This window comes from Kitasatospora sp. NPDC033851, assembly GCF_055576085.1.
Map to the genome: position 1 here is coordinate 112,956 of NZ_JBVIRL010000001.1, position 461,373 is coordinate 574,328.

At 72.9% G+C, this 461,373-nt stretch carries 323 protein-coding genes, 12 pseudogenes and 1 riboswitch (2 of these 336 running past the window's edge); of the genes and pseudogenes, 173 read left to right on the plus strand and 162 right to left on the minus strand.

Going from position 1 to position 461,373, the window contains the following annotated elements:
- The 4 genes from ACZ51D_RS00510 to ACZ51D_RS00525 all read left to right on the plus strand — a co-directional run.
- Positions 1-447: the 3' portion of an SsgA family sporulation/cell division regulator gene (locus tag ACZ51D_RS00510; protein WP_465614895.1), read on the plus strand. 51 nt of this gene lie to the left of the window's left edge; 447 of the gene's 498 nt are visible here — the last part of the coding sequence; its start codon lies beyond the left edge, outside the window; the stop codon is at positions 445-447.
- Positions 448-575: 128 nt separating this feature from the next.
- The gene (locus ACZ51D_RS00515) at positions 576-1,004 is read left to right on the plus strand and encodes an SRPBCC family protein (RefSeq protein WP_465614894.1); all 429 of its coding nucleotides are present in this window, start codon (positions 576-578) and stop codon (positions 1,002-1,004) included.
- Between the two features lie 303 nt (positions 1,005-1,307).
- On the plus strand, positions 1,308-1,775 hold the full coding sequence (locus ACZ51D_RS00520) for an SsgA family sporulation/cell division regulator (RefSeq protein WP_465614893.1): 468 nt from the start codon (positions 1,308-1,310) through the stop codon (positions 1,773-1,775).
- 176 nt (positions 1,776-1,951) lie between these two features.
- Complete coding sequence (locus ACZ51D_RS00525; protein WP_465614892.1) at positions 1,952-2,818, plus strand: Bax inhibitor-1/YccA family protein; 867 nt, start codon at positions 1,952-1,954, stop codon at positions 2,816-2,818.
- Between the two features lie 385 nt (positions 2,819-3,203).
- On the opposite strand, the gene ACZ51D_RS00530 is transcribed toward ACZ51D_RS00525, so the two are convergent.
- The 3 genes from ACZ51D_RS00530 to ACZ51D_RS00540 form a co-directional block, all read right to left on the minus strand.
- On the minus strand, positions 3,204-4,817 hold the full coding sequence (locus ACZ51D_RS00530; protein ID WP_465614891.1) for a tannase/feruloyl esterase family alpha/beta hydrolase: 1,614 nt from the start codon (positions 4,815-4,817) through the stop codon (positions 3,204-3,206).
- Between the two features lie 163 nt (positions 4,818-4,980).
- Positions 4,981-5,685 carry a cytochrome b/b6 domain-containing protein gene (locus ACZ51D_RS00535; protein ID WP_465614890.1) on the minus strand — a complete coding sequence of 235 codons (705 nt, stop codon included), beginning with the start codon at positions 5,683-5,685 and terminating at the stop codon, positions 4,981-4,983.
- Positions 5,633-6,355, minus strand: coding sequence for a molybdopterin-dependent oxidoreductase (locus ACZ51D_RS00540; protein ID WP_465614889.1), 723 nt, complete (start codon positions 6,353-6,355; stop codon positions 5,633-5,635). The genes ACZ51D_RS00535 and ACZ51D_RS00540 overlap by 53 nt, the downstream gene beginning before the upstream one ends.
- 433 nt (positions 6,356-6,788) lie before the next feature.
- Here ACZ51D_RS00540 and abc-f point away from each other — a divergent pair, with 433 nt between their 5' ends.
- From abc-f to ACZ51D_RS00555, 3 genes are all read left to right on the plus strand, one after another.
- The gene (gene abc-f / locus ACZ51D_RS00545; protein WP_465614888.1) at positions 6,789-8,423 is read left to right on the plus strand and encodes a ribosomal protection-like ABC-F family protein; all 1,635 of its coding nucleotides are present in this window, start codon (positions 6,789-6,791) and stop codon (positions 8,421-8,423) included.
- A gap of 134 nt (positions 8,424-8,557) precedes the next feature.
- Positions 8,558-9,121, plus strand: coding sequence for a CGNR zinc finger domain-containing protein (locus tag ACZ51D_RS00550; protein WP_465614887.1), 564 nt, complete (start codon positions 8,558-8,560; stop codon positions 9,119-9,121).
- Between the two features lie 130 nt (positions 9,122-9,251).
- Positions 9,252-9,719 carry a hypothetical protein gene (locus ACZ51D_RS00555; protein WP_396288244.1) on the plus strand — a complete coding sequence of 156 codons (468 nt, stop codon included), beginning with the start codon at positions 9,252-9,254 and terminating at the stop codon, positions 9,717-9,719.
- Between the two features lie 388 nt (positions 9,720-10,107).
- Here the strand turns inward: ACZ51D_RS00555 and ACZ51D_RS00560 are convergent, their stop codons facing one another.
- The gene (locus ACZ51D_RS00560; RefSeq protein WP_465614886.1) at positions 10,108-10,533 is read right to left on the minus strand and encodes an Ohr family peroxiredoxin; all 426 of its coding nucleotides are present in this window, start codon (positions 10,531-10,533) and stop codon (positions 10,108-10,110) included.
- 283 nt (positions 10,534-10,816) lie between these two features.
- Here ACZ51D_RS00560 and ACZ51D_RS00565 point away from each other — a divergent pair, with 283 nt between their 5' ends.
- From ACZ51D_RS00565 to ACZ51D_RS00580, 4 genes are all read left to right on the plus strand, one after another.
- Positions 10,817-12,337: a DUF2079 domain-containing protein gene (locus ACZ51D_RS00565; RefSeq protein WP_465614885.1), complete on the plus strand. Its 1,521-nt coding sequence runs from the start codon at positions 10,817-10,819 to the stop codon at positions 12,335-12,337.
- Positions 12,338-12,436: 99 nt separating this feature from the next.
- A complete protein-coding gene (locus tag ACZ51D_RS00570; protein ID WP_360501900.1) occupies positions 12,437-12,844 on the plus strand; it encodes a GntR family transcriptional regulator in 408 nt (135 codons plus the stop codon).
- A gap of 36 nt (positions 12,845-12,880) precedes the next feature.
- The gene (locus ACZ51D_RS00575) at positions 12,881-13,783 is read left to right on the plus strand and encodes an ABC transporter ATP-binding protein (RefSeq protein WP_465615277.1); all 903 of its coding nucleotides are present in this window, start codon (positions 12,881-12,883) and stop codon (positions 13,781-13,783) included.
- Positions 13,780-14,784 carry a hypothetical protein gene (locus ACZ51D_RS00580; RefSeq protein WP_465614884.1) on the plus strand — a complete coding sequence of 335 codons (1,005 nt, stop codon included), beginning with the start codon at positions 13,780-13,782 and terminating at the stop codon, positions 14,782-14,784. Before ACZ51D_RS00575 ends, ACZ51D_RS00580 begins: the two co-directional genes overlap by 4 nt.
- Positions 14,785-14,865: 81 nt before the next feature.
- On the opposite strand, the gene ACZ51D_RS00585 is transcribed toward ACZ51D_RS00580, so the two are convergent.
- A complete protein-coding gene (locus ACZ51D_RS00585; protein ID WP_465614883.1) occupies positions 14,866-15,240 on the minus strand; it encodes a zinc ribbon domain-containing protein YjdM in 375 nt (124 codons plus the stop codon).
- A gap of 169 nt (positions 15,241-15,409) precedes the next feature.
- Between ACZ51D_RS00585 and ACZ51D_RS00590 the strand changes: the two genes are divergently transcribed.
- The gene (locus ACZ51D_RS00590; protein ID WP_465660618.1) at positions 15,410-16,258 is read left to right on the plus strand and encodes a universal stress protein; all 849 of its coding nucleotides are present in this window, start codon (positions 15,410-15,412) and stop codon (positions 16,256-16,258) included.
- Positions 16,259-16,283: 25 nt separating this feature from the next.
- On the opposite strand, the gene ACZ51D_RS00595 is transcribed toward ACZ51D_RS00590, so the two are convergent.
- Positions 16,284-17,375: a hypothetical protein gene (locus ACZ51D_RS00595; RefSeq protein ID WP_465614881.1), complete on the minus strand. Its 1,092-nt coding sequence runs from the start codon at positions 17,373-17,375 to the stop codon at positions 16,284-16,286.
- A gap of 103 nt (positions 17,376-17,478) precedes the next feature.
- Here ACZ51D_RS00595 and ACZ51D_RS00600 point away from each other — a divergent pair, with 103 nt between their 5' ends.
- The 3 genes from ACZ51D_RS00600 (at position 17,479) to ACZ51D_RS00610 (ending at position 19,101) form a co-directional block, all read left to right on the plus strand.
- Entirely contained in the window at positions 17,479-17,946 is a 468-nt protein-coding gene (locus ACZ51D_RS00600) for a nucleoside deaminase (protein ID WP_360501884.1), read from the plus strand.
- A gap of 36 nt (positions 17,947-17,982) precedes the next feature.
- Positions 17,983-18,546 carry a YbaK/EbsC family protein gene (locus ACZ51D_RS00605; RefSeq protein WP_465614880.1) on the plus strand — a complete coding sequence of 188 codons (564 nt, stop codon included), beginning with the start codon at positions 17,983-17,985 and terminating at the stop codon, positions 18,544-18,546.
- A 117-nt stretch (positions 18,547-18,663) separates the two neighbouring features.
- The gene (locus tag ACZ51D_RS00610; protein WP_465614879.1) at positions 18,664-19,101 is read left to right on the plus strand and encodes a universal stress protein; all 438 of its coding nucleotides are present in this window, start codon (positions 18,664-18,666) and stop codon (positions 19,099-19,101) included.
- A 78-nt stretch (positions 19,102-19,179) separates the two neighbouring features.
- Here ACZ51D_RS00610 and ACZ51D_RS00615 read toward each other — a convergent pair whose 3' ends face one another.
- Positions 19,180-19,479, minus strand: coding sequence for a hypothetical protein (locus ACZ51D_RS00615; protein ID WP_360501876.1), 300 nt, complete (start codon positions 19,477-19,479; stop codon positions 19,180-19,182).
- A gap of 123 nt (positions 19,480-19,602) precedes the next feature.
- Here ACZ51D_RS00615 and ACZ51D_RS00620 point away from each other — a divergent pair, with 123 nt between their 5' ends.
- The 3 genes from ACZ51D_RS00620 to ACZ51D_RS00630 all read left to right on the plus strand — a co-directional run bounded on the left by ACZ51D_RS00620 (position 19,603) and on the right by ACZ51D_RS00630 (position 22,629).
- The gene (locus ACZ51D_RS00620) at positions 19,603-20,862 is read left to right on the plus strand and encodes an MFS transporter (protein ID WP_465660620.1); all 1,260 of its coding nucleotides are present in this window, start codon (positions 19,603-19,605) and stop codon (positions 20,860-20,862) included.
- A gap of 35 nt (positions 20,863-20,897) precedes the next feature.
- Positions 20,898-22,082 carry a CopD family protein gene (locus ACZ51D_RS00625; protein ID WP_465660622.1) on the plus strand — a complete coding sequence of 395 codons (1,185 nt, stop codon included), beginning with the start codon at positions 20,898-20,900 and terminating at the stop codon, positions 22,080-22,082.
- Between the two features lie 163 nt (positions 22,083-22,245).
- Positions 22,246-22,629: a cupin domain-containing protein gene (locus tag ACZ51D_RS00630; protein ID WP_465614876.1), complete on the plus strand. Its 384-nt coding sequence runs from the start codon at positions 22,246-22,248 to the stop codon at positions 22,627-22,629.
- Positions 22,630-22,649: 20 nt separating this feature from the next.
- On the opposite strand, the gene ACZ51D_RS00635 is transcribed toward ACZ51D_RS00630, so the two are convergent.
- The 4 genes from ACZ51D_RS00635 to ACZ51D_RS00650 all read right to left on the minus strand — a co-directional run bounded on the left by ACZ51D_RS00635 (position 22,650) and on the right by ACZ51D_RS00650 (position 26,956).
- Positions 22,650-23,864, minus strand: a complete 1,215-nt coding sequence (locus ACZ51D_RS00635; protein WP_465614875.1) for an ABC transporter ATP-binding protein — start codon at positions 23,862-23,864, stop codon at positions 22,650-22,652.
- A gap of 40 nt (positions 23,865-23,904) precedes the next feature.
- A complete protein-coding gene (locus ACZ51D_RS00640; protein ID WP_465660624.1) occupies positions 23,905-24,738 on the minus strand; it encodes a carbohydrate ABC transporter permease in 834 nt (277 codons plus the stop codon).
- Positions 24,735-25,580 carry a carbohydrate ABC transporter permease gene (locus ACZ51D_RS00645; RefSeq protein ID WP_360502014.1) on the minus strand — a complete coding sequence of 282 codons (846 nt, stop codon included), beginning with the start codon at positions 25,578-25,580 and terminating at the stop codon, positions 24,735-24,737. The genes ACZ51D_RS00640 and ACZ51D_RS00645 overlap by 4 nt, the downstream gene beginning before the upstream one ends.
- A 98-nt stretch (positions 25,581-25,678) precedes the next feature.
- Positions 25,679-26,956 (minus strand): ABC transporter substrate-binding protein, encoded by a 1,278-nt coding sequence (locus tag ACZ51D_RS00650; RefSeq protein ID WP_465614873.1) that lies wholly within the window; start codon positions 26,954-26,956, stop codon positions 25,679-25,681.
- 271 nt (positions 26,957-27,227) lie between these two features.
- Between ACZ51D_RS00650 and ACZ51D_RS00655 the strand changes: the two genes are divergently transcribed.
- Positions 27,228-27,629, plus strand: a complete 402-nt coding sequence (locus ACZ51D_RS00655; protein WP_465614872.1) for a hypothetical protein — start codon at positions 27,228-27,230, stop codon at positions 27,627-27,629.
- 182 nt (positions 27,630-27,811) lie between these two features.
- Here ACZ51D_RS00655 and ACZ51D_RS00660 read toward each other — a convergent pair whose 3' ends face one another.
- Positions 27,812-28,426, minus strand: coding sequence for a cytochrome b/b6 domain-containing protein (locus ACZ51D_RS00660; RefSeq protein ID WP_465614871.1), 615 nt, complete (start codon positions 28,424-28,426; stop codon positions 27,812-27,814).
- On the minus strand, positions 28,410-29,123 hold the full coding sequence (locus ACZ51D_RS00665) for a molybdopterin-dependent oxidoreductase (RefSeq protein ID WP_465660625.1): 714 nt from the start codon (positions 29,121-29,123) through the stop codon (positions 28,410-28,412). Before ACZ51D_RS00665 ends, ACZ51D_RS00660 begins: the two co-directional genes overlap by 17 nt.
- A gap of 665 nt (positions 29,124-29,788) precedes the next feature.
- On the opposite strand from ACZ51D_RS00665, the gene ACZ51D_RS00670 reads away from it, so the two are divergent.
- The 7 genes from ACZ51D_RS00670 (at position 29,789) to ACZ51D_RS00700 (ending at position 40,103) form a co-directional block, all read left to right on the plus strand.
- Positions 29,789-30,592 (plus strand): hypothetical protein, encoded by an 804-nt coding sequence (locus ACZ51D_RS00670; RefSeq protein ID WP_465660627.1) that lies wholly within the window; start codon positions 29,789-29,791, stop codon positions 30,590-30,592.
- Positions 30,580-31,971, plus strand: coding sequence for a lanthionine synthetase C family protein (locus ACZ51D_RS00675; protein WP_465660629.1), 1,392 nt, complete (start codon positions 30,580-30,582; stop codon positions 31,969-31,971). Before ACZ51D_RS00670 ends, ACZ51D_RS00675 begins: the two co-directional genes overlap by 13 nt.
- A complete protein-coding gene (locus tag ACZ51D_RS00680) occupies positions 31,968-35,348 on the plus strand; it encodes a lantibiotic dehydratase (protein WP_465660631.1) in 3,381 nt (1,126 codons plus the stop codon). Before ACZ51D_RS00675 ends, ACZ51D_RS00680 begins: the two co-directional genes overlap by 4 nt.
- Before the next feature lie 237 nt (positions 35,349-35,585).
- Positions 35,586-37,127, plus strand: coding sequence for an MFS transporter (locus ACZ51D_RS00685; protein ID WP_360501844.1), 1,542 nt, complete (start codon positions 35,586-35,588; stop codon positions 37,125-37,127).
- A gap of 129 nt (positions 37,128-37,256) precedes the next feature.
- Positions 37,257-37,646 carry an SCO5389 family protein gene (locus ACZ51D_RS00690; RefSeq protein ID WP_360501842.1) on the plus strand — a complete coding sequence of 130 codons (390 nt, stop codon included), beginning with the start codon at positions 37,257-37,259 and terminating at the stop codon, positions 37,644-37,646.
- Between the two features lie 231 nt (positions 37,647-37,877).
- Positions 37,878-38,918: an LLM class flavin-dependent oxidoreductase gene (locus ACZ51D_RS00695; RefSeq protein ID WP_465614867.1), complete on the plus strand. Its 1,041-nt coding sequence runs from the start codon at positions 37,878-37,880 to the stop codon at positions 38,916-38,918.
- Between the two features lie 159 nt (positions 38,919-39,077).
- The gene (locus tag ACZ51D_RS00700; RefSeq protein ID WP_465660633.1) at positions 39,078-40,103 is read left to right on the plus strand and encodes an NADP-dependent oxidoreductase; all 1,026 of its coding nucleotides are present in this window, start codon (positions 39,078-39,080) and stop codon (positions 40,101-40,103) included.
- A gap of 74 nt (positions 40,104-40,177) precedes the next feature.
- On the opposite strand, the gene ACZ51D_RS00705 is transcribed toward ACZ51D_RS00700, so the two are convergent.
- Complete coding sequence (locus ACZ51D_RS00705; RefSeq protein ID WP_465614865.1) at positions 40,178-40,639, minus strand: SsgA family sporulation/cell division regulator; 462 nt, start codon at positions 40,637-40,639, stop codon at positions 40,178-40,180.
- Positions 40,640-41,055: 416 nt separating this feature from the next.
- On the opposite strand from ACZ51D_RS00705, the gene ACZ51D_RS00710 reads away from it, so the two are divergent.
- Positions 41,056-43,887 (plus strand): helix-turn-helix transcriptional regulator, encoded by a 2,832-nt coding sequence (locus ACZ51D_RS00710; protein WP_465661039.1) that lies wholly within the window; start codon positions 41,056-41,058, stop codon positions 43,885-43,887.
- Between the two features lie 89 nt (positions 43,888-43,976).
- Positions 43,977-44,438, plus strand: a complete 462-nt coding sequence (locus tag ACZ51D_RS00715; RefSeq protein WP_465614864.1) for a hypothetical protein — start codon at positions 43,977-43,979, stop codon at positions 44,436-44,438.
- Positions 44,439-44,530: 92 nt separating this feature from the next.
- On the opposite strand, the gene ACZ51D_RS00720 is transcribed toward ACZ51D_RS00715, so the two are convergent.
- The 6 genes from ACZ51D_RS00720 to ACZ51D_RS00745 all read right to left on the minus strand — a co-directional run bounded on the left by ACZ51D_RS00720 (position 44,531) and on the right by ACZ51D_RS00745 (position 49,473).
- Positions 44,531-45,364, minus strand: coding sequence for an alpha/beta hydrolase (locus ACZ51D_RS00720; protein ID WP_465614863.1), 834 nt, complete (start codon positions 45,362-45,364; stop codon positions 44,531-44,533).
- Between the two features lie 233 nt (positions 45,365-45,597).
- On the minus strand, positions 45,598-46,206 hold the full coding sequence (locus ACZ51D_RS00725) for a response regulator transcription factor (RefSeq protein ID WP_465614862.1): 609 nt from the start codon (positions 46,204-46,206) through the stop codon (positions 45,598-45,600).
- Positions 46,203-47,438, minus strand: a complete 1,236-nt coding sequence (locus tag ACZ51D_RS00730; RefSeq protein ID WP_465614861.1) for a sensor histidine kinase — start codon at positions 47,436-47,438, stop codon at positions 46,203-46,205. Before ACZ51D_RS00730 ends, ACZ51D_RS00725 begins: the two co-directional genes overlap by 4 nt.
- 15 nt (positions 47,439-47,453) lie before the next feature.
- Positions 47,454-47,909 (minus strand): hypothetical protein, encoded by a 456-nt coding sequence (locus tag ACZ51D_RS00735; protein ID WP_465614860.1) that lies wholly within the window; start codon positions 47,907-47,909, stop codon positions 47,454-47,456.
- 69 nt (positions 47,910-47,978) lie between these two features.
- On the minus strand, positions 47,979-48,554 hold the full coding sequence (locus ACZ51D_RS00740; protein ID WP_465614859.1) for a GNAT family N-acetyltransferase: 576 nt from the start codon (positions 48,552-48,554) through the stop codon (positions 47,979-47,981).
- Positions 48,538-49,473 carry a class I SAM-dependent methyltransferase gene (locus ACZ51D_RS00745; protein WP_465614858.1) on the minus strand — a complete coding sequence of 312 codons (936 nt, stop codon included), beginning with the start codon at positions 49,471-49,473 and terminating at the stop codon, positions 48,538-48,540. Before ACZ51D_RS00745 ends, ACZ51D_RS00740 begins: the two co-directional genes overlap by 17 nt.
- A 428-nt stretch (positions 49,474-49,901) precedes the next feature.
- Here ACZ51D_RS00745 and ACZ51D_RS00750 point away from each other — a divergent pair, with 428 nt between their 5' ends.
- The 5 genes from ACZ51D_RS00750 (at position 49,902) to ACZ51D_RS00770 (ending at position 54,579) form a co-directional block, all read left to right on the plus strand.
- Complete coding sequence (locus ACZ51D_RS00750) at positions 49,902-51,578, plus strand: ATP-binding protein (RefSeq protein ID WP_360501815.1); 1,677 nt, start codon at positions 49,902-49,904, stop codon at positions 51,576-51,578.
- A gap of 17 nt (positions 51,579-51,595) precedes the next feature.
- Positions 51,596-51,982: a roadblock/LC7 domain-containing protein gene (locus tag ACZ51D_RS00755; protein WP_199807809.1), complete on the plus strand. Its 387-nt coding sequence runs from the start codon at positions 51,596-51,598 to the stop codon at positions 51,980-51,982.
- 95 nt (positions 51,983-52,077) lie between these two features.
- A complete protein-coding gene (locus ACZ51D_RS00760) occupies positions 52,078-52,437 on the plus strand; it encodes a DUF742 domain-containing protein (RefSeq protein ID WP_360501812.1) in 360 nt (119 codons plus the stop codon).
- Positions 52,418-53,041 (plus strand): GTP-binding protein, encoded by a 624-nt coding sequence (locus tag ACZ51D_RS00765; protein ID WP_465660635.1) that lies wholly within the window; start codon positions 52,418-52,420, stop codon positions 53,039-53,041. The genes ACZ51D_RS00760 and ACZ51D_RS00765 overlap by 20 nt, the downstream gene beginning before the upstream one ends.
- 11 nt (positions 53,042-53,052) lie before the next feature.
- Positions 53,053-54,579, plus strand: coding sequence for a cytochrome P450 (locus tag ACZ51D_RS00770; protein WP_465660637.1), 1,527 nt, complete (start codon positions 53,053-53,055; stop codon positions 54,577-54,579).
- Between the two features lie 82 nt (positions 54,580-54,661).
- Here the strand turns inward: ACZ51D_RS00770 and ACZ51D_RS00775 are convergent, their stop codons facing one another.
- The 3 genes from ACZ51D_RS00775 to ACZ51D_RS00785 all read right to left on the minus strand — a co-directional run bounded on the left by ACZ51D_RS00775 (position 54,662) and on the right by ACZ51D_RS00785 (position 58,757).
- Positions 54,662-56,296, minus strand: coding sequence for a purple acid phosphatase family protein (locus ACZ51D_RS00775; protein ID WP_465614851.1), 1,635 nt, complete (start codon positions 56,294-56,296; stop codon positions 54,662-54,664).
- A 179-nt stretch (positions 56,297-56,475) separates the two neighbouring features.
- Entirely contained in the window at positions 56,476-57,303 is an 828-nt protein-coding gene (locus ACZ51D_RS00780) for an SAM-dependent methyltransferase (RefSeq protein ID WP_465615271.1), read from the minus strand.
- A 191-nt stretch (positions 57,304-57,494) separates the two neighbouring features.
- Positions 57,495-58,757 (minus strand): MFS transporter, encoded by a 1,263-nt coding sequence (locus ACZ51D_RS00785; protein ID WP_465660639.1) that lies wholly within the window; start codon positions 58,755-58,757, stop codon positions 57,495-57,497.
- Positions 58,758-58,992: 235 nt separating this feature from the next.
- On the opposite strand from ACZ51D_RS00785, the gene ACZ51D_RS00790 reads away from it, so the two are divergent.
- Positions 58,993-60,597 carry an alpha/beta hydrolase gene (locus ACZ51D_RS00790; RefSeq protein ID WP_465660641.1) on the plus strand — a complete coding sequence of 535 codons (1,605 nt, stop codon included), beginning with the start codon at positions 58,993-58,995 and terminating at the stop codon, positions 60,595-60,597.
- Between the two features lie 78 nt (positions 60,598-60,675).
- Here ACZ51D_RS00790 and ACZ51D_RS00795 read toward each other — a convergent pair whose 3' ends face one another.
- Positions 60,676-61,026, minus strand: a complete 351-nt coding sequence (locus ACZ51D_RS00795; protein ID WP_465614848.1) for a 5-carboxymethyl-2-hydroxymuconate Delta-isomerase — start codon at positions 61,024-61,026, stop codon at positions 60,676-60,678.
- A 417-nt stretch (positions 61,027-61,443) separates the two neighbouring features.
- The gene (locus tag ACZ51D_RS00800; RefSeq protein ID WP_465660643.1) at positions 61,444-62,514 is read right to left on the minus strand and encodes a phosphatidylinositol-specific phospholipase C domain-containing protein; all 1,071 of its coding nucleotides are present in this window, start codon (positions 62,512-62,514) and stop codon (positions 61,444-61,446) included.
- Positions 62,515-62,842: 328 nt separating this feature from the next.
- Between ACZ51D_RS00800 and ACZ51D_RS00805 the strand changes: the two genes are divergently transcribed.
- Positions 62,843-63,487 (plus strand): dihydrofolate reductase family protein, encoded by a 645-nt coding sequence (locus ACZ51D_RS00805; RefSeq protein WP_360501787.1) that lies wholly within the window; start codon positions 62,843-62,845, stop codon positions 63,485-63,487.
- A gap of 79 nt (positions 63,488-63,566) precedes the next feature.
- On the opposite strand, the gene ACZ51D_RS00810 is transcribed toward ACZ51D_RS00805, so the two are convergent.
- Complete coding sequence (locus ACZ51D_RS00810; RefSeq protein WP_465614846.1) at positions 63,567-64,445, minus strand: geranyl diphosphate 2-C-methyltransferase; 879 nt, start codon at positions 64,443-64,445, stop codon at positions 63,567-63,569.
- 82 nt (positions 64,446-64,527) lie between these two features.
- The gene (locus ACZ51D_RS00815) at positions 64,528-65,946 is read right to left on the minus strand and encodes a family 2 encapsulin nanocompartment cargo protein terpene cyclase (RefSeq protein WP_465660645.1); all 1,419 of its coding nucleotides are present in this window, start codon (positions 65,944-65,946) and stop codon (positions 64,528-64,530) included.
- 652 nt (positions 65,947-66,598) lie between these two features.
- Here ACZ51D_RS00815 and ACZ51D_RS00820 point away from each other — a divergent pair.
- A complete protein-coding gene (locus tag ACZ51D_RS00820) occupies positions 66,599-67,924 on the plus strand; it encodes a radical SAM protein (RefSeq protein ID WP_465660647.1) in 1,326 nt (441 codons plus the stop codon).
- Positions 67,925-68,040: 116 nt separating this feature from the next.
- On the opposite strand, the gene ACZ51D_RS00825 is transcribed toward ACZ51D_RS00820, so the two are convergent.
- Together ACZ51D_RS00825 and sph are read right to left on the minus strand one after the other, a co-directional pair.
- Positions 68,041-68,844: a thioesterase family protein gene (locus ACZ51D_RS00825; RefSeq protein ID WP_465614843.1), complete on the minus strand. Its 804-nt coding sequence runs from the start codon at positions 68,842-68,844 to the stop codon at positions 68,041-68,043.
- A gap of 161 nt (positions 68,845-69,005) precedes the next feature.
- Positions 69,006-70,001, minus strand: coding sequence for a sphingomyelin phosphodiesterase (sph, locus tag ACZ51D_RS00830; RefSeq protein ID WP_465660648.1), 996 nt, complete (start codon positions 69,999-70,001; stop codon positions 69,006-69,008).
- A gap of 300 nt (positions 70,002-70,301) precedes the next feature.
- On the opposite strand from sph, the gene ACZ51D_RS00835 reads away from it, so the two are divergent.
- Complete coding sequence (locus ACZ51D_RS00835) at positions 70,302-71,003, plus strand: hypothetical protein (RefSeq protein ID WP_465660650.1); 702 nt, start codon at positions 70,302-70,304, stop codon at positions 71,001-71,003.
- A 75-nt stretch (positions 71,004-71,078) separates the two neighbouring features.
- The gene (locus tag ACZ51D_RS00840) at positions 71,079-71,651 is read left to right on the plus strand and encodes a PH domain-containing protein (RefSeq protein WP_465660652.1); all 573 of its coding nucleotides are present in this window, start codon (positions 71,079-71,081) and stop codon (positions 71,649-71,651) included.
- Between the two features lie 75 nt (positions 71,652-71,726).
- Here ACZ51D_RS00840 and ACZ51D_RS00845 read toward each other — a convergent pair whose 3' ends face one another.
- Positions 71,727-72,467 carry a hypothetical protein gene (locus ACZ51D_RS00845; protein WP_360501766.1) on the minus strand — a complete coding sequence of 247 codons (741 nt, stop codon included), beginning with the start codon at positions 72,465-72,467 and terminating at the stop codon, positions 71,727-71,729.
- A 460-nt stretch (positions 72,468-72,927) separates the two neighbouring features.
- Between ACZ51D_RS00845 and ACZ51D_RS00850 the strand changes: the two genes are divergently transcribed.
- Complete coding sequence (locus ACZ51D_RS00850) at positions 72,928-74,118, plus strand: hypothetical protein (protein ID WP_465614839.1); 1,191 nt, start codon at positions 72,928-72,930, stop codon at positions 74,116-74,118.
- Positions 74,119-74,183: 65 nt separating this feature from the next.
- Here the strand turns inward: ACZ51D_RS00850 and ACZ51D_RS00855 are convergent, their stop codons facing one another.
- Both ACZ51D_RS00855 and ACZ51D_RS00860 read right to left on the minus strand, forming a co-directional pair.
- Positions 74,184-74,390, minus strand: a complete 207-nt coding sequence (locus ACZ51D_RS00855) for a hypothetical protein (protein ID WP_465614838.1) — start codon at positions 74,388-74,390, stop codon at positions 74,184-74,186.
- A gap of 95 nt (positions 74,391-74,485) precedes the next feature.
- On the minus strand, positions 74,486-75,175 hold the full coding sequence (locus ACZ51D_RS00860; RefSeq protein ID WP_465614837.1) for a ribonuclease H family protein: 690 nt from the start codon (positions 75,173-75,175) through the stop codon (positions 74,486-74,488).
- 181 nt (positions 75,176-75,356) lie between these two features.
- On the opposite strand from ACZ51D_RS00860, the gene ACZ51D_RS00865 reads away from it, so the two are divergent.
- Positions 75,357-75,593 carry a hypothetical protein gene (locus ACZ51D_RS00865; RefSeq protein WP_465614836.1) on the plus strand — a complete coding sequence of 79 codons (237 nt, stop codon included), beginning with the start codon at positions 75,357-75,359 and terminating at the stop codon, positions 75,591-75,593.
- On the opposite strand, the gene ACZ51D_RS00870 is transcribed toward ACZ51D_RS00865, so the two are convergent.
- The gene (locus ACZ51D_RS00870) at positions 75,569-77,287 is read right to left on the minus strand and encodes a PLP-dependent aminotransferase family protein (RefSeq protein ID WP_465614835.1); all 1,719 of its coding nucleotides are present in this window, start codon (positions 77,285-77,287) and stop codon (positions 75,569-75,571) included. The two genes, ACZ51D_RS00865 and ACZ51D_RS00870, sit on opposite strands and share 25 nt — an antisense overlap.
- 160 nt (positions 77,288-77,447) lie before the next feature.
- Between ACZ51D_RS00870 and ACZ51D_RS00875 the strand changes: the two genes are divergently transcribed.
- Entirely contained in the window at positions 77,448-77,939 is a 492-nt protein-coding gene (locus ACZ51D_RS00875; protein WP_360501750.1) for an Lrp/AsnC family transcriptional regulator, read from the plus strand.
- A 61-nt stretch (positions 77,940-78,000) separates the two neighbouring features.
- Here the strand turns inward: ACZ51D_RS00875 and ACZ51D_RS00880 are convergent, their stop codons facing one another.
- On the minus strand, positions 78,001-78,642 hold the full coding sequence (locus tag ACZ51D_RS00880) for a TetR/AcrR family transcriptional regulator (protein ID WP_465614834.1): 642 nt from the start codon (positions 78,640-78,642) through the stop codon (positions 78,001-78,003).
- 89 nt (positions 78,643-78,731) lie between these two features.
- Between ACZ51D_RS00880 and ACZ51D_RS00885 the strand changes: the two genes are divergently transcribed.
- Both ACZ51D_RS00885 and tsaA read left to right on the plus strand, forming a co-directional pair.
- Positions 78,732-79,367 carry an NAD(P)-dependent oxidoreductase gene (locus tag ACZ51D_RS00885; RefSeq protein ID WP_465614833.1) on the plus strand — a complete coding sequence of 212 codons (636 nt, stop codon included), beginning with the start codon at positions 78,732-78,734 and terminating at the stop codon, positions 79,365-79,367.
- An 85-nt stretch (positions 79,368-79,452) separates the two neighbouring features.
- Entirely contained in the window at positions 79,453-79,899 is a 447-nt protein-coding gene (gene tsaA / locus ACZ51D_RS00890) for a tRNA (N6-threonylcarbamoyladenosine(37)-N6)-methyltransferase TrmO (RefSeq protein ID WP_360501742.1), read from the plus strand.
- 54 nt (positions 79,900-79,953) lie between these two features.
- Here the strand turns inward: tsaA and ACZ51D_RS00895 are convergent, their stop codons facing one another.
- The 8 genes from ACZ51D_RS00895 to ACZ51D_RS00930 form a co-directional block, all read right to left on the minus strand.
- Entirely contained in the window at positions 79,954-81,111 is a 1,158-nt protein-coding gene (locus ACZ51D_RS00895; RefSeq protein ID WP_465660654.1) for a baeRF2 domain-containing protein, read from the minus strand.
- Positions 81,112-81,215: 104 nt separating this feature from the next.
- A complete protein-coding gene (locus ACZ51D_RS00900) occupies positions 81,216-81,656 on the minus strand; it encodes an ATP-binding protein (protein ID WP_465660656.1) in 441 nt (146 codons plus the stop codon).
- 57 nt (positions 81,657-81,713) lie between these two features.
- The gene (locus tag ACZ51D_RS00905; protein WP_465660658.1) at positions 81,714-82,340 is read right to left on the minus strand and encodes a hypothetical protein; all 627 of its coding nucleotides are present in this window, start codon (positions 82,338-82,340) and stop codon (positions 81,714-81,716) included.
- A gap of 106 nt (positions 82,341-82,446) precedes the next feature.
- The gene (locus ACZ51D_RS00910) at positions 82,447-84,912 is read right to left on the minus strand and encodes a PP2C family protein-serine/threonine phosphatase (protein ID WP_465660660.1); all 2,466 of its coding nucleotides are present in this window, start codon (positions 84,910-84,912) and stop codon (positions 82,447-82,449) included.
- Positions 84,913-84,934: 22 nt separating this feature from the next.
- The gene (locus tag ACZ51D_RS00915; RefSeq protein WP_465660662.1) at positions 84,935-88,798 is read right to left on the minus strand and encodes a HAMP domain-containing protein; all 3,864 of its coding nucleotides are present in this window, start codon (positions 88,796-88,798) and stop codon (positions 84,935-84,937) included.
- Positions 88,799-89,008: 210 nt separating this feature from the next.
- Positions 89,009-89,380: an STAS domain-containing protein gene (locus ACZ51D_RS00920; RefSeq protein ID WP_465660664.1), complete on the minus strand. Its 372-nt coding sequence runs from the start codon at positions 89,378-89,380 to the stop codon at positions 89,009-89,011.
- A gap of 160 nt (positions 89,381-89,540) precedes the next feature.
- The gene (locus ACZ51D_RS00925) at positions 89,541-89,999 is read right to left on the minus strand and encodes an ATP-binding protein (RefSeq protein ID WP_396288247.1); all 459 of its coding nucleotides are present in this window, start codon (positions 89,997-89,999) and stop codon (positions 89,541-89,543) included.
- Between the two features lie 11 nt (positions 90,000-90,010).
- Positions 90,011-90,451: an STAS domain-containing protein gene (locus tag ACZ51D_RS00930; RefSeq protein ID WP_465614826.1), complete on the minus strand. Its 441-nt coding sequence runs from the start codon at positions 90,449-90,451 to the stop codon at positions 90,011-90,013.
- Positions 90,452-90,838: 387 nt separating this feature from the next.
- Here ACZ51D_RS00930 and ACZ51D_RS00935 point away from each other — a divergent pair, with 387 nt between their 5' ends.
- From ACZ51D_RS00935 to ACZ51D_RS00945, 3 genes are all read left to right on the plus strand, one after another.
- On the plus strand, positions 90,839-91,516 hold the full coding sequence (locus ACZ51D_RS00935) for a phosphoribosyltransferase (protein WP_465660666.1): 678 nt from the start codon (positions 90,839-90,841) through the stop codon (positions 91,514-91,516).
- A 76-nt stretch (positions 91,517-91,592) separates the two neighbouring features.
- A complete protein-coding gene (locus ACZ51D_RS00940; protein ID WP_465614824.1) occupies positions 91,593-92,195 on the plus strand; it encodes a GNAT family N-acetyltransferase in 603 nt (200 codons plus the stop codon).
- Positions 92,196-92,678: 483 nt separating this feature from the next.
- Positions 92,679-93,566: a S1 family peptidase gene (locus tag ACZ51D_RS00945; RefSeq protein ID WP_465614823.1), complete on the plus strand. Its 888-nt coding sequence runs from the start codon at positions 92,679-92,681 to the stop codon at positions 93,564-93,566.
- Positions 93,567-93,713: 147 nt separating this feature from the next.
- Here the strand turns inward: ACZ51D_RS00945 and ACZ51D_RS00950 are convergent, their stop codons facing one another.
- Positions 93,714-96,959: a bifunctional cytochrome P450/NADPH--P450 reductase gene (locus tag ACZ51D_RS00950; RefSeq protein WP_465614822.1), complete on the minus strand. Its 3,246-nt coding sequence runs from the start codon at positions 96,957-96,959 to the stop codon at positions 93,714-93,716.
- A 169-nt stretch (positions 96,960-97,128) separates the two neighbouring features.
- On the opposite strand from ACZ51D_RS00950, the gene ACZ51D_RS00955 reads away from it, so the two are divergent.
- Positions 97,129-97,797 (plus strand): LuxR C-terminal-related transcriptional regulator, encoded by a 669-nt coding sequence (locus tag ACZ51D_RS00955; protein ID WP_465614821.1) that lies wholly within the window; start codon positions 97,129-97,131, stop codon positions 97,795-97,797.
- 181 nt (positions 97,798-97,978) lie between these two features.
- Here the strand turns inward: ACZ51D_RS00955 and ACZ51D_RS00960 are convergent, their stop codons facing one another.
- From ACZ51D_RS00960 to ACZ51D_RS00975, 4 genes are all read right to left on the minus strand, one after another.
- Entirely contained in the window at positions 97,979-99,520 is a 1,542-nt protein-coding gene (locus ACZ51D_RS00960; RefSeq protein WP_465614820.1) for a PucR family transcriptional regulator, read from the minus strand.
- Between the two features lie 235 nt (positions 99,521-99,755).
- A complete protein-coding gene (locus tag ACZ51D_RS00965; protein ID WP_465614819.1) occupies positions 99,756-102,509 on the minus strand; it encodes a molybdopterin-dependent oxidoreductase in 2,754 nt (917 codons plus the stop codon).
- Complete coding sequence (locus tag ACZ51D_RS00970) at positions 102,506-103,348, minus strand: FAD binding domain-containing protein (RefSeq protein ID WP_465614818.1); 843 nt, start codon at positions 103,346-103,348, stop codon at positions 102,506-102,508. Before ACZ51D_RS00970 ends, ACZ51D_RS00965 begins: the two co-directional genes overlap by 4 nt.
- 206 nt (positions 103,349-103,554) lie before the next feature.
- Complete coding sequence (locus tag ACZ51D_RS00975) at positions 103,555-104,364, minus strand: SAM-dependent methyltransferase (protein WP_465660668.1); 810 nt, start codon at positions 104,362-104,364, stop codon at positions 103,555-103,557.
- Between ACZ51D_RS00975 and ACZ51D_RS00980 the strand changes: the two genes are divergently transcribed.
- The 4 genes from ACZ51D_RS00980 (at position 104,363) to ACZ51D_RS00995 (ending at position 108,367) form a co-directional block, all read left to right on the plus strand.
- Entirely contained in the window at positions 104,363-104,830 is a 468-nt protein-coding gene (locus ACZ51D_RS00980; protein ID WP_465660670.1) for a MarR family winged helix-turn-helix transcriptional regulator, read from the plus strand. The genes ACZ51D_RS00975 and ACZ51D_RS00980 overlap by 2 nt on opposite strands.
- Positions 104,831-104,961: 131 nt before the next feature.
- Complete coding sequence (locus ACZ51D_RS00985; protein WP_465660672.1) at positions 104,962-105,657, plus strand: hypothetical protein; 696 nt, start codon at positions 104,962-104,964, stop codon at positions 105,655-105,657.
- A 292-nt stretch (positions 105,658-105,949) separates the two neighbouring features.
- Complete coding sequence (locus ACZ51D_RS00990; RefSeq protein WP_465660674.1) at positions 105,950-107,413, plus strand: phytoene desaturase family protein; 1,464 nt, start codon at positions 105,950-105,952, stop codon at positions 107,411-107,413.
- 204 nt (positions 107,414-107,617) lie between these two features.
- Positions 107,618-108,367, plus strand: coding sequence for a phosphatase PAP2 family protein (locus tag ACZ51D_RS00995; RefSeq protein ID WP_465660676.1), 750 nt, complete (start codon positions 107,618-107,620; stop codon positions 108,365-108,367).
- A 28-nt stretch (positions 108,368-108,395) separates the two neighbouring features.
- Here ACZ51D_RS00995 and ACZ51D_RS01000 read toward each other — a convergent pair whose 3' ends face one another.
- The 5 genes from ACZ51D_RS01000 to ACZ51D_RS01020 all read right to left on the minus strand — a co-directional run bounded on the left by ACZ51D_RS01000 (position 108,396) and on the right by ACZ51D_RS01020 (position 113,461).
- Positions 108,396-109,073, minus strand: a complete 678-nt coding sequence (locus tag ACZ51D_RS01000; RefSeq protein ID WP_360501410.1) for a response regulator transcription factor — start codon at positions 109,071-109,073, stop codon at positions 108,396-108,398.
- Positions 109,070-110,377: a sensor histidine kinase gene (locus ACZ51D_RS01005; RefSeq protein WP_465660678.1), complete on the minus strand. Its 1,308-nt coding sequence runs from the start codon at positions 110,375-110,377 to the stop codon at positions 109,070-109,072. Before ACZ51D_RS01005 ends, ACZ51D_RS01000 begins: the two co-directional genes overlap by 4 nt.
- Positions 110,378-110,490: 113 nt before the next feature.
- Positions 110,491-111,339 carry an ABC transporter permease gene (locus ACZ51D_RS01010; RefSeq protein ID WP_360501404.1) on the minus strand — a complete coding sequence of 283 codons (849 nt, stop codon included), beginning with the start codon at positions 111,337-111,339 and terminating at the stop codon, positions 110,491-110,493.
- Positions 111,336-112,295 carry an ABC transporter ATP-binding protein gene (locus ACZ51D_RS01015; RefSeq protein WP_465660680.1) on the minus strand — a complete coding sequence of 320 codons (960 nt, stop codon included), beginning with the start codon at positions 112,293-112,295 and terminating at the stop codon, positions 111,336-111,338. The genes ACZ51D_RS01010 and ACZ51D_RS01015 overlap by 4 nt, the downstream gene beginning before the upstream one ends.
- Positions 112,296-112,780: 485 nt before the next feature.
- On the minus strand, positions 112,781-113,461 hold the full coding sequence (locus tag ACZ51D_RS01020) for a TetR/AcrR family transcriptional regulator (RefSeq protein WP_360501396.1): 681 nt from the start codon (positions 113,459-113,461) through the stop codon (positions 112,781-112,783).
- Positions 113,462-113,541: 80 nt separating this feature from the next.
- Between ACZ51D_RS01020 and ACZ51D_RS01025 the strand changes: the two genes are divergently transcribed.
- The 4 genes from ACZ51D_RS01025 (at position 113,542) to ACZ51D_RS01040 (ending at position 117,697) form a co-directional block, all read left to right on the plus strand.
- Entirely contained in the window at positions 113,542-114,417 is an 876-nt protein-coding gene (locus ACZ51D_RS01025; protein ID WP_360501393.1) for an SDR family NAD(P)-dependent oxidoreductase, read from the plus strand.
- Positions 114,418-114,609: 192 nt separating this feature from the next.
- Positions 114,610-115,443, plus strand: a complete 834-nt coding sequence (locus tag ACZ51D_RS01030; RefSeq protein ID WP_465614808.1) for a PIG-L family deacetylase — start codon at positions 114,610-114,612, stop codon at positions 115,441-115,443.
- Positions 115,444-115,648: 205 nt separating this feature from the next.
- Positions 115,649-117,244, plus strand: coding sequence for a restriction endonuclease fold toxin-2 domain-containing protein (locus ACZ51D_RS01035; RefSeq protein WP_465660682.1), 1,596 nt, complete (start codon positions 115,649-115,651; stop codon positions 117,242-117,244).
- Positions 117,245-117,322: 78 nt separating this feature from the next.
- Entirely contained in the window at positions 117,323-117,697 is a 375-nt protein-coding gene (locus tag ACZ51D_RS01040) for a hypothetical protein (RefSeq protein ID WP_465614806.1), read from the plus strand.
- Between the two features lie 50 nt (positions 117,698-117,747).
- On the opposite strand, the gene ACZ51D_RS01045 is transcribed toward ACZ51D_RS01040, so the two are convergent.
- Positions 117,748-119,295 (minus strand): long-chain-fatty-acid--CoA ligase, encoded by a 1,548-nt coding sequence (locus tag ACZ51D_RS01045; protein ID WP_465660684.1) that lies wholly within the window; start codon positions 119,293-119,295, stop codon positions 117,748-117,750.
- A 409-nt stretch (positions 119,296-119,704) separates the two neighbouring features.
- Between ACZ51D_RS01045 and ACZ51D_RS01050 the strand changes: the two genes are divergently transcribed.
- The gene (locus ACZ51D_RS01050) at positions 119,705-120,355 is read left to right on the plus strand and encodes a lytic polysaccharide monooxygenase auxiliary activity family 9 protein (RefSeq protein WP_465614804.1); all 651 of its coding nucleotides are present in this window, start codon (positions 119,705-119,707) and stop codon (positions 120,353-120,355) included.
- 146 nt (positions 120,356-120,501) lie between these two features.
- Here the strand turns inward: ACZ51D_RS01050 and ACZ51D_RS01055 are convergent, their stop codons facing one another.
- The 4 genes from ACZ51D_RS01055 to ACZ51D_RS01070 form a co-directional block, all read right to left on the minus strand.
- Complete coding sequence (locus ACZ51D_RS01055) at positions 120,502-122,199, minus strand: phospholipase D-like domain-containing protein (protein ID WP_465660686.1); 1,698 nt, start codon at positions 122,197-122,199, stop codon at positions 120,502-120,504.
- A gap of 251 nt (positions 122,200-122,450) precedes the next feature.
- Positions 122,451-125,201, minus strand: coding sequence for a bifunctional YncE family protein/alkaline phosphatase family protein (locus ACZ51D_RS01060; protein WP_465660688.1), 2,751 nt, complete (start codon positions 125,199-125,201; stop codon positions 122,451-122,453).
- A 52-nt stretch (positions 125,202-125,253) separates the two neighbouring features.
- Positions 125,254-126,603, minus strand: coding sequence for an ABC transporter permease (locus ACZ51D_RS01065; RefSeq protein ID WP_465660690.1), 1,350 nt, complete (start codon positions 126,601-126,603; stop codon positions 125,254-125,256).
- Positions 126,600-127,559: an ABC transporter ATP-binding protein gene (locus ACZ51D_RS01070; protein WP_465614800.1), complete on the minus strand. Its 960-nt coding sequence runs from the start codon at positions 127,557-127,559 to the stop codon at positions 126,600-126,602. The genes ACZ51D_RS01065 and ACZ51D_RS01070 overlap by 4 nt, the downstream gene beginning before the upstream one ends.
- Before the next feature lie 214 nt (positions 127,560-127,773).
- On the opposite strand from ACZ51D_RS01070, the gene ACZ51D_RS01075 reads away from it, so the two are divergent.
- Complete coding sequence (locus ACZ51D_RS01075; RefSeq protein ID WP_465660692.1) at positions 127,774-128,934, plus strand: polyprenyl synthetase family protein; 1,161 nt, start codon at positions 127,774-127,776, stop codon at positions 128,932-128,934.
- A 48-nt stretch (positions 128,935-128,982) separates the two neighbouring features.
- On the opposite strand, the gene ACZ51D_RS01080 is transcribed toward ACZ51D_RS01075, so the two are convergent.
- On the minus strand, positions 128,983-129,600 hold the full coding sequence (locus ACZ51D_RS01080; protein ID WP_360501363.1) for a TetR/AcrR family transcriptional regulator: 618 nt from the start codon (positions 129,598-129,600) through the stop codon (positions 128,983-128,985).
- A gap of 133 nt (positions 129,601-129,733) precedes the next feature.
- Between ACZ51D_RS01080 and ACZ51D_RS01085 the strand changes: the two genes are divergently transcribed.
- The 3 genes from ACZ51D_RS01085 (at position 129,734) to ACZ51D_RS01095 (ending at position 132,544) form a co-directional block, all read left to right on the plus strand.
- Positions 129,734-130,567: a class II aldolase/adducin family protein gene (locus ACZ51D_RS01085; protein WP_465614798.1), complete on the plus strand. Its 834-nt coding sequence runs from the start codon at positions 129,734-129,736 to the stop codon at positions 130,565-130,567.
- Between the two features lie 79 nt (positions 130,568-130,646).
- Positions 130,647-131,669, plus strand: a complete 1,023-nt coding sequence (locus ACZ51D_RS01090) for a 2-dehydropantoate 2-reductase (RefSeq protein ID WP_465660694.1) — start codon at positions 130,647-130,649, stop codon at positions 131,667-131,669.
- A 113-nt stretch (positions 131,670-131,782) separates the two neighbouring features.
- A complete protein-coding gene (locus tag ACZ51D_RS01095; protein ID WP_465660696.1) occupies positions 131,783-132,544 on the plus strand; it encodes a maleylpyruvate isomerase family mycothiol-dependent enzyme in 762 nt (253 codons plus the stop codon).
- A 152-nt stretch (positions 132,545-132,696) separates the two neighbouring features.
- Here the strand turns inward: ACZ51D_RS01095 and ACZ51D_RS01100 are convergent, their stop codons facing one another.
- The gene (locus tag ACZ51D_RS01100; RefSeq protein WP_465660698.1) at positions 132,697-133,893 is read right to left on the minus strand and encodes a TIGR03364 family FAD-dependent oxidoreductase; all 1,197 of its coding nucleotides are present in this window, start codon (positions 133,891-133,893) and stop codon (positions 132,697-132,699) included.
- A gap of 162 nt (positions 133,894-134,055) precedes the next feature.
- On the opposite strand from ACZ51D_RS01100, the gene ACZ51D_RS01105 reads away from it, so the two are divergent.
- Both ACZ51D_RS01105 and ACZ51D_RS01110 read left to right on the plus strand, forming a co-directional pair.
- Complete coding sequence (locus tag ACZ51D_RS01105) at positions 134,056-134,817, plus strand: GntR family transcriptional regulator (protein WP_465660700.1); 762 nt, start codon at positions 134,056-134,058, stop codon at positions 134,815-134,817.
- A 4-nt stretch (positions 134,818-134,821) separates the two neighbouring features.
- Positions 134,822-135,511 carry a phosphonatase-like hydrolase gene (locus ACZ51D_RS01110; protein ID WP_465660702.1) on the plus strand — a complete coding sequence of 230 codons (690 nt, stop codon included), beginning with the start codon at positions 134,822-134,824 and terminating at the stop codon, positions 135,509-135,511.
- A gap of 92 nt (positions 135,512-135,603) precedes the next feature.
- On the opposite strand, the gene ACZ51D_RS01115 is transcribed toward ACZ51D_RS01110, so the two are convergent.
- Positions 135,604-137,136 (minus strand): FAD-dependent monooxygenase, encoded by a 1,533-nt coding sequence (locus tag ACZ51D_RS01115; protein ID WP_465660704.1) that lies wholly within the window; start codon positions 137,134-137,136, stop codon positions 135,604-135,606.
- A gap of 245 nt (positions 137,137-137,381) precedes the next feature.
- On the opposite strand from ACZ51D_RS01115, the gene ACZ51D_RS01120 reads away from it, so the two are divergent.
- Positions 137,382-138,437: an NAD-dependent epimerase/dehydratase family protein gene (locus ACZ51D_RS01120; protein ID WP_465614791.1), complete on the plus strand. Its 1,056-nt coding sequence runs from the start codon at positions 137,382-137,384 to the stop codon at positions 138,435-138,437.
- Here ACZ51D_RS01120 and ACZ51D_RS01125 read toward each other — a convergent pair whose 3' ends face one another.
- Entirely contained in the window at positions 138,438-139,574 is a 1,137-nt protein-coding gene (locus ACZ51D_RS01125) for a sensor histidine kinase (protein WP_360501338.1), read from the minus strand.
- Complete coding sequence (locus ACZ51D_RS01130; RefSeq protein WP_465660706.1) at positions 139,571-140,353, minus strand: response regulator transcription factor; 783 nt, start codon at positions 140,351-140,353, stop codon at positions 139,571-139,573. The genes ACZ51D_RS01125 and ACZ51D_RS01130 overlap by 4 nt, the downstream gene beginning before the upstream one ends.
- 197 nt (positions 140,354-140,550) lie before the next feature.
- Here ACZ51D_RS01130 and ACZ51D_RS01135 point away from each other — a divergent pair.
- The 3 genes and pseudogenes from ACZ51D_RS01135 to ACZ51D_RS01145 all read left to right on the plus strand — a co-directional run.
- Positions 140,551-141,282 (plus strand): annotated as a pseudogene (locus tag ACZ51D_RS01135) (glycosyltransferase family 2 protein); the annotation flags it as partial.
- Positions 141,283-141,378: 96 nt separating this feature from the next.
- Entirely contained in the window at positions 141,379-141,906 is a 528-nt protein-coding gene (locus ACZ51D_RS01140) for a DUF2064 domain-containing protein (protein WP_465615269.1), read from the plus strand.
- On the plus strand, positions 141,903-142,571 hold the full coding sequence (locus tag ACZ51D_RS01145; protein ID WP_465614789.1) for a class I SAM-dependent methyltransferase: 669 nt from the start codon (positions 141,903-141,905) through the stop codon (positions 142,569-142,571). Before ACZ51D_RS01140 ends, ACZ51D_RS01145 begins: the two co-directional genes overlap by 4 nt.
- Before the next feature lie 15 nt (positions 142,572-142,586).
- On the opposite strand, the gene ACZ51D_RS01150 is transcribed toward ACZ51D_RS01145, so the two are convergent.
- Positions 142,587-143,939, minus strand: a complete 1,353-nt coding sequence (locus tag ACZ51D_RS01150; RefSeq protein ID WP_465660708.1) for a glycosyltransferase 87 family protein — start codon at positions 143,937-143,939, stop codon at positions 142,587-142,589.
- A 114-nt stretch (positions 143,940-144,053) separates the two neighbouring features.
- Here ACZ51D_RS01150 and ACZ51D_RS01155 point away from each other — a divergent pair, with 114 nt between their 5' ends.
- On the plus strand, positions 144,054-145,250 hold the full coding sequence (locus ACZ51D_RS01155) for a molybdopterin-dependent oxidoreductase (protein WP_465660710.1): 1,197 nt from the start codon (positions 144,054-144,056) through the stop codon (positions 145,248-145,250).
- Positions 145,247-145,723: a hypothetical protein gene (locus tag ACZ51D_RS01160; RefSeq protein WP_465614786.1), complete on the plus strand. Its 477-nt coding sequence runs from the start codon at positions 145,247-145,249 to the stop codon at positions 145,721-145,723. Before ACZ51D_RS01155 ends, ACZ51D_RS01160 begins: the two co-directional genes overlap by 4 nt.
- On the opposite strand, the gene ACZ51D_RS01165 is transcribed toward ACZ51D_RS01160, so the two are convergent.
- The 7 genes from ACZ51D_RS01165 to ACZ51D_RS01195 form a co-directional block, all read right to left on the minus strand.
- Complete coding sequence (locus tag ACZ51D_RS01165; protein WP_465614785.1) at positions 145,689-146,546, minus strand: S-methyl-5'-thioadenosine phosphorylase; 858 nt, start codon at positions 146,544-146,546, stop codon at positions 145,689-145,691. The genes ACZ51D_RS01160 and ACZ51D_RS01165 overlap by 35 nt on opposite strands.
- A 356-nt stretch (positions 146,547-146,902) precedes the next feature.
- Complete coding sequence (locus ACZ51D_RS01170) at positions 146,903-149,527, minus strand: glycoside hydrolase family 31 protein (RefSeq protein WP_465614784.1); 2,625 nt, start codon at positions 149,525-149,527, stop codon at positions 146,903-146,905.
- Positions 149,528-149,702: 175 nt separating this feature from the next.
- Positions 149,703-150,644: an SIS domain-containing protein gene (locus ACZ51D_RS01175; RefSeq protein WP_465614783.1), complete on the minus strand. Its 942-nt coding sequence runs from the start codon at positions 150,642-150,644 to the stop codon at positions 149,703-149,705.
- Positions 150,645-150,700: 56 nt separating this feature from the next.
- On the minus strand, positions 150,701-151,573 hold the full coding sequence (locus ACZ51D_RS01180; protein WP_465614782.1) for a carbohydrate ABC transporter permease: 873 nt from the start codon (positions 151,571-151,573) through the stop codon (positions 150,701-150,703).
- On the minus strand, positions 151,549-152,484 hold the full coding sequence (locus ACZ51D_RS01185) for a carbohydrate ABC transporter permease (RefSeq protein ID WP_465614781.1): 936 nt from the start codon (positions 152,482-152,484) through the stop codon (positions 151,549-151,551). The genes ACZ51D_RS01180 and ACZ51D_RS01185 overlap by 25 nt, the downstream gene beginning before the upstream one ends.
- Positions 152,485-152,573: 89 nt before the next feature.
- Positions 152,574-153,860 (minus strand): extracellular solute-binding protein, encoded by a 1,287-nt coding sequence (locus ACZ51D_RS01190; RefSeq protein WP_465660712.1) that lies wholly within the window; start codon positions 153,858-153,860, stop codon positions 152,574-152,576.
- Positions 153,861-154,039: 179 nt separating this feature from the next.
- Positions 154,040-154,798: a DeoR/GlpR family DNA-binding transcription regulator gene (locus ACZ51D_RS01195; protein WP_465614779.1), complete on the minus strand. Its 759-nt coding sequence runs from the start codon at positions 154,796-154,798 to the stop codon at positions 154,040-154,042.
- 292 nt (positions 154,799-155,090) lie between these two features.
- Between ACZ51D_RS01195 and ACZ51D_RS01200 the strand changes: the two genes are divergently transcribed.
- The gene (locus ACZ51D_RS01200; protein WP_465660714.1) at positions 155,091-157,352 is read left to right on the plus strand and encodes an HAD-IIB family hydrolase; all 2,262 of its coding nucleotides are present in this window, start codon (positions 155,091-155,093) and stop codon (positions 157,350-157,352) included.
- Here the strand turns inward: ACZ51D_RS01200 and ACZ51D_RS01205 are convergent.
- Entirely contained in the window at positions 157,340-158,419 is a 1,080-nt protein-coding gene (locus tag ACZ51D_RS01205; RefSeq protein WP_360501301.1) for an inosamine-phosphate amidinotransferase 1, read from the minus strand. The two genes, ACZ51D_RS01200 and ACZ51D_RS01205, sit on opposite strands and share 13 nt — an antisense overlap.
- Positions 158,420-158,908: 489 nt before the next feature.
- Entirely contained in the window at positions 158,909-160,633 is a 1,725-nt protein-coding gene (locus ACZ51D_RS01210) for an nSTAND1 domain-containing NTPase (RefSeq protein ID WP_465614777.1), read from the minus strand.
- A 391-nt stretch (positions 160,634-161,024) separates the two neighbouring features.
- Here ACZ51D_RS01210 and ACZ51D_RS01215 point away from each other — a divergent pair, with 391 nt between their 5' ends.
- From ACZ51D_RS01215 to ACZ51D_RS01225, 3 genes are read left to right on the plus strand one after another with little or no spacing between them, the layout of a single operon-like run.
- Positions 161,025-161,972, plus strand: a complete 948-nt coding sequence (locus ACZ51D_RS01215) for an HpcH/HpaI aldolase/citrate lyase family protein (RefSeq protein ID WP_465614776.1) — start codon at positions 161,025-161,027, stop codon at positions 161,970-161,972.
- Positions 161,973-161,974: 2 nt separating this feature from the next.
- Positions 161,975-163,210 (plus strand): aminotransferase class I/II-fold pyridoxal phosphate-dependent enzyme, encoded by a 1,236-nt coding sequence (locus ACZ51D_RS01220; RefSeq protein WP_360501293.1) that lies wholly within the window; start codon positions 161,975-161,977, stop codon positions 163,208-163,210.
- A gap of 18 nt (positions 163,211-163,228) precedes the next feature.
- Positions 163,229-163,759: a MaoC family dehydratase gene (locus ACZ51D_RS01225; protein ID WP_360501290.1), complete on the plus strand. Its 531-nt coding sequence runs from the start codon at positions 163,229-163,231 to the stop codon at positions 163,757-163,759.
- A gap of 78 nt (positions 163,760-163,837) precedes the next feature.
- Here ACZ51D_RS01225 and ACZ51D_RS01230 read toward each other — a convergent pair whose 3' ends face one another.
- The 4 genes from ACZ51D_RS01230 to ACZ51D_RS01245 form a co-directional block, all read right to left on the minus strand.
- The gene (locus ACZ51D_RS01230) at positions 163,838-164,815 is read right to left on the minus strand and encodes a quinone oxidoreductase family protein (RefSeq protein ID WP_465614775.1); all 978 of its coding nucleotides are present in this window, start codon (positions 164,813-164,815) and stop codon (positions 163,838-163,840) included.
- A complete protein-coding gene (locus tag ACZ51D_RS01235) occupies positions 164,812-166,137 on the minus strand; it encodes a preATP grasp domain-containing protein (RefSeq protein WP_465660715.1) in 1,326 nt (441 codons plus the stop codon). Before ACZ51D_RS01235 ends, ACZ51D_RS01230 begins: the two co-directional genes overlap by 4 nt.
- Positions 166,138-166,289: 152 nt before the next feature.
- Positions 166,290-167,834, minus strand: coding sequence for an FMN-binding glutamate synthase family protein (locus tag ACZ51D_RS01240; RefSeq protein ID WP_360501282.1), 1,545 nt, complete (start codon positions 167,832-167,834; stop codon positions 166,290-166,292).
- Positions 167,835-168,092: 258 nt separating this feature from the next.
- Positions 168,093-168,773 (minus strand): GOLPH3/VPS74 family protein, encoded by a 681-nt coding sequence (locus ACZ51D_RS01245; RefSeq protein WP_360501279.1) that lies wholly within the window; start codon positions 168,771-168,773, stop codon positions 168,093-168,095.
- Positions 168,774-169,304: 531 nt separating this feature from the next.
- On the opposite strand from ACZ51D_RS01245, the gene ACZ51D_RS01250 reads away from it, so the two are divergent.
- On the plus strand, positions 169,305-169,730 hold the full coding sequence (locus ACZ51D_RS01250; RefSeq protein ID WP_465660718.1) for a hypothetical protein: 426 nt from the start codon (positions 169,305-169,307) through the stop codon (positions 169,728-169,730).
- 179 nt (positions 169,731-169,909) lie between these two features.
- Positions 169,910-171,124, plus strand: a complete 1,215-nt coding sequence (locus tag ACZ51D_RS01255; protein WP_465660720.1) for a saccharopine dehydrogenase family protein — start codon at positions 169,910-169,912, stop codon at positions 171,122-171,124.
- A gap of 84 nt (positions 171,125-171,208) precedes the next feature.
- On the opposite strand, the gene ACZ51D_RS01260 is transcribed toward ACZ51D_RS01255, so the two are convergent.
- Genes ACZ51D_RS01260 through ACZ51D_RS01280 form a run of 5 tightly spaced genes read right to left on the minus strand, consistent with a single transcriptional unit; the run spans position 171,209 to position 177,075 of the window.
- Positions 171,209-171,985: a 3-oxoacyl-ACP reductase gene (locus tag ACZ51D_RS01260; RefSeq protein WP_465660721.1), complete on the minus strand. Its 777-nt coding sequence runs from the start codon at positions 171,983-171,985 to the stop codon at positions 171,209-171,211.
- The gene (locus ACZ51D_RS01265) at positions 171,982-173,355 is read right to left on the minus strand and encodes an aldehyde dehydrogenase family protein (RefSeq protein ID WP_465614768.1); all 1,374 of its coding nucleotides are present in this window, start codon (positions 173,353-173,355) and stop codon (positions 171,982-171,984) included. Before ACZ51D_RS01265 ends, ACZ51D_RS01260 begins: the two co-directional genes overlap by 4 nt.
- The gene (locus tag ACZ51D_RS01270) at positions 173,352-174,122 is read right to left on the minus strand and encodes a gamma-glutamyl-gamma-aminobutyrate hydrolase family protein (RefSeq protein ID WP_465660723.1); all 771 of its coding nucleotides are present in this window, start codon (positions 174,120-174,122) and stop codon (positions 173,352-173,354) included. Before ACZ51D_RS01270 ends, ACZ51D_RS01265 begins: the two co-directional genes overlap by 4 nt.
- Positions 174,119-175,477: a glutamine synthetase family protein gene (locus ACZ51D_RS01275; RefSeq protein WP_465660725.1), complete on the minus strand. Its 1,359-nt coding sequence runs from the start codon at positions 175,475-175,477 to the stop codon at positions 174,119-174,121. Before ACZ51D_RS01275 ends, ACZ51D_RS01270 begins: the two co-directional genes overlap by 4 nt.
- On the minus strand, positions 175,474-177,075 hold the full coding sequence (locus tag ACZ51D_RS01280) for an amino acid permease (protein ID WP_465614766.1): 1,602 nt from the start codon (positions 177,073-177,075) through the stop codon (positions 175,474-175,476). Before ACZ51D_RS01280 ends, ACZ51D_RS01275 begins: the two co-directional genes overlap by 4 nt.
- Positions 177,076-177,289: 214 nt before the next feature.
- Here ACZ51D_RS01280 and ACZ51D_RS01285 point away from each other — a divergent pair, with 214 nt between their 5' ends.
- The 4 genes and pseudogenes from ACZ51D_RS01285 (at position 177,290) to ACZ51D_RS01300 (ending at position 181,265) form a co-directional block, all read left to right on the plus strand.
- The gene (locus ACZ51D_RS01285; RefSeq protein WP_465660727.1) at positions 177,290-178,039 is read left to right on the plus strand and encodes a FadR/GntR family transcriptional regulator; all 750 of its coding nucleotides are present in this window, start codon (positions 177,290-177,292) and stop codon (positions 178,037-178,039) included.
- A gap of 676 nt (positions 178,040-178,715) precedes the next feature.
- A pseudogene (locus tag ACZ51D_RS01290) lies at positions 178,716-179,129 on the plus strand (glycoside hydrolase family 65 protein); the annotation flags it as partial.
- Between the two features lie 46 nt (positions 179,130-179,175).
- Positions 179,176-179,928, plus strand: coding sequence for an HAD-IC family P-type ATPase (locus ACZ51D_RS01295; protein WP_465660728.1), 753 nt, complete (start codon positions 179,176-179,178; stop codon positions 179,926-179,928).
- 350 nt (positions 179,929-180,278) lie between these two features.
- Positions 180,279-181,265, plus strand: a complete 987-nt coding sequence (locus ACZ51D_RS01300; RefSeq protein ID WP_465614764.1) for a magnesium and cobalt transport protein CorA — start codon at positions 180,279-180,281, stop codon at positions 181,263-181,265.
- 165 nt (positions 181,266-181,430) lie between these two features.
- Here ACZ51D_RS01300 and ACZ51D_RS01305 read toward each other — a convergent pair whose 3' ends face one another.
- Both ACZ51D_RS01305 and ACZ51D_RS01310 read right to left on the minus strand, forming a co-directional pair.
- The gene (locus ACZ51D_RS01305; protein ID WP_360501198.1) at positions 181,431-182,735 is read right to left on the minus strand and encodes an NRAMP family divalent metal transporter; all 1,305 of its coding nucleotides are present in this window, start codon (positions 182,733-182,735) and stop codon (positions 181,431-181,433) included.
- Positions 182,732-184,099 (minus strand): magnesium transporter MgtE N-terminal domain-containing protein, encoded by a 1,368-nt coding sequence (locus ACZ51D_RS01310; RefSeq protein ID WP_465660730.1) that lies wholly within the window; start codon positions 184,097-184,099, stop codon positions 182,732-182,734. The genes ACZ51D_RS01305 and ACZ51D_RS01310 overlap by 4 nt, the downstream gene beginning before the upstream one ends.
- Positions 184,100-184,423: 324 nt before the next feature.
- Positions 184,424-184,598: riboswitch (M-box (ykoK) riboswitch) on the minus strand.
- 504 nt (positions 184,599-185,102) lie between these two features.
- On the opposite strand from ACZ51D_RS01310, the gene ACZ51D_RS01315 reads away from it, so the two are divergent.
- The 3 genes and pseudogenes from ACZ51D_RS01315 to ACZ51D_RS01325 all read left to right on the plus strand — a co-directional run bounded on the left by ACZ51D_RS01315 (position 185,103) and on the right by ACZ51D_RS01325 (position 186,881).
- Complete coding sequence (locus ACZ51D_RS01315) at positions 185,103-185,978, plus strand: universal stress protein (RefSeq protein ID WP_465660732.1); 876 nt, start codon at positions 185,103-185,105, stop codon at positions 185,976-185,978.
- An 11-nt stretch (positions 185,979-185,989) separates the two neighbouring features.
- Positions 185,990-186,187: pseudogene (locus tag ACZ51D_RS01320) on the plus strand (hypothetical protein); the annotation flags it as partial.
- A 160-nt stretch (positions 186,188-186,347) separates the two neighbouring features.
- Positions 186,348-186,881, plus strand: coding sequence for a flavodoxin family protein (locus ACZ51D_RS01325; protein WP_360501190.1), 534 nt, complete (start codon positions 186,348-186,350; stop codon positions 186,879-186,881).
- 482 nt (positions 186,882-187,363) lie between these two features.
- On the opposite strand, the pseudogene ACZ51D_RS01330 reads toward ACZ51D_RS01325, so the two are convergent.
- Positions 187,364-187,618: pseudogene (locus ACZ51D_RS01330) on the minus strand (transposase); the annotation flags it as partial.
- A 16-nt stretch (positions 187,619-187,634) separates the two neighbouring features.
- Here ACZ51D_RS01330 and ACZ51D_RS01335 point away from each other — a divergent pair.
- The 3 genes from ACZ51D_RS01335 (at position 187,635) to ACZ51D_RS01345 (ending at position 189,124) form a co-directional block, all read left to right on the plus strand.
- A complete protein-coding gene (locus tag ACZ51D_RS01335; RefSeq protein WP_465660734.1) occupies positions 187,635-188,087 on the plus strand; it encodes a transposase in 453 nt (150 codons plus the stop codon).
- A gap of 69 nt (positions 188,088-188,156) precedes the next feature.
- Positions 188,157-188,390 carry a hypothetical protein gene (locus ACZ51D_RS01340; RefSeq protein ID WP_465614760.1) on the plus strand — a complete coding sequence of 78 codons (234 nt, stop codon included), beginning with the start codon at positions 188,157-188,159 and terminating at the stop codon, positions 188,388-188,390.
- Between the two features lie 449 nt (positions 188,391-188,839).
- On the plus strand, positions 188,840-189,124 hold the full coding sequence (locus ACZ51D_RS01345) for a LuxR C-terminal-related transcriptional regulator (RefSeq protein WP_360501464.1): 285 nt from the start codon (positions 188,840-188,842) through the stop codon (positions 189,122-189,124).
- 73 nt (positions 189,125-189,197) lie between these two features.
- On the opposite strand, the gene ACZ51D_RS01350 is transcribed toward ACZ51D_RS01345, so the two are convergent.
- The 3 genes from ACZ51D_RS01350 to ispH form a co-directional block, all read right to left on the minus strand.
- Positions 189,198-189,332, minus strand: a complete 135-nt coding sequence (locus tag ACZ51D_RS01350) for a hypothetical protein (protein WP_396238565.1) — start codon at positions 189,330-189,332, stop codon at positions 189,198-189,200.
- A gap of 135 nt (positions 189,333-189,467) precedes the next feature.
- Complete coding sequence (locus tag ACZ51D_RS01355; RefSeq protein ID WP_465660735.1) at positions 189,468-191,291, minus strand: 1-deoxy-D-xylulose-5-phosphate synthase; 1,824 nt, start codon at positions 191,289-191,291, stop codon at positions 189,468-189,470.
- 112 nt (positions 191,292-191,403) lie between these two features.
- Positions 191,404-192,354: a 4-hydroxy-3-methylbut-2-enyl diphosphate reductase gene (gene ispH / locus ACZ51D_RS01360; protein ID WP_360263009.1), complete on the minus strand. Its 951-nt coding sequence runs from the start codon at positions 192,352-192,354 to the stop codon at positions 191,404-191,406.
- A 513-nt stretch (positions 192,355-192,867) separates the two neighbouring features.
- Between ispH and ACZ51D_RS01365 the strand changes: the two genes are divergently transcribed.
- Positions 192,868-193,779 (plus strand): SAM-dependent methyltransferase, encoded by a 912-nt coding sequence (locus ACZ51D_RS01365; protein WP_465614758.1) that lies wholly within the window; start codon positions 192,868-192,870, stop codon positions 193,777-193,779.
- A gap of 306 nt (positions 193,780-194,085) precedes the next feature.
- Positions 194,086-194,916, plus strand: a complete 831-nt coding sequence (locus ACZ51D_RS01370; RefSeq protein WP_465614757.1) for a methyltransferase domain-containing protein — start codon at positions 194,086-194,088, stop codon at positions 194,914-194,916.
- Between the two features lie 342 nt (positions 194,917-195,258).
- Here ACZ51D_RS01370 and ACZ51D_RS01375 read toward each other — a convergent pair whose 3' ends face one another.
- The gene (locus ACZ51D_RS01375; RefSeq protein ID WP_465614756.1) at positions 195,259-196,479 is read right to left on the minus strand and encodes a cytochrome P450; all 1,221 of its coding nucleotides are present in this window, start codon (positions 196,477-196,479) and stop codon (positions 195,259-195,261) included.
- Positions 196,480-197,254: 775 nt separating this feature from the next.
- On the opposite strand from ACZ51D_RS01375, the gene ACZ51D_RS01380 reads away from it, so the two are divergent.
- From ACZ51D_RS01380 to ACZ51D_RS01445, 14 genes and pseudogenes are all read left to right on the plus strand, one after another.
- Positions 197,255-198,211, plus strand: coding sequence for a polyprenyl synthetase family protein (locus ACZ51D_RS01380; RefSeq protein ID WP_465614755.1), 957 nt, complete (start codon positions 197,255-197,257; stop codon positions 198,209-198,211).
- Positions 198,212-198,289: 78 nt separating this feature from the next.
- Positions 198,290-199,444 carry a cytochrome P450 gene (locus ACZ51D_RS01385; RefSeq protein ID WP_465614754.1) on the plus strand — a complete coding sequence of 385 codons (1,155 nt, stop codon included), beginning with the start codon at positions 198,290-198,292 and terminating at the stop codon, positions 199,442-199,444.
- Positions 199,445-199,454: 10 nt separating this feature from the next.
- Entirely contained in the window at positions 199,455-200,351 is an 897-nt protein-coding gene (locus ACZ51D_RS01390; protein ID WP_465614753.1) for a UbiA family prenyltransferase, read from the plus strand.
- Between the two features lie 14 nt (positions 200,352-200,365).
- On the plus strand, positions 200,366-201,196 hold the full coding sequence (locus tag ACZ51D_RS01395; protein WP_360263029.1) for an arylamine N-acetyltransferase family protein: 831 nt from the start codon (positions 200,366-200,368) through the stop codon (positions 201,194-201,196).
- Positions 201,196-203,322 carry an aminodeoxychorismate synthase component I gene (pabB, locus tag ACZ51D_RS01400; RefSeq protein ID WP_465614752.1) on the plus strand — a complete coding sequence of 709 codons (2,127 nt, stop codon included), beginning with the start codon at positions 201,196-201,198 and terminating at the stop codon, positions 203,320-203,322. The genes ACZ51D_RS01395 and pabB overlap by 1 nt, the downstream gene beginning before the upstream one ends.
- The gene (locus ACZ51D_RS01405) at positions 203,319-204,146 is read left to right on the plus strand and encodes an aminotransferase class IV (RefSeq protein WP_360263034.1); all 828 of its coding nucleotides are present in this window, start codon (positions 203,319-203,321) and stop codon (positions 204,144-204,146) included. The genes pabB and ACZ51D_RS01405 overlap by 4 nt, the downstream gene beginning before the upstream one ends.
- A gap of 13 nt (positions 204,147-204,159) precedes the next feature.
- Complete coding sequence (locus ACZ51D_RS01410) at positions 204,160-205,089, plus strand: AurF N-oxygenase family protein (protein WP_465614751.1); 930 nt, start codon at positions 204,160-204,162, stop codon at positions 205,087-205,089.
- Positions 205,090-205,129: 40 nt separating this feature from the next.
- Positions 205,130-206,539 (plus strand): class II 3-deoxy-7-phosphoheptulonate synthase, encoded by a 1,410-nt coding sequence (locus ACZ51D_RS01415; protein WP_465614750.1) that lies wholly within the window; start codon positions 205,130-205,132, stop codon positions 206,537-206,539.
- Between the two features lie 98 nt (positions 206,540-206,637).
- Entirely contained in the window at positions 206,638-208,239 is a 1,602-nt protein-coding gene (locus tag ACZ51D_RS01420) for an ANL family adenylate-forming protein (RefSeq protein ID WP_465614749.1), read from the plus strand.
- 336 nt (positions 208,240-208,575) lie between these two features.
- A complete protein-coding gene (gene hemA, locus ACZ51D_RS01425; RefSeq protein WP_465614748.1) occupies positions 208,576-209,790 on the plus strand; it encodes a 5-aminolevulinate synthase in 1,215 nt (404 codons plus the stop codon).
- 82 nt (positions 209,791-209,872) lie between these two features.
- Entirely contained in the window at positions 209,873-211,414 is a 1,542-nt protein-coding gene (locus ACZ51D_RS01430; protein WP_465614747.1) for a long-chain-fatty-acid--CoA ligase, read from the plus strand.
- Between the two features lie 126 nt (positions 211,415-211,540).
- Positions 211,541-212,344, plus strand: a pseudogene (locus ACZ51D_RS01435) (IS630 family transposase); the annotation flags it as partial.
- Positions 212,345-212,426: 82 nt separating this feature from the next.
- Positions 212,427-212,966, plus strand: a pseudogene (locus ACZ51D_RS01440) (transposase); the annotation flags it as partial.
- A 17-nt stretch (positions 212,967-212,983) separates the two neighbouring features.
- A pseudogene (locus ACZ51D_RS01445) lies at positions 212,984-213,253 on the plus strand (transposase); the annotation flags it as partial.
- Between the two features lie 100 nt (positions 213,254-213,353).
- On the opposite strand, the gene ACZ51D_RS01450 reads toward ACZ51D_RS01445, so the two are convergent.
- On the minus strand, positions 213,354-214,370 hold the full coding sequence (locus ACZ51D_RS01450; RefSeq protein WP_465660737.1) for an Lrp/AsnC family transcriptional regulator: 1,017 nt from the start codon (positions 214,368-214,370) through the stop codon (positions 213,354-213,356).
- A 110-nt stretch (positions 214,371-214,480) separates the two neighbouring features.
- Here ACZ51D_RS01450 and ACZ51D_RS01455 point away from each other — a divergent pair, with 110 nt between their 5' ends.
- Positions 214,481-215,452 carry an alpha/beta hydrolase gene (locus tag ACZ51D_RS01455; protein ID WP_465622788.1) on the plus strand — a complete coding sequence of 324 codons (972 nt, stop codon included), beginning with the start codon at positions 214,481-214,483 and terminating at the stop codon, positions 215,450-215,452.
- Positions 215,449-216,291: an NAD(P)H-binding protein gene (locus tag ACZ51D_RS01460; RefSeq protein WP_465622790.1), complete on the plus strand. Its 843-nt coding sequence runs from the start codon at positions 215,449-215,451 to the stop codon at positions 216,289-216,291. The genes ACZ51D_RS01455 and ACZ51D_RS01460 overlap by 4 nt, the downstream gene beginning before the upstream one ends.
- A 31-nt stretch (positions 216,292-216,322) precedes the next feature.
- On the opposite strand, the gene ACZ51D_RS01465 is transcribed toward ACZ51D_RS01460, so the two are convergent.
- On the minus strand, positions 216,323-217,384 hold the full coding sequence (locus ACZ51D_RS01465; protein WP_465622792.1) for a terpene synthase family protein: 1,062 nt from the start codon (positions 217,382-217,384) through the stop codon (positions 216,323-216,325).
- 43 nt (positions 217,385-217,427) lie between these two features.
- On the minus strand, positions 217,428-218,873 hold the full coding sequence (locus tag ACZ51D_RS01470; protein ID WP_465660739.1) for a cytochrome P450: 1,446 nt from the start codon (positions 218,871-218,873) through the stop codon (positions 217,428-217,430).
- Positions 218,874-219,477: 604 nt separating this feature from the next.
- Between ACZ51D_RS01470 and ACZ51D_RS01475 the strand changes: the two genes are divergently transcribed.
- Positions 219,478-219,954 (plus strand): hypothetical protein, encoded by a 477-nt coding sequence (locus ACZ51D_RS01475; protein ID WP_465622795.1) that lies wholly within the window; start codon positions 219,478-219,480, stop codon positions 219,952-219,954.
- 191 nt (positions 219,955-220,145) lie between these two features.
- Here ACZ51D_RS01475 and ACZ51D_RS01480 read toward each other — a convergent pair whose 3' ends face one another.
- Positions 220,146-222,872 (minus strand): beta-L-arabinofuranosidase domain-containing protein, encoded by a 2,727-nt coding sequence (locus ACZ51D_RS01480; protein ID WP_465660741.1) that lies wholly within the window; start codon positions 222,870-222,872, stop codon positions 220,146-220,148.
- 599 nt (positions 222,873-223,471) lie between these two features.
- On the opposite strand from ACZ51D_RS01480, the gene ACZ51D_RS01485 reads away from it, so the two are divergent.
- The 4 genes from ACZ51D_RS01485 (at position 223,472) to mmsB (ending at position 229,554) form a co-directional block, all read left to right on the plus strand.
- The gene (locus ACZ51D_RS01485) at positions 223,472-224,914 is read left to right on the plus strand and encodes a non-reducing end alpha-L-arabinofuranosidase family hydrolase (RefSeq protein ID WP_465660743.1); all 1,443 of its coding nucleotides are present in this window, start codon (positions 223,472-223,474) and stop codon (positions 224,912-224,914) included.
- Between the two features lie 623 nt (positions 224,915-225,537).
- Entirely contained in the window at positions 225,538-226,638 is a 1,101-nt protein-coding gene (chvE, locus tag ACZ51D_RS01490) for a multiple monosaccharide ABC transporter substrate-binding protein (protein WP_360501618.1), read from the plus strand.
- A gap of 106 nt (positions 226,639-226,744) precedes the next feature.
- Positions 226,745-228,313 (plus strand): multiple monosaccharide ABC transporter ATP-binding protein, encoded by a 1,569-nt coding sequence (gene mmsA, locus ACZ51D_RS01495; RefSeq protein WP_465622799.1) that lies wholly within the window; start codon positions 226,745-226,747, stop codon positions 228,311-228,313.
- Positions 228,310-229,554 carry a multiple monosaccharide ABC transporter permease gene (gene mmsB, locus ACZ51D_RS01500; RefSeq protein ID WP_465660745.1) on the plus strand — a complete coding sequence of 415 codons (1,245 nt, stop codon included), beginning with the start codon at positions 228,310-228,312 and terminating at the stop codon, positions 229,552-229,554. The genes mmsA and mmsB overlap by 4 nt, the downstream gene beginning before the upstream one ends.
- Positions 229,555-229,650: 96 nt before the next feature.
- Here mmsB and ACZ51D_RS01505 read toward each other — a convergent pair whose 3' ends face one another.
- From ACZ51D_RS01505 to ACZ51D_RS01565, 13 genes and pseudogenes are all read right to left on the minus strand, one after another.
- A complete protein-coding gene (locus tag ACZ51D_RS01505) occupies positions 229,651-230,730 on the minus strand; it encodes a LacI family DNA-binding transcriptional regulator (protein WP_360501626.1) in 1,080 nt (359 codons plus the stop codon).
- Positions 230,731-231,026: 296 nt separating this feature from the next.
- On the minus strand, positions 231,027-231,209 hold the full coding sequence (locus tag ACZ51D_RS01510; protein ID WP_465622802.1) for a hypothetical protein: 183 nt from the start codon (positions 231,207-231,209) through the stop codon (positions 231,027-231,029).
- 163 nt (positions 231,210-231,372) lie between these two features.
- Positions 231,373-232,359: a galactofuranose ABC transporter, permease protein YjfF gene (yjfF, locus tag ACZ51D_RS01515; protein WP_465660747.1), complete on the minus strand. Its 987-nt coding sequence runs from the start codon at positions 232,357-232,359 to the stop codon at positions 231,373-231,375.
- A complete protein-coding gene (locus ACZ51D_RS01520; protein WP_465622804.1) occupies positions 232,356-233,408 on the minus strand; it encodes an ABC transporter permease in 1,053 nt (350 codons plus the stop codon). The genes yjfF and ACZ51D_RS01520 overlap by 4 nt, the downstream gene beginning before the upstream one ends.
- Positions 233,408-234,958 carry a sugar ABC transporter ATP-binding protein gene (locus ACZ51D_RS01525; RefSeq protein ID WP_465622806.1) on the minus strand — a complete coding sequence of 517 codons (1,551 nt, stop codon included), beginning with the start codon at positions 234,956-234,958 and terminating at the stop codon, positions 233,408-233,410. The genes ACZ51D_RS01520 and ACZ51D_RS01525 overlap by 1 nt, the downstream gene beginning before the upstream one ends.
- A 56-nt stretch (positions 234,959-235,014) precedes the next feature.
- Positions 235,015-236,013, minus strand: a complete 999-nt coding sequence (locus ACZ51D_RS01530) for an ABC transporter substrate-binding protein (RefSeq protein WP_465660749.1) — start codon at positions 236,011-236,013, stop codon at positions 235,015-235,017.
- Positions 236,014-236,369: 356 nt separating this feature from the next.
- Positions 236,370-236,531, minus strand: coding sequence for a hypothetical protein (locus tag ACZ51D_RS01535; protein WP_465660751.1), 162 nt, complete (start codon positions 236,529-236,531; stop codon positions 236,370-236,372).
- Positions 236,532-236,884: 353 nt separating this feature from the next.
- Positions 236,885-237,128 (minus strand): annotated as a pseudogene (locus ACZ51D_RS01540) (aldose epimerase family protein); the annotation flags it as partial.
- 6 nt (positions 237,129-237,134) lie between these two features.
- On the minus strand, positions 237,135-237,467 hold the full coding sequence (locus ACZ51D_RS01545; RefSeq protein ID WP_465660753.1) for an aldose epimerase family protein: 333 nt from the start codon (positions 237,465-237,467) through the stop codon (positions 237,135-237,137).
- A 76-nt stretch (positions 237,468-237,543) separates the two neighbouring features.
- A complete protein-coding gene (araA, locus tag ACZ51D_RS01550; RefSeq protein WP_465660755.1) occupies positions 237,544-239,049 on the minus strand; it encodes an L-arabinose isomerase in 1,506 nt (501 codons plus the stop codon).
- Positions 239,050-239,060: 11 nt separating this feature from the next.
- Entirely contained in the window at positions 239,061-239,741 is a 681-nt protein-coding gene (locus tag ACZ51D_RS01555; RefSeq protein WP_465660757.1) for an L-ribulose-5-phosphate 4-epimerase, read from the minus strand.
- Positions 239,742-239,745: 4 nt separating this feature from the next.
- Positions 239,746-241,461: a ribulokinase gene (locus ACZ51D_RS01560; RefSeq protein WP_465661041.1), complete on the minus strand. Its 1,716-nt coding sequence runs from the start codon at positions 241,459-241,461 to the stop codon at positions 239,746-239,748.
- 640 nt (positions 241,462-242,101) lie between these two features.
- Positions 242,102-242,304, minus strand: a pseudogene (locus ACZ51D_RS01565) (sugar kinase); the annotation flags it as partial.
- A 302-nt stretch (positions 242,305-242,606) separates the two neighbouring features.
- On the opposite strand from ACZ51D_RS01565, the gene ACZ51D_RS01570 reads away from it, so the two are divergent.
- From ACZ51D_RS01570 to ACZ51D_RS01625, 12 genes are all read left to right on the plus strand, one after another.
- Positions 242,607-244,163, plus strand: a complete 1,557-nt coding sequence (locus tag ACZ51D_RS01570; protein ID WP_465660759.1) for an alpha-L-arabinofuranosidase B — start codon at positions 242,607-242,609, stop codon at positions 244,161-244,163.
- A gap of 148 nt (positions 244,164-244,311) precedes the next feature.
- Positions 244,312-245,868 (plus strand): alpha-L-arabinofuranosidase B, encoded by a 1,557-nt coding sequence (locus ACZ51D_RS01575; RefSeq protein WP_465622817.1) that lies wholly within the window; start codon positions 244,312-244,314, stop codon positions 245,866-245,868.
- 124 nt (positions 245,869-245,992) lie between these two features.
- Entirely contained in the window at positions 245,993-246,547 is a 555-nt protein-coding gene (locus tag ACZ51D_RS01580; protein ID WP_465622819.1) for a polysaccharide deacetylase family protein, read from the plus strand.
- Positions 246,548-246,597: 50 nt separating this feature from the next.
- Positions 246,598-248,580, plus strand: a complete 1,983-nt coding sequence (locus ACZ51D_RS01585) for a glycoside hydrolase family 31 protein (protein ID WP_465660761.1) — start codon at positions 246,598-246,600, stop codon at positions 248,578-248,580.
- Positions 248,581-248,958: 378 nt separating this feature from the next.
- Entirely contained in the window at positions 248,959-250,638 is a 1,680-nt protein-coding gene (locus ACZ51D_RS01590) for an ABC transporter substrate-binding protein (RefSeq protein WP_465660763.1), read from the plus strand.
- Positions 250,635-251,582 carry an ABC transporter permease gene (locus tag ACZ51D_RS01595; protein ID WP_465622825.1) on the plus strand — a complete coding sequence of 316 codons (948 nt, stop codon included), beginning with the start codon at positions 250,635-250,637 and terminating at the stop codon, positions 251,580-251,582. Before ACZ51D_RS01590 ends, ACZ51D_RS01595 begins: the two co-directional genes overlap by 4 nt.
- Entirely contained in the window at positions 251,579-252,550 is a 972-nt protein-coding gene (locus ACZ51D_RS01600) for a carbohydrate ABC transporter permease (RefSeq protein WP_360501666.1), read from the plus strand. Before ACZ51D_RS01595 ends, ACZ51D_RS01600 begins: the two co-directional genes overlap by 4 nt.
- A gap of 121 nt (positions 252,551-252,671) precedes the next feature.
- On the plus strand, positions 252,672-253,709 hold the full coding sequence (locus ACZ51D_RS01605) for a LacI family DNA-binding transcriptional regulator (protein WP_465660765.1): 1,038 nt from the start codon (positions 252,672-252,674) through the stop codon (positions 253,707-253,709).
- A gap of 56 nt (positions 253,710-253,765) precedes the next feature.
- Positions 253,766-254,041: a hypothetical protein gene (locus ACZ51D_RS01610; protein WP_465660767.1), complete on the plus strand. Its 276-nt coding sequence runs from the start codon at positions 253,766-253,768 to the stop codon at positions 254,039-254,041.
- Positions 254,042-254,179: 138 nt separating this feature from the next.
- Positions 254,180-255,691: a glycoside hydrolase family 43 protein gene (locus ACZ51D_RS01615; RefSeq protein WP_465660769.1), complete on the plus strand. Its 1,512-nt coding sequence runs from the start codon at positions 254,180-254,182 to the stop codon at positions 255,689-255,691.
- A gap of 48 nt (positions 255,692-255,739) precedes the next feature.
- A complete protein-coding gene (locus ACZ51D_RS01620) occupies positions 255,740-257,485 on the plus strand; it encodes a cellulase family glycosylhydrolase (RefSeq protein WP_465622832.1) in 1,746 nt (581 codons plus the stop codon).
- 68 nt (positions 257,486-257,553) lie between these two features.
- Positions 257,554-259,206: a glycoside hydrolase family 27 protein gene (locus ACZ51D_RS01625; RefSeq protein WP_465660771.1), complete on the plus strand. Its 1,653-nt coding sequence runs from the start codon at positions 257,554-257,556 to the stop codon at positions 259,204-259,206.
- 79 nt (positions 259,207-259,285) lie between these two features.
- Here ACZ51D_RS01625 and ACZ51D_RS01630 read toward each other — a convergent pair whose 3' ends face one another.
- Positions 259,286-260,116 (minus strand): helix-turn-helix domain-containing protein, encoded by an 831-nt coding sequence (locus ACZ51D_RS01630; protein ID WP_360501677.1) that lies wholly within the window; start codon positions 260,114-260,116, stop codon positions 259,286-259,288.
- Between the two features lie 135 nt (positions 260,117-260,251).
- Between ACZ51D_RS01630 and ACZ51D_RS01635 the strand changes: the two genes are divergently transcribed.
- Together ACZ51D_RS01635 and ACZ51D_RS01640 are read left to right on the plus strand one after the other, a co-directional pair.
- Entirely contained in the window at positions 260,252-261,445 is a 1,194-nt protein-coding gene (locus ACZ51D_RS01635) for a Gfo/Idh/MocA family protein (protein ID WP_465622836.1), read from the plus strand.
- A gap of 189 nt (positions 261,446-261,634) precedes the next feature.
- A complete protein-coding gene (locus ACZ51D_RS01640) occupies positions 261,635-262,522 on the plus strand; it encodes an oxygenase MpaB family protein (protein WP_465622838.1) in 888 nt (295 codons plus the stop codon).
- A gap of 154 nt (positions 262,523-262,676) precedes the next feature.
- Here ACZ51D_RS01640 and ACZ51D_RS01645 read toward each other — a convergent pair whose 3' ends face one another.
- From ACZ51D_RS01645 to rpmB, 8 genes are all read right to left on the minus strand, one after another.
- Entirely contained in the window at positions 262,677-264,041 is a 1,365-nt protein-coding gene (locus ACZ51D_RS01645; protein ID WP_465622840.1) for a carotenoid oxygenase family protein, read from the minus strand.
- Between the two features lie 94 nt (positions 264,042-264,135).
- Positions 264,136-265,617 carry an MFS transporter gene (locus ACZ51D_RS01650; protein WP_465622842.1) on the minus strand — a complete coding sequence of 494 codons (1,482 nt, stop codon included), beginning with the start codon at positions 265,615-265,617 and terminating at the stop codon, positions 264,136-264,138.
- A 122-nt stretch (positions 265,618-265,739) separates the two neighbouring features.
- Entirely contained in the window at positions 265,740-267,743 is a 2,004-nt protein-coding gene (locus ACZ51D_RS01655; RefSeq protein WP_465660773.1) for an AAA family ATPase, read from the minus strand.
- 412 nt (positions 267,744-268,155) lie between these two features.
- A complete protein-coding gene (gene rpmF / locus ACZ51D_RS01660) occupies positions 268,156-268,320 on the minus strand; it encodes a 50S ribosomal protein L32 (protein ID WP_396530468.1) in 165 nt (54 codons plus the stop codon).
- Positions 268,321-268,331: 11 nt separating this feature from the next.
- Positions 268,332-268,574 (minus strand): 30S ribosomal protein S18, encoded by a 243-nt coding sequence (gene rpsR / locus ACZ51D_RS01665; protein ID WP_465622846.1) that lies wholly within the window; start codon positions 268,572-268,574, stop codon positions 268,332-268,334.
- 18 nt (positions 268,575-268,592) lie between these two features.
- Positions 268,593-269,756 carry a CobW family GTP-binding protein gene (locus ACZ51D_RS01670; RefSeq protein WP_465660775.1) on the minus strand — a complete coding sequence of 388 codons (1,164 nt, stop codon included), beginning with the start codon at positions 269,754-269,756 and terminating at the stop codon, positions 268,593-268,595.
- A gap of 5 nt (positions 269,757-269,761) precedes the next feature.
- Positions 269,762-270,067, minus strand: a complete 306-nt coding sequence (rpsN, locus tag ACZ51D_RS01675) for a 30S ribosomal protein S14 (RefSeq protein WP_465660777.1) — start codon at positions 270,065-270,067, stop codon at positions 269,762-269,764.
- Entirely contained in the window at positions 270,067-270,303 is a 237-nt protein-coding gene (gene rpmB / locus ACZ51D_RS01680) for a 50S ribosomal protein L28 (RefSeq protein WP_360501693.1), read from the minus strand. Before rpmB ends, rpsN begins: the two co-directional genes overlap by 1 nt.
- A 155-nt stretch (positions 270,304-270,458) precedes the next feature.
- On the opposite strand from rpmB, the gene rpmG reads away from it, so the two are divergent.
- The 6 genes from rpmG (at position 270,459) to atzF (ending at position 279,128) form a co-directional block, all read left to right on the plus strand.
- Positions 270,459-270,623, plus strand: coding sequence for a 50S ribosomal protein L33 (gene rpmG, locus ACZ51D_RS01685; RefSeq protein WP_465660779.1), 165 nt, complete (start codon positions 270,459-270,461; stop codon positions 270,621-270,623).
- A 32-nt stretch (positions 270,624-270,655) separates the two neighbouring features.
- Positions 270,656-270,907: a type B 50S ribosomal protein L31 gene (locus ACZ51D_RS01690; RefSeq protein ID WP_465660781.1), complete on the plus strand. Its 252-nt coding sequence runs from the start codon at positions 270,656-270,658 to the stop codon at positions 270,905-270,907.
- A gap of 283 nt (positions 270,908-271,190) precedes the next feature.
- The gene (locus ACZ51D_RS01695) at positions 271,191-271,925 is read left to right on the plus strand and encodes a GntR family transcriptional regulator (protein WP_465660783.1); all 735 of its coding nucleotides are present in this window, start codon (positions 271,191-271,193) and stop codon (positions 271,923-271,925) included.
- Between the two features lie 145 nt (positions 271,926-272,070).
- Positions 272,071-273,717 (plus strand): purine-cytosine permease family protein, encoded by a 1,647-nt coding sequence (locus tag ACZ51D_RS01700; RefSeq protein WP_465660785.1) that lies wholly within the window; start codon positions 272,071-272,073, stop codon positions 273,715-273,717.
- 75 nt (positions 273,718-273,792) lie between these two features.
- Positions 273,793-277,383, plus strand: a complete 3,591-nt coding sequence (gene uca / locus ACZ51D_RS01705) for an urea carboxylase (protein ID WP_465660786.1) — start codon at positions 273,793-273,795, stop codon at positions 277,381-277,383.
- On the plus strand, positions 277,380-279,128 hold the full coding sequence (gene atzF / locus ACZ51D_RS01710) for an allophanate hydrolase (protein ID WP_465660787.1): 1,749 nt from the start codon (positions 277,380-277,382) through the stop codon (positions 279,126-279,128). The genes uca and atzF overlap by 4 nt, the downstream gene beginning before the upstream one ends.
- Positions 279,129-279,744: 616 nt before the next feature.
- On the opposite strand, the gene ACZ51D_RS01715 is transcribed toward atzF, so the two are convergent.
- From ACZ51D_RS01715 to ACZ51D_RS01750, 8 genes are all read right to left on the minus strand, one after another.
- The gene (locus tag ACZ51D_RS01715; RefSeq protein WP_360641295.1) at positions 279,745-279,939 is read right to left on the minus strand and encodes a hypothetical protein; all 195 of its coding nucleotides are present in this window, start codon (positions 279,937-279,939) and stop codon (positions 279,745-279,747) included.
- A gap of 8 nt (positions 279,940-279,947) precedes the next feature.
- Positions 279,948-280,691 carry an SRPBCC family protein gene (locus ACZ51D_RS01720; RefSeq protein WP_465622864.1) on the minus strand — a complete coding sequence of 248 codons (744 nt, stop codon included), beginning with the start codon at positions 280,689-280,691 and terminating at the stop codon, positions 279,948-279,950.
- A 33-nt stretch (positions 280,692-280,724) separates the two neighbouring features.
- The gene (locus tag ACZ51D_RS01725) at positions 280,725-281,972 is read right to left on the minus strand and encodes a cytochrome P450 (protein ID WP_465622866.1); all 1,248 of its coding nucleotides are present in this window, start codon (positions 281,970-281,972) and stop codon (positions 280,725-280,727) included.
- A 5-nt stretch (positions 281,973-281,977) separates the two neighbouring features.
- Positions 281,978-282,193 carry an MbtH family protein gene (locus ACZ51D_RS01730; RefSeq protein ID WP_465660789.1) on the minus strand — a complete coding sequence of 72 codons (216 nt, stop codon included), beginning with the start codon at positions 282,191-282,193 and terminating at the stop codon, positions 281,978-281,980.
- A 3-nt stretch (positions 282,194-282,196) separates the two neighbouring features.
- A complete protein-coding gene (locus ACZ51D_RS01735) occupies positions 282,197-306,169 on the minus strand; it encodes a non-ribosomal peptide synthase/polyketide synthase (RefSeq protein WP_465660791.1) in 23,973 nt (7,990 codons plus the stop codon).
- Positions 306,170-306,272: 103 nt separating this feature from the next.
- Positions 306,273-308,564, minus strand: coding sequence for an ABC transporter ATP-binding protein (locus ACZ51D_RS01740; protein WP_465660793.1), 2,292 nt, complete (start codon positions 308,562-308,564; stop codon positions 306,273-306,275).
- A gap of 191 nt (positions 308,565-308,755) precedes the next feature.
- Entirely contained in the window at positions 308,756-309,124 is a 369-nt protein-coding gene (locus ACZ51D_RS01745) for a DUF5132 domain-containing protein (protein WP_465622872.1), read from the minus strand.
- 298 nt (positions 309,125-309,422) lie between these two features.
- The gene (locus tag ACZ51D_RS01750; protein WP_465660795.1) at positions 309,423-311,132 is read right to left on the minus strand and encodes a DUF885 domain-containing protein; all 1,710 of its coding nucleotides are present in this window, start codon (positions 311,130-311,132) and stop codon (positions 309,423-309,425) included.
- A 350-nt stretch (positions 311,133-311,482) separates the two neighbouring features.
- Between ACZ51D_RS01750 and ACZ51D_RS01755 the strand changes: the two genes are divergently transcribed.
- The 7 genes and pseudogenes from ACZ51D_RS01755 to ACZ51D_RS01785 all read left to right on the plus strand — a co-directional run bounded on the left by ACZ51D_RS01755 (position 311,483) and on the right by ACZ51D_RS01785 (position 319,089).
- Positions 311,483-312,517, plus strand: coding sequence for a 3-oxoacyl-ACP synthase III family protein (locus tag ACZ51D_RS01755; protein WP_465660797.1), 1,035 nt, complete (start codon positions 311,483-311,485; stop codon positions 312,515-312,517).
- Between the two features lie 120 nt (positions 312,518-312,637).
- A complete protein-coding gene (locus tag ACZ51D_RS01760) occupies positions 312,638-314,221 on the plus strand; it encodes an ABC transporter substrate-binding protein (RefSeq protein WP_465622878.1) in 1,584 nt (527 codons plus the stop codon).
- A gap of 14 nt (positions 314,222-314,235) precedes the next feature.
- Entirely contained in the window at positions 314,236-315,204 is a 969-nt protein-coding gene (locus ACZ51D_RS01765) for an ABC transporter permease (RefSeq protein ID WP_465660799.1), read from the plus strand.
- 1 nt (position 315,205) lies between these two features.
- Positions 315,206-317,011, plus strand: coding sequence for a dipeptide/oligopeptide/nickel ABC transporter permease/ATP-binding protein (locus ACZ51D_RS01770; RefSeq protein WP_465660801.1), 1,806 nt, complete (start codon positions 315,206-315,208; stop codon positions 317,009-317,011).
- A pseudogene (locus tag ACZ51D_RS01775) lies at positions 317,008-317,151 on the plus strand (ATP-binding cassette domain-containing protein); the annotation flags it as partial. The gene ACZ51D_RS01770 and the pseudogene ACZ51D_RS01775, both read left to right, overlap by 4 nt.
- Before the next feature lie 37 nt (positions 317,152-317,188).
- Positions 317,189-317,785 (plus strand): ABC transporter ATP-binding protein, encoded by a 597-nt coding sequence (locus ACZ51D_RS01780; RefSeq protein WP_465660803.1) that lies wholly within the window; start codon positions 317,189-317,191, stop codon positions 317,783-317,785.
- Positions 317,785-319,089: an NAD(P)/FAD-dependent oxidoreductase gene (locus ACZ51D_RS01785; RefSeq protein WP_465622885.1), complete on the plus strand. Its 1,305-nt coding sequence runs from the start codon at positions 317,785-317,787 to the stop codon at positions 319,087-319,089. The genes ACZ51D_RS01780 and ACZ51D_RS01785 overlap by 1 nt, the downstream gene beginning before the upstream one ends.
- Here ACZ51D_RS01785 and ACZ51D_RS01790 read toward each other — a convergent pair.
- Positions 319,079-320,140, minus strand: a complete 1,062-nt coding sequence (locus ACZ51D_RS01790) for an alpha/beta fold hydrolase (RefSeq protein WP_465622887.1) — start codon at positions 320,138-320,140, stop codon at positions 319,079-319,081. The genes ACZ51D_RS01785 and ACZ51D_RS01790 overlap by 11 nt on opposite strands.
- 558 nt (positions 320,141-320,698) lie before the next feature.
- On the opposite strand from ACZ51D_RS01790, the gene ACZ51D_RS01795 reads away from it, so the two are divergent.
- From ACZ51D_RS01795 to ACZ51D_RS01840, 10 genes are all read left to right on the plus strand, one after another.
- A complete protein-coding gene (locus ACZ51D_RS01795; RefSeq protein ID WP_465622888.1) occupies positions 320,699-321,982 on the plus strand; it encodes a metal-dependent hydrolase family protein in 1,284 nt (427 codons plus the stop codon).
- 571 nt (positions 321,983-322,553) lie between these two features.
- The gene (locus ACZ51D_RS01800; protein WP_465660805.1) at positions 322,554-324,392 is read left to right on the plus strand and encodes a non-ribosomal peptide synthetase; all 1,839 of its coding nucleotides are present in this window, start codon (positions 322,554-322,556) and stop codon (positions 324,390-324,392) included.
- Positions 324,389-327,325, plus strand: a complete 2,937-nt coding sequence (locus ACZ51D_RS01805; protein WP_465622892.1) for a type I polyketide synthase — start codon at positions 324,389-324,391, stop codon at positions 327,323-327,325. Before ACZ51D_RS01800 ends, ACZ51D_RS01805 begins: the two co-directional genes overlap by 4 nt.
- Positions 327,326-327,359: 34 nt before the next feature.
- Positions 327,360-327,566 carry an MbtH family protein gene (locus ACZ51D_RS01810; protein WP_360508561.1) on the plus strand — a complete coding sequence of 69 codons (207 nt, stop codon included), beginning with the start codon at positions 327,360-327,362 and terminating at the stop codon, positions 327,564-327,566.
- Positions 327,563-328,852 (plus strand): MFS transporter, encoded by a 1,290-nt coding sequence (locus ACZ51D_RS01815; protein ID WP_465622895.1) that lies wholly within the window; start codon positions 327,563-327,565, stop codon positions 328,850-328,852. Before ACZ51D_RS01810 ends, ACZ51D_RS01815 begins: the two co-directional genes overlap by 4 nt.
- Positions 328,845-329,639: a thioesterase II family protein gene (locus tag ACZ51D_RS01820; RefSeq protein ID WP_465622897.1), complete on the plus strand. Its 795-nt coding sequence runs from the start codon at positions 328,845-328,847 to the stop codon at positions 329,637-329,639. The genes ACZ51D_RS01815 and ACZ51D_RS01820 overlap by 8 nt, the downstream gene beginning before the upstream one ends.
- 8 nt (positions 329,640-329,647) lie before the next feature.
- A complete protein-coding gene (locus ACZ51D_RS01825) occupies positions 329,648-331,393 on the plus strand; it encodes an acyl-CoA dehydrogenase family protein (protein ID WP_465622899.1) in 1,746 nt (581 codons plus the stop codon).
- A 76-nt stretch (positions 331,394-331,469) separates the two neighbouring features.
- Positions 331,470-332,819 (plus strand): condensation domain-containing protein, encoded by a 1,350-nt coding sequence (locus ACZ51D_RS01830; protein ID WP_465622900.1) that lies wholly within the window; start codon positions 331,470-331,472, stop codon positions 332,817-332,819.
- Between the two features lie 34 nt (positions 332,820-332,853).
- A complete protein-coding gene (locus tag ACZ51D_RS01835) occupies positions 332,854-334,707 on the plus strand; it encodes a non-ribosomal peptide synthetase (protein WP_465622902.1) in 1,854 nt (617 codons plus the stop codon).
- Positions 334,708-334,753: 46 nt separating this feature from the next.
- Positions 334,754-336,127 (plus strand): ATP-grasp domain-containing protein, encoded by a 1,374-nt coding sequence (locus ACZ51D_RS01840; protein ID WP_465622904.1) that lies wholly within the window; start codon positions 334,754-334,756, stop codon positions 336,125-336,127.
- Positions 336,128-336,347: 220 nt separating this feature from the next.
- On the opposite strand, the gene ACZ51D_RS01845 is transcribed toward ACZ51D_RS01840, so the two are convergent.
- Positions 336,348-337,991: an alpha/beta fold hydrolase gene (locus ACZ51D_RS01845; RefSeq protein WP_465622905.1), complete on the minus strand. Its 1,644-nt coding sequence runs from the start codon at positions 337,989-337,991 to the stop codon at positions 336,348-336,350.
- Between the two features lie 789 nt (positions 337,992-338,780).
- Between ACZ51D_RS01845 and ACZ51D_RS01850 the strand changes: the two genes are divergently transcribed.
- Entirely contained in the window at positions 338,781-340,628 is a 1,848-nt protein-coding gene (locus ACZ51D_RS01850; protein WP_465622906.1) for a glycoside hydrolase family 15 protein, read from the plus strand.
- A 63-nt stretch (positions 340,629-340,691) separates the two neighbouring features.
- Here ACZ51D_RS01850 and ACZ51D_RS01855 read toward each other — a convergent pair whose 3' ends face one another.
- The 3 genes from ACZ51D_RS01855 to ACZ51D_RS01865 all read right to left on the minus strand — a co-directional run bounded on the left by ACZ51D_RS01855 (position 340,692) and on the right by ACZ51D_RS01865 (position 344,561).
- Complete coding sequence (locus ACZ51D_RS01855; RefSeq protein WP_465622908.1) at positions 340,692-342,092, minus strand: MFS transporter; 1,401 nt, start codon at positions 342,090-342,092, stop codon at positions 340,692-340,694.
- A 209-nt stretch (positions 342,093-342,301) separates the two neighbouring features.
- Positions 342,302-342,826, minus strand: coding sequence for a hypothetical protein (locus tag ACZ51D_RS01860; RefSeq protein WP_465622910.1), 525 nt, complete (start codon positions 342,824-342,826; stop codon positions 342,302-342,304).
- Positions 342,827-343,244: 418 nt separating this feature from the next.
- Positions 343,245-344,561 (minus strand): hypothetical protein, encoded by a 1,317-nt coding sequence (locus ACZ51D_RS01865; protein WP_465622912.1) that lies wholly within the window; start codon positions 344,559-344,561, stop codon positions 343,245-343,247.
- Positions 344,562-344,780: 219 nt separating this feature from the next.
- Between ACZ51D_RS01865 and ACZ51D_RS01870 the strand changes: the two genes are divergently transcribed.
- The gene (locus tag ACZ51D_RS01870) at positions 344,781-346,136 is read left to right on the plus strand and encodes a diacylglycerol/lipid kinase family protein (protein WP_465660807.1); all 1,356 of its coding nucleotides are present in this window, start codon (positions 344,781-344,783) and stop codon (positions 346,134-346,136) included.
- 107 nt (positions 346,137-346,243) lie between these two features.
- Here ACZ51D_RS01870 and ACZ51D_RS01875 read toward each other — a convergent pair whose 3' ends face one another.
- The gene (locus ACZ51D_RS01875) at positions 346,244-346,480 is read right to left on the minus strand and encodes an amphi-Trp domain-containing protein (protein ID WP_360509325.1); all 237 of its coding nucleotides are present in this window, start codon (positions 346,478-346,480) and stop codon (positions 346,244-346,246) included.
- 417 nt (positions 346,481-346,897) lie between these two features.
- Between ACZ51D_RS01875 and ACZ51D_RS01880 the strand changes: the two are divergent.
- The 5 genes and pseudogenes from ACZ51D_RS01880 to ACZ51D_RS01900 form a co-directional block, all read left to right on the plus strand.
- Positions 346,898-347,306, plus strand: a pseudogene (locus ACZ51D_RS01880) (MFS transporter); the annotation flags it as partial.
- Between the two features lie 19 nt (positions 347,307-347,325).
- Positions 347,326-347,577 carry an SMI1/KNR4 family protein gene (locus tag ACZ51D_RS01885; RefSeq protein WP_465622916.1) on the plus strand — a complete coding sequence of 84 codons (252 nt, stop codon included), beginning with the start codon at positions 347,326-347,328 and terminating at the stop codon, positions 347,575-347,577.
- A 691-nt stretch (positions 347,578-348,268) separates the two neighbouring features.
- The gene (locus tag ACZ51D_RS01890) at positions 348,269-349,561 is read left to right on the plus strand and encodes a hypothetical protein (protein ID WP_465660808.1); all 1,293 of its coding nucleotides are present in this window, start codon (positions 348,269-348,271) and stop codon (positions 349,559-349,561) included.
- A 94-nt stretch (positions 349,562-349,655) separates the two neighbouring features.
- On the plus strand, positions 349,656-350,840 hold the full coding sequence (locus ACZ51D_RS01895; RefSeq protein ID WP_465660810.1) for a macrolide family glycosyltransferase: 1,185 nt from the start codon (positions 349,656-349,658) through the stop codon (positions 350,838-350,840).
- 95 nt (positions 350,841-350,935) lie between these two features.
- Positions 350,936-351,364, plus strand: coding sequence for a VOC family protein (locus tag ACZ51D_RS01900; RefSeq protein ID WP_465660812.1), 429 nt, complete (start codon positions 350,936-350,938; stop codon positions 351,362-351,364).
- A 49-nt stretch (positions 351,365-351,413) separates the two neighbouring features.
- Here the strand turns inward: ACZ51D_RS01900 and ACZ51D_RS01905 are convergent.
- The 3 genes and pseudogenes from ACZ51D_RS01905 to ACZ51D_RS01915 form a co-directional block, all read right to left on the minus strand.
- Positions 351,414-351,771: pseudogene (locus tag ACZ51D_RS01905) on the minus strand (ACP S-malonyltransferase); the annotation flags it as partial.
- 283 nt (positions 351,772-352,054) lie between these two features.
- Positions 352,055-352,279: a hypothetical protein gene (locus ACZ51D_RS01910; protein WP_360509318.1), complete on the minus strand. Its 225-nt coding sequence runs from the start codon at positions 352,277-352,279 to the stop codon at positions 352,055-352,057.
- Positions 352,280-352,440: 161 nt separating this feature from the next.
- Positions 352,441-353,202 (minus strand): thioesterase II family protein, encoded by a 762-nt coding sequence (locus tag ACZ51D_RS01915; protein ID WP_465660814.1) that lies wholly within the window; start codon positions 353,200-353,202, stop codon positions 352,441-352,443.
- Positions 353,203-353,567: 365 nt separating this feature from the next.
- Here ACZ51D_RS01915 and ACZ51D_RS01920 point away from each other — a divergent pair, with 365 nt between their 5' ends.
- The 3 genes from ACZ51D_RS01920 (at position 353,568) to ACZ51D_RS01930 (ending at position 356,732) form a co-directional block, all read left to right on the plus strand.
- A complete protein-coding gene (locus tag ACZ51D_RS01920) occupies positions 353,568-353,870 on the plus strand; it encodes a metallophosphoesterase family protein (protein ID WP_465660816.1) in 303 nt (100 codons plus the stop codon).
- A gap of 265 nt (positions 353,871-354,135) precedes the next feature.
- Positions 354,136-355,962 (plus strand): AfsR/SARP family transcriptional regulator, encoded by a 1,827-nt coding sequence (locus ACZ51D_RS01925; RefSeq protein ID WP_465661043.1) that lies wholly within the window; start codon positions 354,136-354,138, stop codon positions 355,960-355,962.
- 107 nt (positions 355,963-356,069) lie between these two features.
- The gene (locus ACZ51D_RS01930) at positions 356,070-356,732 is read left to right on the plus strand and encodes a class I SAM-dependent methyltransferase (protein WP_465660818.1); all 663 of its coding nucleotides are present in this window, start codon (positions 356,070-356,072) and stop codon (positions 356,730-356,732) included.
- Positions 356,733-356,774: 42 nt separating this feature from the next.
- Here the strand turns inward: ACZ51D_RS01930 and ACZ51D_RS01935 are convergent, their stop codons facing one another.
- The 12 genes from ACZ51D_RS01935 to ACZ51D_RS01990 all read right to left on the minus strand — a co-directional run bounded on the left by ACZ51D_RS01935 (position 356,775) and on the right by ACZ51D_RS01990 (position 420,391).
- Complete coding sequence (locus tag ACZ51D_RS01935; RefSeq protein WP_360509313.1) at positions 356,775-357,875, minus strand: HAD-IIIC family phosphatase; 1,101 nt, start codon at positions 357,873-357,875, stop codon at positions 356,775-356,777.
- Between the two features lie 35 nt (positions 357,876-357,910).
- Positions 357,911-359,026, minus strand: coding sequence for an acyl-CoA dehydrogenase family protein (locus ACZ51D_RS01940; protein WP_465660820.1), 1,116 nt, complete (start codon positions 359,024-359,026; stop codon positions 357,911-357,913).
- The gene (locus ACZ51D_RS01945; RefSeq protein ID WP_360509310.1) at positions 359,019-359,300 is read right to left on the minus strand and encodes an acyl carrier protein; all 282 of its coding nucleotides are present in this window, start codon (positions 359,298-359,300) and stop codon (positions 359,019-359,021) included. The genes ACZ51D_RS01940 and ACZ51D_RS01945 overlap by 8 nt, the downstream gene beginning before the upstream one ends.
- A 22-nt stretch (positions 359,301-359,322) precedes the next feature.
- The gene (locus tag ACZ51D_RS01950) at positions 359,323-360,192 is read right to left on the minus strand and encodes a 3-hydroxyacyl-CoA dehydrogenase family protein (RefSeq protein WP_465622932.1); all 870 of its coding nucleotides are present in this window, start codon (positions 360,190-360,192) and stop codon (positions 359,323-359,325) included.
- Between the two features lie 17 nt (positions 360,193-360,209).
- The gene (locus ACZ51D_RS01955) at positions 360,210-366,506 is read right to left on the minus strand and encodes a type I polyketide synthase (protein ID WP_465660822.1); all 6,297 of its coding nucleotides are present in this window, start codon (positions 366,504-366,506) and stop codon (positions 360,210-360,212) included.
- Positions 366,507-366,537: 31 nt separating this feature from the next.
- On the minus strand, positions 366,538-376,692 hold the full coding sequence (locus tag ACZ51D_RS01960; RefSeq protein WP_465661045.1) for a type I polyketide synthase: 10,155 nt from the start codon (positions 376,690-376,692) through the stop codon (positions 366,538-366,540).
- A gap of 79 nt (positions 376,693-376,771) precedes the next feature.
- Entirely contained in the window at positions 376,772-388,567 is an 11,796-nt protein-coding gene (locus tag ACZ51D_RS01965; RefSeq protein WP_465660824.1) for an SDR family NAD(P)-dependent oxidoreductase, read from the minus strand.
- A gap of 37 nt (positions 388,568-388,604) precedes the next feature.
- Positions 388,605-403,595 (minus strand): type I polyketide synthase, encoded by a 14,991-nt coding sequence (locus tag ACZ51D_RS01970; protein ID WP_465660826.1) that lies wholly within the window; start codon positions 403,593-403,595, stop codon positions 388,605-388,607.
- Between the two features lie 16 nt (positions 403,596-403,611).
- The gene (locus ACZ51D_RS01975; protein ID WP_465660828.1) at positions 403,612-417,975 is read right to left on the minus strand and encodes a type I polyketide synthase; all 14,364 of its coding nucleotides are present in this window, start codon (positions 417,973-417,975) and stop codon (positions 403,612-403,614) included.
- Positions 417,976-418,368: 393 nt separating this feature from the next.
- Complete coding sequence (locus ACZ51D_RS01980; RefSeq protein WP_465619252.1) at positions 418,369-418,635, minus strand: hypothetical protein; 267 nt, start codon at positions 418,633-418,635, stop codon at positions 418,369-418,371.
- Positions 418,636-418,748: 113 nt separating this feature from the next.
- A complete protein-coding gene (locus tag ACZ51D_RS01985; protein ID WP_465619254.1) occupies positions 418,749-419,465 on the minus strand; it encodes a flavodoxin family protein in 717 nt (238 codons plus the stop codon).
- 140 nt (positions 419,466-419,605) lie between these two features.
- Positions 419,606-420,391 (minus strand): class I SAM-dependent methyltransferase, encoded by a 786-nt coding sequence (locus ACZ51D_RS01990; protein WP_465619256.1) that lies wholly within the window; start codon positions 420,389-420,391, stop codon positions 419,606-419,608.
- Positions 420,392-420,594: 203 nt separating this feature from the next.
- On the opposite strand from ACZ51D_RS01990, the gene ACZ51D_RS01995 reads away from it, so the two are divergent.
- Both ACZ51D_RS01995 and ACZ51D_RS02000 read left to right on the plus strand, forming a co-directional pair.
- Positions 420,595-422,331 (plus strand): RNA ligase family protein, encoded by a 1,737-nt coding sequence (locus ACZ51D_RS01995; protein ID WP_465619258.1) that lies wholly within the window; start codon positions 420,595-420,597, stop codon positions 422,329-422,331.
- The gene (locus ACZ51D_RS02000; RefSeq protein WP_465619260.1) at positions 422,331-425,279 is read left to right on the plus strand and encodes an RNA repair domain-containing protein; all 2,949 of its coding nucleotides are present in this window, start codon (positions 422,331-422,333) and stop codon (positions 425,277-425,279) included. Before ACZ51D_RS01995 ends, ACZ51D_RS02000 begins: the two co-directional genes overlap by 1 nt.
- A 407-nt stretch (positions 425,280-425,686) precedes the next feature.
- On the opposite strand, the gene ACZ51D_RS02005 is transcribed toward ACZ51D_RS02000, so the two are convergent.
- From ACZ51D_RS02005 to ACZ51D_RS02015, 3 genes are all read right to left on the minus strand, one after another.
- Complete coding sequence (locus ACZ51D_RS02005) at positions 425,687-426,571, minus strand: S1 family peptidase (RefSeq protein WP_465619262.1); 885 nt, start codon at positions 426,569-426,571, stop codon at positions 425,687-425,689.
- Between the two features lie 306 nt (positions 426,572-426,877).
- The gene (locus ACZ51D_RS02010; protein WP_465619264.1) at positions 426,878-429,040 is read right to left on the minus strand and encodes a bifunctional polysaccharide deacetylase/glycosyltransferase family 2 protein; all 2,163 of its coding nucleotides are present in this window, start codon (positions 429,038-429,040) and stop codon (positions 426,878-426,880) included.
- Positions 429,041-429,086: 46 nt separating this feature from the next.
- On the minus strand, positions 429,087-429,827 hold the full coding sequence (locus ACZ51D_RS02015) for a hypothetical protein (RefSeq protein WP_465619266.1): 741 nt from the start codon (positions 429,825-429,827) through the stop codon (positions 429,087-429,089).
- A 206-nt stretch (positions 429,828-430,033) separates the two neighbouring features.
- On the opposite strand from ACZ51D_RS02015, the gene ACZ51D_RS02020 reads away from it, so the two are divergent.
- The gene (locus ACZ51D_RS02020) at positions 430,034-430,627 is read left to right on the plus strand and encodes an ArsR/SmtB family transcription factor (RefSeq protein ID WP_465619268.1); all 594 of its coding nucleotides are present in this window, start codon (positions 430,034-430,036) and stop codon (positions 430,625-430,627) included.
- 50 nt (positions 430,628-430,677) lie between these two features.
- A complete protein-coding gene (locus ACZ51D_RS02025) occupies positions 430,678-431,949 on the plus strand; it encodes an MFS transporter (RefSeq protein WP_465619270.1) in 1,272 nt (423 codons plus the stop codon).
- Between the two features lie 155 nt (positions 431,950-432,104).
- Here ACZ51D_RS02025 and ACZ51D_RS02030 read toward each other — a convergent pair whose 3' ends face one another.
- A complete protein-coding gene (locus tag ACZ51D_RS02030; protein ID WP_465619272.1) occupies positions 432,105-433,148 on the minus strand; it encodes a HEAT repeat domain-containing protein in 1,044 nt (347 codons plus the stop codon).
- A gap of 140 nt (positions 433,149-433,288) precedes the next feature.
- Here ACZ51D_RS02030 and ACZ51D_RS02035 point away from each other — a divergent pair, with 140 nt between their 5' ends.
- Together ACZ51D_RS02035 and ACZ51D_RS02040 are read left to right on the plus strand one after the other, a co-directional pair.
- Positions 433,289-434,710 carry a pyridoxal phosphate-dependent decarboxylase family protein gene (locus tag ACZ51D_RS02035; RefSeq protein ID WP_465619274.1) on the plus strand — a complete coding sequence of 474 codons (1,422 nt, stop codon included), beginning with the start codon at positions 433,289-433,291 and terminating at the stop codon, positions 434,708-434,710.
- A gap of 319 nt (positions 434,711-435,029) precedes the next feature.
- The gene (locus tag ACZ51D_RS02040) at positions 435,030-435,458 is read left to right on the plus strand and encodes a PPOX class F420-dependent oxidoreductase (RefSeq protein ID WP_360505111.1); all 429 of its coding nucleotides are present in this window, start codon (positions 435,030-435,032) and stop codon (positions 435,456-435,458) included.
- Between the two features lie 111 nt (positions 435,459-435,569).
- Here ACZ51D_RS02040 and ACZ51D_RS02045 read toward each other — a convergent pair whose 3' ends face one another.
- The 4 genes from ACZ51D_RS02045 to ACZ51D_RS02060 form a co-directional block, all read right to left on the minus strand.
- Positions 435,570-436,373, minus strand: a complete 804-nt coding sequence (locus tag ACZ51D_RS02045) for a putative protein N(5)-glutamine methyltransferase (RefSeq protein ID WP_465619277.1) — start codon at positions 436,371-436,373, stop codon at positions 435,570-435,572.
- A 400-nt stretch (positions 436,374-436,773) separates the two neighbouring features.
- Complete coding sequence (locus ACZ51D_RS02050; RefSeq protein ID WP_465619279.1) at positions 436,774-437,574, minus strand: TetR family transcriptional regulator; 801 nt, start codon at positions 437,572-437,574, stop codon at positions 436,774-436,776.
- Positions 437,575-437,661: 87 nt separating this feature from the next.
- Positions 437,662-438,561, minus strand: coding sequence for an AfsR/SARP family transcriptional regulator (locus ACZ51D_RS02055; protein ID WP_465619281.1), 900 nt, complete (start codon positions 438,559-438,561; stop codon positions 437,662-437,664).
- A gap of 298 nt (positions 438,562-438,859) precedes the next feature.
- Positions 438,860-439,570 carry a ScbR family autoregulator-binding transcription factor gene (locus tag ACZ51D_RS02060; RefSeq protein WP_465619283.1) on the minus strand — a complete coding sequence of 237 codons (711 nt, stop codon included), beginning with the start codon at positions 439,568-439,570 and terminating at the stop codon, positions 438,860-438,862.
- 389 nt (positions 439,571-439,959) lie between these two features.
- Between ACZ51D_RS02060 and ACZ51D_RS02065 the strand changes: the two genes are divergently transcribed.
- The gene (locus ACZ51D_RS02065; RefSeq protein ID WP_465619285.1) at positions 439,960-440,634 is read left to right on the plus strand and encodes a hypothetical protein; all 675 of its coding nucleotides are present in this window, start codon (positions 439,960-439,962) and stop codon (positions 440,632-440,634) included.
- 239 nt (positions 440,635-440,873) lie between these two features.
- Here the strand turns inward: ACZ51D_RS02065 and ACZ51D_RS02070 are convergent, their stop codons facing one another.
- A complete protein-coding gene (locus ACZ51D_RS02070) occupies positions 440,874-441,716 on the minus strand; it encodes a hypothetical protein (protein ID WP_465660830.1) in 843 nt (280 codons plus the stop codon).
- A gap of 382 nt (positions 441,717-442,098) precedes the next feature.
- Between ACZ51D_RS02070 and ACZ51D_RS02075 the strand changes: the two genes are divergently transcribed.
- The 4 genes from ACZ51D_RS02075 (at position 442,099) to ACZ51D_RS02090 (ending at position 445,331) form a co-directional block, all read left to right on the plus strand.
- Positions 442,099-443,025: a trypsin-like serine peptidase gene (locus ACZ51D_RS02075; protein WP_465619289.1), complete on the plus strand. Its 927-nt coding sequence runs from the start codon at positions 442,099-442,101 to the stop codon at positions 443,023-443,025.
- Positions 443,026-443,148: 123 nt separating this feature from the next.
- Positions 443,149-444,198, plus strand: a complete 1,050-nt coding sequence (locus ACZ51D_RS02080) for a trypsin-like serine peptidase (RefSeq protein ID WP_465619292.1) — start codon at positions 443,149-443,151, stop codon at positions 444,196-444,198.
- A 228-nt stretch (positions 444,199-444,426) separates the two neighbouring features.
- Entirely contained in the window at positions 444,427-444,846 is a 420-nt protein-coding gene (locus ACZ51D_RS02085; RefSeq protein WP_465619294.1) for an ArsR/SmtB family transcription factor, read from the plus strand.
- Positions 444,843-445,331 (plus strand): SRPBCC family protein, encoded by a 489-nt coding sequence (locus ACZ51D_RS02090; protein WP_465619296.1) that lies wholly within the window; start codon positions 444,843-444,845, stop codon positions 445,329-445,331. Before ACZ51D_RS02085 ends, ACZ51D_RS02090 begins: the two co-directional genes overlap by 4 nt.
- A gap of 51 nt (positions 445,332-445,382) precedes the next feature.
- Here the strand turns inward: ACZ51D_RS02090 and ACZ51D_RS02095 are convergent, their stop codons facing one another.
- Positions 445,383-445,787: a RidA family protein gene (locus ACZ51D_RS02095; protein WP_465619298.1), complete on the minus strand. Its 405-nt coding sequence runs from the start codon at positions 445,785-445,787 to the stop codon at positions 445,383-445,385.
- A gap of 212 nt (positions 445,788-445,999) precedes the next feature.
- Here ACZ51D_RS02095 and ACZ51D_RS02100 point away from each other — a divergent pair, with 212 nt between their 5' ends.
- Complete coding sequence (locus ACZ51D_RS02100) at positions 446,000-446,623, plus strand: C40 family peptidase (RefSeq protein WP_465619300.1); 624 nt, start codon at positions 446,000-446,002, stop codon at positions 446,621-446,623.
- Between the two features lie 15 nt (positions 446,624-446,638).
- On the opposite strand, the gene ACZ51D_RS02105 is transcribed toward ACZ51D_RS02100, so the two are convergent.
- Positions 446,639-447,193, minus strand: a complete 555-nt coding sequence (locus ACZ51D_RS02105) for a MarR family winged helix-turn-helix transcriptional regulator (RefSeq protein WP_465660832.1) — start codon at positions 447,191-447,193, stop codon at positions 446,639-446,641.
- Between the two features lie 82 nt (positions 447,194-447,275).
- On the opposite strand from ACZ51D_RS02105, the gene ACZ51D_RS02110 reads away from it, so the two are divergent.
- A complete protein-coding gene (locus tag ACZ51D_RS02110) occupies positions 447,276-447,686 on the plus strand; it encodes a VOC family protein (RefSeq protein ID WP_465619304.1) in 411 nt (136 codons plus the stop codon).
- 57 nt (positions 447,687-447,743) lie between these two features.
- On the opposite strand, the gene uppS is transcribed toward ACZ51D_RS02110, so the two are convergent.
- The 3 genes from uppS to ACZ51D_RS02125 all read right to left on the minus strand — a co-directional run bounded on the left by uppS (position 447,744) and on the right by ACZ51D_RS02125 (position 449,834).
- Positions 447,744-448,520, minus strand: coding sequence for a polyprenyl diphosphate synthase (uppS, locus tag ACZ51D_RS02115; protein WP_465619306.1), 777 nt, complete (start codon positions 448,518-448,520; stop codon positions 447,744-447,746).
- A gap of 229 nt (positions 448,521-448,749) precedes the next feature.
- Positions 448,750-449,538, minus strand: coding sequence for a hypothetical protein (locus ACZ51D_RS02120; protein WP_465660834.1), 789 nt, complete (start codon positions 449,536-449,538; stop codon positions 448,750-448,752).
- The gene (locus ACZ51D_RS02125; protein ID WP_031071696.1) at positions 449,535-449,834 is read right to left on the minus strand and encodes a PadR family transcriptional regulator; all 300 of its coding nucleotides are present in this window, start codon (positions 449,832-449,834) and stop codon (positions 449,535-449,537) included. Before ACZ51D_RS02125 ends, ACZ51D_RS02120 begins: the two co-directional genes overlap by 4 nt.
- Positions 449,835-449,947: 113 nt before the next feature.
- Between ACZ51D_RS02125 and ACZ51D_RS02130 the strand changes: the two genes are divergently transcribed.
- Positions 449,948-450,967: a hypothetical protein gene (locus ACZ51D_RS02130; protein ID WP_465660836.1), complete on the plus strand. Its 1,020-nt coding sequence runs from the start codon at positions 449,948-449,950 to the stop codon at positions 450,965-450,967.
- Positions 450,968-451,117: 150 nt separating this feature from the next.
- Here ACZ51D_RS02130 and ACZ51D_RS02135 read toward each other — a convergent pair whose 3' ends face one another.
- From ACZ51D_RS02135 to ACZ51D_RS02150, 4 genes are all read right to left on the minus strand, one after another.
- Positions 451,118-451,720: a hypothetical protein gene (locus ACZ51D_RS02135; protein ID WP_465660838.1), complete on the minus strand. Its 603-nt coding sequence runs from the start codon at positions 451,718-451,720 to the stop codon at positions 451,118-451,120.
- 73 nt (positions 451,721-451,793) lie between these two features.
- Entirely contained in the window at positions 451,794-453,083 is a 1,290-nt protein-coding gene (gene thrS, locus ACZ51D_RS02140; protein WP_465660840.1) for a threonine--tRNA ligase, read from the minus strand.
- A gap of 230 nt (positions 453,084-453,313) precedes the next feature.
- Positions 453,314-454,054 carry a leucine-rich repeat domain-containing protein gene (locus ACZ51D_RS02145; protein WP_465619317.1) on the minus strand — a complete coding sequence of 247 codons (741 nt, stop codon included), beginning with the start codon at positions 454,052-454,054 and terminating at the stop codon, positions 453,314-453,316.
- Between the two features lie 102 nt (positions 454,055-454,156).
- The gene (locus ACZ51D_RS02150) at positions 454,157-454,645 is read right to left on the minus strand and encodes a carboxymuconolactone decarboxylase family protein (protein ID WP_465619319.1); all 489 of its coding nucleotides are present in this window, start codon (positions 454,643-454,645) and stop codon (positions 454,157-454,159) included.
- Positions 454,646-454,731: 86 nt separating this feature from the next.
- Here ACZ51D_RS02150 and ACZ51D_RS02155 point away from each other — a divergent pair, with 86 nt between their 5' ends.
- The gene (locus tag ACZ51D_RS02155; protein ID WP_465660842.1) at positions 454,732-455,706 is read left to right on the plus strand and encodes a pirin family protein; all 975 of its coding nucleotides are present in this window, start codon (positions 454,732-454,734) and stop codon (positions 455,704-455,706) included.
- Positions 455,707-456,012: 306 nt separating this feature from the next.
- Here the strand turns inward: ACZ51D_RS02155 and ACZ51D_RS02160 are convergent, their stop codons facing one another.
- Entirely contained in the window at positions 456,013-456,990 is a 978-nt protein-coding gene (locus ACZ51D_RS02160; protein WP_465660844.1) for an NAD(P)/FAD-dependent oxidoreductase, read from the minus strand.
- 135 nt (positions 456,991-457,125) lie between these two features.
- Here ACZ51D_RS02160 and ACZ51D_RS02165 point away from each other — a divergent pair, with 135 nt between their 5' ends.
- The 4 genes from ACZ51D_RS02165 to dacB all read left to right on the plus strand — a co-directional run.
- Positions 457,126-457,626: a VOC family protein gene (locus ACZ51D_RS02165; protein ID WP_360509626.1), complete on the plus strand. Its 501-nt coding sequence runs from the start codon at positions 457,126-457,128 to the stop codon at positions 457,624-457,626.
- A gap of 150 nt (positions 457,627-457,776) precedes the next feature.
- Positions 457,777-459,366 (plus strand): eCIS core domain-containing protein, encoded by a 1,590-nt coding sequence (locus ACZ51D_RS02170; RefSeq protein ID WP_465660845.1) that lies wholly within the window; start codon positions 457,777-457,779, stop codon positions 459,364-459,366.
- A gap of 7 nt (positions 459,367-459,373) precedes the next feature.
- Positions 459,374-460,216 (plus strand): TIR domain-containing protein, encoded by an 843-nt coding sequence (locus tag ACZ51D_RS02175; RefSeq protein WP_465660847.1) that lies wholly within the window; start codon positions 459,374-459,376, stop codon positions 460,214-460,216.
- Positions 460,217-460,399: 183 nt separating this feature from the next.
- Positions 460,400-461,373: the 5' portion of a D-alanyl-D-alanine carboxypeptidase/D-alanyl-D-alanine endopeptidase gene (dacB, locus tag ACZ51D_RS02180; RefSeq protein WP_465660848.1), read on the plus strand. The gene runs 640 nt beyond the window's last position; the window shows 974 of its 1,614 coding nt (coding positions 1-974); its start codon is at positions 460,400-460,402; its stop codon lies beyond the right edge, outside the window.

The following is a 461,373-nucleotide window of genomic DNA, read 5'->3' on the forward strand; positions in this document are numbered from 1 at the left end:
CCCGACCTCACCCTGGACATCGAGCGCGTCCTGGGCCTCTCCGCCCGGCAGGCGGTCCGGGCCGGGTTCCGGTACGACCCGGAGCACCCCTTGGTGGTGTCCGTGGAGTTGCGCGTCGACGGCGGCCCCTGTGTGCGGTGGCGCATCGGTCGGGACCTGCTCCGGCGCGGGCTGTCCGCGCGCAGCGGGCTCGGCGACGTCCAGGTCCGGCCGTCGGAGCGCATGGACGGTACGGAAGGGGCGGACGGTACGGAAGGGGCGGAGGGTACGGACCGGGCGACCGCGTGGCTCCGGCTGGTCTCCGCCGACACCGCGGCCCTGTTCGAACTGCCCGTCGCACCGCTGGCGGAGTGGCTGGCGCACACCTACGAGGCGGTCCCCGCGGGACGCGAACTCGCCGCCGTCGACTGGGACACCATCACCACCGGCCTGCTCGACGCCCGGTGACCCCGGCCCCCTCTCCCCGAGCGGCATCATGACACCTCAGCATCGTCACCTCCTTGACTGGTGACGCCTTGCCATGGAACTCTTTCGCCACCGGCCAGAACGGTCACTCTTCGGTGAGGAAACCCCACATGACAGTCGTACGGTTCCATCTCGTCTCCACGCTCGGCCCGGAGGAGGTCCTGGCGGTACTGACCGACTTCGGCCCCTCCCGCGCCGAGACCTGGCCCACGATCGACGCGAAGCACTTCGAGGTCCACGACCTCGGCGACACCTGGGCCGAGGTCACCGAGGGCACCGCCGCCGCCTGGGAACGCGCACGGTACGAGTGGAAGCCGGGCGGCGACACCGTCACCATCACCACCCTCGACTCCAAGCTCTTCGGAGCCGGCGGCGGCTGGGTCTTCCGGATGACCTCCGAGGACAACGGCACCCGGGTCGACGTCGAGCTCACCCGGCAACCCACCACCGTCAAGGGCAAGGTGCTCGCCGCCCTCCTCCCGGTGGCCGCTCCCCCGTCCCTGCGCAAGTCCTTCGCGGGGCCCCTGCGGGCCAAGTGACCTGTCCCGCAGCCCTGTTCGGCGGGGCCACGGCGGAAAACGGAAGACCGAGAGGGGCCGACAGCGCGAGCTGTCGGCCCCTTCGCCATGCCCATTCCGAGCCCCGAGGTCGACGCGGCGGGCGGTGGAACCGTCAAATGACGGTGCGTCCGACAGGCCGCGCGCGGCACGCCGAGCCGTCCCGGCCGCGTGAACTCCCCCGCATCGCACCGGGCCTTCACCGTCAAGTGACCGATGTGCGGGGGCCGCCCCGGGCGAAGAGTGGGGGCCGCACAGTTCGCACCTCGGAGGGGAACGCCTGCCATGTACCGCGACCAACCGCCCCTGTGGGCACGTTCGACGCCCGCGCACCTGCCCTCGCTGCTCCTGGACATCGACCGGATGCTCGACGAGTTCACCCGGCTTCCCGTGCAGGCGGAGTTCCGGTTCGATCCGGCGACGCCCGCGGTGATCACCGTCGAATTCCTCGCGGAACGCGGCCCGATCCTCATCTGGCGGTTCGGCCGCGAGCTCCTGCACCGCGGCCTGACGACGATGAGCGGCTGCGGCGACGTCCGGATGTGGCCGGCGCAGCCCGACGAGCGGGCCTCCTCCTGGCTGCTCCTCGAAACCCCGGAGCTGGAAGCCCTGTTCGAGCTGCCGACCGGGCGGCTGGCGGCCTGGCTGGACGCCACCTACCGGATCACCCCGGCCGAGGCGGAGCTGGACGGGATCGACTGGGACGGATTCCTCCGCGGGCTGCTCGACCGCCCGGGAGCGCCGTCCGAATGAGCCCGGCCGGCCACTTGCCCTGAGGATGACTTGCCGCCCCGTTCGTCACCTGTCAGAGTGGTGACGAATACGGTGTCGTCGATCCACGGGCGAGCAAGTTCACACGTGTGCCGCCCCGGTGGCCCATGACGACGCCGCACCGCAGGCCGCACACGCGGCGGACCAGGAGGAATGACATGAAGAGCACCAACCCGGTCTTCTCCCGTTGGGGCGCCGCCCGCGCCGCCACCCTCACCGACGCCTCGGTGCGTCAACCGGTCGGCGCCATGGCCGGAGGCCCGTCGGCGGGCGGCTTCCGGACCGCCGACACCCTCACACCTGACGCTCCGACCGCTTCCACCGCTTCCACCGCTTCCACCGCGATGACCCTGGACGACGTCGTCATACGCACCGCGACGACGCTCGGCGCCGTGACGCTGGCGGCGGTGCTTTCCTGGCTCCTCCTGCCGGTCGACGAGGCGCACCTCGGCCTCTCGTACGGGATAGCCGTGGGTGCCGCCGTCGTCGCCTTCGCGCTGTCGATGCTCCAGGCCGTCAGGCGGCTGCCGTCCCCGGCCCTGATCCTCGGATACGCGGCGTTCGAGGGCGTCTTCCTCGGCGTGGTCTCCAGCGCGACCTCGACCTACCTCGCCCCGGGCATGGTCGTTCAGGCGGTCCTCGGCACCTTCACCGTGTCGGCAGCCGTGCTCGTCGCCTACCGGATGCGCTGGATCCGGGTCACCCGCCGGTTCGCCGGGTTCCTCACCGCCGCCGCGGCCGGCTTCCTCCTGCTGCTCCTCGCCGACCTCCTCTTCTCCGCCTTCGGCGCGGGCCACGGCCTCGGCTTCCACAGCGGCGGCCTCGGCCTCCTTTTCGGCGCGATCGGGGTCCTGCTCGGGGCGGGCTTCCTCGCCCTGGACTTCCGGCAGGTGGAGGACGCCCTCGCCGAGGGCGCGCCCCGCGAGGACGCGTGGCTGGCCGCCTTCGGTCTCACCACGACGCTGGTGTGGATCTACCTCGAGGTGCTGCAGGTCCTGACCATCTTCAACAACAACGACAACTGAGCTTCCCCGCTGGGGTTTTCCCCGACCGGGTTCCCCCGACGCCGGAGGGGCATGCGCGCCGCGCATGCCCCTCCGGCGTGTCCGCCCACGGGCCGATCGACGCGCTGCCGCCGTCTGGCGAGCTCGACCCCGCCGAGGCCTCCGAGGCCTTCGACGCCCCTCTGCCCCTCTGCCCCGCTGCCCCGTTGCCCCTGCCCGCCTGCCTGCCTGCCTGCCTGCCTGCCTGCCTGCCCGCCACGGTCATCGCCGATGCCACGCACCCGGGCCACGGAACGATGCCACGCACGCGGGCCACGGAGCAACGCGACCGACCCGGGCCGCGGGAACGCAAAAGGTCCCGGCCCGCGCCACGGGGGGCGCGGGCCGGGACGGTACCGGAGGGGATTCAGTGCCGGGAGGGAAGGACGCAGCGGAAGCTGGTGGCGGCGGCCGGGTCGCCGTGGCCGGTGTAGTGGGACACCTTGGGGTAGGCGCACACGTCGCGGCTGACGTTCTGCCCGGCGGCGTCGACCAGGGTGGCGGGCAGCGTCCTGGGGGCCTTGCCCTGCTCGACCCAGGCGGTCAGCGCGGCGAGGTCGTCGATGGTGCCGGCGCCCTTGTTGAGGCCGCAGTGGCTCGCGCCCGGGACGAGGAAGAGCCGGTAGAAGTCGTCGACCCGCTTGGTGCCGCCCATCGTCCGCTCGACCTGCCGGCGGTAGTCGACGGTTCCCTGGGTGGGGATGTACTGGTCGGCTTGGCCGTGCCAGGTCAGGAGCTTGCCGCCGGAGTCGCGGAAGGCGGAGAGGTCGGGGTCGTCGGTGCCGATGATCCGGTCGTACTCGGCCCGGGACTGCTCGAACAGCTGGGTGAACTGGTCGTAGGTGATGGTCGAGACGTCGAACGACGGCTGCTTCTTCAGCCAGGTCGTGACCCAGAGCTTGGGCACCGGGAACGGTGCGCCCTTGGCCACGCCGTTCGGGTCGGGGGCGGTGCCGGCCAGTGCCGACAGGTCGGCCCCGACCGGGACACCAGACCATAGCTTCCGGCCCGAGGCGGTGCGCGGGCCGTCCCATATCTTGCGCACCACGGCCGCGTCGGCCGCCGTGATGGTCAGCTCCTTGCCGTTGCACACCACCTTGGTGCCGATCAGCCGGCGGGGGTCGAAGTCGCACCGCGCCGCGTCGTTGACGAGGTGGTCCTTGACGCCGTCGAGCGGGTCGCAGGCCTCGACGGCGGCGTCGGTGAAGGCCTTGAACTCGCAGGCGGACGGGTAGGTCTTCTCGTTGTTCATGACGACCTGCGGCCACAGGGTGGCGACTTCGAACTCGTCCCAGTTGACGGCGGGCGCGTTGGCGAGGATGCCGTCGAAGTCGTCGGGGTAGCGCTGGGCTTCCATGTAGCCCTGGCGTCCGCCGGTGGAGCACCCGTTGAAGTAGGAGTAGGCGGCGCCCCGGCCGTACGCGGCGGCGACGACCTCCTTGCCGACGATCGCCGCCTCGTGCTGGGACCGGGAGGCGAGGTTCTCGAGCAGCGCGGTGTTGACCTGCCCCTTGCCGTTCAGCGCCCAGCTGACGTCGACGGCGTCGCCGAGCCCGGCATCGGTGGTGGTCCCGGCGTACCCGTTCTTGACCGCGGTGCCCAGTCCGACGTTGTTGTCCCCGGCCGCGTAGGCGCTGCCGCCGACGGCCTGGAAGCGGCCGTTCCAGCCGCTCAGGGGGAGCCAGGTCCGCACCTTGGCATGGTCGTTGTCGCCGGGGTGGGTGATCGTGACGGTCACCTCGCAGTAGGCGGGGACGCCGGTCACCACGCCGCCCACGACCCCGGTCCCGTCGATGGTGCCGCCCTCCTGGCGGAGCGCCGTCACGGACTCCACCGTGGTGCCGGCGGGGGCCCGCACCGACACCGGCGAGCAGGAGAACGTGGCGGGTACGGAGCCGCTCCGGGCCTCCGCCGCCGCCATCGGCAGGTTCGCCGCGGCCAGGGCGGCGCCGGTCGCGAGCACGATCAGGAATCTCTTCATGGGTATCCCGTCCAGGTAGGTAGGTAGGTGTGTGCCCGGCCGCGAAGAAAGCGTGTGCGCGGCACATGAGCAGGGGGCTGGTCGAAAACATATCACCGGTCAAACAGGTGACGGTAGAGGTGTGGTGACGACAGGTCCGGTGGCGACGAGGGTCCGGTGACGCTCAGGCGTCCGACCGGTCCCGGGGCAGCCACCGGGAGTGGTGCCGCTCGGCCCAGGACCGGCGGACGTACCCGGTACGCATGCCGCGCCTCGACTCCGGGTCCTGGAACGCCTTGCGCAGATGCCCGATCAGCACGATGGCGATCGCCCAGGCCAGGACGTCGTGGACGAAGATCGCGCTGGTGCGGGAGATGGACGGCAGCAGCCCCGTGAACCACATCAGCAGTCCGGTGAACGCCATCACCAGCACGGCGCCGGCGATCCAGCCCGCGTAGAGCTTCTGCCCCGCGTTGAACTTGCCCGCCGGGCGCGCCCCGGGTTCCGTCCGGCGCCTGCGGGCGGCCCGCAGCCACTCCCGGTCGTACGGCGCGAAGCGGTTGAGCCTGCACAGGTCCGCGCGGAACTCGGCGGAGAGCAGCCCGAGCAGGAAGGGCAGCGGCAGCAGGATGCCCGACCACTCGTGGACCGTGACCATCAGGTAGCGCCGGCCGACGAGTTGGGCCAGCGGCCCGAAGTACAGGCAGGCGGCGGAGGCCAGGCAGGCGAGCATCAGCCAGCCGGTGGCCCGGTGGACCATCCGCTCGGCGGTGCTGAAGCGGCGGACCCGGTCGACGCGGTGAGGCCGCCTCGCCGGGCCGGTCCGCCGCGTCGCGTCAGGCCGCCTCGCCGTGCCGGTCCGCATCGTCGAGCCAGCCGTCGACCGCATAGCCGCGCTCCTCCCAGTAGCCGGGGACGACCTTGTCGGTGACCGAGATGCCGGACAGCCACTTGGCCGACTTGTAGAAGTACATGGGCGCCACGTAGAGGCGGACCGGTCCGCCGTGGGCGTGGGTGATGGGCGCGTCCTGCATGGTCAGCGCCACCAGGACGTCCGCGCGGCGGGCCTGCTCCAGGGTGAGGCTCTCGGTGTAGGCGCCGTCGAAGCAGGTGAACCGGACCGCCGCGCCCGGGGAGCGCACTCCGGCGGCGTCGAGGAGGTCGGCCAGCTTCACCCCCTCGAAGGGCGTCCGGTCCACGCGCCAGCCGTCCGTGCAGAGCACGTCGTGGACGACCCGGGTCTGCGGCAGGGCGCGCAGGTCGCCGAGCGTGTAGGTCATCGGCCGGTCCACCAGTCCGTCGATCCGCAGTTCGTAGGTGGTCCCGTCCTTCTGCGGCACCGAACCGACGACGCTGTAGTAGCGGAAGCCGCCCGGGTTGGGCAGCAGTCCGGTCAGGCCCGTCGCGTCGTGCTCCGAGGCGGCGGCCAGGAACCGCTCCCAGCCGCGTTGAAGGTACGGCGCCGCGGCGAGCCCCGCGGCGCCCGCGCCGAGCATGCCGAGCACGGCACGCCGCCCGACCGGCGCGCCCTCGGCTCTCCGCTTCGGTTTTCCCGTCATGGTCAGTGCGCTCCTTCGAGGTGGCAGCCGCGCCGACGAGGCCGGAAACCCAGGCCGTCCGTGGTCGCGGGAACATACACACGTGTGAACATCGTCGAACCGTCCCAGCACCATCACCGGCTCAACTGGTGACGATGCTGACATGGCCCTCCATGGCTGTCAACGAGCCGACACCGCCGGGCCGGTGAGAAATGACGGCTGCCTACGAGCGACACCTGCTACGCTGCATGTGACCTGACGTTCGTGTGATCGAGGAGTGGCAGACATGGCGGGTGACGACGACATCTCCGGGTGAGACCCGGATCTGACGGCCACCGGCCGGCGCTTCAGGAACGCCGCAGCCGAAGTGGTCCGTTTCGTCGTCCCCCCTTCCCCGTGTCTGCCCAGGGCAGAGCTCTCACTCCTGCCCTCAGTCTCCTTCGAGGTCACCTCCATGTCCGACGCCGCCATCGTCTGCTCCAACCTCTCCTTCGCCTGGCCGGACGACACCCCGGTCTTCCACGACCTGTCCTTCACCGTGCCCGCCGGCCGGACCGGCCTGGTCGCCCCCAACGGCTCCGGCAAGAGCACCCTGCTCAAGCTGATCGCCGGCGAACTCACGCCCACCACCGGCTCGGTGACGGTCGGCGGCACCCTGGGCTACCTCCGGCAGAGCCTCCCCCTGACCGGAGAACTCACGGTCGCCGAGGTACTCGACATCGCCGAGGTCGTCCGGGCCATCGACGCCGTGGAGTCCGGCGACGTCGACGAACGGCACTTCACCACCATCGGCGACGACTGGGACATCGAGGAGCGCACCCGCGCCCAGCTCGACCGGCTCGGCCTGGGCCACCTCGCCCTCGACCGCAGCCTGAGCACGCTCAGCGGCGGCCAGATCATCTCCCTCGGCCTCGCCGCCCAACTGCTCAAGCGCCCCGACGTCCTGCTGCTCGACGAGCCGACCAACAACCTCGACGCCGACGCCCGGCACAAGCTCTACGACGTGCTGACGGACTTCAGCGGCTGCCTGCTGCTGGTCAGCCACGACCGCGCGCTGCTCGACCGCATGCAGGGCATCGCCGAACTCGACGGCGGCGAACTACGGTTCTACGGAGGCGACTTCACCGAGTACGAGGAGGCCGTGCGGGCCGAGCAGGAGGTCGCCGAGAAGAACGTCCGCAACGCCGAGCAGGAGCTGAAGCGGGAGAAGCGCGAGATGCAGCAGGCCCGCGAACGCGCCGAGCGCCGCGCGAGCAACGCCGCCCGCAACCTCAAGAACGCCGGTCTGCCCCGCATCTTCGCGGGCACCATGAAGCGCGGCGCCCAGGAGGCGGCGGGCCGGTCCGGCCAACTGCACGCGGCCCGGGTCAGCGACGCCAAGTCCCGGCTCGACGAAGCCGGGCGCGCGCTGCGCGAGGAGCAGCGACTCTCCCTGGAGCTGCCCGACACCCAGGTGCCCGCCGGGCGCAACCTCTTCCTCGGCGAGGGCCTGCAAGTCCGGCATGCCGGCCGGGCCGTGTTCGCCGACGGCGGCGTCGACCTGAACATCCGCGGCCCCGAGCGCATCGCGCTCACCGGGCCCAACGGCGCGGGGAAGTCCACCCTGCTGCGGCTGATCACCGGCGACCTCACGCCGGACGACGGGCGGATCACCCGCAGCGACGGCCGGATCGCCTACCTCTCGCAACGGCTGGACCTGCTGGACCCGGACCTCACCGTGGCGGAGAACCTCGCCGCGTTCGCGCCCGAGCGGCCCGAGACGGAGCGGATGAACCTGCTCGCCCGCTTCCTGTTCCGCGGCGCCCGGGCGCACCTGCCCGTCCGGGTGCTCTCCGGCGGCGAGCGGCTGCGCGCCACCCTGGCCTGTGTGCTGTGCGCCGAACCGGCCCCCCACCTGCTGCTGCTCGACGAACCGACCAACAACCTCGACCTGGTCAGCGCCGGCCAGTTGGAGAGCGCGCTCCAGGCCTATCAGGGCGCCTTCCTGGTGGTCAGCCACGACGAGCGGTTCCTCACCGAGATCGGGGTGAACCGCCGGCTGCGGCTGGCCGACGGGGCGCTGCGGGAGACCGGGGGCCCCGGGGTGTGACCCGCCGGTGTGTGGCGTGGCCCGCGTCCGAGGCTTCGTGCTCGGCGGGCCCGCCACCGCTCACAGTCCGTAGACGGCCCCCACCCGCCTGCCCGGTTCTTGCGCCCCTCACAGTCACCTGTCAGGATGGTGATGTGAACCTTGACCATGTCTTCGTGTGCGGGCACCCGGCCCTCGACTTCGCGGCGACCCTCCGCGCGCGGCGCTCGACCCGGTTCGAGATGTTCGTGACGCCCGAGCGGCTGAACGCCTGGTACCTGGACTGCGGACTCGTGGACACCATCACGCCCGGCGGCGAGCAGGACGTCCGGGACGCGAAGACCGTGCGCGAGGCCGTCTACCGCCTCGTCACCAACCGCCTCTCCGAGGAGGAGTTCGACCGCGAGGCCCTCGCCGTGCTCAACGGCGCCGCGCGCAAGGCCCCCGTGACGCCGCAACTCACCATGACCGGGCGGCACAACGAGGCGACGCCCGAGCAGGCCCTGGCCACCGTCGCGCGACACGCCGTCGAACTCCTCAGCGGCCCGGACGTCCCCTTGATGAAGGAGTGCGGCAACCCGGAGTGCACGCGGATCTACATCGACCGCTCCCGGGGCATGCGCCGCCAGTGGTGCGGCATGGATTCCTGCGGCAACAAGATCAAGGCCGCCGCCTACCGCGCCCGGAAGAAGACCGCGCCGGCCCTGGGTGTGCGCTGACCCCACCCACCGACATGTTCCGCCCCGACCGCGCCGGCACCCTCGGCATGGGTACCATGCAACACCACCCATCTCGAGGAAGTGAACGGTTGTGACCCGCCAACCAGCCTCCACACTCCGGTCCCGGTACGTGGAACAGGTCGCATCGGACCTGGAGAAGAACCACCGGCGACAGCAGGAGCTGGAGGAAGCGATCAGGGTGTTGAAGCAGGAGGAAGCCCTCCTGGTCGACATCCTGTCCCTCGCCGAGCGGTACGAGGGCTTCTCTGACCCGTCACGTCTGCCCGAACAGACCCAGGACGAGCCCGTCGCCGCGCAGGCGCGACCGGCGGCGCACGCGACGAAGGCCGACGCGAAGGAGAACTCGCGCCGGCCTCTGCTCGGTGACCTCCTGGCGGACCTGCTGGGTCACCACGACGAGCCCTGCCCCGCGAAGGAGTTGCGCGAGGAGCTCATGGCGACGTACCCGAAGCGCAACCCGACGCCTCAGGTGGTACGGAACACCCTGGAATCCCTCGTGGCCAAGGGGCGCGTCCGGCGCCACAAGCAGGAGCGCACCGTCCTGTACACCCTCGTGACGCCGGGCGTTACCGACTGACCCACCGGCCCGCCGGCGCCACCACCCTCACCTGCGGCAGGTCACACGCGCCGCGTCACACGAAGTACCACGCTCCGGGACCGTACCCCGACGACACCACGGTTTCCGCCCAGTTCCACACCTGCGCGCCGTCCGGCCAAGGCCGCTCCCCTGAACGCTCCGGGCCCCGGCTCCGGCTGCGCCGCTCCGCAGGGCCCGTGGAACACCGGCCAGGGGCGTGACGACGGTGCGCGGCCGCCCGTTGATACGTGTGTGTCGTGGCGGCCATCTCCGGCCCTCGCTCTCCGGTCGGCGGTTCGGTGTGACGGCGGTGCTGCGTGACGGTGTGACGGTGGGAGCGGGTCCCGTGCGGCGGGGGTTCCGCACGGGACCCGCCGTCTTGGGGGGATCAGGCGGCGGCGGCGTTGATGGTGACGGGGATGTTGTCGCGCGTGGCCTTGGAGTACGGGCAGATCTGGTGGGCGGCGCGGGCGAGTTCCTCGGCGGTGGCCTGGTCCACGCCGCCGAGTACCGGGGTGAGGACCGCAGAGAGCGAGAACTCGTCGTCGTCGCCGTGGGTGAGCGTGATCTCGGCGGTGATGGTGGTGCTGGTCAGCCGGATCCTGCGGAGGGAGGCGGCGCGGCGCAGGGCGCCGAGGAAGCACGCGGCCCAGCCGGCGGCCAGGAGCTGCTCCGGGTTGGTCGCGGTGCCGGCGCCGCCCAGCTCCTTCGGGAGGGCGAGGCCGGTCTCCAGCAGGCCGTCGGAGGACCGGACGCGACCGCCGTTGCGGCCCTCTCCGTCGACGTTGACGACGGCGGTGTAGCTGACTGCCATGGTGCGCTCCCCATCTGGGTCGAAAGGTATCCGTCCGCCGTCTGACCGGGGCCAGGCCGGGGCCGGGGCCGGGGTCGAGACACGTTTCTCGTCACCGGTTGAGGCGGTGATGAAATGATGGCAGCCACCCACATCACCAGTCAAGACAGTGACGCACACCTGCCTCACACTCCGACCCGAACACCAACCCGAACACCGACCCGCACCGGCGACCCGATCTTGACGCCCGCTCAGACCTTCCATCACCCTTTCACTAATCGAATAGTGAAAGGGTTCTTTGTCGATGCCCCTGGCCCTCTCCCCGCACAGCCCGCCCCGCCCCCTCCCGCCCGCGGCCCCGCTCCGACGGGCCGCCCTGCTCGCCCGCCGCCCTGCCGCACTGGCCTGGGGCCTGGCGGCGGGCTTCGCCGCGCTCTACGCCTGCGTCGCCGTCAACCGGCACCGGCGCGGCCTCACCAAGGCCTACGACCTGGGCATCTTCGAACAGGCCGTCCGGGCGTACGCGCACCTCCGGCCGCCGATCGTGCCGCTCAAGGGGCCCGGCTTCCACCTGCTCGGGGACCACTTCCACCCGCTGATCGCCGTCCTCGCCCCCGCGTACCGGGCCTTCCCGACCCCGCTCACCCTCGTGGTCGCCCAGGCGCTACTCATGGCGCTGGCCGTCGTCCCGCTCACCCGCTGGGCCCACGAGGTGGCCGGGCCGCGGGTGGCACTGCTCGTCGGCTGCGCCACCGGGGCCTCCTGGGGGATCGTCAGGGCGGCGGCCGACGACTTCCACGAGATCGCGTTCGCCGTCCCGCTGCTCGCCTTCGCCGCCACCGCGCTCGGCCGGCGCCGCCCGCTCGCCGCCGCGCTCTGGTCGCTGCCGCTGCTGCTGGTCAAGGAGGACCTGGGGCTGACGGTGGCCGCCGTCGGCCTGCTGATCGCCTGGCAGGCCCGGCAGGCCCGGCGCTCTCCGCTGCCGGGGCTCGCCCTGGCCGCCGTCGGCGTCGCCACGACCGCGCTGACCGTGCTCGTGGTGCTGCCCGCGTTCAACCCGAGCGGGGGCTTCGACTACTGGCAGCAGTTGGGCGGCGGCGGACAGCCCTCGGTCTGGGCCCTGCCGTTGCGGCTCGGGTGGCCGCCGGTCAAATGGCTGCTGTTGTTCCTGCTCGCCGCCACGGCCGGCTTCCTCGGCCTGCGCTCGCCGCTCTTCCTGCTCTGCGTGCCCACCCTGGCCTGGCGGCTCTTCTCGGCCAACCCGCACTACTGGGGCGTCAGTTACCACTACAGCGCGGTGCTGATGCCGATCGCGCTCGCCGCCCTGGTCGACGCCGTGCGCCGCTGCGGCGGCCCGCGCCCGGCCGACCCACCGACCCTGACCACCCTGACCGACCCACCGCCCCGGACCGCCCGACCCGCCCCGCTCCCCCGCCGTGCCCGGCGCGCACTCACCGTCAGCGCCCTGGTGACGGCCGTGACGCTGCCGCTCTACCCGCTGCACGAGGTGGTGATGCCGGAGGCCTGGCGCACTTCGCCCCGGCTCACCGAGACCCGGGCGATGCTCCGGCTGATACCGGACGACGCCACGGTGGCCGCCTCCAACCGGCTGGCGGCCCAGCTCACCAGCCGGGCGGAGGTCACCCTGGTGTGCCGGGAGCCGGTGTGGCCGGGGCCGGAGTGGGTGGCCGTCGACCTGCGCGACCCGAGTGTCCAGGCCCCGTGCGCCATCGCCGACACCACCCGCATGCTGACGGTGTACCAGGGTTTCGGCTACCGGCGGCTGGTCGAGCAGGACGGGCTGCTCCTGCTCAAACGCCCCTGACCGGGCCGCTCCTCCCGCCCCCGCCCTCGGTCCGTCTTGACCATCGCGCCGCAGTGGGCCACCATTCCACTATTGAACTAGTGAAAGGCCGGAACGCCGGTGATCGAGTACCGCATCGAGCGGCGCAGCGGCGTCTCCACGTACCAGCAGATCGTGCAGCAGACCAAGCAGGCTCTGCGGCTCGGACTGCTGCAGCCCGGAGACAAGCTGCCGACCGCCCGTGAGGTGGTGGAGCTGACCGCGATCAACCCCAACACCGTGCTGAAGGCCTACCGCGAACTCGAGCGCGAGGGGCTGGTCGAGCCCCGCCCGGGGCTCGGCACCTTCGTCCGGCGCTCGCTCGCCCGGCCGGAGGCGGCGGCCGACGGTCCGCTGCGCGCGGACCTGGTCGGCTGGGTGGACCGGGCCCGGGAGGCCGGGCTGGAGCGCGAGGACATCTCCGCGCTGATGGCCTCCGTCCTGGAGCAGCGTTTCGACACCGGGGTCTCCCCGGAAACACCGAACTGAGAACAGTGGGGGGACCGGGTGGAAGACCCGACAATCATGACGCCCGCGCTGGAGGCCGCCGGCCTCGGCAGGCGATTCCGGGGCGACTGGGCCCTGCGCGACTGCGACTTCACCGTCCCGGCCGGGCGGATCTGCGGCGTGGTGGGCCCCAACGGCGCGGGCAAGAGCACCCTGCTCTCCCTCGCCGCCCGCCAACTCTCCGCCACTGAAGGTGAGTTGCGCGTGTTCGGCAAACCGTCCGGCACCCCGGACGAGCGCGCCCGGGTCGCGTACGTGGCGCAGGACAAGCCGCTCTACCCGGGCCTGACCGTCGCCGAGACGCTACGGATGGGCCGCGAGCTCAACCCGGCATGGGACCACGAGACTGCCCAACGCATCGTCGACCAGGGCGAGTTGCGACCCAAGGCGCGGATCGGCTCGCTCTCCGGCGGCCAGCGCACCCGGGTCTCCCTGGCGCTCGCCCTCGGCAGGGTCCCCGACCTGCTGCTGCTCGACGAGCCGATGGCCGACCTCGACCCGCTCGCCCGGCACCAGCTCATGGGCACCCTGATGTCGGCCGCCGCCGAACGCGGCACCACCATCGTGGTCTCCTCGCACATCCTCCCCGAGCTGGACGGCGTCATCGACCACCTGCTGCTCGTCCAGCGCGGAGGGATCCGGCTGGCCGGCGACCTGGACGATGTCCTGGACGGCCACCAGCTGCTCACCGGGCCCGCCGAGGCCGCCGACCTCCCGGCCGATCTGGTGGTCGAGCAACGCGTCGGCGGCCGCCGGGCCACCGCGCTGGTACGCACCGGGGAACCGCTCGACGGCCCGTGGGAGAGCGAGCGGCCGAGCCTGGAGGACCTGCTGCTCGGCTATCTGCGCGCACCGGCCGATCCGCGACCGGACACCACCCCGGCGAACGACCAGCACCGGAACGAGAAGGCCGCCGCATGAGTACGAACGTCCTGCCCGACCGCGCCACCGCGCCCGTGGGCCGCCGCCCCGCCACCCCTCGACTGCGCGGACTTCTCTGGCTGTCGATCCGTCAGAACCGCGCCCTGCTGTGGGCATTGGCCGCCCTGCTGGTCCTGGTGGGGGCCGACCTCCTCTGGATCCACCTCGTCAGCAGCCACATCGTGGGCGTACTGCGGCGGACCGGCTGCTACAGCCCCGAGAGCTGGTCCGGCGCCCGGTGCTGGAACTTGCTCTCGCCGATCGACCGGCCGACCTTCTGGTACACCCAGGTCCTCCAGCCCGCGGTGACCGCCGTCCCGCTGCTCATCGGCGTCTTCGTCGGCGCGCCACTGCTGGCCCAGGAGTACGAGCGCGGCACGATCCGGCTGGTCCGCGCGCAGTCCGTCAGCCCGATGCGCTGGCTGGCCGCCCGCCTCGCGGTGCCCGGTCTCGCCGTGCTGGCCTTCAGCGGCACGCTCGCCGTCCTGATGACCTGGGTGTGGTGGACGGACATCGTGCACGGGCCGGCCGCCTTCGATCCGCCGTTCCAGTTCTTCACCTATCCGGCGCTCGGGGTCGCGCCGGTCGCCTGGTCACTGTTCGCGCTGGCACTGGGCGTCCTCGTCGGCCGGCTGGTGCGCCGGACACTGCCCGCGATGTTCCTCACCGGCGCACTGGTCGCGGCCGCCCACGGCCTGATCCGCTGGGCCCGCCCGTACTTCCATCCGATCGTGGACGAAGTGGTCCCGCTGAGCCCCGCGCACCCGTACATCGCGCAGCCCACCAACGCGTGGCTGATCGACCGCGGCGCCGTCCTGGCCGACGGCAGCCGCGTCGGCGACGACGCGTGCCGGTACACCACGTGCGACGGAGCCACCGGCTCCTGGCTGCGGTACCACCCGGTCGGCCACCTCGTACCGATCCAGCTCGTCGAGGCCGGCATCCTGCTGGCGCTCACCGCCGTCATCCTGGTGGTCGCCTTCCGCCGGATCCGCACCTGACGAGCCCGGCACGGCCGAGCGGGACAGGGCGGGTCGGGACAGGGCAGGTCGAACAGGCGGGGCAGGTCAAGGCGGGGCGGGTCAGGCCTTCTTGACCACGCTGGACTTGAGCTGCATCGCCCCGAAACCCTCGACCCGGCAGTCGATGTCGTGGCCGTCGACGCCGTCGACCAGGCGGATGTTGCGAACCTTGGTGCCGGCCTTGATGCCGGAGGCGCTGCCCTTGACCTTCAGGGCCTTGATGACGGTCACGGTGTCGCCGTCGCTCAGCACATTGCCGACCGCGTCCTTGACCACCCGCTCGCCGGCCCCGACGGAGCCGGCCCCGGCGGAGGCGGCCTCGCCGGCGTCGGCGGGCGCCCACTCGTGGCCGCACTCCGGGCAGACCATGAGGGCGTTCATCTCATACGTGTACTCGCCGGCGCACTGCGGGCAAGGGGGAAGGTTGTCGCTCATGTGATCAGGATATCCAGTCACCCGAGGGGCGTTTCCCGTGGTCAGCGGGCACGAGGCGCTCGGCGCCGCCTCCCCGGGAGGCGCCGGGCGCGCCCACTGCCGATACTGGGGCCGCACCCGAGGCGGCCGGGCACCGCCCCGATCGAGCATGGGAACCGAGGAGGACGCCATGACCGGATCCGTGGTCGCCGGCTTCGACGACTCGCCCGAGAGCCTGGCCGCCACCGAATGGGCCGCCCGGGAGGCGCGGCGCCGCGGCCTCCGGCTCGAACTCCTCCACGCCTGGCCCTGGCCGAAGCGGGACGTGGTCGGCAGCGACCAGAGCTACCGGCACACCCTGTTGCGACTCGCCGCCCGCGAGGCCGCCCTGCGCGCCCTCGCCCCCGGGCTGACGGTCTCCTCCTCGTCCGTGTCCGCCGAGCCCGCCGAGGCACTGGAGGCCGCCGCGCAGAGCGCCGCCGTGCTCGTCCTGGGCTCACGCGGGCTGGGCACCGTCCGCGGTTTCCTGGTCGGCTCGGTCAGCCAGGAGGTGCTGCGCCGGGCCGCCTGCCCGGTGGTGCTCGTCCGGGCGGGCGAGGAGGAGGCGGACGGCGCGGTGACGGTCGGCCTCGACCTGGCGCATCCGGCGGACCCGGTGCTGGCGTTCGCCTTCGAGGCCGCCGCGCTCCGCTCGGCGCCGCTGCGCGTGGTCCACGTCTGGGCCCCGCCGGCCGGCAGCGAGCACATGTCCTACGGCGCCATCGGCGGGCTGGAGGGCGAGGTGTCCGCCGACGAGCGGGCCGATCTCGCGGAGGCCCTGGAGTCCTGGCGGGCCCGGCACCCCGAGGTGGCCGTGAGGGCCGACCTGGTCCGGGGCAAGCCCACCGTCGAACTCGTGGACGCCGCGGCGACGGCCCGGCTGCTCGTCGTCGGCCGCAGAAGCCACAGGATGCCGCGCCTCCACCACCACCTCGGCCCGGTCGCGCACGCCGCGATCCACCATGTCCACTGCCCGGTCGCCGTCGTCCCGTACGGCTGACCCGGCCGCCGCCGGAAGCGCCCCGTCAGGAGTCGCGGGCGCCACCCTCATGCGCGAAACACGGGTAGCCCGGCAGCGGCTCCACCTGCCAGCCGTCGGCGACCTCCCGCAGCAGTCGCCGCATCGTCTCCGTGAACGCGGGGAACCCTTCGAGCCGCGCCGCCGTCTCCCAGCGGTGCCTGAGCACCTGGCGCCTGGTCGCCACCGGCCGCCGGGTGCGGTGCATCGGGCCGTCCTCGGCGGTGCGCGGCAGCAGGCGCAGGGTCGCGTTCGCCGTCCACACGGCCACCGCTCGCGCCATCCCTGCCTCCCACACCGCGTCCTCCGCCAGCGCCGGATACACCGGGACGACCTCGGCCCGGTACGCCGCCTCGATCCGCCGGGCGATCCCGGCCGGCAGGGCGAAGACGCACCAGCAGGTGGCGAACGGCATCCGGCAGTACGCCGCGGTCAGGAACACCGACTGGTAGCAGGCGACCTCGAAGTCGAGCAGCCGCAGACCGTCCGGGGTGAGCAGGTTGTTGTCCGGGCAGGTGTCGCCCGGGGAGAACGCCGGGTACTCCTGGCCGACCGCCGTCCCGATCCGCGCGAGCTCCTCGACCAGGCCGCCCGGCACGGCGACACCGGCCGCTTCGAGCACGCCGGGGAGGTCGGCGGCGTTGCGGGCGATCCACGGCTCGTCCGCCCAGGTCGGCAGGCCGATGTCGTACCGCGCCCACAGCCGGGTGAGGTCGGCGCGCCGGTCCACCGACCGTGCCGCCAGTCGGCCGAGCCCGACCGCCCAGGCCAGCAGCCCGTCCTCGGCGGCCTTCGGGTCGTCCCCGAGCAGCACGTCCGCGAGCGTCGGCGCGTCGCCGAGGTCGGCCAGGACCAGCAGCGGCACCTCCGGGTCCACCCCGAGCACCGGCGGGCCGGCCAGGCCGAGCGAGAGCCCGGCGGCCTCCGCCGTGAAACCGCGCAGGGCGTCCGGTCCGCCGGTGTAGGCCTTGACGACGACGCTCCGTCCGTCGGCCGTCCGACAGCGCAGCACACTGGTGCGGCTGCTCCCGCCCAGGTCGGCGGGATCGGACAGCCGGGTGGCGAGCAGGCGCTCGGCGGCACGCATGATCTCGTTCACCCGGGCATCCTGTCACCCACACGCCCGGCGTCGGAGCCCTTTCGTCCGGAGACTGACGTCGTACGTTCGACCCCACCACCCGGCCCACCCTGAGGAGTACGCCATGGCCGACCGCGACCACCTGCTCGCCGCCCTCGAACTCGCCCACAGCGCGCGAGCGCACGGCAATCACCCCTTCGGCGCGCTGCTGACCGACTCCGACGGGAACGTCCTGCTCAGCGCCGAGAACTCGGTGCTGTCGGACCGCGACGTCACCGCCCACGCGGAGACCAACCTGGTGCGGCAGGCGTCCCGCACCCTGGCCCCGACACAGCTGACCCGGGCCACCCTGTACAGCAGCACCGAGCCGTGCGCGATGTGTGCCGGCGCGATCTACTGGAGCGGCATCCGGCGGGTCGTCTACGCGCTCTCCGCCACCGAGCTGAACGCCATCGCGGGGGTCGACCCGGAGGAGCCGGTGCTCGACCTGCCGTGCCGACAGGTCTTCGCGGCCGGCGGCAACACCGTGGAGGTCTCGGGGCCGCACCTGCCCGAGGAGGCCGCCGCGGTGCACACGGGGTACTGGGGGTAGCCGGGCGGGGTGAGGGACCGCGCTACAGTCCGTCCCATGAGCGAGTCCGCATCCCCGCCCTTCGGAAACTTCCCAACGGCCTTCGCCGCCCTGGAGGTTCGCGACGACCTGGCCGCCCCCGTGGCCGACGCCCTGAAGAACTGGGACGCCAGGGACGCGGCCGCGGCCGTGCTCTACGTGGACACCGACCCCGAGAAGGCGGACACCGCGGTGTTCTGCGCGGCCTACGACACGCCGCCGGAGCTCTCCGCGAACTGCGTGGTGGTCGCCGCCAAGCGCGCCGGCGAGGTCACGCACGCCGCGTGCCTCGCCCTGGCCACGACCCGGGTGGACGTGAACCGGGCGGTCCGTACCCACCTGGGGGCGCGGAAGGCGTCCTTCGCCCCGGTGGACACCGCGGTCGAGCTGACCGGCATGGAGTACGGCGGCATCACCCCCGTCGGCCTGCCCGGCGCCTGGCCACTGCTCATCGACGAGGCCGTGGCCGCCGCGCCGTACGTCCTGGTCGGCAGCGGTCGGCGCCGGGGCAAGCTGATCCTCCCCGGGTGGGCGCTGGCCCGGCTGCCGGGCGCCGAGGTGCTGCCGGGCCTGGCCGGCTGAGCGGTCGGCCGACGACCGGGGTGCCGCCGCCGTCACCCGGGTGCCGGACCGTACTGGCGGCGGCATCGGGTGGCCCGCACCGTGGTGGAAGGGGCGACGACCGACAGGACGGTAGACATGGACGCGAACGACTCCGCTCCCCGCGTCGTGGTCGGCGTCGACGGCTCGCCGTCGTCGCACGCCGCGCTGCGCTGGGCGGTCCGGCACGCCACGCTGATCGGCGGGGTCGTGGAGGCGGTGGGCGCGTGGGAGCCGCCGAGCCACGTCGGCTGGTCGGCGCCGGTGGTCGACATGTCCTTCGACCGGGACCTCGCCGGGCGGCGGTTCGCCGAGGAACTCCGCACGGTGCTCGGCACGGACCGCCCGGTGGAGGTTCGGCCGACGATGGTGCTGGGCGACCCCTCGGACGTCCTGCTGGACGCGTCGAAGGGCGCCGAGGTCCTGGTGGTCGGAAGCCACGGCCGCGGCGGCTTCACCCGGGCCCTGCTCGGCTCGGTCAGCACGCGCTGCGCGCAGCACGCCGCCTGCCCGGTGGTCATCGTCCGCGCGCAGTGACGACCCGCGGCCCTCGCCCGGGCGTCCAGGCCCGGCGGGGGCGCGCGGGTGCTCGCGGGGAGCACCCGCGGTTTCCGGCTACGCGGCGCCGCTGACGCCCGGGGCGACGAAGCGCCGATGCAGCGGGCTGAACACCGTCTCGGGCTCACCGGGGATGCCGGCCTTCTCGATCGCGGGTGCCAACCGTTCGGCGAAGAACGTCTCGAACGCCTGCTGGGACTCCCACACATCGGTCACGTGCAGGCCCTGCGCGTCGAACCAGGCGACGTGCAGCTGCCCACCGGCCGGCTCGACCTCCTCCCAGCGGACTTCGTCACGCACCGTGTCGTACTGCTCGGGCGTGGCCTCGGCCCACCGCATCGACATCACCACAGCCATGTCACCGCTCCCTTGCTCTCGTCCCTGCTCTCGTCGCGGTTCCCAACCCCCGGTGCTTCCAGCCAACTCCCGCTCCCGCCCGCGCGCACCTCGACCGGCCCGCGCAGCCGATAGGGTGTGGGGATGAACCGGCCCACCCCGGCGGAGCGGTCGACGGGTATGCGACCGTGGCGGTTCGTCGTGTGGTTCGGGATCGTGAGCCTGCTCGCCGACTTCGTCTACGAGGGCGCCCGGTCCGTCACCGGGCCGCTGCTCGCCTCCCTCGGCGCTTCCGCGCTGGTGGTCGGCGTGGTCACCGGAGCCGGGGAGGCCGCGGCGTTCGGCCTGCGGCTGGTGTCCGGGCCGCTGGCGGACCGCACCGGCCGGTTCTGGGCGCTGACCATCGCCGGGTACGCGCTGACCGTCGCCGCGGTGCCGCTGCTGGGCGTGGCCGGGACGCTCACGGCCGCGTGCGTGCTGGTGGTGGCGGAGCGGGTCGGCAAGGCCGTCCGGTCCCCGGCCAAGGACACCCTGCTCTCGCACGCCACCGCCGCCACCGGCCGGGGCCGGGGGTTCGCGGTGCACGAGGCGCTCGACCAGTTCGGCGCGGTGATCGGCCCGCTCACCGTGGCCGGGGTCCTGGCCGTGACCGGTAGCTACGCGCCCGCGCTGGGCGTCCTCGCCGTGCCGGGCGTCGCGGCGCTCGCCCTGCTGGTGTGGCTGCGCGCCCGCGTGCCCGAACCCGCCCGCTACGAGCCCGCCTCCACGCCCGCCCACCCCTCCGGCGGCAACAGCGACGGCGGCGAAGAGGCCGAACCGCCGCGGCTGCCACGTGCGTTCTGGGTGTACGCGGCCTTCACCGCGGCGACGACCGCCGGCTTCGCCACCTTCGGCGTGGTCTCCTTCCACCTGGTCCAGCGCCACCTGGTGTCCGTGTCGTTGGTGCCGGTGCTGTACGCGGCGGCGATGCTCGCCGACGCCGTCGTCGCGCTGGCCACCGGCTGGCTGTACGACCGGGTCGGGCCGCGCGTCCTCGCGGTGCTGCCGGTGCTGGTCGCCGCGATGACCGCGCTCGCCTTCAGCGGCACGCGGGCCGCCGTGGTCGCGGGCGTCCTGCTGTGGGGAGCGGTGATGGGAGTTCAGGAGTCGACGCTGCGCGCCACTGTCGCCGACCTCGTGCCCGCCGCCCGCCGGGCCACCGCCTACGGCGTCTTCGCCGCCGTCGTCGGCGCCGCGACCCTGGCGGCGGGCGCCCTGACCGGCGCGTTGTACGAGGTGTCCGTGCCGGCCCTGATCGCGGCGGTGACGGTCGTCCAGGCGGGCGCCCTCGTCCTGCTCGTGGCCGTCCGACCCGACCGCGAGTCACAGGTTGATGACGGTAGAACAACCAAGGGCCCGGAATGAGGGAAGGCTATCCTTAGAAAGGTTAGCCTTCCCTCATGAACAGTCTGCTGTCGGCCGCGAACACGGCCGGATACGCCACGCCCCAGCTCTGGCGGGTCCTCACCAAGACCGGCTACTTCATCGGCCTCAGCGGAGCCATCGGCACCACCGTCACGTACGCCACCACCGTCCGCCCCGCCCTCAGGACGGCTGAGCGCAGCGGGAACAGCGACGACGCCGCGGTCCTGAGGTCCGGATCGGCGGCCTGCCTCGCCGGGGCGGGCGTGGTGCTGCTGCTCGCCGGCTACTTCCAGCTCGCCGCCCGCGTCGCCCGCTCCGGCAAGGGCACGCCCTTCGGCGACGCCCTGGCCCCCGGCCGGATCCGGGACTTCCTCCAGGCCCCCGCCGCCAAGGACGCCTGGGTCGCCCAGGGCACCGTCTACCTGGTCCAGAACCTCGTCCTCCTGGCCACGGCCGCCGCGCTGATCGCCCTGTTCGTCCCGGCCGCCCGCCGGCACACCGACCGCATCGCCTTCGCCGTCCTGCCGGCCGCGCTCGCCGTCACCCTGGTCGCCGCCGTCCCGACCACCTCGCCCGCCGACCTCGACCGCTGGCTCGACCTGGCCCTCGACCAGGTCCACATCGTCTCCGGCACCGTCTGGCTCGGCGGCCTCGCCCTGCTCGTCGCCCTCGCCGGCACCCGCGGCCGCCTCGGCGACGGCGCCGGCCTGCTGTGGGCCGACCTGTGGCGCCGCTTCGGCCTCGTCGCCATGGTCTGCGTCGGCGCCGTCCTCGTCTCCGGCCTGTGGCTCAGCTGGAAGCACGTCGGCTCGGTCTCCCAGCTGTGGACCACCGGCTACGGCCTCGCCCTGCTCGTCAAGGTTGTCCTCGTCCTCGGCCTGGTCGCCGCCGGTGCCGTCAACCAGTTCTGGCTGATGCCGCGCATCGCCCGGGCCCGCCGCGCCGACGACACCGCCTCCCTGCGCCACCTCACGCTGCGCCACTTCCCCCTGGTCGTCTGGGGCGAGGCCGCCCTCGGGGTCGCGGTCCTGGTGGTCGTGCCGTTCCTCGCCGGGTCCGCCCGCACCGAGGCCGGCAGCGCCAAGGCCGTCTCCTCCGGCAGTGTCTTCGCCGCCGGCGCCGCCCTGGTCGTCGCCCTGGCCATCTCCTTGTACGCCACGGCCAAGGCCTCCGAGGCGATGGCCCGTCGCCCGTCTGCCACCCCGGCGGCGACCCTCTGACACCACCGGCCCTCACCACCCCCGCGCGCGTCGCCGACCCGGGTGTCCTCCGGACCGGCAGCGCGCGCTGGGGCGTCCGCCTCCGGATGCGCCCGGCCGTCCGGGGTGGTCGACTCGACACGACGGGAAGTCTCGGGGGGCGTCACCGAGAGGAGCCGTAGCAATGCCGAAGGTTTCCAAGCAATCCGCGCCACAGGTCCAGGAGTTCGGACCGGTGACCGACCGCCGGGCGGAGATGGACGGCTACACCGTCGAATTCGTCTCCTTCGCCGCCGACGCCGACCTCGACGGGCCGCTGCAGGCGCTGCCCGACGGGTCGTGCCAGTGCCCGCACTGGGGCTACGTCATCGCCGGCCGCATGCGCTACGTCTTCGGCGACCAGGAGGAGGTGTACGAGGCCGGCGACGCCTTCTACCAGCCGCCGGGCCACCGGCCGTACGTCGACGCCGGCACCGAACTGCTGCAGTTCAGCCCGACCGACAAGCTCGCCCGGACCGAAGAGGCCATCGAGGACTGGATGAGCCGCCAACAGGGCGGCACGCCGTAGCCCCTGCCCCCGCCCCCGCGCTAGTCCGGCAGGCGTTCCGGGTGGGTCAGGTTGGCCCCGCTTCGGGGGTCGAAGACGTGGATCCGCGCGGTGTCGACCCACAGTTCCAGCGGGCTGCCCTCGGTGGCGCGGGTGGCGGTGTTCAGCCGTGCGACGACGCGGTGCTCCTGCATGCCGGTGTCGGCCCGGCCCGAGTCCGCGGCGAGTTCGGCGAGTTCGTCCGTCGGCGCCGGCCCGCCCTCCTCGGCGAAGTGGACGTAGACGTCCGAGCCCACGGACTCCCTGACCTCGACGGCGACGGTGCAGGTGACCCCGCCGGTGTGCCCGACCCCGGCGTACCCGACCCCGGTGTGCTCGGTCAGGGAGGCGTCCTCGAAGTCCTCGGGGCGGATGCCGACGATCAGTTCGCGCGGGGCGTCCGCGTGCTCGAGGGCGCGCCGGGTGCGGTCGTCCAGCGGCAGCGCGCCGAGTGAGGTGCGCAGCGCGTTCTCCTCCAGCGCGGCGCCGAGGAAGTTCATGCCGGGCGAGCCGATGAACCCGGCGACGAAGAGGTTGACCGGCTCGTCGTACAGGTGTTGCGGCGAGCCGACCTGCTGGACGACGCCGGCGCGCATGACGACGACCCGGTCGCCGAGCGTCATGGCCTCCACCTGGTCGTGGGTGACGTAGACGGTGGTGGTGCCCAGGCGGCGCTGGAGCGCGGCGATCTGGGTGCGCATCTGGACCCGGAGTTTGGCGTCGAGGTTGGACAGCGGCTCGTCCATCAGGAAGACCTTGGGGTCGCGGACGATCGCCCGTCCCATGGCGACCCGCTGGCGCTGTCCGCCGGAGAGGTTGGCGGGCTTGCGGTCGAGGTGCTGGGTGAGGTCGAGGATGCGGGCGGCCTCTTCGACCTTGGCGCCGATGGTCGCCTTGTCGACCTTGGCGAGGCGCAGCGCGAAGCCCATGTTGTCGCGCACGCTCATGTGCGGGTAGAGCGCGTAGCTCTGGAAGACCATCGCGATGTCGCGGTCCTTGGGCGCGCGGTCGTTGACGACCTGTCCGGCGATGCGCAGGGTGCCTTCGGTGATGTCCTCCAGGCCGGCGATCATGTTGAGCGTGGTGGATTTGCCGCAGCCGGACGGGCCCACCAGGATGACGAATTCGCCGTCGGCGATGGTGAGGTTGACGTCGTGGACGGCGAGGGCGCCGTCGGGGTAGCGCTTGGTGATGCCGTCGAGGACGATCTCGGCCACGGTTCGCCTTCCTGTTCCTGGTCCGCCGGGTGGGGCGGTCTCAACCTTTGACTGCGCCGGCGGTGAGCCCGGCGACGATGCGGCGTTGGAACAGCAGCACGAAGACCACGATCGGGATCGTGATGATCACGGCGGCGGCCGCGATCGAGCCGGTCGGCTGCTCGAACTGGGAGCTCCCGGTGAAGAAGGCGATGGCGGCCGGTACGGTCCGGGCCGAGGTGGTGGAGGTCAGCGAGATGGCGAACAGGAAGTCGTTCCAGCAGAAGATGAAGACGAGGATGCCGGTGGTGAACACGCCGGGTGCCGCCAGCGGGGCGATGACCAGCCGGAACGCCTGCCAGGGTGTGGCGCCGTCGACCTTGGCGGCTTTCTCCAGGTCCCAGGGGATCTCCCGGAAGAACGCCGACAGTGTGTAGATCGCCAGCGGCAGCGAGAAGGTCATGTAGGGGATGATCAGTCCGGCCCAGGTGTCGAAGAGGCCGAGCGCCCGTTCGATGTTGAACAGCGGTGAGACCAGCGAGATCGGCGGGAACATCGCGATCAGCAGGGACACCCCGATCAGCAGCCGCTTGCCGGGGAAGCGCAGCCGGGCCACCGCGTAGGCCGCCATGGTGCCGAGGACGACGGCGATGGTGGTGGCGATCACCGCGATCCCGATCGAGTTCACCAGGGCCCGGGTGAACTCCGAGGTCTGGAAGATGCCGCGGTAGTTGGTCCAGGTCCAGGTGCGCGGCACGAAGTCGCCGTCGGAGAGGGTGCTGGGGTCCTTGAAGGAGAGGGCGACGATCCACCAGACCGGGAAGAGCGCGTAGAGGACGACGACCAGGTTGGCGATGCCCCAGCCGGTCAGCGCGCGGGTGTGGCGGGTGCTCATCGGTGCTCCGGTTCGGCGCCCGGCGTGGCCGCGCCGAACAGTTTGACGAAGACCAGGGCGATGAGCGCGACGCAGCCGAAGATGAGGACGGAGATCGCCGAGCCGATGCCGAGGTTGAGCGCGGTGAAGAGGTTGTCGTAGCCGAGGATCGAGACCGATCCGGTGCCGTTGGAGCCGCCGGTGAGGACGTAGATGTTGTCGAAGATCCGGAAGGCGTCCAGGGTGCGGAAGAGCAGGGCGACCAGGATGGCCGGTTTCATCAGCGGCAGGATGACCAGGCGCAGCCGTTGTCCGAAGGTCGCGCCGTCCACCATGGCCGCCCGGACGGTCTCGTCGGGCACCAGGGCGAGCCCCGCGAGCAGGAGCAGGGCCATGAACGGGGTGGTCTTCCACACCTCGGCGAGGATGATCAGGCCGATGGCGGGCCACTGTTCGGTCAGCGGGGCGCTGCCCTCGGGCAGCAGGGCGGCCAGGTAGCCGGTGCCGGGTGTCCAGGCGTACTGCCAGGAGTAGGCGGCGACGACGGTGACGATCCCGTACGGCACCAGGACCGCGGTGCGGACGGTGCCGCGTCCGAAGACGGCGCGGTGCATCACCAGGGCGAGTGCCAGTCCGAGGACCAGTTCGACGGCGACCGACACCGCGGTGATCAGCACGGTGACGCCGAGCGCCTGCCACCAGAAGTTCGAGGTCAGCACGGCGCCGTAGTTGGCGAGCCCGACCCAGTGCGCCTGTTCGGGGAAGCGCAGGTCGTAGCGCTGGAGCGAGAGGTAGAGGGCGTAGCCGATGGGGTAGGCGGTGACAGCGAGCATCACGATGACCGCGGGCGCGCAGAGCAGCAGGCCGAGCCTGCGTTCCTGGCGGGCGCCGCGGGAGCGCCCGGCCGGGGTGTGGACGGCCGGGGCGGGGGCGGCCGCGTCGCGGGCTCCGGTGGGTGGTGTCACGGAATCAGCCCCTTCGAGCCGAGGGCGTCCTGGATCTGCCCGCGGAGGTCGGCCACGTCCTTGTCCGGGTGGATGTCGGCGGGCGGGGAGAGGGTGTGCGAGATGGCGATGGAGACGTTCTGGTAGGCCGGGGTCTGCGGCCGGACGCTCGCGGAGTCGAGGGCGGTGAGCACGTCGGCGGCGAAGGGGTAGCTCTGGGTGAGTTCCGCCGCCTGGTAGAGGCTGCGCAGGGACGGCGGGAGGCCGCCCTTCAGGGCGTTGGTGAGCTGGTTGTCCCGGTCGCGCAGGCACAGGGTGGCCTCGAAGGCGAGGTCGGCGTGCCGGCTGTAGGCGCCCACCGCGAGGTCGATCCCGCCGATGGTGACGCTGGCGGGGCGGTCGGGGGTGACGGCGGGGTACGGGGCCCAGCGGAAGTGCGGGAAAAGCTTGGGCTGGTTGGCCTTCATGGAGGGGTAGACGAAGGGGTAGTTGATTTCGAAGGCGGCCGTGCCGGACTCCATGGCGAGCCGGTTCTGGTCCTCCATCTGGTTGGGCAGCGAGGGGTCGGCGGCCGCGGAGGTCGCCAGGTCGTGCATCACCGTGGCGGCGGTGACGGCGGGGGCCCCGAGCGCGGGTGCCTGCGCGTCGGGGGTGAGGATCGAGCCGCCCGCGCTGGTGACGAGGGTGTTGAACCAGACCGTCAGTCCCTCGTACTGGGCGCCCTGGATCTCCACGTAGTGCGGTTTGCCCGCGCGGGCCAGCTCTTCGGCCTTGGCGAGCATCTCCGCCCATGTCCTGGGCGGGGTGTCCACCAAGTCGTCGCGATACCAGAGCAGTTGGGTGTTGGAGTTGTACGGCACGGCGTACAGCCGGCCTCGCCAGGTCGCGGTGCGCACCGCCGCGTCGAGCGTGTCGGCGGTGGCCCGCTCGCGCATCGCCCCGGTCCACTCGCGGATCCAGCCGGCTTCGGCGAACTCGGCGGGCCAGGTGACGTCGAGGCCCAGGATGTCCACGTCGGCGTCGTGCGCCGCCATCCGGCGCACCAGCTGCTGGCGTTGGCCGTCCGCGCCGCGGGGCAGTTTGTTGTAGTGGATCGTGTAGCGCCCGCCGGACTGCTGCCCGCAGCGGTCGGCGGCCTGCTGGAGGGCACCCGAGTCGTCCGGGAAGTTGTACCAGTTCAGCGCGACCGGGCCGCCCTGCCCGCCGCTCCCGCAGCCCGTCAGGGCGGACGCGACGACGGCCAGTCCGGCGGCGGCACGCGCCCACCGTGAGCGGAGACTGGGGACCCTCGGCATCGTTCTCCCGTGGTGGGGCGGACCGGCCCCGCCGACCCTAGCCCGCCGCTGCCCCCGGTCCCCGGCGTGCCGCGCCGCCGACCACCCGGGCGGGTCAACCCGTCAGGGCCCGGCGCCGAAGTGTCGGCTCGGACGGTGGCCTCGACCGGCCCCGGCGACCCCGTCCGACACGCCACGGGCGGCGGATCATCGCCGCCGCCCCGAGGGGCGGCGCCTACTGTCACCTTCGCCCGCACATGGACATCTACAGACAGAAGCGGAGAAATCCCCCATGAATCGTTGCATCACCCGGACGCTGATCCTCCTCGCCGCCGCCGGTCTCGCCGCCGTGCCGACCGCCGCGAGCGCCGAGGTCGTCTCCGGCGGCAACCACGGGACGGTCATCGTCGGCGACGACAACCAGGTCGCCGGCTACGACATCATCAATGCCGGCCACGACGCCACCGTCGGCTCCCACAACGGCGCGAGCGGCGCGGCCGGGGTGGCCGGAGCCGCCATGGACGCCGCCCAGGCCGCCGGGGGCAACTACGGGACCGTGATCGTCGGCGACCGCAACCAGGTCGCCGGGGACGACATCGTCAACGCCCTCGACGACGCCACCGTCGGCTCCTACAACGGCACCTCCGTGATGGCGGCGACGATGACCGCCGCACTGAAGCCGATCACGGGCTGACGCCCCCGTGCCGTCGCCCCGGAAGCCGCCTTCCGGGGCGACGGCACGCCGTCCACCCCCTGATGGCGTTCCACGCCGGCCGCCCACGGACCCGCTGCCTGGCGTTGACGACACGTCATCCCGCCGCCGGTTCCGGGCGGTCGATCGGCGGGCGCTCGGCGCGCAACGACGGCTCCCCCGGCCTACTCCGGCTCCGCGTCCGCGGCCTGCCAGTGCGGGTGCTCGCGCTCGGCCCAGCCCCGCTCCACCAGCCCGGTCCGCATCCCGCGCCGGGCCTCAGGATCCCGCCAGGCCATCCGGACGTGCCCGGCGACCACGATCGCGATGGCAGCGGCCAGCCAGTCGTGGACGAAGGTCGCGCCGGTCCGCCAGGACGGCGGGGCGAGGTGGGTGAGCCACATCAGCAACCCGGTGCCGACGATCACCAGCATCGACCCGAGCGTCCACTGCGCGTACAGCTTCTGCCCGGCGTTGAACTTGCCCGCCGGCCGGTCCCAGGAGCGCCGCCGGACGGCCCGCAGCCACGCCCAGTCCGCCGGCACGAACCGGCTGAGCCGGGCGACGTCCGCCCGCAGCGCACGGGACGCCAGCCCGAGCAGCAGCGGCACCGGCAGGGCCAGGCCGCACCACACGTGCACGGTGACGACCAGCGGCCGGTTGCCGACCAGCGTGGCGAGCGGCGCCAGGTAGAGGAAGGCGGCCGTGGCCAGGCAGACGCCCATCAGCGCGGCGGTCGTACGGTGCACCCAGCGCTCGGTCGGGGTGAAGCGGAGGATCGGCTCAACTCGTCGGCGCATCGTCCCGCCCGTTCGACCGGCCGACCCAGGCGTCGACGTCATAACCGTTCTGCTCCCAGTAACCCGGCTCCACCGAGCCGGTGACGGTGATCCCCGACAGCCACTTCGCGGACTTGTAGAAGTACATCGGCGCGACGTACAGCCGCACGGGCCCGCCGTGGTCGTGCGAGATCGGATTGTCCTGCATGCGCAGCGCCACCAGCACGTCGTCCCGGCGCGCCTGCTCCAGGGTCAGGCTCTCGGTGTACTCGCCGTCGAAGCAGTTGAAGCGCACGGCCTTCGCCCCGTCCTTCACCCCCGCGGCGTCCAGGAGGTGGGCCAGCGGCACGCCCTCGAACGGGGTGTTCGGCACCCGCCAGCCGGTGACGCACTGGACGTCCTTGACCAGCCGCCGCTGCGGCATCGCCTGCAGATCGGCCAGCCGGTGGGTGGTGGGGCGCTCCACCAGTCCGTCCACCGTGAGCGCGTAGTTCGCGGCGTCCCGCCCGGGGACGAAGGTCACCACCGAGTAGTAGCGGAAGCCGTTGTTGCCCGGCAACAGCCCGCTGAGCCCACTCGGATCCCGCTCGGCCAACGCCGACTCGGCACGCTGCAGGTACGGGCCGACCGCCACGCCGGCCGCGCCGAGCCCGAGCAGGCCCAGCACGACCCGCCGGCCCACCGGACTGCCCTTGGGATGTTCCACTTCTCTCGTCACGCCCCGATTCGACCAGCTCAGGGCGGGCCACGGCCAGCGACCGGGGCGTTCCGTCAGAATTTCGTCATCTCCGGCACCGCACCGCGCGCCGGCCGCGACCAGCGCCGGCACCACCGCGCCGTGGCCGAGGGCGGCGCTCGGCGCGGGCTCGGCTGTCTGCGCTTCCGAGCCGACCGGCCGGATCGTGAGATCGCTCGCCACCGCGCTTTCCGGTTTCGCCTCCCGCAGGTCCGCACCGCCGCAGCGACGCAGCGCCGGTACGAGGCAGACGGCGGGGGCCAGTATCAGATTCCCCGGTATCCATCGGATCACAGGGCAAGGCCGCCTCGGCGCACCTCCTCGGCGACGGCTCCGGAGTCCGTCGTCACCCCGCCCACGGGCCGTGCGGGTACGGGCAAGCGGGCCCACAATGGAAGGAGGAGACAGGACCGAGCGTGACGCAGAGTCAACACGGACAGTGCGGTTTCTCGTCCCGGGCCCGTCTCCTCGCAAGCTCCGGCATGCGGCAGGACCACTGACAGGCCGACGGTCTGACGCGGCCGCGGCCTCCCGCCGGTGACGCCGCCGTCCGGCTGGCCCGGACCGTACACCACGGGAACCCGCACCCTGTGCAACCGGCGCCGCCGTGGAAGCGCGGAACCTCATCAGTAGCACCCGAGGTTGACATGGCCGACAAGAACTCCGAACCCGGTGGGCCCAGCGGCATCGGCGACCGCCCACAGGACGACTTCGTGGCAAGGAACCTCTCCGACCCATCCGAGCGGCCGGCCAAGACGCTGACCCTCAGCGGCCTGCTGGGCGACAGCGACCGCACCGGATTCCGGCGCCTGTACTTCAACAAACAGCTCGACTACTACGCCGAGTTCGCCTCCGCGGACGTGCTCTCGGTGGAGACCGTCGCGAGCGACCAGCCGCCGTTCGTCGGACTCGACGCGACGAAGGTCACCCTGCGTCGCGACGCGACCGTGCACTTCACCCGCGTGGAATCGGCCGCTCCCGTGGACGAGTTCGACCTCGACCTCCGCCTGGGGCAGCCACGCCCGACGGGCATGCAGCCCCTCGGGCCGGAGACCGGGGCCCCCTGTCACACCGACTTCGCCTGCGGCACCGACTTCGACTGCCCGACGGAATTCAACACCGGCTGCAAGCCGCACACGTGCCAGTGCACCGACGACACGGTATGCGCCACCCTCCGCAGGACCTGCCAGACCTGCCAGACCTGCGCCACCTGTGGTGAGAACACCTGCGCCACGTGCGGTGAGGACAACACCTGCGTCACCTGCGGCGGAGCCACCTGCGTCACCTGCGGCGAAGCCACCTGCGTGACCTGCGGCGGGTTCACTTGCATCACCTGCGGCAGAGGGACCTGCGCCACCTGTGGCCAGGCCACGTGCCACCTGTGCGAAACCCGCGACACCTGCAACCCGCACGTGTTCACCTGCGGACCGAACCCGCAATGCCGGATGTGACGGCATTCGGCACGGCCTCGCCCACACCGCCCGCGCCGGCGGCGCAGGGCCGCGACGGCTGGACACCCCGGCTGGGGCCGGCGGCCGGGGCACGTGCGCTCGAAGCCGCCCGGCTGATCGCCGACCGGGCCACCGACCCCCCGCGCGTGCGGGCGGCGATCGAACTCGCCGCCCGGCAGACGTCGTTCCCCGGATCGGTGCACTGGGACCCCGTGTCGCTGGCGCAGGGCGACACCGGCCAGGCCCTGCTCTGCGCCCAGCTGCACCGCTGCTTCCCCGCCGAGGGCTGGGACCGCACCGGGCACGCGCACCTCGCGCGCTCGGTGGCCGCGCTGGAGCGGCGCGGCAGCGCCCCGCCGAGCGTGTTCGGGGGGCTGAGCGGTGTCGCGTTCTGCGCGGCGGTACTGGGCGGCGGTCGCGGCTACCGGCGCCTGCGCCAGGTCCTCGACGGCCGGATCGCGGCGGTGAGCCTGTCCGCGGCGGCGGCCATGCGCGGGAGCAGCGGCGTGCCGGTGTCGGCCTTCGACCTCATCTCGGGCCTCAGCGGCATCGCCACCCACCTGCTGCCCGCCGGTGCGGACCGGCCCGCGCATCCGGCGCTCCCGCAGGTGCTGCGCGCTCTCGTGGGCCTCGCCCGCTCCGATGGGCACCCGCCCGCCTGGTACACCCCGGTGGCGCTGCTCCATGACGAGGAGCAGGCCCGCTCCTATCCGTTCGGCAACCTCAACTGCGGTCTGGCGCACGGCATCCCGGGCCCGCTGGCGGTGCTGGCCCTGGCCGTCCGCAGCGGGGCCGTGGTCGAGGGCCTCGAACCGGCCGTCCGCGAGCCGGCCCGGTGGCTGTCGGCCCACCGGGTGGACGACGCGGCCGGGCCGAACTGGCCCGCCGTCGTCCCGCTGGTCGACGGCGGGCCCGGCCTGCGCGAGGGCCGCGCGCACCACGCCACCCGCAGTGCGTGGTGCTACGGCAGCCCGGGGATCGCCAGGGCGCTGTGGCTGGCGGGCAGCGCGCTCGGCGACGACGGCCTGTGCGGCGCGGCGGTGCAGGCGATGGAGGCCGTCTACCGTCGGCCCGTCCCCGAGCGCGGCATCGACTCCCCGACCTTCTGCCACGGCGTCGCCGGGCTCCTCCAGGTGACGCTCCGCTTCGCCGACGACACCGGGCTGCCCGTGTTCACCGAGGCCGCCGTCGCTCTGACCGAACAGATCCTGGCGCACGTCGACCCGGCACGGCCGATGGGGATCGCGACGGTGGAGCCGGCGGGCAATCTCGTCGACCAGCCCGGCTTCCTCGACGGGGCGGCCGGGGTCGCCCTCGTCCTGCTCGCGGCCGCGACGGACCAGGAGCCGGTGTGGGACCGCGCCGTGGCGCTGTCATGACGCCGGCCCCGAGCCCCGACCCGGCCCCGGCACCGCCCGTGAACACCGGCGCCGCCGCCGACGCGGCCCCGCCGCACCCCCGCAGCCGCGCCCCCCTCTACGAACCGGCCCCCTGGCTGATCGTCCGCACCCCCCTGCTGCCTGCCCGCGGACCGGGCGCCGCCACCACCGCGAACCCCCGCGACGCCCTCGCCGACCCGCGCATCCGCCGGGCCCTGGCCATCGCCAGCCCCGACCTGCTCGAAGCACTGCAGCGCCCCGGGGCGAGCCCGCGCGACGCCGCCCGAGCCGAGCTGAAGCTGGCCCGCTACCTGATCCGGATGAGCACCCGGCCCACCCCGTACGGCGCGTTCGCCGCCGTGTCCCTCGCGGGCTGGGGCGAGCGCACCACACTGTCCGTGCGCAACGACGCCGACCGCATCCGCACCCGCCCGGACATGGGCTGGCTGACCGACCTGTGCCTCACCCTGGACGACGACCCCGCCGCCCGCGCCGACAGCCGGTGGGCGGTCGGCGCCCACGCCGTCGAGCGCCACGGCCGGCTCGCCCTGGCCGACGGCGGACCCGCGCAGAGCACCGGCTCGGTCCGCCTCACCACCGCCGTACGCGAGGCACTGCGCGCCGCCCGCCGCCCCGTCCCGTACGCGGCGCTGCGCCGCCACCTGTTGGACCACACGGGCGGCAGTCCCGAGCAGGTCGACCGGCTGCTCACCGACCTGTGGCGCCAGCGCCTCCTGGTCACCGACCTGCGCGCCGCCCTCACCACCGCCGAACCGGCCGACGAGCTGCGCGGCCGCCTTGCCGACCGCCCCGCCTGCGCCCGCACAGCCGGCCGACTCGCCGACCTGCTCGCCGAGATGGCCGATCTCGACAGGGCCCCGGCGGACGAGGCACCGAAGCGGGCCCGCGGCATCGCCCAGCGTGCGAAGGCCGTCCACCCGGCCGGCGGACCGGCGTTCCAGACCGACATGGCCCGGCCCGTGGCCGGCGACCGGCTCACCGCCCACGTCGGCGAGGCCTGCGCCCAGGCGGCCGAGCTGCTCCTGCGCCTGTCGCCGCAGCCGCTGGGCTGCGCCGAACTGTCGGCCCACCGGGGCGCGTTCACCCAGCGCTACGGCCACGACCGGGAGGTGCCCCTGCTGGAGCTGCTGGACGAGCACACCGGGATCGGCCCGCTCGCACACGCGCACGGCGCCCGGCAGGCGCTGCCGCCCGAGGTGGCCGCCCGGCGCGCGAACGCACTCACCGACCTCGCCCTCGGCGCCCTGCGGGACGGGCAGCGCGTCGTCGAACTGACCGACGCCCTGCTGGCCGACCTCCAGACCCGGGACCCGTCGACCGAACCCGTACCCGCGCCGCTCTCCCTGGAGCTGTCCGCCTTCGTCGCCGCCGCCTCCCCCGAGGCCGTGGACCGCGGGGACTTCCTCCTGGTCGTCGGACCCAACCTGGGCGCCAGCAGCGCCGGCCGCTCGCTCGGACGGTTCGCCGACCTCCTCGCGCCGCAGGGCCCGGCGGCACTGCGCGCCCTGGGCGAAGCCGAGAGCCGGGCCCGCGCCGACGCCGCCCTGCCCGCCGAGGTCGTCTACCTCCCCGCGAACCACCGGATGGCGAACGTCGTCGTGCGCCCCGCCGTCCACGAGCACGAGATCGTCCTCGACGTCCCCGCCGGGGTGCCCGCCGAGCGGGTCGTGCCGCTCGACGACATCCTGGTCGGCATCCGCCACGACCGCTACCGGCTCCGGTCTCGGCGGCTCGACGCCGTGCTGCGCCCGACCGCGCGCCACATGCTCAACACCCATCAGGCGCCCGCTGTCTGCCGCTTCCTCGACGAGGTCGCCCGGGACGGCTCACCCGAGTTCGCGGCCTTCGACTGGGGCCCGGCGGCCGGCTTCCCGTTCCTGCCCAGAGTGCAGTACGGCCGGATCGTGCTGGCCCCCGCCCGCTGGCTGCTGCGCCCGGCCCCCGACGGCGGCGAGGGCCGGCCGGCCGGCGCCGAGGCCTTCGCCGCCCACGTGGCCGCCTGGCGCACGCAGTGGTCGGTCCCGGCGCGCCTCTACCTGACCGTGGCCGACAACCGGCTGCTGCTCGACCTCGACGACCCCGCCCAGGTCGAACAGCTGCGCGCCGAGGCCCGCAGCAGCCGGGCCGGGCTGCTCGTGCTCCAGGAGGCACTGCCCGACACCGCCGACGCGTGGGTGCCCGGTGCGGACGGCGTCTTCATGAGCGAGCTCGTGGCACCACTCGTCCTTCGCCCACAGGCGGCAGCACGGGCGGACGGGCAGGCGGACAGGCGGGTGGCCCCGGGGACGGCGACGCGGACGACACCCGGACCACAGGCGGTACCTCAGGCCGTACCGCAGACCGCGCCCGCGCCCGCGCCCGCGCCCGCGCCGACGGTCGCGCGCGGCGACGACCGCCCCGTCCCGATCCGGGACCGGCTCCGCCTGCCGGGAAGCGACTGGCTGTTCGCCAAGCTCTACTGCGACCACGACCAGGAGAACGGCCTCCTGGCCGGCCCCCTCAGGCACCTGTGCGAGATGGCCGAGGTCTCCGGGCTCGCGCAGCAGTGGTTCTTCATCCGGTACGCGGACCCGGACCCGCACCTGCGCCTGCGCTGGAAGGGCGACCAGGAGGCCCTGACCCGGCACCTGCTCCCGGAGATCGCCCGGCTCGCCGCCCGGCTCACCGATGAGGGCCTGGTCTCCCGGCTGGTCATCGACACCTACGACCGTGAACTCGAGCGGTACGGCGGTTCGGAGGGGACCGACGTCAGCGAGGAGATCTTCTGCGCCGACAGCCGGGCCGTGATGAGGCTGCTCGCCGAGACCGGGCCGGCACACACCCCGCCCCTCGCGGACGGCCCGTCCGCCGTGGACAGCCCGGACGGCTCGGACTCCCCGGACGCCCCGGACGGCGGCGACCTCACCGAGCTCGCCGCCGTCAGCACCGACGACCTGCTAGCCGGGCTCGGCCTCGACGCCGAGGAGCGCCTGCACTGGTACACCGACCAGGCCCGGCAGTTCTACGACTCCGCCCGCCGCCAGGCCGGCGAGGACTACCGCGTGCGCCAGCGGCGCCTGCGCACCCTGCTCGGCACACCGCAGGGCCCGGCCCTGCTGGGCGGTGCGGTGCAGACGATCCTGGCACAGCGCCGCAGCGCGCTCGCCGAGGCCGTCGACCGGCTGTCCGGACTGGAGGCTGCCGGGCGGCTCGCCACGGACCGCGACCGGCTGCTCGGCAGCTACGTCCACCTCCACTGCAACCGGCTGCTGGCCGAGCGACGCCCGTCGGAGGGGCTGCTGGTCCAGATGCTCCAGCGCACGCGCAAGGGCCTGAGCGTGGAGAGCGAAGCTGCCCACCGCGACCAGCCGGCCTGACCGACTCGCCGAGGGCGAACAGTCTCGTGTTGCGAGCTCCGGGCCGGCAAGAGGTCTTGCCCGATGACCCGCCATGGCCGGGACGGGGTTCACACCCCCGATCGACGGTTGTCCGGAAATCACCGCTTGTCCGTAATGAACGGTTGTGTTCCCTATCTCCTGGGGATACTGTCGAGGTTGGTGAACGAATCCGTCCCCCTCCCACTCGTTCGCTCCCGAGCCATTGGGGAACCTGCCATGGCCACCTCGCGTGCCCTGGCCACGGCTCCGCCCGCGACCGCACGTCGGGGCCAGCATCCAGGGATAGCCCTCACCGTCATCGCGGCCACCCAGCTGATGGTCGTCCTGGACATCACGATCGTGAACATCGCGCTGCCGCACATCCAGCAGGCGCTGAAGTTCAACACCACCGACCTGTCCTGGGTCATCAACGCCTACACCCTGACCTTCGGCGGGCTGCTGCTGCTCGGCGGCCGGGCGGGCGACATCCTCGGCCGACGGCGGGTGTTCGTCGTCGGCGTGCTGGTGTTCAGCCTGGCCTCGCTGCTCGGCGGGGTCGCGCAGTCCTCCGCCTGGCTGCTGGCCGCGCGGGCCCTGCAGGGGCTGGGCGGCGCGATCGCCTCGCCGACCGCGCTGGCACTGATCGCCACCAACTTCAAGGAGGGCCCGGACCGCAACCGGGCCTTCGGCGTGTTCTCCGCCGTCGCGGGCGCGGGCGGCGCGATCGGGCTGCTGCTCGGCGGCATGCTGACGTCCTGGCTGTCCTGGCGGTGGGTGTTCTTCGTCAACGTGCCGATCGGCATCGCGATCGCGCTCCTGGCGCCGCTCTACATCAACGAGTCCGAACGCCACCCCGGACGGTTCGACCTCACCGGCGCTTTCACCTCCACCGCGGGCATGGTCTCGCTGGTGTACGGCTTCATCCGCGCCGCCGAGCACGGCTGGACGGACACCGTGACGCTGACCGCGTTCAGCCTCGCCGTCGCCCTGCTGGCGGCCTTCGTGCTCAACGAGCGGCGCGTGACACAGCCGATCACCCCGCTGCACCTGTTCCGTGACCGCAACCGCTCCGGCGCGTACGGGCTGATGCTCTGCGTGGCCGCGGCGATGTTCAGCATCTTCTTCTTCATCACCCTGTTCGTGCAGGAGATCCTCGGTTTCAGCCCGCTGCGGGCCGGCTTCGCGTTCCTGCCGATCAGCGTGGCCATCATCGCCGCCGCCCAGTTCGCCGCCCGCAACCAACTGCGGTGGGGCCCGAAGCCGTTCCTGGTCACCGGCTCGGTCCTGGTGCTGGCCGGAGTCACCTGGGCCACCCGGATCGACATCAACACCAGCTACGTCGGCGGCATCCTCGGGCCGACCCTGCTGTTCGGCTTCGGCATGGGCTCGATCTTCGTCCCGGTGATGCTCACCGCCGTCTCCCGGGTCGCCCCGCACGAGACCGGTGCCGCCACCGGCATGCTCAACACCACCCAGCAGGTGGGCGGTTCGCTGGGCCTGTCGATCCTGGTCACGGTGTACGGCACCGCCAGCCGCAACGAGGCCCGTCAGCAGGTCGGGAAGTTCCTCCAGCAGGCCACCCCGCAGGAGGCCCTCCGCTTCAAGGCGACCGGACAGCTGCCCGAGCCGTACTCCTCACAGGTGCTGGTGCACGGCATCGCGAGCGCCTTCCAGCTGGGCCTCGTCTTCGCGGCGCTCGCCGTAGTGATCGCCTCGCTCGTCATCAAGGTCCGCCGGCTGCCGGAGGCGGATGTCAGCCCTTCGGGGGGCGGCACTTGACAGGGCGTCGGGGATACCGAAATCTTAACCGCAATGGTTTTCATCTTCGATAACCATCGCGGGCAGGTGTTTGCCCACCGATGCCCACGTACCCCCGGCACCCCCGGCACCCCCCGAAAGAGGACACCCATGTCGCTCGACGTCTCCCCCGCCCTCCTCGACCAGGCCCGGGAGGGCCGCGTCGACGAGGCCGACTTCCTGGCCACCGTCCGGGCCTCGCTCCCCTACGCCTACCAGGTCGTCGCCGGGCTCAGCACCGAACTCGCGGACGGTGACGAGGAGTTCACCACCGACAACACCACGCCCAGCGACGAGCAGCGGGCCCAGCTGCTGCGCGCGCTCGCCAGCAACGCCATCCGGGGCAGCCTGGAGGACCACTTCGGAGTGAAGCTCGCCTTCGTCAACTGCCACCGCGTCGGCGCCTTCCGGCCCGGCTCCGAGGACAGCGAGGCGTACCGCGAGTTCACCTCGCTGCACAACCAGATCCGCAACCAGAGCCCGGAGCTGCGCAGCTGCTGACGACCGCCGTACGGAGGGCCCCCGCCCGGGCGGGGGCCCTCCGCGCGTGACGTCGCGTGACGCCGCATGGCGCCCGGCTGCGTCCCGCTGCGCCCGGTTGCGCCTCGTTTCAGCCGGGTGTCCGGATCGCATTGCCGATCTTGTCGGGCCGAGGGGCGGGCGCTACGTTCGGAGGACACGGACCGTCCGGCCCTCCCCCGGGCCGCCTCACACCCAGCGGAGCCGCCCACCATGCCGGACCCCCGCCCGCTGCGCAGACTCGGCTTCCTGACCATCGGGCTCTTCGACGAGGCGGACCCGCGCCGGGGCCACGAGTCCACCCTGGACCTCATCACCCTCGCCGAGCAGCTCGGCTTCGACAGCGCCTGGCTGCGCCACCGCCACCTCCAGTACGGGATCTCCTCCCCCGTCGCCGTCCTCGCCGCCGCCACCCAGCGCACCAGCCGCATCCAGCTCGGCACCGCCGTCACCCCGCTCGGCTGGGAGAACCCGCTCCGGCTCGCCGAGGACCTCGCCACCGTGGACATCCTGTCCGGTGGCCGGCTCAACCCCGGCTTCAGCGTCGGCCCGCCCACCCACTACAAGCACGTACGCGACGCGCTCTACCCCGACACCGGCGAGCACGAGGACTTCAGCCCCCGCCGTGCCGAACGCCTCCTCGCCCTGATCCGCGGCGAGGACGCCTCCGATTTCGCCGGCACCGAAGGCGTCGAGGTGTACTCCCGCCGGGTCCAGCCGCACTCCCCCGGCCTCGTTTCCCGCCTCTGGTACGGCGCCGGCAGCCTGCGCTCCGCCCGCTGGGCCGGCGGACAAGGGCTCAACCTGCTCACCAGCAGCGTGATGAAGACCGAGCCGGACGACCGGCCGCTCGACTTCGCCGCGATCCAGGCCGAGCAGATCCACGCCTTCCGCGAACGCCACCCCGACGGCGAGCGGGCCCGGGTCTCCCAGAGTCTGGTGGTCATCCCCACCGACAGCGCCACGCCCGAACAGCGCGCCAAGTACGAGGCGTACGCCCTCGCCCGCACCCCGCGCACGCACGCCCCACAGGGGCCGGCCCGGCTCCTGTTCGCCCCCGACCTGGTCGGCACGACCGCGGAGCTCGTCGAGCGGCTGCACGCCCACGCCGGGTACCGGGAGGTCGACGAGGTCGCCTTCGCGCTGCCGTTCACCTTCGAGCACCGGGACTACGTGCAGATCCTCACCGACCTCGCGACCCGGCTCGGACCGGCCCTCGGCTGGCGCCCCGCCCCGGCGCCCGGGGAAGGCTGACCGGCCGAAGATCTCCGACAGCCGGTAGGTCGGGCGGACTCGACCTCCGGGCGTTCCTACGGGTCTCCGTGGGTCATCGGCTCTGGTCAGATGAATAAGCGCTTGCTTAGAATCGGGCGCGTCGGGTTCCAGAGCCGCGTGCACACCCCAGGAGACGTCATGACCGGAGACACCGGAGACACCGCAGTCAACCGCCAGATCCGCCTTGCCCGGCGGCCGGTCGGGGAGGTGCGGGCGGAGGACTGGACGCACGGGAGTGAGGCGGTCGGGGTGCCCGGGGACGGGGAGTTCCTGGGGCGGACGCGGTACGTGTCACTGGATCCGGCGATGCGCGGGTGGTTGGACGACCGGCCGTCGTACCTGCCGCCGGTCGGGTTGGGCGAGGTGATGCGGGCGGGCTCGGTGGTCGAGGTCGTCGCGTCGAACCACCCGAAGTTCCGGGTCGGGGACCACGTGGTCGGCGCCTTCGGGGTCCAGGAGTACGCGGTGTCCGACGGCAAGGGCGCGATGACGGTGGATCCCGCACTCGCACCGCTGTCCACCTACCTCGGCGCCCTCGGGATGCCCGGTATGACGGCGTACTTCGGGCTGCTGGACGTCGGGGCGCTCAAGGAGGGCGAGACCGTGCTGGTCTCCGGCGCCGCCGGGGCGGTCGGCAGCATCGTCGGGCAGATCGCCAAGGTGAAGGGCTGCCGGGTGATCGGAATCGCGGGCGGTCCCGAGAAGTGCGCGCTGCTCACCGAGGAGCTGGGCTTCGACGCGGCGATCGACTACCGCGCCGAGGACGTCCGCAAGGCGCTGCGCACCCACGCCCCGGACGGCATCGACGTCTACTTCGACAACGTCGGCGGGCCGATCCTGGACGCCGCGCTGACCCGCCTCGCCATGCACGCCCGGGTGGTGATCTGCGGGGCGATCAGCCAGTACAACAACGAGAGCGCCGTCGAGGGCCCGTCCAACTACCTGTCGCTGCTGGTGCGGCGGGCGCGGATGGAGGGCTTCGTGGTGTTCGACTACGCCCGCCGGTACGCGGAGGCGACCGCCGAGATCGCGGGCTGGATCGGCGACGGCCGGATCACGGTGAAGGAGCAGGTGGTGGAGGGCACCGTGGACGACTTCCCGGAGACCTTCCGGATGCTGTTCCGCGGTGAGAACACCGGCAAGCTGGTGCTCCGCCTGGCCTGATCCGCCCCACCCGGGAAGACCCCTCGTCGGACTCTCCCTCGGCCGTGGCCGCCGGCGTCGGTCACGGCCCTCGGTCACGGCTCGGTGCGCAGCTGCGTGACGAAGGCCTCCCAGTCCAGTTCGGCGGCCTCCCGCGTCTGCTCCGCCGACACCAGCCGGTAGGTCGCCTCGAACCACTGCGCCAGCGCGGCGACGGGCAGTTCCAGGACGGCGCTCGTCTCCCTCGACGCCAGCCGTAGCCAGGCCAGTTCTCCCCGTTCGCCGGGCACCGGCCAGATCCGGACGTCGCCCTCGCCGCTCGGTTCGGAGAGACCCCGGTACAGCAGCTCACGGCTGATCCGCCAGGTGACGCTCCGTCCCCGGGGCGGGGTGAGCGTGACGGACACGAGGACCGGTGTGTCCCGATCGAAGCGGAAGTCCGCCCGTAGGGGCTGCCGCTCGGCCCGTCCCAGCACCCGCAGGACGTCCAGTGAGAGCGCGAGGACGTGCTTCGACGCCTCCCGGCAGCCGCCGTGTCCGAACCCTTCGCCGCTCATGGGCGGTCTTCCCCTCTCGTGGATCCCCGTCGTCCCCTCGACTGTTCTGCAACCGGCCGGTCCGGAGCATCCGTCACTTGACCGAAGGTTCCCGTACGTCACGGGCCGCTCGACGGCCCGCTCGACGGTCCGGCGCGGGGCGGTACGGAACGACGCGGGGCGGGGCGAGGCGCTGCTGGGCTGTACGGTTCGGGGCGGCGGAGGGGAACAAACCGTCAGATGACTGGTGTGCGCCGCTCCCTCCCGAGGTCACACCTATGTGTGGGGGGAAGCCGATGGTGACGTCGGCCGAAAACCTGATCGGAACACCTTTCCGCCCGTGGGAAAATGGCGGAAGGACACGGCAGCGCTGGGCTTCCTGTGGACCGTAGTCGTAGGGGGAGCCCGTGAACGAGCCGGCCAGGACCGTCCGGACGATGGTCGGCCGCCGGCACGAGGGGGACGTACTGTCCTCCTTCGTGACGTCCGCGCAGGGACAGGCACTCGTCCTCAAGGGCGAGACGGGGGTCGGGAAGAGCGCGCTCCTCGAGCACGCCACCGAACTCGCGGCCGCGAAGGGCCACCGGGTGATCCGGGCGACCGGCGTCGAGGCCGAGTCGGACCTGCCGTTCGCCGGCCTGCACCAGTTGCTGCACCCGCTGCTCCCCCAGCTCAGCCGCCTCGACAGCGGCTACCGCGGGGTGTTCGACGTCGTGTTCGGGCGGAGTCAGGAGAAGCCGCCGTCGGTCATGACCCTCGCCATCGCGGTCCTCGACCTGCTGTCCCTGGCGTCCTCGCAGAAGCCGCTGCTGCTGGTCCTCGACGACGGGCAGTGGTTCGACACCGCCAGCGCCGAGGTGGCCGGTTTCGCGGGCCGCCGGCTCAGCGGCGGCTCGGTGAAGCTCCTCGTCGCGCTGCGCTCGGACATCCCGTCCCGGCTGGACACCGCGGCCCTGCCCGAACTGTTCGTGCCGACCCTGTCGGAGGAGGCGGCCGGGCAGCTCCTGGACCGGCAGCACCCGGGCCTCGACCCGCAGTTGCGCCGGGTCGTCCTGCGGGAGGCACAGGGCAACCCGCTGGCCCTGCAGGAGCTGCCGCCCTACCTGAGCCGCAGGCCCGCGCGCGGGGCCGAGGAGGCGTGGGGCTACCGGGGCGTCCCGCTGCCGCGCCGCCTCCAGCACGTCTACGGCACCCGCATCGAGGCCCTGGGCGGGGAGGTGCGCGCGGAACTGCTGCGCGGCGCGCTGGACGGGGTGGAGGCCGGGCCCTCGGTGGGCCACACCCGCGGCGCCCGGTACCGGATGGCCGACGCGGACGAGGCGGCGTTCGGCGGGCTACTGGACATCGACCCGGTCAGCGGCGACTTCGTCTTCCGCCACCCGCTGGTGCGCTCGACCGTGGTCCAGCTGGCGACCCCCAACGAACGCCGCGCGGCGCACGCCACGCTCGCCCGCTTCCACCGGGACGACATCGAGCGGCGGGCCACCCACCTGGCGGCCGCCACGGTGGACCCCGACGAGCGGATCGCCGCCGAACTGGAGGCGGCCGCCGAGTCCGCGACCCGGCGCGGCGGCGCGGTCGCCGCGATGGCCTGGCTGGTCCGGGCCGCGGAGCTCAGCGAGAACCACGCCGACCGCTCCCGGCGGCTGGGCGACGCGGCCTACCTCGCCGGGCAGGCCGGCCTGCTCGACCGGGCGCAGCGGCTGGCCCACGCGGACATCGTCCCGGGCCGCGGCGAATCGCCCGCCGCAGTGCTCGCCGCCGCCTATCTGGCGCTGTACCAGGACGGGGAGGTGCGCTCCTCGCGACGCCGGATCATCGCCACGATCGAGGCCCTGCGGGCCGACGGCCTGCGGGAGGACAGCCCGCGGGTCGACGGCGTGCGGGTCGACGGCGTGCGGGCCGACGGACTGCGGCGAGACAGCGCGCGGCGAGACAGCGCACGGGAAGACAGCGAGACGGTCAGCCGGCTGATCAACCTGCTGCTGGCGAACTGCCAGTACGCGAGCGACGGCGCCGCGTGGCAGGAGGTCCGCGCGTTCCTGGACCGGCTGGGCGACCTGGTGCCGACGCGCTCGCTGATCTACCGCGACGCCTGGAGCGACGTGGTGCGGCACGGCGCCGGGGCACGGGAGCGCCTGGAGGCCGCGTTCGCCGGCCGGCAGGACCTCGAACCCTGGGACGTCACCCGCCTCGGCGTCGCCGCCTACCACCTGGACACGCTCGGCCCGTACCGGCCGCACCTGCAGCGCGTCGTCGACCGCGAGGTGACGACCGGCGCGATGTCGGCCGGCATGACGATGCTGCACCTGATCATGCTCGACCAGATGGCCGTCGGCGAGTGGGACGAGGCGGAGCAGAGCGGGCTGCGCAGCCTGGAGCTGGCGACGGACCACGACCACGACCTCTTCGCCCACCACAGCCGCGCCTACCTCGCGCTCCTGGCCGCCATGCGCGGCCGCCTGGACCGGGCCCGCGAGCTGCAGGCCGCCGTCGACGCCTGGGCGCGACCGCGCGGGGTGGGGTTCCTCACCCAGATCGCGGACTCCGTCGGCACGACCGCCGCGCTGAGCGAGGGCGACTACGAGGCCGCCTACCTGTACGCGATCGGCATCACCACCCCGGGCTCGTTCACGCCGTACGCGCACCAGGCGTCCCGCACCCTGCTCGACCTCGTCGAGGCGGCGCTGCACACCGGGCGCGCGGACCAGGCGCGCCGACACGCGCTGGCCGCGCGCGACGCCGGACTGCCCGACATCTCGCCCCGGCTGGCGCTGGTGACGTACGGCGCGCTGGCGATGACGACCGACGACGAGAAAGCGGCGGCCGAGCTCTTCGGGCTGGTGGAGACGCTGCCGGACGCCGTCCGCTTCCCGTTCGAGCTGGCCCGCATCCGGCTCGCCCACGGCGTGCGGACCCGGCACTCCCGGGGGCCGGCGGCGGCCCGGCAGCCGCTGGCCCGGGCCGCGGAGGCCTTCGAGCGGCTCGGCGCCCCCGCCTGGGCCGAGCGCGCCCGGGCCGAACTGCGCGCCTCCGGCCTGCCCGCGCGGGCCTCCTCCGCCCACCTGGCCACCCTCACCTGGCAGGAGCACCGGATCGCCGACCTCGCCGCCGCCGGCCTGACCAACAAGGAGATCGGCGAGCGGATGCACCTGTCACCCCGTACCGTCAGCTCACACCTGTACCGGGTGTTCCCCAAGCTCGGCATCACCTCCCGGGCCGCCCTGCGCGACGCGCTGGGCGACGCCCCGGCCCCCGGCGCGGGCTGAGCCGCACACGTGCGCCCCGGACAGGCCGCTGCCGTCCGCCTCCCGGGGGTACCATGCGCAGCACCAGCTACGACGAGGGAGTGAACGTTGTGACCAGCCAATCGGCCGCCACCCGCCGATCGCGGTACGTCCTGCAGGCCGCGTCGGACCTGGAGGACAACCGGCGCCGGCAACGGGAGTTGGCCGAGGAGATCAAGCGGCTGGAGCAGGAGGAGGCCCTCCTGGAGGAGCTCCTGACCCTTGCCGAGCGGTACGAGGGACTGTCGGAGCCGTCGCCCCTCCCCGAGCAGGCGCAGAGCGAACCCGTACTCGCCGGGGCGCGGCCGCGCGGCAAGGCGCGGCAGCCACTCCTCACCGAACTCCTGCTGGACCTCCTGCGCGGTCACACCGAGCCCTGCGCGGCGAAGGAGCTGCGGGCGGAGCTGATGCGCGCGCACCCGGACCGGGAGCCCACCCCGCAGGTGGTGCGCAACACGCTTGAGACGCTCGTCGCCAAGGGGCGGATCGGGCGGCAGAAGCTGGAACGCTCGGTGGTGTACACCCTCCTCTGAGGGGCACACGTGCGGGAGGTACGTGTGTGTGAAGCGCATCTGCGTGGCTCACGTGTGCGTGGCATCCGTGTGCGTGGCATCCGGAGGGGGTCTCAACTCCCCGGCCGGTCCGCCCGGATGTCCTGCCGGGCCAGCCAGTCGAGGACGTGGTCCGCGACCGGGCGCCAGCCGCTGTCCACGAACAGGGTGTGGCTGCGGTCCGCGAACTGCTTCAGCTCCGTCACCGCCGCGGAGTCGCCGTACTGCTTGTAGACGGCGCGGGTCAGCGCGTCGGGTACGAGCAGGTCCTCCTGGCCCGAGATCAGGAGCAGCGGCCCGCGGGCCCTGCGGCCGACGTCCACGGCAGTCAGCTCGGACCGGCCGCCGGCGCCCACCTCGGTGATCAGTCGGCGCGGGGCCGGGACGGCGTACCGCTCGTAGAGTTCTGCGGCTTCCCGTTCGTCGGAGGTGTTCGCGAAGAGCTGCCGGAACTGCCCTCCCGAGAGAGCCAGTTGTGCCTCCGGGCGGCCGGCCGGCGACTCGGTCGAGGGCTCGGCCGACCCGGCGCAGGGCGGCATTCCGAGCGCGGCGAGGGGGCCGGGCAGCGGCACGCCGTTGATGGGCGCCGAGGCGATGGCCACGGCCGCACGCCCGAGACCCGCGGCAAGGAGCCGCTGCACGATCAGCCCGCCCACCGAGTGCCCGATGAGCACGGGCGGGCTGTCGAACGACCCGACGACACCCGTGAAGTGCTCGGTCAGTGCCGCCAGCCCGAGGTCCGGGAGCCGGTCCGGACGGCGCCGCGCCTCGTCGGCCGTGGGAAGCTCGCCCGGCCAGCCCGGGGCCACGACGGTGAAGCCCCGGGCCGTGAAGCGCTGGGCCCACGCCTCCCAGCACAGCGCATGGAACCACGCTCCATGGACGAAGACGACGGGCGTACCGGGCACTGCGGGGCCTCCTGGCGTGATGACCGCCCAGCACCGACGTGTGGGCACCCGGCCAGGATCGAACGGGAACGGCAGCACCGAAACAGTCGAATGACTTAATTGCTGTCGGAGCTGCGGTGTTGCGGAGCTGCGGTGTTGCGGTGTTGCGGTGTTGCGGTGTTGCGGTGTTGCGGTGTTGCGGGCCAGGAGGGCTTCACGTCGGCGGGGCGGGTGCGGTCGAGGGTGGCGCGGGCTCAGAGCCAGCCGCGCTCGTCCGCGACCCGCAGGGCCTCCGTACGGTTGCGGGTGCCGGTCTTGGCGATGGCCGAGGAGAAGTAGTTGCGGACCGTCCCCTCGGAGAGGTAGAGCTTCGCGGCGATCTCCGCGACCCCGGCGCCCGGGCGGGAGGAGTTCAGCACGTCGCGCTCGCGGGCGGTGAGCGGGGAGGTGCCCGCCGCGAGGGTGGCGGCGGCCAGGTCCGGGTCCACCACCCGCTCCCCCGCCGCGACCCGGCGGATGGCGTCGGCCAGCACCTCTGCGGGCGCGTCCTTGACCACGAAGCCGACCGCGCCCGCCTCCATGGCCCGGCGCAGGTAGCCGGCGCGGCCGAACGTGGTGAGGATGACGACCCGGCACTCCGGCGCCCGCTGGGCCAGGACGGCGGCCGCCGCCAGGCCGTCCAGTCCGGGCATCTCGATGTCGAGCAGGGCGACGTCCGGCCCGTGCTCGCGGGCCGCCTCCGCGACCTGGTCGCCGCGGCCGACGGCGGCGACCACCTCGAAGTCGTCCTCCAGGTCGAGCAGGGCGCGCAGCGCGGTGCGCACCAGCTCCTGGTCCTCGGCGAGCAGCAGGCGGATCGTCATGTCGTCCCTTCGGGAGGGGAGTCGGAGCCGCCCGGCGGGACGGTGACCAGCAGCCGCCAGCCGCGCGGGGCGAGCGGGCCTGCCTCGACCGTACCGCCCGCCGCCGCGACCCGTTCCCGCAGGCCGGTGAGGCCTTTGCCGTCGCCTTGGCCTCCGGGGCCGCCGGGGCCGCCCTGATCGCCCTGATCGCCCCGACCGTCGTCGCGGATCTCCACCGAGGTCGCGGTGAGCACCACCGAGCAGCGGGCGGCACGGGCGTGCCGGACCGTGTTCGTGATGCCCTCGCGCAGTACCCAGCCGAACAGTTCGCGGTGCTCCGGCCCGACCGCGTCCGCCGCCGTCGGCAGGTCGGCCACCACCCCGGCGGCGCGCAGCAGTTCGCGGGCGCGGGCCAGCTCGCCCGCGAGGGTCACCTCGCGGTAGCCGGTGACGGCGGCGCGGACGTCGGACAGCGCCTGCCGGGAGAGCGTCTCCACGGCCGCCATCTCGGCGACCGCGTGGTCCGGGTCCTTGTCGGCCAGCCGTTGCGCCAGGCGGGACTTGACGGTGATCGCGGTCAGCGAGTGGCCGAGCAGGTCGTGCAGGTCGCGGGCGATCCGGTTGCGTTCGGCCTCGGAGGCCAGCCGGGCCACCTCGGCCCGGGCGGCGACCAGCTCCCCGTTGGTGGCGGCCAGTTCGGCGAAGGCGCCGCAGGTGAGCGCGGTGAACAGCAGGGCCAGCGCCTGGAATCCGCCGGGCCCGGTGTGCCAGGGGCGCACCGCCCACGGCACCAGGAACGCGGCCAGCGTGGCGACGGTCACCACCCGGGCGGCCTGCCGACGCCACAGGGCCGCGACCGCCGAGACGACCACGGTGGCGAGGTAGAAGGCGTCCGCGTGGGCGAACGGGAGCGCGGCGAGGAACAGGGCGGTCATCACCGCCAGCAGCAGTGTGACCCGGTGCCGTCGGCCGCGTTCGAGGGCGAGGGCGGTCAGCACGTAGCAGAGGCAGAACGCGGCGACCACGGCGTATCCGGCGAACGCGGCCGACCCGGCGACGTCCTGACTCACGGCCACGGCGGTGAGCGCCGGGAAGACCAGCATCCCGGCGCCCAGCAGGAGGCGTCGCCGACCCGGCCCCCAGCGGTGGGCGGAGCCCGGCGCGCTCGGCGTCGTCGGCACAGTCGTTGCCGCAGTCGTCGGCGTAGCCGTCGGCGGCGCGCTCGGTGCGGTCTCGCGGTCGAGGTCGGTCACCCTCGCGCCCCCTCCTCAGAGCCTGGCGAACAGGGTACGCAGGTGCCGCCCGTTGACCAGGACGGCCACGCCCAGCAGGGCGAGCCCGCACAGGCCCTGCTCGACCTTCATCCAGACCGGGAAGAGCCCCGGCAGGACGATGATCGTAGCGATCGCGGCGAGCATGGCGGCCGAGATGATCCGCAGCCGCCGGAAGGCCCCCCGGGAGCCGCGGGCCGCGCGGGCGGTGAGCAGCAGGGTCACGGCGGCGCCGGCCACGACGATGGTGCCGCGGACCCAGACCGCCGAGGTGACGAGGGAAGGGTGGTCGCGGAGGGCGAAGGCGACCGCCAGCGTCAGCACGCTGAGGCCGAGGTAGGCGAGGACGAACCGCCGCACGGTGCGGAAGGCCCGCCGGGTGTCGGGGTGGTGCAGATCGGGGTCGGTGCCGGTGCCGGTTTCGCTGTCAGTGGAGGTCTCGGTGGAGGTCATGGACCCATCGTGGGCGCAGGCCCGGTGCGCGGGGCAGTGTGCTCGCGCACCGGTGCGCCATGACAATTGTCAGCGCCCGGCCGCTGTCGGCTCGGCGTCCAGCAGCCGCACCATGTGCAGCTTCGCGACGGCCAGCCCGTCCACCAGCACGGCCCTCGGTTCTCGGCCCCACACCTCGAAGCCGCAGGCGGTGTAGAGCCGCAGGGCGGCCTCGTTGCCCTCGGAGACGGTCAGCAGCACCTGCCGCAGCCGCCCGTCCTCGGCGGCCGTGCGCAGCACCTCCCGCACCAGAGCCCGGCCGATCCCCCGCCCGGCGGCGCTGCGGGCCACCGCCATGCCGTACAGCGTGCCCTTGTGCCGCTCCTGGCTCCGCGACGCCACCTTGAGCCCGGCGGTGCCGACCAGCGTGCCCGTGTCGTCGAAGGCCCCGAGCAGGGCGCCCGGCCCGTCCTCGGCCTCGGTCAGGCGGCGCAGCGTCGCGGCCATCGGCTTGGCGCGCTCCTCGGCGTGGCGGGAGGTGAAGGCGCTGGGCGTCTCGCGCAGGGCTTCCAGGCGGAACGCCCGGTACGGCTCGGCATCCGCGCGGCCCAGGCGGCGCACAGTGACGGGCCGGCGCACCGTGCCCGGCTCAGCCGAGGCGGACACGGGTGCACCGGGTGAGGTACGGCAGGGCGATCGTGTCCTGCCCCGCCAGGTCCGGGTGGGTGGCGAGCAGGTGCCCGACGTCGGCCAGCAGCCGGATGCGTTCGCTCTCCGGCAGCGCGATGACGTAGCTGCGCGAGGCGACCATGTCCACGATCCCGGCCCGCGTGGTCTCGTGCTCCCAGCGGATCTCCAGCCGCTCGGGCGGGCCGAAGGGCGCCGGCAGGACGGGCCTGGTGTCGATCCGCTGCCGCGTCGACCGGTGCATCAGCGCGCCGAGTTCGGCGGCCCAGGGCTCCGATTCGTCCCGGACGTTCCACACCAGGGCGAGCGTCCCGCCGGGGGCGAGCACCCGGGCGATCTCGGGCACCGCGACGGCCGGGTCGAACCAGTGCCAGGCCTGCGCGACCACGACGGCGTCCATGCTCCCGTCCGGCAGCGGGACGCGCTCCGCCGAGCCCGCCCGGACGGCCGCCTTCGGCACCGCCGCGGCCAAGTGCGCCCGCATTCCCTCGTCGGGCTCGACCGCGACCACGTCCAGGCCCGCCTCGACCAGCAGCCGGGTCAACTTGCCCGTCCCGGCGCCCAGATCGAGCACCCGCCGGGCCTCCCGGGGCACCGCGGACCCGATCAGCGCCTGCGGGTATCCCGGCCGCCCGGCCTGGTACGACGCCGCCGCGACCCCGAACGACCGTGCCCGCAGCCGCCCGGCCCACCGCCGCGTCGCGCCCTGCCGGGTCATCCCGCAGGCCCGTCCGATCTCCTCCCAGGTGGCCTCGCGCCCGCGCCGCAACTCCTCCACCAGCTCCGTCCGCCGCTCCTCCAACGCCTCGATCACGCCCGACAGCCGCCGCAGCCCCTCCACTCCGCCCCCACCGGCCACATCCTCCGCCACCCGCCGACCAAGATCGTCCGTCTCCATGGGCCCGCACTGTAGGGACCGCTGCGGCAACGTGTCAATGGTCGTTGCTTCACTGCGCAACAGATGTTGCCCACGACCGCGCCGTCCCCGCACGGGTGATCACCGCTCGACGCCGACCGCCACTTAGCACGAACTCTGCTTTTCGCGCGGGGACTTGGCGTGGAAACCCTTCTGATGGGCGAATCCGGGGCGGGTTGGCGGTGCGGGGGCGGCGGGGCGAGAAGCCTGGTGCGGGGCGGCGTTCCGCCGGGCGCGGGACTGGTGTGCGAGATGTCGGGCATGTCCGGCAAGTTGCCACAAGTCGGTTGAGGGACAGTATTTTTGAGTTTCGGTCAGGATTGTCCTGAACTTGGCTATGCTGCAGCACCACGCCTCCGGAGCCGGTCGCCGTCCGTCCCCGTACTGTTCCGATCGTTTGAGGATGCTGAATGCTTCGAGCTGGATCGTCACCCGCCAGACGGCGCCGCGCGCCCCTGCTCGGCTGGCTGCTGCCGACGGCTGTGATGGCCGCGGCCGTGGCGGTTGCCGCGGCGCTGGTGGGCGCCGGGGCCCGGGCCGGGGTGCTGTGGTGCGGGGCGACGGGCACCGTGCTGGTGGCCGTGGTGGCCGCCGAGTCGGCCCGCCGGGGGCGGGCGTTGAGCGAACTGCGGGACCGTAGCGTCCGGCAGGCGGAGGACTTCCAGCGCCGACTGGCCGGGCAGGAGGACGAACTCGCGCGGCTGGCCGAGGTCGAGCTGCGCCGGGTGGTCGCCGGGGCCCGGTACGGGTACTCGATGGACGTCCTGCTGAACCCGATCGGGCAGGACCTGGTGGCCGTGTCGCCGAGGTTCCGCAAGTCCCTGGTGTCCGTCGCGCACGGCATCGCCGTCGCCGTCGACGACGAGGTCAGCCGGCGCGACTCCGCCGAGCGCGCCTTCGTCAACATCGCCCGCCGGGTCCAGGCGATCATCCACCGGCAGGCCAAGGACCTGCGGGAGATGGAGGACCGGCACGGCAACGACCCGGCGGTCTTCGACGACCTGCTGCGCCTGGACCACGGCAACGCGCTGACCGGCCGCCTCGCCGACAGTATCGCCGTCCTCTCCGGCGCTCGCCCCGGCCGCCAGTGGACCCGGCCGATCGCCCTCTACAGCGTGCTGCGCGGCGGCATGTCCCGGATCCTGGAGTACCAGCGGGTGGACCTGCACCCGGTGGCCCAGATCTCGGTCACCGGCCCGGCCGTCGAACCGCTGATCCACGCCGTCGCCGAGCTGCTCGACAACGCGACCCGCTACTCCCCGCCGCACACCCACGTGCACCTGAGCGCCTCCGAGGTGCAGAGCGGGATGGCGATCGAGATCGAGGACGGCGGTCTCGGCCTCACCGACGAGGCCACGGCCCGCGCCGAACGCGCGATGCGCGAGGCCATGGTCTCCAAGGACTTCGACGACCTCACCGAGTCCCCGCGGCTGGGCTTCGCCATCGTCGGCCGGCTCTGCCAGGCGTACGGCTTCCAGGTGTCGCTGCGCCGCTCCGCGTACGGCGGTGTGCGCGCGGTGCTGGTCGTACCGCAGGAACTGCTCACCACCGCTCCCCCGACCGGGCGGGCGCACGGCATCGGCGCCTTCTCCGGCCCCCGTCCGCTCCCGCCGAACCCGCCCCGGCACGCGGCCCCGGCGCGGCCCTGGGGCGCCCGGACCACCTCGGCCGGCGTCGGCCCGTCCTACGGCTCGACCAGCCCGTGGGGCTCGCCCTCCGTCTCGGCGGCGGCCGGGGACGACGAGGTGATCGTGACCGAGCGGACGGCCACCGGCCTGCCGCAGCGCCGGCGCCACCGGCCGACCGGCCGCGCCGCCTTCGCCACCCCCGCGCGCGGCACCGCCCAGCCGTCCGCGCCGCTCGCCGGTCCGACGGCCGGGCCTGCGGCGGGCCCGGCGGCGCAGGCTCCCCGCCCCGCCACGGAGCCGAAGCAGCCCGGCCTGTGGCTGGAGGCGTTCATGGACGGCATCAAGGGCACCGGGCCCGGACCGTCCGCCGGTCCGGTCGGCCGGGTCGGCCGGCCCGGTGCCGCGCAGACCGGCCCCGGACACACCACTGAAGAGACGGCAGGGAAAGGCGAGCAGTGATTCCGCACCGCAGCAACATGGACTGGATCCTCAACGACCTCGCACACAGCGTCCCGTGCGTGCGCCACGTCATCGTGCTGTCCGCGGACGGTCTGCGGATCGCCCAGTACGGCACCGATCCGGACACCGCCGACCGCCTCGCCGCCGCCTGCGCCGGGCTGCAGAGCCTGGCCGGCGCGGTCGGGCACGAGTTCCCGCACGGCGACGGCTCGATGCGGCTGGTGGTGATCGAGGTGGACGGCGGCTACTTCTACCTGATGGCGGCCGGTGACCGCGCCTACCTCGCGGTGCTCGCCGACGAGGGCGTGGACGCCGGGCTGGTGAGCCACCAGATGCGTGACCTGGTGGCCCGGATCGGCGAGCACCTGTCCACGCCGCCGCGCAACCCCGAGGTGGTCGCGTGAACCGGCCCCCGGACCCGCGCGGCGGCGGGACGGCCACATGAACGGGCACGCGCATGAACGGCCACGCGCATGAACGAGCACAGTGAGGCGGTTGCATGACGGCAGACCAGGGCGGCTGGGACGGCCCCGAGCCCGACCGCCTGTACGTGATCACCCGCGGCCGCAGCGGTCCGTCCGGGCCGGGCGTCTTCGACCTGGTCACCCTGATCGTCTCCCGCGCGGAGCCGACCCCCGCCCTGCAGCCCGAGCACGCGGCCATCCTGCGGCTGTGCCGCTCCCCGCTCTCGGTTGCGGAGGTCTCCGCCTACCTGGGGCTACCCACGAGCGTGGTCACCGTCCTGCTGGCGGACCTGCTCGACGACGAACTGATCGAGGCCCGCGCCGCCGTGCCGGCGGCGGAACTTCCCGACCGGGCTCTGTTGGAGGCGGTGATCCATGGACTTCAGCGGCTCTGACACGGCGGTGGGGCCGGCCGGCGCGGACCTGCTGCCGGACACCGTCACCACGGCGGTCAAGGTGGTGATCGTGGGCGGCTTCGGCGTCGGCAAGACGACGCTGGTCGGCTCCGTCAGCGAGATCCGCCCGCTGACCACCGAGGAGACCATGACCCAGGCCGGGGTCGGCGTGGACGACCCGACCGGGGTCGAGCTCAAGACCTCCACCACCGTGGCCATGGACTTCGGCCGGATCAGCCTCAGCGACCGGCTCGTGCTGTACGTCTTCGGCACCCCCGGGCAGGAGCGGTTCTGGTTCCTCTGGAACGGCCTGTTCGAGGGCGCCCTCGGCGCGGTGGTGCTGGTCGACACCCGCCGGCTGGAGGTCAGCTTCGAGGTGATCGGGCGGCTGGAGGAGCGCGGTGTGCCCTTCGTGGTCGCCGTCAACGGCTTCGCCGAGGCGCCGAGCGTCCCGCTCGCGGACCTGCGCGGTGCGCTCGACCTGCCGTCCGACGTGCCGATCGTCAGCTGTGACGCGCGCAGCCGCGAATCCAGCCGGGACACCCTGATGACGCTGATGCACTACCTGTACGAGCTGGCCGCGCCGACCACCCGAACCCTGTGACCGGAGACCCTGTGAGCACCCCGTTCCCCGACGCCGCACCCACCCCGCCGCCCGGCTGCCCGGCGCACGGCAGCACCACCGGCACCACCGGCCCGATCGGCCCCGGCGGCCTGCGGCGCCTGTACGGGCCGGAGGCCGAGGCCGACCCGGCCGGCCTCTACGAGAAGCTGCGCGCCGAGTACGGCGAGGTGGCCCCGGTGCTGCTGCACGGCGACCACCGGGCCTGGCTGATCCTCGGCCACGGCGCCAACATCACCGCGATGCGCACCCCCTCGCTGTTCTCGCGCGACTCGCGCCTGTGGACGGCGTTCCGCACCGGCGAGCTCCCGATGGACTCCCCGCTGCTGCCGGTGGTCGCCTGGCAGCCGATCTGCGTGTTCGCGGACGGCGACGAGCACCGCCGGCTGCGCGGCGCCGTGCTGGACGGCCTGAACCGCTTCGACCGGCGCGGCATCCGCCGCCACGTGCGGCGGTTCACCACCGACCTGGTCCAGGTGGTCGGGCCGACCGGCCGGGCCGAGCTGATCACCCAGTTCGCCGAGCACCTGCCGATGCTGGTGATGACCAAGCTGCTCGGCATGCCCGACGAGTACGGTCCACAACTGGTCGACGCCGCACGGGACTTGATGAAGGGCACCGAGACGGCCATCGCCAGCAACGAGTACGTGGTGGCCGGACTGCGCCGGACCATCGCCCTCAAGCGTGAGGAGCCCGGCGACGACCTGACCAGCCGTCTGCTGGCACACCCGGCCGGTCTGACCGAGGACGAGGTGATGGAGCACCTGCGGGTGGTGCTGCTCGCCGCCAACGAGACCACCGTCAACCTGATCGCCGACTCGCTGAAGATGGTGCTCACCGACCCGCGCTTCCGCGCCCACCTGTCCGGCGGCCAGATGACCCTGGGCGAGGCGCTGGACCAGGTGCTGTGGGACTCCCCGCCGATGTCCCTGGTGGCCGGCCGCTGGGCGACCGCCGACACCGAACTCGGCGGGCAGCAGATCAAGGCCGGGGACCTGCTGCTGCTCGGACTCGCGGCCGGGAACGTCGACCCGGTGGTCCGCCCCGACCTGGCCGCCCCGCTGTACGGCAACCGCTCGCACCTGTCCTTCGGCGCGGGGCCGCACGAGTGCCCGGGCCAGGACATCGGGCGGCACGTCGCCGAGGCCGGCATCGACATCCTGCTCACCCTGCTGCCGGACGTCCGACTCGCCGTACCGGAGGAGGAGTTGACCTGGAGCTCGGCCTGGATCTCCCGGCACCTGACGGCGCTGCCCGTGGAGTTCACCCCGCGCGACATCGACCCGGACCCGGTGTCGGTCGCGGAGGCGGAGCGGGCGGCGGCGGTCGCGGCGCAGGCGACGCAGGCAGCGCAGGCGGCCGAAGCGGAGCAGGCGGCCCGGGCCGTCCCGGTGGCGGGAACCGCCGGGACGGGCGCGCAGGCCGGAACCGGCGGGACAGGCCGGGGCGTGGCCCCGACCGTCCCGGCGCAGCGGCGGCGCAGCTGGTGGCAGGTGCTGACCGGCGCCTTCCGCCGCTGAACCGGCACTGACACCTGGGCGGCCCGGCGCCGGAACCACGACGGTTCGGCGCCGGGCCGCCCAGGTGTCAGCCACGCGGGTGTCAGCCCTCGCGCCCGTCGGTCCGGCGGCGGTAGAGGGTGAAGGTGTCCACCGGGGTGAGGTCGCCGTGCGGTCCGTCGAAGGTGTAGTAGGTGACCTTCATGGTGGTGGTACCGCCGCGCCGGTCGCCGGGGTCGACCTCGAAGGCCGCGAAGCCGTGGGCGTGTTCGCGGTCCTGGACGGCGGCCCACGGCGCGTCCTCGGTGAGCCAGACCGACTCCCGGTACGGCGCACCGGGCTTCGGGTCCTCCAGCCCGATGACCACCCGGCCCTTGGGCGTCGGGAAGAGGTCGTCCTGTGTGGTGGCGGCGTTGCCGCCGGCGCCGATGATCATGTGGACGGTTCCGCGCCCGGTGTCGATCATGTCGGTGCGGGTCTCGGTCGGCACCGGAGTGCGGGTGTCGTTGGGCAGGGTGCCGCGGACGGGGTGGGAGCGCTCGTAGTAGTGCTCGTGGCCGCACAGCACCAGATCGACCCCGTAGGCGTCGAACAGCTTGCCCCAGGTCTCGCGGATGCCGAGGTCGCTGCCGGCGCCGTGCATGGAGCTGGAGATCATCGGGTGGTGCATGCACACCACGATCCAGTCGATCGCCCGGCTGCTCCGGGCGGTGCGCAACTCGCGTTCCAGCCAGCGCTGTTGGGCGCCGCCGGAGTAGCCGCGCAGGTAGATGTCGCCGGAGTTCTGGATGGCCACGTCGTCGTTGGCGAGGCTGATGAAGCGCACCGAGCCGACGGTGAAGGCGTACCACATGCCCCGGGTCTCCTCGTCGGAGGAGGCCGTGGAGTCGGGGAGGGAGAAGTAGGCCTGGTAGCCGAGGGCGCCGATCGGGCCGTTGCCGCCCTCGTTCTCGTGGTTGCCGACGCAGGGCATCCAGGGGCGCAGCCGGGTGGAGCGGCTGTTGCTGATGAACCAGTCGGCCCAGGTCGCGGTGCGGCTCTGGCCGTGGCGCCCGGCGTAGGAGGAGTAGCAGAGGTCTCCGTTGACGAGGTTGAAGAGCGGGCCGACGCGTTCGACGGCCGAGACGATGTCGGCGGAGGCCGAGGTGCCGACCTGGCTGCTCATGAAGACCGGGTACTTGCCGAGCGGCGAGGGCATACCGGCGGGGAACGTGACCAGGCGGCGAAGGTTGGGCGCGGCCTGGTCGCCGAAGCTGGTGAAGGTGAAGGGGGCGCGGCCGCGCGGGGCGGTGGTGAAGGTGCCCGTCTCGGGGTTGGCGCCGTCGTGGCCGGCGCTGTAGAGGTAGGTGGTGCCCGGGCGCAGGCCGGTGAGGCGTGCGTGGTGGACGTACACCTCGATCTTGTCGATCGAGTCCCGGTAGGTGCGGGTCTCGGCCTGGACGACCCGGCCGAGGCCGCCGTCCGTCGTGCCGTACCGCACTTGCGGGCGACGGACGGACTGCGGGGTGAGCCAGGAGACGGTCATCTCCGTGCCGGCATCGGTGCCGAACTGTAGGTGCAAACCGGTCACGCCGGCCGTTCCGGCACGGTGCGGGGTGGTCTGCAGGAGTGGGCTGGTGGGGGCGTCGTCGGCCGGTTGGGCGGCCGCGGGTTGCGCGGCCGCCGTCGAGCCTGCTGCCACCAGGGCGGCTCCGGCCGCCGAGGTGCTTTTGAGGATGGACCTGCGTGCAATGGTCATGGGTTCTCCGCCTGTCGAGTGGGGGTTCGACGGGCAGTCACTTTAATGACACGTACACGTAAAGACGATGGTTTTGGCGCACTCCGGGTTCGACGGACGTCGAATTGACGAAATATCGGCGGTGGCGGACCCTACGGAGGCGACTACGCCTCGCGGGTCGGTTACGCCTCGCGGGCCGGTTACGCCTTGCGGCCCACTCCGCCGTACACCGGGACCTCCTCGTCGGCCAGTGCCGGAGACGGCGCTTCGCCCAGCTCCGGGTGCCAACGGTTGATCAGCACCACGCCCGGGTCGTCCAGTTCGAGGCCGGCGAAGAAGCGCTCGACGCCCTCGCGCGAGCGCATGTGGACCTCGATCCCGGCCTCCGCGTAGCGGCGGGCGCCGATCTCCGCCCGATCGGGCGAGGTGTCGCCGGTGCCGGCGGTCAGCGCGAGGAAGCTACCCGCCGGCAGGGCGTCCAGCAGCTTGCGGACGGGCGGGTGCGCGGCCTCGTCGGAGAGGAAGTGCACGATGTTGATCAGCGTCAGCGCGACCGGCTCGTTCAGGTCCAGGGTGGCAGCCACCGCCGGGTCGGCGAGGAACTGCTCCGGCTCGCGCAGGTCGCCCTGGACGTAGGCGGTACGGCCCTCGGGGGTGCTGGTGAGCAGCGCGCGCGAATGAGCCAGCACGATCGGGTCGTTGTCCACGTAGACCACGCGCGACGACGGGTCGACCGACTGGACGATCTCGTGCAGGTTGGGCGCGGTGGGGATGCCGGTGCCGACGTCGAGGAACTGGCGGACGCCGTGCAGTTCGGCGAGCCGGCGGACCATCCGGTGCATGACCGCGCGGGCGGCGGTCGCCCCCTCGCGCGCGCCGGGCAGGTCGGCCATGACGCGGTCGCCGACCTCGCGGTCCGCCGGGAAGTTCGTCTTGCCGCCGAGCAGGTAGTCGTAGACCCGGGCGGAGTGCGCCCGGTCGGTGCGCAGGTCGGCCTGCGGCGGCTCCTCGAACCCGGCCTCGGTCAGCCAGCTTTCGGATGCGTCGGCGCCGAACGCGTCGGTGTCGAACGCGTCGGTGCCGAATGTGCTGCTCTCCGCGGCACTGCTGTCCGATGCGCTGCTGTCCGATGCGCTGTTGTCCGGTGTGTTGACGTCCACGCTCGCTCTCCCCGTTCGGCGTAAGTCCGGACCACTCAACCACAGTCGATGATCGTCCGTCAGGCGGTTCCCGGTGAACGCCCGGCCACGGTCTCGGCATCCCGGACGGCGGCCGCGAAGCTTGGCACCTTCATCGCCGTCAGCAGCGCGAGGGCCGGGCCCATCGTGCAGAGGGTGACGTACCCGGGGATCACGCCGAGCCAGTGCCGGTCGCTGAGCCACTCGGCGAGCAGCGGGAAGGTGCCGCCGAACGCGGCGATGGTGGCCGCGTTGACCACGCCGAGGCCGACCGCCCGCACCTCGGTCGGGAACAGCAGCCCGGTGAAGACGTTGAGCGTGCCGAGCACCGTCGCCACCAGCATCCCCAGCAGCACGGCGACGACCTGGAACGGCAGCCAGCCCTGGCGCAGCCCGGCCAGCAGCACCCCGACCAGTGGCACGGGCAGGGCGAACCCGATCCGGGCGACCGGCAGCAGGCCGAAGCGGTCGGCGGCGGCGCCGGTGAGCAGCATGGTGACCAGCACGACGCCGAGCACCACGGTCATGAACGAGGCGGCCGACTCCTTGTCGATCACGTGGTAGGCGGCGGCGTACTGCGGCAGGTAGACCAGGGCGAAGTAGTAACCGACCGTCCCGCCGAGGGTGTTGAGGAAGACGGTGAACGCCGCCCACCGGTGCTCGCGGAGCATCCGCAGGAACGGCGGGCGGGCACCGTCCGCCACGCTCTCCCGGGCCCGGTGGAACTCCGCGCTCTCCGGTGCCGAGCGTCGTACCCAGACGGCGGCCAGCCCGAGCAGTGCGGCGACCACGAAGCCCCAGCGCCAACCGCCGTTCTCCAGGCCGGACTTGCCGATGGTGTGGATCAGCAGCGTGAGCACCCCGAAGGAGAGCAGCGAGCCGAGGATGATCCCGCCGTACGACACCGAGCTGAACGCGAACCGGTGCCGCGGCGGGGCCGTCTCGGTCACGTACGCGGCCACACTCGGCGCCTCCCCACCGAAGGCGAGTCCCTGCACCAGCCGCGCGAGGACCGCCAGCACCGCCGCCCAGACCCCGATCGAGCGCTGGCCCGGCACGGCCGCGATGCCCAGACTGGCGACGGCGATCACCGCCATGCCGAGGCTCAGCGCGAAGCGCCGCCCCCGGGTGTCGCTGAGCCGGCCGATCAGGTACGACCCGACCGGGCGGGCCACGAAGCCCACCGCGAAGGTCACGTACGCCCCCAGTACCCCGCCGACCCCGTGTTTGCCGTGCCCGAAGAGGTCTGCCGCGAAGTAGGGCGCGAGGACGGCGTAGATGTTCCAGTCGAAGGACTCGACCACCGAGCCAACCGTAGCCGCGGCCAACTCCCGCCGCCGTCCGCCGACTTCCGACCTCTTACGGAGTGGGGTGAGCGCACCGCTGTCTGTCATGGCCCCAGCATGGCACCGTTCGGGACCCTGTGGAATCGGGCACCCCCGGGTCCGGCGCGAGGCCGCCGGGCCACGTCCGGTACGCCTACGGAATATCGAGGTGACTGATGTGATGACCGGGTGATATTTGTGTGCGGTGCATTCCATGATCCCCCGAACCTCGCGGCGCATCCTGCCCGCCACCGTCGCGGCCGTCGCCACCGCCGCCCTGCTGGCCGGCTGCACCAGTGGCAGCAGCGGCAAGACCGCGCCCACCACGGCCGCCGCCGACGCCGCAACGCCGAGCGTCACCCCGACCCCCACGCCGACGGCCAAGCCGACCGGCGCCGCAGACCCGGCGCTCCAGGCGTTCTACGGTCAGCAACTCGCCTGGGCGCCCTGCCCGAAGGACCCGCAGAGCGAAGGGGACAGCTCCGCCCTCCAGTGCGCCTCCCTCAAGGTCCCGCTCGACTACAGCACCCCGGCCACCGGTACCCTGGACGTCGCGGTGGTCCGCAACCCCGCCACCAAGCCCGACCAGCGGATCGGCTCGCTGCTGCTCAACCCGGGCGGCCCGGGCGGCTCCGGCGTCCAGATGGTCACGTACAACTCCAAGGGCTTCGACGGCCCGCTGCACGAGCGCTACGACATCGTCGGTTTCGACCCGCGCGGCGTGGCCGGCACCAGCCCGCTCAAGTGCCTCGACGACCAGGCCCGGGACGGCTGGCTCAACACCGACGAGCCCGGCGCCGACCACGGCAAGCAGCTCGCCGACGCCTGCCAGGCCAAGTACGCCCAGCTGCTCCCCTTCGTCGGCACCCGCAACACCGCCCGGGACATGGACGTGCTGCGCGGCGCCCTCGGCGACCAGAAGCTCAGCTACCTCGGGATGTCCTACGGCACCTACCTCGGCTCGCTCTACGCCGAGGAGTTCCCGGACCGGGTCGGCCGGCTCGTCCTGGACGGCGCCACCTCGCCCTCCTTCTCCCTGGTCCAGCACAACATCGAGCAGGAGGCCGGCTTCGAGCGCGCCCTGAAGGCCTTCGCCGCCGACTGCGTCACCAAGGACCCGTGCCCGCTCGGCACCGACGCCGGCCGGGCCTCGCAGAAGCTCGCCGACTTCCTCGACGGGCTCAAGGACAAGCCGCTGAAGACCGCGAAGGGCCGCACCCTGACCTCCAGCGCGGCGTGGACCGGCGTGATCAGCCGCCTCTACGGCGGCGAGAAGGCCTGGAGCGGGCTGCGCAACACCCTCGGCTGGGCGATGGTACGCGGCAAGGGCGACGACCTGCTCGCCCTGGCCGACGGCTACAACGGCCGTGACAAGGACGGCCGTTACACCCCCTCCGTGGACGCCTACACTGCCATCCACTGCGCCGACGGCGCCACCGACGCCCCGGCCGGCGACCAGCTGCAGGCCTCGCTCACCGACCTCGCCGCCAAGGCCCCGCTGGTCAGCAAGCACGACCCACTCGCGGCGCTCTTCGACCCGGACTGCCGGATCTGGCCGTTCCGCGCCACCGAGAAGCCGCACGTCATCACATCGACGGCCACCACGCCCATCGTGGTCGTCGGCACCACCGGCGACCCGGCCACCCCGTACGCGTGGTCCGAGAAGCTCACCGCCGAGCTCGGCAACGCCGTCCTGCTCACCCGCGACGGCGAGGGCCACACCGCGTACGGCGCGAGCAAGTGCATCCGCGCCTCGGTCGACGCCTTCCTGGTGGACGGCACCGTGCCGACGGCGGGCACCCACTGCCCCACGGACTGACCCCCGCCCGAACGACAGCGGTCCCGTGTGCCCGGCCGACCGGCCGCGCGCCCGGGACCGTTGTGCGTCCGCCGCCGGTCAGTGCCCGGGGTGGTGGACGAACCGGTAGGTGTCGCGGTCGAGTTCGGTGACCTGGACGCCGAGGGCGGCGGGCTCGGCTATCCGGGAGCGGAGGGCGCCGAGGACCCGGTTGGTCAGCTCGGCGCGCTGTTCGGCGGTGCGGCCGGCCAGGATCTTGACCTCGACCAGGACCACGGCCTCGCCGGTCGTGCCGTCGCCGACCCGATGGTGCGCGGCGGGACGGAAGACGGTCTTGCACTGCGACACGGTCGTATCGATGACCTCGGTGATCGCCTGGTGGACCTCGTCGGCCAAGGCCGCGCGGTCGAAGTCGAGTTCGGCCGAGTGATCGACCAGGATCTGCGGCACGGGAACCTCCCGGAGTCGGACAGTACGGCGCCGACGCTACCGCGCGGCGGTGGGTGGTCGGCGGGCGGGGCCCCGGACGGCGAGACGGGCGGTACAGCGGGCGGCGCAGGCGAGACGAACGGCGCAGTGGACGGCGCAGTGGACGGTGAAGCGGGCGGTGAAGCAGACGGGCCCCGGCGCGGGGTGCGGCGCCGGGGCCCTGCGGTGGAGCGGTGGCCGGGTCAGCAGCCGAAGTCGACCTTGCGGAAGGTCGCGTAGTGGTCGGCGGTGTAGTAGTCCTCTTGGTACTGCTTGCCGGTGATGATCCAACTCTTCACCTCGGGTCAACTCGACGTACCCGAAGGTGACGTGACCTGGCCGGTTACCGCAGCGGCCGGACGCCTGCGGGCCCATCCGGGGCCCGCAGGCGTCACGCCGTCAGCCGCGCGGCAGGACCAGGGACTGCGCCGCCGGCAGCTTGCGCCAGTCGCTCGACACGATGCTCGCGTGCGCCTTGGCCAACTGCTCGACGCGGGCCCGCGCCTGGTCGGCCGTCGGGTCGGTGCCGCTGATCTCCGGCGCGACCTTGTGGGCGTCGGTCATCACCAGCAGGTAGTGCGCGTTGTCGTACCACGCGGTGTCGATGCCGTTGACGTAGGTGGCCGCATCGCCGTCGAAGACCACGAACCACGGCCGGATCGAGGCGTCCGCGCCGGTGTACTGACCACGCGGGTCGCCGGCCGCGGCGCCCAGCACGGCCGGGAACACCTGGGCCTGGCCGAGCCGGCCCGCCGCCGCCAGGTCGCGCAGGTGCCGCCCGTACTCGACGTCGGTGTGCAGGGTGTCGAAGGGGTTGCCCAGCTCGACCGTGCCCGGGATCGCGTACAGCAGCACCTTCCCGGCCAGCGCCGAGCGGCTCGGCCAGTTGCCCGCCCGCACCGCCTCGTCGAGGCTCGCGTACGAGCCGCCGCCCGGCTTGGCCAGCAGGTCGGCGGGGCGCAGCACGGCGGAGCCGAGGTGCTGGGCGATCAGGGCGTCCAGCTGGTCGGGGCCCATCCCGAGGTTGGCGGAGAAGCCCGGCTTGAGTTCCAGCTTGATGACCAGCGGCCCGGCCGCCGGGTGCGCGGCGAGCCAGACCCGGACGTCGTCCAGGCAGTTCTCCAGGTTCTTGTTGGTGCCGCCGCTGTAGAGCTGGGCGGGGGTGGTCGCGGCGGTGCAGTTGTTGCCGTTGCCCAGCGGGTTGGAGTGGCTGACCTTCCACTCCTTGGTGACGATGTTCGGCCAGAGGTCCAGCTCGATCATCCCGGTGCCGGTGTCCAGGCCCTGAGCCAGGTACGGGAAGGCGGCCGGGTCGTAGGTGTTGTGCAGGCCGACGGTGGTGGCCGAGCCGAACGGCAGGTCGCCCGTCCCGCTCGGGGCGGCGCCCGCCGGGACGGTCGTGATCAGCGCGGCCGCGCCGGCGAGCAGGCCGGCCGCCAGGAATCCGGACAGAGTACGGCGTACGGTCATGGGAACCCCCCGAGGTTCGGAACGTGCCGGCTGCCCTCCTCCGGGCAGCCTGACGAAGCATCGCCCACCTGGGCGTGCTCCGCGTGAAGAAGGCCCGACAATAGCGTGACGGGCGCACTGCTTCTCCGCCGGTCCCCTCCCCCTCCTCCACATCCGCCACTCGCGGCCCATCGCCCACACCTCCGCCCCGCCCCCGCCACGCCACGCCACGCCACGCCACGCCAGAGACGGTGACGGAGCCTCAGGGTGTCGGACCCGCGGGTTAGCGTGGGCTCGCGAACAGGGTGCGGCCCGCCCGCACCGAGGCGCCGAGCGGCGGAGGAAGCCGATGTCCCTGGTCCGGGTCCACAATTTCTCGATCTCCCTCGACGGCTACGGCACGGGCGAGGGGCAGAGCCTCGACGCGCCGTTCGGCCACGCCGCCCACCGGCTGCACGGCTGGTTCTTCAACACCCGGACGTTCCGGCGGATGCACGGCGAGGAGGGCGGCGACACCGGCGTGGACGAGGCGATGGCCCGCGCCTGGGGCGACGACATCGGCGCGGAGATCATGGGCCGCAACAAGTTCGGCCCGCAGCGCGGCCCCTGGCAGGACGAGGAGTGGAAGGGCTGGTGGGGCTCCAACCCGCCGTTCCACACCCCCGTCTTCGTGCTCACCCACCACCCGCGCCCGACGCTCGAGATGGAGGGCGGGACGACCTTCCACTTCATCGACGCGACGCCCGAGGAGGCGCTGCGCCAGGCCCGCGAAGCGGCCGGCGGCAAGGACGTGCGAATCGGCGGCGGCCCGAGCACGGTCCGCGCCTTCCTGGAGGCCGACCTCATCGACCACCTGCACGTGGTCGTGGTGCCGATCGTCCTCGGCCGGGGCGAGTCGCTCTGGGCGGGGCTGGAGGGCCTGGAGCAGCGGTTCCGCACCGAGGCGGTGACGGGCCCGAGCGGCGTCACGCACCTCACCTTCACCCGGCCGTAGCGAGCCCGCACACGTGACGGCGGCCTCCCCGCGGGTGCGAGGGAGGCCGCCGTCGGTGTTTCGGTCGATCAGACCGCGATCAGACCCGGTCCGCCGCGATCAGCACGTACTGGAACGAGCCGTCCTTGTAGGACTCGATGAACGCCTCCTCGATGCCGGTGACCAGCGAGGTGGTGTTCCGCAGCTCCCAGTAGGGCAGGGTGTCCGGGGTCAGATCGATGACGGCCTGGGGCACCAGACGGTTGTCGGCCATCGCCCGCAGGTACTCGCGGCGGGAGTGGATGTTGCACTCGAAGTGGGCGTTGATCTGCGAGACCCACTTCGACGGCTGGCCGTACCGCGGGTTCCAGCAGCCGGTGATGGTCACGTACCGGCCGCCGACGCTGAGCACCCGGGAGTGCTCGGCGAACAGGTCGTGCAGGTCGACGTACATGCTGGACTCGTTGTTCCAGGAGCCCGCGGCCGAACCGGTCTCGATGGGCATGTCCAGCATGTTGGCGACCCGGGAGCGGACGAACGATCCGATGCCGAGCTCAGCGGCGCGCTTGTTGCCGAAGTCGGCCTGCTGGGTGGAGAGGGTCAGGCCCTCGACCCGGCAGCCGAAGCGCTGGTGGGCCATCACCATCGAGCCGCCGCGGCCGCAGCCGGCGTCGACCAGGGTGCCGTCGGCCGGGATGGCGCCGAGGTTGTCGAGCAGCACGTCGGCCTGGGCGGACTCCAGGCGGTGCAGCTCGGCGATCACCTTCTTCTCGCGCTCGCTGTCGGCCGGGTCGCCGATCGCGGCCTGGTCGATCTCGCCGATGCCGTAGTGGTGGTGGTAGAGGCCGTCGACGTCGCCCAGACGAAGGTTGACCGGGCGAGCCTCGTGGTCCCAGTAGCGTGCGATGTCGCCCTGGTACGGAGTCGCCGGGCCGGGGATGGCCTTGCCGGAGGTGGTGCGGTCGTCGGTCAGGGACATGGGTCAACTCCAAGGTTCTTAAGACTGGTTACCGAGCACGGGTGTCGTCGCCGAGCTCGGGTGTACCGCCGGGGGCGAGTGGTCACCAGAAGTCGGGCAGGGTGTAGCGGTGGGTGTTGGTCTGGTGCCAGTAGTGGTTGCCGTCGAGCCACGCGGCCACACCGCGCAGGAAGCGCACCAGAGTCGGCACCGGACAGGCGACGGCCAGGGCGGCCGACTCGGCCTCGAAGGCGCGCATCAGGTCGTTGTGGACCTCGACGGCCTTCAGGTAGCCCTCCTTGCGCGAGACGCCCTCGCGTTCCGAGATCACCACAGGCAGGTTCAGGTGCAGGCCGGGGCCGGCCAGCTCCTTGGTGTACGAGTACAGGTCGTTGACAATCGTGGTGGCGTTGCCCGCGAGCGCGATCACCCGCTGCATGGCGGGCAACGCGTGTAGCTCGACGGGCAGCTCGTAACCGCCGACGGTGTCGGTGATCGTCGGACAGGGGCGGAAGTTGTTGAACTGGCGCATGGCCAGGTACTCCCACACCTCCGGCACGTGGTCCGTCTCCGCCCAGGCCGCCTCGGCCAGGTACCCCAGGTGCAGCCGTGCCATGTCGTGCCGGAAGCGGTCCGACTGGGAGGGCGTGGAGGCACGGACGAAGTAGTCCATCGCCGAGCGGTACGAGCGCCGGGGGGCATCCTCGGACAGGGAGGCCTCCCAGGCCGGGTGGTACTCCGGCGTGGTGTGCAGCGGGTCGATCGCGGTGTGCGCGAGCAGCAGGCGGCTGCCCAGGCCGACCGGCGATCCGCCGAGATCCTCGCAGTAGTAGTCGTCCACCGCGTTCTCGGCCACCATCAGGCGGGCCGCGAGCATCAGGTGGTCGATGCTGGGTGCGTCGGGGTGACAGGCCACCATGTAGCGCCCGGTGGAGAACCCGTCGAAGTCCTTCTCCCACTCCGGCGGGTAGAGCTCGATCTCGTCGATCGCCCAGGCCTTGATCTTCAGGCTGAGCGCCTCCACCCGGACCGGGTCGGGCTCGGCGATCGGGTGGTGGTAGAGACCGGGGATGGGGTCGCCGGTCCTGGGCTTGCCACCGCTCGGAGCCTTGGCGGCCGGAGCCACCCCGAGTGCGGCCGATCCGAGCGCCGCCACGCCGGGCAGGGCGGGGACGGACAAGGCGGGGAGGGACAGGGCAGGAAGGGACAAGGCAGGGACGGGCGGCACCTGGACGTCGGGCACCACGACTTCGGACACCACGGCCTCGGACACCGGGGTCTCCGCAGCCGAGACCTCGGGGGCCGACACCTCGGGGATCGCGACCTGCGGGGCTGCGACCTCGGGGGCCGACACCTCGGGGATCGCGACCTGCGGGGCTGCGACCTCGGGGGCCGGGACCTCAGGCGTCACGGCCTCAGGCGTCGCGGCCTCAGGCGCCGGGACCTGCGGCCTCAACTGCAGCCCGGCGGTGCCCAGTCCGGTGGGCCCGCGCAGGATCCGCTCGATCGCCGGGGAGCTCATGAGCCCACCGCCGGGGCGGCGGCGGGCCCGGGTGGTGAGTCCGCTCGGACACACAGGGGCATGAAGCCTCCTCTGAGAAGGATCGCGCGATATGACGGGTCGTCATCTCGCCCGCCGCGAAGGGAACTCCTGGCGACGGACCCCGTCTTCGCTCGATTCCCAACCGTAGGCGCGAAGGCCCGTTCCGGAACGCAACGGACGATCTTCTACACCCGATAGGGTGAACGTTCATGCTGGCGGCGTTTGGTTGCGCCCCTGTCATGCATCTGCCCGCTCAGCACACAGGGCGCCCCGCCCCGCATCGACCCCCTCGACGCCCCCGCCCCCCGCATCAACCCGGCGCACCCCACCCGTGTCCCGTTCCGGCCGTCGGCGTTGTGCCCTTCGCGGCGGGGTTTGTTCGAATGCAGATGGCCGACCTCGCTCCGGAGAACCCGCTGGAACGCGGGCCGGCCGACCTCTGGGCCGGCGGGATCCTCTGGTCGGCCCAACTCCTCGAACACGCCCTGGGCCCGGAGCTTCCCCCGTGCCGCCGACATCGTCGACGACCTGTCGGTCTTCCTTCGCGTGGCCGGGCACGGCCGGGCGCGTAAGGGGGAGAAGAATGGCCACGGCTCCGTGGAGGATCGGAGCCAGGAAGGAAGACCAGCGCATGGAGAGCCAGGCCCGCAGCCGCACCGCACTCATCGAGGGGCTCATGGAGCGCTATCCCGACGTGCCCCGGGAGGCGGTGATCAAGGAGGACCTGCTGCGGGGCGGCATGGCCTTCGACGAGTCCGCGCTCAGCGGCAGTGCCGGCACCGACGGGGGCGGCGAGGTCAAGCCGAAGTCGTACTTCATCTTCTCCTTCGACCACCGCACCCTGCCCGAGCTGGGCGCCGCCGCGCTCAACCGGCCGCCGGAGGAGATCGTGCTGACCGGCGGGCCGTACGGGCTGCGCCGCACGGTGGTGTCGGTGCGGGTCAACCCGGACTCGCCGTACCGGGTCGGCGCCGGGGAGGACGGCACGCTCGGCCTCTACCTGGACGGTGCGCGGATCGCCGACGTCGGTCTGCCCCCGATGCCCGACTACTACCGGCACACGCTGGCCAACGGGAAGTCGGTGATGGAGGTCGCCCCGACCATCCAGTGGGGTTACCTGATCTACCTCACGGTGTTCCGGGTCTGCCAGTACTTCGGCGCCAAGGAGGAGTGCCAGTACTGCGACATCAACCACAACTGGCGCCAGCACAAGGCCGCCGGCCGCCCGTACACCGGGGTCAAGCCGGTCGAGGAGGTGCTGGAGGCGCTGGCACTGATCGACGAGCACGACACCGCCCGCGCCTCCCAGGCGTACACCCTCACCGGCGGCGCGATCACCTCGCACGTCGGCGGCCGGGACGAGGCCGACTTCTACGGGCAGTACGCCAAGGCCATCGAGGAACGCTTCCCCGGCCGCTGGATCGGCAAGGTGGTGGCCCAGGCGCTGCCGCGCGAGGACGTCCAGCGCTTCCACGACTACGGCGTGCGGATCTACCACCCCAACTTCGAGGTGTGGGACCGGCGGCTCTTCGAGCTGTACTGCCCGGGCAAGGAGCGCTACGTCGGGCGCGACGAGTGGCACCGCCGGATCCTCGACTCCACCGAGGTGTTCGGGCCGGAGAACGTGATCCCCAACTTCGTCGCGGGCGTGGAGATGGCCGAGCCCTTCGGCTTCACCACGGTGGACGAGGCGATCACCTCCACCGAGGAGGGCCTGCGCTTCTTCATGTCCCACGGCGTGGTCCCGCGCTTCACCACCTGGTGCCCCGAGCCCACCACCCCGCTCGGCAAGGCCAACCCGCAGGGCGCACCGCTGGAGTACCACATCCGGCTGCTGCAGACCTACCGCGCGACCCTGGAGGAGTTCGGGCTCTCCTCGCCGCCCGGCTACGGCCCGGCCGGCCCGGGCCGGGCGGTCTTCTCCGTCAGCTCCTTCATGGACTCGCTGCCCGCGTAAGCCCGCCCTCCTGAGCGCACACCGCTACGGCGCCGCCCCCTCGGAGGGCGGCGCCGTCGGAGGCGCTTCGGGGCATCACGGCCGCATCGGGTTGACCGGCGCGATCGTCGGGCCGGTCAACTCCCGTTCTGCGGGCGGACGGTGAGGATCTGCTCGGCGCGGCCCACCGGACCGTGCTCGTCGTGCAGGACAGTGCTGGTGACACCGTGACCGGCCGGGCCGAAGCTGACGCTGGTGTCCAGGCCGGTCCAGGGGCCCTCGGGGCGGCGGTGGAGGTGGATCGTCAGGTCGGTGTTGGGGAACATCCACTCGGTGGGGTCCTGCCGGGCGGCGATGCCGTTGGCGGTGTCCACCAGCGCGATGAAGGAGGCGTGCGGGCTGCTGGGCTCCCCGGCGACCAGTCCGGCCCGGCTGGAGATCCAGGCGGCGGCGCGGCCGGGGGCCGTCTCGCGGCGGCGGACGTCGATCGAGGAGATGTAGCCGCCGCCCCACAGCCCGCTCATCGTCCAGGGCTCGAACTCCTCGGGCGCGGGCAGCCGCTGGTCGTGGGTCCCGGCGATGGCGGCGGTGTCGAGTTCGGCGAGGAACCACGCGCGGGCCCGGACGACGGCGCGCTCCCCGATCACCACGGTGGCCTCGACCAGTTCGATGGTGCGCCCGGGCCGGACGGTCTCCACGGTGACCTCGAACTCCTCGAGGGCGATCAGGCCGAGTATGTCGAAGCTGATCCGGGTCAGCGCCAGGCCGTTGCCGGGGCGGCCGGCACGGTACTGGTCGATCGCGTGGACGATCAGGCCGCCGAGCGGGCTGAAGTGCTGCTCGTCGGGGTGCCAGGCGCCCTGGGCCTGGAGGGTGGGCTTGTAGCGGTTCTCGCCGGTGCGCTGGTAGTAGCTGTCGGGCGCGGTGGTGGGGGTGGTCACGTGCGCTTCTCCTCGGGCCGATCACTGGTCACCGGGCGGGCGCCGCCGGGGTACGACGGCGCCCGACCTCGGCGTTCAGGATCGTAAGGGGCCGAACCGCCTCCGGGGCGTGACGGTGACGCATCCCACACCCCGCTGCCCCTTCGGCAGCCCGAGCGTCGTCAGTGCGCGGCGAGCGGGTAGTGGTCGGAGAGGTCGGTGTAGGTGTAGCTCTTGCCCCAACTGCTCACCGTCCAGGGCGCGCTGTGCTCCCGGACGACCTGGTTGGTGTACTGCTGCGGGCGGGCGTGGTCGGCGCGGTAGAGCACGTAGTCGAGGTCCTCCTTGGGCTCGCCCGGGTAGCGGTAGGCGGCGATGGAGTTGTCGGCGGTGTCGAAGGAGTACGGCCAGCCGGTGCGGGCGGACGCCGGGGCGAGGTTGCCGTTGTCCAGCAGCGCCTGGTACTCGGAGCCGTGGGAGTCGATGTTGAGGTCGCCCGCGAGGACGATCGGCTCGCCGGCCGGGATCCGCTTGGCGTCGAGGAAGCCGCGCATCGCAGTGAGTTGCTTGGCCCGGATGTCCGCCGCCTGGCCGCTGGTGCAGCCCGAGTCGGTGGACTGCAGGTGGGTGCCGACCACGTGGGTGCGGCGGCCGTCGACGTCCAGCACCGCGTAGACGAAGCCCTTGTTGGAGAACCAGTCCGAGCCGCACGCGTCCTTGTAGACGTACTGTTCCTTGTGCAGGATCGGCCACTTGCTGAGCAGGGTGACCCCGCCGTCCTCGGGGGTGGTGGAGCTGTAGCTGCCGGAGGTGGCGTCCCAGCCACTCGTGGAGCGGCCGACCACGGGCGTGTGGTGCGGGTACGCGGCCGAGGCCTTCGCGGTCAGCGCGTCGGAGGCCGCATTGTCGAAGGCCTCCTCCAGCACGACCACGTCGTGGCCCTGGAAGAAGTCCGCCGAGGCGATCGCCTGCGCCCGGTACTGCTGGCCCCAGTTGGGGTAGAGCGTGGTGCTCATCAGGAACACGTTGTAGGTGAGCACGTCGAGCGGGGGCGCACTCTTCTCTGTCGACGTGTGGGCCGGCGCGCTCTCGGCCGAGGCGGGGGCGGCGCCGAGCGTGACGAGCACGGTGGCGGCGGCACCGGCGGCGAGGGCACGGCGGACGGACGACAGCGGCATCTGGGCTCCGTGGGGCGTGTCGTGGACCCGTCGGGTCGCGGGATGTTGTGTATCCAACGTGCCGGTCGGCACGGACCGCAAGACGTCGGGCGAGCATTCGGTGAACCCGCCGGTAACACCCGCACGAACCAGCGGACAGGCGGTCACCGGACCGCCCTGCCTGCCCCCGCTCTTCCGGCCGTCGGGGGCTGCGGTCACACTGTCGCAGGCACGGCAAACGGGCAACGCAAACGGGCGCCGCAATGGGCACGGCAGAGGGCACGGAAAGAACGCACCACCGCACCACCGGACGGGGGCCACATGGCAGGCAGGAAGAAGCAGAAGAGACCGCTCGCCGAAGGGGTGGTCCGGCCGCCGAAGCGGGTTCGCAGGCGCCCGGCACCGGAGCTGTCGCCGCGGGCGGTCCGCCGGACGGCGTGGCTGGTCGGGCTGCTCACCCCGGTGCTGATGGTCGGCCTGCTGGCGATCGCCACCGACCCGGACTACCAGCTCCTCTGCACGGTCCCCGCGTTCCTGGTGTTGTCGACGGGCATCATCGGCATGGGGTTCGTCCGGGCCCGCGGCTGGGTGATCTGGCCGGCCGTCCTGCTCGGTGTGCTGCTGATGGTGCTTCCGACGACGAGCATCCGCGCGCAGATCCTGTCCCATCGCGCGGTGAAGACCGAGGTCGTGGTCACCGGCGCCCACAGCGCGAAGGACCGGAGCGGGAAGGTGAGCTGGACCTGCGACATCCGCCGCGCCGACGGGCAGCCGCTGCCGCACGGCCAGGTCGGCGGCTTCGGCTGCTCGGGCAGGTCCGACGTCGGCACCGCCATGAACGTGCTGGTCGACCCGGAGGGCTGGGCCCCGCCGGCCTCGCTGGACGAGGACCTGTCCTTCCGCGGCGGCGGCCTCTACGTCACCGCCGCAGCCGCCGTCCTGTGGGGCCTGCTCACCCTGGGTGCGGCGCGCCGCACCCTCCGCGAGACGGCCGCGACCGCCGGTCGGAAGGGCCGCGGGTAGCGGGCGAGGAGGTCCCCGGGAAGTGATCCGCACCCCCCTGTTCCGGCCCGGGGGCGCAGGCGTAATCTGCGCCGTGTGAACGAACTGATCTTCCGGGGGAAGGACTTGTTCCGGCCCTCGTGGTCGAACCTCGGGCCGCTCCTCGTCGTGATCGTGCTCCAACTCGTCTTCGGCGGGATGAAGCTCGGCACCTGGGGCGCACTCTGGCTGGTCCTCGGGACCCTGGTGCTCGCCGTCCCGGCCTTCGTCCTGAGCTGGCGCTGCTGGAGCCGGGTCGGCGGCGACGGCGTCACCGTCTGCTGGGGTGTCGGCCGCGGCCGCACCTACCCGTGGCACGAGGTCCGTTGGATCGATGTGCGGGAGACCAAGAGCAACGGCTCGACGTCGTACGTGGCGCGGATCCACCTCACCGACGGGCGGCGCCGCTCGCTGCCGGGCCTGCAGACCAGCGCGATCTACCCGGCCGCGGACTTCGAGGTGAACTTCCGGCGACTGGTGAACTGGTGGGAGTACAGCACGGACGCGACGCAGCGGGTGAAGCCGGCGAAGCAGTTCCGGGACCGGCTGACGCCGACGGTGATCGGCGTGCTCGTCGGGATCGTCGTCGTCGTGGTGGTCTTCGTCGTCGTCGCCCTGCAGGGGCAGTAGTCGCGGAAAGCCGATCGGCCCCGGCTCCCATCGGGGAGCCGGGGCCGACGCGTGTTCAGGCGGCCTACGGCGAGGTCACTGCTGCCCGGGGTAGCCAGGCTGGCCGCCGTAGGGCGACGCCTGCGGCGGGTAGGGCTGGGCCGGGGCCGCCGGGTAGGCCTGCTGCGGCGGGTAGGGCTGCGCCGCCGGGTACGGCTGCTGCTGCGGCGGGTACGGCTGGGCCGGCGGGGCCGGGTAGGCCTGCTGCGGCGGGTACGGCTGCGCGGGCGGCGCCGGGTAGGCCTGCTGCTGCGGGAAGGGCTGGCCCTGCTGCGGGTAGGCCTGGCCGGGCTGCCCCGGGTACGGCATGCCCGTGGGCGCGAGCTCGAACGGCTGCGAGGACGGGTCGATCGACCCGGGCGGGAAGGCCGTGCTCAGCTGGTCCATCTCGGCCCGCCAGTAGCGGTGGATGTTCAGCCGGGTCGGCTTGGTGCTGGTGGGCAGCTGCAGGTACATCGAGCTCCAGATCGAGGCCCGCTTGACCCGGCTCACCGGGAAGGCGTTCCGCGGGAAGACCGCGACCACCTCGCCGGGGCGGTTGGTCCAGCGGCTGGCCGTGTTGACCACGATCGAGCTGTTGGTGAGCGTCAGGAAGTAGAACTGACGGGTCAGTGCGACGATCAGGCCGAGCAGCGGCACCTCGTCGAAGACCGCGTTGAGCCACGGGCTGGGGCCGGTCTCCACGTGCACGCACGCGATGAACGTCTCCCCCGGCGGCGCCACCTGCGAGAGCTTCTCGATGACCTGGGCCTTCTGCTTCGCCCGGCGTATTGCCATGCTTTCGGTACCTCTTACCCCGTCGTGTCCGCCGACCTTGCCCGGCGGGAAATCGGCTGAGGCTAGCAGGTGGTGGGCGGGCTCTGAACATCCCTTCTCGGCAAAGGTTTTGCCATGTTTCCGCTGGTCAGCGCGGCGGCCACCGCCATCGCCCGGCGGGCGGACGACGGATCAGGCCACATCGGGCGTTCTCGGGCCGGATTGGTTAAAGCCTGGGCCAAATAATCGTGTGACTACTTGCTGATAATGTGTTCACCTGTGTAGGCGCTGTGGCGCTGCATGCCGCAGGGGAGGAAAGGCCCGTCAGTCCGATCGGGCCCAGTCACACAGGAGTTGCACCATCAACACCGCCATCCGCAAGGCCGCTCGCGGTGCGATACCCGTCGCCGTCACCGCTTCCGTCCTCGCCACCGGTCTCGCCGCCTGCGGCACCGTCGAGCAGCTCTCCGCCGCCCAGAAGGTGTCCAAGGCCTTCGACAAGGTCGGTGACGGCAAGTCGGCCGGCTTCGCGCTCTCCATCGACGCCACCCCCGAGCAGATCGTCGCCTTCGCCAAGGCCACCGGGGAGAAGGGCGTCGGAGGCAAGGGCGCCGGAGGCAAGCGCGCCGACGGACAGATCGACGAGAAGAGCGCCAAGGCGCTGTCCGGGCTCACACTCGCCGTCGCGGTCTCCGCCGACAAGCCGCTCAAGGACATCGACGCCTTCAAGAGCGCCAAGGGCTCGGCCGCCGGCAACGACCTGACGCTCGACAAGTCGGTGCGCATCTCCTACGTGCTCTCCGACCGCAACGGCGCCGCGCTGCTGGAGTACCGCCAGGTCGACGCCAAGGGCTACCTGCACGTCGACGCCAAGGGCCTGGTCAAGCTCGTCGGCGAGGACCCGTCCCAGGTGGACGCCGTCAGCAAGGACCTGCCGCCGGACATGGGCCCGGTCAAGGAGGTGCTGGCCGGCACGTGGGTCTCGCTCGACCTCCAGGAGCTCGCCGACGAGGCGAAGAAGAACGACGGCAAGAAGGCCACCCCGAGCGCCGCGCCCACCGCCGACCCGGAGGCCGCCAAACAGCTCGTCAACTCGCTGAAGGACGTGCTCAGCCGCACCGTCACGTACGAGGACAAGGGCAAGAAGGACGGCGCCGAGCACATCTGGCTGAGCGCCCCGGCCCGCCAGCTGGTGGACGAGATGTTCAAGGCCGTCAAGCCGGTCGCGGACAAGTTCCCGCAGCAGTTCGGGAAGTTCCCGAGCCAGGCCCCGAGCGACGTGCCGGACCGCAAGGTCGGCGTCGACCTCTACCTGAAGAACGGCGCCTTCTCCTCCGCCACGTTCGACCTCGCCCAGCTGCAGGACAAGATCGAGCCGGGCGTCAACTTCCCGGTGAAGCTCGCCTTCAACCAGTCGGCCCCGAACGTCCAGGTTCCGGCCGGCGCGGTGAAGATGACCAGCGCGGACCTGACGAAGGCGGTGCTCGGCCTCGCCGCCGGCCCCGGCGGCGGCCTCGCCCCGGAGGGCGGCCCGGCCACCGCCGCGGCACCGCTGACCGACGCCCAGCTCAAGGAGCTCGCCAAGCTCGGCGTCCCGGAGTCCCAGGCCCGCGCGTTCAACTCGCTCGGCATGAGCTTCGAGGACATCAAGGAGATCACGCAGGAGAGCTGATCCAGCTCGACCCCGCCACCACGATCGGCCGGCCGCACCTGCGGCCGGCCGATCGCGTTCCGCCCCTACACCGCCTGCACGGCACGCCTGGCCGACAACTCGACCCGGCCTGACCGCAGATGGCTGCGGTGACCGTCGGTGAACTCCAGCCGCAGGCTGCGGTCCACCGGGGCGGCCACGACGACGGCGCTCTCGACCGCGGCGTAGGACGACTCGCGGTAGACCCACACCCGGTCCCCGACATGGAACTCCGCCGTCTCCGAGACGATCACCGCACCCACCTCCGGCTCCGCCGGGACCTTCCCACCGGGATGTACGGACGGGAGCCCCGGCGGACTCAGCGCGACGGCGGTCCAGGTACCCGCTGTCAGGCGTGGGCGGCGACGCACTCCGGGTGGCCCCAGCTGCTGCCGACCTTGGTGATCTTGTCGCCCTTGGCGTACGGGCGGCTGCACGGGCAGGTGCCGGGGTAGCGGGCGGCGAGGGTACGGGCGGTGCCCGAGGAGGCGCGCTTCGCCGGGCTGCCGGCCGAGGCGGTGCGGGTGGTGCGGGGCTTCGGGGCGGCGGCCGGGTCGGGCTCGGGGAGGTCGGCGGCGGTGCCGGAGGCGTCCCGCTGGGTGCGGGCGGCGTCGCTGGCGGCCTTGTCGGCGATGGCGTTCAGCGGGTCGCCGTCCACCTGGTGGGCCGGGACGTAGACGAAGGTGACGTCCCGGTCCTCCAGCAGCGCGTCGATCGCCTGGATCAGCTCCTGGTTGGCGACCGGCTTGCCGGCCGCCGTCTTCCAGCCGTTGCGCTTCCAGCCCTTCAGCCACTTGGTCACCGAGTCGCGGGTGTAGGTGCTGTCCAGCCGCACCTCCAGCGGCACGGCCGGGTCGGTCGCCGCCAGCAGCCGCTGCAGCGCCGTCAGCTCGCCCACGTTGTTGGTGCTGTGCCCGAGCGCCCCGGACTCCCAGCGCTGGGGCGCCCCCTGGGCGTCCGCCACCACGTACGCCCAGCCCGCCGGGCCCGGGTTGCCCTTGGCTGCTCCGTCACACGCTGCAATGACTCGTTCGACCATGCCCCGATCATGCCTGGTCGGGCAGCCGGGAACCAAAGCCGCTCGGCCGCACAGCCCGCTCAGGCCCGCAGGCCCGCAGGCCCGCAGTCCGGCAGTCCCGCGGAGAGCGACCCGACCTGGTGGGCGGCGAACGGCCGCTCCGGACTCGCCGTCGTCCCGACTCCGTGCTGTCGTAGGGCGCATGATCACTTCATCGCCGGCCCGCCTGGCCGTCCCGCTCGCGGCCGCCCTCCTCGTCTGCGCCGCCGGCGCCCCCGCCTGGGCGCTCCCGTACGACGTCACCGCCGAGCAGTGCCAGGAGGCCGGCGGCACCGTGCAGGGCGTCGGCTACTGCGTGGGCGCCGTCGGTGCGGACGAGTGGGGGGCGGACATCGACGGGCAGGGCGTCAACGCCTACCCGAACGCCGGGGACCGGTGAGCGTCCTCGACCGGTAGGCCCAGGATCGCCGGGTCCTCGGCGAGTTCGGCCAGCAGGGCGTCCAGCTTCGCGCGGTCGACCGAGGGCATCACGAAGACGTGCACGTAGCTGCGTCGGGTGGTCTCGTCGCCCGGGACCAGCAGCACGTCCTGGGAGGACAGCGACCACTTGGCCACCAGCTCCGGGCTCGGCTGGCGGAACCGCACGGTGACGGCGCCCGGGGTACGGGCCGGCCAGAGCTCGACGCCGAGCTCCTGCTCCATGGCGACCAGCCGCCGCTCCAGGTAGGCGGCGAGCTCCTGGGCCGCGCGGATCCGGTCCACCTGGTCCTGGTAGGAGTACCGGGACAGGTGGTCCCAGAGGATCAGCGGGGAGAAGCCGTTGCGGGAGCCGGCGAAGGTGGTGTCCGGCGCGCCGATGTAGTCCGGCTGGGACGGCGGCGAGATCTGGTACTTCACCTTCGTCATGTAGATCCCGCACGGCCACGGCGCACCGGCCCACTTGTGGCCGCTCATCGCGATCGAGGAGACCATGTCGACCTCGCCGCACTCGGCGCTGGGCAGCCGCAGGCCGAAGTCGAACTCGGGCAGCTCCACCTCGGGGGTCCAGCCGTACGCCCCCGGGTCCTGGGCGGCCAGGCGCAGGAACGGCGCGTAGCCGGCGCCGAGCGCGCCGTCCACGTGGATCCAGAAGCCGCGGCGCACGTCGACCAGCGGCTCCCCGGTCACCGGGTCGGTGCCGCAGACCACCTCGCGGCGGACCAGGCCGTACCGCTCGAAGATCGGGAGCAGCCGCTCGCAGACCGCGCGGACGTCGTCGTGGGCGCCCTTGAAGGTGCTGCCCAGGTTGAGGTTGACGAAGACCGGGTGGCCCTTGGCGGCGAAGAACTCGACGAGTGTGGCGAGGGCGTCGACGTCTATCGCGCCGGGGCCGTCCCAGGACAGGCCGGACGGCCCCGGGCTGGACGGCACCTCGGTGGGCCAGGTGCGGAGGCCGGTCACGGGGTCGACCAGCGGGCACTCGTCGGCGTACTTCTCCAGGCCCACGGCGTGGAAGGTCTCGACGCCCAGGACGCGGACGGCCTTGGCGAAGGAGTAGTGGGTGTCCTCGGAGTAGAACGCCACCGGGTGGTGCGCGTTCGGGTTCGACCGGTCGGGCGTGGCCTTCACGTAGCGCAGCGCGTCGAAGGGGGTGGTCGGCGGCTGGATCAGCGCCTTGCCGCTCAGGTAGTCCCGGGCGTTCCAGAGGGCGTACATGTTGCCCTCGGTCGAGCCCATGGACAGCATGTAGCCCCAGTAGGACTCGGGGTCGGCCGGGTCGTGCGGGCGCTCGGCGTGCCACAGCTTCGCGTAGTAGTCGAGGACGGCCCGCTCGACGACCTTGGTGTTGGGCTTGTAGCCGCCGCTCTGGAACGGGTCGCCGAGGTTGTTGATGTTGTTGGGCATGAACCGGGCCAGGTCCAGCGCGGTGCCCTGCATGTCCTGGGTGGCCTGGTACCCGACCAGGTGCTTGCGCTTGCGGGTCAGGTACTCGTCGACCGCGTCGAGTGCGCGGAGCCGCTGTGCGTCGTCCAGTCCGCCGGCCGGGAGCGCGAAGTCGCCGCCGGCCAGCTCCGGGCCGGGGTCGACGGCCGTCGGGGCGGCGGCGTCCGGGTCGGCGGCCGGGGCGAAGGTGGCGGACGCGGTCGGGCTCATGGGCAGGGCACTCCGGGCTCACGGTGGGTGGCGACGGGCGTTCGCCGGTCGCGGCAAGGATGGAACCTTTCGCCGCCCACGGGAAGCCCCTCCGAAGAACATTCGACCCGGGGCCGATCAGGTTTGCGAATCTGCGGAAACGGCTGCCATCCTGGCGGGCATGCCGAACAATCCGCAGGCCCGGCGGGCACCGGTCGACGACGTGGACCGGGCGATCATCCGCGCCCTGGCCGACAACGCCCGCCTCCCGAACAACGCCCTCGCGGCGGCCGTCGGCATCGCCCCCTCCACCTGCCTGGCCCGGGTCCGGGCGCTCCAGGAACGCGGCATCATCCGCGGCTTCCGCGCCGAGCTCGACCCCGCCGCGATCGGGCTGCCGCTCCAGGCGATGATCTCGGTCCGGCTCCGCGCCCACACCCGCGAGCAGAACGAGAGCTTCCGCAGCACCGCCCCCGACCTGCCCGGCGTCCTGGCCGTCTTCCACATGGCCGGCTCCGACGACTACCTGCTGCACGTCGGCGTCGCGGGCCCCGAGGCGCTGCGCGACTTCGTGGTCGACCACCTCACCACCCACCCGGCGGTCGCCCAGACCCGGACCAACCTGATCTTCGAGCAGATACCGGGCCGCCGCTACCTCGCGCCCGGACGCTGAGCGTCCGTCGCCCTCGGGCCACTGATCACCGGAGGCCGTCGAGTCAGCGAATGGTGCCGAGTCACCGGATTCCGTCGAGCAGGGCCCGCACCGTCGCGGTCGCGAACTCGTCCAGGGTGGCCGGACGGATGGCCTCGGCCGGGCCCTCACCGGCGTAGAAGAGCTCCAGGAAGGCGCGGTGGAAGCAGGCGCCGATCAGGAGCATCGCGGCAGCGTCCGGGTCGACCGCCGTGGAGACGCGGCCGAGCCGCTGCTCGGCGCGCAGGTAGTCGGCCAGGTGCACACCGACGTGGTGCGGGCCGGAGTCGCCGAGCTTGGCGCGGTGGGCGGCGAGCAGCTCGGGGCTGGCGAAGAGCGATCCGGCCATGGGGAACGACTGCCGGTAGAACGGGACGGCGACCCGGACCACCGCCTCCAGGTGCTCGCCGACCGTGTCCTCCCCCGCCCGGCCGGGCAGCTCGGCGACGGCGGCCGCGAGACGCGGGGCGCGTTCGCGCAGGACACGGACGAAGATCTCCTCCTTGTCCCGGAAGTGCTTGTACAGCGCCGCCTCCGAGCAGCCCGCCTCCCGGGCGATCTCCTTCGTGGTGGCCCGGACGAGCCCCACCGTGCCGAGCAGGCGGGCGGCGGCGTCGAGTACCCGCGCCCGGGTCAGCGCCGCCCCGGTGAGCGGCTCGGTTCCGTCATGTCCGTCATGCGTCATGGACGTGATCCTACCTTGACAGGTGGGTGAGTACTCACTCACCATCGAAGAAGAAGGAAGTGAGCACTCACCCACCCCCGGGAGGGGTCATGAAACTCGCTGTTCTGGGCGCCACCGGCGGCGTCGGCCGCCATCTGGTCGCCCATGCGCTCGCCGACGGACACCACGTCACGGCCGCCGTCCGCGACCCGGCCCGGCTGACCGTCCACCACGACCGGCTGACCGTGGTCAGGGCGGACTCCCTCGACCCCGCCTCCCTGAAGCCGGTGATCGAGGGCGCCGACGCCGTCCTCTCCGGCATGGGCCAGGCCGGCCGTTCCGATCCCCTGAAGCCCGCCTCGACCTCCGCCCGCGCGGCGGCCACCGCCATGGCAGCCGTCGGGGTCCGGCGCCTCCTCGTCGTCAGCGCCGCGCCCCTCAACCGCGCCGGGACCGGCCAGGCCTTCGCCACCGCGAAGCTGTTCGGACCCCTGCTGTGGGCGGTCCTCAAGGACGTGTACACCGACCTCGAAGCCATGGAGCGCGTCCTGCGCGACAGCGGCCTGGACTGGACGGCCGTACGGCCCCCGCGCCTCACCGACAAGCCCGGCCTGGGCCGATACCGCCACGCCGTCGAGGCCGGCCCGGCCGGCAACAGCATGCCCCGCGCCGACGTGGCCCGGGCCATGCTGGACTTCCTCCCCGACCCGGCCACCTACCGCCACGCCGTCGGCATCAGCTCCTGACACCCGCCGCCGAGCCCCCGGCCGCCGACGGTCGGGCCCGCTACGGTGCTGGCGGACGGAGTCCCGGACTGCAACGGAGGGCGCAATGACGGACACGGGTTTCCCCGGGCGGGGCGAACCGGAGCAGAGCTTCGAGGTGCGGGTGATCGGGCGGGTGGAGTCGCCGTTGTTGGAGCGGGCGGGGGCGCCCCGGCAGGGGGACGAGGGCGGGCCGGCCGCGTGGGTGGCGTTCGACGCGTCGGTGGGACGGGGGCTGCGGGACCTGGCGGTCGGCCAGGAGGTGCTGCTGCTGACCTGGTTGGACCGGGCCGACCGGGAGGTGCTCGCGGTGCATCCGCGCGGGGAGCGCTCCCGGCCGGAGACCGGGGTGTTCGCCACCCGCTCGCCGGACCGGCCCAACCCGATCGGGCTGCACCGGGTCACCGTCCTGGCCGTGGACGGCCTGCGGCTGCGGGTCAGCGACCTGGAGGCCATCGACGGCACCCCGGTGCTGGACGTGAAGCCGGTGCTGCCCGGGGTCGGCGAGCGGTAGCGGGCGAACGGCCGTCAGGCGGGCCGCGCCGCCGTCAGGTGGAGCGAACGGCCGTCAGGCGGGCCAGCGCAGGACCGCGCCGAGGCCTCCGGGCGGGCCGGGGACGGTGTCCGGGACGAGCAGCGCCTCGGCGCCGGAGGCCGCGCCGGCGCGCAGCAGGGCGTCGGCGGCGGGGGCCTGCGCCGGGTGGGCGACGCCCATGCTGCGCAGGTCGGCCCGGTGGACGCCGAGGTGTTCGGGTTCGGGACCGGTCCACACCGGGCGTTCCGGGTCGTGGCCGCTCGCCTGCAGGAGCAGCGCGGCGAGCTGGTGCTGCCGGGCGGCGCTCACCACGGCGGGGATGCCCCGGGCGGCCGGCCCGGGCGCGGTCTCGGTGCCGGCGCTGTCGGTGCCGTGCTCGCCGGGGCGGCCGACGGCGGTGTGGAAGGTTTCCAGCACCTCGGCCAGGTGCCGGGCGCGGTGGTCGTCCCAGGCTTCGGCGAGGCGCCGGCCGAAGGCCTCGCCGATGTTCCCGTCGGACCGGCCGCTGCCTTCCAACTCGACGGTCAGGGGCTGCAGTTGCCTCGGCAGCCGGTCGTGGACGGCCCGGCGCTCACGGGCGTCCCCGGTGAGGACGAGCAGGCGGGCGCCGCTGTCCGGCCAGACCCGGGCGAGGTGGTCGGCGATGATCCCGGCGGTGCGGTCCCAGGTGTCCTCGACGCGGTGCCGGTAGTGCCACTCGTAGCGGTCGGCGGGCGGGGCGCGGTGTCCCCGGCCCTGCCACTGCGGGCTCTCGACCGTGCCGAGCGGGTCGCTGCGGCCGAGCTCGTACCGCTCGAGCGTGGCGCCGGTGCGGTCGACGGCGGCGAGCAGGCAGGCGGGCGCGGCGTCGTCCAGCAGGCCGACCAGCGGGCTGGTGTGCGGGAGCGGGGCCCAGGTGGCGGCCACGTCGGGCGGGAAAACGGCGAGCGGGACGTCCAGGGCCACCTCACCGTCGGCTGCGAACAGCGCCCGCCCGGGCGGGGAGCCGGCGGCGGGTTCGGCGGCCAGGTGGTCGCGGACGGCCGCGCAGGTGTCCTCGTCGGTGCCGGCGTCGGCCAGCCGCCGCACGGCGGCGCGGTCGATCAGCGCCCGGCGCCGGACGGCGTCCTCGGTGGCACGGTCGGTGTCGAGGTAGACGGTGGCCCAGGGGCCGGGCCGGTCGAGCAGCGGGGTGAGGAACGCGAGGTCCATGGTGGCCTCCCGTGGTGGATGGGCAGGCTCTACGGGCTTGTCCCGGTGCGCTCGCCCCGGTGGGGCGGCTGCCGGGTCCGCCGTGGACGGCTTACTCGGGGCACCTACCCGCCTGGGCCCGGCGGACACCGCTGCGCGGGCATCCGCAGCTCGCACCAGACCGCCTTCCCTGGGCCCAGCGGGCGCCAGCCCCAGCGCCGGCTGAGCCGGTTCACCAGGAACAGTCCGAGGCCCCCCGATCCGTCGTCGCCGTACGGTGCCCGGGGCATCGGCGGGCGGCGGCTGGGGTCGCTGACCTCGATGCGCAGCGCGCTGTCGCTCCGGACGAGCAGCAGTGCGCCGGGGCCGGCGGTGTGGCGCTGCGCGTTGCCGACGAGTTCGGAGACCAGCAGCACGGCGTCGGCGACCACGGCCCGGTCCGGCACGTCGGCCAGGAACCGGGCGGTGACGGCGCGCGCCTCGGCCGCCGCCCCTCGCCGGCCCGCGAGTGGCAACCGCACCGCTTGCGCGGCCGGGCCGACGGAGGGCGCCCGGGCCCTCGACATGCGATCGCCTCTCCTCCGTGCCGACTCGACGGGCTTCGGTCCGTGTGCGGGCTTCGGTCAGCGGCCGAACAGATGACGGATCCGGCCTCCCGGTTGTGGTGACGCCTCCCGGCCACCCTGCTCGGCGGCCTGTTCCTCTGACGGCGGTTCATCCGGCCGCGCGAACCCCTCGTCGGAGCCCGGCGCCTGGGCGGCGCGGTCGCCGTAGGCGCGTTCGTCGTTGGCGCGGCGGTCGTCGTAGGAGCGCTCACCGTAGGCCCGTTCGTCGTAGGCCCGTTCATCGTAGGCCCGTTCGTCGTTGGCGCGCCGGTCGTCGTAGGCCCGCTCGCCGTCGACCGGCGCCGCGCGGTCCGCCGGGGCGGACCGCTGTACCGGCTCCACCCGCTCGACGGGCTCCACCGGCTCCACCGGTTCGGCCTCCCGGTACGCCACCCGGCGCCGTGCCGGTCGCGCCGCACCCACCGCACGCCCGGCCCGCCGGGTCGACCGCATCAGGGCGAGGCCGAGGCAGAAGAGCAGCGCGAGGGCCACGCCGGAGAGGAAGACGCCCAGAGTGTTCAGCGTCACGAGGTCGTTTCCCAGGATCGTGACCTGGTAGTCGGGCCCGCCGGAGAGGTTGTCCGCGATCAGCAGCCCGACGAACGCGCCGGACGCCGACATCAGCAGAAGTCCTAGCAGCAACATGGGGGTCCCTTCCGTCCCGTTCTGCGCCCCCGACAGGTCGCGCCTACCCGGACCGTGCGGTCCGTAACGGGCCGTGTCCTGCGGCCCCCGGTGCTGCCCCGTGGCCCTACTCGGTCTGGACGGCGATCAGGCAGGTGTCGTCGTCGGTGTCGGCGGGGCTGAGTTCGAGCAGCCGGTCCAGGTACTGCTCCAGGTCCGGGCCGGGGGCTCCGGCCGCGCGGATCAGCTGCTCGACGGATTCCTCGACCGGGCGGTCCCGGCGCTCGACCAGCCCGTCGGTGTAGAGCAGCAGGACGTCCCCGGGGTCGAGCCGGGCGGTGCTCTCCCCGTACTGGGCGTCGTCCAGGGCGCCGAGCAGCACGCCGTGCGGCAGGGGCAGCACGTGGGCGCCGTCGGCGCCGAGCCGGATCGGCGGCAGGTGGCCGGCCCGGGCCCAGCGCAGCTCGCCGTCGGCCGGGTCGAGCAGCACGCAGACGGCGGTCGCGGTGACCTGCCCGGGTTCGCGCAGGGCGACGGCGTTGGCCCACTCCAGCAGCCGGCCCGGGCCGGCGCCGGTGACCGCGAGGCCGCGCAGGGCGTGCCGCAGCGCGACCATCCCGGTGGCCGCGCCGACGCCGTGTCCGGCCACGTCGCCGACCGCGAGGAGCACCCGTTTGTCGGGCAGCGGCATGACGTCGTACCAGTCGCCGCCGACCCGGTCGCGCTGGGCGGCGGGGCGGTAGCGGACGGCGGCGTGCACACCGGTGACGCCGAGCGGAGGCGGTGCGGCCGGGAGGATGGCCTGCTGGAGCCGCAGCGCCAGCTGCTCCCGTTCGGCGGACTCCTGCTCGCTGTCGGCGAGCCGCTCCCGGGTGGCGCCGAGCGCGACCTCCGTCCAGTGCTGGGCGGACACGTCGTGGTAGGCGCCGCGGATCGCGGTGAGCTGTCCGGCGTCGTCGAGTACGGGCTCGGCGATCACCCGGGTGAAGCGGTGGGTGCCGTCGGGCCGGTCGAGGCGGATGACGGCCGAGGCGGTGCGGTGGCGGTGCCGGACGGTGTCCAGCAGGCGGCGGATCGCGGGCCGGTCGTCCGGGTGGGTGTGCCGCGCGAGCCGGGCCAGCGGCACCGGCGCCGCGTCCGGCGGCAGCCCGTAGAGCTCGCGCAGCCCGTCGCTCCACCGGATCCGGCCCTCGACCGGCCTCTCCTCGAAGCCGGCCACCCGGACGAGCCGGTGGGCCTGGCGCAGCAGTGCGGTCCGCTCGTCCTCCTCGGCCCGCTCGTCGTCCAGCTGCCAGCACACCAGCAGTCGGCCGCCGAGCGGGACGACCGCGAGCAGGGCGGCGGCGGGGCCGGCGGCCCCGGTGTCCTGGAAGGCCAGCCGGACGCGTTCGGCCGGGCACGGCGCGCCCGTCTCGTACGCGTGGACCAGGCGGTCGAGCAGGCCCGCCGCGCAGGCGACCGGGTAGGACTCCAGCAGCGAGGCGCCCTCCAGCGTGTCCCGGGGGCGGCCGAGCGGGTCGCGGAACCGGGCGTTGAATCGCCGGATGGTGAAGTCGACGGCCCGGTCGTCCCGGACGACGGGTTCCAGCAGCAGGGCGGGGGTGAGCAGCCCCTCCAGGAGGGCGGCGGTCTCCTCGGGCGTCACGGGCTCGCGGGGCGGGCCGAGCAGGGTCGTGCAGAGGTCGGCGAGCGCGTACAGCCGGCGGTGCTGGGGCGGGCCGAGCGCCGGGGCGGAGCCGGACCAGACCAGCTCCAGGGCGCCCCGGCGGCGGCCCTGGTCGACCAGCGGGAGGACGGCCCGGGCGGAGCCGGCGCCCACCGAGGGCGCGTCGGTCCCCGGCTCACCGGGCCACAGCGCCACCCCGCCGCCGATCACCCACTGCGCGGGGGTGAGGACGCCGGGCGGCACCCGGTCCCAGGCGGCGGTCTCGTCGGCGGACAGCCCGGCGTGCGCGGCGAGGGCGAGCACGCCGCCGGGCAGCCGCAGCCAGACGGCCACGGCACGGGCGCCGAGGGCCGCGCCGGTCTGGTCCAGCACGGCCTCGGCGGCGCGCTGCAGGTCGGACGCGGCGGCGAGCGCGGGCGCGACGGGCGGGCCGGTGTCGGGCAGGTCCGGGTCGAGCGCGTCGAGGTCGGACGCACTGCCGTCTGACGTACCGAGGTCGGACGTACCGACGTCGGGTGCACCGAGGTCGCGCGGGTCGGCGCCGGGGGCCCCGAAGGTTCCCGCCTCGGGGGCCGGCTCCGGGGCCGACTCCGGGGCCGGCTCCGGCAGCCCGGCGATGTCCGCCGCCAGCCCGGCGACCGGCACGCCCGCCTCCCGGGCCAGCCGGGCGAGGTACGCGGCGGCCTCGGCGACCCGCAGGCCGAGCCGCTCGGCCAGGATGCCGGTGGCGAGGTCGACGGCGGCCCTGGTCCGCGCCTCGGCGTGTGCCCGGGTGGCGGCCCCTTGCAGCCGCCGGACGGTCTCGGCCAACGCCCGGGCCGCGCGGTCCGCGGCCTCCCGCGCCGCGTCGCCCGCAGGTTCCTGCCCCGCGGCGGCGCCCACGGGCTGCGGCTCCGGGCGGTCCGCGGGTTCTCGCGCGGCGGTCATGGCGGGTCCGGTCGGCTCGTGGTCACGAGGCGTCCAGCCGGGTCCGCATGCGGTCGAGCAGGTGGACGGTGTCGACCGGCTTGGTGACATGGTCGTCGGCGCCGGCGGCCAGGCTGCGGTCCCGGTCGCCGGGCATGGCCTTGGCGGTGACGGCGACGACGGGCAGCCGGTCGAAGCGGGTGTCGGCGCGGATCGCCTCGATGGCCGCGTAGCCGTCGAGTCCGGGCATCATGACGTCCATCAGGACGAGGTCGGTCTCCGGGTGGGCACGCAGCAGGTCGAGTCCGGCGCGGCCGTCGTCGGCGTGCAGGACGGTCAGCCCGTGCTGTTCCAGGGCCGCGGTGAGGGCGAAGACGTTGCGGATGTCGTCGTCGACGATCAGCACGGTCCGTCCGGCGAGCGGGTCGGCCCTCGGCGGGGCCGCCGGGTCCTGGACGGGATCCGCTCCTTGCGCCCCCGCCTCCCCCTTCGCCGCCGCCTCCCCCGCCGCCGACGGCCCGTCGTCGAGCAGCCGGATCAGCCGCTCCCGCAGGTCGTCCAGTCCCCTGGCGCGCTCCACGCTCCCGGGTGTGTCGCCCTCGCCGCCGTACCCGAGCACGGGTGTGCCCACCGCCGCGGCCTCCGCCAGGGCGGGTGCGAGGCCGGCGGAGCGGGCGAGGTCGAGCAGCACGCACCGGTACGGGCCGCCGGCGAGCGCGTCCCGCAGCGCGGCCTCGTCGCCGACCCCGTCGACCCGCACCGGCGGTGCCGATCCGCCCAGTTCGGCGGCGGCGGAGCGGGCGAGCTGGGAGAGCAGGGCCGGCGGGTCCGGCTCGACCACCAGGACCTGCGGCGCGGCGTGCGGGTCGTGGTCCGACGGCTGTTCGGGGGCGCCGAGCGGCAGGTAGAGGGTGAAGCTGCTGCCCCGTCCGGCGGTGGAGCGGACGGTGATGGTGCCGCCGAGCAGCCGGGCGAGTTCCCGGCTGATCGACAGGCCGAGGCCGGTGCCGCCGTAGCGTCGCGCGGTGGAGCCGTCGGCCTGCTGGAAGGCACCGAAGATGGTGTCCAGGTGGTCCGGGTCGATGCCGATCCCGGTGTCCTCGACGTGGAAGGCCACCGCCGCTTGCGGGCGGCCGAGTTCGGGCGGCAGGTCCGGCCCTTCGGCGCGTTCGATCCGCAGTTCGACCCGGCCGGCGTCGGTGAACTTGACGGCGTTGGAGAGCAGGTTGCGCAGTACCTGGCGCAGCCGGGCCTGGTCGGTGACGATCCGTTCCGGGACCGCCGGGCCGACGGTCACCTCGAAGGTGAGGCCCTTCTGGTCGGCCAGCGGCTCGAAGCCGGACTCCACGTACTCCAGCAGCTCGCGCACGGCGAAGGGTTCGGGGGTCAGCTCCATCTTCCCGGCCTCCACCTTGGAGAGGTCGAGGATGTCGTTGATGAGCTGGAGCAGGTCGGTGCCGGCCGAGTGGATCACGCCCGCGTACTCGACCTGTTTGGGGGTGAGGTTGCCGCCGGTGTTCTCGGCGAGCAGCTGGGCGAGGATGAGCAGGCTGTTGAGCGGGGTGCGCAGCTCGTGGCTCATGTTGGCCAGGAACTCGGACTTGTACATCGAGGCCAGGGTCAACTCCCGTGCGCGTTCCTCGAGTTCCTGGCGGGCCTGCTCGATCTCCAGGTTCTTCGCCTCGATGTCGCGGTTGCGCTGGGCGAGCAGGGCGGCCTTGTCCTCCAACTCGGCGTTGGAGCGCCGTAGTTCCTGCTGTCCTTCCTGCAACTCCTCGGAGCGGGCCTGGAGTTCGGCGGTGAGCCGCTGGGACTCGCCGAGCAGCTCGTCGGTGCGGGCGTTGGCGAGCAGGGTGCCGATGTTGACGCCGCAGGCCTCGGTGAACTGCTCCAGGAAGTCGCGGTGGACCTCGGTGAAGGAGTGGACGGAGGCGAACTCCATGACGCCGATCAGCCACTCCTCCAGCGCGATCGGCAGGACGACGACCGAGCGGACGTCGGCGGCACCCGCGCCCGAGGCGACGGTGGCGTAGCCGGGCGGCAGGTCGTCCACGAGGACGGTCCGCCGGGTGCGGGCGGCCTGTCCGACCAGGCCCTCCCCCAGCCGCACCCGCCGTTCCTCCCCGGCCGGGCGGCCGTAGGCACTGATCAGGGCCAGCTCGGTGCCGGCTTCGCCCTCCACGGCGAGGAAGAACGCGCCGTACTGGGCGCCGATCAGCGGGGTCAGCTCGTCGGTGATCATCTCGGCGACGGAGCGGATGTCCCGGCGGCCCTGGATGGCGGCGGAGAAGCGGGCCAGGTTGGACTTCAGCCAGTCCTGCTCCTGGTTGGCCAGGGTGGTCTCGCGCAGTGACCCGACCATGGCGTTGATGTTGTCCTTGAGCTCGGCGACCTCGCCGGAGGCGTCCACGCTGACCGAGCGGGTGAGGTCGCCGGCCGCGACGGCGCTGGTGACCTCGGCGATCGCCCGGACCTGCCGGGTCAGGTTGCCGGCCAGCTCGTTGACGTTCTCGGTGAGCCGCTTCCAGGTGCCGGCGACCCCCTCCACCCGGGCCTGGCCGCCCAGCCGGCCCTCGCTGCCGACCTCGCGGGCCACCCGGGTCACCTCGGCGGCGAACGAGGACAGCGTGTCCACCATGGTGTTGACGGTGTTCTTGAGCTCCAGGATCTCGCCGCGCGCGTCCACGTCGATCTTGCGGGTCAGGTCGCCCTCGGCGACGGCCGTGGTGACCTGGGCGATGTTGCGTACCTGGCTGGTCAGGTTGTGCGCCATGAAGTTGACGTTGTCGGTGAGGTCCTTCCACGTCCCGGCGACGTTGGGTACCCGGGCCTGGCCGCCCAGGATGCCCTCGGTGCCGACCTCGCGGGCCACCCGGGTCACCTCGTCCGCGAACACGGACAGGGTGTCGACCATGGTGTTGATCGCGTCGGCCAGGGCGGCGACCTCGCCCTTGGACTCGACGGTGATCTTCCGGGACAGGTCGCCCTTGGCCACGGCGGTCGCCACCTCGGACATCGAGCGGACCTGGCCGGTCAGGTTGGAGGCCATCACGTTGACGTTGTCCGTGAGGTCCTTCCACGTCCCGGAGACGCCCCGGACGGTGGCCTGGCCGCCGAGGTTCCCCTCGGTGCCGACCTCGCGGGCCACCCGGGTGACCTCGCCGGCGAAGGCGGACAGCTGGTCGACCATCGTGTTGATGGTCTCCTTCAGCTCGAGGATCTCGCCGCGCGCGTCCACCCGGATCTTCTGCGACAGGTCGCCCTCGGCCACGGCGGTGGTCACCGAGGCGATCGCCCGGACCTGGGCGGTGAGGTTGTCGGCCATGACGTTCACCGAGTCGGTCAGGTCGCGCCACGTCCCGGCGACGCCCGGCACCTGCGCCTGCCCGCCGAGCCGGCCCTCGCTGCCGACCTCGCGGGCCACCCGGGTCACCTCGGCGGCGAACGAGGACAGCGTGTCCACCATGGTGTTGACGGTGTTCTTGAGCTCCAGGATCTCGCCCCGAGCGTCCACCTCGATCTTCTGGGTGAGGTCGCCGCGCGCCACCGCCGTGGTCACCTGGGCGATGTTGCGCACCTGCCAGGACAGGTTGCCCGCCATCGCGTTGACCGCGTCGGTCAGGTCCAGCCAGGTCCCGGCCGCGTCCGGCACCTGCGCCTGGCCGCCGAGCCGCCCGTCGGTGCCGACCTCGCGCGCCACCCGGGTCACCTCGGAGGTCACCCGGGCCAGCTGGTCGGCCATCCCGTTGAAGACCTCGGCGATCTCCCCGAGCACGCCCGGCCGGTCCGGGGCGAGCCGGGTACGGAAGTCCCCGTCGCGTACGGCGGTCAGTCCCGCGAGCAACTGCCGCAGCGCCTGCTCGGCCGGGTCGGCCGCCGCGGCGCCGGGTACCGGGTGCTCGTCCATCCGTCCACCGTCCGGATCGCTCACACGGCCGGGGTGCGCCGTCCGGGCACCTCGGGTCCGGGGACGGCGGGGTCCACCGCCCTGCTCCCACTGTGCCACTGCGGGCACCGGGGCCGCAGGTGGGGCAGGCGGTGCGGGCCGGGGCAGGCGGGCAGGCCGGGGGAAGGGAAACGATGCAGGCGGCCCGGACGGGAGCCGCGCCGGGCGGGCTCAGTCCGGCACGGCCTCGCGGATCACGAAGGCGTCGGTGACCCCGGTGAGTTCGAGCATGCGCAGGATCAGCGGCCTGGGCCGGGCCAGCTCGAACCGGCTCCCCTCGAGGGCGGCCCGGGCCTTGGACCGGAGCAGGGCGTTGAGCCCGGTGGAGTCGCAGAACTCCAGCCCGGCGCAGTCGATCACGATGACGGCGGCCGGCCCGGCGAGGGCGCCCTCGACGGCGGACCGCAGGTCGGCCACCGAGTCCAGGTCCAGCTCGCCGTAAAGGACCAGCACGGTGCCCCGGGCCCACGGCCTGGCCTCGACGACGAGCCCTTCGACCCGATCGGCGGCCGGGTTCCCGGCCCACTGCGGGCGCTTCGTCATGAGCCTCGGGCTCCTCTCGCCGCGTCCGGGCCCCGGAGCCCGGTGCTCCCTGCCCGCTGACGCCTGCGACAGCGCGGTTATCCCGTTCGGGCCGAAGGAAACACCCGAGGCCGCGGACGGGGCGGACGGGAGGGACAGCTGCGGCGCCGAGGGGCAGCCGTCAGCCCCGGACGGAGCCGACGGGCGGGCCCGCCACCTCCAGCCAGACCAGCTTCCCGCCGCCCTCCGGCTCCGAGCCCCAGGACCGGGAGAGCCGGTCCACCACCCGCAGCCCGTGCCCGCCCGGCCGACCCGGGTCGGCGTACGGGCGCAGCCTCGGCGGCACCGGGCTCGCGTCCGCGACCTCGACCCGCAGCCGCTCGCCGTCCCAGCGCAACCGCAGCTCACGCGGGCCGCCGGGGGCGTGCAGACAGGCGTTGGTGACCAGCTCGGAGACCATCAGCAGGACGTCCTCGACCACCAACTGCCGCTCCTCGTCGGCGGTCGGCAGCCAGTGCCAGGACCGCAGCACCTGCCGGCTGAACGCACGGCTGCGCTGCACCGCACCGGCGCTGCCCGCGAGCATCAGACGCCGGATCTGCTCCGGTCCGGGCAGCTCGCCGTCGCCGAGCCGGTCCACGGCCGCCCTCCTCACGTCCGCTCGGGCGGAGCGGCGGGCCCGGCGGTGCCCCGCGGCGCCTTGAGCGCCGAACCGAGGTCGGGGTGGATCCGCAGCACGGTGTCGGCCCCGGTGACCGCGAGGAGCCGCGCCACGACGGGGCTCGGGCCGGCCAGCTCCAGCCGCAGCCCGGCCGCCTGCGCGTCCAGGTGCGCGCGGAGCAGGACGTTCAGGCCGGTCGAGTCGCAGAACCGCAGGTCGGTGAAGTCGATCACGATCCGTTCGACGCCGTCCGGCGGTGGCCCGGCGAGCGCGGCGCGCAGCGCATCGGCTGTGTCGTGGTCCAGTTCCCCGGCCACGGTGACGACCCGTACCGGGCCCTCGTCGGCCACCGCGACGCGCAGGTCGCCGAACGCGTGGTCTCCGGCGGGCTCGCAGGGTTTCTCGGATGGCCCCTCGGATGGCCGTGGCATGGCTCGCTCCCGGTCGGGTCGGGACGGCGGTGCGCCGTCGGGACCATCATCGCGCGCGCCCTGGCGGGCCGCGCGGACGGCCGTCCCCGGACCCGGCCGCCGCCTAGCGACGGCCGGAAGCGCTGTCCGTCGGACGTCCACGACCCGCGTCTGCCCCGGCTCGCCGTGGCCACACCGGCAGAACCGCCGAGGCCGGACGTCAGGGAACCGCGGGGCCGGACGTCAGGGAATCCCTGCCGGACGTGACGGAACCGCGGGGCCGGACGTCAGAGCGTGCCGTGACGGGGAAGCCGCCCCGGTGGCGGGGCCGGTGCCGCACGCACACGGCCGCCACCGCGAGAACCCCGAGAGGGCACGCGGGAGAACCCCGAGGAGGACGAGCCGCCCGTGAGATTCCTCGACCGCAGCACCGCCGGGCACCAGCTCGCCCAGCGGCTCGCCCCGCTCCTCGACGGCCGGTCCCGTCACCGGGTGGTGGTCCTGGGCCTCGCCCCCGGCGGGCTGCCGGTGGCCGCGGAGGTCGCCGGGGCCCTGGACGCCCCGCTCGACGCCGCAGTGGTCCGGCCGCTGGTCGTCCCCGGCTGCGACCACCCGATCGGCGCGATCGCCGACCGCGACCCGCCGCTGTTCGACCGGTACACCCTGACGATCCTCGGTGTCACCGCGGCGCAGCTCGGCGCGAGCGTCCAGCGCGAGCGCGTCGAGGTGCACCGTCGCGAGTCGCTGTACCGCCAGGGCCGGTCCCGGCACCCCCTGCACGGGCGGACCGCGGTCCTGGTCTTCGACGGCCTGACGGACGCGCTCACCGCCCGCGCCGCCGTCCACGCCGTCGCCGCCGAACACCCGGACCGGCTGATCCTCGCGGCGCCGGTCGGCGACGCCCGGATCGCGGCCGACCTGCGGCGGGACGTGGACGAGCTGGTCTGCCTCCACCTGCCCCGCTACGCGCACGCCGCCGGCCCCTGGTACGACGAGTTCCACGACGTCACCGACCGCGAGGCCGCCGTCCTGCTGCGGCGGCACGCCGTGTCCGTCCTCCCCGGGTCCGTCGGCGAACGGACCTGAGGAGGCCTCACCGCCGCCCGGCCGCCGTGCCCCAGTCCATTTGCCCGATGAGACGGATGCGGACCATCCTCTGTCCATGGAACGCACGGAACGCACGGAGTCCCCGGCACCCCCGGAATGCCCCCGGCACGTCATCGACCTGGGTGAGGTGACGCTGCGCCGCTTCGCCGGCGAGGCCGACTTCCCCGAGTTCTTCGCGGTCATCGAGGAGTCGGTGGAGCACCTGCGGCCGTGGATGCCGTGGGTGGCCGAGCACAGCCGCGCCAAGACCACCGAGTACCTGGCCACCCGGGCTGAGCGCTGGGCGAGCGGGCAGGACTTCGCCTACGCGATCGTGCTGGACGGCGCCATCGTCGGCGCCTGCGGGTTGTACCGGCGCGACGACGCCCCGGACGACGGCCTCGAGATCGGCTACTGGCTCCACCCCGCCGCCATCGGGCGCGGTCTGGCCACCCGGGCCGCGGCGGCCCTGGTCGACCAGGCCTTCGACCTCCCTGGGGTCGAGTGCGTCGACATCGTCCACGACCCGGGCAACCGGGCCAGCGGCGCGATCCCGGCCCGCCTCGGCTTCACCGTGCACCTGCGTCGCCCCTCCGAGGCGATCGCTCCGGCCGAGACCGGCGAGGAGCAGGTGTGGCGGCTCACCCGCGAGCAGGCCGCCGCGAACGCCCGGCGGTGACCCGTTCGGTGATCCGAGCGGTGGCCCCGGCGGTCCGCCGTCGTGGGGGAAACGTGCGGACCGCCGGGCGCGTCCGGCCGGACGGGACGATCCGGCGGCGCGGCGGGAACGGACGCGGTGGAGGCCGCGCCTCCGCGCGGAGCGCCCCATCTCGAACTCCGCAGCCCCGCCGCGGACCTCACCCGCGGCATCGTGCGTCCGTTCCCGTGCCTGGGAGACCCCACCGGGCCGCAGCGATAACACTTTCATCGGATCGCCCCGCACAGCGCTGAATTGACGGACAGTCATACCGGCTGCGGAATCCGCCGACACCCGGTCAGGAAGCTTGTACCGAACCGTCCGTTTCCTGATACTTCCGGTCAGCGCCTGTCAGGGGCAGATCATCCGTCGTGCTACCGGACAGCACAGCCGGAGCCCGCCCACCGTCTGACCGCGCCTCCCGGCCCCCAACCCCCCAGGGGCCGTACTCCCAGGAGGAGATCGGTGAGGACCAAGCGCGGGACCCCCCGCACCGGCACCACTCGACGCCGTACCCGCCTGCTCGCCGTGGCCCTCGGCCTGCTGACCGCCACCGCGGTCGCCGTGCCGGGCGCCGCGGCGGCCCCCACCCACACCGCCGAACCCGGACAGCTCGCGGCCGTCAGCGACGCCGTCCTGCACGCCGAGGTCGACGGCACCGCGTGGTACGTCGACGAGGCCGCCGGACGCGTCGTGGTGACCGCCGACAGCACCGTGTCCACGGAAGCGCTCGACCGGATCACCCAGGCGTCCGGCGGCGACGCGTCCGTCCTGACCGTCCGCCGCGTCCCCGGCACCCTCGCCCCGCTGCTCGCCGCCGGCGACGCCATCTACGGCGGCCAGTACCGCTGCTCGCTCGGCTTCAACGTGGCGGACGCCGGCGCCCACTACTTCCTCACCGCCGGGCACTGCGGGAACGTCGCCCCCCAGTGGTACACGGACGCCGCCCGCACGACGTCGGTCGGAGCCACCGTCGCCTCGACCTTCCCGAGCCACGACTACGCGCTGGTCCGCTACGACAACTCCGCCCTGAGCCACCCCGGCGGCTTCACCTCCGCGCCGAACGCGTTCGTCGGCGAGGCGGTCAAGCGCACCGGCTCGACGACCGGCACGCACGGCGGCAAGGTCACCGGGCTCAACGCCACCGTGCGCTACAGCGGCGGCGGCACCGTGCGCGGCCTGATCCAGACCGACGTGTGCGCCGAGCCCGGCGACTCCGGCGGCCCGCTCTACGACGGCGCCAAGGCACTCGGCATCACCTCGGGCGGCAGCGGCGACTGCACGGTGGGCGGCACGACCTTCTTCCAGCCGGTCAACGCGGCGCTCGCCGCGTACGGGGTCAACGTGTACTGATCCCCCGCGACCCTGAGACGTCGAGACCCTGAGCCGCCCGGACCCTGCCGTCCAGACCCTGAGCCGTCGAACCGACGAACCGACGAACCGACCAGCCGCCGGCCCCGTTGCGCGCAGCAGCGGGGCCGGCGGCCGTGTGCGGCCCGGTCAGCCCGCGTACACGTCCTCGACGTACCGCCCGGCCTCGATCAGTCCCTGCAGCCAGGCCTGCGCCCGCTGCTCGTCGGCCCCCGGCGTCCGCTCCCGGTGCAGTTCCCGGAAGGCCGCCCGGACGCCCGGCGCCATCCGCCCGCCGTCGCCGCACACGTACACCTCGGCGCCCGCCGCGAGCAGCTCCCAGACCTCGGCGGCCTCCGCCGCGAGGCGGTCCTGCACGAAGCGCCGCCCGTCCTGCGGCCGCTCGCTGAAGGCGGGCCGCATCGAGACCGCGCCGGCCCGGTCGGCCGCCTCCAGCTCGGCCCGGTGCAGGTAGTCCGCTTCGGCGGCGTCGCAGCCGAAGTACAGCAGGGCGGGGGCGAGTTCGGCCCCGTCGGCGAGCAGCGCGCGGCGGTCGGCGACGGCGCCCCGGAAGGGCGCCAGGCCGGTGCCGGCCGCGATCATGATCACCGGGGTGCGGTGGCCGATCCGGAACGCCTCCCGGCAGGGCTGGACCCGGGCGAGCACGGTGTCGCCGACCGCGAGCCGGGCGAGGTGGCCGGAGCCGGTGCCGCGGAAGGTGCCCCGCCCGGAGCGGGCCGGGGCGCTGAGCACGGAGACCATCAGGTCCACCTCGCCCGCGCCGCCGGTCGGCGAGGAGGAGATCGAGTAGTGCCGGGGCCTGATCGGCGGCAGCAGCTCCAGCAGCACCGGCCAGGTCAGGCTCCCCTGCAGGGCCGGGTGGTCCTCGATCAGGTCCAGCAGGGTGCGCGGGTCGTCCTCGGGCAGCGCGCGCAGCGCGGCCTGCTCGGGCGGACAGGGGTTGCGGGCGGCCAGCGCGGCGCGCTGCTCGGCGGTCGGGCGGTCCTGCAACTCGACGTGGTGGGTGAGCAGGTCGCGCACCGTCAGCGGGCGGTCGAGGGCCAGGCCGGTGCGCCGGTGGGCCACGATGTTGAGCACGGTCTGCGGGTCGGCGCCGAACAGCTTGGCCGCGCGCTCGACCAGAGCCGGGTCGTTGGCCGGGAGCACCGTGAGGTGGTCGGCGGTCCGGTAGCCGGCGCCCTCGGGCAGGGCCAGCCGGACCAGGCGCTTGACCCGGGGGTAGCCGGGGTCGGTCAGGCTGTCGACGGCGGTGACGGTCAGCTCGGTCATGTCGTGCCGGGCGGCCAGCGCGGCCAGCGGACCGCCGGCCACCTCGGTCACCGTGTACGCGGCCTCCTGCCACGGCGCGGCCGGGGCGTCGGCGTCCCCGTACCGCTCCAGCAGGGCGACGCGCAGCGCCTCGGTGAACTGCCGCACGGTGCCGGCCAGGTCACCGGAGGCGTCGGCCTCGGCGCGGGCGAGCAGCCGGGTGCCGCCGAGGGCGGCGAGCCGGTCGTCGATCAGGACGGGGACGCGCTGGTAGGTGGCGGCGTAGGTGCGGTCGCCGATGCCGAGCACCGCGTACTCCACGCCGTCCGCCACGCCGCCGGCAGCGCCGTCCTCCGGGCCGTCCTCCTGGAGGCGGCGGACGAAGAGGGCCGCGTCGTCCGTCGGCTGCCCGTTGTACGAGGCGGCCGTGATCACCACCGGACGGTCGGTGGGCAGCCCGTCCGCGTACGCGTCCAGCGGGGCGATCGCGGTGTCGCAGCCGAGGTCGGCGGCGGCCTCCGCGAGCTGCCGGCTGAACTCGCGGCAGGCGCCGTAGTTGGAGCCGTGCAGGAGCAGCAGCCCGGTGCCCTGGCGGACCCGGCCGGGGCGCTCGGCGGCCGCGCCGGTCCGCGGGTCCGCGCCGGTGGCCGGCTCGGCGGCCGGGGGGACGGGCGTGCGCCGGGCGAGGCCGAGGGTGAACTCGTCGGGCTTGATGGTGAGCGTCTGCTTGATGGTCAGCCGGTAGTCGGCGTGGTCGATCAGCCGGTAGCGGTGGACCAGCATGCCGAGCAGCATGGTGGCCTCGTGCAGCGCGAACTGCCTTCCGATGCAGGCGCGTTCGCCGGTGCCGAAGGGCTTGAAGGCGTGCGGGGAGCGGGCCGCCTCGGGCTCGGTGTCGAACCGGGACGGGTCGAACAGCTCCGGGTTGTCGCCCCACGCGGAGTCGCGGTGCAGCATCGGGGTCGACACGAAGACCGTCTCCCCGGCGCGCAGCGGGATCCGTCCGCCGAGCAGGGTGTCCTCGCGCGCCTCGCGGCTGAAGGCGGGCGCGGTGGGCCACAGCCGCAGCGCCTCGTTGAGCACCTGCCGGGTGTACCGCAGGCGTCCGACGTCCTCGTACGAGGGCTCCGGGTCGGCCTGGCCGCCCCAGAGGGCGTCCACCTCCCGCTGCACCTCGCGCAGCACGGCCGGGTGCTTGACCAGGTAGTACATCGCGAAGGACAGCGCGCCCGAGGTGGTCTCGTGGCCGGCGATCAGGAAGGTGATCACCTGGTTGCGGATGTTCTCGGCGTCCAGCCGGGTGCCGTCGGAGGGACGCACCGCGCCGAGCATCAGGCCGAGCAGGTCCTCGGCCGGGCCCTGCTCGTCCTCCCCGGCGCGGGCGGCGATCACCTCGTCGACGACGTTGGCCAGGTAGTCGGCGTCGGCCCGGAAGGCCGCGTCGCGCTCGCTGTGGTCCAGCTCCGGGTCGCGGGTGAGCTGGGTCATCGCCCACTCCAGGCAGCGCACCATCGCGTCGACGAACGGGTGCGGTTCGTCCCGCTCGAAGGAGCCGAAGTCGAAGCCGAAGCCGGCCAGCCCGATGGTGTCCAGCGTCATCCGGGTCATGTCGCCGGGCACGTCCACGGGCAGCGCGGCGGCCTCCCGGCGGTCCCAGGAGTCGATCACCCGGCGGGCCACCCGCAGCATCACCGGGTGGTAGGTGCGCATCGAGCCGAGCGCGAAGGCGGGCATCAGGATGTCGTGCGCCCGGGCCCAGTTGGGCTCGTCGTTGTACGCGGTGAACAGGCCGTCGCCGGTGAACTGGCGGACGTTGACCAGGCCCGGGCCGATCGACTTGGTGAACCGGGTCTCGTCGGCCAGCTCCTCGACCAGCTCCAGGCCGCTGACCACCAGGGTGTCCCGGCCGTGCAGCCGCTGGACGAAGGCCGGGCCGTGCGCTCTGGCCAGCTCCATGGTCCGCAGCATCGGGGCGGCGATCGGCGGCGCCGACGAGATGTCCACCAGGGGGACGGCCGGGGTCTCGCTCGCGGCTCCGCTCCCGGCTCCGTCCCGGGTCTCGGCCCCGGCTTCGGCCGTCGCCCCGTCGCTTGCCCCGTTCCTCGTCTCGGTCATCATCTCGGTCATGGTGGGTCCCTCCCGCAGCGGAAAAGTTCGGCTCTCCCACTCTGTGCCCACCGGGAGGGAGGACCGGCCGTGATCACTACATGATTGTGTAGTACCCGGAGCGTCCGCGGGCTTGCCTACGAACCGTCAGCTCCGGCTGCGCGGATGCCACGGGGAGGAGAGGCCGGAGATGCAACCGACCGAGGACTGCGGTCCGGTACCGGGGAGCCCGCAGGACGCGGCGGTGATCTGGCGCAACCGGGCGTTGCGCCTGCTCGACCACGTGCCGATGCCGATCGCGGTGGTCGAGTTCGGCGGCCGGGTCCTGATCGTCAACCGCGCGATGGCGGCCGAGTTCGGCCTGCTGCCGGGGCAGTTGCGCGAGCGGAAGATCCTGGAGTTCTTCACCCTCCAGGACAGCGACACGCTGCAGGCACTCGCCGAGGCGGTCCGGCTGCACCGCCGCTCGCGGTACCCGGCCCGGGTCTCCTGGACGCCCGCGGACGGCGGCGAACGGCACGGCGAGATGACCGTCGACCTGGTCGGCGACACCCCGGAACAGACCCCGAACCTGCTGCTCTCCCTGCGGACCGTCGAGGCACCCCGGGAGGTGCCGCCGCCGGGCCCGCAGGTCGAGGTCAGCCCGGTCGAGGCCCGGATCCTCGCCGCGGCCGCCCGGGGCGCCACCACCGCGCAGATCGCCCGGGAGATCGGCCTCACCGCGGACGGCGTCAACTACCACCTCGCCCGGCTCTCCCGGCGCTGGCGGGTGCCCAACCGCACCGCCCTGGTCGCCCGCGCCTACGCCACCGGCGTGCTGGCCGCCGACACCTGGCCCCCCGAGCCCGCGGCCTGGTGAGAGCCCGGCGACGGGCGCCGAAACGCCCCGAACGGGTGACGGCGAGCTTCGGCCCGGCTACGCCTGGGCAGCCGCCCCGGGCGGACGGAGCGCTTCGAGGAGGAGGACGGCTTGCGCCAGGACGAGGACCGGACCAGCGGCGACCGGGCGGAGGCGGGCCGGGCGGGCCGGGCCTGCGGCGTCAGGCGGGTGTGCAGCGCAGCGCCGCCCACAGGTCGAGCCGGTCCTCCAGCTTCAGCAGGCTGCGGCCGGTGAGCTCCTCGATCCGCTTCATCCGGTAGTGCACGGTGTTGACGTGGAGGTGGAGTGCCTCGGCCGTCCTGGACCAGGAGGCGCTGTGCCGGAGGAAGGCGTCCAGGGTGTCCAGCAGGGAGACGGTGTTGGTCCGGTCGTGCTCGATCAGCGGCGCGAGGAGCCGGCGGCGGAAGTCCGCGGTGATCTCGGCGGGGACGCCCCGGAGCAGCGTTTCGAGGGAGGTGATCCGCGCGCAGCGGCCGACCGTCCCGGGCGGCTCGACGTGGAGCGCGTAGCGGGCCTGGACGAGCGCGGTCCTGAGGGCCCCGGCGGCCGGTTCGACGGTGGAGCCGATGCCCAGGCGCAGGCGCCGTCGGCCGGTCAGTCCGGCTTCCAGGCGGGGGAGGACGCGCTGCAGGGTCTCCGCGATCCGGGCTTCCGGGGCCGGGGACAGGGCCGCCGCGCCGCCCCGGCCGTCGGGGGCGGCGACGAAGGGGGCGGACAGTTCGTGGAGGGCCTCGGCGAGGGCGGCGGCCGTCCAGGTCGCGGGGGCGCCGTCGATCCGCGCGGCGACCGGGGTCAGGCTCTGGTGCGGGGGCAGGCCGGAGAGGGCGAGCGCGCGTTCGGCCTCGGCCTCGGTGTCGGCGCCGGAGTCGAGCAGTTCGATCAGCCGGGTGCCGGTCTGCCGCTGGGCGGTGGCGGTGGCCCGGTCGCGGGTGGCGAGCGGGGTGAGCAGTTCGGCCAGGCCGTGCAGCATGGCGGTGGCGGTGGGGCCGGGTTCGGTGTGGGGCTGCAGCAGCCAGCCGTCGAAGGGTGACTCGCCGGGCGGGCCGACCGGGACGGGCGTGGCCGCGGCTCGGGCTGCGGTTCGCGATGCGGAGGGCGCCGAGGAGTGCGCAGAGGTGTGCGCCGAGGAGTGCGCAGAGGAGTGCTCCGAGGAGGCCAGCACCCGGCCGGAGCCCGTGGTCAGGAAGCAGCCGGGCAGTCCGAGGTCGGTCACGGCCCGCTCCAGGAGGTCGTCCAGGGAGGCCTCGGTGCGGAGGAGCTGGGTCAGGGCGCGCCGGGCGGCGGCCGGGAGGGCCGCCTGCCCCTCGGCGTGCGCCTGAAGGTCGCCCCACAGGCGCAGGTAGACGCGGTCGGTGACGGAGCGGAAGCTGGTTCCGGCCGGGACCGACAGCAGGGGTACGCCGTGCCGGCGGCAGGCCTCGACCAGTTCCGGCGGGACGGTGCCGTGGGTGCCCTCGCCGGCGAGGAGCGCGGCGACCTCGGCGGTGCGCAGCGAGTTGGCGAAGCGCATCGCCGCCTGGCTCTCGTCCGGCCGCCACCAGACCAGTCCGGAGAGGACCAGTTCGCCGCGCTGCAGGTAGCGCGCCGGGTCCTGCAGGTCGGTGGAGGTCACGCCGGTCACCTCGCGGTCGAGTTGGTGGGGGCTCGCCCAGGCGACCTCGATGTGGAGGTCGTCCAGCTCCAGGAGGTCTCCGACGATCATGTTGTTGCTCCTTGTGCGCCATGTGCGGCATGGGGGTCTCGCACATGCGATGGCTGACGCGTATCAGGCATCGTAAACACAAGGACTAGGGTGCGGTTTTCCTCTTGTGTGATCACCTGACGGCGAGGGCTGCGGAGGGGGCCGTGGTCCGGCGGTCCCGACAGTGGACCGCCGCCCGGACTGCCCCGGGCCGCCTCCCGGGCCACGTCCCGGACCGTCCCGGGCCGCCTCCCGCTCACGGCGCCGCGGGCCGCCGGCGGTGCTTGTCGAGGGCCCGCCAGACCTTGTCCCGCAGGAACGGCGCCTCGGTGAAGCGGATCCCGGTGGCGTCCCGCAGGGCGTTGGCGAAGGCCGGCGGCACCGGGTTGAACGGGCTCTCCGACATCGACTTGGCACCCAAGGGCCCGATGGCGTCCGAGGTCTGCGAGAAGTGCACCTCGGTGCGCGGCACGTCCGCGAAGGCGGGCAGCCGGTAGCGGCGGAACGCCGCCGTGCTGACCTCGCCGCGGTCGTCGACCAGGACCTGCTCGAACAGCGTCGCGCCGAGGGCCTGGGCGACGCCGCCCTCGACCTGGCCGCGACACTGCAGCGGGTTCATCACCTTGCCGGCGTCGGCGCCGTGGACGCTGCGCAGGATCCGGATCTCACCGGTGTCCGGGTCCACCGCGATCCGGAACCACTGGGAGTTGAACGCCACCGAGCGCGGTGAGCCGCCGAAGTGGCCGTCGGCACTGAGCTCCACGCCCTGCCCGCGAGCCGCCTCGAAGACCTCCTTGAGCGCGACCGCCCGCCCGTCGCACTCGACCGCGTCGGCGGTGAGCCGCAGCAGGCCGCGCGGAGTGCGGGCGTACTCCGCGGTGAAGGAGAGGATCCGCTCGGCGAGCGCGTCGGCGGCCTTCATCACGGCCTTGCCCGCGACGACGGTCCCGGCGGAGCCGAAGGCGCCGGTGTCGTGCTTCACCACGTCGGTGTCGGACTGCCGGATCGAGATCCGGTCGAGCGTGGTGCCGAGGGCTCCGGCGGTGATCTGTTGGTGCACGGTGGTGGTGCCGTTGCCGAACTCCGCGGTGCCCACCGCGATGTCGTACGTGCCGTCCTCCAGCAGTTTCACCGTCGCGTCGGCGATGTGGCCGCCGGGCGGGCCGCAGGCGATGGCCGCCATGGCGAAGCCCTGGCCGACCAGCCAGCCCTCGGGGGCGAGTTCGGCGCTGGTGTCGTGCGCGAGGGCGTTGCGGACCACCTGGAGGCACTGGTCGAGTCCGTAGGAGGCGATGTGGAGGTCCTCCTCCTCGCCGAGCGGGCCCTCCATGTGCTCGCCGGGGCCGATGACGTTCCTCTCCCGGAGCACCAGCGGGTCGAGGCCCAGCCGCCGGGCGAGTTCGTCCATCGCCGACTCCACGGCGAAGGTGACCTGGCCGAGACCGTAGCCGCGGAACGCGCCGGCGGGCACCGCGTTGGTGTAGACGGAGTAGGCGTCGACCTTCTTGTGCGGCGCCCGGTAGACGCCCATCGACTCGCCGATGCTGTGGAACATCACGGCCGGCCCGTGGTTGCCGTACGCGCCGGTGTCGGCAACCACCCGGAAGCGCAGGGCCGTCAGGGTGCCGTCGCTCCTGGCGCCCAGCTTGACGGTGATCGTGAACGGGTGCCGGGTGGTGGCGCCGTGGAACTGCTCGGCGCGGGTGAACTCCAGCTTGACCGGCCGGTGCAGCCGCAGCGCCGCCAGCACCGCGATGTCCTCGGTGAGCATCTCCTGCTTGCCGCCGAACCCGCCGCCGACCCGGCCCGCCACCACCCGGACCCTGTCCATCGGCAGGTCGTAGAGGTCGCACAGGGCGCGCCGGGTGAGGAAGGGCACCTGGGTGGAGGAGCGCACCACGATCCGTTCCTCCCCCGTCTCCTCGCTCTCCTCGAAGTACGCGACGCAGCCGTGCGTCTCCAGGCTGGCGTGCTGCACCCGCTGGGTGCGGAAGGTCTCCTCGTAGACCACGTCGGCCTCGGCGAAGCCCCGTTCGACGTCGCCCAGTTCGCCGTGCGCCTCGCCGCAGACGTTGTCCCCGGGCCGGGCGATCCGGGACTCCGGGCCCTTGGGGTGGATCACCGGGGCGCCCGGCCGCATCGCCTCCTCCGGGTCCAGGACGTACGGGAGTCGCTCGTAGGTGACGGCGATCCTCCGGCAGCCCTCCTCGGCGGCACCCTCGCTCTCGGCGACCACGGCGGCCACCCGCTGGCCGACGAAGCGGACCACGTCGTCCAGCACCCGGGTGTCGTCCGGGTCCTCGGTCGGGTGCTCGTGGCGGGCCGTGGAGTACAGCCTGTCCGGCGCGTCCTCGTGGGTGAACACCGCGACCACGCCGGGGACGCGCAGCGCGTCCGAGGTGTCGATGGCGGTGATCCGGGCGTGCGGGTGGGGCGAGCGCAGCAGCTTCATGTGCAGCAGCCCGTCCACCGCCAGGTCGAAGGTGTAGCGGGCGGTGCCGGTCACCACCTGCGGCCCTGCGGGGGCGCCCGGGCTGCGGCCGACGGCCTGGCCGGCGCAGGGCCGTTCGGTGTGCCGAACGCCGCGGACGGCGTCCTCGATCGCCCGGTAGCCGGTGCAGCGGCACAGGTTGCCCTTCAGCGCCCTCGGCAGGTCGGCGAGGTGCTCCTCGTCGAAGGCGGAGGCCGTCATCAGCATGCCGGCCGTGCAGAAGCCGCACTGGAAGCCCTGGGCGTCCAGGAACTTCTGCTGCAGCGGGTGGAGTTCGCCGCCCTTCTCGGCCAGGCCCTCCACGGTGGTGACGGCCCGGCCCTCGGCGCGCAGCGCCGGGTAGAGGCAGCTGTGCACCGGCTCGCCGTCCACCTGCACGGTGCAGGCGCCGCAGTCGCCCGCGTCGCAGCCCTTCTTGACCCCGAACCAGCCGCGGTCGCGCAGGTAGGTGCGCAGGCACTGGCCGGCGCGCGGCTCGGCGTCGAAGTCCTCGCCGTTGACCCGGATGGAGAAGCTCACCGTCCGTCCTCCTCGTCGGCGTGGTGCCCGTCGACCAGTTCGCGGCGGACCTCCTCGGAGAGGCGGAAGGTCATGTGCCGCCGCCAGGCGGGGTGTCCGTGGATGTCGTCGACGTACTCCTCGGGCGCGATGCCGTAGCCGATCGCCTCGCGCACCGCCGCCGCGTTGGGCGGCAGCGGGAAGCGCAGCCGGACGGGGCGCACGGTCGAGGCCGTGACCGTCAGCGCCAGCTCGCCGTCGAGCGGGTCGCGGGTGCCGATGAGCAGCGCGCCCGAGCGGCCGAGCCCGTAGAGGGAGGCCTGCCGGAAGGCCGTGCGCCGCTCCAGGGCCCGGGCGGGCAGGAGGATCGAGCGGAGCAGTTCACCGGGGCGCAGGTCCTTCACCCCCGCGCCGACGACAAAGTCCGCCACGGGGACCTCGCGCACTCCCCCGTCCTGGGACAGCAGGGTGCAGACGCCGTCCAGGGCGGCGGTCAGCGAGATCATCGGCCCGGCCGGCAGCCCGTTGCACAGGTTGCCGCCGACGGTGGCCATGTGCCAGATCTTCCAGGACGCGAGGAACGCCCGGCAGCACTGCTCGACGAGCGGGGCCGTCGGCCGGTCCAGGGTCCGGGCGAAGCGCGACAGTTGGGCGATCGTGCAGGTCGCCGCGATCTCCAGGTCGCCGGCGGGCGTCAGCCGCACCGGCTCCCAGCCCATCCGGCTCAGGTCGATCAGCCGCCGGATGTGCGGCTGCGGCTCGGAGAACAGGTACGTCCCGCCGCCGAGCCAGGCGTCCCCCGGGCGCCAGCTCCCGCGCCGCCGCGCGTCGCGCAGCTCCACCACCGTGTTCAGGTCCACGTTCCGTCACCGTCCTCGATTGCTCGATTGATCGACACGGCGATTGAAGCAACGCGCCACCGGGCGGAACGAGTGGTCGCACGCACCAGCCTCGGGCGGCCAGACTGGACGATCGACCAGCGCATGGACATGTCGCGGTGGTGGCCGCCGCCGCTGGTCCGGGCCCTGCGGCGGGTCGGGGGCAGCGGGCGGGGCCGGGCGCGGGCTCAGCCGTCCGTGCGTCGGACGGCCTCGATGAAGCCCCTGGTGGAGGGCCCGGAGAGCGGGCGGCCGTAGCGTTCCCCGACCTGGTCCAGGGGGGTGAGTGCGGTGGTCCAGCCGTGCCGGTCGAGCCAGCCGTGGGTGTCGGGGCCGAGGCCGCCGCGCCACAGGTCGGTGATGTGGGCGAGGGACGGCTCGTGCGGTGCGGCGCTGACGTCCCCGCCCTTCTCCGTCAGCAGGCGGCTGCCGGGGGCGGCCAGGCCGGCGACCGCCGTGAGCAGTCCGGCGGCCTCCTCGGGCGTGAGGTAGACCAGCAGGCCCTCCGCCAGCCAGGCCGAGCGGCGCGACGGGTCGAACCCGGCCTCGACCAGCCGGGCGGGCCAGTGCGGGTCCAGCAGGTCGGCGGACAGGGTGGTGCGCTCGCTCCTCGGCGCGGCACCGAGCCCGTCGAGGACCTGTTCCTTGAAGGCCAGCACCGGGGCCAGGTCGAGTTCGAACACCCGGGTGCCGGCGGGCCAGTCCAGCCGGTAGGCGCGGGTGTCGAGGCCCGCCGCGAGCAGCACGACCTGGTCGGCTTCGGCGGCGAGGAGGCGGTCGTCGTAGTGGCGGGTGCGCAGGATGCCGTGCGCGACCAGGGCCCTGGCGAGGCCGCTGCCCAGGCCGGCTGCGGGCAGCGGCAGCGCGGCGGCCGTGACGAAGGCGGCGGCGTACGGGTCGACGAAGAGCGGGTCGGGGCGGGCGCTCTCGTAGGCCCGCACCCGGGCGACGGACAGGGAGGTGCGGGACACCGGGCTCAGCGGTTCGGAGGTCGTCATGCCCGCAATGTACATCGCCACCGATACATCGGTGAAGATGTATTATGGCGGCATGGACGGCGTGCAACTCCTCAGACTCGGCAAGCGGTTGACCGAGCTCGGCCGCGCGATGATCACCGACCCGGCCTCCGCGCACCTCACCGCCGGCGGGATCGCCGTGATCTCCGACGTGTACCGCCACCCCGCCACCTCCGTCCAGGAGATCCGGGTCCGCACCGGCTTCGCCCAGAGCCACGTCTCCGCCTCCGTCGCCCGACTGCGCGAGGCCGGCCTGCTCGACGCCGCCGCCGACCCGGCCGACGGGCGGCGCACCCTGCTGACCGTCTCCGAGCGCGCCCGGACCGCCATCCGCGCCCGCGTCGCGCAGCCCGCCGAGCCGGTCATCTCGAAGGCCGTCCCGGACCCGGACCAGGCCCGCCGGGTCACCGAACTGCTCGACGAACTCGCGGGCCTCCTGCTGCGCTGACCAGCGGACCCGGCCGGATTTCCACAACTGCGCTACAAGGAGCCCGGTCTGCTTTCCCGTCAGCCGTCTCCCTGGAATCATCCCCACTGGGCATCGGGGAGGTGCCCGGGACGCGATCGATGGGGGTTGCGATGAACGCTCGGATCAAGGACGCGCGGCCGCCCGGCCGGCCCCGAGTCCTGGCGGCGGTCGGCCGCACGCTGGCCCGGGGCCTGCTCCTGCTGGCGGGCCTGGCCACCGTCTTCGTCGCCTTCAGCTGGTTCGTGGGCGGCTACCGCTCGGTGGACGCCTACCTCGCCGCCCCGGACTGCGGAACGGCGGCGGCCGCGCCCGGCGCGGCCTGCGTACGCCACGAGACGGGCAAGGTCACGGCGGGGAAGGTCGACAACAGCGGCGACTCCACCAGCTACGAGCTGACCGTGGCCCGGGAAACGGCGCGCAGCCACACCTTCGACGTCGGCGAGGCCTTCTACGACGAGGTCGCCATCGGCACGGACGTGGACCTGAAGATCTGGAACGGCCGGGCGGTCGAGGTCTCCTGGCACGGGCACCGCGCCTCGGTACCCGACATCCCCTGGCTGACCTGCCTCAAGGTGGCCCTCCTGGTCGGAGCGGGGACGGCCCTGACCCTGTACGGCCTGGCCTGGCCAAGCGCGAGCGCCCAGGCGGTACCGCCGGCCACCGCCCTCGGGATCGCCTTCGTCTCCCTCCTCGGCAGCTTCACCCTCTGCCTCGCCCAGTGGCCCCTCGTCGTCACCCTGGCCCTCCCCATCCTCGCCTGGCTGCTCTTCACCGCCGTCACCACGGTGGTCGCCCTCGAGGACTGACCCTCCGATCCCGACCGGACCTTGACCCCGCTCCGGTCACGTCCGGGTCCGCGAGCGACTCACCACGTCATCGCCGGCGAGCCGGCTGCCCGGGGGCGTGCCCTCGGGAACGGCGGGCGGCGAGGGCGGCCTCGATTTCGGCCTGGAACGGCGGCGGGAGCGGGGCCGGCCGCCCCGGTCCCCTACCGTGGGAGGAGACGGCCCCTACCGTGGGAGACCATGGCCGACGTCCGGAACGCCGCGGCCCGCGGACGGCCCCGGGCAAGCTCGGGCCGGGAAGGGACGGTGACCGGTGGGTCCCGTGGAGGCGCGGCAGCCCAGGCACCCCGTCACCGAGGCCGTCGTCGTCGGCTCCGGTCCCAACGGCCTGGCCGCCGCCGTCACGCTCGCCGTGCACGGGCTCGCGGTCACCGTGCTGGAAGCCGCCGAGGAGATCGGCGGCGGCGCCCGCAGCGGCGAGACCACCCTGCCCGGCCTGCTGCACGACCACTGCTCGGCGGTGCACCCCTTCGGCGTGGCCTCCGCACTGCTGCGCTCCCCCGACCTCGCCCGGCACGGCCTGCACTGGGCCTGGCCCGACGTGGACCTCGCACACCCCCTGGACGACGGGAACGCGGCCGTGGCCCTGCGCTCGGTCCGGGACAGCGCCCGCGCGCTCGGCGCCGACGCCGAGGCCTGGCTGCGGGTGTTCACCCGGCCGAGCGAGCACTTCGACGCCCTCGCCGACGACGCCCTGCGCCCGCTCCTGCGGGTACCCCGACACCCGCTGCTGCTCGCCGACTTCGGCCGCCGAGCCGCGCAACCCGCCACCGTGCTCGCCCGGCGCTGGCGCACCGACCGGGCCCGGGCTCTGTTCGCCGGGGCGGCCGCGCACGCCTTCCAGCCCCTCGAACGCCCGCTGACCTCCGCCGTCGGCCTGCTCCTCCTCGCCGCCGCCCACCACCGCGGCTGGCCCGTCGCCCGAGGCGGCTCCGGCCGGATCACCGCCGCCCTCGCGGCCCGGCTCACCGAACTCGGCGGACACCTCGAAACCGGGCACCCGGTGCGCTCCCTCGCCGAACTGCCGCCGACCGGGCTCGTCCTGCTGGACGTCGCCCCCGGCGCGGCAGCGGACATCTGCGGCGACCGACTGCCCCCACGCGTACGACGCGCCTACCGGCGCTGGCGGCACGGGCCGGCCGCCTTCCGGATGGACTTCGCCGTGGCCGACGGCGTCCCGTGGCGCCACGAGGACTGCCGCCGGGCCGGCACCGTCCACCTCGGCGGCACCATGGAGGAAATCGCCCACGCCGAACGGGAGACCGCCCACGGCCGGATGCCCGAACGCCCCTTCGTCCTCGTCGCCCAGCAGTACCTCGCCGACCCCGGCCGCTCACGCGGCGACACCCACCCCGTGTACGCCTACGCCCACGTGCCGCACGGCTACGACGGAGACGCCTCCGGGCAGATCCTGGCCCAACTCGAACGCTTCGCCCCCGGCTTCCGGGACCGCGTGCTCGCCACCACCGTCACCCCGGCGTGCCGACTGCCGCGCCACAACGCCAACCTCGTCGGCGGCGACATCAGCACCGGCGCCAACACCCCGCTCCAGACCGTCCTGCGCCCACGCCCCGCCCTCGACCCGTACGCCACCGGCATCCCCGGCGTCTACCTCTGCTCCGCCGCCACCCCACCCGGCGCCGGCGTCCACGGCCTGTGCGGCATCCACGCGGCCCGGTCCGCCCTACGGCACGCGGGGATCACGGCGGCCGGCTGATCAGCCGGCCGCCCGGAGAGCGGGCGACGGGTCGTCGGGGCCGCCGTGGCGTGGCTGCGCCCCGCCGGACGGTGCGCGCCGCGAGCATAGGGCCTGGCGTCGCCGTCCCCCGGTCGGCGGCCGCGACCGGACGCGACCGGAGGCGGCTGCGACCGAACCCCGACGGTGACCGAGCCCCGTTCCCGAGGAAAGGCGTCGTGCTCGATGAACCCCCCGCCGGGACCTGCCCGCCCGCCCGAACCCGATGCGCGGGCGGCCGACGGCGGGCGCCGGTGGCTCCTCGTCGCGGGGATCGCGGGCGTGCTGTTCACGGTCGTGGCCGTGCTGACGGCCGCCCACGGCTGGGCACCGTACCCGTTCGAGCGGGCTGCCAATGACTGGAGTGTCACCCACCGGCCGGCCGCCGCCCGGAGCACGGCCGTCGCCCTCACCTGGCTCGGCAGCGGCGTGGTGCCCTACCTCCTCGCCCTCGCCGCCGGGGCCGTCACCCTCCGCGCCGCGCCCGCGCCGCGCTCCCCGCGCCGCGCCGTCCTGCAGCTGACGGGCCCCGTGCTGTGGCTGATCGCGGGCCAGCTCCTGCGGCTGGGCGTGATGCACGCCTGCGGACGGCCCCGGCCGCCGCGGATGAACTGGGCGACGGACGCGTCCGGGTTCTCCTTCCCCTCCGGCCACTCCTTCACCGCCACGGTCAGCGCCGGTCTGCTCGCCCTGGCCGTCGCCCGGGCCCGCCCGGCCCGGGCCGGGGCCGCGATCGCGGGCGCCGCCGTGTTCGCCGTCGCGATCGGCCTCACCCGCGTCTACCTCGGGGTGCACTGGCCCCTGGACGTCCTCGGCGGCTGGCTCCTCGCCGCCGGCTGGCTCGCCGCCGGCGCCGTCGTCCTGCGCCCGGGCCCACCGCACCGCCGCCGGACACCCGGGAGCCCGACGGATCACCACGCGAGCGACCGAGAGTGACCACCCCGGGAACCCGGCGGGTGCCCGCTCAGACCGGCGGCTGTGCCCGGGCCAGGCCGCGGTCGTACGCGAAGATCACCGCCTGTACCCGGTCCCGGGCGCCGATCTTCGCCAGGACGCGGCTGACGTGCGTCTTGACGGTCGACTCCGCGAGCACCAGGCGTTGGGCGATCTCGCCGTTGGTCCAGCCGTTGGCGACGGCGATCAGGATCTCCCGTTCGCGGTCGGTCAGGGCTTCCAGCCTGGGGTCGGCGGCGGGTGCCGTGCCGGGCGGGCGGATCGGCAGGCGGTGGGCGTAGGCGTCGAGGAGGCGCCGGGTGATGGCGGGGGCGACGACGGCGTCGCCCCCGGCGACGGAGCGGATCCCGGAGAGCAGCTCCTCGGGGCGGGCGTCCTTGAGGAGGAAGCCGCTGGCTCCGGCGCGCAGCGCGGCGTGGGCGTACTCGTCGAGGTCGAAGGTGGTCAGCACGAGGATGCGGGAGCGGCCGCCGCTGGCGACGATCTGCCGGGTGGCCTCGATGCCGTCCATGCCGGGCATGCGGATGTCCATCAGGACGACGTCGGGTCGCAGGTCGGCGGTCAGCCGGACGGCTTCGCCGCCGTGGGCGGCCTCGCCGACGACCTCGGTGTCGGATTGGCTCTCCAGCAGCATGCGGAAGCCGTACCGCTGGAGTGGCTGGTCGTCCACGATGAGGACGGTGGTCACGTCGGTCCGCCTGTCGGGTCGGGGGTGAGGTCGAGTACGGCCTCCACGCTCCATCCTGCACCGGGGCCGGGGCCAGCCGTGACGGTGCCGCCGTAGAGCGCCGCGCGTTCACGGATGCCGGCGAGGCCGTGGCCTTCGCCGCCGGGGTGCGCGGGTGTGCGGGCGTCGGGGGGCGGCCCGCTGTCCTGGACGCGGACCCGCAGCCGGTCGGTGTCGGCGGTCAGGGTGACGTGGGCTCGGGTGTCGGGGCCGGCGTGCTTGAGGGTGTTGGTGAGCGATTCCTGGACGATGCGGTAGGCCATGAGCTGCATGCCGCGGTCCAGGCGGTCGAGGTCGCCGGCCGCCGTGTACACGACCTGCGGTCCGGCGGCGCGGATGCGGGCGCACAGCCCGTCGAGGTCGGCGATGCCCGGCTGCGGGGTGAATTCGGCGGTCTCGTCGCCCTGGTCGCGCAGGACGCCGAGCATGCGGCGCAGTTCGCCGAGTGCCTGGCGGCTGGTGTCGCCGATCAGCAGCAGGGCCTCCCGGCCGCGCTCGGGGGCGGCCTGGGCCGCGTAGGCGCCGCCGTCGGCGAGGGTGACGATGACGGACAGGTTGTGGCCGATGATGTCGTGCATCTCGCGGGCCACCCGGGTGCGCTCGGTGGCGGTGGCGAGCCGGCTGCGCTGGTCGCGTTCGATCTCCAGGCGGGCGGCGCGTTCGCGCAGTCCGGCGAGCTGGGCGCGCCGGATGCGTACCGCGATGCCGAGGGCGACGGCCGCCGTGGCGGCGCTGAACAGGAAGAACAGGGCGTCGCCGACCGGCAGCCCCCCACCGGAGACGGCCACGGCGACCAGGGCGACGGCGCCGACCATGGCCCCGCAGGACCAGGCCAGGTGCCGTAGCCGGCCGTGCAGGGCCAGGCTGTAGAGGGCGATCAGCAGGGCGGCGTCGGCGCGCAGGCCGACGCCCAGCGACCACTGCAGGACGAAGACCGCCATGATCGCGACGAAGGCCGCCGTGGGCCGGCGGCGGCGCCACAGCAGCGGGACGACCAGGCCCGCCTGCAGGGCCAGCGTCGCGGGCAGCGACAGCCGGGCGAGGACGATCCGGTGCTCGCGCGGGCCCTCGCCGTGCCCGGGGAGGAGGTCCGGCAGGCAGAACAGCAGGACGGCGGCGACGACCACGGCGGCGTCGAGCACCCAGGGGTGGTCGCGGTCCGCCTGGCGCACCCGTTGGCCGATCCGGGCCAGGCGCGCGAACAGCGGGCCGGACAGGACCTCGGCTCCGGTGAACGGGCCCGTGGAGGTGGCGTGCTCGCTCACCGGTGGCACCTCCCTGGTCGGACGTCTGTACTGCGCGATCGCGGAAAGCGGCGCCGGTCTGTCCCGGCGCCGCACTCCGATTGTCTCAGGCCTCGTGCCGCAGGCGCCGTGCCTCAGGCGTCGGTGCGCACCAGGCGCACGGCGGCTCCCGTCAGGGCGAGCACCGTCCAGCCGAGGAAGACGACCAGTCCGGCCGTCGGCGACAGCGTGGTGCTGTCGTGCTGGAGGGCGAACATCGCCTCGCCCGCGTGGCTGGGCAGGTAGGGGCTGATGTCGCCCTGCCAGGAGCTGGGCAGCAGCGAGGTCAGCCCGGGGATCAGCATCAGCGAGGCCACCAGGACGGCGATGCCGCCGGCCACCGAGCGCAGCAGCGCGCCCAGCGCGACGCCGATCACGCCGACCAGCGCGAGGTAGAGCCCGGCTCCGAGCAGGCCGCGCACGACCCCGGTGTCGGAGAGGGTCATCGCGGCGCGGGTGTCGGCGAGGATCCGGCTGTCGACGAGGAAGGTGGCGAACACCCCGACGGTACCCAGGACCAGCGCGATCACCCCGAACACGGCGGCCTTGGACCACAGCACCGGCAGGCGGCGCGGCACGGCGGCGAGCGTGGAGCGGATCATGCCGGTCGAGTACTCGCCGGCGGCGACCAGGACGCCGAGGACGCCGAGTGCCAGCTGGGCGAAGTTGGTGCCGAACAGGGACAGGCTCAGCGCGCTCGCGGTGGCGAAGTCCCGGTCCATCGGGCGGCCCTCGCTGATCCGCGACTTGAACTGGGACGCGGCGATCAGGCCGAACGCGACCAGGAAGAGCAGGGCGAGGCCGAGGGTGATCCAGGTGGAGCGCAGGGACCACAGCTTGGCCCACTCGGAGCGCAGCACGCGCAGTGCGGTCACCTTGTACGCGGGGCGGGCGGGCCGGAGGTCGGCGGGCGCGGACGTCGGGCTCGGTGCGACAACGCTCATGCCGCGCTCCTCGGGGTTTCGGTGCCGACGGTGTCGGCGGCCTTGGCGGTGGTGGTGCCGTGGTACTCGACGGCGTCGCGGGTCAGCTCCATGAACGCCTCCTCCAGGGAGACCGTGCGGGGAGTGAGCTCGAAGAGCGCGATGCCCTGCTCGGCGGCAGCGAGGCCGATCTCGCGGGCCGTGCGGCCGGTGACCAGGAGTTCCTCCGAGCCGGCCCGGCCGGTGATCTCCACTCCCGGTCCGGCGAGCGCGGAGCGCAGCCCGGCCGGGTCGGCGCTGGCGACCTTGACCGCGTCGCCGCCGGCCTGGCGGACCAGTTCCTGCACGGTGGTGTCGGCCAGCAGCCGACCCCGTCCGACGATGATCAGGTGGTCGGCGACCAGGGCCATCTCGCTCATCAGGTGCGAGGAGATGAAGACGGTGCGCCCCTCGGCGGCGAGCCCGGTGAGGAGGTTGCGGATCCACAGGACGCCCTCGGGGTCGAGGCCGTTGACCGGCTCGTCGAGCATCACGGTGGCCGGGTCGCCGAGCAGGGCCGAGGCGATGCCGAGCCGCTGGCCCATGCCGAGCGAGAACGCCCCGGCGCGCTTGCGGGCCACCGACTGCAGGCCGGTCATCTCGATGACCTCGTCGACCCGGCCGCGCGGGATGCCGTGGGTGTGGGCCTGGGCCATCAGGTGGTTGAAGGCGGAGCGACCCGGGTGGATCGACTTGGCCTCCAGCAGCGCGCCGACCTCCTGCAGCGGCGCCGCGTGCTCGGCGTAGCGGCGGCCGTTGACGCGGACCGTTCCGCTGGTGGGGGCGTCGAGACCGACGATCATCCGCATGGTGGTGGACTTGCCCGCCCCGTTGGGCCCGAGGAAGCCCGTCACCGTGCCCGGCCGGACCGTGAAGTCCAGCCGGTCGACGGCGGTCTTCTCGCCGTACCGCTTCGTCAGCTGGTGTGCCTCGATCATCGGTCATCCCTGTGCTCCGGGGCCGGGCCGTCCCGGCCGCCCTCGCCTTCCACGCTAGGGGCAGGGGCGGCCGGATCCGTGGTACCGGGGGCCGATCATCGACGCGCCCGTAGTACCGCGGTACCACGGGCCACGCGTCGGCCGGGCAGCTCGACGGGTGATGTTCCCGCAGGTCGGCCGCCGCCGTCCGGGGGTCGGAGCAGGCCCGGCCGATACTCCGGCCATGACACCCTCCCGCCGGAATTCCCTGCTGCGTGTCACCGCTGCCTGCGCGCTCCTCGCCGTCTGTTCCCCGGTCACGACCGCGGGCGCCGCGGCCGGTACGGAAGCCCACCGCCGTCCCTGCGTGGTGTCCGCAAGGACGTCAGGCCTCGCCCTGCTCCCGGAGGATCCGTTCCACGCGGCGAACGCGGCGCGCACGCGCGGATCGTCGGTGCGCCCTGACCAGGGAGGACTCCGCACTCACGCGGCGGCGTGACCGCCGGTCAGTCCTGCGCGGAACCCGCGCCCGCGGACAGTCCGAGGATCGTCGCGGTCAGGATGCGGGCCAGCCGGGGTTCGACCTCGATGACGGCGTGGGCGAGGCGCGGGTCACTGCGGTAGAGGGCGGCGACCTCTGCGCCCGGGTTCGCGATCTGCCACATCGCCCCGGCCAGGGCGACGGCGGTGGCGATCAGGTCGACGACGTCCTGGTCGTTCAGGGTGGGCACCTGCGCGCGGACGGCCGCGGTGATCGGCTCACGGGCGGCGCGGGTGGCGAGCTTGAAGTCGCGCACCGCGTCGAGCGAGACGTTGCGTTCGAGGTTGAGCGGTGCGTGCGCGAGCAGGTCGCAGAACATGCCACGGGCCGCGAGCGTGGCGGCGAACGCCCGCGCCACGGCGGCCGGACCCGGGTCCGCGGCGTCCCGGAGCCGCTCGGACAGCGCGTCCGACCAGTCCTGCCAGCCCTCCGCCGTCAGCCGCAGGAAGATCTCCTCGCGCGTCTCGAAGTACCGCAGCAGCGCCGACTTGTGCATGCCCACCGCGGCGGCGATGTCCGTCAGGGAGACGTCCCGGATGCCGCGCTCCCGGCCGAGTGCCCGGGCCGCCTCCAGGATCGAGGCCTCGCGCAGGCGCTTGGCCTCGGGCGAGCGCGCCCGCTGGAACTCCGATGCTGCTGCTTCCACCCGCCCATCGTAGAACAACGCCGTTGCCGTATTACCGCAACAGTGTTGCGCTATTACCGCAACGGTGTTTTACTAACGGCATGGAACAGACTTGGTTCATCACCGGCAGCTCCCGCGGCTTCGGCCGCACCCTCGTCCGCGCCGCCCTCGAAGCCGGCGACCGGGTGGCCGCGACCGCCCGCCGCCCCGATCAACTCGCCGACCTCGTAGAGGAGTTCGGCGACCGGGTCCGACCGATCGCACTCGACGTCACCGACCCGGAGGCCGCCCGGGCGGCCCTCGCCGAGGCACACGCACACTTCGGCCGGATCGACGTGCTGGTGAACAACGCCGGCTACGCCAACGTCTCGCCGATCGAGACCACCGAGGACGCCGACTTCCGCGCCCAGTTCGAGACGAACTTCTGGGGCGTCTACCACGTCACCAAGGCCGCGATCCCGCTGCTGCGCGAGCAGAAGGGCGGGCTGGTCATCCAGTTCTCCTCCATGGGCGGAAGGGTCGGCGGCTCGCCGGGCATCGCGTCCTACCAGGCGGCGAAGTTCGCCATCGACGGCTTCAGCCGCGTCCTGCGGGCCGAGACCGCGCCGTTCGGCGTGCGGGTGCTGGTCGTCGAACCCAGCGGCTTCCGCACCGACTGGGCCGGCTCCTCGATGGTCGTCCACGACGTCCCGGAGGCCTACGCCGAGACGGTCGGCGCCGTCAACCAGCGGCTGCGGCAGAACAGCGACGGAGCCGGCGTCGCCGGCGACCCCGTCCGGGCCGCCGAGATCCTCGTGCGGATGGCCAAGCGGCGCGACATCCCCCACCACCTGCCCCTCGGGGTCAACGCGGCCGAGGGCTCCATCGCCATGGACCGCCGGCTCCTCGCGGACGACACCAAGTGGCGCGAGGTCTCCCGCTCCGCCGACTTCGCCGAGGCCTACCCGGCCCCCTTCCCGCCGGACTCCACGCACTGACCGGCCTCCACGCCCGCCTCCACCTCCGGGTCCGTCTCCGTCGTCGCGTCCGTCTCCGTGTCCGTGTCCGTTCCGTGTCCGCGTTCGGGAAGTCGGCGCCCGTCCGGTCGGTTACCCGATAATGCGCGGTGGCCGTGTGCCGTCGTAGCGCAGACTCGGAGCGAGCACTTTCCAGACCGGAGGATGGTTTTCATGATTGACCGGCCGTTGACGCTGATGGCAGTACACGCCCACCCCGACGACGAGGCCAGCGGAACCGGCGGTGTCCTCGCGCGGTACGCGGCGGAAGGCATCCGTACGGTCCTCGTCACGTGTACCGACGGCGGTTGCGGTGACGGACCTGGCGGTGTCAAGCCGGGCGACCCCGGGCACGACCCGGCGGCCGTCGCCGCGATGCGCCGACAGGAACTCGAGGCGAGCTGCGAGGTCCTGAAGGTCAGCCACCTGGAGCTGCTGGAGTTCGCCGACTCCGGGATGATGGGCTGGCCGACCAATGACGCACCCGGCTCGTTCTGGCGGACGCCGGTCGAGGACGGCGCCGCCCGCCTCGCCGAACTGATGCGCCACTACCAGCCCGATGTGGTCGTCACCTACGACGAGAACGGGTTCTACGGCCACCCCGACCACATCCAGGCACACCGCATCACGATGGCGGCACTGGAACTGACCGGGATGACGCCCAAGGTCTACTGGACGACGGCGCCGCACTCGATGATGCGGCGGTTCGGCGAGATCATGCGGGAGTTCGGCACGGACCGGGAGGAGCCCGAGCCCACCGAGGCCGCCGAACTGCCCGAGATCGGCCTCCCCGACGAGGAGATCACCACCTGGGTGGACACCACCGAGTTCGGCGACCAGAAGTTCGACGCCCTCGCCGCGCACGCCAGCCAGGGCGAGAACATCTTCTTCCTGCGCATGGGCAAGGAGCGTTTCAACGAGCTGTGGGGCGTGGAGACCTTCGTCCGGGTCAAGGACGCCACCGGCGCGGCCGTGCCGGAGACCGACCTCTTCGCCGGGCTGCGCTGACCCCCGGCGCGACTCGAACCGCTCGGCCCGCTCGGCCCGCTCCGACGGACCCGGCGCGGCTCGGCCCGTTCCGTGACACCCGCCGCCCGGTTCGCTCGACCTTCGGGTCGGGCGGGCCGGGCGGCGGTTTTGATCTCCGGCCCGAGGGCAGCCGCGGTCGGTGTTGCTTGCTACCGTGAATGTCCGGACATATCGGGGGGACACCATGACGGACTTTCACGTCAAACCGGCGGACATGCTGCTGTCGTCCGCCGGGTTCACCGACCTGCAGAACGCCGCCGCCCAGATCTACCGGAGCGTGGTGTTCGCCCTGGACGGCACCGCGGGCATGGCGGGCGACGACGAGGCCGGCACCGCCTTCGCCGCCACGTACGATCCGGCCGCGCAGAAGCTCGTCGACGCGATGGCCCAGGTCGTCGGCCAGCTCGGCCAGACCTCCAACGGCCTGTACACGATGGCGATCAACTACCTCCAGACCGACGCCGACATCGCGGCCTCGATGATGGCCCCGCAGAAGCTCCCGGAATCGGCCGACCCGCAGTGCGACGAGGAGGTCGCCAAGGCCAAGCTCCACTCCGCGGCCGGACACAACGACAGCGGCGCCGTCCACGACCTCCTCAAGAAGTTCTGGCCGCAGGGCGATCCGGGCAAGCTCCGCCAGGCCGCGAGCGACTGGAGGCACTTCGCGGAACTCGTCGGCAAACTCGGCACCGAAGGCGACAAGCGGGTTCTGCGCGTCACCGCCTCCAGCACCTCCGGCGCCGTCACCTCCTTCGCCCAGAACTGGGCCAAGGTGCACGACGGCAACGCCACCGAGGGCCCGCTGCTGAACAGCCTCGCCACCGCCGCGAACAAGCTCGGCCAGGCCTGCGAGTCGTACGCCAAACACGTCGAGGACCTGCGCGACAAGCTGGAGGACCTCGCGATCGCCGCCGGCGTCGTCGCCGGGGCCGGCCTCCTGCTGACCGTCTTCACGCTCGGCGGATCCGACGTGGCGGCGGCCGGCGGCGAGGCCGCGATCGTCGCCGAGGCCGGCACCGCGGCGGCCGCCATGACCGCGGCCGTCGAGGGCAGCGCGGAACTCGCCGTGCTGGCCGAGGCGGCGGCCGTGGTCGACTCCGCGGCGGCGAGCCTGATCCCCGTCGGCGCGGGCGTGGTCGCCGTGACGACCACCGCCGTCGTCCTGGCCGGGGCGACCGACGCCGCGGCCGCCCCCACGCCCAAGCCCCCGCCGTTCACCGTCACCCCCGGCATGCCGCCGCTGCCCCGCGACCCGAACAGCCCCTTCCCGGCGCTGTCGCCGCAGGACCAGGCCTCCGTCCGGGCGTGGATGACGCAGATGCAGCAGGACGGCCGTACCTTCCCGGCCCTGGGCCCCTCCGTCAAGGGCGATCCCAAGATCGACGCGCGCCGGGGCTACCAGGTACGGGTGGCCGGGTCGACCGAGTACCGGCTGTACACCACGGTGACCGACCCGGAGACCGGACGCGAGCTCGGCATGGACGCCGACGGTGTGCGCCCCGAGGACGGTGCGGCGATCGACGCCAAGTACATCGGCCAGCAGAAGAGTTGCAAGTCCCCGTTCCGGCTGGACAACGCCGACGGCGTCTTCGACTTCGTGTACGAGAACACGATGGACGGCGAGGCGAAGAAGCTGGACAAGTACGCGTCGGCGCTGACGGACCCCCGCAACAAGGTCAACCACCTGGAGCTGATCACCAACGACAGCAAGGCCAGCTCCTACTTCCAGGCCCTGATGACCGCCAAGGGCGTCACCGGCAACGTCCGCGTCGTACCGTGACCGTGACCGCGACCGAAGTACCCGGCCCGCACCCGACCGCACCCGACCCGCAGCACCGAGAGATAGCGAGAACACCCCGTGGGAGCCACCTTCTACGTCAGCGCCGACCGCGAGCAGGCCGGACCGTGGGCCTTCACCGGCGAACAGCTGAAGGACTGCGTCCGCCGCCACTGGCCGGACGCCACGGTGAGCGGCGCCTTCGAGCACTTCCTGGAGATCCACGCCGAGGTCGAGCCCGGCCGGTGGGCGGAGGTGTCGTACAACCTGCGGCACGGCGCCTTCTCCTTCGAGGACCGGGAACCGCACTCCGCGCCGCTCACCGTCATCTACGCGGCGCTGCACGAACTGGCGCCCGCCGTACCAGTGGTCTGGTGGGTCGACTACGACGCCGAGCTCGAGCCCCTCGACCTGGCCGGCGGCCGGGAGGCGTTCATCGACAGCTTCCCCGCCTAGGGTCCGCCTGCAGTCCGCCCGCCCGGGGTCCGTTCTCGACCGCCGGCCGGTCACCTGAGTTCGCGCTTGAGGATCTTGCCGGTGGCGGTCATCGGCAGGGTCTCGACGATCTCCACGACGCGCGGGTACTTGTGGCCGGCCATCTGCTCCCTGCCCCAGGCGATCAGTTCGTCGGGGGTGGCCCGGGCATCGGGGTTCAGGATGACGTACGCCTTGACCTCCTCGCCGTGGCTCTCGTGGGGCACGCCGACGACCGCGGCCAGGCCGATCGCGGGGTGCGTCATCAACACCTCCTCGATCTCGCGCGGGTACACGTTGAAGCCGCCCCGGATGATCATGTCCTTGGCGCGGTCGACGATGTAGTAGAAGCCGTCCGCGTCCCGGCGGGCCAGGTCGCCGGTGCGGAACCAGCCGTCCCTGATCGCGGCCGCGGTGGCCTCGGGCCGGTTGTGGTAGCCCTTCATGACGGCGTGGCCCTTGACCGCGATCTCGCCGACGGCGCCGGGCTCGGTGACCTCCGACCAGTCGGCGTCGATCAACATGAGCTCGACGCCCCAGATCGGCACGCCGATGGAACCGGGGCGCGGCTCGCGCTCGGGGTCGGAGAAGGTCACCACCGGCGAGGTCTCGGAGAGGCCGTAGCCCTCGAGGATCCGGATGCGGAACCGCCCCTCGACCCGGCTGAGGAGCTCCACCGGCATCGGGGCGCCACCGGAGACGCCGATGCGCAGGTTGCGGGCGATCCGGTCCACGTCGACGGCATCGGTGAGGGCGCCCAGCAGACCCCACCACATGGTCGGGACACCGGCGAAGAAGGTGATCTCCTCGGTGTTCATCAGCCGCACGACCTCCTCCGCGTCGAAGCGCGGCACCAGGTGGAGGGTCGCGGCCGTCGAGAAGCCGGTGTGCATCTGGACGGTGGAACCGAAGGTGTGGAACAGCGGCAGGCACAGGACGTGGCTGTCCGTGGCCGGCGTGCTCCGGAACATCCGGTTGCAGGCCAGCACGTTCATCACCGTGTTCACGTGGGAGAGTTCGGCGCCCTTGGGCTGACCGGTGGTGCCCGAGGTGTAGAGGATGACGGCGGTGTCGGTCGCCTCGGTGGCCACCGCGTCGAACACCGGGGACTTCCCGGCCAGCGCCGCGCCCATGGTCTCCGTCCCCTCGATCGGCGAGGGCGCGGCCGGATCGGCGGTGATCAGGAAGAAGTCCTCGCAGGTCCCGACCTCGTCGAACGCCTTCCGGCCCTCCTCGCCGATGGCCAGGCCCGGCGTCCCCTCGAAGCAGAAGTACGCCTTCACCTCGGCGTCGCGCAGATGATAGGCCACCTCCCGCGACTTGAGCAGGATGTTCAGCGGGACGACGACCCCGCCGGCCTTGAGGATGCCGTAGTAGACGACCGGGAACTGCGGCAGGTTCGGACAACTCAGCGCCACCCGGTCACCGGGCCGGATCCCCCGTTCCACGAGCAGGTTGGCGACCTGGTTCGCGGCGGCGTCGACCTGGGCGTAGGTGAGCCGCGTCGGGCCGAGGACCAACGCGTCACGGTCCGGGTGCGTACGGGCGGAATCCTCGAGCAGGACCGACAGGTTCAGCATGACACCTCCGAAGGTGCGGGTCCGGGCCGAGCGGCGGAGGGCTGCTCGGCCCGGCCCGGGACGGGTGGGACTCCTACGGTTCACGCGCGGTTCGGGCGCCGAAGCGGTGGGTGCGGTCGTCGGCGCGGCGCACCGCGACATCATCGTCCTCGGAGCGGATCACCGCTACAGGGCCCGCCTTCAACTCTCCTGCCGCGCGCCCACGCGTTCACGCGTCGCCCTTCGAACGGAGGAACCGCGCCGTATGCGGCCACCGTCATTCCGACGGGCCAGGCACGGATGCAGTCGGCGGGATGCCCGGTGTTCAGTGGGGAACGTGCCCCGGCGCCCGACTGATCGTCCGGTACCCGCACGCGGCCCGGTGTGATCCGGGCCTTCCATGGGGGGAATCGCACTCTGGAGACTTCCGATGAGCAAGGAACAGGCCAAGCCCGGCACCGAAGCGTCGACGATGAGCGGCGAGGCGATGAAAGTCCGGCACGGCCGGGTGACCGATCCGGCGTCCCGGGCGGCGCTCTACATGCCCGAGTGGATCGCCAACGAGATGGAGTCGGGCAAGTTCTTCCCGGCCACTCAGGGCGGTCTCGCCGACCCCGTCGCCCCCGACGACGTCCGGAACGACATCCCGCCGATGGACGGGCGGATCGCGAGCGCCAACCGCAAGGACGCCACGCAGCTGGACGAGCCGATGGACCCCGACGGCCGGGAGTGGCGGAGCCACGAGGTCGTCCCGGGCCAGTCCCTGGCCGTCGTGTGGAACTACGCCATGGCCCACAAGACCCGCCGGTGGAACTACTTCATCACGGAGGCGGACTGGGACCCGGCCAAGCCCCTGAGCAGGGCGCAGTTCGAGCCGAAGCCGTTCCACAGCGTGGAACTCACCTGCCAGCCGTACTGGTCCTGCGGCGAGGAGCTCAACCCGCCGATCCCGACCACGCACACCATGGTGCTGCCCACCCGCACGGGGCACCAGGTGCTCCTCGCGGTGTGGGAGGTCGCCGACACCGCCCGGGCCTTCTACCAGGTCATCGACCTGAAGTTCACGGGGACGCCGAGGTAGGCGGGAACAGGCCGATCTGCCCGCCACCTCGAAGCCGGGCACCTCTCCACCGCGCCCCCTGCCCGTCGACGGGCAGGGGGCGCGGCACTGCCCGTCGGGCCGGGGTCCGGCGAGCGTGGCCCGACGGCCGTCAGGGCGGCGCGGTGTCAGCCCTGGCAGAGGCCGCGGGCGTAGTCGACGGTCGCGGCGGCCTGCGAGTACTGCCACTGCGGGGCGAGCAGCTGCTGGTCGAGCTGCGCGGCGGCGGCGCGGTTCTCGACGACGTAGCCGAAGTCCTGCAGCCAGGCCGGGTAGAGGTTCTTGGAGCCGATGAAGAAGGCGGATCCGTCGACCGAGACCAGCTTGTGGTGCAGCGCGTAGGGGTGGCCGTCGGCCCAGGTCGGGGTGGCGGCGGCGCGGAAGGGGGCGAGCTGGAGGTTGTGGCACATGGTCGCCTTCGCCTGCGCCGGGTCGCCGAGGCGGGCGGTGAGGCGGGCGGCGAGGGTGTCGCTGATCTCGTTCAGGGACTTGATCTGCGAGTAGCCGCCGCTGCCGACCGTGCCCCGGTTGCCGGGGTCGCTGACCACGATGCGGACCTTGACGCCGTCGGCCATCTTGGCCGCGAGCAGGTCGAAGAGCCGCACGTCGTAGCGGGGCAGCGGCGGGCAGGTGCCGGTCACGTCCTGCTGGGAGATGTCGATGCGGCTGCCGGCGCTCGCGATCAGCGTGCGCAGGGCGGCCTCCTCCGGGTTGACGCTCGCGTAGTCGCGGTCGGCGTTGGTGTTGTCGTGCAGGCCGATCGGGCCGCACTTGACGTCGTCGGCGGCGGGCACCGGGTCCGGGCGGTAGGCGGAGGCGGAGTCCTTGTCGCGGATCCCGACGCCCAGGCCGCCGACGGCGATCACCGGCACTCCGCCGGTGGCGGGCACCTGAGCGGCCGACGGGTTGCGGCGCCGCTCCAGGTCGGGGGTGCAGGTGGCGCCGTGGGAGGAGGCGAACCAGGCGGCCGAGAACACCCCGGTGTTGCGGCAGGTCCAGTCCCACAGGGTGTCCAGGTAGGCGCCGGCGGAGGCGGCGGCCGGGCCGTTCAGCGCGAGGTCGACGTCGGTGACCGGGTGGGCGGTGTCGAGGTAGTCGTTCTTCCAGTTGTTGATCCCGCCGGTGATGACGCTCTGCCCGTCCACGACCAGCAGCTTGGAGTGGTTCCAGGAGAACGCGGTCTTGGCGGTGGTCATCGCGGCGACCTCGAGGGTGACCCGGCCGGCCGCGTCACCGAGCTTGGCCACCAGCTCGTCCCGGTACTTCGACGGCAGCGCGGTGATGTTGTACAGCGGCGCGGCCCCGGCGAGGATCCGCACGTGCGGCGCGTTGCCGGCGGCCACCGAGGCCTTGAGGCCGGCCACGATGGCGTCCTGGAACGCGCCGTCCGGGAACGGTGCGAGCGTCGATATGTCGACGGTCCGGGTGGCGCGCGCGATGTTCTCGCGCATGGTGTCGAGCAGCCGGCGGGTGCCGGTGCGCTCGGTGCAGGAGGGGTCGCCCCAGCAGCCGGGGGTCTGCAGCAGCCAGCCGCCCGGGTCGTCGGCCGGCGCGTCGAGCCGGTTGCCCGCCGTGCGCTGCCACACCGTCCCCTCCAGGCCGGGGGACACCTGACGCAACGCCTGTTCCACCGCGTCCAGGTGCGGGGTCGCGTCGGCTTGCGCGGCCGGCACGGGGGCCGACACCGTCGTCGCCGGGGCCGGGACCGGGGCGGGGGCCGGGTCGGCGAACGCGGGGGCGACGGGCAGCGCGCAGACGGTGGCGACGAGGGCCAGCGCCGATCCGGCAAGACGGCGTCCGGAACGGCGGGACTGGTGATCGAGCACGTACAGGTCCTTCATGAGGGGCCGGGGATGTTCACCCGAGCGACATCGTTGGATTACCCAAGAGTAACCTGATGTGATGTCAGGATCCTGCCAACGTACCGGCGCCACAGCTCGGAGCGGCCGGCCGCCCGCGCGGGAACGACCGCGCCCCGGACCGGAGTTGGCCGGCCCGGGGCGCGATCGGATTTTTCCCGCGGAGATCGGAATTCCCCGGTCGGGACCGGAATCCCCCGGTGGAGGTCGGAGTCCGGTCAGCCGTCGGTCTCCGCGGACGGCAGGTAGGCGCCGGGCACGTCGTTCGGCGCGTGGATCCCGGTCTCGCCCGGGTACGGCATGGTCCAGTTGTGCGTCTGGTACCAGACCAGGTGCTCCATCTGCGCCGGGTTCGCGTGGTCCGGCACCGCGTTCGGTCCGGTCAGCCGCTGCTGCGACTTCCAGGCCTCCCACTGGGCCGCGACGGCCTGCTCCGCCGCCGGCGGCGCGGTCGTGGCGGGCACCGCCGCCGCGCGGAGGTCCTGCGCCCCGGGCACGTCGACGCCGCACGGGGGCGGTGTCTTCAGGCCGTCGGTCAGCGAGGTCCGGTTGGGCACCGCCGTGTACGGCGTGTAGTCCGGTGTGCGGGTGAAGGCCGTGGCCATCGGGCTGGCCGCGCTGTCCTTCTGGTTCATCGGGCGGATCCCGAGGATCTGCTCGATGGTGCGGACCATGGTGATCTGCGTGTAGTAGCGGCTGTCGACGGCCCCGTGCTGCGCCCACGGGCTGATGATCTGGATCGGCGCGCGGTGCCCGTCCACGTGGTCGAGGCCCGCCTGGGAGTCGTCCTCGACGACGAAGACCGCCGAGTCCTTCCAGTACTCGCTGTGCGAGATCTCGTCGACGATCTTCCCGGTCGCCAGGTCGTTGTCGGCGACCTGCGCGGCCGGGCCGGCCGGACCGCCGGTGTGGTCGCTGGACAGCCACAGCATGTTGAGGTCGGCCGGGCCGTTCTGCTCGAAGTCCTGCTTCCAGATCTGGTACCGGTACAGGTCCGGCACGCTGGTGTCGAACTTGGGGAAGCCGGGCACCGACACGCTGTTGAGCGACGGGATCGGCGACGACGAGTTCAGCGTGTACGCGCTGCCCTGGCCGCTCCCGTCCATGGACTTGGCGTCGCAGTACAGGTTCTGCCAGCTCGCGTCGGCCGGCTTGGTCAGGAACTGGTGGAACTCCCCGAAGTCGCGCACCGTCCGGCCCGCCGCCTGCGCGCCCGTCCACAGGAAGCCCGTCCGCTGGTGGCCCAGCGCGTCGTCCTCGGTGTCGTAACTGCGCTCGTACTCGCCCGCCGAGGACTCGGTGTACTCCGGATTGTCGGCCTGCATCAGCCAGTTGTGGCCCTCGGCGGAGTTCGTGCCGATGTCGTAGGTGTTGTCGTAGAGCCCGAACTGCTCGGCCAGCGCGTGCTGGTTCGGCGTCACGTTCACGCCGAACTGGGCCAGCTTCGGATCGCCGTTGGCCTTCGCCACGTCGCCGAAGAGCTGGTCGTAGGTCCGGTTCTCCTTGACGATCAGGAAGACGTGCTTGATCGGCGAGGGATCGCCGATCCGGTTCGGGACCGGCACCGCCTTCGCCTTGTGGCCGTTCGCCGTCCTGACCGCGCCGTTGGTCCAGCCGTTCTGCCGGAAGACGTCGGCGGTCCGGGAGCGGATCTCCCGGTCGCCGGGCAGGGTGAACTGGGTCAGGCTGGAGGTGGTGTCGTGGGTCTTGTGCGCGCCGGTGCTGTCTGGCCGCCGCGCGTCGATGCCACGGGTGTTGGAGACGACCACCTTCGAGCCGACCGTGGCGATCTCCGCCGGGAAGTAGTCCGTCGGCAGCAGGCCGACGTAGCCGACCGGCTCCTGCGCGCCGGTGAGGCGGTAGACGGCCACCGCGTTGGCGCGGCCCAGGGTGACCAGCAGCCGCCCGTCGTCGGTGAGCGTCACCGCGGTCGGCTCGTAGCCCACCGAGGCCTCCGGCCACGGCTTGGTCGAGACGGTCTGGACGACCCTGCCGTGCGCGGTGTCGATCACCGACACCTCGTCGCTTCCGGTGTCGGTGACGAACAGGACGCCGTTCTTGGCGTACACCGCCGTCGGGTGCAGGCCGACGGCGATGGACCGGACGGCGGCGGCCGGGTCCGCGAGGTCGATCACGCTGACGGTGCCGGTGGTCGTGGCACCGGTCGCCGGATCGGCCGGCACCTGCGTGCCGTAGGAGTTGAGCGTGTCGTCGTCGGCCGTGGCCGCGCGCCCGCCCTCGTTGGCCACGTACAGCTGGTGGCCGACCCGCGCGATGCCGCGCGGGGCGTTGCCCACCGTCCAGCTGTGCCGGATCGCGCCGCTCGCCGCGTCGATGGCGACCACCCGGTTCTGCCCGTTGACCGCCGCGTACACCGTCGAGCCGTCGGCGGAGAAGACCGCCCCCGACGCCAGCGCGTGCTGGTCGCCCTCGGCCGGGATCGGCACCGCCACCGGGGCGGCCAGGGTTCCGTCGGCGTTCACGGAGAACCTGGTGTAGCCGTCGAGCCGGCCCAGCCACAGCTGCTTGCCGTCCGGCGAGTACACCGGGGACTCCTGGCCGACCGCACCGCTGGGGATGCGCAGTTCGTCCACCGCGGCGGTGCCGACGCGCTGCCGCACCTTCCCGGTCTTCAGGTCCACCACGACCAGCGCCGCGTCTCCGTCGGCGACCGAGGCCGCCAGGTGACCGCCGTCCGGGCTGACCGCGGACCCCATCAGTTTGCCGTCGTCGACCACCGACCGGCTGCCGTACGGGGCGAGGTACTGGTCGCTGGAAATGACCTGGCCGTCGGCGGTGACCTGGCCGACCTGGTCCGTGCCGAACTGATGGGTGGTCGCGAAAGCCGTGCCCGTGGCCACGGCCACCGCCGTGACGCAGGCCGTGACGAGTGTGGCGCGGCGGCCCGCACGGCGGCCGCGAAGGACGAAGTGCTCCTTCTGGGAACGTCGACGACGCGTTACCTGCATGGCGTCAGCCCTTCCTTGGGTTAGGTGGGTTCGGTGCGATCGGCGGGTTCGTTCAGGTGGAGAGCAGGTCGACCTGGCCGTCGAACTGCCACAGCGGATTCGGCGCGTCCCCGGACGGGGTCCGCACCAGGAAGTAGCCGTTCACGTCCTTCGGCCCGTCCCCGTCGGCCATCAGCCGCCCGTCCGAGGCCACGTCGAGCTGGTAGATCGCCGTCCCCGGCGCGTCCGTACCGGGCAGGTGCCAGGTGACGACACAGCGCCAGTCGTTGCCCGGCCCCTCCGGGTCGACCTGGCCGCCGCTGCGGTCGCACGCCGCCGTGACCCGCAGCTGCTCCTCCGTGACGGCCGGGCGGTGCAGTTGCTCGGTCTGCAGCCGGTACAGGTGCGCGAACACGGTGGCCACCGACCGCTGCACCTTCGCCTGCGAGATCCCCGAGCCCGTCGAGGGCGTGGCCGCGGCGACCGCCCCGAAGGTCAGCGCGAGCAGCCCGGCCAGCGGCAGCACTCCGAAGGCGAGCGCGCGGCGCCCCACGCCGTCCTCGCTGCCGGTGGTGAAGTCCCGCCGTACGAACAGCAGGTAGGCCGCCCCGGCCGCCACCGCGGCCCAGACCAGGCTGACCGCGACGGCGACCAGCAGCTCGTCGAGCCGTACGGGGCCGGCGAACAGCCCGTTCCAGGACACGAAGGCGTAGCCGGGCAGTGCCAGGCGCAGCGCCACCGGCAGCGGCAGCATCTGCGCGAGCTGCATCGCGACCGCCGCCACCGCGGGGACGAGCAGCCCCATCGGCGAGCGCCCCAGCAGTACGGAGCCGAGCAGCCCGAGCGCGGCCAGCGCCAGCGTGGGCGCCAGCGCGCACCCCCACGCCAGCAGCACGCTCCCGGCCGCGTCCGCCGGCGACAGCGGGTGCCCGTCGACGCCGACCAGCGGACCGTTCCCGACCGCCGCCAGGCCACCGACCGTGCCCGAGGCCACCAACCCGGCCACCAGCAGCACGATGACGGTGGTGCTCGCCAGCGCCTTCGCCGCGAAGATCCGCCGCGGCGAGCGGACCGTCACCAGCAGGTGCCGCCAGGTCCCGAGCCGGTCCTCGGCCGCGAACACGTCACCCGCCACCACCGAGGTCAGCAGCGGCAGCGCCCACGAACCCGAGAACCCCAGCACGACCAGCGGGCCGGCCCAGCCCGTGGCGTGCATCCAGCGGCCGAACAGCGTGTCGGACGGCAGCGTCCCCTGCTGCGCCACCGCAGCCACGAACAGCCCCGGCCCGATCCAACAGGCCAGCATCAGCAACCGGATCCGCCACTGCGAGACCAGCTTCACCAGCTCGAAGCGGTACACGCGGCGCACCGGCACCCGGCTCGCGTCGGGTACGGCACCGACGCCCACGACGGCCGTGCTCACGGCTTCCCCTCCTCCTGCCGCCCGGTCAGGGCGAGGTACGCGGCCTCCAACGGCGGCACCACGGGCGCGACCTCGCGCACCCGCACCCCGGCGCGCACCAGCGCGGCCACCAACTCCTCGACGGCCGGGCCCGACGCGCGCACCACCAGCGCCCCGGCCCCGCCCGACGTCCCGCCCCGCGACCCGGCCTCCGTCACCGCCCGCACCCCCGCGACCCCGGCGGCCACCCGGCGCGCGGCCCCGGGATCGGAGGTGAGCAGGCGGTGGTCCGACGCGCGGCTCTCCGCCACCAGCCCGCCCAGCGGGCCGGAGTAGCGGACCCGCCCGGTCCCGAGGATCGTGACCTCGTCGCACAGCGCCTCGAGGTCGTCCATGCGGTGACCGGACAGCACGACGGTCACCCCGTCGTCCGCGAGCCGCCGCAGCGCCCCGTGCACATGCTGCTTGCCCGCCGGGTCCAGGCCGTTGGACGGCTCGTCGAGCACCAGCAGCCGCGGATCCGTGAGCAGCGCCGCCGCCAGCCCGAGCCGCTGCCGCATCCCCAGCGAGAACCCGCGGACCCGGTCGTCGGCGACCTCCGTCAGCCCGACCTCGGCCAGCACCTCGTCGATCCGCCCCGCCTCCGTGCCCGGCCCGCGCAGCGCCGCCAGCGCGGCCAGGTTCCTGCGCGCGGTCAGCGACGGGTACAGCCCGGGCCCGTCCACGAACCCGGCCACCCCGGGCGGCGCCGCCGACACCCGCCCGACCGGCCGGCCCAGCACCTCCAACTCGCCGCCGTCGGCGACGGCCAGCCCGAGCAGCAGCCCGAGCAGCGTCGTCTTCCCCGCGCCGTTCGGCCCGGCCAGCCCGTGGATCCGGCCGGACGCCAGCTCCAGGCCGACCCCGTCGAGCGCCACGACGTCACCGAAGCACTTCGTCAAAGCTCGTGCGCGTACGGCCGGTTGAGTCTCGTTCATAGCCCCTTCTCGCAGTTCCCCAGGGAACGTAGGGCCATGACGGGGCACAGTCAGGAGCGGGCGCTTGAACACCGGTGGAACATCCGGCAGGTACGCCGTGGAGGCCACCGCGGAGAACGGCCGGGAGCGGCCCGGCCCTCGACGCGGCTCAGTCCTCCCCGGGCCGCCCGCGTTGCGTCTACCCCTCCTCCGCGCCCAACCCTATGGTGAGTGCATGGTTATGGCACCAGCCGAGGACGTCGGGCCGTTCGGCGACGGCGCGTGCGCCGGGAACCGGATTGCTGAGGCCGACCGCGGGATCGAGCGCTACCTGGACCGGCTCTGCCCGCCCGCCCCCGGCGGACTGGCCGTGTGGCTCCCGGACGGGCACGGCGGCGGTCTGTCGGCCGACACCGCGCACGCCCTCGACCGCCGCCTGCACCAGGCCCTCGCCGAGCCCGTGCGGCACATGGTGGACGCGGGCGGGCAACGGTGGCGTCCCACCCTGCTGATGCGGATCGTCGACCTGCTCGGCGGCGACGGCGACCGCTTCGGCGTCCTCGCGGCCGCCCTGGAACTCGCCCACACCGGCTCCCTGGTCGTCGACGACATCCAGGACGGATCGACGATGCGCCGCGCCAAACCGGCCGCACACGCGGTGTACGGCCTGCCCGCCGCCCTGAACGCGGGCACCTGCGCCTACTTCGCCTTCGACCGGGCCATCGGCCTGTGCGCCGCCGACGACCCGGCGCTGCAGGGCCGGATGCGCGAAGCCCTGCTCGCGGCCCTGCGGGCGGCCCACGCCGGACAGGCCCTCGACATCCAGGGCCACCACCCCGAGCTGGACCGGGCCCTGGCCGCCGGCGACAACGGCCCGCTGCTGGAGCTGGTGCTCGCCACCCACCGGCTGAAGTCCGGTGCCCTGGTGGGGGCGTGCTGCCAGATCGCCGCGATCGCCGCCGACGTCGGCCCGGCCCTGAACCGGGCACTGCTGGACTGGGGGTCCGCGATCGGCACCGCCTACCAGATCGCCGACGACGTCGCCGACCTGCGCGGCGTCACGGGCGAGGACGGCACCCTCACGAAGCACGTCGCCGAGGACCTGCGCAACGCCAAGGTGACCCTGCCACTGGCCCACGCCGTCACCCTGCTCCCCCGCCCCACCGCCGAGGCCCTGTGGACCACGATCCGCGACGGCGACGCGGCCGAAGCCGACATCCACGAAGCCCGCCACACCCTGCTGGCGTGCGGCGCCGTCGATGCGAGCGAACGCGACGCCGACCGGCTGTGCGCCGACGCCTGGCGGGCACTCGAACCCCTGCTGCCACCCGGCCCGGACACCGCCCGCCTCCACGCCATCGGCCGCGGCGCCGTACGCGCCCGCCGGATCGCCTGACCCGGCTCCTGCTGTCGCCCGTACGGACGTGGGGCGCCTGTGAGAACGTCAGGACGTTCCGGAATCCGCGGTCAGCGCCGTCAACAGGGGTGCCAGGAAGCGCTGTTCGAGCCTGCCCGGTGGCAGCCGCTCGGGTTCGACGTAGCTCTGCGCCAGGCCGCCCTCGCGGATCGCGATCAGCAGGCGGGCGACTTCGTCGGGGTCCGCGGTGAGGGTGCGTCCGGCCCGGGCCAGGTGGTCGGTGAGGGCACGGGCGAGTTGGGCGCGCAGCCGGGCGTCGTGCTGGGCGAGCACCCAGGCGGCCTGGGGGTCGCGGATGGCGTGCAGGGTGAACTCGGTGGTGACCAGGTACCAGTCGCGTTCGGCCGGTTCGACCTCGCAGAGGACGTCGACCAGGGCCTGCACGGTGAGGTCCTCGGTGGTGATGGAGTCGACCAGTTCGGTCATCCGCCGGACGATCCGGTCGCTGTGCGCGTCGAACAGCGCGAGGAACAGTTCCTCCTTGCTGCTGAAGTTGGAGTAGAACGCGCCTCGGGTGTAGCCGGCCCGCTCACAGATCTGCTCGATGGTGGCGGCGCGGAACCCGTGCGCGGCGAAGGTCTCCAGTGCGGCCTGGAGCAGTGCCGCACGGGTGCGCGGACGTCGCTTGGTCTCACCCTTGGGCATCGGTGGCGTCCCGGTTCGGTCGGATGGCGGCCGGTCGGATCCAGCGGTTCCGGCAGATCTGTCAGTTCCATCAGACCGGTCGGCTTCATCGGATCCATTGGCGTATCGGATACATCATTGTATCTTCTGGGCCATGAGCACCCCACCGCCTTCCGGCGCGGGCAACCCGCTGCCCGCCGCGCTCGCCGCCGCCGTCGGACCGCTGCCCGCCGGAGTCACCCTGCCGCTGCCGCCGAGCTTCGATTCGGTGGCGGACGAGCGCCGCTACCGCAAGGAACAACTCGCCGCCGGCTTCCGGCTGTTCGGCCGGTTCGGCTTCTCCGAGGGGGTGGCCGGGCACATCACCGTGCGCGACCCGGAGCACCCCGACCGCTTCTGGGTGAACCCGTTCGGGATGCCCTTCGGCATGATCAAGGCCTCGGACCTGATCCTCGTCGACCACGAGGGCACCCTGCTGCACGGCAACCGGCCGGTGAACCGCGCCGCGTTCGTGATCCACTCCCAGGTGCACGCGGCCCGCCCGGACGCGATCGCGGCCGCCCACGCGCACTCGCTGCACGGGAAGGCCTTCTCCAGCCTCGGCATCACGCTCGACCCGCTCACCCAGGACGCCTGCGCGTTCTTCGAGGACCACGGGCTGTACAGCGACTACCGCGGCGTGGTGAACGAGGTCGACGAGGGCAAGCGGATCGCGGCCGCGCTCGGCGCGCACAAGGCGGTGATCCTGCAGAACCACGGACTGCTGACGGTCGGCCGGTCGGTCGCCGAGGCGGTCTGGTGGTTCGTCACGATGGAACGCTCCTGCCAGGCCCAGCTGCTCGCCATGGCGGCCGGGACGCCCAAGCACATCGACCGGGAGACGGCGCTGATCACCCGCGGGCAGATCGGCAGCCACCTGGCCGGCTGGTTCCAGGCGCAGCCGCTCTTCGAGCAGATCGGCGCGACCGACCCGGACCTGGTCGACTGACCCCGCCTCGCCCCCGTCTCCCATCCCCCGAACCCGTCTCCCATCCCCCGAACCGCCGGCTGCCAGAAGGACGCTACGAGTGAGCAAGGAACCACGGATCGCGGTCTTCGGCGCCGGCAGCATCGGCTGCCACCTCGGGGGCATGCTGGCCGGCGCGGCAAACGTCACGCTGATCGGCCGGCCGGCCGCGATGGCCGCCGTCGAACGGGACGGGCTGACGCTGACCGGCCCCGGCCACGCACGGCGGGAGGTGCGCGAGCTGACCGTCGCCACCGACGCGGCCGCCGCCGCGACGGCGGACTACGTGCTGGTGACCGTCAAGTCCGCCGACACCCGCGCGGCGGCGCGCGAGCTGGCCGGGCGGCTGGCGGCCCACGCGGTCGTGATCAGCTTCCAGAACGGCCTGCACAACCCCGAGGAGCTGCGGGCGGAGCTGCCGGGCCACCGGGTGCTCGCCGGGATGCTCCCGTACAACGTGCTGCGCAGCGGTCCGGCCGCCGTCCACCAGGGCAGCGGGGGTGCGCTCATGGTCGAGGACGCCCCGGCGGCCCACCGGTTCGCGGCGGCGGCCCGGGCCGGCGGGCTGAGTCTGGCGCTGCGCGCGGACATGCCCGCCGTGCAGGCCACGAAGCTGCTGATGAACCTGAACAACGCGGTGAACGCCCTGTCCGGACTGCCGCTACGCGAGGAGCTCGGCGCCCGGGCGTACCGCGCCTGCCTGGCCCGGTGCCAGCGGGAGGCGCTCGCCGCGTTCCGGGCGGCCGGGATCACGCCCGCCCGGCTCGGCCCGGTGCCACCGCGCTGGATGCCCCGGGTGCTCGGGCTGCCCGACGCGCTCTTCCGGCGGGTGGCCGCCGCCAGTCTGCGGATCGACGCCCGGGCCCGCTCGTCCATGTGGGAGGACCTGCAGCGCGGCCGACCGACCGAGATCGATTCACTGCAGGGCGAGGTGATCGCGCTCGCCGCGCGGAACGGCCTGGCGGCACCGGCCAACGCCCGGCTGGCCGCGCTGGTCCGCGAGGCCGAGCGGGCCGGTCCGGGCGGCGCGCGGCGGTGGTCGGGCCCGGAACTGCTGGCGGCACTCGACCCGCGGGATGCTTGACAAGCTCAACCTTTCAGGCCTAGCGTCGCCATCGTTATTTCATGCGATGAACCATTGGGGCGCGCAAGCCCTCCCAAGGCGCCGCGAGGCCCGCACTCCCCGGAGACACGTTCATGACCCCGCACGACCACAGCACGGCCGTCAGCGCCGAGACCACCCGCTTCGTCGCCGCCGTCCGGCACGCCGACCCGTCGCTCCCGGTGCCCAGCTGCCCCGGCTGGACCCTCGCCGACCTCGTCCGCCACGCCGGCAGCGTGCAGCGCTGGTTCACCGTCCTGCTCCGGCAGCGGATCCAGGAGCCGCCGCGCAGCCGCGACGTCGACCTGCAGCTGCCCGAACGGGCGGAGGACTACCCGGCCTGGCTGGCCGAGGCCGCCGAGCAGGCCGCCCAGGCGTTCGCCGAGACCGACCTCGACGCGCCGATGTGGGCCTGGGGCGCCGACCAGCACGCCCGGTTCTGGGTCCGCCGGATGCTGTTCGAGACCCTCGTCCACCGCGTCGACGCCGAACTCGCGCTCGGCCTCACCCCGGACATCGACCCGGCCCTCGCCGCCGACGGCGTGGCCGAGTTCCTCACCAACCTGCCCTTCGCCGCGATCTTCGCGCCCAAGACCGCCGAGCTGCGCGCCGACGACCGGACCGTCCGCTTCGCCAGCACCGACGGCGAGGGCGACTGGCTGGTCCGGCTGCGCCCCGACGGCTTCGCCCTCGCACAGGAGGCCGCGGACCCGGCCACCGCGGACGCGACCGTCCAGGCCACCGCCGCCGACCTGCTGCTCATGCTCTACGGCCGGCTCGACCGCAGCGCCGACCGCGTCGACGTGTCCGGCGACGACGCGCTGCTGGCCCACTGGTTCGCCAACTCCGCCTTCTGACATCCACGAAAGCACCCCGGCCGGCCAACGAGGCGTCCGCCGAACAGGCGACGCGTGACTCGCGACGGCCGGCAGTGGACGCTGACGTGCTACGCGGCGAGGCGTGACCGGACCCGGTTTTTCCGGGTCCGGTCCCACGGACGTCGGGTGGATCAGGCCGTCGCGGCGAGGGTGCCGTCGAAGGTGGCGGCCGCGAGGCCGAAGGACAGGGTCATCCCGATGCCCGAGGTGACCGAGATGGCGCGGACTCCCGGTGCCAGGTCGCGCACCAGCAGGGGGCCGCGGGGGCTGCTGGCGTAGACGCCCTGCCAGCGTTCGAGGATCCGCAGGCGTTCCACGCCCAGGACCCGGGCGACCGCGCCGGTCAGCAGTTCGTGGGTGTGCTCGTCGATGAACGGCGGGGTGGTGGCGTCGTAGTGGTGCGAGTCGCCGAGCAGCACCGTGCCGTCCGGGAGGCGGGCGAACATCACGTTGGCACCGATCTCGAGCAGTTCGGCGCTGTGCCCCTGGACCTCCTCCCGCAGCCGGGCGGCGGACGCGCGGGTGGTGAAGGCGTCGTAGCGGAGCATCGACGTGGCCGTCAGCACCGCGGAGTCGGTGCGGAAGCCGGCCGGGGCGGCGGCCCGCGCCATGGTGAGGCGGCAGCGCTGGATCTCGTGGTCCTCGGCGATGTCGGGGAACAGGTAGTCCAGGTCGTGGCCGACGCAGATCAGGATCCGGTCGCCGTGGACCGGGCCGCGTGTGGTGTGGACCGTCCCGGGTTCGACGCCGGTGACGGCGGTGCCCCACAGGACCCGGCCGCGCGGCTGTTCGGCCACCCAGCGGGCCAGGCCGGGCGCCGCCTCGCGCGGGTTCACCCGCAGGTCGGCGGGCAGGAGCGCGCCGCCGGCCAGGTCGCCCGCGTCGCCGTCCGCGCGCCCGAGCAGCGACGCCGTCTGTGCCGCGGTGCGCAGTTCGACGGCGTCGCCGCCGCGCTCGGCGCGCAGTTCCTCCAGCACGGCCGCCTCGGTCGCCGACCGGGCCACCACCAGGGTGCCGGCCTCCGCGGCCCAGATCCCGGCGGCCTCGGCGGCGCGCAGCCAGCCGGGCCGGGAGCGCTGGGCGAGGGCGAGCAGGTCGCCGTCCTGGGCGCTGATGCAGCAGTGGCCGAAGTTGCGGACCGAGGCGCCGACGGGCTGCCGGTCGCGGTCGACGACGGTGACGGACAGCCCGCTGCTCAGTGCCTCGAAGGCGTGGGCGAGGCCGATGATGCCGGCGCCGACGATGACCACGTCGCTGCGGCCGGGTGTGCCGGGCGTGCACGGACGGGAGGCGGCGGAGGCGGGTGTGGGTGCTGTGCTGCTGCTCATGGCTCCAGATTCCGGGCTCGGCGACCTCAACGTCAAGAGGTGTCTATACAAGTTACCGTCCGTTCATCCGGTCGACGAACACCGGAGGGGAACGGTTGACCTGGGAAACGCCCAGATGGGCCCACCTTGAGAAGTCCCGCCGCCGAGTGTCATAGTCGACTTGTGAAGACAAGTGAGGACCCCCCTCTCCACCAACGACTCGGCGCCGAGTTCCAGCGCCGCATCGAGTCCGGCGAGTGGCCCGAGGGCCGGCCGGTGCCCAGCGAGTCGCAGCTCTGCGCCGAGTTCGGCACCTCCCGCGGCCCGGTCCGCCAAGCCCTCGCCATGCTGCGCCACGAGGGCAGCCTGACCGGCGGACGCGGGAAGCCGCCCGTCGCCCGCCGCACGGCGCCCTCCCAGCCGTTCGGCACCTTCCTGTCCTTCACCCAGTGGGCCCGCAGCATCGGCCGCGAGCCCGGGCAGACGACCGTCGAGGTGGCCCGCCGCCGTGCGTCCCCGGAGGCAGCGGCCCGGCTCGGCCTCGCCGAGGGCGCGCCGGTCGTCGAACTCGTCCGGCTGCGGCTGCTGGACGACGTCCCGGCCATGCTGGAGCGCTCCACCTTCGTCCACGAGGTCGGCCGCATCCTCTTCGACTTCGACCCGGACACCGGGTCCGTCTACGAGGAACTGCTGCGCCGCGACGTCGACCTGCACCACGCCCGGCACACCATCGACGCCGTCGCCGCCGAGCCGCACGACGCCGAACTCCTCCGGGTCGCCGTCGGCGACCCACTGCTGCGCGTGCGGCGGCTCACGACGTCGAGCCGGGGCGTGCCGCTGGAGGACGCCGACGACCGCTACCTGCCCGCCATGGCCACCTTCACCATCGAGAACACCATCGAAGGCCGTACCGTCATCGGCCGCTACCGCACCGAAGAGGACTGACACCGTGATCGAGCTCGCCGCCCTGGACATGGCCGGTACCACCGTCAACGAGGCCGGTGCCGTCTACCGGGCGCTGCGCACCGCCGTCGAACGGACCGGCGTGGCCGTCTCCGAGGCCGACCTGCAGACCTGGATGGGCACCGACAAGCGCGAGGCCATCGCCGCCCTGGTCCGTCTCGGCGGTGGCACCCCGACCCCCGAGCTCGTCGAGGACGGCTACGCGGCCTTCGCGGCGTTCCTGCGCGAGGCCTACCGGGCCACTCCCCCGCAGGCCATCCCCGGCGTCGAGGCCACCCTGGCCGAGCTGCGCCGACGCGGCATCAAGGTGGCCCTGACCACCGGCTTCAGCGACGACGTCGCGTACCCGCTGCTGGAGTCGCTCGGCTGGTCGGTCGGCGAGGGCGGCAACCTCGACGCGGTCGTCACCTCGGACGAGGTCCCGCGCGGGCGCCCGGCGCCGCACATGATCCACCGGGCGATGGAGAAGACCGGGGTCATCGACACCCGCCGGGTGCTGGCCGCCGGCGACACCGTCGTGGACGTCGAGGCCGGCGCCAACGCCGGGGCCGGCGTGGTCATCGGCGTGCTGACCGGGGAGCTCACCCGCGGCGACTTCGAGGGACACCCGCACACCTACGTGCTGGACAGCGTCGCCGACATCCCCTCGCTCCCCGAGGCCCGGCCCACGGCCTGACCCCACCGTCACGACCACCGTACGAGCCGCCGGGGGCACCTCCGCCCCGGCGGCTCGTACGCGCGTCCGCCGTCCCGGGCCCGGCCGTGGCGCTACGCCTGCAGCAGCGCCTGGTAGGCGTGCAGCGGCGCGTCGTCGTCCAGCGGGGCGATCGCGGCGACGTAGCCGTCCGGGCGGACCATGATCCGGCCGCCGTTCGGCAGGCCGTAGCGGGCGGCCGTGTGGCCGTCGGGGTCCTGGAACACGGCGTCGTAGCCCGTCGCGGCGGTGGCGGCGGCACCGACCAGCAGTTGACGCACCGTCACGCCGCTCACCGGTGCGGGTGCCGAGCCGTTGACCGCCACGGTGAGCAGTACGTGCGCGTGCGCTTCGGCGAGCGCCGCGCGCAGCTCCGGGCCGGCCGCGGGGAGGTGGTCGCCGGCGTGCAGTTCGCCGCTGCCCCGGCCCCGGACGACGATCGGGCTCTTCCGGTACGCGACCGCGGTCTCCTCGGTGCGGTCGGCCATCGCCTGGCGGACCGGGGCGAGGCCGGTGAGCAGGTGCATCCCCTTGTTGCGCAGCTTCTGCGCGATCGGGTTGGCGAGGGTGGCGACCCGGGTGAGCGTGCCGGCGAACTGGATCACCTGGGCTCCGACCGGGTGGCGCTCCGCGTGGTAGCTGTCCAGCAGGGTCGGGCCGGCCTGGCCGGTGCTGACGAGGGCGAGCTTCCAGGCGAGGTTGTGGGCGTCCTGGATGCCGGTGTTCATGCCCTGGCCGCCGGCCGGGCTGTGTACGTGCGCCGCGTCGCCGGCCAGCAGGACCCGGCCGACCCGGTACTCGGGCACCTGGGCGTGGTGCACTTCGAAGACGGTGAGCCAGCGGGAGTCGCGGATGCGGATCGGGCGCTCGGCGCGCTCGTCCACCACTTGCCGCAGCCACTCCTGGGTGGCGGTGCGCTCCTCGTCCGTGGGGATGTTCGCGATCAGTCGCAGCCGGTCGCCCTCCATGGGGAAGACCAGCAGCGGGCCGTCGTGCGGCGAGAAGAAGGTGTACATGCTGTGCGGGTCGAGGTCGTGGTCGGCGTTCACGTCGCCCATCAGGAACTTCTCGCCCTTGAACTTCCCGGCCAGGGCACTGCCGACCAGTTTGCGTGCCTGGCTGTGCCCGCCGTCGGCGCCCACCAGCCAGCCGGTGCCGGCCGTCTCCTGGCGCCCGTCGGCGTGCTCCAGCACCACCTGGACACCGTGCTCGTCCTGCGTGAGACCGGTCAGGGTCACCTCGCGCTCGACGGTGACGCCGTGCTCGGCGAGCGCCTTGGTGAGGATGCGCTCGGTCTCGGTCTGCGCGATGGTCACCGAGTACGGGAACGGGCTGTCCACCAGGTCGAGTGCGATCCGGGCGACCACCTCGCCGTCCGCGTGCATCTCCATCCCGGTGGTCCGGACGCCGGCCCGGATCAGCACGTCCACCAGGCCCAGCCGCTCGAACATCTCCAGGCTGCGGGCGTGCACGATGATGGCGCGCGATTCCGTGGTGGGCTCCGCCAGCCGGTCCACGATCCGCACCGGCACCCTCCGCCTGGCCAGCTCCAACGCAGCGGTCAGCCCCACCGGGCCCGCACCTACGACGATGATCGGGTCGCTCATCAGTAGTCCTCAGGTTCGTGCCGACGGCGGATGGACCGGACGGATCGTCAGCCGCGTTGCCTGTCAGCTTGATCGGCGGGAAGCTTATCGATCACCCGTGCGATTTCCATCCCATTTCCACGTACTCGTCGGGGAACGCCACGCGGCGATCCGTTCCGCGGTCTCGGACGCCAGGCCTTACGGATCGCTGACACCGTCCCGTCGCGACGGCCCGGCGGGCAGATCGCCCGGTAGCGTCCCAGGTCATGAGGATTCTGGTCACCGGCGGCGCCGGGTTCATCGGTTCGACGGTCGTGCGCGCTCTGGTCGCCACGGGCCACGAGGTCCGGGTGCTGGACGCACTGCTGCCCGCCGTCCACCCTTCGGGGTCGGCTCCCGGCCTGCCGGCCGGCGTCGACTTCCGGCACGGCGACGTACGGGACGCGGCAGCGGTGGAGCGCGCCCTGGCCGGGGTGGACGCGGTCTGCCACCAGGCGGCGATGGTCGGTCTCGGGCTCGACCTCGACGACGCACCCGCGTACGCCGGCTGCAACGACCTCGGCACGGCGGTGCTCCTGTCCGCGATGGCGCGCGCGGGAGTGCGGAACCTGGTCCTGGCCGGATCGATGGTGGTCTACGGCGAGGGCCGGTACGCGTGTCCGGAGCACGGGACCGTGGCGCCCGGTCCACGGCGCCCGGAGGATCTCGACGCGGGCCGGTTCGAGCCGCCGTGCCCGGCGTGCGGGGCCCCGCTCCGGCCGGGCCTGGTGGCGGAGGACGCACCGGGTGATCCCCGTAACGTGTACGCCGCGACCAAGCTCGCCCAGGAGCACCTGGCCGCCGCCTGGGCCCGCGCCTGCGGCGGATCCGTCCGGACGCTGCGCTACCACAACGTCTACGGCCCGGGCATGCCGCGCGACACCCCGTACGCCGGGGTGGCCTCGCTGTTCCGCTCCGCGCTCGCCCGTGGTGAGGCTCCCCGGGTGTTCGAGGACGGCGGCCAGCGCCGGGACTTCGTCCACGTCGACGACGTCGCGGCGGCGAACCTCGCCGCCCTGGAGGACGTCCGCGGCGGGCTGCCGGGCCGCGCCCGGGCGTACAACGTGGGCAGTGGGGAGGTGCGCACCATCGGCGAGATGGCCGAGGCGCTGGCCGACGCCCACGGCGGACCGGCGCCGGTGGTGACCGGCGAGTACCGGCTCGGGGACGTCCGGCACATCACCGCCGACTCCTCCCGGCTGCGGGCGGAGCTGGGCTGGCGAGCCCGGGTGCCGTTCCGTGCGGGGATGGCCGAGTTCGCCGCCGCGGCCCTGCGGACCTGACTACCCGGGCGCCGCCGGGAGCGCGATCTCGAAGCAGCAGCCTCCGGCGACGTTGTGCACCCTGGCCCGGCCGGAGTGGGCCTCGACGATGCCGCGGACGATGGCCAGGCCGAGCCCGGCCCCGCTGTCCCCGCCCTCTCCGGGATCGCGCCGTGGCGTCCGGGCGGCGCTGCCGCGCCAGCCGGTCTCGAACACGCGGGAGAGGTCCTGTTCCGGGATTCCTCCGCAGCCGTCGGTGACCGAGAGGACGACCTCGTCCACCTCCCGGCGGGCCGAGACCGCCACGACGCCGTCCTCGGGCGTCGAGCGGATCGCGTTGACGAGGAGGTTGCCCAGCACCCGGGTGATCTCGCGGCTGTCCACCTCGACCGGCTCGGCGGCGACCTGGCGGCCCTCCAGCCGGACGCCGCGCCGGCGGGCCAGGGGGTGGGCGCCGGCCAGTGCGTCGTCGACCAGGTCGTAGACGGACACCCGGGACACCGACAGGGACAGCGCGCCGGCCTGGATGCGGGAGAGTTCGAAGAGGTCGTCGACCATCCCGGTGAGCCGCTCCACCTCGGTGCGGATCCGCGTGAGGTACTGCTCCGGCTCGTCGGCCACTCCGTCCTCCAGGGCTTCGGCCATGGCGCGCAGCCCGGCGAGCGGGGTACGCAGGTCGTGGGAGATCCAGGCGATCAGCTCGCGCCGCGAGGCGTCCAGCGCCCGTGCCCGGGCCCGGGACTCGGCGAGCCGGGCGCTGGTCGCGGCGAGTTCCTCACTGAGCTGGGCCAGTTCGAGCCCGAGCGGGTGGTCCGGCGCGGTGAAGCCGGCGTCGCTCCCGACCGTGCGGGCGGCCGCGGTCAGGGCGCGGCTGCCCGCCACCACCTGGCGTCCGAGCAGCGCGGCCGTGAGCAGCGAGACCACGGACGCCATGCCGAGGACGGTTATCACCACCCCAAGGTCGTGCCCGGACAGGAACATCGCCTGGGCGACGGCGAACGTCCCGGAGGTGACGGCGAGGACGGTGACGACGGCCACGCAGAAGAGCGAGAGCGCCACCGAGCGCCGGCGCAGCAGCCGCACGGCCAGCCAGCCGAGCAGGCCGGCGCCGGTGGCGCCGAGCCCCGCGAACAGGGCGATCAGCAGCAGGTCCTTCACGCCGGGCCGTCCGTCTCGTCCGTCTGGTCAGCCTTGTCCGTCTTGTCGGCCATGGGGTCGTAGCGGTATCCGACGCCCCAGACCGTGGTGATCAGTGTCGGTGCGGCGGGATCGTCCTCGACCTTCTCGCGCAGCCGGCGGACGTGGACGGTGACGGTGGACAGGTCGCCGAAGTCCCAGCCCCAGACCCGCTGCATCAGCTCCTGCCGGGTGAAGACCGTCCGGGGGTTCCGGAGGAGGAAGGCAAGCAGGTCGAACTCCCGCAGGGTGAGCAGGAGTTCACGCCCCCTGCGGTCGGCTCGGCGGGCCCGCGGGTCGAGCGTGATGTCCCCGGACACCATCCGCACGGGAGACGGCGCCGGGGAAGCCCCGGCGCGGGAGCGGCGCAGCACGGACTGGACGCGCAGGACGAGTTCCCGCGGGCTGAAGGGCTTGGTGACGTAGTCGTCGGCGCCCAGTTCCAGGCCGAGGATGCGGTCGGCCTCGTCGCCCTTGGCAGTGAGCATGATCACCGGGAGGTCGGCGCCGTCCTCGGTCGCGCGCAGCCTGCGCAGGATCTCCAGCCCGTCGATCCCGGGGAGCATGAGGTCCAGGACCAGGAGGTCGGGCCGGTGGGCGCGGGCCAGGTCCAGGCCTCGGTCGCCGTCGCAGGCCCGGTCGACGTGGTGGCCGGCCCGGGTGAGGTAGCCGGCGACGACCTCGCCCACGGTGAGGTCGTCGTCGATCACCAGGATGCGGGCGGGGTCCGGTGGGCCGGCGGAGGCGGGGCTGTCGTTCACGTCGCCGAGGATACGAGGCGTGGCCGCCGTGGGGTGCCCCACCCTGGTCGACGTTCGTGTTCCGTAAGATCGCGGCTCCGGCCGCACGCCGGTCCCTCCGCCGGCGAGCTGACGTAGGACTTCCGTAAGGGCGCGGTTCGGCCGCCACCGACCCACCCGCCCCTAGCGTGGCCGACGTGACCTCTCCGACTCCCCCGTTGCCGGGTGCCGATGCGACCTCTCCGACTCCCCCGTCGCCGGGTGCCGATCTGATCCTGCCGTGCCTGGACGAGGCCGAGGCCCTGCCTTGGGTGCTGCGGCGCGTCCCCCCGGGCTGGCGGGCGATCGTCGTCGACAACGGCTCCCGCGACGGCTCGGCCGAGCTGGCGCGCTCGCTGGGCGCGACCGTCGTCGAGGAACCGCGACGCGGCTTCGGCGCCGCGTGCCACGCCGGGCTGCTCGCCGCCACCGCCGAGCTCGTCTGCTTCATGGACTGCGACGGCTCGCTGGATCCCGCCCAGCTGCCGCGGGTCGCCGCTCCCGTCCTCGCCGGCTCCGCGGACCTGGTGCTGGGCCGACGCCGCCCCGCGACCGCCGGGGCGTGGCCGCCGCACGCCCGCCTGGCCAACGCGTTCCTGGCGCGCCGGCTGCGGGCGAGGACGGGAGCGCCGCTGCACGACCTCGGGCCGATGCGGGCCGCCCGCCGTGACCGGCTGCTGGCCCTGGGCCTGGGCGACCGCCGCTCCGGCTACCCCCTGGAGATGGTGCTCGCCGCGTCGGCGGCCGGGATGCGGATCGCCGAGACGCCCGTCGACTACCTGCCCCGCGCGGGTCGCTCCAAGGTCACCGGAACCGTGCGCGGCACCCGGCAGGCCGTCCGCGACATGCGGGCCGTCCTGGCCGCACCGGCCCCGACCCTGCTGGTGATCGCCAAATCGCCGGTCCCGGGCCGGGTCAAGACCCGCCTCACCCCGCCCTGCACACCCGAGCAGGCGGCGGCGCTGGCCGAGGCCGCCCTCACCGACACCCTCACCGCCCTCTCCCGGATGCCGGCCGGACAGCGGCTGCTCGTCCTGGACGGCGCCGTCGGCGCCTGGCTCCCACCCGGCTGGCAGGTCGTGCCGCAGGCGGACGGCGGACTGGACGCCCGGCTCGCGGCGGCCTTCGCGGCGGCCGCCGGCCTCGCCCCGGACGCGCCCGCCCTGCTGGTCGGCATGGACACCCCGCAGCTGGACGCCGCCCTCCTCGCCGAGTCCCTGTCACCCGCCCGGCGCACCGGCGTCGACGCCTGGTACGGCCCGGCCGGCGACGGCGGGTTCTGGGCGCTCGGGCTGGCCAGGCCCACCGAGCGGCTGGCCCGGCGGCTGCTCCTGGGCGTGCCGATGTCCACGCCGGACACCGGACGGGCCCTGCTCGACCGGCTGGCGGCGGAGGACCTGACGATCAGCCACCTCCCGGTGGTCACCGACGTGGACACCATCCGGGATGCGCGTCACGTCGCCGCAGAGGCTCCGGACGGCAGGTTCGCGGCCTGCCTCCGATCGATCGGGACCGCCCGGGAGGTGGCGGAGTGACCGTCGCGTCGGAGGCGTGGGTGGACGACCCGTTCGCCGAGGCCGTCCGCGCCGGCCGGGGCCCGTTGTGGCTGCGGGGCGAGGACGGCCGCCGGATCCCGCTCGACGTCGAACGCTGGTGCGCACCGGCCGCCGGAGCGGATCACGGGCTGCTGCTGCGCTGCACCCGGCTGGCCGCGCCGGTGGTGGACCTCGGCTGCGGCCCCGGCCGCCTGGTCGCGGCCCTGCTGGGCCTGGGCGTGCCGGCGCTGGGTGTCGACGTCACCGGAGCCGCGGTGGCCCGGACCAGGAGCCTCGGCGGGCCGGCCCTGCGCCGGTCGGTGTTCGACCGGCTTCCCGCGGAGGGCCGCTGGGGTGGCGCGCTGCTCGCCGACGGCAACCTCGGCATCGGCGGCGACCCGGGGCTGCTGCTGGGCCGCAGCGCCGAGATCCTCGCTCCGGGTGCCGTACTGCTGGTCGAGGTGGAGCCGGCGGAGGTCGACGAACGGATCACCGTTCGGGTCGAGGGCGCCGACGGGCGGGTCGGGCCGCCGTTCGCCTGGGCCCGCTGTGGTGCGACGGCCACCGCCCGGCGCGCCGACCGAGCCGGGCTCGTCGAGACCGAGCGCTGGTCCTCGCACGGCCGGCACTTCCTCGCCTTCCGGAAGGCGGCCCGTCCCCGCTGACGAGGCGTATTTCCGTCACTCCTCGGCGCCCACCGCCACGGCCGCCCGTCCCGTGCGGCGCCGGCGCAGCAGCGGGACCAGGAGGACGACGCACAGTGCCGTTCCGTACGAGAGCTGCTGTGCCTCCTGGCCTCCCGTCAGGTAGAGCGCCTGCCCCGCGGCCGGGACGGCCAGCCACTCCCAGCGGCCGTCGAGTGCGACCATGGCGACCACGAGCAGCCCGTACCACGGGTAGGAGGGCGCGACGAGCAGCAGCGCCGTGCCCGTCACCAGCAGCGCCCCGGCCCACGGCCGGCTCGGGTCGCCCCGGCGCAGGACCCCGACCACCACCACCGCGAGGACCACGGCCGCCGCCCAGGGCAGGAGGCGGTCGGGCAGCACCAGCCGCAGCAGTCCGAACCGGTCGATGTGCCCCTGCTCGTAGCCCTCCTCCCGCAGGTAGCCCGGCAGGTAGCCCAGGACGGAGGTGCCCGAGGCCACCACGTACGGCAGGTAGGACAGCGCGAAGGCACCGAGCGCGGATCCGAGGAGCAGGACGTCGTTGCGGGTCGGACGCCGGGCGAGCAGACCCGACAACGCACCCGGGAGGGCGAGGGCCGGCAGCAGCTTGGCCGCGACCGCGCCGCCCAGGAGGAGCCCGCCGCGGACGGCTCGGCCCCGCACCTCTCGGGCCCGCACCGCGCAGCCCAGCCCGGCGACCGTGAGCAGCACACCGAGCGTGTCCACGTGCGCGTCGTTGACGGCCCACACCGTCACGCCCGGGAACCACCCCCACAGCGCGGCCCGCCACTTCTCCCGGCCCACCGTCAGCAGGAGTCCGGTGGTCGCCACCGCCAGTACCGCCCCGCCGGCCTGTACCCCGCGGATCCCGCCGCCGAACGGGTGCACCGCGACGAACCACGCCTGCGCCACCGGCGGGTAGACGGTGTGCACGGCCGGCCGGTTGATCCGGGTGCAGTCCCCTGCCGTGGTGAGTCGCTCGTCCCAGCCCGCGCACCCGTCTCCCACCGGGAAGAGTCCCGGATCGCGCAACCGCGCCAGCGCCGGATCGTCCGGGGTGTGGGCGTACGGCGAGATCCCGGCCGCCTGCACCCGACCGTCCCAGACGTAACGGTAGGCGTCGTCGCTGGTGCGCGGCGGGGCGAGCAGCCCGACGGCGGCCACGGCGGCGGAGCCGGCCAGGACCAGCGGCACGACCTGCCCGCCGGGCACCTCGCGCAGCAGCAGCACCGCGACGACGAAGAGGGCGACGTCGAGGACGTACCAGCCGGGGAGCGGGAGGGCACCGGCGCGGGCGACGGTCAACGCGAGGGCGGTCACCAGGGCGGCGAGAGCGAGGAGGCAGGGCAGGACGGTACGGGAGGTCACGCCGCCCACCCTCCCACCGGCCCGCCTCCCCGGCCCCGCCGGCGAGGCCGCCGTTCGGAATCCGTAAGCACGTCGGAGCTCCGGCGGGACGTGCCGAGGCGCTTCGATGGGCGGATGGAAACCGAACCCGCCGACTCCGGCGCTCCCGCCCCCCGCCGCCGCCACGACCCGCCGCTGCCCGCTCCCCCGGCGTTCCTGCGTCGCGGGCCGTTCCGGCAGGGGGCTTTCACCTCAGCCCTGCACGAGCCGCGGACCGTGGTCGTCATCGGCCGCTGGCTGGGCGCGGCCCTCCTGGTCTGCTTTCTGACCGGCCTGACCAGCCATCTGCTCCAGGACCCGCCCGGCTGGCTCGCACCGCACCTGCCCGCACGGCCGGTGAACGGCTACCGGGTCACCCAGGGCCTGCACGTGATCAGCGGCCTGGCCGCGATCCCGCTGGCCGGCGCGAAGCTCTGGGCGGTCTACCCCCGGCTGTTCGAGTGGCCGCCGGCGCGCAGCGTGCTGCACGCCCTGGAGCGGCTCGGCATCGCACTCCTCGTGGCGGCCGTCCTGCTGGAGCTGTTCACCGGCCTGCTGAACACCCTTCAGTGGTACCCGTGGCCGTTCCCGTTCCGGCAGACCCACTTCTGGCTGGGCTGGCTGGCCACCGGCGGACTGCTGGTCCACCTGGCCGTCAAGGCGCCGCTCATCGGCGCGCACTGGTGGCGCCGGGCCGCTCCGGTCCTGGCGCAGCGCCGCGCGTTCCTCACGACGACCACCGCCGCCGTCGGTGCCGTCACCCTCGTCACCGCGGGACAGAGCGTGCCCTGGCTGCGCGCCGTGGACCTGCTGGCCCCGCGCCGCCCCGACCTCGGTCCCCAGGGCCTGCCGGTGAACCGCACCGCCGCCCAGGCCGGAACGGTCACGGTGCCCGCCGACTGGCGGCTCCGGGTGGACGGGCCCCGGCCGTACCAGCTCACCCTCCCCGAACTCGCCGAACTCCCGCAGCACTCGGTCGAGTTGCCCATCTCCTGCGTGGAGGGCTGGAGCGCCGTGGCCCGGTGGACGGGGGTCCGGCTCTCCGAACTGGTGCGGCGGGCCGGAGCCCCGCCCGGCTCGGCGGTACGGGTCACCTCGCTGGAGGCCGAGGGGCCGTACCGGGTGATGGAGATGCCCGCACCGTACGTCGACGATCCGCTCAGCCTGCTCGCCCTGCGGGTCAACGGCGACGTCCTGGCAGCGGACCACGGATTCCCCGCCCGCGTCATCGCGCCGAACCGGCCCGGCGTCCTGCAGACCAAGTGGGTCACGCGCATCGAGGTGATCGCATGACCGCCGGGCTCCGGGCTCTGCTCCTGGCCGCCGGCCTCGCCGTGATCGGCTACGGCCTGTACGGGCTGCTCGGCGACCCGTACATCACCGACCCGGTGGAGGTCCTGGTCTGGGCGTTCGGCGGGCTGGTGATCCACGACGGGCTGTGGGTGCCGCTGGTGTGCCTGCTCGGCTCGTCCCTGGTGCGCGGGCCCGTGCTGCGCGGCTGGCTGGTCGTCGCGGCGGCCGTCACCGCCGTCGGCCTGCCGGCCGTCCTGCGCGCCGACGACGACCACGGCAACCCGTCGGTGCTGCCACTGCCCTACCTGCGCAACTGGCTGCTGGTGCTGGCCGCCACCGCCGGTGTCGCGCTGCTGGTCGCGCTCGCCGGACGGTGGCGGCACCGGGACCGGGCCGCCGGGCGCCGGAACCGGGCCGCCAGACACCGGGACCGGGCCGTCAGGCGCCGGTCACCCCGGGAAGACCCGTCGTGAGACCGTCCAGGGCGTGACCGCAGGGGCACTCGCGCACCGCCGGCAGCCGCTCCAGTGCCTTGAACAGCACGGTGCGCAGCCGGTCGACGTTGCGGGCGAAGACCTTCAGCACCTCGGCGTGGGTGACGCCCTCCCCGCTCTCCACCCCCGCGTCGAGGTCCGTGACCAGGGCCACCGAGGTGTAGCAGAGCCCGAGTTCACGGGCCAGCACCGCCTCGGGGTGGCCGGTCATGCCGACCACCGACCAGCCGTTGGCGGTGAACCAGCGCGATTCGGCGCGGGTGGAGAACCGCGGCCCCTCGATCACCACCAGGGTGCCGCCGTCCACCGGCTCCCAGGCCGCGTCGCGGGCCGCGTCCATCGCCGCGTGCCGCCCGGCCGGGCAGTACGGGTCGGCCATCGACACGTGCACCACCCCGGGGACGGTGCCGTCCGGCAGCGGCAGCCCGTCGTAGAAGGTCTGCACCCGCCCCGACGTCCGGTCGACGAACTGGTCCGGCACCAGCAGCGTGCCCGGCCCGTACTCCGGCCGCAGCCCGCCCACCGCACACGGCGCCAGCACCTGCCGCACGCCCAGACTGTGCAGCGCCCACAGGTTGGCCCGGTAGTTGATGCGGTGCGGCGGCAGCCCGTGGCCGCGCCCGTGCCGGGGCAGGAACGCGACCCGGCGCCCGGCCACCTCCCCCACGAACAGCGCGTCGCTCGGCGCCCCGTACGGGGTGTCCACCCGCAGCTCGGTCACGTCGTCCAGCAGCGCGTACAGCCCGGAGCCACCGATCACGCCCACCTCGGCGCTCGGCAGGACGTCCTGGTCGACCGTCATCGCACTCCACCTCTCTTCTCGGGAACAAGCTCCCGGCAACTGTAGGAACGGACGGCGACGGAACCGGCGCGCCGGGCCTTACGAATCGTGAACGTCCCCACGCCGTGCGCGCGACACGGAGGCCCGGCCGGGCCGTCACCCCGGGAGAGCCCTGCCCACCGCACGCACGAAGCGGGGAGTTCGAACGGCGGCGGCACGTCGGTTCACGCTCTCTGGCGGGGAGTCGGGCGCGCTGATCAACGACGCCCGCCGCACCCGGTCACCCCGCCCGAGGGGCCACGGCCCCGGGCGGGCCGCCCACGCGGGACCCCCGGGAGGGAGCCCCGCGTGCGGCTTCGGTACCGGTCGGGTCGCGGTCAGTTGCCGCCGTGGATCAGACGCAGCGAGAAGCTGTCGTCAGTGGGCAGGGACGGCGTGCGGATCTGCGTCACCCCGGTCGCGGCGTCGTAGTACCAGCCCGAGCCGGCCGCGTCGAGTGCGGCCGCCGAGTCGAGCCGGGGCAGCGGGCCGTCGTCGGTGACCACCAGGCGCGGGGCGGGGCGGCCGTGCACGGTGAAGCGGTAGCCCCGCTCGGCCGGCTTGCCGGCGTAACTGCCCTCGCTGGCACCGACGTCGACGGTGGTGACGGCCCGGTTGGTGTGCACGTCGACCTGCTGGGTGGCCGAGGACCCGGCGGTGAACTGCCGGGTGACGCCGTCGTCCTCGTACAGGGTGTAGGAGGAGTCGCCGTTCGCCTGCGGGTAGAGGTCGTAGTCGAGTTCGGAGCGGTCCCGGTTCTCCCAGGAGAGTGTGCCCTTGGGCCACATCGGCACGATCGCACCGCCGCGGACGAACAGCGGCAGGGTGTCGAGCGGGGCGGAGTAGCCGTTGACGGTGGTCGGGCCCTGGTAGGTGCGACCGGTCCAGTAGTCGGTCCAGGTGCCCTCGGGCAGGTAGATGCCGTCGCGCACGCTGGTGTCCGAGTAGACCGGTGCGACCAGGAAGTCGGGCCCGGCCAGGAACTCGTACTTCGCGTTCGGCCCGAGGGCGTCGGTGTCGTGCGGGTACTCCAGGGCGAGCGGGCGGACCGCGCCGATGCCGGTGCGGGTGGCCTCCGCGGACAGGCCATACATGTACGGCAGCAGCCGCTCCTTGAGCTGCAGGTACTTGCGGTTGATGGAGGTGTACGGCTCGCCGTCCAGCCAGGGCTGCTGGTCGCGCTGCTGCTTGCCCGTCATGTCCTTCGCCCAGCCGTCCATGGTCATGATCGCCGGGAGGAAGGCCTTCCACTGCAGGTCGCGGGTGTACATCTTCGGGTCGCGGCGGAAGATCGAGCCGACGTCGCCGGTGTCGTAGGCGATGCCGGACATGGTGGCGCCGGCGTAGGTCGGGATCTGCCAGCGGATGTAGTCCCAGGACAGGCTCTGGTCGCCGCTCCACAGGACGCCGCAGCGCTGCGCGCCGGCCCAGGAGACCGGCAGCCAGACGAAGCCGCGGGCGTCGCTGCTGTCCTCGATGCCGGCCTTGGCCTGGTCGCAGGCGTTCAGCGCGAAGTCGTAGCCGTTGCCGACCCAGGCCACGTCGAGCTTGCGCACCCGCACGCCGGCCTTCACCTCGGCGGCCTGGTCGGGCAGGCCGTTCTGGGTCCAGAGGCCGAGCTGGGCGTGGTCCTTGCGCAGGCCCTGGCCGGTTTGCGCGAGGTTCTCGTAGCCGCAGCCGTAGCCGTCGTTGACCAGCATCCAGCCCAGCGGCATCTGCTGCTGGACGTAGCCGTCGGCGACCTTCAGCGCGTCCAGGGTGTGGCGCTCGCCGCGGTTGGCGTTGTGCAGGTAGCAGTCGGAGTCGCCGGGCTCCAGGCCGTAGACGGGAGGCATGAAGGGCTTGCCGACCAGGGCGGTGTACCGGCCGATCACCGACTTGACGTCACCGGTGAAGTAGTAGGCGTCCAGGCGGCGTTCCTGCTGTCCCGTACGGACGGGCGAGCCGAAGTCGTAGATCCCGGGCGCGAAGGTGTTCCGGAGGACGCCGTAGCCGGCGGTGGAGACGTAGAACGGCTGGGAGTTGTTGTAGCCGCCCTCGTTCCAGTCGAAGCTGTTGGCGACGTGGATGGTCTGGTCGCGGTGCGAGAAGGAACCGTTCTGCTCGCCGCCGCCGAAGAACTGCTCGTCGGCGCCGCGCACCAGGCTCTGCCGCAGTCCGCTGGTGCTCCAGCGCAGCGGGGCGTCCTCCTGCCAGAGGGCGGTGCGGTCGTCGGCCTTGTACAGGCCGAACCGCAGGGGGTGCTTGTAGACCCGCAGCACCAGGCCCTTGGAGCGGATGCCGTAGTACGCGCCGGCGTCGAAGGTGCTGGTGTCGCGCTGGGGCTCGGGCTGCGTGCGGATGATCGTGCTGCCCGCCGGGTCGGTGAGGACGCCGTCCGGGGCGGCGCGCAGGCGCAGCTGGTCGTCGGCGAGGAAGTCGACCTTGGCCTTCAGCGTGCCGGCGGAGACGTCGTAGCTGCCCTGGGAGCCGCCGAAGGAGGTCAGGTCGCCCGCGTCGGCGGTCTGCGGCAGGTAGGCCGTGCCGGTGTACGAGCCGCCGTGGACGTCGTAGGGGACGACCAGGACGCGGTAGCTGCCCGAGGCCTTCGGGATCACCGTGGCCTCCGGGTCGGCGGTGCCCGCGCTGCCGGCCACCTGTTTGCCGGCGGCGTCGTAGATGTAGAGGTCGAAGTCGTCGGTGGGGTTCTGCCAGCGGACGGAGACCGGGACGCCGCCCTCCGGGTTGTCGTCCCAGTAGCCGGCCGGCACGTTCACGGTCAGGTCGAAGTGGTCGCAGACCGCGCCGCCCGGGTCCTGCGCGGCCGGCGGGCAGGAGGCGGGGTCGCCGAGGGTGCCCTTGGCGTACTGCGGGCTCTGCCAGGTGACGCTCTGGTGGCCCTGGTCGAGGACGGCGGAGCCGGGGGTCGCGGCCCGGGCGGGCAGGGCGGGCCCGGCCAGGGCGGTGATGCTGCTCAGGGCCACGGCGAGGGCGGCCCGGCGGAATCGGGGTCGGCGGAGTCGGAGCCGGGTCCGGGTCCGGGTCCGGTGGGGTTCGGGTCGTCGTAAGCGCACGGTGGTGCCTCCGGTCGAGAGCTGGGTGGCTGGCGGGCGAGGAGCAGCAGGCGGCGCCGGGGCGGGGCGGGTCCGGGGCGCGTTCTCAGTCGTGGTGGTCGCGCAGGACGACGGAGCGGGTGAGGTGGCGCGGCCGGTCCGGGTCGCAGCCGCGCGCGTCGGCGACCGCGACGGCCAGCCGCTGGGCCCGGACCAGGTCGGCCAGCGGGTCCAGGTCCGTCGCGGCGTCGCCGGACCCGGCGACGAGCAGGCCGCCGGCCCGGGCGATGTCCTCGGTGAGCCCGGCGGGCAGCGGGCCGAAGGCCCAGGCGACCCGGCCGGGCGCGGCGATGGCGATCGGCCCGTGCCGGTACTCCATGGCCGGGTACGCCTCGGTCCAGGCCCCGGCCGCCTCGCGCAGCTTCAGCCCGGCCTCCAGCGCCAGCCCGTACGTCCAGCCCCGGCCGAGGAAGGTGAACTGCTCGGCGCCGCTCACTGCGGCGGGCAGCGGCTCCGCGACGGCCCGTTCGGCGTCGCGCACCGCCCGGGCGAGCGGGCGCACTCCCGCCGCGAGCGCGCCGTCGGCCTCCAACTGGGCCCGGAGCAGGGCCAGTACGGTGGTCGCGAAGCGGGTCTGCACGACCGAGCGCTCGTCGGCGAAGTCCAGCACGGCGACGGTGTCGGCCAGTGCCATGACCGGCGTGCCCGGATCGGCGGTGAGGGCGCCGGTGGGCACCCCCGCCGTGCGGGCGCGGGCGAGCAGGTCCAGTACCTCGGTGGTGGTGCCGGAGCGGGAGATGGCGAGCACCCGGTCGTAGCCGCGCCCGTGGGGGAACTCCGAGGCGGCGAAGGCGTCCGTCTCGCCGTGGCCGCCGCTCTCGCGCAGCGCCGCGTAGGCCTGGGCCATGAACCAGGAGGTGCCGCACCCGGTGACGGCGACCCGCTCGCCCCGGCGGGGCAGGACGTCGGCGTACCGGGGCAGGGACGCGGCGGCGCGGCGCCAGCACGCGGGCTGGGAGGCGATCTCGGCGGCGGTGTGGGAGGTCATGCGGCGGCTCCTTCGGATGGGGGTGGCCGTACGGGTCGACCGGGCGGCAGCCGCCGCTACTTGACCGATCCGGCGGTCAGTCCGGAGACCACGCGGCGCTCGATGAGGGCGAACAGCACCACGACCGGCACGATGGCGACGACCGAGCCGGCGAAGAGGTAGTTCCACTCCACGGTGTAGTTGCCGATGAAGCTGTTGATCCCGACGGTGAGGGGCTGGCGCTCGGGCGCCGTGGACAGGGTCAGGCCCATCACGAACTCGTTCCAGGCCGCGATGAAGGTGAAGACCAGCGCGGTGACCACGCCGGGCATGGCCAGCGGCAGGACCACCCGGCACAGTGCCCCGAGCCGGCCGAGCCCGTCGAGCATGGCGGCCTCCTCCAGCTCGACCGGGATCGAGCCGATGTAGGCGGTGAGGATCCAGACGGCGAAGGCCAGGTTGAAGGCGGAGTTGCAGAGGATCAGCGTCCAGACCGAGTTGAGCATGTCCAGCCGGTAGAACTCGCGGTACAGGCCCACCAGCAGCGAGGTCGGCTGGAACATCTGGGTGACCAGGACCAGCAACAGGAAGAGCCGGCGCCCCCGGTAGCGGACGCGCGCGGTGTGGTACGCGGCGGGCAGCGCGACCAGCAGCACCAGCAGGGTGGAGCCGCCGGCGACCAGCAGGGTGACCCGCAGGTTGGCACCGAGCGTGGAGTCGCGCCACACGTCGACGAAGTTGGACCAGGCGAAGTGCCGCGGCAGGTAGCTCGCGTCGCGCAGTTCGTCGGCCGGGCGCAGCGCCGTGACGGCCATCTCCAGGTACGGCAGCAGGAACACCGCGGCCAGCAGCCAGGCCAGTGCGGCGACCACCAGGGTGCGCGGGCGGATGCCCCGCCCGGTCCGGTGCCTCGTCACCTGCCTCGTCACCTCTCCTCCCGGCTCGTCCATCGGCTGACCTTGAGGAAGACCAGGACCATGACCACGACCAGGGCGAAGTTGACCACCGACATGGCCGCGGACTCGCCGATGTCGGAGCTCTTCAGCTGGTACATGAACACCGTGGTGGTGGCCGTGTCGCTGCTCGGGCCGCCCTGGGTCATGCCCCAGATGACGGGGAAGGAGTTGAAGACGTTGATCAGGTTGATCACCAGACCGACCAGGAAGGCCGGGCGCAGCAGCGGCAGGGTGATCCTCAGGTAGGTCTGCCACCGGGAGGCGCCGTCCACCCGCGCCGCCTCGTACAGCTCGCCGGGGACGGTCTGCAGGCCGGCGAGCAGGGTGTAGGTGGTGAACGGCAGCGAGACGAAGACCGCGACGGCCACCATCCAGGGCCAGGCCGTCGCGGGATCGCCGAGCCAGTCGCGGGGCCCGTCGACGAGGCCGAGGTCCGTCATCGCGGTGTTGAGCACGCCGGCGGTCCGGTCGAGCATCCACCGGAATCCGATGGCGGTCATCAGGACGGACGCGGCCCAGGGCGCGATCAGGGCCCAGCGGGCGAACCTGCGGCCGGGGAAACGCTGGTCGAACAGCTGGGCCAGGCCGAGCGAGAGCACCATCGTCAGACCGACCACGGCGACGGTCCAGAGCACGGTGGAGAGCAGCACGTGGCCGAGGTCGGCCTCGTCGAAGAGCTTGCGGTACTTGTCCAACCCGGCCGAGCCGCGGACGAATCCGCTGGTGCTGACGCGCAGGAACGAGGTGCGGACCATCTCGTACACGGGCCACAGGACGACGAGGACGATCAGCAGGAGGGCCGGGGCGATCCACGGCAGCGGTCCGAGTCCGCCGGGGCGGCGCGGGCGGGCGGGCGCGCGCCGGCGGGGCCTGGCCGCCTGCGGCGCACGGGAGTTGTGGGTCACTGCGGGTGCCTTTCGCGGGGCACGACGACGACGGCCGGCTGGGGGCGTGACTGCCCAGTGGGCATGGCTGCGCTGGGGGCGTGGCGTGGCTACTTGTTGGCGACGGCGTCCTGGGCCTTCTTCTGCAGGTCGCCGAGTACCTTGGCCGGGTCGCCGGCCACGGCGCTGCCGACGGACTTCTTCAGCTCGGCCGAGACCGCGTCCCAACTGGTGTCGCCGAGCGGGTAGAAGGAGGCGTGCGGCAGCAGGGCGAAGAACGGTTCGAGGTCCTTGTGCTTCCCGCCGACGGTCATGTCCTGGAGGGCGTCCTGGGTGACCGGCATCAGGTTGTAGGTCTCGTAGAACCGGAGCGTGTTGTCCTTGGTGTAGACGAAGTCGAGGAAGGTGCGGATCTGGTCGCGGTGCCCGTTCTTCTTGAAGGCCATCATCCAGTCGGCCACGCCGAGGGTGGACGGGAGCGGGCCGGCCTTGCCGGGGACGGGCGCGACGCCGTAGTCGACCTTGCCGTCCCGGGCCATCGTGATCAGCGAGGGGTGCCCGTTGAGCATGGCGGCCTTGCCGGCGGCGAAGTCGGCGAACGCGGTCTTGCGGTCGGTGGTGGCCGGGTTGGCGTAGGTCAGGCCGGGGTCGACGAGGTTGGCCCTGAGCCAGCGGAAGGTGTCGACGTTGGCCTGGCTGTCGATGGTGTAGGTGCCGTCCTTGCCGGTGGGGCCGCCGCCGTTCCCCAGCTCCCAGAGCATGCTCTCGCCCTGGGCCTCCTCCGGGCCGAGCGGCAGCGCGTACGGGGTGACCCCGGGCACCTTGGCCTTGATGAGCTGGGCGTCCGCGCGCACCTCCTCCCAGGTGGTGGGCGGCCGGGTGAGGCCGGCCTGCTGGAAGACCTCCTTGTTGTAGAAGAAGGCGCGGGCCGACGAGACGAACGGGATGCCGTACTGCACGCCGTTGACGCGGCCGGCCTGGGCGAGGCCGTCGATGAAGTCGGCGCGGGTGTCGGCGGACAGCACGTCCTCGGCCTTGTAGAGGAGGTCGTCGGCGACCTTGTCGGCGTAGCCGCCGGTCTGCAGGACGTCCGGGACGTTGCCGCTCTGGATCATCGTCTTGACCTGCTTGTCGATGTCGTTCCAGTTGACCACCTGGACGTCGACCGTGATGTCGGGATGGGCCGCCGTGAAAGCGGAGGTGACGCCCTTCCAGTAGGCCTTCGAGCTGTTGGCGTCCTTGTCGCCGTAGTCGGCGGCGACCAGTCTGAGCGTCACCTTTCGGCCGGAGCCGTTCCCGCCGTCGTCGCTCCCGCTGCCACCGCCGCTGCCGCAGGCCGTGAGGGTGAGTGCGCCGAGGGCGCACACCGTGGCGAGGGCCAGCACAGGTTTGTTCACCGCAGTTACCGCCTTCGTACGCGCTTGATTCGCTGATCCAAGTTGCTTGAAGAAAGCTGGTTTTGAGCAGTTCCGAAAGAGCTTCCTGCCTCTGACAGTTCATGTCAACGGGTGGTGCACCAGAAAGCCCGGCCGGGGCGGCCCGGCCGGGCTTTCCAGTGGGTACGGTTCGGCGGGATTCAGACGCGCAGGACCCGCACTCCGCAGGCGGCCACCGCCGTCTCCTGCGCCGTGGTGGCCTCGCCGTCGGTGACGAGGTCGTCGACCTCGGCGAGCGGGCAGATCCTCGCGAAGGTGACCCGGCCGATCTTGGTGCTGTCCGCCAGGACGACCGACCGCGCGCTGCTGCGCAGGAACGCCCGGTCCGTCTGGGCCTCCATCTCGTCGTGCGTGGTGCAGCCCTCCTGGGCGGTCAGGCCGTCCACCCCGATGAAGGCGATGTCCAGGTGGTACTGGGCGAGCATCCGGTCGGCGGCCGGCCCCACCAGCTCGTAGCTCGTGGTCCGGGCCAGGCCGCCCACCACCACCAGGCGGATGTCCGGCCGGACGATGAGGTCGGCCGCGATGTTGACGGCGTTGGTGACGATGGTGATCCCGCCGCGCTCCGCCAGCACCCGGGCCAGCTCGCTCGTCGTCGTGCCGCCCGTCAGGCCCACCACCGCGCCGTCCGGCACCAGCCGGTCGGCCGCCAGGGCGATCCGCCGCTTCTCCGCCTGACGCTTCCCGTGCTTGTGCCGCAGCGGCAGTTCGAGGTTGACGGCCCCGGTCACGGCGCCGCCGCGGGTGCGGTGCAGCAGCCCCTGGTCGTGCAACTCCTGCAGGTCGCGCCGGACGGTGGCCGCGGACACCCGGAGGAGCCCGGCCAGCCCGTGCACGTCAGCGCTGCCCGCCTCGGTGATGTGCGCGAGTATCCGGGCGGTTCGGTCAGCTTTGAGCATGGCGGAAGTCTAGTGCCGCCCTCGCGGTCGCCGGTTCCGCGCAGAACTGCTCACCGGCTACCGGACGGCCGCCGTGACGGCACACGCCTTCGGGCCTCCCCAGTCGACCGGTTCACCTCCAGCGTCCGGTCCACCACGTTCCTCCCGCTCGGCCGGGCCGGGCTCCCGCTCCCGGCTGAAGTCCTCGGCGCCGGACCGTACTTCGCGGATCCGGTCCGCCCTGGCCTGCGCCGCCCGCTTCGGCTGAAGTGAACACTTCACCACGACGGGTGATCGTGTTAGCGTCCGTCGGATGTCGAGGATTCTGGTCACCGATCTGGACGGCACCTTGCTCGGCGGCGGAACCGACGACCGGCGCCGATTACGGGAGGCCCTGGCCCGCCACCCCGAGGTGACGGTGGTCTTCGCCACGGGCCGCGGCGCGGCCTCGGTCCGCGAGGTCCTGCGCGACGCTCTGGTGCCGCCGCCCCGGTGGGTCATCGCGGACGTCGGCGCGACCGTCCTCGACGGCACCGACCTGTCCACCGTGGAGCCGCTGCAGGAGCAGCTGCGCACCGGCTGGCCGGGCGCGGAGCGGGTACGCACCGCGCTGGCCCGCTTCCGCACGCTCGACTACCAGCACGAGGTGGCGCAGGACGGCCGCTGCTCGTTCCACCTGCCGCCGCAGGGGCTGACGGGCGAGCTGACCGCGGCGGTGGAGTCACTGGGCTGCGCCTGGGTGTACTCCGGGGACCGCTACTTCGACGTCCTTCCACCGGGTGTCTCCAAGGGCAGCGCGCTGCGGGCCCTGGCGGACAAGCTGGCCTGGCCGGCGGAGTCGATCCTGGTGGCCGGCGACTCGCTCAACGACCTGTCACTGTTCCGGCAGGGTACCCACGGGGTGATCGTCGCCGGTGCCGAACCCGCCCTGAGCGCCGCGGTCGGCGCCGACCCGCTCGTCCACCGGGCGCACCGGCGCGGTGCGGGCGGCATCCTGGCGGCACTGCTCGCGCTCGGCTGGGTGACACCCGCCGCCCGCCGCACAGGGCGCCGGCACTCCCTCGTGGTGGGCTACCACCGCCCGCCCCCGTCTCCGCCTCCGTCTCCGCGCCGGACGGACCCGCGCCGGACGGACCCGGCCGGCCGGCCGACGGCCAGCCCCAACGGCATCCTCCCGACCTTGACCAGTGCCTTCACCGACGGGCTGCCGGGCACCTGGGTCGCCGCCCGGCCCGGTGCCGGCGACACGGCTGCTGGTGGCACCGCTCCCGGTGGCACCGCCGCCGGTGAACGGCGCCACGGGCTCCCGCTGTCCCTCGTCCCGGTCAGCAGGACCGAGTGGAGCGCGTACTTCCACCAGGCGTGCAAGGACACCCTGTGGCCGGTGCTGATGTCCGAACCGCACCGCTCCGTCCACGACGCGCAGACCTGGGCCGCCTACCGTGCGGTGAACGCCCGCTTCGCCGAGCGCATCGGCGCCGAGGCCGCTCCCGGCGCGACCGTCTGGCTGCACGACTACAACCTGTGGCTGGTGCCCGGGCTCCTGCACGCCACCCGGCCCGATCTGCACGTCGGGCTGTTCCACCACACGCCCTTCCCACCGGCGGACGTCTTCGCCGCCCTGCCCGTCGCGGCGGAACTACGCGCCTCGCTCGGCCGCCTGGACTGGGCGGGGTTCCACACCGCCGCCTTCGCCGAGCACTTCCGGGACGTCCTGTCCTCGGCCGGCCTGCCGTCCACGCCCCGGCTCGGCGTGCATCCGCTGGGGATCGACCGCCCGGCCATCGAGGCCCTGGCCCGCTCCCGGCCGCCCACGGTCCGGTCGGCGGAAGACCGGCTCGTCGTCTCGGTCGAACGCCTCGACTACGTCAAGGCGCCGGTCCAGAAGGTGGACGCGCTGGACCGGCTGCTCACCGACCGGCCCGACCTGCGCGGCCGGCTCACCTTCCGGCTGGTCTGCCCGCCGCCCGAACCGGGGATCACCGCCTACGACACCACCCGGGCCCTGCTCGAAAGACGCATCGACGCGGTGAACGACACCTGGCGGAAGGGAAGTTGGCAGCCGGTCGACTACCGTTCCCATGCCCTCGCCTTCGCCGAGGTCGTCGACGAGTACCTGGCGGCGGACGTGTTCTGGGTGACCTCGCTCCAGGACGGCATGAACCTCACGGCCAAGGAGTTCGTCGCCGCCCAAGCCGCCCGAGCCGCCCGAGCCGCCCGGGCTGCTCTCCCCGGGCACCGCGACCGCGGGCCGGGCGTGCTGGTGCTCTCCCGGCACACCGGCGCCTCCACCCAGTTCGGCGACGCGGCCCTGCTCACCGATCCCCGCTCGCCCGAGGACCTCAGCTCCGTCCTCGCCCGCGCCCTCGACGCCACCCCGGGCGAGCGCCGCACCCGCATGGCACGGCTGTCCGCGCTCCTCGCCCACGAACGGCCGGTGGACTGGGCGCTGCGGGTCATCGACGCGATCCGCCGGCCGACGGTGGATCGCGTCGATGACCGCTCCACGGGCGGGCCCGGCCGACGGCTCGCGGCCGCCGACCGGGACGGCCCCCGCGCGTGTCAGGACAGGTAGTCCTCCAGCCCGCCGTCGCGCCGGATGTCCAGGGTGACGCAGTGGAAGCCGCCCCCGAGCACCCGGGAGTGCCGCAGCCGGTGCGGCAGGACGGTGATTCCGGAGTGCTCCAGCAGCTTGATCAGGCTCTCCTGGCCAGACTCGACGATCGCCGTGTCCGGGGAGACCATCAGCAGGTTCATGCTGATCCAGCTCTCGCTGAGCGCGTGCTCGGGCAGGTCGCCGGAGGGCTCGGCCGGCGGGCACCACAGGATGTCCCAGCCCCGCAGCGGCTCCGGGACGGTCTCCGGGCTGATCCGCTCCGGGTTGAGCAGCACCAGCCCGGGCCGCAGCAGGGCGATGGTGCTGTCGATGTGGGTGTAGCCGTAGATGTCGCGCAGCGGGTGCAGCCTCAGGCCGCCGTCGCCGAGCAGGCCGAGGGTGGATTCGAGCCACTGCAGGCCGAGTTCGTTCCCGCTGCGGGAGACCTGGTAGAACACGTCCCGGCCGAGCCGCAGCACGTTCGCGGCGTCGAAGACCGGCTCGGCCTCGCCCAGCAGCGGGAGTCCGTCCGCGTCGTACTCGAAGAGCGCGTCCGTCAGCTGCGGCCGGGGGGCGGCCAGCCAGCGCGCGCCGCGGCGCAGGTAGTCCTGGAAGAGTCCGCGCAGCCCGAAGACCTCGAAGTAGCGCTGCCGCATCGGGCTCGCGACCTCGATCACCGTCTCGCCGACCACCAGGGTCAGGTCCCGGGGGCAGTAGGAGTGGAAGCCGCCGTCGGCCTTCCAGAGCGGGGAGGCGAACTCGGCCGCGTGGTCGATCGCTTCGGGCTGGTGGACGGTGACGCCGAGGCCGCGCAGGGTGGCCACCAGCGCGTCCAGGTCCTCCTCGGTCTCCTCCACGACCTGCTGCGAGTAGGGGCCGACCTGGATCGAGGCGAGGTCGGCGGCGCTGGTCTTCGGGAAGCAGGACAGCCAGGAGGACGGCTCGGTCTGCTCGGGAAGCCGGGCGCCGACGGCGCTGCCGACCACGACCTCCCGCAGTGTGGTGAACTCGTCCCAGCTGTGGACCGGACGGGCCGAATTGGACATGACTCCCCCTTGACGCAGGTTTAGTGACACGGTTTTAGGGAAACGCGGATACGGCGGCGAACAACCGCGCGCCGGCGGCGGAGCGTGGTCCCCCCGGCCATGCGGAACCGGCCAGGGAAAAGGGAAATCGGTACGGATTGTTCGCCGGACCGCCTCCGGCCGACCACGGCGTACGGGAAATCACCGGCCGGGCAGCCGAATTCGCCTTCGACGGGCCGGGATCGATCGTCAAGCTACCCGCCCGGCCGACGGCGGCGCAAGGACCGTGATCGGCACCGAATGCGCCGCCGTGACGAACCGTCGATTGATCCGCGCGTTGTTCAACTCCCGTGCTCCGGCGCTGATCAACACCCGGGCAACCTCGGGCAATGCCCCGACTAACACCCCGGGCAACACCCCGGGCAACAACCGGGCGACGGCCCGAGCGGGGCGCTCGCGGGAACGACCACCGCCGCTCCTGCGAACGACCCGGCACTCACACCCCGGCGCTCACCACGGCCAGGCCCGACGGATCCGGCTGCCGCCCGCCAGGGCCAGCAGCGCCCCGCCCGCCGCGGCGACCCCGGCCACCGCCAGGTTCTGGCGCTGCGCCCGGCGCCGGTCGGCGACGGCCGCCCGCGCCGAGGCCGCCAGGAACGCCCGCTCGACCCCCGCCGTGGTCAGCTCGCCGGCCGCCACCCGCCGCATGAGCTGCTCCAACCGGATACCCCGGTACAGCAGTTCCGGATCCCGTTCGGCGGCGGCCCAACTCCGCGCGGCCGTGGTGAGCCTGCGCTGCTCGCCGAGTGATTCGCGGCCCTCGGCCAGCCAGCCGCGCAGTCTGGGCCAGGCCTGCGGGAGCGCGTGGTGGGACAGTTCGACGCTGTCCCGGTCCACCACCACGAGCCGCGCCCGGATCAGCCGTTCCATCACCTCCGCCACACCGGGATCGTCGAACTCGGCACGCCGGACCGGCTTGCGGGTGCCCTCGTCGCCGCCCGACACCAGCTCGCCGCCGGGGGTCAGCCCGTCGCCCAGTGCCATCGCGCCGCCGGCGGCGTCCTCGCCCGCGCCGAGCAACTCCCCACCGAGCCGCAGGAACACCGCCTGCGCCCGGTTCCGGTCGGAGGCATCCAGCCCGTTGTACAGCGTCTCCGCCGTCCGGGCCAGCGCGCCCTCGAAACCTCCGGTGGCCTGGAACCCGGCCAGGGTGAGCGCGTTGCCGCTGCGCCGCCGCCAGGTCTCCAGCAGTGCCGCGGACAGCAGCGGGAGCGCGCCGGGCTGTTGAGCGGCGGTCGAGATGAGGACGGCCAGCAGGGCACCCTCGACGGTGCAGCCGGCCCGTAACGCGGGTTCGGTGATCGCCCGCCGCAGCTCGTCCGGCGCCGGACGCCCCATCGACAGCACCCCGTGGCGTCCGGCGTCGGCCAGCCCCGGGTGCTCGGCGAACAGCGGCCCGCTCTGGTCCGAGCGGATCACCAGCACCACCCGGCACCGGGCCGGCGCCGCCACCGGCAGCCCGGCCAGGGCCTCGCGCGGACCGCCCTCGGCCGTCGCCACCAGGGCGTCCAGGAAGCGGGCCCGCTCGGCGGCGTCCCGGCAGCGGGTGCGCAGTTGCTCGCCCTGGTCCACCACCAGCACCGGGTCGCCGCCCGTCGGTCCGGACGCGCCGCGCATCGTCTCCCCGGCTCGCTGCCCGAGCCGGGCGAGCGCGAGCGCGTACGCCTCCATCGGTCGTTCACCCGGCGTCAGCAGCGCCACCGGGACGCCGCCACCGGCCGGGGCCCGCCCCGCTCCGCCCCTGGCCCCGCCTCTCCCGGCAGCGGTACCACCGGCAGCGCCGGCAGCCGCACCGACAGCGGCACCGGCGGCCGTACCGGCAGCGGGAGCCCCGCCGAGCCGGGCCAGCAGACCGGCTCTGACCAGCGAGGACTTGCCCGCCCCGGACGGCCCGGCGAGGATCACCAGCCGCCGTTCGGCCAGCAGGGCGACCAGCCGGTCCAGCAGCGCCTCGCGGCCGAAGAACCGCTCGGCGTCGGCCGCCTCGAACGCCGCCGAGCCGGGGTAGGGAGCCCGCCCGGCGTCCTGGGCGCGCCGCCGGGCGGCGGTGTCGGCGGCCAGTTCGGCGGCGAGCAGCTGCCAGCGGTGCCGCCACTCCCGTACGTCCCCGCCGCAGGCCTGGACGTAGGCGAGGGTGACGGAGAGGCTGGGCAGCCGCCGGCCTCCCGCGGCCACCGACAGGCTGGCGGCCGAACAGTGTGCCCGGAGGGCGAGTTGACGGTACGGCGGACTTCCGGCGCGTTCCCGCATGGCTCGTAAGTCGCCCGCGAACCGCAGCAGCGGCCCGTCACCGGGCTCCAGTGGACTTTCCCGACGCGGCACTTCGGCCCCCTTCTTCGTTGAAGCGGTGTCCTGACACCCTTGTGTGCCCACGTGCCCACGCGCGTCGCGCGTGTCTCGTGTCCGTCCCCCGGTGATTCATCATGCACAGCACGGTTGGCGTCAAACAATGGTGCGTGCGGGTCGGTTGTTCCGAGTTGATGTTCAATGTCCAGTCACACGGCGCCGAACAAAGCCGGTGGGATAGAACCGGAACCCGCAGCCTTCGCTGACTTCGGAGATATCCATGAAGTTCACGCGCTACTGCCGTTCCCTCCTGTCCACACCCGCGATGGCGGTGGAGCGGTACGCCAAGAGCCACCAGTCCGGCGCCGACATCGCCATGGTCGATCTGGAGGATTCGGTCCCACCGGCCCGGAAGGAGGAGGCCCGCCGGCTCGCCGAGGAGTTCTTCGCGCTCCCGTCCACCAAGCTCGCGCGCAGCGCGGTGCGCATCAACACGCTGTCCGGACCGGACGGTCTGCGTGACCTGATCGCCATCACCCGGTACCGGGTCAAGCCGGACATCGTGCTGATCCCGATGGCGGAGTCCCCCCGGGACATCGAGATCGCGGCCGGCGCGCTCGGTCCGGACTGCCCGGAGACGGAGTTCCTGGCCGTCGTGGAGACCCCGCTGGGCATCGAGCACGCGCCCGCCATCGCGGCCGCCGGGCACCGGCTGCGCGGGCTGGTCTTCGGCTCGGCCGACTACGCCTTCGCGGTCGGTGCCCGGCTCTCCTGGGAGGCCCTGGCCCACGCCCGCGCCCGGGTGGTCAACAGCGCCCGCGCGGCGGCGGTGGAGGCGATGGACGCGCCGTTCTTCGAGGTCGCCGACCTCCCCGGGCTGCGCCGGGAGGCCGGGCTCGCCCGGGACTTCGGGTTCAGCGGCAAGATCGCCGTCCATCCCCGCCAACTTGCGCTGATCAACGAGACGTTCAGCCCGGACGAGGAGCTGCTGGCGCGCGCCCGCCGGGTGGTCGCGGCGGGTCTGGAGAACGGCCGCTCGGTCACCGTGGTGGACGGGGTGATGGTCGGCATGCCGTTCTTCGAGGCCTCGCAGCGCCTGATCGAGCAGTTCGACCCGCCCCGGCCGGACGGTTCGCACCTTCCCCAGGGCCACCCGCAGGGCCGCGCCCAGATCCCCCCGCAGGGCCACGCGCCCACCGACACCCCGAACCACGCGACGGAGAAGTGACGATGACCGAAGAATCCATCCTGGGCCCGCGCCGGTACCGCAACGCCGAGGCCATGCTGGCCGCCGCCGACCCGGTCTGGCAGGCGGCCGCCGCCAACGGCCTGATCGGCATCACGGTGGACTCGGAGTCCAACAACCGGCTGATCGTCCGCGAGACCGGGCACGAGTTCGCCAACATGGTCTCCTGCGCGTACCTGGGCCTGAACAACCACCCCTCGGTCGCGGCCGCCGCGGTCGACGCACTGGCCGAGTCCCGCAGCACCTGGCTGGTCACCTCCACCACCCGGATCCGGCACAACCTGCTGGTGCGCCTGGAGGAGGAACTCGGCGAGCTGTTCGGCGCGCACATCCTGCCGGGCGCCTCCTGCACCTCGCTCACCGCCGGCATCCTGCCCCTGATCGCCTCCGGCCACCTCGACGGCGCCTGTCAGGGCGGCGGCGGACCCCGGGTGATGGTCTTCGACCGCTTCTGCCACTTCTGCATGGCGTACGTCAAGCCGATCTGCGCGGACGAGTCGCTGGTGCTGACCTGCCCGCACAACGACCTGAACTACCTCGAGGACATCTGCCGCAAGTACCCGCGGGTCGCCTACGTGGCCGACGGCGCGTACTCGATGGGCGGCGCGGCGGCCCTCGACGGGCTGCTCGAACTCCAGGACCGCTACGGACTGTTCCTCTACATCGACGACTCCCACTCGCTGTCCATCATGGGCGAGCGCGGCGAGGGCTTCGTCCGCTCCCGGCTGGAGATGAACCCGCTGACGGTCATCGTCGCGAGCCTCGGCAAGGGCTTCGGCACCGGCGGCGGCGTCGCGATGCTCGGCAACCGCGAGCAGTTCGAGTTCCTGCACCGGCACGCCGGCCCGGTCGGCTGGTCGCAGAACGTCGCGCTGCCGCTGGTCGGCGCCTCGCTGGGCAGTGCCGCCATCCACCGCTCCCCCGAACTGGGCGACCTGCAAGCCCAGTTGAACCGCAACATCGACCTCTTCGACGAACTGCTGCCGACCACCTTCGCGGGCAACGGCCTGCCGGTGCGCCGGGTCGACGTCGGGGACGCCGAGCGGGCCGTCAAGCTGTCCGCCCAGCTCTTCGAGCGCGGCTTCTACAGCTCGGCGGTGTTCTTCCCGATCGTGCCCAAGGGCGAGGCCGGACTGCGGCTGATGATGCGCGCCGACATGGACGAGCGGCTGATCCGCGAGTTCGCCGGCCACGTCAAGGAACTCACCGCCGACCTCTAGGACTTGGGGACAGCCACCATGGAAGGAACCGAACCCGCCGGCTACCGGCGGATCGGCGAGCGCCGCTACCGCGAGGTGGTCGGGCGCTACTACGAGGAGTTCGAGGTCGGCGAGGTGGTCGAGCACCGCCCCGGGCGGACCGTCACCGAGCTCGACAACGTGCTGATGAGCATGCTGAGCATGAACGACGCCCCGCTGCACATCGACGCCGCCTACAGCGCGCACACCCCCTGGGGACGGCCGATCGTCTCCAGCCTGGTGACGCTCAGCATCGTCGGCGGGATGACGGCCCGCTCCACCAGCGGGCGCACCATCGCCAACCTGGGCTGGGAGAACATCCGGATGACGCACCCGGTGTTCACCGGCGACACCCTCTACGCGGAGACCGAGACCCTCGCCAAGCGGCTGTCCAAGAGCCGCGCCGGGCAGGGCATCGTGAGCTGCCGCACCACCGGGACGAAGTCCACCGGCGAGGCCGTGGTGGTGTTCGAACGCAGCTTCCTCGTCCCGCTGCGCGGCCACGGCCTGGACGAGGTCGCCGGGTACTGACCGGTCACCGGGCCCGACAGTCCGCTGTCGGGCCCGGTGCGCACACCGCTCGGTCCTCCCGGCGCCCTGTTCGCGGGCTCACTCCTCGCGGCGGACGTCCACCAGCAGCTTGCCCATGGTCTCCCGCGCGGCCAGCGCCCGGTGCGCCCCGGCCACCCCGGACAGCGGTACGGTCCGGTCGATCCGCGCCACCAGCCGTCCCTCGGCGGCGAGTCGGAACAGGCGCTCGGCGATGCCGGCGAACAGCACCCGGTCCGCCAGGACGTGCTGGAGCCAGAAGCCCAGCAGTCCCGCCGAGCGGTCGGCCAGCTCGTCCACCGAGAAGCTCTCCTCCGGTCCGCCCCGGGCCCCGACCGACAGCAGCCGCCCGAACGGCGCCAGTGCGGCCAGCCCGGCGCGCAGCACCCGGCCGCCGACCAGGTCCACGAACAGGTCCACCCCGCCCGACCCGCCGATCCGCTCGGCCAGGTCGGGATCCTCGGGGTCGATGACCTCATCGGCTCCCAGCGAGCGCGCGAACTCCCGCTTCGCCGGGGTGGAGGCCAGGGCGATCACCCGGCCCGCGCCCGACTCCCGCGCCAGCTGCACCGCCAGGTGTCCGACCCCACCGGCGGCAGAGGTCACCGCGACGGTCTCGCCCGGCCGCAGCCGCCCCGCCAGGGTCAGCGCGCCGTAGGCCGTCGCCCCCTGCTCCAGCAGGGCGAGCGCCTGCTCGTCGTCCACGCCGTCCGGCACCTCCACCGTGTACGCCGTCTCGGCGCGGGCGACCTGGGCGTACCCGCCTCCGGTGCGCAGCAGCGCGGCGACCCGCCGCCCGTCCCCGCGCCGCCGCCCGACCACGTCGGCGCCGAGCACCGCCGGCAGCGGGTAGCGCGCGTACTCGCCGGTGCGGCAGTGCAGGTCCGCGTAGTTGAGCCCGGCCAGGGTGACGTCGATCAGCACCTGGTCAGGGCCGGCCACGGGCTCGGGCACCGTCTCGGTGCGGAACTCCTCCGGCCCGCCGTAGCGGTGGATCACCGCCGCACGCATCCCGCTCACGGCCGTGTCGGGTGTCATCCGGCGAAGAGCGCGAGCAGCGCGCTCTCCAGGGCGCGGGTGGCCTCCGGGCTCTCGGCGATCACGCAGTACATCACCGAGCCGTCGGCGGGCGCGAAGTCGCAGCTGTACAGCACGCCGGTGCCGGTCTGCGGGTCGAAGGCCAGCCCGGCCGTGTCGATCGCCGCCACGGCCTGCGCGAAGGACGGCACCGTGAGGCCGGCGAGCTCCAGGATGTAGCGCGAGTCGCGGTGTTCCGCGCGCAGCAGGCGGCCGAAGTAGGCGTCGTGCAGGTGGCTGGAGCCGGTGAGCCGACCGTTGGTCTCGTGGAAGTAGATCTCGCCCTTGGGGGTCAGCACGGCGTCGGCGCTGACCGTGCCCCGGTAGCCGATCACCCGCAGTGCCTCGGACAGCCTGGCGCCCTGGGCGACGAGTTCGGCCAGGACGTCGGAGTCCGGGGTGACCGGCGGGGTGATCTCGCCGATCACCACCGGCCGCATGACCATCTCGCCGCAGCCGGAGAGCACCACGGCCGTGTCGTCGATGAGGAACTGGGCGTACAGCGGCGCGGAGTCGGCGAAGTACCGCTCCACCACCACCCGTTGGCCGCGCCCGCCGGTCAGCCAGGTCCACCGCTCGGCCACGTACGCGGCCACCGCCGCCCGGTCCGGCAGCGGTACGACCCGTTCGGCGCCGACCGCGTCGACCTGCTCGTCCCGGGAGAGGATCTCGTTGCCGAAGCCACCGGCCTGGTACTCGACCTTGACCATCACGCTGTGCCCCTGCGCGAGCAGGTGCTCGATGGCGGCCTCGACCTCCGCGGGCGAGCCGGCCACCCTCCCGGGCGGGATCGGCACCCCGGCACCGGCGGCCAGCGCCCGGAAACCCGCCTTGCTGTTGACCAGGGCGTTGCCGCCCTGCGCGGCGAAGGGGTGGCCGGGCATGGCGTGCGCCAGGCCGAGCGCGTCCGCCAGTTCGGCCACCGCGCCGTTCGGCGAGATGGCCAGCACCTCGTCGACGGTGCGCCCGGCCAGGGCGCGGCGCAGCTGCGCGCGGAAGTCCGGGTCGACCAGGCGGTCGGTGGTGAGCACCTGGTCGCCCTGGGCGCCCGGCGGCGGCACCACGAAGGTCAGGCTGTCGGCCCGCACGCCGGTCAGCCCGGTGACGTACGCCAGGTACTCCGGGTCGGGGCCCCAGGGCAGCACCAGGACGTCGCCGTCCTCGGCCCACCAGAGCATCCGCTGCGCCCCGCACCCGGCGAACCGCTGCTCCAGCGGCTCCATCCCGGTGAGGTCCCCGACCATCTCCTCGGTGCGGTTGTTCGCGATGCAGAGCGTCGTCATCTGGTGAACTCTCCCGGGGTTCGGCGCTGTTGCGGCCCTGGTCCACGCACGGCACGGGTGTGGCGTGCGCTACTGGTGTAGCGCACCGGGATTGTTCTGGTTCGGCCCTCGGTCATTGAACAAAACGCCGAACAACCGCCTCGGTCGGCGGATCAGACGGCCGGCTCCCGGGCGGAGGTCGGCTTGGTGGTGAGAAGTGCCGTGATCTCCTCGGCGAGGTGCGGTCCGAGTTCGCCCCAGCCCTCCTTGTAGCCGTAGACGCCGGCCAGGCTGCGGGCCTCGTAGTCGCCGTTCATGATCTCGACGTCGTCGGCCGTGATGAGTGCCGGGTGGGCGACGCCGACGGCTGCCGACACCTTCGCCAGCTCCCTGCGCAGGGTGCGCAGGTAGACGGCCGCCCGGGTGGCCTTCGACGCCGGGTCGAGGCCGCGGGCCAGCCACGGGTTCTGGGTGGCGATGCCGGTGGGGCACTTGTCGGTGTGACACTTCTGCGCCTGGATGCAGCCGATCGACAGCATCGCCTCGCGGGCCACGTTGATCATGTCGACGCCCAGGGCGAAGGCGACCGCGGCGTTCTCGGGCAGGCCGAGCTTGCCGGAGCCGATGAAGGTCAGGTCGTCGGTCAGCCCCAGCTCGGCGAAGGTGCCGTAGACCCGGGAGAAGCCCATCCGGAACGGCAGCGACACCGAGTCGGCGAACATCCGCGGCGCCGCCCCGGTGCCGCCCTCACCGCCGTCGATCGTGACGAAGTCGACCCCGCGGTCCCCACGTGCCATCAGGGTGGCCAGCTCATGCCAGAAGCCCATCTCGCCCACCGCGCTCTTGATCCCGACCGGCACACCGGTCTCGGTGGCGAGCAACTCGACGAAGTCGAGCATCGAGTCGACGTCGCCGAACGCGGTGTGCCGCGACGGGGAGGCACAGTCCTCGCCGACCGGGATGCCGCGGATCGCGGCGATCTCCGGGGTCACCTTCGCGCCCGGCAGCATTCCGCCCAACCCGGGCTTGGCGCCCTGGGAGAGCTTGATCTCTATCGCCCTGACGGGCGCACCGGCGACCACGTCCTTGAGCTTGTCGAGGTTGAAGCTGCCGTCCTCGTTGCGGCAGCCGAAGTACGACGTGCCGAGCTGGAGGACGAGGTCGCCACCGTTGCGGTGGTACGGCGAGAGGCCGCCCTCGCCCGTGTTGTGCATCGCGCCGGCCAGCGCCGCCCCCTTGTTGAGCGCCGAGATGGCCGCGCCGGAGAGCGATCCGAAGCTCATCGCCGAGATGTTCACCACGCTGGCCGGCCGGAATGCCTTGGCGCGCCCGCGCGGCCCGCCCAGCACCTTGGCCGAGGGCAGGGGAGCCAGCGGGTCGTGCGCATCGGGCAGTGCGCCGGCGAAGGTGCGCTGCTTCAGGTAGGCGTGCCCCTGGACGTGCTCGACGTCGACCTCGGTTCCGAACCCGGAGTAGTTGTTCTCCTCCTTCGCCGACGCGTAGATCCAGGTGCGCTGGTCGCGGCTGAACGGGCGCTCCTCCTCGTTGGAGGTCACGATGTACTGCCGCAGCTCCGGCCCGATCGTCTCCAGCAGGTACCGGGCGTGCCCGACCACCGGGAAGTTCCGGAGCAGCGCGTGCCTCTTCTGGAGGAGGTCGCGGGCCGCCAGAACCGCCACCGCGGTTACCGCGGCCGCGCCGATCTTCCGGGCTTGCATGAAGGTTCCTCCTCGATGCCCGACTCCATCGCCGTGCGGTGGAGTCGAGGTGTCGTGCCGGGTGGTGGACGGCGGGCACCCGGCCATGCGGGCAGCGGTGTCCGTCGAAGAATGCGACACGATGCTAGGAGGCCCCCCGAACGGGCGTGCGGCCAGGGGGCTGATCCGGGAGGTCGGCCTTGCCGAGGAGGCCCCGGGCCGGGCCCGCTCGCAGGCGGTCCCGCGCCCACGCGGAGGCGGGCCCGGGACCGCCGGCTGTCAGCTGACGGCCGCCGTGGCGGCCGTGGCAACGCTCACGGCCGTGATGGCCGCGACCGCGACGCGCATGTTCCGGATCGCCTGGGTGACGGACTCCCCCGCCCAGTCGCCCGCGGCGATCTCCGAGAAGCGCAGCTCGACCCGCGCGCGGGGGAGGTCGGGGAAGGCCAGACCGTGCAACCGGGCGGCGTGCAGGAGCGCTATCAGGGTCGCGGTGCGGATGTCGGGCGTCCCGTGATGGCGGATCACGGCCGCGAGCCGCTCGCGGAGCTCACGCTCGACCGAGCCGTCCGCCTCCGGATAGCGTCGGACCGGGAAGAGGCCGAGGACCCGGTGGCGCTCCTCGACGACCAGGCCGCGCTCGCACAGCCGCTCCACGGTGGCACGGACCGCCGTGGGGTGGTCCTTGGTCAGCCAGTCCGCCGCCTTCGCCTTGCCGGGAGCCTTGCGCGCGACCCACTCGGTGAGCCGCTCCAGCCGCCCGTCGAGCAGCGGGTCGCCGGTCGGGGTGTGGTCGGTGACGCTGAGCCGGCCTTCGTCGAGCGCGACCCGGCCGGCCAGTGCGAGGTCGGCGAGGAGGCCTCCCGCCACCGCCCATCCGGCGCTCGAACTGTCCTTCGCCACACCGGACTCGTCGTCCAGTGAGAGCAGCATCAGCTCCTCGGCGAGGGTGACGTGCATGTGCAGTTCCTTTCCCTGTTCGGATCGGCCACCCCCCAGCGCGCCGACCAGCAGCCCCGCCCGGGTGTCCTCAGCCAGCAACGCCCGCACCCGCGGCCCGGTTCCCCGGTCGGGTCCGCTCCCCGGCGGGTGCTGTTGCCGCTGCGCCGACGGCTCGACCGAACCGTCACACGAACGACACCCGACCCGCGCAGAAGCCTCGCGCCGGCCGGGTGTCGCGAACCGGTCCGATCTGCGTACGCTCGCATCCCATCCGGCCCGGCCTTCGGGCGGCGTGGCAGTCACCGCCGGGATCCCGGTCACGCGCACCTACGGAAAGATCCCATGAGTTACTGCACGCCCTGCCAACGCCACCTCAACGGCGCGCTCTCCTGCCCCGGATGCGGCCGGGCCGCCGAGCCCGCGACCGGGGAGGCCGCTCACCACCGGTCCGCGCGACCGAGCGAAATCTCCGCCACCGCGTCCGCACCGCCACGCCGGTCGGCAGCGCGGTCGGCCCGGCGGCGGGCCGGTCGGCCGCGGAGCACGGTCGTGGCCGTGTCGACGGCCGGGGTGGTCGTCTGTGGACTGGCCACCGTCCTGCTGACCGGCGGCAACTCGGACGGTGCGGTGGCCCCGGCCTCCGCGGGCGCCGAGTCACCCTCGCAGAGCGCCCCGGCCGTCCCCGGTACGTCGGCCTCACCGGCCCCGGCCACCGCCACGGCCGCAGCCCGCCCGCAGCCGTCCGCCACCACCACCCGGCCCAAGCCGTCCGGCAGCCCGACCCCGGCCACGGCGTCCCCCTCGGGCCCGCCCCCGTCCCCCGGCGCCCCTCTTCCGGCGGACCCGCCCTCGGCACCCGCCCCGAGCACGACCAGACCGAACACCGGCCCCGTCCCGCCGACCTCCGCCACCCGGCACCCGACCGACCCGGCAACCACACCGGGCTGTACCCGTCTCCTGTTCTGGTGCACGTGAGCACGAGGCACCGTTCGTCAGGCCCGCCGAGCCGATGCGGGCCGACGCGGCCCTTCGACGCTCACGACCCGGCCGGCTGTTGTACCGAGGTCGTCCGACGGCCCGGGGACGAACCGTTGACAGTGCCACAGCAGGCTCCTAGCGTGGCGCAGTCGATTACCCGCGAGTAGGGACTGCTGATGGCCGAGCCGCGCCCGTACGACCTCGTCCTGTTCGGTGCCACCGGGTTCACCGGCGGGCTCACCGCCGAGTACCTGGCCCGGACCGCGCCCGAGGGCTGCCGCTGGGCACTCGCCGGACGGGACGAAGGCCGGCTCGCCGCCGTCCTGACGAGGCTGGCCCGGATCGACCCGAGCTGCGCCGACCTCCCCCTGCTGATCGCGGACGCCGCGGACCGCGAGGCGCTGCGCGCCGTGGCCGCCGACGCCCGGGTGGTGGTGTCCACGGTCGGCCCGTACCTGCGGCACGGCGAGCCGCTGGTGGCAGCCTGCGCGGACAGCGGCACCGACTACGTGGACCTCACCGGCGAGCCCGAGTTCGTCGACCGGATGTACCTCCGGCACCACGAGCGGGCGGTGGCCACCGGCGCTCGCCTGGTGCACGCCTGCGGCTTCGACTCGGTCCCGCACGACCTCGGCGTACTGTTCACCGTCGAGGAACTGCTGCGCCGCGGCGGCCCGGCGGCCCGGGTCTCCGTCGAGGGGTTCGTCCGCGCCGGCGGCACCGTCTCCGGCGGCACCTTCGCCTCCGCGATGACGGCCTTCTCCCGACCGCGGGCGATGGCCCGCGCCGCCCGGGCGCGCCGCGCGGCGGAGCCCCGGCCGAAGGGACGGCTGGTCCGCACCCCGGTCGGCCGGCCGCACCGGTCGCGGGCGGCAAGGGCCTGGGCGGTGCCGATGCCCTCGATCGACCCGCAGGTGGTGTCCCGCTCGGCCGCCGCGCTGGAGGAGTACGGCCCGGACTTCGGCTACACCCACTACGCGGCGGTGCGACGGCTGCCGATCGCCCTCGGCGGTGTCGCCGCGGTGGCGGCGATCGCCCTCGCCGCGCAGCTGCCGCTGCTGCGCCGGGCCCTGGGACGGCTGCGCAAGCCCGGCGACGGGCCGAGTGCGGAGCAGCGGGCACGGTCCTGGTTCGCCGTCCGGTTCGTGGCGCGGGCGCAGGGCGGGCCCACGGTCCTCACCGAGGTGTCCGGGGGCGACCCCGGCTACCAGGAGACCGCGAAGATGCTGGCCGAGGCGGCGCTCTGCCTGGCCTACGACGACCTGCCGCCCGTGGCGGGGCAGCTGACCACCGCGGTGGCGATGGGTCGGCCGCTGATCGACCGGCTGATCGCGGCGGGCATCTCCTTCCGGGTGCTGGACACCCCGCCGGCGGCCGCCCCCGGCCGGTAGCGGCCGCCGCGGCACGCCGACGGCTCGCCCGCCCCTGTCGCGGGGCGGGCGAGCCGTCGGCATCCTCCGGGGGGGTGGCCGCCGCTACTGCGGGGTCACGTAGGCGCCGGAGATGCCGCCGTCGACGAGGAAGGTGTTGGCGGTCATGAAGGAGGAGTCGTCGGAGGCGAGGAAGGCCACCGCGGCGGCGATCTCCTCGGGCTCGGCGAAGCGGCCGAGCGGGATGTGGACCAGTCGGCGGGCGGCCCGCTCCGGGTCCTTGGCGAACAGTTCCTGCAGCAACGGGGTGTTCACCGGGCCGGGGCAGAGTGCGTTGACCCGGATGCCCTCGCGGGCGAACTGCACGCCCAGCTCGCGGGACATGGCCAGCACGCCGCCCTTGGAGGCGCTGTAGGAGATCTGCGAGGTGGCCGCGCCCATCACGGCGACGAACGACGCGGTGTTGATGATCGAGCCCTTGCCCTGGCGCTGCATGTGCGGGATCGCGTACTTGCAGCACAGGTAGACGCTGGTCAGGTTGACCTCCTGGACCCGCTTCCAGGCGTCCAGGCCGGTGGTGAGGATGGAGTCGTCGTCCGGCGGGGAGATGCCCGCGTTGTTGAAGGTGATGTCGAGCCGGCCGTACTCGTCGACGGCCCGCTGGAAGAGGTCGCGCACCGCGTCCTCGTCGGTGACGTCGGCCTGGATGAACAGGCCGCCGACCTCGTTCGCGGCCTTGGCGCCGGTCTCGGCGTCGAGGTCGACGCAGACCACCTTGGCGCCCTCGGCGGCGAAGCGGCGGGCGGTCGCCAGGCCGATGCCGCTGCCCGCGCCGGTGATGACGGCCACGCGGCCGTCGAGTCGCTGGGTCATGCTGATCATTCCTCCGTGGAGATGAAGACGTTCTTGGTCTGGGTGAAGGCGTCGAGGGCGTCGGGGCCGAGCTCGCGGCCGAGGCCGGACTGCTTGAATCCGCCGAACGGCGTGGTGTAGCGCACCGAGGAGTGCGAGTTGACGGAGAGGTTGCCGGCGTCGACGCCGCGGGAGACCCGCAGCGCGCGCCCGACGTCCCTGGTCCAGATGGAGCCGGACAGCCCGTACTCGCCGGCGTTGGCGATGCGCAGGGCGTCCTGTTCGTCGCTGAACGGGACGACCGCGACGACCGGGCCGAAGATCTCCTCGGTGAAGGCCCGGTCGTCGTGCCGCACGGGCGCGAGCACGGTCGGCGGGTACCAGAAGCCGGGCCCGTCGGGGGCGCTGCCGCGGAAGGCGACGGCCGACCCGTCCGGAACGTAGGAGGCGACCCGCGCCCGGTGGGCGGCGGAGATCAGCGGGCCCATCTCGGTCTTCTCGTCGGTCGGGTCACCGACCCGCACCCCGCGGACGGCCGGCTCCAGGAGCGCCAGGAAGTCCTCGAAGACGGATGCTTCGACCAGGATCCGGGAGCGGGCGCAGCAGTCCTGGCCGGCGTTGTCGAAGACCGCGTAGGGCGCCGTCGCGGCGGCTTTGGCGAGGTCCGCGTCGGCGAAGACGATGTTGGCGCTCTTGCCGCCGAGTTCGAGGGTGACGGGTTTCACCTGGGCGGCGCAGCCCGCCATGATCTCCTTGCCGACCCGGGTGGAGCCGGTGAACACGACCTTGCGCACGTCGGGGTGGGTGACGAAGCGCTGTCCGACGACCGGTCCGCGGCCGGGCAGGACCTGCAGCACGCCTTCCGGGATCCCGGCTTCGAGGGCGAGTTCGCCGAGGCGCAGGGCGGTGAGCGGGGTGAGTTCGGCCGGTTTGACGATGACGGTGTTGCCGGCGGCCAGGGCCGGGGCCAGGGCCCAGGCGGCGATCGGCATCGGGAAGTTCCACGGCACGATGACCCCGACCACGCCGAGCGGTTCCTGGAAGGTGACGTCGATGCCGCCGGCGACGGGGATCTGCCGGCCGAACAGCCGCTCGGGCGCGGCGGCGTAGTACTCGATGACGTCCCGCGCGTTGCCCGCCTCCCAGCGGGCGTTGCCGATGGTGTGGCCGGCGTTGGCGACCTCCAGTGCGGCGAGGTGCTCGCGGTCGGCGTCGACGGCGGCGGCGAAGGAGCGCAGCAGCCGGGCCCGGTCGGCGGGGGCCACCCGGCGCCAGGTGTCGAAGGCGGCGCGGGCGCGGGCGACGGCGGCGTCGGTTTCGGCGAGGCCGGCCAGTTCGACGGTGGTGATCACCTCCTCGGTGGAGGGGTTGACGACCTCGAAGAGGTCCGGATCGGTCATGGAGCTGTCTCCCTGTGCGTGGCGGTGGTCCGGCTGTCGGTGGTCCTGGCGGTGGTCCGGCCGGCGGTGGTCCGGCCGGCGGCGAGCAGGGCCTCGAAGAGGCGCAGGTCGTCGGGGTCGGTCTCGGGGTGCCACTGGACACCCAACGCGAAGCGGTGGCCGGCCAGTTCGAGCGCCTCTACGGTGCCGTCCGTGGCCCAGGCGGTGGCCCGCAGACCGGTGCCGAGCCGGTCGACGGCCTGGTGGTGGTAGCAGGAGACCTCGGCGGTCGGCCCGAGGACGGCGGCGAGCCGGCTGCCGTCCACCAGGCTGACGCGGTGGCGGACGAAGCGGGCGGGGACGATCTGGTGGGTGCCGTCGGGCAGGTGCTGGCGGAGGGTGCCGCCGCGTTCGACGTTGAGCAGCTGCATGCCGCGGCAGACGCCGAGCACCGGCAGGTCCCGGGCCAGGGCGGCGCCGAGCAGCCGGCTCTCCCAGTCGTCGCGGGCGTGGTGGGGCGGGCCGGTGCGCGGATCGGCCACCGCCGCGTACCTGGCCGGGTCGATGTCCGGTCCACCGGCGAGGACGAGCCCGTCCAGGGCGTCGAGCAGGTGGTCGGCCCCGCCGGGTTGCGGCGGCAGCAGCACCGGGCTGCCGCCCGCGCGCGCGACCGCGTCGACGTACGTCTGGGGCACCAGGGAGGCGCGCTGGTTCCAGACGGACCAGGCGGCGTCGTCCTGGTAGCTGGTGATGCCGATCAGCGGGCGTCGGCCGTCGTCGCGCGTCACAGCCGCTCGAATCCGCGGCGCCGCTCCCAGTCGGTCACCGCCCGCTCGTAGGAGGCGAGTTCGGTGCGTCCGGCGTGGGTGTAGTGCCGGACGACGTCCTTGCCGAAGGCCTCGGTGGCGACCGCGCTGCGCTCGAAGGCGTCTGTCGCGTCGCGCAGGGTGGCGGGCACCCGGGGCGCGGCGGAGGCGTACGCGTTGCCGGTGAACTCCGGTTCGAGTTCGAGCTGTTGCTCGACACCGTGCAGTCCGGCCGCGATCAGGGCGGCGACCGCGAGGTACGGGTTGACGTCGCCGCCGGGGACGCGGTTCTCGAAGCGCAGCGACGGGCCGTGGCCGACCACGCGCAGCGCGCAGGTGCGGTTGTCGCGGCCCCAGGCGATGGCGGTGGGCGCGAAGCTGCCGGGCACGTAGCGCTTGTAGGAGTTGACGGTGGGGGCGAACAGCAGGGCGAAGTCGGCCAGGCAGGCGAGCTGTCCGGCGAGGAAGTGCTCCATGGTGCGGGAGAAGCCGTGCGGACGGTCACCGGCGAACACCGGGGCGCCCTGCTCGTCGCGCAGGCTCAGGTGGATGTGGCAGGAGTTGCCCTCGCGTTCGTCGTACTTCGCCATGAAGGTGAGGCTGCAGCCCTCCTGGGCGGCGATCTCCTTGGCTCCGGTCTTGTAGACGGCGTGGTTGTCGCAGGTGGTGAGGGCGTCGGCGTACTTGAAGGCGATCTCGTGCTGGCCGAGGTTGCATTCGCCCTTGGCGGACTCGACGGTGAGGCCGGCGCCGGCCATGCCGTTGCGGAGCCGGCGCAGCAGGGGCTCGATCCGGCCGGTGCCGAGGATGGAGTAGTCCACGTTGTACTGGTTGGCCGGGGTGAGCCGGGTGTAGTCCTTGTCCCAGGCCTGTTCGTAGCTGTCCCGGAAGACGATGAACTCCAGCTCGGTGGCGGCCTGGGTCTGCCAGCCGTAGCCGGCCAGGCGGTCGAGCTGGCGTTGCAGGACCTGACGCGGGGAGACGGCGACCGGGGTGCCGTCGTGGTGGACGATGTCGCACTGGACCATGACGGTGGCGGGGTGCCAGGGGATTGACCGCAGGGTGGCGAGGTCGGGGCGCAGCGTCAGGTCGCCGTAGCCGTTCTCCCAGGAGGAGATCTCGTACCCGTCGACGGTGTTCATGTCGACGTCGACGGCCAGCAGGTAGCCGCAGCCCTCCGCGGCGCCGGGCACGACGTCGTCGAGGAAGTACTCGGCGGCGACGCGCTTGCCCTGGAGGCGCCCCTGCATGTCGGTCATGGCGAGCACGACGGTGTCGACGGACCCGTCGGCGACGCGGGTGCGCAGCTCGTCGAGGGTGAGCCGGGGGGTGGTCATCGGGTCTCCAGTTCGGTGTCCGGGACGTCGTGTTCGGGCGGCGTGGCGTTGATGTGGGGCCCGGTGAACCAGTGCCGGGCGGAGGCCAGCCACCACACGCCGGCGAAGCCGACCACGACGGCCACGGCGACGGGGGTGTAGTTGAAGCTCTCGGCGGTGATCGGGCTGGCGGTGGGGAGCATGAACAGGACGGTGATCACCGCGGTCCAGGCGACGGCGACGACGCCGATCGGCCGGCTCCAGCGGCCCAGGTGCCAGGGGCCGCGCGGGAAGTCCTCGCCCTGGCGCAGCCGCAGGTACACCGGGATGACGTAGGAGATGTAGAGACCGATGACGGAGATGGAGGTCACGGCGGTGTAGGCGGTGGTGTTCCAGAGCGCGGGCAGCCCGAGCAGCAGCGCGCCGCCGGTGGCCAGCCAGACCGCGTTGGTCGGGGTCTGGGTGCGCGGGTCGATGCGGTGCCACAGGCGGGAGCCGGGCAGCGCGCCGTCGCGGGAGAAGGCGTAGATCATGCGGGAGTTGGCGGTGACGGAGGCCATGCCGCAGAAGAACTGGGCGCCGATGACGATGAGCAGCAGGAGTTGGGCGCCGCCGGAGCCGATCGCGTCGATGAAGATCTGCGCGGGCGGGACCTGGGTGTCGCTGTTGAGGGCGCCGTCGTAGTCCCGGATCGCGAAGGTGATGCCGAGCAGCAGGATCCAGCCCGCCACCAGGGAGACCGTGATGGCGTTGACGATGCCGCGCGGGCCGGAGCGGGCGGCGTCGCGGGTCTCCTCGGTCATGTGCGCGGAGGCGTCGTAGCCGGTGAGGGTGTACTGGGCCATCAGCAGGCCGAGCAGCGCCACGTAGAACTGGTTGTGGAAGCCGGTCTGGTTGACGAACTCGGTGAGGACGAAGGAGACCGAGGCGTGCCGGTCGGGGAGCACGGTGAGCGCGCCGACGATGATCGCGACGCCCACCAGGTGCCACCACACGGACACGCTGTTGAGGACCGCGACCAGGCGCACCCCGAAGGTGTTGAGCAGGCCGTGCACCAGCAGGATGACGGCGAAGATCTCCATGGTGTGCGCGGGGCTCGCCTCGACGCCGAAGCGGAGCGTGAGGAACGCGTTGGTGAAGAAGGCGGCGCCGTAGTCGACGCTGGCGGTCACCGCGACCTGGCCGAGGAAGTTGAACCAGCCGGTGAACCAGCTCCAGGCCGGGCCACGGCTGCGGGTCAGTTTGGCGGACCAGTAGTAGAGCCCGCCGGCCGTCGGGTAGCTGGAACAGATCTCGGCCATCGCCAGCCCGACGCAGAGCGTGAGCAGGCCGACCACCGGCCAGCCCCAGACGATCAGGGCCGGGCCCCCGGTCTTCATTCCCGTTCCGTACAGCGTCAGGCAGCCGGAGAGGATCGAGACGATGGAGAAGGAGACGGCGAAGTTGGAGAAGCCCGACATCGAGCGGGCCAGCTCCTGGGTGTAGCCCAGCTCGCGCAGTCGCTGTTCGTCGTCGGAGACGGAGGTGGAAACAGGGACGGAAACGGCGGCGGAAACGGGGGCGGTGTTCTCCGGAAACTTTTCGGGGGCAGGCTGGTCGGGTGAGCGTGCGTCGGTCATGGGCACCCCTGGGGGTTGAGGGTGTGCCGGGGAGCACGCGGCCACGACGGCGTGGCCCGGTCGCCCCGACGGGTTCGACGGTCGGACGGCTCTTCAATGGTCTGGAATCAGTCCATTGGGGTGGGTGAGCAGCATCGTTCCGGCTGGGCCGGGGCCGCGTCAAGAGCGACAGGGGAACGAGTCGGGGAAACCCGGTCGTAGGTACGATTCCGGCGTGGACGTGGACGAAACACGTGAGCGAGCGCGGCTCGACTGGCAGGCCGGGGCGATCTTCCGCCCGGTCCGGACCGGCAACGCCTTCGAGGAGACCGTCGAGCGGCTGCTCCAGGCGATCAAGCTCGGCGTCTTCGGCCTCGGCGACCGGCTGCCCGCCGAACGGGACCTCGCCACCCGGCTCGGCGTCAGCCGGGAGACCCTGCGCGAAGCGCTCCGCACACTGCAGCAGACCGGCTGCGTCGAACCCCGCCGCGGCCGGTACGGCGGCACCTTCGTCACCTACCGGATGCCGGCGCCGGACGTCGCCGACCTGCGCCGCGCGGCCCGCGACCTCGGCGGCGCGCTCGAGGACGCGCTGACCTACCGCCAGGTGCTGGAGATCGGCGCCGCCGAGGCGGCCGCCCGCCGCCCCCTCTCCCCCGAGCAGCGGGCCCGCCTGGAGAGCCGGCTGACCGACCTGGAGGGAGCCCCGCCCGAGCAGTACCGTCAGCTGGACTCGCGCTTCCACCTCGCCATCGGCGAGCTCACCGGCTCCCCCACCCTCGCCGCGGCCATCGCCGAGGCCAGGATGCGCCTCAACGACCTGCTCAACGCCATCCCCATGCTGGACCGGAACATCGAGCACGCCGCCGAGCAGCACCGGGCGATGGTCCGGGCGATCCTCGCCGGCGACGGTGACGCCGCCCGACGCGCCACCGAGGAACACCTCGCCGCGACGGCCGCACTGCTGCGGGGCTTCCTGGCCTGAGGCTGCCGGACCTCTCCGTACGCCCGCCGTGACCGCCCACCCCTCTCCGCTGGTCACTCCTCCGACGCTCTTGGTCACTCCTCCGACCGCCCCCTGACCGCCGCCCGGGTCCTCCGGACGATCGGACGATTACCCGCACCCCGGCCGCGCCCCTACCGTCGGGGATCACCCGCAGGTCGCTGTCGCCCGGTCGGGCCGGTCGCGGGAGGCGGGCGCCCGCACCGGCTCCGCAGAGAGTCGTGCACGGTGTCCGTGGCGTTGAACTTCCGCATGGCGAAGCAGCTGACGGGCGGCCGGGTGCTGCTGTGGTCGCTGCTCCCGCCGCCGTGACCTCGACCCGGATCCGCCCGCCCAGTCCATGTACACCGGATGCCGCGCGGGCCGTTGGAATCGCCGTACTCAACGACGACATCCTCCTGGAGGCCAGTCCGGGGAAAGCTCAGTTGCCACCGCCACGCTGGAACGCGGACTTTCCGTGAGCGACGTCCTGACCGACCTGGTGGCGCGTGGGCGGAGCGGGTCCACCGTCCCGGTGCTGCGGCGGGCGGGGAAGGTACCGCAGGCGGACGATGTCCGGGCTACAGGCCGATGTCCGCATCAACGAACTGCGCCTCCGGATGCGTTGAAGTACTGCATCCTGATCCTGGGCCAATCGATGGGGCACGCATGACGGGTCCTCAATCCGCTGTCCGGCCGCTGGCTGCCGGATCACAGCCACCTCCAACGGCATGTCGGCTCAGCGGTCGCGTACAACATCTGGCAGTACTACCAGGCCACCGGGGACCGGGACTTCCTCGCCACGGCCGGCGCCGAGATGCTGCTGGAGATCGCCCGCTTCTGGTCCTCCGCTGCCACCTACGACCGGGCCCGCAGGCGCTGGTCGATCCACGGGGTGCTCGGCCCTGACGAATACCACGACGCCTACCCGTGGGAGACCCGGCCGGGCGTGGACGACAACGCGTACACCAACGTGCTGGCCTCCTGGGTGCTGGGCCGCGCCCGGGACGCCCTGGACGTCCTGCCCGGCTACCGCCGCGACGAACTGCGCGAGCGCCTAGCCCTCGACGACCTGGAGCTGGAGCGCTGGCAGGCTCGACATCGTCCAGGCCTGGCGCGCCAAGGGCGCCGTCACCGCGATGACCGGCGACGGCGTCAACGACGGCCCCGCCCTGCGGCAGGCGGACATCGGCGTGGCCATGGGCCGACGTGGCACCGAGGTCGCCCGCCAAGCTGCCGACCTGGTCCTCGCCGACGACGAACTCGCCACCGTAGTCGGCGCGGTGGAGGAGGGCCGCCGGGTCTACGACAACGTCCGCCGTTTCCTCGTGTACGGGCTGTCCGGCGGCGCGGCCGAGATCCTGGTGATGCTGGCCGGCCCGCTGTTCGGCCTCGCACTGCCGTTGCGGGCGGGCCAGATCCTCTGGATCAACCTGCTCACCCACGGCCTCACCGGTGTCGCCATGGGCGCGGAGCCGGTTTCCCCCGGCGCGATGACCCGGCCCCCGCGCCCGCCACACCAGCACATCCCGGGTTCCGGTGTGTGGCAGCGGGTGCTGCTGCTGGGCTTCGTCGTCGCGGCGGCCGCTCTCGGCGCCGGGCTCTGGGCCCACGGCGGTGACCGCCCGTGGCAGTCCGTCCTGTTTCTCGCCTTGCTGGCCGCCCAACTCGGCGTCGTCCTGGGCCTGCGCGAACGGCTGCTGACCCGCGCGAACCTCTTCCTCCCGCTGGCCGTCCTCACCTCCGGCGCGCTCGCGGCCGCCGCCCTCTACCTGCCGTTCCTCCGCGACGTGCTCGACACCGTGCCGCTGTCCTGGAGCGACTTCATCGCACCCGCGGCCGCCGGGGTCGTCGGGTTCGCGACAGCCCGGCTGTGCAGGCAAGGGGTCTGACGCCATGTCGAACGCCCTGGGTCACCGACCTGTACGAGCTGCCGATGGCCCTGTCCTGCCAGCAGGGCAGCTGCGGCGACGTGGCGGTCCCGAGGTCGGCATCGCGGCCCGTCCCACAGTGGAGTCCCGCGATAGGACCGCGACCACCATCAGACCCGTGAACGTGCGCGCCGCGACACAACCGGTTGTCTGGGACGCACTGACCAGTCCCGACGGCGAGGCATCGGCAATCGCTGGTGCAAACGGGGCCGGGTGCCCCTTCGGAGGATAGGGGTGAGCGGGTAGGTTGGCGGGCCGGGCAGGGTGCCCTGAAGGCCGGAAGCGGGTGGGGCATGATTGCCGGGGCGGTTGTGGACTGCGGGCTGTACGAGCTCGGGCGCAGGCTGCCCGGGACGGTGGAGCTGTCGAAGGTCCTGGAGCGGATCGGCGAGGGGCTCGGCCGGTTCGTGTGGATCGGCCTGTACGAGCCGACCGCGGAGCAGTTCGCGGAGATCTCGGCGGCGTTCGACCTGCATCCGCTGGCGGTGGAGGACGCGGTGCGCGCGCACCAGCGGCCGAAGCTGGAGCGGTACGGCGACACGCTGTTCCTGGTGCTGAAGACGATCACCTACGTCGAGCACGACAAGGTGACGGCAACCAGTGAGATCGTCGACACCGGCGAGATCATGGTCTTCGCCGGGCCTGGCTTCGCGATCGTCGTGCGCCACGGCAGCGCCAAGTCCCTGACCGGGGTACGCAAGGGCCTGGAGGCCGCCCCCGATCTGCTGGCCCTCGGCCCGGCCGCCGTTCTGCACGCGGTCGCCGACCACGTGGTCGACCAGTACCTCGACGTCGCCGACAAGTTCGAGCGCGACGTCGAGGAGCTGGAGTCCGCGGTGTTCTCCCACGAGCGGACCGACGACGCGGGCCGGATCTACCAGCTCAAGCGCGAACTGCTGGAGTTCAAGCGCGCGGTCGTGCCGCTCGGCGCACCGCTGCAGCGCCTTGCGGACGGAACGATCGCCCTCGTGCCGGCGGCGATAGCCGCCTATCTGCGGAACGCCGCCGACCACCACACGCAGGCCAGGGAGCGGATCCTGGCGTTCGACGAGCTGATCTCCAGCATCCTGGACGCGAGCATGGCCCGGCTGTCGATGCAGCAGAACACCGACATGCGCAGGATCAGCGCCTGGGCGGCCCTGGCCGCCGTGCCGACGCTGGTGGCCGGCGTGTACGGGATGAACTTCGACAACATGCCGGAACTGCGCTGGACCTACGGATACCCGGCGATGCTGCTGTTCACCAGTGTGGTGTGCGGGCTGGTCTTCCGGGCGTTCCGCCGCAACGACTGGCTGTGACGGCGGTGTCGGCCCTGGGCGGGGCCGGCACCGGGTGCTCATCCGTCGAGGTGGATCCAGGTGGCGATGAACGCGACCCAGGCGAACAGGGCGGTGAAGGCCAACAGCGGAGCGAAGCGGGGCACGGTCGTTCCTTCCGTGGGGGGCGGGTGATGGCGGCGAGGATCAGGCGAGGCCGAGCCAGCCGAGGACGGTCTGGACGAGCAGGATCGTGGACATCCCGGCGACGCCGACGACCACCGCCGTGGCCGCGACCCGGTAGCGGGGGCTGTTGGCCGCCTCCCCGAGGACGGATCGGCGGTTGGTGAGGACCAGCAGGTAGACCAGCACGATCGGGCTGATCAGGCCCTGAAGGACCTGGGTGCCGATCAGCAGCTGGATGACGTCCACCGGGGTGAGGGCGACGATCGCCCCGAGAGCGATCTGCGCGGTGAACACGCCGAGGAACAGGGGCGCGTCGCGGAAGCTGCGGGAAACCGAGCGTTCGACACCCGCTGCCTCGCCGACTGCGTAGCTGGCCGAAAGCGGGACGACGGCGCCGGCGAGGGCGGAGGCGCCGATCAGGCCGAAGGCGAAGAGCAGCTCGGCGCCGTGCCCGGCCACGGGCTTGAGGGCCTCGGCAGCCTGCGCGGCGGACTCCAGCGGCCCGGTGCCGCCGATGGCGGAGGCGGTGGCGATGATGATGGTCAGACTGATCAGGCAGGCGAAGACCGCGCCGAGGACGGCGTCGGCCCGGATCAGCTTGTAGTCCTCCGGCTTGGCCCCGCGGTCGACCACGCCGGCGGCGGCGTAGAACTGCATGTACGGGCTGACGGTGGTACCGATCAGGGCGACAGCCAACAGGATGAAGTCCTTACTCGGCTCGATGTGCGGGACGGCCAGGTGCTCGCCGACCCGGCCCCAGTCGGGGTGGCCGAGGACCATCGCGATGGGGTAGGCGAAGAAGGCCAGCGACATCACCAGGAAGATCCGCTCGGCCCACTTGTAGGAGCCGAACAGCACCAGCGACCACAGCAGGAATGCAGCCGGCGGGATGACCGCCCACTTGGGGACGCCGAGGAGTTCGAAGGCGGCGCCGATGCCGGCGAACTCGCTGACGACCAGTCCGGTGTTGGCCAGCCCGAGGCAGAACACCGCCAGCGCGGTGAGCCGGAGGCTGAACTGTTCGCGGATCAGCGCGCCGAGGCCCTTGCCGGTGTGGGCGCCGAGCCGGACCGCCATCTCCTGCACCATCACCAGCGCGACGGTGACCAGCACCATGAAGAACAGCGTGCCGTACGTGAACTGGGAACCGGCCGAGGCATAGGTGGCGATGCCCGCGGCGTCGTTGCCGGCGTTCGCGGCGACCAGGCCGGGTCCGGCAATCATCGCGATGGCCGCGATGCGGCGCCGGCCCTTGCGCCGGGCGGGCGAGGCCGCGGCGACGGCCGGCGCGGCGGTGACAGGGGCGGTGTCGAGGTCGCGGGTCACTTGAGGAGCCTCCGGAAGTGCAGGCGCCCGCGCTCGGGCAGCAGGGTGTCGAGGATGTCGTCGGCGAGGATCCGGCCCAGCGGGCGCTCGGTCTCGTCGACCACCAGCAGGGAGGTGGCCCGGGCGGCGACCAGCTGATCGGCGGCCTCGGCGAGGCGGGTATCGGGGCGGACCGTGACCGGCGGACCGAACTGGGCCAGCCACTCCACCAGATCCCCAACCGGCGCGGCGTCCTCCGCGACCGCCACGTCGAACAGCGGGATGTCGCCGACCAGTCGACCATCATCATCCAGCACCACCACGGAGTCGATCTCGGTCCGGTGCTCCGCCTGCGCGGCCAGCTCGGCCCTCACCTGGGCGACCGTCTGCCCGGCGCGGGCGGTGACCAGCACGGTGGTCATCGCGCCGCCCGCCGTACCCTCGCGGTGGGTCAGCAGGGTGCGCAGCTCCGACGCCTCGCCGACCGGCATCCGGGCGAGCAGGTTCTCGCGCTCGCCCGGCTGGAGGTCGCGCAGCGCGTCGGCGGCCTCGTCCGGCTCCATCTCGTCGAGCAACCGGGCGGCGTGCTCGGGCGGCGCCTCGCGGAGCAGGTTCTCCAGCTCGGCCGGTTCCATCTCCTCCAGGGCGTCCGCGGCGTGCTCCGGCTCCAGCCAGCCAAGCAGCTGCTGGCGCTCGTGCCGGCCGAGGTCCTCCAGGATGTCCGCGAGGTCGGCTGGGCGTAGCTGGTGCAGGGCGGAGCGGGAGGCGCGCAGCCGTACCTCGGCGGGGCCGTGGGTGGCCTGCTCGCCGAAGGGGGCGACGGACTGCCAGTCCAGGACGCGGTCCGGGGTGGGGCGCACCTGCCAGCGGCGAGGGCCGAGCCGGCGCAGCAGGGTCGCCAGCGACACGTCCACCCCGATGAGCACGGTGCGGTCGACCTGTGGCGCCAGGTACAGGTCGGCGGCGCGGGTGACCTGAACGCCGTCCACGTCCACCAGCTGGTGGTCCATCACCTCGCGGGCGAGCAGCACCTCGCCGGGCCGGCGGACGTACTCGCGCAGGTCGACGCGGGAGGTCCGCAGTCCGACCCGCCCGGCGTGGATCTTGCCGATGGCCGTGGCGGGAAGGAAGGTGCGGCGGCGCCCGATCCGGATGATCAGTCCGGTGACCGGCGGGTACGGCTCGGGCCCGTAGAGGCGGGCGACGATGTCGACGACGCGGCCGACGTCCTCGCCGGGCTGGTTGGTGACCGGGCCGCCGACCAGCCCGGCGACAGAGACCAGGGAGGCCCGGACCGTGCGGGTGGTGGCGGCACGGCGCTCGAGATCGACCTTGCGGTCGCGCAGGCGGGCCGTGGTGGACATGAGCAGAGTGCTGGAAGCCATGGGTGAGCACCCCCTTGCCTCGGCTGGGACGAGGCATCAGGCGGCACCGGGGCACACCTCCACATTCCCTGGCTCGTGCGGCAGGCCGTGCGCGGGGTGATACCGCCGCACGGCAACGCGTCTCGCCGTGGTGCCGAGCGAGAAGGCCGCTACGGGTTGAGCGATTCAGGGAAGGAGGGGCTGCCCCGGGCCGGTGAAGGACGGCGAGGACAACACGATGAAGGGCCGACTATGGCCCGGACTACTGTCCATCTCGCCTCCTCCCGATCACGGCCACGATCCGACGTCGCGGCGGCACGGCAAGGGGAACCGGGCCCACAGCCTGGTACACCCCCAACTCGTCAGAGCTTTGGCACTCCACGGCGTGTCCCGCGTTCTGCGGGAAGCCACTTGGGGTCACCCCTTAGGTCGGGGAGACCTGTCCTGATCCGGAGCGTCTCTCGACGGGTGGGATCAGTGGCCTGTGTCCGTGAAGACGCCTCACCGAACGAGGTGTCTGTTCAAACCTGCGCAAGGATAGGCCTACCCAGCTCGCGAAGCCCAATCCTTGACCGGACCTTGACTCGCTCGGGCAGGGGGTCCCGATCACAACGGCCGCCCCAGGAGGCACCGCTGGAATCTCGGAACCCTGTCGACTTGCGGGTGGTACGACCGGCCATGCCGGCAGGCGAGCAGTGCGGGCGGCACTCGGGACCGCAGACATCCGCCGGCGCATCGAGGAGTGGCGTCGTGCCGCTCAGTAGGGCAGTCGGCGGCCGGACGGCGTTCGCAGGTCCGGTGGCGGGGGCTCGTGGGGGCGAGTCGGCCGGGTGACGACCTTGATCCGGACCATCGTGGCCACCTCCTCGTTCGGGCTTCGTGCTCCGCTCTGCCGTCGCCGGACGGGGACGTCACGGGTGGGGCCTCCGGGCTCCGGCGACTGGGCCGGTCGGCCCTCGTGGCGAACGCCGTGCCCACCTAGCGTGGGAGCAGGATCCAGGTCACCGGGCCGAGGAGGACCGCCATGACATCCGCGAGTTCCGACAGCACGACGCGTTCCGTCGTCCTCGGCGTCGATGCGAACGACACCGGCCGGATGAGCGCCGCCTGGGCCGCCGACGAGGCCGACCGCCGGGGGCTTCCGCTGCGGCTGGTGCACGCCGTCCCGTCACTGTTCCGCGAGTTCCGGCCCTTCGACGAGGGCCGCTACCACAAGGCGCTGCGCGAACGGGCCGACCAGGCGCTCGACCGGGCCGCTGCCGTGGCCCGCGAGCGGCACCCCGGACTGACCGTGACCACCTTCGTGGCCGAGGACGTCCCGGCTCCCGCACTGTGCCGGGAGTCCCGCCACGCCGCACTCGTCGTCGTCGGCTCGCGCCGACTGAGCCGGGCGGCGGAAGAACTGAGCGTCTACTCGGTGGCCGTCCCGGTGAGCGCTCAGGGCCACTGCCCGGTCGTCGTCGTCCGCGATCCCGAGCACATCACCCAGGACCCGCCGTACGTCGTGGTGGGCGTGGACGGCAGCCCGTCCTCGGACGCCGCCCTGGACTTCGCCATCGACCTCTCCGCCGAACGGCACGCCGCCCTACGGGTCGTGTGGGCCTGGCAGCGCCTGCCGGTCGCCCATCTCGACGAGTCAGCCGCCGAGCAGGCGCTCCGGCGGATGCTCTTCGAGACCACCGCCGGGCGCCGCGAGCTCCACCCCGACGTGGCCATGACCCACGAACTGGTGCGCGGCCACCCGGTCGAGGAACTCGCCCGCGCCTCCGAGCATGCCTTGGCCGTGGTGGTCGGCCGTCGCGGCAACGGCGGCTTCACCGGTATGCGCCTCGGCTCCGTCCCCCACGGCCTGCTGCACCGGGCGCACTGCCCGGTCGTGACCGTACCAGCTCACCCGTAGCGGAACGGGACGTGGTCGGCAGCGACGAGACCCACCAGCACGTCCTGGCACGCCTCGCCGACCGGGAGAGCGAGTTGCGCGCCCTGGCACCCCAGGTACTGGTCTCCCGCTCTGGCTCTGCCGTGACCGCCGAGGCCCTGAAGGCTGCGGCGACGGCCCGGCTGCTCGTCCTGGGTCGCCGGGTCCGGCGGATGCCGCTCGGAGCCCAGCTCGGTCCGGTGGCGCACGCTGCGATCCATCACGTCGGTTGTCCGGTCGTGATCGTCCCGCACCGCTGTCGTGCCCGTCCGGCGACCCGATCCGGTCCGAACGGCCCACCTCCGCGCGGAAGTGCCGGAGCGAGAATGGAGTCGACGAAAGGTGGAAACCATGCACACCGTGATCGTGTACGAGAGCATGTACGGCAACACCCGGGAGATCGCCGAGGCGATCGCCGAGGGTGTCCATCAGGCCGACCCCGGAGCGGCCGTGGACTGCCTCCCGGTTGCCGAGGCCGACGTCGGGCTCATGCGGTCGGCGGACCTGCTGGTGGTCGGCGGCCCGACCCACATGCACGGCATGTCCTCCGGACTCAGCCGCCGGATGGCCGCCACGGCCGAGGCGCACAAGGAGGGCCACGAGGAGGCCGCCGCCGAAGCGCGGGAGACCGTCGAGGGTCCGGGCCTACGCGCCTGGTTCCACGACCTTCCGAAGACCGAACCCGGCACACACGCCGCCGCGTTCGACACCCGGGTCGACATGCCCCGGGCCGGCGGCGCGGCCAACGGCATCGCCCACCGGCTCTCCCACCACCACTACGACGTGGTCGCCGAACCCGAGGGCTTCATCGTCGAGGACAACGACGGCCCGCTGCGCGCCGGCGAACTCGACCGCGCCCGCACCTGGGGCGCGAACCTCGTCTGACGTCCGATCGGGCTCCGGCGGGCTCCGCTCCAGCCCGGGGCTGGTCAGCAGGGCCCGGCATGACGGTCCTCCGCCAGTCCTCGCTGTCCCGGATTGGCGAGCACGTTCGGGTATCCCGTCTGCCCGGCCTGCCGTACGGCGTCGACTCGCGGTCGTCCGGGGCATCCGGGCCGGAGGAGTGCGGCGGCCACAGCAGGGCGCCGGCCGCACGGGCCCTCCGGGACCGCTGCGCGTGCCGCAGGTGCGGCCTCGTGGATCACCCTGGCCCGGGCGGCGTACCGGCGATCGCGCGAGACTGGTCGAGGGGCGGAGGACTGGGAGTGGACGAGGACTGGGAGTGGACGGGATGTCTGACGGCGGAGGCGGCGGTTGCCCGCATTGGTCGGCGAGCTGGCCGGTCTGGTCCGGCTGGCGCACACCGCCCTGCACGGTGCGACGTCCGTCCTCACGGACCCGGCCGACGGCGGGGACGGGATCCCGGGTGCTGAGAACGCGATCAGGCCCTCCAGCAGGGCTTCGAAGACGCCGGCGTCCCTCCACTGCCGGAAGCGGTTGGAGACGGTCGACCAGGCGCCGAACTCCTATGGCATCTCCCGCCACTGCCCGCCTGTCTTGAATCGCCAGATCACGCCCTCGAACTGCTGCCGCAGCCGCTCCGGGTACGGGCCGTACTCGCCGATCGGCAGGTATGGCTCGATGTACTCCCACTCCGCATCCGTAAGTTGCGCTCGCGTCACGCAAGATGGTTGATGTGTGTCGTTGACTGACGCGCAGTGGGCGCGGCTCGAGCCGCTGCTGCCGGAACGAACACCCAAGCGAGGTCGGCGGTGGCGTGATCATCGGCAGGTTATCGACGCGATCGCATTCAAGTACCGCACTGGGACTGCGTGGACCGACCTGCCAGGACGGTTCGGATCCTGGAAGGGGGTCTATAACTGGCTACGGACCTGGGCGCGCACGGCGTCATGGCGCATCCGCGGCCGGCGGCCGTCCGGCAGTACCGTGACGGCTGCGAGGTGGATGTGGTGCACGACGTGCTGGACCGCGACCCACCGCTACCCCGGCTCGCCCTGCGGTGCCAGGCCGGTGTTCCGGCGATCACCCGGGGCGCCGGCTGCCCGCCAGGATGAACCGCCAGACCCGGGCTCTACGTTCTTTCTGGTAGTGGTCAACAGAGATGAGACGTACGGAAAGTGGTGCGCATGACCCAGCTGGAGCGGAACTGCCCAGCGGCCCTGCTGCTGCTCGGGGGGGCCGGTCACGGACACCGCCGCCGTGCTCGCCGCGGCCCGCGGCCTGCACGCCTGGGACCCGCGGCGGCCGGCGGTCGGACAGCTGCTGGAACACCTGCTGGACCACGGCGACGACGCCCGGGCCAGGTCTCCGCACCAGGGCCGGAACCAGCTCGCACCGTTCGACGACTCGAACGTCATCCCCATCCCGACGGCCCGCATCGAACGCCGACAAGCCGTCACCGGCCTCATCAACGAGTACCACCGAGCAAGCTGACCATCCGACAAACCCCCGGCTCACAGCCGGTGAAGCCATTTTGAAGCACTACGGGCCACTCGGCCTGGATGATCTTGCAGTGTTAGGATTTTCAGGTCGGAGTAACTCGCCACAGGCTCCGATGCACGCTCGTTAGACATGAACGGAGAGTGTCGTGCCGAAAACCCACACTACTCCGGCGGGAGAATTTTCGCCGACGTTATTGTCAATATCTTTGACCGGTCCTCACGGCGTCGGATCGATTTGCCCTTCCTGGCCGGAAGCCCAGCTGATACGCGAACCCCACGAGGTCCGTTCGAGCGATGACGTCCTTTTGTTTTACGGACCCGGCATGACCCAGGAGGTGAGGCGGTTCTCGATCGAGTCGGACGTCGAGCTGCCGCCTGTCACGACTGTGGGCTCCGCTTACGGTCCCGTCCCAGCCGGGCCGTACGGAACGGACGAGTGCCATGGGTAATGACCAGAACGGCTGCGAAGTGTCCCAGCCGGTCGGCGACTGCGTTCTCAGCTCGGTCCAGGTCAGGATCCTGGAGGGCATTGCGGCCGGCTTCTCCAGCGGGCGACTTTCTAGAGAGTTATACCTCAGTTCGAAGACCATCGACTATCACGTCCGCGTCATGTCCGACAAGCTGCAGGCGCCGAATCGTGTCGCGTTGGTTTCGAGGGCGTTCGTCCTCCAGATTCTGCGAACAGATTCATGGCCCCCGCGCATTGCGTATGAAGCTGTGGATTAATGCCCGGCGGTTCGCGAGATCGTGATCCGCACGTTCTGCACGAACTGCATTTTGTTTCATGTTTCCCGGACGTTTACTTTATCTCGCTCCTTCTGGTCAGGTCGGAGGTCAGACGCTGACCGGCCACGAGTGCGCGGGCCAAGCCGTGACCTGGCTCGGCGATCTGCTGCAGCGTGGCGTCGATGTCGGCCGTGGACGTGGTGGTCACGACTGCACCGGCACCGGCGCGACGCCGCCAACCGGCACCTCGCGCCCACCATGATCTGGCGGGGGGTCCGCCGCGTGGCCACCGAGAGGGGGACCTCGTCCTTGCGTGGCAAGGGCATTCCCAAATCGATGGTCGTCAATGTTCCTCCCCTGAATGAACCGGCCAGGTGCCGGGGTCGTCGATGTCTGCTGACGCCGGTGCGGCGTCGAGGCCGGTCAGCAGCCCCACCACGACCCTGGTGATGTTCTGCGCGGTCAGCCCGCAGGCGGCGAGCACCTCGGCCCTGGTGCCGTGGCTGAGGAACCGCCTCGGGATGCCGAACTCGCGCAGCGGGGTGTGCACGTCGGCGTCCCGCAGCGCCTGCGCGATCGCGGAACCGACACCACCCGCGCGGCTGTTGTCCTCGACCGTGATCGCGAGCCGGTGGCGGCGGGCCAGGTCGGCCAGCGCGGGGTTGACCGGGGTGACCCATCTCGGGTCCACCACCGTCACCCCGATGCCCTGTGCCCGCCCACCGTCGGCGACGGTGAGCGCGAGCCCGGCCAGCGCACCTACCGCGATGATCAGCACGTCCAGCCGGCCGGAACGGCGCAGCACGTCAATCCCGTTGAACGTGGCGGTGGCGGGCAGGTCCTCACCGGCGGGGCCTTTGGGGAACCGCAGCAGTGTCGGACCTTCGTGCCACGCCACCGCCTCAGCCAGCAGTTCGGCCAGCCTGGTGCCGTCCCGCGGCGCCGCGATCCGCAGCCCCGGCACCACCTGCAGCACCGACAGGTCCCACATGCCGTTGTGGCTCGGCCCGTCGTCGCCGGTCACCCCGGACCGGTCGAGGACGAACGTCACCGGGCGGCGGTGCAGCGCGACGTCCATGAGCAGTTGGTCGAGCGCGCGGTTGACGAACGTGGAGTAGATGGCCACCACCGGGTGCACACCGCCCATGGACAACCCGGCGGCCATCGTGACCGCGTGCTGCTCGGCGATGCCGACGTCGATCACCCGGTGCGGAAACCTGCGCTGCAGCGGCAGGAGCCCGGTCGGCTCGGTCATCGCGGCCGTGATCGCCACGAGGTCGTCGCGCTGCTCGGCCAGTTCGACCAGCTTCTCGCCGAACACCGACGTGAACGACGGGGGCGATACCTTCAGTGCCTGCCCGGTGTACGGGTCCATCGGTTTGACGGCGTGGCCGAGATCGAGGTCATTGGTCTCGGTGTGCCGGTATCCCTTGCCCTTGGCGGTGATCACGTGCACCACCACCGGCCGGCCCAGTGCGACCGCGCGGCGCAGGGAGTCCTGGACGGCGGGGAGGTCGTGACCGTCGACGGGGCCGAGGTAACCGAGCCCGAGTTGTTCGAACACGCCCGGCCCGCGCCCGGCGCGCAGGTCGGCCAGGTGCTCGGCCAGCCCGCCGACGGTCGGCGCGTAGGAGCGTCGGTTGTCGTTGAGCACGATGACGAGCGGCCGCTCCGGCCCGCCCGCGATGTTGTTGAGCGCCTCCCAGGCCATGCCGCCGGTCATCGCGCCGTCGCCGATGATCGCGACGGTCGCCCGGTCGCGTCGGCCGAGGTGGGCGTCCGCCCTGGCCAGCCCGTCCGCGTAGGACAGTGCGGTGGACGCGTGCGAGTTCTCCACCAGGTCGTGCTCGGACTCCTCCCGGCTCGGGTAGCCGGAGAGCCCGCCCGACTTACGCAGCCGGTCGAACCCGGCCTGGCGGCCCGTGAGGATCTTGTGCACGTAGGACTGGTGCCCGGTGTCCCACAGCAGCCGGTCCCGCGGGGACTCGAACACCGTGTGCAACGCGATGGTCAGCTCGACCACACCCAGGTTGGGCCCGAGGTGTCCCCCGGTCGCGGAGACCCGCTCGATCAGGAACGCGCGGATCTCCCCGGCGAGGTCGCGCAGCTCCCCGGCGGTCAACTCACGCAGCCGCGCCGGGTCGCGCACGGTTTCCAGCAGCGCCATGTCGAACAGTGCTCCTCACCGGGCGTGGTGGGCGGCCGCGGCCGCCCACTCGGTCAGTTCGGGCCGACTGCCCGGCGCGATGCCGGTTCGGCCGACGATCGGTCCCGACCGGTCACGGCGCGTCCGCCACTCCGGTCAGCCGCGTGGGCGGGAAGAACACGATGTCCTCGGTCGCCACCCGTTCCACGGACGTGTCCGCGTAACCCAGTTCGGCGAGCCGGTCGAGCAGCTGGTCGACGAGGATCTCCGGCGCGCTCGCCCCGGCGCTCACGCCGACCGTGCTCACGCCGGCCAGCCACGTGGGGTCGAAGTGCGTCACGTCCGGCACCAGTTCAGCCCTGCCGCCGAGCCTGCGCGCCACCTCGACCATCCGGATCGAGTTGCTGGAGTTGGTCGAACCGACCACCAGCACCAGGTCGCAGCGGTCCACGATGGCCCGGATGCCGTCCTGGCGGTTCTGGCTGGCGTAACAGATGTCGTCGGTGGCGGGCCCGCGCAGGTCGATGAACCTGCGCTGGAGCACGGCGATGATGTCCCTGGTCTCGTCCACCGAGAGCGTGGTCTGGGTGAGGTAGGCGACTGCTGCGTCGGAGGGAAGGTCCAGTGCCTCCGCGTCGGCAACCGTCTCGACGATGATCGTCTGGTCGGGAGCGTGCCCGTAAGTGCCCTCGACCTCCTCGTGGTCCGCATGCCCGACCAGCAGCAACGTCCGCCCGTCGCGGGCGAACCGGCGGGCCTCCTGGTGCACCTTGGCCACCAGGGGGCAGGTCGCGTCGAGCACGTCCAGCCCGCGTGCCTCCGCGTTCTGCCGCACCTGCGGGGAGACGCCGTGCGCGGAGAAGACACACACCGCGCCCTCCGGTACCTCCTGCTCGGAATCGACGAACCGGACTCCCCGGCGCTGGAACTCGCGCACCACGTAGTGGTTGTGCACGATCTCCTTGCGGACGTAGATCGGCGCGCCGTGCTGTTCCAGCGCGAGGTCGATGATGGCTATCGCCCGGCGTACACCGGCACACAAACTCCGTGGCTCGGCCAGCAGGACCCGCTTACCGTCACTCATCCCACTCCGTTCCGTGCCATGACGTTTGCATTGAAACGCCTGGCCTGCGTTGCCGAACAGGGCATCCACGCCGGTCGGTAGAAACCGGGCCCTTCTGGGGAAGTCTTGTCTGCCGTTTGGTGCCGGCTTAATAGCCGGACTCGAAGTACGGCCTTGGGTGCCGCCCAGCAGCTACCAATCTGCACAGTACTCCAATCCAGTCCTCACACCGTCTCCGTTTGGGGTTTTTCCTAAAGTCGAAGCTGCTCACGCCGCGTCGTTGACACGACCGGGACCGTCCTCCAGGATGGCATCCAATAGCCGCCGCTCAATTTTGGGCGACTCAGGATTCCGGATCGTGAGAGCGGCCCTGCATTTCGAACGAGGCGCCGCTCGTGCCGCAAGCCACGGAATCCGGTCCGGCGATCCTCGTTAAACCACGTATCCTCGCCAAAATTCATGACGCGCGCAGCGCAACGACCGAAGCAGGCCATTCGCCAACGTCGTCGGCATCAGAGCTCTGGAGGAGTGACCGTGTCAAATCTGCTGGATGAACTTTCGAGTTCCCCTCAGGCAGCGCTGGAGCCTCAGGACGAGGTAAGAATCGTTGGCCAGTACTACGACGACAAAACAGCCAGGCTTGTCCGCAAATACGGGCCCGGCCCCAGGATTCACTACCACGTGGGTCACTACCCTTCGGCTGAAACGCCGCTGCATCCCGACGATGTGACGCCGGATGCCATTCGCCGCAGCATCCGGGACCACCAAGAGGGTCTGCTGCGGTACGCGGCCAAGATCTGGGGCGCTGAACACCGGCTGTCGGGGCGAATCCTGGACGTCGGCTGCGGTCTCGGCGGGGGCTCGCTCTTCTGGGCGCGGGAGTACGGCGCCGACGTCACGGCGGTCACCAATGCGCCGGAACACGCGCCGATCGTCAACAAGTTCGCGCGGGAATGCGGCGTGGACGAGCGGGTCCGAACCCTGGTCTGTGATGCGATGCATCTCCCCCTGGACGGCCCCTATGACGCAGCAGTAGCGATCGAGAGCAGCGGATACTTCAACCGTCCGCAGTGGTTCGAGCGTCTGGCGCAGGTGCTTCGTCCGGGCGCGAGTGTGTGCATCGAGGAAGTGTTCATTACACGCCCTCACGGGGCCGATGTGTGGGCCGAATACTTCTACACGAAGCCGGCCACGGTGCTCGACTACGCAGAAGCCGCGCAGGCTGCGGGCTTCGAACTGGTCGATGAGGTCGACGCCACGTCAGAGACCCTGCCGTTCTGGGAGGAGAGTGTCGCCTGGACGAAGGCGGTACTGGACACCGACAGCAGCCTCTCTGCAGTTGACCGCAGGAACCTGAGGATATCTCTGCTGGCGAACCAGGCGCTCTGCGCTGAATGGCAAGCAGGAGGCATGCAGCTGGGCTTCTTGCGCTTCGAGCGTAAGTGAGCGCGAAGAGTAGCAGACAGCCGGTTTGTTGACCTGGCAGCACTGGTTACCAGTGGTTGTCAGTAGATCACGCAGGCGCTGGGCTGGGGTTCCCCAGCCCAGCGCAGCGGGTTTCCGCCCGCCTTTCGATGTGACTGCCGCCTAGGTGTCGCCAACCATCTCCTCGACGCGTTCCCCGGCTCGTGGCTCGCGGTCGACCCGCAGGATCTGCGGTGGCGTACCAACACGATCATTCGCGGGCTCACCGCCGGTACGGCTGAACCGCCGCCGACTTCCCGCCACCTTCACGACGATACGGAGTTCCTCATGACGCTCGGACAGTCTCCCGCTCACAGCGACGTCCGCAACGTGTACGACGGGTTCGGTCGGATCTACGGTTCCGTCTGGGGCCCCAATATCCACTACGGCTACTGGGAGAACGAGGCCGACGACAGCTCCGTCGAGGTGGCCACGGACCGCCTGACCGACCTGATGATCTCTGGTCTCGCCGCACAGGCCGGCCAGCGGGTCCTGGACATCGGCTGCGGCATCGGCTACCCCGCGCAGCGGCTCGTCCGCACTTGTGACGTGAACGTGGTGGGCATCACCGTCAGCCACATCCAGGTGGAGGAGGCCACGGAACTCGCCGCCGAGGCCGGGCTCGCCGACCGGGCCACGTTCCAGTTCGCGGACGCGATGGACATGCCCTTCCCCGACGGCTCGTTCGACGCGGCCTGGGCGTTCGAGTCGATGTGGCACATGCCCGACCGGGCCCAGGTGCTCTCCGAGGCCGCCCGCGTGCTGCGCCCCGGCGGCCGCCTCGCCATCGCCGACGTCATCCAGCGCGACCCGATCAGCCCTGAGGGACGCGTGGTCCTGGACCACATCTCCGAGAACTACGCGGTGCGCTCCCTGGGCACTGTGGACGAATACCGGGTGGCGTTGGCCGCCCACGGTTTCGTCGACGTGGAGATCCGTGACATCACCGACAACGTCATCCGTACCCTCGGGCTCATGGCCGACGCCTTTGATACTGTCCGCGACAAGCTGGCCGACCTGGTCGGCGAGGAGCACGCCGAGTCGCTCATCCACAACGTGCGCAGGTTCGGGGCCATCCCGGAGAGCGGCTACCTCTTCCTGACCGCGGTCCGCGCCTGACCGCGGGCGCCGTCCCCGGTTCTCAGCTCGGCGTCTCATGGCGCAAGGCTGGGGTCGAGGTACTTCCTGACGCTTCCTGAACAGGGCCCTCCGGCGGTTGAGCGAGATGTCTGACGTCTCAACTCGACGTCCGGAGGGCCTCGTTGTTTGTCCATCCTGCATCACCGGACCTGCCGCACGGCCCATCAGCAGTCCGACAAGCCGAAACGGCCCGCCAGTTCAACTGACGGGCCGTCACGCCGTGCTGGGGCTAGCCGGCATCCGGATCTGTGGAACCCAGGGTCCTCACCGCAGGGGTCAGCGTGTCGTCCAGATCCCCGACGACCGCCCGGATGCCCGTCCTCACTGCCGTACCCGCAACTCGGTCAACGCCCGAAGCGGAAACACCGGCCGGTGATGTGGCGGCTGCCCTGGCGCCAGGGTCAGACCCGGCATCCTGGTGGCGATGGCCTCTACCGCGATCTCCAGTTCCGCGCGGGCGAATCCGGCTCCGAGGCAGAAATGGATGCCGTGCCCGAACGCGAGATGCGTGGCAGACCGGCTGTCCGGACTGAACGCGGCCGGACATGCGCGAGAGCGGCTGTCCCGGCCGGCCGCTCCGTACAGCAGAAGCAGCCGACTCCCCGCGGCCAGGTGGACGCCACCGACCACTACGTCACGGACCGCGGTCCGGTACATGCCCGCCAGCGGGCTGTCGAACCGCAGCCCCTCCTCGACGAGGTCCCGTACGGCGATCGTCCCGTCGACGACCTCGGCCCAGCCGCCGGGTGACTGAAGCTGCTGGTAGAGGATCGTGCCGAGCGCCTCGGCACAGGTCATGTGTCCCGCGAAGATCAGGGTGGGGACCTGGACGGAAACCTCGTCAGCGGTGAGCGTGCGGCCCGCCTTGCCGTCGTGGAGCAGCTCACTGATCAGGTCGTCCTGCGGTGCGGCCAGCCGCTCCTGCACGAGTGAACGGGCGAACGCTCCGAAGTCCATCAGCCCGCGGGCGAATTCACGCAGCCGCTCAGGATCGGCGTTGCTCTGCGACATCATGAGCTCGATGCGCTGCTCGGACCACGTGCGGCAGCGGTCGTAGTAATCCTCCGGGACCCCGAGGCGCCGGCAGATCACCTCGAGGGCGTACGGAACGGCGAACGCCGAGATGAAGTCGAACTCCGTCAAGACCGCGGCACGCTCGACGAGGTCGGTGGCGATCGCACGGATCGTGGGTTCGAACGCTCTGACCCTGGCCGGCGTGAACCCGGCGTTGAGCACTTCCCTGACCCTGGCGTGCTCGGGCGGGTCGAGTGAGCCGACGGCCACCGCATCAGCGCCGCGCCAGGTGCGGAACATCCGACTCACGTCCTCGGGCAGTGCGGCCGCGGGACGAGGGTTGTGGTCACGCGCCGAGAAGCTTTGGTCGTCCCGCAGCACGGCAACCATGTCCTCGCGCCGGGTGACGCACCACGCGCCGAGCAAAGGGGCGTAGAACACCGGTTCCGTCTCTCCGATGTCGGCCAGAAATGAATACGGGTCGTCGCGATGTGCGCCGTACGGGTCGAACGACCTGACTTCATGCAATTGCTCAGAATCAACTGGCATAGCCATTCAGCCTCTCAAGCTTTCAGTGAACCATTCCCGGCAATGATCAGTGACGTCGTGTGATACTGCTCGGCCCGCAGGGGCGACCCAGGGTCGCAACGTCCGCCCGTCGCGGGCGAACCGGCGGGCCCCCTGGTGCACCTCGGCCACCAGGGGGGCAGGTCGAGCACGTCCAGCGCGCGCCGTGCTGTTCCAACGCGAGGTCGATGACGGCTATCGCCAGGCGTACACCGGCACAGAAACCGAGCCCTTCTCAGGAAGTCTTGTCTGCCGTTTGGTGCCGGCTTAATAGCCGGACTCGAAGTACGGCCTCGGGTGCCGCCCAGCAGCTACCAATCTGCACAGTACTCCAATCCAGTCCCCACACCGTCTCCGTTTGGGGTTTTTCCTAAAGTCGAAGCTGCCCACGCCGCGTCGTTGACACGACGGGAGAGGTCGTTCAGGATGACAGGCGGAACGATCACGCAAATTCCGGTGCATCACTCCGGGTCCGGATTGCGCGTAGCTGCGGGAGCTGCCTACGCATTGACCTGTAGTGAGATCGGGTGATCATGAGCTTTGCGCAATCATTCGTCCATCCAGCGCAGTGATTTCCAGTGGTGCAATTCGCGAACGCCATGCGCGTAGGCTCTGACCACGAATTGGGAAGGCGCGCGACCGAAGGAGAATCCCGATCAGCGCACTCGACACCTCGTCGACCGGGCTCCAAGCCTTCCTGTCGCCGAAGATGGTGCAATCCACGGTACTGCCCGTTATGCGGCAGCAGACTTCCGCACTGCAGCCGATCCTGGCCCGGATCTGCTCCTACCACCTCGGCTTCATCGACGAACACGGTGACCCCAGCGGTGCGGAGGGCGGCAAGCTGACCCGCGCCGCCCTCATGATGGCGGCGGCTGATGGCGTCGGCCTACGGCCGGAGGACGTGCGGTGCCAGGCGGCAGCACTGGAGTTGCTGCACAACTCGACCCTGATCCACGACGACATCATCGACGCGGACGAGCTGCGTCGCGGCCGCCCGGCCGCGTGGAAGGTGTTCGGCACCAGTCTGGCCATCCTGGCCGGGGACGCGTTGCAGGCTCTTGGGCTGCAGATGGTCGTCGCCGACCCCGGCCCCGGCCGTGCGGAAATCTCCAGCCTGTTCGCCGAAGCCCTCGGTCTGGTTCTCGCGGGCCAGGCTCGCGAGCTCACCGTCCGGCTGGGTCCGGGCACCGGCATCGCGGAGTACGACCGGATCGTGGAGGAGAAGACGTCCGCGCTGCTGGAGTGCGCGCTGGTGACGCCCGCATTGCGGGCGGGCAGACCGGAGCACGTCCTGACTGCCCTGCGCAGCGCGGGCCGGCATCTGGGCCTGGCTTTTCAGATCTTCAACGACGTCGAGGACATCTGGGGCGACCCCGCAGTGACCGGCAAGCCCGTCCGGAGCGACATCCTGCGGCGCAACCCTTCTTTTCCGGTGCTGGCGGCCTTGTCCACCGACAGCCCGGCCGGCGAACGCCTGCGCCAGCTGTGGCACGCCGACGGCAGCACGGCAGCGGACCTCCAGGAGATGGCCGACCTCGTCGAGGAATCCGGCAGCCGGCACACGGCCGAGCGGCTGTCCCGCAGCCATCTGGACTCGGCTCTGGAGCACCTCGGACGAGCCGAGCTGTCCCCGGCCGCGTCCGCCGAACTGACCGCCTTGTTCGACCGCATCGTCAATCGCACGCCATGACGTACATCGTGATCATCCTCGACAAGGTGGTCTGAACCTCGATTCCGGCGGAGGCCGTCAGTGAGTACCCCAGCTCAATTGCCTTTCGAGCAGACGAATGTGCTGCAACTCGCGCCAGGGCTGCGCACGCTCCGATCCCAGGGCGCGGTCCATCGGGTTCGTACTGCCGAGGGCGTCGAGGCGTGGCTGGTCACCGGTCATGCCCAGGTGGCGCAGCTGCTCGACGATGACCGGCTCAGCCGCTCCAATCCCGATCCGGAGGCCGCGGCGAAGGACAGCGGGTCGGCGTTCCTCGCCGGCCTGCTGGGCGACTTCGCCACCGACCACGCTCGGTTGCGTGCGCTACTGGAGCCGCACTTCTCACCCGAGCGGATGCTGGCGCTGCGGCCCCACGTCGAAGAACTGACCGGGCGGCTCCTGGACGAACTGGCCGGGCAGAAGTCACCGGTGGACCTGCGCCAGATGTTGGCGCTGCCGCTGCCGCTTCAGGTGATGTGCCAGTGGTTGGGCGTACCCCGGGAGGACAAGGACCGGTTCGGCAGCTGGATCCAGGACGCCGCCAACGTCGGGGACCCGGTCAGGTCCAAGCAGGGACTGGGCGAGTTGTTCGGCTACTGCGGGCAACTCGTCGCGGACAAACGGCAGAATCCCGGCGATGACGTGATCTCCCGGATCTGCGCGACCGAGGGGATCAGCGACAACGAGGTCCTCGGGCTGACGGCGTTGTTGCTGTTCGGTGGCTATGAGACCACGGTGGCCCGGATCGGCACCTGCGTGTCGCTGCTGCTGGCCAACCCCGAGCAGTGGCAGGCGTTGCTGGACGACCCGGGCCTCGTCCCCGGCGCGGTCGAGGAAACCCTGCGGATGTCGATGCCGAACCCGCACAACGGCGGCATGCCCCGTTATGCGCTGACGGACTTCGAGATCGACGGAGTCACCATCCGGGCCGGCGACTTCGTGCTGCTGAACATCATCGCGGCCAACCACGACGAGACGGCCTTCGCCGACCCCGGCCGGATCGATGTCGCTCGCAACACCGCGGACAGCCTCGTGTTCGGGCGCGGCGCCTACTCCTGCGTCGGCGCGATGCTGGCCCGGATGCAGCTGCAGGTGTTGCTCACCCAGCTCGTCGCGCGATTCCCCACCATGCGTCTGGCTGTCGGTGTAGAGGAGCTGGGGCTGCGCCACAACACGCTGATCGGCGGGTTGGTCCAGCTTCCGGTGACCTGGTGATTGGATCCTGATGCTGCACAAGATATCTACCGGCGTAGTCACGAAGAGCCCGGATTCAGTCCGCGCATATCTCCTGTTGATGCGACTGGACCGGCCTACGGGGTACGTGCTGTACCTGCTTCCAGGGCTGTGGGCCGTCGTCCTCGCCTCCGGGCGACGACCGGACCTGCTGGCGGTGGTGGTCGTCGCTGTCGCGGCGGTGCTGGTGCGCGGCGCGGCCTGCGCGGTCAACGACGTGGTCGACAGGGACGTCGACGCCCGGGTCGCCCGCACCGTGTCGCGTCCTGTCGCGTCGGGGACGATCAGCGTCGGGAACGCACTCCTGTTCGCCGCCGCACAGGCCGTGGTCGCACTGCTGGTCCTGGCGGTGGCGAACGTGGGGACAGCCCTGGTCGTCGGGGCCTCGTACCCGTTGATCGTCGCGTACCCCTTCATGAAGCGCATCTTCTTCTGGCCCTCGGCGTTCCTGGCGCTGGTGATGAGCGTCTACGTGCTGATCGGCTGGACGGCGGTGACCGGGAGCGCCGACTACCCGCTCGCGGTGTCCGGCCTGTACGCCGGCGGGGCCTTCTGGACCCTGATTCACGACACGATCTACTCCCATCAGGACAAGGAGTACGACCGGAACATCGGTGTCAGGTCTTCCGCCCTGCTGTTCGGCAAGGCCACCAAGGCGTGGCTGGCGATTTTCGTCGTGCTCAGCGTCGGCGGCGTGCTGTGGGCCGGTTCCCAGACGCCGATGGGGTGGGCGTTCTACCTGATCGTCGTGCTCGCGGGAATCTTCTTGTCCTATCTGGTCGTACGTGTGGACCTGGATGATCCGCAATCGTGCTGGGACACCTTCGTCGCCAACACGTACTTCGGCTGGATCGTTCTCGCGGCCGCGGTCGCCGGGCAGTTCACATGAAGGATGAGCTACGTATGACGGATTCGATGTGGCAGGGCAGTGGCGTCGACCTGGACGCCTACCTGACCCGCGTGGGCTACCAGGGCGACGTGGCTGCGGACCTCTCCACGCTGCGGGGTCTGCACGCCGCCCACGTCGACGCGATCGCCTTCGACAACCTCGACGCGGTGCTCGGGCGGCCGACGGTGCCGTTGGACCTGGACAGCGTCCAGGAGAAGATCGTGCGACAGGGCCGCGGCGGCTGGTGCCTGGAACAGGTCGTCCTGATGGCGGCGGTGCTGGACCGGATCGGCTTCACGTTCTCGGCGTTCGCGGGCAGGACACGGATCCGCACCGGGAACAAGTTCGGTCCGGCACTCCACGTAGCCCTGTGCGTGCAGCTCGACGACGAACGCTGGATCTTCGACGTGGGTTTCGGTGCATACGGGCCGCACGTCCCCATCCGCCTCGCCGAGAACTCGCGGCTGGACGGCGATTGGCCCTTCGACGTGGTGCGGGAACCGAGTGGTGAACACGTGCTGCGGTTCCTTCGACCTGAGGGTCCCGCAGAGCTCTACGGTTTCACCACCGACGCGCGCTATCCGTCGGACTTCGAGCTCCTCAACCATTTCTGCCTGACTCACCCGCGCTCGCCGTTCAACCACCGCATGGTCCTCCAGCGCACTCAGCCCGACGTGAGGCACCTCCTCGTCGGCAGCACTCTCACGGAGATACGTCCCGCAGAGCCGGCGACCTTCCGGGAACTCGACAAGGACGAGACGCTTTCCGCTCCCGAGGAGATCTTCGGGATCACCTTGGAACCGGGCGACGTCCAAACGCTCCGGAAGATCTTGGACGGCCCGTGATGCGTACCTTGCTGCTGGACAACTACGACTCGTACACCTTCAACCTGTACCAGTTGATCGCCGAGATCAACGGCCGGGAGCCCGTCGTCATGGTCAACGACGATCCGATGTTGTCCAGCCTGCGGCTGGAGGACTTCGACAACATCGTCGTCTCGCCCGGCCCTGGACGGCCGCAGAACCCGCGCGACGTCGGCCTCCTCGGCGACCTGCTGCGTCGCACCACGCTGCCCGTGCTGGGCGTCTGCCTCGGCCATCAGATGATCGCGCACCTGGCCGGAGCGTCGGTGGCCGCCGCGCCCGAACCGAGACACGGGTACCTCGCCAAGGTCTCCCACGAGGGAGATCCGCTGTTCGCCGGCATTCCGCGGGAATTCGTCGCGGTTCGCTACCACTCGCTGTGCGTGCAGGAGCCCCTGCCCGAGGAGCTCATCGCCACCGCGTGGGCAGACGACGGTGTACTCATGGCGCTGCGTCACCGCGATCTGCCGCAGTGGGGCGTGCAGTTCCACCCCGAGTCGATAGCTTCCCAGTACGGGCGTGAGATCCTGCGGAACTTCGCCGATCTGACCCGCCGGACGCAGCACAAACAACGGCCCTCCGTCACCGACACCGGAACGGACACGGACACCGGCACCGGCACCGGCACCGCACTGGCCGGCGAGACGCCCGGCGCGGTCGAGGAACTGGGAATCATCAGCACGGCCGTGCCGACCGCTGCCGATTCCGAGGCCATCTTTCTGAAGCTCTTCGACAACACCCCGTACTGCTTCTGGCTGGACAGCAGCCGGGTGGAGGAGGGCCTGTCCCGGTTCTCGTTCCTCGGCGACACGTCAGGTCCGCTCAGCGAGGTCCTGACCTACCGCACCGGCAGCGGGACAGTGGAAGTGCGCGACGCGAACGGCGTCGGCATCGTCACCGGCAGCGTGTTCGACGTCCTCGAACAGCGGCTGCGCGACCGGCGCATCCCCGACTCGGACCTGCCGTTCGACCTGACCGGCGGCTACGTCGGCTACTTCGGCTACGAACTCAAGGCCGAATGCGGGGCCACGGCCAGCCACACCGCCGAAACGCCGGACGCCATCTGGATGTTCGCCGATCGCGTCATCGCGGTCGACCACCAGGAGGGGCTGACCTACCTGGTGGCCGTCCACGACGAGAAGACCCGGCGTGACGCGCAGGAGTGGGTGGAACGGACGTCCGCGCTCCTGACGGGCCTGAACCCGGCCGATGTCGAGCCGCCGCGCGAACCCGCCGCCGGCCCGCCCCCGAATGCCGAGGAGTACCTCGGCCGCGGCCGGAGCCAGTACCTGGCGGACATCACGGAGTGCCAGCGGCAGCTGAACCGGGGCGAGAGCTACGAGATCTGCCTGACCAACAAGTTGCACATGCCGTTCCATGACGACGACACGTCCTTCTACCTGCGGCTGCGCCGGGCGAACCCGGCACCGTACGCCGCGCTCCTACGCCTGGGCGACGTCACGGTCTTCAGCTCCTCGCCGGAGCGGTTCCTGCGCATCGAGAGGGACCGCACGGTCACCAGCAAGCCGATCAAGGGCACGGCCCCGCGCGACGCCGACCCGGTGCGCGACGCCGAACTGGCCGCCGTCCTCGCCTCCAGCGCCAAGACTCAGGCCGAGAACCTGATGATCGTCGACCTGTTGCGCAACGACCTGGGCCGGGTGTGCGAGGTGGGCAGCATCGAGGTCGACCCGTACCTGGCCGTCGAGAGCTACGAGACCGTGCACCAACTGGTCTCCACCGTTCGCGGACGGCTCAGTGACGGGGTCAGCGCGATGGACTGCGCCCGGCAGTGCTTCCCGGGCGGGTCGATGACCGGAGCGCCGAAGCTGCGCACCATGGAGATCATCGACCGCTTGGAGACGGAGGCCCGGGGTGTCTACTCCGGCGCCCTCGGCTACTTCGGCCTCTCCGGCGGCACGGAACTGAACATCGTGATCCGCACCGCGGTCCGTGTCGGTGACCGGTTGACCATCGGAGCCGGCGGGGCGATAGTGCTCGACTCCGACCCGCACGAAGAGTACGAGGAGATGCTGCTCAAGGCGGCGGCGTCGCTCCGCGCCTGGCGTGCGCCGGCGGTGTCGGACGTGGGCGGCTCCCGACGATGAACACGGCAAAGAGCACGGCCACCGACCAGGGCGTCCGCCGGTGCTGGGACCCCGATGGCGGATGGTCGACGGCCGACGCCGCCGGGACGGTGCTGGTCATCGACTCCTGGCTCGTGGACGAGGGGCGGGTGCGGGGACTCGACCGGCACGCCGAACGCTTCGGTTCGGCCTGCGACCGGTTCGGCGGACCGGGAGCCGAACGGACGAACCGGTTCCTGCGGGCGGTCGCCGAGTCGCTGCCCGCGCAAGGCCGATGGTTTCCTCGCGTCGAACTCGTGGAGACCGGGTCGGGAACGCGGCTGCGGATGTGGCTGCGCCCCGCGCCACCGCGCACCGCGACCGTCCGGTTGTGGACCGCGGCGGGACCCGACCGCCGTCGACTGCCGGCCGTCAAGGGCGCCGACCTGGACCACCTGGCCTCCCTACGCGCTGCCGCGGCTGCGGCGGGAGCTGACGAGCCGGTGCTGGTATCGACGGAAGGGCATGTGGTCGAAGGGGCGTCCACGAGCATCGTCTGGTGGCGGGGCGACACGCTGTGCGGGCCACCACCCGGCCCCGGCCTGCTCCCCGGGATCACCCGCGCCCTGCTCGGCGAGCTCGCCGCCACGGCAGGGCACCAGGTCGTCACCGAGCAGGCCACCGCGTCGGATCTCGCCGGCGTCCCCGTCTGGACGCTGAACGCCCTGCACGGCATCCGGCCGGTCACCGAGGGGCTGGGCCGGTTCCAGGACACGGACGCCGCAGCGGCCGAGCGCTGGCAGTCGCGCCTGGCCGCGCTCGCCGTTGCGGCCGACGCCTCGCTGATTCCTGTGGTGAACCCATGAAGGAGGTTTCCCGATGACCTCGGCACGTGAAGAGCCCACGTACGAGCGCGACTTGCTGGTGCAGCTGACGCGCCGCTGGGGAAAGCGAGTGGCCGTCAAGAAGGACGAGCTCGACCTCGACGGTCACTTCGACACGGCGATGCCGGACTTCCCCGAACGCCTCGTCCCGGTGCTGGGACTGCCGGGTGCCGACCGGCTCGACCAGGACGCTCGCGAGCGCATCCTGTCCGCGGCGTGGATCTCCTACAACGCCAAGACCGCGGCCATCGAGGACGAGATCATCTTGCCGGCCTGCCGGTTGATGCTCCAGGAACGGATCCCCGTCCGCCACGACGACGTCGCCGTCGACGCGCTGCACCAGACGATCATCGATGAGCACTACCACATCCTGATGTGCCACAACGCCGTCGGCGTGACCCGCAGGCGGCGCGACCTGACGGACCTGCGGTTCGCGCCGGGCGCCTGGTCGGTCGTCCGGGAGCTGGAAGCCACCCGCGCCGGGCTGTCCGGGTTCGACCGCGACATCGTCGACATCGCGTTCTCCCTGGCCGCCGAGACGACGATCAACGGGTTCCTCTCCACACTCGGCACCGCCCAGGAGATCCAGCCGATGAACCGGATCACCACCGATCTGCACCGGCGGGACGAGAGCGGACACGCGGTGGTGTTCCGTGAGTTGTGCGGCTCGCTCTACCGGAACCTGGACGGCGCACTGCAGCGGACGTTCCGCGAAGCGCTCGTCGCCGGGCTGACCGCGTTCCGCTCCGCGGACCTGGACCCCTGGGTGACCGTGGCGGCCCAGGGCGGCTTCGAGATCGACACCGATCAGCTGAGCGAGTGGGCCGCCTCCCGTCCCGTGCCCGCGCGGGACACCGGACCGTTGCAGCTGCTGCTCGACGACCTGGGCATCAGCCACGATCTCGTCGAGATGGTCCACCCATGACCGCCCCGCACCGTTGAGCCGTGAGAAGCGGACGGAGATCATGTTGACCCCCACCGGCGAAGCCGCCGCGCACTGGCGCACACTTGTCGCCCATCAGCGGCCGGAGTGGCCTAGCCTGGCTGAGCTCGGCGACGTGATGGATCAGCTGGCAGCCGTGCTCCCGTTGGTCACGCCGCAGGAGTGCGACACGCTCACCGCTCGACTCGCCCAGGCGGCAGAGGGCAAAGCGTTCCTGCTGCAGGGTGGCGACTGCGCCGAACGCTTCGGCCGCCTCTCGACGCAGGCGATTCACAGCAAACTACGCCTCCTGCAGCAGATGGCCGTGATCCTGGCGTACGCGTCGGCGGTGCCGGTGGTCACGGTGGGCCGGATGGCCGGGCAGTACGCGAAGCCCCGATCCCGGCCGACCGAGACCGTCGACGGGCGCACGCTGCCGGTCTACCGGGGCGACGCGGTGAACGGCGTCGGCTTCAGCCAGGCCGAACGACGGCCGGACCCGTCCCGGCTGCTTCGGATGTACGACGCTTCGCGCTACACCCTGGACGCCATGCGCGCATTCGCCCGTGTCGGCACCGATCTACGCCAACTGCACGAGGAGAACCAGGACTTCGTCTCACGCTCGGCTGCCGGTGAACGCTACGGCGAACTCGCCGGTCGAATCGGCCGGGCACTGTCCTCCAAGGACGCGCGCGGCGGCGATCCGTCGCGCACCACGGAGTTGTTCGCCAGCCACGAGGGATTGCTGCTCGACTACGAGGCCGCGCTGACCCGTTACGAGCCGCGTTCCGGCCGAAGGTACGCGGGCAGCGGCCACATGCTGTGGATCGGCGACCGCACCAGACAGCTCGACGGCGCCCACGTCGCCTACTTCGCGACCATCGACAACCCGATCGCGGTGAAGCTGGGCCCTGCCACCACGCCCGAGCAGGCGCTTGCCCTGATCGACCGCCTCGACCCCGACCGGCGGCCGGGCCGGCTGACGTTCATCGTGCGCATGGGCGCACACCGCGTGCGGCACCTGCTGCCGGAACTCGTGGAGAAGGTCACGGCTTCCGGCGCGCCGGTGGTGTGGGTGTGCGATCCGATGCACGGCAACACCTTCAAGGCGCCCAGCGGGCACAAGACCAGGCGGTTCGACGACATCCTCGCCGAGGCCGCCGGCTTCTTCGAGGTGCACCAGGCGCTCGGCACCCACGCCGGCGGACTGCACGTGGAGCTGACCGGCGAGGACGTGACCGAGTGCGTCGGCGGCGGCGCCGATCTGGGTTTCGACGACCTGCACCGCAGGTACGAGTCGGCGTGCGACCCGCGCCTCAACGGAGGCCAGGCGCTTGACCTGGCCTTCCTGGTAGCCGAGATGTTCAACCCGGGAGCAACCGGCGTCGTGGCACCGGAGGCAGCGGTGAACGCCGCGGCCCAGGGCGCAAGTCACAGCAACTCTCCCGCCTAGTTCGCCGCGTGAAACCAGCAACATTTTCGAGTGCCCACGCTCTCGCGATCATGTAATCCTACACCGATCAATAAACGGGTCGGCGGAATGGAGTTCCGATGCCTTCGAAGGAGAATTACGCCCGCCGGGTGCTCGAGGCGCTGGCGTCCGATCCTGACCGGATTGCCCTGTGGCGGGAAGGCGAAGAGTTCACCGCAGGCCAGTTCTCCAAGGCCGTTCTCACCGCGGCGGAAATCTTGCGTCGGCACTTCACGGAACACCGAGCTCCGATTGCGGAAGGCAAGGATCCGGTTGTGGCGGTGCTAACCGTCACCAACACCCCGGCGACCATCATCTTCCGCTACGCGGCCAACCTCGCCGGGGCCACCCTGGTCCACCTGCACTCCACGAACGCGGTGGATCCCACCGATCAGCTGGCCGCCGCCGCCCGGCAGGAGATGCTCAGCAGGACCGGGGCGACCTTCCTCGCCATCGACAAGGAGAACGTCGACGCGGCCCGCGAGCTGTGCGACCGGCTGCCTGAGCCACCGCGTCTCGCCGCTCTCGGCCCCCTCGGTCCCGATGTCCTGGACCTCTCGTCGGGCGACTCGTACGCCTTCGACCTCGACGCCGTCGAGGTCGACCCCGAACAACCGGCCGTGGTGATCTGCACCAGCGGTACCAGCGGCAGCCCCAAGGCTGTCACAATGCCGTACCGCGTCCGCAGCCTCTACCTGCAGGTGGGCCCCCGGGTGGGCTTCCAGTCCCCGGAACCCATCGTGTACCTGTCGACCCTTCCGGTGAGCAACTCCAGCGGTACCGTCGTCGACCTCGCGCTCGCCTCCGGCGGAACGGTCGTCCTGCACGACGGGTTTGAGGCGGGCGAAGTGCTGCGGGCCGTGGAACAGCACCGCATCTCCACGCTGGCGATCACCCCGCCGCAGCTGTACATGCTGGTCGACCACCCCGACATCGCCACCACCGACCGGTCGAGCATCAGGAACATCACCTACGTCGGCTCCCCCGCAGCTCCCGCCCGCCTGGCCGAGGCGGTCGAGGTGTTCGGCCCGGTGCTGACCCAGATCTACGGGACCACGGAGACCAGCCCCATCAGCATCCTGACCCCGCCGGACCACTCCGACCCGGCACTCTGCCGGACCGTCGGGCGTCCGACCGCGGAGGTACGCATCCGCGGCCTGGACGACGACCGTGACGTCCCACCCGGCGAGATCGGCGAGGTGTGCGTGCGGAGCCCGTCCACCATGCTCGGCTACTGGGGCGAACCGGAGCTGACCGCCGTGACCATCCGCGACGGCTGGGTGCACACCGGCGACCTCGGCTCCCTCGACGAGAACGGCTTTCTGCGCCTGCACGGCCGGATGGGCGAGGTGATGAAGACCAACGGCATCAAGGTCCGTCCCACAGATGTGGAGAACGCGCTGCTAACCCATCAGGAGGTCGCCCAGGCCGCGGTGTACTGCGTGGTCGACGACGACCGCGTGGAGCACATCCACGCCGCCATCGTGGTGCGGCCGGGCAGCACCGCCGACTCCGGGACGCTGATCGGTCACGTCGCTGCCGAGCTGTCCCCGAATCACGTACCGGCCGTGGTGACGTTCTACGACGCACTGCCCCTCACCGGTGCCGGCAAGCCGGACATGCAGACGCTGGTCGCACTAGCTAGCGCTCTCGCTGATAAGCCGTTGTCTTATCGGATGTGATCGGTAGGTTTCCGCAGGTGAGGCTTAGGCTCGGCGACCGCGCGACAGGGTTGGTCCATCCGGCGAGACAGGTTCCCACTTGGACCGGGGGCCACGTTTCTGTCAATCTCGGCAGTCCTCCTGGCGGGGATGCTGTCGAAAATCCTGGCCTGACCGGCCTGAGACCGATGACTGGCTGACTCTCGTTACAGGCGCTCTGTTGGCGGCCAACCAGCCCCAAACGCACCGGTGCTACTGGGGATCGAGTCCCAGGCCGGATCCACCTTCCCAAATTCCGTTCGATCGACAGCCTCGTGATCGATATGACAGCGGCTTCTTTAGAGAGCGAGTGGCATAATGACCGCACACCTGGATTTCTTCACCCATGAGATGAAGGAATTCGCCGACCACAGCCGTCAGTTCCTGGAGGTCGGTCGGCGTGCCGGACGGTTCCCGAGTGCCACTGCCCGGGAGGGGCAGGCAGGCGCCGAGCTGGAGATCAGCGTCTGGTGCAGCAACGACTACCTCGGCATGGGGCAGAACCCGGCCGTGCTGACCGCCATGAAGGGGGCCGTCGACGCGTTCGGCGCCGGCTCCGGCGGCTCCCGCAACATCGGTGGCACCAACTACTACCACGTCCTGCTGGAACAGGAGCTCGCCGCGCTGCACGGCAAGGAGGCGGCGCTGCTGTTCAGTTCGGGCTACACCGCCAACGACGCCGCGCTGTCAGTGCTGGCGGGCCGGATGCCCGGCACCGTGGTCTACTCAGACCAGCTGAACCACGCATCGATCATCGACGGGCTGCGGCACAGCGGTTGCGAGAAGCGGATCTTCCGGCACAACGATGTCACGCACCTCGAGGAGCTGATCCGCGCCGACGGGGACCGCCCGAAGCTGATCGTCCTGGAGTCGGTGTACTCGATGTCCGGTGACATCGCGCCGCTCGCCGAGATAGCCGCCGTCGCCGAGAAGTACGGCGCCACCACGTACATCGACGAGGTGCACGCGGTCGGCATGTACGGCCCGCGCGGTGCCGGGATCGCCGCCCGGGACGGCATCGCCGACGAATTCACCGTCGTGATGGGCACCCTGGCGAAGGGCTTCGGCACCGCCGGCGGCTACATCGCCGGGCCCGCCGCGATGGTGGACGCGGTGCGCAGCTTCGCCCGCGGCTTCATCTTCACCACCTCGCTGCCGCCGGCCATCGCCGCCGGCGCGCTCGCGGCGGTCCGCCACCTCGTCGCCTCCGACGAGGAGCGCGAGCGGCTGCGGAACAACGCGCAGCTGCTGCACCGGCTGCTCGACGAGCAGCGCATCCCGTTCGTCTCGCCGATGTCGCACATCGTCTCGGCGTTCGTCGGCGAGGACGCCACCTGCCGTCAGGCGTCGGCGCTGCTACTGGACCGGTACGGCATCTATGTGCAATCCATCAACGCCCCCAGCGTGCGGGAGGGCGAGGAGATTCTGCGCGTCGCGCCGTCCGCGACGCACACCACGGCCGATGTCGAGAAGTTCGCGGAGGCGCTGGACGCCATCTGGCAGGAGCTCGACATCCCGCGCACACAGGCGTGAGGCGGGGACGGCGGTCGGGGGCCCTGGCGCGCCCGGCCGCCGTCGTCGCTGCTTTCGACCGCAATCGATCAGCGGAGGTTTGGTGACTCTCTCGGTAGCAGCCGTTCTCGCCGAGTCGGCGGTACGACGTCCGGACCACCCGGCGATCGAGTTCGCCGGAGCTCGCCTGACGTACCGTGAACTATGGTTCCGTGCCCGGCAGTACGCCACGGTGTTGGACGAACGGGGTACTCGCCCCGGTGACCGGGTGGCGCTGCTGCTGCCGAACGGCCTGGAGTTCCCGGCGGCCTACTTCGCCGTGCTGGCGCTCGGCGCGGTCGTGGTGCCGATGCACGCGCTGCTGAAGGCGACCGAGATCGAGTACGTGCTGCGCGACAGCGGGGCCCACGTGCTGATCTGCGCCGGGTCGTTGCTCGCCGAGGGGCGCAAGGGAGCGGAGATCGCCGAGGTGCCGCTGCTCGCGGTGCGGGCCGACGCGGAGTGCGAAGCGCCGCGGCTGGACGTGCTCGCCGAGCACGCCGAACCGATCGCCGCCTACCGGCCGTGCGCGCCCGACGACCTCGCGGTGATCCTCTACACCTCCGGCACCACGGGTCGGCCCAAGGGCGCGATGCTGACCCAGCTGAGCATCACCATGAACGTCACCGTCGGGATGCTCTCCCCGTTCGACTTCCGGGCCGAGGACGTGCTGTTCGGTTGCCTGCCGCTGTTCCACACCTTCGGGCAGATCTGCGGCATGCTGACCTGCTTCCGGGCGGGCGCCACCATGGTGCTGACGGACCGCTTCGACGCCGCGGGCGCGCTCGACCTCATGGTCGCGCACAGGTGCACGGTGTTCATGGGCGTCCCGACGATGTACCTGGCGCTGCTCGACGCGGCCGCCGCCACCCCGCTCCGCCCGCCCCTGGACCGCGCGTTCTCCGGCGGCTCGGCGCTGCCGGTCAAGGTGCTGGAGGAGTTCCAGGCCACCTTCGGCTGCACGATCTACGAGGGGTACGGGCTGACCGAGACCTCACCGGTGGTCGCGTACAACCAGCGGGCCTGGCCGTGCAAGCCGGGCACCGTGGGCCGCCCGATCTGGGGCGTCGAGGTGGAGATCGCCAGGGCCAACCTGGAGGGCCGGATCGAGCTGCTGCGGACGGGCGAGGTCGGCGAGATCGTCATCCGGGGCCACAATGTGATGGCCGGCTACCTGGGCCGGCCCGAGGCGACCTCCGAGGTGCTGGTGGACGGCTGGTTCCGCTCGGGCGACCTCGGGGTGAAGGACGCGGACGGCTATCTGTCGATCATCGACCGCAAGAAGGACCTGGTGCTTCGCGGCGGGTACAACGTGTACCCGCGCGAGCTCGAGGAGATGCTGGTGCACCACCCGGCGATCGCGCAGGTCGCGGTCATCGGCGTCCCGCACGAGCGGCACGGCGAGGAGGTGTGCGCGGTGGTGATCCCGCGCGCGGACCGGACGCCGGACGAGGCGCTCGGCGCGGAGATCGTCGCCTGGAGCCGGGAGCGGATGGCCGCGTACAAGTACCCGCGCCTGGTGGAGTTCGTCGACGCGTTCCCGCTCGGCCCCAGCGGCAAGGTGCTCAAGCGGGAGTTGGCGCAGTGGTTCGGCGCCGAGCGCTGAATCAGACCGCCAGCAGCCCGCGGAACCTGTCAAGGCGATCAAGGCAGGTGATGTTGCGCCTACTCCACTTGAACTCGCCTTGTCGTAGGTGCTGAGAGCTGTCGATCCGTGGGTATGCCCCCGTCCGTGCGATACGCGCAGGGGGGCGGGTTCACTGCCCAGGAACAGCAGCGCCGGGAGCGGGTGCGGCTTGATGCCGCCGAGCGGTTCGAGCGTGGTGACAGCAACGGAATGATCGCCCGCGACCTGAGAGGGACGGTGCGGTCGGTCGAGCGGTGGCGCCGTGCCTGGCGGGAAGGTGGCTCGGTGGCACTTGAGTCGAAGGGGCCTCAGTCCCCGCCGAGGCTGGGCGAGCGGCAGTTCGCCCAGTTGGAGGGGGGAGTTGGAGAAGGGGCCGTTGGCGCACGGCTGGGAGGACCAACGGTGGACGCTGGCGCGGATCAAGACGGTGATCGGCCGCCGGTTCCATGTCTCGTACACGGTTCAGGGTGTCTGGAAGCTCTTGCGGCGCAACGGCTGGTCCTGCCAGCAGCCGGTTCGTCGGGCGATCAAGCGCGACGAGGGCGCGGTCGAGGTCTGGAAGAAGCAGGTGTGGCCGCAGGTAAAAGCCTAGTGGCGACGCTCGGGGCCTGGCTGGTGTTCGAGGACGAGGCCGGGGTGTCGATGGCACCGGCGCGCGCCCGAACCTGGGGACGCCGTGGCTGCACCCCTGTCGTCCGGGTGCGCGGCCGCTCCCGCCGGCGGGTCTCGATCGCCGCCCTGACCTGCTACAAGCCTGGTGAACGATCCCGGCTGATCTATCGGCCCGGGCCGGACGACAGTCAGGGCCGGGCCAAAGGCCGCAAGAGCTTCGCTTGGAACGACTACCGAGACCTGATCGTCGCCGCGCACAACCAGCTCGGCGGCCCGATCGTCCTGATCTGGGACAACTGTGAGACTTGCGACGTGCCGCTGGGACCGGAAGCCTGACCCGTGGGACAACTGGCCGCAGTGCCCTGTTTAGGATCTGTCGGTGACCAATCCGGCGCTTGTCGCCACCTGCGTGGCACTGGGCGAGGATCGAGGTGAGGCCGTCTTCACGATGCGCCTGCTCGCCCGCCGGATCCAGAACCTTGGTCAGGAGATCAAGGAGTTGACCCGGCGAATGACCGCAGCTGTCCGGTCCAGCCGGCCCCAGCTCCTGAAGCTCGTCGGCGTCGGCCCCGACAGTGCCGCGGTCCTCCTCTCCGCCGCAGGTGACAACCCGGACCGGCTCACGGACGAGGCGTCGTTCGCCGCATTGTGCGGGGTCAGCCCAGCCGAGCAATCCTCCGGGAAGACCCAGCGGCGACGGCTGAACCGCGGCGGTCACCGGCAGGCCAACGCCGCCCTCTACCGCATCGTCCAGTCCCGCCCGCGCTGGGATGAACGCACCCAGGCCTACCTGCAACGGCGCACCGCCGAGGGCATGTCCAGGCGTGAGATCATCCGCTGCCTGAAGCGCTACGTCGCCCGAGAGCTCTACCGGCACATCCGGCCTTCTGCGAGTCCAGTCACTCCTTCGGCAGTTTGACGAACCATAGGGGCATCCTGAACACCCACCTGGCCGCCGGCATGAAGGAGTTCATCGCTGCCCAGGACTGGCTGACCGTCTACCAACTGCCGGCGTATGCCCCCGATCTCAACCCGGTCGAGGGGATCTGGTCGCTGCTGCGGCGGGGGTTCCTGGCCAACGTCGCGTTCGCCGACCCGGAGCACCTGGTGCGGACGGTCAGACGAGCGTTACGGAAGATCCAGTACCGCCCGCACCTCATCGACGGCTGCCTGACTGGGACCGGGCTGGCCCTTGCCCCACCGTGACCACCGACATCGCGAGTTCAACCTGAGTAACCCAGCGGTGTTCGGGCTTCTCGGGGTCGAAGCGGCAGCCGGCGTCCCACGTCGACCGCTCGTTCTGCCCTCACCTCGACAAGGCCGGTCGGAGCGGCATGGGAGTGCGTTTGGCGGCGTGGCTGACGATGGCCGTCTCGACATGGGTGATGCCCAGGCCGACCAGGTCGCTGGAGAGGAAGCCGTAGAGGGTCGTCAGGTCCGGGAAGTACGCGGCCGCGTGGAGGTTCGAAGGTCCCGAGGTGGCGAAGGCGCCGTGCACCGCGGGGTGGTCGGCCAGCGCCCGGCCGGCGGCGGCCAGATGGTCCGGCGCCACCCGCAGCAGGAACTTGGCTTCGATGGGCAGCCCGAGGCGGCGGGGGTCGACCAGCACCTGGGTGATCAGTCGGCCCTGGGCGGCCATCTGGGCGAGGCGTCGCCGCACCGTGCTCTCCGGGTGGCCGGTGCGCTCGGCCACGGCCACCGCGGGCAGGCGCGCGTCGAGGATGAGGGCGTCGATGAGCTCCTGTTCCAGGGCATCGGTGTCGACGCCGTACGGGCCCGGGGATCCGGTACCGGCCGCCCCGGGGACCGGCTCGCCCGGGCTGAGAGCCTCGCGTTCGGACGCCGTCAGCACCTGGTGGCGCCACTCGGAGGTGAGCCGGAAGACGTGCAGGATCGTGGCGCTCTCCAGGGACGTCACCGCCTGGGTGGAGGGCAGTCGGCGGAAGACCAACTGGTCGCGTGAGCCCGGCTCGGTGCGGGCGACCGCGAAGATCTCGTCACCCGACGTGGTGACGTCGATGAAGGGGATGTCCTCGCGCGCCGCGAGCGCGGCCACGATCGTGTCGAGTTTTCCCCGCAGGACCCGGATGCGCAGGAACAGGGCCCCGGCCGAGCCCCCGTTGCGCGGTCGGGCCACCGGTGAGATCACCACGCGCACGGTGCCGTCGGCGCCGAGCGCGTGCAGTCGGCGGCGGACGGTGGCGGGGCTGAGCCCCAGCACCTTGGCCGCCCGCTCCGCGGTGAGGCGGCCGTCCCACTGCAGCGCGGCCACCAGCCGCTGATCCGGGAGGCTCAGTACGGAATTCGTCGATTCGCGCGCCATGAAGGAAAGTTTCGCTCATCCCGTGGCCTCGCGGCGCCCGTTCCGGGGACGACGCCCCAACCATGGAGGTCATCCGCTCCGAGAACGACGGATCCACCACGGAGGTCCACATGCCCGTGTCCAAGGAACAGGACTCCAAGCAACGGGAGCCCAAGCAACAGGAGCCCAGGCAACGGGAGAAAGTACGCTTCGCCAGCGGCGACACCGCGTGCGCCGCCTGGCACTACCCGGGGTCCAACGGCGGCTGCGTGATCATGGCCGGCGGAACCGCGGTGACGAAGGAACCGGCCTCGGACCTGTTCGCCGCCCGGTTCAACGAGGCCGGCTTCGCGGTCCTCGCCTTCGACCACCGACGGTTCGGAGAGAGCGGGGGCACGCCGCGTCAGATCGTCCGCCTCGACGAGCAGATCGCCGACTGGCACGCCGCGATCGAGTACGCCGCCGCGCTGCCCGACGTCGACCCGGACCGGATCTCGCTCTGGGGCTTCTCGCTCGCGGGCGGCCACATCTTCCGCGTCGCGGCCGACCACCCGCGACTGGCCGGCGCGATCGCCCAGACCCCGCTGGTCGACGGCCTCGCGGTCGCTCCCCACGCGCTGCGCTCCATGACGCCCCTCGCGCTGCTGCGGCTCTTCGGGCGCGGTGTCGCGGACGCGCTCGGGGGCCTGCTCGGGCGGGCGCCGCTGCTGGTCCCCGCCGCCGGACCGCGCGGCGCCGTCGCCTCGCTCACCACACCCGACGCGATGGACGGCGACCGGGCCCTCGACCCCGAGCGTCGCCATACGAACTGGGACCAGACGGTCGCCGCACGGATCGCCCTCCAGGTCGGCGGGTACCGGCCCGGCCGCCACGCCTCCCGGATACGGTGCCCGCTGCTGGTGGTCGTCTGCGACCAGGACCGGAGCGTGCTCCCCGGCCCCGCCGTCCGGGCGGCCCGGAACGCGCCGGCGTCCGAGGTGGTCCGGCTGCCCGGCCGCCACTACGCCCCGTTCCTGGAAGCACACGAACAGGCCGTCGAGGCGCAGATCGCGTTCCTGCAGAAGCATCTGGCAACACCAGTCCGGACAGGAGAAAGCACATGATCATGGTCACCGGTGCGACCGGAACCGTCGGTCGCGACGTACTGAGACTGCTGGTGGCGGAGGGAGCCGAGGCGGCGGCAGTCACCCGTGATCCGGCCGCCGGCGGGTTCGCCGACGGTGTCCGGCCGATCGTCGGGGATCCGTCCACGCCGCGGTCGCTGGCGTCGGCGCTGGACGGTGTGGAGGCTCTCCTGCTCAGTCCGCGTGCCGTCGGCGGCGCGAGCGCCGAGCTGCTGGCGCTCGCGGCCGAGCGCGGCGTGCGGCGCGTGGTGGTGTTGTCGGCGGTCACCGTCGAGTACGGCGGCGGGTACCGGCGCTTCGCCGAGGAGTTCGAGCAGGTCGAGGCCGCAGTCAGAGCCTCCGGGTTGCCGTGGACGTTCCTGCGGTGCGCCGACTTCGCCGCCAACGCCCTGGCCTGGGCGCCGCAGATCCGCGCGACCGGCACCGCTCGGGGCGTGTACGGCGATGCGGCCACCTCCCCCATCCACCAGCGGGACATCGCCGAGATCGCCGTCCGGGCGCTGCTGGACGCCGCCCACGCGGGCCGCGCGTACGCGATCACCGGGCCGGAGTCGCTCACCCAGCGCGACAAGGCCCGGCTCATCGGCGAGGCCATCGGCAGGGAGCTGTCGTTCGAGGAGATCTCCCCCCAGGAGCTGCGCCGGGCGCTGCTCGCCCAGGGGCTGCCCGAGGACGTACCCGACCGGCTGATCGGCTACGCGGCCGCATGCCTGGACGAACCGGGCCCGACGACGGACACCGTTGCCCAGCTCCTGGGACGCCCCGCCCGGACCTTCGCCACCTGGGCCGCCGACCACGCGGCCGCCTTCCGCAGCTGAGGCTGTCATGAGGGGGGCTCACGGGTGAGCGTCAGGCCGGGGTCCGCCCACCGAGCAGATCCGGGTCACGGGTGAGGCGGAGGGTGTCGATGTCCACGTAGCGGCGGGAGTTGATCCCCCATTCCAGGTTGCCGCGCATCCAGGCCTTCATGCCGTCGGTGAAGGTGCCGACGGCGGCCCGGTCGGCCTCCGGCAGGCCGTGCCAGCTGCCGCAGAGGGTGGTGAGCGACTCCTCGGCGTGCAGGAAGACCTCGATGTCGCGGGCGACCTTGCGGTACACGTGGTCGATGGCGTCCTGGATGCCGCAGCGGAGTTCCCGGCTCACCGCGAGCACGCCGTTGGTGACTTCCCCCACGACGAGTTCCTTCTGCAGGGAGAGGACGTCGTTGACCCAGACGACGACGTCGGAGGCCTTGTTGACCATCGTGCGCAGCTGCTCGGACTCGTGGAGCAGGGCGGGTACTTCCAGGCCGGCCGCGTACTCCAGCAGGTCCAGTGAGGGGGTGATGCCGCCGGAGGCGCGGCGCAGCTGGGTGTAGCCGCTGACGGCGGGGACGTGCCGGTGTTCGCGGTTGACCGCCTCGTAGCGGAAGGCGTCCAGGAACTGCCCCATGTGGGTGATGAAGCGCAGCTGCCACTGGATGCTCTGCCGCCCGGCGAGGCGCCGCCACACCTCGGCGAGTTCGTCCACGAGCGGCGGTGCGTCCCCGGCCGGTGACGGTTCGGCGGAACGGAGCGAGAGGGCCGCGAGCATCCGCAGGGTGGCGCGGGTGTGGTCGGCGGCCTCCGCGGAGGCGCAGCCGTCGTACAGGTCGTCGATGACGAAGGCCCAGGTGAACCAACCGGCGAGCGGCGAGAGTCGCTCGGCGCGCAGGTGCGGGTAGCAGCGGGCGATGAGCTCGCCCAGGTGGGTGTCGGCGAGCCGTCGGCGGGCGCGCGGTCCGTCGACCAGGCCGTAGCGGTCGGCCCACTCCAGGATGAGCCGCTCCAACTCCTCCCGGTGCGGGGACATCCGGGGAGGCAGCCGGTACAGGACGTGGTCGGGGTCGGGCAGCAGTCGCAGGTCGAGGGGGACGGTTCGGGGGGTCGTCATGCGGGTGTCGGTCTCCTTCCGGCCGGTTCGTTCCGGTGCGGTTTCACGGGCGCCTGTGCAGCCGTAGGCGCAGCGGGGCCGGGTGGATCACCGTCCACGGGCGGGGCTCGACCAGGTGCGCGGGCAGTGGTCCCGGCAGCGGTTCCAGCCGCCACCGGGAGGTGATGACCGCGACGGCCAGGGTGAGTTCGGTCAGGGAGTAGACGTCACCGATGCACTTGCGGGAGCCGGTGCCGAAGGGAACGTAGGCCTGGCGCGGGAGTTCGGCCTGGCGGGCGGGCGACCAGCGGTCGACGTCGAAGCGTTCGGGGTCGGGGTAGAGGTCGGGGCGGTGGTGGAGGAGGTAGGGGGAGAGCAGGACGGCGGTGCCCGGGCGGAGGCGTTCGCCGGCCAGCTCGACGGGCTCGGTGACGGTGCGGCTGTAGAACCAGGCGGACGGGTAGAAGCGGAGCGTCTCCGCCACCATGCGGCGGGCGAGGTCCAGGCGCGTGACGTCCGCCAGGGTGACGCCGGGGGGCGTGACGGCGGGGTCGGCGTCGGTGTCGGTGTCGTTCGGGAGGGTCTGGGCGGGGAGGACGGCGCGTGCCTCCTGGGCGACGGCGTCGGCCAGTTCCTCGTCCCGGGAGAGGAAGTGCAGGGCCCAGCCGAGCGCCGAGGCCGAGGTGCCGATGCCGCCGGTGAGCATGGTGACGACCTGGTCGCGCATCTCGCGGTCGGTCAGGCCCTCCTCGACCATCAGCGTGAGCAGGTCGTGATCGCTGTCATCGCCGCTGCCGCTGCCGCTGCCGCTGCCGCTGCCGCGACCGCTACCGCGCCGGCGGTCCTCGATCGCGCCGTCGACCACCTCGTCCACGGTGCGGCAGGCGTGGCGGAAACGGCGGTTGGCCCGCGTCGGCAGCCGGTCGAGCAGCCGGGACGGGGAGCGCATCTGCCGGCCGATGCCCTGGTGGAAGTCCGGGTAGACGGCGGCGATCCGGGCCACCGCGGCGGAGGGGCCGTCCGCGGAGAACATCGTCCGGGTGATGATCCTGGCGATCAACTGATAGGCGTGCTCCTCGACTTCGATCACCCGGCCGTCCGGCCAGCCGCCCGCGGTGGCGTGGATCTCCTCCAGCATCACCGGCAGGTAGCGGGTGAAGGCGTCCGGCCGGAAGGCGGGCTGGAGTTGCCGGCGCTGCTGGCGATGCACGTCGTGGGGTGTGGAGCCCAGCCCGTCGCCCAGGAACCAGCGCAGTTTGTCGAAGAGCGGGCCGCCCTTGTCGAAGTGCCGGGTGTCGGTGAGGACGTGGTGGAACAGGTCGGGGGTGCAGACCATCATCGCGCGCTGCGGTCCGAGCCGGAGCTCCACCAGATCGCCCTGGTCGGCGAGCGAGCGCAGGAACGGCAGCGGATTGCGGAAGAGGGCCGGGACGTGTCCGAGCAGCGGGAGGGCGCCGGCCGCCCGCGCGGCGCGGTGGGCGGTGGTGGTGGTTGCGGTGGGTGCCGTCATGTCTCCCCGTTCGACGCAGGGCGGAAGTCCGGAGGCCGGCGGGGGCGCCCGGCTTCCTGGGGCAGTCAATCTGGCACTCGGCGTCGGGAGTTGAGAAGGCCGGAACCGATCCGAAAATATGTCTTGGGACGGATTTCGGCCGGTGTGACGCATGCTGTCAGGAACATTTGCTCCCGGGGCCCTCAGCGGCGTCGCCCTGCACCTCGCGGGCCGCGTCCCCGGCGGCGCGGGCCGGAAGGCGCTGCTCCAGTGGTGATCGTGCGGTGCGCCCCGTGATGCGTTTCGACGAACTGAAGGCCGCTCCCCGTCACGCGAAATTCACAGACCGACGTCTACTCGCATAGACAACGATGGGCCATCCTGGTGCGATGCCGGCGCCCGAAGCCCGCCCCTCGTTCCCCGGGGAACCGCGGGCGGGGGTGCCGGACGGATAGGTCGGCCCTCGCGCCGGCGCACTGCCGCGTCACAGCACTGCGTACGACCCCGCCGTCCGAGCCGGTTCCGTGGGCCCGGCGCCGGGCTTACCGTCCTCCCGCCGAGGCGCGGCAGGAGGGCAGGAGGGCAGGAGTCGTCGCAGGCACACCATCCTCACCGGGAGATGCAGATGAAGCCACGCACCGCAGCCACCGTCGTCGCCCTGACCGCGGCCGGCCTCGCCGTCTCGGCGCCCACGGCCGGCGCCAGCGGTACCAAGCTGTCGCAGTCGGCGGCCGCCAGTCAGTTCAGCAACGCCGGCATCACGTGGAGCTCCAGTGGGGGCTGCACCACCAGGTCCAACCCCGCCTGTACCTCGTTCGAGCAGATCAACTCGGGCACGGTGAGCGCCGTCATCACCCTCAAGCGGGCCAGCGGCTGCGCCATCAACATCACGGGCGGGACCGAGGTGGGCCACGCCTCCGGCACCTACAGCCACTACAACGGCTACAAGGTCGACATCTCCCGCAGTTCCTGCATCGACGGTTACATCCAGAACAGCTTCACCTACATCGGCTACCGGGGCGACGGCTACCCGCAGTGGAAGGCCGCATCGGGCAACCTGTACTGCAACGAGGGCAACCACTGGGACATCCTCGTGTACTGACACCGACCTCGGGTGGGGCCAGTGCTCGCAGTGGACCAGCCGTGAGCAGACATCCGATCAGCGTCGCCCGCGGGATGGGGCTTCGGCGGGCCCCAGGGCCGGGGCCCGCCGGAGATCGGCGGGGTGGAGAGGGAAGGTTTCCTCCATGTCTCCGCGATCGGCCTGTGGTGATCAGCGGGCTCGGCGCCGGGTCAGATGAATCGCCACAGGTGGTCGCTGGTGCCGTTGTCGTCCCAGAGGACGGTCTGGGCGCCCTGGGCGGTGGAGCCACCGGAGACGCCGAGGACGCGGCCGCTGTTGGCGCACTGGATCCTGAAGGTGTCACCGCCGCCGTGGCGCAGGCGCCACCGGTGGTCGGCGGCGCCGCCATCCGCCCACTGGACGATCCGGGCGCCGTTGGCGGTGCCGCCGTTCTCCACGGCGAGGACCTTGCCGCTGTTGGCGTTGCGCAGGCGCAGGTAGCCGCCGGTGTCGACGACGGCCGTCCAGAGGTGGTCGGCGGTGCCGTTGTCGTCCCACTGGATGGCGAGGCCGCCGTCGGCGGTGGACATGCCCTGCACACCGAGGACCCGCCCGCTGGCGACGTTCTGGATGCGCCTGGCACCGTCGGGGACGAACTGCCACTGGCCGGCTGCGGCGCCGCTGTCGGGCAGTTGTACGGCTGCGGCGCCGTTGGCGGTGGAGCCGCCTTCGATACCGAGCAGCTTGCCGCTGTTGGCGTTCTGGAACTTGTGGTAGCCGTTGCCGGCGTCGACGACGGTCCACCGGTGGTCGGCGGTGCCGGTGTCGGCCCACTGGAGGATCGGGGCGTTGTCGGCGGTGGACATGTCCTGCACGCCGAGGACCTTGCCGCTGTTGACGTTGCGCAGCCGCAGTGCGGTGCCGTCGACGGTGAGGACCCAGTTGTGGTCGGCGGTGCCCGTGTCGGGCCACTGCAGGGCGAGGCCCCCGTCCGCGGTGGACATGTTCCGGATGCCGAGGACGAGTCCGCTGGCCGCGTTGACGAGACGGAAGCCGGCGGAGCTGTCGGTCCGCCAGTAGGCGGTGTAGTTGAAGCCCTGGGCGTCGTGGAACGGGGCGAGACCGACCGTCGCTCCGTCGGCGGTGGCCGTGAAGGTGAGGGCGGTACTGCTGGTCCGGGTGATCGAGGACGGGTCCAGGGCCGGGAGGGAGGACAGCGCGGTGCTGCCGTAGTTGCCGGCCAGGACGACGGGGCCGTAGGTGATCGCGGCGACACCGGGATTGTCGTTGGCGGCCTGGAGGGCCACCCGCATGGGGAGCTTCACGGTGACGGTGTCGCCGGAGGCCCAGGACCGGGTGAGGGTGGCGTAGGTGCCCGGGGTGGCCGTGACGGCCTGGGCGACGCCGTTGACGCTGATGGTGGCGCCGGAGGTCCATCCGGGGATGCGGACGCGCATCGACCAGGTCCCGCCGACGCTGCCGGTGACCTTGAGCGTCGTGGTGTCGTCGGCCGGGTACGAGGTGGTCTGGGTGACGGTGATGCCTCGCTGGATCCAGTCCAGGACGGAGGGGAGGAACAGGTTCACCGTGAGGGTGGTGCCGTCGTGGAAGTAGATGGAGTCCATCAGCTTGGTGTTGGACTCCATGCCCGTTCCCTGGCAGCACCAGAACGTGCCGTAGTCGGTGCTCCAGGTGCCGCCGCCCCAAGCCGGCCCCTTGCCGCGCCGGGCGCCCGGGTTGAGGGACGTGAAGTAGGTGATGTGTCCGTGCGGGTCGGCCGGGTTCTGGGCGCCGATGACGTGGTTGAGCAGCGCCTTCTCGTAGAAGTCGAAGTACGACGCCCGGTCGGGGGTCAGCTGCCACAGTTCCCGGGTCAGCTTGAGCATGTTGTAGGAGTTGCAGAGTTCGCAGGTGTCGGGGACGAGGTAGCCGGAGATGGCGTTCGCGGCCCGGAAGTGCTCCGCCTGGCTGTTGCCGCCGATGGCGTAGGTGTGCGAACCGGTGGTGAACGTCCAGGCGTTGGCGGCGATGTCGCGGTAGCGGGTCGTGCCGGTGGCCTTGTACTCGCGGACGGCTCCGATCCACTTGGGCACCTGCGTGTTGGCGTGCAGGCCGTCGAGCTGGTCCCGGTTCGCGGCGAGCGGGTCGAAGACCGCGGCATGGTCGAACCGCTGGGCGCAGGTCAGCCAGCGTGCGTCGCCGGTCTGTTGGTAGATGTCGGCCAGCACCTCGTTCATGCCGCCGAACTCGGTGCCCATCAACGACTGCATCGTGCTGTAGCCGAGCGGAGCGGTGCGTCGGTCGACCCAGTCGGCGAGCGCGAGGAGCACGTCGCGGGCCTGTGTGTTGCCGATCAGGCGCCACACGTCGAGCAGACCGGCCATGGTCTTGTGGATGCAGTAGTAGGGGACGTTGCCGTTGCTCAGCTTGCCTGCTTCGAGGCCGGCGAAGTCGGCCTCGGGGAAGCCCGAGAGATAGCCGGCGGAGAAGCCCGCGGCGGAGTTGTTGGCCTGGCACTTGGCGAGTTCGGCCACCATCTGGTCGGCCTTGTCACGGCAGGTGGTGTCCCCGAGTGCGGCGTGGGCCTGGGCCCACGCCGAGAGGAAGTGGCCCTGCACGTGAGTGCGGAAGGGGAACGCCGGGTCGTCCCAGCCTCCGGTCGGGGCTGCGGCGTTGGTGGAGAGCCGGTGGTTGGCGCGGAAGTTGTACAGCAGGCGGTCGACGTCGACGAAGCGGAGGTAGGCCAGGGTGCGGTTCTGGTTGTCGAGCCATCGACTGCTGGTGAGCGTGACCTGACCCAGGTCGAACGGCACCGTCGACACTCCGACGTCCGACCTGACCGGGGATGTCTGCGCCGCGGCGGAGACGGGGCTGAGGACAGGGTCGGCAGCTACGGCCACGGCCACAGCGCTCGTCGCCTTGATCACGGTGCGGCGGCTGAAGGGATGAGCCGGCATGGCGAACTCCTTGGTCCGTGGAAGACGTCGGGGACTGGGGCCGGTGGCAGTGCGGGAGTGCTGACGGCGACGCGGGTCCCTTCGAGCGGGTCGCGTCACGTTCGCTGCCTTCCCCGGCCGTCATGGCCTGTGGGGGGACGCAGCCGTATCCCTGTGCGTGGGCATGCGTCACCGGCCCTGGATTTCGGGGCGGCATCCGCCTGATGACATGAGTGTTAACGCTCACAATTTGCGTGTCAATACTTTTGTCGGTGAGCGGTCGAGACGTTCTCGCCGACCCGTCGTACCGGAAGGCGACCGACCGATCGCCACCGGGATGCGGACCGCACTCGCATCCGTGAAACGCGCGCGCCACTCGTCACCGGTCTCGACCCTCAGCTCCGACCATCGATCCGGACGGACGGCGAGTCGACCGAGACGTGCCGGTCGATGTCGGGCGCTCGCACATCCCTGGACACGATCGGGGCTCCGGGTCTATAAACGTGGAACTCACCCTCACTCCACCGCTGTTCTGCTGCCAGCATTTTGTTAGCGCTAACACTTCGCAGCCGTCTCCCTCCCCCACCCGAGCCGCTTGCTCAAGGATGACGAGGCCCCCCATGCACAGTCCTGGTTTCAACCGCAGACGTCCGCCTGCGGCGCTCGCCGCCGCGGTTGCGGTCCTGGCGGCATTGGCCGCACTGGCCGCGATGCTCGTCGCCGGCCCGGCTCAGGCGGCCACCGCCGGCGCCGTGCGCGGTACGGGTTCCGGTCGGTGTCTCGACGTCCCGGGCGCCGGCCAGACCGACGGCACGTTCCTGCAGATCTGGGACTGCACTGGCGGGACCAACCAGCAGTGGACGTCGACGGACAGCAACCAGCTGACCGTGTACGGCAACAAGTGCCTGGATGTCCCGGGCCACGCCACCACGGCCGGTACCCGGGTGGAGATCTGGTCCTGTACCGGCGCCGCGAACCAGCAGTGGCGGGTGAACTCCGACGGCACGATCGTCGGCGTGGAATCCGGGCTGTGCCTGGACGTCTCGGGCGCCGGCACGGCCAACGGCACGGCGGTGCAGCTCTGGAACTGCACCGGCGCCGGCAACCAGAAGTGGACCGGCCTGTCCGGGACGGGCAGCACATGCTCTCTTCCCTCGACATACCGGTGGACCTCGACTGGTCCGTTGGCACAGCCGACGAACGGGGCGGTCGCGCTGAAGGACTTCACCACCACGACGTACAACGGCAAGCACCTGGTCTACGCGACGACCTCTGACGGATCGTCGTGGGGCTCGATGGGGTTCAGCCCCTTCACGAACTGGTCGGACATGGCGTCGGCCGGCCAGACCGGGATGAGCCAGTCCGCGGTGGCGCCCCAGGTGTTCTACTTCGCTCCCAAGAACGTCTGGGTGCTCGCCTCACTGGGGTGGGGTACCGCCTGGCCCTTCACCTACCGCACGTCCAGCGACCCCACCAACCCCAACGGCTGGTCCGCGCCGCAGGCGCTGTTCACCGGCAGCTTCCCCACCGGCGTCACCGGCAGCCCGATCGACCCGACGCTGATCGCCGACGACCAGAACATCTACCTGTTCTTCGCCGGTGACAACGGCAGCATCTACCGGGCGAGCATGCCGATCGGGAACTTCCCGGGCAACTTCGGCTCGTCGTACACGACGGTCATGAGCGACACGGTGAAGAACCTGTTCGAGGCGCCGCAGGTCTACAAGGTCCAGGGCCAGAACCAGTACCTCATGATCGTCGAGGCTCGGGGTGCCACTGAGCAGCGCTACTTCCGCTCGTTCACGGCCTCCAGCCTCAGCGGCGCGTGGACCCCGCAGGCCGCCAGCGAGAGCAACCCCTTCGCCGGCAAGGCCAACAGCGGCGCCACCTGGACCAACGACATCAGCCACGGTGACCTGGTCCGCAACAACCCCGACCAGACCATGACCATCGACCCCTGCAACCTGCAGTTCCTCTACCAGGGCTACGCCCCCAACACGCCGACGAACACCACCTACCTGCAACTGCCGTACCGGCCGGGCGTCCTCACCCTGCAGCGCTGACCCGCACCCTGCACCGCTGACCCGCCCCGATCCACGGTGATCGCGATGCGGTGCGGTCCGCCGACGCGTGGACGAGCGGTTCACGGCGTGGGTGACTCCACCTGCTGACCGATACTCACCGCCCTGAGGAACCCCAGCCGCGCGTCGGCTGGGGTTCCTCTCCTTCGTGGGGCCCGTCCAACCGACGGCTCTGTCCCCTTTTATCGGACTGGCGATCACCCGCGAGGGCGTCCCGGTCCGCTGCCGGACCTGGCCCGGCAACACCAGCGGCGCTACCGTGCCGATGGCCGAAGATGAGCGGCCTCCAGGCCCAGGAACAGCCCCTGACCAGGCCTTATCCCTCACGGAGTCGTGGACGCAGAACCCCCCGGCGGCACCTCACGCCCATTCTTCCCAGGTCAACCCCCACGTTGAGCCCGCCCTTGGGCCTGCCGACTGTCGAACTCGGGCGGCTCGTCGAGTGGTCGACGAGGCCGACAGCACAGCCCGGGAAACCACTCCGACACATCGGGGTAACGGTTCGAAACCGGTCTCTTGACGTGCCTGTTGTTAGCGTTAACACTCAGGCAACGTAACCCGCGAGCAGCTGGCTCGGCAGCATTCGGCGCACCACTGGAGGAACTGTGCGTAAGGCAATAGCGGGACTCGCCACGGCGGCACTCGCCCTGACGCTGTCGGCCTGCGGGCAGAGCAGCAACGGCGTCGGCGACGGTGCCGCCAAGAGTGCCGACGCCAAGGGCGGCACCATCGGCATCGCGATGCCGACCAAGTCGTCGGAGCGCTGGATCAACGACGGCAACAACATGGTCAAGCAGTTCCAGGCCCAGGGCTACAAGACGGACCTCCAGTACGGCGACAACGTCGTCGAGAACCAGGTCTCGCAGCTCGAGAACATGATCACCAAGGGCGACAAGCTCCTGGTGGTCGCGGCGATCGACGGTGCGGCACTCACCGACGTGCTGCAGAAGGCCGCCGACGCGAAGATCCCGGTGATCTCGTACGACCGCCTGATCCGTGGCACCAAGAACGTCGACTATTACGCGACCTTCGACAACTTCAAGGTCGGCGTCCTGCAGGCCACCTACATCGCCGACCAGCTCGGGCTGAAGGACGGCAAGGGCCCGTTCAACATCGAGCTCTTCGCCGGCTCGCCGGACGACAACAACGCGGGCTTCTTCTTCAACGGCGCGATGAGCGTGCTCAAGCCGTACATCGACTCGAAGAAGCTGGTGGTCCAGAGTGGCCAGACCGAGTTCAACCAGGTCGCCACGCAGCGCTGGGACGGCGGGGTCGCGCAGTCCCGGATGGACAACCTGCTGAGCAAGTCGTACACCTCCGCGCACGTGGACGCCGTCCTCTCGCCGTACGACGGCATCTCGATCGGCATCCTGTCCTCGCTCAAGGGCGTCGGCTACGGCGGTACCGGCAAGGCACTGCCGATCGTGACCGGCCAGGACGCCGAGCTGGCCTCGGTGAAGTCGATCATCGCGGGTGAGCAGACCGAGACCGTCTACAAGGACACCCGTGAGCTGGCCAAGGTCACGGTGCAGATGGCCAACGCCGTGCTGACCGGTGGCAAGCCCGAGGTCAACGACGAGAAGCAGTACAACAACGGCGTCAAGGTCGTGCCGGCCTACCTGCTCGACCCGGTGAGCGTCGACAAGGCGAACTACCAGAAGGTGCTGGTGGACGGCGGCTACTACACCGCCGACCAGCTCAAGTAGCCTGTCGGCCCGAACCCGGGCCACACCCCGAGCCGGCGGAGCCGGCGGCGGACCGCCCCGACCGATCCCGCCGCCGGCCCCGCCCCCAAGCGAACGGATGCACCACATGGCCGGACCCGTCCTCGAGATGCGTTCGATCAGCAAGTCCTTCCCCGGCGTCAAGGCCCTCTCGGACGTGAACCTCACCGTCGCGCCGGGTGAGGTGCACGCCATCTGCGGCGAGAACGGCGCCGGTAAGTCGACCCTGATGAAGGTCCTCAGCGGCGTCCACCCGCACGGGTCCTACGACGGGGAGATCCTCTTCGAGGGCGAGCCCTGCGCCTTCAAGGACATCAGGGCGAGCGAACACCGCGGAATCGTCATCATCCACCAGGAACTCGCCCTGGTCCCCTACCTCTCGATCGCCGAGAACATCTTCCTCGGCAACGAGCACTCCCGCCGGGGGATCATCGACTGGAACCGGGCTCTCGGCCATGCGAAGGAGTTGCTCGCGCGGGTCGGCCTGCCCGAGCACCCGCAGACCAGGGTCGCCGACATCGGCGTGGGCAAGCAGCAGCTGGTGGAGATCGCCAAGGCGCTCGCCAAGCAGGTCAAGCTGCTCATCCTGGACGAGCCCACCGCCGCGCTCAACGACGAGGACAGCCGCAAGCTCCTCGACCTGATCCTCGAGTTCAAGGCGCAGGGCATCTCCTGCATCATCATCTCGCACAAGCTCAACGAGATCGCGCGGGTCGCCGACGCCGTCACCATCCTGCGCGACGGCCGGACCATCGAGACCATCCAGGTCGGCGAGGAGGGCATCGCCGAGGACCGGATCATCCGTGGGATGGTCGGCCGCGACCTCGACCACCGCTTCCCCGAGCGCGAGCCGTACACGGGCGAGGACGCGGGGGAGATCGCCTTCGCGATCGACGACTGGACGGTGTTCCACCCGATCGACCAGCACCGCAAGGTGGTCGACGGTGTCTCGATCAACGTGCGGCGCGGCGAGATCGCCGGCATCGCAGGCCTGATGGGCGCCGGCCGGACCGAGTTGGCGATGAGCGTCTTCGGGCGCTCGTACGGCCGGTACGCCGGCGGCCGGGTCGAGCTGAACGGCAAGGAGATCCGCACCCGGACCGTCCCCGAGGCGATCAAGCACGGCCTCGCGTACGTCACCGAGGACCGCAAGCACTTCGGGCTGAACCTGATGGACAGCATCGGCCGGAACATCTCGCTCAGCGCGCTGGGCAAGGTCTCGAAGCGCGGGATCGTCGACGAGTACGCGGAGTCCCGGGTCGCCGAGTCCTACCGCAAGAGCATGAACATCAAGGCCCCGTCGATCTTCGCGGCCACCGGCAAGCTCAGCGGCGGCAACCAGCAGAAGGTGGTGCTGAGCAAGTGGATCTTCTCGGCGCCCGAGGTGCTGATTCTCGACGAGCCCACCCGGGGCATCGACGTCGGCGCGAAGCACGAGATCTACACGGTCATCGGTGAGTTGGCGGCGCAGGGCAAGGCGATCCTGATGATCTCCTCCGAACTGCCCGAGCTCCTCGGCATGTGCGACCGCGTCTACACCATGGCCGAGGGCCGGCTGACCGGCGAGGTCCAGCGGGCGGACGCCACACAGGAATCACTCATGCGCCTCATGACCAGGGGCAAGGCGCCCGACATCGAGCAGGGAACTACCGAATGAGCGACGTGAAGACCGAAGAAAGCCTGCGCCCCGCGCCCACCGCGCCGGCCCCGGGCGACGGCACCCCCGGCACGCTCGGCCTGCTGGTGCAGGCCGTGCGCGGCAACCTCCGCCAGTACGGCATGCTGGTCGCCCTCGCCCTGATCGTGGTGCTGTTCCAGTTCTGGACCGACGGCATCCTGCTCAAGCCGCTCAATGTCACCAACCTGATCCAGCAGAACAGCTACATCCTGATCCTGGCGATCGGCATGATGATCGTCATCATCGCCGGGCACATCGACCTCTCGGTCGGCTCGCTGGCGGCGTTCGTCGGCGCGGCGGCCGCGGTGATGATGGCCAAGGACCACATCTCCTGGCCGGTGGCCCTGGTAGCGGCACTGCTCATCGGCGCGGCGGCCGGCGCCTGGCAGGGCTTCTGGATCGCGTACATCGGCATACCGTCGTTCATCGTCACGCTGGCCGGGATGCTGCTCTTCCGGGGCGGCACGCAGATCCTGCTCCAGGGCCAGTCGGTGGCGCCGTTCCCGAAGGGCTTCCAGAAGATCAGCAGTGGGTTCCTGCCCGAGGTCGGTCCGCAGACCAACTACCACAACCTGACTCTGCTGCTCGGCCTGGCCGTGCTGGCCGTCTCCCTGCTGCAGGAGGTGCGCGGCCGCCGCCAGGCGCAGCGCCACGGCCTGGAGCCGCTGCCGGTCGGGCTCTTCCTGGCGAAGTGCGCGGCGATCACCGCCGCCGTCGTCGTCTTCACCCTGCTGCTCGCGAGCTACCACGGCTTTCCGATCGTGCTGCTGATCCTGGGCGTGCTGCTGGTGGCGTTCGGCTACCTGATGCGCAACTCCATCCTGGGCCGGCACACGTACGCCATCGGCGGCAACCAGGCGGCGGCGAAGCTGTCGGGTGTGAAGAGCAAGCGCGTCGTCTTCCTGGTCTTCGTCAACATGGGCGTCCTCGCGGCGCTGGCGGGCATGGTCTACGCGGCCCGGTTGAACGCGGGAACGCCGAACGCCGGTATCAACTTCGAGCTGGAGGCGATCGCGGCCGCGTTCATCGGCGGGGCCTCGGCCAGCGGCGGTGTCGGCACGGTGTTCGGTGCGATCGTCGGTGGCCTGGTGCTGGGTGTGCTGAACAACGGCATGTCGCTGGTGGGCATCGGTACCGACTACCAGCAGGTCATCAAGGGTCTGGTGCTGCTGGCCGCCGTCGGTTTCGACGTCTGGAACAAGCGCAAGAGCGGATCCTGAACCCTCCCCGCACGGCACTGTGCCCGCCTCTCGTGTGAGGGGCGGGCACAGTGCCGTGCGCGGGCAGGGCCGGGTGCGGGCGCCGGGCTGTCCGGACTACGCCCGGCTGCGAGCGGGTGCGGGCGCGGTGCTCAGGCGGACCACCATCTCCGGGGCCACCAGGACGCTGCCGGGTGCGCCCGAGCGGTTGTCCGGGGTGTCGTCGAGCTGGGCGACGAGGAGCTCGAGCCCGCGTCGGCCGAGCCCGCCGAAGTCCTGGCGGACCGTGGTCAGCGGCGGCACCAGATAGGACGCCTCCGGGATGTCGTCGAAACCGACCACGCTGATGTCCTCGGGCACCCGGCGGCCCGCCTCGTGCAGCGCCCAGAGCAGGCCGAGCGCCATGTGGTCGTTCGCGCAGAACACCGCCGTGACGTCCGGGTCCGCTGCCAGCTGCCGGCCGGCCTCGTACCCCGAACGGGAGCTCCAGTCGCCGGGCAGCGGGCGGGGTGCGGCCACGCCGGCATCGGCGAGCGTGGCGGACCAGCTCTCGGCGCGGTGCCGGGCCTCCAGCCAGCTCGGTGGGCCCGAGACGTGGTGCACCGTGCGGTGCCCGAGATCGAGCAGGAACCGCGTCGCCGCCCTGGCGCCTGCGATGTTGTCCGCGGCCACCGTGGGCACCCGGACCTGGCCGGACGTACCGAGGCGAACGACCGGGACGCTCACCGAGATGTGGGCCAGCGGGTCCGCCGCGGAGGTCTGGGGCGCGATCAGCACGATGCCCTCGACGCCCTGGTCGCGCAGGCGGTCGACGGCCTCCTGTACCGATCGGGCGTCCAGTGCGCGCGGCGAGACGATGCTGATGTAGTAGCCCGCCGCGCGAGCGGCCCGCTCGATGCCGTAGAGCATCGAGGCCGGGCCGAACAGCGTGGTGTCGAAGCTCACCACGCCGAGCATGTTCGACTTCCGGGTGACCAGCGTGCGGGCTGCCGAGTTCGGGCGGTAGCCCAGCTCCCGGATCGCCGAGAGCACGCGGTCGCGGGTGGCCGGGCGTACGTTCGGGTGATCGTTGAGAACCCGGGAGACGGTCTGGTGCGAGACTCCGGCCAGCGCCGCGACGTCGGCCATCACCGGCTGGCGGGGCCCGGCGGCAGCGGCCTCCTCCGACCTGCCCTGTCGACCTGCGGCGGTGCTCATGATCTCCGCTCCGTCCTGAGTTTGTGGATCACTCTCACGAGCCTACCGAGAGCGCGGGCGCGCTCCGGTTGGCGCCCCGGCACCGGCGCCGCCGGCCAGGCAACCGTCACAGCTCGCAGCGGCCGACGACACGCCGCGCCTCCGCACCGGGTGGGTGTGCGGAGGCGCGGCCGGTCGTCAGCCGACGGTGAGGACGGTGACCGAGTACGGCGGGAAGGCGCGGGTGAAGGAGCTGCCGAGCCCGGTCCTCGCACCACTCCGGGTACTCGAGCAGTCCAACCGGATGGACGAGGGCTTCAGCGCCTTGAGTTGTCGAGCTTCACCCAGGCGGACACCGAGAACGACTTCGAGGTGTCCACCACGGGTGCGGCGATGTCCGCGTCGGCGGTGGAGGATCCGGTCAGGCCCAGGCTGTGCGAGCCGACCTGGCCGACGGTGTGGGTCGCGCCCGACCCGAGTGTCGCGGTGTGCGCGTTCACCGGATTCTGATCCGGTGGCGCATGGGGATCCCTTGCTGGTGGGTGGCAAAGGGAAGGTGCCATGGCGCCGGTCCTGCGGGCGCCATGGCACCGGTGGTGGTGCTGGTGGTGTTTTCTTGCTGGTCCCCCGTGCGTGGTCCCCCGTTGAGCCCGCCGCCGTCCGTCAGGAGCGGCGGCGGGCCGTCATGATGCGCTGCAGCAGGACGAAGACGAAGAGCAGCGTGCCGACCGCGATCTTCGTCCACCAGGAGCTGAGCGTGCCCTCGAAGGTGATGATGGTCTGGATCACGCCGAGCACCAGGACGCCCAGCACCGTGCCCAGGACGTATCCCGAACCGCCGGTGAGCAGCGTCCCGCCGATCACCACGGCCGCGATGGCGTCCAGTTCGGTGCCGACCAGGTGCAGGCTGTAGCCCGACAGGGTGTACAGCGTGAAGAGCACGCCGCCGAGCGCGGAGCAGAGCCCGCTGACGGTGTAGGCCCGGATGACGGTCCGTCCGACCGGCACGCCCATGAGCAGCGCCGACTGCGGGTTGCCGCCGACGGCGTACACCGCCCTGCCGAACCGGGTGTAGTGCAGCACGACGAACGCGGCCGCCACCACCGATACGGCGATCACCACCGACCACGAGACGAACACCCCGCCGGGCAGCGTCAGATGGCTCTGCGCCAGGGTGGTGAACAGGTGGTCGGAGATCGGGATGGAGTCGGTGCTGATCAGGTAGCAGAGGCCCCGGGCGAAGAACATGCCCGCCAACGTGGCGATGAACGGCTGCACTTCGAAGTGGTGGATGGCGTACCCCATCCCGGCGCCGAACAGCCCGCCGACCACCAGGACCAGCGGGATCACCAACAGCGGTGGCCAGCCCTGACGTTCGACCAGGTCGGCACAGAGCATGGTGCTGAGCGCCCCGACCGCGCCGACCGAGAGGTCGATCCCGCCGGTCAGGATCACGAAGGTCATGCCGACGGCGATCACCAGCAGGTGGGCGTTGTCGACGAAGAGGTTGGCCAGGACCTGGCCGGAGAGGAAGCCGTAGTAGCGGTAGCTGCCGGCCTCCAGAGTGAGCGCGAAGAGCGCGGTGGTGGCGAGGACCGGGAGGTAGCCCCGGCGCTGTGCGGCGAACTCCCGCAGGGACGTCGTACTCATGCCGCCGTGGCCTCCTTCTTCCCTGGCTTGGCTTCGACGACACCGGCACGGCGGCGGGCCCGGCCGGGGAGCACCTTGGCGCGGAAGGCCGGGGACTGCAGCAGGCACACTGCGGTGACCACCAGGGCCTTGAACACCAGGGTGGTCTCCGGCGGCACGCCGATCGTGTAGACGGTCGTGGAGAGGGTCTGGATGACGAGCGCTCCGACGGCCGTACCGCCGAGGTGGAAGCGGCCCCCGGAGAGCGAGGTCCCGCCGATCACGACGGCCAGGATGGCGTCGAGCTCGATCCACAGACCGGCGTTGTTGCCGTCCGCCGACGCGACGTTGGAGCTGATCATCAGCCCGGCGCCGGCCGCGCACAGGGCGCAGAAGGCGTACACCGTGACCGTGAGGCCCCGCGCCCGGATGCCGACCAGCCGGCTGGCCTCGCGGTTTCCGCCGACCGACTCGAGCAGCAGGCCGAGCGCGCTGCGTCGAACCGTGAGACCGGTCAGTACCAGCACTGCCGCCGCGATCAGGACCGAGAGCGGCAGGCCGAGTTCGTAGCCGCCGCCGATCAGGTGGTACGGCTCGCTGTTGACGGTGATGATCTGTCCGCCGGTGATCATCTGGGCGACACCGCGCCCGGCGACCATCAGCACCAGGGTGGCGATGATCGGCTGCATCCCGGCTCCCGCCACCAGCAGGCCGTTCCAGATCCCGAGGGCGACGCAGACCGCCAGCGCGAGCAGCACGGCCAGCACGACCGCCCCGCTGTCCTTCTGGTTCGTCAGGTGACTGATGTTCAGGCAGGCGACGGCTCCGGAGATGGCCACCAGGGCGCCGACCGAGAGGTCGATGCCGCCGGTGGCGATGACCAGCGTCATCCCGAGGGCGACCAGCAGCAGCGGCGAGCCGAGGCGCAGGATGTCGATCAGGCTGCCGTAGAGGTGGCCGTCACGGACCCGGATGCTGAGGAAGTCCGGCGAGTAGATCACGTTGGTGACGAGCAGTGCGGCCAGCAGGGCCACCGGCCAGAACAGTCGGTGGCCTAGGAGTTGCCTCATCAGTGGGCACCTCCGCTCGCGATGGTCTCCATGAGCCGGTCCAGGGTGAGTTCGGGAGTGTTGGGGAGCGTCGCCACGAGCTCGTGGTCGCGCAGCACGCCGACGGTGTCGGAGAGGCGCAGGACCTCTTCGAGTTCGGCGGAGATGTAGAGGACTGCCATGCCGTCCTCGGCCAGCGAGGCGACCAGCTTCTGGATCTCGGTCTTGGCGCCGATGTCGATGCCACGGGTGGGCTCGTCCAGGATCAGCAGCTTGGGTTCGGTGATCAGCCAGCGCGCGAGCAGGACCTTCTGCTGGTTGCCGCCGCTGAGGTTGCGGACCAGGGCCGAGGGGTCGGCCGGATGGACGTGCAGCGCCTTGATCCACTTGTCGACCAGTTCGTCGGCCCGGCGGGTCGGCAGCGGCCTGGTCCAGCCGCGGGAAGCCTGCAGGGCGAGCAGGATGTTCTCGCGGACGGTGAGGTCCGGGACGATGCCCTCCGTGCGGCGGTTCTCGGAGCAGAACGCGATGCCGTGCCGGATCGCGGCCCGCGGGCTGCGCAGGCTGACGCTCTGTCCGGCGACGGAGATCTTGCCGGTGTCCGCGTGGTCGGCCCCCGCGATCAGCCGGGCGGCCTCGGAGCGCCCGGCGCCGAGCAGGCCGGCCAGGCCGACCACCTCTCCCGGGTGCAGGGCCAGGTCGAACGGCTCCACCGCGCCCTTGCGCCCGAGGCCGTGCGCGGCCACGTACGGCTCGCCGGCCGCACCGGACTCCCGGCCCGTCCGCTGGTGGTCGGAGACCTCCAGCTCGCCGAGTTCCTGGCCCAGCATCGCCGCGACCAGCTCCAGTTGGGGCAGCTCGGCGGTCAGGTACTCCCCCACCAGCTGCCCGTCGCGCAGGACGGTGATCCGGTCGCAGACCTCGTAGACCTGGTCGAGGAAGTGCGTGACGAAGAGGATCGCCACGCCCTCCTCGCGCAGCCGGCGGATGACCGTGAAGAGCCGCGCGACCTCGTCGCGGTCGAGGCTGGAGGTGGGCTCGTCCAGGATCAGGACCTTCAGCCCGCCGACGCCGCCGTCCTCGGTGTCCACGGCTCGGGCGATGGCGACCATCTGCTGCAACGCGAGTGGCAGGGTGCCGACTTCGGCCCGTACGTCGATGTCGAGGTCCAGGCTGCGCAGCAGCTCGGCCGCCTTGCGGCGCAGGGCGGACCAGTGGATGCCGCCGAGGCGGCGCGGTTCACGTCCGAGGAAGAGGTTCTCCGCGACCGAGAGGTTCGGGCAGAGGTTCACCTCCTGGTAGACGGTGCTGACTCCGGCTCCCTGTGCCTGCAGCGGGCCGCCGAAACGGACCGGCGCGTCGGCGAGGACGATCTCGCCGGCCTCCGCGGTGTGGACGCCGGTGAGTACCTTGATCAGGGTCGACTTCCCGGCGCCGTTCTCGCCCATCAGGGCGTGCACCTCGCCGGCGAATAGCCGGAGGTCGACGCCGGACAGAGCCTGGAATCCGGCGAACTCCTTGCTGATACCGGTCATTTCGAGGACCGGGCTGGCGGACTGTGGCGCCGGCATGGTTGCTCCTCTCCTCGCCTGGTGGCCGGGGCCCTGTGCGGGCCCCGGCGGGGTGGTCAGTACTGGCGGTTGGGGAGCTCGGCGGCGGCCTGGTCCTTGGTGAAGACGCCCTCCTTGGAGAGGACCCGGTCGGACACGTCCTGCTTGTCGTGGATCTTCTGGACCAGGTCCATGATCTGCGGGCCGATCAGCGGGTTGCACTCGACGACCTCCTCGATCTTGCCGTCGGCCATCGCCTGGAAGGCGTCCTTGATGCCGTCGATCGAGACGATCTTGATGTCCGTGCCCGGCTTGAGGCCGGCCTCCTCGATGGCCTGGATGGCGCCGACGGCCATGTCGTCGTTGTGCGCGAAGAGGATGTTGATGTCCTTGTGCGCCTTGAGGAAGGCCTCCATGACCTCCTTGCCCTTGGCGCGGGTGAAGTCACCGGTCTGGTCGGCGATGATCTTGAACTTCGGGTCCTTGAGGACGACGTCCTCGAAGCCCTTCTTCCGGTCGAGCGCCGGGGCCGATCCGGTGGTGCCCTCGAGCTCGGCGATGTTCACCGGCCCGGTCGCGCTCTTCTCGGCGTCCACCAGCCACTGCCCGGCGCTGGTGCCCTCCTTGACGAAGTCCGACCCGATGAACGACTTGTAGAGCGTCTTGTCCTGGGTGTCGACGGCCCGGTCGGTGAGGATGACCGGGATGCCGGCCGCCTTGGCCTCCTTCAGGACGGTGTCCCAGCCCGTGGTGACCACCGGCGAGAAGCCGATGACGTCCACCTTCTGCTGGATGAAGGACCGGATCGCGGCGATCTGGTTCTCCTGCTTCTGCTGGGCGTCCGAGAACTTCAGCTCGAAGCCGGCCGCCTTCGCCGCGTCCTGGATCGACTTGGTGTTCGCGGAGCGCCAGCCGCTCTCGGCGCCGACCTGCGAGAAGCCGAAGACGAGCTTGTGCTGACCGCCCGCGTCGGCGGAGCCCGCGGGGGCCTTCTTGCCGTCGCAGGCGGCCAGCGAGACGGTCAGCGCGGCGGCGACCGCGACGGCGCCGAAGGTTCTGCTGATGGAACGGGACATCGTGCTCTCCTTGATGATGGCGGATCAGTGAGCGTTGTCTGAAGTGCGATCGGTGATGCTCCGGCCCCGGAGGGCGGCCGAGGGGCGGGCGCCGACCGGCACGGTCGACGGGCCTCGAAGGCCGGCCACCGCCCCCGCCGCGAATGGCGATCCTCGGTGTCTGCGGGTACGCGCCGCTCGGGCGGCGGGCGAGCGTGCGGGCGCCGGACGGGACGGGTGCGACGTGAGTGGATCTTCCGCTCCCCACCGATGGCGCCGGGAGGGGCTGCGGCCGCCACGGGGTCGCCCGTGGAAGCGGGGGAACGGGCGGTCCCGGGCGGCCGCAGCCGTGCGGGGCAGCGGGCCCGGCCGGTCGCCTATTTGACCGTGAGGCCCCACTGCCTGGCCAGGACCCCGCCCTGCGGGTCACCAGGAGCGGTCCCGAAGGCCGACCGGCGGAAGGCGGCTCTGCCGGTCAGCTCCGCGGACGCCTCGGACGAGAAGCGGGTCGCGCCGACGGCGGCTCCGGTGGAGCTCATCTTTGATCTCCGTACTCGGTGGGGTCTACGGGCAATGTGGCAGTTGGCGCTGACAATGAACCGTCGAGAAAGCGCGCCGACAGGTCACGGGGGCGCGCCTTGAAAGCTGCCGCAATTGAGCCCCTGTCAGTGTCCGGATCACTACCGACGTGTGAATTGTTATCGCTAACATTCTGTCCGTCAATGCCTTGTGCAGGTCACATTCGGGTCTCGCCAGGACACCCGGGCTCGCGGAATCCCCGTCCGCTTCCGGGCAAGGCGCGGAGGGAAAGGCGCGAAGGGAAAGGTGGGGGATCGGGGGACGCAGACAGGGCGATATTCGACGACATGCCTGCCTCGGCTCCGACCATGCGTCACATTGTGGAGAAGCAATAGCGGGTGGTGCTGCGGTACTCCTCACCGGGGCGCAGCACCGTGGACGGATAGTCGGGGTGGTGCGGCGAGTCGGGGAAGTGCTGGGTCTCCAGCGCGACACCCGCGTACGCCTCCGTACCGTCGGCCGCCGACACCGCTGATGGTCCCGTCGAAGTGGTTGCCGGTGTAGATCTGAAGGCCCGGCTCGGTGGTCAGGCGCTCGAGTCGCCGCCCACTTTCCGGGGTGGCTCAGGACGGCGGCGCGGCGCGGTGAAGTGGCCGCTCGCAGTGCCCAGTTGTGTCGATCGGCAGTTCCGCGCGGGCGATCCGGTTGGCGTACCGGCCCACGGTGGCGCCGAAGTAGCGGGCCGGGCCGATCGGATCGGCTACCGTCGCGGCGCCCAGGACGACGTTGGCCCGCCGCCCCTCCCGGTCGGGAGCGCGCAGCATGTGCAGGGTCGCACCGAGGTCGAGCATCTCCACCGTGACCGCGCTCTCGCAGCCGAACGTCCGGCACCTGATGGTCCGTCCGTCCGGGAGGACGGCATACGGCTCGTGCCGGACGGACAGTGCGGCGGTCATGCTGCTGCGTTTTCGAGGGTGGGACATGGTGCTGTGGCGGCGCCCCGCCGGCGCCGGGCGCCGCCACGTCGGGGTGTCAGAAACCCTGGGCCAGCCGGTGGTAAGCCTGGTTCCAGCGGATCTCCTTGGTGAACTGGCGCATCGTGGTGTCCGCGTCGATGAGCAGCAGTTCGGTGCCGACCATCTCCGCGAGGTCGGTCAGCTCCTCGGCGCCGATCGCGCTGGAGAGCACGGTGTGGTGCGGGGCCCCGGCGGTCAGCCACGCCTCGGCGGAGGTCCGCAGGTTCGGCCGCGGCTTCCAGACGGCGCGGGCGACCGGCAGGTTCGGCAGCGGCTCGGCGGGCTCGACGACGTCGATCTCGTTGGCCACCAGCCGGAACCGGTCGCCCATGTCGGCCAGGCCCACCACCACGGCCGGCCCGGTCTGCGCGTCGAAGACCATCCGGACGGGGTCCTCGCGGCCGCCGATGCCCAGCGGGTGGATCTCGAGCGTGGGCGTCTCGGACGCGATGCTCGGGCAGACCTCCAGCATGTGGGCGCCGAGGATGACCTCCTGACCGGGCTCCAGGTGGTACGTGTAGTCCTCCATGAAGGACGTGCCGCCGGGCAGCCCGGCGGCCGCCGCCTTGAGCGTGCGCAGCAGGACGGAGGTCTTCCAGTCGCCCTCGCCGCCGAAGCCGTAGCCGTCGGCCATCAGGCGCTGCACGGCGAGGCCGGGCAGCTGGCGCAGACCACCGAGGTCCTCGAAGTTGGTGGTGAAGGCGTTGAAGCCGCCTTCGTCCAGGAACCCGCGCAGGCCGAGCTCGATCCGCGCCGCGTAGCGCAGCGACTCGTGGCGGTCGGCGCCGTGGCGGAGTTCGGCCGACACCCGGTAGGTGTCCTCGTACTCCTTCACCAGCTCGGTGATCGCGTCGTCCGCGACCGCGTCGACCGCGTCGACCAGGTCGTTGACGCCGTAGGTGTTGACCGAGACGCCGAACCGCCGCTGCGCCTCGACCTTGTCGCCCTCGGTGACGGCGACATCGCGCATGTTGTCGCCGAAGCGGGCGAGCTTCAGGGTGCTGAGCTCGGCGCGGCCGGCGGCGGCGCGGACCCAGGAGCCGATCCTGGCGGCCACCGACGGGTCGCTCACGTGGCCGGCGACGGTCTTGCGGGCCACCCCGAGGCGGGACTGGATGTAGCCGAACTCGCGGTCGCCGTGGGCCGCCTGGTTCAGGTTCATGAAGTCCATGTCGATGGACGCCCACGGCAGCGCGACGTTCGCCTGGGTGTGCAGGTGCAGCAGCGGCTTGCGCAGCGCGTCGAGTCCGGCGATCCACATCTTCGCCGGGGAGAAGGTGTGCATCCAGGCGATCAACCCGACGCAGTCGTCGGAGGCGTTGGCCTCCAGACAGACGCGGCGGATCGCGGAGGCGTCGGTGAGCACGGGCATCCACCGGACCTTGACCGGCAGGCCGGTACCGTCGCCCAGCGCGTCGGCGATCTGCCGGGACTGCTCGGCGACCTGCCGCAGGGTGTCCTCGCCGTAGAGCCCCTGGCTTCCGGTGAGGAACCAGACCTCGCGGCCTTCGAGTGACGTCACTTCAGGACTCCTTAGCCGGCCACGGACTGCTGGCCGTACACGTTCTGGTAGCGGTGGTTGAGGCTGTCGATGTCCGCCTGGGCGATCGGCAGCGGCTCGCCGAGCTGGCGGGAGATGTGGACCGTGCGGGCGACGTCCTCGCACATCACGGCCGCCTTGACCGCCGCCTTCGCGTCCTTGCCGACGGTGAAGACGCCGTGGCTCTTCATCAGCACGGCCGGGGAGCGGTGGCCGCTGAGCGTCTCGACGATGCCCCTGCCGATCGAGTCGTCGCCGATCAGGGCGAACGGGCCGACCGGGATCTCGGCGCCGAACTCGTCGGCCATCGCGGTCAGTACGCAGGGCACGGCCTCGCCGCGCGCCGCCCAGGCGCAGGCGTACGTCGAGTGGGTGTGCACCACTCCCCCGACCTCGGGCATGTGCCGGTAGACGTACGCGTGGGCGGCGGTGTCGGAGGAGGGCGAGTAGTCGCCCTCGACGACCTTGCCGTCCAGGTCGCAGAGGATCATGTTCTCCGGCGACAGCTCGTCGTACGAGACGCCGCTCGGCTTGATCACCAGCAGGTCGTGGCCGGGCACCCGGGCGGAGACGTTGCCGGCGGTCCAGACGACCAGGTTGTAGCGCACCAGCTCCTGGTGCAGTTCGCTGACGTGGCGGCGCAGCAGCGCCACGGTGTCGGGCAGGGTGCTCACAGGGTCAGACCTCGCTGTTCGGGCTGGCGGCGGTGGCTGCCGCGGCGGCGGTCAGGGCGGCGTTGCGGATCGAGCGCAGGCGGTGCAGCGCCTTGTCGGGCCCGGTGCCGAAGTGGTCGTGCAGCAGCCGGTACTCGGCGTACAGGGCGTCGTACGCGTCGGCCCGGTCCGGGTCGGGCGTGTAGGCGGCGCGCTCGACGCGACCCATCGCGGCGGCGCCCGCACGGACGTTTGGGTAGGCCCCCGCCGCGACGGCCGCGTGGATGGCGGAGCCCACCGCGGGGCCCTGGGTGGAGACCGCGAGCGAGACCGGGCGGCGCAGCACGTCCGCGTAGATCTGCATCAGCAGCGCGTTCTTCTTCAGGCCGCCGGTGACGATGAACTCGGTCACCGGGACGCCGCCCTGCTCCAGGGCGTCGACGATGGCGCGGGTGCCGAAGGCGGTGGCCTCCAGCAGAGCGCGGTAGATCTCCTCCGGACGGGTGGCCAGGGTGAGCCCGACGATGACGCCGGAGAGATGGTGGTCGACCAGGGTGGAGCGGTTGCCGTTCATCCAGTCCAGCGCCACCAGGCCGTGGCCGCCGACCGGCTGGTCCGCCGCCTTGCGGGTGAGCAACTGGTGGATGTCCTCGCCGAGTTCGGCCGCCTCTGCGAGGTAGTCGGCGGGTACGCCCTGGCCGGTCCACCACGCGAAGATGTCGCCGACCGCGCTCTGCCCGGCCTCGTAGCCGTAGCTGCCGGCGATGATGCCGCCGTCGACCACACCGCAGATGCCGGGGACGTCCGCCAGGGTGGACCCGTTGACGACGTGGCAGGTGGAGGTGCCCATGATGGCGAGGAGCCGGCCGTTCTCGACGGCCTGGGCCGCGGGGGCGGCGACGTGCGCGTCGACGTTGCCGGCGGCCACCGCGACGCCCTCGGGCAGGCCGGTCCAGGCGGCGGCCTTCGCGGTCAGCGAGCCGACCCGGGAGCCGAGCGGGGAGAGCGGGTGGTCGAGCCGGGTGGCGGCGAAGTCCGCGAAATCGGGGTGCAGGGCGGCGAGGTAGTCGGCGCTCGGGTACTGGCCGTCCTGGAAGATGCCCTTGTACCCGGCGGTGCAGGTGTTCCGGGTCTCGGTGCCGCAGAGCTGCCAGACGATCCAGTCGGCCGCCTCGATCCAGCGCTCGATGGCGGCGTAGGTCGGCGGGTCCTCCTCCAGCACCTGGAGCGCCTTGGCGTACTGCCACTCGGCGGAGATCTTCCCGCCGTAGCGCGAGATCCACTTCTCGCCGCGCTGGTGGGCCAGTTCGTTGATCCGGTCGGCCTGGTGCTGCGCCGCGTGGTGCTTCCACAGCTTCGGCCAGGCGTGCGGCCGGGCGGCGAACTCCTCGACCTCGGCGAGCGGGGTGCCGTCGGCCAGCACGGGCAGGACGGTGCAGGCGGTGAAGTCGGTGGCGATGCCGATGACGTCGGCCGGGTCGATGCCGGCTGCGGCAACGGCGGCCGGGACGGCGGTGCGCAGCACCTCGCGCCAGTCGTCGGGGTGCTGGAGGGCCCAGTCGGGCGGCAGCGTGGCCCCGCCGACCGGCAGTGTCCGGTCGATGACGGCGTGGGCGTAGTCGTGGACGGCGGAGGCGAGTTCCTCACCGTCGGCGACCCGCACCACCACGGCGCGCCCGGAGAGCGTGCCGAAGTCGATTCCGACGACGTACTGCTGCGGGTCGTCAGGCGCAGGAGTCACGGTCACGTCATCAGTCCTTCGTCCGGTGCGGGGGTGTCGGTGGGTGGTGGGAGGCAGGCCGCCGAGTCGTCCACCCGGAGGATGTCGGGCTCGGCGGCCTGCGGGCCCGCGCCGCGCCCACCCTCAGAGGTGCGGAACGGGGTCCGGGAAGCACGCCGCCGTTGCCGTCGCCGTGTCCGGGGATGGGCGGCGTCGGGGTCGCGGTGCGGGGCGCTCCGGGAAATTGTGAGCGCTAACAATTAGCCTGTCAAGACATGCCTCGTAACCCGCTGTCAACGGGAACGAAACAAGGTCGTGGCCCGACCTGCCGGCTCCCGAGGGACGACGGCCACCGGTGGCGCGAGATGGATCCTGGCCGGCGGCGCAGCCGTCCTCCCCCTCCTGCTCCTCCTACGGGCCGGCCTCGACAACGGCGACTCGACGCCTCCTGGCGCCACCACGCCGACCGTGACCGCCAACGCCACCACACCGGCCGCCACCAGCACGACGACGCCACCGCGGCCCGACTGCCGCCCCACCCGTCACCCGAGGAGCAACGCACCCGAATCGAACGAGGAGTTCGGTGAGGGCGACGGACGTGCCGACGACCACTCGTTGCCGCACGGCCCTCTCCTCCCTGTTGCGACGGGGCGGGATCGGCTCAGGGCCTGCGCCCCACGTACGCGGAGCCGCCGTTCGTGATCGCTTCGACCTCCGCCGGCGACGCCATGGACACGTCTGCGAGCCCGGTCATGACCAGGGCGTCGTGGGCCGTTCCGCTGGCCAGGGCCCGTTCCAGGCCACGCCGGTCAGCAGGCCGTCGATCAGCCCGGCGGCGAAACCGCCCCCGGAGCCGATGCGGTCCGGGTCGAGCCGAGGCAGCTTCCCGGGAACCGCGCTTGCCCTGGTGCGCGTGCGCGGCCATCGAGTCGGGAATGCGCAAGCCTTGACTGGGCTTCCGCGTCTACTTGATAGTGATGGCCGCACCGCACTCCTGGCGCGGCGACACCGTCGAAACTCTTGGCATTCCCTGTCGACCGCAATTGTTAGCGCTAACAGTCACCCGGAGTACGAAGCCGGATCGGACCGCCCCCAGGGGGGCAGGCGCGCCGCCGATTCGGCCACGGCGAGGCTCTTGGTATCGCACCGAACAAGGGAGTCCATGCATGCTGCCCACCCTTCGCGCTGATCGCCGACCTCTGCGGGAACTGCTCGCCGCCCTCGTCACGGTCGCACTCGCCCTGACCGGCGTCCTCGCCCTTGCCGGCACGTCTCAGGCCGCCACGCAGGAACCGTGTGACATCTACGCCGCGGGCGGCACGCCGTGTGTCGCGGCGCACAGTACGACCCGCGCGCTGTTCGCCTCCTACAGCGGTCCGCTGTACCAGGTGCAGCGGACCTCGGACAGCGCGTCGCAGAACATCGGGGTACTGTCCGCCGGCGGCGTCGCCGACGCCGCGGCGCAGGACTCGTTCTGCGCGGGCACCGTCTGCACCATCACCCGCGTCTACGACCAGACCGGCAACAGCGGCAACACCCTGGTCTACCAGGGTCCCGGCGGGACCGGCGGCGCCGACACGGCCGCCCCCGCGACCACCGAAGCGGTGACCGTAGGCGGCCAGAAGGCGTACGCGCTCTACATCAACCCCGGCAACAGCTACTTCGCCAACGGCTCGGGCGTGCCGACCGGCAGCTCACCCGAGGGCGCATACATGATCACCAGCGGCACCCACGTCAACAACGGCTGCTGCTTCGACTACGGCAACACCGAGACCGACCACCACGCCGACGGCAACGGCGCCATGGACGCGATCAACTTCGGCACGGAATGCTGGTTCGGCGGCTGCAGCGGAACCGGGCCCTGGGTACAGGCGGACCTGGAGAACGGCCTGTTCACCGGCGGCAGCAGGGCGTGGAACCCGAACCAGGTCTCCGAGACCAGCCACTTCGTCACCGCGATGCTCAAGAACAACGGCACCACCCAGATGGCACTCAAGGGCGCCGACGCCCAGTCCGGGAGCCTGACCCAGTTCTACAGCGGCGCACTGCCCAGCGGATACAACCCGATGCACAAGCAGGGCGCCATCATCCTGGGCAGCGGCGGCGACTGCTGCCAGACCAACCGCAACGCGAGCGCGGGCACCTTCTACGAGGGTGCCATGGTCAAGGGCTACCCCTCCGACGCCACCGACGCCGCCGTCCAGGCCAACGTCACCGCGGCCGGCTACCGCACCAACACCACCACCCCCTTCACGCCGGGCGCGAAGGTGTCGCTCCAGGCCACCAGCTCCTGCTGCACCAGCGACTACCTGCAGCACGACACGAGCGACGACAAGGTCGTGATCGCGCCAGTGACCTCCGGCAGTTCCGCCACGGACAAGGGCAACGCCACCTGGATCGTCCGCGCAGGCCTGGCCAACAGCAGCTGCGTCTCCTTCGAGGCGGCCAACGCTTCCGGCAGTTACCTCAGGCACTACGCGTTCCAGCTCCACCTCCAGCCCAATGCCGGCACCAGCCAGTTCGCCGCCGACGCCACCTACTGCCCCAAGCCCGGAAACAGCGGCACGGGCTACTCCCTGCAGTCCTTCAACTACCCGGCCAAGTACGTCCGCCACTACGCCCTGACCGCCTACATCGCGAGCAACGGCGGAACCAACGCCTGGGACTCCGCGTCCTCGTGGGCCCAGGACACCAGCTGGCTCGCCGCCACCCCCTGGAGCTGACCAGCAACCCGCCCCGGGTCCGGTGCCGAAGACCGCCGAATCCGCGCCGGCTCCGGGCACGTCAACCCGACCCCCGCCGCCCGCACAGCCGGGCACCGGGAGTTCGTCGAGGCTCACCTCACACCCCACCCAGTGAAAAGAGTCCTTCATGACCAAGCAACCGTGGATCCGCCGCGCCGGTCGCGCGCTCCTCTCGGCCGGCACAACCGCCGTGCTCGCCGCCGGCCTGCTCACCGCCACGGCCACCACCTCGCAGGCCGCCACCCAGCAGCCGTGCGACATCTACGCCGCGGGCGGCACCCCGTGCGTCGCCGCGCACAGCACCACCCGCGCCCTGTACGCGGGGTACGGCGGCCCGCTGTACCAGGTCAGGCGCGCCTCCGACAGCGCGACCAAGGACATCGGTGTCCTGAGCACCGGCGGATACGCCGACGCCGCCGCGCAGGATGCCTTCTGCGCGAACACCAGCTGCGTCATCACCGTCATCTACGACGAGTCCGGCAAGGGCAACCACCTCACCCAGGCACCCGCGGGCGGAGCCGCCGGCGGGCCGGACAACCTCGCCAACGCCTTCGAGGCGCCGGTCACCGTCGGCGGCCACAAGGCGTACGGCGTCTACGTGGCCCCCGGCACCGGCTACCGCAACGACCACACCAACGGCATCGCCACCGGCGACCAGCCCGAGGGCATGTACGCGATCTTCAACGGCAAGCACTTCAACGACGGCTGCTGCTTCGACTACGGCAACGCCGAGACCAACGACCACGACACCGGCAACGGCCACATGGAGGCCATCTACTTCGGCAACAACAAGGTCTGGGGCTCCGGCAGCGGCAACGGCCCGTGGGTGATGGCCGACCTGGAGAACGGCCTGTTCTCCGGCGTGAACACCCGCTTCAACGCCGGCGACCCCACCGTCACCAACCGGTTCCTGAGCGCCATGGTCAAGGGCGCCCCGAACCAGTGGGCCATCCGCGGCGGCGACGCGCAGTCGGGCAGCCTGTCCACCTTCTACAGCGGCGTGCGCCCCAACGCCTCCGGCTACAACCCGATGCACAAGGAAGGTTCGATCATCCTGGGCATCGGCGGTGACAACAGCAAGGGTGCCCAAGGCACCTTCTACGAAGGCGTGATGACCTCGGGCTACCCCTCGGACGCCACCGAGAACGCCGTACAGGCCAACATCACCGCCGCCGGCTACAGCAGCGCCTCGACCAGCACCGGCTCGCTGACGCCCGGCTCCCGGATCTCCCTCCAGGCCACCACCGCCCCCTGCTGCACCTCTGACTACCTCCGCCACGACGACGCCGACAACAAGGTCGTCATCTCCACCATCAACTCCTCCAGCTCGGCCACCGACAAGGCCGACGCCACCTGGATCGTCCGCGCCGGCCTGGCCAACACCTCCTGCCTGTCCTTCGAGTCCGTCGACAACCCCGGCCAGTTCCTGCACCACTACAACTACGAGCTCTACCTGAGCGCCGACACCGGCAGCGGCTCCTTCGCGCAGGACGCCACCTTCTGCCCCACCACGGGCAACAGCGGGGTCGGCCACTCCTTCCAGTCCGTCAACTTCCCGACGAAGTACCTCCGCCACTACAACTTCACGGCCTACATCGCCAGCAACGGCGGAACCAACGCCTGGGACTCCACGTCCTCGTGGGCCCAGGACACCAGCTGGCTCACCGCCTCTCCCTGGAGCTGACGGAAACACTGTCCGGCGCGGCCGGGTGTGATGACGGTGCCGTCGGCGTCGAGCAGCTCCTGCTGGTCGACGCCGACGGCACCGTTCCACGTCCCGGCCCCCCTTCCTGCCAGGGGAGCACCGAATGAGCACCGTGGCCCTGACCTTCGACGACGGCCCACACCCCGACAGCACGCCCGCCCTGCTCGACGCGCTGACCCGGGCCGGCGTCCGGGCCACCTTCTTCGTGTGCGGCGACCAGGTCGTCCGTCACCCGGAGTTGCTGGGCGCCCTGCACGAGGCCGGGATGTGGCTGGGCAACCACAGTCACACCCACCCGCACCTGACGGGCCTCGACGACCACGCGCTGCGGCGTGAACTCCGGTTGCCACAACGGCTGTTGCACCGAATGACCGGCAGCTACCCGACCCTCTTCCGCCCACCCTACTGCGACACCGACGCCCGGGTGCGCGGCGCCGCGGCGGCACTCGGACTCACCGAGGTGCTGTGCACCACCGACACCCGTGACTGGGCGGGCGCCGACGCCGAGGCCATCGTGCGCGCAGCCCGGGACGAACCGCCGGGCGGCGTGGTGCTGATGCACGACCACGGCCGCCAGAGCACCGTCGAGGCCGTACCACATCTGCTGGCGGCCTGGGCCGAGCGGGGACTGCGGCCGGGACCGGTCCCGCCTCGATGACGGCGCCACAGCCGACAGTTGACGACTCTCCGTCACAGTGAGGAGCCACCTTGCCCTACAGCATCCGCGCGGGCGGCCTGGAACGGCACACCGCCGCAGAGGTCCTGCGCGTCGAGCCCTGGGGACCGGACGCCGTCCGCGTGCGGGCCTCGGCCGGGACCATCGACCCCGCTGCCCCCGGTGCGCTGGAGAGCCCTTCGCCCTCCCCGCACGCCGAGCTGTCGGTATCGGACGACGGCTGTGCCCGCCTGGTCAACGGACGCCTCGCGGTCGAGGCCTCCACGGACGGCCGACTGACGTTCCGTCATGCCACGTCGGGCCGCGAACTGCTCGCCGAGAAGAGCCCGCACGCGCATCCCGCCGGCCATCGCGTCCACGCGGCGGCCGGCCGGACGGAGCAGCACTTCGCGGCCTACGGCGGTGAACGGCTGCACGGCCTGGGCCAGCATCCGCACGGGCACCTGGACCAGAAGGGCCGTGTGATCGACCTCGTCCAGAGCAACACCGTGGCCGCCATCCCCTTCCTGCACTCCTCGCGCGGCTACGGACTGCTGTGGAACAACCCCGCCACCGGCCGCGTCGAACTGGGTGCCGACACCACCGGGTGGAGCGCCGACGCCGGTGGGCGCATCGACTACTGGATCACCGCCGGCGACACCCCGGCCCGGATCCTGGACTCCTACACCCGGGCCACCGGCCGCCCGCCGCTCCTGCCCGAATGGGCGTCCGGTTTCTGGCAGTCGAAGCTGCGCTACCGCACCCAGGACGAACTCCTGGCCGTGGCACGGCAGTACAAGGAGCGTGGACTGCCGCTGTCCGTCATCGTCTGCGACTTCTTCCACTGGCCGAGGATGGGCGACTGGCGCTTCGAGGAGAGCGAATGGCCCGACCCCGCCGCCATGGTCGAGGAACTGACGGACCTCGGGGTGAGACTCGCCGTCTCGGTGTGGCCCACCGTCGAGCCCGGCAGTGACACCCACGACGAGCTGCGTTCGGCCGGGCACCTCGTGCGGGACGCCGACGGCGGCTTGCTCACCTACCCGTGGCCGTCGCGGTACAGCGGGGATGCGCTGATCCGCCCCATGGCCTACTACGACGCCACCCACCCCGGCGCCCGCGCCGCGCTGTGGCAGCGGCTGAACGACAACTACCGCTCTCTGGGCGTGGCGTGCTTCTGGCTGGACGCGTGCGAGCCCGACCTGCCCCGGGACCGGGCCGACCGCGCGGTCTACGCGGCCGGCCGGGCCGCCGAGGCCGCGAACCTCTACCCGCTGGAGCACACCCGCGCGGTGGCCGACGGCCTGCGCGCGGCGGGTGAGGACCGGCCGCTGTCGCTGGTCCGCTCCGCCTGGGCCGGCAGCCAGCGGCACGGGGCGCTGCTGTGGTCCGGCGACATCCCCACCACCTTCGACTCCCTCGCGCGCCAGATCAGGGCCGGGCTGAACGTCGCGATGAGCGGCATCCCCTGGTGGAACACCGACATCGGCGGCTTCTTCGGCGGCGCCCCGGACGACCCCGCGTACCGCGAACTGCTGATCCGGTGGTTCCAGTACGGCACCTTCAGCCCCGTCATGCGGCTGCACGGGGACCGCGAGCCCAACCACCCCACGTTCTCCGCGGACATGACCGGCGGGCCGAACGAGCTCTGGTCGTACGGGGACGAGGCCTACGGCATCCTCCGTGACCACCTGTTGCTGCGCGAGCGTCTGCGCCCCTACCTGAGGCAACTGTCCGAGGACGCCCACCGCACCGGCGCCCCGCCGATGCGCCCGCTGTTCTTCGACTTCCCCGAGGACGAGCAGGCCTGGGACGTGGACGACCAGTTCCTGCTCGGCCCCGACGTGCTGGTGGCACCCGTGTACGAGGCCGGCGCCCGGGCCCGCCGGGTGTACCTGCCGTCCGGCGCCCGCTGGCTCGACCCGGTCAGCGGACAGGTGCTGGAGGGCGGAACGACGCACGACGCCGAGGCCCCGCTGGAACGCATCCCGGTCCTCGTACGGGAAGGGGCCGAGGTCGCGGCCCGGCTCGGCTGAAGCGGCCGGAACAACAGGAACGGCGGGCGAGACCGCGTCACCGTCCACCTGGGTGGCGTCGACGACCGTGATGTTCGCATGGTCGTCGACGTCGACCGTCCGGGTCCGACAGTCGACGACCACGCGGGTCACGGACAGGAAGCAGGTCGGCTGCCGACGCGGACGCGGAACTCACATGGCAAACCCCTCGGGCAGGTTGGGCTCGACGGCGAACGTCGAAGCGCATCGACGCTGACATGAACCAGATTGGCTGTCAACCACCCCTGCACAGAAGGAATTTGGATTTGTTCAGGGCCTTGCTGAACCGGTAACACGCCATTAGTCTCGCCGAAACATCCAAGCGCTTCGACATCCTCCGCGGGGAAGGGCTGGCCCACCATGACCACCGAGCTGAACCGGAGAAGGTTCCTGTCCGCCGGCGCATCGATCGCGGGAGCCGTCGCCATGGCGCCGCTGCTCTCCGCCTGCGGCGGCGGCTCGCACCAGAAGACCGGGGCGAACACCTCGTCGGGCCTCAAGGTGGCACTACCGGCCTTCGTGCCGAGCACGGCCCTCACGCCGGACATCGCGTCGGTCGCGGGCGGCGCCGACGCGGCGACGGACCCCGGCTTCCTCAGCTACCCGGCCGCCCCGGCCGCCACGGTGTCCGGCCCGCCCGGCAAGGGCGGCAGCTACACGGCGGTCACCCCGCTGTGGGGCACCGTGCCACAGCCCGGCAACTCCTTCTACCAGGCCATGAACAAGGCCCTGGGCGTGAACCTCACCATGAAGCCGGCCGACGGGAACAACTACCACACCATCGTGCCGACCATGACGGCCGCCAAGAAGCTGCCCGACTGGATCAACCTGCCGGCCTGGTGGAACCCCAACTTCAACACGGGCGAGCTGGCCCGGACCCAGTTCGCGGACCTGACACCTCACCTCTCCGGCGACAACGTCAAGAAGTACCCCAACCTGGCCGCCCTCCCCACCGGTGCCTGGCAGACCGGCGTCTGGGGCGACAAGCTCTACGGCATCCCCTGCTTCGCCACCACGTTCCCCGGCCCCGGTGGCGTCTTCCACCGCAGGGACCTCCTCGAATCGCGCGGGATCACCAATGCCCAGGTGAAGTCCCCCGCCGACCTGATGAACCTCGGCAAGGAGCTGACCGACGCCAAGCGCGGCGTGTGGGCCTTCGACGACGTGTGGACCTACCTCTACCCCTCCTTCGGCGCGCCCGTGAAGTGGAAGGTCGACAGCGGCAAGCTGGTCCACCTCTTCGAGACCCAGGAGTTCCTGGAAGCCCTCGACTGGCACTACCGCCTGGCCACCTCCGGGTACATGCACCCGGACGCGCTCGCGGGCGACGGCGCCAACCAGGGCACCCGCTTCTACGCCGGAAAGGTGCTGATCGCGGGCGGCGGGCTGGGTGCCTGGAATCTCGCCGACTACCAGTCCGGTGTCGCCGCCGACCCGAACTACCGGCGCGGTGCCTTCGACATCCTGACCGCCGACGGCAAGAGCACGCCGGTGGCCTACATGGGCGCCCCCAGCAGCATGATCAGCTACCTCAACGCCGACCTGAAGCCGGATCAGATAGCGGAACTGCTCGCGGTGGCGAACTACCTGGCCGCACCGTACGGCTCGGCCGAGTACACGATGACCAACTTCGGGGTCGAGGGCGTCCACCACAATCGGGTCAACGGCGTGCCGACCTTCACCGACGAGGGCAAGAAGAACGTCCAGGCAACCACCTTCCCCTTCCTCTCCTCCGGCTCGTCCGTGATCAGCAACCCGGGCGGCGACGTCGTCACCAAGGACTACTCCGCCTGGCAGGCCGCCAACGTCAAGGCCCTGGTCAAGCCGCCCTTCTGGGCCATGAACTACAGCATGCCGCAGGACATCGCCACAGCCGAGGCGGCGCAGGCCGTCAACGACACCATCATCGACTGCTACCACGGGAAGAAGAAGGTCTCCGACGTCCAGGCGGCGGTCTCCACCTGGAAGTCCGGCCAGGGGGCGCGGCTCAAGCGGTGGATGACCGAGAACGTCCTCGACAAGTACGGCGCCGGCCAGTGAGCACCGCGCGGTCGGAACGCCGGGCAGCGCCCACCCGGTTGAGCCGGCGGATCAGGCTGCGGCGGGACAAGTCGCTGCTACTGATGACGATACCCGCGGTCGTCCTGCTCCTGGTGTTCAACTACGCGCCGCTGTTCGGCCTGGTGACCGCGTTCCAGAGCTACGACCCACTGGTCGGTGTCTGGCACAGCGACTGGGTCGGGCTCGACCAGTTCCAGGCGCTCTTCGGCGACCCGCTGTTCTGGGAGTCGATGAAGAACACGCTGTACCTGAGCTGCGTCCAGCTGGTCCTGTTCTTCCCGATCCCGATCGCGCTCGCCCTGCTGCTCAACTCGGTGCTGAGCGAGCGGATGCGCAACTTCATCCAGTCCGTGCTCTACCTGCCGCACTTCTTCTCGTGGGTGCTGGCCCTGACGATCTTCCAGCAGATGCTGGGCGGCGCCGGCCTGCTCAACCAGTTCCTGCGTCAGCACGGGATCGGCACCTGGGACATCATGACCGACCCGCACACCTTCGCGCTGCTGGTCACCTCCCAGGCGATCTGGAAGGAGGCGGGCTGGGGAATCATCGTCTTCCTCGCCGCGCTGAGTGCGATCAACACCGAGCTGTACGAGGCGGCGGCCGCCGACGGCGCGGGACGGTGGCGGCGGATGTGGCACATCACCCTGCCCGGCCTGCGCGGTGTGGTCATGCTGATGCTGGTGCTGCGCCTGGGCAACGCTCTGTCGGTCGGCTTCGAGCAGTTCCTGATCCAGCGGACGGCGGTCGGCCACGACGCGGCCGACGTGCTGGACACCTTCTCCTTCTACTACGGCATCGCCGCCGGCAACTACAGCTACGGCGCGGCGGCCGGGCTCTTCAAGAGCCTGGTCTCGCTGCTGCTGCTCTGGGGGGCCAACCGGCTGGCGCACGCCTTCGGCGAGGACGGGCTCTACCGGAAATGACCAACACACTCAGCATCGGCCGCGGCAAGCGCACACGCAACGCGGTGACCGCTCCCCCACGCTCCGCCCGGACCGCCCGCCCGCCCTGGCAGGAGCCGCCGACCACGATCGGCCAGGCCGCCAAGGGGCTGACGCTCGGCGGGGTTCTGGCGGTCGTCCTGGTCCCGCTCTGGATCATCGTCGTCACCAGCTTCTCCACCCCCGGGGCCGTCAACCGGGCCGGCGGGATGGTGATCTGGCCGGACGGCCTGACCGTCGAGGCCTACCGCGCGATGCTGGACAACCCGACGGTGCTCACCGCGCTGCTGGTGAGCCTCGGCATCACCGGCGTCGGCACGGCAGTGTCCATGGTGGTGTCGATCCTGTGCGCCTACGGGCTCTCGCGCCCGCGCTCGCTCGGCCACCGCTTCATCCTGCTGCTGCTGGTCGTCACCATGTTCGTCGGCGGCGGCCTGATCCCGACCTTCCTGGTGGTCACCGGACTCGGCGGCTACGACCAGTGGTGGGCACTGATCCTGCCCAGCGCGGTCTCCGTCTTCAACATCCTGGTGCTGCGCGCCTTCTACTCCGAGACCTCCGCCGAACTGATCGACGCGGCCCGGATGGACGGCGCCGGCGACTGGCGGATCCTCTGGTCGGTGGTCCTGCCCACCTCGCGCGCCGTGACCGCGGTGATCGCGCTCTTCTACGGCGTGGGCTACTGGAACTCGTTCTTCAACGTCATGCTCTACATGCCGACCGACAGCCAGAAGTGGCCGCTGCAGTACGTCCTGCTCACCTACGTCAACCGGGGCAACGGAATGCCGGGTTCGGTCAACTCCGGCTTCGGCAGCACACACGCCCAGACCGCGCCGCTCTCCTTGCAGATGGCAGTGGTGGTCCTCACCCTGGTGCCGCTCGTTGTCGTCTACCCCTTCATCCAGAAGCACCTGCGAACCGGCGTGCTGACCGGGGCGATCAAGGGCTGACCCGGCCTCGCCCCCGGTGGCTCGCAGCGAACGGAGCGGTCCCGGCACACACCTCCCCGGCACGCACCTCCCCGGCACCCACCGGGACCGCTCTCCACCCCGACCCGAAGGAGCAGGACCGATGGTGACACTCGCCGACGTGGCCAGGCACGCCGGCGTCTCGGCAAGCACTGTCAGCTACGCGCTCAGCGGCAAGCGCTCGATCTCGACACAGACCCGGCAGCGAATCGAACGGGCCGTCACCGACCTCGGCTACCACCCGAATGCCGGCGCCCGGGCGCTGGCCGGCAAGCGTTCGCACATCATCGCCCTGGTGGTGCCGCTGCACACCGAGGTCTACGTGCCGACCATGATGGAGATCGCCATCGCGGTCACCGTCGCGGCCCGGGACCATGGCTACGACGTGCTCCTGCTCACCAACGACGAGGGCCCCGAAGGGGTGCAGCGCGTCGCCGCCAGCGGGCTGGCCGACGGCGTGATCCTGATGGACATCCGGCTGGACGACGACCGTATCCCTGTGTTGCACGCCCAGCGCACCGCGGCCGCGCTCATCGGGCTGCCCGACGACCCGTCCGGGCTGGCCTGCGTCGACCACGACTTCGCCACCTCGGGCGCCCTGTGCGCCGACCACCTGGCCGACCTCGGCCACCGCGACATCGCCTTCACCGGCTACGGCAGCGCCGTCTACCGGCGGCACGCCGGTTACGCCGAGCGGACCCTGAACGGCTTCCGCTCCCGGGCCGAGCAGATCGGCCTGCGCTTCCTGCACCGACCCTGCGAGGGCACCTACGAGAGCACCGCCGGCACCCTGGCCCGGATCCTCGCGGACCGCCCGGACACCACCGGCTTCGTGGTGCAGAACGAGGGCGCGATCGGCCCGCTGCTCAGCCTGCTGCGCGCCGGCGGGCGGACCGTTCCGGAGGACGCGTCGGTGATCGCCATCTGCCCCGAGCAGTTGGCCGAGCAGCACTCGCCCAGGCTCACCTCCGTGACGGGCCCGAAGAAGGAGCTCGGCCGGGTGGCCGTGGAGCAGGTCCTGGCCCGGATCGCCGCAGTAGCAGCGGGCACCGAGCCGGCGGACGAACTGGTCCTGACGCCACCGGAGCTGGTGGTCCGTGAGAGCACCGGCCCGGCCCCGGTGCGCGGTCCACGCCAATGACGCCACCTTGACACGCCGTCAGCACGCCCTCCCCTCCCCACGCGAGGAAGACCACCATGTCCGAAGAGCGCCAGACGATCCGCTGGGGCCACCAGGCCCTGAGCGTGGAGATCGCCCTCGGCGAGGACGGCACCGCCCGCCTGGTCCACATCGGCCCACCCTGCCGGCCCATCGGCGCTCCGCGTCCCGGCGCGCCGCTGCCCCTGGTGGAGGTGACCGCGGGGGCCAGGGCCGCCACTGGTCGGGCCGGCACCTCATCGACACCGGCATCGGGGCGCGGCTGCGCCACCGGTCCCACCGCGCCACTTCATAGCCACCTGGTCCGGCAGTGACGCCAATCCCTCCGCCTTCTGGTTCAACGGCGCCGCCTGCGCGACCGGCTGAGCCCGCATGACCGGTGGCGCCCCGGCCGCCCCGAACAGCCGGGGCGCCACTCGCGAAGAACCATCCCCACGAAAGGAATTGACCACGTGCCAGGCAAGCACCAGCCGGACAGCACTGTCACCAACCCCGTGATCCCCGGGTTCCACCCCGATCCCAGCATCTGCCGGGTCGGCGACGACTACTACCTCGTCTGCTCCAGCTTCGAGTACTTCCCCGGCATCCCCGTCTTCCACAGCCGCGACCTGGTGAACTGGACCCAGATCGGCAACGCCCTGGACCGGCCGAGCCAGCTGCGCCTGCCCCGCGACATGCCCTCCTCCGCCGGTATCTTCGCGCCCACCCTGCGCCACCACGACGGCCGCTTCCGGCTGATCGTCACCAACGTCGGCGACGGCGGCAACATGCTCTTCACCGCCACCGACCCGGCCGGCCCCTGGTCCGACCCGCTCCGGCTGCCAGATGTCCCCGGCATCGACCCGGACCTCGCCTGGGACGAGGACGGCACCTGCTGGTGCACCGTCGCCGGCGTCTCCCAGGTCCGGATCGACCCGGCGACCGGAAGGACCTCCGGCGAGCCGCGCAAGCTCTGGTCCGGCACCCCCGGTGCACTGGCCCCCGAGGCGCCGCACCTGTACCGGATCGGCGAGTACTGGTACCTGATGATCTCCGAGGGCGGCACCGAGCGCGGCCACAGCGTCGCCATCTCCCGCGCCGACTCCCCCTCAGGTCCCTTCGAGCCGTGCCCGGCCAACCCGATCCTGACCCACCGCGGCACCAGCCACCCGATCCAGAACACCGGCCACGCCGACCTGGTGCAGGCCCCCGACGGCTCCTGGTGGATGGTGCTGCTCGCCGTGCGGCCGGGCGGCGGCACACCGGGCTGGCACGTGCTCGGCCGCGAGACCTTCCTCGCACCGGTGAGCTGGGTCGACGGCTGGCCCGTGGTCGGCGAGCTCTCGTCGGAGATGCCCGCGCCCGCATGGCCGCTCCAGCCCGCGCCCAGCGTTGCGGTCCGGGACGACTTCGACCAGGCCGAGCTGCACCCGCGCTGGATCTCGGTGCGGGAGCGCCGCGCCGAGCTCTGCACCACCAAGGAACGGTCCGGCTGGCTGACCCTGCACGCCGCCGGCGCCTCCCCGGACGAGCCCGACCTGGTGTTCGTCGGCCGGCGCCAGCAGCACCTGACCTGCCGGGTCCGCACGCTGGTCGACGCGACCGCCGGCCGCGGCGGGCTGGCCGTGCGGCTGGACGAGCAGCACCACTACGAGATCGAGGCCGGCGACGGCCAGGTGCGCGTCCTCGCCCGGATCGGCCCACTGCGCACCGAGGTGGCCGCCAATCCGCTGCCCGCAGGACCGGTGGTCCTCGGCCTCGGGATCGCCCCGGCACCGCCGCAGGGCTCGCGAACCGGCCCCGATCTGCTCTCCTTCGGCGTCGAGCAACCGGACGGCAGCTTCGCCGTACTCGCCACCCTCGACGGCCGCTACCTGTCCACCGAAGTGGCCGGCGGCTTCACCGGCCGGGTCATCGGCATGTACGCCGCGGCCGGCACCGTCCACTTCGACTGGTTCGACTACGAGCCCCTCCCCCTTCCCTGATCGTCCGCCAGGGCTCCCCCACCCCCGTTTCACACGAAAGGGACACCCGTGAACGACGCACAGCAGACCGCACGCCCGCGCAACCGCCGGCTCCACCGCACGGCCTGTCTCGTGGTGGCGCTGGTCACCGCGGGCAGCCTCGCCGGCGGCACAGCCGTCGCCGCACCGGCCGAGCCGGCCAAGGACCGGGCCCGGGCGGCCTGGGTCCCGAGCGACCCGATGGCCGCGGTCGCCGCGATGCAGCCCAGCTGGAACCTCGGCAACACCTTCGACGCCCTCCCCGACGAGACCTCCTGGGGCAACCCGCTCACCACCAAGGCGACCTTCGACGGCCTCAAGGCGCAGGGCTTCCGCAGTGTCCGCATCCCCGTCACCTGGTACCCCCACCAGTCCACCACCGCGCCGTACACCATCGACGCGACGTGGATGGCCCGGGTCAAGCAGGTGGTCGACTGGGCGCTGGCGGACGGCCTCTACGTCGAGATCAACGTCCACCACGACTCGTGGCAGTGGATCGCGAACATGTCCGCCGACCACGACAACGTCATGGCCCGGTTCGACTCGACCTGGCAGCAGATCGCCACCGTCTTCAAGGACGAGCCGCGCGCGCTGCTCATGGAGAGCATCAACGAGCCGCAGTTCTCCAACGCGACCGACGCCCAGAAGACCCAGTACCTGCGCGAGCTCAACACCTCCTTCCACCGCATCGTCCGCAACTCCGGGGGGCGGAACAAGGACCGCCTGCTGGTCCTGCCCTCGGAGGAGACCAACAACGCCCAGCACTGGCTCGACGACCTGTCGACGACGATGAACTCGCTGCACGACCGCAACCTGGTGGCGACCGTGCACTACTACAGCTGGTACCCGTTCAGCGTGAACATCGCCAACGGCACGACCTACGACGCCACGGCCCAGGCCGACCTGAACGACGGCTTCGCCCGGGTGCACGACACCTTCGTCGCCAAGGGCGTCCCCGTCTACCTCGGCGAGTACGGCCTGCTCACCTCCCCCTACTCCGGCGTGGTCGAGCGCGGGGAGATGCTGAAGTACTTCGAGCACGTCAACTACGAGGCGCGGGTCAACGGCATGACCTCCGCCGTCTGGGACGCCTCCAACGACTTCCTGAACCGCTCCACCATGCAGTGGCAGGTCCCCGAGATGAAGGCCCTGATCCAGACCTCCTGGCGGACCCGCTCGGGCACCGCCTCCACCGACAACCTCTTCCTGCCGAACTCCGGCCCCCTCACCGCCCGGACCATCACCCTGAACCCCAACGGACAGTGGTTCACCGGGGTGTGGCAGGGCAACACCCCGCTGATCCCGTACCGCGACTACACCCTCAACGGCGACCAGCTCACGCTGACGGCGACCGCCCTCACCCGGCTGGCCGGCAACCGCGCCGCCGGGGTCAACGCCACCCTCGAGGTCCGGTACTCCGACGGCGTGCCGTGGAAGCTCTTCGTGCGCTCGTACGACCAGCCCGTGCTGTCCGACGCCACCGGAACCGCCGACGGGCTTACCATCCCGACCCGGTTCAACGGTTCCCTGCTGGCCAACGTGGAGTCCACGTACGCCGACGGCACCGCCGCCGGCCCGGCCTCCTGGACCACCTACCAGTCGTTCGACAACTACCGCGCCGACTACGGCGCCGACACCACCACCGTCAAGGCCGACTTCCTCAAGTCGCTCAAGGACGACGCCCCGGTGACGCTCACCTTCCGCTACTGGACCGGCGCCACCGTCACCTACCACGTGACCAAGTCCGGCAACACGGTGACCGGCACCGCCTCCTGACCAGCCCCCCGCCCGCCCGGCTGCCGGTCCCCACCTGCGGCCGGGCGCCTTCCCGAGATGAGCCCTCCATGTTCTCCCTACGGTCCCACGGGCGGCGGCTGCGTCTTCTCGCAACCACCGCACTGATGCTCACCGCGTGCGTCACCGCATCCACCGGCGCGACCGCCCAGGCCGCACCGGGCAGCCCTGCGCTCACCCCGCCGCTGGGCTGGAACAGCTGGAACAGCTTCGGGTGCGGTGTCAACGAGTCACAGATCCGCCAGGCCGCCGACGCAATGGCGTCCTCCGGCATGAAGGCCGCCGGCTACCAGTACGTCGTCGTCGACGACTGCTGGTTCGACCCGCAGCGTGACGGCGCGGGCAACCTCCGGGCCGGCCCGACCAAGTTCCCCAGCGGCATGAAGGCGCTCGGGGACTACATCCACAGCAAGGGCCTGAAGTTCGGCCTCTACGAGGCGCCCAACGAGCGCACGTGCGCACAGGCCGTGGGTTCCTACTCCGGCTCCACCGGCAGCAAGGGCCACGAGGCCCAGGACGCCACCACGTTCGCCTCGTGGGGCGTGGACTACCTCAAGTACGACTGGTGCTCCTCCAGTGGCACGTTGGATGAGCAGGTCGCACAGTTCACGCTCATGCGCGACGCCCTCCGCGCCACCGGCCGTCCCATCGTCTACAGCATCAACCCCAACAGCCTGCACGCCATCACCGGCTCCTCGTACAACTGGGGTCAGGTCGCGGACCTGTGGCGGACGACCGAGGACCTGCTGGACATCTGGCAGAACGGCAACACCAACAACTACCCGATGGGCGTGGGCAACGTCCTTGACATCGACGCGCCGCTGGCCGCTCAGTCGGGCCCTGGCCACTGGAACGACGCCGACATGCTCGTGGTCGGCCGCCCCGGTCTGTCGCTGACCGAGTCCCGTTCCCACTTCGCCCTCTGGTCGCTGCTCTCGGCGCCCCTCATAGCGGGCAACGACATCCGGACCATGTCCGGCGACGTGAGCGCGATCCTTCGCAACCCCCGCCTGCTGGCGGTGGATCAGGACGCGCTCGGCGCGGGCGGCCGCCGGGTGCGCGACGACGGCGACCTCGAGGTCTTCGCCAAACCCCTGTCCGACGGTTCGGTCGCCGTGGGCCTGTTCAACCGGGGCACCGGCACCGCGACCGTCACCGCCACGGCCGCGCAGGTCGGCCTCACCGGAGGGCCGTTCACCCTCACCGACCTGTGGACCGGCGACACGTCGAGCACGTCCGGCCAGATCTCGGCGAGCGTCCCGGCGCACGGTGTCGCCGTGTTCAAGATGACCGGCGGCAGCCCGCTGGCCTCCACCACCGCCCGCCTGCGCGGAACCGGGTCCGGCCGCTGCCTGGACGTGGACCGCGCCGCCACGACGGCCGGGACGACGGCGCTGATCTGGGACTGCCACACCGCCGCCAACCAACTGTGGACCACGTGGGCCGGCGGCGAGATCCGCGTCTACGGCGACAAGTGCCTGGACGCCTCCAACCAGGGCACCACCGACGGCACGAAGGTCGTCATCTGGCCCTGCAACGGTCAGGACAACCAGAAGTGGACCGTGCAGACCGACGGGTCGATCCGCAACGTCCACGCCGGGCTGTGCCTGGACGCCGACCACGCCGGAACCGTCAACGGGACGCCTGTGATCCTGTGGACCTGTACCGGTCAGAACAACCAGAAGTGGACGACGCTCCCGTAGCCCGTTCCCCTGCCGGTTCGTCGAGGAACCGGCGCCCTGACGGGGCGCCCCGGCGGCGGTGGAGCCGGGTGAGGCAGTGTCAGATTCCTCGCCCGCGCCGGAACCGCGCCGGGGTGGTTCCGCACTCGTCGGTGAAGACCCGGTAGAAACGGCTGACCGAGCCGAAGCCGGCGGCTGCGGCCACCTGGCTCGCGGGGAGGTCGGTGGTCAGCAGCAACCGGCGCGCTTCGGCGAGCCGGTACAGCTTCACGTACTCGCCGATCGTGGTGCGCACGACCTTGCGGAACTGGGTCATGGCGTAGGTCGGGTGGACGTTCACCGCCGCGGCGACGTCCCCGACAGTGATCGGCTCGCGGAAGTGGCGGGCGATGTGGCGCGCCATGGACACCGCCTGGCGCAGAGCCGGATCGTCACCCGCGTAGCGGTGTACCGGGTCACCGCCCGCGGCGAGCGCCAGGCGCCGCACGCGCGCCTGGATCTCCAGCATCGCGATGCGGTGCAGTTCGTCGTCGCCCGCGGCCAGATCCGCGGCCCACTGGGTGAACTTCGCCGGGTCGCTCTCATCGGCACGGGCCGGGGGAGCGATCACCGGCACGCCCGAGAGCACCCGGGCGAGGAGCGACTGCGGCAGCCCCCAGGCCAGGAACCGGTCGAAGGGCACGTGCAGCCAGTGGACGCTGGTCGCCCGGCTCGCCACCAGCTGGTGCGGGATCGCGGCCCAGAACACGGCGAGGCCACCCGCCGCCACTTCGAGGAGTTCGCCGCCGTAGAGGTAGAGCATCGGCCCGCCGCCGGCCACGAAGTTGATCTCGAGGTCGTCGTGCCGGTGCGCTGCCGACATCAGCAGCGGGCGTCCGGACCAGCCGCGCAGGTGCGACGGTTCGTCGACCAGGGCACCCTGAGGATCCAAGAAGTTCTCACTTCGAAACGGTGCAGACATCGCAGTTGCTCGGATCCTATCGTCGTAGAGCAGCGCCGATGCTCGCACCGCCGTGCATCCGGCGACACCGCACGCCCACCCCTGCGTTCCTGATGGAGATCTCACGTGTTCTCACTCGGCATCGTCGGCGCCGGCCAGTTCGCCGGCTCGTTCGCCAAACTCTGGCGCCTGCACCCGAACGTCGGTGACATCAAGGTCACCGACCTCCTCCCGGAGCGCGCCGAGCATCTCGTCGCCGAATACGACCTCGCCGGCACGCTCCCCTCGTTCGAGGACATGCTCGACTCCGATCTCGACGCCATCGCACTCTTCACCCAGCGCTGGACACACGGCCCACTCGCGGTCCAGGCACTGCGCGCGGGCAAGGACGTCTACAGCGCGGTCCCCATGGCCGTGACCGAGGCCGAGATCGCGGACATCATCGCCGCGGTCGAGCAGTCCGGCCGGATCTACATGATGGGCGAGACGAGCTACTACCACCCGGCGACCGTCTACGCGCGCGCCCGGATCGCCTCGGGAGCGTTCGGCCGGATCTTCTACGCGGAGGGCGACTACGTCCACGACATGGACTGGGGCTTCTACGACGCCTACAAGTACAGCGGCGGTGCGAACTGGAAGGCCACCGCCAGCTACCCGCCGCTGCTCTACCCCACCCACTCGATCGGCGGCGTCCTCGGCGCCTGGCAGACCCACGCCGTCAGCGTCTCGGCGATCGGCGTTCCGGACGAGCGCGGCGACGGCGTGTTCGACCGCGAGATCAGCCAGTTCGACAACGACTTCTCCAACGCGACCGCACTGTTCGAAGCCGCGGGCGGCGGAAGCTTCCGCACGAACGAGTTCCGCAGGGTCGGATACATCGGCAAGGAGTCGCGCTTCCGCTACTTCGGCACAGAAGCGGTCTTCGAACAGCTCGGCTCGATCAGCCTGTGGCAGGACAAGAAGGGCGAGCACGACGTCACCGCGCACCTGGACCCCGCACCCACCCTCGCACCGGACGACCCGGCACTCGCCCACCTCGCCCCGGAACTACGCGGCGCCTTCGCCTCCGGCACCGCGCCGGTGCACGATCGCTCCCGCCTCCCGCGCGAGTTCGCCCACGCACCCAACGGCCACGAGGGCAGTCACCACTTCCTCGCCGACGACTTCGCCACCGCGGTCACGACCCGAACGCCTCCACCGCTGCACGCGTGGACCGCCGCCCGCTACACCCTCCCCGGCATCATCGCCCACCAATCCGCCCTCCGAGCCGGAGCGCGCCTGCCCATTCCCGACCACGGAGACGGTCCCCGGTCCGCGTGACACCGCTCGACTGCACCGTCCGGTCACAGACCATCTGACAGTCCGACGGAAGGGAGATACTGATGCCGGGAACCGGCCGGCCGTGCTGCTCCGAGTGCGCGGTGCCGCTCACGGGGCCGCCGCCCGTGCGGCCCCGCCCGGTGCCGGACCACGAACCGGGCTGACCCGTGGACCCGGTAAGGCATCCGTATGAGCAGCGACACCTTCCCCTGCCCCGGCGATCGGCAGCGGGCCGAAGCGGGCCTGTTCGGCCCGTCCTCGGTGACCTGGCACCTGCACGCCGACCCGGCGATGTGGATCGGCGGGATCAGCGCCCTCCACCTGCAGGCGCTGCACCCGATCGCGGCTCTCGGCATAGCCCAGAACTCCTCGTTCGAGGACGATCCCTTCGGCCGCCTGGTGGGGACGGGTTCGTTCATCGTGGCGACCACCTGGGGCAGCCGGGCACAGGCCGAGCAGGCCGGCGCCCGGGTGCGCGCCGTGCACGAGCGCCTGCGCATCCACGATCCGCACAGCGGCGCGCAGTACCGGCTGGACGCCCCCGACCTGCTGCTCTGGGTGCACTGCGCACTGGTCAGATCGAACCTGCACGCCGTGCGGCACGGCGGCATGCGGCTGACGAGCCCGCAGGCGGACCGCTACGTGGACGAGCAGCGTCACGTCGCGGCCCTGGTCGGGCTGGCGGCCGGTGACGCCCCCGGCTCGGTCGGCGAACTGGAGGACTACCTGACCGGCATCCGGCCGGTCCTGGCCGCTTCCCCCGAGGCCCTGCTGATCCACCGCTTCGTCAACCGGCCGCCACTGCCCGGACGATGGCGGCCGCTGCGACCACTGTGGACGGCGGCCTCCCAACTCGGGTACACGCTGCTGCCGGCCTGGGCTCACGAGCTGTACGGACGCCGGGGCCTGCCCGCCACCGTGGCAGCCGCCACCCTTCGCACCGCCCGTTCGACGGCCTCGCTGCTTCCCGCGCGCAAGCGGCTCGACTTCCCCGCCCCCTATCTCAGCCAGGCCGTCGAGCGGCTCGGGAGGACGGCCGTGCCCTCCGCCCGACGACTGCGCGAGCAGCCGTCATGACGCCTCCCGCCGGCCCGGCCCGGCCCCGGGAACGGCGGGGCCCGAACAGCAGTGTTCGGCGTCAGGCTCAAAGAGGGCGGGGGCCGACGTGACGCCGGCCCCCGCCCTCTTTCGCTACCCGCCCCAGGCTGCCTGCCCTACGGCGCTCGCAGGGTCAGTCGACCGCACCGTCCTGCGGGCCGTCGGGGATCCAGGAGCCGTGCAGTCCGGCGCCCACTCGGTGCGGCAGGTGCACGGTGGCGATCCGGTCCAGGCTGCCCGCGTCGAGCACCAGTAGCTGCGAGGCGTCCTGCTTGAGGTCGGAGACCACGGTGAGCAGGTAGCCGTCGTCCTCCCGGGTGGCCCCGGCGGCGGGGACGTAGACCGCCTCGCTGGGCATCCGGGCGTCGCCGACCTGGTGGATGCGCCGGGCACCGGTGGTGCGGTCGTACTTGACCACGCCGTAGCTGCCGAAGCCCTTCTCGTCGGGGAAGGAGACGGCGTACTGGTAGCGGTTCTCGGCGCCCAGGAACTCCTCGTTGAGGGTCGGGAACTCCACCGGCAGGTCGTCGATGATCTGCTCGTCGACGGTGCCGGCGGCCAGGTCGACCAGCCAGCGGCGGGAGTAGGAGCGGGCGACCGGCTCGGTGCCGCGCCCGGGCCGCCCGGTCCACCAGTTCCAGGAGAGGTCGAAGCCCTCGCGGTCCACGGTCGGGCCCTCCAGCACGATCCGGCCCCGGCCGTCCTCGTAGGCGTTGGCGACGTGCAGCACGTTGCCCGGTTCGATGGAGAACCAGCGGACCTGCCGGGCCCCGTCGCCGCCGCGCGGCATCACGCCGATCCGGGCGGGCTGGGTGTCGCTCCACCCGTAGGGGATACCCGAGTGCTCGGCGGGGTCGAAGGTGACGTTGCCCTCGATGAAGACCACGTGGTGGCGGGTGATGGCGAAGTCGTGCTTGAGCGCGGCGCTCGCCCCGGGGACCTCGGCGCTGTGCACGATCTCGCCCTTGGCGTCGGCGACGTAGTGCACCAGGTACGGCGGGAACGGCGAGGACCCGAAGAAGTGCAGCTCGCCCGTCACCGGGTCCTCCTTGGGGTGCGCGGTCATCGCGGTGCGCAGCTTGCCGCCGAAGTCGAAGGCGCCGACCGTCTCCAGCTCGCGGGTGAGTTCGAAGGGCAGGTTCGCCTCGCAGAGCGCGAGCAGTCGGCCGGCGTGCTCGATCACGTGGGTGCCGGCGGCGCTGGCGGTCAGGTCGGGGCCTCGGTCGGTCATGTAGGGCGCGCCGTCGAGGGCCGGGGTGTGCACCCAGCGGTTGCGGTACCACTCGGCCCGGCCCTCCCGCAGCTGGATGCCGTGCACCATGCCGCTGCCCTTGAACCAGTGGGTGGGGGTGACACCGGGCTTCGGGTTGTGACCGTTGCGCAGCAGCCGGCCGGTCAGCTCCGGGGGCAGGGTGCCCTCCACGGTCAGTCCGAAGGCGGTGGCCTCCTCCGCGACGGGGGTGAAGTGGCCGGTCAGGTAGGGCTTGTCGGCGGTCATGTCAGGAATGCCTTCCGGTCGGTGTGGCGGTGCGGGGATGTGACGGAGCGAGCAGGAGGGGCGGGGAGCCGGGGCTCAGTGGGTGGTCGGGGGCTCAGGTGGCCCGGACGGCCCGTCCGGTCCGCCGGTCGGCGGCCGGCCGGGTGGCGGTGTCACCGGCCCGTTGGCGGGTGCACCGGCCGAGTACTGCCGCGAGCAGGGCGGTCGCGGCCAGCACGGCGGCCGAGGCGGCGAAGGCGGCCCGGTAGCCGGCGGTCAGCGCCACCGCGTGCGGCCCGTGGGCATGGGCGGTGACCGAGCCGGCCAGGGTGGCCAGCGCGGCCAGGCCGATCGCGCCGCCGACCTGGCGGGTGGTGTTCACCAGCCCACCGGCCAGGCCCGCGTCCTGTGCCGGCAGGCCCTCCACGGCGAACGAGGTCAGCTGGACGAAGGCGACGCTCAGACCGAGGCCGACGAGCACGCTCGGGCCCAGGACGTCGGCCAGGTAGCTCCCGTCGGCCCGGATCCCGGCCAGCCACAGCAGACCGGCCGCCTCGGTGAGCAGCGCCAGCGTCACGGTCGCGGTGGCGCCGATCCGGCGGGCCAGCCGCGGGGCGAGGCCGGACCCGAGCATGTTGGCCGCGGCGAGCGGGAGTTGGCCGGCCCCGGTGGCCAGCGGGCCGGAGCCGAGCACCTGCTGCTGGTAGAGCGGCAGGAAGAAGAACAGGGCGATCCACACCGACCCCAGCAGGGCCATCAGCAGGTTCCCCGCCGCCACCCGGCCGGTGCGCAGCAGCCGCGGCGGGATCAGCGCGTTCGGCCGGCGGCGCTCGACGGCGGCGAAGGCCGCGGCCAGGACGACGGCCGCGCCGAGGGCGCCGAGCACCCGGCCGTCGGTCCAGCCGGTGCCGCGCGCGGTGGTCAGCCCCCAGACCAGGCAGGCCAGGGCGAGGGTGACGGTGGTGGTGCCCAGCAGGTCGAACCGGCCGGCCGCACGGCCGGGCTGGTGCGGGCCCAGGGCCGGTACGGCGAGCAGCACCAGCGCCGCTCCGAGCCCGACCGTGCCGAAGATCCAGGGCCAGCCCCAGAGCTGGGTCAGGGCTCCGCCCAGCAGGACGCCGCCCGCCCCGCCCGCGCCGGAGACCGCGCCCCACACCGCGAGCACCCGGCCGCGCCCGGGACCCGGTGGGTACAGGTCCACGGCCAGGGCCAGCGCGGCCGGGGCGATGGCGGCGGCGCCCAGACCCTGGGCCACCCGGGCCGCGATCAGCACCCCGGGGGCGGACGCCGCGCCGGCGGCCAGCGAGGCGGCCGCGAACAGCGCCAGGCCCACGGTCAGTACCCGGCGGCGGCCGAGCAGGTCCCCGGCCCGGCCGCCCGCCGGCAGCAGCGCCCCGAAGGCCAGCCCGTAGGCGTTGACCACCCAGGTGGTGCCGGAGTCCGACAGGCCGACTCCGGCACGGATCTGCGGCAGCGCCACGTTGACGACCGAGGTGGCGAGCATGACCGTGAACTGGGCTGCGGCGAGCACCGTGAGGACGGCGGCGGGCCGGGCGGCGGGCCGGAGTGGACCCGGCTGGGTGCGCTGGAGGTTCATGACGCACAGCCTCGGGCGGATCGCTGTCCACTCTCCAGGCCCGGACGGGGCGGGGACTGTCCACTGCTGTCCGCAGCTGTCCACTCCGCCCGGGCCCGGTGCGGGCCCGGGCGGGACGTCGGTCAGCGGGCCCCGTGCAACTCCTGCTGCCACAGGGCCTCGCACAGCAGGTCCAGGCCCTGGCGCAGGTGGCGCCGGTAGGTTCCGTACGGCAGGCCGAGGCGGCGGGCCGCCGCCTCCTGGGTCGGCGCGCCGGAGAAGTAGCCGGCCGTCAGGGCCTCGCGGGCACGCACCCCTCGCGGGTCGGCGGCAAGCTCGTCGACGGCCTGGCGCAGCAGCGCGCGCAGCTCACCGGCGGGGTCGGTGAAGTCGGCGGTGAGGCGGGTGCGGGTCAGCACGCCGACCGCGAAGGCGGCCGGGTCGCGCCAGTGCGCGAGGGCCTCGCGCACGGCCTGGTCGAACGCGGACCGCGAGAAGCCCGACGGCCCGGACGGGGCCGGCACGTCGGTGGCCGAGATCAGGTGGCGCAGCCAGGTCTCCACCGGCACCTGGCGCCAGTCCACGCAGAACAGCCCGTAGCTGTGGTCACCGACCCGGGGCCGGGCACCGGTGTCGTGCATGATGCCCCGGAACCGCTCGGCCCAGGCTTCGGCGTCCTGGTAGACGACGAAGCCGTGCGCGCGGCCACGGGCCCGGGCGGCCTCGGCGTGCGAGCGGGAGTTGCTCAGGTCGATGACCCGCGAGGGGATCTGGTACCGCTCCGGGTAGACCGAGAACCGGGTCATCCCGATGTGCTCACCGGGCCGCACCGCGTTTCCCGCCTGGGTGTACTCCCAGGCGGCCGCGACCACGGGATCGGTGGCCAGGTCCACCGGGTCCGGCGGCGCCGCCAGCACCAACCGGGCCGTGAACGCGACCGGCACACCGGAGCCGACCAGCCGGTAGACGGCGAAGGCCTGCGGCTGGCGCTCGATCCAGTACCGGACCAGCTCCGCCGAGGCCGCGCCCTCGGTCACCTCGGCCATCCGCAGCACGGCGTCGATGTCGCCGGGCTGCAGCGCGCGCTCGTGCACCTCGTCCTCGCGCGACCACGAGTGCAGCCGCGGCGAATCGGCCTTGATGCCCCGGAACATGTAGAAGAGCTCGTTGGTGACGCCGCGCACCGCCTCCTCCGGCGCCTCCCGCAGCTGGCGCAGGTACTCCTCCGCCAGGCGCTGACGGATCGCCACGAACGCGTTGGGCGCCCGCCAGCGCAGGTCGGCGGCGAGCGTCTCGCGGGCCGCGTCGTGCGGGTAGAGGCCCTGCGGCGTGGCCTCCATGAACGGCAGCTCGCGCAGCCAGCCGAACAGCAGGTGGGTGTCCTCCTCGGGCAGCACCGCCGCGAGCAGCTCCTCCGAGGTCGAGTGCGCCTGGGCCACCACTTCCAGCGCCCGGCGGTGCGCCGCCGTCGGCACGTCCCCGATCAGGCCGCTCAGCAGGGTCCGCAGCAGGTCGGCCGAGGGCTCCCAGGCCTCTGCCCGGTCCCACCCGACCGTTCCGGTGGCCGCGGCCAGCGCCAGCGCCAACGGGTTGCCGCTGGCGAACCCGATCACCCGCTCCCGCACCTCGGGCCGGACCTCCGCCGCGGCCAGCAGGCTGCGCGCCTGCTCCTCGGTGAACGGCCCCAGCTCACGGACGCTCAGCAGCCCCTGCCAGGCCGGGTCGGCGGCCCACTGCGGCTGCGGAGCGAGCCGGCCGGCCAGCACGACCAGCGCGTCGTCCGCGGCCCGGGGCAGGAACTGCTGCCACAGCCAGCTCTCCAGCCACTGGCAGTCCTCGAAGGTGTCCACGAACAGCACCGTCCCGGGGACCTCCAGGAAGGACGCGGCCGCCCGCTCGAAGTCGGCCGGATCCCGGCTGACGAAGCGTCCGTCCATCTCCAGCAATCCCCGCCCGGCGGCCCCCGCCCGGTCCGCCAGGCAGCGCAGCAGTGCCGACTTGCCGATCCCCCCGGGCCCGTGAACGTAGAACGCGAACGGCGCCTGCCCGTCCCCGGCCAACGCCTCCTCGAACCGCCGGAGTTCCTCCTCGCGGCCGATGAAGGCCCGCTTCCGCTCCCGGCTGAGCCGCTCCCGCACTGACGCCACGTCGGTTCCCCTCGCTGTCTGACTGGCTTCACGCCACCCACCCGGCGCAATCGTAGGACTTGCACTGTTGCGGCTCGTGCCGCACGGCGCCCGCCCGAGGGGGCCGGCGGCCGCGTTCGGGAAGCTCGGATCGGCGACGCCGGTGCCCTGAAGGGCGGTCAGGCAGAACTGTCCGACCGGCGGCCTCCTTGACTGCGCCCACCTGCGAGCCGCCCGCCGGCGGAGTAAGGGCTGCGAACGACACCCTGAGCGGCCCGGCGACCCGTCAGTCACGTCATGGCAGTGCCGCGACAGCAACAACCCGCTGCGGTACCGCCTCCCGAGCTCCGACACCAGCAACTTCAACACCCCGGCGTCGCCATCACCGCCTCCAGGAGGAGCCGCAGTGCTCGCACTGCGGCTCCTCCTGCTCTCACGGCTTCAGCAGCCCTCGCTCGTAAGCCTTGACCAGGTTGCGCGGCACCAGGTGTTCACGGCCCTCGATGGCGATCGGGACGAGCTGCGGGGCCGCAGCCTTCCACTGCGACCGGCGGTGGCGGGTGTTGCTGCGGGACGTCTTGCGCTTGGGTACGGCCATGGGACCTGCTCCTATCGGGTGGTGGAGGCGTAGGGCAGCAGGGCCGTCTCTCGGGCGCTCTTGATCGCCCGGGCCATCGCCCGCTGCTGCTGGACGGTCAGCCGGGTGACCCGGCGGCTGCGGATCTTGCCGCGGTCGGAGACGAACCTGCGCAGCAGGTTGGTGTCCTTGTAGTCGATGTAGGTGATGCCCGCCTCGAACAGCGGGCTGGGACGTGGACGGGCCGGACGTCCGCCGGTGGGGCGCTTGGCCATTACGAGTCTTCTCTCTGGTCAGGACACGGGTTCGAGCAGGTCCTCGAAGGCGTCGGGCAGGGCCCTCCAGCCGGTCTCCCCCGCCATCAGTTCGGCGTCGGTGAGCAGGCAGGAGTCGAGCAGTTCGGTGATCCCGTCGACGTCCAAGCCCTCGGCGATGAAGACGAGTTGCTGGACGCGGTCGCCGTGCGCGGGATGCCAGTCGAGGGCGGCGGCGGCCCTGCGGGCCGGCGGGTAGAACTCCCAGGCGGCGTCGGGAAGTCCGGCCAGCCACGGACCGCACTCCTCGACCGCGAGGTTCGCACCGGCGGCGTCCCAGGCCAGCATCGACCCAGGCCGGTTGGCCAGCCAGAACCGTCCACGGCTGCGCTGGGCGGCCGGGACGAGCAGCTCCAGCGCCTCGTACAGCCGGCCCGGGTGCAGCGGGCGGCGGCGCTCCCAGACCAGGGTTGCCACGCCCGCGTCATCGGCCTGCTGCGGCAGCAGGGCAAGCGCCGGGTTCACGCGGTCGCGGGCGGCTGCCACGTCGAAGCCGCCGAGCGCGGCACGCAGCAGTTCACCGGTGCCGAGCAGCACCCGCCGGGCGGTCGGGTGCAGCTGGCGCAGCATCGCGAGGCCGGTCTCGCCACCACGGGCGACCGCGATGGTCGTGGCGTACTCGATCTGGTGGGCTAGCGCCTCGGCCCGAGTGCGGGTGTCGTCCGGCGACGTGTGCTCGCCGTGCTCGGCCAGGTCGTCGGGGACGGAGAGTTCGCCGAGCAGCCGGTCCGGGTCGACCGCGACCACCACGCCCGCCAGTTCGATGAACTCCTCCGCCGACTGGCCGTCCACCTCGCCGCCCGCGATCACCTCGACCGCCGGGTGCGGGTCGCTGCCGCCCCACAGCTCCACGACTGCCAGCCCGTGCTGCCCGTCCTCGGCCACGCTCAGCAGCTCGGGCAGCAGGTCCTCGCGCAGCGCGCAGCAGGCGCAGTCGTTGCTCAGCGGGACGTCCGCCGTCGCGATAGTGCCGGAGGCGTCACGGAGTTCACGGTGGACCGTACGACGCGAGGCGTCGCGTAGGTCGTGGTGGAGGACGACGCCGTTGACGCTGCCGTCCAGCAACTCCTGGACGGCACGGCGGCGTTCGGCGCGGTGCAGGCCTGCCACCACCACGACGGGGAGCCTGAGGTGTTCGGGCACGGCGCTCACCAGCTCGACTTGCGCACGCCCGGCAGCTGTCCGGCGTGGGCCATGGTGCGCAGGTTGATCCGGGAGAGGCCGAAGGCGCGCTGGTAGCCGCGGGGGCGGCCGTCCACGGCGTCGCGGTTGCGGATCCGGGTGGCGCTGGCGTCGCGCGGCTGGCGGCCCAGCTCCCGCTGGGCGGCGGCGCGTTCCTCGGCGGTGGCGGCCGGGTGGGCGATGGTGCGCTTCAACTCGGCGCGGCGCTCGGCGTACCGGGCAACGACCGCACGCCGCTGCTCGTTCTTGGCGATCTTGCTCTGTTTGGCCATCAGACTTTCCCCCCTCGGGCGCGGATGCGGGCGACGGCGGCCTCGATACCGATCACGTCGACGGTCTTCAGGCCCTTGGCGCTGAGCGTGAGACGGACGTGCCGGCCCTCGCTGGGCAGCCAGTAACGCTTGCGCTGGATGTTGGGGTCGAAGCGGCGGCGGGTTCGCCGGTGCGAGTGCGAGATCGCGTTGCCGAAGGACGGCTCGCGGCCGGTCAGTTGGCAGTGAGCGGACATGGTGACGGCTCCGATGCTCATCGTGCGGGCAGGCAAAAGGTCACGCCCCGGGACCGGCGTGCAGCCCCGGGATGCCCGCCCCACACTACGCCAGATGAAAATGGATTTCATTTCGCTATAGTGGGGCCACCACCACACCGACCGAGGGGACATCCATGGCCCGCAACGAACTGCGCCCGATCATCAAGCTCCGCTCCACCGCCGGCACCGGCTACACGTACGTCACCCGCAAGAACCACCGGAACGACCCCGACCGCCTCGTCCTGCGCAAGTACGACCCCGTCGCCAAGCGGCACGTCGACTTCCGCGAAGAGCGCTGACCACGCCCACACCACCACGGAGGACTACGCCCATGAAGCCCGGAATCCACCCCGAGTACCGCCCTGTCGTCTTCCGCGACAAGGTCGGCGGTCTCTCCTTCCTCACCCGCTCCACCGCCACCAGCACCCAGACCGTCGAATGGGAGGACGGCAACACCTACCCCGTCATCGACGTCGAGATCTCCTCCGCCAGCCACCCCTTCTACACCGGCCAGACCCGCGTACTGGACACCGCCGGCCGGGTCGAACGCTTCCGACGCCGCTACGGCACGACCCAGGGCTGATCGGACGACTCGCCGAGGAAGGCAGTTGTGAAGCCCCGACGCAGACCACCACCGTCAGGGGCGAGGGGCTGACGCGGCAGCGCGTCAGCCCCTCGGCTCGTTCCTCAGGGCTGGTCGATGCCGGCATTCCGAATCGGCCGGCGGCAGCCCCACCCCACCCCGCCTCCGCGAGTTCTCGCAGCCTCGGAGCAATCCACCTGCGGCCCGCGGTGAGATCTTGGAAACGATGCGTTCACGACGTGTGGACCCTCCGGGAAACAAGCGGTTTCTAGCGTATCCACTCATGGATTCGAAGCTGTATACGCAGCCGGACACGGTGCTGGATCCGGGTCCGGTGCCCCCGCCCTCACTCCGCGAGGCGGCCTACGCGCAGTTGCGCACGGCCGTGCTGGACGGCGAGTTCGGCCCGCGCGAGCGGCTGGCCGAGACGCGGCTGGCCGTACGGTTCGGGGTGTCGCGGACCCCCGTACGCGAGGCATTGGCAAGGCTGCTGGCGGACGGTCTGATCGAGCGTGGTGACGGCGGCTTCTACGTCACGATCCCCAACCTGACCCAGCTGAAGGACTTCTACGAACTCCGGGTCACCCTGGAACTGCGCGGCATCGCCCGGGTGATCGAGGACCCCTCGGTCCGGCACGACCCGGCTGTCATCGCGGCCGAGTTGGAACGCTGGTACGCCCTGCGCGAGAACCCACCCGAGCGTGACCCGCGCTTCGTCGTCCAGGACGAGCGCTTCCATGCGGAACTCTCCCGCGCTGCGGGCAATCCCGCGCTGACCGACGCCCTCGTGACGGTCAGCGAGCGCATCCGCAGCGTCCGTATGTACGACTTCCTCACCCAGGACCGGGTGGAGACGACCATCACGGAACACATCGAGATCATGGAGTTCGTCCGGGACGGACGGCTCGACGAGGGCTACCGGGCCCTGCACGCCCACGTCGGCGACTCGATGTCCGTGGTGCTGCAACGCGCCCAGCGCGCGATGACGCAGATGGCCCTGCACGCCGACCGTCTCTGAAGCAGGCCGGCCGCTCCCGAACCCGCGGGTAACGCCGCGGGCAACGCCCGGCCCCGATTCCCCGGCTGTCGACGACGCCATCCGAGGTGCCCACCGCTCTCCTTCCCTCCCTCCCCCACCGGCCCGCACCCCCGAAGGGCATGCCATGACCGCCACCGAGTCACCGCAGCCGGTGACAACACCGCACTCCCCGACGAGCCAGGCGACCAAGGAGACGCTGGAGGACTACACCCTCCGTTTCGCGCCCCGCAGCTACCGTCGCTGGACCCCCATGGTCGTGGCCACCACGGCACTCGGCGGCATCGCCTACATGGCCGACTTCTCGATCGGCGCCGGCATCGGCCTCGCCCACGGCACCGGCAACGCGCTGGTTGCGATCGCCGTCGCGGCCGTGGTCATCTTCGTCACCGGCATCCCCCTCGCCTACTACGGCGCCCGCTACAACATCGACCTCGACCTCATCACCCGCGGCTCCGGCTTCGGCTACTACGGCTCGGTCCTCACCAGCGTCATCTTCGCCAGCTTCACCTTCATCTTCTTCGCCCTCGAAGGCTCGATCATGGCCCAGGGGCTGAAGCTGGGCCTCCAACTCCCCCTGTGGCTGGGCTACCTGGTCTCCACGCTGATCGTGTTCCCCCTGGTGATCTACGGCATGAAGGCGCTCAGCAAGCTCCAGGTGTGGACCACCCCGGTCTGGCTGCTGCTGATGGTCGCCCCGCTCGTCTACCTGATCGCCCAGGACCCCGGCACGGTCGACCGCTTCCTCGGCTACGCCGGTACGGACGGCGACGGCGGCGGCATCAACACCGCGTCGGTGCTGCTCGGCGCGGGCGTGTGCCTGTCCCTCATCGCGCAGATCGGCGAGCAGATCGACTACCTGCGCTTCATGCCGCCCAAGACCGAGGCCAACAAGCGCACGTGGTGGACCGCCGTGGTCATGGCCGGCCCGGGCTGGGTCGTGCTCGGCGCGCTGAAGCAGGCCATCGGCGTCTTCCTCGCCGTCTACATCCTCGCCAAGGTCGGACCGTCCGTCGCGACCGAGCCGATCCAGCAGTTCCGCGCCGCGTTCGACGTGATGATGCCGTCCTGGATGGTGGTCCCGCTCGCCCTCGCCCTGGTCGTCATCAGCCAGATCAAGATCAATGTGACGAACGCCTACTCCGGCTCCCTCGCCTGGACGAACTCCTTCACCCGCGTCACCAGGCACTACCCGGGCCGCATGGTCTTCGTCCTGGTCAACCTCGGCTTCGCGCTCGCCCTGATGGAAGCCGACATGTTCAGCTTCCTCAACAGCATCCTGGGCTTCTACTCGAACTGCGCCATCGCCTGGGTCGTCACCGTGGCCACCGACATCGGCATCAACAAGTACCTGCTCAAGATCTCCCCGCTCCAGCCGGAGTTCCGCCGGGGCATGCTGCACGCGGTCAACCCGGTCGGCGTGGTCGCCTTCGTCGCGGCCTCGGGCCTGTCCATCGGCATGTACTTCCACGCGCTCGGCGACACCCTCCAGCCCTACTCCCCCGTCGCCGCCGCCGTCATCGCCTTCGTCCTCACGCCCCTGATGGCCGTCGTCACCAAGGGCAAGTACTACCTGCGCCGCACCGACGACGGCATCGACGAGCCGCTTCTGGACACCGACGGCAACCCCAGCGCGGTCACCCTCGACTGCCACGTCTGCCGCCAGCCCTACGAACGACCCGATCTGGCCGCCTGCGCCACCCACGACGCGGCGATCTGCTCCCTGTGCCTGAGCACCGACAAGGTCGGCGACCACGTCCTGCCCGCCGCATGACCCCTTCGTCGCCGGTGCCGCGGGAAGCCTCGCCGAGTTCCCGCGGCACGGCCCGCCTTCTGAGGAGCTGACATCGTGTTCGACACCCTTCTGGTCGCCAACCGCGGCGAGATAGCCTGCCGCATCATCCGCTCGGCGTCCGCACTCGGCCTGCGGACCGTGGCGGTGTACTCCGACGCGGACCGCGCCGCACCGCACGTGCGGATGGCCGACACAGCGGTACGCCTGGGCCCGGCGCCGGCCGCCGAGAGCTATCTGCGAGCGGACCTGGTCCTGGCCGCCGCCCGCGAGACGGGCGCCGGGGCGATCCATCCCGGGTACGGCTTCCTCTCCGAGAACGCCGCGTTCGCCGCCGACGTGGAGGCGGCGGGCCTGGCCTTCGTCGGCCCGACGCCCCGCCAACTGGAGGTCTTCGGCGCCAAGCACACCGCCCGCGCCGCGGCCGAGGCAGCCGGGGTCCCTCTGCTGGCCGGTACCGGGCTCCTTCCGGACCTGGCCGAGGCCCTGCGAGCCGCCGAGGACATCGGGTACCCGGTGATGCTCAAAGCGACCGGCGGCGGAGGCGGCATCGGCATGCGGGCCTGCACCGGTCCGGAAGAACTGCGCTCGGCGTACGCCCAGGTCACCAGACTCGCCCGGGGCAACTTCGGCGATGGCGGGGTCTTCCTGGAGCGGTACGTCTCCCGCGCCCGACATGTCGAGGTGCAGGTCTTCGGCGACGGCACCGGCCGGGTCGTCAGCCTCGGCGACCGGGACTGCTCCCTCCAGCGCCGTCACCAGAAGGTCCTGGAGGAGGCCCCCGCCCCCGGCCTCCCACCCGCGCTGCGCGAGGAACTGCACCGCAGCGCGCGGGAGCTGTGCGAGACGGTCGGCTACCGCTCCGCCGGCACCGTGGAGTTCGTCTACGACGCCGAACGCGAGGAAGCCGCTTTCCTGGAGGTCAACACCCGCCTTCAGGTCGAGCACCCGGTCACCGAGGAGATCACCGGCGTCGACCTGGTCAGCTGGATGCTGCGCCTGGCCCGCGGCGACCAGGACGTCCTCGACGGCATCGGCCCCGACGGCCCGCCCACGCGCGGGCACGCCGTCGAGGCGCGCGTCTACGCCGAGGACCCGGGCCAGGACCACCGCCCGAGCGCCGGCCTGCTTACCCGCGTCCAACTCCCCAGCGGCGTAAGGGTGGACGGCTGGGCCGAGACCGGCCAGGAGATCTCCACCGCCTACGACCCGATGCTCGCCAAGATCATCGCCACCGGCCGCGACCGCGACGAGGCGCTCGCCAAACTGGCCGAGGCGCTGGAAGAGACCCGGATCGACGGCGTCGAGACCAACCTCGGCCTCCTGCGCGCCGCCTGCCGCACGGAAGAGGTCACGGCCGCCCGGCACACCACGAGCACCCTCACCTCCGTCACCGACCCGCGCCCCCGCATCGACGTCGTACGCGGCGGCACCCTGACCACCGTCCAGGACTGGCCCGGCCGCACCGGCTACTGGGAGGTCGGCATCCCGCCCAGCGGCCCGATGGACGACCTCTCCTTCCGCCTGGGCAACACCGCCGTCGGCAACCCCGAGGGTGCCCCCGGCCTGGAGTGCACCCTGGAGGGTCCGGCCCTGCGCTTCTCGCGTCCGGCGGTCGTCTGCGTCACCGGCGCCCCGGCCCACGTCACGGTCGACGGCACACCCGCCGCCCAGTGGAAGCCCTTCGACCTGCCCGCCGGAGCCCTGCTGGAGATCGGCACCCCCAAGGGCCCGGGCATGCGCACCTACGTCCTCGTCCGCGGTGGCCTCGACCTGCCCGCCTACCTCGGCAGCACCGCCACCTTCACCCTCGGCGGCTTCGGCGGCCACGCCGGACGCGCCCTGCGCACCGGCGACGTCCTCCGTCCCCTCGCACCCGCCCCCGGATCGCCGGCACCGACCTCCGTACCGTCCACCGACCGCCCGCACTTCACCACCCACTGGCGGATCGCGGTCAGCGAGGGCCCGCACCCCGCCCCCGACTTCCTCACCCCGCGCGGCCTGGAAACGATGTACTCGGCCGAGTGGAAGGTCTCCGCCCAGTCCGCCCGCACCGGCGTACGACTCGTGGGCCCCCGGCCCGAATGGGCCCGCCCCGACGGCGGCGAGGCCGGGCTGCACCCCTCCAACATCCACGACACCGCTTACTCCGTCGGCGCCGTCAACCTCACCGGGGACACCCCCGCGATCCTGGGCCCCGACGGCCCCAGCCTCGGCGGCTTCGCCTGCCCGGTCACCGTCGTCGCCGCCGAACGCTGGAAGTCGGGCCAGCTGCGCCCCGGTGACACCGTGCGCTTCATCCCCGTCACGGAGGCCCGCGCGGACGACCTGCGCCGCTCACCGGCCCTGCTCACCCTCCCCACCGAGGGTCCGGACCCCGACCACGGTGTTCTCGCCCGGCGGCCCGCCACCGACACCACCCCCGAGGTCGTCTACCGGCGCGGCGCGGACGACAACATCCTCGTCGAATACGGTCCGATGACCCTCGACCTGGCCCTGCGGATGCGGGTGCACGCCCTGGCCCGGCACCTCGCTGCCCACCGCCCCGCCGGCCTCGTCGACATCACCCCCGGCGTCCGCTCCCTTCACCTGCACACCGACCCCGACACGCTCCCGCTGCGCACCCTGCTCGGCGCGCTCCAGGAGGCCGAGGACCAGCTCCCCGCCGCCGAGGAGCTGGCCGTGCCCAGCCGGGAGGTCCACCTCCCCCTGTCGTGGGACGACCCGACCGTGGACGAGGCCATCTCCCGCTACCTCACCTCGGTGCGCGACGACGCCCCCTGGAACCCGTCCAACATCGAGTTCATCCGCCGTGTCAACGGTCTGGACTCGGTCGACGACGTCCGCCGGATCGTCTTCGACGCCCAGTACCTCGTCCTCGGCCTCGGCGACGTCTACCTGGGCGCCCCCGCCGCCACCCCGCTCGACCCCCGCCACCGCCTGGTCACCACCAAGTACAACCCGGCGCGCACCTGGACCGCCGAGGCAGGCGTCGGCATCGGCGGCTCCTACCTCTGCGTCTACGGCATGGAGAGCCCCGGCGGGTACCAGCTCATCGGCCGCACGGTCCCCATCTGGGGCGGCCTGCGCCCCGGCCGTTCCTTCTCGGACGGCATCCCCTGGCTGCTGCGCTTCTTCGACCGGATCGTCTGGCACCCCGTCTCCCCCGCCGAACTCCTCGACATCCGGGCCGACCTGGCTTCCGGACGGGGACAACTCGACATCAGGCCCGGCACGTTCTCCCTCAGCGACCACGAACGCTTCCTGCACCGGAACGCCGACAGCATCACCGCCTTCCGCACCCGCCAGGCCGCGGCCTTCGCCGCCGAACGGCAGGCGTGGGAAGCAGCGGGCGAACTCACCGAACGGGCCGAGGCCGCCCCCGTGGCGTCCGCCGGGCCCGTCTCCCTGCCTCCCGGCGGCAGCCTGGTCGACGCCCCGCTCAGCTCCAGCGTGTGGAAGGTGGCCGCCGCACCCGGTACCCGAGTCGAGGCCGGACAGCCGCTCGTCGTCCTGGAGGCCATGAAGATGGAGGTCGTCGTCCGCGCCCCGGCCGACGGCGTCGTCGCCGACGTCCTCGTCTCCCCCGGCCAGCAGATCGACGCCGGCACCCCGTTGGCCGTCATCCTCCGAGAGGAAGCAGCGTGAACCAGTCCCCCACCGGCCCCGTGACAGCCGAGGAGCGGCTCGCCGCCGCCTACGAGCGCATCGACAAGGCCGAACGACCCGAGATCTGGATCGCCCTGCGCCGCTACGAGGACGTCCTGGCCGAAGCCCGCACCGTCGACGCCCGCGTCGCGGACGGAGAAGTCCTGCCACTGGCCGGTCGTCTCTTCGCCGTCAAGGACAACATCGACGTCGCCGGCCTGCCCACCACCGCCGCCTGCCCCGCCTACGCCTACCGTCCGCAGGTCTCGGCCACGGCCGTACAACGGCTGACGGACGCCGGCGCGCTCGTGCTCGGCAAGACGAACATGGACCAGTTCGCGACCGGCCTCGTCGGCACCCGCAGCCCGCACGGAGCCGTCCGCAGCGCGGGCCACCCGGAGAAGATCTCCGGCGGCTCCAGCTCGGGCTCTGCCGTCGCCGTGGCCCTGGGCATCGCGGACTTCGCACTGGGCACGGACACGGCCGGCTCGGGCCGGGTACCGGCCGCGTTCAACAACATCATCGGCATCAAACCCACCCTCGGCCTGATCCCCAACACCGGCGTCGTCCCCGCCGCCCGTCCCTACGACTCCGTCACCGTCTTCGCCCGCACCCTCACCGAGGCCCAACAGGCGCTGACCGTCATGATCGGTCCCGACGCCGCCGACCCGCGCAGCCGAACCTGGCCCGACGCCGTACGGCTGGCAGCACCGCAACGGCCCCGCATCGCCCTCCCCCGCGACGAGGACCTCGCACCCCTCTCCGACGAAGCCCGAGCCGCCTTCCACACGGCTGCCGGACAGCTCCGGGAAACCGGCGCCGAAACAGTCGTCACCGACGTATCGCCGCTGCTGGAGGCCGCCCGGCTGCTCTACGACGGCGCCCTGGTCGCCGAACGCTACGCCGCCGTCGGCGAGTTCATCGCCCGCGACCCCGAAGCCGCAGACCCCATCGTCGCCGGCATCATCCTCGCCGCGGCCGCCCTGCCCGCCCACGACCTCGCCGCCGACCAGGAACGCCTCGACCACTTCAGGGCGGCCGCCGCCCGCCTGCTGGCCGGCTTCGACGCCCTGCTCCTGCCCACCACCACCGAGCACCCCACCATCGCCGCCGTCCAAGCCGACCCGGTCGGCATCAACAAGCGGCTCGGCACCTACACCAACTTCGTCAACCTGCTCGACCTGGCCGCCGTCGCCGTTCCAGCCGGCGAGGCCGACGGCAGCCCCTTCGGCATCAGCATCATCACCCGAGCCTTCGACGACCAGACCGGCCTCGACCTCGCCGCCCGGCTCATCGAGGGCCGCCTCATCGAGGAGAGCGGCGAATCCGCCGGCCAGGCCCGGGGTCCCCTCCCCGGCACGGGAGTCGACCTCGCCGTCTTCGGTGCCCACCGGCACGGCCAGCCCCTCAACCACCAGCTCACCAGGCTCGGCGCACGCTACACCGGCGACGTACGAACCGCCGCCGCCTACCGGCTGACCGCCCTCGCCACCGAACCTCCCAAACCGGGCGTGATCCACGTCGGCCCCGGCAGCGGCGGCGCGATCAGCGGCGAACGCTGGACCCTCTCACCGGCCGCCCTCGGCCACTTCCTCGCCGAACTTCCCGCCCCCATGTCCCTCGGCCGCATCCGACTCGACGACGGCTCCTGGGTCCTGGGCTTCCAATGCGACCCACACACCGCGGCCTCGGGAACCGACATCACCCACCACGGGGACTGGCTCGCCTACCTGGCCACGACCTGAGACGAAACCCTGTCCAACGTCCGGGGAGGTGATGACAGGCGCGGTGCCGATCGGGCGACCGGGAGCTGCGGTCAGGCGGGCGCCCGGCAACGGCCGGGGCAGCACACGGCTGAGTGGTCGTCAGTCCGCGAGCGGGCGCTTGAGCCCGGGTGGGTTGGAGCCGGGAGGTGGTCCGATGGGCGGAGTGGTCGCGCCCGTGGCGAGCAGAACAGTAGCGGCCACCGTGGCGGCGGCCCGGGCGGTGCGACGACGGAACGGTCAGCAGCGGCGCCGAGGTGGCCGGCAGCAGGGCTGCCAGCAGGGCGCGGGTACGGCGGTGGGGTCAGGCGTTCCATGGTGCCCCAGCAGCTTGAGGTCGGCGCGTCGGCAGGGCCGTCGGTGACCAGCCGCAGGTCCGCCACCCGCTCCGATCCCCGCTCGTGCATCCAGTCCTCGCGGGCTCGGTGATGTCCTCCATCGGCCGCCCGACCGGAAAGATCCGACTCGCACTTCGCCGAAGCCGGCTGTGCAGCGGTGCTCGGGGTTTTCGACGGGCAGGCCCCCGGGACGGCGAGGCCGGCACCGCCCCGGGCGCGATGGCTTCCGGACGACACCGGCCTCGTGGGGGCGAGAGGGTCTACCAGAGGCGGCGCGACGGTGTGAGCTTGGCGCTCAGTGCCGCGAGGAAGGTCGGGAGCTTGTCCACCATGGCCTTGGGGACCGGGGTGGTCTGGACGGTGTCCCGCCTCACGTCCTGGACGACGAGGGTGTAGGTGCCGTTCTCCTCGACGAGTTCGGCGGCGTAGAGCAGTGTTTCCGTGGAGGTTTGCATCGGGGGTCCTAGGCTTGGGTGTCGTTGAGCCAGGTGTTCCACGCCTGGGTGGCTTTCTGCTCGTCGGCGTCCTCGGCGAACACGTGGTGGGCCAGCCAGATCGGCGTGTTCCAGGTGCTGCCGTTGAAGAAGCGGTAGAGCGCGTCCGGGCCGCGCAGGCCGACGAAGTCGGGGCTGAGCCAGTCCACGACCACCTCCTCCGGACCGCCGTCCGGGCCGGGCACCTGGAGCGACAGCCGGTCGCCGACGGCCGCGTCGTCGGCGAGGCCGAGGCGTCGCCGCAGGGCAGCGAAGTCGGCGGGGTCGGCGGTGGGTTCGGGGCGCCCGGCCTTGACGTAGACGGCGGGGCGGCCGGCGAAGTGCCGCAGGTACTCGGCGAGGCTGTGCTGGTAGAGGTGGACGTGCTTCTCGGCCGCGTCCGCCTTCCTGTCCCAGACCTCGTCCCAGACCCCCTCGTGCACCCAGTGGATTCCCATGCGCAGGTGGCTCGTCCCGCCGTCGGCCGACTCGATCCGGTAGCTGAGGGTGTTGGAGAACTCGTCGCCGAGGGTCGCCCGGGCGGCGAAGTGGGTCGGCGGCTCCCATGCCACGACGGTGCTCTCGGCCCGGGTGACCTTTCCGCCGACGCGCGGCTCGATCTCCATCGGGTACAGCCAGCCCAGGTTGCCGGCACCGGTGGCGACGGCGGCCCAGACCTGTTCGGGTGTCGCGGGCAGGTCCTGTTCCTTGCGGACCTCGAACTCTCGGGCCATGGTCGGTTCTCCTTCGTCGTCGTTCATCAGGTGTCAGTAGGTGACCGGGAGGGCGCACACCCGCCGCTGCAGCGGGTTGGGCCGCCATTCCAGCGGTTTCCCCTCGGCCAGGCGCAGTTCAGGCAGCCGGCGGACCAGCGTCCCGACGGCCACCTCCGCCTGGAGCTTGGCCAGCGGGCCGCCGAGGCAGAAGTGCGGACCGTTGCCGAAGCTGAGGTGCCGGTTGGCGGGGCGGGTCAGGTCGAGCCGGTCGGGGTCCTCGAAGCGCTCGGGGTCGCGGTTGGTCGCGGCGAGGAACAGGTAGACCAGCTCGCCCTCGCGCAGCGTGCGCCCGCCGATCTCCAGGTCCTCCGCGACGACTCGGACGATCGCCTGGGTCACCGTGTCGTAACGGGCCAGTTCCTCGACGGCGCTGCGGATCAGCCCCGGTTCCGCGCGCAGCCGGGCCAGTTGGTCGGGGTGGCGCAGCAGGGCGAGCATGCCGTTGCCGATCAGGTGGGTGGTGGTCTCGTCGCCGGCGGTGATCAGGACGAAGCAGGTGGAGAGCAGTTCGGAGTCGGTGAGCCGGTCGTCCTGCGCCTGGGTGGCGACCAGGGCGCTGATCAGGTCGTCGCCCGGGTCGGCCCGGCGGCGCCGGACGAGGCGGGCGAGGTACTCCTCGTACTGCCCGATCGCCTCCTCGGACTTGTCGAGGTCCTCGCTCAGCCGGCCGAAGCGGCTGAACCAGGTCTTGACCTGCGGGAGGTCGTCGTCCGGGATGCCGAAGAGCTCGCAGACGACGGACATCGGCAGCGGGGCGGCGACGGCCTCGATCAGGTCCGTGGTCGGCCCGGCCGCGACGGCTTCGTCGATGAGGCGGTCGACGATCCGCTGGATGCCGTCGCGCAGGGCTTCGACGCGCCGGGCGGTGAAGGCGCGGTTGGTCAGTTTGCGCAGCCTGGCGTGGTCCGGCGGGTCGGTGTTGGACATCACCCGCCCGAGCCGGTCGGTGAGCCGGCTGAAGGCCTTCAGGTCGCCGCCTAGCGCGACGTAGGCGCGGGTCATCCGGTCCCGGTCGTTGGACAGCCGCAGGTCGGCCAGCGCCGCCTCGACGTCGGCGTACCGGGTGAGGTACCAGATGCCTTCGGCACTGCGATGGACCGGGCTCTCGCGCCGCATACGGGCGTAGAGCGGGTACGGGTCCCGTCGGGCCTCGGGGGTGAGCAGGTCCGCGGCGAGGTCGCGGGGCCGGGCGGGGCCCGCGGTGGCGCGGGCCCCGTCCCTGGTGTCGGTGGTGGTCACGTCGGCTACCGCTGGGCGTCCATGGCGTCGGCCAGGCTCCTGGGCCGCATGTCGGTCCAGGCCTGCTCGACGTACTCCAGGCAGGCGGCCTGGGTGTCGGGTCCGTGGGTGACGGTCCAGCCGGCGGGGACGTCCGCGAACTGCGGCCACAGCGAGTGCTGGTTCTCGTCGTTGACGAGCACGAGGAAGGTGCCGTCCTGGTCGTCGAAGGGGTTGGTCATGGGTCAGTCCTCCTGGTGGTGGGAAACGGGGGTGTCGCGGGCGGCCTCGGCGAGCCTGGCGGCCAGGACCGGTCCGATCTGGGCCAGCGAGCCGGGTTGGGTCATCCGGTTGTGCCGGGTGGTGATTTCGTGCGATTCGATCCGGCCGGTGATGTAGGGCTGCCAGATCTCGGGCCCGGCGTTGTCCTCGGTCCGGTCGATCGTGGAGTTGAAGAGCAGCAGGTCGCCGTCGAACCGCGCGGGGACGAAGTCGACCGCCAGCTGCGCGTTGTTGATCATGATCCGGACGATCACCTCGACCTGTCGCTCGTTCAGGCCGGCCAGCGCGCTGCCCCGCCGGTTCAGTACCTCGGCGACCTCGGCGTAGGTGATGTCCCGGTCGCCCAGCTCGTCCGGGTCGACGTCGAGCACCCCGACGAGCACGTCCCGCTCGGTGGGCACCGGCACCTCCTCGAACGTCACGTCCTTCACCGGATAGGCGTCGAGGATCGCCAGCAGTGCGGTGCGCTCGCCGCGTGACTGCAGCTCGCAGGCGAGCGCGTGGGCGATCAACCCGCCGGCGGACCAGCCGAGCAGCAGGTACGGGCCCTCCGGCTGGATCTTCTGGACGTGGTCGGCGTAGTCGGCCGCCATCTCCTCGTAGGACGTCGGCAGCGGTTCGGGCCGGCCGAGGCCGCGCGCCTGGATCGCGTAGACGGGGTGCTGGGGGCCGACGTGGTTCAGCAGCCCGCTGTACGACCAGCTGATGCCGCCGCCGGGGTGAACGCAGAACAGCGGGGTGGCGGTCCCGGTCGAACGCAGCGGCAGCACCACGTCCAACGCGTCATCGGGGTCGTCCATGACCAGGCGTTCGGTGAGCCCGGCCACGGTCGGCGCCTCGAACAGCATGCGCAGTCCCAGCTCCAGGCCGAGGGTCTCGCGGACCCGGGAGGCCAGCCGGGCGGCGAGCAGCGAGTGCCCGCCCAGGTCGAAGAAGTTGTCGTCGATGCTCACCTGTTCCCGGCCGAGGACCTCGGCGAACAGGCCGCAGAGCAGTTGCTCCTGCGGCGTCCGGGGGCCGCGGCCGACGTCCGACACCCCGTACTCGGGGGTCGGCAGGGCGGCACGGTCGAGCTTGCCGTTGGCAGTCAGCGGCAGCGCTTCCACGGTGACGAACGCGGCCGGCACCATGTAGTCGGGCAGTTCGCGGCGCAGCCGGCCGGACAGCTCGCCCGCCTCGGGCGCGCCCTCGGGGGCGGGCACCAGGTAGGCGACCAGCCGCTTGTCGCCCGGCCGGTCCTCGCGGGCTACCACGGCCGCCTGGGCGACGCCCGGGCAGCCCGCGAGCACGGCCTCGATCTCGCCGGGCTCGATCCGCAGGCCGCGCAGCTTGACCTGGTGGTCGGCGCGTCCGGCGAACTCCAGCGTGCCTTCAGGCCGCCACCAGGCCAGGTCGCCGGTGCGGTACATCCGGCTCCCGGGCTGCCCGTAGGGGTCCGCGGTGAAGCGCTCCGCCGTCAGGGCGGCCCGGCCGTGGTAGCCGCGGGCCACCCCCACCCCGGCGAGGTACAGCTCGCCGACCATGCCCACCGGCAGCGGCCGCAGGCGGTCGTCGAGCACGTAGGCGCGCATGTTCGCCATCGGCCCGCCGATCGGCACGGACGCGGCATGCTCGGGGAGGGTGCGCACCGGGTGGCAGGTGGCCAGGGTGGTGGCCTCGGTGGGCCCGTAGCCGTTGACCACCTCGATGCCTGGGCAGGCGGCGAGCACCCGGGCGGCGGCGGCCGGGGAGACCACGTCGCCGCCGGTCCACACCTCCCGCACCCCCGCGAGCAGGCCGGGGCACTCCTCGGCGACCAGCCGGAAGAGTCCGGCGGTGAGCCACAGTCCGGTGACACCGTGCGTGCTGATCGTGTGCTGGAGCAGGTCGAGGTCGAGTTGCCCGGGCGGTGCGACCACGATCCGGCCGCCGTTGAGCAGCGGCACCCACAGTTCGTAGGTCGAGAGGTCGAAGGCCGTCGGGGAGTGCATCAGCACCCGCTCGTGTCCGCCGCCGCGCCATTCGGGGGTCAGCGCGTGGCCCACCACGTCGCGGTGGGTGACGGCCACGCCCTTCGGCCTCCCGGTGGAGCCGGAGGTGTACATGATGTACGCCAACTGGCCGGGTTCGCAGCGGACGTCGATGGCGGACGGATCGGGCTCGGCCTGCTCCAGGGCGTCCAGCACCTCCCGGGTGAGCACCAGCGCGGCCCCGCTCTCCCGCAGGATCAGGTCGATCCTGGAGGAGGGGAAGCGCGAGTCCAGCGGCACGTAGGCGCCGCCCGCCTTGATGATCGCCAGGATCGCCGTGACCAGTTCCGCCGAGCGCTCCAGCAGTACCGCGACCGGCGTCTCCGGGCGGACGCCCTGGCCGACCAGTGCCCGCGCGAGCCGGTCGGACCGCTGGTCGAGCTCCCGGTAGGTCAGCTCGGTGCCACCCGCCACGACGGCCACCGCGTCCGGGGTGGCCCGCACCTGGCGGGCGAACAGCTCGGGCACCGCGGCCCGGGGCAGTTCGGCCGCCGTGTCGTTGAACCCGTACAGCAGTCGGTGGCGTTCCGCCTCGGACATGAGGTCGATCCGGCTGATCGGCCGGTCCGGGTCGGCGACCGCCGTGCGGAGCAACCGGGCCCAGCGGTCGAACAGCAGCTCCACGGTGGCCGCGTCGAACAGGTCGGTGGCGTACTCCACCGCGCCGACCAGGCCGTCGGGGTGGCCGTCCGGGCGGAACTGCTCGGCCAGGCTGAAGGTCAGGTCGACCCGGGAGGTGCCGGTCGGCGCCTCCAGGTGGCAGGTCTCCAGCCCCGGCAGCGCGAACTCGCCCAGCGGCGCGTTCTGCAGGGCCAGCATGATCTGGAACAGCGGGTGGCGGGCCAGCGACCGCGCCGGGTTGACCACCTCGACGAGGTACTCGAACGGCACGTCCTGGTGGTCGTACGCGGTGAGCGCCTTCTGCCTCACCCGGCCGAGCAGTTCGGCGAAGCCTGGGTCGCCGGCGGTGTCGGTGCGCAGCACCAGGGTGTTGACGAAGAAGCCGACGAGCTCGTCCAGCGCCTGGTCGGTACGGCCGGCGATCGGGCTGCCGATCGGGATGTCGGTACCGGCGCCGAGCCGGGTGAGCAGCGCGGCGAGGCCGGCCTGGAGCACCATGAACATGCTGGCGCCGCGTTCGGCGGCCAGGTCCCGTAGGGCCTGGTGCAGGTCGGCGTCCAGCCTGACCACGATCCGGTCGCCCAGCTGGGAGGCCACCGGCGGCCGCGGCCGGTCGGCGGGCAGCTGCAGCTGCTCCGGCATGCCGGTCAATTCATCCTTCCAGTAGGCCAGTTGACGGGCGAAGAGGCTGTCCGGGTCGGCGGCGTCGCCGAGCAGGTCGCGCTGCCAGCCGGTGTAGTCGGCGTACTGCACCGGCAGCGGGGTCCACTGCGGCTCCTCGCCCCGGCAGCGTGTCGCGTAGGCCGCCGCCAGGTCGCCGGAGAGCGGTCCCATCGACCAGCCGTCGGCGGCGATGTGGTGCACCACGACCAGCAGCGCGTGCCGGTCGGGGGCGATCGCGTACAGCTCCGCCCGGACGGGCGGCTCCGCGGCCAGGTCGAAGCCGCGCCGGGCCGTCTGCGCCAGCCGTTCGGCCAGCCGGCCCTCGTCGAGCTCGACCACCGGGAGCGCCGGGTACGCCTGCGCGGCGTCCAGCACGACCTGGTGGGGCACGCCGTCGGTCTCGCGGAAGACCGTCCGCAGGCTCTCGTGCCGGGCGACCACGTCCGCCAGCGCGGCGTGCAGGGCCGGCCGGTCGAGTTCGCCGGTCAGGCTCAGCGCGAGCGGCATGTTGTAGGTGGCGCTCGGCCCGTCCATCCGGTGCAGGAACCACAGGCGGCGCTGGGCGAAGGACAGCGGCACCCGGTCCGGGCGGGGCTGGGCGGTCAGCGCCGGCCGCACCGTGCCGGAGCCGTCCAGGCGGGCCGCCAGGGCGGCCACGGTCGGGGTCTCGAACAGTGTCCGGACCTCCAGTTCCGCGCCGAGGGTCGCCCGGACCCGGGAGGCCAGGCGGGTCGCCAGCAGGGAGTGCCCGCCGAGGTCGAAGAAGCTGTCCTCGACCCCGACCTGGGCCAGCCCGAGCACCTCGGCGAACAGTTCGGCGAGGAGCTGCTCCTGCGGGGTGCGCGGCGCCCGCCCGGCCACGGCCGGGCCGAGGTCGGGTACGGGCAGGGCACGGCGGTCGAGCTTTCCGCTGGCGGTCAGCGGCAGTGCGTCCAGCGCCACGAACGCCGACGGGACCAGGTAGTCGGGCAGCCGGTCCCGCAGCCAGTCGCGGAGTTCGCCGAGGAGGGCGCCGGTGCCCCGGCTGCCGGCCGGGCGGTTGGTCAGCGACGACAGCGCGGTGCCGGCCCGCCGCACCGGCCGGTAGGCCTCGACGGGTGCGTCCGCCGGTCCATCGGTGAAGAGCACGTCGAGGGCTTCGGGCGCGTCGGCGGACCAGGTGAGGTCCACCCGGCGGCCGAGCTCTCCGCCGAGGGCGTGCAAGTCCTCCGGGTCGGGCAGGTCGCCGTCGTCCGGGCCGTGCAGCCGCTCCAGTAGCCCGGCGAGCGTGCCGTCCCCGTTCCGCACCGCCCGGGCCAGCTCGGCCTCGCGTGCGACGCGGCGGTTCGGGACGCCGGTGAGGCGCACCGGGCCGGTGCCCGGTCGCCCGAGCAGTTCGCGCAGCTCGGCGAGGTCGGCGATGTCCCGGCCCCATGCCAGGTCCAGCGGCTGGGCCGGTAGGGCGGGCCGCTTGTGCAGCGTCACGTCGTAGCGGTAGCGGCTCAGTTCGTTGTGGTGCCGACCGCGCTTGACCTCCACAGCCACCGTGCCGATGTCCGTGCCGTGTTCCCTCAGGACCGTGAAGAAGTCCGGGTCGACCAGGAGCTCCTTCTCGACCCGGAGGGCCTGCTCCACGGCGCGGCGCACTGCGGCGAGGTCGGCGCCGTCCCCGGTCCGGTGCAACTGGACGGCCGTGGCCAGTGGGCGCAGCAGCCGTAGGTTGCGCACGTCGCCGATGAAGAGCGCGCCGCCCGGGGCGAGCAGCCGCATCAGCTTCCCGATCACGTCCGCGAGGTAGTCGGCCGACGGGAAGTACTGCACCACCGAGTTGATCACGATGGTGTCGAACTCCCCGGTCGGCAACCCGTCGGTGTCGTGCGCCGGGCGGGTCTGCAGCACCACCCGCTCGGCCAGGTCCTCCTCCCGGGCCACCTGGGCGGCCAGTGCGTCGATCGCGGTGGCGGAGAAGTCGGTCGCCCAGTAGGTCTCGCAGTGCGGCGCGACCTGCGAGAGCAGCAGACCGGTGCCGACGCCGACCTCCAGCACCCGGCGGGGGCGCAGGGCCAGGATGCGGGCGACGGTCGCGTCCCGCCACTCCCGCATCTGCTCGACCGGGATCGGGCCGGCGTCGTAGCTGCTGTTCCAGCCGACGAAGTTCTGGCCGAAGGCGGCTTCGTCGGGAGTGATGGGCAGGGCGTCGTAGATGCCCCGCCACTCGTCCACGTGGTCCGCTTCGACTCCGCTGTCCCGGAACGCCTCCTGGTGCGGGACGACGTAGCCGATCAGCCGGTCGTCCTGGGCGAGGACGGCGGCCCGGGCGACGGCGGGGTGCTCGGCCAGGGCCGACTCGACCTCGCCGGGCTCGACGCGGAAGCCGCGCACCTTCACCTGGTCGTCGGCCCGCCCGACGTACTCCAGCTGGCCGTCCGTGCGGAAGCGCGCCAGGTCGCCGGTACGGTACATGCGTTCGCCGTCCGCGCCGAACGGGCAGGCGACGAAGCGTCCAGCCGTCAGAGCCGGCCGGTTCAGGTAGCCCCGCGCCGGCCCCGCGCCGGCCACGTACAGCTCTCCGGGCACACCCGGCGGCACCGGCCGCAGTCGCTCGTCCAGCACGTACACCCGGGCGTTGGCGATCGGACGGCCGATCGGCGGCACACCCGCGGCCGGGGACAACGGATCGCTCATCGTCGCGCACACCGTCGTCTCCGTCGGACCGTACGCGTTGATCATCCGCCGGTCCGATGCCCAGCGTTCCACCAGCTCCGGCGGGCAGGCCTCACCGGCCACGACCAGGGTGGACACGGTCATCGAACCCTCGGGCAGGGCGGCCAGGACGGACGGCGGCACGGTCACGTGGGTGACGGCGAGCCCCGGGTCGGTCAGCGCGGCGACCGGGTCCGCCGCGGGCGGCAGCACCAACGCCGCGCCGCACAGCAGGGCGGTGTAGATCTCCGACACCGAGGCGTCGAAGCTGGGCGAGGCGAACTGGAGCACCCGGCTGCCGGGTTCGATCGCGAACCGCTCGATCTGGCCGGCGACCAGGCTCGCGACACCGCCATGGGCGACCACGACGCCCTTGGGGCGACCGGTCGAGCCCGAGGTGTAGATCACGTAGGCCGGGTGCCGGACGTCGAGGGCGACCTCCGGATCGGTGTCGGGCCACTCCGAGACGTCGGCTACCATCGCCGGATCGTCGACCACGACTGCCGGACGGGCATCGTCCAGCATGAACGCGATCCGCGCCTGCGGGTAGGCCGGATCCACCGGCAGGTACGCCGCCCCGGCCTTCAGCACGCCGAGGACGGCTACCACCGCTTCCACCGACCGCGGCAAGGCCACGGCCACCAGCTGCTCCGGACCGATCCCCCGGGCGATCAGCGCGTGCGCGAACCGGTTCGCCCGCGCGTTCAGCTCCCGGTACGTCAGCTCGACGTCGCCACGGACCAGCGCGACCGCATTCGGCGTCGCCGTCACCTGGGCGGCGAAGGCCTGCGGTACCGGGACGGCGCCCACGTCGCGGGCGGTCGCGTTGCCCCGTTCCAGCAGCCGGTGCCGCTCGTCGGCGTCGAGGAGGTCGATCCCCCCGATCGGCTGCTCCGGGTCGGCGGTGACGGCCTCCAGCAGGAGGGTCCAGCGCTGGGCCAGGGCTGCGACCGTCGAGCGGTCGAACAGATCGGTGGCGTACTCGACCGCGCCGACGATCCCGGCCGGGCTCCCGTCCGGACCGAACTGCTCGACCAGGCTCACCCCGAGGTCGAACTTGGCGGTTCCGGTGGCCACCGCGTAGGTGGTCACTTCCATCCCGGGCAGCGAGAACCGGCCCATCGGCGCGTTCTGCACGGCCAGGATCGTCTGGAACAACGGGTGGTGGGACAGCGAGCGGGCGGGGTTCAGCACCTCCACCAGGTGCTCGAACGGCACGTCCTGGTGCGCGTACGCCGACAGCGCCGTCTCCCGCACCCGCTCCAACAGCTCGGCGAAACTCGGATCACCACTCGTGTCGGTACGCAGCACCAGCGTGTTGACGAAGAACCCGACCAGCTCGTCCAGCGCCTCGTCCGTACGCCCCGCGATGGGACTCCCGATCGGGACGTCTGTTCCCGCGCCCAGCCGGGTGTACAGCGCCGCCAGTGCCGCCTGCAGCACCATGAACAGACTCGTCCCGGTGCGCCGCGCCAACTCCGTGAGGGCGACGTGCAGTTCGGGGTCGAGCTCCAGGCCGACGTGGTCCCCCTGCCAGTCGGCGACGGCCGGCCGGGGCCGGTCGGCGGGCAGCTGGAGCAGCTCCGGCAGGTCGGACAGCTGCCGCTTCCAGTAGTCGAGCTGCTCGGCGAACCGGCTCTGCGGGTCGGCGGCGTCGCCGAGCAGCTCGCGCTGCCACAGCGTGTAGTCGGCGTACTGCACCGGCAGGGCCGGCCCGCTGGGCGCGCGGCCCTCGCAGCGGGCCGCGTACGCCTCGGCCAGGTCACGGGCGAGCGGGCCGGTGGACCAGCCGTCCCCGGCGATGTGGTGCATCACCAGCAGCAGCACGTGCTCGTCCGGCGCGAGCGCGAACAGCTCCGCCCGAAGCGGCACTTCCGAGGTCAGATCGAAAGGCTGCCGGGCGAACTCGGCGAGCCGATCGAACAGTTCGGCCTCCGACACCTCCGTCAGCCGCGCCCGGGGCCGGGCCGCCGCCGGGTCCAGCACGCGCTGGCACGGCACGCCGTCGACCTCCGGGAACACCGTCCGCAGGCTCTCGTGCCGGGCCACCACGTCGGCCAGCGCCTCGTCCAGCGCCGCTCGGTCGAGCGTGCCGGTCAGTTGGAGTGCCAACGGGATGTGGTAGGTCGCGGCGCTGCCGTCCATGCGGTGCAGGAACCAGAGCCGTCGCTGGGCGAAGGACAGTGGCACCGTGTCCGGCCGCTCGTGCACGGTCAGCGCCGGGCGGGCGTGGCCCGCCCCGGCCAGTGCCTCGGCCAGGCCCGCCACGGTGGGCGCCTGGAACAGCGCGCGCAGCCCCAGCTCCACGCCGAGCACCGTACGCACCCGCGCGGCCAGCCGGGTGGCGAGCAGGGAGTGCCCGCCCAGGTCGAAGAAGTCGTCGTCGACCCCGACCCCGGACACGCCGAGCACCTCGGCGAACAGCTCGCAGAGGATCTGCTCCTGGGGGGTGCGCGGCGCCCGACCGACCTCGGCCGAGCCGAGGTCGGGAGCGGGCAGCGCTGCGCGGTCCAGCTTGCCGTTGGGGGTCAGCGGCAGCGCGTCCAGCACCGTGAACACGGCCGGCACCAGGTAGTCGGGCAGCCGGTGACGCAGGTGTGCCGCCAGCTCCGCGGGGCGGACGGCCGCGTCGGGACGGGCCGCCACGTAGCCGATGAGCCGGTCGTCCCGGGCCACGACAGCGGCCTGGGCGACGGCGGGGTGCTCGGCCAGCGCCGCCTCGACCTCGCCGAGTTCGACGCGGAAGCCGCGCACCTTCACCTGGTCGTCGGCGCGGCCGACGTACTCCAGCTCACCGTCCGCTCGTCGGCGCACCAGGTCGCCGGTGCGGTACATGCGGTCGCCGTCCTTGCCGAACGGGCAGGCGACGAACCGGCCGCCCGTCAGACCGGGCCGGTTCAGGTAGCCGCGCGCCAGCCCGGGGCCGGCGACGTACAGCTCCCCCGCCACACCCGGCGGCACGACGCGCAGCCGCTCGTCGAGCACGTACACCCGGAAGCCCGCGACCGGCCGGCCGATCGGCGGCACTCCCGGACCGGGCGACAGCGGGGCGCTCATCGTCGCGCACACCGTGGTCTCCGTCGGACCGTACGCGTTGATCATCCGGCGTCCGGGCGCCCACCGGGCCACCAGTTCCGGCGCACAGGCCTCACCCGCCACCACCAGCGTCGACGCGGTCACCGAGCCCTCCGGCAGGGCGGCCAGGGCCGAGGGCGGCAGGGTCACATGGGTGATGTCGAGCCCGCGGTCCGTCAGGGCCTCCAGCGGAGCCTCGGCCGGGGCCAGGACGAGAGTCGCGCCGGTGAGCACGGCACTGCACAGGTCCCAGAAGGACGCGTCGAAGTTGGGCGAGGCGAACTGGAGCACCCGGCTGCCCGGCGCCACGCCGAGCCGCTCGACCTGTGCCGCCACCAGGCCGGACACGCCGCTGTGGGTGACGGCCACGCCCTTGGGCCGGCCCGTCGAGCCCGAGGTGTAGATCACGTAGGCCGGGTGCCGGGCGTCCACCACGACAGCCGGATCGTCCTCCGGCCGGTCCCCCTCGACCACCATCGCGGGGTCGTCGACCACCACCGCCGGACGGGCATCGTCGAGCATGAACGCGATCCGGGCGGCAGGGTACGCCGGGTCCAGCGGCAGGTACGCGGCCCCGGCCTTCAGGGTGCCCAGGGCCGCCACCACCGACTCCACCGACCGCGGCAGCGCCACCGCCACGACCCGCTCCGGGCCGACACCGCGAGCGATCAGCGCGTGCGCGAACCGGTTCGCCCGGGAGTTCAACTGCCGGTACGTCAACTCCACATCACCGCAGACCAGAGCGACCGCATCCGGCGCCGCCGCCACCCGCGCCGCGAACAGCTCCGGCAGGCTCGCCGCGTCCGCCGCGCCGTCGACGGCGGGCAGCAGCTCGCGTCGCTCCTCGGCGGAGAGCAGGTCGATCCCGCCGATCGGCAGGTCCGGGGCGGCGGTGACCGCGGCCAGCAGCCTGGTCCAGCGGGCGGCCAGGGCCTCGACCGTCGAGCGGTCGAACAGGTCGGTGCTGTACTCGACCGCGCCGCTGAGTCCGGCCGGCGCGCCGTCGGGTCCGTGCTCCTCCACGAAGCCGAAGGTCAGGTCGAGCCGCGCGGTCCCGGTGAGCACGGTCACCCCGGAGACCAGGAGACCCGGCAGCTCGAAGTCACCTCCCGGCGTGTTCTGCACGACCAGCCCGGTCTGGAACAGCGGGTGGTGCGACGGCGAGCGGGACGGGTTCAGCACCTCCACCAGGTGCTCGAACGGCACGTCCTGGTGGGCGTACGCCGACAGCGCCGTCTCCCGCACCCGCTCCAACAGCTCGGCGAAGCTCGGATCACCACTCGTGTCGGTGCGCAACACCAGCGTGTTGATGAAGAACCCGACCAGCTCGTCCAGTGCCTCATCGGTCCGCCCCGCGATCGGACTCCCGATCGCGATGTCCGTTCCCGCGCCCAGCCGGGTGTACAGCGCGGCGAGCGCGGCCTGCAGCACCATGAACAGGGTCGCACCCGAGCTGCGCGCCAACCCCACCAGCGCGGTGTGCAGTTCGGCATCGATCCGCAGTTCCAGCAGCTCACCGCCGTACGACATGGTGGCCGGGCGTGGCCGGTCGGCAGGCAGCTGCAGTTGCTCGGGCAGACCCGCCAGCTCCTCCGTCCAGTAGGTGACCTGGCGAGCGAACGGGCTGTCGGTGTCCTGCTCGTCGCCCAGGATCTCGTGCTGCCACAGGGTGTAGTCGCTGTACGTCACCGGCAGTGGCGGCCACACCGGCGCCACGCCACCCTGCCGGGCGGTGTAGGCGGTGGCCAGGTCGCGGGCCAGCGGGCCCATGGACCAGCCGTCCCCGACGATGTGGTGCATGACCAGCAGGAGCACGTGCTCGTCGGTCTTCTCGGCGACCGCGAACAGTTCCGCCCGCACCGGAACTTCCGAGGTCAGGTCGAAGCCGCGCACCGCCGCCTCTCGAAGCAGGACGGGCAGCTCCGCCTCGCCGGCCGCGCGCACGGTCAGCGGAACGGCGACCTTGTCGGTGTCCAGCACCCGCTGGTGCGGAATTCCGGCGATGTGTGGGAAGACCGTGCGCAGGGTCTCGTGCCGGGCCACCACGTCCGCGAGCGCGGCGCTCAGTGCAGCCCGGTCGAGGTCGCCGGTCAGCCGTAGGGCCAGCGGCATGTGGTAGGTGGCGCTCGGCGCCCCGAACTGCTGGAGGAACCACAGTCGGCGCTGGGCGAACGACAGTGGCATCGGCTCGCGGCGGGGCCGGGGTACCAGGGCCTGCCGTGCGGAGGCGGCGGCGTGCAGCCCGGCCGCCAGCCCGGCGGGTGTCGGGGTGCGGAACAGGTCGCGCAGCTCCAGTTCGACCCCGAGGGTCGCCCGGACCCGTGACACCAGCCGGGTGGCGAGCAGGGAGTGCCCGCCCAGGTCGAAGAAGTCCTCGTCGACCCCGGCCTGCGGCAGGCCCAGCACCTCGGCGAACAGCTCGCACAGGATCTGCTCCTGCGGGGTGCGCGGCGCCCGGCCGCCGGTCGGGCCCGTCGGCTCGGGCGCGGGCAGCGCGGCGCGGTCCAGCTTGCCGTTGGGCGTCAGCGGCAGCGCGTCCAGCAGGACGAACGCGGACGGCACCAGGTAGTCCGGCAGCCGCTCGCGCAGGTAGGCCGCCAGTGCCGCCGTGGTGGCCGGCTCCTGCGTCGAGGGCACCGCATACGCGACGATCCTGGTCTCGCCCCGGTCCTCGCGGGCGAGCACGGCCACCTGGGCGACGCCCGGGTGGCCCGTCAGCTCCGCCTCGATCTCCCCGGGCTCGATCCGGAACCCGCGCACCTTCACCTGGTGGTCCACCCGTCCGGCGAACTCCAGCTCGCCGTCGGCGCGCCAGCGGACCAGGTCGCCGGTGCGGTACATCAGCGAGCCCGCCGGCCCGTACGGATTGGCGACGAAGCGCCCGGCGGTCAGCCCGGGCCGGCTCAGATAGCCACGGGCCAGCCCCGTCCCGGCCAGGTACAGCTCGCCCAGCACCCCGGCTGCGACCGGCCGCAGGGCCGAGTCCAGCACGTAGGCCTGGCAGTTGGCGATCGGGCGGCCGATCGGTACCGGCAGCGGGCAGTCCGCCGGATCGGCCGGCAGCGGGTAGGCGGTGATCACATGGGTCTCGGCGGGACCGTAGTGGTTGTGCAGCACCCGGCCCGGACGGCGGGCCTGGAAGCGGCGCACCGCACCGCCGAGGCGCATCGCCTCACCGGCCTGGGCGACCAGCCGCAGGCTCGGCAGCTCCAGCCCGGCCTCCTCGGCGGCCTCGGCCAGCGCCTCGACCACCAGGTTGGGCGCGAACAGCTCGCCGACCTCGTGCCGGTCCAGCCAGTGCGCGAACAGCTCGGCGCTGCGGCGCTGCTCCTCGGTCGGCACCACCAGGGTCTTGCCGTACAGCAGCGCGGAGAGCACCTCCTGCACCGAGACGTCGAAGCTGATCGCGGTGAACTGCGCGGTGCGGGTGCCGGGTTCGCCACCGACGGCCTCGTGGTGCCACGCCAGCAGGTTCAGCAGCCCGGCTGCGGGCATCACCACGGCCTTGGGCCGGCCGGTGGAGCCGGAGGTGTAGATCACGTAGGCCGGGTGCCGCGCGTCCACGACGACGGCCGGATCGTGCTCCGGCCACTCCCCGGCCGGGGGGACCGCCGCGAGGTCGCCCAGGGCGACGGCCGGCCGCGCGTCCTCCAGCATGTACGCGATGCGGGCGGCCGGGTAGTCCGGGTCGATCGGCAGGTAGGCAGCACCCGTCTTGAGCACCGCGAGGACGGCGACCACCAGCTCCGGCGAGCGCGGCAGCCGCAGGGCGACGACCTGCTCCGGGCCAGCTCCGCGCGCGATCAGCGCGTGCGCCAGCTGGTTGGCCCGGCGGTTCAGCTCGCGGTAGGTCAGCACGGTGTCCTCGAACACCACCGCCTCGGCCTCCGGGGTCGCCCGGACCTGCGCCTCGAACCGGGCCGACAGGCCCTCCACGGGAACCGGGCGGGCGGTCTCGTTACGCGCCACCAGCAGCTCGTGCCGCTCCTCGGCGGTGAGCACGTCGATCCGGCTGAGCGGCCGGTCCGGCTCGGCGACCACCGCCGCCAGCAGCCGCAGCCACCGGGCGACCAGGGCCTCCACCGTGGCGTGGTCGAACAGGTCGGTGCTGTACTCCACCCGCCCGACGATGCCCTCGGCCGGCCCACCGGTGCCGCCGCGCTCCAGCAGGTGGAAGCCGAGGTCGAACATCGCCGTCGGCGTCCGCACCAGGACGATCTCGGCGCTCAGACCGCTCAGCGTGAACTCGGTGCGTGGCGTGTTCTGCAGCGCGAGCAGCACCTGGAACAGCGGCTGGCGGGCCGGCGACCGGGACGGGTTGAGGGCCTCGACGACGTGCTCGAACGGCAGGTCCTGGTGCGCGTACGCGCCGAGCGCGCCCTCCCGGACCCGGCCCAGCAGCTCGGCGAAGCTCGGGTCGCCGCTCGTGTCCGTACGGAGCACCAGGGTGTTGACGAAGAACCCGACGAGGTCGTCCAGCGCCTGGTCGGTCCGCCCGGCGATCAGGCTGCCGACCGGGATGTCGTCGCCCGCGCCGAGCTTGTCCAGCAGCGCCGCCAGCGCGGCCTGGAGCAGCATGTGGACGCTGGCCCCGTTCTCCCGGCCCAGGCGCAGCAGCGCACCGTGCAGCTCCGCGTCCAGATCGATCGCCAGCTGCCCGCCCTCGTACGAGGTGGTCGCCGGGCGCGGCCGGTCGGCGGGCAGCCGGATCTGCTCGGGAAGGCCGGCCAGCCGCTCCGTCCAGTAGGCAGACTCCCGGGCGAACAGGCTGGTGGGATCGTCGCGGTCCCCGAGCAGCCGGTCGTGCCAGAGGGTGTAGTCGGCGTACTGCACCGGCAGCGGCGCCCACCGCGGTTCCTCGCCCCGGCGGCGGGCCGCGTATGCGGTGGCCAGGTCGGCGGCCAACGGACCCAGCGACCAGCCGTCACCGGCGATGTGGTGCATCACCAGCAGCAGCACGTGCTCGTCGGCGGAGAGCGCGAACAGCTCGGCGCGCAGTGGCGGTTCGGCCGCGAGGTCGAAGCCGCGCCCAGCGGCCTCGGTCAGCAGCTCGGTCAGGTCCGTCTCGTCAGTGGGGATCACAGGCAGCTGCGGCGGTACGTCTCCGGCGCCCAGAATCTGCTGGTACGGCACGCCGTCCAGCGCTGGAAAGACCGTGCGCAGGGTCTCGTGCCGGTCGACGACGTCGCCCAGCGCCGCCTCCAGGGCCGTCAGGTCCAGCGGTCCCGAGAGCCGCCAGGCGAGCGGCATGTTGTAGACCGAGTCCGCGCCCTCCAACTGGCGCAGGAACCACAGCCTCCGCTGAGCGGACGACAGTGGCACCAGCGCGGGCCGCTCCGCCTGCCCCAGGGCGAGCCTGGCCCGGCCCGCGCCACCCAGGCCGGCGGCCAGCCCGGCCACCGTCGGCGTCTCGAAGAGGGCGCGAAGCTCCAGTTCCACCCCGAGGGTCGCTCGTGCCCGGGCGACCAGGCGGGTGGCGAGTAGGGAGTGTCCGCCGAGTTCGAAGAAGTCGTCGTCGGCCCCGACCTCGGACACGCCGAGCACCTCGGCGAACAGCTCTGCGAGGACCCGCTCCTGCGGGGTGCGCGGGGCCCGGCCGGTCCGCGCCGCGCTGTGGACGGGTGCGGGCAGCGCACGCCGGTCCAGCTTGCCGGTGGCCGTCAGCGGCAGGCTCTCCAGGAGCACGAAAGCGGCCGGGACCATGTACTCCGGCAGCCGCTCGCGCAGGTGTGCCCGCAGCTCGTCCGGTCGGAGTTCCGCCCCGGCGACGGACACCGGATAGGCGACCAACCGCACGTCCCCTGCCCGGTCCTCCCGGACGGTCACCGCGACCTGGGCGACCTGCGGGTGTTCCTCCAGCGCCGCCTCGATCTCGCCGAGTTCGATCCGGAAGCCGCGCACCTTGACCTGGTCGTCGGTCCGGCCGAGGAACTGCAGGTTCCGGTCCACGCCCCAGCGCACCAGGTCGCCGGTGCGGTACATCCGCGAACCGCTCGGACCGAACGGGTCCGCCAGGAACCGTCCGGCGGTGAGTCCCGGCCGGTTCAGGTAGCCGCGGGCCAGGCCCGCTCCGGCGAGGTACAGCTCACCCGCCACACCCACGGGCACCGGCTGCAGGGTGCTGTCGAGGACGTACAGCCGGATGCCCCCGAGCGGCCGGCCGATCACCGGGCGCGGACTCGATGCCAGCGCCGCGACGACCGCGTCCACCGTGCACTCGGACGGCCCGTAGTAGTTCAGGCAGGTGACTCCTTCGACCGCCCGCAGCCGCTCCCACAGCTGGTCCGGAACGGCCTCCCCGCCCATCGAGACCACCGCCGGGCGACGCCCCGGGTCGTCCAGGAGCCCCCGCGCGACAAGGACCTGGAGGTAGGACGGGGTGGCGTTGACGTAGTCCAGCCCGGCGCGTGCCACGTAGTCGACGAAGGCGTCCGGGTCGGACCAGGTCGCCTCGTCCAGGACGTGCAGTTCGTGGCCCGCGTACAGGCTGGACATCTGATCGCAGGAGGCGTCGAACGACACGGAGGTGGTCAGTCCGATACGCAACCGCTCCCTCGTCCCCTGGGGGAAGAGCAGCGGACGCTGGCTGACGAAGAGGTTGAGCAGGCCGCCGTGGGTCGACTCCACACCCTTGGGCCTGCCGGTGGAGCCAGAGGTGTAGATCACGTAGGCCGGATGCCTCGGGTCGATGGCCACCAGGGGGTCCGTCGCCGGGCAGTCGGCCACCAGGGCAGCCGTCTCCGGGTCGTCGAGCACCAGCCATCCGGCCGGACCGGCCTCCGGCAGTCGGCCCCGGGTCCGGACGTCGGTCACCGCCAGCACCGGGCCGGCATCGTCGAGCATGTGCCCGATCCGCGCGGCCGGGTACTCGGGATCGACCGGAACATAGGCCGCCCCGGTCCGCAGCACCGCGAGGATCGCGACCACCAGCTCGGCCGACCTCGGCAGAGCAACCGCCACCAGCCGCTCCGGCCCCGCGCCCCGCGCGATCAGCGCGTGCGCCAGCCGGTTCGCCCGCGCGTCCAACTCCGCGTACGTCAGCGAGACGTCCCCGCACACCAACGCCACCAGCTCCGGCGTTGCGCGCACCTGCGCCCGGAACAGCTCCGGCACGCTCGCGGCCGGACGCTCCACCGCCGGGCCGGTGCCCAGCGCCGTCAACTCACCGCGCTCCTCGGTGGTGAGCAGACCGAACCGGCTGAGCCGCCGCCGCGGATCGGCGACCGCGGCGCGGAGCAGCCGCTCCAAGCGCCCGATCATCGTCTCGACGGTGGCCGGGTCGTACAGGTCGCTGGTGTACTCGACGAAGGCGTCGATCCCTTCGGGGGTGCCGTCCTCCGCGTGCCGCTCGGCCATGGTGAAGATCAGGTCGAGCTTGGCGGTGGTCGAGGTCGACGGCACGTCCTCGACGTCCAGTCCGGGCGGCGCGAAGTCGGCGCGGGGTGCGTTCTGCAGCACCAGCATGACCTGGAACAGCGGGTGGTGTGCCAGCGATCGCGCCGGGTTCAGGATCTCGACCAGGTACTCGAACGGAAGGTCCTGGTTGGCGTAGCCGGCCAGCGCGGTGTCCCGGACCCGGCCGAGCAGCTCGGCGAAGGTCGGATCGCCCGAGGTGTCGGTACGGAACACCAGGGTGTTGACGAAGTAGCCGACCAGCTCGTCCTGTGCCTGGTCGCTCCGGCCCGCGACCGGACTGCCGACCGGGATGTCGTCGCCCGCGCCGAGCTTGCTCAACAGCGCCGCCAGCCCCGCCTGGAGCACCATGAACAGACTGGTCCCGTGCACGCGGGCGAGCTCGCGCAGGCCGCGGTGCAGGTCGGCGTCCAGCCCGGCGCGCACGGAGCCGCCCCGGTGCGAGGAGACCGCCGGGCGGGGCCGGTCGGTGGGCAGCTCGATCCGCTCCGGCAGACCGGCCAGCCGGCGGGTCCAGTAGACCGCCTGGCCGGCGAACAGGCTGTCCAGGTCGGAGGAGTCACCTAGCAGTTCGTGCTGCCAGAGGGTGTAGTCGGCGTACTGGACCGGCAGCTCCTCCCACTGCGGCGCCTCACCGCGGCAGCGCGCCGCGTAGGCGACGGCCAGGTTCTGCGTGAGCGGGCCCAGCGACCAGCCGTCGCCCGCGATGTGGTGGAGCACCAGCTGGAACACGTGCTCGTCCGCTGCCAGCTCGAACAGCTCGACTCGCAGCGGAACGTCGACCGCCAGGTCGAATCGGTGGGCCTTCGCCTCCGCCATGACGGCCGGCAGTTCGGCCTCGGTGGTCCGCCTCACGAGCAGGCGCGGGCTGGCTGCCACGACGTCCAGCACCTGCTGGTGCGGCACGCCGTCGACCGCCGGGAAGACGGTGCGCAGACTCTCGTGCCGCGCCACGACGTCCGCCACGGCGGCCTCCAGGGCCCGCCGGTCCAGGTCCCCGGACAGCCGCCAGGCGAGGGAGATGTGGTAGTTCGCGCTGGCACCCTCCAACTGGTGCAGGAACCAGAGCCGCCGCTGCGCGAACGACAGCGGGATCACCTCGGGGCGCTCGCGCCGTGCCAGGGCGGGCTGCGCCGGTCCGGCCGCCACCAGGGCGGCGGCCAGGCCGGCCGGGGTCGGCGCCTCGAACAGGGTGCGCAGCGGCATCTCCACGCCGAGCGTCGCGCGGATCCGGGCGGCCAGGCGGGTGGCCAGCAGGGAGTGGCCGCCGAGGTCGAAGAAGCCGTCCTCGACGCCGGCCGACGCCACGCCCAGGACCTCGGCGAACAGCTCGCAGAGGACCTGCTCCTGCGGGGTGCGCGGTACGCGGGCGGTGGCCGCCGGGGTGAGGTCGGGGGCGGGCAGGGCCCGGTGGTCCAGCTTGCCGTTGGCGGTCAGTGGCAGCGCGTCCAGCACGACGAACGCCGAGGGCACCATGTACTCCGGCAGCCGCTCGGCCAGGTGGCCGCGTAGCTCGGCCGGGCGCGGCGCGGCTCCGGCGGTCGGGACCAGGTACGCGACCAGCCGGGTGTCGTCGGCACGGTCCTGCCGGGCCAGCACGGCGACCTGGGCGACGCCCGGGTGCGCGGCGAGCGCCGCCTCGATCTCGCCGAGTTCGATGCGGAAGCCGCGCACCTTCACCTGCTGGTCGGCCCGGCCGACGTAGCGCAGGCCGCCGTCGGCGGTCCGGCGCACCACGTCGCCGGTGCGGTACATCCGGGAGCCGGCCGGGCCGAACGGATCCGCGACGAACCGCCCGGCGGTCAGGCCGGGCCGGTTCAGGTAGCCGCGGGCCAGACCGGGGCCCGCGACGTACAGCTCGCCGGCGACGCCCGGGGCCACCGGGCGCAGGCCACCGTCGAGCACGTACGTGCGCAGGTCCGGCAGGGCCGTGCCGATCTGCCCGGTGGCGTTGCCGGAGGCGTCGAGCGCCGCGTGGGTGACGTGCACGGTGGTCTCGGTGATGCCGTACATGTTGACCAACCGCGGGGCGTCCTCCGCGTGCCGCTCGTACCAGTCGGCGAGCCGGGAGTGCTCCAAGGCCTCGCCACCGAACACCACCGTGCGCAACACGAGTTCACGGCTGGTGTCCGGCGCCTCGGCATCCGCCTGCATCAGCTGGTAGAAGGCGGAGGGCGTTTGGTTGAGGACGGTCACCCGCTCGCGGGCGAGGAGCTCCAGGAACCGGCCGGGCGAGCGGCTGGTCTCGTGGTCCACGACCACCAGCCGGCCGCCGCGCAGCAGCGGGCCCCACAGCTCCCACACCGAGAAGTCGAAGGCGTAGGAGTGGAACAGCGTCCAGACGTCCTCGGCGGTAAAGCCGAACAGGTCCTCCGTGGTCCGGAACAGCCGCACCACGTTCCGGTGCGGGACCACGACTCCCTTGGGGTCGCCCGTGGAGCCGGAGGTGTGGATGACGTAGGCCGCCTGACCGGGATCGACCGCGACCCGCGGGTCGGTGTCCGGCTGTCCGTCCAGGTCGGCGGTGTCCAGCAGCAGCCGGTCCACGCCGTCCGGGGCCGGCAGCTCGCCGGCCGCGCCGGTCGTCACCAGCAGCGCGGGCCGACCGTCCTGGAGCAGGTAAGCGATCCGGGCGGCCGGGTACCGCGGGTCGACCGGGAGGTACGCGCCGCCTGCCTTCAGCACGGCGAGCACCGCCACGACCTGCTCTGCCGAGCGGGGCAGGGCCAGCGCCACGAGCTGCTCCGGGCCCACCCCCCGGTCGATCAGGGCGTGCGCCAGCCGGTTCGCGCGGGCGTTCAACTCCCCGTAGGTCAGGGTGACTTCGCCGTCCGTGAGGGCAACGGCGGCCGGGGTCGCCCGCACCTGCCGCTCGAACAGCGCGGTCAGGCCGCTGTCCGGATACTCCTCGCCCTGGTCGGTGCGAGCCGGGAGCAGCGCGCCGAGCTCCTCGGCGGACAGCAGGTCCACCCGGCCGATCCGCCCGCCGGGGTCGGCCACCACGGCACGCAGCAGCCGCAGCCACCGCTCGACGATCCCGGCCGCGGTGGCCGCGTCGAACAGGTCGGTGCTGTACTCCACCACGCCCGACAGGCCGTCCTCGCCGGGCTGTTCGGCCAGGATGAAGGTCAGGTCACACTTGGCCGTCCCGGTGTGGACCAGGTCGGTCGCCACCCGCAGCCCCGGCAGGTCGAAGGCGCCGAGCGGCGCGTTCTGCAGGGTGAGCATGGTCTGGAACAGCGGGTGGTGCGCCAGCGTCCGGGTCGGGTTCAGCGCCTCCACCAGGTACTCGAACGGCACGTCCTGGTGCGCGTACGCGGCCAGCGCGTCCGCGCGTACCCGGCCGAGGAGTTCGGTGAACGACGGGTCGCCGGAGAGGTCGGTGCGCAGCACCAGGGTGTTGACGAAGAAGCCGACCAGCTCGTCCGCCGCCTCGTCGGTGCGCCCGGCGATCGGGGTCCCGATCGGGACGTCGCTGCCTGCGCCGAGCTTGCCCAGCAGTGCGGCCAGTCCGGCCTGGAGCACCATGAAGAGGCTGGCCCCGCCGTCGCGGGCGAGCGCGCGCAGGCCCTGGTGCAGCTCGGCGTCGATCCGCACCGGCAGGTGGGCGCCCCGGTAGGACATCGCGGCCGGCCGGGGCCGGTCGAACGGCAGCTCCACCTGCTCCGGAAGGTCCGCCAGCTGCTCGCGCCAGTAGGCGAGTTGGCTGTTCAGCAGGCTGCCCTGGTCGGTGCCGTCGCCGAGCAGCTCCCGCTGCCAGAGGGCGTAGTCGGCGTACTGGACGGGCAGCGGCGACCACTCCGGCTTGCCGCCCTCGGCGCGGGCCGCGTAGGCGGTCGTCAGGTCCCGCGAGAGCGGCCCCATCGACCAGCCGTCACCGGCGATGTGGTGCACCACCAGCAGCAGCACGTGCTCCTCGGCCGCCAATCGGAAGAGTTCGGCGTGCAGCGGCGGTTCCTCGGCGAGATCGAACCCGTACCGGCCCGACTGCGCCAGCCGCTCCGATAGCTCGCGTTCGCCGAGCTCCGTCACCCGCAGCCGCGGCCGGGCCTCGTCGGGGTCCAGCACCCGTTGGCAGGGCACGCCGTCGACCGTCGGGAAGACGGTGCGCAGGCTCTCGTGCCGCTCGACCAGGTCCCCCAGCGCGGTTTCCAGGGCCCGCTGGTCCAGGCTTCCGGACAGCCGCAGAGTCAGCGGGATGTTGTAGGTGGCGCTCGGGCTGTGACTCGCCCGCTCGCCGGACTCCATGCGGTGCAGGAACCACAGCCGTCGCTGCGCGAAGGACAGCGGGACGGTCACCGGCCGCTCGCGCCGCCCCAGCGCCGGGCGCGCCCTGCCCGCGACGTCCACGGCCGCCGCCAGTTCCGCCACCGTCGGCGCGTCGAACAGGTCGCGCAGCCCCAGCTCCACGCCCAGCACCGACCGGGCCCGGGCGACAAGCCGGGTGGCCAGCAGGGAGTGCCCGCCCAGGTCGAAGAAGCTGTCGTCCAGCCCGGGCTCGGACACCCCGAGCACCTCGGTGAACAGCCCCACCAGCAGGTGTTCGGTCGCGGTGCGCGGAGCACGGCCCGGCGCGGCGGGCTGCCGCTCGGGCGCCGGGAGGGCCCGCCGGTCGAGCTTGCCGTTCGGGGTCAGCGGCAGCGCGTCCAGCAGCACGTACGCGGCCGGCACCATGTGGCGGGGCAGCCGGTCCCGCAGGTGGTCGCGCAGGGCGGTGTCGGTCACGGTGGTGCCGGGCTCGGGCACCGCGTAGGCGACCAGCCGGGGTTCCTGCTCGGTGCGCACCAGCACGGCGGCCCGGGCGACCTGCGGATGCTCGGCGAGGACGGCCTCGATCTCGCCCGGCTCGAGCCGGAAGCCGCGGATCTTCACCTGGTCGTCGGTGCGGCCGAGGAACTCCAGGTTGCCGGACGCGTCCCAGCGCACCAGGTCCCCGGTGCGGTACATCCGCGATCCGACCGGCCCGAACGGGTCGGCGACGAAGCGCCCGGCGGTCAGGCCGGGCCGGTTCAGGTAGCCGCGGGCGAGGCACGCGCCCGCGAGGTACAACTCACCCGCCGCACCGGCCGGCAGCGGCCGCAGGGCGCTGTCGAGCACGTACAGCCGGGCGTTGGTGGCCGGCCGGCCGATGACCGGGCGCGGGCTCGAATCCAGGGACGCGATCACCGGGTTGACGGTGCACTCGGACGGCCCGTAGAGGTTGAGGCAGGACACCCCCTCGGCCGCCCGCAGCTGTTCCCACAGCTGCTCCGGGATGGCCTCGCCGCCCGCCGCGACCAGCGCCGGGCGCCACTGCGGGTCGCGCAGCAGCCCGTGGGCGACGAGGACGTGCAGGTAGGACGGGGTGGCTTCGATGTAGTCCAGTCCGCAGCGTGCCGCGTAGCGGACGAAGGTATCGGGGTCGGTCCAGGTCGCGTGCTCCAGGACGTGCAGCTCGTGGCCTGCGAACAGGGCGAGCAACTGGTTCCACGACGCGTCGAACGACACCGACGTGGTCAGGGCCACCCGCAACCGCTGCCGCTCCCCGAGCACCGGCGCGAAGCGCACCTGTCGCAGGTCGGTGAGCAGGTTGAGCAGGCCGCCGTGGGTCGGTGCCACGCCCTTGGGTCGTCCGGTGGAACCGGACGTGTAGATGACGTACGCCGGGTGCCGCGGATCGATCGCCGCGGCCGGATCCACCGCCGGAGATCCCGCCACCAGGGCAGCCGTCTCCGGGTCGTCGAGCACCAGCCGGTCGACGGGACCGCCGTCGGGCAGGCGCTCCCCACTGCGGGAGTCGGTGATCACCAGGGCCGGCCGGGCGTCGTCGAGCAGGTACGCGATCCGGGCGGTCGGGTACTCGGGGTCGACCGGGACGTACGCGGCGCCGGTCTTCAGCACGGCGAGGATTGCCACCACCAGCTCCACCGAGCGCGGCAGGGCCACCGCCACCAGCCGCTCCGGGCCGGCTCCCCGGGCGATCAGGGCGTGCGCCAGTCGGTTCGCCCGCGTGTCCAGCTCCGTGTACGTCAGCGAGACGTCTCCGCACACCAGCGCGACCAGGTCCGGGGTCGTCCGCACGTGCTCCCGGAACAGCTCCGGCAGGCTCTCGGACGGGGCCGGCGCCACCGGGCCGGTGCCGACGGCCGACAAGTCGTCGCGCTCCTCGGCCGTGAGCAGCTCGATCCGGCCCACCGGCTCGTCCTGTTCGCAGTCCGCGAGGGTGTCCAGCAGCGCGAGGAGCCACTGCTGGTGCGCGGCGAGGTCGTCGGGGCCGTACGCCTCCGGCGAGCCGTGCAGCCGGAGCAGCGGCGGGTTGCCGTCCCGGTAGTCGAAGACCCAGACGGCGAGGTCGGTGGTCGACCCGGACACGAAGTGGTGCACGGAGGCCGGGTGCCCGGCGAAGCTCGGCCTGGAGTTGAAGGCCATGATGTTGACGATCAGCGGGAACGCCGTCCCGATGCCGCCCGGGGCGCCGAGGTCGCGCAGCAGGTCCTCGCTGCGGTAGCGCTCGTGGGCGACGGCCGTCTCGACCTCCCGCGCCGCCTGGGCGACGAGTTCGCGCCACGGCATGTCGGGTCGCACGGTCAGCCGCAGCGGCACCACGTTGGACAGGGTGCCCGGCACCGACATCAGGTCGCGGTCGGCGCCCCGGCGGGCGGTGACGGGCATGGCGAGCACCACGTCCTGGTTGCCGGTCAGCCGGTGGGCGTAGAGCGCCGTCGCCGCGATCAGCAGCCGGGACCACCGGACGCCGGAACGGCCCGCCGCCGCCCGCAGGGCGTCCGGGCGGAGCAGTTCCCGCTCCTCGGCCAGGCGGAGAGCGCGGTGCGGGTCGGTTGCGGAGGTGTCGGTGAGCCGGGTCGGGGCGGGCAGGTCGGCGAAGCGTCCGGTCCAGTAGGCACGGTCGGCGGCGAAGTCGGTGGACGCGCGGTAGGCGGCGTCGCTGTCGACCAGGTCCCGTAGCGAGCCGAACGGGCACGGCGGTACGGCGCCGCCCTCGGCGAGCGCCGAGTACACTTCGCCGACCCGCTGCCGGAGCATGGAGCTGCTGATCGCGTCCAGCACCACGTGGTGGTAGTTCAGGTACCAGAGGAATTCCGTCGGCGACGCCTTGATCAGCGCGTGGCCGAACAGCGGGTCCCGGGTGAGGTCCAGCGGGCGCAGCAGGTCCCGCTCCATCCACTCCACGGCCGCCGCGCGGGGGTCGGGCTCCCCGCTGAGGTCGAGGTGCGCGGGTGTCCAGTCCCAGCTCTCCCGGAGGACCTGGCGCGGGCCGTCGCCGTCGTCGACGAAGGTCACGTGCAGGGCGTCGACCTCGTCGACGACCCGGCGCAGCGCGGTCTCGAACAGCTCCCGGTCCACCGGCCCGTGGATCTCCAGGCACTCGCCGACGCGGTAGCCCGGGATCGGCGTCCGGGAGCTCTGCTCGGCGAGCCAGATCTCGCGCTGGGCGGCTGTCAGGGGAAGGGCGTCGCCGTCGCGACGGGACATGGGGGTACCTCCGAAGGTGTGGGCAGGCATGTGGGCAGGGCGCGCCGGGCGCCGCCGACCGCGGTATCGTCACGCGGTCGGCGGGCGGGCGCTGCTGCTGTGGTCAGGCGGCGAGTTCGCCGGCCTGGAGCTGCCAGAGGGATGCGTAGAGTCCGTGCAGGGCGAGCAGTTCGTCGTGGGTGCCCTGTTCGGCGACGACGCCGCCCTTGTCCATGACGTAGATCCGGTCGGCGTGGCGGACGGTGGAGAGCCGGTGGGCGATGACGACCATCGTCCGGTCGGCGGCGAAGCTGCGGAGCGTGCGCTGGATGGCGGCCTCGGTCTCGTTGTCCACGGCGGAGGTGGCCTCGTCGAGGATGACGACCGGGGGGTCCTTGAGGATCGCGCGCGCCAGGGCGATCCGCTGCCGCTGGCCGCCGGAGAGCGCCGTGCCGCGTTCTCCGATCAGGGTGTCGTAGCCGTCCGGCAGCGTCGCGATGAAGGTGTGCGCCTCGGCCATGCCGGCTGCCCGGACCACGGCCTCGTCGGAGGCCGCGAAGGTGCCGTAGCGGATGTTGTCGGCGATGCTGCCGTCGAAGAGGAACGGGTCCTGGGCGACGAAGCCGATGGCGTGGCGCAGGTCGTGCCGTCGCAGCTCCCGGACGTCCTTGCCGTCGAGCAGCACGCTGCCGGATTCGGCGTCCTGGAAGCGCATCAGCAGTTTGGCGATCGTGGTCTTGCCTGAGCCGGTGGCGCCCACCAGGGCGGTCACCTGCCCCGCCGGGATGGTCAGCGAGAGGTCCTCCAATGCCGCCGGCCGGCCGGGGTAGGCGAAGGTGACCCCGTCGAGGACGATCTCGCCCCGCACCTCGGCGGGGTCGAGCGTCCCGTTGCTGCCGCCGGCCTCGACGGGCAGGGCGCGCAGCCGCCGGACCCGGTCGTAGGAGGCGAGGGTGCGCTGGTACTGGTCGACGATGCCGCCGAGCCGGCTCATCCGCATCAGCAGCATCTGGGGCAGCCCGATCAGCGGGCTGAACACCTCGAAGCGCAGGGTGCCGTTGAGCACCGAACGGCCGCCGATCAGCAGGGTGCCCGCCATCGACGCGGTCGTGCAGGCCCGGACGGTCTCGGCGTGGCGGAGCGTGCTCCGGTCGGTCTGCGTCCTGCTCTCCTGGGCCGCCTCACTCAACCCGTCGATGCGTTCGGCCTCGTAGTCCTCGGTGCAGAAGCTCTTGACGGTGGCGCTCGCCTCCAGCGAGTTGATCACCTGGCTGCCCAGCATGACCCGGCGCTCGCCGGTGACGGCGTAGTCGGCCGCAGCCTTGTCCTGGTGGCGCAGCGACAGCCAGGCGATGACCGGGATCGGCAGGAACGCGATCCAGGCAATCTGCGGCGCCAGCAGCAGGAACGCCGGCACCAGGAGGGCCAGGCTGGTGCCGAGTTGCAGCACGTCGTTGGCCGGGCCGGCGAAGAAGGCGCCCAGCTGGCCGACGTCGTCGGTGAGCGCCCCGGCCACCCGGGTGGTCCGCTCGCCCTCCAGGTGTCCCAGTTCGAGGTGCTGGACGTGCCGGTAGGTGCGGCTGCGCCAGTCGTGCTCGATGTCCCCGCCGAGCCTGCGCCACTGCCGGTTCGAGGCGTACGAGAGGCCCGCCACGGCGGCGCAGGCGGCGGCCACCAGTCCGGCCAAGCCCAGGAGTTGAGCGGACGCGGTGGTCAGGCCGAGGCTGACCAGGGGCGCTGCCTCACCCTTGATGAGGACCAGTCCGGTCCAGCCGAGGAAGGTGCCGAGCGCCATTTCCGAGATCTGGCAGGAGACCGAGAGCGCGGCGGCCCGGTAGAGGCGGGCACGGTGCGGTCCGACGATCTCCAGCAAAGGGTGGCGTTCGGCTCCGGGCCCCGCAGCGCCGCGGGAGGCGTCGACCGTTCTGTGCCAGGCCTTCCGGACGACGGCTGCGGTCGCTGCGGCCACCCCGCCCACCGCCACCAACTGCCTGCTCAGCGCCGACCCCTTGATCAGCGCGATCCCGGCCGCGACCCCTCCGCCGACGGCGAGCACCGGTCGCACGACCAGGCCCCGGTCCGCCCGCGGGGCCGGTGCGGCGGCGGGCCCGGCGGGGGCGGCCGTTCTGGCCGGGCCCTCCGCGACCAGGGCGACGGCCTTGCGGACGATCCGGCCGACGTCCGTGGCACGCACTCGCGCATCGTGCCGGACGAGCACCCCGCCGGTGACCGGATTGGCCTGGGCCTCGGTGATCCCGGGAACGCGGCGCAGCGCGGCGGCGAGCACCTCGGCCCTCCGGGGCCGTCCGAGCACCAGCTTGACGTCCCAGCGCTGTCGGCCCGGAGTGACCGAGCGCGGGCTCGCGTCCAATTCCACGGAGCGGAATCCGGCTGCGGCGCCCAGTAGCGATGGCATGTGTACGATCACCTGTTTGCGGAGGTCGCGGAAAACCGTCTCTGATACGACGGATTGCGACGGCGGAGTGGGAAAGTCTGGCGACGAATGCGCTGCGGCTGACCGGCCTGCAGTCGGCCGCCGTCGGGGCGCATCCCTTCGAAATTCATCGGAATGCGCACCCGACGGCGGCCTGGGTTCCGGACGGGCCGTCAGTTCGCCTTGCCGGCGCCTGCGGTCGCACGGATCTTGGGGGCCCTCGGGTCCTCCTCGGCGGCCCGTCGGGCCCGCTCGACGGCCTCGTCCTTCGCGGCGCTCGGGGCGCCGTTCTCGTCGGTGTGCTGACCGTCACCCGCACGGGCTCCGGTGTCACCGGCGACGATCTGGGCCGCCACCATGTCGGCGGCCACCTCGGCCGCGAGGTCGTGGATGTTCTCCCCGGCCTCGTGGGCGGCCTTCTTCACCTCCATCGCGATGCCGACGGACGTCTTGACGACTCCGCGCAGCAGCGGCTTGAGCAGACGCTTGGCCAGGGGTGCGACGACGAGGCCGATCAGGAAGGGCGGTACTACGGGCGGCATGATGCTCCATCCTCTCTACACATAGGTATGACAGGGAACCCGGACACTGCGAACACCGGAGCAGCGAACAGCCGGGCGGACGGAAGCATTCCACCTCGGAATCCGGGATGCACCTACCGGACCGAATTACCGCACACGGCACTCGCCGCCCGATCTCTCTGCCACCGTAGTCGAACCATGCCCGCCAGAGCCAAGCAGCCTCCGCCGGTTCACTCTTGTGAGCGCTTATGGCCTTCTCCCGCACCCTGAATTGCAGCGCACCCCTACACAGGCCAATACGCTTACCTGCTTTTCATACTCATTCGGGATCGCCTGGAAGGCCGAGTTCACGCGCCACCCTCCGCCGCAGTCCCGCGAACGGCAACGCCCCGCCCCCCAGTACCGCCTCGTGAAAGGCCCGCACATCGAACCCGGCCCCCAGCTCCGCCTCGGCCCGCGACCGGAGCCGGCCGAACTCCAGGAAGCCGGCCCGGTAGGAGAGCGCCTGACCGGGCAGGTCCGTCGAGTAGCGAAGCAGGTCAGAGGCGATCTGGCCGTCCGACTCGGTGGAGTTGGCGCTCATGAACTCCCGCGCCTGCTCCAGGCTCATCGTCCCGAGGTTGAGCCCGGTGTCGACGACGAGGCGCTGGGCGGTGAACCGCTCCTGTGCCAGGCGCCCATAGGCGTCCCATGGATCCGCATAGAGACCCGCCTCCCAGCCGAGGCCCGCCGCGTACTCGGCCCAGCCCTCGTTGAAAGCACCGAACTCCGCTGCCTCTCGCCGCAGTTGCGGCAGCGACCGGTCCTCCGCCTGGCGGGCGAGGTGGAAGTGGTGCCCCGGAGCCAGCTCGTGGAGGATCAGCGAGGCCGAGCCGAGCAGGGACCTGCGCTCCAGGTCCGAACCGTTGTAGCGGTAGCGCCCGACCGGATCGGCCGCGGTCGGAGCCTCGTAGTAGCCGAAGGTCATCCCCGGCTCCAGCGCCGGGTCCAGCCGGGCCAGCCCGTACGGCGCACGCGGCAGGGTGGCGAACAAGCGCGGCAGCACCGGGGCCAGCCGGTCGAGATGGCCGCGGTAACGGGCCTCGACCTCCTCCGGCGTCCGGGCGTACAGCCGGGGCTCGGTCCGCAGCCGCTCGTGGAACTCAACCTCGGGGCCCGGGAATCCGAGGGCGGTGCGGACCTCCCGCATCCGCTCGGCGAGCTCCTGGCACTGCTCGCGGCCGAGCGCGTGCAGCCGCTCTGGCGTCGCGTCGCCCCCGCTGTGGATCCGGACGAACTCCCGGTAGGCCTCCTCCCCGCCCTCGTACTGCGCCCAGCCGACGGTCTGCGGCGCCGAGCTCAGATAGGCCGGGTCGTCCAGGACGGCGAGCAGCCGGTCGAAGGCCGGCGTCAACTCGGCCTCCACCAGCCGCCGTACGCCGTCCCGGACACGCCCGCGTGCGGCCGCCCCCAGCCCGGCGAGCCGCTCTTCGGCCACCTCCGCCCGGCCCGTCGCCGACGCCCGCAGGCCCGCGAGCGTGGCGCGTGCCCCGGCCAGTGCCGGGACGGGCACCCGGAAACCGTGCGCCGCCTGACCCACCACCTTGTCCCCGATCGAGCCGATCACCCCAGCCAGCTCGCGCACCAGCCCCAAGTACCGCTCGCAGTCCGGCGGTTCCGCGAACCGGAAGGGGCGCAGCACCGCGTCGGTGTACAGCGACAGCGGGAACAGCCGGTACGGCGTGGCCACGGGCGTCAGCCAGTAGCAGCGGTGGGCGCGCAGCTCCTGCTCGGCCAGCCCCGTGAGGAACGCGGCGGTGTCGGCGTCGGCACCGGACAGCCTCGCGCCGTCGAGCGCCCGCACCCGGCCCAGCACCTTCTTGGCGAACCGCGCCCGCTCCTCCGCCTCGGCGAGGGACGCCCTGGGCAGTGTCTCGACCGGGAGCCCCTGGCGGACTCTCAGCAGTGGATCGCGCTCCAGCAGGAACGCCCAGTAGCGGTCCACCAGATGGCCGATTTCCCGGCCCGGTCCGTTCGCACTCGTGCTCATACGGCCAGTGTGGCGGCGTTCGGCCGCCCGGTCCGCGGTACAGCCGCCGCTCGCCCCTCGAACGGGTGACCTCCGGCCGGGAGACAGCGGCCTCCGCACGTTCCGCGCAGGTGCCGCCACGCCCCATACGGAAGGCCGCATCAACCTGGACATCCGGAAATCACCTTACGTACAGGCGTTCTGTTCGTGGGGCAACGGCTGGTGCGTGACAAGCGTGGGACGCACCAGGACGGGTCCGCGCCCTCACAGCCCCGGCCACCCCGCATACCGTGCTCGGCGAGCCCTGCTCCTCCGGGCGCTTCCACGCCGCCCCGGAGGTCCTCGATCGCGCCCGAGCGGAGCACCGTCACATGACCCTCACCCAGGACACGCCCGTGCACCACCACACCGGCACGGGGTTACCCGTCCCGTTCGCCATCGCCGGGACCGGAATGCATCTGCCCCCGACCGTCATCACCAACGAGCAGCTGACCCGCACCCTGGACACCACCGACGAATGGATCACCAGCCGCACCGGCATCCGTGAACGCCGCCGCCTGGCCCCGGAGCTGGCCACCTCCGACATGTGCGTCGACGCCGCACACCAGGCCCTGGACGCTGCGGGCGCCACCCCCGACCGGCTGGACGCGGTGATCGTCGCAACGTACACCTGGGACCAGCCCCTGCCGTCCACGGCGCTGATCGTCAAGGACGCCCTGGGCGCCCACCGGGCCCTGGCCCTGGACGTCACCCAGGCGGCCTGCGCCTCCGGAGTCCAAGCCGTGCTGATCGCCGCCCACCTGCTGCAGAACCCCTCCATCAGCACCGTCCTGGTCCTCGCAGCCGACTGCGCCTCCAGGATCACCGACCCCACGGACCGCACCACCGGCGTCTTCTTCGGCGACGCCGCAGCCGCCGTCGTGCTCACCCGCAGCGAGACCGCCGGGGCGGGGCTGCTCTCCTACGACCTGGGCTCCCAGCTCTCCTACGACGTCCAGGTCCCCGCCGGCGGCTCCCGCCTGCCCACCACCTCCGCCACCCTGGCGGCCGGCGCCCACTACCTGCGGATGAACGGCCGCGCCGTCTGGGACACCGCCACCACACGTCTGCCGGAGAGCATCACCAGCGCGGCCCGGCAGGCCCGCGTACCGGTCGCCGGGATCCGGCACTACTTCCTGCACCAGGCCAACCTGAACATCCTCACCGAAACCATGAACGCCCTGGACGTGCCGCACGATCGCGTTCCCGTCACCGTCGACCGGCTCGGCAACACCGGATCAGCCGGCCTGTTCACCGCGCTCCACTCGACCGTCGCCGCAGGCGACCTGCGGCCAGGGGACACCTACGTCCTGTCCGGGATCGGCGCGGGCTTCCAATGGGGCACCCTCTGCCTCCGGCACGCCTGACCCCGATCACCCCAGGAAGGAATATCCGAAGCGGTCCCGCCCTCCAATGAAACCCGAACACCTGTGCAGAACAAGCGAGTTGACTCGCCAGCGACAACACTCGGTGACACCATGACGCCCATGCCCCGTCGTACCCAGCCGACCGCCCGGGCGGTCGCCGCCGCCGTCACCGCCATCGCGGTGGCCGGCTGCGGAGGCGCCGCCCGGTCCTCGACGAGCGGGGCGCTCGTCGACCACGGGACCGTCCGGATCGCCGAGTCCAGCGAGACGCCGAGCTTCAACCCGTACTCCACCTTCGGGTCCGGTCAGGCCCGCTACGCCTACGACTCGCTGGTCAACACCACCCCCGACGGCACCGTGGTCTCCGGCCTCGCCTCCTCCTGGCAGTCCACCACCACCGCGGCCACCTTCACTCTTCGCCAGGGCATCACCTGCTCCGACGGCACCCCGCTCACCGCCTCCGCCGTGGCCCGGGCGCTGACCTACGCGGGCGACCCGGCCAACCAGCTGGCCGGCGCCCAGACCGTCCTCCCCAACGTCCCGTTCACCGCAAGCTCCGACGACCGGGCCGGCACCGTGTCGGCGACCACCGCCGCGCCCTTCCCGTTTCTCACCCGTACCCTCGGGCTGCTGCCGATCGTCTGCCCCGCCGGCCTCGACCGGCCCGAGGCACTGGACCGCACCACCCAGGGCACCGGCCCGTACGTGCTCACCCGCTACTCCCTCGGCGGGCCCTACGAGTTCTCCGTCCGCGAGGGCTACACCTGGGGCCCGGCCGGCGCGACCACCGCCACCCCCGGCCTGCCGGCCCGGATCGCCCTCTCGGTCGTGCCCCAAGCCTCCACCGCCGCGAACCTGCTGCTCACCGGGGGCGTCGACATCGCGAGCGTGAACGGGCCCGACCGGGCCCGGCTCGCCGGCCACGGCCTGGCCACCGAGGACGTGGCAACGGTGGTCGGGCTGACCTTCTTCAACCAGCGCCCCGGCCGCCCCCTCGCCGACCCGGCGCTACGCCGCGCCCTGGTGTCGGCCCTCGACCGCCAAGGCCTCGCCAACGTCGCCGTCGGCGGCACCGGCCGGCCCGCCACCGACTTCGGTGCCGAGGGCGCCGTCTGCCACGCCGACCTCGCCGCCGCCAACCTGCCCGCGCAGGACGCCGCCGAGACCCTGCGCGCCGCCGGCTGGACCCGCGCCCCGGACGGCCGACTGACCAAGGGCGGCCGACCGCTCCGGCTGCGCCTGATCACCAGCCCGGACCTCGGACCGACCCTGCCACCCGCCGCCGAACTGATGGCCCGGACCTGGACAGCGCTCGGCGCAGACGTCGAACTGGTCACCGAAAGCCTGCCCGCCCTCGTCAACGCCATGTACCAGAGCGGCGAATTCGACATCGTGGTCGGCAGCACGCCGGGTTTCGCCCTGCCGGTCGGCTTCATCCCGTTCTTCTCCGGCCCCACTCCCGCGCAGGGCCTCAACTTCGCGGGCGTCGCCAACCCCGAGTACGACGCCCTGGTCGCCCAGGCCCTCCGGGAGCCGGACACCGAAGGCTGCGGCACCTGGAACCGGGCCTCCGCCGCACTCCTCCGATCGGCCGACGCCCTGCCGATCGCCGACGGCCGGAGCACCGTGTACGGCTACCGCACCACCTTCGCCACCACCTTCGGCGGCCAGATCGTCCCCACCAGCATCCGCCTCCACCATTGACCGGGGGGCCCGTCGTGTCCTTGCCCCAGCTGCTGCGGCGCCCGTGGGCGGCCTTCCTCGGCCGCCGCACCGCCCGGCTGCTCGTCTCCCTCGGGGTCGTGCTCACCGCGTCCTTCGCGATGGTCCGGCTCGTCCCGGGCGACCCGGTCCGCGCCGCGCTCGGCGTCGACGCCGCCCCCGCCCTGGTCGCCGCCCGCCGGCACCGACTCGGCCTCGACGCACCCTTCCTCGCCCAGTATCGGCACTACCTGGCCGGCCTGGCGCACGGCGACCTCGGGACCTCGCTGGTCACCGGCACGCCGGTCGCCGAACTGGTCCAGACCCGGCTGCCGGCCACCCTGGAGATCGCCGGCCTGGCCTTCCTGGTCACCCTCACCGTCGCCCTGCCCGGCGGGCTACTCGCTGCCGTCCGCACGCGCGACGGCTGGCACCCCCGCAGCGAGCTGGCGTTCACCGCGGCCACCGCCTGCCTGGCCGGGGTGCCGGACTTCGTGCTGGCCGCCGGGCTCACCGCGCTGCTGGCCGTCGGCCTCCAACTGCTGCCGGTGGCCGGTACGACGGGAGCCGAGTCCTTCGTCCTGCCGGTCCTCGCTCTCGCCCTCGCACCCACGGCTGTCCTGGCGCGCATCGTCCGGGTCGAGGCGCTGACGGTACTGGGCCAGGACTACCTGCGCACCGCCCGCGGCAAACGACTGTCCCCCGCCCACCGTTACCTGCGGCACGCCGCGCCCAACATGGCCACCGCCGCGCTCACCGTCGCCGGGAGCCTGCTGCCCGCCATGATCGCCGGCACCGTACTGGTCGAGAAGGTGTTCGCCTGGCCCGGCATCGGATCGGCGATGGCCCAGTCCGTGGTGAGCCAGGACTACCCGGTGATCCAGGCGATGGTGCTGATCCTGGGCTCCACCGTGCTGCTCTCCGGCCTCATGGTCGACGTGCTGCTCGCGCTGCTGGACCCTCGTTCGACGATCCGGGAGAGCTGAGATGACCCTTCCCCCCAGGTACCTCCGCTCACCGATGGCCTGGACCTCGGCGGTCATGCTGACGTCGCTGCTCGTCCTCGCGCTGGCCGCTCCACTCCTGTGGGGCACCGCGGCCGACCGCCCCGACCCCTTCGCGGTACTCCAAAGCCCTTCCACAGCCCACCCGTTCGGCACCGACAACCTCGGCCGGGACGTGCTCGCCCGGGTCCTGACCGCCACCCGGCCCTCCCTGCTGCTGGCACTGGCCGCCACCCTGATCGGCGCCACCGGCGGCATCCTGCTCGGCGCGGCCACCGCCGTCGTCGGCCGCCGCGCCCGTCGGCTGCTCACCTCCCTGATCAACCTGCTGCTCGCCTTCCCCGCGCTACTGGTCGCGATGTTCCTCGCCGTCGTGTTCGGCGCGGGCGCCGGCGCGGCGGTGCTCGCCCTCTCCGTCGCGGTGGCCGGCACCGACCACCTGGCCGCGGCCCGGGTCCTCGGCCTGCGCCGACACCGGCTGCTGTGGCGGCACGTCCTGCCCAACATCGCCGAGCCCCTGCTGCTGGCCACCACCACGGCCGCGGGCACGGCCCTCGTCGCGCTCTCCGGGCTGAGCTTCCTCGGACTAGGCGTCCAGCCGCCCGACTACGACTGGGGGCAGCTGCTCAACCAGGGGCTCGACCGGATCTACGCCGAACCGCTGCCCGCGCTCGCCCCGGGCCTGGCGGTCCTCTACGCGGCCCTGGCCTTCCAACTGCTCGGCGAGGTCCTGGCCGGTGGCGTCGCCCGTCGCGGCCCGGCACCCCGTACGCCCGCGCCACCGCCCGCCCCGAACCGGCCCGCCGAGGACGACCTGGCCCTCCAGGTCGAGCACCTGTCCGTCGAACTCCCCACCCCGGACGGGGTGATCAGGCCCGTGCGCGACGTGAGCCTCTCCCTGCGCCCCGGCGAGATCGTCGGGCTCGTCGGCGAGTCCGGTTCCGGCAAGTCACTCACCGCACTCGCCATCGCCGACCTGCTCCCCGAACGGGCCCGCGTCACCCGGCGCGCCCTCCACCTGCTCGGTGCCGACCTCGCCACCATGACGCGGAAGCAACGCGAGCACCACCTCGCGACCAGCCTGGCGATGGTCTTCCAGAACCCGGCCTCCGCACTCAATCCGTCCCTGCGGATCTCCACCCAGCTCACCGAGGCCGTCCGAGCCCACCGCGGCGCGAGCCGCGCCCAGGCGCTGTCGGAGGCCGCCGACGCCCTGCGCCGGGTCGCCCTTCCCCCGGCCACGCTGCGCTCGCGTCCCCACCAGCTCTCCGGCGGCCAGCGCCAGCGAGTGATGATCGCCGCCGCGCTGATGCTGCGGCCCGGCCTGATCATCGCCGACGAGCCGACCACCGCGCTCGACGTCACCGTGCAGCGGCAGATCACCCGGTTGCTCTCCGACATCCGGCGCGATACCGCCGCCGCCGTCCTGTTCATCAGCCACGACGTCGCGCTGGTCGGCGAGTTCTGCGACCGCGTCCTGGTGATGTACGCGGGCACCATCGTCGAGTCCCTGCCTGCCGGCCGCCTTGCCGACGGCACCCGGCACCCCTACACCCGGGCCCTGGTCGCCTCGGTACCGGACCTCGCGGCGGACCGCGACCGGCCCCTGCCCACGGTGGAGGGCGCACCACCCGACCCGCTGGCGCCCGCCCCGGGCTGCCCGTTCGAGCCCCGCTGCCCGCACCGTCGGGACCACTGTGCCGAGCAGACCCCGCCGCTGGGAGAGCTCGACGCGGAGCACCGGGTCGCGTGCTGGAACCCGGTGCCGGTGGAGGTCCTCGCCCCATGACCACCCTTCAGGTCCGCGACCTCACCGTCCGCCACCACAGCCCGCGCGGCCCGGTCGCCGCCGTCGACGGGGTGTCGCTGGAGATCCCGCCGGGCACCACGCTCGGCCTCGTGGGCGAGTCCGGCTCCGGGAAGTCGAGCCTGGCCCGCGCGATCGTCGGACTCACGCCCGTGCACGGTGGCCGGATCCTGCTCGACGGGCCGGGAAGTCCGGGTCCGCACCGTCCGCGACCGGCGTCGGCTCGGCCGTCAGGTCCAGATCGTCCTCCAGGACCCGGACACCGCACTGAACCCCAGAATGACGGTCCGTCAGTCCCTGGTCGAGGCGGCCACCGCCTTCCACCGGCTCGATCGTCCGACCCGTACCGAGCGCGTCACCGGCCTGCTCAGCCTCGTCGGCCTGGACCCCCGGTTCGCCGACCGCCTGCCGCGCCAGCTGTCCGGCGGCCAGCGCCAGCGGGTCGCCATCGCCCGCGCCCTGGCCGTCGGACCGGGTTTGCTGATCGCGGACGAGATCACCTCGGCCCTCGACGTCTCGGTGCAGGCCTCCGTCCTCAACACGATCCGCGAACTCCAACGGCGGCTCGGACTGTCGATGCTGTTCATCGGCCACAACCTGGCCGCGGTCTGCCACGTCTCCGACGCGGTGGCGGTCATGCGGCACGGCCGGATCGTCGAGACCGCCCCCACCGAGGCCCTGCTGGGCGCCCCGCAGCACCCGTACACCCGGGAGCTGCTCGACTCCGTGCCCCGCCTGCCGTTCCGAAGGACCTGATGACCAGTCACCGAGCGGACGCCGTAGTTGTCGGAGCCGGAGTGATCGGCGCCGCCATCGCCCTCGAACTCGCCCGCACCGGGCGCCGTGTGGTCGTCGTGGACAAGGCGGGCGCCGCCGGCCACGGCTCCACCAGCGCCTCCAGTGCGATCATCCGGTTCAACTACTCCACCTTCGACGGCGTCGCCACCGCGTGGGAATCCCGGCACCTCTGGACATCCTGGCCCGAGCACCTGCGACTCACCGGCCGCCGCCCGCTCGCCGCGTTCCACCGCACCGGCGCCGTACTGCTCGACTCCCCCGCCGCCGACCCCACGGAGGTCACCGCCCTGTTCGACCGCGCCGGCGTCCCGTACGAACGGTGGGACGCCGCCGCGCTGCGCCGACACCTGCCCGGGATCGACCCCGGGCGGTACTGGCCGCCGAAGCCGGTGGACGACGACGCCTTCTTCGCCGGACCGTCCGGCGAGCTCGGCGCACTGTTCACCCCGGACGCCGGGTTCGTCGACGACCCTCAGCTCGCCGCCCAGAACCTCGCGGACGCGGCGGGCGAGCTGGGCGCGGGTTTCCTGTTCCACCGGGCCGTGGTGGCCGTGGACCGGGACGCCGACCGGGTGACGGGCGTCCGCCTGGCCGACGGCACCCGGATCGCCGCGGCGGTCGTGGTCAACGCCGCCGGCCCGTGGTCAGGAGGCCTCAACCGGCTGGCCGACGTCGGCAGCGACTTCACGATCGGCGTCCGCCCGCTGCGCGAGGAGGTCCACCAGATCGCCGCGCCGAGCAGCCGCCCCACCGGCCCCTTCCCCCTCGTCGCCGACCTCGACCTCGGCACCTACCTGCGGTCGGCTCCCGGCGGCCACCTCCTGGTCGGCGGTACCGAGCCGGCCTGCGACCGGCCGGAGTGGATCGACGACCCGGACCAAGCCGACCCCCGCCCCACCGCCCGCCGCTTCCGCACCCAGGTGACCCGGGCAGCCCGCCGCTTCCCGGAGATCGGCGTCCCCAACCGGCCACTCGGTGTCGCCGGGGTGTACGACGCCGCCGACGACTGGACCCCGATCTACGACCGCACCGCGCTGGACGGCTACTACGTCGCCATGGGAACGAGCGGCAACCAGTTCAAGAACGCTCCACTGGTGGGCCGCTTCCTCGCCACCCTGGTCGACCGGATCGAGGCCGGCCACGACCACGACCACGAGCCCCTCCGCTACCGCGGCGACCACACCGGCAACGCCGTGAACCTGGGGTCCTTCTCCCGCCACCGCCCGAACCGGGCGGACCCCGCGCGGAACGTCATGGGCTGATCACACGCAGCTCCCGCACCAGCTCCGCGACCACACCGACCACGAACTCGGGCGCCTCGTGCGGAAAGTCGTGGCCCGTCCCCTCCGGCGTGTGCACCAGCCGGGACGCCGTCGACGCCGCCAGGTACCGCGTCCTGCTCCGGAGATAGAAGCGACTGATCCGCTCGGCCTCGACCGCGTCCCGGGCGCCGGCCAGCACCGCCTCGCCGCCGATGAGGTCCCGGGGTATCACCAGCACCAGCGGCAGGTCACCGAGATCACCGTCGTACACCACGGTCTCCCAACCCACTCCCGCCAACCCCGACGGCGACAGCTCGGCGAAGATCGACGCGGCGGCGCAGCCCTGTCCTGCCCGGCTCCCGGGGGCGTGATGGGCGCCGAACAGCTGCCGCACCGCCGTCAGCAGGAAGCCGCGACGCATCGCCGCGAGCTGCCGGCTGGGCGGCGCGAAGGCGATGACCTCCAGCGGCGTCGGATCCAGTAGCACGAGCCCGGCCACCAGCTCCGGCCGGCGCCTGGCCACGTTCGCGACCAACAGCCCACCGAAGGAATGGCCGACGAACACGAAGGGGGGATGCTCCCCCGCCCCCTCCAGCGCCGCCAGTAACTCCTCGGCCTCGACCGCCGTCGTCCGCGGGAAGGGCCCGACATCGCTCCAGCCCGTCCCGAGGCGGTCGACCAGCACCGACCGCGCCCTTGCCGACAGCATCGTGTGCAGCTCCCGGAACTCCTCACCAGGGGCGTGTCCGCCGGGTACCCAGACCACCGTCGGTCCGCCCCCGGCCTCCCCCTCGGCGAGGACGTGCATCCGGTGACCGCCCACGTCGACCAACAGCCCCGGTGGGGGATCCCGCCGCCCCTCGTGGGCCACCAGCACCAGGTGACGAACGGATCCTGCCGCCAGCAGCACACCGACAGCCATCGCCATGCCACCGAGCGCCGCCGCCCATGCCGCGCCGACCCCGAGCAGCCCGCCACCCGCCGCCACCACCAGCACCGCGACCGGCAGTCCAAGCCAGTCCCGGCTCAGCAGTGCGAGCAAGGAGTTCACGACCCGTCCGTCCCGTCGCATCGGTCCTCCGCAACGGCACTCGAAACCCGATCCCTGCCAGTGTCATCCCCCCGTCCACCTGGCTCAACGCCGGACCGCCCCCGCAATCGTGCGACAAACGCACCGCACGTGATCCCCCGGGTGTGTCTGTCCCACTCACCCAGCTCGAACACGCCGCCGAGTACGGTGTCGGCGCCGTGCCCTGCTTCGACGTCGCCCTGGTGGACGACTCCTTCACCGCAGCGCCTTCGAATACCGGCCCGGTAGGCGCCCACGACCACCAGCCGCCCCGGCGGGGGGTTCTCCCGCCCCTCCGGACCGCCGGCGCCAGGGTGCCAAGCCCACGGACAACAGCACCGCGGTGGCGCCCGGCGCCACAGCCCCAAGCGCCACCCGGTCCGCCCCCACCTGGGCAAACGCGTCCCACGGCCCACCCACCAGCCCGGGTCCAGGGACGCCCGCGCGGCTGGGCCGGTCGGCTGACAAGCGGGCGCAGTCGGACCGGGGAATCAGTCCGTCCCGCTGGTCCCGGCTCCGTGACCAGCCGAAGATGGCGACATGGCTGTCGACGACTCGGGGCCCGGGCTGCTGGTGACGAACGTGCGCGTCTTCGACGGGATCGGAGAGGAATCGATACCCGGGTACGTCCGGGTCGACCGGGACAGGATCGCGGAGGTGGTGCCGGGCCGCCCATTCCCGCGCGGAATCCCCGCAGGCGCGACGGTGCTCAACGGCGGAGGCCGCGTCCTGCTCCCCGGCCTCACCGACGCGCACGTCCACCTGTTCGCGACCGGCAGCACCATGGCGAACCTGCGAGGCGCGCCGACCGGCACCGTCTACTACCAGGCTCTGGCGGCGGCCCGCGACATGCTGATGCGCGGCTTCACCACGGTGCGGGACATGGCCGGTGACACCGAACCGCTGCGGCAGGTTCTCGACCGCGGGCTGTTCCCGGGCCCACGGATCTACCCGAGCCAGGCGGCCATCTCCCAGACCGCCGGCCACGGCGACTTCGGGACGGTCCACGACGCCCCGACCGCACTGGGCGGGCCGCCGGCCCGATCCGAACAGATCGGGTTCACCAGAGTGGCCGACGGACCGGACCGAGTTCTCGCAGCAGTACGCGAGCAGCTCAAGAAGGGCGCGACCCAGATCAAGCTGATGGCCGGCGGCGGCGTCATCTCCGACTACGACCCGCTGGACGTGCTGCAGTTCACCGCTGCAGAGCTGGGGGCCGCCGTCGCCGCGGCTTCGGACTGGGGCACCTACGTGAGCGTGCACGTCTACACCTCCGAGGGCGTCCGCCGCGCGGTGGAGGCCGGCGTGCGCTGCATCGAGCACGGGCACCTCGTCGACGAGGACACCATTCGCTACCTCGCGGAGAAGGACGTGTGGCTGAGCACCCAGCCGTTCGAGGTAGACGACCACCACTACGACTCCCCGGACAGCGACCACAAGAACCGCGAGGTCTGCGAGGGCGGCTCCCGCGCCCTCGCCTGGGCCGTACAGCACGGCGTTCGACTGGCCTTCGGCACCGACCTGGTACTCGATCCCGGGAAGGCCCATCGGCAGAACGAGATGCTGGTCCGACTCGGCACCCACCTCAGCCCGGTCGACGTCCTGAGGACCGCCACCTCCGGCAACGCGGAACTGTTCCGCCTGTCCGGCCGCCGCGACCCCTACCGCGCGGCGCGGCTCGGCGTCATCGCGCCCGGGGCATGGGCCGACCTCCTGGTGGTCGACGGCGACCCGACCACCGACCTGTCCGTCCTCGCCGATCCCGAACGCAACCTGCGTCTCATCATCAAGGGCGGCATGGTCCACAAGAACGAACTCGACTGACCCGCACCTGCTTCCACCTGCCCACGGCACCGGACAGCCCGCCTCCAGACGGACCGGATCGCCGAGCCAGGTCACGATCCCTGCGCGCGAGAACCTCGATCACGACCCAGGGCGCCCTCGGCGGTTCGGTGGAGCGGCTCAGCCGTGTCGGAGGCAGAGGGTTCTCCACTGGAATCCTGCGCCGATCCCGGACAGCACATAGGTGTCATGTCTCCCGTGCCCGTTGATCGGATGTCTACCGGCGCTTCCTACGTTCTTCGGCAGCAACCCGGATCAGCGGACACGCTATCGACCGAAAGCTCAACGGCAGCCATCTACAGCTGCCGTGACTTCGAAGGCCCGGAATGACCCCGCCCGGTTTCCCTTTGGCTTCCTGAAGCCCCGCCCCGCCGGGTCGAGTTCGCTTCGGACGGGCGGCGCGGCCGGGGCCTGCGCCCGTCCGTTGTCCGGCGGACTGCTACATGCGCCACTTTGGAGAGGAGTTGGCCTCGTGAGGCCTGAACTGAGTCAAGAGGATGAGAGTCGAGCCGCTACCGCGCTCGAACCGGCCGGTCCGCGTGCCGTGGTCTGTGTGCCGCAGCTGTTCGAGGAGCGGGTACGGGCCAGCCCAGATGCTGTGGCGGTCGTCGACCGCGACGGGTGCGCGACGTATGCGGGGCTTGACGCTGCCGCCAACCGGCTGGCCGGAGTGCTGGTGGAGCGCGGTGCGGGCGCCGAGAGCGTGGTCGCGGTGAACCTGCCGCGCGGGCGTGAACTGGTGACGGCGGTGCTGGCCGTGCTGAAGTCCGGTGCCGCCTACCTGCCGCTCGACCCGGCGCTGCCGGCCGAGCGCCGCAGGTACCAGCTGGAGGCCGCCGGTGTCACCCTGCAGATCGGGCCCGGGGGCTGTGAGGGGGTCGAGGTGGTCGACCTGGCTGCCGGCGAGCCGGCCGGGCGGTCCGCGCAGAACCCGGCGGTGGCGGTTACCCCCGGCGACCTTGCCTATGTGATCTTCACTTCGGGTTCGACCGGGCGTCCCAAGCCGGTGGCCGTCACCCACGGGTCGCTGGCCAACCACGCGGTCGCCGTCGGCGCGGCCTTCGAATTGACCGCGGCCGATCGGGTGCTGCAGTTCGCCGGTCCGGGGTTCGATGTGTTCGGCGAGGAGGTGTTCCCGACTCTGCTGGCCGGCGCCCGGGTGGTGGTGGCTCCCGATTCGGTGCCGTCGCCCGCGGAGCTGGAGGAGTGTCTGCGCCGTGAGCGGGTCACGGTGGCCAACTTGCCGACGCCGTACTGGGACCAGTGGGTCCGCGATCTCGACGCCGAACCGCGGCAGGTGCCCGAGGCCCTGCGCCTCCTGGTCGTGGGCAGCGACACCGGGCATACCCGTACGTTGGCCGGCTGGCGAGGGCATACCTCGGTGCCCGTGGTCAACGCCTACGGTTTGACGGAGACCACCATCACCGCCACGCTCCAGGCGTTCACCGGGGACTCGATTCCCGAGGGGGAGACGCTGCCGATCGGGCGGCCGCTGGCCGGGGCGCGGGCGTACCTGCTGGACGCTGATCTGGAGCCGGTTGCGGCGGGCACCCGGGGCGAGCTGTACCTGGGTGGGGCGGTGCTGGCTCGCGGGTACCTGGGGCAGCCGGGGCTCACCGCCGACCGTTTCGTGCCGGACCCGTTCGGCGAGACGCCGGGCGGGCGGCTCTACCGCACCGGCGACCTCGCGGTGCTTCGCGCCGACGGTGCCCTGGCCTTCGTCGGGCGGGCCGACGACCAGCTGAAGATCCGCGGCCGGCGGGTCGAACCAGCGGAGATCAGTGCGGCCCTGTGCACGCACCCTGCGGTGCGTCAGGCGCACGTGCGGGCGGTGGACGATGAGACGGACGGCAAGCGGCTGGTCGCCTACGTGGTCGCTGCCGAGGTCGAGTCGTCGCAGCTGCGCGCCCACCTGACCATGAGTCTGCCTGCCGCGATGGTCCCGGCCTCCTACGTGGTGCTCGACGAGCTGCCACTGACCGCGAACGGCAAGATCGACCACAGGGCGCTCCTGGTGCCGACCGTCGGCATCGCCACGTCCGGCGCGCCGCAGACGGTGGCGCTGACCGGCCTGGAGGAGCAGATAGCGGCCGTGTGGCGTGAGGTGCTGCGGGTCGGCCGGGTGGGGCCGGACGACAGCTTCTTCGAGATCGGCGGTCACTCGCTGCTGCTCGTTCAGGTGCAGCGCAAGCTCAGCGGGGCGCTGGGACGCCAGGTTCCCGGTGTCGCGCTCTTCGCCCATCCGACCATCCGCAAGCTCGCCGCCCATCTGCGCGGCGGCTCCGGGCCGGCCGTCGACGCGCTCGGTGACGAGCGTGCCGATGAGCGCCGCAGCGGGCACGCCCGGCTCCAGCAGCGCCGCGCCCGCCGGAGCGCCGGGGGTGCCCGATGACGCGGGCGGCACAGCCGGTGGATCCGGACAGCCCCTTCCTCGCCGTCGTCGGGATGGCCGGGCGGTTTCCGGGCGCGCGTGACCTCGGCGAGTTCTGGGACAACCTGATCAAGGGCGCGGAATCGGTCACTCGATTCCCCGGCGACCCGTCCACTCCCGAGTACGTCCCCGCGCTCGGAGTACTGGAGGACGCGGACGAGTTCGACGCGGCGTTCTTCGGCTACTCGCCGCGGGAGGCGCTGATCCTCGACCCGCAGCAGCGGCTGTTCCTGACCTGCGCCTGGGAGGCGCTGGAGGACGCCGGGTACGACCCCCGCTCCTGTGTCGGGCCGGTCGGCGTGTATGCGGGCAGTAGCCAGACCGGGTACCTGGATACGCTGAGGGCCCACCGCAACCGGCTCGGCCCGGTCAGCGAGTGGCAGCTGCGACTGGCGACCGGCATCGACTTTCTCACGTCGCGGGTCGCCCACCGGCTCGGTCTCGCCGGGCCGGCGGTGACGGTGCAGACCGCCTGCTCCACCTCTCTGGTCGCCGTACATCTCGCTGCGCAGGCACTGCTGTCCGGCGAGTGCGACCTGGCTCTGGCCGGCGGGGCCAGTGTCAACGTCCCGGTTCGCCTGCCCGAGTACTCCGAGGGCGGTGTCATCTCGCCCGACGGGCGCTGCCGGGCCTTCGACGCCCGGGCCCGTGGGACCGTGGCCGGCAACGGTGTCGGCATCGTGGTCCTCAAACGGCTCGCCGACGCAGTTCAGGACGGCGACCACATCCGTGCCGTCCTGCGCGGCACCGCGGTGAACAACGACGGCATGGACAAGGTGGGCTTCACCGCTCCGGGAGTGGCCGGCCAGGCCGAGGTCATCCGCGCGGCCCACCTGGTGGCCGAGGTCGAGCCGGACAGCATCGGCTACGTCGAGACGCACGGGACCGGGACGCCGCTGGGTGACCCGATCGAACTGGCCGCGCTGACCCAGGCCTTCCGGCGCGGCACCGACCGGCGCGGGTTCTGCCGGATCGGGTCGGTGAAGACCAACATCGGCCACACCGACGCGGCCGCCGGGGTGGCGGGCTTCATCAAGGCGGTGCTGGCCGTCCAGCACGGCCTGGTCCCGCCGAGCCTGCACTACACCTCGCCCAACCCCGAGATCCCCTTCGCGGACGGCCCGTTCGTGGTGAACACCGAACTGTACCGGTGGCGCCCCGACGGTCCCCGCCGGGCCGGGGTCAGCTCGTTCGGGATCGGAGGCACCAACGCGCACGCGATCCTGGAGGAGCCGCCCGCGCGACCTTGCCTGCCCGGCGCGCCTGCGAGCCATCTGCTGGTGCTGTCCGCCCGGACCGCCCCCGAGCTGGACCGCGCCGCCACCCGGCTTGCCGAGCACCTGCAGCGGCAGGCCGCCGGCGCCGCCGGCCCCGGCCGGGAACTGGCCGACACGGCCTGGACGCTGCAGACCGGCCGCCGCGCCTTCGTGCACCGCCGGTTCGCCGTGGCCGCCGACCACACCGAGGCGATCCAAGCACTGACCGGGGCCGGCACCCACGGCTACCCGCCCGTGGGCGGCGAGCGGCCGGTGGCGTTCGTCTTCCCCGGGCAGGGCGGACAGCACGTCGGCATGGGCCGCGAACTGTACGAGAACGACCCGGTCTTCCGTGCCGAGGTCGACGCGTGCTGTGCGCAGCTCGCGCCCACACTCGGCCTGGACCTGCGGGCGGTCTTGTACCCTGCCGGCGAGCAGCAGAGCGCGGCGGCCGAAGAGTTGCTGCGCGACATGGGCGTGGCCCAGCCGGCCGTCTTCGTGGTGGAGTACGCGCTCGCCCGGATGTGGGAGCAGCGAGGGGTACGGCCGGCGGCTGTCGCCGGGCACAGCCTCGGTGCCTTCGTCGCCGCCTGCGTGGCCGGGGTGTTCTGCCTGGCCGACGCCCTGCGGCTGGTCGCCGAGCGCGGCAGGTTGCTGCAGAGCCTGCCCGTCGGGGCGATGCTGGCCGTGCCGCTGGCCGAGCGCGACGCCACCGAACTTCTCGGCGACGGCCTGGAACTCGCGGCCGTCAACGGACCGAACCAGTGCGTTGTGTCCGGGCCGCGGGGGACGGTCGACGCGGTGTTCGCACGGCTGACGGAGGACGGTGTCGAGGCGCGCCGGCTGCACATCGCCGCCGCCGGACACAGCGCTCTGGTGGAGCCGATCCTCGACCGGTTCGCCTCCCTGGTCGCCGAACTCGACCTCAAGGCGCCTTCGATCCCCTGGGTCGGGGACACCACCGGGGAGTGGGTCCGCATGGACCGCGTTCCGGGCGTCGAGTTCTGGACCGCCCACATGCGCCGGGCGGTGCGCTTCGGCGACACCCTCGCCACCCTGTTCGCCGAGCCTGACCGGATCCTGCTCGAAGTCGGCCCCGGCCTCACCCTGACGACACTGGCCCGTCGGCACCCGGCCCGCACCGAGCGCCACCTGGCGCTGCCCAGCCTGCCGCACCCTGCCGGCGAGCAGTCCGCCCTGCGGACCTCGCTGGCCGCCGCCGGACAGCTGTGGGCGGCCGGCGTCGAGCTCGACTGGCCACGGCTGCACGAAGGTCACCGGCCGGGCCGGACTCCGCTGCCGACCTACCCGTTCAGCCCGCAGCAGTACTCACCGCTCCCTACCGACAACCCCGCACCGACCGTCACCGCCCAGCCCTCGCCGGCCGTCCAGGAGCCCGCACAGGACGGCGACACCGAAACGCAACTCGCCCAGATCTTCGGTCAACTGCTCGGACTGGAGCATGTAGCGGCGCAGGACGACTTCTTCGAACTGGGCGGCGACTCCCTGATCGCCGTTCAACTCGCCTCTGCCGTCCGCGCGGCCTTCGATGTGCGCATCACCGTCAAGCAGGTCTTCACCGCCCCCGCTCCGCGCCGACTGGCCCGGGTGGTCGACGCCGCCCGGCAGCCGGCCTGAACCGTCACGCGACACACCGACCCAAAGGACAGCCATGTTCGAGGACAACGACGACCGGACCTACGAGGTGGTCCGCAACACCGAGGACCAGTACTCCATCTGGCCGGCCGGCCGGGCGCTACCCGCCGGGTGGGAGCGAACGGGCGGACGGGGCAGCAAAGCGGACTGCCTCACCCTGATCGACGGCCTGTGGAGTGACCTTCGGCCGAGGAGCATACGTGAACGGCCGGCCGCCCGATGACGCGACCGGCCCCCTCGCCGGGACTGCGGCGCCACCAGGGCTTCCGACGGCTGTGGGCCGCCCAGACGGTCAGCGTGCTCGGCGCCCAGATCTCCGAACTCGCGCTGCCCCTCGCGGCCGTGACGGTGCTGAAAGCCACCCCGTTCCAGGTGGGACTGCTGGCCGCCGTGCAGTACCTGCCGTTCCTGCTGGTCGGCCTGCCGGCCGGGGCATGGGTGGACCGGACGCGCCGACGGCCCGTCATGATCGCAGCAGACCTGGTCCGCTGCGCGGTCCTGCTGACCGTGCCGGCGGCCGCGCTCTGCGGGGTTCTGAATCTGTGGCTGCTGTATCCGGTCGCCTTCGCGGTCGGGGTCATGACGGTCTTCTTCGACCTGGCAGCACAGTCGTTCCTGCCGACCCTGGTCGGCGAAGAGCAGCTCGTCGAGGCCAACACCAAACTGCAGCTGTCCCAGACCTCCGGCGAGCTGGCCGGCCCCAGCGCCGGCGGATTCCTGGTCCAGCTGCTGACCGCGCCACTCGCCGTGCTCGCCGACGCGCTCAGTTACGCCGGGTCGGCGGCCCTGCTCCTGTTGGTCCGGGTGGAGGAGCGCCCGATCCGCGATGCGGTCCGGCCGGGACTGGTCGCGGAGGTCAAGGACGGCCTCGGGTACGTATTCCGGCATCGGCTGCTGCGCCCGATCGCGTTGAGTGCGGGGATCACCAACCTCTTCGGCCTGTTCGGAATGGTCCAGGCGATCCTGGTGCTCTACGCGGTCCGTGACCTGCGGCTCTCACCGGCCGGGCTGGGCACCACGCTCGCGATCGCGAACGCAGGCGTGCTGCTCGGCTCGCTCGCCAACGACCGGGTGGTGCGGCGCCTCGGCGTCGGGCCGTCGCTCACCTGGGCCACCTTCGGGCTGGGCGGCACCATCCTGCTGCTGCCGCTGGCCACCCCTGGCACCGCGATGCCCGTCCTGGCGGTCGCGATGGCCCTGGCCGGGCTGTGCGCCTCCGTCTTCAACATCAACCAGATCAGCTTGCGGCAATCCGTCACCCCCGCCCCGATGCGCGGGCGCATGACGGCGACGCTGCGGTTCGTGGTCTGGGGCGTCATCCCCGTCGGGACGTTCCTCGGAGGCGCGCTGGTCGGCCCGCTCGGACTGCGCGGCGTCCTCTGGCTCGCCGGTGCGGGCAGCGTCCTCGCCGGGCTGCCGCTGCTGTTCTCCGCCGTGCACTCACTGCGGGCCATGCCCGACGCCGCACCGACCGCCCAACCGATGAGCCAGGAGACCCTTCATGCCTGACGTTGCGGGGCACACCGTCCCACGCTGGCTGGTCAACCGCCGCAAGCGCCCCGACGCCGCGATTCGGCTGTACTGCTTCGCCCACAGCGGCGGCACGGCCGCCGAGTACGTCCGCTGGGGCGACGATGTGCCCGGCATCGAGGTGTGGGGCGTGCAACTGCCCGGCCGCGGCTCGCGGCTCGACGATCCGCAGTACACCCGGGTCGGCCCGCTGGTTCACGATCTGGTGGAACAGGCCTCATTCCGCGCACCGTTCGCCTTCTTCGGACACAGCCTCGGCGCCCTGCTGGCCTACGAGACCGCGCGCGCCCTGCGCGAGCACGGCCTGCCCGGCCCCGAACGCCTGTTGCTGTCCGCCTGCCCGGCCCCGCACCGGCCCCGCGGACTGCCGCCGATCCACCACCTCGGCGATCGGGAGCTGTTCAGCGCCGTCCAGGGACAGTACGGCTCACTCCCCGACGAGGTGGCCGAGGACCCGGACCTACTCGCGATCATGATGGCCTCGCACCGCTGCGACTTCGAACTGGTCGACAGCTACCGCCACACCCCCGGCGAGCCCCTTGACCTGCCGCTGCACGTCTTCGGCGGCACCGAGGACCGGCTCTCTGCCGAGGAACTCACCCAATGGCAGGGCCACGGCCGCGGACCGTTCGCCCTGAACCTGCTGCCAGGCGGCCACTTCTACCTCCGTGAGCACCGCGCCGCCCTGCTCGCACTGATCCAGGCCGCACTCACCGACCGCCGGCACGCCGGGTCGCCTGTCGACTCGCTCTCCCCCAACCTGTGAAGGCAGACATGACTCACGACACCATCACCCCGGCCGGCTTCCTCGCCGAGCTCCACCTGGGGCACGTGCGCTGGGACCTGATCAGCCCCTTCCCCGCCCCGCCCGACGAGGACCACGCCCGCGGCGACGCCGCCGTCGCCGGGCTGATGCGCTTCCTCCAAGAGACCGTCGACCCGACCGAGGTGGACCGCACCGCGAAGCTGCCCGACGGCTTCCACGAAGCCTGCGCCGCCCGCGGCTACTTCAAGCTTCAGGACCCGCTCGAGCGCGGCGGTCTGGGCCTGTCCGCCCACAACGCCTTCCGGATGATCCAGGCCGCCGCCAGTTGGTCGGTGACCGCCTGCTACGCCATGTCCGTCCACCTCGGACTGGGCGCCGGCGCCTACCTGCCGATCCTGACCGACGGCGAGCTGAAGTCCGAACTCGAACGGCTGCTCGCAGCGGGCGCGATCTCCGGCGACGCCGACACCGAGCCCACCGGTGCGATCAACCGGACCCGGTCCACCACCGCGGTGCCAACCGAGGACGGCACCGGATTCCGGATCAGCGGCGAGAAGGTGTTCATCCAGAACGGCCCGATCGCGGGCCTGCTGAGGGTCTCGGCCACCGTGCACGACAAGAACCGGGAGTACATCCGGCTGTTCTTCGTCGACACCACCGACCCCGGCTTCACGGTCAGGTCCTGGCACGAGTACCTGGGTCTCAAGGGTCTGCCCAACGCAGCCCTCACCTTCGACCGGGTCTTCGTCCCGCACAGCCGGGTCTTCACCCTCGACGGCCTGACCGCCGAGGACGAGTGGCGTCTGGCCCCCGAACTGCACACCATCAGCGTCCGAGGCCGGATGTACCCCATCTCGGCGCCCGCCCTGGCGATCGGCCGGCTCTGCCTGCACTGGTCCCGGGAGTTCGTCCGGCGGCGTTCGGTCGGCGGGCTCGGGCTGGAGCAGTACGACGAGATCCAGCGCATCATCGCTGCCAACCTCGCCGAAACCTTCGCCATGGAGAGCGTGGTGGAGTGGTGCCTGCTGGCCGAGGAACGCCACCCGGGGATCGACCTGGACCCGGAGCAGACGGTGGCCAAGAACATCAACTCGACGACCAGCTGGCGCATCGTCGACCGCACCCTGTCCCTGCTGGCCGCCGAGGGCTTCGAGACGGCAACGAGCAAGGCCCGGCGCGGCGCTCAGCCGCTGCCGGTGGAGCGGTTCTTCCGCGACGCACGTGCCCTGCGAGTGGCCGGCGGGGTGGACTTCCTCGTGGACCACTGGGCCGCCCGGCACCTGCTCTCGCGCCACTACCCAAAGCCGCAGGCCATCGCCGAGGCCGCGACCGACCTCACCGCAGCGGACGCCCACCTGTCCCCGCGCAACCGGGACCACCTTCGCTTCGTGGCCGAACAAGCCGTGCAGTTCGCCCGCCTCAGCCGCGACCTGGTGGACCGACACCCCGACCCCGACGAGCTGTTCGCCAAGGAGCGCCTGCTGATCCTGCTCAACCAGCTCTCCGCCGAGCTGTTCAGCATGTCCGCAGTGCTGGCCAATGCCGCCCGACTGCACTGCGAGGGCACCGGACCTGCCCAGGACCTCGCCGACGTGTTCTGCGCCGAAGCACGCCACCGTATGGCGGACGCCCAGCGGCGCCTGGCCGACACCGACGGACCGGACCACGCCGGCACCTGCGCGCAGTGGCTTCACGGCGACGGCCTGGAGTTCCTGCTCCGCGACACCGTCACCGCCACCCCACCCGCCCGCTGAGCCGGTGGTATCCGAGGCCGCCCCGGCCACCAGCCCCGCACACCGAACGACCACCGACCCGGAAAGGGCCGCAGCGATGTTCAACCTCTCCCGTTCCCAGGAGATCGTCTGGCTGCACGAGGAACTCTTCCCCGAGAGCCGCGCCTACAACTTCACCGCCTCCCTCGACCTGCGCGGCCCGCTGGACGAGCCGGCCCTGCGGCAGAGCCTGGCGACCGTGCTCGCCCGCCACGACGCGTTCCGCCTCGAACTCGATCCCGAGGACTTTCCACCGAAGCAGCGGGTGAACGACACCTGCGCACCGCGCTACCGCACCGTGGACCTGACCGGTCGCGAGGACCACGAGGCAGCCTTCGAGGACCTGTGGCGCGAGCAGCACGACGAGCCCTTCGACACCGCCGAGGCGCCCATGGTGCGGTGGACCCTGATCAGGCTCGCCGAGGAGCACCACCGGCTGCTTCACACCGAGCACCACCTGGTGCACGACGGCTGGTCCTTCGGCCTGGTCCTGCGCGACCTGTTCACCACCTACCGGGCGCTGGCCCAGGGCATCCCGGCCGACCTGCCCGCGCCCCGCTCCTACCTCGAACACGTCCGCCAGTCGGTGGCCGCCGAGGAACAACCGGGCCACCACGACGACGCCGTGGCGTACTGGCGGGGCGCCCTGGACGGCGCCCCCTTCGACCTGCCGCTGCCCGGCCTGGACCCGGGACGGGTCCGCGACATCCCGCACGGCGACCAACTGCGCCAGCTGCTGGAGCCCGAGCTGGCCGAGCGCCTACGGACAGCCGCCCGCCGCCACGGGCACACCCCGTTCTCTGTTCTGCTCACCCTCTTCGCGGAGCTACTACGCCGACAGAGCGGCCGGTCCGACCTGGTGATCGGCAGCGCGGTGGGCAACCGCCCGCCCGGCTTCCAGGAGAGCGTCGGGATGTTCGTCAACACCATCCCACTGCGCATCCGCCTCCAGCCCGACGGCAGTGCGCTGAACGCGGTCGACGAGGTCACCGAGGTCCTGATCCGCTCGCTGCCGCACCAGGGCGTCCCCGTCCAGGCCCTGACCCACGAACTCGGAGAACACTCCGGCACCGGCCTGGACAACCCACTCTTCCACGTCATGTTCAGCGCGCACGACGCGCCGATCCCGCACGTCGAGGGGCTGAACCTCGAGGTGTCCATCCACGAGGCATTCAACACCGGCACCTCCCGTTTCGCCCTCGACGTGGTACTGATCCCCGACTCCCGCCGGACCGTCAACGCCCGCTCGGGCCCCGGCGGCATGCTGCTGATCTGGGACTTCGCCACCGACCTGTACGACAGCGCCCGGATCGCCGAACTGCAGCGGCAGTTCACCGCACTGCTGGAGGCCTACCTCGCCGACACCGCGACCGGCCTCGCAGCACTCACCGCAGCAGCCAACGGCTGACCCCACCCCCCGAACCATGCCCCGAGGAGACGAGATGACCTCCGTGACCTCCCGCGAACCGACCGGCCACCAGCTGCCCAGCATCGCCTGGGGAGGTGAGCCCGCGCCCGCTCCCGCACCGGGGGCGGGACCACTCGAGTGGTTCGACAGCTGGCTGGCCAAGCAGCCCGACGCCCCGGCAGTCGTGGACAACACCATCACCTGGAACTACCGCGAGCTCGACCGAGCCTCCGCCCGGATCATGCAGGCCCTCGGCGGCCGAGTCACCCGCGGCGAGTTGGTGGGAGTCTGCCTGGAACGCTCCGCGCTGCTGGTGGCCGCGGCGGTCGCGTTGGCCAGGATCGGCGCGGTCTACCTCTCCCTCGGCGCGCAGCCGGGGGCCGCGCGGGTGGAATCGATCACCGAGGACGCCGGCATCAGCTGCCTCCTCACCGACGGCACGTCAACCCCGCCACCCGGCTGGACCGTTGCGCCGGCCGACGCGGTGGACGGGCTCGTGGTCGCTCAGCGCGCCGGACGGGCGAACGGTGCGCCCAGCGACGCCTTCTGCGCCGTCACCACCTCGGGCAGTACCGGCAAACCCAAAATCGCACTGCTGTCACAGGGGGCGATAGCCAACCTGGTCCGCTGGACCTGCGACCGGCTCGAGATCGGCCCCGAGTCCCGGGTGGGTCTCTTCGTCGGCACCACCTTCGACGCGCACCTCAAGGAGTTGTGGGAGGCACTGTCGTCGGGCGCCACCTTGCACGTCGCGCCCGAGGACGCCCGCGGCTCGACGGCCGAACTGTTCCAGTGGTGGCAGGAGTCGGGCCTCACCCACTGCCTGCTGCCGACCCCGCTCGCCGAACTCGCCTTCACCCAGCCCTGGCCCGTCGACCTGGCCATGCGCCACATCCTGGTGGGCGGCGACCGGATGCGGGTGCGGCCGCCCGCGCAGTGCGCGGCGGTCGTGCACAACGTGTACGGTCCCGCCGAGGCCACCGTGCTCACCACCACCCACCGCCTGCGGCCCCGAAGCGACGACCCGACCGCCATCGTGCCGATCGGACAGCCGCTGACCGGCTACACCGTCTTCATCACCGACGAGGACGGCCGGATCCTGCCCAGAGGACGTGCCGGAGAGATCCGGATCGGCGGTACGGGCCTGGCGCTCGGCTACGTGGACCCGCAGCGGACCGCCGAACGCTTCGTACCGGCCCCCGCAGGTCAACCATACGTGGACCGCGTCTACCGGACCGGCGACAAGGCGCTGATGCGCGCCGACGGACCGCTGGAATTCCTCGGCCGCATGGACGACCAGGTGAAGATCAGCGGCGCGCGGATCGAACCGGCCGAGGTCGAGGCCGCCCTGGAGACCCACCACTCGGTCCGGCACGCCGTCGTGGTCCCGTACCAGGGCACCGGCGGCGGTCTACGGCTGGCCGCCTTCCTCCTGCTCGCCGAAGGGGCGCAGGCCGACGAAGACGCTGTGCTGGCCGCCGCCCGCGCCCGGGTACTGAAGCAAGCGGTGCCCGCCAGGGTCCGCTTCGTCGACTCCTTCCCGCTGAACGCCAACGGCAAAGTCGACCGCGCACTGCTCACCCGGCAGGCCGCCGCCGCGGCGTCCACCGCACCCGGGGCGGCGCCGACCCGGGAGACCCCGCAGGCAGAAGACACCGAAGCGTTCCTCCTCGTGGCCTGCCGCCGGCTGCTCGACCAGCCCGACCTCACGCCCGCCGACAACTTCGCCGAATCGGGCGGGACTTCGCTGGCCGTCGCGCGCTTGATCGCGCTGATCGAAAGCACCTACCCGATCCGGGTCAAGGCCGCAGAGGTCATGCGCCAGCCCGACCTGGCAGCCCTGGCTGCCCTGGTCGACACCCGCCGCGCGGCGTCGGCGCGCAGCTGAACACTCCCGCCACCACCGCCCACCCGCCCTCCTGAGAGGACTTTCCGTGGACCGCCCCACCCTGACCAAGCAGTATCTGGCCGAACTGAGCGAAAGCACAGCCACCGCAGCCGAACTGCTCGGTCGTGCGCAGCACGACACCCTGCTCACCATCGACTACGAGAACCGCTTTCTGCCCCGCCCGCTCTTCCTCGGCCACGAAGAGCAGGAGCAGCTGATGGAAGATCTGGAAACGCTCCACACCGCGCTGTTCAGCCTGCCCGACAGGCTCTTCGACGGCGATCTCGGCGCGTTCGCCCGGGCCGTCGGCATGACCGAGACCCAGATCGAGGTGATCCTGCGCAGCCGGGGCGCCGGCGCGACCCGCATGGCCCGTACGGATCTGTGCGTCGACGAAAGCGGATTCAAGGTCGTGGAAGTCAACATGACCAGCTCGCTCGGCGGCATGGGCAACGGCGTGATGGCCCAGGCCCTGCTGGAACACCCGCTCCTCGCCGACTTCGCCGCCCGGCACGGCCTTGGCGTCGCCGACACCGCCAGGGAACTGCTGCACACCATGTACGCCGCCACCGGGTTCGACCCACAATCCCGGCCGGTCATCGCGGTCGCCGACTGGCCGAGCAGCTACCTGAGCGGCTGGGCCGCCTTCCTGAAGGAGTTCTGCGCCCATCTTCAGGCGCTGGGCGCAGACGCACACCCCTGCCACATCGGCCAGCTCGACTACCGCGACGGCCGGGTCTGGCTCGGCGACCGGGCCGTCGACATCATCCACCGGATCTTCCTCGCCGAAGACCTGCTCGAATCCCCCGAAGCCCCAGCGCTGATGGACCAGGTCGTCCGCGCCGCCGCGGCCGACCAGGTGAAGCTGTTCGTCCCGCTGGACGCAGAGCTCTACGCCAGCAAGACCACACTGGCGATGCTCTCGGACGAAAACAACCGGCACCTGTTCAGCACCGAGGAGCTGGCGGCGTTCGACCGCATCCTGCCATGGACCCGAACCGTCCGGCCCGGCACAGTGACGCTGGAGAGCGGACAGATGGTGGAACTACTCGACTACGCCCGGGCCAACCGACACGACCTCGTACTCAAACCGACGGTCCTGCACGGTGGCAGCGGTGTGCTCCTCGGCGGGGACGTCACCGAGAAGAGCTGGGCCGCGCACCTCGACGCCGCGCTCGGCAAGCCCTACATACTTCAGCGCCGGATCCGCCCGGTCACCGAACTGTTCCCGGACGAAAACGGCCGGTTGCAGCCATGGCTGACGGTCTGGGGCGTGTTCACCATGGCGCGCGGCTTCGCCGGCATCATGGCCCGCGGCACCCGCCTGGAAGCCAATGTCGGCGTGGTCAACATCACCAACGGAGCACACGGCGGCACCGGACTGTACGAGCTGCCACCCCGCAAGCGGACCGACGAGTAACCGACTCTGGTGACGAAGTCGCCGAGGTGCGCAACACCGTTCGAAAGGAACGGATGCCGGTTCAGCGGTGCTCGGGGTTCTCGAAGCCGAAGCGGCAGCCGGCGTCCCATTCGGAGCGCTGGTTGCCGTGGGCCAGTCCGCGGCGGACCACTGCGGGGGCTCTGGACGTCCAGGCGACACAGCAGAGCGCACGGTGCCGGAACCGGCCGATGGCAGATCCTCATTCACCGGTACCGGCTCCCTCACTGCCGACGACGAACGGCGCCGGTTCCACCGAACTCACGCAGCGGGTGTCGGGATGCTCGGGGTCGTCGAAGAAGGAGGTGATCACCTTCGCCCCGCACGGGGTGTCGTACGTCCCGTGGGCGACACCGGCCAGCGTCACCACCGTGGAGCGGGAGAGCGTCCGGGCCACGTAGCGCCCCCACTGCGCCCCGGTCTGCGCGTCGAAACTCCCGGAGATGGCAAGCGTGGGGATGCTGCTCCGAGTGACCTCGCGCACGGCGTCGGGTGCCTTCGGGACGTTCCAGGCCCGACATGCCTGGCGCAGGAACGGCAGCTGGGGTGCCTGGGCCAGGACCGAGCGGGGGAGCTCGGCAAAGGCCTCCTGACCCTTGGCGAGCTGCTCCTCGGGGGTCTCGAACGGAACCCACTCGCTGCACCACACGCTCAGCGACAACCCGTGAGCGAACATCCCCTGAGAGCCGGGAAGCCAGGCGGCCGCCCACTGCTCCGCGATGCGCTCGGGGTGGCCGTGGGCCAGCTCGTCCACGCCCACCGCGAAGGTCTCGGGAGCGTGACTGGCACGCACCAGCCAGTTCAGCAGCGCCCCGCCGTCGAGGACCACCTCCACCCGTCCGACCTGCGGCACCGTCACGTGCGTGGTGACCGGATCAGCCTCCAGCTGACGCACCATGCGCAGTAAAGCGGCACCGATGTCCGGGTAACGCTGCCGGCAGGAGAGCTGCGCCGCGCAAGCGCTCACGATGTTGTCGACCGACTCCCTCAGGCTGCTCCACGTCCACCCAGGCGTCGCCACGGACGGCGGTACGACGCCGTCGACCGTCACGGAGCGGATGCCGTCGGGGAACATGCGCATGTAGGTCAGCGCCAGTTGCGTCCCGTAGGAATGCGAGAGGACGTTCCACTCCCGGATTCCCAGGACCCTGCGCAGATCCGCCACGTCGGCAGCGTTCTCGCTGGTGTTGTAGGCAGCCAGATCGATCCCCTGGGCCGTCAGGCGGTCACGGCACCGGGCCGCCGCCTGGGCGTACCGGTCTCCGGTGGAGGGCGCGCCGTAGAGGAGGTGGACGCGCTCCCCGTAGAACCGGTCGATCTCCGGACACGTCAGCGGCCGCTCGGACGAGTACGTCCCGCGCTGGGACAAGACGATCAGATCACGGTCGCGGTTCAGCCCCGCCTCGGTCAGTCCCGAGATGTCTCCCAGGGCGTCCGCGCCGGGCCCGCCGGCGAAGAACACGATCGGATCGGGGTGCGGCGTCGGGGATGACGAGCGGACGAGCGCAACGGCCAGGCGAAGGGTGCGCGGTGACGGGTGGACCCGGTTCTCCGGAACGACGAGGAAGCCGCAGCGGGTGTCCTTCAGCTCTCCGTAAGTGGTCGGGCATGGAGCGGACACGAACCGCGACGACGGCTGCGTCCGCGCCATCGGGGGCTGAGGCAGAGTGAGCACGGTGCCCGGGAAGATCCAGTGGCCCCGGTCGCTGGAGGGGTATCCGTGCCGCAGGGCCTCGTGCTCGATGGTCTGCCGGTTGAGGTCGTAGAGGCTGTCCCATCGCATGGCGTCGCCGAGGGCCTGCTGGGCTATGTCCCACAACGTGTTACCGGAGGCGACGGTGTGCATGCCGGCCATCGCGTCTGCGGGCCCGGACTCATCGGCTGGCCGTCCCGGCGACAGGCCGGACTGCGGACGGCTCACGAGCGGGGAGGTACCCTCCCTCGCTGCCCCCTTCTGGCGGGTGGCGGCCAGGCCGGACGCGCCGTGGGCCGGAGCCGCGCTCAGCACCGTCAAACCGGCCAGGAACATGGCGGCTGCGGCAGCTGTGCCGCGATTGCGTATCGGCATGTCGTCCTTCCGAGGCGGTGCCGGCGGCTACGCGTCGGCTCCGCTCGACTCGTCACACATGGGGGGTTGTTGAACGCCATACTGCAAAGTCGATTCGTGCCCCGCACCGCAGCAGGGACCAATCGGGTCGTGCACGCGCCCGCCGAGTGCGCAGCCGGTGAGCGGCCGTTCCGTGCCGTGGAGAGCCGTGGGTCGAAAGGCACCGATGCCCGCTTCGAAAGGCCCGGATCGGGACGGGACCAGGGTGTGCTGCGGGGTGAACCGTCGGCTGGTGGAGCCGACGGAGAGCCGTGGATGGTGGGCAAACTGGGTGGGCTCAGGCGGTGTCGTCTCTCATCACCAGTACGGCTCACCCCGGCGGCCCCGCCGGCCTGTGGTGCGGTCGCCGGCGTTTGGCCTGGAGTGGCTGGGGGCGCCCGACGGGGTGATGATGGGCAGATCGTCCGGCGCTTGGTCTTGGTGGCCCCGCCGTCAGACGCGGGAGGCGGCCACCGGCGGCCCCGCGCCGGTGCCGCGGCGCGAGGGGTTCTGCGCGTCCCCCGCCGGCGGGCGGACCGAGGAGGCACTGTGAACGACTACCCCCCGATCGGGGACCACGGCATCGTCGGCGACCTGCAGACGGCGGCGCTGATCGCCGCCGACGGCACGGTCGACTGGTGGTGCACCCCCCGGTTCGACTCCCCCAGCGTGTTCGCCTCGCTGCTCGACAGCGACCGCGGCGGCTACTGCCGGCTTCACGCCGACGTCAGCGAGGAGGCGACCGTCCGCCAGTTGTACCTGCCGGACACCGCCGTCCTGATCACGCGTTTCATGGCGCCGGGCGGCGTCGGCGAGGTACTCGACTTCATGCCGCCCGACCCGTCGCCGACGCCGTCGGCCACACACCGGCTGGTCCGGGTGGCGCGGGTGGTGCGCGGCAGCATGCCGTTCGAGCTGCTGTGCCGGCCTCGCTTCGACTACGGCCGCGCGCCCCACGACCTGACTCGCCTGGACGACGGGTCGATGCTCTTCCGCGGCCCGGGTACGGACCTGCAGCTGCAGACCACCGCGCAGATCGAGCTGCACCCGGACGGCACGGACGTCTCCGCGCGCTTCACGCTGCACGCCGGTGAGCGTGCCGCCGTGGTGCTGACCAGCGAGACGGGCGAGCCCGGCGAGCTGAGCGGCCGACCCGGCGGCGCGATCCCCACCGCCGAGGCGGTACTCGCCGAGTTCGAGGCGTGCACCGGGTTCTGGACGGACTGGCTGCGATCGTCGCGCTACCGCGGCCGCTGGCACGAGATGGTGACCCGCTCCGCCATCACCCTCAAGCTGCTGACCTACGCCCCGACCGGCGCCCCGATCGCCGCCGCCACCATGGGCCTGCCGGAGCAGATCGGCGGTGAACGGAACTGGGACTACCGCTACACCTGGGTGCGCGACGCCTCGCTGTCGGTGCGCGCCATGATCGACCTGGGCTTCACCGCGGAGGCGAACGCCTTCCGCCGGTGGCTGCGCGAGCGCCTGGACGCCAGCGGCACGGCCTCCGGCGAGCCGCTGCAGATCATGTACCGGGTCGACGGCGAACCGCACCTCACCGAGGAGGTACTGGACCACCTGGAGGGCTACCGCCGCTCCGCGCCGGTGCGGGCCGGCAACGCCGCCGCCGACCAGATCCAACTCGACATCTACGGCGAGGCCGCCTACGCCCTCGCGCAGGCCGAGGACATCGGCGGCATCCGCGGCTGGCAGGCCTTCACGCGGCTCATCGACTGGCTGGTCGACCACTGGGACCGCCCCGACGAGGGCATCTGGGAGACCCGCGGCGGCCGCCAGAACTTCACCTACAGCCGGCTGATGACCTGGGTCGCCTTCGACCGGGCGATCCGGCTCGCCACCGCCCACTCCCGCCCCGGCGACGTGGCCCGCTGGCAGGCCGCCCGCGACACGGTGTTCCGACAGATCGTCGACTCCGGCTGGAGCGAGAAGCGACGCGCCTTCGTCCAGCACTACGACACCGAGGTCCTCGACGCGTCCCTGCTCCTGATGCCGAAGGTCGGCTTCCTCACCCCCACCGACCCGGACTGGCTGACCACGCTCGACGCCATGGACGGCGAACTCGTCAGTGACAGCCTGGTCTACCGCTACGACCCCGCCGCCTCCCCGGACGGCCTGCGCGGCTCCGAGGGCACCTTCAACCTCTGCAGCTTCCTGTACGTGGAGGCACTCGCCCGGGCCGGACGCCTCCACCAGGCCCGCTACGCCTTCGACAAGATGCTCACCTACGCCAACCACGTCGGCTTGTTCGCCGAGGAGATCGGCCCCTCTGGCGAGCAGCTGGGCAACTTTCCGCAGGCGTTCACCCATCTGGCCCTGATCGACGCGGCGATCGCCCTGGACGAGGAACTCGACCGGGCCGAGCGCCGGCCCCGCTGACCGCACACGCCGCCGGCCGGCACGTCCCCGGGGCGGTCGGCGGCGTCCGGCCGGCGCACGGCGCTACAGCGGTGCGGCCCGGTCTGCCCCGGCGGCGGCGGGTGGGCTGACTCGCGGCAGCAGGGCGGCGGCGGCCAGGCCGCCCAGGCCGATGACCGCGAGCGCGGCCATCGCCGCCGCGTACGCGCCCTTGGTCAGCCCCGACACCAGGATCGTGCCGGCGATGGCCGTGCCGAGCGAGGACCCGAGGTTGGAGATGCTGCGCGACAGGCCGGAGATCTCGCCCTGCTGCGACTCGGGGAAGCAGGACTGGACGACGTTCACCGACGGGGTGAGCATCACCCCCACGCCCAGGCCGATCAGCAGCAGTCCGGGCGCGAACGCCCACGCGCCGGGCGTCCAGGCCACCAGGGCCAGCAGCACGGCGATGCCGGCAATCGTCACGACGAACCCGGCCATGATCAGAGTGCGCTGCGGTCGGCGCCGCGCCAGCTTCTCGGCGGCCAGCGAGGTGGCGAGAATGCCGAGAGTGGCGGCGGTGAAGATGACGCCGGTCTGGATCGCGTCGTAGCCGCGCACGACCTGCAGGTAGGCGGCGACGGTGAACGAGACGCCCATCAGCATCAGCCACTGCGTGTTCTGCGTGACCAGACCCAGGTTGGAGGTGCGGTTACGGAACAGCGCCGTCGACAGCAGCGGCTCCCGGCCGGCCCGCTCCCGGCCGCGCACCCAGACGAAGAAACCGACCAGCACCAGCGCACCGGCCGCCAGCAGGCCCAGCGCCAGCCAGCCGTTCTTGTCGACCGCCAGGATGCCGGTCACCAGCAGCACCAGACCCGCCGCCGACAGCACCGCCCCCACGGTGTCGAAGGGCCGGGCGGGGTCCGGCGGCAGCGGATCGACGAGGTGGCGGCTGAGCACCACGATCACCACGATCACCAGCGCCTGGAACACGAACGCGGCCCGCCAACTGATCGCACTGGTGATCAAACCGCCGATCAACGGGCCCGCGGCCGCCCCGATACCGCCCATCGCCATGATCGCGCCGAACGCACGCGCCCGGGACGCCGTGTCGGTGAACAGCAGCGTCGTCAGGATGTAGACCGGCGGGATCAGCAACGCCGTGCCCACACCCTCCAGGATCGAATTCCCGAGGATCAGCAACCCCAGCCCCGGCGCCACCGCACTCAGCACCGCCCCCACCCCGTAGACCACCAGCCCCGCCAGCAGGCACCGCTTGCGCCCCCACTTGTCGGTCAGCTTCCCGCCCGGAATCATCAGCGCGGCCATCACCAGCAGAAAGATCGTGATCGCCGTCTGGACACCCTGCACCGTGGTGTCCAGGTCCTCACTGATGTCGTTGATCATCACGTTCATGTTCGAGCCGGCGAAGCTGCAGATGAACTGCGCCAACGCCAACGGGGCCAGCACCCGCCGCGCCCCCGCTGCTGCCGTCCCCGCCATAGCGCCACCTTCCCATCCACCGAATCCACTGGTCCGCGGAACTACTCGACCTCGCCCGCACGCGGCCGACGCCGACGGAACGCAACCGCCACCCCGACCGTCGCACAGCCCGTCGCCACAGGGCCTGAGGCGCGCAGCAGCGGCTTGTCGGCGGGGCCAGGAGCCGGTGGCGCACCAGCCGCGGCGGACCGCGCGCCGGATCGGCCGCCTCAGTGCCCGAGGGCGGCCTTCGCGGTGACGATGACCAGTCCCAGGACCAGGTTGACGACGCACTCCACCATCACCTGGCGGGCGGAGGCACCCGCTCGGTGCGCGCCCAGGCACGCCCAGACCACCTGCTGCGTCACGGCCACACCGAGCGCGAACCAGGCGGTTCCCGCCAGGTCGAGACCGAGCAGCGGGCTGACGGCCACCGCCAGCGCGGGCAGAGCGGCCGCCTCGACGATGGACCACTCCTGGCGGGCGACGCGGCGGATCCGCGGCCTGCTCCAGGGCTGTCCCGGCAGCCGTTCGCCGGCGACGCGCGCGTAGACGTGCGCCGCCCAGAACACGATGCCGGTGATGATCAGCAGCAGTCCGAGCTGGAGCCGCGGATAGCCGCCGACGCTGCCGGCCGTGGCGATCACGGACGCGGCGAGCAGAGACCCGTAGACGGCGCCGGCGAAGTCGGTGCGTGGCGCTCCTGACGTGCCGTCACCACCCGGAGGACCGGCCGGGGAGCTGGTGCGACTCACCGTCACAACGTACGAGCGGGGCTCGCGGGACGCCAGCCGAGGCTCCGGCACTGCTGCCGTTCGGCCGACACGGCTCAGGGCTGCTTCGACTTCCTGGCCGAGCGCAGCCGGGAGATCCCCCGAGCACACCGGTACTCGTGTCGGTGACCGAGGAGAAGATGTGCCTGACCGTATCGGCCCCACTGCCCGTCAGGCCGTAGCGGTCGATGATGCGCTGAGCCACGTCACTGCCCCCGAAGTGGGCCGGCACGGAGCCGTAGACGATCGCGAGCGGGATCATCGCCGTCAGCATGCTGGAGGCCGGCGCCATCGACCGGTCGAAGCCCGCTATCCGCTGGAAGCGGTTGACCACGCGGAGCGCGAATGCCGGACGCAGCCAGAACGTGAGTGTCCTGACCAGGCGCTCTCGGTTGATCTGCTATTCCCCCGTGTCCTGGCCCGCGGCCGCCTCGTGCTGCTCGGTCACCCGGCCGCTCGCGGCCAGCAGCGCGAGCACGGCGAGCACGGCGAGCAGGATGAGCACCAGGAGCAGCACGGTCAGCACCGTCGGATAGCTCCACAGCGCGAGCACCAGGGCGAGCACCAGCAGGACGCCCAGGGCGACCCACCGCCGGTAGGACTCGGTCCAGGTCCCGACCCGCCCGGTGTGCACACCGTGCCTGTCGCCCCAGCGGGCGGCGGAGTCCGCGGTCCGGTCGGCGGCGCCGCGTACCGCGCGCGGCAGGCGCCCGCCGCCGCCCAGGTAGGCGCCGAGCGCCACCACCAGGCCCAGGGTCAGCACCGTGCGGGTGCTGATCCGCAGGAAGCGCAGCAGTGTGTCGAAGATGGCCGCCGCCGCTGCCGGGGACTGCACCTGGGCGGGCAGGTGGTCGAGGTAGTAGTGGCGGGCGACGACCAGCCCGATGGCGAGCACCAGGCAGGCTGCGGCCGCGCCCAGCCCGGTCGTGACCAGCGCGCGGCGGCGCCGGCGGGCGAGCAGCACCCCGATCGCGCCGAGCACCACCGTGAAGATCGGCACCCAGTTCCCGAGGACGTCGAGGAGGTGGGCCGCGCCCTGGATCTTGGCGAGCTTGTCGGACTGGAAGAGCACCAGCTGCTTGTTGACCTGGGGGATCTTGTCGGCCGGGGTGAGGCCGGCACTCACCAGATCCTGCTTGACGGTGTCCACGGCGGTGCCGACGTCGAGGGTGACGGTGCCATTGCTGACCTCCACCGCACCCCGGCCGTGGCCGGTGAGCGCACGGACCACGGCGGTGTGGGCGGCGCGGTTGGCGGTGGTCCAGGTTTTCTCGAAGGTGTCGCTCTGCACGAACCGGGTCGCCGCCTTGCTGACCACGTCGTTGACAGCCTCGTCCAGCTTCGGGCCGAGCGCCTTGACGCCGGCCGCCGCCTTGGGCGGCAGCCCCACGGACTGCAGCCAGGCGGCCGTCTCCGAGGCGACCTCGCTGCCGTCCACCCGCACGTCGACGGCCTGGGTGATGCGGTTGGCCGCGGCGGCCTCGATCGCGGGATTGGTCGCCAGCGGCGCGACCGTCGACACGTACCGGTCGGTGTCCAGCACGATGTCGTGCACCCAGACGGTGAGCAGGGACACCGGCACCAGGATGCAGGTGAGTGTGATGACCACGGCCGACACCGCGCTCATCGCGATCCGGCCGGCTCGCGAGCCGTGGCTCCGCGCGGCCGGTGTCGAGGCGGGCGCGGGTGTTCCTTCGGACGGCTCGGGCATGCTCATGGCGCTCCAAGGGATGACGTGCGGCAGGACAGCGCTCGCCTCCATTGACACCCAGGGCGACCGGATCCGCACACGGGGTTGCATCCGATCGGCGGACCGCGCCAGTCCCTGATGCCTGCCGCGGCGTGCCGGAGCGGCCGGTGGCGCGCATCCTGGCACTGCGGGCGGCCGCTGGAGCAGGCGCCCGGCAGGCACCTGGGCGAATCGGAGGGAGCGGCAGTGGCATCGACCGATTTCCACGCACCCGCGCGCGGCCGTCTGCTGGCCCGGCTGGCGCTGCTCTGCCTGCTGGGCTCGCCGGTGGCGCTGCTCGTCGTGAGCGGACGGGGCGGCCTGCTGATCCTCGCCATCGGGGTGGCCGGTCTGGCGGTCGCGGCGGCCGGGATCTGGTGGGCGCTGTCGCACCACGGCGTGGTGCGGGTGGCCGGGGCACTGCTCGCGCTCGCCGCGCCCGTGGGCGTCGTGGTGCTCTACGCCTGGGCAAGTCTGTGGCCGGCCGCGCTGACCGCGGTCGTGCTCGTCGCGGCGTCGATGCTGTGCGCGAGGTCGGCACTGCGCGCGACCCGGCGGCCCCGGGGCATGCGGGCCGTCGCGTCCCCCGCCCCCAGGCATCCCGTGCTGATCATGAACCCGAAGTCCGGGGGCGGCAAGGTCGGCAAATTCGCGCTCGTCGAGAAGGCCGAGCAACTCGGCGCCCGGGTGGTGCTGCTGGACACCTCCACCCGCACGGACGTCGCCGCGATCGCCCGCCGCGCGGTGGCCGACGGCGCGGACCTGCTCGGTGTCGCGGGCGGCGACGGCACCCAGGCGCTGGTGGCCGCGGTCGCCGCCGAGCACGGCCTGCCGTTCCTGGTGGTCAGCGCCGGCACCCGCAACCACTTCGCCATGGACCTGGGCCTGGACCGCGACGCCCCCGACCGCTGCCTGGACGCGCTCAGCAACGGCGAGGAACTGCGCATCGACCTGGGCACAGTCGACGGCCGACCGTTCGTCAACACGGTCTCCTTCGGGGTGTACGCGCAGATCGTGCAGCGCCCCGAGTACCGCGACGCCAAGGCGGGCTCCATCCTGGACGCGCTGCCCGACCTCCTGCACGAATACACCGGCCACCCGCTGGACGCGGTGACGGCCACCGCCCGTCTGGAGGCCCAGCAGGCGCTCCTGATCAGCAACAACCCCTACGCCGCGCCCCAGCCGGCGGCCCTGGTCGGCCGCAGAGCGCGGCTCGATCTGGGCACGCTGGGGGTCGTCGGCATCCGGGTGGGCAACGCGGCCGAGGCAGCCGGGATCGCACTGCGCGGCGCCCAGGCCTCCGGTCTGAACATCCTGACGGCGCCCCAGGTCACCGTGGTCGCGGACGCCGACCGCATCCCGGTCGCCGTCGACGGCGAGGCACTTGAGCTGCCCACCCCCGTCACCTGCGGCATCCGCCCTGGCGCGCTGCGGGTCCTGGTGCCCAGGAACCGGCCCGGCGCGCCCCCGGCGGCGCCTCCCCTCGACTGGCGGGCGGTCCTCACGCTGGCCCTCGGCCGGGCCCGATCGGGGTCCACCGCACCGGAGCACGTCGATGGGTAGCCCCCGCGAGGTGGTGCGCGACCTCATGGCCCTCGACAGCGCCGTCTACGCCACGGTGGCCGCCACCGAGACCCCGACGCTCGACCGGGGCCTGCGACGCCTGGGGACTACTCGGCCTGTCCGGTCCGCCACTTCAGCTCGATCTCGAGTTCGATCTCCCCGTCGCCGACCTCGATCTCGACCTCGCTGCGCAGTTCCTCGGGGATCCGCAGGCTCAGCGTCCCCGGACCGAAGTCCAGTTCGGCGTTGCCGCCGTGCCGCAGCGCGTCCGCGAGCGCCGACAGGCGGTCGGCGGCCTCAAGACGCGAGAGTGAGCTCTTCTGCTCGAACTTGAGGTCCTTCACGACCGCCTCCACTGTCGTCGGGTCCTACCGTGCCGAACAGGTTGGTCAGGCAAGGACCTTCGCCTTGGCCTGGGCGTACTCCTCGTCCGTGATGTCGGCGCTCTTCCTGAGCTCGGCCAGCCGTGCCAGTCCGTCGGCGTGCCCGCCACCTGTGTCGGGGACGGAGCGGACGTACTCCTGGAAATCGCCATGGTCCGGAACAGGTCTGGCATCGGGTACTCCGATGCCGGAGTCACCGCGTTGTTCATGGTCTTCTCCGTCGGTCGCAGTCGCACAACGCTTTCTGAATCCACCATGCGCCGGAATCCCGAGGTGTGCATCACCCCGCCGGTACGCCCTCCTGCGGCGCCGCCATTCGACTGACCGGCGTGGCCGGTCGCCGGTCCGCGCCCCGGGCGCGCTGGGACCACGGCGCCCATGGCAGGTGCCCCTGAGAATTCGACCACGCCAGGTCTCGTCCTGCTGACGCTGGGGGCCGGGCAGTTCCTGATGCTGCTCGACACCTCCGACATGAACGTCTCGATCGCGGCCGTGGCCGCGGACGTGGGCTCGACCGTGACCGGGATCCAGGGCGCGATCACGGCGTACCCGCTGGTGATGGCGATGCTGATGATCCCGGCGGCAAGGTCGGCGCCTCATCGGCCGCAAGCGCGCGTTCGTGATCGGCTGCGTCATCTACGGCTGCGGCTCGCTGACGACCGCGCTCGCCCCGAACCTGCCCGTGCTCATGTTCGGTTGGTCGTTCCTCGAAGGGGTCAGGGCCTCGCTCATCCTGCCCTCGATCGTGGCGCTGGTGGCGGGCAACTTCGTGGTGGAACGCCGACCTGAGCCTGTTCTGGATCGAGGTGTGGGGGTACCCCGACATCGGCGTGTACTTCGCCACCACCCCCTCGGCCGGCCACGACATGCTCGCCCTCGACTACCGTGCCTGCGGCAAGCGCGGCGATCCGGCCGTGGTGCACGTCGACCAGGAGGACAGCTTCGCGATCACCCTGCTCGCGGAGACCTTCGAGGACTTCGTCACCGGCCTGGTCGACGAGTCCGTCCACGACACCGCGGAACAGGACCTGCTCGCCGACCTGGCCACCTTGGCCTGATGCCCGGGAATCCTCCGGGACGACCTTGCGGCCTTCGCGTGGTCCTGGACTCCGCCGAGCGGGCGAGGACGTGACGCGAAGCCCGCACCGCGGGATCGCGCCCTTCTCGTTCCCGGCGGCATCGTACTCGGCCACGATCCACAGTGCGGACTCGGGAGCCGAACCTGCGGCGCTCCGGCCTCGGGGCCGGGCCGGACCCGGGCGGCTCGGTCACTGGTCATGGGGGTGGAACTGCCCCTCGTGTCCTTGCGGGACGACCCTGCCGGGCGGGACGGTCCCGCCCGGGGCCGACCGCGGGGGCCGGTGGATCCGGGGCCGGGGCCCGGTCGCCCGACGATCACCGACTCCGCCGCTGCCACGAACGACACCGGGGTGACGGGTCCAAACATGCGGAACAGCGGTGCCCCGATTCTGGCTCGTTTCCCGCACTCGGCGCCCCGTGGCCCCAGGTAGTGCTTGTGGCGGGAGGGATGCGCACCTAGATTCACGACGTGTCGATCCAGTAGCTGAGAGTGGCAACGGCGTCCCGCCGTGAACTCGGTGCCCGGCGGTCCGATCGTGGTGGACAACACCCTCTTCCCCGGTCGGGTGGAGATCCCGCCGCCGGCGATGACCGACGGCGTCACCCCGGCCTGGAAGAAGCCCCGATCCGTTCCCCGTCCTCTCGACTCCCTCGTGGAAAGGCTCACGCATGACCGCCCTCACCGGACAGCACGAGAACGGCCGGCACGTGAACAGCCCGTCGGGCCCCGACTCGGACCCGCACGAGACCGACCTGCGCCGGATCCGCGCCCTGATCCTGGCGGCGGACGGGCCCGAGGAGCAGCTTGCGGCGGTGATCAGGTCGGCGGGCGCCGAGCAGACGGCCGCCGACCTGGTGGACGAACTGGTCAGCCGGGCCCACCTGAGCGAGCAACTCGCCGCCGCGGCGGTGGTGGTGCAGTTCGAGCTCGCCTTCGACGACCGGGTGCTCCGGCACCACCTGCTGGCCGGCCCCAAGGCCGAGCACCGCACCGGGCCGGCCGACGAGCCCAGCGCCACCGTCGAGTTGGACCTGCTCGACCTGGCCCGCGCCGTCTTCGGCGCCCGGCACACCGCAGGCCACCGCACGCCCGGGATCACCTGGCACGGCATCGAGGACCCGGCTCGGCTGATGCCCGTACTGGCGGCCTTCCCGGTCGTCCAGCAGCTGCTCCGCGGCTTGGTGGAGCAGCCGCTCGACCTGGCCGAGTTGTCGCTGCGCCACGGTTCGGACAAGTGGGGGCTGCACTACTACACCGAGCACTACGCCCGGCACTTCGCCCCGCTGCGGGACCGGCCGCTCACCGTCCTGGAGCTGGGGATCGGTGGCTACGCCGACCCGGCGGCGGGCGGTGGCTCGCTGCGGATGTGGAAGCGCTTCTTCCGGCGGGGCCTCGTCTACGGGGTCGACGTCTACGACAAGACGGCGCTGCGCGAGCAGCGGATCCACACCGTCCAGGGCGACCAGGCGGACCCGGCCTTCCTCACCGCGCTGGCCGAGCGGATCGGGCCGATCGACATCGTCATCGACGACGGCAGCCACTACTGCCCGGACGTCATCGCCGCCTTCGGCGCGCTCTTCCCGCACGTGGTCCCGGGCGGGCTCTATGTGATCGAGGACCTGCAGACCTCCTACTGGCCGGGCTACGGCGGCAGTTCGGAGCGGCTCGGCGACCCGACCACCAGCATGGGCTTCCTCAAGCAGCTGCTCGACGGCCTCAACCACGAGGAGCACGAGCCGCCGACCGCGCACCGCCCGAGCGGGACCGACCGGACGCTGGCCGGCGCGCACTTCTACCACAACCTGGCGATCCTCGACAAAGGCCGCAACGAGGAGGGCACCGTCCCCGCCTGGATCCCGCGCCGACAGCTGAGCGCCGAGGAGATCGCGGGCGCCCAGTGGGCCGCCGAGCAGCAGTCCGAGCCGCAGCCCGAGGCCGGCCCGGACCAGGACCCCAGCTGAGCCGCGCGGCCTGCCGCGCCCCTTCTCCCTTCCCGAATCGCGCTTCTTGCTTCCCTCTTCCCTCGTTCCTCTTCCCGATACCGACGGAGTAGCAGTGAGCCACATCCTGATGGTCAACATCCCGGCCCACGGCCATGTCTTCCCCACTCTGGCGGTCGTCGGTGAACTGGTACGCCGCGGGCACCGGGTCACCTACGCGGCCGTCGACGACTTCGCCCAGGCCCTGGCCGAGGTCGGCGCCGAACACCTGCGCTACGACTCCACCCAGCCGCTGGACAGCGTGGGCGGTCCCGAGAACGGGCGCACCCCGCTGATCTTCCTGGACGAGAACATCGCCATCCTGCGCGCGGTCCAGGAGTGGTTCGGCGACGCCAGGCCCGACGCGGTGGTCTACGACGCCGTGGCCTTCCAGGCCGGCCGGATACTGGCCCACACCTGGGGGCTCCCGGCCGTCCAGTCGACGCCGTTCTTCGCCTCCAACGACACCTACTCCTTCGTGCAGCAGATGATGGAGGCGGACGGCGCGGTCCCGCTCACCGAGGAGGTGGTGGTCGAATTCGGCGTCCGGATGGCCGAGTTGCTGGCCTCGCACGGCGTCGACGAGCCGGCGCACGAGTTCCTGATGCGCACCGAGGGCCTCAACCTCGTCCACGTGCCGCGGTTCTTCCAGCCGCACGGCGAGAGCTTCGACGAGCGCTTCGCCTTCGTCGGGCCGTGCCTCACGGACCGCTCCTTCCTGGGGGAGTGGCAGCCCCCGGCGAGCGGCCTGCCGGTGGCGCTGGTCTCGATGGGGACCGTGCACAACAAGCATCCGGAGTTCTTCCGGCTGTGCGTGGACGCCTTCGCCGAGCTGCCCTGGCACGCCGTCATCTCGGTCGGCGGGGGGATGGACCCGGCCGACCTCGGTCCGCTGCCGGACAACGTCGAGGTCCACCGCTGGGTCTCGCACCTGGCGGTGCTCCGGCACGCCCGGCTGGTGATCACCCACGGCGGCATGGGCGGCGTACTGGAGTCCCTGGACGCCGGCTGCCCGATACTCGGAGTGCCGTCCTGGCCGGACGTCGCGGCCAACACCGCGCGGGTGGCCGAGCTGGGCCTCGGCCGGGTACTGCTGCCGGCGGAGGCCGACGTGAGCCTGCTGCAAGCCGCGATCACCGAGGTGGCCGCCGACGCTGCCGTGCAGGAGCGGGGCACCGAGGCGCAGCGGCTCACCCGGGAAGCGGGCGGTGCCACCCGCGCCGCCGACGAGATCGAGGCCTACCTGAAGCGCACGACCTGATCCCACCACAGGGCCTGGCGTCCCCGACGAGAAGCGGAACGATCAACGGCCGCCCAGGGGTCCCGGTGGGCGGTGCGCGCCACTATGGTCGGCTGATGTCATCGATCAAGCAATTCCAGGTCACCTTCGACTGTGCGGAACCCGAGCGCCTCGCCCGATTCTGGTGCGAGGTGTTGGGGTACGTCGTGCCGCCGCCACCGGAGGGGTTCGCCACGTGGGAGGACTACAGGAGCGCGCAGCCGGCCGAGCGGCGGGACGCGTGGTTCGCCTGCGTCGATCCGTCAGGCGTGGGGCCGCGGTTGTACTTCCAGCGCGTTCCCGAGGGCAAGGCCGCCAAGAACCGGCTGCATCTCGACGTGCGGGTCGGTACCGGGCTGGTGGGTGAGGAGCGGCTGGCCGCGCTTGAGGCCGAATGCGCACGGCTGGTCCCGCTCGGCGCGGTACACGTGCGGACGCTGTACGACGGCAACGACGCGTGCATCCCGATGCAGGACATCGAGGGCAACGAGTTCTGCGTAGACTGAGGAGAGGCCAAGACGTGCCGCACTGACATCTCTTGATGAATCGTCAGATATCCGGGGCGTCGCGGGAGCCGGCCAGCATCTCGAACAGTTCTCGTCGCCCCAGCGATCCGGCGAGGCAGCCGGCGGTCATCGCGCCGAGGCTGAGGCCGCCGATGACCGCGGGGCGCAGGTCGAACGAGGCGAGTACGTCGTGTACGCCGATCGCGAGGGCGGCTTCGCGGACTGTGCCGACACTCTCGCGCTCCTCCTGGGCGGTCTGGAGGTCTTCCTCCAGGACCTGTCTGACCGTCAGCGGTCCACTCGGAGACTTGTTCATACCAGCCCTAAACGACCTCGTAGGTCCGGTAGAGCTCCAGGCCATGCGGCTCGGTCCCGACGCCGCCGCCGAACAGGTACCCCAGACTCATGACAGCTCCTGTGAATCGGAGCGAATGGAGGGGTGCCAGTACGGCCCGAGCGCAGTGCAGCAGAAGTGGGCCTGACACCAGAATGCCGCGGGATCCGGCGTTCGACCGGACACCCGGGAACCCGTCTCGCGGCGCGATATCGATACGATATCCGGGTCTGGGAAAATATCTCCGACAGCATGCCGGCGGAGTGAATTTTCCGCTTTCGGAAAGGATCTTTTCGGCCCGTCCCCCGGGAGGGAACTCACGGGGGAGATCAGGGAGCGGTGCGCGCGGCGCTCTGCTAGGACTCAAGGAATTCCGGGAGGACGCGGGGTGGCCATGCTCCGACGCTCAGCACACCGAGGGAGTGCGCCCGGGAGACCAGAGCCGGCCGGTTCGCGGCCTGGAAATGGCGCATCATCAGCCCGATGCGGTACTCGATGCCCTGCGGGCTCAGATAGAGCGATGCCGCCAGCCGGACGGTCGGGGTGCCGACCGCGACGCCTTCCAGGATGCGGGCGTCCACGGCGGTCAGCCGACGGACGCCCGCGCCGTCGGCAGGGCCCCCGACTGCCGGACGGGCGTCGCCGGCGGGCCCGGACCGCGGCGGCCGCTGCGCGGGCTTGATCTCCTCAGAGGTCGCTGACGGTGTCACTCCTCGGTCCCCCTTCCCTGTCGTCGGCGGTCTCAGGCGCGCGGCGCACCGGCGAGGTGGTCGCGGAGCATGCCGGTCACCTCGTCCGCCCGGCTGCTGAGGTAGAAGTGCCCGCCGGGGAAGACCTTGAGGTCGAACGCGGCCGTCGTGCGGTCGCGCCAGTGCCCGGCCTCGGGGACCGGTGTCCAGGCGTCCTGGTCCCCCAGCACGGCGGTGACCGGGCAGGCGACCGCGGCGTCACGGTCGGTCCGGTAGGCCCCCAGGGCCCGGTAGTCGCCGCGCAGCACGGGCATCACCATCCCCAGCAGTTCCTCGTCCTCCAGGAGCCGGGCGTCGGTGCCGCTCATGGCCCTGACCTCGGCCACGATGCCCGCGTCGTCGAGTGGGTGGGAGGGCCCGGGCCGGCCTGCGGACGGCCCCTTGCGGCCGGAGACGAAGAGGTGGTCGATCCGACCGCCCGCGCGCTCGATCCGCCGGGCCACCTCGAAGGCGACGAGCGCGCCCATGCTGTGCCCGAAGAGGGTCAGGGGGAGGTCGTCCCAGCGGCGCAGCGCTTCGGACACTTCGTCGGCCAACCGGTGCAGGTCCTGGACACCGGGTTCCTCCCGGCGGTCCTGCCTGCCGGGGTACTGCACGGCCAGGACGTCCACCGGACCGCGCAGTGCGGCGGATACCGGAAAGTAGAAACTCGCCGAGCCGCCGGCGTGCGGAAAGCAGACCAGTCGGCGCGTGGCCGTCGGCGAGGGATGGAAGCGACGGCACCACAGGTCGCTGTCCAAAGAGAGGGAGGTCATGTCGGCCTTTCTCCTTTCGCGAAATCCGCGCGGTGCCGGCGGGTGGGGTGTGGTGATCACGTCGGACACCCGCCGCACCGGTGGGCCGGCTGGTACGTACTAATACGGGGATCCCCGATCGGCGACGATCAGCGGGTCACGGGCGCCGCATATGACAGCCTGCCATGCCTCCGGGAATGTCAGCAAGTACGCATCGGAGCGCATCCGGCACTCATGTCCGGGTTCAAAACCGGCCGTTTCTTCGGCGAATGGTAAGAACGTTGCAGTGCGGAGCAATCCTGTGGGATTTACTTGGCTCCGACTCGGCAGCAACGGTCCGGCCGGACCGCGCACCGCGGATCCGGGCGAAGAGGCGAGGGCGCCTCATGGCAAGGTCGTACGCCGTCAGCGACCTCCGTGTCGCCCGCCCGGAGAACAGGGCGATCGTCGAGGGGCTGTTCCCGGTGGACGAGGAGGACTGGCTGCTGCCGGCCGGGGAGGTGGGCGAGCCGGCCGCGGACGTGGAGTGGGTGCTGCGGCTGCCGGCCGACCGGTTCTCGACCGTGGTGTGGGTGCCGGGCAACCACGAGCTGTGGACCCATCCGTCCGATCCGGTGCGGCTGCGCGGCGAGTACTGGTACGGCAAGCCGGATCCGCTGCTGCGTGAGGTCTTCCCGTCCGGTGAGTAGCGGTGACGGGCCCCGGCCGGTGGGCCGTGGTGGGCGGCCTGGTCCTGACCACCGTGACGGTGCCGCGCAGCGTAAACCCGGCATGCGCGCAAGACCTGTGCTCTAGGAATACCTCTAGATACGACAGGACCGCGTTGACCCGCTCATGGTCACCCAAGACGCTGGAGGCAGTGTTGCCCACCGGTCGTGCGATGAAGAGGACTCCCCCTTGAACTTCCTGTTGCTGGGCCCGCTTTCCGTCCGGTTGAACGCGCGTGAGGTGCACGTGTCGGCGCCGAGACAACGCGTGGTCATGGCAGCCCTCCTCCTCAACGCCAACCGGGTGATCTCGGTCAACCGGATCGCCGAGTACGTCTGGGACGGCGCCCCGCCGCCGAGTGCCGCCGCGACCGTCCGCACCTATGTGATGCGCCTGCGGCAGTCGCTGGGCGAGCACGCCTCCGCCCGGATCCTCACCCGGGCGCCCGGCTACCTCCTCGAACTCGGCGAGCACGAGAGCGATCTCGGGCAGTTCACGGCCCACCGCCGGCGCGCGGCGGAGCTGGCCGAGCGCGGAGACCTGGAAGGTTCCTCCGCCGAGCTGGCCGAGGCGCTCGCCCTGTGGCGCGAGGAGCCGCTGGCGGACATCCCCTCGCAGACGCTGCGCGATGTGGAGGGCCGCTACCTCCAGGAGCTTCGCCTGCAGACCATGGAGATGCGGTTCGACGCGGAGCTGGCGCTGCTGCGGCACGCCGAGGTCGTGCCGGAGCTGGTACGGCTGGTGCGGAAGCACCCCTTACGGGAGGCCCTGGTGGGCAAGCTGATGCTGGCGCTGGGCCGCTCGGGACGGCAGTCGGAGGCCCTGGACCTCTACCAGCGCACCCGGGCGCTGCTCGTCGAGCAGCTCGGCGCCGAGCCGAGCACCGATCTGCGCGAGGTCCACCGGCACATCCTCTCGGCCCACGACCGGCCCCGCGCGCCCGACCCGCTGGAGCAGCCCGCGAAGGCCCCGGAGGCGGCCGTCGCGCCGGCGCCGGCCGACGCCTGGGAAAGATCCTGCTGGCCGAGCCCGGCGCAGCTGCCCTCGGTGCCGCTGCCACTGTCGGCCCGCTCCGGTGCACTGGCGCGGCTGCAGCACTTCCTCACGACCGGCACGATGCCCGCGGGCATGGTGGCGACGGCGGTGGTGACCGGCCGGGGCGGTGTCGGCAAGAGCGCACTGGCCCTGCAAGCGGCGCACGCCGTGCGCGGTTCCTCGGTGCACGGCCAGCTCTACGCGGACCTCGGCGGAGCCGCGCGGCCGCTGACCGCCCGGGCGGTTCTGCCGCGCTTCCTGGCGGACCTCGGTGTGCCCCGGGACGAGATACCCGAGGAGGAGTCGGAACGGGAGAGCCTCTACCGCTCGCTCACCGCGGGCCGCCGTCTGCTGGTGGTACTCGACAACGCCTCCAGCACCGCGCAGGTGCGGCCGCTGATACCGGGTAGCGGGGGCAGCAGGCTGCTGGTGACCAGCCGACGGCGGCTGGCCGATCTGGAGGGGGCGTCCCCGCTCGTACTCGGCCCGCTGGACGAGGCCGGGTCGCTGGAGCTGCTGGGCAGCATCGTCGGCCCGGCCAGGGTCGGTGCCGAACCGCGGTCGGCCCGTTCGGTGCTGACGGTCTGCGCGGGCCTGCCGCTGGCGATCCGGATCGCGGGGACCCGGCTGCTGGAGCGCCCGCACTGGACCATCGGGCACTTCGCCCGGCGGCTCACGGACGCCCCGCGGCTGCTGGACGAACTGTGCGCGGGCGACCTCGGTGTCCGGCCCTGCCTCGACGCCGACCACGCCGGGCTCCGGCGGACGGCTCCGGCCGGGGTCGACCCGGCCGAGGTGTTCACCACGCTGGGGGCCGCCGGATCGCGTTCGGTCTCCAGCAGTAGGGTCGCGGTGATGTTCGGCTGCTCCGAGGCGCAGGCCGAGGAGGCCTTGGACGCCCTGGTCGAGGCGAATCTGCTGGGTGAGCCGGCGGGGGGCCGCTACCGGCTGGACGCGCTGCTGCGGGCGTACGCCCGCGAGCGGGCGCAGGCGGTCGCCGCACGGCAGCACGATCACCCGTACATGCGCGCCGGGTGACCGTCCCGGCGGCCCGGCGACGGGCACCCGGCGGCCCGGTTCCCCTTCCCCCGATGCTTTCGACCCGATCTCCTTCACCCGATCTCCTTCGAGAGGACCCCCGCGCCATGGCCCACCAGACAGAAGCCACCCACGACCTGCTCGCCTACGTCCGGGAGGTCTCCCTCCGTGACGACGCTCTACTCAGGGAGCTGCGGGAGGCCACCGCGGACCTGCCGGGCGGGACCGCCATGCAGGTGATGGCGGAGGAGGGCCAACTGCTCTCCCTGCTGGTCGGGTTGACGGGGGCGCGGGCGGTGCTGGAGATCGGCACCTTCACCGGCTACAGCACCCTGTGCATGGCCCGCGCTCTCCCGGCCGACGGGGTGCTGGTGTCCTGCGACATCGACGACCGGTGGCCGGCCATCGGCGCCGACTTCTGGAAGCGGGACGGGGTCGACTCGCGGATCGACCTGCGGATCGGCGATGCCACCTCAACCCTGGACGCGCTGCTGACGGAGCGCGGGCCGGAGAGCTTCGACCTGGTGTTCATCGACGCGGATAAGAGCAACTACGTCCGATACTACGAGACTTCGCTGGCGCTGCTGCGCGCCGGCGGTCTGATCGTGGTCGACAACACCCTCTTCTTCGGCCGGGTCGCCGATCCGGCCGCAGTGGACCCGGAGACCGCCGGGGTCCGGGCTTTGAACCGGCTGCTGCACGAGGACCCTCGGGTGGAGCTGTCGCTGCTGGTGATGGCCGACGGGATCACACTCGTCCGCAAGCGCTGAGGGCGGCGGGCCGGAGCCCGGGAGCGCCGGCCGCCGCCGCGGTCACGACGTTCCCGGGCCCCCTTCCGGCACGTTCAGGTCGGGTGCGTCCACGCTGATGACCGTGGACACCACGCGCGGGCCGGGGACCAGGTGGAGGCGCTGGAGTCCGGTGTCCTCCGGAACCGGCGCGAGGACGGCGGCACACGGGCACGGGGCTTCGTCCAGGCCCTCGAAGCCCGCGAACCGGTAGGCGATCTCCATCATCCGGTTGCGTTCGGTCGCCCGGAAGTCCGCGACCAGGTGGACTCCGGACCGGGCGGCGGCGTCGGCCAGCCAGTTCAGCAGGGTCGCGCCGGCGCCGTAGGCGACGACCCGGCAGGAGGTGGCGAGCAGCTTGAGGTGCCACAGGCCCGGGTGCCGTTCGAGCAGCAGGACGCCGACCGCGCCGTGCGGGCCGAACCGGTCGGTGAGGGTGACCACCAGGACCTCGTGCCGGGGGTCGGTGATCAGGCCGCGCAGCACCGCGTCCGGGTAGTGGACCCCGGTCGCGTTCATCTGGCTGGTGCGCAGGGTGAGTTCCTCGACCCGGGACAGCTCCTCGCCGGTGGCCCGGCCGATGCGCATCCGCAGGTCCAGGGAGCGCAGGAACTCCTCGTCGGGGCCGGGGGCGGCCGCCCGCTCGGCCTCGCGGCGGAAGCCCGCCTGGTACATCTGGCGGCGGCGCCGGGAGTCGACGGTGCTGGCCGCGGGGGTGAACTCGGCGAGTTCGGGGAGTGCGAGGACCTGCTCGGCCGGGTAGCACCGTACGTCGGGCAGGTGGAAGGCCACTTCGGCGCGTTCGGCGGGCCGGTCGTCGACGAAGGCGATGGTCGTGAGCGCGAAGTTCAGCCGGTCGGCGATCCGGCGCACCGACTCGGACTTGGTGCCCCACCCGATCTCCGGCAGGACGAAGTACTCGGCCACGCCGAACGCCTCCAGCCGGGCCCAGGCGTGCTCGTGGTCGTTACGGCTGGCGACGGACTGGAGGATGCCGCGGGAGTCGAGCTCGATCACCACCTTGCGCACCTCGTCCGGCAGGTGCACCTCGCCGTCCTCCAGCAGGGTGCCCTGCCAGAGGGTGTCGTCCAGGTCCCAGACCAGGCACTTGACAATCTCGGCCATGCCGTCCTTCCTCGTCTCGTCGGCCGTGGGCCCGCTCACCGTGCCCCCGGAGCGGAGAGGGCGTGCTGTGCCAGCATCAGCCGGCACAGCTCGTTGCTGCCCTCGATGATCTCCATCAACTTGGCGTCCCGGTACGCCCGGGCCGCCGCGTGCCCGTCCCGGGACCCGGCCGAGGCCAGTACCTGGACGGCCGTCGCCGCGCCCCGGGCGGCCTGCGTCGCGCTGACGTGCTTGGCCAGTACGGTCGCCACCACCTGGTCCGGCGACCCTTCGTCCCAGCAGCGGCTGGCGTGCTCGCAGACCCGCGCGGCCACCTGCTCGGCCGTGTAGAGGTCGGCGAGGTGCCCGGCGACGAGCTGGTGCTCTGCGAGCGGCCTGCCGAACTGCTCCCGCCCTGAGGCGTGCGCGGTGGCCGCCGCCAGACAGGCCCGCAGGATGCCCACGCACCCCCAGGCGACGGACATCCGCCCGTAGGCCAGCGCGGTCGTCACCAGCAGGGCGGGCGGCAGTCCGTGACCGCCCAGGACGCTGTCGGCCGGCAGCCGCACCCCGTCGAGGTGTACGTCCGCGTGTCCGGCCGCGCGGCAGCCGAGCGGGTCGGCGATCCGCTCGATCCGGACGCCGGGCGTGTCGGCGGGCACCACGACGGCCACCGCGCCGTCCTCGTAGCGGCCGACGACGACCAGCAGGTCGGCATAGTGGGCGGCGGTCACCCACTTCTTGTGTCCGTCGACGACGACCGCGTCGCCGTCGCGGCGGACGGTCGTCGTCATCGCCGCGAGGTCACTGCCGGCGCCGGGCTCGCTGAAGCCGACCGCCGCCAGTCCGCCGCCGGTCAGCCGGGGGAGGTGGGCGGCCGACTGCTCGGCGGTGCCGAGGCGCTGGATGGTCCATGCCGCCATGCCCTGGGAGGTCATCACGCTGCGCAGCGAGCTGCAGAGGCCGCCCACGTGGGCGGTGTACGCGCCGCTGCGCATGCTGCTGAGCCCCCAGCCGCCGTACTGCTCCGGGACTTCGGCGCACAGTCGGCCCTCGGCGCCCAGTTCGCGGAGCAGGTCCAGCGGGATGAGGCCGGTCCGATCCCACTCCCCCGCCTGGTCGCCGACCCGCAGGGCGACGGAGGTCATGGCGCTGTTCAGGTCCTCACCCATGCCGGCCCCCGGCGGCGGGCACCCGGAGCCGGTCCACCAGCTCCGCCATCCGCCGTACGGTGCGGAAGTTGTCCAGCCGCAGGTCCGCGCCGCGGACGGCGATGGCGTAGGTCTTCTCCAGGTGCACCACCACCTGCATGGCGAACAGGGACGACAGGCCGCCGGCGTCGAACAGGTCGGTGTCTGCGTCCCAGGCGGTTCCGGTGTGTCCCTCCAGGAATCCCAGCAGTTCCTTCTCCAGGTCGTGGGTGTCGGGCGTGTTCGCTGTGGTCATGGCCGTCTCCTTGTCGGGGTGATCAGGTGTAGTCGTAGAAGCCGCGCCCGGACTTGCGGCCCAGCCGGCCCTCGCGGACCAGCCGGAGCAGCAGTTCGGCGGGGCGGCAGCCGTCGTCGCCGGTGCGTTCGTGGAGCACGGTGAGGGAGTCGACGAGGTTGTCGATGCCGATCAGGTCCGCGGTGCGCAGCGGGCCGGTGGGGTGTCCCAGGCAGCCCTGCATCAGGGCGTCGACGTCCTCCGCGGTCGCCGTGCCCTCCTCCACGACGCGGGCCGCGTCGTTGATCATCGGGTGCAGGATGCGGCTGGTCACGAAGCCGGGTGCGTCCCGGACGACCACCGCCCGCCGCCGCAGCGCCGTGAGCAGGGCCGCCACGGCGGCCATCGCCGGGTCCCCGGTCTTGGCGCCGCGGACCACTTCGGCGGTGCCGATCAGGTAGGGCGGGTTCATGAAGTGGGTGCCGACCAGATCCTCCGGCCGCTCCACGGCCCCGGCCAGTTCGTCGACGGGGATCGAGGAGGTGTTGGTGATCAGCAGGGTTCCGGGCCGGACCAGTCCGGAGACCTCGGACAGGACGGCGGCCTTGATCGCGGCGTTCTCGGTGACCGCCTCGACGACGGCGGTGGCTCCGGCGGCGGCCTTGAGCGAGGTGCCGGTGGCCAGGGCGCCGAGGGGCGTCCCGGCGGGCAGGGCGCCCATCAGCTCGGCCAGCCGGAGGTCGCCGTCGATCAGGTCCGTGGCCCGGTCGAGCCGTTCCCGGTCGATGTCGACCAGGTGGACCGGCAGGCCGTGTCCGAGGGCGAGGACGGTGATGCCGACGCCCATCACCCCGGCTCCCAGCACGGTGAGGGCGTGTCGCGGGGGGGAATCGTCGTACGGGGCTGTGGTCAACGGGCTCTCCTTCGGTTTCACAGGTCTTCGGGGGTGCGGAGGGTGGTGCCGAGCCAGTCGGCGACGGCGTCGCCGGTGGTCGCGACATGCTGTTCCATGATCGAGAAGTGGTCTCCGGGAACGTCGACGACGGTGTCGGCACCGGCCCAGGACGAGCGCCAGTCACCGGCTTCGGCGGACGGGCGGCCGAGCGGGGTGGAGGCGCGGACCAGCAGCAGCGGGGCGCGGACCGCCGGGGGTTTCCAGTCGTCGAGCAGACGGAAGTAGCCGCCCATCGCGGTCAGCCTGGTCCCGTCCATCGGGGCCGCCCGGTCCTCGCGGTCGAACATGCCGCCCAGCAGGACGTCGTTGAACTGGGTGATGCCCTCGTTGTCGGAGAGGTAGGTGTCCAGCAGCACCACGGCCGCCGGGCCCTCGCCGCGCTGCTCCAGCGCGGCGGCCACTCCGTGGGCGAGCGTGCCGCCGGAGGAGGAGCCGGCCAGGACGAGCGTCCGTCCGGGCAGTTCCCGGAGCAGTGTCGTCGCCTGGAAGTCCAGCAGGGCCGACATGTCGGCGGGCAGTTCCTCCTCGGGGGTGAATCCGGGGGCGTCCAGGGCGGCGACGGCGTAGCGGTCCCGGAAGCGGGCGGCGAAGCGGGCGTACTGGTGGGCACCGCCGAGGGCGACGATGGAGCCGAAGCAGACGAGTACGGGGGCGTCGGCGCGCTCGTTCAGGCGCAGCAGCCGCGGGCCGGTGCCGGCGGCCGCGAGGTCGCTGCCGCTGGGGAAGGCCGGGCGCAGGGCGGAGGCGTGCTTGAGCAGGGCGATGCCCTCGTCGATCCGGCCGAGTGCGCAGGCCCGGCGGAACAGCACGCTCACCGGGTCGGTGTCGGCGGTGTCGGTTCCGGTTGCGGCGGTTCCGGTTGCGGGCGCCGTTTCGGGCCGGGGGGTGTCTTCGCTCCGAGTCTCGGCGGCGAGGCGCGCCGCGAGCGCGGCGGGGGTGCCGCTGTCGAAGACGGCGGAGGGCCGCAACCGCAGTCCGGTGGCGGCGGCCAGCCGGTTGCGGAGCTCGACCGCGGTCAACGAGTCGAATCCGACGGAGAGGAAGGGCACCGTCGCGGACAGCGCCCCGGAGTCGGTGTGGCCGAGGACCTCGGCGGCTTGGGCGAGGACGATGTCAAGCAGGACCAGCCCGCGTTCCTGTACGTCGGCGGCGGCGTCGAGCCGTTGCCGCAGCGCTGCGGCGGCGGTCGGCGTCCCCTTCGCTCCGGTCGTCGCGGTCGGGCTGCGCCGGACCAGGGAGCGCAGCATCGGGTGCACCGGGCCGTCGCCGCGCACGGTGAGGTCGAGGTGGGCCAGGACGACGGGGCTCCCGTCTCCCGGCGGGGCGGCGTCCGCGGCGCACACCGTGTCCAGCAGGGCCATGGCCTCCTCGTCGGAGAGGCCGCGGGCGCCGCGCCGGTCGATGCGCCGCCGCTCGGCGCCGCCGAGCTCCGCCGTCATCCCGCTCACCCGCTCCCAGGGCCCCCAGGCCAGGGACAGGCCGGGGAGCCCGAGCCGTCGGCGTTCCGCGATGAGGGCGTCGAGCGCGGCGTTGGCGGCCGAGTAGGACGCCTGGCCGGGGCTGCCCAGCACGCCCGCGGCGGAGGAGAAGACGACGAACGCGGACAGGTCCGCTCCGCGCGTCAGTTGGTCGAGGTGCCGGGCGGCGTCGAACTTGGGCCGCAGGACGGCGGTCATCCGCTCACCGGTCAGCCCCTCCAGCAGACCGTCGTCGAGCATTCCGGCGGTGTGGACCACGGCGCACAGCGGGTGGCGTTCGGGGATGGCCGCCAGGGCGGCGGCCAGTGCCTGACGGTCGGACACATCACAGCTGACAGCGGCCAGTTCGGCTCCGGCCTCGGCCAGCTCCGCCGTCAGCTCCGGCATGCCGGGGGCGTCGGCGCCGCGGCGGCTCAGCACGAGGAGGTGGCGTACCCCGTGCGCGGCGACCAGATGGCGCGCCAGGACGGCCGCGAGAGCGCCGCCCCCGCTCACCAGTACCGTCCCTTCGGACGGCCCGAACGGGCCGGCCGGCCGGGTCGCGGTGGCGGTGGCCGTGGCGGTGGTGACCGGCGGCCGTACCAGTCGGGGCGCGTACAGGACGCCACCGCGCAGGGCCGCCTGTGGTTCGCCCGTGGCGAGGAGCTCGGCGAGCGCGTCGCTGAGACCGTCCGGGTCCGGCCCTTCGGTGTCCAACAGCACGAACCGGTCGGGGTGTTCGAGCTGAGCGGCTCGGAGCATGCCCCAGACGGCCGCCGCACCGAGGTCCGCCGGCTGCGGCTGCGGCTGCGCGCCGAGCGGGCCGGTCGCGCCCCGGGTGAGCACCACCAGGGGCGTACGGGCGGTGGTGTCGTCGGCCAGGTGGGCCTGGAGGCGGCCCAGGACCCCGGACGCGACCGCGTGCACCGCCGCGGGGTCCGCATCCCGGGCGGGGGCGTCCGCGGTCACTGTGTCGGCGGACGGGGGGCAGGTCAGCAGCATCGCGTCGGGTGTCGCGGACGGGGGTTCGGTGGGGAAGGCGGTCGGCAGCAGCCGCTCGTCCTGCGGGCCGAGGAGGCCCCAGCGGGTGACCGGGCGCGGGCCGGGCCCGGCAGTGACCGGCGTCCAGCCGACGTGGAAGACGGAGCCGGAGGACGCCCCCAGTGCGGCGGTGGACGCCGTGCGCAGGGTGAGCGAGCCGACCGTCGCCACCGTGCGCCCCGAGGGATCGGTGATCCGCGCGGTGACGGCGTCCGGGCCGTCGGGGCGCAGCCGGACGCGCAGGACCGGCGCGTCGGAGGTTTCGATCGCGACGCGCTGCCAGGAGAACGGCAGGGGGACGCCGTCGGCGGGCTCCGCGGTCGCGGCGCCTTCGCGCAGACCGGTCGTCTGGAGGGCCGCGTCCAGGAGGGCCGGGTGCACGCCGAAGCCGCCCGCTCCGCCGGCGGGGAGGCCGTCGGGCAGGGCCACTTCGGCGTGGATCGCGTCTGCGGTGCGCCATGCGGCGCGCAGGCCCCGGAACGCCGGGCCGTAGGCGACGCCCCGGGTTTCGAGCAGCCGGTACAGTTCGTCCACGTCGAGGGGGACCGCGTCGGGCGGGGGCCAGGTGCCGGCCGGTTCGGTCGTGTCGTCCCGGTCGGCCGAGGGGTCCCGGGGGCCGACCGCGCCGGTCGCGTGCCGCGTCCAGGGCCGGTCGGCGGAGCCGGGGGCGGCCTCGGGCCGGGAGTGGAACTCCACCGGGCGCCGTCCCGCGCCGTCTTCGGCGCCCACCCGTACGCGCAGTTGCACGGCCTGATCGTCGGGCAGCAGCAGCGGGGCGGCGAGGGTCAGCTCCTCCACGAGGGCGCAGCCGAGGCGGCGGCCCACGTGCGCGGCCAGCTCCACGAGGGCCGCGCCGGGCAGGATCACGGCTCCGGCCACGGCGTGGTCGGCGAGCCAGGGGTGGGTGGCCGAGGAGAGCCGGCCGGTGAAGAGGGTGCCCGCGTCGTCGGGCAGTTCGACCGCGGCGCCGAGCAGCGGGTGGTCCGCGGCGGACTGGCCGGTGGCCGCCTGGTCCCGGTCGGCCGGCAGGGCGTCCAGCCAGTAGCGGCGTCGTTGGAAGGCGTAGGTGGGCAGGTCCACCCGCTGGGCACCGGTTCCCGCGAACAGTCGCTCCCAGTCGACGCGCAGGCCCCGGACGTGTGCCTCGGCGAGCGCGAGCTGGAGTCGGCGGAGCCCTCCGGCCCCGCGCCGCAGGGTGTCGAGCACCAGCGTCTCCGGGGCGCCCGCGTCGGCGGCCGTGTCCTCGATCGCGTACATCAGGGCGGGCTGGGGGCCGGACTCGATGAAGACGCGGTGCCCGGCCGCGAGGAGCGAGCGGGTCACCCGCTCGAACTCGACGGTCTGCCGGAGGTTGCGGTACCAGTACTCGGCGCCCAGGGACTTCGTGTCCAGCAGGCCGCCGGTCACGCTGGAGTAGTACGGCACGGCACCCGCGAGGGGGGTGATCCCGTCCAGGTCGGAGAGCAGGCGCCGGCGGATCTGCTCCACGTGCGAGGAGTGCGACGCGAAGTCGGTTTCGATGCGAGTCGCCCACACCCCTTCCTCCAGGAGTTCCTCCACCAGGGCCGTGACCGCGTCGGCGTCGCCCGACACCGCCACCGACGACGGGCCGTTCACCGCCGCCACCGAGAGCCGGCCCGCCCACGGGGCGATGCGCTCCCGTGCCACGTCCACCGGCAGGGGCACCGACGCCATCCCGCCACGGCCCGCCAACGCCCCCACCGCACGGGAACGCAGCGCGACCACCCGCGCCCCGTCGTCGATGCTCAGGCCACCCGCCACCACCGCGGCGGCGATCTCGCCCTGGGAGTGGCCCACCACCGCGTCCGGAACGACGCCGAACGAGCGCCACACCTCCGCCAGCGACACCATCACCGACCACAGCACCGGCTGCAGCACGTCGACCCGGGCGAGCAACCGCTCCGAGCCCAGCGCCTCCGCCGACGACCAATCCACGTAAGGCGCCAGCGCCCGCTCGCACTCGGCCATCCGCCCCGCGAACGCCTCCGATTCGGCCAGCAGCTCCGCGGCCATCCCCACCCACTGCGAACCCTGACCCGGGAACACCAACACCGAACGGCCCGGGGGCAGCCCGCTGCCGACCGTCACGCCCGCCGCACGCACGCCCCGCGACAGGGCGGCGACACCGGCCAGCAGTTCGCCCCGGTCCGCCCCCACCACCACCGCGCGCTCCGCGAACCGCGAACGCCCCGCCGCCAGCGAATGGCCGACGTCCGTCACGCTCAGGCCCGGTTCCGCCACCACCCGCTCGTACAGCGCCGTCGCCTGGGCGCGCAGCGCATCCGGAGTGCGCGCCGACAGGATCCAGGGGACGGCGGCGGGCACCGGTTCCGGCGTGGCGGGCCCGTCGGAAGCTGCCGGGTCGGCCGGGGCCTGTTCGAGGATGACGTGGGCGTTGGTGCCGCTGGCGCCGAAGGAGGACACCCCGGCCCGGCGCGGACGTCCCGTCTCCGGCCAGGGGGCGGCCTCGGTGAGCAGGGAGACGGCTCCCTCGGTCCAGTCGATCTGGGGCGAGGGACGGTCGACGTGCAGGGTGCGCGGCATCACGCCGTGCCGCATCGCGAGCACCGACTTGATCACCCCGCCGACGCCCGCGGCGGCCTGGGTGTGGGACAGGTTGGACTTCAGCGAGCCCAGTCGCAACGGCCGCCCGGCGGGCCGGTCCTGACCGTACGTGGCCATGAGCGCCTGCGCCTCGATGGGGTCGCCGAGGACGGTGCCGGTGCCGTGCGCCTCCACCATGTCGACCTCGGACGGGTCGAGTCCGGCACGGGCGAGCGCCCCGTTGATGACGCGCTGCTGCGCGGGCCCGTTCGGGGCGGTCAGCCCGTTGCTGGCGCCGTCCTGGTTGACGGCCGAGCCGCGGATGACGGCCAGGACGGGGTGCCCCGCGCGCCGGGCGTCCGAGAGCCGTTCCAGCAGGAGCAGGCCCAGGCCCTCCCCGAACCCGGCTCCGTCCGCCGCGGACGAGAAGGACTTGCTGCGTCCGTCGGGTGCCAGGCCGCGCTGGCGGCTGAATCCGACGTACAGGCCGGGGGTGGACATCACGGTCACCCCACCGGCCAGGGCGAGGGTGGTGTCGCCGGAGCGCAGCCCCTGGCAGGCGAGGTGGACGGCGACCAGGGAGGACGAGCAGGCGGTGTCCAGGGTGACCGCCGGGCCTTCCAGGCCCAGGGTGTAGGCGATCCGGCCCGAGGCGACGCTGGGGATGGTGCCGGTGCCGAGGAAGCCTTCCACTTCGTCGGGCACCCGGCCGAGCCGGGACCCGTATTCGCTGTAGATCACTCCGGTGTAGACGCCGGTGCGGCTGCCGCGCAGGGTCGCCGGGTCGATGCCCGCGCGTTCCACCGCTTCCCAGGACGCTTCCAGCAGCAGCCGCTGCTGCGGGTCCATGGCCAGGGCCTCGCGCGGCGAGATGCCGAAGAAGCCGGGGTCGAAGCCGGTCGCGTCGTGGAGGAAGCCGCCTTCCCGGACGTAGAAGGTGCCGGGGGCGTCGGGGTCGGCGTCGAAGCCGCCCTCGACGTCCCAGCCGCGGTCGGTGGGGAACGGCGAGACCGCGTCGCGTTCCTTGACCAGCAGCTCCCACAGGTCTTCCGGGGTGCGTACGCCGCCGGGGTAGCGGCAGCTCATCGCCACGATGGCGATGGGCTCGGCGGAGTCGTCGCGGAGCCGTCGGTTCTCCTGCCGCAGGCGCTGGTTGTCCACCAGCGAGGCGCGCAGGGCGGCGACCACCTGGTCCGTGTCGGTGGGCATGGGGTTGGGCTTCTCCTTCTGCGGCTGTCGGTCAGTCACGTTCGCCGCCCAGGGCCATCCGGACGAGGTCGTCGACGGCCATGGCGTTGATGTCGGCGGCGGGAGCCGGCGTGTCCGGTGTCTCCGGCCGGTCGGCGAGGTGCGCCCCGGCGGCCTTCCCGGTGCCGGCGGGGTCGCCCGGCCCGTCGGGTACCAGGCGCCCGGTGAGGTGGGCGGCGACGGCGGCCGGGGTGGGGTGGTCGAAGACCAGGGTGGCGGGCAGCCGGCGGCCGGTGGCGGCGCCGAGCCGGTTGCGGAGTTCGACGGAGGTGAGCGAGTCGAAGCCGAGGTCCTTGAACGCCTGGTCCGGGTCGACGGCCTCGGGTCCGCCGTGGCCGAGGATGTCGGCGACCCGGCTCCGTACCAGGTCGAGCAGGGTGGCGACGCGTTCCTCCGGGGTGAGGCCGGTCAGCCGGCGGCGCAGCGAGTCCGCTTCGGCGGCGTCCGCCCCGGAGGCGGGGCGGCGTGCGGTACCGGGGACCAGGGCGGCGAGCAGGGCCGGGACGGGTCCGGTCCGGGCTACCGTCCGGAGCCGGCCGAGGTCGATCTTGACCGGGACGAGCAGCGGTTCGTCCAGGGTGAGCGCCGCGTCGAACAGGGCCAGGCCCTCTTCGCTGCCGATGGCCGCGGTGCCTCCCCGGGACATCCGCCGCAGGTCGGCGGCGGTGAGCGTGCCGGTCATGGTGCTGCGGCGCGCCCACAGGCCCCAGGCGAGCGACTGGGCGGGCAGTTTCAGGGCACGGCGGTGCTGGGCGAGCGCGTCGAGGAAGGCGTTGGCGGCCGCGTAGTTGCCCTGCCCGGCGTTGCCGACCGTGGCGGACGCGGAGGAGAACAGGACGAAGGCCGACAGCGCAAGGTCACGGGTGAGGTTGTGCAGGTTGAGGGCTGCGTCGACCTTGGGCCGCAGGACGTGGCGCATCCGCCCGGGGGTCAGCGACTCGATCGTCCCGTCGTCCAGGACGCCGGCCGCGTGGACGACCGCGCTCAGCGGGCGGTCGGCGGGGATGCCGGCGAGCAGCGCGGCGAGCGCGTCCCGGTCGGCGACGTCACAGGCCTCCACGTCCACCCGGGCGCCGAGGCCGCGCAGTTCGGCGGCGAGGTCGGCCAGGCCCGGGGTGTCCGTGCCGCGCCTGCCGACGAGCAGCAGGTTCTGTACGCCGTGCGCGGTCACGAGGTGCTGTGCCACCAGGCCGCCGAGCGCGCCGCCGGCCCCGGTGACGAGGACGGTTCCCCCGGCCGCGGCGATACCGGACGGTGTGTCCGGGGCCGGGTTCGGGTCCGTGGCGACGGTGGCCCTGGTGAGGCGGGCGGCGAGGAGCTCTCCGCCGCGTATCGCCAGTTGGGGTTCCGTTCCGGCCAGTGCCCGGGGCAGCAGGCCGGGCAGGGCGGCCGGGTCGTCGGTGTCGATCAGCAGGAAGCGGTCCGGGTGCTCGGACTGGGCGGAGCGGACGAGGCCGCGGACCGCGGCGCCGGTGAGGTCGGTGACCTCCTCGCCGGCTGCCGTGGCGACCGCACCCCGGGTGACGAGCACGAGCCGGGTGCCGTCGTCCCACCGCGGGTCGGACAGCCAGTCCTGGACGAGCCGCAGGGCGTCGTCCAGTGCGGTGTGCACGGATGCGGCGTCGGGCGGGGACGGAAGGTCCGGGGTGTGGTCGCACCAGGCCAGCACGGCGGCGGGCGACGGCGCTCCCCCGTCCAACGCGGCACCGAGCGCGGCCAGGTCCGGATGGCTGTCCGGGAAGAGTTCCCGGCCGCCGAGGACAGCCCAGTGTCCGAGGGGGTCGGCGGGTGCGGTGGCGGGCACCGCCGACCACTGCACCCGGTAGAGGGATTCCGGGCCGCCGCCCGGGCGGAGGGTGTCGAGGTCGATCAGGCGGACGGCGAGCGCCTCGACCGACGCGACCGGGAGGCCGTTCGAGTCGGTCGCGTCGATCGACACCGATCCGTCCGGCCGGAAGCCGAGCCGTACCCTGAGCGCGGTGGCTCCGGAGGCGTGCAGCCCGACTCCGCTCCAGGAGAACGGCAGTCCGGCGGACGGCCGGTCCGCGCCCGATTCGGTGTCCGGCCGAGCCCGCAGGAACAGCCCCTGGAGGGCGGCGTCCAGGAGGGCGGGGTGCACGCCGAAGGCGGAGGCGGACCGGTGCTGGTCCTCGGGCAGACGTACCTCGGTGAAGATCTCGTCACCCCGGCGCCAGGCAGCGGTGAGCCCGCGGAAGGCGGGTCCGTAGCCGTAACCGGAGGCACGGAACCGCTCGTACAGGTCGTCGACGGGGATCGGGACGGCGCCGGGCGGGGGCCAGGAGCCGGCGTCGTCCGGTACGGCTGAGGACGACGGCTCGCGGGTCGTGGCGTCGGCGGTGAGCCTGCCGGTCGCGTGCGCGGTCCAGTGCGGGGTCGCCGCGTCCTCGCGGCAGGAGAACAGGTCCAGTGAGCGGCTGCCGTGCGCGTCCGTGGCGCCGACCCGAACCTGCAGGCGGACGGCGGTGTCGGCGGGTATCAACAGCGGTGACTGGAGCGTCAGTTCCTCCACCGTGTGGCAGCCGGCCTCGTCCGCGGCGCGTACCGCGAGTTCCGCGAAGGCCGCGCCGGGCAGCAGGACCGTACCGGCCACCGCATGGTCGGCGAGCCAGGGGTGGGTACGCAGCGAGATCCGGCCCGTGAGCAGCAGTTCACCCGTGTCGGCCAGTTCGATGGCCGCTCCGAGGACGGGGTGGTCGGCCGGATCGAGCCCGGCCGCGCCCACATCGGCCGCCGCGGTGGGCGCCGGCTCGGGCCAGTAGCGGCTGCGCTGGAAGGCGTACGTCGGCAGGTCCACCCGCCGCGCCCCCGGGAACGCACCCGAGAAGTCCGCCCCCAACCCGCACTCCCACGCACGACCCACCGCACGCAACACCTGCGCCGGGCCACCCTCCCCACGACGCAACGTCCCCAACACCACGGCATCCACACCTGCGGCCTCCACCGACTCCCCCACCGCCACACCCAGCACCGCATGCGGGCTGGACTCGACGAAGAACCGGAAGCCCTCCCCCAGCAACGCCTCCGTGGCCTGCCCGAACTCCACCGTCTCCCGCAGGTTCCGGTACCAGTACTCGGTGTCGAGGAACTTCGTGTCCAGCCAGCCGCCCGTCACCGTCGAGAAGAACGGCACCCCGCCCGAGACGGGCACAATGCCGTCCAGGTCGGCGAGCAGCTGCTCGCGGACCTCCTCCACATGCGCGGAGTGCGACGCGTAGTCGACCTCGATCAACCGCGCCCGCACCCCCTCCCCCACCAGAGCCTCCACCAACGCGGCGACCGCGTCCGCGTCACCCGACACCACCGTCGACGACGGACCGTTCACCGCCGCCACCGACAACCGGCCCGCGATCCGCTCCCGCACCGCCTCGACCGGCAGGGGCACCGACGCCATCCCGCCACGGCCCGCCAACGCCCCCACCGCACCGGAACGCAGCGCAACCACCCGCGCCCCGTCGTCGATGCTCAGACCGCCCGCCACCACGGCCGCGGCGATCTCGCCCTGCGAGTGGCCGACCACCGCGTCCGGAACAACACCGAACGAACGCCACACCTCCGCCAGCGACACCATCACCGCCCACAGCACCGGCTGCACCACATCCACCCGCGCCAACAGCGCCTCCGAACCCAACGCCTCCACCAACGACCAGTCCACGTAAGGCGCCAGCGCCCGCTCGCACTCCGCCATCCGCCCCGCGAACACAGCCGACCCGGCCAGCAGCTCCGCGGCCATCCCCACCCACTGCGAACCCTGACCCGGGAACACCAACACCGAACGGCCGTCGACCGGGCGACCGCCGTCCCACGCTCCCGAGTCGTCGTCGGCCATCCGGCCCAGCAGGGTGTGGAGTTGGTCCCGGTCCCCGACCAGTGCCTTCCGGTACTCGAAGGCGGTGCGCGTGTGCAGGGCGGATCCGATGTCGCGCGGGTCGACCCCGGGGTTGCCGTCCAGGTGGCGGCGCAGCCGGTCGGCCTGGAGGCGCAGTGCCTGCGGGCTCTTCGCCGACAGCAGCCAGGGCACCGCCGGCAGGGGGGTGCGCTCGGCCGGCGGGCCGTCGTCCTCCAGGGGGGTGTGTTCGAGGATGGTGTGGACGTTGGTGCCGCTCAGGCCGAAGGAGGACACTCCGGCCCGGAAGGGGCGGCCGTGGGACGGCCAGGGCTGCTGCTCGGTCGCGAGGGCCAGCGCTCCACGCGTCCAGTCGACGTGGCCGGAGGGCCTGCTGACGTGCAGGGTGCGGGGCACCTGCCCGTGCTGCATGGACAGCACCGTCTTGATGACCCCCGCCACACCCGATGCTGCCTGGGCGTGGCCGAGGTTGGACTTGAGGGAGCCGACCAGCAGGGGCCGTCCGGCGGGCCGGTCCTGGCCGTAGGTGGCCAGCAGGGCCTGCGCCTCGATGGGGTCGCCGAGGGTGGTGCCGGTGCCGTGCGCCTCCACCACGTCCACCTCGGACGCCGTCAGGCCCGCGTCCGCGAGCGCCGCCCGGATCACCCGCTGCTGCGACGGACCGTTGGGGGCGGAGAGTCCGTTGCTGGCGCCGTCCTGGTTGACGGCGGAGCCGCGTACCACCGCCAGTACCGGGTGTCCGTTGCGGCGGGCGTCCGACAGCCGCTCCAGCAGCAGGACGCCGACGCCTTCGCCCATGCCCATGCCGTCCGCGTCGTCCGAGAAGGCCTTGCAGCGGCCGTCCTCGGCGAGTCCCCGTTGCCGGGAGAAGCTGATCAGGGCGCCGGGGGTCGCCATCAGGGCGACGCCGCCGACCAGGGCGAGGGAGCAGTCGCCGCCGCGCAGGGCCCGGCCGGCGTAGTGCATGGCGACGAGTGAGGAGGAGCAGGCCGTGTCGATGGTCACGGCGGGGCCTTCGAGGCCCAGGGTGTAGGCGACCCGGCCGGATACGACGCTGGGTGCGCTGCCGGTGAGCAGGTGGCCGTCTCCTTCCTCCGACTGGGCGACGACGGCCGCGTAGTCGGCGTAGTTGACGCCGGTGAACACTCCGGTGCGGCTGCCGCGCAGGGCGGCCGGGTCGATGGCGGCGCGTTCGATCGCCTCCCAGGTGGTTTCCAGGAGCAGCCGCTGCTGGGGGTCCATGGCCAGGGCCTCGCGCGGCGAGATGCCGAAGAACTCCGCGTCGAAGTCGGCGGCGTCGTGCAGGAAGCCGCCGTGCCGGGTGGTCGAGGTGCCGGGGCGGTCGGGGTCGGGGTCGTAGAGGACGTCGATGTCCCAGCCGCGGTCGGTGGGGAAGTCCGAGACGGCGTCGCCGCCGTCGGCGAGCAGGCGCCACAGGTCTTCGGGGGTGCCGATGCCGCCGGGGAAGCGGCAGGCCATGGACACGATCGCGATCGGCTCGTCGTCGGGCGCGGGCGGGTGCGCGGCGGCGTCCGGGTCGGTGGCCTGCCGGCCGAGCAGTTCGGCGCGGATCTCCCGGGCGAGCGCGGTGGACGACGGGTGGTCGAAGATCAGCGTGGACGGCAGCCGCAGTCCGGTGGCGGTGTTGAGCCGGTTGCGGAGTTCGACTGCGGTGAGGGAGGCGAAGCCCATGTCCTGGAACGCCATGCCGGGCCGGATCGCGTCCACCGAGGGATGGCCGAGGACGGCTGCCGCGTGGATGCGGACCAGGTCGAGCAGCAGGCGGTGCTGTTCGGATTCGGCGAGGGCGGCGAGCCGTTGGCGCAGCAGTGCGGCGGCGGGTGCCTCCGTGTCGCCGGTCGCGGCTTCCAGGGCGCGGCGGGCTTCGGGGATGCCGGTGAGCAGCGGGCTGCGGCGGGTGGAGGTGAAGACGGCGGCGAACTGCTCCCAGTCGACGTCGGCGACGGCGAGTACGGTCTCGTCGTCGTCGAGTGCCTGTTGCAGGGCGTGGACCGCGAGGTCGGGGGCGATCCGGGGCAGGCCGTGCTGCTCCAGGTTGAACAGATCGGCGTCCGCTCCGGCGATGCGGTCCTGGAAGGGGTTCTCGGCCTGCCAGATGCCCCAGTCGACGGTGGTGGCGGTGAGGCCGCGGGCCCGGCGGTGCTGGGCCAGGGCGTCGAGGTAGGCGTTGGCTGCGGCGTAGGCGCCGTGGTCGCCGCTGCCCCAGACTCCGGCGATCGAGGAGAACAGGACGAAGGCGTCGAGTTCGCGGTCGAGCAGGGCGTCGAGGTGTTCGGCGCCGGCGGCCTTGGCGGCGACGATCTGTTCGAACGCGGACATCGGTGTGCCGTCCAGGGGGGCGAGCGCGACGAACGCGGCCGCGTGGACGACGGCGGTGACCGGGTCGCCCGCCGTGTCCAGGCCGGTGAGCAGTTCCGCCACCGCCTGACGGTCCGCCAGGTCGCAGACGGGCAGGGTCAGTCGTACGCCGAGGGCGGCCAGTTCCGCGGCGAGTTCGGCCGCGCCGGGTGCCTGGGGGCCGCGGCGGCCGGGCAGGACGAGGTGGGTGGCGCCGCTGCGGGCCAGCCAGCGGACGAGGTGCGGGCCGACGGCTCCGGTGCCGCCGGTCAGCAGGACGGTGCCCCGGGGCTTCCAGTGCTTCGTACGGCTGTCGTTCCGGGGGGCGCGCCGGAGGCGGCGGGCCAGCAGGCCGGTGGGGCGCAGGGCGAGCTGGTCCTCGCGGCCGAGGCCGTCCGGGCCGGTGCCGGGGGCCGTCAGGACGGCGGCGAGGCGGGTCCTGGCGCGGGCGTCGAGGTTCGGCGGCAGGTCGATGAGTCCGCCCCAGCGGGCGGACAGTTCCAGCGCGGCCACCAGTCCGGTGCCCCAGACCAGTGCCTGGCGGGGGTGGGTGACCGGGTCGTCCTGGCCCGTGGACACGGCCCCGGCGGTGGCGCACCACAGGGGTGCGGTGAGGGCGAGGTCGCCCAGGGCCTGCACCAGGGCGACGGTGAGTGCCGTCCCGGTGGGCAGGGCCGGGTGGTCGGGGTGGGGCCGGTCGTCGGCGGCCAGCAGCGACAGCACGCCCGTCGGGACGCGGTCGCCGAGAGCGGTGGCGAGCGTGTCCGCGAGGTCCGTGCGGCGGACGGCGTCGGCGGTGAGTTCGGCCGTGACGACGGTGGCGCCCGCTTCGGTGAGGGCGAGCAGCGGGCCGCGTAGCCGTGCGTCGTCGTCGTGTCCGGCGGGCAGGACGACGAGCCAGGTGCCGGCCGCGGGGGTGGCGGCCGGCGGGTCGGGCAGGGGCTGCCAGCCGATGCGGTAGCGCCAGGAGTCGATGACGCTCTCGTCGCGCCGCTGTTTGCGCCAGCCTCGCAGGGCGGGCAGGACAGGGGCGAGGGCGTCCTCGTCGACGGCGAGGTGGGCGGCGATCTCGGCCGGGGCGTCGTGGTCGACCATGTGCCAGAAGGCCGTGTCGTGCGGGTCGGCGGCGGCCGGTCCGGTGCCGGGCGCCGCCTCCGGCTCCAGCCAGTAGCGCCGCAGCTGGAAGGGGTATCCGGGCAGAGCGGTCGGGCGGGCGCCGGTGCCGGCGTACACCGCGGACCAGTCGACGGCCGCGCCGGCCACCCACAGTTCGGCGGCCGAGCGCAGGGCCCGGCGCAGTCCGCCGTCGTCGCGGCGCAGGGTGCCGACGACCACGGGCGGCTCCTCGGCGCCGGTGGCCTCGGCGGTGTCCTGGAGGGCCATGGTCAGCACCGGGTGCGGCGACACCTCGACGAAGACCTCGTGGCCCTGTTCGATCAGGGAGCGGACGGCGGCATCGAAGCGGACGGTCCCGCGGAGGTTGCGGTACCAGTAGTCGGCGTCCATGACCGTGGTGTCGAGCCGGTCGCCGGTGACGGTGGAGAACAGCGGAATCCGGGCCGGGAGCGGGCGTACGCCGGCCAACGCGGCCAGCACCTCGGACCTGATCCCTTCGACCTGGGCCGAGTGCGAGGCGTAGTCCACGGGTACGGACCGGGCCCGTACGCCCTGTGCGGCGCAGTGGGCGAGCAGTTCGGCCAGGGCCTGGGTCTCGCCCGAGACCACCACGGCGGCGGGCCCGTTGACGGCGGCCACCGACAGCTTCTCGGCCCAGGGGGCGATCTCGGCGCGGACCCGGTCCTCGGGCAGGGACACCGCGACCATGCCGCCGAGTCCGGCCAGCGCCCGGATGGCCCGGCTGCGCAGGGCGACGACCTTCGCCCCGTCCTCCAGGCTCAGCGCGCCCGCCACCACGGCGGCGGCGATCTCGCCCTGGCTGTGCCCGACCACGGCGTCGGGCCGGACGCCCCAGGACTTCCAGTGCGCGGCCAGTGACACCATCACCGCCCACAGCACCGGCTGCACCACGTCCACCCGTTCCAGGGAGGGTGCCCCGGGCGCGCCCTCCAGGACGGCGGGGAGCCGCCAGTCGACATGGGCGCGGAGGGCGGCGTCGCAGGCGGCGAGGCGGTCCCGGAACACGGGGCTGGTGGCGAGCAGGTCCCGCGCCATGCCGGCCCACTGGGAGCCCTGGCCGGGGAACACCAGTGCCGTCCGGCCCTCGACGACCCGGCCGGTGCCCGCGACGACGTCAGCGGGCGTGGCCGGGGCGGTGGAGAGGTCCGTGCCCGGCCCGGACAGGGCGGCGAGGCCGTCCAGCAGTGCGGGGCGCCCGTCGCCGATCACCACGGCCCGGTGTTCGAAAGCGGACCGGGTGGTCGCCAGCGAGAACCCGATGTCGGCCGCCCGTGCGGGCGCGTCCGTGGCGAGCCGGGCGCGCAGCCGGCTCGCCTGGTCCCCGAGCGCGGACGCGGTGCGGCCGGACAGCACCCAGGGCAGCACGGCCCCGGGCGCGCCCGCCCCGGCTGCGGTGTCCGGGCCGTCGGTCGCTGCTTCCGGTCCGTTGGTCTGTTCCGGCTCCGGTGCCTGTTCGAGGACGACGTGCGCATTGGTGCCGCTCATGCCGAACGAGGACACCCCGGCCCGGCGCGGCCGGTCGACGGCGGGCCAGTCGCGGGCCTCGGTGAGGAGTTCGACGGCGCCCGAGGACCAGTCGGCGTGCGGGGTGGGCGCGTCCACGTGCAGGGTGCGGGGCAGGACGCCGTGCCGCAGCGCGAGCACCGTCTTGATGACCCCGGCGACCCCGGCGGCGGCCTGGGTGTGCCCGATGTTCGACTTCAGCGACCCCAGCCACAGCGGACGCCCGGCGGGCCGGTCCTGACCGTAGGTGGCCAGCAGCGCGTCGGCCTCGATCGGGTCGCCGAGGGTGGTACCGGTGCCGTGCGCCTCCACCGCGTCGACCTCGGAAGCGGTCAGTCCGGCGTCGGCGAGGGCCGCCCGGATGACCCGCTGCTGGGAGGGGCCGTTGGGGGCGGTCAGGCCGTTGCTGGCGCCGTCCTGGTTGACGGCCGAGCCGCGCAGCACGGCCAGCACCGTACGGCCGTTGCGGCGCGCGTCCGACAGCCGCTCCAGCAGCAGCATCCCCACGCCCTCGCCCCAGCCGGTGCCGTCCGCGGCCGCCGCGAACGGCTTGCAGCGGCCGTCGGGGGACATCGCGCCCTGCCGGCTGAACTCGACGAACACCGCCGGCAGCGCCATCACGCTGACCCCGCCGGCGAGCGCGAGCGAGCACTCACCGGCCCGCAGGGCCCGCGCCGCGAGGTGCAGCGCCACCAGCGAGGCCGAACAGGCGGTGTCCACGGTGACGGCCGGGCCTTCGAGACCGAGCGCGTAGGACACCCGCCCGGACATCACGCTCATCGAGTTCCCCGTCATCAGGAACCCCTGGACGGCTTCGGCCGCGCCGGAGCCCAGCGTCGCGTACCCCTGGTCGATGGCCGCGACATACACCCCGGTACGGCTGCCCCGCAGGGTGAGCGGGTCGATGCCGGCCTGCTCGACGGCCTCCCAGGACGCAATCAGCAGCAGCCGCTGCTGCGGGTCCATCGCGACCGCCTCACGGGGCGAGATGCCGAAGAACTCCGGGTCGAAGTCCGCCGCGCCGTCCAGGAACGCCCCTCGCCCGGGGACCGTGCCGCCGGACGGCCAGGCGGTCTCCCAGCCCCGGTCGCCGGGGACCGGCGCGATGGTGTCGCGGCCTTCGGCGAGCAGTTCCCACAGGTCGTCGGGGGTGCGGACGCCGCCGGGGAAGCGGCAGCTCATCGCCACGACCGCGATCGGCTCGCTCGTGCGGGCCTCGGCCTCCCGGAGCCGCTGCCGGGTGTCCCGCAGGTCGATGGTCACCCGGTTGAGGTAGTCGCGCATCCTCTGGTCGCTCACTGGACACCGCTGCTTTCGTCTCGGGCTGCGCGGGGTGCGCGGACGGCGTGGACCGGTGCCCTGGTCATGCGGATCCCAACTGCCGGTCGATGTAGTCGAACACCTCGTCGTCGCTGGCCGCCTCGATCAGGTCGGGGGCCAGGTCGTCCAAGTCGCCCGTGGGGCGGGCGGTGGTGGCCGGTGTCCCGCCGGGCAGCGGGCGGGACAGCACTTCCCGTATCCGGGCGGCGAGTTCGTCGCTGACGCCGTCCGGCGGCAGGGCGTCGAGCAGGGCCTCCAGGGTGTCGAGCCCGGCCCGGACCGCCGCGTCGCCCGTCGGGCGGGCGGCGGCGGCCCGCTCGGCGAGGTGGCGTGCCAGTGCCTCCGGGGTGGGGTGGTCGAAGACGAGCGCGGCCGGCAGCCGCAGCCCGGTCGAGGACACCAGCCGGTTGCGCAGTTCGACCCCGGTGAGGGAGTCGAAGCCGACGTCCTTGAACGGGCGGGCCGGGCGGATCAGGTTCGGCGAACTGTGGCCGAGCACCGCCGCGGCGTTGCCGCGCACCAGGTCGAGCAGGGTCCGGTACAGCTCGGCCTCGGGCAGCTCGGCGAGCTGCCGCGCCATCGAGCGGGCCGGCGCCGCGGCGGAGGCGGAACCGGTACGGGCGGGGCGGACCAGGCCGCGGAGCACGGCGGGCAGTCGGTCGTCCGCCCGCAGCACGGACGGGGCGATCCTGGCCGCGAGCCGGTAGGCGTACGGGGAGTCCAGTGCCGCGTCGAACAGGGCGAGGCCCTCCGCCGAGGTCAGCGCGCCCGCCCCGGCGCCCCGGCCCGCGGTGACCGCGGCGGTCATCTCGCTGCGCTCCTCCCACAGGCCCCAGCCGATGGACAGGCCGGGCAGCCCCTCGGCCCGGCGTTCGGCGGCGAGGGCGTCGAGGACCGCGTTGGCGGCGGCGTAGTTCGCCTGCCCGGCCGCGCCGAACTGGGCGGCGCCCGAAGAGAACAGGACCAGCGCCGCGAGGTCGAGCTCCCGGGTGAGTTCGTGCAGGGCCAGCGCCGCGTCCGCCTTGGGCCGCAGGACGCGGTCGAGCCGGTCCGGAGTCAGCCCCGCGATCGTGGCGTCGTCCAGGACACCGGCCGCGTGGACGACGGCGGTGAGCGGGTGCGCGGCGGGCACCGACCCGAGCAGGGCGGCGAGCGCGGCGCGGTCGGCGACGTCGCAGGCTGCGACGGTCACCGACGCCCCGAGCCCGGTCAGTTCCCGTACCAGCTCCGGCATACCGTCGGCGGATCCGCCCCGGCGGCCCGCCAGCAGCAGGTGCCGGGTGCCGTGCGCGACGACCAGATGCCGGGCCAGGAGCCGTCCCAGGGTGCCGGTGGCCCCGGTGACCAGGACAGTCCCTTCGGGGTCCGGCGGAGCGGGCAGCAGCAGGACGTTCTTGCCGACGCCCCGGGCCTGGCTGAGCGAGCGCAGGGCGGCCGGGGCCTGCCGGACGTCCCAGCCGGTGACGGGCAGAGGACGCAGCACTCCCTGCTGGAACAGGTCCAGGACGTCGGCAAGCATCTCGCCGATGCGCTCCGGACCGGCCTCCATCAGGTCGAACGCCCGGTAGCGCACCCCGGGGTGCTGCCGGGCGACCGTCTCGGGGTCGCGGACGTCGGTCTTGCCCATCTCCACGAACCGGCCGCCGTTCGGCAGCAGCCGCAGACCGGCGTCGACGAACTCCCGTGCCAGGCTGTCGAGTACGACGTCGACGCCCCGCCCGCCGGTGGCCGTCAGGAACGTCTCGGCGAAGTCGGTGGTACGGGTCGAGGCGATGTGCGCGGCGTCCAGTCCGCCAGCCCGCAGGACGTCCCACTTGGCGGGGGAGGCGGTCGCGAACACCCGCGCACCGGCGTGCCGGGCGAGTTGCACCGCCGCCATGCCGACACCGCCGGCCGCGGCGTGGACCAGTACCGATTCCCCGCGCCGCAGTCCGCCGAGATCGAACAGACCGTAGTAGGCGGTGAGGAACACCACCGGCACGGATGCGGCACGGGCGAAGGACCAGCCCGCCGGTATCCGGGCGACGGTACGGCGGTCGGCGACGGCGGTCGGGCCGAACGCGCCCCCGAAGATCCCCATCACCCGGTCCCCGGGTACCAGGTCGTCCACACCCGGGCCCACCTCGATGACGGTTCCGGCGCCCTCGCTGCCCAGGCCCTGCTGTTCGGGGTCGGGGTCCAGGCCGAGCGCGGCGATGACGTCGTGGAAGTTCAGCCCGGCGGCGCGCACCGCGATCCGTACCTCACCCTTGCCCAGCGGGGCGAGGGCCGCCGGAGCGGGCTCCGCCGCGATGTCCTCGAGGGAGCCCCGGCCGTCGGTGGTGAGCCGCCAGGCGGCGCCGTCCGGCAGGGACAGCGTGCCGTCCGGCCGGCCGCCGCGGACCAGCCGCGGCAGCAGCGGCGGGCCGGTCCGCAGCGCCAGCTCGGGTTCCCCGGCGGCGAGCGCCGCAGGCAGGGCGTCCGCCGGCTCGCCGGTCCCGGCCGCGTCGATGAGGACGAAGCGCCCGGGGTGCTCGGCCCGCGCGCTGCGCACCAGGCCCCACAGGGCGGCCTGGGCGGGATCGACGGGACGGTCGACCGGTCCGGTACGGACCGCGTCCCTGGTGAGCAGGGCCAGCCTGGCCGCAGCGAACCGCTCGTCGGCCAGCCACTGCTGCACGAGGGCGAGGCCCTGGTGCGCGGTGGCCCGGACCCGGTCGGCGGGGTGGGGCAGGTCGGCGGTGGCGATGGCCGCCACGATCACCTCGGGGAGGGCGGCGCCCGCTTCGAGGGCGGCCCCCAGGGCGCCGATGTCCTGCCATGACACCGCGCCGGGGACGGCACCGCCGAGGGCGGCCCAGGTGGGCACGGCGCCGTCGGCCGGGTCGGTGGCCGGGGTCCAGTCGAGGCGGTACAGCAGGTCGGCGTGGGCGGTCGCGGAGAGCGGCCCGCCGGCGGCCGGAGGCCGCAGCAGCAGGGCCTCCACGCCGAGCACCTGCCGTCCGGACAGGTCGTGGGCGTGCAGGGTCACGGTGTCCGGCGTGTCGGTGGCGAGCCGCACGCGCAGCGTGGTGGCCCCGGTGGTCCCGCTGGTCACGCCGTTCCAGCTGAAGGGCAGCCGGGCCCGGCCGTCCTGGTCGGGCAGCAGTGCGGCGATCTGGAGGGCCGCGTCCAGCAGCGCGGGGTGCAGCACGCATCCGGCGGCGTCGGCGTGCTGCGGCTCCGGCAGCACCACCTCGGCGAACACCTCGCCGCCGCGGAGCCACGCGGCACGGATGCCGCGGAAGGCGGGGCCGTAGTGGTAGCCGGCCTCGGCGAAGCGCTCGTAGAGGTCGCCGGTGTCCACGGGTTCGGCACCGGACGGCGGCCAGCTCAGCAGACCGGCCGCGGCTCCGGCCGGGTCCCTGGCGGGCCGGGGTGCCAGGGTGCCGGTGGCGTGCTCGGTCCAGGGCGCGTCGGCGTCCCGTGTCGTACGGGCGAACACGCCGAGCCTGCGCCGACCGTCGCCGTCGGGTGCGGCCACCCGGAGCTGTAGGTGGACGGCTCCCTCCTCCGGGAGCACGAGCGCCGATCCGAGGGTGAGTTCCTCGACCACCGGGCAGTCCGCCTCGGCCCCGGCGCGCAGCGCGAGTTCGAGAAACGCCGTGCCGGGGAAGAGGACGACGCCCGACACCGCGTGGTCGGCGAGCCAGGGGTGGGTACGCAGCGAGATCCGGCCGCTGAGCAGCAGCTCATCGGAGTCCGCGACCTGCGTCGCCGCACCGAGCAGCGGGTGCCCGGTCGTGGCGAGACCCGCCGAGGCGACGTCCCAGCTCGTGGTCGGAACGTCGAGCCAGTAACGGCTGCGCTGGAAGGCGTAGGTAGGCAGCTCGACACGCCGCGCCCCCGGGAACGCACCCGACCAGTCCACCCCCAGCCCTCGCTCCCACGCACGGCCCACCGCCCGCAGCACCTGAGCCAGGCCGCCTTCCCCGCGACGCAGCGTCCCCAGCACCGCGGCATCCACACCTGCGGCCTCCACCGACTCCCCCACCGCAACCGACAACACCGCGTGCGGGCTGGACTCCACGAAGAACCGGAAGCCCTCCCCCAACAACGTCTCCGTGGCCTTCCCGAACTCGACGGTCTCCCGGAGATTGCGGTACCAGTACTCCGCGTCCAAAGCCTTCGTGTCCAGCCAACCACCCGTCACCGTCGAGAAGAACGGCACCGAACCCGAGACAGGAACGATGCCGGCCAGATCGGAGAGCAACCGCTCGCGGATCTCCTCCACATGCGCGGAATGCGACGCGTAGTCGACCTCGATCACACGCGCCCGCACCCCCTCACCCATCAGCCCGTCGACCAGTGCCGTCACCGCGTCCGCGTCACCCGACACCACCGTCGACGACGGGCCGTTCACCGCGGCCACCGACAACCGCCCCGCCCACGGGGCGATCCGCTCCCGCACCACACCCACCGGCAGAGGCACCGACGCCATGCCACCACGGCCCGCCAACACCCCCACCGCACGGGAACGCAACGCGACCACCCGAGCCCCGTCCTCCAGACTCAGACCGCCCGCCACACAAGCCGCAGCGACCTCGCCCTGGGAGTGGCCCACCACAGCGTCCGGAACGACACCGAACGAACGCCACACCTCCGCCAGCGACACCATCACCGCCCACAACACCGGCTGCACCACATCCACCCGCGCCAACAGCGCCTCCGAACCCAACACCTCCGCCAACGACCAGTCCACATAAGGCGCCAGAGCCCGCCCGCACTCCGCCATCCGCCCCGCGAACACCTCCGACTCACCCAACAGCCCCGCGGCCATCCCCACCCACTGCGAACCCTGACCCGGGAACACCAACACCACCCGACCGGAAACCAACCCGCCGCCGGGCACCGCAGCACCCTGTGACAGCGCGGCCAGGTGCTCGGCGAGGTTCTCCTCCGTGCCCACCAGCACCGCGCGGTGTCCCAGCGCGCTGCGGCCCGTGGCCAGGGAGAAGGCCACGTCCACGGCGCGGACGCCCGACCCGTCTCCGATCCGGGCCGACAGCGCCGCAGCCTGGGCGCACAGCGCCTCCGGAGTGCGCGCCGAGAGGAGCAAGGGGACGGCGGCGGGTACGGTCCCCGGTGTCCCGGACCCGTCAACGAGCCCGTCTGCGGGGGCTGTCGGGTCGGTCGGGGCCTGTTCGAGGATGACGTGGGCGTTCGTGCCGCTGACGCCGAAGGAGGACACCCCCGCCCGGCGCGGACGGCCCGTGTCGTCCCACGCACGGGCCTCCGTCAGCAGTCGGCCGGCCCCCGCGGACCAGTCCACCTCGGGCGTCGGACCGTCCACGTGCAGCGTCTTCGGCATCACGCCGTGCCGCAAGGCGAGCACCGACTTGATGACCCCCGCCACACCGGCGGCAGCCGAGGCGTGTCCGATGTTGGACTTCAGCGAGCCGATCCACACCGGCCGGTCCGCGGGCCGGTCCTGCCCGTACGTCGCCAGCAGCGCCTGCGCCTCGATCGGGTCACCCAACCGCGTCCCCGTACCGTGCGCCTCCACCACGTCCACCTCGGACGCCGTCAGCCCCGCATCCGCCAACGCCGCACGGATCACCCGCTGCTGCGACGGACCGTTCGGCGCCGTCAGACCATTGCTCGCACCATCCTGATTCACCGCCGAACCACGGATCACCGCCAGCACCGGATGCCCGTTGCGCCGCGCATCCGACAACCGCTCCACCAGCAGCATGCCCGTGCCTTCGCCGAAGGCGGTACCGTCGGCCGCCGCGGCGAAGGACTTGCAGCGGCCGTCCGGAGCGAGTCCGCCCTGTCGGCTGAACTCGACGAACAGTTCGGGGCTGCACATCACGTTGACGCCGCCGGCCAGGGCCAGCGAGCATTCGCCGGATCGCAGCGCCCGTACCGCGAGGTGCAGGGCCACCAGCGAGGACGAGCACGCGGTGTCCACGGTGACCGCGGGGCCTTCCAGGCCGAAGAAGTAGGCCAGGCGTCCGGAGACGACGCTTCCCGAGTTGCCGGTGCCGAGGAATCCCTCGACGTCCTCGGGGATGTAGGGCAGCAACCGGGCCGCGTAGTCCTGCTGCATCAGGCCGACGTACGTACCGACCGGGGCGCCGCGCAGGGTGGACGGGTCGATGGCCGCGCGCTCGAAGAGTTCCCAGGTGGTTTCCAGGAGCAGCCGCTGCTGCGGGTCCATCGCCGCCGCCTCGCGCGGCGAGATGCCGAAGAACTCCGCGTCGAACCCGGCCGCGTCGTGGAGGAAGCCGCCGTCGCGGGTGACGGAGGTGCCGATGCGGTCGGGATCGGGGTCGTAGAGCGTGTCCAGGCTCCAGCCCCGGTCGGTGGGGAACCCGGAGATGCCGTCGCGGCCCTCGGCCAGCATCCGCCACAGGTCCTCGGGTGAGCGGACATCGCCGGGGAGGCGGCAGGCCGCGGAGACGATCGCGATCCGGTCGTCGTCCGCGTCCCGGTTCCGGTCGGCCGACCCTGCGGGTACGGCGGGCATGACGGCCCTGGCCGCTTCCGTGTCCGTGAGTCCGGCGCCCAAAAAGTCCGCGAGCGCGGCCGGGGTCGGGTGGTCGAACACCAGGCTGGCGGGAAGCCGCAGGCCGGTGGCGGCGTTCAGGCGGTTGCGCAGTTCCACCGAGGCCAGTGAGTCGAAGCCCAGTTCGCGGAAGGCCCGTCCGGGGTCGAGGGTGTCCGGGGAGGCATGGCCGAGGACCGCAGCGGCGTGGGTGCGGACGAGTTCGACGAGCAGCCGGGTCTGTCCGGTGCCGTCGAGGGCCGCGAGGCGCCGGCGCAGGGCGTTGTCGTCGGCCGTCGCCTGCGCGGCCGTGGCCGCCCGGCGCGGCGGTGTGCGCACCAGGCCGCGCAGCAGCGGCGGCAGAGTGCCCTCCGCCGCCGCGGACCGCAGGGCCGCGGTGTCGAGGCGCATCGGGACCAGGGCGGCCCGGTCCACGGTGAGGGCGGTGTCGAAGAGCGCGAGTCCCCGCTCGGTGGAGAGCGGCGGCATCCCGGACCGGGCGAGGCGTCGTACGTCGTCCTCGTCCAGGTGTCCGGTGAGGGCGCTGGCCTGCTCCCACAGGGTCCAGGCCAGGGCCTGGCCGGCCAGGCCCGCCGCCCGACGCTGGACGGCCAGGGCGTCGAGGAAGGCGTTGGCGGCGGCGTAGTTGGCCTGTCCGGGGCCGCCGAAGGTGCCTGCGGCCGAGGAGAAGAGCACGAAGTGCGTCAGATCGAGGTCGCGGGTCAGTTCGTGCAGGTGGAGGGCGGCGTCGACCTTGGGGCGCAGCACGGCGTCCACCCGTTCGGGGGTGAGTGCGGTGACGACGCCGTCGTCGAGGGTGCCCGCGGTATGGACCACGGCGGTCAGCGGGTGCGCGGGCGGCAGGTCCGCGAATACGGCGGCCAGGGCGACCCGGTCGGCGGCGTCGCAGGCGACGATGGCGGCCTCGGCTCCCAGCGCGGCGAGTTCGGCCCGCAGTTCGTCGGCTCCGGCGGCGGCCGGGCCGCTGCGGGAGAGCAGGAGCAGGTGCCGGACGCCGTGCCCGGTGACCAGGCGGCGGGCGACGTGGGAGCCGAGCAGGCCGGTGCCGCCGGTGATGAGGACCGTGCCGTCCGGGTCGAAGGCCCGGAGGGGCCCTGCCGCGTCGTCCGAGAGGTCCGGGTCGTTCCTGAGGACCCGGGCCAGCCGGGGTACGCGGACGTCGTCGCCGCGGACCGCGGACTGCGGTTCTCCCGAGGCGAGGGCCGCGGCGACGCCTGCGGAGGTGCCGTGCTCGTCGTCGGCGTCGAGGTCGAGCAGGGCGAAGCGCCCGGGGTGTTCGGACCGGGCCGAACGGACCAGGCCCCAGAGCGCGCTGTGCGCGGGGTTGCGTACGTCCTCCCCCTCCCCGGCGCTGACCGCACCCCGGGTGGCGAACACCAGGCGAGAGTCGGCGAAGCGGTCGTCGGCGAGCCAGGTCCGGACGTCGCTGAGGGCTTGGTGGACGACCGCGCGGACCACCGCGGCCGGTCCGGCCGTGTCCGTGGGCTCCGCGCAGGCGAGCAGGACCGTTTCGGGCACCGGAGCTCCGGCGTCGACGGCGGCCAGCAGCCTGGCCAGGTCCGCGGTGCGGTGAACGGGTGCGCCGCTGCCGCGCGCGGGTGTGGTGACCCACTCCGTCGCATAGAGGTCCTGGTGGCGGCGGCCGTGAGGGGCGCGGTCGGCGCCGAGGCTGACGGTGCCCGCGGGCCGCAGGACCAGTGCGTCCACGGTCGCCACGGGGGCGCCGGTCGCGTCGACGACGGCGAGCGTCACCGCGTCGGGCCCGGCCGGGGCGAGCCGGACGCGGATCGCGCCGGCGCCGGTGGCGTGCAGGGTCACGCCGTTCCAGGAGAACGGCAGCCGTCCCTCGGGGTGGGCCTCCGCGCCGGGGGTGCCGGGCACACCGGTGGCGTGCAGGGCCGCGTCCAGCAGGGCCGGGTGCAGGCCGAAGCGGGCGGCATCGGGTGCGGGCCCAGCGGGTACGACGGCCTCCGCGAACAGCTCGTCGCCGCGCCGCCAGACCGCGTTCAGGCCCTGGAAGGCGGGACCGTAGGCGAATCCGGCCGCCGCGAAGCGGTCGTACAGTCCGTCGAGGGCGAGGGGTTCGGCGCCGGGCGGCGGCCAGGGCATCGGCCCGTCGGCCTCGGCGCCTTCCGCGCCGTCCTGGGCCAGGACGCCTTCGGCGTGCCTGGTCCACTCGTCGCCGTCGGGGTCACCGTCGACGGGTGTGTCCGGCCGGGAGTGCAGGCTGAGCGGGCGGTGGCCCAGGGAGTCGGGGGGGCCCACGGTGAGGCGCAGCACGGTGCCGCCGTGTTCGGGCAGCACCAGGGGGGCCTCGAGGGTGAATTCCTCGACCCGGGGGCAGCCGACGCGGGCTCCGGCCTGGAGCGCGAGTTCCAGGAAGGCGGTGCCCGGGAGCAGTGCCCGGCCGCCGACGGCGTGGTCGGCGAGCCACGGGTGGGTGCGGGCCGACAGGCGGCCGGTGAGGAGCAGGCCGTCGCTGTCCGCGAGGACCACGACGGCGCCCAGCAGCGGATGGTCCGCGGGGGTCAGTCCGGCAGAGGTGACGTCGCCGACGGGCGCGGCTCCGTCCTCCAACCAGTACGGGTCGCGTTGGAAGGCGTAGGTGGGCAGTTCCACCCGTCCGGGGCGGCGGTCGGCGAAGACGGTGTCCCAGTCCGGGGAGACTCCACGCAGGTGGAGTTCGGCCAGGGACTCGGTGAACCGGCGCGGGCCGCCGTCGTCGCGGCGCAGGGTGCCCACGGCGGTGGCGTCGGCGCCCGCGTCCTCGGCGGTCTCCAGGACACCGACGGTGAGGACGGGGTGTGGGCTGCTTTCCAGGAGGACCTGGTAGCCGTCGGCGAGCAGGGCGCGGGTCGCCTGTTCGAAGCGGACGGTCCCACGGAGGTTGCGGTACCAGTAGTCGGCGTCCAGGGCGGTGGTGTCCTCCAGCAGGCCGCCGCTGAGGGTGGAGTAGAAGGGGATGGCGGACGGGCGGGGGGTCAGTCCGTCGAGCCGGGCGAGCAGTTCGGTGCGGATGTCCTCGACGTGGGCGCTGTGCGAGGCGTAGTCGACGGGGATGCGCCGGCTGCGGATGTCCAGGGCCGTCGTCCGGTCGAGGAAGGCGTCGAGCGCGTCGGTGTCGCCGGAGACCACGGTGGAGGCGGGTCCGTTGACGGCGGCGACGGAGAGCCGGCCGTCCCAGGGGGCGAGGTGTTCGGCGACCTGTTCGGCAGGCAGGGCCACCGAGGCCATGCCGCCGCGGCCGGACAGCGCGCGGATGGCGCGGCTGCGCAGGGCGACGACCTTCGCCCCGTCCTCCAGGCTCAGCGCTCCCGCCACCACGGCGGCGGCGATCTCGCCCTGGGAGTGGCCGATGACCGCGCCGGGGGTGATGCCGTGGGAGCGCCACAGTTCGGCCAGGGAGACCATGACGGCCCACAGCACCGGCTGCACCACGTCGACGCGTTCGGCCGGCGGGGTGCCGGGAGCGCCGCGCAGGACGGCTTCCAGGGACCAGTCGACGAATGGGGCCAGGGCACGCTCGCAGTCCGCGATGCGGGCGGCGAAGGCGGGGGCGGAGTCGAGGAGTTCGACGGCCATGCCGGCCCATTGGGATCCCTGTCCGGGGAACACCAGGGCGACTTCGCCGCCGGTTCCGGCAGTGCCCAGGACCAGGCCGGGGGCGGTGCGGCCGGCCACCACGGCATCGAGGCCGGCCCGGAACTCGTCGGGGTGGGCGCCGATCAGGACCGCCCGGTGCTCGTGCGCGGCGCGGGTCGTCGCGAGGGCGTGGCCGACCTCGGCCGGGCCGGGTCCGGGGTGGGCGTCGAGGTGGTCGCGGAGCCGTGCGGCCTGGGCGCGCAGCGCTTCGGCGGTGCGTCCCGAGAGCACCCAGGGGAGGACGGCGGGGGCGGCGGGTTCGTCCGCCTGTTCCAGCACGGGTTCGTCCGCCTGTTCCAGGACGACGTGTCCGTTGGTGCCGCTGACGCCGAAGGAGGACACCGCGGCCCGGCGCGGCCGTCCGGTCTCGGGCCAGGGGGTGTTCGCGGTGACCAGGCGTACCGCGCCCGCGGTCCAGTCGATCTGCGGGGACGGGTCCTGCGCGTGCAGGGTGGGCGGGACGGTACCGTGCCGCATGGCGAGGACGGTCTTGATGACGCCGCCGACGCCGGCCGCCGCCTGGGTGTGCCCGATGTTGGACTTCAGCGAGCCGAGCAGCAGCGGCTGCCCGTCCGCGCGGTCCTGCCCGTAGGTAGCCAGCAGGGCCTGGGCCTCGATCGGGTCGCCCAGCGGGGTGCCGGTGCCGTGCGCCTCGACCACGTCCACATCGGCGGGGGTGAGTCCGGCGTTGGCCAGGGCGTGGCGGATGACGCGCTGCTGGGCGGGGCCGTTGGGGGCGGTGAGCCTGCTGCTGGCGCCGTCCTGGTTGACGGCGGTGCCGCGGATCAGGGCGAGGACCGGGTGGCCGTTGCGCCGGGCGTCCGAGAGGCGCTCCAGCAGGAGCATGCCGACGCCCTCGCCCCAGCCGGTGCCGTCGGCGGCGGCGGCGAAGGACTTGCAGCGGCCGTCCCGGGCCAGGCCGCCCTGGCGGCTCATCTCCACGAACGGAACGGGTGTCGACATGACCATCGCGCCCCCGGCCAGGGCCAGGGTGCAGTCGCCGGCCCGCAGGGCTTGGGCGGCGAGGTGGATGGCGACCAGCGAGGAGGAGCATGCGGTGTCGATGCTGACCGCCGGGCCCTCCAGACCGAAGGTGTAGGCGACGCGGCCCGAGGCGACGCTGTCGGAGCTGCCGCTGCCGACGTAGCCGGCCACGTCGTCGGGGACCTGGCGCAGCCGTACCGCGTAGTCCTGGTACATCACCCCGGCGAAGACGCCGGTCCTGCTGCCCCGCAGGGTCGCGGGGTCGATACCGGCCCGTTCGAACGCCTCCCAGGTGGTCTCCAGGAGGAGCCGCTGCTGCGGGTCCATCGCGAGCGCTTCGCGCGGGGAGATCCCGAAGAATCCGGGGTCGAAGTGCCCGACGTCGTCGAGGAATCCGCCCAGGGCGGTGTGGCTGGTGCCCTCGCACAGTTGTTCCGGGTCGTCCAGGTGGTCCAGGTCCCAGCCCCGGTCGCGGGGGAAGCCGGTGATGGCATCGGTGCCGTCGGTGACCAGGCGCCACAGGTCCTCGGGGGACCGTACGCCGCCGGGGTAGCGGCAGCTCATCGCGACGACCGCGATCGGTTCGCGGCCCGCTTCCTCGGCCTCGGTCAGGCGCCGGCGGGTGTGGTGCAGGTCCGCCGTCACGCGCTTGAGGTAGTCCCTCAGCTTGTCGTCGTTCACCATTGGGGGCCGCCGTCCTGGTTCGCGGGTCGGGTCGGTGTCATGACCGGCCGAGTTCGCTGTCGATGAGGTCGAAGAGTTCGTCGTCGCTGGCGCCGTCCATCCGGTCCTCGATGGAGGCGGCCACCCCGGCCGCCGTGCCGTCGCCGTCGGCCGGGGTGGCCGCCGGGTCGTCGAGGCGGCGCAGGAGCTCCCGGAGCCGCCCGGCCAGCCGTTCGCGGTCCGCCGGGTCGTCGGGGAGGCCGTCGAGGGCGCCTGCCAGGCGGTCCAGTTCGGCAAGGCCGGGGAGCGGGCCGGGTCCGGCGTCGGGGAGCAGTTCGGCGGCGAGGTGTGCGGCGATCGCGGCCGGGGTGGGGTGGTCGAAGAGCAGGGTGGCCGGCAGCGGGTGGCCGGTTGCGGCGCGCAGCCGGTTGCGCAGTTCCACCGCGGTCAGCGAGTCGAAGCCGACCTCCAGCAGGCCGCGTCCGGGCTCGACCGCGGCCGGGCCGCTGTGGCCGAGCACCAGGGCGGCGTGCGAGCGGACCAGGTCGAGCAGGACCCGGCCGCGCTGGGTCTCGTTGAGGGAGCCGAGGCGCTGCTTCAGGGCCTCGGGCCCGTCGGGGCCGGTGCCGGCCGCGGGGCCCGCGGCGCCGCGCCGGGCGGCGGGGCGCACCAGGCCGCGCAGCAGGGCGGGGACGCCGCCGGTGGCGGCCTGGGCGCGGACGGCCGCGGTGTCGAGCCGCAGCGGGAGGACGACCGGCTCGTCGAGGGTGCCGGCCGTGTCGAAGAGCGCCAGTCCCTGGGCCGGGTCGAAGGCGACGATCCCGCCCCGGGAGATCCGTCGCAGGTCGGCCTCGGTGAGCCCGCCGGTCATCCCGGTGCTGTTGGCCCACAGGCCCCAGGCGAGGGAGCGGCCGGGCAGCCCATCGGCGCGGCGCCGGTGGGCCAGGGCGTCGAGGAAGGCGTTGGCGGCGGCGTAGTTGCCCTGGCCCATGCCGCCGAAGATCCCGGCGATGGACGAGAACAGGACGAACTCGGACAGCTCCAGGCCGGCGGTGAGTTCGTGCAGGTTGATCGCCGCGTCCACCTTGGGGCGCAGGACGTGGTCCAGTCGCGCGGGCGTCATGGTGGCGACGACGCCGTCGGCCAGCACGCCCGCGGCGTGCACCACCCCGGTCAGTGGGTGCGTGGGGGGCAGGGCGGCCAGCAGGGCCGCGAGGGCGTCGCGGTCGGCGGCGTCGCAGGCGACGATCTCGGCGTGCGCGCCCAGGGCGGCGAGCTCGGCGAGGAGTTCCGCCGCGCCGTCGGCGGCGGGGCCGCTGCGGCTGGTCAGCAGCAGGTGCCGGACGCCGTGTTCGGCGGCGAGGTGGCGGGCGACGTGGGCGCCGATGGCGCCGGTGCCGCCGGTGATCAGGACGGTTCCGTCGCCGCCCCAGCCGGGCGTGCGCCCGGTGACGGCCAGCGGTACCCGGGCCAGCCGGGCGACGTGGACGGCTCCGGCCCGGATCGCGAGCTGGGGTTCCCCGGACGCGAGGGCTTCGGCGAGCAGCGCGGGCGGGTTCTCGTGGGCGTCCAGGTCCAGCAGGACGAAGCGGTCGGGGTTCTCGGTCTGCGCCGAGCGGACCAGGCCCCAGAGCGCGGCCAGGGCCGGGTCCGGGACGTCGTCGCCGGTCACCGGGACCGCGCCCGAGGTGACCAGGACCAGCTTGGCCCCGGCCAGCCGCTCCTCGGCCAGCCAGTCGCGCAGCAGGGCGAGGACCGTGCCGAGTCCGTCGTGGACCGCGTCACGGAGGGTGCCGGGCGGCGCGTACGGGGCCGAGGCGGGCGGGCAGGCGGCCAGCACCAGCCGGGGCGGTGGGGCGCCCGCGTCGAGCAGTGCGGACAGCGCGGCGAGGTCGGTGACCGTGCGGCCGGGGAGTGTCCCGGTGCCGAGCACGGTCCAGGGCTCCGGGTCGAAGGCGGTGCCGGCCGCCGTCGCGGCGCGCTCGGGCAGGGCCTGCCACTCGGGGCGGAACAGTTCCTCGTGGTGTCCGACGCGGGTGGCCTTGAAGCGGTCGCGCGAGACGGGCCGCAGGACCAGGGAGCGGGCCGAGAGCACCGGCCGCCCGGTGGTGTCGGTCACCTGTACGGCGACGGCGTCGCGGCCGGTCGGGGTCAGCCGCAGCCGGAGTTCGGCGGCCCCGGAGGCGTGCAGGCGCACCCCGTTCCAGGAGAACGGCAGCCAGCCCTGCGCGGGCCCCTTGAGGACGTCGAACACCAGTGAGTGCAGGGCGGCGTCCAGCAGGGCCGGGTGCAGGCCGAACGCGGCGGCGTCCGGCCGCTGCTCCTCGGGCAGGCTCGCGAGGGCGTACACCTCGTCGCCGAGCCGCCAGGCCGCGCGCAGGCCCTGGAACGCGGGGCCGTAGGCGAACCCGCCGCCCGCGAAGCGGTCGTACAGGCCCTCCGTGTCGAGGGGGACGGCTCCGGGCGGCGGCCAGGCCTCGGGGTCCGCCGGGTCGGCCGGGTCGGCCGGGTCCGCGGCTCCGGTGGAGCTGAGCAGGCCGCTCGCGTGCCGGGTCCAGGGGGCGTCGGGGCCGTCGTCGGCGGCCCGGGCGTGGACGCTCAGCGGACGGGTGCCGGCGGCGTCCGGGCTTCCGACGGTGAGCTGGAGTGCGACGGCTCCGCCCGCCGGGAGCACCAGCGGTGCCTCCAGGGTCAGTTCCTCGACCTGGTCGCAGCCGACCTGGTCGCCCGCGCGGACCGCGAGTTCCAGGAACGCGGTGGCGGGGAACAGCACCCCCTCGTAGACGCCGTGGTCGGCCAGCCAGGGGTGGCTGCGGACCGAGAACCTGCCGGTGAAGAGGAAGCCGTCGGAGTCCGCGAGTTCCGTTCCGGCGCCGAGCAGCGGGTGGCCGACCGCCTGAAGTCCGGCTGCGGGCAGTCCGGCCGCGGCCGGGCCGGCCTGCAGCCAGTAGCTGCCGCGCTGGAAGGCGTAGGTCGGCAGGTCGACGGCGGAGCCGGCCGGGCCGCCGGAGTGGACGGCGTCCCAGTCCACGGGGACGCCCGTGACGTGCAGCCGGGCCACGGCGGCCGTCGCCGCGGGTGCTTCAGGCCGGTCCTTGCGCAGCAGGGGCATCAGCACCGGGCTGCCGGTGGCGCCGGTCAGGCAGTCCTGGCCCATGGCGGTGAGCGCGCCGTCGGGTCCGAGTTCGAGGAACGCGGTGACGCCGTCGCGTTCCAGGTGGCGTACGCCGTCCTGGAAGCGGACGGTGCCGCGCACGTGCTCCACCCAGTAGTCCGGCGAGCCGAGCTGCTCGGCGGTGGCCGGCTCGCCCGTCAGGTCGGAGATCACCGGGACGGCGGCCTCCCCCGGGACGATCCGGGCCACGACCTCGCGGAACTCGGCGAGCATCGGCTCCATGAGGGGCGAGTGGAAGGCGTGGGAGACCCGCAGCCGCCGGGTCTTGCGGCCGCGCGCGGCGAGCACGGCGGCGATCTCGTCCACCGCCGCCGCGTCGCCGGAGACCACGGTCGAGGCCGGGCCGTTGACCGCGGCGAGGCCGACCTCGCCCTCACGGCCCGCGAGCAGTGGCAGCACCTCCTCCTCCCCGGCGGCGACGGCGACCATCGCGCCGCCCGTCGGGAGGGCCTGCATCAGCCGTCCCCGCGCGACCACCAGCGCCGCGGCGTCGGGCAGGGTGAAAACCCCGGCGACGTGGGCGGCGGCCAGCTCTCCCACGGAGTGGCCGAGCAGCCGGTCGGGGCGCACGCCCCAGTGCTCGACGAGGCGGAACAGGGCGACGCCGAGTGCGAACAGGGCGGGCTGGGCGTACTCGGTGCGGTCCAGCAGCCCGTGGCCGGGGTCGCCGGGGGCCGCGTCGATCACCTCCCGCAGCGGGCGGTCGAGCAGCGGATCGAGTTCCGCGCAGACCGCGTCGAAGGCGTCGGCGAAGACCGGGAACCGTGCGTACAGTCCGGCGCCCATGCCGGTGCGCTGGCTGCCCTGGCCGGGGAACAGGAAGGCGGTCTTCGCGGCCGGGCCGGTGATCCCGCGCACCAGGTCCGCCGACGGCTCGCCGGCGGCGAGGGCGGCGAGCGCCTGGAGCAGGGTCTGCCGGTCCGTGCCGGTGAGGGCGGCCCGGTGCTCGAAGGCGCTGCGGTTCAGCGCCAGGGAGCGGCCCACGTCCGCGACGGCGAGGGTCGGGGCATGCTCCATGTGCCGGAGCAGCCGGGCGGCCTGCTCCCGCAGCGCGTCCGCACCACGGGCGGAGAGCAGCCAGGGCAGGGCGGGCTCGGCGGGGGCGACGGGCGTGTCAGGGGGCGGCGCGGGGGCGGCGGCCGGGGCCGGTTCGGTGGGCTGTTCGAGGATGGTGTGGGCGTTGGTGCCGCTGACTCCGAACGACGACACCGCGGCCCGCCGGGGGCGGCCGGTCTCCGGCCACGGGGTGTCGTCGGTGAGCAGCCGGACCGCGCCGGCCGACCAGTCGACGTGGGGTGTCGGCGCGTCGACGTGCAGGGTGCGCGGCAGCGCCCCGTGCCGCATGGCCTGCACCATCTTGATGATGCCTGCGACGCCGGCGGCGGCCTGGCTGTGTCCGATGTTCGACTTCAGCGACCCCAGCAACAGCGGCTGCTGCGCGCCGCGTTCCCGGCCGTACGTGGCCAGGAGCGCCTGGGCCTCGATCGGGTCGCCCAGCCGGGTCCCGGTGCCGTGCGCCTCCACCGCGTCGACCTCGGAAGCGGTCAGTCCGGCGTCGGCGAGGGCCGCCCGGATGACCCGCTGCTGGGAGGGGCCGTTGGGGGCGGTCAGGCCGTTGCTGGCGCCGTCCTGGTTGACGGCGGAGCCGCGAACGAGGGCGAGCACCGGGTGGCCGTTGCGCCGGGCGTCCGAGAGGCGTTCCAGGACGAGCAGTCCGGCGCCCTCTGCCCAGGAGGTGCCGTCGGCGGCGGCGGCGAACGGTTTGCAGCGGCCGTCTTCGGCGAGCACCCGTTGCCGGCTGAACTCCACGAACGCGCCCGGTGTCGACATCACGGTCACCCCGCCGGCGAGCGCCAGCGAGCATTCGCCGGCCCGCAGCGACCGGGCCGCGAGGTGGACCGCGACCAGCGACGAGGAGCACGCCGTGTCGACGGTCACCGCGGGCCCTTCGAGGCCGAGGCTGTAGGAGATCCGCCCGGACGCCACGCTGCCCGCGCTGCCGATGCCGAGGTAGCCCTCGAGCTCTTCGGAGGGTTCGGTGACGCGCGACCCGTAGTCGTGGTGGCTGCATCCGACGAAGACGCCGCTCGCGCTGCCCTTGAGGGAGAGCGGGTCGATGCCGGCCCGCTCGAACGCCTCCCAGGAGAGTTCGAGCAGCAGCCGCTGCTGGGGGTCGATGGTCAGCGCCTCGCGCGGGGAGATCCCGAAGAAGGCCGGGTCGAAGCGGTCGGCGTCGTGCAGGAAGCCGCCTTCCCGCGCGTAGGTGCTGCCGACCCGGTCCGGGTCCGGGTCGTAGAGGCCGTCCAGGTCCCAGCCCCGTCCGGTGGGGAAGCCGGTGATCGCGTCCCGTCCGCCCGCGACGAGCTCCCACAGCTCCTCGGGGGTGCTGACGCCGCCGGGGTAGCGGCAGCTCATGGCGACCACGGCGATCGCCTCGTCCTCGGGCACCGCGGCGGCCGCGGGCGGCCGCCCGGGGGCGTCGGGTGCCTCGGTGGCGGGCGCCCCCGGCAGTTCGGCGCGCAGGTGTCCGGCCAGGGTGGTGGCCGTGGGGTAGTCGAAGGCCAGGGTCACCGACAGGCGCAGGCCGGTGGCCGCGGCGAGCCGGTTGCGCAGTTCGACGGCGGTCAGCGAGTCGAAGCCGATGTCCTTGAACGCCTGGTCGGGTCCCACCGCCTCGGGCCCGGGGTGGCCGAGCACGGCGGCGACCTCGCGGCGGACCAGGTCCAGCAGGGCCCGGTCGCGTTCCGCCGGGGGCAGTGCGGCGAGCCGCAGGGCCGGCGGCTCGGCGCCGTCGGCGCTGCCCCGGGACCCGGCCGCGGCGGCGAGCGCTTCCCGCACCTCGGGCAGGTCCCCGAGGGCGGCGCTGGGCCGGAGCGCGGTGAACGCCCGGGTGAAGCGGTCCCAGGCGAAGTCGGCGACGAGGACGGCCGTGTCGTCGTGGTCGAGGGCCTGGTGCAGCGCGGTGGTGGCCACGGCGGGGTCCATGGCGGGCAGGCCGTCGCGGATCAGCCGTTCGGCGACCGCTCCGGAGGCCAGGCTCTCGCCGCCCCACAGGCCCCAGGCCACCGAGGTGCCGGGCAGTCCGAGGTCGCGGCGCTGCCGGGCCAGGGCGTCGAGGTAGGCGTTGGCGGCGGCGTAGCTGCCCTGGCCGGTGCCGCCGAGGGTGCCGGCGAGAGAGGAGAACAGCACGAAGGCGGTCAGGTCGAGTCCCCGGGTGAGCGCGTCGAGGTTGCGTGCGCCGTCGAGCTTGGGGCGCAGGACGCCGGCCGCGCGTTCGGGGGTGATGGAATCGATCACCCCGTCGTCGAGGACGCCCGCGGTGTGCAGGACGGCGCGCAGCGGGCGCTCGGCCGGAATGCCGGCGAGCAGTTCCGCCAGTGCGTCGCGGTCGGCGACGTCGCAGGCCACCGCGGTGGCGTCGGCGCCGAGTCCGCGCAGTTCGGCGAGCAGGGCGTCGGCTCCCGGGGCCTGTGCGCCGCGCCGGCTGGTGAGCAGCAGGTGCGCGGTGCCGGTGCGGGCGAGCCGGCGGGCGATCTGGGCGCCAAGGCCGCCGGTGCCGCCGGTGATCAGGACGGTGCCCTCGGGTGTCCAGTCGCGTGCGGGGGCGGTGTCGCCGAGTCCGGCGTGGACGACCCTGCGGCCGTAGACGCCGGTGGCGCGCACCGCCAGCTGGTCCTCGCCGTCGGGGTTGGTCAGGGCTTCGGCGAGCCGGGTCGCGGCCCGGTCGTCGAGCCGTCGCGGCAGGTCGACCAGGCCGGCCCAGCGCTGCGGGTACTCGACGCCGGCGACCCCGCCGAGGCCCCAGGCCAGGGCTTGGAGGGTGCTGTCGATCCGGTCGGAGCGGCCGACCGACACCGCGCCCCGGGTGGCGCTCCAGAGCGGGGCGTCGGTGCCGAGGTCGCCCAGGGCCTGGAGGAGCGCGACGGTCAGGGTGAGGCCGAGGGGGAGCGCCGATCCGTCGCCGTGCGGTTCCTCGGCCAGGGCGAGCAGCGACAGGATTCCGGCGGGCGGCCCGTCGGCGCGGTCGTGGGCGTCGCGGAGCAGTGCGGCGAACCGCGTCCGGTCGGTCGCGTCGTGGCCGGCCTCGACCAGGACGGGGGTGGCGCCGTGTCCGCGCAGGGTGTCCGCGGCGAACGCGACGGCCGGGTCGTCGGCGGCGACGGCCGGGGCGACGAGGAGCCAGCTGCCTGTGAGCCGGGGCCGCTCGGGTGCCGGCAGGGGCTTCCAGGCGACCCGGTAGCGCCAGCTGTCGGCGGTCCGGTCGTCGGCGCGGCCGCGCGCCCACTCGGCGAGGGTGGGCACCAGGGAGGCGAGGGAGACCCGCAGCTCTTCGTCCTCGACCTGCAGGGTGGTGGCGAGGGCGTCCAGGTCCGCGCGGTCGACCGCCGCCCAGAAGCCGGAGTCGGCCGGGCCGGCGCCGGTCGCGGCGTCGGCGGGCCGGCCGGGGGTGGCGTCCAGCCAGTAGCGCTGCTGCTGGAAGGCGTAGGTGGGCAGGGGCCGCTTGCGCGCGCCGGTTCCGGCGAACACCGCGTCCCAGTCCACCGGCAGTCCGCGGACCTGGACCTCGGTGAGCGCGGCGAGGAAGCGGCCGGGGCCGCCCTCGGTGCGGCGCAGGGTGCCGACGACGGCCCCGTCGCCGACCCCGGCCGCCTCGACGGCCTCCTGGATCCAGACGGTCAGCGCGGGGTGGGTGCTGCACTCGACGAAGGTGTGGTGCCCGTCGGCGACGAGCGCGTCGAGCGCCCGGCCGAACTCCACCGGCCGGCGCAGGTTCTCGTACCAGTACGCGGCGTCCAGGTCCAGGGTGTCCACGGGGCCGCCGCTGACCGTCGAGTAGAACGGGACGGCGGAGGTCCGCGGCGCGATGCCGCCGAGCAGGGCGAGCAGTTCCTCGCGGAGCTCCTCCACCTGGGGCGAGTGTCCGGCGAAGTCCACGCCGGGGACCGGCCAGGCCAGGACGCCCGCCTCGGCGTACTGCTCGCGCAGCCGTTCCAGTGCAGCCGGGTCGCCGGAGACCGTCACCGACGTCGGCCCGTTGACCGCGGCAACGTCGAGTGCCCCGTCGTGGGCGGACAGTGCCTCGCGCACGGCTTCGACCGGCTGCGGCACGAACAGCATGCCGCCGCGTCCGGTCAGGGCCAGCAGGGCCCGGCTGCGCAGGGCGACGATCCGGGCCGCGTCGTCCAGCGAGAGCGCGCCGGCCACGCAGGCGGCGGCGATCTCGCCCTGGGAGTGGCCGACCACGGCGTCGGGGACGATCCCGTGCGCCCGCCACAGCTCGGCCAGCGACACCATCACCGCCCACAGCACCGGCTGCACCACGTCCACCCGGTCGAGCGGGGGCGCGTCGGGCGCGTCGCGCAGGACCGCGAGCAGCGACCACTCCAGGTGCGGGGCGAGGGCGCGTTCGCACGCCGCGATCCGGTCGGCGAAGGCCGGGGCGTGGTCGAGCAGTTCCCGGGCCATGCCGGCCCACTGGGTTCCCTGGCCGGGGAAGACGAAGACGGTCCTGGCCGACCGGGCGACGATGCCTTGGACCAGGCCGGGTGCGCGCTCTCCGGCGGCCAGCGCGGCCAGGCCGCCCAGCAGGGTCGCCCGGTCGCCGCCGACGACGGCCGCGCGGTGCTCGAAGGCGGTCCTGGTGGTGGCCAGCGAGTAGCCGACGTCGGCGGACGGCAGCTCCGGCCGCTCCGTCAGGTACGCGTGCAGCCGCTCCGCCTGGGCCTTCACCGCCTCGGCGGTCCGCCCGGACAGGACCCACGGGACGGCGGCGGGTGCGGGCCCGGCGGGCAGGGCGGGTGCGGGCCCGGCGGGCGGCTGTTCGATGACGACGTGGGCGTTGGTGCCGCTCAGGCCGAACGAGGACACTCCGGCCCGGCGCGGCCGGCCGGTCTCGGGCCAGGGGGTGGCCTCGGTCAGCAGGGCGACGGCGCCCGCCGTCCAGTCGACGTTCGGGGTCGGCCGGTCGATGTGCAGGGTGCGCGGCAGTTCGCCGTGCCCCATGGCCAGCACCATCTTGATGATGCCGCCGACGCCGGCGGCGGCCTGGGTGTGCCCGATGTTCGACTTCAGCGACCCGAGCCACACCGGCCGGTCGGCCGGCCGGTCCTGGCCATAGATGGCCAGCAGCGCGTCGGCCTCGATCGGGTCGCCCAGCCGGGTGCCGGTGCCGTGCGCCTCGACGGCGTCCACGTCGGCGGCCGACAGCCGGGCGTTCGCCAGCGCGTCGCGGATCACCCGCTGCTGGGCCAGGCCGCTGGGCGCGGTCAGTCCGTTGCTCGCGCCGTCCTGGTTGATCGCCGAGCCGCGCAGTACCGCGAGTACCGGGTGGCCGTTGCGGCGGGCGTCCGAGAGACGTTCCAGGAGCAGCAGGCCCACGCCCTCTGCCATGCCGAAGCCGTCCGCCGCGGCGGCGAAGGACTTGCAGCGCCCGTCCTCGGCAAGCCCGCGCTGCCGGCTGAAGCCGGTGAACGACAGCGGGGTTCCCATCACCGTGGCGCCGCCCGCCAGGGCCAGCGTGCACTCGCCCGAGCGCAGCGACTGCGCGGCGAGGTGGACCGCCACCAGTGACGAGGAGCAGGCCGTGTCCACGGTCACGGCGGGCCCCTGGAGGCCGAGCTGGTAGGCGACCCGCCCGGACAGGACGCTGGTGGAGATGCCCGCGATGAACAGGCCCTCCAGTTCCTCGGGGATGTCGCGCAGGGTGCCGCCGTAGCCCTGGTAGGAGGCGCCGGCGAAGACGCCGGTCGGGGTGCCGCGCAGGGTGGACGGGTCGATGCCGGCGCGCTCGATCGCCTCCCAAGAGGTTTCGAGCAGCAGTCGCTGCTGCGGGTCCATGGCGAGGGCCTCGCGCGGGGAGATCCCGAAGAACCCGGGGTCGAAGCGGTCCGCGTCCCTGACGAATCCGCCCGCGGCAGCGTAGCTCCGGCCGGGCCGGTCGGGGTCCGCGTCGTACAGCGTGTCGAGGTCCCAGCCCCGGTCGGACGGCAGCCCGGAGACGGCGTCGTGCCCGTCCGCGACCAGGCGCCACAGGTCCTCGGGGGTGCGGACGCCGCCGGGGTAGCGGCAGCTCATGGCGACGATCACGATGGGGTCGTCGTCGGCGGCGGGTAGCGCCGTCGGGGGCTGCCGGACGGTGGCGGGCTCCTCGGCGGCACCCAGCAGGCCGGTCTCCAGGCGTCCGGCGAGCGCGGTCGCCGACGAGTAGTCGAAGACGACGGTGACCGGGAGCCGCAGGCCGGTGGCGGCGTTGAGTCGGTTGCGCATGTCCACGGCGGTCAGGGAGTCGAAGCCCAGCTCGCGGAAGGCGCGGCCGGGGGCGACCGCGTCCGGCGAGTCGTGGCCGAGGACGGCGGCCGCGTGGGTCCGGACCAGCTCGACCAGCACCCGGGTCCGCTCGGCCGCCGGGAGCGGCGCCAGCCGGTCGCGAAGCGCCGAGGGGGTCCCCCCGGCACCGGTCCCGCCGGTCTCCGGTCCGGCGGCCAGCGCGCTGCGCACCTCGGGGAGTTCCCCGATCAGCGGGCTGGGGCGCGCCGAGGTGAAGACCGTCGCGAAGCGGTCCCAGTCGATGTCGGCGACCACGACCACCGTCTCGTCGTGGTCCAGGACCTGCTGGAGCCCGGTGATCGCGACCGCGGGCGGCATGAAGAGCACGCCGTGGCCGCGCAGGGTCTCCTCCGCCAGTTCGGCCGCCATCCCGCCGGCCCCGCCCTCGGGGCTCCAGATGCCCCACACCACGGAGGTCGCGGCGAGGCCGCGGCGCCTGCGGTCCTCGGCGAGGCCGTCGAGGTAGGCGTTGGCGGCGGCGTAGGCGCCGTGGACGGCGCTGCCCCACACCCCGGAGATGGAGGAGAACAGCACGAACGCGTCGAGGGTGTCCCGGTCGAAGAGCAGGTCCAGGTTCCGGGCCCCGCCGACCTTGGCGTGCAGAGTGTCGGCGAACTCGTCCGCGTCGGTGTCGGGCAGTGGCACCAGCAGCCCGGCCCCCGCGGCGTGGAAGACGGTGCTGATCCGGTGGCCGTCCTGTTCGAGGCCGTCCTTCAACGCACGCAGGGCCTGAAGGTCGGCGACGTCGCACGAGGCCAGGGTGGCCCGGGTGCCGAGCGCGGCCAGTTCCTCGGCGAGCTCCGGCGCACCCGGCGTGTCCGGGCCGCGCCGGCTGACCAGCACCAGGTGCCCGGCTCCCCGCCGGGCCAGCCAGCGCGCGATCTGCGCGCCGATCCCGCCGGTACCGCCGGTGATCAGCACGGTGCCCCCGGGCCGCCAGCTCCGCCGCGGCGCGGTGTCGCCCAGGGCGGACCGGACCAGCCGCCGGCCGTGGCAGCCGGTGGCCCGGACGGCCACCTGGTCCTCGTCCCCGGCCTGGCCGGCCAGCACCCGGCACAGCCGCCCGGCGGTGTCCGGGTCCAGGACCTCCGGGAGGTCGACCAGACCGCCCCAGCGCTGCGGGAACTCCAGCGCGGCGACCCGGCCCAGGCCCCAGAGCAGGTTCTGCGCGGCGCTGACCCCGCTCCCGGTGTCCGTGCCCCCGACCGACACCGCGCCCCGGGTCGCCCACCACAGGGGCGCGCCGATCCCTGCGTCGCCGAGGGCCTGCACCAGGGCCAGGTTGAGCGCGGTGCCCAGCGGGACGGAGGGGTGTTCCGGGTGCGGGCGCTCGTCGAGGCCCAGCAGCGACAGCACTCCCGTCACCGGTCCTGGCAGCGCGTCGAGGGACGCGCGCACCCGGTCGGCCAGCACGGCGCGGTCGGCCGCCGCCTCGGTGATCCGTATGTGGACCACCGAGGCCCCGGCCTGCTCCATGGCGTGGACGGTCGCCTCCGACCGGCGTGCCCCGTCCTCGGACTGGCCGTCCGACGACAGCACGAGCCAGCTGCCGTCCAATGCGACCGCCGGGCCCTCGGGCAGGGCCCGCCAGGTCACGCGGTAGCGCCAGGAGTCGACCACCGAACGCTCGGTGCGCTCGGTGCGCCAGCTGGCGAGCGCGGGGAGCACCACGTTCAGCGGGTCCTCGGGCGCCACCCCGAGGGCGGTGGTGAACCGGTCCAGGTCACCCCCGCCCAGGGCCTCCCAGAAGTCGTCGCCCGCCGCGGACGGACCGGACGGACCGCCCGCCGCAGGGCCGGTGTCTTCCAGCCAGTACGGGCGGCGCTGGAAAGCGTAGGTGGGCAGGGAGACGCCGCCCGGACGGTGTCCGGCGAACACCCGGTCCCAGTCGGGCAGCAGGCCGCCCACGTGGGCCTCTCCCAGGGACGTCAGGAAGCGGTCGAGGCCGCTCTCGCCGCGCCGCAGCGTGCCCACGACCACGGCGGGGCCCTGCGCGGAACCGGCGGTGTCGGCCGCGTCGGCGGTCTGCTGGACACCGAAGGTGAGCACGGGGTGCGGGCTGGACTCGACGAAGAACCGGAAGCCCTCCCCCAGCAACGCCTCCGTGGCCTGCCCGAACTCCACCGTCTCCCGCAGGTTCCGGTACCAGTACTCGGTGTCGAGGAACTTCGTGTCCAGCCAGCCGCCCGTCACCGTCGAGAAGAACGGCACCCCGCCCGAGACGGGCACAATGCCGTCCAGGTCGGCGAGCAGCTGCTCGCGGACCTCCTCCACATGCGCGGAGTGCGACGCGTAGTCGACCTCGATCAACCGCGCCCGCACCCCCTCCCCCACCAGAGCCTCCACCAACGCGGCGACCGCGTCCGCGTCACCCGACACCACCGTCGACGACGGACCGTTCACCGCCGCCACCGACAACCGGCCCGCGATCCGCTCCCGCACCGCCTCGACCGGCAGGGGCACCGACGCCATCCCGCCACGGCCCGCCAACGCCCCCACCGCACGGGAACGCAGCGCAACCACCCGCGCCCCGTCGTCGATGCTCAGACCGCCCGCCACCACGGCCGCGGCGATCTCGCCCTGCGAGTGGCCGACCACCGCGTCCGGAACAACACCGAACGAACGCCACACCTCCGCCAGCGACACCATCACCGCCCACAGCACCGGCTGCACCACATCCACCCGCGCCAACAGCGCCTCCGAACCCAACGCCTCCACCAACGACCAGTCCACGTAAGGCGCCAGCGCCTGCCCGCACTCCGCCATCCGCCCCGCGAACACAGCCGACCCGGCCAGCAGCTCCGCGGCCATCCCCACCCACTGCGAACCCTGACCCGGGAACACCAGCGCCACCCGACCGGACGACACACCGTCGCCCCGCACCAGGCCCGGCACCGAGTGGCCCTCCGCCAGCGCCTTCACGCCGTCGAGCAGTCGGTCCGGGTCGGTGCCCACCACCACGGCGCGCCGTTCGAAGGCGGTCCGCGTGAGGGCGAGGGCGCGGCCGGTGTCGGCGGCCCGCAGGGGTGCGGGACCGGCGCTCAGGTGTGCCAGCAGCCGGGCCGCCTGGTCGCGCAGCGCCTCGTCGGTACGCCCCGACAGCACCCAGGGCAGCGGGTACGCATCGCCGTCGGCCGCAGTGTCGGCCGCCGGTCCGGCTTCCTCCGCCGGGGCCTGTTCCAGGATCAGATGGGCGTTGGTGCCGCTGACGCCGAAGGCGGACACCCCGGCCCGGCGCGGGCGTCCCGTGTCGTCCCAGACGCGGGCCTCGGAGAGGATTTCCACGGCTCCCGACGACCAGTCCACCATGGGCGTCGGCCGGTCCGCGTGCAGGGTCCTGGGCAGTTCGCCGTGCTCGATCGCCAGCACCATCTTGATGACGCCGCCCACTCCGGCCGCCGCCGAGGTGTGGCCGATGTTCGACTTCAACGAGCCCAGCCACAAAGGCCGTTCGGCGGGCCGCCGCTGACCGTACGTGGCCAGCAGCGCCTGCGCCTCGATGGGGTCGCCGAGGGTGGTGCCGGTGCCGTGCGCCTCCACCGCGTCCACTTCGGACGCCGACAGGCCCGCGTCCGCGAGCGCCGCCCGGATCACCCGCTGCTGTGCCGGGCCGCTGGGCGCCGTCAGGCCGTTGCTCGCACCGTCCTGGTTCGTGGCCGAACCCCGGATGACGGCCAGCACCGGGTGCCCGTTGCGCCGCGCGTCCGACAGCCGTTCCAGCAGCAGGACGCCGGCGCCCTCGGACCAACCGGTTCCGTCCGCGTCGGCCCCGAACGCCTTGCAGCGGCCGTCGGCCGACAGTGCCCGCTGGCGGCTGAACGCCACGAACGCGTCGGGGGTCGCCATCACCGACACCCCGCCGGCCAGGGCCAGCGTGCAGTCGCCGGCCCGCAGGGCCCGGATCGCCAGGTGCAGGGCGACCAGAGAAGAGGAGCAGGCCGTGTCCACGGTCACCGCGGGCCCTTCCAGGCCCAGGGTGTAGGCGATCCGGCCGGAGACCACACTGCTCGCGGTCCCGGTGTCCAACAGGCCCTGGACCTCGGGGAGGTGGCGCGAACCCGCGCCGTAGCCGTTGCCGATCGCCCCGAGGAAGACACCCGTGCCGGTGCGCCGCAGCGTGCGGGGGTCGATCGTGGCCCGCTCGACCGCCTCCCAGGCGGTCTCCAGTGCCAGCCGCTGCTGGGGGTCCATGGCCAGGGCCTCGCGCGGCGAGATGCCGAAGAACTCCGCGTCGAACTCGGCGGCGTCGTGGAGGAAGCCGCCGTGCCGGGTGTAGGAGGTACCGGGCCGCTCGGGGTCCGGGTCGTAGAGGCCCTCCAGGTCCCAGCCGCGGTTGACCGGCCAGGCGGAGACCGCGTCGGCGCCCCGGGAGACCAGGTCCCACAGCAGTTCCGGCGTGTCGGTGCCGCCGGGATAGCGGCAGGCCATGGAGACGACGGCGATCGGTTCGTGGCGGGCCTGCTCGGCCTCGCGCAGCTGCCTCCGGGTGTCACCGAGGTCTGCGGTGGCGCGCCTGAGGTAGTCGAGCAGCTTCTTGTCGTCGGACATCAGTGCCAGCTCTCTTTCAGGCGTTTCCGAAGTCGTTGTCGAGCAGGGCGAACAGCTCGTCCGCTGTCGCCGTTTCCATCGCGGTGGCGTTGTCGTCCACCGGTCCCGGCGGTGGTGCCTCGCCCCCCGGTGCGCCGGCGCGCCGGCCCCAGCCGTGCAGCAGTTCGTTCAGTCGTTCGCCGACCCCGTCGGTGTCGGCCGCTCCGGGCGGGACGGCCGCGAGGAGCGCGGCCAGCCGGTCCAGCTCGGCCAGCAGCGGCGAGGGCGGTTCGGGCGCGGCGGACAGCTCCGCGTCCAGGTGGGCGGCGAGCGCCTCTGGCGTCGGGTGGTCGAAGACGACCGTCGGCGGGACGGCCAGCCCGGTGGCCTCGCACAGCGCGTTCCTGAACCGCACCGCGAGCATCGAGTCGAAGCCGATCTCGGAGAAGGCGCGTTCCGGGCGCACCGGACCGGTTCCGGAATGGCCGAGGACCGCGGCCGCGTGCCGGACGACCAGGTCGAGCACCGCTTGGCGGCGTGCCTGCCGGTCCAGCGGGGCCAGCCGGGCGGCCAGTCGCACGGCGGGGGTGCCGTCCTCGTCGCCCGCGGTCTGCGGAGTGTCCTCGGCCGGCACCGCGGTGGTGGCCGCGGTGGTGGCCGCGGCGGCCGTCCGGCCCGGTGTGGGCAGCCAGTACCGGTCGCGCTGGAAGGGGTACGTCGGCAGCAGGACGGGTGCCGGGCCGCCCGGCCCGGGGGCCCCCGTCCAGGGCGACCAGTCCACCGGGCCGCCGCCGGCCGCCCACGCCTCGGTCAGTGAGGCCAGCAGCCGGTCCCGGCCGCCGTCGCCGCGCCGCAGCGTGCCGACCGCCGACACCTCCCGCCCGGCCGCCGCGGCCACCGCCTCGATCCCGGCGAGCAGCACCGGATGCGGGCTGACCTCGACGAGCAGGGTGTGGCCCGCGTCGAGCAGGGCGCGGGTCGCTCCGACGAAGTCGACCGGCTCGCGCAGGTTGCGGTACCAGTAGGCGGCGTCGAGCGATTCTCCGGCGACGGGTTCGCCGGTCACCGTCGAGTAGAGCGGGACGGCCGAGGCGCGGGGGCGTATCCCGGCGAAGGCTTCGCGCAGTTCGTCCTCGATCTCGGCGACCTGGGCCGAGTGGGCCGCGTAGTCCACCGGGATCGCCTTGGCCCGCACACCTTCCCGGTCGCAGGCCGCGAGCAGGGCGGCCAGCTCCTCGGGCTCCCCGGCGACGACCACGGCGTCGGGGCCGTTCACCGCGGCCACGCAGAGGCGTCCGCCGGCGGGCATCAGGCTCGTGGTCCGCTCGACGGAGGCGGCGACCGACACCATGCCGCCGCGTCCCGCCAACCTCAGCAGCGCCCGGCTGCGCCGCGCCACCACGAGGGCCGCGTCGTCGAGCGACAGCGCTCCGGCGACGTGGGCGGCGGCGATCTCGCCCTGGCTGTGTCCGACGACCGCGTCCGGGGTGACCCCGGTGTCGCGCCAGTGCGCGGCCAGCGCGACCATCACGGCGAAGAGCGCCGGCTGGACGACGTCCACGCGGTCGAGCGTCGGCGCGCCGGGCGCGCCGCGCAGCACCTCGGTCAGGGACCAGTCGGTGTGCGGGGCGAGCGCCCGTTCGCAGGCGTCGATGGCGGCGGCGAACGGCGCGGAGGCGTCGAGCGCCGCCGTGGCCATGCCGGCCCACTGCGAGCCCTGGCCGGGGAAGACGAAAACCGTACGGCCGCCGCGCGCCCGGTCCCGCACGGCGTCGGGCGCGGGTTCGCCCGCCGCGAGGGCGTCCAGCCGGCCGAGGAGCGCGTCGCGGTCGCGGCCGAGGACTGCTGCCCGGAAGGGCAGGGCGGGGCGGGTGGTGGCGAGCGCACGGGCCGGGGCGGCGGCGCCCCCGTCGGGGCCGGCCCGCAGGTGCTCGCCCAGTCGGCGCGCCTGTCGGCGCAGGGCCGCGGGGGTCATGGCGGAGAGCAGCCACGGAACGGTGGTCCCGGTGTCCTCGGAGGGTTCGCCGTCCGTGCAGTCGGGCAGCGGGCCGGCGTCGGCGGCGGATGCTTCCTCCAGGACGGCGTGGGCGTTGGTGCCGCTCATGCCGAACGCGGAGACGCCGGCCCGGCGCGGCCGGTCCCCGTCCGGGGCGTCCCAGGGGCGGGCGTCCGCGAGCAGCCGGACCGCGCCGGCCGACCAGTCCACCCGGCTGGACGCCTCCTGTGCGTGCAGGGTGCCGGGGAGCACGCCGTTGCGCAGTGCGAGCACCGTCTTGATGACGCCGGCGACCCCGGCGGCGGCCTGGGTGTGCCCGATGTTGGACTTCAGCGATCCCAGCCACAGCGGGCGGTCGGCGGGCCGGTCCTGGCCGTAGGTGGCCAGCAGGGCCTGCGCCTCGATGGGGTCGCCGAGCACGGTGCCGGTGCCGTGCCCCTCGACCAGGTCGATATCGGCGCCGGACAGTCCTGCCGCGGCCAGCGCGGTCCTGATCACCCGCTGCTGCGCGGGGCCGCTCGGAGCGGTGAGGCCGTTGCTGGCACCGTCCTGGTTCACCGCGGTGCCCCGTACGAGGGCGAGGACCGGATGTCCGAGGCGGCGCGCGTCGGAGAGGCGTTCCACGAGCAGGACGCCCACCCCTTCGCCCCAGCCCGTGCCGTTCGCCCCTTCGGCGAAGGAGCGGCAGCGGCCGTCGGGCGACAGGCCCTGCTGACGGCTGAACTCGACGAAGACGTCCGGGCTCGCCATCACCGCGGCGCCGCCGACCAGGGCGAACGAGCAGTCGCCGGCGCGCAGTGCCTGGCCGGCCAGGTGCAGTGCCACCAGCGAGGACGAGCAGGCCGTCTCCACGGTCACGGCGGGGCCGCCGAGTCCGAGGGTGTAGGCGACGCGGCCGGAGGCGACGCTGGTGACCGTGCCGCTGAGGAGGTGCCCCTCGATCTCGTCGGACGGGTTCTGCGGGCCGGTGCCGTAGCCCTGGGCGGCGACGCCGACGTAGACGCCGCCCTCGCTGCCACGGACCGACGCGGGGTCGAGTCCGGCCCGCTCCAGTGCCTCCCAGCTGGTTTCGAGGAGCAGTCGCTGCTGCGGGTCCATGGCCAGTGCTTCGCGCGGGGAGATGCCGAAGAACTCCGCGTCGAACTCGGCCGCGCCGTCCAGGAATCCGCCGCCGGTGGTGTAGAAGGTGCCCGGGTGCAGGGGGTCCGGGTCGTAGAGGGTGTCCAGCGGCCAGCCGCGGTCGGCGGGCAGCGCGGCGACCGCGTCCACTCCGTCGGCCACCAGCTGCCACAGGTCCTCGGGCGAGCGGACGCCGCCCGGGAACCGGCAGGCCATCGAGACGATCGCCAGGGGTTCGTCGGCCGCCGCGGGCCCGGCCGCGCCGCCGGCGGCGGCCGCGGAGTCCGTCGCTGCCGTGCCGGTCGTGCCGTGGGCGTCCGGTCCGGTGCCGCTCAGCTCGGCGAAGAGGTGGGCGGCGAGGGCGGCTGCCGTCGGGTGGTCGAAGACGGTGGTGAACGCGAGCGGCAGAGCGGTGGCCGCGACCAGCCGGTTGCGGAGTTCGACGGCGGTGAGCGAGTCGAAGCCCAGCTCGCGGAACGGGCGGTCGGCCATGAGGCCGGCGGCCGACTCGTGGCCCAGCACGGCGGCCGCTTCGCTCCGCACCAGTTCCGTCAGCAGTTTGCGGCCCTCGGGCTCGGACAGTCGGTGCAGCCGGTGCAGCCACGACGGGTCGCCGCCCGTGCCGGGTCCGGACCCGGCGGAGGTGTCCGCGTCCGCGGGGTCGCCGTCCGCCGCCCGGGGCTCCGGGGCGGCCGACAGGCCGCGCAGCAGCGCACTGTCCCTGACCGAGCCGAAGATCGGCGCGAAGCGGCTCCAGTCCAGCTCGGCGACGACCGGTTCGCCCTCGTCCAGGGTCAGCGCCAGGCCGAGCGAGGAGAGCGCCGCTGCCGGGGCCATCGGCACCAGCCCGTGGCGGCGCAGGCCGTCGCCGACCGCGCCCTCGGCCATGCCCGCTCCGGCCCAGGGGCCCCAGGCCACCGAGGTCGCCGTCAGGCCCCGGCCGCGCCTCGCCGCGGCGAGGCCGTCCAGGTAGGCGTTGGCTGCCGCGTAGGCGCCCTGGCCGCCGCTGCCCCAGGTGCCCGAGATCGAGGAGAACAGCACGAAGGCGTCCAGCGGGCGGTCTTCGAACAGGGCGTCGAGGTGGGCCGCGCCGCACGTCTTGGCCGCCGTCCGCCGGGCCAGTTCCTCCGGCGTGCAGTCCATCAGCGCGGTGTCCGAGGTGAGTCCGGCGGTGTGCACCACGGCCCGTACGGTGTCGCCCTCGTCGCGCAGCCGCCCCAGGACCCGCTCCAGCGCGGTGCGGTCGGCGACGTCGCAGGCCAGCAGGGTGCTCCGGGCGCCGAGCGCCGCCAGGGCGTCGACCAGCGCGTCGGCGCCGGGGGCCTCGGGGCCCCGCCGGCCGAGGAGGACGAGGTGCTCCGCGCCGCGCTCCGCGAGCCAGCGCGCCACCTGGGCGCCGAGGCCTCCGGTGCCGCCGGTGACGAGGACCGTGCCGCGCGGCGTCCACGGTGCGGGCGCGGGTGTCGCGGGCTCCGGCGCGGGGACGAGTCGACGGCCCAACGGTGCCGGCGCGCGTACGGCCACCTGGTCCTCGCCGTCCCGTCCGGCCAGCACCGCGCACAGCCCGTCCAGCGCGGGCCCGTCCAGCAGGTCCGGCAGGTCGACCAGGCCGCCCCAGCGCAGCGGGTGCTCCAGTGCCGCCACCCGGCCCAGGCCCCACACCTGGGCCTGCTCGGGGCGGACCTCCTCCGTGCCGTCGGCTGCCACCGCGCCGCGGGTGGCGCACCACAGGGGTGCGTCGATGCCGCTGTCGCCCAGGGCCTGGAGCAGCAGCAGGGTCCCGGTCAGGCAGGCGTCGAGCATCGGCAGGCCAGGGCGGGGGCCCTGGGCCAGGGCCAGCAGCGACAGGACGCCCTCCAAGGAGCCGAACTCCGGGAGCAGCGAGGCCAGTTCGGCGCGTTCGGCGGCGGCCCCGACCCGGATCACGGCCACGTCGGCGCCGTGTCCGGCGAGCGCCTGTTCGCAGGCGAGTGCGGTGTCCTCGGCACCGGGTCCGTCCGGGGTGACGAGCAGCCAGCGGCCGGAGAGGCGGGGCTCCGCGGGCGGGGTGAGCGGCTCCCATGCGATGCGGTAGCGGCGGGGGCCGACGGGGACCTCGGTCTCCCGGCGGGAGCGCCGGGCGGCGGGGGCCGGGTCCGGCGCGGCCACCGGCCAGAAGCGCCTGCGCTGGAAGGCGTAGGTGGGCAGGTCGACCCGCCGCACGTCGGTGCCGCTCCAGCCCGCCGACCAGTCCACCGCCACGCCGCGCAGGTGCAGCGAGGCGAGTGCGGTGCGGACCGCGTCCGGCTCGCCGCGGCCGTCGCGCAGCAGCGGCACCGTACCGGGGCCGCCGGGGGTGGGCGTGGCGTCGGGGAGGCAGGCGTGAAGCATGCCGGACAGCACGCCGCCCGGTCCGAGTTCGAGGTACGTCGTCGCGCCCTCGGCCCGCAGCCGGCGGGCCCCTTCCAGGAAGCGCACGGTGCCCCGGACGTGGCGCACCCAGTGCTCGGGGGAACGGAGTTCCGCGGCCGTGGCCGTGCGCCCGGTCAGGTTGGAGACGATCTCGATGCCGGGCGCGTGGTAGGTCAGCGACTCGGCCACGTCCCGGAACGCGTCGAGCATCCCGTCCATCCGGGCGGAGTGGAACGCGTGGCTCACGCTCAGCCGGCGGGTGCGCCGTCCGCGGGAGCGGAACGCCCCGGCCAGGCGCAGCACCGCGTCCGCGTCACCGGACAGGACCACGGAGGTGGGCCCGTTGACGGCGGCGATGTCCACCGCGTCCCGGCCCGGGTCCCGGTCCGCTTCCGTCTCCGGGAGGGGGTGCCCGGTGCGGTCGTCCAGCAGGGCCTGGTGTACTTCCTCCTCGGTGGCCTCCACCGCCACCATCGCCCCGCCCTCGGGCAGTTCGTCCATCAGCCGGCCCCGGGCCGTTACCAGCGCGCAGGCATCGGGCAGGTCCAGCACGCCCGCCGCGTGGGCGGCGGCGAGTTCGCCGACGGAGTGCCCCATCAGCAGGTCGGGCCGCACACCCCAGTGCTGCACGAGCCGGAACAGCGCCGTCTCCAGGGCGAACAACGCGGGCTGGGTGTACCGGGTGCGGTCGAGCAGCGCCGCACCGGGGGTTCCGGGCTCGGCGAACAGGATGTCGCGCAGGGGCAGGTCGAGGTGCGGGTCCAGGCCGGTCAGCACCTCGTCGAGGGCGTCGGCGAACACCGGGTCGTCGCGGTAGAGCTCCGCGCCGGCTCCGGGCCGCTGGCTGCCCTGTCCCGGGAAGAGGAAGGCGGTCCGGCCGGAGCGTATGGCGCCTCCGGTGAGCAGGTGGCCCGCTGCTGTGCCGCGCGCGAGTGCGGTGAGCGAGCGTCGGACGGATACCCGGTCCCGTCCCAGGACGGCGGCCCGGTGTTCGAGCGGGGCTCGTCCCGTGGCCAGCGAGTAGGCGACGTCCGCCAGTTCGGCGTCCGGGTCGGCATCGAGCCGGCTCAGCAGCCGGCCGGCCTGTGCCCGCAGGGCCTCCGGTGCGCCGGCCGAGAGCAGCAGCGGCACGGGCGGGGCGGCCCGGCGCGCGGTGGCCGTCGTGGCGGTGTCCGGGGCGGGCACGGCCGAGGTGTCGGTCCGCTCCGGGGCGGGCGCGACCGCGACGGCCGGTGCCTGCTCGATGATCGCGTGCACGTTGGTGCCGCTGATGCCGAACGACGACACGCCTGCCCGGCGTGGGTTCCCGGTCTCCGGCCACGGGGTGTGCGCGGTGAGCAGGCGGATGGCACCGTCGGACCAGTCGACGTGCGGGTTCGGCGTCCCGGCGTGCAGGGTTCCCGGCAGTTCGCCGTGGCGGATGGCCAGCACCATCTTCATCACTCCGGCCACCCCGGCCGCCGCCTGGGTGTGCCCGATGTTCGACTTCACGGAGCCGAGCCACAGCGGCCGGTCCGCCGGGCGCGCCGGCCCGTGGACGGCCTGGAGCGCCTGCGCTTCGATGGGGTCGCCGAGCCTCGTGCCGGTGCCGTGGGCCTCGATCGCGTCGATCTGGTCGGCGCGCAGCGCGGCGTCGGCCAGCGCGGCGCGGATGACCTGCTGCTGGGACGGGCCGTTGGGGGCGGTGAGCCCGTTGCTGGCGCCGTCCTGGTTCACGGCGGTGCCGCTGACCAGCGCGAGTACGGGGTGGCCGTGGCGCAGGGCGTCGCTGTGGCGCTCCAGCAGCAGCACTCCGGCGCCCTCGCCCCAGCCCGTGCCGTCCGCGTCCGCCGAGAACGCCTTGCACCGTCCGTCGGCGGCGAGCCCGCGCTGACGGCTGAACTCCACGAAGAGCCGCGGGGTGCTCATCACCGTCACCCCGCCCGCGAGGGCCTGCTCGCAGTCGCCGCGCCGCAGTGCCTGCACGGCCAGGTGGAGCGCCACCAGCGACGAGGAGCACGCGGTGTCGACGGTGAGCGAGGGTCCCTGGAGGCCGAGGACGTAGGACAGCCGCCCGGACAGCACGCTGGCCGTGTTCCCGGTCAGCAGATGGCCCTCGGACACGCCCTCGGCGCCCTGCAGCAGCGCGGAGTAGTCCTGGCCGTTGGTACCGATGTAGACGCCGACCTGCCGGTCCTTCAGCGCGGTCGGGTCCTGCCCGGAGCCCTCGACCGCCTCCCAGGCGGTCTCCAGGAGCAGCCGCTGCTGCGGGTCCATGGCGAGGGCCTCGCGCGGCGAGATGCCGAAGAACTCCGCGTCGAACTCGGGGGCGTCGTGCAGGAAGCCGCCCTGCCTGCTGTACGTGGTGCCGGCGTGGTCGGGGTCGGGGTCGTACAGCCCCTCGGTGTCCCAGCCCCGGTTCGACGGCCAGTCGCCGACGGCGTCGGTGCCATTCGAGAGCAGGTGCCAGAAGTCCTCGGGCCCTGCGACCCCGCCGGGGAAGCGGCAGCCCATGCCGACGATCGCGATCGGCTCGTTGCCGCCGGGTGCCGCCGCCCGGCTCGCCCCGGCATCGACGGAGCCGGCGGGCCCGGCGGTGCCGCTCGCGGCGTCCGGCAGGTCCAGGTCCGCGAGCAGCCGGTCGGCCAGTGCCGACGGTGTGGGATGGTCGAACAGGACGGTGGCGGGCAGCGCCAGTCCGGTGACGGCGGCGAGCCGGTTGCGCAGCTCCACCGCCGTCAGCGAGTCGAAGCCGAGCGCGGAGAACGCCTTTCCGGGCTGGACCGTGTCGACGTCGGGGTGGCGCAGGACCGTCGCCGCGTGGGTGCGTACCAGTTCGGTGAGGGTCCTGACCCGGTCCTCGTGGCGCGGCAGTACGGCGATCTGCTGCCGCAGGGCGTCGGCGGAGTCGCCGCCTTCCCGGGCCGCCGACGGTGCGGTGGTGTCCTGGACGGGCCTCGCGGCAGCCGGGTCCGGTATCCCGTGGAGGAGGGCGGCGGTCCACCGGCCCCTGCCCGTGGTGAAGCGCCTCCAGTCGACATCGGCGACCACGACCAGTTCGTCGTCCTCCGCGAGTGCCCGGCCGATCGCGGTGACGGCCGTTTCGGGCTCCATCACCGGCATGCCGAAGTCCCGCAGCCGTGCGGCGACCTCGTCCGCCAGCATGCCCGGCCCGGCCCAGGCGCCCCAGGCCACGGACGTGCCGGGCAGCCCGGCGGCCCGGCGGGCGGCGACGAGTGCGTCGACGGCCGCGTTGGCGGCCGCGTAGTTGCCCTGCCCGGCGTTGCCCACGACGCCCATCACCGACGAGAACACCACGAAGGCCGACAGGTCGAGACCCGCGGTGGCCTCGTGCAGGTTCCGTGCGGCGGTCAGCTTGGCGCGCAGCACCACGGCGAGCCGCGCGGGGTCCAGCGCGTCGAGCACACCGTCGTCGAGGACGCCCGCCGCGTGGATGACGGCGGACAGCGGGTATCGCGCCGGGATGTCGGCGAGCAGCGCCGCCAGTGCGGCCGGGTCGGCGACGTCGCAGGCCGCGAAGGCCGTTTCGGCGCCCAGCGCCGTCAGTTCCTCCCGCAGCGCGTCCGTACCGGGTGCGTCGGCACCGCGACGGCTGACCAGCAGCAGCCGCTCCGCGCCCTGGCCCGCGAGCCAGCGCGCCGTGTGCGAGCCGACGCCACCGGTGCCACCGGTGACGAGGACCGTGCCCTGCCATCGCGGTCGCGTCCGCACCCGGACGGCCGCGTCGTCCGCGCCACCCGTACGGGCCTTCGGCTGCGCGGACGACGCGGGCCGGAGACGGCGTCCGTGGACCCCGGTGGAGCGCACCGCCACCTGTTCCTCATCGGCCATGGCTCCCGCGAGCACCGCGCACAAGCGGCGGGCGGCCCGTACGTCCAGCACCTCGGGCAGGTCGATCAGACCGCCCCGGCGATGCGGGTGCTCCAGTGCCAGCGTCCGGCCCAGGGCGGCGGACGCGGCCTGGCCGACGTGTCCGGGCCGTTCGGCACCGCCCAGGACCGCCGTTCCCTTCGTCAGCGTCCAGAGCCGGGCGTGGATACCCGCGTCCTCCAGCGCCTGGGCCAGGGCGAGGGTCAGCGCCGGACCACCGGGCAGGTCGGGGTGTTCGGGATGGGGGCGCTCCTCCCAGGACAGCAGGGACAGCACGCCGGCGATCGGCTGCTCCCCGGCGGTCTTCGTGAGCAGAGCGGCCATTTGTTCGCGGGTCGCGCCCGGATCGGCGACGACGCACGGGAGGAGGTCGGCTCCGGCCTCGCCGAGCGTGCCCAGGGCGGCCGCCGCGTCGTCGCCCTCGGGACGCAGGGCGAGCCAGCGACCGGGGAGGCCGTCCGCCGGCGCGACCGACAGGGGTGCCCAGGCAACGTGGTAGCGCCAGGATCCCGCCCTCCGTTCACGGCTCCTGGCGGAGCGCCAGGTCGCCAGGGCGGGCAGGACTTCGTCCAGGGCTTCACGGTCGACCCCGAGGGTTTCGGCGAGCTGGGCGGGGTCCTGTAGTTCCAGGTCGTCCCAGCGGTCTTCGGCGGGGGCGGCCGGGACGGCGGCCGGGGCCGTCAGCCAGTAGCGCCGCCGCTGGAAGGCGTAGGTCGGCAGGTCCACCCGCCGGCCCTCCGGGAACACACCCGACCAGTCCACCTCCAGTCCGCACTCCCACCCGCGGCCCACCGCACGCAGCACCTGAGCCAGGCCACCTTCCTCACGCCGCAACGTCCCCAGCACCGCGGCGTCCACACCAGCGGCCTCCACCGACTCCCCCACCGCCACGCCCAACACCGGGTGCGGGCCGGCCTCGATGAAGACGCGGTGCCCGGCCGCGAGGAGCCCGCAGGTCGTCTGCTCGAACTCGACGGTCTCCCGCAGATTGCGGTACCAGTACTCCGCGTCCAGGGCCTTCGTGTCCAACAGGCCACCCGTCACGCTCGAATAGAACGGCACGGCACCGGAACGAGGCACGATGCCGGCCAGATCGGAGAGCAACCGCTCGCGGATCTCCTCCACATGCGCGGAATGCGACGCGTAGTCGACCTCGATCACACGCGCCCGCACCCCCTCACCCATCAGCCCGTCGACCAGTGCCGTCACCGCGTCCGCGTCACCCGACACCACCGTCGACGACGGGCCGTTCACCGCGGCCACCGACAACCGCCCCGCCCACGGGGCGATCCGCTCCCGCACCACACCCACCGGCAGAGGCACCGACGCCATGCCACCACGGCCCGCCAACACCCCCACCGCACGGGAACGCAACGCGACCACCCGAGCCCCGTCCTCCAGACTCAGACCGCCCGCCACACAAGCCGCAGCGACCTCGCCCTGGGAGTGGCCCACCACAGCGTCCGGAACGACACCGAACGAACGCCACACCTCCGCCAGCGACACCATCACGGCCCACAACACCGGCTGCACCACATCGACCCGCGCCAGCAGGGCTTCCGAACCCAACACCTCCGCCAACGACCAGTCCACATAAGGCGCCAGAGCCCGCCCGCACTCCGCCATCCGCCCCGCGAACACCTCCGACTCACCCGACAACTCCGCAGCCATCCCCACCCACTGCGAACCCTGACCCGGGAACACCAACACCACCCGACCGGAAACCAACCCGCCGCCGGGCACCGACCCCGGTGCCAAACGCCCCTCCGCCAGCGCCTTCAACCCACCGAGCAACTCGCTCCGGTCCCCGCCCACCACCACCGCACGGTGCTCGAAGGACGCACGCCCCACCGCCAGCGAATAACCCACGTCCGCCATATCAAGCCCGGGCTCCGCCACCACCCGTGCCACCAACGCCCCCGCCTGCGCCCGCAGAGCCTCCGCACTGCGCGCCGACACCGGCCACACCACCGTCCCAGGACGCCGGGCACCCTCCACCGCCCCGGCCGGGTCCTCAGCCGGCGCAGACTCCAGGATCACGTGAGCGTTGGTCCCGCTGATGCCGAAGGAGGACACCCCCGCCCGGCGCGGACGGCCCGTGTCGTCCCACGCACGGGCCTCCGTCAGCAGTCGGCCGGCCCCCGCGGACCAGTCCACCTCGGGCGTCGGACCGTCCACGTGCAGCGTCTTCGGCATCACCCCGTGCCGCATCGCCAGCACCGACTTGATGACGCCGCCCACACCCGCCGCGGCCTGGGAGTGGCCGATGTTGGACTTCAGCGAGCCGATCCACACCGGCCGGTCCGCGGGCCGGTCCTGCCCGTACGTCGCCAGCAGCGCCTGCGCCTCGATCGGGTCACCCAACCGCGTCCCCGTACCGTGCGCCTCCACCACGTCCACCTCGGACGCCGTCAGCCCCGCATCCGCCAACGCCGCACGGATCACCCGCTGCTGCGACGGACCGTTCGGCGCCGTCAGACCATTGCTCGCACCATCCTGATTCACCGCCGAACCACGGATCACCGCCAGCACCGGATGCCCGTTGCGCCGCGCATCCGACAACCGCTCCACCAGCAGCATCCCCGCGCCCTCGGCCAGGCCGAAACCGTCGGCGGCTGCCGCGAAGGCCTTGCAGCGGCCGTCCGGGGCCAGACCGCCCTGACGGCTGAACTCCACGAGCATGCCGACCGTGGACATCACGGTCGCGCCGCCGGCCAGCGCCAGCGAGCACTCGCCCGCCCGCAGCGCCCGTACCGCGAGGTGCAGGGCCACCAGCGAGGACGAGCACGCCGTGTCCACGGTGACCGCCGCTCCCTCCAGACCGAGGGTGTAGGCCAGTCGGCCCGACGCGACGCTTCCGGTGTTGCCGGTCAGCAGGTGGCCGCCCTCGTCGGCGCCCTGTTCGAGAGGGGGCCCGTAGTCCATGGTCATCGCCCCGACGTAGACGCCCGTCGGGGTCCGCCGCAGGGTGGCCGGGTCGATCCCGGCCCGCTCCAGCACTTCCCAGGTCGTCTCCAGCAACAGCCGCTGCTGCGGGTCCATCGCCGCCGCCTCGCGCGGCGAGATGCCGAAGAACTCCGCGTCGAACCCGGCCGCGCCGGCGAGCGAACCCGCCTCTCGCTGGTAGTACCGGCCCGGCGTCCCCGGTACGGGGTCGTACCGTCCGGCGGTGTCCCAACCGCGGTCGTCGGGCAGCGCGGAGACGGCGTCGGCACCTGCCGACACCAGCTCCCAGAGTTCGTCGGGGCTGCCGACACCGCCGGGGTAGCGGCAGCCCATGCCGACGATCACCACAGGGTCGTCGTCCTCGGCCCGCCGCACCGGCTCGTCCGCGTCCGTGTTCCTGTCGGGCCGGTCGCCGCTGATCTCGGCGCAGAGGTACGCGGTCAGGGCCGCCGGGGTCGGGCAGTCGAAGACAACCGTCGCCGGGATGCGCAGCGCCGTCGCCGCGCTCAGCCGGTTGCGCAGCTCCACGGCGGTGACGGAGTCGAATCCCAGGTCGAGGAAGGCCAGGTCGGCGGGGACCGGATCGGACCGCCCGGTCAGCGCGGCGATCTCCTCGCCCACCAGCCGTGCCAGCGCGGCACGCCGCTCCGGTACGTCCGATCCGGCCAGCTCCACGCGGAACGCGGTGCCGGCATCCCGGTCACCGCCCGCGCCGCCGGGCCCGTTCGCGTCCGTCGGGCCGGGCTCCGCGAGCGCCGTCAGGGCAGCCACCGGCAGTTCCCGTACCCGGGCGTGCTGCCCGGCGAACAGCGCTTCCCGGTCCGGGGTGACACCGCGCACGTACAGGTCACCGAGCGAGGTCAGGAACCGGCCCGGACCGCCCTGGTCCCGGCGCAGCGTCCCGAGGACGGTGGCCTGCGCACCGTGTTCCTCCGCGCAGTCCGTGAGGGCGGAGGTCAGCACGGTGTGCGGGCTGACCTCCAGCAGGACGCCGTGCCCGTCCCGCAGCAGGGCCCCGGTCGCCTGGTGGAACCTGACCGTGTTGCGCAGGTTGCGGCACCAGTAGTCGGCGTCCAGTACCGGGACGTCCAGTCGTCCCCCGGTCAGTCCGGAGTAGTAGGGCAGATGCGGTGTGCGGGGCCGGATCGGTGCGAGGTCGGCGCGCATCCGGGGGATGATCGCGTCGATGTGGGGGGAATGGGCCGCCAGGCCCACCGCGATCCGCCGTGCGTGCACCGCGTCCGAGGCCAGGTCGGCGAGGAGTTCGGCCGCGGCGTCGCGGTCACCGGAGACGATCACGGACCGCGGCCCGTTGTGCGCGGCGACGACGAGGCGGCCGTCCCAGCGGCGCAGCCGCGGCTCGACCTCGCCCGCCGGGGCCATGACGGAGACCATGTCCCCCTTCCCGGCCAGGGTCGCCTGGGCCTGGCTCCACAGGGCCACCACCCGCGCGCAGTCGTCCAGGGACAGCGCGCCGCAGATCGCGGCGGCGGTGACCTCGCCGACGCTGTGCCCGAGCACGGCGGCCGGTTCCACACCGTGGGAGCGCCACAGCGCGGCGAGCGACACCGTCACGGCGAACAGCAGGGGCTGCACCACGTCGGCCCGGTCCCCGGCGGGTGCGCCCGGCGCGTCCGGGTCGCGGAGCACGTCGATCGGCGACCAGTCGACGAACGGTTCCAGGGCCTGCGCGCACGCGTCCATCCGGTCGCGGAACACCGTGGAGGTGTCCAGCAGGTCCACCGCCATCCGGGGCCATTGCGCGCCCTGCCCGGGAAACACGAAGGCGACCCGGCGGCCTGCCCCTGCGGCGCCCTCCACCAGGCCGGGCATGCTCCTGCCGTCGGCGAGCGCGTCCAGCCGCCGCAGGAATCCGTCGCGGCCGTCCGCCACCAGTGCCGCCCGCCGGCTCCCCTCGGAAGCGGTGCGCGCGAGGGTGAATGCGATGTCCTGGGGGCTCCAGTCGTCACGACCGGCCAGGTACGCGTGCAGGCCGCGCGCGCCGGCCGCCAGCGACTCCTTGCCGCTGCCTGCCAGTGTCCACAGCAGCGGTGCTTCGGTACCGTCGGGGTGCGCCATCGTGTCTTCGGACTCCTTCACGGCGAGCAGGACCATCAGTCGCCGGACCGTGGCGGGGGGCCCGCTCCCACGGGTCGCGCGCCGACCGGGACGCCTTCGTCATGCCCGGCGTGTACCGCCACCGGACCTGCGAGGTCGATCTTGCCCAAGTCGCATAGCAGCTCGATAGCGCAGGCCGCGACACGACGCGGACACGGGGAGCGAGCGGGGCGCGGAGCAGCGGGAGGCCCGCGCGCGCACCGTGGGGCGGGTCAACCGTCCGTTCCGGCGGACCACTCCGGGCCCGGAGTCCGCGTCACCCCCAGCTCCCGCCGGATCCCGTCCAGTGCCGCCACGAACCCAGGGCAAGCCCTCCACCTCGACCCGCTGCGTCAACGGGGCAGGCGGCATCGCCTACACCAGCTCCGTGCCGGCGTACGACACCGCCGGACAGCTCACCAAGACCACCACCACGATCCGGAGGGCCCCCGCATCGACGGCTACGCCGACGACGTGGAGCTGCGGGTCACCAAGAACGGCTACGGCGCGCCGATCGGCGGCACCGCCGGCTGGACGCTGAAGAAGGCGACCTCGGTCACCGCCGACGCGCTCGGCGCCAACCTCCAAAGAACCGCGCGGCCTGCTCACGTCGGTGAGCGACAGCAAGGCGGGCGAGTTCACCGCCAAGTACGGTCCGGACGGCCGGCTCGTCGAGCAGGCCTACCCCGGCGGCATCGTCCGCAAGGACACGCTCAACGCCTCAGGCAAGGCCGTCGCCGCAAGAGACCGGTGGTTCAGCGGTGCTCGGGGTTCTCGAAGTCGAAGCGACAGCCGGCGTCCCACTCGGAGCGCTGGTTGCCGTGAGAGGGGATGCCGCCGGCATCCTTGAGCATCCTCGCGAGGTGGAGCTGGTTCCACGTCATGAACGTGGTGTTCCGATTCGTGAAGTCGTTCTCCGGCCCACCCGACCCCGGATCCAGGTACGACGGCCCCGGCCCCGCTTCCCCCACCCACCCCGCGTCCGCCTGCGGCGGGATCACATACCCCAGGTGCTGCAGGCTGTAGAGCACGTTCATCGCGCAGTGCTTCGCGCCATCCTCGTTGCCGGTGATCAGGCAGCCGCCGACCCGGCCGTAATAGGCGTACTGACCTTGCTCGTTGAGGATCGAGGAGCAGGCGTACAGCCGCTCGATGACCTTCTTCATGACTGAGGAGTTATCTCCCAGCCACACCGGACCGGCGAGCGTGAGGATGTCGGCGGCCATCACCTGCGAGTAGATCACCGGCCACTCGTCGGTCTCCCAGCCGTGCTCGGTCATGTCCGGCCAGACCCCCGTCGCGATGTCGATGTCCACCGCGCGCAGGACCTCCACCTGGACGCCCTGGCGTTCCAGGATGCCGGTCGAGACGTCGATCAGGCCCTGGGTGTGGCTGCGTTCCGGCGAACGCTTCAGCGTGCAGTTGATCACCAGGGCGCGCAGGTCGGCGTACGACGTCGTCGGGTCCGGCACAGGGTCCTCCGTCGGGGTGTCCGGGAGGCCGCTCGGGTGACGGGCTCCCCGGACAGCTCACCAGGCCCGCCCCGTGGCCGCACACGGGGCTGGGCCGGTCGCCTGAAGGTCGGTCCCCGACCGGTCGGGGACCGGTCGGGTCAGGCAACCGGGGAGCGGCGGACGATCAGCATGTCCTGGGTGTGGCCGATGGCGTAGGTGCCGTCGGGCCGGGTGAAGTGGTCCTGGACGTAGGCGGTCAGGGCGGCGCGGGAGGGGCGGGGGTCGAGGGTGGCGAGGTCGGCGACGTTGACCATGAACTCGGCGACGTCCACGGCCTCGGCGAGGTGGGCCGTGCGGTAGTGGAGGTCGAGGGTCTCGAGGGTGATGTCGTCCGCCGGGTGGCGCTCGCGCAGGCGGTCGGCGAGGGTGCTCAGGTCGTAGCGGACGCCGGTGAAGTGGGCGGCCATCCGCATGCAGGGGCTCTCGGGGTTCTGCAGGACGACCAGGAGGGCGCCGCCGGGCGCCGTCCAGTTCAGGGCGCGGGTGACGGTGGCGAGCCAGTCCGGCTCGGGCACGTAGTAGAGCACGTGGGAGAGGTGGACGAGGTCGGCCGGCTCGGGCGGCTGGGCCCGGTCGAGCCGCTCCGGGAGGACGAGGGCGTCCGGGCAGGTGGTGCGGAGCTTCTCGCGCATCGCGACACTGGGCTCGACGGCGACCGTACGGTCGAAGGACCGGGCCAGGTGGGCGGTGGTGCGGCCGTCGCCCGCGCCGAGGTCCAGCAGGAGCCGGCGGTGCGGCAGGGTGGCGGCGAGCTCGCTCAGCCGGGCGTGGGTGATCGGCTTCTCGTCCGTCCCGGCGAGGAACAGCTCGAACGCCCGGCGGTAGTCGGCGCTCGCCACGTCCAGGACACGGACCGGGTCCGCGTCCCTCGTCTTGGTCTCCACCCTGCGGCCTCCCTCTGACGACGTGTTGGGGCGCGCTCATTGCACCCCCGTGTCCGGCCGCCCGCGCGCAGGGACGTTCCTGCCCGCGTGTCGCGAGATGGCGAGGGTGGGACTGCGGCGCCCCGGCGGTTATTCGGTGGCCCGCGCGGAGCCACCGCTTCTACAGTGTCCGCCTGATCACTGACGTTCACGGGAGCCCGGACATGCGCGTGCACTACCCCCGGACTCCGCATCTTCCCTGGTCACCGGGGGCGGCGGCGGACGACGTGCGGACCGGGGACCTCACCGCGCTGGCCGGCGCGGAGGTCGTCGTCACCGAGAAGCTCGACGGCGAGAACACCACCCTCTACCCCGACGGCCTGCACGCCCGCTCACTGGACTCGGCCCACCACCCCTCCCGCGCCTGGGTGAAGGGCCTGCAGGGCCGGATCGGCGCTCGGATCCCGGACGGCTGGCGGATCTGCGGCGAGAACCTGTTCGCCCGGCACTCGATCCCGTACACCGACCTGGAGAGCTGGTTCTACGGCTTCTCGGTCTGGACGGACCGCGACCACTGCCTGGACTGGGACGACACCGTCCGCTTCCTGCGCCGCCTCGGCGTCCCGTCGCCCCCGGTGCTGTGGCGCGGCCGCTTCGACGAACGGGCCCTACGCGCCCTGCCGTTGGACCTGAACCGGCAGGAGGGCTACGTCGTGCGGACCGTCCGGGGCTTCTCCCGGGCGGAGTTCGGCGAGCGGGTCGCCAAGTGGGTGCGCCCGCACCACGTGCGCACCGACACGCACTGGATGCACGCCGCCGTGGTGGAGAACGGGCTCGGCCCGAGTGCCGCACTGTGGTCCGTACGGTCCGGCGCGCTGCCCGAACCGCCCGCCCTGGCCGCCGCTTTGGGACTGCCCGAACTGTTGTGCCAGCCCGAGGAGTTGGCGGAGGTGTCGGCTCGACTGGACGAGCTCGGCCGCGGCGGGGACGCCCGGCTGGCCGGGGTGCTCGCGACCGCGCTGCGCGCCGAGCGCCGGCCGTCGCTGGCGCCGCGGCTGGCCGGGCCGCTCGGGCTGCCGCTGGCCCGCCGGGTCGCCGACCTGGTCGGGCTGCACCCGGGGCTGCAGCAGCCGTACCCGGACGAGGACCGCCGCGCCGGGCTGGTCCGGCTCTCCTGCGCCGCCGACCTGGGGGTGCTGCACGCCGTCGCCGCGGCCGCCGCTCCCGGGGCGGCGGAGCGCGAGCAGGTCGCCTGGTCCACGCTGCACGCCGAGGACGCCGGGCTGCTCGACGGGGCGCCGCTCGCCCGGCTGCGCACCGGTCTGCGCGAGGCGCTCGCCGACCTCGACCGGGACGCCGCCGACCGCTGCTGGGCACAGGCCCGCGAGGCGTACGCGCTCGGCCGGATCTCCACCGTCGAGGAGGCCGTCGCGGCCACCTGGCGCCGGCGGGACGGCCGCTTCCCCCGACTGGTGCACCTGTGCGGCCCGTCCGGCAGCGGCAAGAGCAGCTTCGCCGCCGGGCTGACCGGTGTCGCCGCCCGGATCAGCCTGGACGACCTGCGCGCCGCCCGGGGCTCGCGCGCCGACCAGCGCGACAACGCCGTGGTGCTGCGCGAGGGCCTGGCCCGGCTGGACGCCGCCCTCGCCGCCCCAGGGGCCGGCCGCGCGGACACCGTCGTCTGGGACGCCACCTCGCTCAACCGCCGGCAGCGCTCCCAGGTCCACGCCATCGCGCAGCGCCGCGACGCCCTGGTCACCCAGGTCGTGCTGGTGGTCGGCGAGGACGAACTGCAGCGCCGCAACGCCGTACGGCCGCACCCGGTGCCGGCCGACGTGCTCACCGCACAGCTGTACCGCTTCAGCCCGCCCTACCCCGGCCAGGCGCACCGCACCTGGTACGTCGGCGCCGGTGGCACCGTGGAAGACACGGCGGGCACGCTCGACGCCGAGGAGGACTGATGCGTCCCATCGAACAGATCTGCCAGCGCATCCGCTGGGACGCCCGCTTCGACCCGGCCCGGTTCACCCTGGGTGTGCGCCAGCGCGACGACCGCACCGAACGCGTCCCGCTGGAGGCTTTCGCCGCCGCGGGCGACATCCCCTGGCACCGGGTGCACCGGGTCGAGGCCGACGGCGTGGTGGTCTGGGACCGCGCGTCCGGCGTGGACGTGCTCGACAGCACCGAGGCCGGGCGCCGCACCGACCCGCGCCGGCTGCGCTCGCCCTTCTTCGCGGCGACGACCCCGTACGCCTGGCAGCCGGACCGCGACCGGCAGCCGGACGGCTCCCCGCGGGCGGGCTCCTCCCGGGGGCCGGGCGACGGCTGGCAGGCTGTCGTTTCGGAGCACGCCCAGCCCTCGGCCCCGGCGGTCGGCGACCTGCGCGTCATCACCTGGAACACCCTGTGGGACCGCTACGACGCCGACCGGATCGCCACCGCCCGCCGCCGCCCGCTGCTGCTCGCCGCACTGGAGGCCGCCGACGCCGACGTGATCGCCCTGCAGGAGGTCGAGCCGGCGCTGGTCGCCCTGCTGCTGGCGGCGCCCTGGGTCCGCGCCGGCTACACCCTCAACGCGGACCCGCTCGGCCGGGACGTCGACGAGCACGGCCTGCTGCTGCTCAGCCGGCTGCCGGTCCTGGAGGCCGGCCGGCACGCGCTGGGCCCGCACAAGGCCGTCACCGCGATCACCGTACGGACCGCCGGCGAACCGCTGACGGTCGCCGCCGTCCACCTGAGCAGCGACCACTCGCCGGACGGCGCGGCCCGCCGCGAAGCCGAACTCGCCCAGCTGGCCGAAGGGTTGGGCGGCCTCGAGGGTGAACTGCTACTGCTCGGGGACTTCAACGACGCCCGCTCCGGCGCCACCGGCCCGGCCGCCGCACTCGGCCTGCGCGACGCCTGGACGCAGGTGCACGGCCCGTCCGACGACACCCCCACCTTCGACCCGACCGCCAACCCGCTCGCCGCCGTCTCCTCGCTCACCGGCCGCCCGGGCCGCCTCGACCGCGTCCTGCACCGCGCCGACAGCACCCGCATCACCGCCGCCGCCCTGCTGGGCGAGCGCCCGACCGCCGACGGACTGCACCCCTCCGACCACTACGGCGTAGCCGTGGACCTCACCCTCGACGGAGCGGGCGGGACGCCGGACGTCCTCGACGCCGCGCCCACCCCCCGGACCGCCGTCGCCTGGCTGCCGCCCGAGGAGCTGTGGCCGCCGATCCAGCGGCTGCGCGCCGCGTACGACCCGCAGCTGCGCCGCTGGCCGCCGCACGTCAACCTGCTGTTCGGCTTCGTCCCGGAGGCCGAGTTCGACCGCGCCCTGCCGCTGCTGGGCGCGGCCGCCGCCGAGACGGCGCCGTTCGCCGCGCGCCTGACAGGGGTGCACACCTTCGGCCACCGCGAGGACGCCACCATCTGGCTCGACCCGGCCGCCGCCTCCGCCGAGCCCTGGGCGGCGCTGCGGCACGCGCTGGAACGCCGCTTCCCCCGCTGCCGCGGCCGCGCGGAGGGCTTCACGCCGCACCTGACCCTCGGGCGCAGCACCGACCCGCAGCGGGTGGCCGCCGACTGCGCGGCCCGGCTCACCGAGGTCTCGGCCCGGGTGGGCGAGCTGGTGGTGCTCTCGCGCCGGGGCTCCGAGCCGATGCGGCCCCGCGCGGTGATCGCGCTGGGGACGGGCGAGGTGCGCCCGGTGCCCGAGGAGCCGACCGTCTCGCGGCAGCCGGAGCCGGAGTCGCCCGAACGGACCTCCTTCGCCTGGGCGTTGGCTCAACGCATCACCGAGGCGCTACCGGACGGCGCGGTCCACGTCGTCGGCTCACGGCGGCTGGGCTGCCAGCTGGACGGCGCCGACCTGGACCTGGTGGCGGCGCTGCCCGGCCCGGCCGACCTGCCCGGCGTCCGCACCCGGATCGCGGCCGCGCTGCCGGACGCCCGACAGCTGCGCGAGGTGCGCGGCGCCCGGGTGCCGGGGGTGCGACTGGAGGCGGACGGCCTGTCCGTCGACCTCGTCGTCGTCTTCACCGGCTCACTCGACCCGGCCCAAGCCGTGGCCCGCCGTGCGGAGTTGGGCGAGGCGGAAGCCGTCGCGCTGAGCGCGGTCACGGACGCCGAGGCGATCCTGGCAGCCCTCGGCGACCGGCACGACCGCTTCGTCCGGCTGGCCCGTCAGGTCAAGGCCTGGTCCCGGGCGCGCGGCCTGGATTCCGCCCCCTTCGGCCAACTGCCGTCGCTCGCCTGGTCGGTGCTCGCCGCGCGCGTCGTCCTGGACGCCGGTGACGCTCACGACTCGGACGGCGATGACGCGGACGGAAGTGACACGGACGGAAGTGACGCGGCCGGAACTGACGCCGACGGCGACCTGTTCCGGCAGTTCACCGAGACCTGGGCCGGCTGGGACTGGCGCCAACCCGTCTGCCTGTCCAGGTACCTGATGTGCCATCAGTCCGAACCGATCTCCATCGTCACCCCTTCCTCCCCCGTCCGCAGTTGTACCACCCAGGTCAGCGCCGACACCCGCGACCTGCTCACCGAGGAGCTCTACCGCGCCTGGGAGCTCACCACGGAGAGCACCGACCCCTGGCCCGCCCTGCTCGCCCCGCCCCCGCTGCACCGCCGCCACGCCGCCTGGGCCGTGGTCACCGTCAGGGAGGAGTCCGTCGGGCTGGTCCGCGGCCGCCTCCGCACCCTCCTGGCCGCCCTGGAGGAAGCCGGCGCCACCCACCTCCACGCCTGGCCGCACCCCTACCGGTCTCCCGACGGCCTCACCCACTTCCCCATCGGCCTCGGCCCCACCCCGCTCACCGCGGACCGACTCGCCACGGCCGCCACCGCCTGGTGCCGCCACCTCCCCGGCGTCCACCTCCAGCACGTCGAGGGCGGCGCGGTCCCCACCCTCACCAGCTGAACCTCACCCCCGGGCACGGACGAGGACGGCATCGACAAGAATCCGGAGCGGACCCTGGCACATGTCGCCAGGCCCCCGTACGAGCCGGCCGGACCAGGGATGGAGCCTGGGAGGGCCGAGAGGCGCTGTTCCTCGTCCGGGGTGTCGGTGCAGTGGGCCTCACCGAGGATGAGGACGCTCCAGCCCCCAGCCCCGGTGGTCGTCGATGTGGTCCCCCTCGAAGGAGACGGGCGAACCTGCCTCGGAGTGGCGGTGCCCCGGGGGTCCGTTCGGTAGGCGATCGTCCGGACGTCCACGACGTAGTCGACCGGCAGGACGACGCGCGCCGAGGAACCGGGCCCCGGGCAGGGTGGACCCCCGCCCGGGGGCCGGTTCCGGGGTGGACGGATGGAGGAGGACGGTCGGGGTCAGTAGACGTTGACGCCGTACGCGGCGAGCGCCTCGTTGACCGGCTGGAAGAAGGTGGTACCGCCGGTGCTGCAGTCACCACTGCCGCCGGAGGTGATGCCGAGGGCCTTGGTGGCGTCGTACAGCGGGCCGCCCGAATCGCCGGGCTCGGCGCAGACGTTGGTCTGGATCATGCCGCGTACGGTGCCGCCGTCGGAGTAGCGCACGGTGGCGTTGAGGCCGGTGACCGTGCCTCCGTGGGTGCCGCTGGTGGATCCGGTGCGCTTGACCGCTTCCCCGACGTAGGCGTTCGGGGCGGAGGTGAAGCCGCCGGTGTGGCTCACCGCGCTGTTGTCGTAGCGGACGAGCGCGTAGTCGTTGCCGGGGAAGCTGGAGTTGACGGTCGCCCCGATCAGCGTGGTGTGGCCGGAGTTGGTGTACCAGGTGCTCGCGACGTTTCCGCAGTGCCCCGCGGTGAGGAAGTAGTAGGTGCTGCCGCTCACCACGTTGAAGCCGAGCGAGCAGCGGTACTGGCCGCCGTAGATGGCACTGCCCGCGGCGAGCAGCGGGCGGAAGGTGCCCGGGGAGTGCTGGATCCGCAGCGTGGCGGCGTCGGGGCCGGCGGCCTGCTTGATCCTGGCGATCGCGGCCGGTGGGACGGTGCCGTCCACCGTGACGACGACACGGTCGGCCGTCGGGTCGACGTACCAGGCGATGCCGTTGACGTCGGTCCGCTGCAGGGCGTCGCTCACCGCGGCGAGTCGGGCCGGGCCGGCGGGTGCGGTGGGGGCGGCGACCGCACTCGGCGCGGCCACCGCGGTGGCGGACAGCAGGCCGACGGCGGCGGCGAGCAGTCGGGTGGTCCTCGCGGTGCTGGTGTGGGGGATGGTGCGCGTGGTCCTCACTGGTCTCCTCCTGGGAGTGAGAGGCCCCCTGAGGGTGTGGGGGCCGTGAGGCGCGGTCAGGGAGTGCGCGGACAACCGACGGTGTCCATGGGGGTGCCATCGCGGATGATCTGCCCCTGACAGGCGCTGACGGGAAGTATGGGCAGAGCCGGAGGGCGGCACAAGGCCCCGGACACGGCCTGCACACCATCTCGACAACCCCACGGACCGCCCGCCGGGCCGCGGTCCAGGAAACCCGGGCCGTCGGCACGGGACGTTCGGACCACGATGACGGGCTGTCCGTCAGGCCGGTCGAGCCGACCCGGGTCAGCCGCCCGTCGGGACCCGGAGCGTGCCGTAGCGCTGCATCCGCTGCCAGCGCAGGCGGGATCCCGCCAGCGCGGTGAAGACCGACTGGATCACCACCAGGTACATCAGCTGCCGGTAGACGAACTGCTGCAGCGGCAGGCTCCACAGCGGTCCGTACCGTTCCTTGTCCAGCCGGAACGCGTAGGCACCCATCAGCATCTGGACCAGCAGGAACGCCGCCCACAGCCCGACGATCCGCACCGGGTCGAGGAAGGCCAGTCCGTACAGCGCGAAGACGTCGACCACCGGGGCGAGCAGGGGCAGGAGGACCTGGAACATCAGCAGGTAGAGCAGCCCTCGCCGGCCCAGCTTGCCGGCCTGCCCGCCCTGGACGAGCGCGCCGCGGTGCTTCCACATCGCCTGCAGGGTGCCGTAGCACCAGCGGTAGCGCTGGCGCCACAGGGCGCTCAGCGAGGCGGGGGCCTCGGTCCAGGCCTTGGCCCGCTCCTCGTAGACCACCCGCCAACCGGCCCGGCACAACGCCATGGTGAGGTCGGTGTCCTCGGCGAGCGTCTCCTCGCCCACGCCGCCGACCGCCAGCAGCGCGGAGCGGCGGAAGGCGCCGACCGCGCCCGGCACGGTGGGCATGCACTCGGCGAGGTCGAAGAGCCGGCGGTCCAGGTTGAAGCCGACCACGTACTCGATGTGCTGCCAACGGCCCAGCAGACCACCGCGGTTGATCACCTTGGCGTTGCCGGAGACCGCTCCGACCGAGGGGTCGGCGAACGGCTGCACGAGGTGCCGGACGGCGTCCGGCTCGAACACGGTGTCACCGTCCACCATGACCAGCAGCTCCGCGCGGGCGGCGGCGATACCGGTGTTGAGGGCGGCCGGCTTGCCCGCGTTCTCCTGCCGGATCACCCGGGTGTACGGCAGGTCGAGCGACTCGACCAGGTCGGCCGTGCCGTCGGTCGAGCCGTCGTCGACCACGATCACCTCCACCGGGTGGTCGGAGGCGAGCAGCGACCGCAGTGCGGCCTCGATCCCGGCGGACTCGTTGTACGCGGGCACGATCACACTGACCGGCTCGGTGACCGGCGGCCCCCATGGCCGGCGCCGCAGCCGCTTGTGCCGACGGGCTGCCGCCAGCACGGCGACGGCCCGCAGCACGCTGATCGCGCCCGCCGCCCACAACAGCCAGCCCAGCGCCGCGAGCGTCCGGTCGCCGCCCCGGAGGAGCCACATGAACGCGGTCCCCTGGAGCCGGTCGGCGGTCCCGGCCCGGTGGACGGGGTCGGACAGGCCGACCGCCTCGCTGACCGTGGCGAAGTGCAGGCCGCGGTCCTTCAGCCGGGGCAGCAGGGCGGTCAGCGCCGCCACGGTCTGGGAGCGGTCGCCGCCCGAGTCGTGCATGAGCACGATCCGGCCCGGGCCGCCCGCAGCGTCGTCGAGGGTCTTCAGGATCTGCGCGGTCCCGGGTCGGCGCCAGTCCTCGCTGTCCTGGGTGGTGAGCACGGTCAGGTACCCCGCGTGCCCGGCCTGCTGCACGGCGTCCCACTCGCCGTCGTCCAGGGCGTCCGGGCTGGAGGAGTACGGCGGCCGCAGGAGGGAGCTGGTCACTCCCGCCGAACCGGCCAGTGCGAGCTGGGTCTCGCGCAGTTCCAGCGAGCGGCGCCAGTCGGGCGCGGGGCCGAGGTCGGTGTGGGTGAACGTGTGCACGCCGATCTGATGGCCCTCGGAGACGATCCGGCGGATCAGGTCCGGGTGGGCGGCGGCTTGGGTGCCGACCACGAAGAACGTGGCGTGCACCCCTTCGCGGCGCAGGACGTCGAGGATCTGCGGGGTCCAGGTCGGGTCGGGGCCGTCGTCGAAGGTGAGGACGATGGTGCCGGGCTTGGGAGCGGCGCTGCGCGGCTGGGGGCCGGCGGCGTCGATCACCGGTCCGCCTTCGCGGATCGCCGTCGGCACGGTGCTCGTGCCCGCGTGCGCGGCCGTCTGGTCCGGGCGGTCGTCGAAGCTGTGCTGGGTGTACCCCTGGAGCAGCAGGGCGCCGGAGAGAGTGAGCAGCAGGGCGGTGAGCAGCAGCCAGTGGGTGCGCAGCGGGCCCTGCCTCACCACTCCGCGCCTGCCTCTGCGGGTGCGGTCGGGGGCGGCGGTTCGACGGCGGCGGGTTGAGCTCATGGCGCTGCTTTCGGGGGTGCGGGTCGTAATGGTGGCTAGTCGGGCGTCAGGGTTTGCCGGGCTTGTTGCCGGAGTTGCCCGGAGGGCTCGTGGGGCGGCCGTGCCCGGGCGGGGTGTTCGGCGGCGCCGCGGGGCTGGTGACCGGAGCGGGCGAGCCGGTACCTGCGGGGGCGCTCGGGAGGCCGGCGGAGGGCCCGGTCGGCACGCCGGTCGTCTGCGGGTGCCGGTCCCCGACCGGGCCGGTGCCGGCCTGGCGGGCGGGGGTCACGGTGGGCGCCGCGCCGGGCGGGGCCGCGGCCTCCGGGGCGGCGGACGGCGCCGTGGACGGTGTGGATGCCTGGGCGGGCGCGCTCGGCGCGGGCGGCTGGGGCAGCGGAAGGAACGGCGCGTTCACGGTGGGGCCGCCGAGCAGGGTGCTGCCCAGCAGCGCGAGGTACCCACCGGCCGGCACGGCCAGCACCGCCCCGAACCTGCGGATCCGGCGCTGACGGCGGCCGGAGGCGTCGACGAACACGGGCGGGGGCGCGGGCTGCTCGTCCGCGGTGTCGGTGACGGCGGACAGCTCGGCGGTGTCCGACTCGCCCGCCTCGTCGGGCCACGCGAAGTGGTCGGCGGAACCGACCGCGGGGGCGAGGTGGTCGGCGGGACCGACCGCGGGGGCGAAGTGGTCGGTCGGGGTTCCGACGACCGGTCCGCCGGCCGCCGGGCCGTGAAAGTACCTCGGGACCAGCGGAGGGTCAGGCTGCTCCTCGGCGGTCGGCCATGGGCCGTACGACGTGACGGGCACGATGTCGAGTCCAGGTGTTGTCGGTTCACAGGGCTACCACGGCTGCACCCGTCGATCACGGCGGACCGGGCGGTGAGGTGGTCGTACCTGTTCAGCGCCGACGGCCGGCTCGCTGTCACACCTTCTCGGGAAACCGTGCCGACCGCCGGACCCCAGGGTTCGCAATTTCTATTGCGCAACTTTTCTTTCGAATCTACCGTGGACCCATGACCCAGAAGCCGGAGCCCAACCGGATCACCGACCTGTCCCGTCTGAAGGCGTTCACCAACCCGCTGCGGATGCAGCTCTACCGACTGCTCTACGCGGCGGGCAGTGCCACCGCCTCGCAGCTCGCCGAGCAGGTCGACCAGGCGCCGTCCCTGGTCAGCTACCACCTGCGCAAGCTCGCCGAGCACGGCTTCGTCGCCGAGGCGAGCGGCCGGAGCACCGACGGCCGGGAGCGGTGGTGGCAGGTCGCCTCCGAGGAGGGCTGGGGCTTCCGGGAGTCCGACCTCTCCGACACGCCCGAAGGTGCCGCCGCCGTCGGCGCGGTGGCCCGCGGGCTCGTCGACTCCCGGGCCGCCCAGTACCGCGCCTACCTGGACCAGGGCGCCGCCTGGGGCACGGAGTGGACCGACGCGGCCTTCAGCCTCGAATGGCTGCTCGACCTCAATCCGGCCGAACTCGCCGAACTGGGCGAGGAGTTGCAGGACCTGTCCCGGCGCTGGCGGGAGCGCGGCAAGGCCGCCAGGGCGGTCGGCGACACCGAGGGGCGCGAGCACGTGTCCGTCCACCTGTACGGGTTCCCCTTCCGCCCCTGACCTCACTCAGACCGCCCCCGCACCCCCGCACAGACGAACCGGAGACCGTGATGGCCCTCGCGGAGACGACCCGCCCCCTGCGCACCGCCACGCCGCCCGCCCACCGCGACGGCAACGTGCTGCGCTGGCTCGCCGCCTACACCGCTTCCCTGATCGGCGACAGCGTCTACTTCGTCGCGCTCGGCTGGTCCGCGCAGCGGGCCGCCGGCCCCACCGAGGTCGGCCTGGTCATGGCCGCCGGGGCGCTCCCGCGCGCGGTGCTCATGCTCGGCGGCGGCGTGCTGGCCGACCGGCTGGACCCCCGGCGGGTGATCCTCGGCAGCGACGCCCTGCGCTGCCTGCTCATCCTCTCGGTGGCCGCAGCCATCGCCCTGACCACGCCCGCGCTCTGGCTGCTGGTCGCGGTGGCGCTCGTGTTCGGCGCCGTGGACGCGCTGTTCGTCCCCGCCGTCGGCGCCCTCCCGCCCCGGATCACCGGCCCCGACCAGCTGGCCCGGGTCACCGGGATGCGCTCGCTGTCGATGCGCCTCGGCCAGATCGCGGGCCCGCCGCTCGGCGGCCTGGCCATGGGCCTGGGCGGCCCGGCGGCCGCCTTCGCCACGGCGGGCCTGCTCTTCGCGCTCTCCCTGCCGCTCCTGCTGACCATCCGGGTCCGTGCCCTCGAGACGCCCCCGGACGAGGCGGCGCCCCGCCGCGGCACCGCACGCGCGGACCTCCTCGACGGGCTGCGCTACCTCCGCCGCCACCGCCTGATCGGTCCGCTGGTCGCCGTCGGCGCCGTCTGCGAACTCGGCCTCACCGGCACCCTCAACGTCGGCATGGTGCTCCTCAACGCCGAGCGCGGCTGGGGCCCGTCCGGCTACGGCTGGATCGTCGCCTGTTTCGGCGCCGGGGCCACCGCCGGCGCCGCGCTGCTCACCGTCGTCGGCCGACTGCCCCGGGCGGGCCTGACCATGGCGGGCACCCTGCTCGTGGCCAGTACGGGCGTGGCCGCGATGGGCCTCGTCCCGAGCCTGGGGACCGCCGCCGCGCTGGCCGCGCTCGTCGGCCTGTGCGCGGGCGTCTCCGGCGGCCTGGACAGCGCCCTCGTCCAGACCGCGACGGACCCCGCCTACCTCGGCCGGGTCACCTCCGTCGTGATGCTCACCATGCTCGGCCTCGCCCCGCTCAGCTACCCGCTGGTCGGCGCCGCCATCGGCGCCTGGGGCGCGGCCCCGGTCTTCGCCGGCTGCGGCGCCGTCTCCTGCCTGGGCGCGGCCGTCGCCCTGGCCTCCGGCACGGTCCGGCGCGCCGAACTGCCGCGGCGGCAGACGAACCACTGAACCCGCGGCAGACCACTGAACCCGCGGCGGTCCGCCGGCCCGACAGCGTCCCGGCCCGTGCGGCACGGACCGGACAGCATCGACCGGGCGGGCCGGGCGGGCCGCCCGCGCGGACGGCGAGACCGTCCGGGCCACCGTCGCGGAGCCGTGCGGGGTCACAGCAGCAGCGCCCCCGCCGGCGCCCGCATCCGACGACCGTACGCGGTGAGGGCGAGGACACCGGCCCCGCGCACCGGCGTCCCCGGCCCGAGCGACAGCGGATCGAGGCTCAACTCACCTGCCAGGCGCGGCGCCAGCTCCAACAGCTCCCACACCCAGTCGTCCTCGTCGTCGCCATCCGGCTCCACCCACCCCTCCACCAGCGCGGGCAGCCCGAGCTCGGCTCGCCGCCGCTGCTCGTACCCGAGCGGCGCGCCGAGTTCCAGGTGCCGCGTGTCCTCACCCGGGATGTACGCGAACCGCCGCACGGCCGCGCCGTGTTCGGCGACCAGCACCGCCGAGCCGTCGTTCTGCGCGCTCCACCAGTACGCCTGGGCACGCCCGTAGCGGGCGCTCAGCCGCTCGCAGGCCGCCAGGACCTCGGCGGCACGCTCGGCATCGCTCGGATCGCACCAGGCGCCGACGACCAGCGTCCATCCGGCCAGCTCAGGGGTGACGAACACCCGGCGGAAGGCGTCGTGCCGATCGTCGTCGAAACCCCCGTGACCGTCGATGTCGGCCGCGTACACACCGGCCGCGAACGGCACCGGGCGCGGCGCGGACAGGCCGAGCAGGTCCATCACCCCGGCCTGGTCGCCGGTGGCGACCGCGATCCACGACAGGAAGCAGCAGGCGAGCGGCTCCGGCGCGTCCTCGGGCGCCTTCACCCGCACCAGCCGCTCCAGCGCCGCCAGATCCCGGGCGCCAATCACCGCCTCCCCGCCGATCTCCGCGAGCGCCTCCAGCGCACTCGCCCGCGCGGCCCCGGGCCCGTTCCGACGCACCGCCTGCAGCAGGGGCACGACGTCCTCGCCCCACGAGCAGAACACCCGCACCGCCGTCTGCCGCACCTCGGCATCCGGATCGCCCAGCAGCGGCACCGCGCTCTGCGCAACCGCCGCCGGCTGCGCATCGCCGCGCTCGCGCAAGGCCCATGCCGCCGCCCGCCGAACCGTCGCATCCGGGGAACCGAGATCCCGTACCGCCTGCCGAGTGTCCATGGCCCGCCACGCTAGCCCGCCCCACCGACAACTCCCCCGGCTCCTCCGCCCGGGCCAGGCCACCCGCGCCGGATTGGCCCGGGACAGCGCGCCCGCCGCTCCCTACGCTCGGGCGCACAGTCGATCAACGGAGAACCCGCATGCACCCCGAACTCGCCGCCGATCTCGCGCGGTTGCCCGAACTCCTGGAGGAGACCCGGCAGCAGGCCCTCGCCTTCCTCGACGGCCTCGCCGACCGGCCCGTCGTCCCGCAGGCGGCCCCGCCCGGCGCCGGATCCGTCGGTCCGGCGAAGCTCGCCGAGGCGGGCGGCGGGTTGCCGGCGGCGCTGGCGGAGTTCGCCGAGCGGTGGGAGCCGCGCCTGTCGGGCAGTCCCGGGCCGCGGTACTTCGGGTTCGTGACCGGTGGTGCGACCCCGGCGGCGCTGGCGGGCGACTGGCTGACCTCCACCGTCGACCAGAACTCCAACTCCTCGCTGGACCCGGCCGGTCAGCACCTGGAGCGGGAGACGGTCGGCTGGCTGCGCGAGCTGTTCGGGCTCTCGGCGGCGCACCACGGCACCTTCGTGAGCGGCGCGACCATGTCGAACACGGTCGGACTGGCGATCGCCCGCGAGTGGCTGGGCGAGCGGCTCGGCGTGGACGTCGCCGAGGACGGGGTCGGCGCGCTGGGCCGGGTCCGGGTGCTGTCGGGCGGCGCGCACTCCTCCGTCTCCAAGGCGCTGTCGGTGCTGGGCCTGGGCCGGACGGCGCTGCGGTCCGTGCCCCTACTGCCCGGCCGGGAGGCGGTGGACGTGGCCGCGCTGGAGCGGGCGCTGGCCGAGGCCGACGGGCCGTGCATCGTGGTGGCCAACGCGGGCACCGTCAACACCGTCGACTTCGACGACCTGCGGGCGATCGCCGACCTCCGCGAGCGGTACGGGTTCTGGCTGCACGTGGACGCCGCGTTCGGCGCCTTCGCCGCGCTGTCGCCGGAGCACGCGGAGCTGGTGGCCGGCCTGGACCTCGCCGACTCGGTCTGCGTCGACCTGCACAAGTGGCTCAACGTGCCCTACGACAGCGCCGTGCAGTTCACCCGCCGCCCCGACCTGCAGGCCCAGGTCTTCCGGAACGCCGCCGCCTACCTCGGCCCGGTCGGCGAGCACCCCGACCTGGTCCACCTCACCCCGGAGAACTCGCACCGGCTGCGCGCCCTCGCCGCCTGGTTCACCCTGCGCGCGTACGGCCGCGCCGGCCACCGGGAGATCGTGGAACGCAACGTCGCGGGCGCGCGGGCGCTCGGCGAGGCGGTCGAGCGGATCGACGGCCTGCGCCTGCTCGCCCCGGTGCGGCTGAACGTCGTCTGCTTCACCCTGGCGACGGATCCCACCCCCGAGCGCCTCGCCGCCCTCGCCGCCGAGCTGGCCGACGACGCCTTCGTCACCCCGACCCGCTACGCCGACCGGCCCGCCCTGCGCGCGGCGTTCAGCAACTGGCGCACCACGGAGGCCGACGTGCGGCGGACGGCGGAGGCACTCGGGCAGGCCGTCCGGAAACTGACCGCCGACCGGCGCCACGAGGCCTGACGGCGCGGCCCGGTGCCGGCCCCACGACGATGACGATGGGGACGGCACCGGGCCCGAGCACCGGGCCGATGGCTCAGCTCCGGTCGTGGTCCCCGCTCCCGCCGTCGATCAACTCCCGCAGGATGTCCAGGTGTCCGGTGTGCCCGGACCGTACCAGCCACTACCGACAACCCGGCTCCCCGACCGCGGCTCCCCGACGGCGGCCCGCTGTTCCGACCGCGGCCGGCCGTTCCGCCGCGCGTGTCATCCTGAGCGCCGCCCACGCAACACGCCTGCCGCGCCTTGACCTTCACACCGTGTGAAGCCCGATGATCCTCCCATGACCGCCACACCGTACGACCCGTACGCGCTCCTCGCGCAGAGCCGCCTCGGCATCCTCGCCACCATCAAGGCGGACGGCCGGCCCCAGCTCTCCCCCGTCATGCCGTTCTACGACCCGGAGACGAACGTCATCCTGATCTCCACCCGGGACGGGCTGGCCAAGACCGCCAACCTGCGCCGGGACCCCCGGGTCAGCCTGGAGGTGACCGGGCCGGACGGGCGCTCCTGGGTCACCGCCGAGGGCATCGCCACCCTCACCGGTCCGGGCACCGACCCCGACGGCCCCGAGGTCGAGGCGCTGGTCGACTACTACCGCAGCGCCGCCGGCGAGCACCCCGACTGGGCGGAGTACCGCGAGGCGATGGTCTCCGACCGCCGGGTGCTGCTCACCGTCCCGGTCGACCACGTGTACGGCACCCACCTCTGAACGGCCCGGGTGAACCGCCCGGGTGAACCGCCCGGCTGAACGGCCCGGGTGAACCGCCCGGGTGGGCGCGGCCACCGTCACGGGGGTACGGTGGCCGCGCCCGCCCGCGGCTCAGCACAGCGTCGCGGTGACCACCGTGGCGTCCAGGTCCTCCTGCCGGCTCGCCACCGCCGTCAGCCCGGCCGCCCGCGCCACCCCGAGGGCTGCCGCCACCTGCCGCTCACTGGTCTCGAACAGCAACGACCCGCCCGCAGCCAGCCACCGGGGCGTCTCCGCGACCACCCTGCGCAGCACGTCCAGGCCGTCCGCGCCGCCGTCGAGCGCCGGCCGGGCCTCGTGCAGCCGCGCCTCGGGCGGCAGCAGCGCGAGGTCCCCGGTCGGAACGTACGGGACGTTGGCGATCAGCACGTCCACCCGGCCGCGCAGCGCGGCCGGCAGGGCGGCGAACAGGTCGCCCTGGTGGATCCGCGCCCCGGTGCCGGCCAGGTTGCGGCGGGCGCAGCGGACCGCCTCCGGGTCGATGTCCGCCGCGTACAGCTCGACCGGGTGCCCGGCCCCGGCCGCCACGGCGGCGCCCAGCGCACCACTGCCGCAGCACAGGTCGAGCACCACCGCGCCCGGGCCGCGGGGCGGGCCGGTCAGCGCGGTGGCGGCGGCGGCCAGGAACTCGCTGCGCCGGCGCGGCACGAAGACGCCCGGGTCGACGGCGATCCGCAGACCGGCGAACTCGGCCCAGCCGACAACGTGTTCGAGCGGCCGCCCCTCGGCACGGGCGCGGACCATGGCGGCCAGGTCGGCGGGCGCGGCTGCTGCGCGGAGCAGGATCCGCGCCTCGTCCTCGGCGAACACGCAACCGGCTGCACGCAGCCGGGAGACCACCGAGGAACGGAGAGCGACGGAGGAGAAAACCGGCAAGAGAACCCCTTGGGGAAGACGGGAGGAAAGCGAACGGAGGAGGAAACGACTCCGTCAGGGCTCCCGCAAGGGCCGACACCGCGCCGGTGCGTCACCCGCGCTACACGCGCGAGGCGCCCGCACGGCCGCGCTCCGGGAGCACCCGCTCGGACATTCCGGTAATGGGTCTCACCTCCCTGAATCACGGTCATACTCGGCATCAGCCACCCTACCGCAACGCCGGTCGGCGGCACGTGCCGGTCGCGCGGGGGCCTGTGCCGGCAAGGGAGTTCGCGCGCCGGTCAGGCCGGCTCCGCGCCGGGCAGGCGGTTCGCGCGCCGGGCAGGCGGGCTCCGCGCCGGGCAGGCGGTTCGCGCGCCGGGCAGGCGGGCTCCGCGCCGGGCAGGCGGTTCGCCGCCGGTCAGGCGGGCTGCGGTACCGGCGGCCTGGTGCGGTAGGAGCCGGCCGCGCCCGGGGGGACCAGGCAGGGCAGCAGCCAGTCCCAGAGGGCGCCGACCCGGCGGGCGCGCTCCTCCGCGGGGCAGCCGTCGGCGAACACCACTTCCAGGCCGCAGGCGGCGGTCACCACCAGGATCTCCGGGCCGAGCCCGCCCGCGCGGTCGCGCAGCTCGCCCGCGCGGCGGGCCCCGGCCAGCAGGTCCCGGACGACGGCGGCCCAGACGCGGTGGAAGCCGCGCATGCCCGCGAGGGTCTGCCGGGCGTCCACCGCTCCGGTTTCACCCGGATTCGGACCGCCCGGCCTGGCTTCGCCGGCCTTCGGCCCGCCCGGTTTGACGTCACCCCGCTCGGCCCCGCCCGGCTCGACCCCACTCCGCTCGACCCCACTCCGCTCGGCCCCGCCCGGTGGCGGTTCCGCCTGCCAGCCGCCGTCCTCGCGGCCGAGGCGGAACGCCGCCCGGACCACCGGGTCCGCCCCGAGGGCGTCGACCAGCCAGTACCCGGCGTCGATCAGCCCCTGGAGCGGGGAGGAGGCGGCGCGCTGGTCGCCGCAGGCCGCGCGCAGCGAACGCTCGGCCTGCTCGAACACCGCTCTGGCCAGCTCCTCCTTGGAGGCGAAGTGGAAGTACAGCGCCCCCTTCGTCACCCCTGCGGCCGCGGCGATCTCGCCGAGGGTGGCACCCGCGTAGCCATGGCGGTCGAACAGCCCCGCCCCCGCCTCCACCAGCCGCCCGCGCGTCCGTTCCGACCTCTGCTGGACCACCCGTCCCACAACCCCTCACGACGACAAGCACGTTCGACCAAGCCCCGGTGGCACCCGGGCGGGCGCCGAGTCCTCCGACCGTCGCCCTCAGCCGACCCGGCTGAGCCGGGCCGCCGCGGTGTCCGCCAACGCGGCCGCGCCCACAGCGGGTTCGCGCTCCGTCTGCGCCGTCCGCTCCGGACCGACGGGTCGCTCGGCAGCGGCGGGTCGTTCCGGCCCCGTGAGCAGGATGGAGCGCTGCAGCCGGCGCAGCCCGACCGAGGGCTCCATGCCCAACTCCCGTACCAGGGTGTTCCGCAGGCGCTGGTAGGCCTCGAGGGCCTCGCCGCGGCGCCCGGAGCGGTGCAGGGCGATCATGTACTGGCCGTGCAGGCTCTCGTGGGTGCGGTAGCGGTCGACCAGGACGGTGAGTTCGGCGAGCAGGACGCGGTGGCGGCCCAGCCGTAGGTCGGCGTCGATCCGCTGGTCCAGAGCGCAGAGCCGGGTCTCCTCCAACCGCTTGGCTTCGACAGCGAGTTGGCCGCCGACCGGGACGTCCGCGAAGGCCGGTCCGCGCCACAGCGCGAGCGCCTCGCCGAGCATCCGGGCGGCCAGCGGGTGGTCCTCGCCGTCGATCGCCCGGTAGCCCATGCCGGCCAGCCGCTCGAACTCCCGGATGTCCGTCAGTCCGCCGCCGCTGTTCAGCATGTAGCCGCCGGGCGAGGTCACCAGGACGTCCTTGGCGCAGGACACCCCCGCCTCCTCGCCGGCCCGGGCGAACGCCCGGTCGATCAGGTCGCGCAACTGGAGGACGTACGTCTGCACGGTGGTGCGCGCACTGCGCGGCGGACGGCCGGACCACAGCTCGTCGGCCAGCACCCCCGCCGGAACCACCTGGTCCGCGCGGAGGGCCAGCAGCCCCAGTACCTGACGCGGCTTCGGCGCCGACGGCACCACTGACAGCCCGCACACCCGGACGTCCAACGCCCCGAGCACCCGAATTTCCACGATGACCACCCCAATCACACGGAACGCCGCAAGCTCGTCGCTGCGGCCGGCACCCGGGTCGACACCCCTGGGGGCAACTGCCACCAGTGAAAAACAGGACGCGCGGTTTGTCAATACAAAACCGAACGTGCTGTTTGTTTTTGAAGGCGGGCTGCCTGGGCACTGCAAGAAGCCACACGACCACCCTCGGTAGTGTTCGCAGGGCAAACCAAAGGCGGCGTGACCCCGTGGTCCCGCCGCCGCCCGCGCGCCCCATCCTCCCCCAGCCCCCCTGCACAGGAGGCAGGTTGAGCTCCCGTCAGCCGACGCCGATGCCCGCCTGCGCCTCGACCGGCACGTCGTCGCCCTCGTCCCCGCCGCCCTCGTCCGCACGGGCCGCCGCGATCTCGGCGACCACCTGGGCACCCCGGTCCGGCCCCATCCGCAGCGATCCGAGCACGCCGGGCACCGCGATGCTCGGCATCAGGTGCTGGAACAGCCCCGACACCCGAAGCTCCAGGTCAGCCCGCCCGGAAAGCTTCTGGGACTGGATCTGAACCCCCGTCCACGCCGCGATGATCAGCCATGCGGTGTCCGCCGGAACGACGTGCGGCAGCAGCTCGCCGCGCTCGCCGGCCGCCAGCAGCAGCGCCTCCATCCGGCCGATCCACCCCGGGATGGCACCGCCGCCGAGGTCGTCGAACACGTCCTGCCCGAGCGAGAGCCGGGCACCCGCGCTCAGCAGCGGGTCACGTGGCATCAGATGCGCCACCACCATCCCGGTGTCCACGAACTCCTGGAGCTTGCAGCTCCGTTCGGGAACTCCGTCCTGGGAGAACTGTTCCTCGACCACGCCCTGCGCGAGATCCCGCTTCGACGCGAAATGGAAATACACCGCACCACGCGTCACACCGGCCCGGGAGACCACCTCGCCGATGGTCGCGCCCTCGTACCCGAACTCGTCGAAGACCGACGCCGCCGCCTCCAGGATCAGCCGACGCGTCCGGAGCGCCCGCTCCTGCCGTACCACCGCAACCACCCCGCCCTGAGATGCCGGAAAACAAAACCAAACACCCCGTATCTTAGCTGCGCCCAACCCGCAACCGGCAAGACGATGTCGGTTAATCGCCCGACCCCTCCCCCTTCCTCACCACCCGCCGAGCCCCCACCTGAAGGTCCGTCACCACAGGCCTCGCCCACCGCGGCAGTGAGGCCTCTTCCAAGGACTTCTTCCATCCGTAAAAACCGAACGATTGGTTTCTTTAAAGGTAATTCCGGAGCTCGCCGCAAGCCTACGGCCGATCTCCGCACCCGGTGCCGCTCCGCAACCGCCGCCCTCGAGCGCGGCGTCGTACGGGTCAGTCGACCGTACGGTCGCAGCGGCCGAAACGGCCGAAACGGCCGTACCCGGGGGGAACCATGAAGCTCGACCCGCTGCGTCGCCATGCCGCCATGGCGACGGCCACCGGGCTGGCACTCGCCGCCCTGGCCTCCTGCAGCACGTCCACGACGACGGGCCCTGCCGCCCCTGTCACCATCCCGGCGACCGCCGTCAGGCTGCCGCTCGCAGACAGGGTCGCGGCCGGCCTGGAACGGATCCGCGCCACCGCCCAGGACAATCCGCCCGGAGAACAGTGGGGCCACTACCAGGACGAGGGCGGCACGATCTGGTACTTCTGGCCCCTCCCCGACGGACGGTTCTGTCACGGAAAGGAGTTCGAGCTCGGGGACCAGGACATCCGGGAGGTCGGCTGCACGAGCAACCCCCTCCCGGACGACGGCACGCCGGCCGTGAACGCCCTCCTGGGCCCGGCCAGTGTGACCGGCGGCCGGTGGGTGAGCTTCCTCTACGCGGACCAGGAGGACGTCCAGGACATCGCCTGCGGCGACCTGCACTTCACCGCCCGGCGCATCGCCCGCTTCCCCGGCACCCACGGCCCGCGCACCCTCTACGCCGTCAGCACGCCGTGGGCCGCGCTGGGCCTCCTGCACGCCCGGGTCCGCCGCGCGGACGGCACCGTCGCCCCCGACCTGGCGCGGTTCCCGGACGGGAGCGAGTCCGCACACGTCTCCGGCGAACGCGTCTGCGCGTGAGAAGTCGGCCAGGCCGACTTCTGGTGCCAGGCCCTACAACTCCGCCACGTGCAGGATGAGGCGCCGGGCGGCGCGCTCCGACAGGATGCGCTGCTCCTCGACGGCGGCCAGGTCCAGCGGGACGGGCGGGGCCCACGTCGTCCCGGCTCAGGTTGCGGGGGCCAGGTTCGGAGTCACCACGCAAGCCTCGCGCGCAGGTGCGGTGCCGGTCCACGTGGGTTCGCGGGTCCGGCCCGGTGTCAGGTCGCCCAGGGCAGCCGCAAGGTTTCGAGCTCGGCGTCGCCCAGCAGGGCCTCGATGAGGTCAGGGGGTCCGGCGACCTTGGTGGCCCAGAGGTCGTAGTCGGTGCACAGCACCCAGGAACGGTCGGCGGCCCAGAGGTTGGAGGGGCTGGCGTCGACGTCGGTGGTGTCGTAGAGGGCTTCGGCGTCGCCGAGGCGGCCCGCGCGCACATGGACGTTGTCGAAGTCCCCGAGCATCAGCGGGTTGTAGTAGGCCAGGCACCGGGTGTCCGGGCCGGCCGGACCGTACGCGGTGAGGACGGCGATCAGGCGGTTCCAGGTCTCCCGGTCGAGGCTCCCCTCGGTGGGCGGGACGATGCCGAGCGGCCAGCTGCCGTCCTTCTTCGCCGACGGGAAGCAGCGGTTGGAGGGCAGCAGCCCCTCGGGCACCACGGGATCGCCGGTCCGCTCCGCGAGCTCCGCCCAGCGCAGCCGGTGCCAGCCCGGCCCCGGGTGCTCGGCGCGGCCCAGGTCACCACCCGTGACGACACCCACGGCATCGAGGTCCACGCCCATGAACACACGCGGCTGTGCGCTCCCGTCCGCCAACCGGGCCTGCCGGTAGTCGTTGTACGAGAGCTCGCTCGGCCCCCGCTCGTGCTCGTACATGGCGTTGAGCACCCAGACGGCGTCGGGCATCGCGGGCGCCATGAACCCGAGCACGCCGTCACCGCACAGCTCCCCCAGCCAGTCGGTCTCGCCGGACGGCGCGAGCGGCCACCGGCCGGACATCGGGTCGGCCTGCAGGTCTGCCGACAGGTCGATCCGGGCATCAGGCTGGGCATCAGGCTGCTCGGGCATCCGATCATGCTCCCACAGCGCCGGATCACGGACGGCCCCGGACCAGCGCAGGGGGCGAGCAGGGCAGCAGCTGCGACCGATACAGGAATGAAACGCTCTTTACCGGATTCTGCTGTCATCGATGAAGGGATGAGACTCGCCGTAGACGGGATTCTGACGTCGCGTCCCTACGGTGCCTGACATGTCACCTATCCATGACCGGATCGGCGGTCACCACACCAGGATCCGCAGCCGAGCGCGCGCCCAAGTCGTCCTGACAGCACTCGTGTTGGCAGCCGGCACGGCGCTGGCCGCGCCCGCAGGAGCCGCAGGAGCCGCAGGAGCCGCAGGAGCCGCAACGAAGAACGGGGCCGCAGCGAGGAGCGGGCCCGCCACAAGCCGGGTGGTCGTCCATCCGGAGGCGGTCACGGCCGCGCAGCAGCAGGCCGTCCTCGGTTACTGGACCCCCGAGCGGATGGCCGCCCTGATCACGCGGTCGTCCGGCAATCCGCCCAGGAGTGCCCCCGACGGAGCTCCGTGGACCGGCGCCGACACCCTGAGCAGGACGGTCGGCAGGCTGTTCTTCACCAACCACGGTGAGGACGAAAGCTGCACCGCGACCGTCGTGAACAGCGCCAACCGCAGCACCGTCGTCACGGCGGGGCACTGCGTCAACAGCCCCGACCTCCTGGGAAACGACAATCAGTGGCTGTCGAACGAGCTGTTCGTCCCGGGCTACCACGACGGTCTCGCACCGTACGGCACGTTCGTCGCCCGCGCCGGGGTCGCCGACGCCACCTGGCTCCGCAACGACGAGCAGAACGCCCTGACGTACGACGCGTACGACCAGGCGTTCCTGGTCCTGAACACCAACGCCGCCGGCCAACGGGTGCAGGACGCCGTCGGCGCCGCACAGCGCATCGGCTTCGACCGGCCGGGCAACGCGTCGGTCCACGAGTTCGGCTATCCGCGCGAGGCCTCGGGCGATCCCGGGCGCGCGGGCCTGCCGGAGTACACCGGGGCCAGGCTCGCCTACTGCGTGGGGCAGACCCGCGAGTACCCCGGCACCAAGGAGCACCCGGAGCCCCGGGGCGAGTGGGGCGCTCCCTGTGTGATGGGCGGTGGCTCCAGCGGCGGTCCCCGCATCGCCGACTTCGACCCGTCCTCCGGGATCGGCACGGTGGTGGGTGACGACACCCTGAGTGCCTTCTTCGACTCCTCGGGCCAGGTCTGCGACCACGGCAACGCCGCCTGCCTCCGGCACCTGGTCGGCCCGCAGTTCACCTCCGCGATCACGAAGCCGCTGTACAAGGCCGCCGAACGCTCCTGAGGCGTCGACGCCGGCACGCCCCGATCCGGTGGTCACGACCGCCTCCCGAATCGAGCCGCGCCCGACCAACCCATCTCGACCAACCCCACTCGGCCAACCCGACCCGACCCAAGATTGGCAACGATGTCAGCCCTCCACCGAGCATTTCCCAGCAAGCTCGCCGCCGCGGGAGCCCTCCTGCTGAGTGCGACCACCGCCGCGGTGCTGCTGCCGGACACGGCCTTCGCCGCGGAGCAGGAATCCGTCACGACGCACTCCGGCGCCACAACCGAACAGGAGCGCAGCCGGATCGACACCTACTGGACGCCGATGCGGATGAAGCTGGCGGGCGCCATGGTCCCCGAGATCACCCCCGTGCCGGAGGACGACAACACGCCTGACGATCCACATCCGCTTCCCGCGAACACGCTGGATCCCGGATCGACCTGGACGCACGGCGGAGCGGTGAACACGAGCGTCGGCCGTCTCTTCTTCACCTTCGCCGACGGCTACGACGGCAGTTGCACCGCAACGGTCGTCAACAGCGCGAACCACAGCACCGTCATCTCGGCCGCGCACTGTCTGCGGGCCGTCGGGGCTCCCGCCACCGACGCCACGTGGAACCACAACCTCTACTTCGTGCCCGGCTACCGCAACGGAACCAAACCGCTCGGCGGCTTCACCATCAGGAGCGTGGCCACGTCCTCCCGCTGGGACGCCGATCCGAGCACGACGACCTCGGACGGTGTCGCCGTCGCCGGCTACGACACGGGAATGCTCGTGGCCAACCCCTCAGCCGGGGGACGGCGGATCGCGGACGTCACGGGAAGCCAGCGGATCGCGTTCACCAAGCCCGTCAAGGACGAGTTCATCCACACCTTCGGGTACCCGAAGGACCGACTCAACAACCCCAGCGCCACCTACACCGGATCACGCATGATCCACTGCGCCGGACCGGCCCAGCCCGGCCCCAAGGCCCCCCTGCTGTGGGGTGAGCCCTGCGACATGTCCCACGGGGCGAGCGGCGGCCCCCACCTCGCACAGTTCGACACCCGGACCGGCATCGGCACCGTCGTCGGCGTCACCACCACCAGCGACGAACTCGCGGGTGGCCAGAGCAAGACGCTCTACGCCACCCGCCTCGGCGACAGCGCCCGCCGCCTCTACAGCTGGGCGCAGACCCGGGTGGCCTGACCTCTCGGTCGGCGCCTCCTCGTTCAGCCCGTACTCGTTCAGCCCCGGTTCGGTCCGTTCACCCCTCCTCGGCCGGCACCTCCCCCGGTCGAGGAGGACCCGTGCCCGGCCGCCGGCGCCACACCCGTTGCCGATCAGCGGCTTCCACAACCAAACGGTTGAACAAGCGGGCGGAGCGGCGTAGCGTTGTTCTCAACCAATCGGTTGAGGATGAACAGGGGTGTGCAGGTGGCTGTCGACCAGCTGTCCCGGGCGTTCGTGGCCCTGGCGGATCCGACGCGGCGGGACATCGTGGCCCGGCTCTCGATCCGGGACGCGACCGTGGGTGAGTTGGCCGAGTCCTACGCGATCACCATGCAGGCCGTCTCCAAGCATCTGAAGGTACTGGAGGAGGCCGGGCTGGTGAGTCGCAGCCGGGACGGGCAGCGCCGTCCCTGCCACCTGGAGCCGCAGGTGTTCGACGTGATGACGAGCTGGATCGAACGGTACCGGCGCCAGGCCGAGGAGCGGTTCGGCCGCCTGGACGCCCTCCTCGCGGACATGGCCGACCACACCGCCCACCCCCGCACCGACAACGACGAAGACAACGAAGACCACGAAGGCAACGACCGACCGAAGCCCCAGCAGAGCGAAGGAGTCCCGTCATGACCTCCACCACCGGCCCCGAGACCCGGATCGAGGCGGACCCGCAGCTGCCCACCATCCGGATCGTCCGCGAGTTCGACGCCCCGCAGGAGCGGGTCTTCCAGGCCTGGACCGAGCCCGAGCTCGTCGCCCAGTGGCTCGGCCCGAAGGACCTCGAGATGAAGATCGACACCTGGGAGGTGCGGACTGGCGGCCACTACCGCTACTCGATGCACCGCGAGGGTCAGGAGATCGCCGCCTTCTACGGCTCCTTCCACGAGGTCCGGCCGACCACCCGGCTCGTCCAGACCTTCACGTACGAGGGCGTGCCGGACGGCGTCTCGCTGGACACCGCAACCTTCGAACCCGCCGGGGAGGGCCGTACCCGCGTGACCGTGCTGTCGGTGGTCGACAGCCTGGTGGCCCGGGACGCCATCCTGGCCAGCGGCATGGAACACGGAGTGGTCGAGGGCTACCGGAAGCTGGACGCCCTGCTCGCCGCGAGCTGACCCGCCTCGGCACGCCGGGCTTCCGCGCGGTCAGGGCGGCACGGCCATCCCTCAGGGCAGCACGGCCACCGCCTCGACCTCCACCAACTGGTCGGTGTACCCGAGCACCGAGACGCCGAGCAGCGTGCTGGGCGCATCGTGCTCCCCCATGTACGCGCGGTAGACGTTCCACACCCTCACCAGGTCCGCCCGGTCCCCGGAGGCCACGTACACGGTGGTCCGGGCGATGTCGGTGAGCCCGGCGCCCGCGTCCTCCAGCACGGTTATCAGGTTACGCATCACCTGGTGGGCCTGTCCCTCGTAGTCGCCGACGGAGACCGTCCGGCCCTCCTCGTCGAGCGGGCAGGCCCCGGCCAGCCACAGCGAGCGCGCCGGGGCTTCGACCACCGCGCCGTAGGCGTAGTCGACGGCCGGCGTCAGACGCGTGGCGCGGATCAGCTTGACGGCGCTGCTCATGAGGTCCTCCTACGGTCCCGACCGAACGTTCGCGCCCATCGTTGGCTCCACCTGAACGACCGTCAAACCATTTAGCGAGGAACTTCCCGCCGTTCCAAGGCCGGTGCGCCCACGATTCACCGTTGCGGGTGATGGCGGACGGCCCCGCCGGAACGGAATCCTGGTGCCGCTACGCGCACTTCCACCCGCAACCACCGTCCGGGAGCCGCCCCATGGAACCCCAACCGTCCGACCGCGACCAGGACACCGGCGTCGGCCGGCGCCGCATGCTCGGCCTCGCGCTCGGGGCCGGCCTGGTCCCGGCACTCGCCCCGGCGGCGCACGCGATCCCCACCGCGCCGCCCGAGAGGAGCACGCCGCCGAGCGACGCACTGGGCCTGCGGGTCGCCGCCGTGGCCGCGGCCCAGATCGGTGTGCCGTACGCCTGGGGCGGCGGAGACCGGCTCGGCGCGAGCCTCGGCTTCTGCGACGACGAGAACGGCTACCTCAACGGCGTGTGCCTGGGCGAGAAGACGGTCGGCTTCGACTGCAGCGGCCTGTCGCTCTACTGTTGGTACCGGGCCAGCCACGGCACCGTCGAGCTCGGGCACTACACCGTCGCGCAGTTCAACCGCAGCGCACCGGTGGAGCGCGACGCGCTCGCCCCCGGCGACCTGCTGTTCTTCTCCCGTCCCGACGCACCCCTGCACCACGTCGGGGTCTACGTCGGCGACGGCGCGATGATCCACGCCGAGCGCACCGGGACGCTGATCGCCCGCGTCGAGCAGGTGCTCGACGTCCCGCGCTGGGCGGGCGAGTTCGCCGGCGCGCGCCGCCCCGGGCAGCCCGTCGGCTGAGCGCCGCTTCCCCGCTCACAGTCCCCTGCGCGGCTCTCCCGACCCCCGGTGGACCCGCAGCAGCAGCGACTGCAGCACCTCTCGCTCCCCCGCGTCCAGCGGAGCGAGCACCTCGTCCTGCACCGCCCGCGCCTGAGCGTCGAGTTCGGTAAGCAGCGCCCGTCCGGCGTCGGTGATCGAGACCGAGACCCGGCGCCGGTCGGCCCGGTCCCTGGCGCGCTCGACGTACCCGGCGGCGGCGAGCTGGTCGGCCACCTTGGCCAGGTCGCTCGGGTCGAGGCCCAACCGCCGTACCAGGTCCCGCTGGACCTGGGGGCCGAAGTCGGCGAGCGAGGCGAGCACCGCCATGTCCCAGAGCCGCAGGCCGCGTTCGGCCAGCCGCTCGGCGAGCCGGCCACGGGCCGTCTTCCCGACCCGGGAGAGCAGGTAGGTGCTCAGGTCCAGCAGCGTCGGGGGGAGCTCGGGCGCGCGCTCGGGCTCGGAAGCAGGGAGCTCGGAAGCAGGGAGCTCGGAAGCAGGGAGCTCGGAAGCAGGGAGCTCGGAAGCGGGGGGCGGGTTCTCGGAGACCATGGCGGAAGTCTAGGGTCTCTCCCTATAGTGGGTTGCAACCCACTAATTTCGGCCCCAACCCATCGCCCCCAGGAGTTCGACTGTGGACGCCCTGTACCCCCGCCTGCTCGTCACCCGCTTCGCCGACTGCTTCGCCTTCTACGGCGCGATCCTCCCGCCGCTCACCGGCGCCACCCTGGTCAAGGCCGCACCCGGGGGCCCGTACGCCAACTGGGACCTCGCCGACCAGGCCGTCCTGGTGCTCTACGACCGCGCCGCGATGGCCGCCACGCTCGGCACCGCCGAGCAGCCGGCCCGCCCCGCCGCACCCGCGCAGGACGCCGCGATGCTGGTCTTCCGGGTGGACGACGTGGACGCCACCCTCGACCTCTGCCTGCGCCACGGCGGCACCCTGGCCGTCGAGGCCACCGACCGCCCGGAGTGGGGCCCGAACCTCCGGACCGCCCATCTGCGCGACCCGGACGGCCACCTGATCGAGCTCCAGTCGTACTGAGAGAACCGTCCCGCTCGGCCCGGGCCCCGGAGCCGTCGTCCAGGTGTGGCCGCCAGCTCAACTGCCGTAGCGCCGCTGCCTGGCGGCGAAGCTGCGGACGGCACGCAGGAAGTCGACCTCGCGGAACGCGGGCCAGTAGGCCTCGCAGAAGTACAGCTCCGAATACGCGCTCTGCCAGAGCAGGAAGTTCGACAGCCGCTGCTCGCCGCTGGTGCGGATGACCAGGTCGGGATCGGGCCGGCCGGCGGTGTAGAGGTGCGGGGCGATGTCGTCGACGGTCAGGGCATCCGCGACCTCGGTCAGTGACGCGCCGGACTCGGCGCGCGCGTACATCAAGTCACGGACGGCATCGACGACCTCCTGGCGGCCACCGTAACCGACGGCCAGGGTGAGGTGGGCGCCGGTGGTGCTGGTCCGGGTGGCCTCGACAGCCTCCTTGAGGGCGTGCGCGGTACTGTCGGGCAGGGCGTCGGTCGTTCCGGCGAGGTGGACCTGCCAGCGGGCGTCCGGGCGGATGAGGCGGTCGACGACCACCTGCTCGATCAGCCGCATCAGGTAGGCGACTTCGGTGTCGCCCCGGCGCTGGAGGTTCTCGGTCGAGCACACGAACACGGTGACGTGCGTGATCGCCAGGGCCTCGCACCAGGACAGCACCTCCTCGACGTGTTCGGCGCCCACCTTGTGGCCGATGCTGGGGTTGGCCATGCCCATGTGTCGGGCCCAGCGGCGGTTGCCGTCCATGATCAGTCCGACGTGCCGGGGCAGCGGGCCCGCCATGACCCTGCGTCGCAGGCGGCGAGTGTAGAGGGCACGGAGCAGGTCAGGCATGAGCACCGTCCAAGTGGTCGGGGAGGCCCGCCCGTTCGGGCGGCGCCGGGTTCATGGGGTTCGGTCCGGGCCGTGGCGTCGGGCAGCCCCGCCGGAGGGCACGCCAAGGCGATGCCGGGCGGCCGGGTACGGTGGCCGGCCGGTCACGGCAGCCGGCCGGTCGCGGTCGCCGGCCGCTGGGCGCTGCATGACAACACCCTCGGCAGTGCCGGCAGTTGACCAAGGCGCTCCGGGCTCAGCAGGCCGACGGGAGTTCGCGCAGGTCGCGCAGGGTACCCGCGCACACCGCCGTGAGCAGCAGCAGGCCGACGCCGATCGCGGTGCCGAGCGGGTGGAACCCGTCACCGGTGACGGAGCGGCCGAGGATGGTCGCTCCGCCGGTGGCGCTGGCCCCGGCCAGGGTCCAGACGCCGACGCGCAGGCGGCCGGTGCCGGGCGGCACGACGGCGTCCGCGCCGACGCCGGTGAAGATGCGGGGGATCTGGATCGCGCCGAGCCCGAGAGCGATCCACCAGGCGGCGAGCAGGGCGGTGCGCAGGGTGGGCGGCGAGGCGTCGGCGTCGACGCCGCTGTGCACCAGGACGACCACGGCGGTGCCGAGGGCCGTGGGCACGGCGAGGCGGCGCAGCGCCCAGCCCAGCAGCGTGAGCGCGGCGGCCGCCGTCCGCCGTGGCCGGGGGGCGACCAGGGCGATGCCGAGCAGCAGCAGGGTGGTGCAGCCGTGCGTCACCCCGTCGCGGATGCCGTCGGCGGGCAACGGGCCGGCCTGTTCGGCGGCCAGGTGGCCGAGGAACCAGGCGGCGAGGGCGACGGTGATGCCCATGGTGGCAACCCGCCGCTGGCGCTGCGTCGGGGAGTCGGCGGGCCAGAGGGCCGGGTGCAGCCACATGTCCACGATGCCCGCGACCAGGTCGGGCCAGGACTTCCAGCCCGCACCCCGGGCCTCGTCCTCCACCATCGAACCCCAACGCTCGCGGAAGGCGTCCGGGTAGAGCCTGACCAGGCCTCGGGCGACGACGCTCACGCGGGGTTCACCCCCAGGCGTCGCAGTCCCGCGTTCGCGACGCGGGCCATCGCCCGCAGCTCGCGTTCCAGCACCTCGCGGCCGAGGGGGGTGAGCTGGACGGGGCGCTGGCGTCCCTGACCGTCGAGCGGCTCGATCAGCCGCTTCGACTCCAACCTGGCCAGCGCCCCGTAGAGGCTGCCGGGCCCCAGCCGCTCCCCGGTCAGCTCCTCGATCGCGGTGTTGATGGCGTATCCGTGCAGTGGCCCGTCCGCCAGCGCGCAGAGCACCAGTGTCTGGGCGTCGTTGGCTTGCATGTCGCTTTGCTCCTCTGCTTGCTCTTCCGCCTGTTCCTCCGCTTCTGACGGAGCACCATACTACGCGGCATGAACTACGCGCCACGTACTACGTGATGTGTACTATCACCGCCATGCGCGATGACATGACGAACCATCACCTGGACATCGGACACCCCGCCCGCCGCGCCGCAGCAGCGGCCTTGTGGACGTCCACCGCCGGCGCCGCCGCCTTCACCGCGTTCGCCTTCAAGACGACGCAGGTGCGCGCGGTCCGGGCGGGCAGCCCCTGGCAGGACGACCCGTACGACGCGGTGGTGACCTTCACCCTCTTCTTCGTCCCACTACTCGGCGCACTCGGCACGGTCCGGATGCTGCTGTGTCGCCGTGACCGGCCACTGCCGCGCTACCGGGTCGAGCAACTGCTCCTGACCGCTCTGGTCAGCACGCTGCTCGTCACCGCCACGCTCGCCGCCGACTGGGTGGCGGTGGCCGCGCGGGCGAACCGCGGGCTCTGGAACGACGGCACCCCCTGGCTGGTCGCCTCCCTGCCGGCGCTCACCACGATGACGGCCGCCGGCCTGTTCCTGCACCGCCGGGCGGTCCGGCTGCTGCCCGGAACGACATGCGGGGGCGGGGACTGGCTGGACGACGTCCTGCCCCTGGTGAACCTGCTCACCGGCCGTCACCCGCGGGTGGGACGGCGGCTCACCACACTGATCGACCGCAGCGATGTGCTCGGCTTCACCCGCCGGCGCTTCACCGCGCTGGCCGCTGCGGCCGCCCTCGCCGCCGGCCTGCTGGTGGCCACGGGGCTGGCATCCGGCGAGGGCTGGCCCGGAGTGCTGCTTTTCGCGGTGGAGAGCGCGGTCTTCGCCGGCGGCACCTTCGCCTTCACGGTGACCTGCAACGCTACCCTCCGGTTCGCCGCTCCCCCGCCCACCACGAGGGCGCGCCGCGCCGCCCGGATCGCGACCACCGCGGCGGCCTCGGCGCTGCCGGTCTCGCTGGCGCTACGGGACACCCTCTGGCAGCTCCTCGGGCTCGGGCGCCACGCCGACTCCATCGGACCCTGGGCGATCGTCACGCTCGTCGGCGCACTGCTGACGGGTGTGCTCACCTTCGGCGTGGTCGCGATCGGAGCCGGGGCGTGAGCGCGGGAGCCGGTTCTCCGAAGGACGCGATCGCTGCCCGGACAGCACCTCGACGTCACGGGGGTTGCGCCTTCCCGGCGACCCGGCACGCGCCGGCCGCCGGGCACCACCCCGGCGGCCGGCGGCCGGAGCACCCGGCGGGCCGAGCCGTCAGCGGTGGTAGACCTGCAGCTCGCGTACGGCGTCGTTGAGCGGCGACCAGAGGTGGACGGTGTTGCAGTTGTTGTAGCCCTGCATCGAGGACACGCTGAGCGCCACGTCGATGTAGTTCACCAGGTGGTAGCCGGTGGAGTCGCAGCCGCCCGCGTCCCCGTAGAACGTGTAGATGACGCCGCCGCCGTAGTTGATGTCCTTGTACTCCTCCAGCAGCAGCGTACGGTCGGCCGGTTGCTCCGCCGTACGGGTGCGGCCGCCGGCCCGGGCGAGTGCGTCGGCCCGGGAGTCCGGCGAGCAGGCCCGCCCGAGGACCGGCGAGGCCGCGTCCGCGCCGGGGACGTGCCCGAGCACGGCCGCGCAGTACTGGACGTCGGGCACGGGCAGCGGGCGGAGCTGGGCCGAGCCGGCCGGAGCGGCGGCCACCGCCCCGGCGAGCGCGAGACAGCCGGCGAGGGCGGGGGCGACGAGTCTGCGCGGGATGCGCACGGGATACCTCCGGTACAGGTGGCAGAGGGGGACAGCGGCGGCCCGGGACTCGGCCGCCGCGCCCATTCGACGGGCGGCCGCCACCCACGGCGCCGCCGAGACAGCGCGCACCGCACTAGTCGTACGTATGCCACCGGCCCCGGGGGTCCGACCCCCGGGGCCCCTCGCCCGCACGACGGCCCGGTCACCCCTCGGCGCCGTCCTCCCACAGCTCGGCGCTGCACGCGGCCACCAGGGCACCGATCCTCGCCCAGGCCTCCTCGGCCGGGAGCGGCTCCAGTCGGCGGCCGTCCCGCAGGCGCAGCGCGACCCGGTCGTCCACGGCCTCCTTGGCACCGATCACCGCCTGGTACGGCACCAGCCGGGCCTCCCGGATCCGGGCGCCGAGGCTGCCGTGCTCGGGACCGGCGACCTCGGCGCGCAGTCCGAGGTCCAGGCAGCGCTGCCGGAGCCGTTCGGCCTGCGGCAGTTCGGCGTCGGAGATCGGCAGCAGCACGACCTGGGCGGGCGCGAGCCAGGCCGGGAACGCGCCGCCGTACAGCTCGATCAGGTGGGCGACCACCCGCTCGACGCTGCCGATCACGCTGCGGTGGACCATCACCGGGCGGTGCTTGGCGCCATCCGGGCCGACGTAGTGCAGGTTGAACCGTTCGGGCTGGTGGAAGTCGATCTGGACGGTGGAGAGGGTGAACTCGCGCCCGGCGCCGTCGGCGATCTGCACGTCGATCTTGGGCCCGTAGAACGCGGCCTCGCCCTCCGCCGCCTCGAACGGCACCCCGGAGCGCTCCAGCACATCGGTGAGCAGCGCGGTGGCGCGCTCCCACAGCGCGGGATCCGCCACGTACTTGCCGCCGTCGCCGGGCAGCGAGAGGCGGTAGCGGACCGGCACGATGCCGAGCGCCCGGTGTGCCTCGCGGATCAGCTCCAGCGCGGCGACGGCTTCGTCGGCGGCCTGCTCGGGGGTACAGAACACGTGCGCGTCGTTCAGCTGGATCGCCCGGACCCTGGTCAGTCCGCCCAGCACCCCGGACAGCTCGGAGCGGTACATGCCGCCCAACTCGGCCATGCGCAGCGGGAGTTCCCGGTAGCTGTGGGGGCGGGAGCGGAAGATCAGGGCATGGTGCGGACAGAGGCTGGGCCGCAGCACCACTTCCTCCGAGCCCAGCTCCATGGGCGGGAACATGTCCTCGCGGTAGTGCGCCCAGTGGCCGGAGATCTCGTACAGCTCTCGTTTGCCGAGCACCGGGGAGTAGACGTGGCGGTAGCCGGCCCGGCGCTCGCGGCCTCGGATGAACTCCTCAAGGGTGTGCCGGATCGCGGCGCCATCGGGCAGCCAGTACGGGAGGCCGGAGCCCATCAGCGGGTCGGTGTCGAAGAGGTCGAGTTCGCGGCCGAGCTTGCGGTGGTCGTGCTGGGGGTGGCAGCCCCGGGGCTGGTCGGGCAGGGGCCGGCCGTGCGACGGGTGGGCGTTCATGGCGGTGGTCTCCACTCTGGGGCTGCGGGCGAGTGGAGCCGGAGACGACGAAGCCCCGGGGCACTCGCCCCGGGGCTTCGGACTAGGTCAGCAGTCAGCGCGCCGGGACTCTCTCCGGCGTCGTCGTGACGAGTGCAGCGCGCTTCATGCGATCAACCGTAGCAGGTCGGAAGACGCGCGCAAGATCTTTCCGAGGGGGTCCGACGAACGGCCTCGACAGTCGGGCGGCTTCAGTACAGGACGACGCAGCCGCGCGCACCGAGCGCGTCCAGCACCCGGGCGGACGGCCGCACCTCGTTCCACCGCAGGTCCAGCTTCTCGAGCGCGGGCAGCGCGGGCAGCGCACCCGGTTCGTCCAGCCAGTGCGGCAGTTCGGTGATCCGGTTGCCGCGCAGGTCGAGGCGGCGCAGCAGCGGCAGCCCGGCGAGCACGGCCGGCACCTCGGTGAGGGCGTTCTCCCTGAGCTCCAGCTCGCGCAGCTCGGTGAGGCCGGCCATGGAGTCCGGCAGTGCGGTCAACTCGTTGCCACGGAGCCAGAGTTCGCGTAGCGCACGGAGCCGGCCGATCTCCTCGGGCAGCGCGCCGAGGCGGTTGTGCTGCGCGCGGAGCTCGACCAGGGCGGTCATCTCGCCGATGGCCGCGGGGAGTTCGGTGAGCCGGTTCTCGCCGACGTTGAGGTAGCGCAGTGCGGTGAGCCGCCCGAGGGCGTCCGGCAGGGTGGTCAGCGCGTTGTCGTGCAGGTAGAGGAAGTCGCCCAGCCCAGTGAGGTCGCCCAGCCCGGCGGGGACCTCGGCGAGCTTGTTGTGCCCGAGGTCGAGGGTGCGCAGAGCGGCCAACCGTCCGATGGCCGGGGGGAGTTCGGAGATCCCGGTGTCGGCGAGGATGAGCACCGTCAGGTCGGTGCGGTCCCACACCTCGGCCGGCACCTCGTCGAGCGGCTGCCGCCAGAGGTTCAGGGTCACGTCCGTCACGGCTGCACTCTACTCTCGCCCCCTCCCCCCGCGGGAGGAACCGGCCGCGCACCCGCCGAAGGAGGGCCCACGCCTTCAGGCGGAGGCCCTCCGGCGGAGCGGCTACCGTGCCGGGGCCGGGCGGACCGGGTGCTTGCTCATGATGGAGACCCGGTTGAAGGAGTTGATGGCGATCGCCACCCACACCACCGCCGAGATCTCGGCCTCGCTCATCGCCTCGCGCGCGGCCCCGTACGCGGCCTCCTGCGCGGCCGCGTCGGCCGGGTCGGTGGTCGCCTCGGCCAGTGCGAGCGCGGCGCGCTCCCGCGCGTCGAACAGCTCGGTGTCGCGCCATGCCGGGAGCACGCCCAGCCGCTGCGTGGTCTCGCCCTCGCGCAGCGCGGCCTTGGTGTGCACGTTCAGGCAGTAGGCGCAGCCGTTGATCTGCGACACCCGGAGGTTGACGAGCTCCACCAGTCGACGGTCCAGCCCGGCCTCGGCCGCCACCTCGCGCGTCGCCTCGGCGGCCGCGACGAGCGCCTTGTACGCCTGGGGGCTCTGCTTGTCGATGAACACCCGCCGGTCCGTCGGGACCACCGTCACATCACTCACCTGAACTCCTCGGGCCGATCACTGTTTAGGCTGATCACTGTCGCGCGCCACTCTGCCATGGCATGATAGTTGAATATAGAACTATCATGCACCTGGGAGGGACCCCGACCGTGAGCACCACCGAAACCGACCTCATCGAGCCGCCCGCCGCCCCCCGCGTTGAGGTCCTGCCCCCGCGCGACGTCCCGCTCGGCGGCCCGCGCGCGATGACCGTGCGCCGGACGCTGCCGCAGCGTTCCCGCTCCCTGATCGGCGCCTGGTGCTTCGTGGACCACTACGGCCCCGACGACGTCGCCCACACCGGCGGCATGGACGTCGCCCCGCACCCGCACACCGGCCTGCAGACCGTCAGCTGGCTGTTCACCGGCGAGATCGAGCACCGGGACAGCCTCGGCGTCCACGCGTTCGTCCGACCCGGCGAGGTCAACCTGATGTCCTCCGGCCACGGCATCGCCCACTCCGAGGTCTCCACCCCCGCCACCACCACCCTGCACGGCGTCCAGCTGTGGGTCGCCCTGCCGGAGGAACACCGGCACACCGGCCGCGACTTCCACCACCACGCCCCGGCCCCGGTCGCCCTGGACGGCGGCGAGGCCCGGGTCTTCCTCGGCACCCTCGCCGGCGACACCTCCCCCGTGCCCACCTTCACCCCCCTGCTCGGCGCCGAACTCACCCTCCGCCCGCACGCCACCGTCACCCTCGCCGTCGACCCCGCCTTCGAGCACGGCCTCCTGGTCGACTGCGGCGAGGTCCGCCTCGCCGACACCCCGCTGCACGCCGCCGACCTCGGCTACCTCGCCCCCGGCTCCACTGCCATCACCCTCACCAACACCGGCGACACCGATGCCCGGACGATCCTGCTCGGCGGCACGCCCTTCGAGGAGCAGATCGTCATGTGGTGGAACTTCATCGGCGGCAGCCACGAGGAGATCGTCCAGGCCCGCGCCGACTGGCAGGCCGCCACGGACCGCTACGGCGAGGTCCACGGCTACCCCGGCGACCGCCTCCCGGCCCCCGAGCTCCCCGGCACGCCCCTGAAGCCGCGCGGCCGCACCCGCTGACCTGCGCATTCGGTGATCGGAGAGGCGACTGCGGGGCCTGCCGCCCGCCCTGGGCGCAGGTGAGACGCGTCGGGCCGGGGACCACGGCGTCCCGGTTCGGGTACGTGCGGGCGGAGTCCTCGAGCAGGACCGAGGGGTTCGGCATGGTGTCTTCCGGAAGGGTGGACCGGGCCAGGCCGCGGCGGGGGGACACGCGGCCTGGCCCGGGGTAGGTGGGGGTCACACGTGGCTGGACGTGACCCCGAAGGGTCCCGCGATGCCGGGGAGGTAGCGGTTCACACGGTTCGACCGGCTCGCGATGGCTGATCAGCGCAGACGAGCGGCGGCGCGGAGGGCGCGGCGCCGACTGCCGTTGATCATGTCGGTGAAGCGGTCGACAGCCCACACCGTGCGCAGGCCGAGCGGACCCAGCATCAGGAAGGGAGGGAATTTCGGTTCCTTCGCCCAGATGCCGTCGAGATCCTCGTGCCGCGTTCCGTCCACGATCAGGTCGGCGATGAGCGACCCGACGTACGGTGCCTGGGCCAGTCCGTGTCCGTTGCACGCGATCGAGTAGTAGACGTTGTCCTCGATCTGTCCTGCGATCGGCAGGAAGGACGAGGTCATCGCGATCCAGCCTCCCCACGCGCGTTCCACGGCGACGTCCGCGAGGCCGGGGAAGCGTGTGGCGAACGCGCCGGCGAGCTCTTCGACCATGGCCCGGTCCGGGGCCTTTGCCGGGAGCGGGTACCGCTCACCCCGTTCGACGCGGCGGACACCGAACACGATGGTGTTGCGCGAGGTGAGACGGTAGTGCTCCATGATCTGGTGCTGGGTGATCACCCCTGATCGACTGCTCCAGCCCAGCGCGGCGATGCGTTCCGGGGCGATCGGCTCCGTCTCCATCTCGATGAGCCACATGGGCACCGAGAGGCGCGCGGGGGTGATGGCCCACTCGCCCGAGTACGCGTTCGTCGCGAGCACGGCCTTGTTCGCCCGCACGCTGCCGCGGGGCGTCGAGATCACCACCTTGCCGCGGTCCCGCCTGACGTCGGTGACCTTGGTCCGTTCGAACACTGCGCCGATGACGCGAGCACGGCGCGACGCACTCCGCGGCTCAGTTTGCCGGGATTCAGCTTCGCCGCGATCCTCCGGCGCGCCGGAGGACGGGGAACGGTCTTGGATCGCCCCGCCGACGGACTCGGCGAGCCGCAGGGCCGTCGCCATGCCGCCCATGCCGCCCATGCCGCCCATGCCGCCCATGCCGCCGCCGACGTGCCCATCGGGATGGCGACGACCGCGCACAGACGTCGGACGTAGCGATTGACCATGCGACTCGCCGCGCCTCCGGCGCCCGCACCCTCTTGTTGTTCAAATTCAAACCAGCAGCTATCGTCGAGGCGATTCAGTTCGAGTTTGAACTTCGCAAGGAGAAAGCCCATGCCGGTACGCCGCCTCAACCACGCGGTGCTCTACGTCCGCGACGTCGCGACCTCGGTCGCGTTCTACACCGAGGCACTGGGCTTCAAGGTCGACACCGAGTTCCCCGGGCGGGCCGCCTTCCTCAGCGCCCAGGAGACGCTCAACGACCACGACCTCGGCCTGTTCGCGATCGGCGCCGACGCACCCGGCCCGCAGCCGGGCCGGGTCGGCCTCTACCACCTGGCCTGGGAGGTCGGGACACTGGGCGAGCTGGCCGAGATCGGCCGGACACTCAGCGAGCGCGGGGCGCTGGTCGGCGCCACCGACCACCACCACTCCATGTCCTTCTACGCCAAGGACCCGGACGGCAACGAGTTCGAGGTGATGTGGCGGGTCCCGCGCGAGGACTGGTCGGCGGCCGGCGAAGCGCCGAAGACGGGCCCCCTGGACCTGGAGGCGGCCATCGCCCGCTGGGGCACCGACCTGGCCACCGGCGCTGCCGCCGGCTCCGCCACCTGAGGCCCGCCCCGGAACCGACGGGCTTGCCCGCCCGGGGTACCACGGAGGCACCAGGGTCTGCCCTCGGGGCCCTGGCGCCCCGGCCGCCGAGCGCGTAGGCAGGAAGGGTCGCTGGTCCTTCGCGGGAAGAGGCCCCATTTGCATGCCCCCTTGCACGCCCGAGAGAACGCCCGGGCCCAGGCCGCCGGACGCGCCGGTACACCGGCCCGCTCTCCCCGCGGCGGCGGCCGGAGCGCCCGGCCGGACCTGATGGGGGTGCAGGCCACCGCCGGGAACCGGGCCGTCCTCCAGATGCTCCGCCAGGCAGGGGCGGGCGGACCGGGCGGGCGGGCCGGCGGGGTGGGGCCCCGGCCGACGGTGCAGCGCTCCGCCGTCCACGACGTGCTGAGCACGCCCGGCCGTCCGCTGGACGCCGCCGTCCGCTCCGAGATGGAGGGCCGGATGGGCGCCGACTTCTCCGACGTCCGCCTCCACGACGGCAGTGCCGCCCGCGCCTCCGCCGCCGAGGTCGGCGCCCGCGCCTACACCTCCGGCAACCACGTCGTCATCGGGGAGGGCGGCGGCGACCGGCACACCCTGGCCCACGAGCTCACCCATGTCCTCCAGCAGCGCCGGGGCCCGGTCGCGGGCGCCGACAACGGCTCCGGGCTCAGGCTCTCCGACCCGTCCGACCGGTTCGAGCGCGAGGCCGAGGCGAGCGCCGTCCGGGTGATGCGCAGGGCGGTGGCCGGCGCCGGGCCCGCCACGGCGGAGCCGGCCGAGGAGCACGCGGACGGGCACGGCGCGAGCCCGCACACCGGGGAGGCCGTGCTGCAGCGGGCGGCCGCCTTCACGCCGTTCGCCACGATGACGCCCAGCGGCGCGACGCTCGGCAACCTCCAGACCGATGTGCTGAACGGGGCCGGCCTGGTCTACCCCGGAGGCGGCACCCTCGGGAACTCGCTGTACCTGGAGCGACTGCTCAACAACGGCGGTGGCGGTTCGTCACCCGGCGAGCCCTCGGACTTCACCGTCATGAAGGCGGCCGACCGCAACCTGGTGCGCGCCAACGGCCAGCAGAACGCGGCCACCGCGATGCACGCGATCAACGGTGACTTCGTCGCGGGCGCCAACGACACCGCCTGGAACATCTTCCTGGGCTCCGCCAAGTCCAACACCAACGAGCACTTCCACAAGGTCGAGAACCCCATCCGCACCGCGATGCAGAGCGGTACCAACGGCCTGGCCGCGGACTACGAGCAGTGGATCGCGGCCAACCATCCGATCGACCTCGGCGGCGACATGATCGGCTTCGCCGCCACCGGGCAGCAGGTCCGGGGGGCCGCCACGAGCGCGGCCGCGCTGAAGCCGTACCAGGACGCGTACCCGACCGTCACCCACGTCCTGGACGAGAAGGCGCCGCTGAAGAACCCCAACGCCGGGTGGCCCAAGCTGATCCACTACCGGGTGACACCGCACTACACGTACAGCAACGATCCCGCACAGTGGCCGCAGTTCCTGAAGGACAACCTCGCGGCGGCCCAGGCCCTGGTGGACGAGGAGAAGGCCAAGCCGGCGGCCGAACAGGACCAGCAGGGGCTGGCCAACGAGCTCGCGGCCATGGACATCCTGAGGCAGCGGGCGCACCAGCTGTTCCCCGAGACGTACACCTGCGAGGCGGACTACTACCTCGCCTCCTACGACCCGAAGGCCCCCTGGCACCACGGCCGCGACCAGGAAACGTACGAAGCGGAGATCTGAGGTACCGATGCACGACGACACGCACGACGACAGGCACGGCGACACCGAGGGGCGGAAGCGCCCCGGGGTCTTCCTCGCCCACGCGCCCGCGGATGCCGACCGGGCCGCCGACCTGGACGCCCGGCTGCGCGCCGGGGGTGCCCGGACCGCCCTGGACGAGTCCCGCGACCTCTCCGACGGCCTGCCCGCCGAGCCGGTACTGCAGGAGCTGGGGGCCTGCGACCTGTTCCTGCTCCTGTGGTCCCGGGACGCCGCCGACGACCCGCACGTCCGGGCGCAGCGCGAGTACGCGGCCTCGTTCGACAAGCCCTGCCTGGTCTGGCCGCTCGACGCGACGGCCCTGCCGCCGGGGCAGGGCCGGGTGGAACAACTGCCGCCCGGCGATGACGCCCGGGAGGCGGACGCCGCGGTCCACCGGATGCTGGGCACCCGGCCCGCCGACGCCCCGCCCGGCGGCCCAGGAGCGGACCCGTCGGGCGGTGCGGCGGTGGAGCCCGGCCGCTGGACGATCGAGAGCGACGCCCAGCACGGCGAGTCCCTGGACCTGAAGCTCACCCCCTCGGCCGGCCCGGCGGACGCGGCGGCACCGGACGGCTCCGTCGACGGCGGCGACCTGACGGGCACCCACCTCCGGGCCGGCCTGAAGGGCAAGGTCACCGGCCACTGGTCGTTCGCCCGCACCGAGGGCCGGCTCGACCTGGAGCTGACGTCCTCCTTCGGGCTGCGCCCGGTGCACGAGCCGCGGCACCTGCGGATCCTCGGCGGCGACGGCGACACCCTCACCGCCGAGGACCTGCACGGCATCGCCGACCCACGGCACTACCGCCTCACCCGCGGCCGCACCGGCTGACCCGCCGTCGGCCCGTCCCGCCGTTCGGCTGACCGGTGGACTTTCCCGCCACACACCGTCAGCACGCCGACCGGTACCGAGAAGTACGTCGTCCGGGTTCCTACGATCCGCCCCATGAGCAGCCGGTCCGCACCTGCCTGCGACGGGTTTGCCGACCCCCAGAGACGACGACGGGACGCACACATGAGACGAACGATCCGCGGCCGCCTGCTGGCCTGGGCCGCCGCCGGAGCGACGTTGGCCGCCGTGGCGGGCACCACCGCCGCGCCCTCGGCCGCGGCGCACGACGACGACCTCGGGCCCGCCATCGAGGCGATCATGCACAAGCCCGGATACGAGCACGCGCAGTGGGGCGTGCTGGAGACCGACCCCGCGACCGGCCAGGTGTTCCACTCCCGGTTCGCGAACCAGTTCTTCGTCCCCGGCTCGACCGTCAAGCTCGTCACCATCTCGGGCGCCTGGCACACGCTCGGCCCCGACCACCACTTCACCACCCCGCTCCTCGCCACCGGCACGCGCACCGGCTCGACCCTCGACGGCAACCTCGCGCTCGTCGCCCAGGGCGACCTCACGATGGGCGGCCGGACCAGGCCCGACGGGACCGTCGACTACACCGCCATCGACCACACCAGCGCCAACGACCTGCCCGGCGCCACCCTCACCCCCGAGGACCCGCTCGCCGGGCTGGACATGATCGCCCACCAGGTCCGCGACGCGGGCATCACGCGGGTCAACGGTGACGTCGTCGTCGACGCGAGGCTGTTCACGCCACCGGCGCTGGACCCGCAGCCCACCCCGCTGATCATCAACGACAACGTCATCGACCTCCTCACCACCCCCACCGCCCCCGGCCAGACCGCCCAGCTCACCTGGCGCCCCCAGGTCGCCCCCTACCGGGTCACCTCCACCGTGCAGACGGTGGCGGCCGGCGGCCCGACGAACATCCAGGTCTCCGCCTCCCCCGACGGCACGCAGATCACCCTCAGCGGCACCATCGCCGCCGACGCGCAGCCCGTCCTGCGCATCTCCAACGTCCAGGACCCGAACGCCTTCGGCCGCACCGCCCTGATCGAGGCGCTCGCCCGCGCCGGCGTCAGCGTCACCGCCGACCCGACCGGCCCGAACCCGGACGGCAAGCTGCCCGCCTCCTACGACGG

What these genes read in the sequence shown, in the direction of transcription:
- ACZ51D_RS00515 (WP_465614894.1), top strand. Translation starts at nt 576, where the DNA reads ATGACAGTCGTACGGTTCCATCTCGTCTCCACGCTCGGCCCGGAGGAG.
- ACZ51D_RS00520 (WP_465614893.1), top strand. Translation starts at nt 1,308, where the DNA reads ATGTACCGCGACCAACCGCCCCTGTGGGCACGTTCGACGCCCGCGCAC.
- ACZ51D_RS00525 (WP_465614892.1), top strand. Translation starts at nt 1,952, where the DNA reads ATGAAGAGCACCAACCCGGTCTTCTCCCGTTGGGGCGCCGCCCGCGCC.
- ACZ51D_RS00530 (WP_465614891.1), bottom strand. Translation starts at nt 4,817, where the DNA reads ATGAAGAGATTCCTGATCGTGCTCGCGACCGGCGCCGCCCTGGCCGCG.
- ACZ51D_RS00535 (WP_465614890.1), bottom strand. Translation starts at nt 5,685, where the DNA reads ATGCGGTCGACGGCTGGCTCGACGATGCGGACCGGCACGGCGAGGCGG.
- ACZ51D_RS00540 (WP_465614889.1), bottom strand. Translation starts at nt 6,355, where the DNA reads ATGACGGGAAAACCGAAGCGGAGAGCCGAGGGCGCGCCGGTCGGGCGG.
- abc-f (WP_465614888.1), top strand. Translation starts at nt 6,789, where the DNA reads ATGTCCGACGCCGCCATCGTCTGCTCCAACCTCTCCTTCGCCTGGCCG.
- ACZ51D_RS00560 (WP_465614886.1), bottom strand. Translation starts at nt 10,533, where the DNA reads ATGGCAGTCAGCTACACCGCCGTCGTCAACGTCGACGGAGAGGGCCGC.
- ACZ51D_RS00565 (WP_465614885.1), top strand. Translation starts at nt 10,817, where the DNA reads ATGCCCCTGGCCCTCTCCCCGCACAGCCCGCCCCGCCCCCTCCCGCCC.
- ACZ51D_RS00575 (WP_465615277.1), top strand. Translation starts at nt 12,881, where the DNA reads ATGACGCCCGCGCTGGAGGCCGCCGGCCTCGGCAGGCGATTCCGGGGC.
- ACZ51D_RS00580 (WP_465614884.1), top strand. Translation starts at nt 13,780, where the DNA reads ATGAGTACGAACGTCCTGCCCGACCGCGCCACCGCGCCCGTGGGCCGC.
- ACZ51D_RS00585 (WP_465614883.1), bottom strand. Translation starts at nt 15,240, where the DNA reads ATGAGCGACAACCTTCCCCCTTGCCCGCAGTGCGCCGGCGAGTACACG.
- ACZ51D_RS00590 (WP_465660618.1), top strand. Translation starts at nt 15,410, where the DNA reads ATGACCGGATCCGTGGTCGCCGGCTTCGACGACTCGCCCGAGAGCCTG.
- ACZ51D_RS00600 (WP_360501884.1), top strand. Translation starts at nt 17,479, where the DNA reads ATGGCCGACCGCGACCACCTGCTCGCCGCCCTCGAACTCGCCCACAGC.
- ACZ51D_RS00605 (WP_465614880.1), top strand. Translation starts at nt 17,983, where the DNA reads ATGAGCGAGTCCGCATCCCCGCCCTTCGGAAACTTCCCAACGGCCTTC.
- ACZ51D_RS00610 (WP_465614879.1), top strand. Translation starts at nt 18,664, where the DNA reads ATGGACGCGAACGACTCCGCTCCCCGCGTCGTGGTCGGCGTCGACGGC.
- ACZ51D_RS00615 (WP_360501876.1), bottom strand. Translation starts at nt 19,479, where the DNA reads ATGGCTGTGGTGATGTCGATGCGGTGGGCCGAGGCCACGCCCGAGCAG.
- ACZ51D_RS00620 (WP_465660620.1), top strand. Translation starts at nt 19,603, where the DNA reads ATGAACCGGCCCACCCCGGCGGAGCGGTCGACGGGTATGCGACCGTGG.
- ACZ51D_RS00625 (WP_465660622.1), top strand. Translation starts at nt 20,898, where the DNA reads ATGAACAGTCTGCTGTCGGCCGCGAACACGGCCGGATACGCCACGCCC.
- ACZ51D_RS00630 (WP_465614876.1), top strand. Translation starts at nt 22,246, where the DNA reads ATGCCGAAGGTTTCCAAGCAATCCGCGCCACAGGTCCAGGAGTTCGGA.
- ACZ51D_RS00640 (WP_465660624.1), bottom strand. Translation starts at nt 24,738, where the DNA reads ATGAGCACCCGCCACACCCGCGCGCTGACCGGCTGGGGCATCGCCAAC.
- ACZ51D_RS00650 (WP_465614873.1), bottom strand. Translation starts at nt 26,956, where the DNA reads ATGCCGAGGGTCCCCAGTCTCCGCTCACGGTGGGCGCGTGCCGCCGCC.
- ACZ51D_RS00655 (WP_465614872.1), top strand. Translation starts at nt 27,228, where the DNA reads ATGAATCGTTGCATCACCCGGACGCTGATCCTCCTCGCCGCCGCCGGT.
- ACZ51D_RS00660 (WP_465614871.1), bottom strand. Translation starts at nt 28,426, where the DNA reads ATGCGCCGACGAGTTGAGCCGATCCTCCGCTTCACCCCGACCGAGCGC.
- ACZ51D_RS00670 (WP_465660627.1), top strand. Translation starts at nt 29,789, where the DNA reads ATGGCCGACAAGAACTCCGAACCCGGTGGGCCCAGCGGCATCGGCGAC.
- ACZ51D_RS00675 (WP_465660629.1), top strand. Translation starts at nt 30,580, where the DNA reads ATGCCGGATGTGACGGCATTCGGCACGGCCTCGCCCACACCGCCCGCG.
- ACZ51D_RS00680 (WP_465660631.1), top strand. Translation starts at nt 31,968, where the DNA reads ATGACGCCGGCCCCGAGCCCCGACCCGGCCCCGGCACCGCCCGTGAAC.
- ACZ51D_RS00685 (WP_360501844.1), top strand. Translation starts at nt 35,586, where the DNA reads ATGGCCACCTCGCGTGCCCTGGCCACGGCTCCGCCCGCGACCGCACGT.
- ACZ51D_RS00690 (WP_360501842.1), top strand. Translation starts at nt 37,257, where the DNA reads ATGTCGCTCGACGTCTCCCCCGCCCTCCTCGACCAGGCCCGGGAGGGC.
- ACZ51D_RS00695 (WP_465614867.1), top strand. Translation starts at nt 37,878, where the DNA reads ATGCCGGACCCCCGCCCGCTGCGCAGACTCGGCTTCCTGACCATCGGG.
- ACZ51D_RS00700 (WP_465660633.1), top strand. Translation starts at nt 39,078, where the DNA reads ATGACCGGAGACACCGGAGACACCGCAGTCAACCGCCAGATCCGCCTT.
- ACZ51D_RS00705 (WP_465614865.1), bottom strand. Translation starts at nt 40,639, where the DNA reads ATGAGCGGCGAAGGGTTCGGACACGGCGGCTGCCGGGAGGCGTCGAAG.
- ACZ51D_RS00710 (WP_465661039.1), top strand. Translation starts at nt 41,056, where the DNA reads ATGGTCGGCCGCCGGCACGAGGGGGACGTACTGTCCTCCTTCGTGACG.
- ACZ51D_RS00725 (WP_465614862.1), bottom strand. Translation starts at nt 46,206, where the DNA reads ATGACGATCCGCCTGCTGCTCGCCGAGGACCAGGAGCTGGTGCGCACC.
- ACZ51D_RS00735 (WP_465614860.1), bottom strand. Translation starts at nt 47,909, where the DNA reads ATGACCTCCACCGAGACCTCCACTGACAGCGAAACCGGCACCGGCACC.
- ACZ51D_RS00745 (WP_465614858.1), bottom strand. Translation starts at nt 49,473, where the DNA reads ATGGAGACGGACGATCTTGGTCGGCGGGTGGCGGAGGATGTGGCCGGT.
- ACZ51D_RS00750 (WP_360501815.1), top strand. Translation starts at nt 49,902, where the DNA reads ATGCTTCGAGCTGGATCGTCACCCGCCAGACGGCGCCGCGCGCCCCTG.
- ACZ51D_RS00755 (WP_199807809.1), top strand. Translation starts at nt 51,596, where the DNA reads ATGGACTGGATCCTCAACGACCTCGCACACAGCGTCCCGTGCGTGCGC.
- ACZ51D_RS00760 (WP_360501812.1), top strand. Translation starts at nt 52,078, where the DNA reads ATGACGGCAGACCAGGGCGGCTGGGACGGCCCCGAGCCCGACCGCCTG.
- ACZ51D_RS00765 (WP_465660635.1), top strand. Translation starts at nt 52,418, where the DNA reads ATGGACTTCAGCGGCTCTGACACGGCGGTGGGGCCGGCCGGCGCGGAC.
- ACZ51D_RS00775 (WP_465614851.1), bottom strand. Translation starts at nt 56,296, where the DNA reads ATGACCATTGCACGCAGGTCCATCCTCAAAAGCACCTCGGCGGCCGGA.
- ACZ51D_RS00790 (WP_465660641.1), top strand. Translation starts at nt 58,993, where the DNA reads ATGATCCCCCGAACCTCGCGGCGCATCCTGCCCGCCACCGTCGCGGCC.
- ACZ51D_RS00800 (WP_465660643.1), bottom strand. Translation starts at nt 62,514, where the DNA reads ATGACCGTACGCCGTACTCTGTCCGGATTCCTGGCGGCCGGCCTGCTC.
- ACZ51D_RS00805 (WP_360501787.1), top strand. Translation starts at nt 62,843, where the DNA reads ATGTCCCTGGTCCGGGTCCACAATTTCTCGATCTCCCTCGACGGCTAC.
- ACZ51D_RS00810 (WP_465614846.1), bottom strand. Translation starts at nt 64,445, where the DNA reads ATGTCCCTGACCGACGACCGCACCACCTCCGGCAAGGCCATCCCCGGC.
- ACZ51D_RS00815 (WP_465660645.1), bottom strand. Translation starts at nt 65,946, where the DNA reads ATGAGCTCCCCGGCGATCGAGCGGATCCTGCGCGGGCCCACCGGACTG.
- ACZ51D_RS00820 (WP_465660647.1), top strand. Translation starts at nt 66,599, where the DNA reads ATGGAGAGCCAGGCCCGCAGCCGCACCGCACTCATCGAGGGGCTCATG.
- sph (WP_465660648.1), bottom strand. Translation starts at nt 70,001, where the DNA reads ATGCCGCTGTCGTCCGTCCGCCGTGCCCTCGCCGCCGGTGCCGCCGCC.
- ACZ51D_RS00835 (WP_465660650.1), top strand. Translation starts at nt 70,302, where the DNA reads ATGGCAGGCAGGAAGAAGCAGAAGAGACCGCTCGCCGAAGGGGTGGTC.
- ACZ51D_RS00845 (WP_360501766.1), bottom strand. Translation starts at nt 72,467, where the DNA reads ATGGCAATACGCCGGGCGAAGCAGAAGGCCCAGGTCATCGAGAAGCTC.
- ACZ51D_RS00860 (WP_465614837.1), bottom strand. Translation starts at nt 75,175, where the DNA reads ATGGTCGAACGAGTCATTGCAGCGTGTGACGGAGCAGCCAAGGGCAAC.
- ACZ51D_RS00865 (WP_465614836.1), top strand. Translation starts at nt 75,357, where the DNA reads ATGATCACTTCATCGCCGGCCCGCCTGGCCGTCCCGCTCGCGGCCGCC.
- ACZ51D_RS00870 (WP_465614835.1), bottom strand. Translation starts at nt 77,287, where the DNA reads ATGAGCCCGACCGCGTCCGCCACCTTCGCCCCGGCCGCCGACCCGGAC.
- ACZ51D_RS00875 (WP_360501750.1), top strand. Translation starts at nt 77,448, where the DNA reads ATGCCGAACAATCCGCAGGCCCGGCGGGCACCGGTCGACGACGTGGAC.
- ACZ51D_RS00880 (WP_465614834.1), bottom strand. Translation starts at nt 78,642, where the DNA reads ATGACGCATGACGGACATGACGGAACCGAGCCGCTCACCGGGGCGGCG.
- ACZ51D_RS00885 (WP_465614833.1), top strand. Translation starts at nt 78,732, where the DNA reads ATGAAACTCGCTGTTCTGGGCGCCACCGGCGGCGTCGGCCGCCATCTG.
- tsaA (WP_360501742.1), top strand. Translation starts at nt 79,453, where the DNA reads ATGACGGACACGGGTTTCCCCGGGCGGGGCGAACCGGAGCAGAGCTTC.
- ACZ51D_RS00895 (WP_465660654.1), bottom strand. Translation starts at nt 81,111, where the DNA reads ATGGACCTCGCGTTCCTCACCCCGCTGCTCGACCGGCCCGGCCCCTGG.
- ACZ51D_RS00900 (WP_465660656.1), bottom strand. Translation starts at nt 81,656, where the DNA reads ATGTCGAGGGCCCGGGCGCCCTCCGTCGGCCCGGCCGCGCAAGCGGTG.
- ACZ51D_RS00905 (WP_465660658.1), bottom strand. Translation starts at nt 82,340, where the DNA reads ATGTTGCTGCTAGGACTTCTGCTGATGTCGGCGTCCGGCGCGTTCGTC.
- ACZ51D_RS00910 (WP_465660660.1), bottom strand. Translation starts at nt 84,912, where the DNA reads ATGACCGCCGCGCGAGAACCCGCGGACCGCCCGGAGCCGCAGCCCGTG.
- ACZ51D_RS00915 (WP_465660662.1), bottom strand. Translation starts at nt 88,798, where the DNA reads ATGGACGAGCACCCGGTACCCGGCGCCGCGGCGGCCGACCCGGCCGAG.
- ACZ51D_RS00920 (WP_465660664.1), bottom strand. Translation starts at nt 89,380, where the DNA reads ATGACGAAGCGCCCGCAGTGGGCCGGGAACCCGGCCGCCGATCGGGTC.
- ACZ51D_RS00930 (WP_465614826.1), bottom strand. Translation starts at nt 90,451, where the DNA reads ATGCCACGGCCATCCGAGGGGCCATCCGAGAAACCCTGCGAGCCCGCC.
- ACZ51D_RS00940 (WP_465614824.1), top strand. Translation starts at nt 91,593, where the DNA reads ATGGAACGCACGGAACGCACGGAGTCCCCGGCACCCCCGGAATGCCCC.
- ACZ51D_RS00950 (WP_465614822.1), bottom strand. Translation starts at nt 96,959, where the DNA reads ATGACCGAGATGATGACCGAGACGAGGAACGGGGCAAGCGACGGGGCG.
- ACZ51D_RS00955 (WP_465614821.1), top strand. Translation starts at nt 97,129, where the DNA reads ATGCAACCGACCGAGGACTGCGGTCCGGTACCGGGGAGCCCGCAGGAC.
- ACZ51D_RS00960 (WP_465614820.1), bottom strand. Translation starts at nt 99,520, where the DNA reads ATGATCGTCGGAGACCTCCTGGAGCTGGACGACCTCCACATCGAGGTC.
- ACZ51D_RS00980 (WP_465660670.1), top strand. Translation starts at nt 104,363, where the DNA reads ATGCCCGCAATGTACATCGCCACCGATACATCGGTGAAGATGTATTAT.
- ACZ51D_RS00975 (WP_465660668.1), bottom strand. Translation starts at nt 104,364, where the DNA reads ATGACGACCTCCGAACCGCTGAGCCCGGTGTCCCGCACCTCCCTGTCC.
- ACZ51D_RS00985 (WP_465660672.1), top strand. Translation starts at nt 104,962, where the DNA reads ATGAACGCTCGGATCAAGGACGCGCGGCCGCCCGGCCGGCCCCGAGTC.
- ACZ51D_RS00995 (WP_465660676.1), top strand. Translation starts at nt 107,618, where the DNA reads ATGAACCCCCCGCCGGGACCTGCCCGCCCGCCCGAACCCGATGCGCGG.
- ACZ51D_RS01010 (WP_360501404.1), bottom strand. Translation starts at nt 111,339, where the DNA reads ATGAGCGTTGTCGCACCGAGCCCGACGTCCGCGCCCGCCGACCTCCGG.
- ACZ51D_RS01015 (WP_465660680.1), bottom strand. Translation starts at nt 112,295, where the DNA reads ATGATCGAGGCACACCAGCTGACGAAGCGGTACGGCGAGAAGACCGCC.
- ACZ51D_RS01025 (WP_360501393.1), top strand. Translation starts at nt 113,542, where the DNA reads ATGGAACAGACTTGGTTCATCACCGGCAGCTCCCGCGGCTTCGGCCGC.
- ACZ51D_RS01030 (WP_465614808.1), top strand. Translation starts at nt 114,610, where the DNA reads ATGATTGACCGGCCGTTGACGCTGATGGCAGTACACGCCCACCCCGAC.
- ACZ51D_RS01035 (WP_465660682.1), top strand. Translation starts at nt 115,649, where the DNA reads ATGACGGACTTTCACGTCAAACCGGCGGACATGCTGCTGTCGTCCGCC.
- ACZ51D_RS01045 (WP_465660684.1), bottom strand. Translation starts at nt 119,295, where the DNA reads ATGCTGAACCTGTCGGTCCTGCTCGAGGATTCCGCCCGTACGCACCCG.
- ACZ51D_RS01050 (WP_465614804.1), top strand. Translation starts at nt 119,705, where the DNA reads ATGAGCAAGGAACAGGCCAAGCCCGGCACCGAAGCGTCGACGATGAGC.
- ACZ51D_RS01060 (WP_465660688.1), bottom strand. Translation starts at nt 125,201, where the DNA reads ATGCAGGTAACGCGTCGTCGACGTTCCCAGAAGGAGCACTTCGTCCTT.
- ACZ51D_RS01070 (WP_465614800.1), bottom strand. Translation starts at nt 127,559, where the DNA reads ATGAACGAGACTCAACCGGCCGTACGCGCACGAGCTTTGACGAAGTGC.
- ACZ51D_RS01075 (WP_465660692.1), top strand. Translation starts at nt 127,774, where the DNA reads ATGGTTATGGCACCAGCCGAGGACGTCGGGCCGTTCGGCGACGGCGCG.
- ACZ51D_RS01080 (WP_360501363.1), bottom strand. Translation starts at nt 129,600, where the DNA reads ATGCCCAAGGGTGAGACCAAGCGACGTCCGCGCACCCGTGCGGCACTG.
- ACZ51D_RS01085 (WP_465614798.1), top strand. Translation starts at nt 129,734, where the DNA reads ATGAGCACCCCACCGCCTTCCGGCGCGGGCAACCCGCTGCCCGCCGCG.
- ACZ51D_RS01095 (WP_465660696.1), top strand. Translation starts at nt 131,783, where the DNA reads ATGACCCCGCACGACCACAGCACGGCCGTCAGCGCCGAGACCACCCGC.
- ACZ51D_RS01100 (WP_465660698.1), bottom strand. Translation starts at nt 133,893, where the DNA reads ATGAGCAGCAGCACAGCACCCACACCCGCCTCCGCCGCCTCCCGTCCG.
- ACZ51D_RS01115 (WP_465660704.1), bottom strand. Translation starts at nt 137,136, where the DNA reads ATGAGCGACCCGATCATCGTCGTAGGTGCGGGCCCGGTGGGGCTGACC.
- ACZ51D_RS01120 (WP_465614791.1), top strand. Translation starts at nt 137,382, where the DNA reads ATGAGGATTCTGGTCACCGGCGGCGCCGGGTTCATCGGTTCGACGGTC.
- ACZ51D_RS01140 (WP_465615269.1), top strand. Translation starts at nt 141,379, where the DNA reads ATGCCGGCCGGACAGCGGCTGCTCGTCCTGGACGGCGCCGTCGGCGCC.
- ACZ51D_RS01155 (WP_465660710.1), top strand. Translation starts at nt 144,054, where the DNA reads ATGGAAACCGAACCCGCCGACTCCGGCGCTCCCGCCCCCCGCCGCCGC.
- ACZ51D_RS01160 (WP_465614786.1), top strand. Translation starts at nt 145,247, where the DNA reads ATGACCGCCGGGCTCCGGGCTCTGCTCCTGGCCGCCGGCCTCGCCGTG.
- ACZ51D_RS01165 (WP_465614785.1), bottom strand. Translation starts at nt 146,546, where the DNA reads ATGACGGTCGACCAGGACGTCCTGCCGAGCGCCGAGGTGGGCGTGATC.
- ACZ51D_RS01175 (WP_465614783.1), bottom strand. Translation starts at nt 150,644, where the DNA reads ATGACCTCCCACACCGCCGCCGAGATCGCCTCCCAGCCCGCGTGCTGG.
- ACZ51D_RS01180 (WP_465614782.1), bottom strand. Translation starts at nt 151,573, where the DNA reads ATGGACGAGCCGGGAGGAGAGGTGACGAGGCAGGTGACGAGGCACCGG.
- ACZ51D_RS01195 (WP_465614779.1), bottom strand. Translation starts at nt 154,798, where the DNA reads ATGCTCAAAGCTGACCGAACCGCCCGGATACTCGCGCACATCACCGAG.
- ACZ51D_RS01200 (WP_465660714.1), top strand. Translation starts at nt 155,091, where the DNA reads ATGTCGAGGATTCTGGTCACCGATCTGGACGGCACCTTGCTCGGCGGC.
- ACZ51D_RS01205 (WP_360501301.1), bottom strand. Translation starts at nt 158,419, where the DNA reads ATGTCCAATTCGGCCCGTCCGGTCCACAGCTGGGACGAGTTCACCACA.
- ACZ51D_RS01215 (WP_465614776.1), top strand. Translation starts at nt 161,025, where the DNA reads ATGAAGTTCACGCGCTACTGCCGTTCCCTCCTGTCCACACCCGCGATG.
- ACZ51D_RS01220 (WP_360501293.1), top strand. Translation starts at nt 161,975, where the DNA reads ATGACCGAAGAATCCATCCTGGGCCCGCGCCGGTACCGCAACGCCGAG.
- ACZ51D_RS01225 (WP_360501290.1), top strand. Translation starts at nt 163,229, where the DNA reads ATGGAAGGAACCGAACCCGCCGGCTACCGGCGGATCGGCGAGCGCCGC.
- ACZ51D_RS01230 (WP_465614775.1), bottom strand. Translation starts at nt 164,815, where the DNA reads ATGACACCCGACACGGCCGTGAGCGGGATGCGTGCGGCGGTGATCCAC.
- ACZ51D_RS01235 (WP_465660715.1), bottom strand. Translation starts at nt 166,137, where the DNA reads ATGACGACGCTCTGCATCGCGAACAACCGCACCGAGGAGATGGTCGGG.
- ACZ51D_RS01240 (WP_360501282.1), bottom strand. Translation starts at nt 167,834, where the DNA reads ATGCAAGCCCGGAAGATCGGCGCGGCCGCGGTAACCGCGGTGGCGGTT.
- ACZ51D_RS01245 (WP_360501279.1), bottom strand. Translation starts at nt 168,773, where the DNA reads ATGCACGTCACCCTCGCCGAGGAGCTGATGCTGCTCTCACTGGACGAC.
- ACZ51D_RS01255 (WP_465660720.1), top strand. Translation starts at nt 169,910, where the DNA reads ATGGCCGAGCCGCGCCCGTACGACCTCGTCCTGTTCGGTGCCACCGGG.
- ACZ51D_RS01260 (WP_465660721.1), bottom strand. Translation starts at nt 171,985, where the DNA reads ATGATCAGCATGACCCAGCGACTCGACGGCCGCGTGGCCGTCATCACC.
- ACZ51D_RS01265 (WP_465614768.1), bottom strand. Translation starts at nt 173,355, where the DNA reads ATGACCGATCCGGACCTCTTCGAGGTCGTCAACCCCTCCACCGAGGAG.
- ACZ51D_RS01275 (WP_465660725.1), bottom strand. Translation starts at nt 175,477, where the DNA reads ATGACCACCCCCCGGCTCACCCTCGACGAGCTGCGCACCCGCGTCGCC.
- ACZ51D_RS01280 (WP_465614766.1), bottom strand. Translation starts at nt 177,075, where the DNA reads ATGACCGACGCACGCTCACCCGACCAGCCTGCCCCCGAAAAGTTTCCG.
- ACZ51D_RS01295 (WP_465660728.1), top strand. Translation starts at nt 179,176, where the DNA reads ATGACCGGCGACGGCGTCAACGACGGCCCCGCCCTGCGGCAGGCGGAC.
- ACZ51D_RS01310 (WP_465660730.1), bottom strand. Translation starts at nt 184,099, where the DNA reads ATGGCTTCCAGCACTCTGCTCATGTCCACCACGGCCCGCCTGCGCGAC.
- ACZ51D_RS01315 (WP_465660732.1), top strand. Translation starts at nt 185,103, where the DNA reads ATGACATCCGCGAGTTCCGACAGCACGACGCGTTCCGTCGTCCTCGGC.
- ACZ51D_RS01325 (WP_360501190.1), top strand. Translation starts at nt 186,348, where the DNA reads ATGCACACCGTGATCGTGTACGAGAGCATGTACGGCAACACCCGGGAG.
- ACZ51D_RS01345 (WP_360501464.1), top strand. Translation starts at nt 188,840, where the DNA reads ATGGGTAATGACCAGAACGGCTGCGAAGTGTCCCAGCCGGTCGGCGAC.
- ACZ51D_RS01355 (WP_465660735.1), bottom strand. Translation starts at nt 191,291, where the DNA reads ATGGCGCTGCTGGAAACCGTGCGCGACCCGGCGCGGCTGCGTGAGTTG.
- ispH (WP_360263009.1), bottom strand. Translation starts at nt 192,354, where the DNA reads ATGAGTGACGGTAAGCGGGTCCTGCTGGCCGAGCCACGGAGTTTGTGT.
- ACZ51D_RS01370 (WP_465614757.1), top strand. Translation starts at nt 194,086, where the DNA reads ATGACGCTCGGACAGTCTCCCGCTCACAGCGACGTCCGCAACGTGTAC.
- ACZ51D_RS01380 (WP_465614755.1), top strand. Translation starts at nt 197,255, where the DNA reads ATGCGGCAGCAGACTTCCGCACTGCAGCCGATCCTGGCCCGGATCTGC.
- ACZ51D_RS01390 (WP_465614753.1), top strand. Translation starts at nt 199,455, where the DNA reads ATGCTGCACAAGATATCTACCGGCGTAGTCACGAAGAGCCCGGATTCA.
- ACZ51D_RS01395 (WP_360263029.1), top strand. Translation starts at nt 200,366, where the DNA reads ATGACGGATTCGATGTGGCAGGGCAGTGGCGTCGACCTGGACGCCTAC.
- pabB (WP_465614752.1), top strand. Translation starts at nt 201,196, where the DNA reads ATGCGTACCTTGCTGCTGGACAACTACGACTCGTACACCTTCAACCTG.
- ACZ51D_RS01405 (WP_360263034.1), top strand. Translation starts at nt 203,319, where the DNA reads ATGAACACGGCAAAGAGCACGGCCACCGACCAGGGCGTCCGCCGGTGC.
- ACZ51D_RS01410 (WP_465614751.1), top strand. Translation starts at nt 204,160, where the DNA reads ATGACCTCGGCACGTGAAGAGCCCACGTACGAGCGCGACTTGCTGGTG.
- ACZ51D_RS01415 (WP_465614750.1), top strand. Translation starts at nt 205,130, where the DNA reads ATGTTGACCCCCACCGGCGAAGCCGCCGCGCACTGGCGCACACTTGTC.
- ACZ51D_RS01420 (WP_465614749.1), top strand. Translation starts at nt 206,638, where the DNA reads ATGCCTTCGAAGGAGAATTACGCCCGCCGGGTGCTCGAGGCGCTGGCG.
- hemA (WP_465614748.1), top strand. Translation starts at nt 208,576, where the DNA reads ATGACCGCACACCTGGATTTCTTCACCCATGAGATGAAGGAATTCGCC.
- ACZ51D_RS01450 (WP_465660737.1), bottom strand. Translation starts at nt 214,370, where the DNA reads ATGGCGCGCGAATCGACGAATTCCGTACTGAGCCTCCCGGATCAGCGG.
- ACZ51D_RS01455 (WP_465622788.1), top strand. Translation starts at nt 214,481, where the DNA reads ATGCCCGTGTCCAAGGAACAGGACTCCAAGCAACGGGAGCCCAAGCAA.
- ACZ51D_RS01460 (WP_465622790.1), top strand. Translation starts at nt 215,449, where the DNA reads ATGATCATGGTCACCGGTGCGACCGGAACCGTCGGTCGCGACGTACTG.
- ACZ51D_RS01465 (WP_465622792.1), bottom strand. Translation starts at nt 217,384, where the DNA reads ATGACGACCCCCCGAACCGTCCCCCTCGACCTGCGACTGCTGCCCGAC.
- ACZ51D_RS01470 (WP_465660739.1), bottom strand. Translation starts at nt 218,873, where the DNA reads ATGACGGCACCCACCGCAACCACCACCACCGCCCACCGCGCCGCGCGG.
- ACZ51D_RS01475 (WP_465622795.1), top strand. Translation starts at nt 219,478, where the DNA reads ATGAAGCCACGCACCGCAGCCACCGTCGTCGCCCTGACCGCGGCCGGC.
- ACZ51D_RS01480 (WP_465660741.1), bottom strand. Translation starts at nt 222,872, where the DNA reads ATGCCGGCTCATCCCTTCAGCCGCCGCACCGTGATCAAGGCGACGAGC.
- ACZ51D_RS01485 (WP_465660743.1), top strand. Translation starts at nt 223,472, where the DNA reads ATGCACAGTCCTGGTTTCAACCGCAGACGTCCGCCTGCGGCGCTCGCC.
- mmsA (WP_465622799.1), top strand. Translation starts at nt 226,745, where the DNA reads ATGGCCGGACCCGTCCTCGAGATGCGTTCGATCAGCAAGTCCTTCCCC.
- mmsB (WP_465660745.1), top strand. Translation starts at nt 228,310, where the DNA reads ATGAGCGACGTGAAGACCGAAGAAAGCCTGCGCCCCGCGCCCACCGCG.
- ACZ51D_RS01505 (WP_360501626.1), bottom strand. Translation starts at nt 230,730, where the DNA reads ATGAGCACCGCCGCAGGTCGACAGGGCAGGTCGGAGGAGGCCGCTGCC.
- yjfF (WP_465660747.1), bottom strand. Translation starts at nt 232,359, where the DNA reads ATGAGTACGACGTCCCTGCGGGAGTTCGCCGCACAGCGCCGGGGCTAC.
- ACZ51D_RS01520 (WP_465622804.1), bottom strand. Translation starts at nt 233,408, where the DNA reads ATGAGGCAACTCCTAGGCCACCGACTGTTCTGGCCGGTGGCCCTGCTG.
- ACZ51D_RS01525 (WP_465622806.1), bottom strand. Translation starts at nt 234,958, where the DNA reads ATGCCGGCGCCACAGTCCGCCAGCCCGGTCCTCGAAATGACCGGTATC.
- ACZ51D_RS01530 (WP_465660749.1), bottom strand. Translation starts at nt 236,013, where the DNA reads ATGTCCCGTTCCATCAGCAGAACCTTCGGCGCCGTCGCGGTCGCCGCC.
- ACZ51D_RS01535 (WP_465660751.1), bottom strand. Translation starts at nt 236,531, where the DNA reads ATGAGCTCCACCGGAGCCGCCGTCGGCGCGACCCGCTTCTCGTCCGAG.
- ACZ51D_RS01545 (WP_465660753.1), bottom strand. Translation starts at nt 237,467, where the DNA reads ATGACCGCCGCACTGTCCGTCCGGCACGAGCCGTATGCCGTCCTCCCG.
- ACZ51D_RS01570 (WP_465660759.1), top strand. Translation starts at nt 242,607, where the DNA reads ATGCTGCCCACCCTTCGCGCTGATCGCCGACCTCTGCGGGAACTGCTC.
- ACZ51D_RS01575 (WP_465622817.1), top strand. Translation starts at nt 244,312, where the DNA reads ATGACCAAGCAACCGTGGATCCGCCGCGCCGGTCGCGCGCTCCTCTCG.
- ACZ51D_RS01580 (WP_465622819.1), top strand. Translation starts at nt 245,993, where the DNA reads ATGAGCACCGTGGCCCTGACCTTCGACGACGGCCCACACCCCGACAGC.
- ACZ51D_RS01590 (WP_465660763.1), top strand. Translation starts at nt 248,959, where the DNA reads ATGACCACCGAGCTGAACCGGAGAAGGTTCCTGTCCGCCGGCGCATCG.
- ACZ51D_RS01600 (WP_360501666.1), top strand. Translation starts at nt 251,579, where the DNA reads ATGACCAACACACTCAGCATCGGCCGCGGCAAGCGCACACGCAACGCG.
- ACZ51D_RS01605 (WP_465660765.1), top strand. Translation starts at nt 252,672, where the DNA reads ATGGTGACACTCGCCGACGTGGCCAGGCACGCCGGCGTCTCGGCAAGC.
- ACZ51D_RS01610 (WP_465660767.1), top strand. Translation starts at nt 253,766, where the DNA reads ATGTCCGAAGAGCGCCAGACGATCCGCTGGGGCCACCAGGCCCTGAGC.
- ACZ51D_RS01625 (WP_465660771.1), top strand. Translation starts at nt 257,554, where the DNA reads ATGTTCTCCCTACGGTCCCACGGGCGGCGGCTGCGTCTTCTCGCAACC.
- ACZ51D_RS01640 (WP_465622838.1), top strand. Translation starts at nt 261,635, where the DNA reads ATGAGCAGCGACACCTTCCCCTGCCCCGGCGATCGGCAGCGGGCCGAA.
- ACZ51D_RS01645 (WP_465622840.1), bottom strand. Translation starts at nt 264,041, where the DNA reads ATGACCGCCGACAAGCCCTACCTGACCGGCCACTTCACCCCCGTCGCG.
- ACZ51D_RS01650 (WP_465622842.1), bottom strand. Translation starts at nt 265,617, where the DNA reads ATGAACCTCCAGCGCACCCAGCCGGGTCCACTCCGGCCCGCCGCCCGG.
- rpmF (WP_396530468.1), bottom strand. Translation starts at nt 268,320, where the DNA reads ATGGCCGTACCCAAGCGCAAGACGTCCCGCAGCAACACCCGCCACCGC.
- rpsR (WP_465622846.1), bottom strand. Translation starts at nt 268,574, where the DNA reads ATGGCCAAGCGCCCCACCGGCGGACGTCCGGCCCGTCCACGTCCCAGC.
- rpsN (WP_465660777.1), bottom strand. Translation starts at nt 270,067, where the DNA reads ATGGCCAAACAGAGCAAGATCGCCAAGAACGAGCAGCGGCGTGCGGTC.
- rpmB (WP_360501693.1), bottom strand. Translation starts at nt 270,303, where the DNA reads ATGTCCGCTCACTGCCAACTGACCGGCCGCGAGCCGTCCTTCGGCAAC.
- rpmG (WP_465660779.1), top strand. Translation starts at nt 270,459, where the DNA reads ATGGCCCGCAACGAACTGCGCCCGATCATCAAGCTCCGCTCCACCGCC.
- ACZ51D_RS01690 (WP_465660781.1), top strand. Translation starts at nt 270,656, where the DNA reads ATGAAGCCCGGAATCCACCCCGAGTACCGCCCTGTCGTCTTCCGCGAC.
- ACZ51D_RS01695 (WP_465660783.1), top strand. Translation starts at nt 271,191, where the DNA reads ATGGATTCGAAGCTGTATACGCAGCCGGACACGGTGCTGGATCCGGGT.
- ACZ51D_RS01700 (WP_465660785.1), top strand. Translation starts at nt 272,071, where the DNA reads ATGACCGCCACCGAGTCACCGCAGCCGGTGACAACACCGCACTCCCCG.
- ACZ51D_RS01715 (WP_360641295.1), bottom strand. Translation starts at nt 279,939, where the DNA reads ATGCAAACCTCCACGGAAACACTGCTCTACGCCGCCGAACTCGTCGAG.
- ACZ51D_RS01720 (WP_465622864.1), bottom strand. Translation starts at nt 280,691, where the DNA reads ATGGCCCGAGAGTTCGAGGTCCGCAAGGAACAGGACCTGCCCGCGACA.
- ACZ51D_RS01730 (WP_465660789.1), bottom strand. Translation starts at nt 282,193, where the DNA reads ATGACCAACCCCTTCGACGACCAGGACGGCACCTTCCTCGTGCTCGTC.
- ACZ51D_RS01735 (WP_465660791.1), bottom strand. Translation starts at nt 306,169, where the DNA reads ATGTCCCGTCGCGACGGCGACGCCCTTCCCCTGACAGCCGCCCAGCGC.
- ACZ51D_RS01740 (WP_465660793.1), bottom strand. Translation starts at nt 308,564, where the DNA reads ATGCCATCGCTACTGGGCGCCGCAGCCGGATTCCGCTCCGTGGAATTG.
- ACZ51D_RS01745 (WP_465622872.1), bottom strand. Translation starts at nt 309,124, where the DNA reads ATGCCGCCCGTAGTACCGCCCTTCCTGATCGGCCTCGTCGTCGCACCC.
- ACZ51D_RS01750 (WP_465660795.1), bottom strand. Translation starts at nt 311,132, where the DNA reads ATGAGCACGAGTGCGAACGGACCGGGCCGGGAAATCGGCCATCTGGTG.
- ACZ51D_RS01755 (WP_465660797.1), top strand. Translation starts at nt 311,483, where the DNA reads ATGACCCTCACCCAGGACACGCCCGTGCACCACCACACCGGCACGGGG.
- ACZ51D_RS01760 (WP_465622878.1), top strand. Translation starts at nt 312,638, where the DNA reads ATGCCCCGTCGTACCCAGCCGACCGCCCGGGCGGTCGCCGCCGCCGTC.
- ACZ51D_RS01770 (WP_465660801.1), top strand. Translation starts at nt 315,206, where the DNA reads ATGACCCTTCCCCCCAGGTACCTCCGCTCACCGATGGCCTGGACCTCG.
- ACZ51D_RS01785 (WP_465622885.1), top strand. Translation starts at nt 317,785, where the DNA reads ATGACCAGTCACCGAGCGGACGCCGTAGTTGTCGGAGCCGGAGTGATC.
- ACZ51D_RS01795 (WP_465622888.1), top strand. Translation starts at nt 320,699, where the DNA reads ATGGCTGTCGACGACTCGGGGCCCGGGCTGCTGGTGACGAACGTGCGC.
- ACZ51D_RS01805 (WP_465622892.1), top strand. Translation starts at nt 324,389, where the DNA reads ATGACGCGGGCGGCACAGCCGGTGGATCCGGACAGCCCCTTCCTCGCC.
- ACZ51D_RS01810 (WP_360508561.1), top strand. Translation starts at nt 327,360, where the DNA reads ATGTTCGAGGACAACGACGACCGGACCTACGAGGTGGTCCGCAACACC.
- ACZ51D_RS01815 (WP_465622895.1), top strand. Translation starts at nt 327,563, where the DNA reads ATGACGCGACCGGCCCCCTCGCCGGGACTGCGGCGCCACCAGGGCTTC.
- ACZ51D_RS01820 (WP_465622897.1), top strand. Translation starts at nt 328,845, where the DNA reads ATGCCTGACGTTGCGGGGCACACCGTCCCACGCTGGCTGGTCAACCGC.
- ACZ51D_RS01825 (WP_465622899.1), top strand. Translation starts at nt 329,648, where the DNA reads ATGACTCACGACACCATCACCCCGGCCGGCTTCCTCGCCGAGCTCCAC.
- ACZ51D_RS01830 (WP_465622900.1), top strand. Translation starts at nt 331,470, where the DNA reads ATGTTCAACCTCTCCCGTTCCCAGGAGATCGTCTGGCTGCACGAGGAA.
- ACZ51D_RS01835 (WP_465622902.1), top strand. Translation starts at nt 332,854, where the DNA reads ATGACCTCCGTGACCTCCCGCGAACCGACCGGCCACCAGCTGCCCAGC.
- ACZ51D_RS01845 (WP_465622905.1), bottom strand. Translation starts at nt 337,991, where the DNA reads ATGCACACCGTCGCCTCCGGTAACACGTTGTGGGACATAGCCCAGCAG.
- ACZ51D_RS01855 (WP_465622908.1), bottom strand. Translation starts at nt 342,092, where the DNA reads ATGGCGGGGACGGCAGCAGCGGGGGCGCGGCGGGTGCTGGCCCCGTTG.
- ACZ51D_RS01865 (WP_465622912.1), bottom strand. Translation starts at nt 344,561, where the DNA reads ATGAGCATGCCCGAGCCGTCCGAAGGAACACCCGCGCCCGCCTCGACA.
- ACZ51D_RS01890 (WP_465660808.1), top strand. Translation starts at nt 348,269, where the DNA reads ATGACCGCCCTCACCGGACAGCACGAGAACGGCCGGCACGTGAACAGC.
- ACZ51D_RS01900 (WP_465660812.1), top strand. Translation starts at nt 350,936, where the DNA reads ATGTCATCGATCAAGCAATTCCAGGTCACCTTCGACTGTGCGGAACCC.
- ACZ51D_RS01915 (WP_465660814.1), bottom strand. Translation starts at nt 353,202, where the DNA reads ATGACCTCCCTCTCTTTGGACAGCGACCTGTGGTGCCGTCGCTTCCAT.
- ACZ51D_RS01920 (WP_465660816.1), top strand. Translation starts at nt 353,568, where the DNA reads ATGGCAAGGTCGTACGCCGTCAGCGACCTCCGTGTCGCCCGCCCGGAG.
- ACZ51D_RS01930 (WP_465660818.1), top strand. Translation starts at nt 356,070, where the DNA reads ATGGCCCACCAGACAGAAGCCACCCACGACCTGCTCGCCTACGTCCGG.
- ACZ51D_RS01935 (WP_360509313.1), bottom strand. Translation starts at nt 357,875, where the DNA reads ATGGCCGAGATTGTCAAGTGCCTGGTCTGGGACCTGGACGACACCCTC.
- ACZ51D_RS01940 (WP_465660820.1), bottom strand. Translation starts at nt 359,026, where the DNA reads ATGGGTGAGGACCTGAACAGCGCCATGACCTCCGTCGCCCTGCGGGTC.
- ACZ51D_RS01945 (WP_360509310.1), bottom strand. Translation starts at nt 359,300, where the DNA reads ATGACCACAGCGAACACGCCCGACACCCACGACCTGGAGAAGGAACTG.
- ACZ51D_RS01955 (WP_465660822.1), bottom strand. Translation starts at nt 366,506, where the DNA reads ATGCCCACCGACACGGACCAGGTGGTCGCCGCCCTGCGCGCCTCGCTG.
- ACZ51D_RS01960 (WP_465661045.1), bottom strand. Translation starts at nt 376,692, where the DNA reads ATGCGCGACTACCTCAACCGGGTGACCATCGACCTGCGGGACACCCGG.
- ACZ51D_RS01965 (WP_465660824.1), bottom strand. Translation starts at nt 388,567, where the DNA reads ATGGTGAACGACGACAAGCTGAGGGACTACCTCAAGCGCGTGACGGCG.
- ACZ51D_RS01970 (WP_465660826.1), bottom strand. Translation starts at nt 403,595, where the DNA reads ATGTCCGACGACAAGAAGCTGCTCGACTACCTCAGGCGCGCCACCGCA.
- ACZ51D_RS01975 (WP_465660828.1), bottom strand. Translation starts at nt 417,975, where the DNA reads ATGGCGCACCCCGACGGTACCGAAGCACCGCTGCTGTGGACACTGGCA.
- ACZ51D_RS01995 (WP_465619258.1), top strand. Translation starts at nt 420,595, where the DNA reads ATGCGCGTGCACTACCCCCGGACTCCGCATCTTCCCTGGTCACCGGGG.
- ACZ51D_RS02000 (WP_465619260.1), top strand. Translation starts at nt 422,331, where the DNA reads ATGCGTCCCATCGAACAGATCTGCCAGCGCATCCGCTGGGACGCCCGC.
- ACZ51D_RS02010 (WP_465619264.1), bottom strand. Translation starts at nt 429,040, where the DNA reads ATGAGCTCAACCCGCCGCCGTCGAACCGCCGCCCCCGACCGCACCCGC.
- ACZ51D_RS02020 (WP_465619268.1), top strand. Translation starts at nt 430,034, where the DNA reads ATGACCCAGAAGCCGGAGCCCAACCGGATCACCGACCTGTCCCGTCTG.
- ACZ51D_RS02025 (WP_465619270.1), top strand. Translation starts at nt 430,678, where the DNA reads ATGGCCCTCGCGGAGACGACCCGCCCCCTGCGCACCGCCACGCCGCCC.
- ACZ51D_RS02030 (WP_465619272.1), bottom strand. Translation starts at nt 433,148, where the DNA reads ATGGACACTCGGCAGGCGGTACGGGATCTCGGTTCCCCGGATGCGACG.
- ACZ51D_RS02035 (WP_465619274.1), top strand. Translation starts at nt 433,289, where the DNA reads ATGCACCCCGAACTCGCCGCCGATCTCGCGCGGTTGCCCGAACTCCTG.
- ACZ51D_RS02040 (WP_360505111.1), top strand. Translation starts at nt 435,030, where the DNA reads ATGACCGCCACACCGTACGACCCGTACGCGCTCCTCGCGCAGAGCCGC.
- ACZ51D_RS02065 (WP_465619285.1), top strand. Translation starts at nt 439,960, where the DNA reads ATGAAGCTCGACCCGCTGCGTCGCCATGCCGCCATGGCGACGGCCACC.
- ACZ51D_RS02070 (WP_465660830.1), bottom strand. Translation starts at nt 441,716, where the DNA reads ATGCCCGAGCAGCCTGATGCCCAGCCTGATGCCCGGATCGACCTGTCG.
- ACZ51D_RS02080 (WP_465619292.1), top strand. Translation starts at nt 443,149, where the DNA reads ATGTCAGCCCTCCACCGAGCATTTCCCAGCAAGCTCGCCGCCGCGGGA.
- ACZ51D_RS02090 (WP_465619296.1), top strand. Translation starts at nt 444,843, where the DNA reads ATGACCTCCACCACCGGCCCCGAGACCCGGATCGAGGCGGACCCGCAG.
- ACZ51D_RS02095 (WP_465619298.1), bottom strand. Translation starts at nt 445,787, where the DNA reads ATGAGCAGCGCCGTCAAGCTGATCCGCGCCACGCGTCTGACGCCGGCC.
- ACZ51D_RS02100 (WP_465619300.1), top strand. Translation starts at nt 446,000, where the DNA reads ATGGAACCCCAACCGTCCGACCGCGACCAGGACACCGGCGTCGGCCGG.
- ACZ51D_RS02105 (WP_465660832.1), bottom strand. Translation starts at nt 447,193, where the DNA reads ATGGTCTCCGAGAACCCGCCCCCCGCTTCCGAGCTCCCTGCTTCCGAG.
- ACZ51D_RS02125 (WP_031071696.1), bottom strand. Translation starts at nt 449,834, where the DNA reads ATGCAAGCCAACGACGCCCAGACACTGGTGCTCTGCGCGCTGGCGGAC.
- ACZ51D_RS02130 (WP_465660836.1), top strand. Translation starts at nt 449,948, where the DNA reads ATGCGCGATGACATGACGAACCATCACCTGGACATCGGACACCCCGCC.
- thrS (WP_465660840.1), bottom strand. Translation starts at nt 453,083, where the DNA reads ATGAACGCCCACCCGTCGCACGGCCGGCCCCTGCCCGACCAGCCCCGG.
- ACZ51D_RS02155 (WP_465660842.1), top strand. Translation starts at nt 454,732, where the DNA reads ATGCACCTGGGAGGGACCCCGACCGTGAGCACCACCGAAACCGACCTC.
- ACZ51D_RS02165 (WP_360509626.1), top strand. Translation starts at nt 457,126, where the DNA reads ATGCCGGTACGCCGCCTCAACCACGCGGTGCTCTACGTCCGCGACGTC.
- ACZ51D_RS02175 (WP_465660847.1), top strand. Translation starts at nt 459,374, where the DNA reads ATGCACGACGACACGCACGACGACAGGCACGGCGACACCGAGGGGCGG.